The 461,373-nt window shown below is 43.2% G+C and carries 304 protein-coding genes, 5 tRNA genes and 12 pseudogenes (2 of these 321 cut by a window edge); 114 read left to right on the forward strand and 207 right to left on the reverse strand.

Annotated features, from left to right (window positions below; translation table 11 throughout):
• The 8 genes from ACYQ0C_RS15530 to ACYQ0C_RS15565 all read right to left on the reverse strand — a co-directional run.
• A protein-coding gene (locus tag ACYQ0C_RS15530) for a beta-mannosidase (protein ID WP_016275674.1) crosses the window boundary here: on the reverse strand, positions 1-2,173 show its 5' portion. Its footprint begins 395 nt before the window's first position; the window shows 2,173 of its 2,568 coding nt (coding positions 1-2,173); it begins with the start codon at positions 2,171-2,173; its stop codon lies beyond the left edge, outside the window.
• A gap of 32 nt (positions 2,174-2,205) precedes the next feature.
• Positions 2,206-4,269: a GDSL-type esterase/lipase family protein gene (locus tag ACYQ0C_RS15535; protein ID WP_016275673.1), complete on the reverse strand. Its 2,064-nt coding sequence runs from the start codon at positions 4,267-4,269 to the stop codon at positions 2,206-2,208.
• On the reverse strand, positions 4,266-4,931 hold the full coding sequence (locus tag ACYQ0C_RS15540; protein WP_016275672.1) for an SGNH/GDSL hydrolase family protein: 666 nt from the start codon (positions 4,929-4,931) through the stop codon (positions 4,266-4,268). Before ACYQ0C_RS15540 ends, ACYQ0C_RS15535 begins: the two co-directional genes overlap by 4 nt.
• Positions 4,928-6,907 (reverse strand): family 20 glycosylhydrolase, encoded by a 1,980-nt coding sequence (locus ACYQ0C_RS15545; protein WP_371327427.1) that lies wholly within the window; start codon positions 6,905-6,907, stop codon positions 4,928-4,930. Before ACYQ0C_RS15545 ends, ACYQ0C_RS15540 begins: the two co-directional genes overlap by 4 nt.
• 30 nt (positions 6,908-6,937) lie before the next feature.
• Complete coding sequence (locus ACYQ0C_RS15550; protein ID WP_016275670.1) at positions 6,938-8,578, reverse strand: sialidase family protein; 1,641 nt, start codon at positions 8,576-8,578, stop codon at positions 6,938-6,940.
• Positions 8,579-8,710: 132 nt separating this feature from the next.
• Positions 8,711-10,213: a SusD family outer membrane lipoprotein NanU gene (nanU, locus tag ACYQ0C_RS15555; protein ID WP_016275669.1), complete on the reverse strand. Its 1,503-nt coding sequence runs from the start codon at positions 10,211-10,213 to the stop codon at positions 8,711-8,713.
• A gap of 20 nt (positions 10,214-10,233) precedes the next feature.
• Positions 10,234-13,509, reverse strand: a complete 3,276-nt coding sequence (locus ACYQ0C_RS15560) for a SusC/RagA family TonB-linked outer membrane protein (protein ID WP_025076595.1) — start codon at positions 13,507-13,509, stop codon at positions 10,234-10,236.
• A gap of 392 nt (positions 13,510-13,901) precedes the next feature.
• Positions 13,902-13,973 (reverse strand) — tRNA-Arg (locus tag ACYQ0C_RS15565).
• A 202-nt stretch (positions 13,974-14,175) separates the two neighbouring features.
• Between ACYQ0C_RS15565 and asnA the strand changes: the two genes are divergently transcribed.
• A complete protein-coding gene (gene asnA / locus ACYQ0C_RS15570) occupies positions 14,176-15,216 on the forward strand; it encodes an aspartate--ammonia ligase (protein WP_016275667.1) in 1,041 nt (346 codons plus the stop codon).
• Between the two features lie 114 nt (positions 15,217-15,330).
• A complete protein-coding gene (gene ung / locus ACYQ0C_RS15575) occupies positions 15,331-15,993 on the forward strand; it encodes a uracil-DNA glycosylase (RefSeq protein ID WP_016275666.1) in 663 nt (220 codons plus the stop codon).
• 102 nt (positions 15,994-16,095) lie between these two features.
• Here the strand turns inward: ung and ACYQ0C_RS15580 are convergent, their stop codons facing one another.
• Both ACYQ0C_RS15580 and ACYQ0C_RS15585 read right to left on the reverse strand, forming a co-directional pair.
• Complete coding sequence (locus ACYQ0C_RS15580) at positions 16,096-18,828, reverse strand: putative LPS assembly protein LptD (protein ID WP_016275665.1); 2,733 nt, start codon at positions 18,826-18,828, stop codon at positions 16,096-16,098.
• A gap of 90 nt (positions 18,829-18,918) precedes the next feature.
• Positions 18,919-19,455 (reverse strand): HD domain-containing protein, encoded by a 537-nt coding sequence (locus ACYQ0C_RS15585; RefSeq protein WP_016275664.1) that lies wholly within the window; start codon positions 19,453-19,455, stop codon positions 18,919-18,921.
• A 53-nt stretch (positions 19,456-19,508) separates the two neighbouring features.
• Between ACYQ0C_RS15585 and ACYQ0C_RS15590 the strand changes: the two genes are divergently transcribed.
• Positions 19,509-20,669 carry an exo-beta-N-acetylmuramidase NamZ family protein gene (locus ACYQ0C_RS15590; RefSeq protein ID WP_016275663.1) on the forward strand — a complete coding sequence of 387 codons (1,161 nt, stop codon included), beginning with the start codon at positions 19,509-19,511 and terminating at the stop codon, positions 20,667-20,669.
• Between the two features lie 66 nt (positions 20,670-20,735).
• On the opposite strand, the gene ACYQ0C_RS15595 is transcribed toward ACYQ0C_RS15590, so the two are convergent.
• The 7 genes from ACYQ0C_RS15595 to ACYQ0C_RS15625 all read right to left on the reverse strand — a co-directional run bounded on the left by ACYQ0C_RS15595 (position 20,736) and on the right by ACYQ0C_RS15625 (position 30,492).
• Positions 20,736-21,200 carry a S24/S26 family peptidase gene (locus ACYQ0C_RS15595; RefSeq protein WP_025076596.1) on the reverse strand — a complete coding sequence of 155 codons (465 nt, stop codon included), beginning with the start codon at positions 21,198-21,200 and terminating at the stop codon, positions 20,736-20,738.
• On the reverse strand, positions 21,169-22,089 hold the full coding sequence (locus ACYQ0C_RS15600; protein WP_016275661.1) for a hypothetical protein: 921 nt from the start codon (positions 22,087-22,089) through the stop codon (positions 21,169-21,171). The genes ACYQ0C_RS15595 and ACYQ0C_RS15600 overlap by 32 nt, the downstream gene beginning before the upstream one ends.
• Positions 22,082-23,725 carry an ABC transporter ATP-binding protein gene (locus tag ACYQ0C_RS15605; protein ID WP_016275660.1) on the reverse strand — a complete coding sequence of 548 codons (1,644 nt, stop codon included), beginning with the start codon at positions 23,723-23,725 and terminating at the stop codon, positions 22,082-22,084. The genes ACYQ0C_RS15600 and ACYQ0C_RS15605 overlap by 8 nt, the downstream gene beginning before the upstream one ends.
• 7 nt (positions 23,726-23,732) lie before the next feature.
• The gene (locus tag ACYQ0C_RS15610; protein WP_235782982.1) at positions 23,733-24,848 is read right to left on the reverse strand and encodes a nucleotidyltransferase domain-containing protein; all 1,116 of its coding nucleotides are present in this window, start codon (positions 24,846-24,848) and stop codon (positions 23,733-23,735) included.
• 2 nt (positions 24,849-24,850) lie between these two features.
• Complete coding sequence (locus ACYQ0C_RS15615; RefSeq protein WP_016275658.1) at positions 24,851-25,132, reverse strand: PqqD family protein; 282 nt, start codon at positions 25,130-25,132, stop codon at positions 24,851-24,853.
• 112 nt (positions 25,133-25,244) lie between these two features.
• Positions 25,245-28,190 (reverse strand): hypothetical protein, encoded by a 2,946-nt coding sequence (locus tag ACYQ0C_RS15620; protein ID WP_016275657.1) that lies wholly within the window; start codon positions 28,188-28,190, stop codon positions 25,245-25,247.
• Between the two features lie 1,048 nt (positions 28,191-29,238).
• On the reverse strand, positions 29,239-30,492 hold the full coding sequence (locus ACYQ0C_RS15625) for a phosphoglycerate kinase (protein WP_032941606.1): 1,254 nt from the start codon (positions 30,490-30,492) through the stop codon (positions 29,239-29,241).
• Between the two features lie 224 nt (positions 30,493-30,716).
• Here ACYQ0C_RS15625 and ACYQ0C_RS15630 point away from each other — a divergent pair, with 224 nt between their 5' ends.
• The 4 genes from ACYQ0C_RS15630 to ACYQ0C_RS15645 all read left to right on the forward strand — a co-directional run bounded on the left by ACYQ0C_RS15630 (position 30,717) and on the right by ACYQ0C_RS15645 (position 38,875).
• On the forward strand, positions 30,717-31,643 hold the full coding sequence (locus ACYQ0C_RS15630) for a FecR family protein (protein WP_016275654.1): 927 nt from the start codon (positions 30,717-30,719) through the stop codon (positions 31,641-31,643).
• 151 nt (positions 31,644-31,794) lie between these two features.
• Positions 31,795-35,181, forward strand: a complete 3,387-nt coding sequence (locus ACYQ0C_RS15635) for a TonB-dependent receptor (RefSeq protein ID WP_025076598.1) — start codon at positions 31,795-31,797, stop codon at positions 35,179-35,181.
• A gap of 30 nt (positions 35,182-35,211) precedes the next feature.
• Positions 35,212-36,840, forward strand: a complete 1,629-nt coding sequence (locus ACYQ0C_RS15640; protein WP_016275652.1) for a SusD/RagB family nutrient-binding outer membrane lipoprotein — start codon at positions 35,212-35,214, stop codon at positions 36,838-36,840.
• 286 nt (positions 36,841-37,126) lie between these two features.
• A complete protein-coding gene (locus ACYQ0C_RS15645; RefSeq protein WP_016275651.1) occupies positions 37,127-38,875 on the forward strand; it encodes a DUF4091 domain-containing protein in 1,749 nt (582 codons plus the stop codon).
• 108 nt (positions 38,876-38,983) lie between these two features.
• Here the strand turns inward: ACYQ0C_RS15645 and fmt are convergent, their stop codons facing one another.
• The 24 genes and pseudogenes from fmt to ACYQ0C_RS15765 form a co-directional block, all read right to left on the reverse strand.
• Positions 38,984-39,958 carry a methionyl-tRNA formyltransferase gene (fmt, locus tag ACYQ0C_RS15650; RefSeq protein WP_016275650.1) on the reverse strand — a complete coding sequence of 325 codons (975 nt, stop codon included), beginning with the start codon at positions 39,956-39,958 and terminating at the stop codon, positions 38,984-38,986.
• Between the two features lie 13 nt (positions 39,959-39,971).
• Positions 39,972-41,774: a chloride channel protein gene (locus ACYQ0C_RS15655; RefSeq protein WP_016275649.1), complete on the reverse strand. Its 1,803-nt coding sequence runs from the start codon at positions 41,772-41,774 to the stop codon at positions 39,972-39,974.
• An 8-nt stretch (positions 41,775-41,782) separates the two neighbouring features.
• Positions 41,783-42,358 carry an L-threonylcarbamoyladenylate synthase gene (locus tag ACYQ0C_RS15660; protein ID WP_016275648.1) on the reverse strand — a complete coding sequence of 192 codons (576 nt, stop codon included), beginning with the start codon at positions 42,356-42,358 and terminating at the stop codon, positions 41,783-41,785.
• Between the two features lie 236 nt (positions 42,359-42,594).
• Positions 42,595-44,262 (reverse strand): glycoside hydrolase family 43 protein, encoded by a 1,668-nt coding sequence (locus ACYQ0C_RS15665; protein ID WP_016275647.1) that lies wholly within the window; start codon positions 44,260-44,262, stop codon positions 42,595-42,597.
• Entirely contained in the window at positions 44,262-45,962 is a 1,701-nt protein-coding gene (locus ACYQ0C_RS15670) for a RagB/SusD family nutrient uptake outer membrane protein (RefSeq protein ID WP_016275646.1), read from the reverse strand. Before ACYQ0C_RS15670 ends, ACYQ0C_RS15665 begins: the two co-directional genes overlap by 1 nt.
• Before the next feature lie 30 nt (positions 45,963-45,992).
• Positions 45,993-48,956, reverse strand: coding sequence for a SusC/RagA family TonB-linked outer membrane protein (locus ACYQ0C_RS15675; protein WP_016275645.1), 2,964 nt, complete (start codon positions 48,954-48,956; stop codon positions 45,993-45,995).
• A gap of 54 nt (positions 48,957-49,010) precedes the next feature.
• Positions 49,011-51,395: a glycosyl hydrolase family 95 catalytic domain-containing protein gene (locus ACYQ0C_RS15680; RefSeq protein WP_016275644.1), complete on the reverse strand. Its 2,385-nt coding sequence runs from the start codon at positions 51,393-51,395 to the stop codon at positions 49,011-49,013.
• Between the two features lie 205 nt (positions 51,396-51,600).
• Positions 51,601-55,926 carry a hybrid sensor histidine kinase/response regulator transcription factor gene (locus ACYQ0C_RS15685; protein WP_032941597.1) on the reverse strand — a complete coding sequence of 1,442 codons (4,326 nt, stop codon included), beginning with the start codon at positions 55,924-55,926 and terminating at the stop codon, positions 51,601-51,603.
• Positions 55,927-56,058: 132 nt separating this feature from the next.
• Positions 56,059-57,222 carry an N-acetylglucosamine-6-phosphate deacetylase gene (gene nagA, locus ACYQ0C_RS15690; RefSeq protein WP_016275642.1) on the reverse strand — a complete coding sequence of 388 codons (1,164 nt, stop codon included), beginning with the start codon at positions 57,220-57,222 and terminating at the stop codon, positions 56,059-56,061.
• Between the two features lie 89 nt (positions 57,223-57,311).
• Positions 57,312-60,521: an efflux RND transporter permease subunit gene (locus tag ACYQ0C_RS15695; RefSeq protein WP_016275641.1), complete on the reverse strand. Its 3,210-nt coding sequence runs from the start codon at positions 60,519-60,521 to the stop codon at positions 57,312-57,314.
• A complete protein-coding gene (locus ACYQ0C_RS15700) occupies positions 60,518-62,017 on the reverse strand; it encodes a TolC family protein (protein ID WP_369992618.1) in 1,500 nt (499 codons plus the stop codon). Before ACYQ0C_RS15700 ends, ACYQ0C_RS15695 begins: the two co-directional genes overlap by 4 nt.
• Positions 61,995-65,075 (reverse strand): efflux RND transporter permease subunit, encoded by a 3,081-nt coding sequence (locus ACYQ0C_RS15705; RefSeq protein ID WP_016275639.1) that lies wholly within the window; start codon positions 65,073-65,075, stop codon positions 61,995-61,997. The genes ACYQ0C_RS15700 and ACYQ0C_RS15705 overlap by 23 nt, the downstream gene beginning before the upstream one ends.
• A gap of 5 nt (positions 65,076-65,080) precedes the next feature.
• Positions 65,081-66,151: an efflux RND transporter periplasmic adaptor subunit gene (locus tag ACYQ0C_RS15710; protein WP_025076599.1), complete on the reverse strand. Its 1,071-nt coding sequence runs from the start codon at positions 66,149-66,151 to the stop codon at positions 65,081-65,083.
• A gap of 52 nt (positions 66,152-66,203) precedes the next feature.
• Positions 66,204-67,823, reverse strand: a complete 1,620-nt coding sequence (locus tag ACYQ0C_RS15715; protein WP_371327426.1) for an O-antigen ligase family protein — start codon at positions 67,821-67,823, stop codon at positions 66,204-66,206.
• Positions 67,824-67,855: 32 nt separating this feature from the next.
• Positions 67,856-69,880 carry a hypothetical protein gene (locus ACYQ0C_RS15720; RefSeq protein ID WP_016275636.1) on the reverse strand — a complete coding sequence of 675 codons (2,025 nt, stop codon included), beginning with the start codon at positions 69,878-69,880 and terminating at the stop codon, positions 67,856-67,858.
• A gap of 16 nt (positions 69,881-69,896) precedes the next feature.
• Positions 69,897-70,076, reverse strand: a pseudogene (locus tag ACYQ0C_RS15725) (transglutaminase domain-containing protein); the annotation flags it as partial.
• A 158-nt stretch (positions 70,077-70,234) separates the two neighbouring features.
• Positions 70,235-71,119 (reverse strand): signal peptidase I, encoded by an 885-nt coding sequence (gene lepB, locus ACYQ0C_RS15730; protein ID WP_016275634.1) that lies wholly within the window; start codon positions 71,117-71,119, stop codon positions 70,235-70,237.
• A 52-nt stretch (positions 71,120-71,171) separates the two neighbouring features.
• A complete protein-coding gene (locus tag ACYQ0C_RS15735) occupies positions 71,172-72,125 on the reverse strand; it encodes a tetratricopeptide repeat protein (protein ID WP_016275633.1) in 954 nt (317 codons plus the stop codon).
• 12 nt (positions 72,126-72,137) lie between these two features.
• On the reverse strand, positions 72,138-73,193 hold the full coding sequence (locus ACYQ0C_RS15740; protein WP_016275632.1) for a BF3164 family lipoprotein: 1,056 nt from the start codon (positions 73,191-73,193) through the stop codon (positions 72,138-72,140).
• 113 nt (positions 73,194-73,306) lie between these two features.
• Positions 73,307-73,540 carry an NVEALA domain-containing protein gene (locus tag ACYQ0C_RS15745; protein ID WP_016275631.1) on the reverse strand — a complete coding sequence of 78 codons (234 nt, stop codon included), beginning with the start codon at positions 73,538-73,540 and terminating at the stop codon, positions 73,307-73,309.
• A 277-nt stretch (positions 73,541-73,817) separates the two neighbouring features.
• Positions 73,818-74,981 carry a DUF4221 family protein gene (locus ACYQ0C_RS15750; RefSeq protein WP_016275630.1) on the reverse strand — a complete coding sequence of 388 codons (1,164 nt, stop codon included), beginning with the start codon at positions 74,979-74,981 and terminating at the stop codon, positions 73,818-73,820.
• A gap of 29 nt (positions 74,982-75,010) precedes the next feature.
• A complete protein-coding gene (locus ACYQ0C_RS15755; protein ID WP_005851128.1) occupies positions 75,011-75,238 on the reverse strand; it encodes an NVEALA domain-containing protein in 228 nt (75 codons plus the stop codon).
• A gap of 242 nt (positions 75,239-75,480) precedes the next feature.
• A complete protein-coding gene (locus tag ACYQ0C_RS15760; protein ID WP_016275629.1) occupies positions 75,481-76,344 on the reverse strand; it encodes a DUF1573 domain-containing protein in 864 nt (287 codons plus the stop codon).
• A 6-nt stretch (positions 76,345-76,350) separates the two neighbouring features.
• On the reverse strand, positions 76,351-76,572 hold the full coding sequence (locus ACYQ0C_RS15765) for an NVEALA domain-containing protein (protein ID WP_016275628.1): 222 nt from the start codon (positions 76,570-76,572) through the stop codon (positions 76,351-76,353).
• Between the two features lie 207 nt (positions 76,573-76,779).
• Here ACYQ0C_RS15765 and ACYQ0C_RS15770 point away from each other — a divergent pair, with 207 nt between their 5' ends.
• Positions 76,780-77,799 carry a winged helix-turn-helix domain-containing protein gene (locus ACYQ0C_RS15770; RefSeq protein ID WP_016275627.1) on the forward strand — a complete coding sequence of 340 codons (1,020 nt, stop codon included), beginning with the start codon at positions 76,780-76,782 and terminating at the stop codon, positions 77,797-77,799.
• 776 nt (positions 77,800-78,575) lie between these two features.
• Here ACYQ0C_RS15770 and ACYQ0C_RS15775 read toward each other — a convergent pair.
• From ACYQ0C_RS15775 to ACYQ0C_RS15895, 25 genes and pseudogenes are all read right to left on the reverse strand, one after another.
• On the reverse strand, positions 78,576-79,598 hold the full coding sequence (locus tag ACYQ0C_RS15775) for a BF3164 family lipoprotein (protein WP_016275626.1): 1,023 nt from the start codon (positions 79,596-79,598) through the stop codon (positions 78,576-78,578).
• Positions 79,599-79,700: 102 nt separating this feature from the next.
• Entirely contained in the window at positions 79,701-79,937 is a 237-nt protein-coding gene (locus tag ACYQ0C_RS15780; protein WP_016275625.1) for an NVEALA domain-containing protein, read from the reverse strand.
• A gap of 849 nt (positions 79,938-80,786) precedes the next feature.
• Entirely contained in the window at positions 80,787-81,806 is a 1,020-nt protein-coding gene (locus ACYQ0C_RS15785; protein ID WP_016275623.1) for a BF3164 family lipoprotein, read from the reverse strand.
• Positions 81,781-82,056, reverse strand: coding sequence for an NVEALA domain-containing protein (locus ACYQ0C_RS15790; protein ID WP_016275622.1), 276 nt, complete (start codon positions 82,054-82,056; stop codon positions 81,781-81,783). The genes ACYQ0C_RS15785 and ACYQ0C_RS15790 overlap by 26 nt, the downstream gene beginning before the upstream one ends.
• Positions 82,057-82,356: 300 nt before the next feature.
• Positions 82,357-83,406: a BF3164 family lipoprotein gene (locus ACYQ0C_RS15795; RefSeq protein WP_016275621.1), complete on the reverse strand. Its 1,050-nt coding sequence runs from the start codon at positions 83,404-83,406 to the stop codon at positions 82,357-82,359.
• Between the two features lie 64 nt (positions 83,407-83,470).
• A complete protein-coding gene (locus ACYQ0C_RS15800; RefSeq protein ID WP_016275620.1) occupies positions 83,471-83,722 on the reverse strand; it encodes an NVEALA domain-containing protein in 252 nt (83 codons plus the stop codon).
• Positions 83,723-84,047: 325 nt separating this feature from the next.
• Positions 84,048-84,956, reverse strand: a complete 909-nt coding sequence (gene lepB / locus ACYQ0C_RS15805; protein ID WP_016275618.1) for a signal peptidase I — start codon at positions 84,954-84,956, stop codon at positions 84,048-84,050.
• Positions 84,953-85,300: a hypothetical protein gene (locus ACYQ0C_RS15810; protein ID WP_016275617.1), complete on the reverse strand. Its 348-nt coding sequence runs from the start codon at positions 85,298-85,300 to the stop codon at positions 84,953-84,955. Before ACYQ0C_RS15810 ends, lepB (ACYQ0C_RS15805) begins: the two co-directional genes overlap by 4 nt.
• Positions 85,301-85,394: 94 nt before the next feature.
• Complete coding sequence (locus tag ACYQ0C_RS15815) at positions 85,395-86,483, reverse strand: BF3164 family lipoprotein (RefSeq protein WP_175271274.1); 1,089 nt, start codon at positions 86,481-86,483, stop codon at positions 85,395-85,397.
• A 62-nt stretch (positions 86,484-86,545) separates the two neighbouring features.
• A complete protein-coding gene (locus ACYQ0C_RS15820) occupies positions 86,546-86,794 on the reverse strand; it encodes an NVEALA domain-containing protein (protein ID WP_175271275.1) in 249 nt (82 codons plus the stop codon).
• Between the two features lie 399 nt (positions 86,795-87,193).
• The gene (locus ACYQ0C_RS15825; RefSeq protein WP_016275614.1) at positions 87,194-88,357 is read right to left on the reverse strand and encodes a DUF4221 family protein; all 1,164 of its coding nucleotides are present in this window, start codon (positions 88,355-88,357) and stop codon (positions 87,194-87,196) included.
• 144 nt (positions 88,358-88,501) lie between these two features.
• Positions 88,502-88,840 carry a hypothetical protein gene (locus ACYQ0C_RS15830; RefSeq protein WP_016275613.1) on the reverse strand — a complete coding sequence of 113 codons (339 nt, stop codon included), beginning with the start codon at positions 88,838-88,840 and terminating at the stop codon, positions 88,502-88,504.
• Positions 88,841-88,847: 7 nt separating this feature from the next.
• Entirely contained in the window at positions 88,848-89,948 is a 1,101-nt protein-coding gene (locus ACYQ0C_RS15835; protein WP_081642392.1) for a 6-bladed beta-propeller, read from the reverse strand.
• A gap of 198 nt (positions 89,949-90,146) precedes the next feature.
• Complete coding sequence (locus tag ACYQ0C_RS15840) at positions 90,147-90,383, reverse strand: NVEALA domain-containing protein (RefSeq protein ID WP_016275611.1); 237 nt, start codon at positions 90,381-90,383, stop codon at positions 90,147-90,149.
• Positions 90,384-90,708: 325 nt separating this feature from the next.
• Complete coding sequence (gene lepB, locus ACYQ0C_RS15845; RefSeq protein WP_257464655.1) at positions 90,709-91,617, reverse strand: signal peptidase I; 909 nt, start codon at positions 91,615-91,617, stop codon at positions 90,709-90,711.
• A complete protein-coding gene (locus ACYQ0C_RS15850) occupies positions 91,614-92,915 on the reverse strand; it encodes a transglutaminase domain-containing protein (protein WP_025077330.1) in 1,302 nt (433 codons plus the stop codon). The genes lepB (ACYQ0C_RS15845) and ACYQ0C_RS15850 overlap by 4 nt, the downstream gene beginning before the upstream one ends.
• A 96-nt stretch (positions 92,916-93,011) precedes the next feature.
• On the reverse strand, positions 93,012-94,100 hold the full coding sequence (locus tag ACYQ0C_RS15855; RefSeq protein ID WP_016275608.1) for a BF3164 family lipoprotein: 1,089 nt from the start codon (positions 94,098-94,100) through the stop codon (positions 93,012-93,014).
• A 62-nt stretch (positions 94,101-94,162) separates the two neighbouring features.
• On the reverse strand, positions 94,163-94,411 hold the full coding sequence (locus ACYQ0C_RS15860) for an NVEALA domain-containing protein (protein ID WP_016275607.1): 249 nt from the start codon (positions 94,409-94,411) through the stop codon (positions 94,163-94,165).
• A gap of 111 nt (positions 94,412-94,522) precedes the next feature.
• Complete coding sequence (locus tag ACYQ0C_RS15865; RefSeq protein WP_016275606.1) at positions 94,523-95,608, reverse strand: DUF4934 domain-containing protein; 1,086 nt, start codon at positions 95,606-95,608, stop codon at positions 94,523-94,525.
• A gap of 86 nt (positions 95,609-95,694) precedes the next feature.
• Positions 95,695-95,943, reverse strand: coding sequence for an NVEALA domain-containing protein (locus ACYQ0C_RS15870; protein ID WP_016275605.1), 249 nt, complete (start codon positions 95,941-95,943; stop codon positions 95,695-95,697).
• A gap of 243 nt (positions 95,944-96,186) precedes the next feature.
• Positions 96,187-96,285: pseudogene (locus ACYQ0C_RS15875) on the reverse strand (DUF1573 domain-containing protein); the annotation flags it as partial.
• An 18-nt stretch (positions 96,286-96,303) separates the two neighbouring features.
• Positions 96,304-97,368 (reverse strand): DUF4934 domain-containing protein, encoded by a 1,065-nt coding sequence (locus ACYQ0C_RS15880; RefSeq protein ID WP_016275603.1) that lies wholly within the window; start codon positions 97,366-97,368, stop codon positions 96,304-96,306.
• Between the two features lie 18 nt (positions 97,369-97,386).
• Positions 97,387-97,638 carry an NVEALA domain-containing protein gene (locus tag ACYQ0C_RS15885; RefSeq protein WP_016275602.1) on the reverse strand — a complete coding sequence of 84 codons (252 nt, stop codon included), beginning with the start codon at positions 97,636-97,638 and terminating at the stop codon, positions 97,387-97,389.
• A gap of 236 nt (positions 97,639-97,874) precedes the next feature.
• Positions 97,875-98,738: a DUF1573 domain-containing protein gene (locus ACYQ0C_RS15890; protein WP_175271277.1), complete on the reverse strand. Its 864-nt coding sequence runs from the start codon at positions 98,736-98,738 to the stop codon at positions 97,875-97,877.
• A 3-nt stretch (positions 98,739-98,741) separates the two neighbouring features.
• Positions 98,742-98,963: an NVEALA domain-containing protein gene (locus tag ACYQ0C_RS15895; protein WP_025077097.1), complete on the reverse strand. Its 222-nt coding sequence runs from the start codon at positions 98,961-98,963 to the stop codon at positions 98,742-98,744.
• A gap of 252 nt (positions 98,964-99,215) precedes the next feature.
• On the opposite strand from ACYQ0C_RS15895, the gene ACYQ0C_RS15900 reads away from it, so the two are divergent.
• The gene (locus ACYQ0C_RS15900) at positions 99,216-100,184 is read left to right on the forward strand and encodes a winged helix-turn-helix domain-containing protein (RefSeq protein WP_025077098.1); all 969 of its coding nucleotides are present in this window, start codon (positions 99,216-99,218) and stop codon (positions 100,182-100,184) included.
• Positions 100,185-100,518: 334 nt separating this feature from the next.
• Here ACYQ0C_RS15900 and ACYQ0C_RS15905 read toward each other — a convergent pair whose 3' ends face one another.
• Both ACYQ0C_RS15905 and ACYQ0C_RS15910 read right to left on the reverse strand, forming a co-directional pair.
• On the reverse strand, positions 100,519-100,917 hold the full coding sequence (locus ACYQ0C_RS15905) for an AAA family ATPase (protein ID WP_016275598.1): 399 nt from the start codon (positions 100,915-100,917) through the stop codon (positions 100,519-100,521).
• Between the two features lie 198 nt (positions 100,918-101,115).
• Positions 101,116-102,192, reverse strand: a complete 1,077-nt coding sequence (locus ACYQ0C_RS15910) for a BF3164 family lipoprotein (RefSeq protein WP_016275597.1) — start codon at positions 102,190-102,192, stop codon at positions 101,116-101,118.
• A 322-nt stretch (positions 102,193-102,514) separates the two neighbouring features.
• On the opposite strand from ACYQ0C_RS15910, the gene ACYQ0C_RS15915 reads away from it, so the two are divergent.
• A complete protein-coding gene (locus ACYQ0C_RS15915) occupies positions 102,515-103,297 on the forward strand; it encodes a TerB family tellurite resistance protein (RefSeq protein ID WP_016275596.1) in 783 nt (260 codons plus the stop codon).
• A gap of 19 nt (positions 103,298-103,316) precedes the next feature.
• A pseudogene (locus tag ACYQ0C_RS15920) lies at positions 103,317-103,442 on the forward strand (toxin-antitoxin system HicB family antitoxin); the annotation flags it as partial.
• A 37-nt stretch (positions 103,443-103,479) separates the two neighbouring features.
• Here ACYQ0C_RS15920 and ACYQ0C_RS15925 read toward each other — a convergent pair.
• The 4 genes from ACYQ0C_RS15925 to ACYQ0C_RS15940 all read right to left on the reverse strand — a co-directional run bounded on the left by ACYQ0C_RS15925 (position 103,480) and on the right by ACYQ0C_RS15940 (position 107,201).
• Positions 103,480-105,048 carry a peptide chain release factor 3 gene (locus tag ACYQ0C_RS15925; protein ID WP_016275595.1) on the reverse strand — a complete coding sequence of 523 codons (1,569 nt, stop codon included), beginning with the start codon at positions 105,046-105,048 and terminating at the stop codon, positions 103,480-103,482.
• Positions 105,049-105,054: 6 nt separating this feature from the next.
• The gene (rfbD, locus tag ACYQ0C_RS15930; RefSeq protein WP_016275594.1) at positions 105,055-105,912 is read right to left on the reverse strand and encodes a dTDP-4-dehydrorhamnose reductase; all 858 of its coding nucleotides are present in this window, start codon (positions 105,910-105,912) and stop codon (positions 105,055-105,057) included.
• Positions 105,913-105,927: 15 nt separating this feature from the next.
• On the reverse strand, positions 105,928-106,470 hold the full coding sequence (locus ACYQ0C_RS15935; RefSeq protein ID WP_016275593.1) for a DUF4924 family protein: 543 nt from the start codon (positions 106,468-106,470) through the stop codon (positions 105,928-105,930).
• A gap of 71 nt (positions 106,471-106,541) precedes the next feature.
• Positions 106,542-107,201, reverse strand: a complete 660-nt coding sequence (locus ACYQ0C_RS15940) for a LysE family translocator (RefSeq protein WP_016275592.1) — start codon at positions 107,199-107,201, stop codon at positions 106,542-106,544.
• A gap of 150 nt (positions 107,202-107,351) precedes the next feature.
• Between ACYQ0C_RS15940 and purL the strand changes: the two genes are divergently transcribed.
• From purL to ACYQ0C_RS15960, 4 genes are all read left to right on the forward strand, one after another.
• A complete protein-coding gene (purL, locus tag ACYQ0C_RS15945) occupies positions 107,352-111,056 on the forward strand; it encodes a phosphoribosylformylglycinamidine synthase (RefSeq protein WP_016275591.1) in 3,705 nt (1,234 codons plus the stop codon).
• Between the two features lie 77 nt (positions 111,057-111,133).
• Positions 111,134-115,150 (forward strand): hybrid sensor histidine kinase/response regulator transcription factor, encoded by a 4,017-nt coding sequence (locus ACYQ0C_RS15950; protein ID WP_257463990.1) that lies wholly within the window; start codon positions 111,134-111,136, stop codon positions 115,148-115,150.
• Between the two features lie 3 nt (positions 115,151-115,153).
• Entirely contained in the window at positions 115,154-115,702 is a 549-nt protein-coding gene (locus ACYQ0C_RS15955) for a chromate transporter (RefSeq protein WP_016275589.1), read from the forward strand.
• Positions 115,699-116,271 carry a chromate transporter gene (locus tag ACYQ0C_RS15960; protein WP_016275588.1) on the forward strand — a complete coding sequence of 191 codons (573 nt, stop codon included), beginning with the start codon at positions 115,699-115,701 and terminating at the stop codon, positions 116,269-116,271. Before ACYQ0C_RS15955 ends, ACYQ0C_RS15960 begins: the two co-directional genes overlap by 4 nt.
• Positions 116,272-116,284: 13 nt before the next feature.
• Here the strand turns inward: ACYQ0C_RS15960 and ACYQ0C_RS15965 are convergent, their stop codons facing one another.
• Complete coding sequence (locus ACYQ0C_RS15965) at positions 116,285-117,784, reverse strand: glycoside hydrolase family 10-like protein (protein ID WP_016275587.1); 1,500 nt, start codon at positions 117,782-117,784, stop codon at positions 116,285-116,287.
• 81 nt (positions 117,785-117,865) lie between these two features.
• Here ACYQ0C_RS15965 and uvrA point away from each other — a divergent pair, with 81 nt between their 5' ends.
• From uvrA to ACYQ0C_RS15980, 3 genes are all read left to right on the forward strand, one after another.
• Positions 117,866-120,667, forward strand: a complete 2,802-nt coding sequence (gene uvrA, locus ACYQ0C_RS15970; protein WP_175271278.1) for an excinuclease ABC subunit UvrA — start codon at positions 117,866-117,868, stop codon at positions 120,665-120,667.
• 82 nt (positions 120,668-120,749) lie between these two features.
• Positions 120,750-121,781 carry an endonuclease/exonuclease/phosphatase family protein gene (locus ACYQ0C_RS15975; RefSeq protein WP_016275585.1) on the forward strand — a complete coding sequence of 344 codons (1,032 nt, stop codon included), beginning with the start codon at positions 120,750-120,752 and terminating at the stop codon, positions 121,779-121,781.
• Between the two features lie 58 nt (positions 121,782-121,839).
• Complete coding sequence (locus ACYQ0C_RS15980) at positions 121,840-124,146, forward strand: family 20 glycosylhydrolase (protein WP_016275584.1); 2,307 nt, start codon at positions 121,840-121,842, stop codon at positions 124,144-124,146.
• A 109-nt stretch (positions 124,147-124,255) separates the two neighbouring features.
• Here the strand turns inward: ACYQ0C_RS15980 and ACYQ0C_RS15985 are convergent, their stop codons facing one another.
• The 3 genes from ACYQ0C_RS15985 to ACYQ0C_RS15995 are packed head-to-tail and all read right to left on the reverse strand — an operon-like array spanning position 124,256 to position 126,405.
• On the reverse strand, positions 124,256-124,747 hold the full coding sequence (locus ACYQ0C_RS15985) for an outer membrane beta-barrel protein (RefSeq protein WP_016275583.1): 492 nt from the start codon (positions 124,745-124,747) through the stop codon (positions 124,256-124,258).
• An 18-nt stretch (positions 124,748-124,765) separates the two neighbouring features.
• A complete protein-coding gene (locus ACYQ0C_RS15990) occupies positions 124,766-124,987 on the reverse strand; it encodes a hypothetical protein (protein WP_016275582.1) in 222 nt (73 codons plus the stop codon).
• Complete coding sequence (locus ACYQ0C_RS15995; RefSeq protein ID WP_016275581.1) at positions 124,984-126,405, reverse strand: carbon starvation CstA family protein; 1,422 nt, start codon at positions 126,403-126,405, stop codon at positions 124,984-124,986. The genes ACYQ0C_RS15990 and ACYQ0C_RS15995 overlap by 4 nt, the downstream gene beginning before the upstream one ends.
• Positions 126,406-126,483: 78 nt before the next feature.
• Here ACYQ0C_RS15995 and ACYQ0C_RS16000 point away from each other — a divergent pair, with 78 nt between their 5' ends.
• From ACYQ0C_RS16000 to ACYQ0C_RS16050, 11 genes are all read left to right on the forward strand, one after another.
• Positions 126,484-128,163, forward strand: coding sequence for a family 10 glycosylhydrolase (locus ACYQ0C_RS16000; protein ID WP_016275580.1), 1,680 nt, complete (start codon positions 126,484-126,486; stop codon positions 128,161-128,163).
• Positions 128,164-128,437: 274 nt separating this feature from the next.
• Positions 128,438-129,604 carry an AIR synthase-related protein gene (locus tag ACYQ0C_RS16005; protein WP_016275579.1) on the forward strand — a complete coding sequence of 389 codons (1,167 nt, stop codon included), beginning with the start codon at positions 128,438-128,440 and terminating at the stop codon, positions 129,602-129,604.
• On the forward strand, positions 129,604-130,713 hold the full coding sequence (gene prfA / locus ACYQ0C_RS16010) for a peptide chain release factor 1 (protein ID WP_016275578.1): 1,110 nt from the start codon (positions 129,604-129,606) through the stop codon (positions 130,711-130,713). Before ACYQ0C_RS16005 ends, prfA begins: the two co-directional genes overlap by 1 nt.
• 76 nt (positions 130,714-130,789) lie before the next feature.
• A complete protein-coding gene (gene pyrF / locus ACYQ0C_RS16015; protein ID WP_016275577.1) occupies positions 130,790-131,608 on the forward strand; it encodes an orotidine-5'-phosphate decarboxylase in 819 nt (272 codons plus the stop codon).
• Positions 131,609-131,699: 91 nt separating this feature from the next.
• Complete coding sequence (locus ACYQ0C_RS16020; protein WP_016275576.1) at positions 131,700-132,935, forward strand: HD domain-containing protein; 1,236 nt, start codon at positions 131,700-131,702, stop codon at positions 132,933-132,935.
• A 132-nt stretch (positions 132,936-133,067) separates the two neighbouring features.
• The gene (lpxD, locus tag ACYQ0C_RS16025) at positions 133,068-134,108 is read left to right on the forward strand and encodes a UDP-3-O-(3-hydroxymyristoyl)glucosamine N-acyltransferase (protein WP_016275575.1); all 1,041 of its coding nucleotides are present in this window, start codon (positions 133,068-133,070) and stop codon (positions 134,106-134,108) included.
• A 5-nt stretch (positions 134,109-134,113) separates the two neighbouring features.
• The gene (locus ACYQ0C_RS16030) at positions 134,114-135,499 is read left to right on the forward strand and encodes a bifunctional UDP-3-O-[3-hydroxymyristoyl] N-acetylglucosamine deacetylase/3-hydroxyacyl-ACP dehydratase (protein WP_016275574.1); all 1,386 of its coding nucleotides are present in this window, start codon (positions 134,114-134,116) and stop codon (positions 135,497-135,499) included.
• Between the two features lie 16 nt (positions 135,500-135,515).
• Positions 135,516-136,283 (forward strand): acyl-ACP--UDP-N-acetylglucosamine O-acyltransferase, encoded by a 768-nt coding sequence (gene lpxA / locus ACYQ0C_RS16035; protein WP_016275573.1) that lies wholly within the window; start codon positions 135,516-135,518, stop codon positions 136,281-136,283.
• Positions 136,284-136,344: 61 nt separating this feature from the next.
• The gene (locus ACYQ0C_RS16040; RefSeq protein ID WP_016275572.1) at positions 136,345-136,908 is read left to right on the forward strand and encodes an IS1096 element passenger TnpR family protein; all 564 of its coding nucleotides are present in this window, start codon (positions 136,345-136,347) and stop codon (positions 136,906-136,908) included.
• A gap of 54 nt (positions 136,909-136,962) precedes the next feature.
• Positions 136,963-137,874: a tRNA (adenosine(37)-N6)-dimethylallyltransferase MiaA gene (gene miaA / locus ACYQ0C_RS16045; RefSeq protein ID WP_025077103.1), complete on the forward strand. Its 912-nt coding sequence runs from the start codon at positions 136,963-136,965 to the stop codon at positions 137,872-137,874.
• A gap of 22 nt (positions 137,875-137,896) precedes the next feature.
• Positions 137,897-139,936, forward strand: coding sequence for an alpha-L-fucosidase (locus ACYQ0C_RS16050; RefSeq protein ID WP_016275570.1), 2,040 nt, complete (start codon positions 137,897-137,899; stop codon positions 139,934-139,936).
• A 111-nt stretch (positions 139,937-140,047) separates the two neighbouring features.
• Here the strand turns inward: ACYQ0C_RS16050 and ACYQ0C_RS16055 are convergent, their stop codons facing one another.
• The 32 genes from ACYQ0C_RS16055 to ACYQ0C_RS16210 all read right to left on the reverse strand — a co-directional run bounded on the left by ACYQ0C_RS16055 (position 140,048) and on the right by ACYQ0C_RS16210 (position 199,721).
• Entirely contained in the window at positions 140,048-140,821 is a 774-nt protein-coding gene (locus ACYQ0C_RS16055) for a hypothetical protein (RefSeq protein WP_016275569.1), read from the reverse strand.
• 255 nt (positions 140,822-141,076) lie between these two features.
• The gene (locus ACYQ0C_RS16060) at positions 141,077-142,855 is read right to left on the reverse strand and encodes a right-handed parallel beta-helix repeat-containing protein (RefSeq protein ID WP_016275568.1); all 1,779 of its coding nucleotides are present in this window, start codon (positions 142,853-142,855) and stop codon (positions 141,077-141,079) included.
• Positions 142,856-143,252: 397 nt separating this feature from the next.
• A complete protein-coding gene (locus ACYQ0C_RS16065; RefSeq protein WP_016275567.1) occupies positions 143,253-144,803 on the reverse strand; it encodes a Gfo/Idh/MocA family protein in 1,551 nt (516 codons plus the stop codon).
• A gap of 228 nt (positions 144,804-145,031) precedes the next feature.
• Positions 145,032-146,843: a RagB/SusD family nutrient uptake outer membrane protein gene (locus tag ACYQ0C_RS16070; RefSeq protein WP_016275565.1), complete on the reverse strand. Its 1,812-nt coding sequence runs from the start codon at positions 146,841-146,843 to the stop codon at positions 145,032-145,034.
• A gap of 17 nt (positions 146,844-146,860) precedes the next feature.
• The gene (locus ACYQ0C_RS16075) at positions 146,861-150,262 is read right to left on the reverse strand and encodes a TonB-dependent receptor (protein WP_016275564.1); all 3,402 of its coding nucleotides are present in this window, start codon (positions 150,260-150,262) and stop codon (positions 146,861-146,863) included.
• A gap of 128 nt (positions 150,263-150,390) precedes the next feature.
• Positions 150,391-151,365, reverse strand: a complete 975-nt coding sequence (locus ACYQ0C_RS16080) for a FecR family protein (RefSeq protein WP_016275563.1) — start codon at positions 151,363-151,365, stop codon at positions 150,391-150,393.
• A gap of 128 nt (positions 151,366-151,493) precedes the next feature.
• Entirely contained in the window at positions 151,494-152,039 is a 546-nt protein-coding gene (locus ACYQ0C_RS16085; RefSeq protein ID WP_005843052.1) for an RNA polymerase sigma-70 factor, read from the reverse strand.
• A gap of 261 nt (positions 152,040-152,300) precedes the next feature.
• Positions 152,301-154,409: a TlpA family protein disulfide reductase gene (locus ACYQ0C_RS16090; RefSeq protein WP_016275562.1), complete on the reverse strand. Its 2,109-nt coding sequence runs from the start codon at positions 154,407-154,409 to the stop codon at positions 152,301-152,303.
• 113 nt (positions 154,410-154,522) lie between these two features.
• Positions 154,523-155,866, reverse strand: a complete 1,344-nt coding sequence (locus ACYQ0C_RS16095; RefSeq protein WP_016275561.1) for a tetratricopeptide repeat protein — start codon at positions 155,864-155,866, stop codon at positions 154,523-154,525.
• Positions 155,867-155,874: 8 nt separating this feature from the next.
• The gene (locus ACYQ0C_RS16100) at positions 155,875-157,761 is read right to left on the reverse strand and encodes a M56 family metallopeptidase (RefSeq protein ID WP_016275560.1); all 1,887 of its coding nucleotides are present in this window, start codon (positions 157,759-157,761) and stop codon (positions 155,875-155,877) included.
• A gap of 33 nt (positions 157,762-157,794) precedes the next feature.
• On the reverse strand, positions 157,795-158,157 hold the full coding sequence (locus ACYQ0C_RS16105; protein ID WP_025019748.1) for a BlaI/MecI/CopY family transcriptional regulator: 363 nt from the start codon (positions 158,155-158,157) through the stop codon (positions 157,795-157,797).
• Positions 158,158-158,361: 204 nt separating this feature from the next.
• Positions 158,362-159,585, reverse strand: a complete 1,224-nt coding sequence (locus tag ACYQ0C_RS16110; protein ID WP_016275558.1) for a glycoside hydrolase family 88 protein — start codon at positions 159,583-159,585, stop codon at positions 158,362-158,364.
• A 16-nt stretch (positions 159,586-159,601) separates the two neighbouring features.
• Positions 159,602-161,251 (reverse strand): glycoside hydrolase family 43 protein, encoded by a 1,650-nt coding sequence (locus tag ACYQ0C_RS16115; protein WP_016275557.1) that lies wholly within the window; start codon positions 161,249-161,251, stop codon positions 159,602-159,604.
• A 153-nt stretch (positions 161,252-161,404) separates the two neighbouring features.
• Positions 161,405-163,342 carry a glycoside hydrolase family 97 protein gene (locus tag ACYQ0C_RS16120; protein WP_016275556.1) on the reverse strand — a complete coding sequence of 646 codons (1,938 nt, stop codon included), beginning with the start codon at positions 163,340-163,342 and terminating at the stop codon, positions 161,405-161,407.
• Positions 163,343-163,483: 141 nt separating this feature from the next.
• A complete protein-coding gene (locus ACYQ0C_RS16125) occupies positions 163,484-166,120 on the reverse strand; it encodes an endo-acting ulvan lysase-like protein (protein WP_025077219.1) in 2,637 nt (878 codons plus the stop codon).
• 128 nt (positions 166,121-166,248) lie between these two features.
• A complete protein-coding gene (locus tag ACYQ0C_RS16130) occupies positions 166,249-168,171 on the reverse strand; it encodes a glycoside hydrolase family 127 protein (protein WP_016275554.1) in 1,923 nt (640 codons plus the stop codon).
• A 126-nt stretch (positions 168,172-168,297) separates the two neighbouring features.
• Complete coding sequence (locus ACYQ0C_RS16135; RefSeq protein ID WP_025077218.1) at positions 168,298-169,683, reverse strand: glycosyl hydrolase family 28 protein; 1,386 nt, start codon at positions 169,681-169,683, stop codon at positions 168,298-168,300.
• 71 nt (positions 169,684-169,754) lie between these two features.
• Positions 169,755-172,256: a glycoside hydrolase family 31 protein gene (locus ACYQ0C_RS16140; protein WP_016275552.1), complete on the reverse strand. Its 2,502-nt coding sequence runs from the start codon at positions 172,254-172,256 to the stop codon at positions 169,755-169,757.
• 114 nt (positions 172,257-172,370) lie between these two features.
• Positions 172,371-174,005, reverse strand: a complete 1,635-nt coding sequence (locus tag ACYQ0C_RS16145) for a glycoside hydrolase family protein (RefSeq protein ID WP_016275551.1) — start codon at positions 174,003-174,005, stop codon at positions 172,371-172,373.
• 177 nt (positions 174,006-174,182) lie between these two features.
• A complete protein-coding gene (locus tag ACYQ0C_RS16150) occupies positions 174,183-175,091 on the reverse strand; it encodes a PD-(D/E)XK nuclease family transposase (RefSeq protein ID WP_016275550.1) in 909 nt (302 codons plus the stop codon).
• A 277-nt stretch (positions 175,092-175,368) separates the two neighbouring features.
• Positions 175,369-177,432, reverse strand: coding sequence for a BT4734/BF3469 family protein (locus ACYQ0C_RS16155; RefSeq protein WP_016275549.1), 2,064 nt, complete (start codon positions 177,430-177,432; stop codon positions 175,369-175,371).
• A gap of 212 nt (positions 177,433-177,644) precedes the next feature.
• Positions 177,645-178,085: a DUF6078 family protein gene (locus tag ACYQ0C_RS16160; protein WP_016275548.1), complete on the reverse strand. Its 441-nt coding sequence runs from the start codon at positions 178,083-178,085 to the stop codon at positions 177,645-177,647.
• A gap of 280 nt (positions 178,086-178,365) precedes the next feature.
• Complete coding sequence (locus ACYQ0C_RS16165; RefSeq protein ID WP_016275546.1) at positions 178,366-179,799, reverse strand: glycosyl hydrolase family 28 protein; 1,434 nt, start codon at positions 179,797-179,799, stop codon at positions 178,366-178,368.
• On the reverse strand, positions 179,796-181,223 hold the full coding sequence (locus ACYQ0C_RS16170) for a glycoside hydrolase family 30 protein (RefSeq protein ID WP_016275545.1): 1,428 nt from the start codon (positions 181,221-181,223) through the stop codon (positions 179,796-179,798). The genes ACYQ0C_RS16165 and ACYQ0C_RS16170 overlap by 4 nt, the downstream gene beginning before the upstream one ends.
• 27 nt (positions 181,224-181,250) lie before the next feature.
• A complete protein-coding gene (locus ACYQ0C_RS16175) occupies positions 181,251-183,734 on the reverse strand; it encodes an alpha-L-arabinofuranosidase C-terminal domain-containing protein (RefSeq protein WP_016275544.1) in 2,484 nt (827 codons plus the stop codon).
• A 234-nt stretch (positions 183,735-183,968) separates the two neighbouring features.
• Complete coding sequence (locus ACYQ0C_RS16180; RefSeq protein WP_016275543.1) at positions 183,969-186,179, reverse strand: alpha-galactosidase; 2,211 nt, start codon at positions 186,177-186,179, stop codon at positions 183,969-183,971.
• Positions 186,180-186,265: 86 nt separating this feature from the next.
• Complete coding sequence (locus ACYQ0C_RS16185; RefSeq protein ID WP_016275542.1) at positions 186,266-188,197, reverse strand: RagB/SusD family nutrient uptake outer membrane protein; 1,932 nt, start codon at positions 188,195-188,197, stop codon at positions 186,266-186,268.
• 25 nt (positions 188,198-188,222) lie between these two features.
• Positions 188,223-191,561: a SusC/RagA family TonB-linked outer membrane protein gene (locus ACYQ0C_RS16190; RefSeq protein ID WP_016275541.1), complete on the reverse strand. Its 3,339-nt coding sequence runs from the start codon at positions 191,559-191,561 to the stop codon at positions 188,223-188,225.
• A 43-nt stretch (positions 191,562-191,604) separates the two neighbouring features.
• Complete coding sequence (locus tag ACYQ0C_RS16195) at positions 191,605-192,120, reverse strand: sigma-70 family RNA polymerase sigma factor (RefSeq protein WP_016275540.1); 516 nt, start codon at positions 192,118-192,120, stop codon at positions 191,605-191,607.
• Positions 192,121-192,320: 200 nt separating this feature from the next.
• Positions 192,321-195,134 (reverse strand): ligand-binding sensor domain-containing protein, encoded by a 2,814-nt coding sequence (locus ACYQ0C_RS16200; protein ID WP_016275539.1) that lies wholly within the window; start codon positions 195,132-195,134, stop codon positions 192,321-192,323.
• Between the two features lie 157 nt (positions 195,135-195,291).
• Positions 195,292-198,030 (reverse strand): heparinase II/III domain-containing protein, encoded by a 2,739-nt coding sequence (locus tag ACYQ0C_RS16205; protein WP_016275538.1) that lies wholly within the window; start codon positions 198,028-198,030, stop codon positions 195,292-195,294.
• An 89-nt stretch (positions 198,031-198,119) separates the two neighbouring features.
• The gene (locus tag ACYQ0C_RS16210; protein ID WP_016275537.1) at positions 198,120-199,721 is read right to left on the reverse strand and encodes a hypothetical protein; all 1,602 of its coding nucleotides are present in this window, start codon (positions 199,719-199,721) and stop codon (positions 198,120-198,122) included.
• A 133-nt stretch (positions 199,722-199,854) separates the two neighbouring features.
• Here ACYQ0C_RS16210 and ACYQ0C_RS16215 point away from each other — a divergent pair, with 133 nt between their 5' ends.
• The gene (locus tag ACYQ0C_RS16215; RefSeq protein WP_016275536.1) at positions 199,855-202,221 is read left to right on the forward strand and encodes a glycoside hydrolase family 3 N-terminal domain-containing protein; all 2,367 of its coding nucleotides are present in this window, start codon (positions 199,855-199,857) and stop codon (positions 202,219-202,221) included.
• A gap of 152 nt (positions 202,222-202,373) precedes the next feature.
• Here the strand turns inward: ACYQ0C_RS16215 and ACYQ0C_RS16220 are convergent, their stop codons facing one another.
• The 9 genes from ACYQ0C_RS16220 to ACYQ0C_RS16260 all read right to left on the reverse strand — a co-directional run bounded on the left by ACYQ0C_RS16220 (position 202,374) and on the right by ACYQ0C_RS16260 (position 218,156).
• Complete coding sequence (locus ACYQ0C_RS16220; protein ID WP_016275535.1) at positions 202,374-205,799, reverse strand: GH92 family glycosyl hydrolase; 3,426 nt, start codon at positions 205,797-205,799, stop codon at positions 202,374-202,376.
• Complete coding sequence (locus ACYQ0C_RS16225; RefSeq protein ID WP_016275534.1) at positions 205,796-207,730, reverse strand: glycoside hydrolase family 97 protein; 1,935 nt, start codon at positions 207,728-207,730, stop codon at positions 205,796-205,798. The genes ACYQ0C_RS16220 and ACYQ0C_RS16225 overlap by 4 nt, the downstream gene beginning before the upstream one ends.
• A 152-nt stretch (positions 207,731-207,882) precedes the next feature.
• The gene (locus tag ACYQ0C_RS16230; RefSeq protein ID WP_016275533.1) at positions 207,883-209,709 is read right to left on the reverse strand and encodes a RagB/SusD family nutrient uptake outer membrane protein; all 1,827 of its coding nucleotides are present in this window, start codon (positions 209,707-209,709) and stop codon (positions 207,883-207,885) included.
• Positions 209,710-209,719: 10 nt separating this feature from the next.
• On the reverse strand, positions 209,720-212,797 hold the full coding sequence (locus tag ACYQ0C_RS16235; protein ID WP_016275532.1) for a SusC/RagA family TonB-linked outer membrane protein: 3,078 nt from the start codon (positions 212,795-212,797) through the stop codon (positions 209,720-209,722).
• Between the two features lie 140 nt (positions 212,798-212,937).
• Positions 212,938-213,483, reverse strand: coding sequence for a sigma-70 family RNA polymerase sigma factor (locus ACYQ0C_RS16240; protein WP_016275531.1), 546 nt, complete (start codon positions 213,481-213,483; stop codon positions 212,938-212,940).
• A gap of 24 nt (positions 213,484-213,507) precedes the next feature.
• Positions 213,508-214,734 (reverse strand): glycoside hydrolase family 88 protein, encoded by a 1,227-nt coding sequence (locus ACYQ0C_RS16245; RefSeq protein WP_016275530.1) that lies wholly within the window; start codon positions 214,732-214,734, stop codon positions 213,508-213,510.
• A 235-nt stretch (positions 214,735-214,969) separates the two neighbouring features.
• A complete protein-coding gene (locus ACYQ0C_RS16250; RefSeq protein ID WP_016275529.1) occupies positions 214,970-217,792 on the reverse strand; it encodes a two-component regulator propeller domain-containing protein in 2,823 nt (940 codons plus the stop codon).
• Positions 217,793-217,947: 155 nt separating this feature from the next.
• Positions 217,948-218,021, reverse strand: a tRNA-Met gene (locus tag ACYQ0C_RS16255).
• 61 nt (positions 218,022-218,082) lie between these two features.
• Positions 218,083-218,156, reverse strand: a tRNA-Met gene (locus ACYQ0C_RS16260).
• A gap of 203 nt (positions 218,157-218,359) precedes the next feature.
• Here ACYQ0C_RS16260 and ACYQ0C_RS16265 point away from each other — a divergent pair.
• The 4 genes from ACYQ0C_RS16265 to ACYQ0C_RS16280 all read left to right on the forward strand — a co-directional run bounded on the left by ACYQ0C_RS16265 (position 218,360) and on the right by ACYQ0C_RS16280 (position 223,264).
• Positions 218,360-218,746 (forward strand): START-like domain-containing protein, encoded by a 387-nt coding sequence (locus tag ACYQ0C_RS16265; RefSeq protein ID WP_016275528.1) that lies wholly within the window; start codon positions 218,360-218,362, stop codon positions 218,744-218,746.
• An 83-nt stretch (positions 218,747-218,829) separates the two neighbouring features.
• Positions 218,830-220,728 (forward strand): LptF/LptG family permease, encoded by a 1,899-nt coding sequence (locus tag ACYQ0C_RS16270; RefSeq protein ID WP_016275527.1) that lies wholly within the window; start codon positions 218,830-218,832, stop codon positions 220,726-220,728.
• Between the two features lie 2 nt (positions 220,729-220,730).
• Positions 220,731-221,945, forward strand: a complete 1,215-nt coding sequence (locus ACYQ0C_RS16275) for a bifunctional 3,4-dihydroxy-2-butanone-4-phosphate synthase/GTP cyclohydrolase II (RefSeq protein WP_016275526.1) — start codon at positions 220,731-220,733, stop codon at positions 221,943-221,945.
• Positions 221,946-222,070: 125 nt separating this feature from the next.
• On the forward strand, positions 222,071-223,264 hold the full coding sequence (locus ACYQ0C_RS16280; RefSeq protein ID WP_016275525.1) for a pyridoxal phosphate-dependent aminotransferase: 1,194 nt from the start codon (positions 222,071-222,073) through the stop codon (positions 223,262-223,264).
• Positions 223,265-223,634: 370 nt separating this feature from the next.
• Here the strand turns inward: ACYQ0C_RS16280 and ACYQ0C_RS16285 are convergent, their stop codons facing one another.
• From ACYQ0C_RS16285 to ACYQ0C_RS16300, 4 genes are all read right to left on the reverse strand, one after another.
• Complete coding sequence (locus tag ACYQ0C_RS16285; RefSeq protein ID WP_005841910.1) at positions 223,635-223,802, reverse strand: 4Fe-4S ferredoxin; 168 nt, start codon at positions 223,800-223,802, stop codon at positions 223,635-223,637.
• A 117-nt stretch (positions 223,803-223,919) separates the two neighbouring features.
• On the reverse strand, positions 223,920-226,898 hold the full coding sequence (locus tag ACYQ0C_RS16290) for a serine hydrolase domain-containing protein (RefSeq protein WP_016275523.1): 2,979 nt from the start codon (positions 226,896-226,898) through the stop codon (positions 223,920-223,922).
• A 44-nt stretch (positions 226,899-226,942) separates the two neighbouring features.
• The gene (locus ACYQ0C_RS16295; RefSeq protein ID WP_016275522.1) at positions 226,943-227,785 is read right to left on the reverse strand and encodes a bifunctional metallophosphatase/5'-nucleotidase; all 843 of its coding nucleotides are present in this window, start codon (positions 227,783-227,785) and stop codon (positions 226,943-226,945) included.
• A gap of 12 nt (positions 227,786-227,797) precedes the next feature.
• The gene (locus tag ACYQ0C_RS16300; RefSeq protein WP_016275521.1) at positions 227,798-228,577 is read right to left on the reverse strand and encodes a 5'-nucleotidase C-terminal domain-containing protein; all 780 of its coding nucleotides are present in this window, start codon (positions 228,575-228,577) and stop codon (positions 227,798-227,800) included.
• Positions 228,578-228,775: 198 nt separating this feature from the next.
• On the opposite strand from ACYQ0C_RS16300, the gene rplS reads away from it, so the two are divergent.
• Together rplS and ACYQ0C_RS16310 are read left to right on the forward strand one after the other, a co-directional pair.
• On the forward strand, positions 228,776-229,129 hold the full coding sequence (gene rplS / locus ACYQ0C_RS16305; protein ID WP_016275520.1) for a 50S ribosomal protein L19: 354 nt from the start codon (positions 228,776-228,778) through the stop codon (positions 229,127-229,129).
• Positions 229,130-229,267: 138 nt separating this feature from the next.
• Positions 229,268-230,824: pseudogene (locus ACYQ0C_RS16310) on the forward strand (IS1182 family transposase); the annotation flags it as partial.
• Between the two features lie 208 nt (positions 230,825-231,032).
• Here ACYQ0C_RS16310 and ACYQ0C_RS16315 read toward each other — a convergent pair.
• From ACYQ0C_RS16315 to ACYQ0C_RS16370, 12 genes are all read right to left on the reverse strand, one after another.
• Positions 231,033-235,319: a hybrid sensor histidine kinase/response regulator transcription factor gene (locus tag ACYQ0C_RS16315; protein ID WP_016275517.1), complete on the reverse strand. Its 4,287-nt coding sequence runs from the start codon at positions 235,317-235,319 to the stop codon at positions 231,033-231,035.
• 81 nt (positions 235,320-235,400) lie between these two features.
• Positions 235,401-235,715, reverse strand: a complete 315-nt coding sequence (rhaM, locus tag ACYQ0C_RS16320) for an L-rhamnose mutarotase (protein WP_005853508.1) — start codon at positions 235,713-235,715, stop codon at positions 235,401-235,403.
• Between the two features lie 34 nt (positions 235,716-235,749).
• Entirely contained in the window at positions 235,750-237,165 is a 1,416-nt protein-coding gene (locus ACYQ0C_RS16325; RefSeq protein ID WP_016275516.1) for a glycoside hydrolase family 88/105 protein, read from the reverse strand.
• Positions 237,166-237,177: 12 nt separating this feature from the next.
• The gene (locus ACYQ0C_RS16330) at positions 237,178-239,085 is read right to left on the reverse strand and encodes a rhamnogalacturonan lyase (protein ID WP_016275515.1); all 1,908 of its coding nucleotides are present in this window, start codon (positions 239,083-239,085) and stop codon (positions 237,178-237,180) included.
• Positions 239,082-240,470 carry an alpha-d-galacturonidase gene (locus ACYQ0C_RS16335; protein WP_016275514.1) on the reverse strand — a complete coding sequence of 463 codons (1,389 nt, stop codon included), beginning with the start codon at positions 240,468-240,470 and terminating at the stop codon, positions 239,082-239,084. Before ACYQ0C_RS16335 ends, ACYQ0C_RS16330 begins: the two co-directional genes overlap by 4 nt.
• A gap of 63 nt (positions 240,471-240,533) precedes the next feature.
• On the reverse strand, positions 240,534-242,885 hold the full coding sequence (locus tag ACYQ0C_RS16340; protein ID WP_016275513.1) for a glycosyl hydrolase 115 family protein: 2,352 nt from the start codon (positions 242,883-242,885) through the stop codon (positions 240,534-240,536).
• Between the two features lie 271 nt (positions 242,886-243,156).
• Entirely contained in the window at positions 243,157-245,274 is a 2,118-nt protein-coding gene (locus ACYQ0C_RS16345) for a hypothetical protein (RefSeq protein ID WP_016275512.1), read from the reverse strand.
• Between the two features lie 55 nt (positions 245,275-245,329).
• A complete protein-coding gene (locus ACYQ0C_RS16350; protein ID WP_016275511.1) occupies positions 245,330-247,570 on the reverse strand; it encodes a hypothetical protein in 2,241 nt (746 codons plus the stop codon).
• A gap of 8 nt (positions 247,571-247,578) precedes the next feature.
• Positions 247,579-249,087: a pectate lyase gene (locus tag ACYQ0C_RS16355; protein ID WP_016275510.1), complete on the reverse strand. Its 1,509-nt coding sequence runs from the start codon at positions 249,085-249,087 to the stop codon at positions 247,579-247,581.
• 45 nt (positions 249,088-249,132) lie between these two features.
• Positions 249,133-251,010 carry a RagB/SusD family nutrient uptake outer membrane protein gene (locus tag ACYQ0C_RS16360; RefSeq protein ID WP_016275509.1) on the reverse strand — a complete coding sequence of 626 codons (1,878 nt, stop codon included), beginning with the start codon at positions 251,008-251,010 and terminating at the stop codon, positions 249,133-249,135.
• A gap of 18 nt (positions 251,011-251,028) precedes the next feature.
• The gene (locus ACYQ0C_RS16365) at positions 251,029-254,568 is read right to left on the reverse strand and encodes a TonB-dependent receptor (RefSeq protein ID WP_032941683.1); all 3,540 of its coding nucleotides are present in this window, start codon (positions 254,566-254,568) and stop codon (positions 251,029-251,031) included.
• Between the two features lie 116 nt (positions 254,569-254,684).
• Positions 254,685-255,704, reverse strand: a complete 1,020-nt coding sequence (locus ACYQ0C_RS16370; protein WP_016275507.1) for a FecR family protein — start codon at positions 255,702-255,704, stop codon at positions 254,685-254,687.
• A gap of 137 nt (positions 255,705-255,841) precedes the next feature.
• On the opposite strand from ACYQ0C_RS16370, the gene ACYQ0C_RS16375 reads away from it, so the two are divergent.
• Positions 255,842-256,423: an RNA polymerase sigma-70 factor gene (locus tag ACYQ0C_RS16375; RefSeq protein WP_016275506.1), complete on the forward strand. Its 582-nt coding sequence runs from the start codon at positions 255,842-255,844 to the stop codon at positions 256,421-256,423.
• 112 nt (positions 256,424-256,535) lie between these two features.
• Here the strand turns inward: ACYQ0C_RS16375 and ACYQ0C_RS16380 are convergent, their stop codons facing one another.
• Both ACYQ0C_RS16380 and ACYQ0C_RS16385 read right to left on the reverse strand, forming a co-directional pair.
• Complete coding sequence (locus ACYQ0C_RS16380; protein ID WP_139015983.1) at positions 256,536-256,703, reverse strand: YjbH domain-containing protein; 168 nt, start codon at positions 256,701-256,703, stop codon at positions 256,536-256,538.
• Between the two features lie 855 nt (positions 256,704-257,558).
• Positions 257,559-257,936 (reverse strand): annotated as a pseudogene (locus ACYQ0C_RS16385) (PDDEXK nuclease domain-containing protein); the annotation flags it as partial.
• A 146-nt stretch (positions 257,937-258,082) separates the two neighbouring features.
• On the opposite strand from ACYQ0C_RS16385, the gene ACYQ0C_RS16390 reads away from it, so the two are divergent.
• From ACYQ0C_RS16390 to ACYQ0C_RS16400, 3 genes are read left to right on the forward strand one after another with little or no spacing between them, the layout of a single operon-like run.
• A complete protein-coding gene (locus ACYQ0C_RS16390; RefSeq protein ID WP_008024682.1) occupies positions 258,083-259,336 on the forward strand; it encodes a site-specific integrase in 1,254 nt (417 codons plus the stop codon).
• The gene (locus ACYQ0C_RS16395; protein WP_229091420.1) at positions 259,329-260,282 is read left to right on the forward strand and encodes a tyrosine-type recombinase/integrase; all 954 of its coding nucleotides are present in this window, start codon (positions 259,329-259,331) and stop codon (positions 260,280-260,282) included. The genes ACYQ0C_RS16390 and ACYQ0C_RS16395 overlap by 8 nt, the downstream gene beginning before the upstream one ends.
• 5 nt (positions 260,283-260,287) lie before the next feature.
• On the forward strand, positions 260,288-261,304 hold the full coding sequence (locus ACYQ0C_RS16400) for a site-specific integrase (RefSeq protein WP_008024684.1): 1,017 nt from the start codon (positions 260,288-260,290) through the stop codon (positions 261,302-261,304).
• Between the two features lie 127 nt (positions 261,305-261,431).
• Here the strand turns inward: ACYQ0C_RS16400 and ACYQ0C_RS16405 are convergent.
• The 3 genes and pseudogenes from ACYQ0C_RS16405 to ACYQ0C_RS16415 form a co-directional block, all read right to left on the reverse strand.
• Positions 261,432-262,178: pseudogene (locus ACYQ0C_RS16405) on the reverse strand (DUF1016 N-terminal domain-containing protein); the annotation flags it as partial.
• The gene (locus ACYQ0C_RS16410; RefSeq protein WP_016278009.1) at positions 262,171-262,389 is read right to left on the reverse strand and encodes a helix-turn-helix transcriptional regulator; all 219 of its coding nucleotides are present in this window, start codon (positions 262,387-262,389) and stop codon (positions 262,171-262,173) included. The gene ACYQ0C_RS16410 and the pseudogene ACYQ0C_RS16405, both read right to left, overlap by 8 nt.
• A 79-nt stretch (positions 262,390-262,468) precedes the next feature.
• Positions 262,469-262,933: pseudogene (locus ACYQ0C_RS16415) on the reverse strand (transposase); the annotation flags it as partial.
• 1,314 nt (positions 262,934-264,247) lie between these two features.
• Between ACYQ0C_RS16415 and ACYQ0C_RS16420 the strand changes: the two are divergent.
• A pseudogene (locus tag ACYQ0C_RS16420) lies at positions 264,248-265,357 on the forward strand (ATP-binding protein); the annotation flags it as partial.
• Positions 265,358-265,428: 71 nt separating this feature from the next.
• On the opposite strand, the gene ACYQ0C_RS16425 reads toward ACYQ0C_RS16420, so the two are convergent.
• From ACYQ0C_RS16425 to ACYQ0C_RS16470, 10 genes are all read right to left on the reverse strand, one after another.
• Positions 265,429-268,728: an exo-rhamnogalacturonan lyase family protein gene (locus ACYQ0C_RS16425; RefSeq protein WP_016278013.1), complete on the reverse strand. Its 3,300-nt coding sequence runs from the start codon at positions 268,726-268,728 to the stop codon at positions 265,429-265,431.
• A 21-nt stretch (positions 268,729-268,749) separates the two neighbouring features.
• Complete coding sequence (locus ACYQ0C_RS16430) at positions 268,750-270,393, reverse strand: rhamnogalacturonan acetylesterase (protein ID WP_016278014.1); 1,644 nt, start codon at positions 270,391-270,393, stop codon at positions 268,750-268,752.
• A 147-nt stretch (positions 270,394-270,540) separates the two neighbouring features.
• The gene (locus ACYQ0C_RS16435) at positions 270,541-272,385 is read right to left on the reverse strand and encodes a rhamnogalacturonan lyase (protein ID WP_244964558.1); all 1,845 of its coding nucleotides are present in this window, start codon (positions 272,383-272,385) and stop codon (positions 270,541-270,543) included.
• Positions 272,386-272,491: 106 nt separating this feature from the next.
• Positions 272,492-275,497 carry a glycoside hydrolase family 2 protein gene (locus ACYQ0C_RS16440; protein WP_016278016.1) on the reverse strand — a complete coding sequence of 1,002 codons (3,006 nt, stop codon included), beginning with the start codon at positions 275,495-275,497 and terminating at the stop codon, positions 272,492-272,494.
• Between the two features lie 205 nt (positions 275,498-275,702).
• The gene (locus ACYQ0C_RS16445) at positions 275,703-278,558 is read right to left on the reverse strand and encodes a glycosyl hydrolase (protein WP_016278017.1); all 2,856 of its coding nucleotides are present in this window, start codon (positions 278,556-278,558) and stop codon (positions 275,703-275,705) included.
• 12 nt (positions 278,559-278,570) lie between these two features.
• Positions 278,571-279,965, reverse strand: a complete 1,395-nt coding sequence (locus ACYQ0C_RS16450) for an arylsulfatase (RefSeq protein ID WP_016278018.1) — start codon at positions 279,963-279,965, stop codon at positions 278,571-278,573.
• A gap of 12 nt (positions 279,966-279,977) precedes the next feature.
• Complete coding sequence (locus tag ACYQ0C_RS16455) at positions 279,978-281,303, reverse strand: oligogalacturonate lyase family protein (RefSeq protein WP_016278019.1); 1,326 nt, start codon at positions 281,301-281,303, stop codon at positions 279,978-279,980.
• A 229-nt stretch (positions 281,304-281,532) separates the two neighbouring features.
• On the reverse strand, positions 281,533-283,836 hold the full coding sequence (locus ACYQ0C_RS16460) for a RagB/SusD family nutrient uptake outer membrane protein (protein WP_016278020.1): 2,304 nt from the start codon (positions 283,834-283,836) through the stop codon (positions 281,533-281,535).
• Between the two features lie 19 nt (positions 283,837-283,855).
• A complete protein-coding gene (locus tag ACYQ0C_RS16465; RefSeq protein WP_175271045.1) occupies positions 283,856-287,224 on the reverse strand; it encodes a SusC/RagA family TonB-linked outer membrane protein in 3,369 nt (1,122 codons plus the stop codon).
• Between the two features lie 223 nt (positions 287,225-287,447).
• Complete coding sequence (locus ACYQ0C_RS16470) at positions 287,448-288,629, reverse strand: tyrosine-type recombinase/integrase (protein ID WP_016278022.1); 1,182 nt, start codon at positions 288,627-288,629, stop codon at positions 287,448-287,450.
• Positions 288,630-288,917: 288 nt separating this feature from the next.
• Between ACYQ0C_RS16470 and ACYQ0C_RS16475 the strand changes: the two genes are divergently transcribed.
• From ACYQ0C_RS16475 to ACYQ0C_RS16510, 8 genes are all read left to right on the forward strand, one after another.
• Positions 288,918-292,070, forward strand: coding sequence for a SusC/RagA family TonB-linked outer membrane protein (locus ACYQ0C_RS16475; protein ID WP_257463950.1), 3,153 nt, complete (start codon positions 288,918-288,920; stop codon positions 292,068-292,070).
• A 31-nt stretch (positions 292,071-292,101) separates the two neighbouring features.
• A complete protein-coding gene (locus ACYQ0C_RS16480) occupies positions 292,102-294,240 on the forward strand; it encodes a RagB/SusD family nutrient uptake outer membrane protein (RefSeq protein ID WP_016278024.1) in 2,139 nt (712 codons plus the stop codon).
• A gap of 89 nt (positions 294,241-294,329) precedes the next feature.
• On the forward strand, positions 294,330-294,644 hold the full coding sequence (locus ACYQ0C_RS16485) for a hypothetical protein (RefSeq protein WP_016278025.1): 315 nt from the start codon (positions 294,330-294,332) through the stop codon (positions 294,642-294,644).
• A gap of 214 nt (positions 294,645-294,858) precedes the next feature.
• Entirely contained in the window at positions 294,859-296,640 is a 1,782-nt protein-coding gene (locus ACYQ0C_RS16490) for an alpha-L-rhamnosidase-related protein (RefSeq protein WP_016278026.1), read from the forward strand.
• Positions 296,641-296,682: 42 nt separating this feature from the next.
• Positions 296,683-297,966: an alpha/beta hydrolase family protein gene (locus ACYQ0C_RS16495; RefSeq protein ID WP_016278027.1), complete on the forward strand. Its 1,284-nt coding sequence runs from the start codon at positions 296,683-296,685 to the stop codon at positions 297,964-297,966.
• Between the two features lie 15 nt (positions 297,967-297,981).
• Positions 297,982-299,835, forward strand: coding sequence for a rhamnogalacturonan lyase family protein (locus ACYQ0C_RS16500; RefSeq protein ID WP_016278028.1), 1,854 nt, complete (start codon positions 297,982-297,984; stop codon positions 299,833-299,835).
• A gap of 113 nt (positions 299,836-299,948) precedes the next feature.
• Positions 299,949-303,260, forward strand: coding sequence for a glycosyl hydrolase (locus tag ACYQ0C_RS16505; RefSeq protein WP_016278029.1), 3,312 nt, complete (start codon positions 299,949-299,951; stop codon positions 303,258-303,260).
• 120 nt (positions 303,261-303,380) lie between these two features.
• Positions 303,381-304,511 carry a glycoside hydrolase family 88/105 protein gene (locus ACYQ0C_RS16510; protein WP_016278030.1) on the forward strand — a complete coding sequence of 377 codons (1,131 nt, stop codon included), beginning with the start codon at positions 303,381-303,383 and terminating at the stop codon, positions 304,509-304,511.
• A gap of 116 nt (positions 304,512-304,627) precedes the next feature.
• Here the strand turns inward: ACYQ0C_RS16510 and ACYQ0C_RS16515 are convergent, their stop codons facing one another.
• Both ACYQ0C_RS16515 and ACYQ0C_RS16520 read right to left on the reverse strand, forming a co-directional pair.
• Complete coding sequence (locus ACYQ0C_RS16515) at positions 304,628-306,706, reverse strand: beta-galactosidase (RefSeq protein ID WP_016278031.1); 2,079 nt, start codon at positions 306,704-306,706, stop codon at positions 304,628-304,630.
• Between the two features lie 26 nt (positions 306,707-306,732).
• Positions 306,733-307,668 (reverse strand): annotated as a pseudogene (locus ACYQ0C_RS16520) (glycoside hydrolase family 43 protein); the annotation flags it as partial.
• A gap of 210 nt (positions 307,669-307,878) precedes the next feature.
• Between ACYQ0C_RS16520 and ACYQ0C_RS16525 the strand changes: the two are divergent.
• From ACYQ0C_RS16525 to ACYQ0C_RS16555, 7 genes are read left to right on the forward strand one after another with little or no spacing between them, the layout of a single operon-like run.
• A complete protein-coding gene (locus ACYQ0C_RS16525; protein ID WP_016278033.1) occupies positions 307,879-310,746 on the forward strand; it encodes an exo-beta-1,4-galactosidase in 2,868 nt (955 codons plus the stop codon).
• An 18-nt stretch (positions 310,747-310,764) separates the two neighbouring features.
• On the forward strand, positions 310,765-312,039 hold the full coding sequence (locus tag ACYQ0C_RS16530; RefSeq protein ID WP_016278034.1) for a rhamnogalacturonan acetylesterase: 1,275 nt from the start codon (positions 310,765-310,767) through the stop codon (positions 312,037-312,039).
• Between the two features lie 17 nt (positions 312,040-312,056).
• Entirely contained in the window at positions 312,057-313,541 is a 1,485-nt protein-coding gene (locus ACYQ0C_RS16535; RefSeq protein WP_016278035.1) for a glycoside hydrolase family 28 protein, read from the forward strand.
• Positions 313,519-314,217: a DUF4450 domain-containing protein gene (locus ACYQ0C_RS16540; RefSeq protein WP_016278036.1), complete on the forward strand. Its 699-nt coding sequence runs from the start codon at positions 313,519-313,521 to the stop codon at positions 314,215-314,217. The genes ACYQ0C_RS16535 and ACYQ0C_RS16540 overlap by 23 nt, the downstream gene beginning before the upstream one ends.
• Positions 314,214-315,017 carry a hypothetical protein gene (locus tag ACYQ0C_RS16545; RefSeq protein WP_016278037.1) on the forward strand — a complete coding sequence of 268 codons (804 nt, stop codon included), beginning with the start codon at positions 314,214-314,216 and terminating at the stop codon, positions 315,015-315,017. The genes ACYQ0C_RS16540 and ACYQ0C_RS16545 overlap by 4 nt, the downstream gene beginning before the upstream one ends.
• 15 nt (positions 315,018-315,032) lie before the next feature.
• Positions 315,033-316,460 (forward strand): rhamnogalacturonidase, encoded by a 1,428-nt coding sequence (locus ACYQ0C_RS16550; protein ID WP_016278038.1) that lies wholly within the window; start codon positions 315,033-315,035, stop codon positions 316,458-316,460.
• Between the two features lie 12 nt (positions 316,461-316,472).
• Positions 316,473-319,235 carry an alpha-L-rhamnosidase gene (locus ACYQ0C_RS16555; protein WP_016278039.1) on the forward strand — a complete coding sequence of 921 codons (2,763 nt, stop codon included), beginning with the start codon at positions 316,473-316,475 and terminating at the stop codon, positions 319,233-319,235.
• A 136-nt stretch (positions 319,236-319,371) separates the two neighbouring features.
• Here the strand turns inward: ACYQ0C_RS16555 and ACYQ0C_RS16560 are convergent, their stop codons facing one another.
• The 14 genes from ACYQ0C_RS16560 to ACYQ0C_RS16625 all read right to left on the reverse strand — a co-directional run bounded on the left by ACYQ0C_RS16560 (position 319,372) and on the right by ACYQ0C_RS16625 (position 337,873).
• Positions 319,372-319,512 carry a hypothetical protein gene (locus tag ACYQ0C_RS16560; protein ID WP_016278040.1) on the reverse strand — a complete coding sequence of 47 codons (141 nt, stop codon included), beginning with the start codon at positions 319,510-319,512 and terminating at the stop codon, positions 319,372-319,374.
• Complete coding sequence (locus ACYQ0C_RS16565) at positions 319,509-319,673, reverse strand: helix-turn-helix transcriptional regulator (protein WP_306591945.1); 165 nt, start codon at positions 319,671-319,673, stop codon at positions 319,509-319,511. The genes ACYQ0C_RS16560 and ACYQ0C_RS16565 overlap by 4 nt, the downstream gene beginning before the upstream one ends.
• A gap of 849 nt (positions 319,674-320,522) precedes the next feature.
• Complete coding sequence (locus ACYQ0C_RS16570) at positions 320,523-322,004, reverse strand: MBOAT family O-acyltransferase (RefSeq protein ID WP_016278043.1); 1,482 nt, start codon at positions 322,002-322,004, stop codon at positions 320,523-320,525.
• On the reverse strand, positions 321,982-322,935 hold the full coding sequence (locus ACYQ0C_RS16575; RefSeq protein ID WP_016278044.1) for an SGNH/GDSL hydrolase family protein: 954 nt from the start codon (positions 322,933-322,935) through the stop codon (positions 321,982-321,984). The genes ACYQ0C_RS16570 and ACYQ0C_RS16575 overlap by 23 nt, the downstream gene beginning before the upstream one ends.
• On the reverse strand, positions 322,922-324,289 hold the full coding sequence (locus ACYQ0C_RS16580; RefSeq protein ID WP_016278045.1) for an SGNH/GDSL hydrolase family protein: 1,368 nt from the start codon (positions 324,287-324,289) through the stop codon (positions 322,922-322,924). The genes ACYQ0C_RS16575 and ACYQ0C_RS16580 overlap by 14 nt, the downstream gene beginning before the upstream one ends.
• A gap of 135 nt (positions 324,290-324,424) precedes the next feature.
• Positions 324,425-324,718, reverse strand: a complete 294-nt coding sequence (locus tag ACYQ0C_RS16585) for a PG0541 family transporter-associated protein (RefSeq protein ID WP_016278046.1) — start codon at positions 324,716-324,718, stop codon at positions 324,425-324,427.
• A 72-nt stretch (positions 324,719-324,790) separates the two neighbouring features.
• Positions 324,791-327,961, reverse strand: coding sequence for an efflux RND transporter permease subunit (locus ACYQ0C_RS16590; protein WP_016278047.1), 3,171 nt, complete (start codon positions 327,959-327,961; stop codon positions 324,791-324,793).
• A 145-nt stretch (positions 327,962-328,106) separates the two neighbouring features.
• Positions 328,107-329,129 (reverse strand): efflux RND transporter periplasmic adaptor subunit, encoded by a 1,023-nt coding sequence (locus ACYQ0C_RS16595; protein ID WP_016278048.1) that lies wholly within the window; start codon positions 329,127-329,129, stop codon positions 328,107-328,109.
• Positions 329,130-329,155: 26 nt separating this feature from the next.
• Positions 329,156-330,478 carry a TolC family protein gene (locus tag ACYQ0C_RS16600; protein ID WP_016278049.1) on the reverse strand — a complete coding sequence of 441 codons (1,323 nt, stop codon included), beginning with the start codon at positions 330,476-330,478 and terminating at the stop codon, positions 329,156-329,158.
• A gap of 40 nt (positions 330,479-330,518) precedes the next feature.
• Positions 330,519-331,172, reverse strand: coding sequence for a TetR/AcrR family transcriptional regulator (locus ACYQ0C_RS16605; RefSeq protein WP_016278050.1), 654 nt, complete (start codon positions 331,170-331,172; stop codon positions 330,519-330,521).
• Between the two features lie 28 nt (positions 331,173-331,200).
• The gene (gene lpxA / locus ACYQ0C_RS16610; protein WP_016278051.1) at positions 331,201-331,968 is read right to left on the reverse strand and encodes an acyl-ACP--UDP-N-acetylglucosamine O-acyltransferase; all 768 of its coding nucleotides are present in this window, start codon (positions 331,966-331,968) and stop codon (positions 331,201-331,203) included.
• 23 nt (positions 331,969-331,991) lie between these two features.
• Positions 331,992-333,377, reverse strand: a complete 1,386-nt coding sequence (locus ACYQ0C_RS16615; protein ID WP_025076793.1) for an efflux transporter outer membrane subunit — start codon at positions 333,375-333,377, stop codon at positions 331,992-331,994.
• An 11-nt stretch (positions 333,378-333,388) separates the two neighbouring features.
• Positions 333,389-336,607 (reverse strand): efflux RND transporter permease subunit, encoded by a 3,219-nt coding sequence (locus ACYQ0C_RS16620; RefSeq protein ID WP_016278053.1) that lies wholly within the window; start codon positions 336,605-336,607, stop codon positions 333,389-333,391.
• Positions 336,608-336,661: 54 nt separating this feature from the next.
• Complete coding sequence (locus ACYQ0C_RS16625; RefSeq protein WP_016278054.1) at positions 336,662-337,873, reverse strand: efflux RND transporter periplasmic adaptor subunit; 1,212 nt, start codon at positions 337,871-337,873, stop codon at positions 336,662-336,664.
• A 457-nt stretch (positions 337,874-338,330) separates the two neighbouring features.
• Between ACYQ0C_RS16625 and ACYQ0C_RS16630 the strand changes: the two genes are divergently transcribed.
• The 3 genes from ACYQ0C_RS16630 (at position 338,331) to ACYQ0C_RS16640 (ending at position 342,417) form a co-directional block, all read left to right on the forward strand.
• Entirely contained in the window at positions 338,331-340,616 is a 2,286-nt protein-coding gene (locus ACYQ0C_RS16630) for an NADP-dependent malic enzyme (protein ID WP_016278055.1), read from the forward strand.
• Positions 340,617-340,742: 126 nt separating this feature from the next.
• Positions 340,743-340,925, forward strand: a complete 183-nt coding sequence (locus tag ACYQ0C_RS16635; protein ID WP_025076792.1) for a hypothetical protein — start codon at positions 340,743-340,745, stop codon at positions 340,923-340,925.
• A gap of 157 nt (positions 340,926-341,082) precedes the next feature.
• Positions 341,083-342,417 (forward strand): NADP-specific glutamate dehydrogenase, encoded by a 1,335-nt coding sequence (locus ACYQ0C_RS16640; protein WP_016278056.1) that lies wholly within the window; start codon positions 341,083-341,085, stop codon positions 342,415-342,417.
• Between the two features lie 69 nt (positions 342,418-342,486).
• Here ACYQ0C_RS16640 and ACYQ0C_RS16645 read toward each other — a convergent pair whose 3' ends face one another.
• On the reverse strand, positions 342,487-342,642 hold the full coding sequence (locus ACYQ0C_RS16645; RefSeq protein WP_159106254.1) for a hypothetical protein: 156 nt from the start codon (positions 342,640-342,642) through the stop codon (positions 342,487-342,489).
• A 27-nt stretch (positions 342,643-342,669) separates the two neighbouring features.
• Between ACYQ0C_RS16645 and ACYQ0C_RS16650 the strand changes: the two genes are divergently transcribed.
• Positions 342,670-343,137 (forward strand): nucleoside deaminase, encoded by a 468-nt coding sequence (locus ACYQ0C_RS16650; RefSeq protein WP_016278057.1) that lies wholly within the window; start codon positions 342,670-342,672, stop codon positions 343,135-343,137.
• 61 nt (positions 343,138-343,198) lie between these two features.
• Here the strand turns inward: ACYQ0C_RS16650 and ACYQ0C_RS16655 are convergent, their stop codons facing one another.
• Together ACYQ0C_RS16655 and ACYQ0C_RS16660 are read right to left on the reverse strand one after the other, a co-directional pair.
• The gene (locus ACYQ0C_RS16655) at positions 343,199-344,659 is read right to left on the reverse strand and encodes an aminoacyl-histidine dipeptidase (RefSeq protein WP_016278058.1); all 1,461 of its coding nucleotides are present in this window, start codon (positions 344,657-344,659) and stop codon (positions 343,199-343,201) included.
• Positions 344,656-345,660 carry a lysylphosphatidylglycerol synthase transmembrane domain-containing protein gene (locus ACYQ0C_RS16660; RefSeq protein ID WP_016278059.1) on the reverse strand — a complete coding sequence of 335 codons (1,005 nt, stop codon included), beginning with the start codon at positions 345,658-345,660 and terminating at the stop codon, positions 344,656-344,658. Before ACYQ0C_RS16660 ends, ACYQ0C_RS16655 begins: the two co-directional genes overlap by 4 nt.
• A gap of 97 nt (positions 345,661-345,757) precedes the next feature.
• On the opposite strand from ACYQ0C_RS16660, the gene rsmA reads away from it, so the two are divergent.
• The 3 genes from rsmA (at position 345,758) to ACYQ0C_RS16675 (ending at position 350,047) form a co-directional block, all read left to right on the forward strand.
• Positions 345,758-346,600 (forward strand): 16S rRNA (adenine(1518)-N(6)/adenine(1519)-N(6))-dimethyltransferase RsmA, encoded by an 843-nt coding sequence (gene rsmA, locus ACYQ0C_RS16665; RefSeq protein ID WP_025076791.1) that lies wholly within the window; start codon positions 345,758-345,760, stop codon positions 346,598-346,600.
• 30 nt (positions 346,601-346,630) lie between these two features.
• Complete coding sequence (gene mgtE, locus ACYQ0C_RS16670) at positions 346,631-347,971, forward strand: magnesium transporter (RefSeq protein ID WP_016278061.1); 1,341 nt, start codon at positions 346,631-346,633, stop codon at positions 347,969-347,971.
• A 267-nt stretch (positions 347,972-348,238) separates the two neighbouring features.
• Entirely contained in the window at positions 348,239-350,047 is a 1,809-nt protein-coding gene (locus ACYQ0C_RS16675) for a DUF349 domain-containing protein (protein WP_016278062.1), read from the forward strand.
• A gap of 355 nt (positions 350,048-350,402) precedes the next feature.
• Here the strand turns inward: ACYQ0C_RS16675 and ACYQ0C_RS16680 are convergent.
• Positions 350,403-350,473 (reverse strand) — tRNA-Gln (locus ACYQ0C_RS16680).
• Positions 350,474-350,792: 319 nt separating this feature from the next.
• Between ACYQ0C_RS16680 and rsfS the strand changes: the two genes are divergently transcribed.
• The 3 genes from rsfS (at position 350,793) to ACYQ0C_RS16695 (ending at position 354,160) form a co-directional block, all read left to right on the forward strand.
• Positions 350,793-351,152 (forward strand): ribosome silencing factor, encoded by a 360-nt coding sequence (gene rsfS / locus ACYQ0C_RS16685; RefSeq protein WP_016278063.1) that lies wholly within the window; start codon positions 350,793-350,795, stop codon positions 351,150-351,152.
• A gap of 17 nt (positions 351,153-351,169) precedes the next feature.
• Positions 351,170-353,176, forward strand: a complete 2,007-nt coding sequence (gene ftsH, locus ACYQ0C_RS16690) for an ATP-dependent zinc metalloprotease FtsH (protein ID WP_032941462.1) — start codon at positions 351,170-351,172, stop codon at positions 353,174-353,176.
• Between the two features lie 144 nt (positions 353,177-353,320).
• Positions 353,321-354,160, forward strand: coding sequence for a phosphatidate cytidylyltransferase (locus ACYQ0C_RS16695; protein ID WP_016278065.1), 840 nt, complete (start codon positions 353,321-353,323; stop codon positions 354,158-354,160).
• Between the two features lie 143 nt (positions 354,161-354,303).
• Here the strand turns inward: ACYQ0C_RS16695 and lpxB are convergent, their stop codons facing one another.
• Together lpxB and surE are read right to left on the reverse strand one after the other, a co-directional pair.
• Positions 354,304-355,443, reverse strand: a complete 1,140-nt coding sequence (gene lpxB / locus ACYQ0C_RS16700) for a lipid-A-disaccharide synthase (RefSeq protein ID WP_016278066.1) — start codon at positions 355,441-355,443, stop codon at positions 354,304-354,306.
• Positions 355,440-356,213: a 5'/3'-nucleotidase SurE gene (surE, locus tag ACYQ0C_RS16705; RefSeq protein ID WP_016278067.1), complete on the reverse strand. Its 774-nt coding sequence runs from the start codon at positions 356,211-356,213 to the stop codon at positions 355,440-355,442. The genes lpxB and surE overlap by 4 nt, the downstream gene beginning before the upstream one ends.
• 257 nt (positions 356,214-356,470) lie before the next feature.
• Between surE and ACYQ0C_RS16710 the strand changes: the two genes are divergently transcribed.
• The 5 genes from ACYQ0C_RS16710 to ACYQ0C_RS16730 all read left to right on the forward strand — a co-directional run bounded on the left by ACYQ0C_RS16710 (position 356,471) and on the right by ACYQ0C_RS16730 (position 362,556).
• A complete protein-coding gene (locus ACYQ0C_RS16710; protein ID WP_005845807.1) occupies positions 356,471-357,238 on the forward strand; it encodes a ParA family protein in 768 nt (255 codons plus the stop codon).
• Positions 357,239-357,243: 5 nt separating this feature from the next.
• Positions 357,244-358,140, forward strand: coding sequence for a ParB/RepB/Spo0J family partition protein (locus tag ACYQ0C_RS16715; protein WP_016278068.1), 897 nt, complete (start codon positions 357,244-357,246; stop codon positions 358,138-358,140).
• Between the two features lie 15 nt (positions 358,141-358,155).
• The gene (locus ACYQ0C_RS16720; RefSeq protein WP_016278069.1) at positions 358,156-358,917 is read left to right on the forward strand and encodes a DUF5683 domain-containing protein; all 762 of its coding nucleotides are present in this window, start codon (positions 358,156-358,158) and stop codon (positions 358,915-358,917) included.
• Positions 358,918-358,921: 4 nt separating this feature from the next.
• Complete coding sequence (locus ACYQ0C_RS16725) at positions 358,922-360,184, forward strand: lytic transglycosylase domain-containing protein (protein ID WP_016278070.1); 1,263 nt, start codon at positions 358,922-358,924, stop codon at positions 360,182-360,184.
• A gap of 101 nt (positions 360,185-360,285) precedes the next feature.
• Entirely contained in the window at positions 360,286-362,556 is a 2,271-nt protein-coding gene (locus ACYQ0C_RS16730) for a RelA/SpoT family protein (RefSeq protein ID WP_016278071.1), read from the forward strand.
• A 97-nt stretch (positions 362,557-362,653) separates the two neighbouring features.
• Here ACYQ0C_RS16730 and ACYQ0C_RS16735 read toward each other — a convergent pair whose 3' ends face one another.
• Positions 362,654-363,001, reverse strand: a complete 348-nt coding sequence (locus tag ACYQ0C_RS16735; RefSeq protein ID WP_016278072.1) for a MerR family transcriptional regulator — start codon at positions 362,999-363,001, stop codon at positions 362,654-362,656.
• A gap of 34 nt (positions 363,002-363,035) precedes the next feature.
• Positions 363,036-364,004 carry a M23 family metallopeptidase gene (locus ACYQ0C_RS16740; RefSeq protein ID WP_016278073.1) on the reverse strand — a complete coding sequence of 323 codons (969 nt, stop codon included), beginning with the start codon at positions 364,002-364,004 and terminating at the stop codon, positions 363,036-363,038.
• Between the two features lie 137 nt (positions 364,005-364,141).
• Between ACYQ0C_RS16740 and alaS the strand changes: the two genes are divergently transcribed.
• The gene (gene alaS, locus ACYQ0C_RS16745) at positions 364,142-366,760 is read left to right on the forward strand and encodes an alanine--tRNA ligase (RefSeq protein ID WP_025076788.1); all 2,619 of its coding nucleotides are present in this window, start codon (positions 364,142-364,144) and stop codon (positions 366,758-366,760) included.
• 209 nt (positions 366,761-366,969) lie between these two features.
• Here alaS and ACYQ0C_RS16750 read toward each other — a convergent pair whose 3' ends face one another.
• On the reverse strand, positions 366,970-368,403 hold the full coding sequence (locus tag ACYQ0C_RS16750) for an ATP-dependent DNA helicase (RefSeq protein ID WP_016278075.1): 1,434 nt from the start codon (positions 368,401-368,403) through the stop codon (positions 366,970-366,972).
• Between the two features lie 97 nt (positions 368,404-368,500).
• On the opposite strand from ACYQ0C_RS16750, the gene ACYQ0C_RS16755 reads away from it, so the two are divergent.
• Genes ACYQ0C_RS16755 through ACYQ0C_RS16765 form a run of 3 tightly spaced genes read left to right on the forward strand, consistent with a single transcriptional unit; the run spans position 368,501 to position 370,559 of the window.
• Positions 368,501-369,187, forward strand: a complete 687-nt coding sequence (locus ACYQ0C_RS16755) for a hypothetical protein (protein ID WP_016278076.1) — start codon at positions 368,501-368,503, stop codon at positions 369,185-369,187.
• A gap of 2 nt (positions 369,188-369,189) precedes the next feature.
• The gene (locus tag ACYQ0C_RS16760) at positions 369,190-370,008 is read left to right on the forward strand and encodes a DUF3822 family protein (RefSeq protein WP_016278077.1); all 819 of its coding nucleotides are present in this window, start codon (positions 369,190-369,192) and stop codon (positions 370,006-370,008) included.
• The gene (locus ACYQ0C_RS16765; protein ID WP_016278078.1) at positions 369,999-370,559 is read left to right on the forward strand and encodes an RsmD family RNA methyltransferase; all 561 of its coding nucleotides are present in this window, start codon (positions 369,999-370,001) and stop codon (positions 370,557-370,559) included. Before ACYQ0C_RS16760 ends, ACYQ0C_RS16765 begins: the two co-directional genes overlap by 10 nt.
• On the opposite strand, the gene cls is transcribed toward ACYQ0C_RS16765, so the two are convergent.
• From cls to ACYQ0C_RS16780, 3 genes are all read right to left on the reverse strand, one after another.
• Entirely contained in the window at positions 370,528-371,964 is a 1,437-nt protein-coding gene (gene cls / locus ACYQ0C_RS16770; RefSeq protein ID WP_016278079.1) for a cardiolipin synthase, read from the reverse strand. The two genes, ACYQ0C_RS16765 and cls, sit on opposite strands and share 32 nt — an antisense overlap.
• 93 nt (positions 371,965-372,057) lie before the next feature.
• Positions 372,058-374,955 (reverse strand): TonB-dependent receptor, encoded by a 2,898-nt coding sequence (locus tag ACYQ0C_RS16775; protein ID WP_016278080.1) that lies wholly within the window; start codon positions 374,953-374,955, stop codon positions 372,058-372,060.
• A gap of 81 nt (positions 374,956-375,036) precedes the next feature.
• Positions 375,037-375,441: a hypothetical protein gene (locus ACYQ0C_RS16780; protein WP_025018606.1), complete on the reverse strand. Its 405-nt coding sequence runs from the start codon at positions 375,439-375,441 to the stop codon at positions 375,037-375,039.
• Between the two features lie 97 nt (positions 375,442-375,538).
• Between ACYQ0C_RS16780 and aroB the strand changes: the two genes are divergently transcribed.
• From aroB to ACYQ0C_RS16795, 3 genes are all read left to right on the forward strand, one after another.
• Positions 375,539-376,600, forward strand: coding sequence for a 3-dehydroquinate synthase (gene aroB, locus ACYQ0C_RS16785; RefSeq protein ID WP_016278082.1), 1,062 nt, complete (start codon positions 375,539-375,541; stop codon positions 376,598-376,600).
• Between the two features lie 271 nt (positions 376,601-376,871).
• Entirely contained in the window at positions 376,872-377,732 is an 861-nt protein-coding gene (locus tag ACYQ0C_RS16790) for an AraC family transcriptional regulator (RefSeq protein WP_016278083.1), read from the forward strand.
• Between the two features lie 1,632 nt (positions 377,733-379,364).
• A tRNA-Pro gene (locus ACYQ0C_RS16795) sits at positions 379,365-379,439 on the forward strand.
• Between the two features lie 93 nt (positions 379,440-379,532).
• Here ACYQ0C_RS16795 and ACYQ0C_RS16800 read toward each other — a convergent pair.
• Positions 379,533-381,716, reverse strand: a complete 2,184-nt coding sequence (locus ACYQ0C_RS16800) for a cation:proton antiporter (RefSeq protein WP_016278085.1) — start codon at positions 381,714-381,716, stop codon at positions 379,533-379,535.
• Between the two features lie 107 nt (positions 381,717-381,823).
• Here ACYQ0C_RS16800 and dinB point away from each other — a divergent pair, with 107 nt between their 5' ends.
• Positions 381,824-382,915, forward strand: coding sequence for a DNA polymerase IV (gene dinB, locus ACYQ0C_RS16805; RefSeq protein WP_032941473.1), 1,092 nt, complete (start codon positions 381,824-381,826; stop codon positions 382,913-382,915).
• Here dinB and ACYQ0C_RS16810 read toward each other — a convergent pair.
• A complete protein-coding gene (locus ACYQ0C_RS16810; RefSeq protein ID WP_025076786.1) occupies positions 382,899-383,684 on the reverse strand; it encodes an ADP-ribosylglycohydrolase family protein in 786 nt (261 codons plus the stop codon). The two genes, dinB and ACYQ0C_RS16810, sit on opposite strands and share 17 nt — an antisense overlap.
• A gap of 163 nt (positions 383,685-383,847) precedes the next feature.
• Here ACYQ0C_RS16810 and gpmA point away from each other — a divergent pair, with 163 nt between their 5' ends.
• From gpmA to ACYQ0C_RS16845, 7 genes are all read left to right on the forward strand, one after another.
• The gene (gene gpmA / locus ACYQ0C_RS16815; RefSeq protein WP_016278088.1) at positions 383,848-384,609 is read left to right on the forward strand and encodes a 2,3-diphosphoglycerate-dependent phosphoglycerate mutase; all 762 of its coding nucleotides are present in this window, start codon (positions 383,848-383,850) and stop codon (positions 384,607-384,609) included.
• A gap of 75 nt (positions 384,610-384,684) precedes the next feature.
• On the forward strand, positions 384,685-385,737 hold the full coding sequence (locus tag ACYQ0C_RS16820) for a class I fructose-bisphosphate aldolase (RefSeq protein WP_016278089.1): 1,053 nt from the start codon (positions 384,685-384,687) through the stop codon (positions 385,735-385,737).
• 155 nt (positions 385,738-385,892) lie between these two features.
• A complete protein-coding gene (locus ACYQ0C_RS16825; protein ID WP_016278090.1) occupies positions 385,893-387,122 on the forward strand; it encodes a 3-phosphoshikimate 1-carboxyvinyltransferase in 1,230 nt (409 codons plus the stop codon).
• 4 nt (positions 387,123-387,126) lie between these two features.
• A complete protein-coding gene (locus ACYQ0C_RS16830) occupies positions 387,127-387,546 on the forward strand; it encodes a hypothetical protein (RefSeq protein WP_016278091.1) in 420 nt (139 codons plus the stop codon).
• Between the two features lie 56 nt (positions 387,547-387,602).
• Positions 387,603-388,454, forward strand: coding sequence for a metal ABC transporter permease (locus ACYQ0C_RS16835; protein ID WP_016278092.1), 852 nt, complete (start codon positions 387,603-387,605; stop codon positions 388,452-388,454).
• On the forward strand, positions 388,438-388,857 hold the full coding sequence (tsaE, locus tag ACYQ0C_RS16840) for a tRNA (adenosine(37)-N6)-threonylcarbamoyltransferase complex ATPase subunit type 1 TsaE (protein WP_016278093.1): 420 nt from the start codon (positions 388,438-388,440) through the stop codon (positions 388,855-388,857). The genes ACYQ0C_RS16835 and tsaE overlap by 17 nt, the downstream gene beginning before the upstream one ends.
• Positions 388,858-388,928: 71 nt before the next feature.
• On the forward strand, positions 388,929-389,150 hold the full coding sequence (locus tag ACYQ0C_RS16845; RefSeq protein WP_016278094.1) for an immunity 17 family protein: 222 nt from the start codon (positions 388,929-388,931) through the stop codon (positions 389,148-389,150).
• A 104-nt stretch (positions 389,151-389,254) separates the two neighbouring features.
• Here ACYQ0C_RS16845 and ACYQ0C_RS16850 read toward each other — a convergent pair whose 3' ends face one another.
• The 4 genes from ACYQ0C_RS16850 to dnaE form a co-directional block, all read right to left on the reverse strand.
• Positions 389,255-390,814 carry a plasmid pRiA4b ORF-3 family protein gene (locus ACYQ0C_RS16850; RefSeq protein ID WP_016278095.1) on the reverse strand — a complete coding sequence of 520 codons (1,560 nt, stop codon included), beginning with the start codon at positions 390,812-390,814 and terminating at the stop codon, positions 389,255-389,257.
• Positions 390,815-390,990: 176 nt separating this feature from the next.
• Positions 390,991-391,326: a hypothetical protein gene (locus ACYQ0C_RS16855; protein WP_016278096.1), complete on the reverse strand. Its 336-nt coding sequence runs from the start codon at positions 391,324-391,326 to the stop codon at positions 390,991-390,993.
• Between the two features lie 36 nt (positions 391,327-391,362).
• Entirely contained in the window at positions 391,363-391,677 is a 315-nt protein-coding gene (gene trxA / locus ACYQ0C_RS16860) for a thioredoxin (RefSeq protein ID WP_016278097.1), read from the reverse strand.
• Positions 391,678-391,717: 40 nt separating this feature from the next.
• Positions 391,718-395,515, reverse strand: a complete 3,798-nt coding sequence (dnaE, locus tag ACYQ0C_RS16865) for a DNA polymerase III subunit alpha (RefSeq protein WP_016278098.1) — start codon at positions 395,513-395,515, stop codon at positions 391,718-391,720.
• A gap of 191 nt (positions 395,516-395,706) precedes the next feature.
• Here dnaE and ACYQ0C_RS16870 point away from each other — a divergent pair, with 191 nt between their 5' ends.
• The 3 genes from ACYQ0C_RS16870 to ACYQ0C_RS16880 are packed head-to-tail and all read left to right on the forward strand — an operon-like array spanning position 395,707 to position 397,462.
• Positions 395,707-396,393: a phosphatidylserine decarboxylase family protein gene (locus tag ACYQ0C_RS16870; RefSeq protein WP_016278099.1), complete on the forward strand. Its 687-nt coding sequence runs from the start codon at positions 395,707-395,709 to the stop codon at positions 396,391-396,393.
• 10 nt (positions 396,394-396,403) lie between these two features.
• The gene (locus ACYQ0C_RS16875; protein ID WP_016278100.1) at positions 396,404-397,111 is read left to right on the forward strand and encodes a CDP-alcohol phosphatidyltransferase family protein; all 708 of its coding nucleotides are present in this window, start codon (positions 396,404-396,406) and stop codon (positions 397,109-397,111) included.
• Positions 397,112-397,162: 51 nt separating this feature from the next.
• Complete coding sequence (locus ACYQ0C_RS16880; protein ID WP_016278101.1) at positions 397,163-397,462, forward strand: DUF4834 family protein; 300 nt, start codon at positions 397,163-397,165, stop codon at positions 397,460-397,462.
• A gap of 3 nt (positions 397,463-397,465) precedes the next feature.
• Here ACYQ0C_RS16880 and ACYQ0C_RS16885 read toward each other — a convergent pair whose 3' ends face one another.
• Positions 397,466-397,900, reverse strand: coding sequence for a nucleoside deaminase (locus ACYQ0C_RS16885; RefSeq protein WP_016278102.1), 435 nt, complete (start codon positions 397,898-397,900; stop codon positions 397,466-397,468).
• 1 nt (position 397,901) lies between these two features.
• Positions 397,902-398,135, reverse strand: a complete 234-nt coding sequence (locus ACYQ0C_RS16890; RefSeq protein WP_008674910.1) for a hypothetical protein — start codon at positions 398,133-398,135, stop codon at positions 397,902-397,904.
• 75 nt (positions 398,136-398,210) lie between these two features.
• On the opposite strand from ACYQ0C_RS16890, the gene ACYQ0C_RS16895 reads away from it, so the two are divergent.
• The 9 genes from ACYQ0C_RS16895 (at position 398,211) to ACYQ0C_RS16935 (ending at position 410,139) form a co-directional block, all read left to right on the forward strand.
• Complete coding sequence (locus tag ACYQ0C_RS16895; protein ID WP_016278103.1) at positions 398,211-398,576, forward strand: YraN family protein; 366 nt, start codon at positions 398,211-398,213, stop codon at positions 398,574-398,576.
• A gap of 20 nt (positions 398,577-398,596) precedes the next feature.
• Entirely contained in the window at positions 398,597-398,953 is a 357-nt protein-coding gene (locus ACYQ0C_RS16900) for an MmcQ/YjbR family DNA-binding protein (protein ID WP_016278104.1), read from the forward strand.
• Positions 398,937-399,686, forward strand: a complete 750-nt coding sequence (locus tag ACYQ0C_RS16905; RefSeq protein WP_025076785.1) for a biotin--[acetyl-CoA-carboxylase] ligase — start codon at positions 398,937-398,939, stop codon at positions 399,684-399,686. The genes ACYQ0C_RS16900 and ACYQ0C_RS16905 overlap by 17 nt, the downstream gene beginning before the upstream one ends.
• 60 nt (positions 399,687-399,746) lie before the next feature.
• Complete coding sequence (locus tag ACYQ0C_RS16910; RefSeq protein ID WP_032941474.1) at positions 399,747-401,060, forward strand: zinc-dependent metalloproteinase lipoprotein; 1,314 nt, start codon at positions 399,747-399,749, stop codon at positions 401,058-401,060.
• Between the two features lie 63 nt (positions 401,061-401,123).
• A complete protein-coding gene (locus tag ACYQ0C_RS16915; RefSeq protein ID WP_016278107.1) occupies positions 401,124-402,449 on the forward strand; it encodes an MATE family efflux transporter in 1,326 nt (441 codons plus the stop codon).
• 37 nt (positions 402,450-402,486) lie between these two features.
• Positions 402,487-403,197 carry a UMP kinase gene (pyrH, locus tag ACYQ0C_RS16920; RefSeq protein WP_005839859.1) on the forward strand — a complete coding sequence of 237 codons (711 nt, stop codon included), beginning with the start codon at positions 402,487-402,489 and terminating at the stop codon, positions 403,195-403,197.
• Positions 403,198-403,455: 258 nt separating this feature from the next.
• Complete coding sequence (locus ACYQ0C_RS16925; protein ID WP_016278108.1) at positions 403,456-404,694, forward strand: glycoside hydrolase family 88/105 protein; 1,239 nt, start codon at positions 403,456-403,458, stop codon at positions 404,692-404,694.
• A 54-nt stretch (positions 404,695-404,748) separates the two neighbouring features.
• Positions 404,749-406,857, forward strand: a complete 2,109-nt coding sequence (locus ACYQ0C_RS16930; RefSeq protein ID WP_016278109.1) for a hypothetical protein — start codon at positions 404,749-404,751, stop codon at positions 406,855-406,857.
• 24 nt (positions 406,858-406,881) lie between these two features.
• Positions 406,882-410,139: a DUF4450 domain-containing protein gene (locus ACYQ0C_RS16935; RefSeq protein WP_016278110.1), complete on the forward strand. Its 3,258-nt coding sequence runs from the start codon at positions 406,882-406,884 to the stop codon at positions 410,137-410,139.
• Between the two features lie 71 nt (positions 410,140-410,210).
• On the opposite strand, the gene ACYQ0C_RS16940 is transcribed toward ACYQ0C_RS16935, so the two are convergent.
• Positions 410,211-410,744 (reverse strand): histidine phosphatase family protein, encoded by a 534-nt coding sequence (locus ACYQ0C_RS16940; RefSeq protein ID WP_025076784.1) that lies wholly within the window; start codon positions 410,742-410,744, stop codon positions 410,211-410,213.
• 180 nt (positions 410,745-410,924) lie between these two features.
• Here ACYQ0C_RS16940 and ACYQ0C_RS16945 point away from each other — a divergent pair.
• The 3 genes and pseudogenes from ACYQ0C_RS16945 to ACYQ0C_RS16955 form a co-directional block, all read left to right on the forward strand.
• Positions 410,925-411,116 (forward strand): annotated as a pseudogene (locus tag ACYQ0C_RS16945) (ATP-dependent DNA helicase); the annotation flags it as partial.
• 137 nt (positions 411,117-411,253) lie between these two features.
• Positions 411,254-411,598, forward strand: coding sequence for a type II toxin-antitoxin system RelE/ParE family toxin (locus tag ACYQ0C_RS16950; RefSeq protein WP_016278112.1), 345 nt, complete (start codon positions 411,254-411,256; stop codon positions 411,596-411,598).
• A gap of 2 nt (positions 411,599-411,600) precedes the next feature.
• Positions 411,601-411,918 carry a helix-turn-helix domain-containing protein gene (locus tag ACYQ0C_RS16955; RefSeq protein ID WP_016278113.1) on the forward strand — a complete coding sequence of 106 codons (318 nt, stop codon included), beginning with the start codon at positions 411,601-411,603 and terminating at the stop codon, positions 411,916-411,918.
• 95 nt (positions 411,919-412,013) lie between these two features.
• Here the strand turns inward: ACYQ0C_RS16955 and ACYQ0C_RS16960 are convergent, their stop codons facing one another.
• Positions 412,014-412,247, reverse strand: coding sequence for a helix-turn-helix domain-containing protein (locus ACYQ0C_RS16960; RefSeq protein WP_016278114.1), 234 nt, complete (start codon positions 412,245-412,247; stop codon positions 412,014-412,016).
• A 302-nt stretch (positions 412,248-412,549) separates the two neighbouring features.
• Here ACYQ0C_RS16960 and ACYQ0C_RS16965 point away from each other — a divergent pair.
• Positions 412,550-412,759: pseudogene (locus tag ACYQ0C_RS16965) on the forward strand (helix-turn-helix domain-containing protein); the annotation flags it as partial.
• Between the two features lie 93 nt (positions 412,760-412,852).
• Positions 412,853-412,999, forward strand: a pseudogene (locus ACYQ0C_RS16970) (ORF6N domain-containing protein); the annotation flags it as partial.
• Between the two features lie 129 nt (positions 413,000-413,128).
• Here ACYQ0C_RS16970 and ACYQ0C_RS16975 read toward each other — a convergent pair.
• The 10 genes from ACYQ0C_RS16975 to ACYQ0C_RS17020 all read right to left on the reverse strand — a co-directional run bounded on the left by ACYQ0C_RS16975 (position 413,129) and on the right by ACYQ0C_RS17020 (position 426,352).
• Entirely contained in the window at positions 413,129-414,409 is a 1,281-nt protein-coding gene (locus ACYQ0C_RS16975) for a hypothetical protein (RefSeq protein ID WP_016278116.1), read from the reverse strand.
• Positions 414,410-414,477: 68 nt separating this feature from the next.
• On the reverse strand, positions 414,478-417,594 hold the full coding sequence (locus ACYQ0C_RS16980; protein WP_016278117.1) for a DUF4906 domain-containing protein: 3,117 nt from the start codon (positions 417,592-417,594) through the stop codon (positions 414,478-414,480).
• A gap of 41 nt (positions 417,595-417,635) precedes the next feature.
• A complete protein-coding gene (locus ACYQ0C_RS16985; protein ID WP_167330595.1) occupies positions 417,636-418,733 on the reverse strand; it encodes a FimB/Mfa2 family fimbrial subunit in 1,098 nt (365 codons plus the stop codon).
• A 38-nt stretch (positions 418,734-418,771) separates the two neighbouring features.
• Positions 418,772-419,872: a FimB/Mfa2 family fimbrial subunit gene (locus ACYQ0C_RS16990; protein ID WP_016278119.1), complete on the reverse strand. Its 1,101-nt coding sequence runs from the start codon at positions 419,870-419,872 to the stop codon at positions 418,772-418,774.
• 239 nt (positions 419,873-420,111) lie between these two features.
• Positions 420,112-421,755, reverse strand: a complete 1,644-nt coding sequence (locus tag ACYQ0C_RS16995; RefSeq protein WP_016278120.1) for an Mfa1 family fimbria major subunit — start codon at positions 421,753-421,755, stop codon at positions 420,112-420,114.
• A 36-nt stretch (positions 421,756-421,791) separates the two neighbouring features.
• Positions 421,792-423,225 carry a DUF3868 domain-containing protein gene (locus ACYQ0C_RS17000; RefSeq protein WP_016278121.1) on the reverse strand — a complete coding sequence of 478 codons (1,434 nt, stop codon included), beginning with the start codon at positions 423,223-423,225 and terminating at the stop codon, positions 421,792-421,794.
• Positions 423,226-423,238: 13 nt separating this feature from the next.
• Positions 423,239-423,823, reverse strand: a complete 585-nt coding sequence (locus ACYQ0C_RS17005) for a DUF3575 domain-containing protein (protein ID WP_016278122.1) — start codon at positions 423,821-423,823, stop codon at positions 423,239-423,241.
• A 697-nt stretch (positions 423,824-424,520) separates the two neighbouring features.
• Entirely contained in the window at positions 424,521-425,729 is a 1,209-nt protein-coding gene (locus tag ACYQ0C_RS17010; protein WP_016278123.1) for a tyrosine-type recombinase/integrase, read from the reverse strand.
• Positions 425,730-425,753: 24 nt separating this feature from the next.
• A complete protein-coding gene (locus ACYQ0C_RS17015; RefSeq protein WP_016278124.1) occupies positions 425,754-426,146 on the reverse strand; it encodes a hypothetical protein in 393 nt (130 codons plus the stop codon).
• Positions 426,143-426,352 (reverse strand): hypothetical protein, encoded by a 210-nt coding sequence (locus ACYQ0C_RS17020; protein ID WP_016278125.1) that lies wholly within the window; start codon positions 426,350-426,352, stop codon positions 426,143-426,145. The genes ACYQ0C_RS17015 and ACYQ0C_RS17020 overlap by 4 nt, the downstream gene beginning before the upstream one ends.
• Positions 426,353-426,759: 407 nt before the next feature.
• Between ACYQ0C_RS17020 and ACYQ0C_RS17025 the strand changes: the two genes are divergently transcribed.
• Positions 426,760-427,008, forward strand: a complete 249-nt coding sequence (locus ACYQ0C_RS17025) for a helix-turn-helix domain-containing protein (protein ID WP_257205074.1) — start codon at positions 426,760-426,762, stop codon at positions 427,006-427,008.
• Between the two features lie 29 nt (positions 427,009-427,037).
• On the opposite strand, the gene ACYQ0C_RS17030 is transcribed toward ACYQ0C_RS17025, so the two are convergent.
• Complete coding sequence (locus ACYQ0C_RS17030; protein WP_016278127.1) at positions 427,038-427,280, reverse strand: hypothetical protein; 243 nt, start codon at positions 427,278-427,280, stop codon at positions 427,038-427,040.
• 64 nt (positions 427,281-427,344) lie between these two features.
• On the reverse strand, positions 427,345-428,916 hold the full coding sequence (locus tag ACYQ0C_RS17035) for an ATP-binding protein (RefSeq protein WP_016278128.1): 1,572 nt from the start codon (positions 428,914-428,916) through the stop codon (positions 427,345-427,347).
• 239 nt (positions 428,917-429,155) lie between these two features.
• Between ACYQ0C_RS17035 and frr the strand changes: the two genes are divergently transcribed.
• From frr to ACYQ0C_RS17070, 7 genes are all read left to right on the forward strand, one after another.
• Positions 429,156-429,716, forward strand: coding sequence for a ribosome recycling factor (gene frr, locus ACYQ0C_RS17040; RefSeq protein ID WP_016278129.1), 561 nt, complete (start codon positions 429,156-429,158; stop codon positions 429,714-429,716).
• Positions 429,717-429,792: 76 nt separating this feature from the next.
• Positions 429,793-430,725 carry a ribosome small subunit-dependent GTPase A gene (gene rsgA / locus ACYQ0C_RS17045; RefSeq protein WP_016278130.1) on the forward strand — a complete coding sequence of 311 codons (933 nt, stop codon included), beginning with the start codon at positions 429,793-429,795 and terminating at the stop codon, positions 430,723-430,725.
• A gap of 13 nt (positions 430,726-430,738) precedes the next feature.
• On the forward strand, positions 430,739-431,758 hold the full coding sequence (locus ACYQ0C_RS17050) for a M28 family metallopeptidase (protein WP_257463972.1): 1,020 nt from the start codon (positions 430,739-430,741) through the stop codon (positions 431,756-431,758).
• A gap of 87 nt (positions 431,759-431,845) precedes the next feature.
• Positions 431,846-432,922 (forward strand): efflux RND transporter periplasmic adaptor subunit, encoded by a 1,077-nt coding sequence (locus ACYQ0C_RS17055; RefSeq protein ID WP_016278132.1) that lies wholly within the window; start codon positions 431,846-431,848, stop codon positions 432,920-432,922.
• Positions 432,923-432,940: 18 nt separating this feature from the next.
• Positions 432,941-435,976 (forward strand): efflux RND transporter permease subunit, encoded by a 3,036-nt coding sequence (locus ACYQ0C_RS17060; RefSeq protein ID WP_016278133.1) that lies wholly within the window; start codon positions 432,941-432,943, stop codon positions 435,974-435,976.
• Positions 435,973-437,292: a TolC family protein gene (locus ACYQ0C_RS17065; protein WP_016278134.1), complete on the forward strand. Its 1,320-nt coding sequence runs from the start codon at positions 435,973-435,975 to the stop codon at positions 437,290-437,292. Before ACYQ0C_RS17060 ends, ACYQ0C_RS17065 begins: the two co-directional genes overlap by 4 nt.
• 88 nt (positions 437,293-437,380) lie before the next feature.
• Complete coding sequence (locus tag ACYQ0C_RS17070) at positions 437,381-439,039, forward strand: amino acid permease (protein ID WP_016278135.1); 1,659 nt, start codon at positions 437,381-437,383, stop codon at positions 439,037-439,039.
• Between the two features lie 171 nt (positions 439,040-439,210).
• Here the strand turns inward: ACYQ0C_RS17070 and ACYQ0C_RS17075 are convergent, their stop codons facing one another.
• The gene (locus ACYQ0C_RS17075) at positions 439,211-441,367 is read right to left on the reverse strand and encodes an alpha-N-acetylglucosaminidase (protein WP_089503698.1); all 2,157 of its coding nucleotides are present in this window, start codon (positions 441,365-441,367) and stop codon (positions 439,211-439,213) included.
• A 97-nt stretch (positions 441,368-441,464) separates the two neighbouring features.
• Entirely contained in the window at positions 441,465-443,108 is a 1,644-nt protein-coding gene (locus ACYQ0C_RS17080) for a fumarate hydratase (RefSeq protein WP_016278137.1), read from the reverse strand.
• 138 nt (positions 443,109-443,246) lie between these two features.
• Here ACYQ0C_RS17080 and ACYQ0C_RS17085 point away from each other — a divergent pair, with 138 nt between their 5' ends.
• The gene (locus ACYQ0C_RS17085; protein ID WP_016278138.1) at positions 443,247-445,154 is read left to right on the forward strand and encodes a CocE/NonD family hydrolase; all 1,908 of its coding nucleotides are present in this window, start codon (positions 443,247-443,249) and stop codon (positions 445,152-445,154) included.
• Between the two features lie 148 nt (positions 445,155-445,302).
• Here ACYQ0C_RS17085 and ACYQ0C_RS17090 read toward each other — a convergent pair whose 3' ends face one another.
• The 5 genes from ACYQ0C_RS17090 to ACYQ0C_RS17110 all read right to left on the reverse strand — a co-directional run bounded on the left by ACYQ0C_RS17090 (position 445,303) and on the right by ACYQ0C_RS17110 (position 455,121).
• A complete protein-coding gene (locus tag ACYQ0C_RS17090) occupies positions 445,303-447,288 on the reverse strand; it encodes a DUF4954 family protein (protein WP_016278139.1) in 1,986 nt (661 codons plus the stop codon).
• Positions 447,289-447,301: 13 nt separating this feature from the next.
• The gene (gene hflX, locus ACYQ0C_RS17095) at positions 447,302-448,555 is read right to left on the reverse strand and encodes a GTPase HflX (protein ID WP_016278140.1); all 1,254 of its coding nucleotides are present in this window, start codon (positions 448,553-448,555) and stop codon (positions 447,302-447,304) included.
• Between the two features lie 160 nt (positions 448,556-448,715).
• Positions 448,716-450,314, reverse strand: a complete 1,599-nt coding sequence (locus ACYQ0C_RS17100; protein WP_016278141.1) for a RagB/SusD family nutrient uptake outer membrane protein — start codon at positions 450,312-450,314, stop codon at positions 448,716-448,718.
• Positions 450,315-450,336: 22 nt separating this feature from the next.
• Positions 450,337-453,315, reverse strand: coding sequence for a SusC/RagA family TonB-linked outer membrane protein (locus ACYQ0C_RS17105; protein ID WP_262890827.1), 2,979 nt, complete (start codon positions 453,313-453,315; stop codon positions 450,337-450,339).
• Positions 453,316-453,492: 177 nt separating this feature from the next.
• The gene (locus tag ACYQ0C_RS17110) at positions 453,493-455,121 is read right to left on the reverse strand and encodes a VapE domain-containing protein (protein ID WP_016275383.1); all 1,629 of its coding nucleotides are present in this window, start codon (positions 455,119-455,121) and stop codon (positions 453,493-453,495) included.
• Positions 455,122-455,199: 78 nt separating this feature from the next.
• On the opposite strand from ACYQ0C_RS17110, the gene ACYQ0C_RS17115 reads away from it, so the two are divergent.
• Together ACYQ0C_RS17115 and ACYQ0C_RS17120 are read left to right on the forward strand one after the other, a co-directional pair.
• On the forward strand, positions 455,200-455,715 hold the full coding sequence (locus tag ACYQ0C_RS17115) for a hypothetical protein (RefSeq protein WP_244964557.1): 516 nt from the start codon (positions 455,200-455,202) through the stop codon (positions 455,713-455,715).
• The gene (locus ACYQ0C_RS17120) at positions 455,712-456,617 is read left to right on the forward strand and encodes an IS3 family transposase (protein ID WP_016274975.1); all 906 of its coding nucleotides are present in this window, start codon (positions 455,712-455,714) and stop codon (positions 456,615-456,617) included. The genes ACYQ0C_RS17115 and ACYQ0C_RS17120 overlap by 4 nt, the downstream gene beginning before the upstream one ends.
• 1,262 nt (positions 456,618-457,879) lie before the next feature.
• Here the strand turns inward: ACYQ0C_RS17120 and ACYQ0C_RS17125 are convergent.
• Together ACYQ0C_RS17125 and ACYQ0C_RS17130 are read right to left on the reverse strand one after the other, a co-directional pair.
• Positions 457,880-459,376, reverse strand: coding sequence for a RagB/SusD family nutrient uptake outer membrane protein (locus ACYQ0C_RS17125; protein ID WP_025077303.1), 1,497 nt, complete (start codon positions 459,374-459,376; stop codon positions 457,880-457,882).
• Between the two features lie 12 nt (positions 459,377-459,388).
• Positions 459,389-461,373, reverse strand: the 3' portion of a protein-coding gene (locus ACYQ0C_RS17130; RefSeq protein WP_016278640.1) for a SusC/RagA family TonB-linked outer membrane protein. 961 nt of this gene lie beyond the right edge of the window; 1,985 of the gene's 2,946 nt are visible here — the last part of the coding sequence; the start codon falls outside the window, past its right edge — the gene reads right to left on this strand; the stop codon is at positions 459,389-459,391.

Below are 461,373 nucleotides of genomic sequence, written 5' to 3' on the forward strand. Positions count from 1 at the left end.
GAACCTCTCCCTTGATATCCTTCTTAGACAGGACTTTACCATTAAAATCCATCACACGCAACCCTAAAGTCACCTCTTTATCCGCTTCCAGCTTGTCCGACATGACGTAAATATTCAAATCCTCTCCTTCTTTGATGGCATTGACCAATACCGGAGCAAACGCTCTTTTTGCCTGATAATGCAGCGCTTTCCAATTGCCATAATAGTCAATGCTGGACCAGGAAACGACCGGCCAGCTGTCATTCAACTGCCAATACAAAGTTCCCATACAATAGGGACGGTTACGACGATGCGCTTCCAAGCCATGGCGTACTCCCACTCCCTGTAAAACCAATCCCATATAAACCAATTGGTCAAAATCCTCGGGCACCTTATAGTACAGTCCCATGGTCTTCTTGATGAGGAAATTACCGATAGTCGCCTTTTGATGAGCATTCATCACCTCCGATTCCAACGCATAATCTTCCGGTGAGGCAAAAGTAGCAATCGTCTTCATTTCAGGAAATGCCTGGAAACCAAACTCGCTCATAAAGCGCGGGATTTCCGTATCCAGACTTTCAAACGGTTTCTGACCATACCAGATCCCCCAGTTATGGCTGTCGGCAATCTTCCAGCTTTCGGGACGTCCCCAATTGGCCTCGTATGGAGAACCGTGCATATAGAAACGGTCCGGATCCAGTTCGGCCACCTTACGGGGCAGCAACTCGCGGAAAAGTTTATCATAGCCCTGCTTCATTCCCTCCATGATACCGGGGTCGGTGTATTTCTTATCCCATCCCCAGTAGCGCATGCCTTCGTAAATTTCATTGTTTCCGCACCACATAGCCAGGCTGGCATGGTTCCGCAAACGTTTGATATTGTATTCCGCCTCAGCCTCCACCCGTTTCATGAAAGCCGGATCAGACGGATAAGTGGTACAAGCAAAAAGGAAATCCTGCCAAACCAGTATTCCATTCTCGTCCGCCGCCCGGTAAAAAGCGTCGTCCTCATAAATACCTCCGCCCCATACACGGATCATATTCATATTGGCGTCTTTCACATCCTTGAACAACCGGCGGTAACGCTCTTCGGTAATGGCGGGCAACAGCGCATCATCCGGGATAAAATTCGCACCTTTGGCAAACATCGGTTCGCCATTGACTACAAAATAGAAAGATTCCCCCTGGTCGTCTTTCTCTTTCACCACCTTTATGGTACGGAGTCCGATACGCTCTTTTTGAGAAGCCACCACTTTATCATCCACCTTTACCTCGGCTTCAAAATCATACAATGCAGGTTCCCCCCAACCATTGGGCATCCATAAATGGGGTTGCTTTATCTCTAAGGGAAGAAGAATATGATTGGTACCCGGCTGCAAAGTCACCTCTTTCCGTCCGGTTACCTTTTCACCGTTCTTATAAGAACAAGCAACGGTTACTTCCGCTTTCTGAGGAGCAGTGGAAACACAGTTTACAGTCAGACGGTTTTCTACTTCCGCCCGTTCTTTCGTCACCGAAGCCTGACGGACATAGTAATCATCCAAGCGTGCCACATCATAGAAAGTCAGTGTCACAGGACGCCAGATGCCACTGGTCACCAGGCGGATTCCCCAATCCCAGCCATAACTGTAAGGTGCCTTACGGCTGTAGATGCTGACCCGCTTGTCACTATGGTCATTATCAGCCGGGTAATCAAAGCCATTGGTTTCCCACTGGGGCAAAGTTTGCTTGATAGGTGAATGAAACAGAATCTGCAAACGGTTCTCCCCCTTCCGCAGCACCTCCTTCACCGGAAGAGTATAGCCGACAAACATATTATCCGTACGTTTCAGCAAAGAGCCGTTCAGATAAATATCCGCATACGTATCCAGTCCTTCGAAAACCAGCAAGGCGGCATCTCTGGAAAGCTGCTCATCCGTCACATTAAAAGTGGTCTTATAGATCCAGTCCTCATTCTCCACCCACTGCACTTTTTGCTCATTCATCCCATAGAACGGATCGGGCAGTTTATGATGAGAAATCAAATCCTGATGTACCGTTCCGGGCACTGTGGCCGGCAGCCATTCATTCCGGCCGGCCTGAGCGAACTCCCATCCCTTATCCAAAATCAAGTTCTCTGATTTCTTATACTCTTTTGCACAGAGCATCATCGGAAAGCATCCTAACATCATCAAAGCTTTTAATGTTTTCTTCATCTTACCTATCTTTTCTTCATTTAAATTATATACTATTCCGTCCGGAACGTAGATGCAGGCAAACCGGCGCCATTTACCAGATTGGCACGCGTAAAAGGCTGCCATCCGTAACGAACGATTTTCGGATCTTTGACCTTCTTACTCCAAACTTTTATTTTACCGTCCTCGACCACTGCCTGTGCCGGATAAAACAATTCGTCTTCACCCGCCACCTCAAACGTGCTGATCGGTTTTCCATCGGAGGTACACAAGCCATCGGCATAATCAAATGAAACATAGGCAGCTCCCCGGGCAAATGAAACCGATTTATAAAGCGGTCCTGAGGGAACGACATTCCGATGTCCATACGTACGGTTCAGCGCCCACGCCGCCAAACGCTCTCCTATTTCCTTTTTCTGTTTAGGATGTACATCCAGCGAATCTCCCCTGTCCGAACTGACAGCCATGCCCGTATGAGGTATCTCAGTCATGAGGCGACGCTGACTGTCTCGGAACCAAGTCCAAGAAGGACGGTCTATACTGGATAACTGCACAAAATAAAAAGGCAGTTCCGCATCATTCCAATTCTTCCGCCAACTTTGAACCAACAAGTTGAATAATTTTTCATGCGCTTCCTTATTATGCGCGTTCGACTCTCCTTGATACCAAATAATTCCTCTTACCGGGAAGTGTTCTAACGGAAGAATTCCCGACTCATACAAATAGCAAGGTTCATACGGATGGCGTTGTTGTTTATCGGTTGATTTTTTCACATTCAGCGCCGCACGCCCACGCACCCAGTCCTGAATAAAATCATTTTGCTTCCAATTGCGTAAAATGGCGGGGAACTGATATTCCAATGTTCTTCTATCGATCCATGCTTCGGTAGGAGAACCACCTATTGCATTACAAATCAGCCCTACAGGTACTTGCAGGCTATCCTGTAATTTCTTACCAAAATAATAAGCGACCGCCGAGAATTTTCCCGCTGTTTCGGGAGAGCATACCTTCCACTCCGTATCCTTATAATATTGCAAATGGTTCAACGAATCAAGTACAGACACCGGCCATTCCACCGCATTGGTACGCCAACGCTCCTTTTGATCAAATAAGCGGATTTGGTCATTCGCGGCATTGGGAACATCCTGCTTCGCTGTGGCACTCCAATTCAAATGAAACTCCATGTTGGATTGTCCCGAGCAAAGCCATACTTCGCCTGCCAGCACATTGTTAAAAGTGAGCAAGCGCTCTGCTGTAGACACAGCCAATGTATAGGGGCCACCTGCCGCCAAGGGGTGAAGAGTCACCCTCCATTTTCCGTCCAGCCCTGTTACCGTTTTCTGCTTCTGTTTCCCGATCGTGACCGTCACTTTATCTCCGGCATTGGCTGTTCCGTGTATGTCAATCGGTCTTCCATACTGCAACACCATGTTGTCCGTAAACAATTCGGGCATTTTCAGTCCTCCATAATTTCCTGTTATTCCTTCGTATGCGGTCTTTGCCAGCAAAGATGCCCCTTCCTCATTGGGGTGCACCGCATCGGGCAATAAATAGGGATATGGATACAAAGGCTTGTGAAAATCAATCAATTGCACATGAGCAGATTTGGCAACAGACTCGATAGCCAGCTGAATTTCCCCTTGCCAGTCACGAGTTCCCGACTCAAAACGCGGATGACGGTCGGCTATGGGAGTAGTACGCGCTATCAAAATACGGCATTTAGGATTCACCACTCTGAAGGAATCAATCAGTGCCCGATAGTCGGAAATAAAGAAGTCCCGATAATTAGGCCAGTTACGGGGATCAGTATCATTTACCCCCAAATGAATGACAACAATATCACCGGCAAAAGCCAGTGCGTCTTTAAATTCTTTTTGTTGCATATAGGGGCGGTGTCCCTTATTCAGCAGAGTAGCTCCGGGTTTACCAAAACGTTCAACCTTATATTTTTCACCCAACATCCGTTGCAACTGTGCAGGATATGAATCTTTATCAGGATTTGCCACCCCTATACCATAGGTGATGCTGTTGCCTACACAAGCAACCTTCACCGGCTCCTGCGCAAATGAAACGGCACAAAAGCACACACATAAAGTCAGAATCAGTATTTTTTTCATTTCTTATCAATATAAGGTTTTACAATATCACGCCACAGCAAATACCCTTTTCCTAATAAATGCAATCCATCATTGGTATATGCAGGGTTCATCTTTCCGGTATCCCCATCCACAAAGTGACTGTACAAGTCCACATAGGTAACCCCTTCCTTTACCGCCAACGGTTCCAACAAATCATTAATCTGTTTTACCACCTGCCAGCGTGACGTATGCCCGTTAAACTTGCCGTAGCAATCATTTACCGGCAATACACTTTGCAAATATAATTTTGTTTTTGGAGATTCCCGCTTTATTTTCTGAACAATCATACTGATTTCTGCAATAATTTTATCAGCAGATGTTCCCCGAGAGACATCATTGATGCCGATCAGCAAAAAGATCTTTGCCGGTTTCCCCTCTACAATCGGGTCCAGGCGGTCATATACGCCCATACAGACATCTCCACTGATGCCTCTGTTCTTTACATTCTTATTTTGAAACAACTCGGTCCACTCGCAACCATTGGTAATGCTGTTCCCCAAGAAAATAATATCTTTTGAGGTAACCGGAAGCTCTTCAAACAAAGTAGCCCTCTGCTCATAAAAAGTAGAGTACTTGCGTTCCTGGGCAAACTGGGGAAGTGCAAGTAATAATCCTAAAAATAATAGAGCAAAACTTTTCATTTATGTTGTTTTTCTGGTGAATAAATCAATCCTTCTACAGCTTTTTCTCCATCAAGCGTCACAAAGACCGTAGTAAACATCCATTTCACAAGACGCGTCTCAGCCATCTTAAACTTACCGATAGGCAACTTTAAGAAAACCTTGTTCCAGCCTTTATTTAAATGCACCGCCAATGGAGGTCTTCCTACGCAATTCTCATTTCCCAAAGGTACTTCATAACTTTTTACCTTATGCGTATCAGTCCATACGGGAGGCAGTATTTCCTTATCATTAATCCAGATACGGCTCTCTTTGTAATCCCATTTACCAGGCAATGGAGCCAAATCCATCTCCGAACGGCTGTAGTTCTGAAACTCCGCCCACAATCCTACCTCCTGAGCATTGGGCGAATACACCCAAGTATACGCATAAGCCGTATGATTTTCCTGAGGATCCGCATAGAAAGCAGGAACCATATTCCCCCATACATGACGCAGATAAATGCCTGCTCCTGTAGCCTGCCTTACCCCGTAAGTTTTTCCTTCATATTCATAGCTATCCTTCAGTTCCTCTTCGGGAGGAAATACTTTAGAGAGGTTTCCGTCGTTAGGAAAAGCATCCGTAATATTCCATTTCACATTAGTCTGTTTCACATAAGCGAAAGGATATCCTTTAAACGTATGCTCCTTATGCCACAACATGCGTTTTTCAAAATCAGCGAATTCTTTGAATGCTTCCGTGTCTTCGGGTGGAAGTATCGTACCCAGTCCGTCAAAATATTCCGTACCTCCCCCTCTCCAGGCACGCTCGGCAATAGCAAGCATATTGGGGTACAGGCCATTTTCAATGACCAGGTTCCATTCCTTGTCAATCAAACGGTCGTGCCACAAAGCCAATATGGTTCCCGCAATGTCCTCACTGCCTTCTGTCTGATTATAAATACGGCTATTATACAAAGCCACAATATCGCCGAACACATCAAAATGATTCAGATAATGAAATTTGGAATCAATAGCGGGAATACCCGGCTGCGCCTTTCCACGGTAACTCCATAAATGTGTCATATCAATCTCCCCCGGCTTATAATGCCATCCCGGATTCCAGGATATTACTTTTTTCCCTTTAGAACGCACATACGCTACCATTTCGGGTACAAAATGCGGATTAGTAAACTCCACCTCATCCGTTCCTATATGCAAATAAGGCACATCGAATGTCTCGCACACCTCATCCAGTAACAGTTTCAAGATCTTCATCCCTTCCGAACTTTGCATATCATGACGGAAAGCACGCACAAAAGCAGCACTGTGACCCGGCATATCTATCTCAGGGATCAACATCACCTGATGCTTCTTACAGAAATCCACTAATTCGCGGGCTTCTTCCAATGTATAGTACTTTCCCGGCATACGAGTGGTGTTCACACTGTCATTCAGCATCGGAAATATTTTACTTTCCAAACGCCATGCCTGGTTTTCGGTAAGATGCCAATGGAACACATTGATTTTGAAACGTGACAAGATTTCTATCTCCCTCTTCAACTCCTCCATGGAGATATAGCTGCGTCCTACATCCTGCATAAATCCGCGAATACGGAAAGCAGGCCAGTCCACCATTTCACATCCGGCAAAAGAACTTCTTTTCCCTTTTTTCTTTTCCAACTGGCGCAGCGTCTGCATAGCCCAATACACTCCACGCTCCGTTACGGCTTCTATCTTTATCTGCTTGTTTGTAACAGAGAGACGATAGGCTTCATCTCCGTTCAACGGTGCTTCATCAATAGATGAAACAAGTTCCACTTTAATAACAGAAGATGACTGGTCAACAATTTCACCACCCGCATTAACAATAAAAACTTCCCACTCCGACTTCAGCACCGGAGTAGAAAGTTTCACCTTTCCCATACTAAAGTTCTTCCCGGTATCCTTACATATCTGAGGCTTAGGAAGTAACGAGATACTCGTTTGCGCTATCACAACAGCACAAACGAGTATCATTCCAAGAAAACTAGAAAATCTACGCTTCATTTATTTGGTCTTAATAATGTCTTTCAGTTTTACCGCCTGGAAAGTCATGTGAGCTACGCTACTTTCGTACAGGATACCTACAGTTTCCTTGTCAATCATAGTCAGACAGCTATATCCCCAACCCCAGCCGGCATCCAGCAGCAGCTGGTTTTCGGGCAACCAGGTAACTCCCCCGTCCAAACTTGCCTTGATGGTAATGCTATGACGGTTCTTGGTATCATTCGGATTAGAGAATAAAAGAATATCCTTGCCTAATACATTATCTTCAGCCTTAACACTGATCAAGCTTGCCATACAAACCGGTTCCTGTAATGCCGTACGTGAAGATACATGTTCTTTCCAAGTTTTACCCATATCTGTAGTGGTAGATACAGCACGGCTGCCGCCGCGGTTATCACGCATGTTCAGCATCAGCACACCCGGCTCCACTTCCGCTACCTGAGACTCTGTCGTATTAGTGCGTGCCAATGTACTGATCTTCCATGTCTTTCCATGATCCTTACTATAAATAATACCTGCATTAGGAATACGGTCACTGCCAATATACTGGCTGGCAAATACCAATGTTCCGTCTTCCATAGAGATGCCTCTACCGGGACCTTGCAGCAAGAAATACCAGGACGGATCTTTCACCTGTTCCGTCACATTCATAGGTTCAGACCAGGTTTTACCATCATCATCACTCTTTACCATCATTAATTGTGCAGTATGGTTACGATCCATACCGGTCTGGGAATTCCACCATGCACGGCCGTTACCCATGCCATGTGTCCAGGCAGCGACAATCCAGATCGTTCCGGTCTTCTTATCAACCAGAATGGCAGGGTCACCTACTCCGTTCTGTGCCTTGGGCAGACCGTCATATTCTCCAAATGCCATCGGAATGCGCATTTTCTCCCAAGTCTGTCCGCCATCCGTGCTCCGGCTCAAACCTATTTCCACATACTCCTGTAAATCCGCACTATTATTATAGCGCACATCATATACTCCTAACAAGGTTCCTTTATTTGAAGTCACCAATCCGGGAATACGATAGGCAGCCGCCCCGTCATCACCGGCATGACGCACACCGACTCCCATGTAATGAGTATCCGCCTTGCGGACCATCTTCAATGGAGCAACCTGTCCGTCAACCTTGGCTTCCGCCACTTCCGCCGACACTTTGGACAGAACGGAAGCTGTAGGCTTCATCTGCAGGCTGATCCAGAAATAATTCACTCCCGGAAACAGCTTTTGGTCAGCTTTTAATATAACCTCACGCTTCGGAGCCTTCACTTCCGACTTCAAAACGGAATAAGAAGTATTGGCAACCAATGTTTTTCCCGGAATATTATTAGGTATATAATCTACCGGAGCGAAATAAGTCTTTCCCCTCTTTTCCGCACTTTCGGTTCCGCCATAATAAAGTTTCACAGCCTCAATCTCATTCAGATTCACGTCTTTACCGAAATTCAGTTTCACTTCATTCAGCATCTGACTCTGAGCAGCCTCTATACGCAAATGAAACAACTCATTATCCTGTCTTTCAATCAACACAGGAATTCGGGTTTCGCGAACAGCAACCGTATCTGCCGCCGCACTCAACTTGAAGGGTGCTAATATAAAAACAATAATTAGCAGTAATAAGTTAGGGTTTCTCATAATATTTATAATTTTACGGGCGTAAAAATAAAAGTTTTTATTGAAATTAGAAAATAAAAAGGCGGTTTCTTTATTAATTTCATAAAGAGCACCACCTTTTTACGCAATTAAAGATTATTATCCGCCAAAAATTTAATAACCAACGGTTTGTTTCAACAATGGATTATTAGTGAGAGCCCCTTGGTTGACAGGCCAAAGCAAACGGGCAGACTCTGCCGGAGTATAGTCAAGCACGTATGAATCACCAAAGCGCCGCAAATCATACCATCGTTTTCCTTCCAGCATAAACTCGAACAAACGTTCCTGCAGAACGGCATCCGCCGGATCCTTATCAACCTCCTGATTGGGAAAGCCCACTGTTGAGGCATCATACGCATCACCAAACGCACGCTGACGCACCTGGTTTATCTCCGCCGCCGGATCCTCGCCCAAAAGCACCTCCGCCTCGGCCAGCATCAACAACAAATCAGAATATCTATAAACAGGATAATCATCACATCTCACCCGCGTACTTCCATTCATAACTCCCCAATACTTATGCGGATACAATCCCACCAATTCCAATTTGCCATTTTCCACCTTATTATATACATCTTTCAATGTGACATCACGACGGGTGTCTCCCGGCAGAAATTTCCTGAAATTCTCCAATTTCACCATCAGGCGCATGATGCCGAAATTATTCTCGACAGACGTATTTATCAAAGTACCATCCGCATTATAGAATTTCCCTAAATAATCTGCCTGTGGAAACAGGTCATTATTTCCATTCCACAAATTGTATTCAAACAATTCATTATGAATCGTAAAGATAATCTCTTTATTACCTTTATTATCATAAGCAAATACTCCCTGAAAGGTATCCATCAGGTCCAGGTTATTACGGCTGATATTATTCTGTATGTCAACCAACGCATTCTTTGCCATCCGGGCAGCTCCTTCTCCCCCGTCACGATGGGCGCTCCACAGATATACATCCGCTTTCAGCATCAATGTGGCAGCCTTTGACCACAACGATTTTTTTTCCTTTATGGTATAATCGGACCCAAAATAACTTAATGACGATTCTATATCTTTTTTTACCTGCTCAAAGATTTCGGCAGCCGGAGTTGCCGCCTTTGCCAGTTTACCCACTTCGAAGCCCAGACTAGGTTCCTCCGTAAACACGGCATCCCCCCATGAACGGTATAACTGATACATATAATAAGCACGCAATCCATACACCTGTCCCAAATAGTAATTTCTGGCACTTTCAGTCAACACCTCCGTATGGATAGTTCTGCTGATAAACAAGTTCATTTGGTTGATATTCTGATACAAATCGCCAAATCCATTGATTCCGGGATTCTCCGCATTCAATGTATTATAGGGAAAACGCTCCATTCCCTGAGTGGCTTCCCCTCCGAAAGGAATCCCTCCAAAGACATCACTTCTTGCCTCACCCAGTAAAAACATATTCCACGAATGGCTTCTGAACCGGCTATGCAATCCAAAGACAAATGAATCAAACTGCTCCGGAGTCTTCCAATAATTCAAATCAGTGATATCACTCACCGGATCCATATCCAACGAAGTACATCCACCGGCCAACATAGCCGATGCGGCAAAAGCCAATATTATCTTTTTTATTTTCATACCTTTTCTCTATTTACGTATTAAAATGACAATTGCAAACCAAACAATACGGTTCTCGAGGTAGGATAGCGTCCATTGTCTATACCACCACGCCCATTTGCCTGAATATCCATTACCGGTTCCGGAGAAGTTCCGTCATATCCGGTAATATAGAATAGATTCTGCCCCGTAACATACACGGACGCGTCAGTCAGAAACACCTTGTTTATAAGATTCTTCGGGAATTTATAACTCAAGGTAACCTCACGCAGGCACAGATAATCTCCCTTTTCATAAAAACTAGAGTTGTTATTGTTCAGATTCGTTGTACCATTATTAGAACGGGTGATATTCTTCTTGGCATTCTGGTCGGCCCAATAAAATTTAGGAATACCAGTTTCCGTATTGGTTTCAGACCAGGAATCCCTGACATCCGTAATCAAATTGAACGATCCGTTATACTGTCCCAGAATTCTCGCCTTCAAGTCATTGTAAATGGTATGACCTACCGCATAGTCAAACCGACCGTATAAAGACCAGTTTTTATAGTTCAGCGTGGTAGAGAAACCACCGGTCCATTTCGGATAGATGTTACCTACTACCTGACGGTCGTATGAATTTATAATATGATCCCCATTCTTGTCGTCCCACAATACATCACCCGGTTCAATGGGTTTCCACCCCGGCTTTCCTGCATATTCGGCAGCTTTATCCGGCCCATACAGGTTAGCAACTTCATCCACAAAGTCACCGGCATGGTTTCTCACATCATCCCAGTCACGCAAGATACGCACTTGCTTGTAAGCAATGATATCACCCAAACTTTTTCCTTCCTGAATACCACCTAGCCAAACCAACGAGTTGGATTTCGGATCCCATACCTGCTCACCTCCCTGGCGGTTGTTTACATTTCCGTTAAAAGGCAGCTTTTTCACTATATTCTTCACAAACGAAGTATTAGCAGTGACATCCCATGACCAATCCTTCCTCGTCAACAGATTTACCTTGGCCTCCAATTCAAAGCCACGGTTGCTGATTGTTCCCAGATTCGTCTTGAACGAGGGAAATCCCGTATATTCCGGCAAATTCACATCAGTCAGCAAATCGGAAGTCGTACGGTTATAATAGTCCATAATCATGTGAACCCGATTATTAAAGAAACCCAGATCAAGCCCCAGTTCAAACGTATGGCTCTTTTCCCAACGCAATTTACTATTGACCACTCCCGTGTTCAGATAACCTAAATTCCCATCATAAGCACCTACCGAGCCATATTTGCCATATACATCAAAGTTACCGATACCGTTTACATTACCATTCAACCCATAACTGATACGCGGTTTGATCAAAGACACCACCTCCGAGAACTTCGAATCCTTAAAGAAAGCCTCTTCGTGCACATTCCAGCCGGCAGATATACCGGGGAAAAATCCCCAGCGATTGTCAGATAGTTTGGAAATACCGTCATAACGGGCTACCAACGACACCATATAACGATAATTATAGTCATAATTAACACGGGCGAAACCGGACAGAATGCGATAACCGGTCTTGGTAGAAGTAGTATAAGTACGATTGGTACCTGCATTCAAAGTGGGTATATCGTCTGTAGGAGCACCAGAAACACGCGCCTCCAGGTTCTGATACTGATAATCAAAATACTCGCCGCCCACCATGGCATTGATATTATGTCCGCTAAAACCTTTTTTATATTCCAGCGTCAACGCATGCTGCTGTTGGAACACTTTCGTGTTTGTTTGCGAGGCATTACGGTTGGTGTTAGGTGCCTGCCCTATCTGCTGATACTTCTTTTCGAACAGTTCAAACTGATGATCGGTATAATACATAGAACTGTTTCCGTTCAGGAACAATTGCTGCGGAAGGATTTCCAATGCAAAACCGATATTAAACGAAGTCTTACGGTTCGTTGTGGAACGAGTCAGTTTATCTTTCCAATAATAAGGATTACCATCCTGGTTACTCCATCCGGCAGCAGGACTTCCGTCATCATTCCACGGATTCCAGGTGGGGAACATACTCATGGTACGGTAAAACAACTCATATTCTCCTGTTTCTCCGTTCCAGGGACTTTTCAGGTCGTAAGTCCACAAATCGGGCATCTTGGACCATGAGAAACTGCCACCGGCATTCACTGTCAGGACAGGCAGTAATTTGTACGAACCGTTGATAGTACCGTTCACACGCTTATAATTGGTGGAAATAATCTGGCCATCTTCTGAATAATATCCCAAAGATGAAGAGAAAGTTCCTTTATCATTACCTCCCGACAGACTCAAATAATGATCTTGTGTAAACGCCGCATTACGAAATGTGAGGTCATGCAGTTCACCGGCATGGTTTCTAAAAATCAAAGTATTGCCGGGATCTGCAGGATCCGTCATAGACTGCCATCCTTCGTTCAGCAGATGCTTGTTGGTATCCGTCATAAAAGCCAGATCCACTCCGGAGTTCACACCGAAACCTTTCTGGTTTTCCATGCTCGAACCACCATTGGTACGCTGCCAGCCCAAACGCTGATAATACAAATAGTCACCGGCATCCAGGTACTTATACCCTTCACGTGCAAAGTTTATCCCCCCTTTGAATTTGTAAGTGATCTGCGTCCTGCCTTCCACTCCCTTTCTGGTCGTTACCAAAATAACACCGTTATTGGCACGGGCACCATAAATAGCTGTAGAAGCCGCATCTTTCAACACCTGTATGGATTCAATGTCCGAGGGATTGATATCATCCATAGAACGGACAATGCCATCTACGACTACCAACGGGCCTTCCAGGTTCTTGTTTATAGAAGCGCCACCACGCAAAACAATGTTAGGCGAACTGCCCGGTTTGCCCGAAGTATTTGTCACGCGCAACCCGCTGACCGTTCCCTGCAAGGATTGTGCCGCATTACTCATAGCTGCATTTTGCAACACTTTATCGTCCAGCTTCGAAATAGAATTCGTCATCAACGATCGTTTCTGACTCATACCATAACCGGTCACCACGACCTCATCCAGCATTTCCGCATCTTCTTTTAAAATAACTTTGTAGGTATTTGGTGCCCCCACAACAATTTGTTGTGTTTTGTAGCCGATGTAACTAACATCCAGCTTCGCCCCCACAGACGCCTGAATCGTAAAGTTACCATCTACATCAGTTATTGTACCATTGGTTGTCCCTACCTCCAGGACACTCGCTCCGATAATGGGTTCACCGGCGGCATCTGCCACCACCCCCGTTATCGTTTTTGTCTGCGCCATCATGTTTATTGAAAAACAGAGGCACACGATAAGAAATAGAGCTCTCTTCATGAATCTCAGATTTGGTTGATAATTTAATGTTTAAATAAAAAAGTTTAATCAAGTGCTAGTTTCAAAACCCCTCTAAAAGAAAATAGTTTTAAAATCAACAGCGAATATATGCGCATATATTTAGTATATACAAGAGACAAAAGAATCTATATCCTTTGTCAGTGTTTATTTTTTAGAATAAACTAAATATTAAAGCATATTTTAAAAAGTTACATAAGGGAATAACTCAAAAAAGAAAAAAAGGTTCATAAGGAGAAGATATAACATGCATGATTTTGGAGATGAGGCAAAGAAGGTTCGTTCAGGGATATTTATCAGGTAATCCTGTATCACGCAAAGAAACAAAAAAAACGCTAACTAACTTGTCTACAGTCAATTAGCGTTTTATCAAGTACACCCGATGAGAATCGAACTCATATCGTCGGAACCGGAATCCGGTATTCTATCCATTGAACTACGGGTGCGTCTGAAACTTGGACGTGCAAAGGTATAAAATATATTGTCTTCCTCCTAATAATTTGAGATATTTATCTATCAAAATAATATTTTGCACATTACTTTAAGCACAAAAGAATCAATTTGATTATATTTTCACCTAAATATATATCAATATCACAAATAATTTCTATATTTGCAAGCAATTAAAATAAATAGATCAATTTTACAATGAGTTACCTAATTAAACCAGCTAACTATAAAGCCTTGCTTGATTTAAAACAAACAGAGTTAGGCATTAAGCAAATAAAAGAGTTCTTCCAACAGAACTTGTCGTCAGAATTGCGTCTGCGCCGTGTCACCGCCCCGCTATTTGTCTTGAAAGGAATGGGTATTAATGATGACTTGAGCGGAACCGAACGACCGGTATCTTTCCCTATCAAAGACTTGGGAGACGCACAGGCCGAAGTTGTCCATTCACTGGCAAAATGGAAAAGACTGACCTTGGCCGATTATAATATAGAGCCGGGTTATGGCATCTATACCGATATGAACGCCATCCGGGCCGATGAAGAATTAGGTAATCTCCACTCACTATATGTAGACCAGTGGGACTGGGAGCGCGTGATCACCAAAGAACAGCGCACGGTTGATTTCCTGAAACAAATAGTAATCCGCATCTATGCAGCCATGCGCCGCACAGAATATATGGTCTGCGAAATGTATCCGCAAATCAAACCTTTCCTGCCACATGACATCCATTTCATCCACTCGGAAGAACTTTGCCAGATGTACCCCGACAAGACCCCGAAAGAGCGCGAACATGCCATCTCACAAAAATACGGTGCGGTATTTATTATAGGTATAGGCTGCAAGCTGAGTGACGGAAAAGAACATGACTTGCGCGCACCTGACTATGACGACTACACCACCATCAACCCGGAAACCGGACTTCCCGGCCTGAACGGTGACTTGCTGGTCTGGGACAAAGTACTGGACCGTTCTGTCGAGCTTTCCTCTATGGGTATCCGCGTGGATAAGGAAGCACTGATCCGCCAACTGGCACTCAGTGGACAGGAAAAACGCAAGGAACTTTATTTCCACAAACGTCTGCTGGACGAAACCCTGCCTTTATGCATCGGTGGCGGTATAGGACAGTCACGACTCTGTATGCTTTATTTACAGAAAGCCCATATAGGCGAAATTCAAGCCAGTATATGGCCTGAAGACATGAGAAAAGAATGCGCTCAACTGGGCATGCAACTTATTTGATTATAATTATCAGCAATCAAGGAAGAGGGTGATACAAAAGTCATCCTCTTTTTATTTGTCATTTTTGCAAATAACCCCTATCTTTAACGCACATTTTTAATAAAAAGAAATGCCATGAACGTACAAATAGAAGAAAGCTGGAAACAACATCTGGCACCCGAATTTGAAAAAGATTACTTCATCAAGCTCACAGAGTTTGTGAGAAGCGAATACCAGACTACCACTATTTACCCTCCGGGCAGACTCATATTCAATGCCTTCAACCTGTGTCCGTTTGATAAAGTGAAAGTCGTCATTATCGGCCAAGACCCCTATCATGGCCCCGGCCAAGCGCACGGGCTTTGCTTTTCTGTAAACGACGGAGTAGCTTTTCCTCCTTCCCTACAGAATATTTTTAAAGAAATACAAAGCGATTTGGGCTCCCCCATCCCCACCTCAGGCAATCTGACCCGCTGGGCCAACCAAGGAGTCTTATTACTCAATGCCACACTGACAGTCCGTGCCCACCAAGCTGGTTCTCACCAACGCCGGGGCTGGGAAGAATTTACAGATGCGGCCATCCGTATACTGGCAGAACAACGTGAGCATATCGTATTCATCTTATGGGGGGCCTATGCACAGAAAAAGGGAGCCTTCATTGACCGCAACAAGCATCTGGTACTGGCGTCCGCACACCCGTCCCCCCTATCAGCCTACAATGGTTTCTTTGGCAACAAGCACTTCAGCCACACCAACGAATATCTGCAAGCACACGGGAAAACACCGATTGAGTGGTAGGCGTAAATTAAAAATTGAGAATTAAAAAATGAGCAATCGCTGCACATGATTACCGTACCGGCAGTGATCTCTCATTTTTTATTTCTCAATTATCAATATCTCCTAGTACCAATTCACCGCACTACCCGTATTGCTTCGCTGATCCCACTTCAAGGCATCAGTCAGCATGCTGGAATTGGCACGAATACTAAAGTTATAGGAAGTAAAGGGACCGAATACCAAACCGCAGCTCATATTGAAACAGTGCAGGTCACGGCTGATATTGACTGTTGTCATTGACATCTCTTTTGTATTAAAATCATATCCCGAAGAATAATTCACATTCCAGCGGCTACCCAGCTTTACATTACCGGACACATTCAAAGAGTGAGTCACCGAATACGGATAACGCATACTCTTGATGTTAATTTGCTTGTTTCTGTCCTCACGAATACTGTAACTATAACTCAAGCTCAATGACCATGGCATCTTGAAAGCCATATAACCATCCGGATCCACAGCCGCCTTTTCCGTCTTTTTCAAGCCGGACTTATTTTCCTCCTTATTTTCATTGGCATCATCACCATACTCATCCAGATCTTCATTTTTCTTGTCTTTATCATCCTTACTATCCTTTCCTTCTTTCGGACCGAACCATTTTTTCCACGAATCATTGTTCAGCGTATAAGAGAACGAACCGCTATATCCCTGGAAGCGTCCAAAACGTCCGTATGACCATTCCGTGCGGTTACCCTCCCGGACTGTTCCATTCTCATCAAACTCATAAGCATACGTGGCAAACTGGGCATTCATATTAAAAGTATAACTCTTGGTCAGCTTCAAACGCAGGTTCATGCTCAAATTCCCCCATGGCTTCTCCTTGGCCGCCGCATTATAAGAGATACTAGCTCCCAACTGGTCAATCAAACTGATTTTCTTCACTCCGGTAGTATCCGAATCGGACTTCACTTTCATTTCCACATTGTTATCTACAGAGAAAGTGAAATTCTCGGACTTGCCACTGGGCGAGAAAGAATAAGGCAAACCTTCATAAGGATTATAAGTCTTAGTACGCACCTCTCCATCCGTATCGGTATAAGTATAGCTGCCAACATATCCATATTTGGAAGTACTGAAGTCTGGTGCATAACTCATGCTGACCGAAGGAGTGAAGACGTGACGGATCATTTCAATCTTGTCGCCAAACAGTTTCTTCCACGGTTTATAGAAACCATACATCTTGGTATTCACCTGCAAACTCAAATCATAGTTATACACACGGTTAAAACCGTTGATGGTATCTTTCCGTACACTATTAGGAGCCGATGGATCATAGCTCTGCTCCACCTTGCGCATGTACCAACGTTCGGTATAGTTGAAAGAAGGCACGATATTGATATACTTGAACAAAGTAAATGTAGCGCTGACAGGAATCTTGTGCTGCATACCATTGGTCCATTTATTCAAACCTTGCTTCAGGATCAGGTTATCCTTGGTATTGATAGAATTAGTTACCTGACCTGTATATTGAAGTGAAATCTTTTCGTACCAGCGTTCATCTCCTACCGCCTTCTTACGCTTGAACGGATAAATACGGTTCAAGGAAATATTCAAATCCGGTAAAGTCACACTGATAGAAGAGTCACGTGTATTCTGGGAGATATTGAATGTGCTGGACAAGTTCAATCCTATCTCGGGGAAATTGCGCGAATAGCTCACACTAGACGTCTTGGTGTTATTTGAATATTGCTGCGGGTTATACAAGCTGCTCAGGTTGCGCTGGTCATAACTACTGGTCGCAAAGTTCACATTAGCCGAGAAAGAGCTGTTAGGACTGGCCTTGGCATCCTGTCTGTGGCTCCATGCGATTCTGAAGTCCTTTGTAACCATATAGTCCGGCATATTCTTCTCACCGGTCTTCGTCACCAGATAACTGGCATTGAAATTACCGCTATATCTATACCTTTTATTATAATTGGACTGCACGGAAAGCCCCCACGATCCTTTCGTAAAGATTTCACCCAACAGTTTCAAATCCATACGGTCGCTGATAGCGAAATAATATCCACCATCACGCAAATAAAAACCACGATTCATCTCATCACCGTATGTAGGCATAATGAATCCCGACGAATAACTGCTGTTAAACGGGAAAAAGCCAAAAGGAATAGCGATAGGCAAAGGTACATCCTCCACCACCAACTGGGCAGGGCCGAATACTACATTTTTCTTAGGCCGCACTTTCGCCATGGAAAGTTTCAGATAGAAGTGAGGATGCTCGTGATTATCACATGTAGTGTATCGTCCGTGACGCAGATAAAGCTCGTCATTGGCACCTTTCTTCGACTCCTCACTGGTTACGTATCCTTCCCCCTGCTGAGTAACGATATTATTAATGAATCCTTTCTTCGACTTGAAATTATAACGCATAATTTTCGACTCGTACGGAGTCTCTCCATCCTTAAAGACAGGGGTACCTTTTTCCACGCCAACCGAATCGGGCACACCCCGGGCAAATACCGTGCTGCTGTCCATGTTCATGGTAATCACGGCGGAGGTCAGCTCAATTTTCTCATAGTTTACCTTACCGTCACCATACAGATGGGCATATCCACCCTCTGTGAATACGATGGAGTCATTAGCTTCATAAACAACAGGTGCGTCCAACGGCTGCCTTTTTTTAGGTGCAACCGTATCGATAGACAATGTATCTACCAAAGTACTATCTACTTTCAGGGAATCATTGCCGGATGCAGGGTTCCGCTTTCTGCGTTGAGCACCCGTACTTAAAGAAAGCAACAGGCATGCAAATAGTAGTAGGAATGTTATAAATCTATGTCGTTTTAGTGGCGTCATTCACAAATCATTTACGCTTTTGAGGGGCAAAATTAAGCATTATCCGCCAATAATGAACTATTTAACGGAGATTTAATTTATTTTTAAGGCTTACAAGAAACATTCGCACCAATGGTTAAAACGGATAACCCCGTCTTCCCCATAACGTGAAATACTCTTTAACGCCTTCTCCACGCTCTTTTCCTTGTCCAGATGCGTTTTTGAAAAGAACTTGTCGGCAAAGCAAATAACTTGTTCCTCCAGTGAAACCGGAACCATATCCCGATGAGGAACGGGCAACTGTTGGTCAATAATACTTTGCAGAGACATGCCTGCCCCCGTATGCCTCTCACAAACCAACGCATGACGCGGGAACCCTTCTTTCCGCATCAAGTCGGCTCCTAAATATCCATGACAAATATAAGGATAAGATCCGAAACAGCAAATGCCCTCAGCATCCGTCCTGAAAATACCAATATCGTGCAGCAGTGCCGCCTCCTCCAAAAATTGCTTGTCCAGATTCAACTCCGGATGCTTTCCGGCAATCCATAATGCCTTATCGGCCACCGAACGACTATGCGTCAGCAGGATATGTTTCAGCTCATTATCCTCCGGATAATATTTATTAATGATAGCAAGTGCGTCCATTCTCAATTAAATTCTTATTTTTGTGCAATATTACAAAATAATCGCCACATATCATGAAAACAAAATACATTTTCCTATGCTGCCTCTTGTTTACTTTCAATGCTCTGACCGCACAAGAGGTGATTACCGGAGCCGAACAGATGGACCGCCTCTTGCCTATATTAAAAGGAAAGCGCGTGGCATTGGTTGTAAACCAAACCTCCAAAGTAGGAGAGACCCACCTGCTGGACACCCTGCTTGCAGCACATATACAAATTAAAAAAATATTCGCTCCCGAACATGGCTTCCGAGGTGAGGCCGATGCCGGAGAAACCATAAAGAACGGAAAAGACCTCCGCACAGGAGTGCCCATCCTGTCCCTTTACGGCAAAAACAAGAAGCCGGCTGCCGCACAGCTACAGGACATAGACTTGATTGTGTTTGACATTCAGGATGTAGGCGCCCGCTTCTATACCTATATCAGTACGATGCAGTATATCATGGAAGCCTGTGCCGAAAACCGGAAACAACTGATCATCACAGACCGGCCCAATCCTTGCGACTATGTGGACGGCCCTGTGCGACAAAAAAATCAGAAAAGTTTCGTAGGTATGCATGCCATCCCCGTTTTACACGGTTGCACCGTAGGCGAACTGGCACAAATGATTAATGGCGAAGGCTGGCTGCCCAATGGCAGGAAATGCGCGCTGACCGTCATCCCCATGGAAGGCTGGAAACACGGACAACCCTATACCCTTCCGGTAAAGCCCTCTCCCAATCTGCCCAATGACCAGGCAATCGCTCTATATCCTTCACTTTGCCCGTTTGAAGGCACAGCCGTCAGTGTAGGCCGAGGCACTCATTTTCCTTTTCAGGTAATCGGTTCGCCGGATATCCGCATCTCCTCCTTCTCTTTCAGACCGGAAGCCCTGGAAGGCTTTGACAAGAATCCGATGTATAAAGACCAATATTGCTATGGCAATAACCTCCGTAACATCACCGCGCCAAAAGGCTTTTCCTTAAAATACATCATAGCATACTATCAGGCTTATCAAGATCTTGGGAAAGCGGACAAGTTCTTTACCCGCCCACAATGGTTCGACCTGCTGATCGGAAACCGTACCGTAAGGGAACAAATTATAAAAGGAGCCAGCGAAGAAGAAATACGTGCAGGATGGCAGAAAGAACTGGAAGCCTACAAAAAGATGCGGGAGAAATATCTGCTTTATAAATAAGATTTCTTTCCAAGCTACCGGTTTCCGTTAAAAAGGTGTCAACAGCCCATCAGGATTTTGACACTTTTACGGAAACACACCGTCCACTCTATTCAAGACACGCAACACCACCCTTCTGAATCTGCCAAGCCCCAGCCACAAACGGCTTCCCAACCGCCAACCGACGGAGTCCGTTTCAATCATCTTTCCGGAAGGCCTGTATACCCTTCTCACCACACCGATGATATCCGTTTCCTCACATTCCTCATAGAAACGACAAACGCCATCTCCCTGCATCAAGTAATGACTGCCCCTTTTTTGAATGATTCGATGCAATACATACCGACCGGATTGCCTGAATAGGATGACATGCCCAGGTTTCAACACCTGCTTGCCGCACGGTTCCACCACCACCTCCTCTTTCCCGTTCCTCAGCAAGGGCCGCATGGAGTTGCCTTTCACCCGGAAGCGCACACTCCTGCCACTCCTGATTTCCGATTCCACCCATGCAAAGAAACATTCATTTGCTATCTGTCTCATATCCATCTCCATATAAAGTACAACATGCCAATTCCGCCGCCTCCGCATCGGGCAAACAGGCCAGATGGTAAACGGGAACGGATGAAACCATCTTTCCCAACAGGCCGCAAACCCCACCATACAGCGCCTCCTCATAAGCAAATGCCGGCGGAGCAGACGGATGCAAAGCGGCATAAGCCTGCACGATGTTCAATCTCCGCATCCTGTTCTCAGGCGCCTGCGACAAACGTACACAGCCGACCAGCGGATAACGTTCTGCCTTATAGCAAGGAGTCTTCCCACTCCACGGGCTGCCATAAACCCATACACCCCCCTCTTCATAACGCACCATGGGACTGTCATCATTCAGCAGCCTGCTTCCTGGTATATTCTCCCTCCACAAACGGGTATGGGTGCTCTTGCCGGTTCCGCTTTCGCCTAAAAAAAGAACCGCTTTTCCCTTATAAACGATACAACTGCCATGCAAGGCAAGCGTATCTTCCCATACCGTCATCAGCCCATATCCCATCCATAAGGCAAACCTCAAAAGACGGGGAGAATAATTACCATACAGGCAGATACCTTTCCCTTCTCTGGTTTCATCCAGCATCCGAAGATAAAGGGATGGTTCTTCGTCCGGAGCCAGTTCCAACAGGAATCCCTCCTCGCTCACGCCAAAAGAACCGGTTACATCCTCGTATCCGAATGAATAAGACTTTCTCTGAAAAGTCGGAAAGTCTCCCCCGTCTCCCTCGCGAACGACAAACTCCGGTGACCAGGCATCCTCACCCACCTCTTCCGGTGATACGGTGTCCGTCAGCCGGACAAACGGTCTGAAACCATGGATACTATCCACCGCCTCCATCAGACTTTTGCCCGACAAGCAGAAACAATGACCACCTATTTTATATATGCTATTCATTTTCTTTTCCATTTAATCTGATTATACGATGGCAATATGCCAGCGAGCTTTCCCGGTGGGCAATTGTAAGAACAGTCAGCCCCCTGCACTCCCTCATCAGACCGAGAAGCATTTCATTGACAGCCCGTTCGGTCTCATTATCCAATGCAGAAGTAGCCTCATCCAGCAAAAGCACCTCCGCTTTCTTATACAAAGCACGGGCGATACCCACCCGCTGTTTCTGGCCTCCCGAAAGCCTCCCCCCTCCTTCACCCAAAGGAGTGTCCATTCCTTGCGGCAACTCATCCACCCAAGCATCCAATCTCACCAGCCTCACGATCTCCGCTACCCGTTCCTTATCTACAGAGCGGCATCCCAAAGCAATATTTTCCGCCAAGGTTCCATCCAGCACAAACACTTCCTGTTGCACGTACCCCACCCTGCGGTGCCATTCCTGCCTCGGCATATCAGCAAACGGCTTATCATCTATCCGAATGGTACCTTTATCCGGAGTGATAAATCCCAAAAGCAGATTAAATAAGGTGGATTTACCTCTGCCGCTCTCACCACAGATGCCTACATATTCCCCTTTACGGATGGTACAACAGAAATCCTTCAGCACTTCAGTTCCCTCAGGATAAGCATAGGAAAGGTGTTCTATCCGTATTTCTTTTTGAAAAGAAAACTCTTCCTGTCCCCACGACGGTGAAACTGTTTTTGCCACCTTATCCTCCAATCCTTCCTCTATGATCCGCAGAGAATAAACCGCATTCTGCACCTGTGTCCAGCCTCCCAAAATGCCGCGCAAAGCGGGCAGCAACCGGAAAGCTGCCACCGCAAAGACACCTACCAGCGCTTTGATATCCCCTGTTCCGAAAAGGGTGAGCAAGGTCAGCCCCGATACGACCGCCATTTCGGAAAGGCAAAGAGGAAGGTGCTGTATGCTCTCCAGTTTCAGACGGCTCTCACTGATGATCCCCAGCCTCCGGGCGAATGCCTGCTGAAGAAAAGGAAATGCCGCATTCAGTTCCAACTCGGCATATCCTTTCATGGTTTCCGTAACCAGCCGGGATTGCTCACGACGGGCCTGCTGTTCCTGCTCGCCATAACGGCGCATCGGTTTCCTGATCCCCCATCCGTAAATCAGCATGAAAGGCAGAAAGGCCATATACAGTATCAGCACCGTCAGCGGAGCATAAACCAGCAAAGCTGCCGTCACCCATAAAATCAGCAGCATTTCTCCCGTCATGCGGAGCAAAGGGGAAAGGAGGTTTAAAGAGAAGGCATAACAGATATAGTTTACCTCATATCCCAGCCGGACACTCCCCCTGCTGCGGATAAACAATAATCCCCGTTGATAGTAAGACGTAAAAAGAGAGAAACTGAGCCGACGGTAAAGTGACATCAGAAAATGGTTCTGAAAACGTGAAAGGCCTGCCACCAAAGCATTCTTCACCAAAATAAAGACAACCGCCACCAGGCAGAACAACAGGGCCGCATCTTTATCGCCCCCATCGTCCAACAAAAAAAACAAGACAGGCAACAAGGCAGCCAGTCCAGCAAAGTCCAATAATGCACAAAGGAAGACAGCACCCACCACCCTTATCCCCATTATCCTTTCCCCGGGCAGCAACAAACGGCAGATTCTTTTCAACATAAACCACTTAATTTCGCTCCGTCTGGAAGATGGTGTGGGGAGAACGCAGATGCAACAGAATAGAATTTCCAATCCATTTGCACAGTGAAATGCGCAACACACTGTTGCACGCACGATGAGTATGCAGCATACGTCTGGTTTTATAAACCAGAATGCCCCATTTACTTTTCGCCGGAACAGACATGGCATAGGGTGGCCGGATGATTTCCCGCAAGATTTCCTCCGCCAATCCTTCTCCTCCATGCACCGGGACGGAAGTTCCTAAATAATGATTACAGAGGTGGGTCATAGCCAGCATCATGTTTCTAAAATGGACATCCGTCACTTCCTCTGGAATATGCAGGCCGTATTTATTCAGCAGGCAAGCCCAGTCGCAAAGATGATGAAGCGCCAGGCCGCTTGCGTAATGCTGGGCGGCATGAAAAGCGAGAAATACGGTATTGAAGGCGGAAGACGGAATTAAAATGGTGTGCTTTCCGTCCAGTTCCGCCGATACGGGTTGCAGCAGTCCTTGAAGCAGCTTATCCATCTGCACCGCTATGCGGTATGTTTCCGAATTAATGAAAGTCTTATGATTCTCTATCGGGATACCTTTATAGTAAAACACACTATGCTTTTCGGAGTGTTCACAGTCTACCGCTATTCCTTGTTCTTCCATCAATCGGTCTGCCATTCGGTTGGCCTCGGCATCGCTTCTTCGGGAATGGTCTGCCGAATACGTGTAGATGTCTATATCTCCCCCTTCCCTGTGCGAAGGAATGGGATAATAGGTAGAGAGACCTACTCCTTTCAGCTGGACTGTGGTGATGCCATGCGTTTGATAGAAAGCTGAAAGTCCGGCTATGGTACGGCAGTATTGCCGGTAGCGTTTTTCATAGTTCTCTACCGCCATCGCCCAGTTTAACTTCAAAGCCTTCGGGGGCTGCAAACGGGCAGGCAGGGTTTGTATTCCGTCCCATGCCAAGGCCATTACTCCCTGAGTGCAAGCCAGTTTGTAACACGCCTGCCAAAGGGTGGGAGATAGATCGGTAAAAAGGATTTCACTAACCGGCTTTGCGCTGTTCAACGCGGATCGGAGCAAGGCAAAGAGCATTTGTTCCGGTTTATCGAGTGTCGTGTTCATAATCATACATAGTCATCCGCCAGTAATATATGGCATTTACTCAGGTCATCCGCCCAAGCCGCCGCATCCTTTTCGGCTTGGTCTTGGGGAATATGATAGGCTTCCACCAGCACCAAGGCTGCCTCTTGTAAAGTGAAGTCCTTTCCCGAAAGCTGTTCCCAAAGCAGGCGGGCAGAAGTGTTGAGAGAGATGATACGGGTGAGGTCGGCATCGGGCGTTCCTTGGTTCACGATGATGGTTTCTCCGGCTATGGAGCGGAGTTTGAAATGGGGATTAAGTTTCATAATTTTCTAATCTTAAAAAGAGAAAGCCACCCGACCTATTGAGACGGGACGGCTTTCTTTGGTTACAAATCACTTTTTGTCATGACTAACAACATGATTGCAGGTCATTCTCTTATTTTTTATAACTCTCCCAACCGGTTCCTGTAAACGAAGGGGTACCAGTCACGTTGATGATAGAGGAAGCATCTGTAATCGATGAATCAACAACCAAATTGCCGTTAAAAGTACCACCCTCAATATTCAATTCCATGGGTTCGGTGTTTCCGGCACTTTTTGATAATTCCACGTCACCATTGATAATACTAGTACCTTTAACAGTTACTTTAACTCCGGCAGTGTAGGTTGAATAGCCACAAAGATCAAATGCCTTCGCACCAGATTTGGCATTAATCGTAGTATTGTTAATCACGATATTACCACAATTATTGCTCAATACATATAGGGCGTTTGGACCGTTCACTGTCATAGCATCCAACGTCAAATTACAGTAGTTCTGAATCATAATTTTATCATTATCACTTTTCAGCGTTCCATTTTTCATAGTAACGGTAGAACCTTCCAGCAATTGACAGCTATTTGTTTCTGTGCCGGCCGATCCTACAGTCGGTTCAGCCAATGTAAACACATGGTTGTTCAAGTCCAATTCTACAGATTGTCCGCTTTTTGTTTTAAAGCCATCACAAGTAACGTCTGCATTCAAACGTATCTTTACGTTAGCATTGCCACTTAAATATAAAAGTGCGGACGGATCGGAGAAAGTACCACCGGTAACAGCCAGCGATGCACCTTTGCCAACTACATAAACCTTGCCATTCAGTATACCACCACTGATAGTCATCTGTCCCAAATCATTGGGCACGCCATTATGACCTTCATTATCCACCACATACCGAGCGGAACCGGTCGTATTGAATGTACCTCCCTTGATTTCAGTCACATGATGATTCTGTACGGTTGCCTGAGACATATTGGTGAACGTACCATCGTTGATGACAAGCTTGGCTCCATCATCATTCTTAATAGTATTAAGACCGCCGGCAAATGTACCACCGTTAATGATAAGTGAAGGGTTCTGATGATTGGTACCGCTTACATATCCATTTCGCGGATTCGTATTGGTATAATCATAATACCCATTGGCTATCATCGAAGAATAATGCCCGTTTTGCGATATCTCCACATTTGGATTAATCGTCATCTCGCCATGATTCAGAATATTATAATAGCTGTTACCACCTGAACTTTCTGAATTCTGACCGTTTTCCTTACTCCGCGTATAGGTTCCGCCATTAAGAATTACCGTACCGTTATTATAGACACAAGCTTTTCCATGACTTACATTATCCACTGTACCATTTCCGTTAATGGTCAGGCTACTACCATAGTTGACGGTAAATGTATCGCCAGATTTGTTGGTAATTTTATGACCGTTCAAATTGATGATAACTTCATTCGTTGCGGAAATAGTGAAATCTCCCGTCAAGTCTGTGGTAAGAGTATAAGTTCCACCATTTCGGGCAACTTCTTCCATTTCCGCTACTGCCACATCAACAACTGTAAATACATTATTGTCGGACAGATCGGGTAGTTCCGCTCCCCCTTCCTTGTAGATAATAACAGTTGCTGAATTAGTCTGATCGCGAGTTATTTGAGTTATAGTGCTACCCGTCTTTGCTCTTACATTACCACCCTTAACAATCAGTTCTTTAACCGTTACGCCTTTATCAACAATCAATGTATTGGTTGCCGTAGTTGCCACTATCTTGTTATAAGTAGTAGCCTCCTCCGCTGCTGCTAAAGTTACTGTAGCCGCAGGCAAGGTGATATTAAATGAAGGGGCGCTTTCCTGATCTGAACTTTTCACTTTGGGGATAGCGATTTCAATAGAAGCCTTAGATTCAGCAGGAGTCGTTGTACTGCTGCCCAAACTTTCTTTTATCTCAATGGCCCCATCCCCACCGGTTGCCGCTGTAGGAACTTCATTAAAAGTCAGATTCAATACGTTGGGAGTATCCCCCTCTGTAGATGAAGAAGTATAGGCAGCAGGAATCTCAATAGCTGTATCAATGTCCTTTGCAGTAGTTACCGTAACACTGGTAGGCAATGTTTCAGCAGAATCACCGGTTTGCAACAACTGATTCAAATCGGAAACATTCTGAACACTCGATGTGATTCCTCCCGTTACGGTAGAACAAGTAAGCAACGGCATTTTCAGCAAAGTGGCCCGATTTATCGTATTTGACGCATCCGATTGAAAAGAAGCCAGCACTTTATCATTTGCATTTTTTATTTCCCAACCAAACCCCATATAAGTGCCTGTAGGAACCGGAATATAAAATACTCTCTTTTCCGTACCGGCAGTAAAGTTGATAGTAACAGTCTTACCTTCATCTGTTGTAGACGTTTGAGTTGCTTCCGATATTGTTGAGATAGAAGGGGTATCCTCACTTAAATTCACCGTAAAGTCTCCGGTTATTTTCGTATTAGCAGTAAATACAAACTTTGTTGCATCAGCCGGTATTTTAGCTATCTGAAAGCAGAATACTCCCCCCAAATGTTTAAAACTTAAATCCATGCTTCCCTGTGTAGCAATTTTAGCAAGCATCGGCGCATTTGTACTATTGGATACGCCACCGTTCAACAATCCAAACTGACCATCCGCATTAGCATAAGTATAAGAATCTGCCATGTGGTAAGTCAGTCCACCCTCATTGTATTTATGCCTACTGTTAGATGGATAAAGAGCACAAACCGAGGTTGTTGTTGCCTCTCCGACTAAAGTACCTTGAAATTGAGCACTTCCAGTTCCCGCCCCACTTGCCAAAGAATAAACCACAAACGGATTGGAGGTATTCGTAGTATGTACTGATATTTTATCATCTGCATTCCAAAAGAATACAGCTGGAGTCGTATCTGTAAAACCAACACGCGGCTGCGGTTTACCTTCAAACGCAGCGTTAATAACGCTCTGCCCGTCAGTAGAAGTTGTCCATATCTCATCATTGCTGCAACTTGCCAACGAAGTAACAGCCATCAAGCCAATAATATACTTTTTCATGATTTTCAATTTAAGTCCAACCTTTATACTTGACCCGGAGTCCAATTACCTTCTTCTCCGCTTACTGCAAATCCCTTTTCTACCTCTACCTCAATAACCTCCACTTTCGGAGCTTCATACATTTCCATATTATTTGTTTCCATAAACTTCGTACAATAAAATTTAGATTTTAATTTTTCAATGATTTTGTTCAGACATTATCCGCCCCAATTATGTAATATAGAATACTTTATAAGATGTCATAATTGCCGTCTGCGGGCAGAAGATTCCTGGCGGTCCGGTGACATAGATTTTGTCTCCGCAACCTCGACTTGACAGATAACGGGATACAAAGAGTTGCACTCCCGGTTGTAGTGTTGCTTTCATACGTCTGTAAATGTTAGATCAGTCTATCTTGTCAAAAGACTTTGCCTAACTCCCCCTCCCCTGTTCGGCGGTTAACAATAAAAAAAAGCGTGAGGGCTGTATCTTGTTTATCCTATCATCGGGCCTTCGCATTGCCTTGTACCTAGATAAACAACAGCCACCCACGCCCTTAGGTATATAGATGCCACAGCAATGGCAGGTATACAACACAGACGTGAGCGTTGTTGTTATCATCTTCAGGTACAGCTCAAAGTTGCGAAGTTTGATGATAGAAGATAATTTCAATAACGCTTCTTAAAATATGCAATACTCTATTACACCATAGTAGAGTAATTGATGCAAATATAATAAATTCTTAAATATAGGAAACATTTCTTAGCCGTTTTTTTTGATAATTATTGAAATAAGCATAGAAAGCACGTTTTTACACGTACACCTGCATGGAACTACACGTAAGTTATGTACAGGCCTATGCATAGGGAGCTGTAGAATTTTAGTGGGGCTTTTATTCGATCCCGCCACTGGGGTTATTACCTCCCCCTGCCCCCACTAAATTTCGACTGCTACTATGTACATACAGGATATGCGTACGGATGTGAATGATATACCTTTATTCATTATAAAAAATGAGGTTGTGTCAAAACGCTGACACAACCTCATTTTATATATAATAAGGAATTAATTATTCACCTTTGATAGCTGCAACCCCCGGAAGAGTTTTTCCTTCGATTGCTTCCAGCAAAGCACCACCACCGGTCGAGATATAAGAAACCTGGTCAGCCATACCGAACTTGTTGATACAAGCTACAGAGTCACCACCACCAATCAATGAGAACGCACCGTTCTTGGTTGCTTTAGCGATAGCCTCAGCGATAGCACGTGAACCGGCAGTAAAGTTATCGAATTCGAATACACCTGCAGGACCGTTCCACAAAATAGTCTTGGCATCTTCAATAGCAGCGGCAAATGCCTTCTGAGTTTCAGGACCAGCATCCAGACCTTCCCATCCTTCAGGAATATTATTTGCAGGAACAACCTGAGTATGAGCATCATTAGAGAATGCATCAGCAGCCACACAGTCAGAGCCCAATACCAGATTCACACCTTTAGCCTTAGCCTTAGCAATGATATCAAGAGCTAAATCCAATTTATCATCTTCCACGATAGAGTTACCAATCTTTCCGCCTTGAGCTTTAGCGAAAGTATAAGTCATACCACCGCAAAGGATTAAGTTATCCACTTTATCCATCAGGTTTTCAATGATACCAATCTTGGTAGATACCTTAGAGCCACCCATGATAGCAGTGAACGGACGTTTGATATCTTTCAGGATATTATCAACAGCCTGAACTTCTTTTTCCATCAAGTAACCCAACATCTTATGGTCTGCATCAAAATAATCAGCAATAACAGCAGTAGAAGCATGTTTGCGGTGAGCAGTACCGAATGCGTCATTGATATAGCAGTCAGCGTATGAAGCCAAAGTCTTGGCAAACTCTTTCTGAGAAGCCTTCATAGCCTTCTTGGCATCTTCGTATGCAGGATCTTCTTTGTCAATGCCAACAGGCTTTCCTTCTTCTTCAGGATAGAAACGCAAGTTTTCCAACAACAGGACTTCACCCGGTTTCAAAGCAGCCGCAGCATCACCGGCTTTTGCACAATCAGGAGCAAATTTCACAGGCACACCCAATTTTTCAGAAACAGCATCGACAATCTGACTCAATGAATATTTAGCATTTACCTTACCTTTGGGTTTACCCATGTGTGACATGATAATCAAGCTGCCACCATCAGCCAACACTTTTTTCAAGGTAGGAAGAGCACCACGGATACGAGTATCATCAGTAATTTTACCATTTTCGTCCAAAGGTACATTGAAGTCCACACGGACAATTGCCTTTTTACCGGCAAAGTTGAATTTGTCAATTGTCATCATAATCTCTTATTTTTGTTTATAGTGTATAAATACAATCTCGCTTATTTTTGGGTGTTGCAAAGTTACGAATATTTTTTATTAGCAATGTGTCAGGGCAGTAATAATTTTATCTGAAATGAAAAAAGAGAGTAAAAACCACTCTTTTTAAGAAAATCGAAAAAAAAATCATTTTCCCGCTAGGGTTGTCTCCAACTATCCTGTTATATATACAAAACGCGGAAAGAATGAAGACTGAATTGCTACATAAATATTTCAGAGGGGAAACCACCGAGAAGGAGGAGAACCAAATTGTGGAATGGACGGAAAGCAGCGCCGAGAACAAGGAACGCTTTCTGAAAGAGCGGATGTTGTTTGATGTCACCCTTTTCTCGGACGATTCGAACATACAACAGAAGCCGAAGGGACATCTATACCTGTATCCGCTACTTGCCATTGCCGCCATGGTGGCCATTGTCTTCGTTATGGATCTGCCACACATGCACAAGCCCAAGCAACAATTGTCACAAACCATCCGCATCCCGGCAGGCCAACGCGCGCAGATGGATCTTCCCGACGGCTCTGTGGTATGGCTGAACTCCCAGACCACATTGACTTATGATGAGAACTTCGGCAAAAAAGATCGCAAGGTAATGTTGGACGGAGAAGCCTATTTCGAGGTAGCGCACAACAAGGAAATTCCTTTTTACGTGCAGACAGAAAACATAAAGGTGCAAGTCACCGGAACAAAATTCGACGTATGTTCTTATAAAGGTTCAAACAGTTTCATAGCCAGACTGATAGAAGGTTCCATCAACCTGCTCGCCAATGATACTAAAGAAGGGAAGCCCATCACCAGCCTGACGAAAGGAAAGTATTTCTCAATGGAAAACGGTAAATACCAAACAGGTGAAATGAACAGCAACAATGCTCTGGCATGGATACAAGGCATTTATTACTTTGATGACGTTCCATTTAAAGAATTACTGGACAAGATTGCCCTATATTACAATTATAAGATAACCGTGAAGAATCCCAAAGTCTTAGAGAACTACCGTTGCACAGGCAAGTTCAAAGATCTGGATGGCATAGAGCATATACTAAAAGTGATACAGAAAGATCATCCGTTTACATACAATATTGATAACGAACATAACAAGATAACTATAGAATAAAATCACCATAGAAGTTTAACCTTAAAAAATGAACCGTTATGATTACATAAAACCTTTGAAAAAAAGAATCGGAAAGTACCCCCATACTCCCCGATTCGACAGCTAACAATTGACCTTAATCAAATTTATTAACTTAACACATTACAAAGATATGAGAAAAATTTCTTTGGAAGGGTATTTATACCCAAAAAGTTTAGCTTTTAAACAAATATTACGAACTATGAAGATCGCCTTAATTCTTCTGTTAGCCACAGCATTCAGCGCATTCAGTATGGATGTGCACTCTCAGAATGCCAAAGTCAATTTGGATGCCAACGACATGAAGGTAGCCCAACTGATCTCTGCCATCGAATCACAGACCAATTACCTGTTTGTATATAATAAGAAGAACGTAGACTTGAACCGCAAGGTGAAAATCAACGCAAACAATAAAGCTGTGTCTGAACTATTGGATGAGGTTTTTGCCGGAACAGGTATCACCTATGTCATGGAAGGCAAAAACATTGTTTTGACAAAAGAAAGCAACACAGCCTGCGAAGAAGTGAGACAGCAGAATACAATCACAGTAAAAGGTATTGTAACGGATATGCAGGGCGAAGCCATTATCGGTGCAAACATCATCCAGCAAGGTACCACTAACGGTACAATTACCGATATTGACGGTAACTTTACGCTGGAAGTACCCGCTGACGCACAACTGGTTGTATCTTATATCGGTTATAACACAATAACCATACCGGTTGCCGGAAAAACGAACCTGACTATCAAGATGGCCGATGAGACACTGAAACTGAACGAAGTGGTAGTGACAGCCATGGGAATCAAACGAAAATCAGAAACTCTGACCTACTCCGTACAACAAATCAACGGAGATGATATGACCCGCGTCAAGGATGCCAATATGATTAATTCACTGGAAGGCAAAATAGCCGGTGTCACTATCACGAAAAACTCATCCGGTTTAGGAGGCTCCGCCAAAGTATCAATTCGTGGTATACGCTCGGCTTATGAAAATGGAAACAACCAGCCCCTTTACGTGATCGACGGTGTCCCTATGCTGAACAGCACTTCCGTACAGGCCATGACGACCATGGGAGGCAACAATGACTCTGGAAATCGTGATTCGGGTGATGGTATTTCCAACATCAACCCGGAAGATATACAGTCCATCTCCGTATTGAAAGGAGCATCAGCTGCAGCACTTTACGGTTCACAGGCAGCCAACGGTGTTATCATGATCACTACCAAGAAAGGACATGCAGGATCTACCCGCGTCACTTTCTCAACCAACACCACTTTCGATTCAGCCATCAGTCTTCCGGAATACCAGAATTCTTATAATCAGAATTGGGAAAAAGAAAGTATGAAGAATTATGATAATTTAGGCGATTTCTTTTCTACCGGTGTGACTACCATCAACTCTCTGACAATGTCCACAGGAAATGATAAAGCCCAAACTTACTTTTCATACTCAAACACTTATGGAAAAGGTATCATCAGTTCAAATAAACTGAACAAACATAACCTTACTTTCCGTGAAACCGGCAAATTCTTCAATGACAAGCTCACACTGGATGGAAATGTCAATATCATTCATCAATCTGTAAAAAACCGTCCCACTTCAGGCGGCCTTTACCTGAATCCGTTGGTAGGCTTATATACCTTTCCACGAGGTATGGACATGGAACCCTACAAAAGTGGCGAGATATGGGATGATGTACGTAATATGCCCAAGCACAACTGGTACAAGGACGTATCCGACGGAATGGAAGGAAATCCATACTGGCTTGTCAACCGTGTGACCAACCAGGATACACGTATGCGTACCATTGCCTCTTTAAGCGCCGCTTTAGAAGTAACCAGCTGGATGAAATTACAGGCCCGAGGCACACTGGATTATATCAGTGACAGATATGAACAGCAAATGTGGGCCTCCACTTCTCCTACCCTTTGCGGTGGTGACTGGGATTCCAAAACCGATAACGGACGCTATGCGTACAGCAACCATGATGAACTGATGGCTTATGCGGATTTCATGGCCATGTTCAACAAAAGCTGGAATAAAATCAGTTTAAACGCTGTTTTGGGCACATCCATTAATTATACGAAATCGAATACACTGAGTATGGATTCCCATCTGGCAGGTCTTTATCACCCCAACGTATTTACCCCTACCAACATCAATTATGGTAATATGTCTTCGGGTGACGGAAGCGCCTCTTTCAACGCTAAAAATGAAATGCAGTCTGTATTCGCCACTGCCCAGATTGGGTATGCCGATGCCGTCTATTTAGATTTGACTGCCCGCAACGACTGGTCTTCCACACTTTATGGTACAGACAGCATGGACTCCGGATTCTTCTACCCGTCAGTAGGTCTTTCCTGGCTGTTAAACAAAACGATTGATCTGCCCGAATGGATTAATTTTGCAAAAATCCGTGGTTCATTTGCCGAAGTCGGCAATACACTGCCACTTTATCAAGCCAATCTATATCCCACTATCGGAATGGGCGGCGTTATCAAACAAGTGATAAACTATAATGACGGGACATTGAAGCCAGAGATTTCAGATTCCTGGGAGGTAGGTGCGGAATTCAAGTTCTTACAGCACAGACTGGACATTGATTTTACCTGGTATAAAACAATTACAAAGAATCAATTCTTGCTTGTTCCCATGCTGCCGGGTTCCGCTTATGCATACAAAATGATCAATGCCGGAAAAATCAGTAACACGGGTATTGAACTGACCATTGGCGGAGTGCCTGTACAATCAGAGAATTTCCGCTGGAGAACCCAGTTCAATATAGCTACCAATAAAAACAAAGTAGTGGAATTAGCCCCGGGCTTCACCTCTTTTGCTTATGGACAAGACGGTCTGAATATGGCCTATCGTATGATCGTTAAAGAAGGAGGGTCATTAGGAGATATTTATGGCAACGCTTATGCAAGAGATGATAAAGGCCAGATAAAGTTCGGCGATGACGGGATGCCGATGGTACTCAATGACCGCCAGCAATACTTAGGCAATAGTAACCCTGATTGTACAATAGGATGGAGCAACTCATTCAATATTTACGGATTCAATGTTAATTTCCTGATTGACGCACGCTTTGGTGGAAAAGTCATGTCTTTCACACAAGGATATCTTGATTCCCACGGAGTCAGCAAGACTGTCGGTGAAGCCATGGACAGAGGATATGTAGATCTTGAAGGCACCCACATTGAAAATATACAAAAATTCTATACCACGATCGGCGATAAAGACGGTGTCACCGAACAGTATATGTATGACGCGACCAACATCCGGCTGCGTGAACTTTCCATCGGGTACAATTTTCCACAGAAATTTTTGGCGAAGACACGTGCCATCAAAGAACTGAATGTTTCATTAATAGCCCGTAACTTGTTCTTCTTCCATAAAGACGCACCTTTCGATCCGGATGCTGTGCTGTCTGTTGGAAACGCCAACCAAGGTGTGGATGTATTCGGTATGCCGACTACACGCAGTTTAGGTTTCAATGTTAAATTCTCATTTTAATTTATCCAACTATTAAAATAGACAATCATCATGAAAAACAAAATATTAGCTTTACTATTAATCAGCAGTGCCCTAACCGCCTGTACAGATCATTTCGAAAAATTCAATACAGAAGACGGAGCTTACACCGAAGACAAACAAGGTATGGACTTTGCAGGAAATACCATGTATTTCCAAGCCATAGAACAAGGCATTTATTTCAACGACCCAGCTCCGGGTGGTACTGACTGGACCTTCCAGATTATACAAAATCTGAATGTGGACATGTTTGCGGGATATTTCCATGATATGGCATCCAAGTTTTTCCCCAACAACTCATGCTACAACCTGAACGATGGATGGAACTCGGCAGCATGGAGCTACACTTATCAATACACCGTCTCAGCGATTAACAAATGTGAGGCTGCCAATACAGACAGAAAACAGTTCTTAGGGATTAACAAAATACTGAAAGTAGCCACTTTGCACCGCTTGACTGATATTTATGGAGCAATCTTATATAGTGACTTCATGGATTTTGTCCCGGACAGCCAGGAGGCTACCTACAAAGCCATGTTTGCAGATCTGGACAAAGGCATCGAACTGTTAGATGAAGCTTTGGCGGAAGGCATCCCCGAAAATGCTTTTGCCGAACATGATATCCTTATGCAATCGGGCAACCGGACATTGTCAGCATGGTCCCGCTGGGCCAACTCCCTGCGACTGCGCCTGGCAATGCGCGTATCCAATGTGGACAAGAATCTGGCTCAAACTGAAGCACAAAAAGCCCTTAATGACAAGCATGGACTAATTGAGACCAATGCTCAAGGTGTGTTCGTATCTACTGAAAAAGGATATAAGAATCCGCTTGGAACCATTGGATTGTCTTGGTGGGAGGTTTATGCCAGCGCCAATATGGAATCATTGCTCACGGGCTATGGTGACCCACGCGCATCCAAATATTTCACTCCTGCCGTAGGCGGAAACGAAGGAGTACCGGGCAACTACAAACCTTTATTCGATTATAGTGGAACATTTAAAGGCATCCCCATGGGACTGGGTGGAGAGAAGAACATACCGGCCGAAAACAATGCGTACAAATATCATGCACGCTCCACCATACAAGTGGAAACTCCCGCTCCGCTAATGACCGCAGCCGAAGTCTGGTTTTTACGTGCAGAAGCCGCTTTACGAGGCTTTTCATCAGAAAATGTCAAGAACTGCTATGAAACAGGAGTCAGACTTTCTTTTGAACAATGGAAAGCAACAGGAGTGGAAGAATACTTGGATAGTGAAAGCAAACCTATTGACTATAAAGACGTATTCGATGCAACATGCAACATGAAAGCTGCATCCAGCATTACCCCGAAATGGAATGACACCGTCGGCAACGAAGAAAAACTGGAACGCATCATTACCCAAAAATGGTTGGCCATGTATCCTGAAGGAGGAGAAGCATGGGCGGAACAACGTCGCACCGGTTATCCTAAACTATTCAAAGTATTACACAATGAAAGCCAAGGAACAATTGACACAGACATCATGATCCGCCGTCTGCCTTATCCATCCAATCTGGCTACCGATCAGCCCCAGCTTTATCAGCAATTAACGAGTGCCCTTGGCGGTGCAGACAATGGGGGTACACGTCTATGGTGGGATACAGGTAAAAACAACTTCTAATTTCTATTTCAACAAGACGGATTATTTATAAAAAGAGATTTTAAATGTTTCGCTTAATCAAGGTATTAGCATAAGGCAAAAAGAGTTCGTAAGACGGGGGACGTGATGTTTCCCGTCTTATTTTATTTTCAAAATGTCGTTCCTCCTTATTTCCCGATATTACCGGAGATGAGAATATGATGCCCCAAACACATATTCCTCCGGAATTATGCAAACTCCACCGTTCCTATTTGGAAATTAACCCTCACTGAGTTACCTTTGTAACTTCAACCAATTATAATAAACCATGAAAAAACTTCTATTCCTAGGTGCCCTGTTGTTGTCATCAACATACATGAGCGCCCAAACTTCCGAATATTATGAGGAAGCAGCCAATCCTATCGCCACCAATTCCACTTTATGGACTGACGTAACCGCTCCGCAAATCAGTTGGGGCAGCACAGACATCCGCTATAAAAAAGAGGAACCGGCACCTATCCGTAATACACAGAAAAGTATAAACCTCACTGCATGGAAAGGTGAAAAGATATCGGCCCAACTGGTCGTATGGACTCCTGAGACACTGAATGATCTGACTTTCATTGCAAGCGATCTGACCTCCGGCGGAAATACCATCAGCAAAGAGGATATCCAGACAGCATTTGTACGCTATGTCATGACTGACGAACTGAACAAAGACGGTCTGGGTGCATGCGGATACCGCAATAGCGCCGACTTTGACTCAACTCTAGTGGCAGATGTAATAGACCACATCACCCCCGCCCTGACCATCCCCGCCCATTCCACCCAAGGGGGATGGATCAGCATCAACGTGCCTCGTCAAGCCAAGGCCGGAAAATATACAGGAACCGTCACTGTAAAGTCCGACGGTAATACACTGGCTGAATTAAAACTGAATATCCAAGTGAAGAACCGTACCCTGCCTCCTCCTTCCGAATGGGCTTTCCATCTGGACTTATGGCAGAACCCATACGCAGTATCCCGCTACTATAATGTAGAACCGTTCAGCAAGAAACATTTCGATTTGATGCGTCCGTTGATGAAACTGTATGCCGATGCAGGCGGCAAGGTAATTACCGCCTCCATTATGCACAAGCCCTGGAACGGACAGACCTACGATGCTTTTGAAAGCATGGTCACCTGGCTGAAAAAAGCGGATGGTACCTGGTACTTTGACTATACCGTATTCGATAAATGGGTGGAATTCATGATGAGCCTTGGCGTCAAGAAACAAATCAGCTGCTATTCCATGGTTCCTTGGCGCCTTTCTTTCCAGTATTTCGATCAGGCCAGCAACTCTTTCAAATTTCTGGATGCCAAACCGGGCGAAGCTGCATACGAAGCGTTCTGGATGAATATGCTGCAAGATTTTGCACGACATCTGAAAGCCAAAGGATGGTTCAATATTACTCACATCGCTATGGATGAACGTCCGATGAAGGACATGCAGGAGACATTGAAGGTAATCCGCAAGGCTGATAAGGACTTTAAAGTCTCGCTGGCAGGGACGTATCACAAAGAATTATTGGATGACATGGATGACTACTGCATCACCATTGCCGAGAAGTTTACTCCCGAAGAGATTGAAACACGCCGTAAGGCAGGCAAAGTGACCACTTACTATACCTGCTGCACAGAACCCCGCCCCAATACCTTTACTTTCAGTGAACCTGCCGAAGCTGAATGGCTGGCATGGCATAGCGCAAAAGAAAATTTGGACGGCTATCTTCGCTGGGCTTTAAACAGCTGGGTTCAACATCCGTTGCAGGACAGCCGTTTCACGGCTTGGGCTGCCGGTGACACTTATATGATTTATCCGGGCGCCCGTTCATCCATCCGTTTGGAACGCCTGACAGAAGGGGTACAATCTTTTGAAAAAGTACGTATTCTGAAAGAGGAGTTCGAGAAAAAAGGGAATAAAGGAGCTATCAAAAAGATAGACAAGGCCCTGCAAATGTTTGATGAATTGGGAATGGACAGAGTTTCTCCCACCACTGCCGTAAACAAGGCAAAAGAGCTCATCAACCGATACTAGAGAAAAAAGGATACGTCCGCATAAGCCTGTACGTATGTGTAGCCCTACACATACGTACGTAAGTTCCCTGCGGACGTACTTGAAAAAGCGAGCTTTCTAACGCACTATCTATTCCACCTTATTATTATCCGAAGTTCTGTAACCTCTCAGGAAATCAGCCACATTCATACGTTTCTTGCCTGCCAACTGCAAGGTGAGCACATTGATAAATCCGTCATTTACCGCAATCTGAAAATAAGTCTTCATATCCGTACGGATATCACCTACATTCATCTCATGGGAAGCAAAAACTTTTTCCGCTTCATATATTTTCAGAACCTGGCGTGTCCCATCGCCCACACAAAGTTCGGTCCATGCGGCAGGATAAGGAGACAATCCGCGAATAAAGTCATAAACCCGCTTCACGCCTTTATTCCAGTCTATACGGCAGGTCTCTTTAAAAATCTTCGGTGCCGGACGCAATTCTGTCTCCTGCCTGATCAGATCCTCCTGGGGAACGGGCTTTACGCTGCCATCCAAAATGGCATCCACTGTTTCCAGCACCAGTTCACCGCCCAGGTGCATCAGCTTATCATGCACAATCTCCACATTATCCGTATCCGCAATGGGAACACGCACCTGCTGGATAATCTCGCCGGTATCTATCTCATGTTTCAAGAAGAAAGTCGTAATTCCTGTTTCCGTATCTCCGTTTATCACCGCCCAGTTTATAGGAGCCGCCCCTCTATATTGGGGCAATAAAGAGGCATGCAGGTTGAATGTACCCAGACGCGGCATGTTCCATACTATTTCGGGAAGCATACGGAAAGCAACGACAATTTGTAAATCGGCTTGTAAAGACCGGAGTTCCTCTACAAATGCCTCATCCTTCAATTTCTCCGGCTGAAGCACCCGAAGGCCTTGAGAAACAGCATACTCCTTCACCGGACTAGGCTGCAACACACTGCCATGCCGTCCCATCGGCTTGTCAGGCATGGTTATCACACCTACTACATTGTAACCTCCTTCAACCAGTCTTCTCAGGCTCTCCACCGCAAAATCGGGAGTGCCCATATATACGATCCGCAAATCTTTCTTTTCCATATACTTACATTATTTAATCTTCAGAGAAATCAACCAATACCTGCCGGTACGAATTAAAGATCTTCGACTTGGAAACAAATCCTTTGTATTTTCCTTCTTCATCAATCACAGGTAGATTCCAAGCCTTTGTATCATCAAACTTCTTCATCACTTCTTCCATAGAATCAGCAACATTGATCCGTGCCGGAGGAGAAATCATAAATTTTTCCACCTTGAAACGATGATATAGCTCCTGACGGAACATGATGTTACGGATATCATCCAGCACCACAATGCCCAAAAGCTCTCCATTGACATCCACCACCGGAAATAAATTACGTTTGGCCTGCGAAATGACTTTAACCATCTCGCCTAAATCCATATCAGGCCGCACTTTGTCAAAATCAGTCTCCACCACACTGTCAATATTCATCAAAGTCAGTACGGCCTTGTCTTTATGATGCGTTATCAATTCACCTTTCTTAGCCAAACGCATTGAATAAATACTATGTGGCTCGAATATCATAATGGTGAGATAAGAACTGACAGATACCATCATCAACGGAAGGAACAGGTCATACCCGCCGGTCAGTTCCGCAATCAGAAAAATCCCCGTCAGCGGAGCATGCATCACTCCCGACATCAATCCCGCCATGCCCAGCAAAGCAAAATTTTTCTCCGGAATATAAGGACCTATATGCAATTCATTACAAAAATGAGCAAAGATGAACCCGGTGATACATCCCAGAAACAAACTGGGAGCAAAGATACCACCACAGCCACCGCCACCGTTCGTCGCACTGGAGGCGAAGACCTTGAAAAGTACGATCATGGCCAGATAGACGAGCAGCAAATTGTCAAACCCATAAAAGATGGAATTGTTCATCACCGTATTCCAATCCTGATTGGTCACGCCGTTCAGCAATAAATTAATGGTATCATATCCTTCACCATACAATGGAGGAAAAAGGAATATCAAGATACTCAGCATCACACCACCTATAGCCAGCTTGACATACGGGCTCTCATAGCGACGGAATATATTCTCCACCGCATTCATGGCCCGTGTGAAATACAAGGAAACCAATCCGCACGCAATACCCAACAGGATCGCCGAAGGAATGCGCTCCATCAAGAACGGTTCATCCATGTGGAACTTGAACATGGCATCGGGACCGGTCAGAATATAAGAGACCGTAGCCGCCGTGACACAGGAGACAAGAAGAGGCAGCAATGACGCCATCGTCAAATCAATCATCAAGACTTCCAGCGTAAACACCAAACCTGCAATGGGAGCCTTGAAAATACCCGCCACCGCACCTGCCGCACCACATCCCACCAACAGCATCAAGGTCTTATGTTCCATCTTGAACACACTGCCCAGATTAGAGCCGATAGCCGAACCGGTGAGCACAATCGGAGCCTCCGCTCCTACCGAACCACCGAAACCGATCGTTATGGCACTGGCTATCACAGACGACCATGTGTTATGCCGCTTGATACGGCTTTGCCGACGGGATATGGCATATAATATCTTCGTCACCCCATGACTGATGTCATCTTTCACCACATAACGGATGAACAATCCGGTCAGAAAGATACCAATAACGGGATACACCAAATACAACCAGTTGACCCCTGTAGAATCAAAGTTTTCTGTCAGAAACTCTTTGATCCATTCCACCAGGAACTTCAAGAACCACGCGGCCAATGCCGTAAAAATACCGGCAAGAAAGCTTAATATAAGAATAAACTGCTTCTCTTTTATCTTCTTTTCGCGCCATAAGATAAAGCGCTGCAACCAACTTTTCTTATTTTCGTCTATAATTGCATCCATTCTTTTCTTTACTCTCTAATAATCTTTACTTCCCCCCCTTTACCCAGTTTAATGATGCTGGATGGCTTAGGGTGTCCCACTTCGTTTTGTCTATATTCCACAATATAATCCACCGCTTGTTTCACTTCCTCAGTGATCTCGCCGAAGTTGGCAGGTGAAGGCTGGCCGCTTATGTTGGCAGAAGTAGAAACGATAGCCTTGCGAAAACGGAAACATAATTGTTTGGAGAATTCCTCGGCCGTGACACGAATGCCCACACTACCGTCTTCGGCCAGCAAGTTCTCAGCCAGATTACGTGCCCCTTCATAAATAATAGTCAATGGCTTTGTAGTAAATTCTATCAAATCCCAAGCTACAGCCGGAACGTCGCTCACATAAAAATCCACTTTCACATCACTGTCCACCAATACCAGCATAGCTTTACTGTCAACACGCTTCTTTATATCATAAACCCGCCTCACCGCCTCCGGGTTAGTGGCATCACAACCTATTCCCCAAATCGTATCAGTAGGATAAAGAATCACTCCCCCCTTCTGCATCACCTCGCAGGCTTTCTTCAAGTCCTCTCTAAAATCTTCGTTCATATCGTTTTTATTAGTTGGCTCTCACTTTAACAAATTGCAAATGTAGCAAATCCTCTTGATAATGACGAGTTAAACCCGAAAAAAAGATGCCTCTCCAATATTCTCTGTTACAGACAATATAAAAAAAAGTACTATTCCTCAAACAGGAACAGCACTTTTCCATTTTAGCTAGACAGACTTCATATAAGTGGCCATAATAATCTAGTTATTCCTGCAATATTTTCCTCCGACCTCTTTTATTTGTCTATCCTGAACCAATCCACATCAGTCCAACCGCCATCATTCGTTTGAATAGACGGACGAGTACAAAACAAACCCGTTTTAGCACCAATCCATCTACCTTCTTTCACTCGGAATGGTATACCTAACGCTCTGTAAGTCCTTCCATCCGTGCTATAACTAAATTTACACATCACCACTAAATCATGTCCTCCTTCATTACCTGCATTTTTTCTGTCCTTTGTGGAAAACGTTGATTTCAGATAAATTGTATTACCTTCCAAAGGAACAGATGCATTGATTTTTTCCAGACTACCCCTGTCAGCCTCATCACACACAGACTGAGACAATACCAGCCCATCTTTAGTATTCTCCACGAACACCCCTGCATAATCCAATCCCATTACAACTAATCCTGTACGCTCACCTGTATATTTCTTAGTGGGTTTGAAAGTTAATTTAGTTGTCGCTGTAAAATTAGGAGCAGAGATCTTTTGTAACAACAAATTTGGGACATCCCATAAATTCCTATAACTATCTGTAACAGGATAAGAATAAAGACGTATATATCCATTTTGTCCATTACAAAACATCCATTTTTCGTTGATATTAGCATTCCACTGCCATTGTGGAGACAAAATCTGACTATTAAACTCATCACTTTCCTGAGGAGTACAAACAGAATACTTTTTACCAACATCTGGTTTCTTATAGAATAATACCGGTTCTCCGCAACCATCTCCATCTTTATCTATTCCTATGACAGGCCAGTCATCCACCCATTTCATAGGCTGAAGATGAAGCAAACGGCCATGTGCACCTACATCTTGAAAATGTAAAAACCAGTCTTCTCCTGTAGTAGTGTCCACCCATGCCCCTTGATGAGGCCCGTTTATCTCAGTTTCTCCTTGAGCCAATACAGTCTTCCACTCATAAGGTCCATAGATATTTTTCGAACGTAACACTACCTGCCACCCGGTAGCCACACCGCCTGCCGGATGGAAAATATAATAATATCCATTACGTTTATAAAATTTGGGTCCTTCACAAGTTTCATGAGCTTCATGCCCGTCAAAAATAATACGAGACTGAGTTATGGCCTGAGTTGCCTCAGCATTTAATTCACAAATAGCTATGACACTTTTTAAACCGGCACGACTACCTGCATAAGCATGTACCATGTACACCCGTCCGTCATCATCCCAAAGAGGCGTTGTATCAATGATACCTTTACCTGATTTTACTAAAACCGGCTCACTCCAAGGTCCCTCCACTTTTGAGGATTTCACCATATAAACCCCTTGATCGGGATCTCCCCAAAAAATATAGAATTCCCCGTTATGATAGCGGATACTAGGAGCCCATACACGATTCCCATGCTGTGGAGAATGATCGCTTATGGGAGGTACGGCATAAGGTAATGCCGCACCAATGATACTCCAATTCACCAAATCCTTGGAATGTAATATTTGCAAACCGGGTAAACAACCAAAACTCGATGAAGTCAAATAATAATCATCTCCAACCCTACATGCGTCAGGATCAGAATAATCCGCATAAAGCACTGGATTTTTATAAGTTCCATCACCTTGGTCTGACACCCATACTTTTGAAACATAGTCCTGAGCAGAAACAAACCCTCCGCTCATTCCCAACAAGCAAAAAGCTATAACATATTTCTTCATTATTTATAACCCGTATTTTGAGTAAATTCCGTTTTATTTTCAATAGCATCCAAGAATGTCTGAGGGAATGGACGTACCCAATGATGTTCGTCCACATTTGCAGCATCAGGGTTACACTTTTTTATTCTCTTTACAAACTGTTCTTTACCAAATCGTTTCAAATCAAACCAACGCAACTGCTCTCCAGCCAACTCACGCGCACGTTCATCCAGTATAAAATCAATATCTTGTATTTGTGACAATTCAACACGCATTGCATCTTCATATCCGGATATAGCACGAGACATACGCAATTTATTCATATAATCCAAGGCATCCGCTCTATTTGCTTTAGCTCCCGCCTCTGCTGCGATAAGATACATTTCGGCAATACGAATCATAAAGCCGTCACGAGTACTTCTATCTTCATCTTTCGATGCACGAGTAGGATCCGCAAATTTACTTAACTCCAGATATTGTTTCAGATTCTTTGTCGAACCATCTGCATTATACACATCATTTCTATCAAAAAGCTGATAACGATTTTCTGCCCATTCCCGTTGAGCTTTAGTTGCCTCTCCCTTAATGATATAAATGGCAGTATCAGTCATTGCGGTATACTTACCTTTTCCCTTTTCATTATTCATGATCCATAAATTACGAAAACTGCCGGCATAACGCTGGTCTTTCTCCTCATCAAACAAATCCACTAAATAACGAGTTGGCATATATCGGTTAAACGGACGACCATATTCTGCAGTACGTGTCATACCCGGTTGGTCATCATACTTCATACAAAATAGTAAATGTGCATTATTCCCTCCGTTTCTGATAACAGCTTTATCATCTAATTCAGAATTATACAATTGATTTGTTGAATAATCTACATACCATATCACTTCTTTATTAGAGTTTCCATCACTCTTCTTCATGTCCCATATTGAAGCAAAATCTTCAGCCAATTCAAACGGACCATTTTCTATCACATCTTTAGCCAAATCGTATGCCTGTCTATACATGTCCACATCATTTTTTTCACTTGCTCTAGTCAATAAAAGTCTGGCTTTTAAAGCTTTCGCAGTCCAAATGGTAACCCGTCCGCCATCATTTTGCAAAGTTGACAACTTGCTTTTGATAGCCCAATCCAAATCATCAAACATAGATTGGTAGATATCATCTGTAGAAGTTTTTACAGGGTTCATTACTATACTGGTAGAAGGCTGGTCTGTATAATAAGTATCTCCAAAAGTTTCGGTCAATATCCAATAATAGAATGTACGCAAAACCCTAGCTTCCGCCTCACGCTTGTTCAAAGTTGTAGCCAATATCTCATCATTAGATGGATTCGGTACTGTTCTTGCATGAGATATTGCTGTATTACACCAATTTATCGCAGCATAAAAACGGTCAAAATAAAAAGTACAGGCAGAATTTGTTCCATCCAAAGACTGAGTATATGCCGCCATATTATTATCCACGCATCCCGACCCTGCTGCAATAATATCAGTTCCAGTCTCACTTAGCCCAATCGCATCCTCTCTTCCTGCCCAAAAACGCAAAGGAGTATAACAAGCATTAACTACAGCATTCAATCCAGCTTCCGTATCATAATAACCTCCTTCTGAAGTCACATCACTATAGTTCGTTTCATCCAAGAAACTATCACAACCACATCCTAGAGTTAGCATCAAAGATGCCAATATAAATATATTTTTCTTCATAATTACTTTCGTTTAATATTATACACTCTATCAAAAATCCAAGTTGACACCAAAAACAAGCTGTTTGGTCATCGGAAATGATATTCCTCCTCCTCGTTCCGGATCATAATTATCAATGCTGCTGAAGGTAAAGAAATTTTTTGCAGTTGCATAGATACGTACACGCCCCAAACCTAGACCAGACAATACTTTTGAAGGAACATTATAAGCCAAAGTTATATCCCTCACCTTAACAAACGACCCTTTTTCATATTTCAAAGTTGAAGAATATCTAGTTTTTCCAAAACCATAAAACCGATTGGGACGTGGGAATTTATTAGTTGGATTTTCCGGAGTCCAGTAATCCACACTAGAACTGTTTTCCAATCCGTCCGGTTTATATCCCCTGTTAAATTCGTAATCAATCCACTGGCCTAAACGACTATAAATAAAGAAGGAAAATTCAAAGTTATGAATAGTAAATGAGTTATTTATACCAAAAGTAACTTTAGGACGTTTACTATAAACCACACGGTCTTCAGGAGTTATTTCACCATTACCATCCGTATCCTGAATCTTAATATCTCCAGGTTTCTGCCCATTTTTAGCAGCCTCATCCGCTTCATCCAGTTGCCAGATTCCTATCTTTTTATAGTCATAAAAGACTCTAAACGCTTCACCTACAAACCATGAGTTTGCCTCATCTCTCAGTGCTCCTGATGCCAATTCCTTAATCTTCTCTTTATTGTGAGACAGAGTAAAATCTGTAGTCCAAGTAAAATTCTTCTTTTGAATGTTTACAGAGTTCAGCGCCACGTCAATACCAAAATTTTCTGTTTTACCAATATTCTCCATAACCTCGGCATAACCATTAGTTGATGGAATCTTACGATTCATCAATACATTTCTAGTATATGATTTATATACATCTACAGAACCAGAAAGACGGTTATTAAAGAAACCAAAATCCACACCTAAATCAAACACAGAAGTTGTTTCCCATGTCAGATTTTTATTCGACATCGTTTTAGGATACAACCCACTAGCCAAATCATTGTTAAACGAATAAGTGGACGAACCTAAAAGTCCGACAGTCTGATAAGGATCAATAGCCGATTGCCCTGACTCTCCCCAACTCAAACGAAGTTTTAAATTAGACAGTTCGTCAAAACCTTTCAAAAAACTTTCTTCATTCATTCTCCAAGCTACCGCCACAGACGGGAAATATCCCCATTTATGTCCATCGGCTAATAATGAAGAACCGTCCGCACGTAATGACGCAGTAAGAATATAACGATCCATAAACTTATAGTTTACACGGCCGAAGAAAGAAGCTAATTTTTCCTCATTTAAATAGCTGTCAATCATGACTTCTTTGGTATTCGATGCCAAATTGTGATAGATATTTCCTCCATAGGTCTGTCCTTTACCCGAAGCCAAGGTGTACTCCTTACTTTTATAAATAGTACTTGTACCACCCATTATCTGAAAATCATGTTCACCCAAAATTTTAGAATAAGTCAGAACATTTTCCCAAGTTATGCCCGATTCTATAGTATGCTCTTTCAATGATTTACTATCCTTACCTTCTCCATCCAAAGAATTTGCAGAACAATAATACCCCCTTCTCTTATTTCTTGCATCCACACCTAAAGTTGTTCTAAAAAGCAAATCTTTTGTGATATTCCAATTCACATACAGACTACCGAAAAAACGGGTCGCTTTTGTATTATCTTTTACAGCTCCATCCACGTCATCCACCAACGGATTCGTTTGAGAATTATATCCCGGTGCAGGAAATCTTACCACTTCTCCATTTTCATCATAAGGTTTTGACAAAGGCACAATCTTATTACACATATTCAAAGGATCACGGCGAGTATTCTGATCTTTGTATGTATAAGTAATATTAGTACCAATCTTCAAGTTTTCCAAGAGTTTATGATCTAATGCCACTCTAGCATTCAACCGTTTATAATTATCATTTTTAAAAAGTCCATTTTCGCCTCTATATCCTAAAGAAATAGAATGTTGTGTTTTCTCAGTGCCTCCTGCTATAGACAATTCATAATTCTGATTAAATCCATTGCTCATCATCAAATCTCTATAATCTGTAGAAACTCCTTCTCTTACATATTCTAATTCCTGGGCTGCTGTAAAGACTTGTTCATCTGGTAAATATTCATTAGTTGTTTGGTTACGATATGCCTCACGCTTTAACTGAGCATATTCAGCTCCGTTCATAATAGAGGGATAAGACGAAATCATATTAATGGAAGCAAAAGCATTCAAAGAAACTTTTGATTTTCCTGCTTTACCTTTTTTAGTTGTAACGATAATAATACCATTAGCACCACGTGTTCCATAAATAGCAGTCGAAGAAGCATCTTTCAATACCTCAATAGATTCTATATCAGAAGGATTAATATCCAAAGTTGTGCCATAATCTATGCCATCAACTAAAATCAGAGGTGCATTACTAGCCTTCAAAGATCTTTCTCCACGAATAGTAAAACTCAAATCTGCTCCAGCTTTACCTGAAGAAGCGGTTAAATCCAATCCTGCTACTTTTCCTTGCAAAGCCTCTAAAGCATTTGTAGTAGGAATAGCAGTAATATCCCGAGATTTTACAGAAGATATTGCACCTGAAAGATCTCTTTTCTTTTGTACACCATAACCTACAACAACGACCTCATCCAAAGCTTGAGTGTCCTCTTTCAATGTAATTATGAAAGACGTTTGTTTTCCCACAGAAACAGACTGAGTGAGGTATCCAATGTAAGAAACAACCAAAACATCTTTTTCCTTTACATCCGGTATGGTAAATTTACCATCCAAATCCGTTATAGAACCATTTCCTGTTCCTTTCACAGAAACATTAACACCAATAACCGGTTCTCCCGATACGTCTTTTACTATACCGGAAATCTGACGGGTCTGCGCAAAAGACAGCAGATACAGAACACTGAATATCAAAGATATACATGTTCTTTGAATACATACTTTTTGATTCATAAACTAGTGTTTTTATAATTAGTAAATAAGGTAATTTTTCAACATTTTTTTAATTTAAAGAACTACGGTAACAGGCTCACCTGCTTTCAACGTTATTTCCTGTTTATCTATACCTTGCAACTGGATTTTCACAGTCTGATTTATTTGGGACAACAAGGTTGCTTTTACTTCTTTTTCGCGCCATGCTAATTCTTGCAACAAGATTCCTCCTCTTAAAGCCATCCCTTTTATAGTACCATTCTTCCATTGAACAGGTTTACAAGGTAAAAGAGAGATCACACCAGGTTCAGAATAAACCATCATCTTCATCACTAATGACGGATATCCTCCACAAATATCCAAATTAAATGTTTTCTTAGGGTCATGGGTTGAAACCAAATTGTTGTTCCAATAACTATTTCCAAGCCAGGTCAACATATCATAAGCTGTTTCTGTCTCTCCTAAAGCACATGCCGCAAAAGCCAACTGAACCATTCCAAACGCCATGACACCTCCGTTATCCTGTCGCCTTATTTCCATTCTGCGATTGATAGCACGTTTACATCCTTCTATCAAATTTTGATTTCCCATGATCAACGGATCATGAAAATCATATAAGCCGAACAAATGAGAAGCATGACGGTGTTTATGGTTATCCTGCAAATCCTTCCACATCCACTCTCTGATTTCCCCATTTTCATTCAACATATAAGAAGGCATTTTTTCCTGCATAGTTTTCCATACCGGAATCTTATCCTGATTTACCCCTAGAATCTGGCTGGCTTCTATAACAGAACGCAATAACCCATTAGCAGCCATTACATCCATAGTAGCATTGACACATGCCTGACTTGAACTATTGGCCGGATTATTCTCTGGAGAATATGAAGGATTAAAAATATATTTTCCGTCACTGCCTTCTTTTAAGAAATCCTCATAAAACAAAACAGCCTGCTCCATAAACGGAAGCGCACGCTCTCTTAGAAAATCTTTATCCAAGGTGTACATATAATAATCATAATAGAACAATGAATACCATGCGGCTCCTGCTAACCAAAAAGTCATCGGCCATGTAGCATCAAAATGATTATTCAGACCATGGGAACTAAAACGTGAAGGAACATGAATACCCCGGCAATTAAAAAGCTCACGCGCATTCACTTTAAAATCCTCCATATATGCTTCCAGCCTGTCGAACAAAGGCAACATCAATTCCGGGGTATTAGCCTGAAGATAATGCGAAACGACAACCGGAAGATTTCCATTAGTCGTGTAATCACCAGACCACGGAGGAGTCATAGTAGCCCCCCAAATACCTTGAAGATTAGGAGGATTAATACCTGTCGCGCTAATTACATTGTAACGTGCCGCATCGAAAAGTTTTTCTACAAGAGCCGGATTATCCCCTCCTGTTTTCAACAATTCTTCAGAAGATTTCATCCGATCCTCTTCTGAGGCATCCAGATCAATAGAAACACGCTCAAACAATTCTTTATGAATTTTCTTATGTGCCGCCAGCAGTTCATCATAAGTTCCATCATATAATTTTAATGCATGACTCATTTCAACAACCCGAGACTCATCCATATTATCAGAAGGCTCAATCCGGGCAACAATCAACACATCAGTGGCATCCCTGAGAATCAATTGGTCGGAATCCATTTCCACTTTTCCGTCCGAACGTATGACCTGTACCACTCCTTCATAACCTTTAAAACTTTTTCTGGATTCAAACTCCCAAGGTCTTTCATACCATGCCTTAAAATAAAGTCCGTTATCCATCGTTCCAGATTCAACCTTCTTTATACAAAAGTTATCATCCAGATTAAATTTCTTAATGCGACCCACATCATGCCTTATTATCTTCGAAAGGCTCAATGTTGTATTAATAGATGCCCCCTCTTCTGATGACAATTTCAAAACAACAAGATTGTCTGGTCTTGAGACAAATAATTTACGGGTGAAAACACCATTATTGTCTTCCCAATCCACTGTCACCTCACCCGAAGTAAAATCTACAGATCTGTCATATTGTTTAACTGTAGAAGTATCTCCTAAAAGATTGAATTGAAAAGCGGGAATAAAAAGATCTGTCGCATGTTTCCCTTTGTATCCTTCCGAGTTTGCCAAATCCACAATAAAACGAGATGCCTCCGCATATTTGTCCTCCAACAGCATCTGCTGAATTTTACCTAAATATTTTCCCTGGGTTACCGGTTTCCTTGCAGAATGAATAGGCAAATAAAGCAAGGCATGATTCAAAACAATGGATTCCTGATATGGATCTCCTGTCACCATAGCCCCCATTATACCATTTCCACTAACTAATGACTCCTCCCAAATTTTAGCAGGTCTGTCACTATGAAATCCCCTTTCCAGTGATATTGCACCATTATGCATTTCTGATTTACAGCTCCAGAAAGAGAAGGCAATCGCACAGCAGATTAAAATTTTCTTCATAGTACTTTTATTAAATAGTTTATTATATAAGATCCCATTTGTCAACCACAAATTACTTTGTTTGCAAACATAGCAAAGAGATAAAAAAGGAACGTGCATTATTTATGCCGTTCCGTGTACTTTTTAAACTACTTGATAGAGAAGTATATTATTTATGCTATTCTGTGTACTTTTTATGCCAGACTATAAAAGAGCCTTTGATTGATCAATCAAAGGCTCTTGTCTTATACTCACTCGGAGTACAATTCTTCAACTCTTTAAATACCCTACTAAAATATTGAGGAGAGGAAAAACCACTCATATAGGCTACTTGAGATATATTATATTTCCCTGAATCCAATAATTGTATGGCCCGCTTCACCCGCATATCCTTTACTAAATCAATGGGAGTCACTCCCAATATAGACTTCACCTTCCTATAAAAAACAGTACGTCCCATTTTCATCGTATCAGCCAGATCTTCAATTTTAAAGTCCTGATCCTGGAGTTTATATTCCACAACCTGAATCACTTTCTGAATAAACTCCTCATCAAAAGAAGTAATTTGGGGCATTGAAGGAGAGATGCTATCCAGAGAAGCACCCGGAACTGCCAAATTCTCCTGTTCAGAAGATCCGAGTGCTTGTTTCATAAAATAATCATGTAACACTCCGCGTTGCTTCAACAAGGAAGAAATACGGGCACGTAAATATCCGGAACTAAATGGTTTGGTTATATAATCATCCGCACCATATTCCAATCCTCTGATACGATCATCCAATGCAGATTTCGCCGATAGCAGAACAAAAGGTATATGACTGGTATCATGACTCTTTTTCACTTCTTCCAATAATTCAATACCATCCATACAAGGCATCATCACGTCACTAAGTACCAAATCCGGTAATTCCGACCTTATTTTTTCAAGCCCCTCTTTTCCGTTCTCCGCTTCTATCATATGATACTCCTTACGAAGAATGCTCACAATAAAATGTCTCAGTTCTTCATTATCATCCACTACCAGGACTGTCATATCTTCTATAAATTCTTCTTTTCGTTCCACTTGTGTCGCTATTGAAGACATCGTTTTGCTGTCATTTAAAATGAATTCCACATTCTTGTCCGATCGGAAAACTTCATAGCTTCTTGCCAAAGAAACTGAAAACACACTTCCCTGTCCCAATTTACTGTCCACCATAATAGAGCCATGTAGCATATCAACCAATTCTTTTACCAAAGAAAGACCAATACCGCTTGATAAATTAGAGTCCGTATGTCCCAACGTCTCGAAACGTTTGAATAACATATCTATTTTATGCAATTCTATGCCATTCCCTTCATCCCTGACTTTGAAAAGGAAAACATCATTTTGAGGTTCAAGAATAAAATCTATATTCCTGCCATCGGGAGTATACTTAAATGCATTCGACAATAGATTAAACATTATTTTTTCAAACTTATCGACATCAGTATAAAGCACATAACTATCACAGGAACAAATAAACTGAAAATTAATATTCCGCTGATGTGCCAGAGCCGTAAAAGTTTCAAAGACCTTTTTAGACAAGGACACAATATCGGTTTCTTCAATATACAATTTCATTTTGTTATTCTGTATTTTCCTAAAATCAAGCAATTGGTTAATAAGGCGCAACATACGGTCTGTATTCTTTTTTGCTATCAACATATTCTCCCGGCCTTCCTCACTCAATCTCTCATGATCAATCACCTCTTCAATAGGACTGGCGATCAATGTTAACGGAGTACGTAACTCATGAGATATATCTGTAAAGAAACGGAGTTTCAAATTTGTTATCTGCTGTTCAAAGTTCACTTTCCGTTTTAAATTAAAAATATAAGCTAAAGTTGCCGAGACAGCGACAATCATTAATATAATTAATATGACATACAGTATCCACGCCCACCCAGTTTCCCAGAAAGTTGGTTTTACATGAATAAATAATCGGGCCATATTATCAACCCATAAGCCGTCCCCATTAGTGGATTTCACTTCCAGCACAAAATCTCCTGCAGGAAGATTGACCAAACTGGCAGAATGGCCATGACCTATATAGTTCCATTCCTTATCTATATTTTTCAAACGATATGCATATTGCAGATTGCCCGAAGCGGCAAAATCCAATGCAGCAAAGGCAATCGAAACATTCCGCTCATTTTTTTCTAATGTCAAAGTCTGATCCACAATCGGAGAAAGACTTCCCATTTTGTTATTCTTACCAGTACTGGCATCTGTAAAGACAATAGGTGGTATAAAACTACTTTTATCCAACTTATCCAAATGCAAGTATAAAACATCCCTGTTTAAAGCCACATACATTCCATTTTTGTCATCCCTGACCAACGGTATTTCAGAAACCAACAAATGGGAATGAAAATAAAAACGATTATAAGATTCTATACTACCGCTATCCGGATCGTACTTACAAATCTGATCTTCAAAACTAATCCACAGTTCATGACTGTCTCCTTCCATCATGGTATAGGCCATATCCGAAGGCAGACCATTCTGTTTGTTCAAATGCATAAACTCTATATTGTCGCACAACAAATTTTTAGAGGTTACCAGATTCAATCCACTACTATGGGTGATAATATAGATTTCTCCTTTCCCACTTTCAAAAGTATAGATTACGTCATTATTGCTAAGACTGTTGGCACGTTTAGTATCACAGTGATTCAAATTAAATTGTATTTTCTTACATTCATCAGTTTTTGCAGGAAAAGTTAACAGTCCGTCGGTTGTCCCCACCAACATAACCCCGGTTGAGGTACAGTATATACTCCTCACTTTTCTACATTCATTTTTAGGATAAAGATCCAGTCCGTTATCAGAATGAATGAAATACAAATCGGGAAAAGTCCCGTCAACAACGTTTAATCCTCCACCATAAGTACCGATCCAAATATGCCCATCCACATCCTTGCCAAAAGCATAAATAGCATCCGAACTGAGACTTCTCTTATCTTTCTTATCATGCTTGAAATGAAAAATACGGAATTTTTCATCTTCGGGAACAGCCACATAAATCCCATTCTCCCTGCTCCCCATCCATAAACGGTGGGCTTCATCCTCGAAAAAGCAATAAATGTCAGCACCAAAAAGAACCTGTCTGTCCCGAACCAAATCTCCCGTCTCATTCAAATTGCCTATATAACGGTGCTTGCCATCATAGAGTTCTATCCGTTTACTTTTATCGGCAACCCACACTCTTTGTCCGGAGTCCACAAACAATCCACGTATTTTATCATAATGATTCATTGAGAAATAACTGTAATTTTCATTCAAGAACGTTATCATGTCAACCCCGGAATCACAACTCAGCCATATATTTTTCTGATTATCAACTAAAAATTTTCTACCTGTAGCCTTATAAGCCACTTTTTCACCATTTATATAAGTATAACCCTCTTCAAAAAGATTTGTTGTGGAATTATAAAATGAAAATTCACCATTTGAGGCAAGAATCCAGATACGTCCATAACTATCCTCATGAATAAAGGTATACATTTTCTCACGCCGGCCGGACGGATAGCCCACAAATCCTATTTTATTATGATTCAAATCACAACAAACGACATTGGACCTCCCGTTAAACATCCATAATTTATTGTCTGCCGACTGAAAGAATCCGGATGGTGATAAGTCGGGGCTGTCTTTATCTATCAAAATATTCTCTAAATGGTTATTATAAGTATCAACCACAATGACCCCTCTTTTAGTCATAACCCCCATTTTCCCGTCCCGCAATGCTAACAGTCCCGCAATATCCCAATCTATTCTTCCAAAATCCGCCTCTTTTATTCCACTTTCCGGAGTATATAACACAATTTCTCCAGTTGAGGTTGCCATATAAAACTGATGATCCAAAGATACCGCATACTTAAAATTCCTTTTGTCCGACAATTCACGTTTTCCATAAACGAAGCATCCCCTATCTGTCAATATCCACTCATTATTATATGCATCCAGCACAACTGAATAGATCCGGTTTCCATGCTGAGGGACAGAACCTGACGGCAAAAAGACAACCCCATTATTTTTTTGATAATCAGCCTCATCAATACGCCACAGATTTCCATCAGAGGCAACAACCCATATAATTCCATTAGTTAATGGAATTAGTTTCTCCACCAAATCACATTCCTCTATCTGGGGATGACAAGCAAAGACATCCTCAAATCTTTCCCGCCGGGTATCAAACGGATAAACCTTATCGTCATAGGTATGGCACCATAATATATGACCACTGCCTTTAACCACCTGCACCATTCTGTTATATTTCAATTTTATCGCATCTGTAGGATACGACTTATAATTTTTGAAAGTATATCCGTCATATTTTTCCAATCCATTCCAAGTGGCAAGCCAAATATATCCGTCATCATCCTGAAGAATATCTTGTACTATATTCTGTGACAGACCATCTTCTATAGAATAATGCCGCACATCAATCAATCCTTGTGCGTGCACAAACAAACAACACTGATATAATATAATAGCGACCAATAATTTTACCCGCATGTTCATCATTGTAAATAATATAAGATTAAAGTACAGCAAATTTATGCTTTTCCTATGATATCGTATAAAAAAAGCCAATAAAAAAGATGCCTTGACTGTTTTCTATAACAATCAAGGCATCTTTCCAATCAATGTAAGAAATTAGAATAAAGTATTCGTATCTTCTACCAACCGGCCCATAGCCCAAGCCGCCCGGATATTCAGCTCTCTGTCCAGAATCAGCACATCGGCATCCATGTCTTTCTGCAACGCCCCCTTCCGGTGGTCCACTCCCATGATGCGCGCCGGAGTCTCGGAAGCCATCCGCACGGCATCAGCCAGCGGAATACCCGCCTTCACCATGGTGCGTACCAATACATCCATGGTGGCTATACTGCCTGCCAATGAAGAATGGTCGGCCATTTTGCACACACCATCCTCTATAATCACATTAGGATCTGTCATTTCCTTTCCATCAGCGGCGGCGTATGCCAGCGCGTCCGTAACCAGGCAAGTCTTTTCCACTCCCTTCAGTTTATAGGCCAGCCGGAGAATAGTGGCAGGCAGATGGATGCCGTCGGCTATCAGCTCGATGGTCATTCCGTCTGTCAGATAAACACTTTCCACAGTTCCTTCGTATTTATATTCACGGCATTTATGGAATCCCGGCATACCGTTATAGAAGTGAGCCGTATGGGTGAATCCGGCTTCAAAGGCAGCTTTTATCCCCTCGTATTCCGATTCCGTATGTGATACGGCCACCAATATTCCTTTTGATTTCAAATAACGGGCAAACTCCAAAGCACCCGGCAGTTCAGGCGAGGCATCCCAGCGCTTGATGCAGTCAGTACTTTCCAATAAAGAAGTATATTCCTCCTTATCCGGATTTTTCAGTTTCCCGGCGAACTGCTCACCTGCCCTTTTCGGATTCAGATACGGTCCTTCGACATGCAGTCCCAGCACCGGACTGTCCTCTTCGTTCATCAAGGTTTCACATACCGTTACCGCCTTGCGGATTTCTGAAAAAGGAGACGAAGACAAAGTAGGGAAAATACTGGTCGCCCCGTGTTTCTGATGCGCTTTTATAGCTGCGCGGAACGCCTCCTCCGTACATTCGTTGAAATCGTGTCCCCCGCCACCATGGGCATGCATACACACGTATCCGGGTACAATGTACATTCCCTTGGCGTCAACCTGTTTCGCACCGATCAGCGCCAGGTCACAATTAGTCACTTCCAATATCTTATTATCCCGTATCAGTACAGAGCCTTCATCCAGCCAGCCTTGCGGAGTAAAAATTTTGCCGTTAATAATCTGAGTCAACATGATTAGCGAGTATTAGATAATATTTATTTAATGTTCTTTGCAACAACAAAAGTAAATACTTCTATCGAGAAAGAAAAACAAATCCTTCATTATCTTTTTTGTTTCTTCAGTGAGAATATGGGCAGAAACAAAAATATGCCGAGTATGGACATCACCAGCCCGCCTATAGTACCTGCCGCCAGAGGAAACCAAAAGGCCTCTTTCCCATCTCCCACCATAAAAGGAATAAAGCCCAGTATAGTGGAAACGACTGTCAGGAATATAGGCAGAATCTTCGAATTCCATGCTTTGGTGAAGGCACGCACCGGCAACAGCAAAGGATATCTTTTCCTTATCGCATTATATTCATTCAGGATATAGATGCTGGCATTCACCGTGATGCCGCAAAGCAACACAAAGGAAGCAAATCCTCCCTGGTCAAAGTTCAACCCGAAAAGATAGAACGTAAGGAATACACCGATGTAGGATATCGGAATAACAAAAATGATAGCCAACGGTTGCTTCAAGGAATTAAACAAAATACTTGTCGTGAAAAAAATGATGGCGATTACAATCAGCAGCAACGCATATTGCTTGTTATCCTTCTTGTTCCATGACCAGTAGTCCTGATCATTCTCGGCAGTATATCCCATAGGCAACACCTTGTTAAATTCTTCCAAGTCCTTCTTCAACAGCTTTTTCCCCTGTTCGGACGATCCGATATACTCATATTGCAGGCAAAGCCGGTATTGCTGGTTTTCTTTAGCCACCTTCTGGGGCGACTGCCCTTTCTGAACGGTAGCGAAATCGGCCAGTTTATAAGAATGTCCGTTGACCACAAACGGTATATTCACTAATCCCCACACATCATACTGCTGTCCCTGGAGCGATGAAAGTTTCAACTGTTCCGTCTGATTGTCAAACAACACGTTACCACAATAAATGTCCCGTCCGAATATCGGACGCAAAGCGGTAAAAAGCTGCGTAGCCGTAATATGCTCCTTCGCCATCCTCTGTCTGTCCAGATCCAGATAAAACTCACTATAATCATCCTTCCACCAGGAGAACTCCGAGTTGACCGTAACCTCCTTGATACGGCGATGCAACAACAACTTCTCTTTCAGCTGTTCCGCCCAATAAGAAAGCTCGTCATAATTATATCCGTATAGCTTCACCCGGAAACTGCCGGCACTCTCGCGCACATCATTGCTGAATCCCTGATCCTGCAAACCATACACACTCCAGCTTCCTCCCCCCAAGGTCAGTGCCTTACTGATGATACCGGCCTTCAATGTATAGGGAAACCCGCTCCGCTGATTCTCTTTGGTAAAGTAAATTTGGATATTGGCCTGACGCGCATTATAGACGTATGTCTGAAACTGCCTTATCTCCTTGAAATCGCTCAAATAGGTCTCCATCTTCTTTATCAGCACATTCATCTGTTCCAACGTACTGCCGTTGGGCAAAGTAGCATAAGCAGAAAGCACCACCTCACCTTCATCACGATTAAAATAACTTCCTTCATATACTTTCTCCGCAAAAAGACGGAGACTGCCACCTAAAGCCTTGTTGACAACCGGTCTCACCTTATCCTTATAAGTGGAGTTATCAAACACCTTATTATAATACTCCGCCCATTTTCCTTCCCCCTCCATTTTCTCGGGCAACATAAATACCGGCAGGCCGAACCCCAGCAGCAGCAACAGGCAAGCCATCACCCTGAACCGGCATAAGTAGTAAATCAGCCCCTGATAGAAACGGGTAAAATAGACTGCCAGCCGTTTCGCCCAAGTAGGCCTCGGGCATAACCTTTGCGGTAAGACAGCTCCCAAGAAACGCGTTGCCCCCTTTTTCTTCCTTTTTTTCTTCTCCAACCCTATTTTGTCAATCAGTGACGGGACAAAGAACAGCGCCACAAACAGGGAAACCGCCAGATTGATAATGACCACCGCCGCAAAATCCTGCAAGTTCAGCCGTATCTTCTCATCCAGAAAGAAGATGATGACCAACGCCCCGATAGTAGTCAGCGTAGCCGCCAGCACAGAGACAAACGCCTTCAGATTACGCCTGTGCAGAATATGATCCGTCATCACGATCGTATTATCTATCACCAAATTCAAGGAAATAGTAATGCCCGCCAATGAATAAAGCTGCATTTCCAAGCCGAATGTATAATAAAAGATGACAGCAACAGATATATTAACCACCAGACTGGTCACAATCAGGAGCAGATAACGCAGATTCCGTGTAATCAACGCCACGAACAACAACAGAATCAACACAGTCAGTCCGGTACGGAAATAAATCTTATCCAGTTCTTTCTGAATATACTCAGTGGCATCATAACCGATGTGCACCTCATACCCTGCAGGCATCTTCTGTTGCAGCCCGCCCATAAGGCGTTTCACCTCATCACTCAATTTTAATTGATTAGCAGTTTCCTCGGCAGTGACATACAGATAAATAGAATTCAGTCCGTTTATCCGGTAATAGCTCTGCGGACGTTCCTCCACATGCTTCACCTTTATCAGTTTTTCCAGCGTAACCATTGTTCCATCCTCCGCCCGCAACTGTATGGCTCCGGGTGCAAACTCCATCTCCTTCTCAGTAGATGTACGTACCAGCCTTATCCACTCTTTGCCGCCAGCCCCCTTTTCAATGGAGCATACTCCCAGGAACTCCTTTTCATAATGCCTGTTAATAGCCTGTTGCACGGCAGACAATGTGATTCCCAAGCGCGAAAGTTGTTCACTGTCATATTCCAGCTGCCACTCCATGGGTGTCGCCCCGTTCAGTTCCACTTTATAAATTCCCTTCAATTGTCCCAATACCGGCTTGATATTCTCTTCCGCATACCGTTGAATCAGAATCGGATTGGCGGGAGCATTCAGTGTATAGGTAATAAAAGGTCTGGCAGCCTTGTCGTCCGAGCGGCGTGTACTGATTTTCGGATAACTCACACCTTCCGGCAGTTGCGGCCAAGTCTGCCTGATAAGCGTTGAGACCTCAAAGCGTGTAGCATCAATATCCGCATGCTTGTCCAGTTCCAGCGTTATAGAGCCTCTGCCGTTATCCGAAGTAGAGTTCACCTTCCTGATCCCCTTCACTCTGGCCATCATCGCTTCCAGTTTGCTGGTCACCTCTGCCTCAATCACCCGCGACGAGTTGCCGGGCATACTGAAAGAGACAGTCAGTCCGGGCAAGGTACGCGACGGTGCCAGTTTCACCGGCAGCAACGGTACCAATACCCCCCCGATCAGTGACAGACAGACAAATATCACGATCAAGGTAAACGAAGACAGATTGCGCAGATTGCTCATTGATAAATTCCTGTATTAAAATCAAACCTATCCGACAAAGAAAAGCCCGAATCGAAATCATGCAGTGTCAGTTTGCGTATCTTATAATAGTTCAGCCAGTAATTCTGCAAAGCCGAAATATAATTTTTCTGTGCCTCCTGCTGCCGGTTCAGCGAAAGAGTCAGACTGTTCACATCCGCCTTTCCGATAATGAAACGCTGTCGGGTCTGCTCGTATGCCATTACGGCAAGATCCAAAGCCTCCTCCGCACTCATAATCAGGTTTTGCTGGATATTGAAATCATTCACCGTCATAATCACCTCTTCCTCCACACTCAGTTCCTCCTGCCGGGCAGCAATCTTCACCACATTCAGGTTATTCCTCGCCATATTATACTTCCCTTTCCTTACTCCCCAGTCAATCAAGGGAATAGAGACACTGACAGACACCAAGTCCTGTTGCAGAGGATGCCTGTAAGCGTCTCCCAGCTTACCCGCCACCTGGTTAAACCCCACACTGGCATTAAAGCTGGCATTGAACCGGGACTCCTTCTTTGTCTTGTCCACATTCTGTTCCGCTTCCAGCACATTCTGCCGTTGTTCCAGGAAAGTAGGGTTATTCTCTTTGGCCCGCATCAAGGCGTCATCTACCGGAATCATCTTTCCGGTGGGACGTCCCGGTATATCCAGTTCAATCACGGTATTCTTGTCCAGATTCAGAAAGGAAGCCAATGAGAACATCGCACGTTTCAAGGCTATCCGCGCATTCTGCAACGTATTGTGCGCATTCACTTTGTCCAGCTGCAAGGTCAGCAAATCGGCACGCGATATGGCCGCTATCTTGTGACGCTGCTGTCCGATGCTGTAAAGGGTATCACTGGACGCCACATTCTCCTCTGCCAGCCGGTAATCGGCCTGCGCCATGGCCAGTGCGAAGAAATAAGTCACCGCTTCTTCCGACACCTTTTCCGTGTTATAGATGAATTGCTTCTTCACCTTTTCATACTTCAGCGGCTCTATTTTCCGGTCCCAACGGAAAGCATTGTATCCCAGCAGGCTTTGCTGATAGCCCACACGCACGGGAATGGTGGAATATTGAGTCGATTTCGAATCACCGAAATTACGCATAAAGTCCAGTTCCGAGTCAATGTAAAACGTACCGCCCGTCCAGTCCAGATTCTGTTTGATACTCAGTCCGCCCGATGCGCTAAACATCTGCTGTTCACGATACACGTCCATATCCTCGTTCGAATCATAACGCTGGGTGATGTAACGATAATATTTAGCCGGAGTCAGGTCCAGTGTCAGGCTCGGCAGACGGTTCGCTTTGTACGTACGGTATTCCCAATATCCGGACAAATACAGGTTCTGATATCTGAAAGCGGACAAGGAACTGTCATTCGCAATCTCTATCGTGCGTTGCAAGTCCAGTTTCACCACCTGCTGGGCCTTTGCTCCGAGAGACAACAGCATACACCCCACTATCCATATATTATTAATGCACTTCATTCTTATCATGTTTTCTATAAATAAACCAATAAATCAAAGGAATGACAAACAAGCTGACCAATGTGCCCACCAGCATGGACCCGATCATGGCAATAGACAAAGGTTTCTGCATCTCCGACCCCATATCCGAAGTAAACAGCAGCGGTACCATTGCGAAGATGGTTGTCAGCGAAGTCATGATAATCGCCCTCAACCTTCGTCTGCCCGCCGTATGGATGGCCTCCACCAGAGGGACGCCCGTTTTCCGCAGTTCGTTGATAGCATCCAGCTTCAAAATAGAGTCATTCACCACAATACCACACGTCACGATAATACCTATGGCGGACATCAGGTTCAGCGTATGGCCGAAAATCCATAACGCCAGCAAAGCAAAAGCCGTATCCACAGGAATTTCCATCAAGACGATCAGCGGTTGCAGGAAACTCTCGAACTGTGCACAGAGAATAAAATACATCAGCAGCACAGAAACAAAAAGAATAACGGTCAGTTCCCCCATCATCTTCTCATTTGAAAAGAAACTGCCCGAGAAATCCACTTCCCACTCTTTATCTTCATCAACCGCCTTTTTTACCTTCCGCATCAATTCCGGAGCCCCCTTCACATCATAAAAACTCAAAGGAATATACTCCCCGTTCTTTCCCGCTGTGATACTTTTCAAATCCTCGGCAGGCACCACCGTCACCAGGTCGTTCAAAGGAATATGATTCACCTCTCCGTCAGCGTCCGCCCTCGTCTTTACCAAAGTCTCACTTAATACGCGGTTTACACTTTTTTCCTCGCCGGCAATACCGATAGGCAGATATTGCTGGTAAGAGCGTAAAGTAGAAACCCTGTTCTCCTTAAAAGCCGTGCGAAGCACCCGTGTCAGTTCATCGTATGATACATTATACAACAGCAGTTTTTCCTTATCCACAATCAAATTCATCTGATTTCTGAAAGCGATGCCTGCCGGAGCACAGCCCGTCACCTGCGTAATCTCCTTTTCCAGCCGTTGCAGATGTTCCGCTTCCGGCGCTTTCGACTTGTCCGCCGTATGAAGCTCCGCCACCACATCCGCCTCTCCTGTCACAAACAACTTTTCAAAGATGGTCTCGGGAGGCGAGAAAGTAACCACCGCCAGCGGATACTTCTCCCTTATCTCCTTCTCCAATGATTCCTGCAACGGAGAGATTCCGGACGGTTCTTCCGTTTTGAAATACAGTTCCGCCTCGGTAGATGAAAGTTCGCTGCCCCCGTTCAATATATAATCCTGCATACCCACATAGGCCGTATGCTCCACCACCTTGTCGTCCACCCGTTTCATCAATCCATCCACCCGGCGGTTGTTCTCGTCCACATGGATATTCTCATTCCACTCTATCCTTGCCACCAGTTCATTCTGGTCAATCTGCGGCATGCGCTCCTTCCCCATTACATAAAAAAGATACACACACAGCGGAAGGGTGGCCAGCGTACCTGCCATACAAAGTTTCTTGTGCGAGAACACCCAGTCAATACCCTTGTCGTAAAAGTTCTCCAGCCACTCATTTTTCAACAGATTGTCAAAGCGTCTGGAAAGCAGCCCTTTGCTGCGGATACCCGCCTTATAGAACAACAGATACAATACGGGCAGCAACATGATGCCTGTAACATAGGACACCATCAGCCCCACTGTTATAGAGAAAGCCTGATCCATAAAGATCGCTCCGGCTATGCCGCTCATAAAGATCAGAGGCACAAATACCGCGATAGTAGTAAGCGACGAACTGAGCATCGGTGTGATCATCTCGGTCGTACCCGCGGCACAAGAGCGTTTCAGCGAATATCCCCGTTCACGATACTGCGAAATATTCTCCGTAACAATAATGGCGCTGTCTATCATCATACCCACCGCCAGGATCAAGCCCGACAACGATATCACATTCAACGACACATGGCAGAAATAAAAGAAAAAGAACGTGATAACAATCGAAGTGACCATGCTGATACCAATAATCAGCGGCGAACGGACATCACCCAGAAACAACACGGCCACAATAAAGATAAATAAAAAGCCCAAAGAAAGGTTTTGCTGTAGATTTGAAATGGTGTAGTCCAGCAATTCCGTCTGGTTACGGCTTACACTGAATTCAATATCCGGATACAGAGAAGCAAAATAATCGGTTGTCTCCTTCAGCTTCTCTTTCATGGCATCCATATTCTCATCGCTCTGCTTGATAATGGCCAGCGTCACCGCCCTTTTTCCTCTGGCAACGGAACGTCCCATTTCTTTTTGCGAAACAATATCTACTTTGCAGAGTTCCTTCAACTGCATAATGCGTTCCCCTTTACGGATATAGATATTCCTTACATCCTCCGGTGTACGGAGCAAAGTGGCTATGCGGATATTATATTCATAATAGCCATCCCTCACCAACATGCTTCCCGGTTCCACATTATTGGCGGAGAGCGCGTTCTCTATATCCTCCACACTAATGCCCGTCATGGCCAGTTTATCTTTATCCGGAAGTATTTGCAAAAGTCGTCCGGGCACTCCGGTTATATCCGCCATGGCCACTTCGGGTAACTGTTCGATACGGCGTTTCACCACATTTTCCGCCAGTTCGCACAATTCCAGGAATTGCCGTTCGTTGGTTTCCTGATAAGCACCGTCGTTTTTCAAGGTCATATTGACATAGAGTACAGGAATGTCCGTCGCACTTGCCTTGATAGCCTTGGGGCGTGTCACCTCCTTGGGAAGACTGTTCATAGCAGCGTCTATCTTCTCGTTTACCTCTATAAACGCCAAATCGGTATTTACGCCAAAATCAAACTCCAGCCGAATCACGCCTGCTCCGTCACGGGTCTCACTTTTTATCTCCCTCAGTCCGGCCACTTGCAGCAGCTGCCTGCGCACAGGGGTCACCACCGTATTCTCCAGTTCGCGTGCCGATGAGTTCTCGCCCGTCACCTGTATGGTAATCTGCGGTATGGCAATATCGGGCAGCAAAGAAACAGGCAGCGAAAAATAGGTCACCAACCCCACAATAAAGCAGGCGGTAAAGGCCATCAGCACCGCAATGGGGCGTTGCAATAAGAACTTAACCATACCTTCTAATTTTTAATGACCTTCACCGGGGCTTCGTGAGCCAGGTTCACATTTCCGGTAGTTATCACCTCCATGCCTTCTTCCAGTCCGTCTGTGACAGTATATTCCTCCATATTCTCCAATCCCGTATGCACATAGTTCCACATGGCTTTCCCCTCTTTCAGTGTAAACACCACCTGTTTGCCGGAACGCAGCACAACGGCCGTTTTGGGAATAACCAGTTGCTCGCCTACAGAGCGTTTCACGCTCACCCTCACATTCATGCCGTCGAACAATTTATTACTACCGTTCACCCGCGCCTTTACCCGTACCATTCCATTCTCGTCCACCAGCGGATTAATCTCGCTGATACTTCCCTGCCGCACCCCTGCCGCCGAAGCGTACGGAGTGATCTCCACCTTATCCCCTACCTTCAGCAATGGCAGTTCATTTTCCAGTACGGTGAAATCCACCTCCATATTGCCTGTATGGATTACCCGGCAGAAAGCTCCGGAAGTCTTGGGCATATTATATTTCTTTTCAAAGAGGTTGGCAATCACTCCGTCGAAAGGAGCCGTCAATGTAGCTTGTTCCATATCATATCGGGCAGATTCGTACTGAGCCTTGCTCTGTTCGTACCCACTTTTTACCTTGGCCAGTTCCAGCACATCGGCAGGTACCGCCTTCAGGTTATCGGGAGCATAGCCCTGTCCTATCAATACATCCTGCATCTCCAAGGTAGCTTGCGCCAAGCTGTTTTTATTCTGCACCAGCGTATTGTTCAACTTAAACAAGTCCAGTTGGGCTATCTTCTGCCCTTTCCGCACCATCTCCCCGTTCTTTACCCAGATGTTTGCCACCACTTCCGACGTGCGGAAATACAAATCGGCATAATCCCGGGCCGTCACTTTCCCGTTACTGATTAATTCATGATTGAAGACCTGCTTTTTCAACGGCATCACCGTCACTTCATTGGGTAAAGAAGGAAGTACTGTCTCCACTCCCTCTTTTTCCATTGTTTCCTTTTTTTCCCCTGAACATGCAGTGAAAGAAACGGCTACTAATAAGCCCGATACGAATACTATGTGTAGTTTCATGGTCATGTTTTGTGATATCTGTAACAAATAAAAACCTTTTATTTCTAATAAACTAATTTTCGGGTACTTTTTTTAATAATTCCCGTGCTTTCCGCCTCATCTGCTTAATAGCAGTCGATTGAACTTTCGGTTCTTTCTCCAGGACCGTCCTCACCATCCGTTCCAATTTGTCGCGTCGGTAAAACTCCGGTTCCGCATATAGATTAGCCAACAGATAATAAGGATAAATCCGTCCGGGCAGCCGATGAACAGCACGCATAAACCACTGTTCCGCACTGGCATAGTGCTTCATTTCCTGTTCATTCTTCCCTATCACATTCAGTATCATAGGGTCACCACTCACTTTCAACGCCTCCTTCAGTACCCTGTTCGACAGTTCCGGTTCATGTAATTTATGCAAAGCATGACCATATTCGAACATAAAACGGGCATTCCCCACCATTTCTTTCTGAATCTCTGCATAACATTCCACCGCTTGCCGATAAGCTCCCGACTGGTAAAACATACGGCTTTTAGTCCATTGTTTACAAGCTGACACCGCTTTGCTTTTCTGCTGATAGTTATAGAAACAACCATAGCTTCCAACTAACAATAAGATAGTAAACAAAAGGCGAAACCAGCCTTTCTCTAAAGGCAGAACCCGGATACCACAAGCCAGCACCAATATCACTAAGGCTGAAACAAAAGCCGGAAATTGCAAAGGATAAGAAGAGAATGCAAATACCATTAAAGAAAGCAATGCACCGCATAGCCCATAAATGCCTTGTTTATGACCTATGTACATGCTTCCTCCCATTATCAGCAGCCCGAAGCAAAGCACAGGCACTCCCCACGCAATGGCTACTTGCAGATATTCATTAAAAACATATTCCGGGGCGCCTGCCACAAGCTCCTCTGTCGCCGTATAATCTCCGGTGGCAAAATAATCCTCCTGCGCCTGTCCATAAGCAGCCGGAACACTGTTCCATCCGCATCCTGCCCACGGATTCTCACTGACAGTATGAGCAGCAATTTTCCACATAAACAGACGGCCGTCTGCCGAATCCTTTTTCATTTGATAAATGCCACCCAATGCTATACCGACCAAAATAAAGATTACTATGGCAAAAGACACTGCCTGCTTACGATAATGCCTGATATAATGCTGAATTTCCATCCTATAGTGCATACCACAAACATAAACGGAAGAGACCGCTGCGGCTATCCATGCCGAGCGGCTCATTCCGGCAGGCAACACACAAAGAATCAATAGCATTCCAGCCACAGACATATAGTAAGGTATGGTTTTCTTAGACTCTTTCCGCTTTAACCATTCGTGCAGACAAACAGGAAATATCATGGCAAGGTAGCCTGAATAAGGACCGGGATTATAGAATGAACCGGTCAAGGTATAGAGGGAATGGTTGGAATAGGTAAAGCCATACACCTGGCGGATGCCCCAAACGGCTTCCATAAAACCATATAAAATAAAAATCCACGAAGTAGTTACAGCAAAATATTGCTTTATTGCTTTCGGGAAAAGGATAATGTATATTACCATTCCCATAGTAAACCAAATTCCACAACCATACAACCATTTCCACTGTCCATCCAAAATACCGGATGGCAATGAACTGACATTATAGCACACCGCACTAAGACATACCGCAATCAATATAGCTTGTACTAGCATCACACTATAGCCTATCCATCTATTTTTAATTTCTACCACCATCGTTGTTTGTTATCTTCCCAAGTAAAAATACGATTTTCCTTTCCTTCCGTGGTACACTTCAGAAGCAATAAAGCATTAGAGGGAACATTATCATAATTCAATAAATAATCGGTTGCCATTTTTTTGCCTAATGAAATCCAAGAACCGCCCCAATAGAATAACTCATAGGCCATTCCCTGAATCACATTATTCTTATCATTCCGTGGGCAAACACCTAAAGCACTGACCTCCACTTCTTTGCCGAAATCAACACCCACCCAACCGATGCTGTCTTTTTCCGAAAGATAAGGATTTAAATCCGCAAATGTCAATATATCATTATCAAATAATTTACTCAGCGTTTTCATTCTGCTTTCATCTGAAGAAAAAGGTACTCCCGTTAACCTCTGTAACTGCTCTTTCCCTTCGCTTTTTCCATAAAAAGACAATTCCGCAAGCACGTCTTTATCTTCCGGAAATACATATCTGATATACCGGCATTTCACTGACGTATCCAACTGCCATACATTAGGTCTGGATTCACATTCCGGAACAGTAAACACAATCTGTGACTGATGAAAGGCACGGTCTTGTGAAATTTCAAATTTAGCACCTTTGTTCCATTCACACCAAAATCCAATGTCAGGCCGAGCATAATATTTACGTTTCAGTGCAACAGACTCCGTTCTTTGTGCATCAGCCTTTAAGAAAAGAATGCTACCATCAGCTTGAAGAATGAAAGGATCATTGAACGGAATGGACTTTCCATCTTTATAAAAGACAGGTAAATAAACCATATCACGTCCCATTTTACAGAAAGAGACATCGGATATTCCGACCTCTCCCCAAAACACAGGTTTCCATACATCTTCGTTGAACACACACAGATAAGCATATTCCACTCCTTCAAGTTTTATCCCTTTTTTTATAGGAATATGAATATCAGATGTTACAAAATAGGCATCCGATACATCTTCATACTTCGTATTCCGGAAAAATACCGGAGTATTGGCTGCATTACAACCTTTTCCGGAAGAAGGTCCCTGTATCATCGTCTCATAACTATATCGGAAAACTTTAGGCAGGCGTGATTTCATCCAATATTCATCTACCCAGACATTATTGTATACCTTACCTGCTTTCCATTTTCCGCGTCCCCCCGTAGCTTCGAATGGATATGTCTTTCCGTTTACTACAATGGCATTCCATTCATGGCTGCTGTTACGATTTCCCCAAGCCGGTACAAAGTCGATAGTGCAAGGAACCCCCAAAGCTGACAACAACATGGAATTAAACCAACAACGCGCAGGGCACCTTGACATCTTGGATAAATGATAATCTTGCAAACAAACATAAGGGTAAGTACTTATATCCGACCACTCCACTTGATAATCATTAAATTGCTCCAAAAGCGAGTCAACCAACTCATGAGGAGAAGAATATTGTAGCATATAATCTTCATATCGGGAAATGAAATAATTACGCCATTTCTCTACCACATATCCGTTATTTCTTCGATAAGGTAATACATATTTCAGAAAAATATTAAATGGAATACTGTCCTTATACAAGCATCGTTCCCAACTTTGAAAGGCCAGATCTATATTTCCAATCAAATAGTCTGCCGATACAATACTAAGATCTGAAACCAACCGTGAATAAATATCGATACGTGGATCATTATATTGAAGAATTTTTCTCCACTCTTTGTTCAATGAATCTTTTGCGTTAATATGCAGACTCTTCTCCACTTTCTTTAAGGAATCATAATGGAGCAAAACCGGACGGTATTTATACAGTAAAGTAGTATCATAGGCGACATTCCCTACCAAATTACTAATTAAAAACTCTGCCGCCTGCTTTTTCAAAGAGTCACTTTCATAATGGGATAATACCTTTTCCAACTCTGCTCTTCTTTCTCCCGCTTGTTCCAATGTATGTTCCAAACGTGAGTTAGAATTGCATGAAATGGTGAAAAAGATTATACCTATCATGCACAAGCCTGTCATTTTGCCTATCGGATTTCCACTTTTCATAACTTTACCACCAAACTTATTTCCCATCTTCGTATGTAAAAATCCACTCTTCTTTTCCTTTTGTCAGATTGCGCAAAAGCAATAAAGCATTATCAGGAACATTATCATATTCCAAATACTGTAATTGCCTGCTACCGACCTGCCTTCCTAAACTTTTCCACTCTCTATCCCAGTAAAAAAGTTCATATAGCTCACTGTCTTTGTAGTGTAAAAGTACACACTCTAACTCCGCACGATTTTCACCACTCAACTTCAAAGAGGTTTCCAACGCCCTATCTGTACAACTTACCCAAAGGAAAAAAGAGCAAATTATCATGATGCTGACTATACAATATTTCATCTGGCTTCTTACTATTATTCTATTCTTTTAAATACCCTGTTCCAACGAATCTCATCTGTATTCAAATCAACGGACTTCCATATCAATGTCGCTTTTCCCACAATAAACTTTTCGGGTAACAATCCCCAATAACGGGAATCTTTGGAATTCATCACTTTGTCACCTGCCACAAAATAGTAATCTTCTTTAAACTGATATTCCTGTATGACACTATCGTTCAACAGAAAAACGTCTCCCTGCTGCACCAATTTCTTTTTCTGCTCCCACTCTATCGCATTCTTATACAATATCCGATTAATAGTATTCATTTTCACACTTTTTCCTTTAGTCGGAATATAAAAAGGACCGAATTCCTTTATCGTCCAATTCACCAGACTATCATTGGGGTAAGCCCTCATCACTATGCCCCAATTCCGTTCCTCTCCTGCCGACAGAATCTGTTGCAGCCTGTCCTGTGAAGCTACGCACCCTAAAGTTCCCTTATATCCATACACCTTATAGTGTGCATTTCTAATTTCAAAGGTATCACCCGGCACAGCCACACAACGCTTTACATAATAAGTCTTTAAATTCAGTCCCAAGCTGTCCCATCGAGCCGGATAAGGAAAATTGAACACCAGCACATCATTGCGCTTTATCCGCCCGAAACCGGGAAGACGGGATATATCTACCTGACTTCCCCCCGCTGCTTCCCAAATGTCAAACAGACGCCCTCCCATCACCCACTTGTTCACCAATATATTATCTCCCGCAATCAGGGCAGGTTCCATGGAGTCAGAAGGAATGGCAAATGAGGCAAAAACAAATATCTGTAATAACAACCAAATAATCATCATTAACAGACTCCCTCCGGCCACACAAACCAGCAAGTTATATAAGAAACCAATACATCTCTTCATTCGCTTCATATTATTCTTTAAGAGGCGGAAATTGCTTCCTAATATTCCAAACTTATCGTCTCACCTGCATATCAAGAAAAAATACAGAATCCAACTCTTCCGCCTGAATATTTTCTTCTATCCTTATAAAAGATTCAGCAGCTTTTACATGTCCCTGACCAGCAGCTGCCCTGTACCATAACATAGCCTTTGCAGAGTCACGAACAACGCCTTTACCCCAATAGTACATCCTGCCCAAATTATATTGCGCAGGGGCATTTCCCTGCAAAGCCGACTTTTCAAGCCATGATGCGCAAACCGATAAATCCATTTCCACGCCTTTACCCAAACTATAAGCCACACCTATGTTATATTGCGCTACAGGATTACCAACAGCCGCAGACTTTCTGAACCAAAACAGGGCAGTTGCCACATCAGGAGATACCCCAAAGCCGTTGAAAAACATATAACCCAAATTATTCATAGCATCAGAATCACCATGAGAAGCAGAACGACGATACCACTGAATGGCTTCCCGATAATCACGTGCCACCCCTAATCCCAAACGGTAAAGATTCCCCAGTCCCAGCTGAGCCTGAGCATTTCCCTGTTGGGCAGCATACTGAAAATACCTTCTAGCTTTCGACAGGTTTTCAGAAACCCCATAACCATAGGCATACATGAAAGCCATATTGTTACAGGCATTCGTATTACCAGCCTTTCCGGACTTTTCAAATAATGCAAATGCTTTTTCATAATCCGTACTTCCACCAAGGCCACGATAGTACATATCACCTAACAAATATTGGGCGTATGAAGCCGAATCTATACCTGCCAGTGGTATGAACTGATTCCGTGCCTCATCATAGTCATGCTCTCTATAAGCATTCATGGCCTGCCGATATCTGTCTGAAATATCTCCCAAACTCCACATATAAATCTGGTCATGCAATGCACATATACCGATAACAGCTATCAAAATCAAGCATATACCAATACCCGAACAATATGATCTCCATTTATCCATAACAAATGCGGCTTAATAAGAATATTCCACTATATGATATTCAGGATTGCTACTTATGCCATATATTTTGCGTTTTTCAGGATTCACCGCAATACGAGAAACGCCATCGTTCAAAATATAATGCCGCAATGGAGCCCCTTCCCAACTGAATACCAAAATATCCTTTGCAAGCAAATTATATCCAGGTTTGTTTACAAATTTCCCATTATAAAGCACCCATAATTCATCTCCTACACCAACCGGACTGTAAAAGGCATCACGATAGTAGTCAGGCTTAGGACGACTGCCTATCCGAACACCGTCATTAAACTCCGTAAAACGTGTAAAGAAATGTTCCGGACCATAAAGTCGTTTTACCAGCTTTCCGCTGTCACTGTAAATATCTATCAAATCAGTAAAGAAATGACAGACGGCAAAACGATCATTCCCATTGCTAGCGGGAATAGCACGATAGGCATCCACCCGTTCCAGATCGGTATAGGCTTCCGGACCCTCGGGGTAGTTTCCTACCGCTCCTAGCTTCTGTCCGGCAGCATTGAACATGTAACAAGGAGCGTCCGGACGATAAGAGACTCCGACCAGTTTATCTTTCAGCAGAACAAGCTCACTAAAGAAATCAGCCTCACTCAATTTATATCGCCGGGACGGAACTAAAGACGGAGCAGAAACGAACTCACCGACTCCATACGTACAAACTGTTGAAGTCACCATATCATATAGTCTCACTGAATCTTGCCCTAAAATGAAACTAGGGGAAATCATCTCATTAGGTCCCTCCCCCATCGTCATTTGTTCACCTATTTTCTTCTTGGTATTCAAGTTAAAGAGATGGAGAAGTTTCTCTGTCTTCCTATTAATTGTTATCAATAATGTATCCATTACGACCAATTGATTAGGTTGCATCACAGGTTCATCAAATGCTATTTCAGAGCCAGTCAATTCCTGACTTTCGAAGTCCTCCCACTCTATACAAGTCTCATCTTGGTAGACCGATTCCACCTTATTACCACACGCCACAAAGGATATGCCGCCCAAGATAACAACTAAAATTCTTATATATGCTTTCATACATAGATTATTTATAACATACTAACTAAACTAACAAGTAACCGGTCATTATATAGAACGTTTCCAATCAAATAAAAGAAAAATATCCATACAATCGACCGGTTAAAAAATAATTATGGCCAACGGTCATCAACTGTTATTGAAGTACCATTAGTGTATTTTATTACACATTTATATCCTGAATAGGGACAATATCTATCACCATCAGATTCCCAGCTAGCTAATGCTTCCACATTAGCCAATGCCAAATCAGACATTACATCCAATTTCTGAGCGTTATACACATTTATTCCTGCAATCAAAGCAAATGCTACAACTATAGTTGCTTTCAAAATATTCTTTTTCATTTGGTTTATAGTTTCAAAAATGATTAATTACTCATGTTTTCATCTTTTATCGGAAAGAACTCCACCGCAGAAAAAACAAAACTACCGCTTGCTTATTCTGATTTTTACATTACTTTTGTATCAGACTTTACCTCCTTTCTTTTGAGGAGAGGCCGCAGGGTGGAAAGAATCTACTTCCAGCAAAAAATGGATTTCTTTCCATCCGCTTTTTGCTCTCAACTATTCCTACAGAGATATATTCAAATTTATAAAGGAAAAGACAGATCAAAAAAATCAATCACTCAACATCCTTTAACTCCACCCTCTTAAAAACAAGCTGATTCTCGTCATAATTAGGATTCATTTCATTATTCGTTGAAATATACAATCCCTCTTCACGCACAAACCATAAATGAGGATTAAAAGTATAATCAGGAAATAATGTTTCACCAATAACATTCAAATCCTTATCTAAAATCATAATAGAAAAATTCTTTTTGCCTGAACGGATAATTTTAAGATAATTATCACTCTCCTCTATTGTACTTGCCGGATATGCCACACGATAATATACCTTGCGATATTTATCATACAATACAGAACCATAATTCGCCTGTTCCGCCCTATTTTTCAATATAGCATTCTGATTATTCGAAGAGTTTCTTAAAATCTCCACTTTGTCAATATAGCGGCTCTTCACCGGACAGGATGTCACACTTTGATGCATGATATCAGCCTTATACATCAACTCACTATAATAAAATGAATATACAAAATTATCACCTGTAAAACAACGGTAATAATCCTCTCCATTACCTGCAGAAGTACCAAAATCCTCATACGTGATCAACTGAGGAAATTTCATAGGCAACGCACGAACAACATGCTGCATTGTATCAATTACAACAGAAACAGGGCTGTCCTCCAACGCCTTTTCACGCAACATCGGATTTACGGTCTGCAAGATATAAAATTGTCCGTCAATAATTTCAACAGTTCCATATAATCCCGGTATAAAGGGTATTAAAGGTTGATTTGTATCCGTTTGAGAAAAATTAATTTTATCTTTGATAGTTCCTGTAGTATCAGTAATAAAAATTGTAGTTATATACATACTAGGAATATAAATATGATCGAAATCAATGGCACGATACCCCATAAATCCTCCAGTTATAGCATTATCTCCTTCCACACCATACATCACTCTTTTCACTAAATTTCCAGAAGATATTTCATAAAATAAAATTTCCGGTTCAACTTCATTCTTAAAAGAAAGATAAGCTTTCCCGTCATCCTCCAATGTTTCAACAAAAAGCATAGGCCCTTTTACATCGTCCGGTATTATAAACTGGAGAGAATCTTGCGTAACAGTTAATACAACTTTGTCTTTCGGCTGACTGTCAGAACAAGATAATGCCACAATCAGAATTCCTATAACTAAAAGGTAATTTACAATTTTCATTATGATTCAGTTTATTTCGTAACAATCTATCAATTCCAACAGATACAGGCAACCCCGGTACCCCAAGGTGGACATGAATAATAGTCACCAATCCAATAGCAAGTGGTACTACCCCATTCTCCACCATCTGCCAACGCTTCCACATTAGCCAATGCCAAATCAGACATTACATCCGATTTCTGAGCGTTATACACATTCATTCCTGCTATCAAAGCAAATGCAGCAACCAAAGTTGCTTTCAAAATATTCTTTTTCATCTTGTTTCTAATTTTAAAGATGATTAATGATTCGTGTTTTCATCTTATTCTCGGAAAGAACTCCACCGCAGAAAAAACAAAAATACCGCTTGCTTATTCTGATTATTTACACTACTTTTACATCGGACTTAACCTCCTTTTCTGTTAGGAGAGAGCCGCAGGGTGGAAAGAATCGACTTTCGGCAAAGAAAATGAGTTTCTTTCCATCCGCTTTTTACTCCCATTGATTCATACTTCATCCTTTATTCAGCATTCCCCGTCACCTTCAAACGAAGTGGGGAATTATCTGCATTGCAATAAATGGTAACCGTCTTGCTGAAATGTTCAGCCTTTTCCGCTTCATAAATCACTGTCAGCTCCGCTTTTTCTCCCGGACGAATACCCTCCTTACTATAGTTTACCTTGGTACACCCACAGGAAGTGATGACATCGTATATCACCAGCATACGCTGCCCCGTATTGGTCAGCGTGAACTTGCGTTCCTGCTTCTCCGACTGAGGGAATGAACCGAAGTCCACACTTTCCACATCCTGGATGACTTTCGTCATCGGTGTTTCAGCTTTTACAGCTTCACCACCTGTCAATACGTTCAGATAAAGTTCCTTCACCTTCGGATTATGAACAGGATTGCCTATAGCCACCACCCTGTTGTCTTTATCTAATAAAAATGTCTGGAAAGTCATTTCATCCGGAAAGTGGTTCAATCGGTTAAAATCGTCCTTTTCATCGAAACAAACCGGATAAGTGAATGCATCGCGACGGGTGATATAACGAAGTTCTTTCATGTCTTTCGGATGGAAATAAAAGGCAAAGGAAACCGGACGGTTCAGCGTTGAATCCACTTCCTGCATAAACTGTTTCCAGCGAGGCAGTTGTAATTTGCAACTGGTACAGCCCATCGAATCAATATAAGTCACCACCTTATAATCCGCATCCGATAAAGAAAAAGACACCGTATCCTTCCCTTGAATGGTAAAGACGGAACGGGAAGGAAAGAAAATTTCTTTCCCCTCCCATTCCTCAACCAAACGAGCGATTTTTTCTTTCTCAGATTCCTTGCAGGAAGAGAAAAGAGCAAGTGCCGCCAATAGATAAAGGTATCTCATGCACGATTATTCCAAATGGAAATTACTGTATGTATAAGCAACTCTAATCCCATTGGAGCAGAGCACATTACCATCTCCAAAGCAGTTTCCATAGGCAGATTCGTTACCAGCCAAAGCTTCTATATTACTAAGCAGTAATTCATCTGATACTTTTTTGTGCTGAAAAGCACTCCACATACTCACTGTCGCAACCAGTGCGACCATTAATAATACTCCTGTTTTTTTCATTTCCTAATTAATTTTATTGACGCAAAATTAAGGAACAAAAACTGAAAAGGAAGAATATTATTCATTAGAATTTCATTAGCTAATGAAATTCTAATGAATAAGGGTACCCTTACTAATGAACTCTAATGAATTTCTCACATTTATCATTATCAGAAGCCTATTATTCGATATTTTTTATACTTTTGAAAAAACAAATTTTAGACAAAAATGACAAACGCAAGGAAAAGCACTATAGCAGCCACTATTTTAGCAATAGCCATAAGCATCTTTTTTATTGGAGATGCCATATTGGAGTCTGGCGAAGAAGTCATCCAAGCACAGATGCAAGACGCTTTGAAAGAAACCATCACCATAGATTTTCATAGACGGAAAAACGAAAAAATGAAATCTAAAGAAAAGCCACTGGGCAGAAAAGTGAAACACGCAAAAATAATTGGCGATAACGGACTGGAAACCATCGTATTTAGAGACAGTGTAGAAGAATATTTGGCTGATCAATGGACAATACAGTATATATTAGCCGAAATACACCCTATCAACCCCAATGACTTTAACACCTTATTCAATAAAGAACTGAACAAAAGAGGGATACCTTGCCAAACAGGTATCATCTACCAACAGAAAAAGAAGCCACAACAGATTGGCGGAGACCTATACACTTTTCCGAACTCCATTACTACGAGGTCTGTCATGTTGGATGCCAAAAACACAACCAGTGTACAGGCTTGGGCGAATTGCAGTTTGATCACGATATTGAAACACGCCAGTAAAAAAATAGGAATCTATGTAGTTCTTTGCCTTGCAGCCACGGCACTCTTATTGTCGTCCTATAAAGAAAAGAAGAAAAAGGCAAAAGCCGAAAAGAGAACAGCAAATATAGTGACGGAAGACACTCCACCAATCCAAAAGGGTATAAGAACAGATAAAAGCGAACAAAAAATATATATAGACGATAAGGAATGTGTCACTACAGATTCGGGATTCAAGATTATGCAGCTGCTAATTGACAGCCCCAACCATTTCGCATCCAAAGAAGAAATTATTCTGAGACTTTGGCCGAAAAACGATAAATTGAATCATAATACAATGAATAACAGAATGAATGGACATATCAATACCTTACGTCGGTCACTCCAAGATTTCCCAGGATACCAAATAGAAACAGAACACAGCAAAGGATACTATCTGATTATTCCTTCATCGGATGAAACACCTACAACTGCATGAAATAGCAAAGGATATTACCTAGTTGTACCTTGACGTAAAATTCACCATAGCATTATCTTACTCTGCCTAACCTGTTCCATCTGATTTTATCATTTATTGGATTTCCCCCTCTTTGGCAACTTTCCCGGTCAGCTTAATCGCAAGAGGCCAATTCCTCTTGTATTTTACGAAATCCCTCGTAATTAATTGGAATGATCGTCACCGGTGTATGAGATGGCTGTGAGGTCTGTTTTGTTGTAAAGAAAAGTATGTGGACTTCGTAGGCCAAGTAAACGGTGTTACTTTGCCTGGGAACATATCTTACTTTGCCCACGAAGATATCTTACTTTTTTAGTGGGATATTCCCTTGGCTGCTACCTTGGCTCTCGTCTAATCAAACGAGATATCATGCCGTGGCAATGTATTCGCTGAATCGTTACCATTCGTGCCGTCTTTTCCGAATCCCACATCCACAAAACTCCCATCTTCCTTTTCCACTACATTCCAGCAATATGACGCATATTCATTCCTGCTATCAAAGCAAATGCTGCAACTATAGTTGCTTTCAAAATGTTCTTTTTCATCTTATTTTTAGTTTTAAAGATGATTAATCACTTGTGTTTTTTATCTTATTCTCGCAAAGAACTCCACCACAGAAAAACAAAACAACAACAGCAAAGAACACAAATACCGTTTCCACTGGTTTGTTATTTTTGCATAAAGGTAGAGAACATTCATCGGGCACACAAATTTTCCACCTTAAATTCATCTTAAGATGCTAAAATTCGGCAATAACATCAATCCAAACTAAAAGTTATAATAGTATATTCTAAATTTTCTGATTGCGATATTGCATAGAAATCACCATTATCAGCAAAACACATATCTATAACAGGAAAATCATGTTTATATTTGCAAATAAAGTTTCCTTTCAAATCAAATTTTAAAATATAGTTACATTTTTTGCTACTTTGCTCCTCCTTCAATGTTCTTCCACTATACAATATATAAAAATAATTACCTGCAGTATAAGCTCCATAACTATATACAATGTTGTCGCCTTCAATATTTATGTTATTTTTTAAAGATTCTATTTTCCGTTCTATTTTTCCGTCCCCAAAAGAAAAATGCTTTTGTTGGAATAACTGGTTTCCTTCCATAGAATAAAAAAAGACATCTCCTGTAAAATAAGAGGCAAAAACCAACACATGACTATTCTGGTTATAAGCAAAATACCCCTGACCCAATTTATACTTCTCATATATATCCTTTAATTCTTGCATATAAGAAGGATATATATCTATTGAAGCCAAGTTTTTCCCACTAGTATCAAAAAGATGGAAAGTTCCATCCTCATAAAATCCCGATGCTAGAAATCCGTTACAAACAGCTATTGCCCGGTCTGCATCTTGCAGGTTTACGCTCTTTTGAGGATGGAACGTTCCTTGCATCAAATCATAAAATGAATATGTATTCATCTGCGAATTTTGTCTTTGCAGAATATAAAGTTCACGTTCCTCCTCTGATACTTCCACTGTTATTGGTGATAATAATTCATCAGGTCCTTGTCCGACATTAAGTACACGAGAGAACATAGAATCGCCTTTTAAATCATAGATATCTAATAAGGTTTCATTCATATTATCAGATATAAGCAAAAAACTATCCATATAAGCAATTTCGGATGGTCTACCTAAAAAAATATTGGTAACCTTCTTTTTTATAGAAATAGGATATTCAGGCACCGTTTCTATTGTTTTTTTTCCTGTACAGGCCGAGAGAATAAGTAAACAACAAATAAAATATAGTATCTTTCTCATTATTATTTTTATAAGGATGAATCAATAGTAAGATCTTAGTACATTTACTTTCTGTTTTTAAAAAGAGAAAGATAAACTTTCTCTTTTCATTTTTCATTCTTTTTATTTATAATATAATTTTGTACCAGTTCCCTGTGTATCTATAAAATATCCACAATAGACACCACTACAAGTATTACAACAATCAAATCCGCCACTTCCTTCACCACTAGCCAATGCTTCCACATTAGCCAAAGCCAATTCAGACATTACATCCGATTTCTGAGCATTATACACATTCATTCCTGCTATCAAAGCAAACGATGCAACTATAGTAGCTTTCAAAATTTTCTTTTTCATCTTATTTTTAGTTTTAAAGATGATTAATCACTTGTGTTTTTTATCTTATTCTCGCAAAGAACTCCACCACAGAAAAACAAAACAACAACAGCAAAGAACACAAATACCGTTTCCACTGGTTTGTTATTTTTGCATAAAGGTAGAGAACATCCATCGGGCACACAAATTTTCCACCTTAAATTCATCTTAAGACGACCTTAAAGTTTTCTTAAGGTCCCAAAAACGCCCATTTCATCGAAAGCATAATCAGTATTCCCAATAACATGATTCATGTCATCAAACTACATTTTTTCTCTGATTTATAAGTTCTCTTTCCGCAACATCCGCAATGGAACAGAACGCTATTCAAAAGAGAATGTGTGGGAAATCTGAACAATTGAGAAATATATGCCAATAAAATATATTCGGATATACCATTCTATAAAGAGACGAAAGAATCCAAAAAACTCGGGCCATTTACTCCTGTAAAAGCTATCAAAGGAGAATCACCTGAAATAACAAAAAGGGAGAAAGCGGCAAAAGACTTGTTTTCAAAGGCAGTCTCAAAAGTCAGACAACCCATTGAATCATTATTCAACTGGTTGAATGAAAAAACAAATATTCAAAGAGCGATGAAAGTCAGATCTACATCTGGACTGCTGGTACATACGATGGGAAAAATTGCCATCGCATTAATTACTCTAATTTTTAACTAAGGAATTAAATACTGATTCGCATAATACCCTCATTATAAACTAAAATTCAAAGAAGGAGAATGCCCCAAAATAGAAAAGCAGAATGAAATGATACTTTATATTTATGACATCTCCCTCAATATATCAATCCTTAAGATATTCTTTTACCACAAAGTCACGATTTATCTTTATTTATTATATCAGCAAGTGAATATGTATATATAACTCTTTCATTTTTATTATCAACAGCATAAATTTTATTTGAAGATACAGTAATGTTCACAATGTCTTTATCAAGTAAATAATGAGCAATTGGAACTCCATCCCAATTCCAGACTTCCAATATTTTTCTTTTATTTTCTGTTGTCAATATATAAATATAATCAGCATCCATGCAAGGATAATATTGATAAAAAGCATATCTATTTTCTGAAACCGAATTCGGAGAACTTTCTAATAATGTCTCATTCAACAATTTGCCGTTGTTATTATATATCCGACAAAGCTTGGCATAAGCATAAAAAGCTGCAAATCGGTCTCCAACAGGATTAGCAATAGTCAACTTATTATAAACAAAACGATTTATTTCATCCTTATTCTTTTGCAAAAGATCTATTGGATAATCACTAAAATGCTGTATATTCCCACTTTGATCAAATAAACCATATTCGAAATCCTCATTATCAGATACAAAACAATAAGTATTATTCAACAAAAAAAGAAAACGATTCAAGCCTCTTTGATCTACTTCCAATTGCTTGATAACGTCCACTTTAAAATAGCCAGTTGAATCAACAGTTATTTCTTTTACCCTATTAGAGGCGATTTCAAATGTTTTGAAACCATTGCTTGTTGCTATAAAGGTTCTATCGAGCATCAAAAACTCATCAGGACCTTCACCTCTACATCCTGCGCTGAATAAATAATTACATTTAGGCAAACTCCAAAATGAAAACATGGTATCCTTTTTCTGCTCATAAGTAACTAGCATATCTTTTGCTATAAATAAACGAGTCACCGATAACAAAACAGGGGGAACGATTAGACTATCAGCCGTCAATTCGCTCAATGCAGGGAATTGTAATTTCCCCTCTTCTCTAGCATTACATCCATTGAATAATAGAAGAGAGGAAAGGATACACGAAATTACAGCATAGAACTTTCCCATATCAACATGAAGATCTATTTCGTCCATACTCCAACCAATATGCTTCACATTCTTGGCAAATCCAATCCCAATAGGCTAAGCTATTATCATCAGGAGCCTTCCTCCACGTATCATAACAAGTATGGTTTCCTCCACCGCCTTCCCCACTTGCAAGAGCTTCTATATTAGCCAATGCCAAAGGAGATATTACAGCTGATTTCTGAGAACAATACACATTATACCCTGCAACCAAAGCAAATACTGCAACCAAAGTCACCTTTAAAATATTCTTTTTCATCTTGTTTTACTGTTTTAATATAAACATTCATTCTTCTTTTCATCTTTTATCGGAAAGAACTCCACCGTAGAAAAAACAAAACTGCCGCTTGCTTATGCTGATTATTACATCAAACTTCTCCCTGTCAAAACAACCAATTATTTTTAGATTACATTTTCTTATTACAGATTTTTCTTTCTTATATGCTATTGCGCCTCCTCCTAAAGGCTCTGTTTCAAACAGCAGAAAATAATAATTTGGCTCAATCAACAAAAACTCACCACAGCCAGAAGTGGAATAAAAATCAAGCAATCCAAAACATCAAAATGAATATTCCACAATATGATATTCAGGTGCATTGCTGATGCCATATATCTTCCGATGTTGACTATCAACAGTCATAAAAAGCAAAGGATTATCCAATTTATAAGCTATATTGGGTACACCATTCCATGAAAACGAGAAGATCCAGCTACATAAACCAGTATGATCAGGGTCGTTTACATATCCACCATCATACATCACCATCAAGCAATCGCCAGCGTTGCAAGGAGAAAAGTAAGCATCACGAGTAGTTTCCTTATCCGGAGACGATGAAATGATCTCCCCGTCATGGTACTCTTTGAAATGAGCAAAAAATTGTTCAGGACCATGAATCCGTTTGTGCAAATTCCCATTAAAGTCGTAAAATTCAATCAAATCGGTCATGCAATAGCAAATGGCAAACTTATTCATGCCATTACTGGTAAAATTCATGTAATAGGCATCCAACTTCTCAGTATCAGTATATGAAATATTGTTGTTCGGATAACCAATTATTTCACCTGTTTTCTTGCCGTCACCACTATCAAAAGCATATAGTTGGTGTTCCACCTGATGAGAATACCCCCAGATACAATCACCCACCTGCTCCGCACTGATAAACACCGGTACCGAAAGCTTCAGGCGGCGCATCGGCTTAGGATTCTGACTCTCGACAAAAGCAGCCATATCATACTCAAAAATACGCGATGAGGATCTATCAAAGAGTTGAAAGGTATGGCTATCATTTGTCATCAACTTAGGTTGAAGCATATCATCCGGTCCTTGTCCAAATGAAAGAGCAGAAGCTATTTTTTTACGAGTGTTAAGATTAAATACATGAACCAGTTTTTCACTTCTTGGTTCTATCAGTACCAACAATGAATCATAAACCCGAATGCCATTCGGTCGCATTATCATACTATCAAACTCTAATATTCGTCCTTTAAGTTCTTCTATTTTTACAAATGTGTCAAAATCAAACAACTCAGCAGCATCATACCGTTCCACTTTGGAACAAGATACAGACAACAAGAACAAACAAATAACAAAAATATAATTCTTTTTCATTTGATTTATTAATTCCAAAGACAGCTCCAAAGATTTTCATCTTGAGAACTGCCATACTTTTCAATTATTTTTTTCTATGATCAGTACAAGTGATTCCTTCAATTCCATCACCCCAAGATATAATACAATCGTACCGACTATCAGATTTACAATAAGTTTCACAATCAGATATACTTCCTTCTCCGCTCGCCAATGCTTCCACATTAGCCAATGCCAACCCAGACATTACATCCGATTTCTGAGCGTTATACACATTCATTCCTGCTATCAAAGCAAACGATGCAACTATAGTAGCTTTCAAAATTTTCTTTTTCATCTTATTTTTAGTTTTAAAGATGATTAATCACTTGTGTTTTTTATTTTATTCTCGCAAAGAACTCCACCACAGAAAAACAAAACAACAACAGCAAAGAACACAAATATCGTTCCCACTGGTTTGTTATTTTTGCATAAAGATAGACAACATCCATCGGACACACAAATTTTTCACCTTAAATCCATCTTAAGACGACCTTAAAGTTTTCTTAAGGTCCCAAAAACGCCCATTTCATCGAAAGCATAATCAGTATTCCCAATAGAACGAACCGGTCAAGGTATAGAAGGAATGGTTGGAATAAGTCAAACCATATACCTGACGGATGCTATTTTATTTTTTTTAATACCCTGTCCCAGCAAATCTCGTCCGTCACCCGGTTCTTCGATGTCCAGATGCACGTAGCCTTGCCCACAATATATTCCTCCGGCAAAAGCCCCCAATAACGAGAATCCTGCGAGTTGTAACAATTGTCACCCCCCATAAAATAATAGTCGTGCGTAAATACATAATGGTTTATCTCACTACCGTCCAGGTAAAAACATCCGTTATGTGCGGTCAGTTTCTTGCGCTGCTCCCACTCTATAAGGTTACGGTAAACCGCATAATGGTGTCTGTCCAACCTTACGGTATCTCCCCGGGCTGGCAAATAAAGCGGACCAAATTCCTGCACCGTCCAGCCCGTCACACTGTCCAGAGGATAAGCCTTGAAAGAACCGCCCTTTATCATCTCCTCTCTGTTTCTTTCACTATGCATATAACGGGCCAGGCTGTTCTGAGAATCTATATTTCCCAGTTCTCCCCTGTATCCACGGACACGGTAATGCGCATTGCGGATTTCCACCGTATCGCCCGGCAGGGCGATGCAACGCTTCACATAATAGCGCATCACATCAAACCCGATGCTGTCCCAACGCTCCGGATAAGGAAAATTAAAAACCAGCACCTCGTTACGGCGGAATTTTCCTGTCCCCCTCAGCCGGGTAATCTCCAGCGGCTTGTGATCAAAAGCGTCATTCAAGTTGAAAATCCGCCCCCCTCTCAACACTTTGTTCACCAGCACACAGTCACCGGGGACAATGGCAGGCGTCATGGAATCCGTAGGAACGGAGAACGAAGAGAACAGGAACACCTGCGACAGCAGCCATACAGCCGAAACACACAGAAAAGCCACCGACAGGTACAAAAGCCAGTCAATCGCCACCGACAAGTATTTCTTGGCCTTCTCCTTCATCATCCGTTCTTTTTACCAACCGTTCTGGTGGCACATCCCTTAATATCCGGTCCTTTCATGACACCGGATTTATCCACATAAAAAGTATCTGTGAGGAAATGCAATGTTTTCCCATCCGGAGTAAATAAAGTATCACAAAAACCTATGTGATAGGGCATATTCCGTATCAGAAAGGTTGCAGTCGCCAGCTTTAAGGAGTCGGATTCATAATGTTGCAAAGTTTTCTCCAACTCCGCCCTGTTCTTTCCCGCCTGACGCAAGGCCCATTCCAAAGAGTCCACATGGGTTGTACAAGCCGGAAGGAGTAACAGAACAACCCCAAACAAATAAATAATGTGTCTTTTCATTTTTCCCTCTTTCTTTTTTTATATCGCACTTCCCACTTTGTACCGGAACAGCCATAAAGCAAAGCCCCCCCAAAAAAGCGAATATTTCGATTACTCATTTCAAAACAAATCGTCTTACGACAAATTCTTCTCCATCTAATGTGGTACCATATAAAATGTTTTTTGTTCCATCTACGCCAAAATTACAGATAGGTTGGTCCAGCCTGTAAGCATTGATCAGATTACCGTCCCAATCAAAAATTACCATTTCATCAGCAAAATAATTTGGCATACCTTTATAAAAAGGATTTTCATTTTCTTCTTTCCTTGTATATGGCAAGACGAGGCAATAGATTTTATCAGCGGTAACTTTTGCAATGATGCCACCTAAACAATCATCTTTTATTTTTCGCTCATTATTTACTGCTTCATATTGAGGGAGAATAGAATATAAAGGAATTTGCTTGCCTATCTGTCCATTTTCCATTTCCAGAATTTTCGCATATTTTCCCAATCGGCAGACGTATAACAACTTGTTTTGTCTGGGGTGTTTTAAAAGTTGCGCATCACAATAAATCATGTGTTCCACAATTTTAAAACCTGAAGGAAGATTAAATCCGGGAAAAGGAAAATCAAGATCAGAGATACTTCCTGTTTGTAAATTAACACGAGACAAGATATTAATGCTATTCAGTTTTGAACCCGACACAATACAAATACTGTCATCCAATATTGCAATAGAGGGATAAAACAGACATTCTTGCGGATCAGGGAACTTAGTAATCTTCCATTTCTCTTTATTATAAATATCAGTTTTTTTCACTGTATATATTTCTTTTACCATTCCTGAGTAGTTTGAAATATAAAATACTGAATCGCCTTCATTTCCCCACAAATCAGGATGAATCATTTCAAAAGGTCCTACTCCTTTAGTTAAAAAGCCGCCTTCTTTTATTAGCTTTTCACCTTCTACACGGTAAACCCCGTACAATAATTCATTAGATAACTCTTGAATGATCAAACGGTTGTCTGTTACCAAATCAACTTTCATCCCCCATATTGTAGAGTCGTTTTTCAGATTTGTTCCATTTACATTAGTATATGCCAATTTGCCTAATTGTGTATTTTTATCTATCTTTCTTTTATTGGACGTACAAGATAGGCTTAATACAAGCAATAACAGATAATATATATAATTTCTCATTCTTTCTTATTCCTTTTTGATTTATCAGTTACGAATTACCTTCGTAACTGATATTTTTCATACTAAAAATAATGATCTTCATAAGTGGTCATCACTGGTCTCCAAGGATTGCTATAGTCAACTATCCCACAACGATATGTTATTCGATAACGACAACCGCCATTTCCAGATCTTTCAGACTGAGCCAACGCTTCCACATTAGCCAGAGCCAATTCAGACATTACATCTGATTTCTGAGCGTTATACACATTCATTCCTGCTATCAAAGTAAACACAGCAACCAAAGTTGCTTTCAATATATTCTTTTTCATCTTGTTTCTAGTTTTAAAGATGATTAATGATTCGTGTTTTCATCTTATTCTCGGAAAGAACTCCACCGCAGAAAAAACGAAACTATCGCTTGCTTATTCTGATTATTTACACTACTTTTACATCGGACTTAGCCTCCTTTAGGAGAGAGCCGCCGGATGGAAAGAATCGACTTTCGGCAAAGAAAATGAATTTCTTTCCATCCGCTTTTTACTCCCATTGATTCATACTTTATCCTTTATTCAGCATTCCCCGTTACCTTCAAACGAAGTGGGGAATTATCTGCATTGCAATAAATGGTAACCGTCTTGCTGAATTCTTAATGTATCGATTTAACAATCTCCACCCTTCTTCAGGAATAATGGCAGAAGAAAAAGGCGAACAGTAAACCTACCAAACATTTATTTCTCATCAATTGCAAATACAAAAGTTTTAAATCTTAATTCATCCTCAGACTCAGACTCCACCTGAATATGAAACCCGTCTTCTCCCACAAAGCATTGATTAATCCAATACTTGTCCTCTTTCAACCGACATTTGCCTATCACTTCAAAGGACTTATCCAACACTATTATTTCAATCGGCTTTATTATAGGAGTCTTATGAATATCAATACTTGGATCAGGCAAACGTGCAATCCGATAATAAACACACCTGTACTTATCGTAAAAAACGGGACCGTAACTTAAATTGTCAATGTAATGACGGTTACATTCATCCTTATTTATCCATTTAGAGGAAGCACGCTCCTCAATGGGAGTGATAACATAGTCCCCTCCGACTCCTGCATAATATTCTCGAAATCCTTTTTCATTCATAGAATGTACCCGAAGATTAGAGTCCGCTGCAAAACTCAGTATGATTTCATTCTGAGGAGATATCGTAAAATAGGGATTCCGATAAATAAACCCTCCTCCCCAATGTCCTTTGTGGTATACGGAGGGATAACTGTCTGAATAATCCAATTTACCTGTCTTTAAATCATAGTAAACCATTACAGGACGATTCTCATCATTTTCACCTTCCACTTCTCCCATCATGAAACCGGCCATCAGCATTTTATCTCCTACGACTGTTAGCGGAGAATTGGTTCTTGGAAATAAGACTGGAGCTATGAACAAAGAATCCGGAGAGGCATTAGAGTATGTATTGATCAGATGTTTTTCCAAGACTTTACCTTCATTGTTCGTCCGGAACAAAGTTCTAAGATTAAAATGATAGTGATAAATGGAATCGTCATTCACATAACAGAACGAGAACACTTCTCCTATTCCATCTCCCCCTTCCTTCTCATAATGGATTCTGCCGACATTCTTCTTCGACTTATAATCATAAAGGACAACAGAGTTGTCATACCTGTTTGTAAAAGCTAATATAGCTGAATCATTCCGCTGGAAATACTGTAAATATTCCATCGAAGCTACAGTTGAATCATCCAAGACAAATACACAATCGGCTAATTCCTTCAAAGAAACCTCCTGCACCTGCCGGGCTTTTTTAGTAGAACATGCACATAAAGAAAAAGACACACATACTAAAATGAATAAAAAAAAATTTCTTACCATATCAATTATTCTATTTTAAGGATTGTCGAACCATTCAAAAATAATCCGACAATCCATCTAAATTATTTAAATCGTACTACTGCATGCAGGTCTACCTACCCACAGAGATGAGCTTTTTACACACAAGATGAGAAAAACGATGGCTTAATAGCACAATTTATCAAATATTCTCCCTTTAAAACTTTTGTCCAATTTATTTTCGGTCAGAATATGCACACTCCTATCCCCTTTCCTTTTTGATATGTAACTATCTGTCAAGATGAAATTATAGATTTCAAAACCGGACATGTTTTTCAAAAAACGCAAGCGAATCGTTTCTTCTTTTTTATTCACAACATATATGATATAGAATTCATCACTTATTTCTTTTTTTGTAACCTTCCCTTCCACACTCAAAGGATCTAATTCTTTTTTGTAAAAGTCATCACAAGTCGTTTGAGATGATTGAAATGACATTAAGATAGCTAACAATAATAGTTTCATATAGATATTACTTGAATTTAACAAACAGTATATATGGGTTATCTTCCGACTCAACCTCCAATCCAAACTTTTGGCTGATCCGCTCCGCACTCTCCGGTATAATAAAAAAATCATTCCATGTTGTCAATACTTCTCCAAACAAATCCCGACAATCATCAGAGGCTGAATTTGAATATGTCGAAATCTGCATATTGGATCTGTTTATTAACGAACAATACTTTATTCCTTTATACATAAAATCAAGCCAAATCATAGACCTGGTTTCCATCACATTAAGGAAAGTTATAAAGTCACAATCCCGCAGTTTGTTGATAAAGCTCATCGGATCCTTTACGGCACCATATACAAAAGAATGATCAACCCATTTATCCGAGAAATCCATAACAAATTGAGGAACAGCTGCTTTCTCATTCAACAAAAAAACAGTATCGCAATAAATAGGGGTATAGAACAGTTCATTGTCAACACGATAAAATGAGTTTCTGGATGAAAGCAATATATCCGCATATTGAGTATAAGGAAAAAGTTTATTTACGATTCTTCCCTCTTCAGATAGAACCACGACACTATATTTCCATTCATCCTCGTTACGCCTCGTTTGCTGGTCAAAGACGTAATAGCCGTTTATTTTCGTGAATTTGGATACTCCTACGGGAAAGGGAAGATGCATTTCTTTTATAAAACGGCCACACATGTCATAACGGATTATTTTTTTCTGCATCGGGTCCAGAATCTCTACATAACCATCTTTGGGAGAAGTAAAGAAATCACTCAGTTGGACATATTCTCCAGGTCCCATACCTTTTTTATCTATAACAGCCGACAGGCTACCGTCCATCAAGTATAGATGAACCGTCTGGTTCATTTCATCCAGCACTGATATGACACTATCCACTTGAATCTTAGCAATCCGTCCTAGCAAGTTGGAGCTATGTGTTTCTAAAGGGATACAAAAAAAAGTATCTACCAGTTCGTCAAATTTCATTTCATCCGCTTCATGAAAATCTATTTGATACTCTGGCAAATTATATGAGTTTGTCTTTGGTGCATGATATACGCAACCTGTAAAAACAAGCCCCATAAAAGCCATCGATAAAAGTTTATTCATAGATATATTAAAGTTTATATAAAAAATACAGATTCACTCCTAAATTATTATCCCACACACAAAGAATCCAATCCATCCATAAGACCCTCTATTATATAGATAGATGTAAAACAACCTACACTTCAAAATATCAAGTTCATACATCTATCTATAAAAAATAACAAGCGCTACACTAATTTCTCTTAGCTAATAGCTGCATTAAACCGGACATTGAAACACCCCTCCTCGAGAGCATGACCATGAACAATATCCTGTTAAAGTGATATGAAATACAGGTTCACCAATCCAACTATTCCATTCGCAACCAGCTAACGCTTCCACATTAGCCAATGCCAACCCAGACATTACATCCGATTTCTGAGCGTTATACACATTCATTCCTGCTATCAAAGCAAACGATGCAACTATAGTAGCTTTCAAAATTTTCTTTTTCATCTTATTTTTAGTTTTAAAGATGATTAATCACTTGTGTTTTTTATTTTATTCTCGCAAAGAACTCCACCACAGAAAAACAAAACAACAACAGCAAAGAACACAAATACCGTTTCCACTGGTTTGTTATTTTTGCATAAAGGTAGAGAACATTCATCGGGCACACAATTTTTTTGCCTTAAATTCATCTTAAGACGACCTTAAAGTTTTCTTAAGGTCCCAAAAACACCCATTTCATCGAAAGCATAATCAGTATTCCCAATAGAACGAACCGGTCAAGGTATAGAAGGAATGGTTGGAATAAGTCAAACCATATACCTGACGGATGCTATTTTATTTTTTTTAATACCCTGTCCCAGCAAATCTCGTCCGTCACCCGGTTCTTCGATGTCCAGATGCACGTAGCCTTGCCCACAATATATTCCTCCGGCAAAAGCCCCCAATAACGAGAATCCTGCGAGTTGTAACAATTGTCACCCCCCATAAAATAATAGTCGTGCGTAAATACATAATGGTTTATCTCACTACCGTCCAGGTAAAAACATCCGTTATGTGCGGTCAGTTTCTTGCGCTGCTCCCACTCTATAAGGTTACGGTAAACCGCATAATGGTGTCTGTCCAACCTTACGGTATCTCCCCGGGCTGGCAAATAAAGCGGACCAAATTCCTGCACCGTCCAGCCCGTCACACTGTCCAGAGGATAAGCCTTGAAAGAACCGCCCTTTATCATCTCCTCTCTGTTTCTTTCACTACGCATATAACGGGCCAGGCTGTTCTGAGAATCGATATTTCCCAGTTCTCCCCTGTATCCACGGACACGGTAATGCGCATTGCGGATTTCCACCGTATCGCCCGGCAGGGCGATGCAACGCTTCACATAATAGCGCATCACATCAAACCCGATGCTGTCCCAACGCTCCGGATAAGGAAAATTAAAAACCAGCACCTCGTTACGGCGGAATTTTCCTGTCCCCCTCAGCTGGGTAATCTCCAGCGGCTTGTGGTCGAAAGCGTCATTCAAGTTGAAAATCCGCCCCCCTCTCAACACTTTGTTCACCAGCACACAGTCACCGGGGACAATGGCAGGCGTCATGGAATCCGTAGGAACGGAGAACGAAGAGAACAGGAACACCTGCGACAGCAGCCATACAGCCGACACACACAGAAAAGCCACCGACAGGTACAAAAGCCTGTCAATCGCCACCGACAAGTATTTCTTGGCTTTCTCCTTCATCATCCGTTCTTTTCGCCAACCGTTCCGTTGGCACATCCCTTAATATCCGGTCCTTTCATGACCCCGGATTTATCCACATAAAAAGTATCTGTGAGGAAATGCAATGTTTTCCCATCCGGACTTTCCGCCAATACAAAAGTATTGTCTCCCACCACATTCTTTATGAAACACCTGTCTCCTCTGCGGGTTCCAACTCCCAATACACGATGTTGGTTGATTGAAGAAGCACACAGATATACCAACCCTTCATCGGAGGAATACAGTTTCCGTTGCAAATCCAGCATGATATTTACCGGAGGGACATAGTATGAATCAGTGACATCCTTAAACAAAGGGTTCTTCACATAAGTGCGATACCCGTCATCCTGCATATCCATTGACACCGGCTCAGGCGCAAACAAGCGGCGGTACACCTTGGGAGGAATCAGTTTCCTTTTCTCCGAGAACATTTTCCGATGCTCTTCACAACTCATCTCATTTGCTGCAAAACCATGCCATCCCCCTTTATTGTCCATCACAGAACACCAGGAATGCCCATCTTCTGATTTTGCCCATGTGGTACAATCGATGGCAACAGGGATACCGACTGAACGTAGAAGAAAAATAAAATACAAAGCGAGTCCTTCACAATTGCTTTGCCTGTATCTGTCCACCATTTCAATGCTCGGGTAAACAGGGAGCATACCGACAAAATGAAAACTGCCCTTTAATGAATCGTTCAGCGCCATGCAGGCATCTACCGGAGTGCCCACTTGGAAAGAGTGCACCATGGGAAGATACTTCCGCAGCATTTTTCTCCGCCAAGAGCATAACGGTTCGTTAGAGGCACGATACGGAAGTATGTACCGGCAAAAAGCATCAAAATCAAGCTTTCCGGCCCAAGGAGTGTTCCACACCTCAAAAGCGCACTCGATATTGTCAATCAGGAAGTCGGAAGTCATTACCTCCACGTCTCTTTCCTTTGTCCGCCGTATATAATATCCACAATCAAATAAAGAGTCAAAAACATGCTTTATTTGAGCTTCATTGTGCCCCGGATAAGTAATATCAGGCATGTAGCTTATGCCATCCGGAGTAAATAAAGTATCACAAAAACCTATGTGATAGGGCATTTTCCGTATCAGAAAGGTTGCAGCCGCCAGCTTTAAGGAATCGGATTCATAATGTTGCAATACTTTCTCCAACTCCGCCCTATTCTTTCCCGCCTGACGCAAGGCCCATTCCAAAGAGTCCACATGGGTTGTACAAGCCGGAAGGAGTAACAGAACAACCCCAAACAAATAAATAATATGTCTTTTCATTTTTCCCTCTTTATTTTTTTATATCACACTTCCCACTTTGGACCGGAACAGCCATAAGGCAAAGCCAAAACCCAAAAAAGCGAATATCTCGATTACTCATTTCAAAACAAATCGTCTTACGACAAATTCTTCTCCATCTAATGTGGTACCATATAAAATGTTTTTTGTTCCATCTACGCCAAAATTACAGATAGGTTGGTCCAGCCTGTAAGCATTGATCAGATTACCGTCCCAATCAAAAATTACCATTTCATCAGCAAAATAATTTGGCATACCTTTATAAAAAGGATTTTCATTTTCTTCTTTCCTTGTATATGGCAAGACGAGGCAATAGATTTTATCAGCGGTAACTTTTGCAATGATGCCACCTAAACAATCATCTTTTATTTTTCGCTCATTATTTACTGATTCATATTGAGGGAGAATAGAATATAAAGGAATTTGCTTGCCTATCTGTCCATTTTCCATTTCCAGAATTTTCGCATATTTTCCCAATCGGCAGACGTATAACAACTTGTTTTGTCTGGGGTGTTTTAAAAGTTGCGCATCACAATAAATCATGTGTTCCACAATTTTAAAACCTGAAGGAAGATTAAATCCGGGAAAAGGAAAATCAAGATCAGAGATACTTCCTGTTTGTAAATTAACACGAGACAAGATATTAATGCTATTCAGTTTTGAACCCGACACAATATAAATACTGTCATCCAATATTGCAATAGAGGGATAAAACAGACATTCTTGCGGATCAGGGAACTTAGTAATCTTCCATTTCTCTTTATTATAAATATCAGTTTTTTTCACTGTATATATTTCTTTTACCATTCCTGAGTAGTTTGAAATATAAAATACTGAATCGCCTTCATTTCCCCACAAATCAGGATGAATCATTTCAAAAGGTCCTACTCCTTTAGTTAAAAAGCCGCCTTCTTTTATTAGCTTTTCACCTTCTACACGGTAAACCCCGTACAATAATTCATTAGATAACTCTTGAATGATCAAACGGTTGTCTGTTACCAAATCAACTTTCATCCCCCATATTGTAGAGTCGTTTTTCAGATTTGTTCCATTTACATTAGTATATGCCAATTTGCCTAATTGTGTATTTTTATCTATCTTTCTTTTATTGGACGTACAAGATAGGCTTAATACAAGCAATAACAGATAATATATATAATTTCTCATTCTTTCTTATTCCTTTTTGATTTATCAGTTACGAATTACCTTCGTAACTGATATTTTTCATACTAAAAATAATGATCTTCATAAGTGGTCATCACTGGTCTCCAAGGATTGCTATAGTCAACTATCCCACAACGATATGTTATTCGATAACGACAACCGCCATTTCCAGATCCTTCAGACTGAGCCAACGCTTCCACATTAGCCAATGCCAAATCAGACATTACATCCGATTTCTGAGCGTTATACACATTAAATCCTGCTATCAAAGCAAATGCAGCAACTATAGTTGCTTTCAAAATATTCTTTTTCATCTTGTTTTTAGGTTTAAAGATGATTATTTACTTGCATTTTCATCTTATTCTCGAAAAGCAAAGAATAAGATTTCACATTTAAAATAAAAAGACTATATTAGTCATTCCATGTCACCTAAACAGCCCATTTAATTCAAGTGCTACAACAGAAGGATTTAGATTTTCCTCATAAGATTCCACATCCTTATTTTCCCATATATACCCCAAACAATATAACTTATCATCATTAGATAAATACTGAGTATTAAACAAATAGGATTCTGCAGATATTTCAGCATCAATTTTGATAACAACTTCCTCTTGCAATTTCTTACTGATAATCCAATAATAAACCTCTGGAATCCGTTCACCTTCATTGTTCAATAAAACATTTAAAAATATATAATCATAATTTTCCAAATAATTTATAATAGATGCATAGTTAGAACGCTGTAATTCTGCTATAACTTCCATGCCCGATAATTCATGTAATTTCTCAGGCAACTTATAATTAGGAAAATCCATAGCATACGATAAATTCAGTTCTCCATTTTCTATCGTATACAAATCATGATTTAGCGACTCATGAAATGTCAACCATTCTCCATTTCTTCCAAAATTATTCTCTACCATCGGAAGCATATTAGACTTTTGATGAAGATAATATGCCACATTGGCGATTTTTTCATCTGTACGAATCATTTTAGCATCGCCATAGGTAGTATTGTTACCTACATAAAACCAATAATTCTGCCTATCATCTATGGTAAAAGAAAACGCAGGATAAAAAACCTCTTTCTTGTACAAAAACTCTCCCTCAAAAGTATAACAAAAAATTCCTCCATCTGATAATACTTCTAAAACTTTACTTTTCTGATTAACAACGACATCATAAACACTAGTATATTCACCAGGACCATTCCCTATATGTCCGATATAACCGGAAAATTGTCCTTCACTAGTAAAGCTGAGTATAGATGATTCTGAATTTTTTGAATATATAATCCAGCCATTATCAACTCTAATTATAGATGAATTACGATCGACCATACTAGAATCTGAAAAACTAAGAACCGTTATATGCTTACTCAAAGTCAGTTTACTCTGCTCAAGTGTGATCGCTTCTGTTGCATTAAAAACATAGTCAAATATTTTCTTTTGTTTTACACTACATGAAGCAAAAAGAAATAAAAAAGATATCAACACAAACTTTTTCATTATATAAAGCTTAAAAGTTTAAATAAGCTCCAATCCAATGACGTGTATGAATTGGAGCTATTTCAAATTTATATCATAACATCACTTTATCTGCACGGTCTTCGACAACTTTCCGCAGTTCTTCTTGAAGTACACATATAATTCATATCCAATGGTGTACAATACCCCATAGTTTGGTATCTATTTGTTGTCGAAGATTCATCACTTGCCAATGCTTCCACATTAGCCAGAGCCAAATCAGACATTACATCCGATTTCTGAGCGTTATACACATTAAATCCTGCTATTAGAGCAAATACAGCAACTATAGATGCTTTCAAAATACTCTTTTCCATCTTGTTTTTAGTTTTAAAGATGATTATTTACTTGTGTTTTCATCTTATTCTCGGAAAGAACTCCACCGCAGAAAAAACAAAAATACCACTTGCTTATTCTGATTATTCACACTACTTTTGCATCGGACTTAACCTCCTTTTCTGTTAGGAGAGAGCCGCAGGGTGGAAAGAACATATTCCGGCAAAGAAAATGAGTTTCTTTCCATCCGCTTTTTTTACTCCCATTGGTTCATACTTCATCCTTTATTCAGCTTTCCCCGTCACCTTCAAACGAAGTGGGGAATTATCTGCATTGCAATAAATGGTAACCGTCTTGCTGAAATGTTCAGCCTTGTCAATCTCATCCATTTCCACCCCATGTTATTTGAATGTGAATTTTATCACCAAAGGATTACTTTCTTCATTCTTACCATATTTCCTTATTTCTTTGGAGAACTGGTCATCTCCGGAGAAAAAGAAGGGATATAGTATTCCATAAAAATACTCCCCTACCGCATTCACAACTACTACCGGAGCATTTTTATCCTGATTGCCGGAAATAACTTCCTTGGTATACTTGTCAATGCATATATTATACAAAGATAGATCAGGGCTGACTGTGCTCAAATATATATTTTTATCAGTCTCAAATGCTGATGATATACATTTAAAGAAAGGTTTGGAGTCTGATTCATTAAATTCCGTTGTATTTACAGGAATCAAATCCTTGGGTAAAGTCCATCTTCCAAAATCAACAATGTATTTAGTCTGTAGTTGGCGATTTTTTATTTCCATCACATTAAAACTTCCATAATCAGGCAGGAAATTCAAAACCCCTGCTGAATCGTAGAAGAATTTTTGGCAAACATAAGGGAAACCTGTCCTTTTTTGCACTGCATCAATTTTACCGTTTTCGTAAGAGTACAGACAATTTTCCTTGTCCATAGACCAAAAATAAAACAGGTCTTTATCTACATTCGCAAATTGATAAAAATCAGAAGCTATATGCTCATCCAAGGCTATTCGATATTGAAATTGTCCTGTTTCGGCATCAAAAGCCAAAATGGAAACATTATCCAATATCAAAACAGCCTTCTTGTCATAACTCATTATTACATCTTTTATCATTGTGTACTCTCCCTCGCCACCTCCCAAGGCATCTATTCCATACAAAAAGATTCCCGTATCATCAAAAACGAATATTGACTTTTGCTTTTCATCGTAATATATTATTTTCGTATCTGTAACAATACACTTACGGGCATAACTTAACAAACAACTGTCTTTTGTTTCTAAAGGAATAACTCCTTCTATCTGAATCTTTGAATCCCAGTCAAAGGTTGAATCCTTACAATAGTCTATAGAGAATGTGTGTTCCCCGACTGATGAATAATGCACGCATGAATTCAACAATAATAAAATTGCAATCAGAATTACCGGTTTCATATAACTTCTAATTTATATTTAGCAATCAGAAGGAGAACAATCTTCTATGCCACCCCTTTTACAACTAACCCATGTCTTATAAGCTACAGGGTCAGAACACTTTCCTGAAATCTTTGTATAACCACCACTACCTTCACCGCCAGCCAACGCTTCCACATTAGCCAAAGCCAAACCAGACATTATATCCGATTTCTGAGCATTATACACATTCATTCCTGCTATCAAAGCAAATGCTGCAACTATAGTTGCTTTCAATATATTCTTTTTCATCTTGTTTTTAGGTTTAAAGATGATTAATGATTCGTGTTTTCATCTTATTCTCGGAAAGAACTCCACCGCAGAAAAAACGAAACTACCGCTTGCTTATTCTGATTATTTACACTACTTTTACATCGGACTTAACCTCCTTTAGGAGAGAGCCACCGGGTGGAAAGAATCGACTTTCGGCAAAGAAAATGAATTTCTTTCCATCCGCTTTTTACTCCCATTGATTCATACTTTATCCTTTATTCAGCATTCCCCGTTACCTTCAAACGAAGTGGGGAATTATCTGCATTGCAATAAATGGTAACCGTCTTGCTGAAATGTTCAGCCTTTTCGGCTTCATAAATCACTGTCAGCTCCGCTTTTTCTCCCGGACGAATGCCTTCCTTACTATAGTTCACCTTGGTACACCCACAGGAAGTGATGACATCGTATATCACCAGCATACGCTGCCCCGTATTGGTCAGCGTGAACTTGCGTTCCTGCTTCTCCGACTGAGGAAATGAACCGAAGTCCACACTTTCCACATCCTGGATGACTTTCGTCATCGGTGTTTCAGCTTTTACAGCTTCACTACCTGTCAATACGTTCAGATAAAGTTCCTTCACCTTCGGATTATGAACAGGATTGCCTATAGCCATCACCCTGTTGTCTTTATCTAATAAAAATGTCTGGAAAGTCATTTCATCCGGAAAGTGGTTCAATCGGTTAAAATCGTCCTTTTCATCGAAACAAACCGGATAAGTGAATGCATCGCGACGGGTGATATAACGAAGTTCTTTCATGTCTTTCGGATGGAAATAAAAGGCAAAGGAAACCGGACGGTTCAGCGTTGAATCCACTTCCTGCATAAACTGTTTCCAGCGAGGCAGTTGTAATTTGCAACTGGTACAGCCCACCGAATCAATATAAGTCACCACCTTATAATCCGCATCCGATAAAGAAAAAGACACCGTATCCTTCCCTTGAATGGTAAAGACGGAACGGGAAGGAAAGAAAATTTCTTTCCCCTCCCATTCCTCAACCAAACGAGCGATTTTTTCTTTCTCAGATTCCTTGCAGGAAGAGAAAAGAGCAAGCACACATAGTAAATAAAGGTACTTCATAGATTAGTCCAGAGTAAAAGGCGTGAGAACATATTCCACTTTCTCTCCGGTACTACAAGTTACATTTCCACTACCCAGACATATATCATGTCCAAATTCTCCTGCGGCCAATGCTTCCACATTATCTAAAAAGAGCTTACTCTCTTCCGTCTTTCCGGATTTCTTTTCCAAGACCATTACTGACATTACTATTACAATAGTAAAAAACGCAAATACTTTTTTCATTTGTTTATCAATTTTTGTGTGAAGGTAGACAACATACATCGGGCACACAAATTTTTCACCTTAAATTCATCTTAAGACGACCTTAAAGTTTTCTTAAGGTCCCAAAAACGCCCATTTCATCGAAAGCATTATCAGTACCCCCAATAACATGATTCATGTCATCAAACTACATTTTTTCTCTGATTTATAAATTTTCTTTTTGAAAATGATATAAATGATGTATCTTTGCAACTACTAACACGAGCTAAAGACATGAAAAAACCGACAAACCTATTCAATTCCGGCTTTATTACAGTGGGGTGGATTGTATTCATCCTGTTATGTTATACGACTTTTAAAGATGAAAAAGCAAATGTCCTGAAAAAAATGAAGGACAGCCTGCAAGAAACAACCAATATTGATTATCAAGAACGATTAAACAAAATACTGATTAGTTATCGTCCTTTAGGCAGAAAAATAAAAGGTATCCAAATAAAATGTGCAGATAGTATAGAAACCATTTATTTTGAAGACAGCACCCATGAGTCACTGGCCACCCAGCTGGCCAATCAGTATGTAATGGCCCAAACCAATTCTGTCAAACCTGACCATTTTAATAAGATCTTTCGAAAAGAATGGGAAAAGAATGGGATTTTCGCTGCAAAGACGGGAATCATTTACTGCCACAACAAGAAAAAAGTATTCAGTGACAATGATTCCATCTCCTTCCAGTCGGCTCTTGTCACCCCTGTACAAATGATAGACGCTAGACAAACCGCCAGTGTACAGGCATGGGCTATGATTCATTGGACAGAAATAGTAAAACATACCGTTCCTAAAGTATTATGGAGCATCATTGCTTATTTCATTGTCTTGTTGTGGGTGTCTCTGTCATTCCTGAAAAAGCCACTGAAAAAAGATATCCCTGAAAGCCATCTTCCCAAACAATTTGGAAAGATGACTTTAAAGTTGGAAAGTAAGAAATTGTATATCAACGACCAACCGTGTCCCATAGCACCTACGGATTTCAAACTGCTGGCACTATTCATCAATGCGCCGGAACATTTTCTAACCAAAGAAGACATAAAGAATGTACTTTGGCCAAAAGAGGACAAGCCAGACAATAAAATACATTGTCATATTTCTACCCTTAAATCCTCAATAAAAAACTTTCCCAAATACCAGATAATAACAGAACCTGGAAAAGGATACCGGTTGATTCTTTCTCAAACAAATGAATGAGTTCATTTCCAACAACACAGTTCAAGCCTTGTCCTTAGGTTATGAAAGGAGATAAACATACGGCTGAAACGGAAGTGAGGGGAAGTCGTTTCAGATCTAAACAGTTGATAGTCTGTGTGTATTACATAATATGACAGGATGAAGGAAGAAGGAGAAATACCGACTTAGTGAGAGAGTCATGCAATGAGCAAGCTTGGCTTGTACACGAAACAAGCTAGGCTTGTACACGGAACAAACTAGCCTTGTACACGGAACAAACTAGCCTTGTACACTGAACAAGCTAGGCTCGTGCACTGAACATGCTGGCGTATTTTTAAAACGTACTGGTATGTTTTTAAAAACTGAAGATGTTTTTTTTAAACATGAAGGCACATTTTTTAACATTCGTCATCAGATAGGTGTTATGTGATAATGTAAAAATCTGACAATCCAAAGCAAACAACCGCTTGCACACCTCAAAAGCTAAGCGAAAATGATAGAAAGCATCAAACTCATCTATAAACACAAACGAGGCTTCGTTCATGCGTTTCAGCCAAAAATACAATAATTGCAACGACTGTGTACCTGTTGATGCTATTACTCTAAAGGGGACTTCATTTTTATCTATTTGGCAAAGAATCTGCTTATCCGTAATATTATGTGTAATAAACTGGAAAGTCTGACCACTTACTTTTTGTAAAAAATCAGAGAAATCATCAAGTAGATTGTTTGTGATGATAAACTCATCCAACATTGTTATATTTGTTTCAAGCCCAATAAATTCACGGACATCAAGATTCCTGAACCAAAGCATGGAATTGACAAACCTACTGAGCTTGATCAGATAATGTTCTGAAATAAAATGCTTAACCGACACCGCAAAGAGACGCGAAATCTTTTTCTATCTCCGATGACAGAGCCTTCTGCTTTTTTCTGTTCTTTTTCACCTCCTCTATTCCAGTTCAAGAGAGAACTTCACTATCTGCTCATCTGCATTAACATCTGTGCCGAACAGCAGACCGGCAGCCTCATCCACATAAATACCGGTTATAGGGCGGTCCAGCACACTGGTTTTCACCACGTCACCTTCATGGGTGAATATACGGAATATCCTGCCTCCTTGCTTATAGGCGTCGGCCAGTTTTATAATGTCCTTGAACTGACGGCCATCGTAAATGGTATAAATGTATTTGTCAGTCACCTGCACATCATAGTAGCAGATTCTGCCTGCCGGAAAACCATGTCCTTCAGGGCTCACCTTAAATTGGGGATCGCCATCCGCACCCGTTTTCCCGATATGCTTTTGTGACACCATGTCGTAAATATCAAGTCTTTCTCCAAACTGAGTGACGGCAACCAATATCTTTTTATCCGGACTGAACGAGATAAAGCTGTTCCATCCCTGTGCCACGGCGGGCGCGCTCTTCTTCAACAGCTCCGGATCGGACACAGGTATCTGTCCGAACTTACGGAGCAATTCACCGGAAGTGAGTGAAGCCCAGCTGAAACGATTCTCACCGGAATAATCGGGAATAACAACAGTAGAGGCATCTTTCATATCAAAATCAAGGGAACGGAACAAACGCTTGTCCAACAAAAGGTCTTTTTCCAGTCTGGGGGACTCACCTCCGGCTATACCGCTATATTGATACATCCTGCCCTTACCGTCATCGAGCACCCACACCGTGTCCTGTCCAGCAAAACGGACATTCGACGCATAAACGGACTCACCCGGACCTTCCCCACGCTTCCCGAAAGAAGACTGATACTGAAAATCGGGATACGTAAATACATGATAATAATAATCGGCATTGTGCAAATCCAATATCACCGCCTCGTCACCCTGCACACGCATACGGTAGGCATACCGCAGCAGGGCAGTATCAACGGGAATTGTCTCCCCTTGCAGAACCTCCCCCTTCCGCACCGCTTCTTCCATAATCAACTCACCGGACACTGGCTGCTGGCGCTGACCGGTACATGCCACCAACAAAGGAAATAAAATGCATAGTAATTGTTTGTTTCTCATTCGAGTTCTATATTTAACTATTGGGTACAAAGTAAACAAACTATTCACAGAAACAAGAAAAAAGAACCTTCGTTTTATCTTAATTCTTCATTTTAGGTTCATTACAAATCTCTCTTTTCCTTTATTTGATCTCCATTTTCCCCCATTTCATCGAAGTTCCGGCACTTTTCCACCTTTTAAACAGGAAAACAGGATCATAGATGAAAAGATAGGATTCCTGACGATTCGCCGGACCGGAAAACGGAAAATAAAGGGAATGCCGCACAGCATTTTACGAGAAGTTTTCGTATTTTTGCCTGCTGAACGAAAAACAAGAAGAATAATGGGAGCAGGAAAATGGATTGGTGGTATCCTGGGATTCATGACCATGGGACCGCTGGGAGCCTTGGCAGGATTTGCCCTAGGCTCATTGCTGGATGGGAACAACGGACTTTTCGGCAATACATACGAAAAAGGACAGGCGGAAGCCGGAAACAAGGATGAAGGACAGCGGAACAGTTTTTTATTCTCCATGCTGGTGATGGCATCCTACATTATCCGTGCGGACGGACGCATCATGCACAGCGAAATGGAATATGTACGCCGATTCTTAAGAATGAACTTCGGTGAAGGGGCGGTCATCCAGGGAGAACAGATCTTGCTGAATCTTTTTGAGCAGCGCAAACAGATGGAGCGTCAGAACCCGATGGCGTTTAAAAATACCATTCATGAATGCGGCGCACAAATAGCCGCAAATCTGTCTTACGGACAACGACTGCAATTGCTGGACTTTCTGGTAAACATAGCCAAAAGTGACGGCACCGTATGCGCTGAAGAAATAACAGCCTTAAAAGAGGTGGCACAATGCATGGGACTGTCGCCCCAAGAAGTGGAGTCCATGCTGAACCTGAGCGGAAACTCGCTGGAGGAGGCTTACAAAGTGCTTGAAATCACCCCGACAGCCACCAATGAGGAGGTACGCGCCGCCTATCGCCGCCTGGCTTTAAAACATCACCCCGACCGTGTCGCCACATTGGGTGAGGATGTGAAAAAAGCGGCTGAGGAGAAGTTCCAGCAAATCAATAACGCTAAAGAACGGATTTATAAAGCCAGAGGAATAAAGTAAGAAAGGATTCCGTCTTTCACCCGAAATTCATGGCAAGATTGCCATACTCGCCCAACAAGCAGGAATTTCTATAAACGCTTTTATAAAATCAGCTGTGGAAAAACAGGGTGCAACCATCCGTTACACCCTTATCCCCTGTCTTTGAATTTTGTAACAGCGGCTTTTCTTTTTATTGGTTCTTTTTAAAACTCGCTGGTGAAATGGAACCGAATATGCTTGAAGTCCATTTGCGCCATTTGAAGTACATAATTGCTATCGGCCAGGAATACATCCCGTCCTTCACGGTCCTTGGCCATGTACTGATATTTGCGTTTCTTGAATGCTTCCAGTTCTTCGGGGTCGTCACTTTCCACCCAACAGGCTTTATATAAGCTGATAGGTTCCCAACGGCACTTTGCATTATATTCATTCTCCAGACGGTACTGGATCACTTCAAACTGCAACTGTCCTACCGTACCGATAATCTTACGGCCATTGAACTGGTTGACAAACAACTGCGCCACACCCTCATCCATCAACTGGTCAATGCCTTTCGCCAATTGCTTCTGCTTCATGGGATCCGCATTCTCAATGTATTTGAACATCTCGGGCGAGAAACTGGGAATTCCACGGAAATGAAGTTTCTCTCCTTCAGTCAGCGTATCACCGATCTTGAAGGTTCCGTTGTCCGGCAAACCGATGATATCTCCCGCCCAAGCCTCATCCACCGTGGTCTTGCGCTGTGCCATGAACTGGGTGGGGGAAGAGAAACGCATCGTCTTTTCATGACGCACATGGTAATAGGGAGTGTTACGGGAGAACTTGCCCGAACAGATTTTACAGAACGCGATACAGGAGCGATGGTTGGGGTCAATGTTGGCGGTAATCTTGAAGACGAATCCGGTGAATTTAGATTCATCAGGTTCCACTTCGCGCTCTTCGGTCTTGGTAGGACGGGGACTTGGAGCAATTTCTACAAACGTATCCAGCAGTTCCTGCACTCCGAAATTATTCAATGCCGAACCGAAAAAGACAGGAGCCATCTCACCTTTCAGGTACTCATCCACATTGAATTCAGGATAGACACCGTCAATCAGCTCCAGCTCCCCACGCAGTTTCTCAGCCAGAGGAGCACCGATCTGATTGTCCAGCTCTTCCGTATTTATATCCACTTCCACCTTTTCAGTCACCACTTGTTTGGAAGGCTGGAAAAGATTCAGTTTATGTTCGTAAAGATTATACACGCCCTTGAAACGGGGTCCGCTTTCAATAGGCCATGTCAGCGGACGTACATGGATGACGAGTTCTTCCTCCAGTTCGTCCAGCAGGTCGAACGGGTCTTTCGCCTCACGGTCCATCTTGTTGACAAATATGATTACCGGAGTATTACGCATACGGCATACTTCCATCAGCTTGCGTGTCTGTGTTTCCACACCTTTCGCACCGTCTACTACGATGATAACGCTGTCCACGGCTGTCAAGGTACGGTAAGTATCCTCGGCAAAGTCCTGGTGACCCGGAGTATCCAGAATATTGATTTTATAGTCATTGTAATCAAACTCCATCACGGAGGTGGTCACAGAGATACCACGCTGCTTTTCAATGTCCATCCAGTCGGATGTGGCAGTCTTCTTTATCTTATTACTCTTTACGGCTCCGGCCACCTGTATCTGTCCGCCAAAAAGCAGCAGTTTTTCGGTCAATGAGGTCTTACCGGCATCCGGGTGTGCGATAATCGCAAACGTCCGTCTTCTTTCTATTTCACTATTCATATACTATTATGCATTTAATTCTTTGATACATGCCTCCAGGCTCTCTTCCCAATGGGGGATCTCGATGCCGTAAGTAGTTTTAATCTTGGTCTTGTCCAGCACGGAGTAATGGGGCCGGGGAGCTTTTGCCGGATACTCATCCGTATGCAGGGGACTGACCTTGCAGGTTGTGATACCGGCAATGCGGTGGATGGCCTTGGTGAAATCGTACCAGGAGCATACCCCTTCGTCACTGAAATGATAGAGCCCCGGCACCACACCTTTATGGATGGCCGCAAAGATGGCACGGGCCAGATCACGGGCGTATGTGGGGGTGCCAATCTGATCGAAGACCACGCCCAGAGACTCCCTCTCCCTTCCCAGACGGATCATCGTTTTCACAAAATTGTTTCCAAAAGTGGAATAAAGCCATGCGGTACGGATAATCATTGTTTTTTTGCAATGCTCCAATGCATTCGTCTCACCGGCCAGCTTGGTCCTGCCGTAAACGGAGTTGGGACAAGGAATATCCTCCTCACCATAAGGAAGATGTCTCGTGCCATCAAACACATAATCCGTTGATATCTGGATAAACTCGCCTCCGTTGGCCTCGGCCGCCTTCGCCAGATAGCCCACAGCAGTTTCGTTCAGTCTGGTGCACAGCTCTATATCCTCTTCCGCCTTGTCCACCGCCGTATAGGCCGCACAGTTCACTATGACATGAATATCATGCTCTTTTACGAAAGCCGCCACCGCCCGCTCATCACAAATATCCAGTTCGGCCACATCCGTAAAGAAACAGGTATATTCCTTGTGCTCAGCCGAAAGCACACGCATCTCATTTCCCAATTGGCCGTTGGCGCCGGTCACCAATATATTCTTCATTTCTGTTTTTATTAATTAAAATTCCAATTCTCCTTTTTTATCTTCTATATAGTAGTTTGACAACATAGCCAGCAATGTCGAGATGACCTCCTGCGCCTTCCCCGTCTCCCCGCTGATTTCTTTCTTTTGCAATTTCAGCAACAAGATGCCATAAAGCGCCTCAAAGCAGGTCTCCAGCTCCGGCTCCTCTTTATCCGCTCCTTTGGCGCGTAACTCCACAATATAGGGCAACGCCTTGTAATAGGCCGAATTATAATAAGGGAACTTGGGGGAACGCAATAACTGCAAATGAAGGTCGGTGAGCCAGATGATGATGTTCCTGTTAATCTGCAAATGGCCTTTTTCCATGACTTCCTCACGGCGCATCATCTCAATCAGATCCATATACCACCGGGTAAGTTCCGCCCGCTGCTCTTCCGTAAGCGGATAAGGATCTATGATGGTGGTCTTTATCTTTTCTATATCACAGCCGTTGGCACGGATCAAATCCTCTATCTGCCACATATATATAAGATACTCGGCTATATTCTTTTCTTTCAACTGCTTGGAAACGAACATACTTTTTATATTAAAAATTGAGACTTAAAAATAAAAAAATCAACGTATGGCATGCAAGACCTGTTTCTGTGTCAGTACATCGTTTTTCCTAAAATAGTGTAAATAAAACCTGCGGCCGAAATCAGCATCACCACAATGCCGATCACACGATTCAAGATCCAGATGCCGCGTAAATTAAAACGGGTGCGTACCTTATTGACAAAATACGTTATCCCGAACCACCAGAGAAGCGCCCCCAGCACAATAGCCAGATACCCCACCAGCTGAAAGCCTATGGGACTGCCCGGCATCACGAAAGAGAAACGGGCGAACAGACCAATGAACAGAAATATAATCAGGGGGTTGGAGAGAGTCACAAAAAAAGCAGTAACAAAATTATGAAGATAACTGCCCGGAGTGGAAGATACAGGACGGATGGACTGGACAGGATTGCTACGGAAGGTATAGATACCGAAAAAGAACAACATGACACTGCCGATGATCTGTAACAGCACCTGGTTCTTTGCCAGAAAGTCATCCATAAAACTCATGCCATAACCTGTAATCAAGGCATAGCCTATATCACTGAGGGCGGCTCCAAGACCGGTAACAAATCCATACCATCGTCCCTTGTTCAGTGTGCGCTGAATACAAAGTACCCCCACAGGACCCAGCGGCGCGGAAACAACCACACCGACGATAAGCCCTTTCACCAATAAATCGAGTATGGTTACTTGTTCTATCCAATTCATGCTGCAAAGATGCTACTTTTTTACGAAAGTACCTATATTTACACTCAAAATTCTTTCATACCCCGTCTCTTTTATATAACTTTGCACCTTATTAATAGACCCTTGATATAAGAACTAGTTTTCAATTAACAAAACAACTATAAAAGTGCTATGATTCTATTTTTCAGAACACCCACTAAAAGTGTAATAGCAACAGAAGTCAGCCAGGAACTGCCTTCTGAGGATATTCAGAAATTAAGCTGGCTTTATGGTGAAGCCACTGTAGAGAACGAAGAAAACCTGAAAGGTTGCTTCATCGGACCGCGTCGGGAAATGATCACTCCCTGGAGTACAAATGCTGTAGAAATCACTCAGAACATGGGGCTCACAGGCGTTTTACGCATCGAGGAATATTTCCCTGTAAAAGATGAGAACGCCGAGTACGATCCTATGCTGCAACGTATGTATAAGGGATTGGACCAGGAGATTTTCACCGTCAACATCAAACCCCAGCCGATTGTTCACATCGAGAATCTGGAAGAATACAATGAGAAAGAAGGTCTGGCACTTTCCCGCGAGGAAATGGACTATCTGCTGAAGGTTGAGAAGGATCTGGGACGCAAACTGACTGACTCCGAGGTCTTCGGCTTCGCGCAGATCAACTCCGAGCACTGCCGTCATAAGATATTCGGAGGAACATTTATCATTGACGGTCAGGAAATGGAATCTTCCTTGTTCCAGATGATCAAGAAAACGACCGCCGAGAATCCTAACAAGATCATCTCCGCCTATAAAGATAATGTAGCATTTGCCGAGGGACCGGTAGTGGAGCAATTCTCTCCGGCCGACCACTCCACTTCCGATTATTTCATTATCAAAGATATCAAGACGGTTATCTCACTGAAAGCCGAGACACACAATTTCCCGACTACCGTAGAACCGTTCAACGGCGCATCTACTGGTACAGGTGGTGAGATCCGTGACCGTATGGGCGGTGGTAAAGGCTCATGGCCCATTGCAGGTACCGCTGTATATATGACTTCTTACCCCCGTACCGACGAAGGACGCGAATGGGAAGACATCCTTCCTGTCCGCCAATGGTTATACCAAACTCCGGAACAGATCCTGATCAAAGCTTCCAACGGTGCTTCCGATTTCGGTAACAAATTCGGCCAGCCGCTGATTTGCGGTTCCGTACTGACATTCGAGCATCAGGAGAACGGTGAGAAGTATGCCTACGACAAAGTAATCATGCTGGCCGGAGGAGTAGGCTACGGCACGCAGCGCGACTGTCTGAAAGGACATCCCGAAAAAGGAAACAAAGTCGTTGTGATGGGTGGTGACAACTACCGCATCGGACTGGGTGGAGGTTCGGTCTCTTCCGTTGAGACAGGCCGATACTCATCGGGAATCGAACTGAACGCCGTCCAGCGTGCCAATGCGGAAATGCAGAAACGTGCCTATAACGTAGTCCGTGCGCTGTGTGAGGAAGACAACAACCCGATTGTCTCCATCCACGACCATGGGTCGGCCGGTCACGTGAACTGCCTGTCCGAATTGGTAGAAGAGAACGGCGGAATCATCCACATGGACAAGTTACCGATCGGTGACCAAACTTTGTCCGCCAAAGAAATCATCGCCAACGAATCTCAGGAACGTATGGGATTGCTGATTGACGAACCGGCTATCGAACATGTACAGAAAATCGCCGACCGCGAACGTGCACCGATGTACACCGTGGGCGAGACTACCGGAGACGCCCGCTTCGCTTTCGAACAGGCCGACGGGGTACGTCCGTTCGATCTGGCGGTAGACCAGATGTTCGGCTCTTCTCCGAAGACTTACATGATTGACAAGACGGTAGAACGTCATTATGAAAATGTTTCATACGAAACTTCCAAATTAAACGAATATATCCGCCGTGTGCTTCAGCTGGAAGCTGTCGCCTGCAAAGACTGGTTGACCAACAAGGTGGACCGTTCCGTAACCGGCAAGATCGCCCGCCAGCAATGTCAGGGTGAAATCCAGCTGCCTCTGAGCGACTGCGGAGTAGTCGCCCTGGACTATCGTGGCGAAAAAGGTATAGCCACTTCTTTAGGCCATGCCCCCCAGGCAGCCTTGGCCAATCCGGCCGCAGGCTCCGTTTTGTCGGTAGCCGAAGCGCTGACCAATATTGTATGGGCTCCGATGGCGGAAGGACTGGACAGCATCTCACTGTCCGCCAACTGGATGTGGCCATGCCGTGCACAGGAAGGTGAAGACGCCCGTCTGTACACCGCCGTAAAAGCCCTTTCCGATTTCTGCTGCTCATTGCAAATCAATGTGCCGACCGGAAAAGACTCTTTGTCAATGACTCAGAAATACCCTGACGGTGAGAAGGTCATCAGCCCGGGAACTGTCATCGTTTCAGCCGGCGGCGAAGTTTCGGATGTGAAGAAAGTGGTTTCGCCCGTATTGGTAAATGATGAAAAGAGCACGATCTACCACATTGATTTCAGCTTTGACAAGTTGCGTCTGGGAGGTTCCGCCTTTGCACAGTCATTGAACAAGGTAGGCGACGATGTACCGACCGTACAAAACCCTGAATATTTCCGTGACGCATTCCTGGCAGTACAGGAACTGGTAAACAAAGGTCTGATTATGGCCGGTCACGATATTTCCGCCGGCGGTCTTATCACCACATTGCTTGAAATGTGCTTCTCGAATATGGAAGGCGGTATGGAAATCAGCCTGAACAAGATTAAGGAAGACGACATCATCAAGATATTGTTTGCCGAAAACCCGGGTATCGTTATCCAGGTAAAAGACAAACATAAGGAAGAGGTGAAAAAGATTCTGGAAGATGCGGGCGTAGGTTATGTGAAATTAGGCAAACCGACTGAGGAACGGCATATCCTGGTAGAAAAGGGAGATGCGACTTACCAGTTCGGCATAGACTATCTGCGCGATGTATGGTATTCCACCTCTTACTTGCTGGACCGCAAGCAGAGTATGAACGGTTGTGCCAAAAAACGTTTCGAGAACTACAAGGAACAGCCTCTGGAGTTCGTGTTCGACCACTCATTCACCGGCAAACTGTCACAATTCGGCCTGAATCCCGACCGTCGCACTGCAACAGGCATAAAAGCGGCTATCATCCGTGAAAAGGGAACCAACGGCGAACGCGAAATGGCTTACATGCTCTATCTGGCAGGATTTGATGTGAAGGATGTGACAATGACCGACCTGGTCAGCGGACGCGAGACATTGGAGGATATCAATTTCATCGTATTCTGCGGCGGGTTCTCCAATTCGGACGTTCTGGGTTCTGCCAAAGGATGGGCGGGAGCTTTCTTGTTCAACCCCAAGGCAAAAGCGGCGCTGGACAACTTCTATGCACGTGAAGACACCTTGTCATTAGGCGTATGCAACGGCTGCCAGCTGATGATAGAATTGAACCTGATCAACCCCGATTTCACCAAGAAAGCGAAAATGCTGCACAATGATTCACATAAATTCGAATCCAAGTTTGTGGGTGTTACCGTTCCGATGAACAGAAGTGTCATGTTCGGTTCGTTGAGTGGAAGCAAGCTGGGCATCTGGGTGGCTCATGGAGAAGGTAAATTCTCATTGCCGTATGAGGAAGACAAATACAATGTGGTATTGAAATACTCATACGACGAGTATCCCGGCAACCCGAACGGTTCGGATTACAGCGTAGCCGGTCTGGCCAGCCCCGACGGCCGCCATCTGGCCATGATGCCTCATCTGGAACGTTCCTGCTTCCCTTGGCAGAATGCTTACTATCCGGCTGACAGAATAAACAACGATCAGATCACTCCATGGATGGAAGCATTTGTCAATGCTAGAAAATGGGTGGAGATGAACAAAAAATAAAAACGATTTGTTATATTTACTAAAAAAGCGGTAAGTCGGACTGATTACCGCTTTTTTTGTATATAACGGATTTTGATATGTTAAGGGAATTTACGAACTTTGTAAGGATTTTGCCTCCTAATGATATGAGAAGAATTCTTTTATTGATATGCCTCTTTGTTATTTTGGTAACACCCGTCGTTGCTCAACTATACCAGTATCTGGACACCCAGAGCGGTTTGAGCAGCCGCCGAGTCTTATCTATACGGAAAGACAAAAAAGGATATATGTGGTTTCTCACTCATGAAGGAATAGACAGATACAACGGAAAACAATACACACACTACAACCTGACTGCCCACGGAAAATTTCTGAACTCTTTTCCCAACTTGAACACCCTGCAAACGGATACGGCAGGAGTGGTGTGGGAAATAGGAAAAACCGGGCATCTGTTCAGATACAATTCCCTAAAAGATAAATTCGAACTGATTTGCGACTTTGCCAGCAAGGACAAAAGCAACAGCGGACTGCCGCTCACCGCCTCATGTCTTAATCCCAAAGACAATAGCATATTGCTTTGCACTAAAAACAAACAATACCTTTTCGACATAGGCACCCATGAGCTTATTCAACTGGAAAGCCCTATCAAGGAAGAAATCACCTATATTGCAGCATCTACGGACAATCAATATTTCCTGGCCTCCAACCACAAGATCTATTGTGTGGAACTGACTCAGGGACAGTTGAAAATAATCAAGCATCCGGAACTGGATAATTTCCATATAGCAAACTACATCTATTTCCATCCGGAGACCCAAACGTTGGTGATAGGCACCCTGCTGGACGGAATTTATCTGTACAATATCCACAGCCGCCAGCTGATCAGTGTACACAACGGACTGCAAGACACTAATGTCAACGCTATCATAGCGAATAAAGAAAAAAAGAACGAGGTGTTCATCGCAACCAACGGTGCAGGTGTATATAAATTAAATCTGGACACTTACGAACTGACAAATTTTCTAAATGCCGACCACAACCACTCCAACAAGATGAACGGTAACATCATTCATGATATCTATATGGATGATGACCAAAAACTATGGATGGCGGTCTATCCTATAGGAATCACGGTATATTCCAAGAAATACCCCGGATACAGGTGGATACAGCACTCTTATGACAATCCCAACTCATTGATAGACAACCAGGTGAATTTTATAATGGAAGACTCCGACGGAGACATCTGGTATGCTACCAACAACGGTATATGCTGTTACAACCCCTCCACCAAACAATGGAAAAACCTGTTGTCCACCTACCAGCATGACAGTCCCAACCAGAACCACGTATTTATCTCGATATGCGAGATCCGCCCCGGAAGTATCCTGGCCGGCGGATATATGTCGGGCATGTATGAAATAGATAAAAAGACCATGTCCACACGATATCTGATCCCCCAGACATTGAATGCCAAGACTATAAAACCGGACAAATATATCCGTTGCATCTACAAGGACTGGGACAATCTGGTATGGGCCGGAGGATACTACAACCTGAAAAGCTATAATCCGGATACAAAAGAAATGCAGTGTTACAACATGGATTTCCCCGTCACCTACATCACCAATAAGGATGCCGGCAATTTATGGATAGGGACAATCAACGGACTGTACCAGTTCAATAAAGAGAACCAGGAACTCAAAGCGGTGAACCTGAACTCCGAGTTGGGGTGTATCAATACAATCTATCAGAATAAAAAGAACACCACTTTCATCGGCACACACGGCTCCGGCCTGTGGATTTACAATAACTATACGGAAAAACTGACTAATTATCATGTCAACAATTCGGCTCTGATATCCAATAACATTCACTGCATACTGCCTGCTCAGGAAGATGATTTGATTGTCAGTACAGAAAAAGGACTGACCCGTTTCAATACAAAAGGGAAAATCTTCTCTAACTGGACAAAGGAACAAGGCTTGATGTCCACCAGCTTTAACCAGGCGGCCGGTGTGCATACACGCGACAATAAATTCATTTTCGGAAGTGGAGACGGAGCCATTGAACTGGCGGACACTGTCATGCTGCCCCATCAGTTTAAATCCAAAATGGTGTTTGACAACTTCCGGCTGCTTTATCAGAAAGTACTGCCCGGTGAAAAGAATTCTCCTTTAAAAGAAGATATTGACAATGCCCGGCACATCACGCTGAATTATGACCAGAATATTTTTTCATTGGACGTGTCCTCCATCAATTATGACAACCCCTCCAATATAGCCTATTCCTGGAAACTGGAAGGATTCTATGATGAATGGACTTCGCTCACGAATGACAACCGCATACGTTACACCAACATCGGCCCCGGCAAGTATAAATTAAGAGTGAGAGCCATCCTGATGGATGACCACCATCTGTTGGAAGAACGTTCACTTTTCATTACCGTGACCCCGCCCTGGTGGGCCACATTTTGGGCAGGAATTCTTTATCTGGTCATTTTTGTACTGGCCGGAGCAAGTGTCCTACGCTATTTATGGCTCAGAAAAGACAGGAACAGTTCAAAAGAGAAAATCCAGTTCTTTATCAACACGGCGCATGATATACGTACACCGCTGACTTTGATAAAAGCTCCTTTGGGAGAGATTCTTAAAAACGAAAACCTGTCTGAACAGGGAAAAATCAATATCAACCTGGCCATACAAAATACAGACAACTTATCGGAGTTAGCCAGTAATCTGATCAACTTTGAAAAAGAGGAGCTCTATACCTCCACGGTATATGTGTCCCGATACGAACTGAACAATTATGTCAGGACCTATCTGGAGCAGTTCAATCTATATGCCCGCAAAAGACAGATAAATATCATATTCGAAAGCGATTTCGAAAGCCAGGAAGTATGGCTGGACAGAAACAAGATGGACTCCATCATCCGGAACCTGATGAGCAATGCCTTGAAATATACCCACCAGGGAGGCAGTGTGACTGTGCAGACCCGGAGAAATAAAAGCCACTGGTTCATCACTATCACAGATACAGGAATCGGGATCCCTGCCAATGAACAAAAGAAAATGTTCAAAAGCCTCTTCAGAGGGAATAATGCCATCAACCTGCAAATCACAGGAAGCGGCATCGGTATGCTGCTTACCTACAAACTGATAAAAAGCCATGCCGGCAAAATATCAATGAGCAGCATAGAAAATGTGGGAACAACCTTCAAACTGACCTTCCCTATCAAAAGCCGGAGATACGATTACCGTATCTTTAAAAAGCCTGACGTCATTAATCCGCTGCCCGTCATCGAAGGCAATCCGGAAGAACTGGTGAGAGAGATCAAGGACAAACCGGTCAGGGCACATGCCTCCTCCATTCTGATAGTGGAAGACAATCTGGAATTGCGTACCTTCCTGTTGCATACGTTATCGGAAGATTATGATGTTTCTGAAGTGGGAAACGGACAGGAAGCGCTGGAGTTTATCAAGGAACGGCAACCGGATCTGATATTGTCGGACGTAATGATGCCTATCATGAATGGAGACAAAATGTGCAACATACTGAAAAACAATATTGAAACCAGCCATATACCGATCATATTGCTGACCGCATTGAATGATAAAGAAAGTATCATCAAAGGTTTACAGAGCAAAGCCGATAAATACATAGTCAAACCGTTCGATATGGAGGTGCTGAAAGCAAATATAGCCAATGTACTGGAAAACAGAGAAATCATGAAAAATCGTTTCTCGCAATTCAAATTCAATACTGACGGAGTATCGGATGATCCGGCAGTCAGTTTGGAACAGGAATTCCTTTTAAAAGCCACCGGCATCATAAAAAGGAGTATCAACAAAGAAATGAACGTGGAAACCCTGTGCGATGCAATGAACATGAGCCGGAGCAGCTTATACAACAAGATAAAGGCTTTAACCAATGACTCGCCCAGTGATTTTATCCGTAAAGTACGCATGAACGAGGCCAGCATTCTATTGAAAAGCAAACGGTATACGGTGTCCGAAGTTTCGGATATGATGGGATTCAGTGATCCCAAATATTTTACGGATACATTTAAGAAATATTACGGAGTTCCCCCAAGCACTTATATGAAACAGAATTAAAAAATGAATTTCTATCTACAATCATTCCTTATCTTCTTAAAGATAGGATTATTTACCATCGGCGGAGGATATGCCATGGTTCCTCTAATTCAAGATGAAATAGTGGACAAGCGGAAATGGATCGACAAAGAGGACTTTATTGATTTATTGGCCCTCGCTCAGTCTGTGCCCGGAATATTCGCTGTAAACATAGCCATATTCATCGGATATAAATTGCGCAAGTTCCGTGGGGCGCTGGCAATGGCCTTGGGTACCATACTCCCCTCCTTCTTTATTATGTTGGCAATCGCCCTGTTCTTCCAGCAGTTCAAGCAATACCAGATAGTAGAGAATATATTCAAGGGAATCCGTCCGGCAGTAGTGGCCCTTATCGCAGCCCCTACTTTCTCCATGGCAAAATCGGCCAAGATAAACCGTTACACCATCTGGATACCGGTCGTTTCCGCATTGCTCATCTGGTTGTTGGGCGTATCGCCTGTGTACATTATCATTATGGCAGGTGTGGGAGGTTTTATATACGGAAAGTACAAACATAAATATTCATCCAAATGATTTTTCTATATTTATTCTATACATTTTGCAAGATAGGCCTCTTCGGTTTCGGAGGAGGATATGCCATGCTGTCCATGATACAAGGAGAAGTAGTGACAAGATATAATTGGATCAGCGCCAGTGAATTTACAGACATCATCGCCATCAGCCAGATGACCCCGGGTCCCATCGGCATCAACTCCGCCACCTATGTGGGATATACTGCGGTGTTGAATGCAGGGTACAGTGAGGGATGGGCCATATTCGGTTCTTGCATTGCCACTTTTGCCGTAGTTTTCCCATCGTTCATCTTGATGATAGTCATCAGCCGGTTCTTTCTGAAATACCAAAAGCATCCGGTTGTAGAAGCCGTATTCAAAGGATTGCGTCCGGCAGTGGTAGGTCTGCTGGCAGCCGCCGCGCTCGTCTTGATGAATGCTGAGAACTTCGGCAGCTACCAGATAGATTTGTATCAATTCATCATCAGTATAATTATTTTTCTTGTTACCTTTATAGGGACACGAAAGTACAAGATAAATCCCATATTGATGATCATACTTTGCGGAGTGGCAGGATTCCTGCTTTACTGAAACACGCCGCTTTTTACAGTTTCACTTTCTTTTTAGTACCTTTGGACTCATTGTGCAAGCGGTCCAACGCTGTCACCACATACTGGAATTTCGTTTTTCCATCGTTATAAGGCAACGGGTAAAAATGATCGCGGGTAATGGCCACAATGTGCGAAGCATCGTCCAGATTGACTTTTTCTTTCTTATCAAAGCGATAAACCACATACTGCACCGCCTTGTCCATCTCGTCTTTTGCTTTCGGAGCGGTCCAGAAGAGCACCGGGCCCTCATACGTCCATACCATCTTCACCTTCTTTACTTTGCCCGGAGCCTTATCGTCCATAAAAGGAGATTCGGGAATCAGGGCCGGATAACGGTGATATTCTTTTTCCAGCATCGTGCGGTAATTGCCGGCATTATCCACCACAGCAGCCGCATACCATTGGCAGCTTCCCTGTACGGTAGGAAGGGAGCGCTGCAACTTCATCTTGGCAGGCATCTGGTTTTGCAACGGATTACGGGCGTCCGCCTTGTTCACCGTACGCATCACATCCTGGCCGATAAAGAGCGGACGCGAAGCGGCGTGTTTCGCCCACCAATGTATCAGGTTGTCATAGTCGGCGGCAGGATGGCCTATCTCCCAATAGATCTGAGGAATATTGTAATCCACCCAACCGTTATTGATCCACATCAGCACATCGGCATACAAATCATCATAATTCTGAAGACCGCGTGTGTCACTGCCGTTCGGATCGCTTTTCTTGTTGCGGTAGATGCCAAAAGGAGAAACACCGAACTTCACCCACGGCTTGCACTCGCGCACAGTCTCGTGGATTTCCTTGATCAGCACATTCACGTTGTCGCGGCGCCAGTCGGCTCTGTTACTATATCCGCGGCCATATTGCGCGAAACTGACATTATCCGGAAAATCCTCACCGGGATTGGGATAAGGATAGAAATAATCGTCCATGTGGATGGCGTCCACATCATAACGGGTAACGATGTCGCGCACGATCTTACAAATATACTTGCGGTTCTCGGGCAAAGCCGGATCAAAATAAAGCTGGCCTGCATATTTCACAAAAAGCTCCGGATGCTGATTGTACGGATGAATGGGTGACAAGGCAGCCGTTCCTTTCGTCTTGGCACGGTAAGGGTTGATCCAGGCATGAAACTCCATACCGCGTTTGTGGCACTCGTCTATCATGAACTGCATGGGGTCCCAGTAAGGTGACGGCATCCTGCCCTGCACTCCTGTAAGGAAGCGGCTCCACGGCTCATAAGAAGATTTATACAAGGCATCGGCCTCCGCGCGTACCTGGAAAATTATCGCATTAATGCCCGCACCTTGCAGACTGTTTAGCTGGTTTATCAATAACTGCTGCATCTTCTCTGCCGGCATTCCCTGGAACTGTCCGTTCACACACTGAATCCATGCACCGCGGAACTCACGTTTGGGGTAACGTGTCTGAGCACTGACAACAGAAGTAAAAAGTAGTGCTATCAATAAAAGAAGAATAGTTTTTGCTCTCATTTTGTTATTCTTGTTTAATACGCTTGCAAAGATAAGAAAACTTATAATTATCTTTGCATATTCAATCAAATTCAATAAAGAATGTCAGAAAGTAACTATATATCCATAAAAGGAGCAAAGGTAAACAACCTGAAAAACATTGATGTCGATATACCACGCAACAAGCTGGTCGTGATCACAGGCCTGTCCGGTTCCGGAAAATCATCATTGGCTTTTGACACATTGTACGCCGAAGGCCAGCGGCGCTATGTAGAAAGCCTGTCCTCCTACGCCCGCCAGTTCCTGGGCCGTATGAGCAAGCCCGAGTGCGATTTCATCAAAGGCATACCGCCCGCCATCGCCATCGAACAAAAGGTGAACAGCCGTAATCCGCGTTCCACCGTGGGGACTTCCACCGAGATCTACGAATACCTGCGACTGCTCTATGCACGCGTGGGAAAGACCTATTCTCCCGTCAGCGGCCAGCTGGTGAAGAAGCACAGCATCGAAGATATCGTAAACTGTATGCTCTCCTTTCCCAAAGGAACGAAGTACACGGTGCTCACCCCTATGATGCCCCGTGAGGGCCGCACATTGGCGCAACAACTGGAAATGGACTTCAAACAAGGATTCACCCGTGTGGAAGTGAACCGCGAGATAGTCCGTATAGAAGACTTCCTGCAACAAACAACTGACGGAGATAAAAAACAAAACATCTATCTGCTGGTAGACCGCATGACGGCAGATGACAGCAAAGACAGCATCAGCCGCCTCACCGACTCTGCCGAGACCGCCATGTACGAAGGAGACGGGAACTGCCTGCTCCGCTTCTATTCTGCCGACGGAAGTACGCAACTGTTCTCCTTCAGCACCAAATTCGAGGCGGACGGAATCAAGTTCGAGGAGCCGAACGATCAGATGTTCTCCTTCAATTCCCCTCTGGGCGCCTGCCCCGAATGCGAAGGGTTCGGCAAAGTGATAGGGATAGACGAACATCTGGTGATCCCCAACCGCGCCCTGAGTGTATATGACGGAGCCGTCCTTTGCTGGCGTGGCGAAAAGATGGGAGAATGGCTGCAAGCATTCATCCACGAAGCTCCCGCCCACGATTTCCCCATCTTCGCTCCTTATTATGAACTGACACAGGAACAGAAAGATTACCTGTGGCACGGACCCAGGGAGAAGGCCTGCATCGACTCCTTCTTCAAAATGCTGGAAGAAAACCAGTACAAGATACAATACCGGGTGATGCTGGCACGCTACCGGGGGAAAACCATTTGTCCCGTCTGCCACGGAACCCGGTTGAAAAAAGAAGCCGGCTATGTAAAGGTAGGCGGCAAATCCATCTCCGAACTGGTGGACCTGCCCATTCATGACTTAAAAGAATTCTTCCGCACACTGGAACTGGATGCACATGACACCGCCATCGCCAAACGGATTCTGACGGAAATCACCAACCGCATCCATTTCCTGATGGATGTAGGTCTGGGATATCTCACACTGAACCGCCTCAGCAACTCGCTCTCCGGCGGTGAAAGCCAGCGCATCAATCTGGCCACCTCACTGGGCAGCAGCCTGGTAGGCTCGCTCTATATTCTGGACGAACCCAGCATCGGACTACACAGCCGTGACACCGACCGGCTGATCAAAGTTCTCCGCCAGTTGCAGGAACTGGGAAACACCGTGGTAGTGGTGGAGCATGATGAGGAAATCATCCGTGCCGCCGATTATATCATCGACATCGGTCCTCAGGCAGGACGCCTGGGAGGACAGATCGTCTATCAAGGCAACATGAGCGACCTTCAAAAAGACAGCAGCAGCTATACAGTGCGCTATCTGTTGGGAGAAGAAAACATAGAGGTTCCCCGGTGCCACCGCCCGTGGAACAATTATATAGAAATAAAAGGCGCACGTGAAAACAACCTGAAGGGCATTGACGTAAAATTCCCGCTGAATGTCATGACGGTAGTGACGGGTGTCAGCGGTTCGGGAAAGAGTACGCTGGTGCGTGATGTATTCTACAGGGCGCTGAAACGCGAATATAGTGAGGGCAGCGAGCGGCCGGGCGAGTTTCTCTCGTTGGAAGGGGATATACAACTGGTGAAAGACATTGAGTTTGTTGACCAGAACCCGATCGGAAAATCATCGCGAAGCAACCCGGTGACCTATGTGAAAGCATACGATGAAATCCGCAAGCTCTTCGCCGAGCAGCCCCTGGCCAAACAAATGGGATATACGGCCGGATATTTCTCGTTCAACACCGAAGGCGGCCGCTGCGAGGAATGCAAAGGCGATGGTACGGTAACCGTTGAAATGCAGTTCATGGCCGATTTGGTATTGGAATGTGAATCCTGTCATGGAAAACGTTTCAAGAGCGACACGCTGGAGGTGAAGTTCCAGGATAAGAACATCTATGATATTCTGGAAATGACAGTGAACCAGGCCGTCGAGTTCTTCACCGGACACGGACAGAAGAAGATCGTGAAGAAACTGCTCCCCTTGCAGGAAGTGGGGCTGGGATACATCAAACTGGGACAAGCCTCCTCCACCCTTTCCGGTGGCGAGAACCAACGTGTGAAGCTGGCGTATTTTCTGAGCATAGAGAAAGCGCAGCCTACCATTTTTGTATTCGATGAACCGACTACAGGCCTGCATTTCCACGATATCAAGAAGTTGCTGGAGGCATTCGACGCCTTGATCAGCCGCGGACATACCATTATCATCATCGAGCATAACATGGATGTGATAAAATGCGCCGACCATGTGATTGACCTAGGACCCGAAGGAGGAAATATGGGAGGAAACCTGGTCGTTGCGGGTACTCCGGAAGAGGTTGCGGCATGTGCGGCATCTTATACGGGACAGTTCTTGAAAGAAAAACTGGAGATGAATTCTCCTGACTGATCCCTCATTCACCACAGATAGCCCTAAGAGTCCTCTGTGGTGAACTTGATATGGAATTGACAACCTTATAAATCAACAAAATATGAAAAAACTTTTTTTACTGCTCTTATTATTCCCCTTCCTGTCGGGATGCTCACAAAAAGAAAAAGAATTCACGGTCCTTCAATGGAATATCTGGCAGGAGGGAACAGTGATTCCCGGCGGTTACGATGCCATTGTGAATGAAATAGCCCGTCTTCGTCCGGACTTCGTCACACTGAGCGAGGTGCGTAATTACGAGAACACCAACTTCACCGCCCGCCTGGTGCAATCATTAAAGGAAAAAGGAGAAACCTATTACTCCTTCTACACCTACGATACAGGCCTGCTAAGCCGCTACCCCATCACCGACTCACTGACCGTTTTCCCCGAAAAGGACGACCACGGCAGCATCTATCGCCTTACAACCGACATGAACGGACGCAAGATGGCCGTTTATACCGCCCATCTTGATTATCTGGATGACGCTTATTATAACGTACGCGGATACGACGGCTCTACCTGGGAGGAAATTCCTATCCCCACCACCGTAGAGGAAGTATTGGAAAGAAATGTAGCCTCGCAACGAGACGATGCCATCAAACTATTCATTGAGCAGGCAAAAAAAGACCGCGCAGCCGGCTACACCATCATTCTGGGAGGAGATTTCAACGAACCCTCCCATCAGGACTGGATCGAGGAGACCAAAGACTTGTATGACCATCACGGCTTGGTGATTCCCTGGACTGTTCCCGTCCTGCTGGAAGAAGCCGGACTGAAAGACGCTTACCGCGAATTTTATCCGGATGTATTGAACTATCCCGGCTTCACTTACCCCTCGGACAACCCGGCAAAGCCCGCAGAAAAAATAACCTGGGCGCCCAAAGCCGACGAGCGCGACCGCATAGATTACATTTGGTATTATCCCGAAAAAGGACTGAAGGTGAAAGACGCCGCCGTTTTCGGACCGAAAGGCTCCATTGTCCGTTCACAGCGCGTTCAGGAAACATCCAAAGATCAGTTTATAGAACCCTTGGGAGTATGGCCTACAGATCACAAAGGAGTATGGATCACATTCCAATATTCCGCCGAATAATATCGTTTTTACCGATATTTCCGTTATCTTTGTCCAAATAACCTAATTTATTACCATAATGATCAAATATACGCATAAGCAGCTGATGGGTACCTGCATGTTAGCGGGCGCACTCATGTTGGGAGCATGTACCAGTACTCCCCCTGTAACGAAAGAAGTATCCATTGTCCCTGTAACCAGCCAGCTGGAGGAAACAAACCAGGCCTTTGTCCTGAAAAGCAATACCACCATCGGTGTCATTGACTCCGGACTGGTTCCCGCAGCCGAGTATCTGGCCGGCATACTCTCCGGCGCCACCGGCTACCACCTCAAGGTGAAAGAGGGCGAAGGAACCATCACCCTTGCCCTGGGCGATGTCCAGGGGAAAGAAGGAGCATACACCCTGACAGCCGGACCCGACAAGGTATGCATCACCGGTAACTCCTACGGAGGTGTCATTGCCGGTATCGAATCCCTCAGGCAACTGTTCCCCCCACAAATAGAATCGAAAGAAACAGTGAAAGGTATAGACTGGGCCATACCGGCCGTCACCATCCAGGACGCCCCCCGCTTTGAATGGAGAGGCATCATGCTGGACGTATCCCGCCATTTCTACACCCCCCGGGAAGTAAAGGAATTGCTGGACGTCATGGCCCTGTACAAGATGAACAAGTTCCACTGGCATCTGACCGACGACCAGGGATGGCGCATCGAAATCAAGAAATACCCTCTGCTGACCGAAAAAGGAGCATGGCGCAAATTCAACTCACACGACCGTGAATGCATACGCCTGGCCAAAGCCAACGACAATCCGGACATGGCGATTCCCGAAGACAAGATACGCATTGTAGAAGGTGACACCCTGTATGGAGGCTACTACACCCAGGAAGACATCAAGGACGTCATAGCATACGCCAAAGTACGAGGCATAGACATTGTTCCCGAAATAGACATGCCGGGACACATGCTGGCCGCCGTAAGCAACTACGAGGGCGTTTCCTGTTTCAACGAGACCGGCTGGGGAAGCACTTTCTCCTCGCCTGTTTGTCCGGGAAAAGACTCCGCGCTGGAATTCTGCAAGAACATTTACGCAGAACTGATAGACCTTTTCCCCTATAAGTATGTACATATAGGAGGCGATGAGGTGGAAAAGACCAATTGGAAAAAATGTCCGGACTGCCAGAAGCGTATGCGCGACAATAACCTGAAGACAGAAGAAGAGCTGCAATCATGGTTCATCCATGACATGGAGAGATTCTTTAACGAAAAAGGCAAAGAAATGATAGGCTGGGATGAAATCATTGAAGGCGGATTGTCCAAAACGGCTACCGTGATGTGGTGGCGCAGCTGGGTAAAAGACGCGGCCGCCCAGGCTACCGGACAAGGCAACCCTGTCATTTTCACTCCTAACGGACAGTTCTATCTGGATTATGCGGAAGACAAGAACTCCATAGCGAGCATTTATAATCTGAATACGGCCGACGGCCTGACTCCCGAACAGCAGGCGCTGATTTTAGGAGTACAGGGAAACATCTGGTGCGAATGGATTCCTTCCAACGCACGTATGCAGTATATGGCCATTCCGCGCTTACTGGCTATCGCCGAGCTAGGCTGGAGCGATCCGGCCCAGAAAGACTGGAACGGATTCAGACAGCGACTGGCCGGTCAGTTTGAACGCCTCAACATCATGGGCATCAATTACCGTATCCCCGACCTGGAAGGCTTTAACGCAGTGAACGCCTTTATCGGTGAAGGAACTGTGAATGTGACTTGCCTTGACCCCACCGCAAGCATCCATTATACCACGGATGGCAGCATCCCCACTTTGCAATCGCCTGCCTACGAAGGCCCCATCAAAGTGACTGAAACCACCGACTTTACTTTCTGCACCTTCCGGCCCAACGGTAAGAAAGGCGACTGGGTAAAGACACGTTTCATCAAGAGTGAATATACTCCCTCTGTAACTGCCGCCCCCTCCAATCCGGGACTGAAAGCTACCTGGCACGAATTTAAAGGAAACAAATGCGGTGAAATAGAAAAAGCTCCGGTCAACGGCACTTATCCGGTGGAAGATGTCATGATCCCCAAGAAAGTGAAAGGGAATATCGGACTGATTATCAAAGGATATTTCAACGCTCCCCAGGACGACATATACACATTCCTGCTTCTGTCCGATGATGGCAGCACATTGGTTATAGACGGCGAGCAAGTAGTGGACAATGACGATCCCCACGGACCTAAAGAAGTAATAGGACAGAAAGCTTTGGCCAAAGGATACCATCCGATGGAAGTACGCTATTTCGACCAGAACGGCGGGCAACTGAAATTGAGAGTAATGGGTAGTGACGGTAAAGAAATTCCGTTCACGCACCTCTATGCGCATTAACCTCAAATAAAAAACATTCACCACAGATTACGCGGATCGGTACAGATTGGATTATACCCCATCCTCCCATTTCATAAATCCGCGTAACCTGTGGTGAAAATTAAACCGGTCAGAAATAAATTCCGAATCCAATCTTGAATCCCAGTTTGCTGAACTCCGACGTATCACTAAAACTCAGATCATAATATACAGACGGCTCGATCGTTACATTTCTACCCAAGAAGAAAGCATATCCGACTTCCGGTGTCAGACAAACCAGATTCTTTTTAAATCCCACACAAGAAAGGTGCTTATACGCCATCCCCAATCCTCCATAAATGCCGCAACTGGAGAAATAATAACGTCCCTGTGCGCCAATGCTGGTCTCATCCATTCCATGCTCCGCATAATTTCCCTTGAAATTCAGCAATACAGCCACATTATCGGCTACAAATGCACCACCGGTCAAAGCGAAACCAAAATTTGTCCCTGCATCCTTGCTATGGGAGAGGTCGAGTCCTGTCAACGAAGCATTCACATACCATACCTCTTTCTCAAACTGGGCGTGTGCGCTCAGTGCGGTTACTACCAGCAGCAGCAAACTGACTAAAATTTTCTTCATCATGTTGTCGTTTAATAGTTATTTTTTGTTTTCCAAATCGTGTTCACGTCTTTCCTGCGCCTTCTCTTTCTTACGAAGAACCATCCATAACAACGCTATAATCACATAGGACAAACCTACCGTGAGATACTTTTCCATATCACTTATTTCCGTATTGCGCGGAATAAAATAAACGGCCATCGCTGTGGTGTAAACCAGCAGAGCTACAGGCAGCCAGGTCGATTTTCTATATTTTCTCATAAACCATGCTGTTTTTGTTTCCTATACCAACTTGCAAACCCGACAGCGGCTACCAACGTACAAAGGCCGCCTGTCAGATAAGAGACAGCACCCGAGAGCGCCAACCCTTCGGGGGCTATGCAAATATAAGTAGAACATACAGCCGTCATGAACAAGGCAGGAAACAGGGTGATATAATAATTCTTTTTCGTACGTGCCAGAAAAACAGTGACCGCCCACAAAGTAAACACGGACAGAGTCTGGTTACACCAGGCAAAATAACGCCATATCCTGTCAAATCCCGCCGCATCACGCTGGCTGTACAACAAGATGCCGATAGTTACCGCAAAAATAGGGATACAAATCAATAAACGCCTCGCTATACTTTTTTGTTCCAAATGCATAAAATCGGCAACAATCAGACGCGCCGAACGCAAAGCGGTATCCCCACTGGTAATAGGAGCGGCAATTACACCCAGTATGGCCAGCAAGCCTCCTACCGTGCCCAGCCACTCCTTGGTGATGCTGTCTACAATAATCGAAGCATTGCTCTCCTCCATGCCATTCTGATGGAAAAAGTAAGTGGCTGCCGCCGCCCAGATCAATGCCACGATCCCCTCGGTCACCATCGCTCCATAAAAAACAGGACGGCCGTACTTCTCATTCTTCATACAGCGCGCCATCAGCGGAGACTGGGTGGCATGGAAACCACTGATCGCCCCACAGGCAATAGAAACAAACATGATAGGGAATATGGGCAATCCTGCAGGATGGGTATTCTGCAGACCGTCCGTGATTTCGGGCAACACCGGATGGTTCCATAACAGCATCACCAAAATGCCCACCGCCATAAACAACAAGGCGATGGCGAACAACGGATATATCTTTCCGATGATCTTGTCCACCGGCAACAGCGTGGCCAGCATATAATAGAGGAATACCACAATAATCCAAAACGTAGCATCCATGTAGTCCGGAGTAAGCTTGGCAAGCAACCCCGCCGGACCTGCCACAAACACCGCTCCCACCAATATCATCAGCACCACCGTAAAGCCGCGCATCAGCTGCTTGGTGGGAAGGCCCAGATAACGGCCGATAATCTCCGGCAGGCTCTCACCGTTATGACGGATGGAAAGCATGCCCGACAGATAATCGTGCACCGCCCCGGCAAAAAGAGTACCCAGGACAATCCACAAATAAGACGCCGTACCGAACTTCGCTCCCATTATGGCACCGAAGATAGGGCCCAGGCCCGCTATATTCAAGAACTGAATCATAAAAATCTTCCAGGTAGGAAGTGGAATAAAATCAACACCATCCGCCATGGTCAGGGCAGGTGTCTTCCTTGTCTTGTCAGGGCCGAACACACGTTCCACATAACTTCCATACAAAAAGTATCCGCCTACAAGAACCAGTAATGCAATAATAAAGGTTATCATATTCTATTTTTTGTTTTGTCGGAGCAAAAGTAACGAATTAATTGATTACTTCGTATCTTTGTCCCCAAATTAAAGCAAATGCGAACATTCTTTATAACTTTATTACTAGTAATACCGAGTTTTTTACCAGTAATGCCCCAGCCTAAATATGAGATCCGCGCCACCTGGCTTACCACGCTGGGAGGGATGGACTGGCCCCGCAACAAGGCGGTAAACGCATCAGGCATCCGCCGCCAGCAAAAGGAATTGTGCGAGATACTGGACCGTCTGAAAGCCGCCCGTTTCAATACGGTATTATTGCAGACCCGCCTGCGCGGAGACCTGATATACCCTTCGGCCATAGAGACTTTCGCCGAATCACTGACAGGCAGCACAGGACGGAATCCGGGATATGACCCTCTGGCGTTCGCCATCGAGGAGTGCCACAAACGCGGCATGGAACTGCACGCATGGATCGTTACGATTCCTGCCGGAAACACCCGTCAGGTGCAATTGCTGGGACGCAACTCCGTGGTACGGAAGAACCGGAAGATCTGTAAACTATACAAAGGCAACTGGTACCTGGATCCGGGAAATCCGGAGACCCGGGAGTATCTGTCACGCATCGTAAAAGAAATAACTTCGCGTTATGACATAGACGGCATCCATTTCGACTACATCCGCTACCCCGAACAAGCCGACCGCTTTCCCGACAAGGACACCTACCGGAAATACGGCAAAGGCAAGGAGCTGAAGCAATGGCGGCGCGACAACATCACGGAGATTGTACGCAGGCTCTATACCGACATCAAGGCCCTCAAGCCCTGGGTCAAAGTGAGCAGCTCCCCCGTCGGCAAATACCGGGATACCAGCCGATATCCCTCCCGTGGCTGGAACGCTTATCATGCAGTTTACCAAGATGCCCAGAAATGGCTGAAAGAAGGTATTCATGACGCCTTGTTCCCGATGATGTATTTTCAAGGAAACAATTTCTATCCGTTCGCACTGGACTGGAAAGAGAATTGCGGCAACCGCTGGATAGTGCCCGGACTGGGCATTTACTTCCTCTCGCCCCACGAACAGAACTGGCCATTGGACGAGATTGTCCGCCAACTTCATTTCACCCGGCAGATCCGGCTGGACGGGCAAGCTTATTTCCGCAACCGCTTCCTGTTGGACAATACCAAAGGACTCCTGGACGAACTGCAAGAGAACTTCTATACCACACCGGCACTTGTCCCTCCCATGACGTGGATGGACAGCATCGCCCCGTCCGCCCCGTCCGCACCCTCACTGCAACTTCTGCCGGACGGCAAGATGCGTATGAGCTGGCAGGCCTCCACCGACAACAGCGGAAGTCCTGTCACCTATCACCTCTACGCCTCGGACACCTGTCCGGTGGATATCACGCAGGCAGGCAACCTCCTGGAAACCCGTCTCACCCATACGGCATACGAATACCTCCCCTCCGCACCCTGGCGGCAGAAACGTTACTTTGCCGTAACCGCCGCCGACCGCTTCGGCAACGAAAGCACACCGCTGGAACTGAACACCGCATCGGAACTGGATATGCCGCTGTTGAACGAAGGAAACATGCTTCTTCTGCCCGAGATGAAGGACGCGGAAACCATCCGGATTCTCACCGCCACCGGCGAGGAAGCAAGTTGCATGAAGTATGCCCGTCCACTCTCCATCGCCTCATTGCCCTCCGGATTCTATACCGTACAGAAGGTGGACCGCACAGGTGTCCGGAGCTTTGTAGGAATCATCCTGAAATAAAGAACAACAGCAGCTATCGCACCTCCTGACAGTATCTTTTGCCGTTCGTAACAGGAAGAATTACAGCACTCTTCCTGTCTATCCGACCGTCCAACAGGCGCCGGACGCATATCCACCCTGAAGCGGACACATATCCACCTTGAGGCGGACGCAATTCCAGCGTCCGCCGGAAATAGTATTTTAGAACAAGGAGACTATTTTTATATCAAAACCCAAGGCTATAAGCAAAATAATCCGTATTTTTGCACATTCAATTGAACCAAATATATAACTCATGAGCAATCAACGATACATGCAGCGCGGTGTGTCAGCATCCAAGGAAGATGTGCACAACGCCATTAAGAACATTGACAAAGGTATTTTCCCTCAAGCTTTCTGTAAAATCATCCCTGATATTCTGGGCGGAGACCCCGAATATTGCAACATCATGCACGCCGACGGCGCAGGAACCAAATCGTCACTGGCCTACCTGTACTGGAAAGAGACAGGCGACCTGAGCGTATGGAAAGGCATTGCACAAGATGCACTGATCATGAACATTGATGACCTGCTGTGTGTAGGTGCTGTCGACAACATTCTGGTTTCATCCACCATCGGACGCAACAAACTGCTCGTTCCGGGTGAAGTGATTTCCGCCATCATCAACGGAACGGACGAACTGCTGGCCGAACTCCGCGAAATGGGAGTAGGCGTTTATGCCACCGGTGGCGAAACGGCCGATGTGGGCGACCTGGTCCGCACCATCATCGTAGATTCTACCGTGACTTGCCGCATGAAGCGCGCAGATGTCATCAACAATGCCAACATCCGTCCGGGTGACGTCATTGTCGGTCTGGCATCTTACGGACAAGCCACTTACGAGAAGGAATATAACGGCGGTATGGGCAGCAACGGACTCACCAGCGCCCGTCACGATGTGTTCGCGAAATATCTGGCAGAGAAATATCCCGAAAGCTATGACAAGGCTGTTCCCGAAGAACTGGTCTACAGCGGAGGCTTGAAACTCACAGACCCCGTGGAAGGCAGTCCGCTGGATGCAGGAAAACTGGTACTCTCACCCACCCGTACGTATGCTCCGGTAGTGAAGAAACTGTTGGATGCGCTTCGTCCCGAAATTCACGGTATGGTTCACTGCTCAGGCGGCGCACAGACCAAGATTCTGCATTTTGTAGGCGATGTACGTGTGGTGAAGGACAACCTGTTCCCTGTTCCTCCGTTGTTCAAGACCATCAAGGAACAAAGCGGTACGGATTGGGAAGAAATGTACAAGGTGTTCAATATGGGCCACCGTCTGGAAGTTTACCTGTCACCGGAGCATGCTGAAGAAGTGATCGCTATCAGCAAGTCGTTTAATATCGACGCACAAATTGTGGGACGCATAGAAGAAAGTGACAAGAAGGAATTGATTATCAAGAGTGAATTTGGAGAATTCAGATATTAATGGCAGAAAGTACACTTTTAGAAAAACTAGACGGGCTGGTAGCCCGCTTTGAGGAAGTTTCCACCCTCATTACAGACCCGAATGTCATAACGGACCAGAAACGCTATGTCAAGCTCACCAAGGAATACAAGGACCTGAATGACATCATGAAGGCCCGCAAAGAATACATGCAATGCCTGAGCGGGCTGGAAGAGGCCAAGCAGATTATGACCACCGAATCCGATCCCGAGATGAAGGAAATGGCACGCGAGGAAGCAAACCTCTGCGAAGCCCGCATCCCGGAACTGGAAGAGGAAATCAAACTGCTGCTTGTCCCTGCCGATCCGCAGGATGACCGCAACGCCATTCTGGAAATCCGTGGCGGTACGGGAGGTGACGAAGCCGCCATCTTTGCCGGCGACCTGTTCCGCATGTACACCAAATATTGCGAGACGAAAGGCTGGAAGCTGGAAGTATCCAGTGCCAACGAAGGTGCAGCCGGAGGTTTCAAGGAAATCATCTGCTCCGTAACCGGAGACAAAGTATATGGCACGCTGAAATACGAATCGGGCGTTCACCGTGTGCAGCGCGTTCCGGCTACCGAAACACAAGGACGCGTGCATACCTCGGCAGCCTCAGTCGCCGTATTGCCCGAAGCCGAACCGTTTGATGTGGAAATCAACGAGGGCGAAATCAAATGGGACACCTTCCGAAGCGGGGGAGCCGGCGGACAGAATGTGAACAAGGTGGAATCCGGAGTGCGCCTGCGCTACAACTGGAAAAACCCCAACACCGGCGTAGTAGAGGAAATTCTGATAGAATGTACCGAAACCCGCGACCAGCCGAAGAATAAAGAACGCGCCCTCTCGCGCCTGCGTACCTTTATATATGATAAGGAACACCAGAAGTACATTGATGACATAGCCAGCAAACGCAAGACAATGGTATCTACCGGCGACCGGTCGGCTAAGATACGTACCTACAATTATCCGCAGGGACGCATCACCGACCACCGCATCAACTATACCATCTATAACCTGGCCGCCTTTATGGACGGCGACATTCAGGACTGCATCGACCATCTGACAGTGGCCGAAAACGCAGAACGACTGAAAGAGAGCGAGTTGTAATGGTGAGTGGTGAATGATTAGTGGTTAGTGGTGAATAATAACTCGAATTGTAAATCATAAAATTGTAAATGTAATCATGAACAAGCAACAATTATTTGAAAATATCCAAAAGAAAAAATCATTCCTCTGTGTAGGACTGGACACCGACATAAAGAAGATCCCCGAACATTTGTTGAAAGAAGAAGATCCGATCTTCGCCTTCAACAAAGCCATCATTGACGCTACCGCCCCTTACTGCATCGCCTATAAGCCCAATCTGGCTTTTTATGAAAGTATGGGCGTAAAAGGATGGATCGCTTTCGAGAAGACAGTATCCTACATCAAGGAAAACTATCCCGACCAGTTCATCATTGCCGATGCAAAACGTGGCGATATCGGAAACACTTCGGCCATGTATGCCCGTACCTTCTTTGAAGAACTGGACATCGACTCAGTCACCGTAGCCCCCTACATGGGCGAGGACAGCGTGACCCCCTTCCTGAGTTACGAAGGCAAATGGGTCATTCTGCTGGCTCTGACCAGCAACAAGGGTTCGCACGACTTCCAGCTGACCGAGGACGCCAACGGCGAACGCCTTTTCGAAAAAGTGTTACGTAAATCACAAGAATGGGCCAACGACGAAAACATGATGTACGTAGTAGGCGCCACTCAAGGACGCGCTTTCGAAGACATCCGTAAAATTGTTCCCAACCACTTCCTGCTGGTACCGGGCATCGGCGCACAAGGAGGTTCTCTGGAGGAAGTCTGCAAATATGGCATGAACAGTACTTGCGGACTGATTGTCAACTCAAGCCGCGCCATCATCTATGCGGACAAGACCGAGAACTTCGCAACCGTAGCCGGACAAGAAGCTCAGAAAGTCCAGGCACAGATGGAAAAAATAATGTGCCAATAAGACAATGTGCCAATGTGTCAATTGCCATGCGGATACCATAGCGCACACATCGGCAAATTAACAAATTGGCACATTGAATAATTCCCCCCCCATGAGTGACCGAAAAATAATAAACGACCCCGTCTTCGGGTTTATCAACATCCCGAAGGGGTTGTTATACGACATTGTATGCCACCCATTGCTGCAACGCCTTACCCGCATCAAGCAACTGGGTCTGTCCTCTGCTGTATATCCGGGGGCACAGCATACCCGTTTCCAACACTCGCTGGGTGCTTTCCACCTGATGAGCGAAACGATCAAGCACCTCACCGCCAAAGGCAATTTCATCTTTGACAGCGAAGCGGAAGCCGTACAAGCCGCCATCCTGCTGCACGACATCGGACACGGCCCTTTCTCCCATGTACTGGAAAACACATTGGCAGGAGGCGTTTCACACGAAGAAATCTCCCTGATGCTGATGGAACGCATGAACAAGGACATGAAAGGTCAACTCAATCTTGCCATACAGATATTCAAAGACGAATACCCCAAGAAATTCCTGCACCAGCTGGTCAGCGGCCAGTTGGATATGGATCGTCTGGACTATCTGCGGCGTGACAGCTTCTATACCGGTGTATCCGAAGGCAATATCGGATCCGCCCGCATCATCAAAATGCTTGATGTAAAAGACGACCACCTGGTAGTAGAGTCCAAAGGCATTTACTCCATCGAAAACTTCCTGATGTCCCGCCGCCTGATGTACTGGCAGGTATATCTGCACAAGACATCCGTAGCCTGCGAAAAAATGATGATCAGCACCCTGACACGAGCAAAGGAATTAGCTTTACGTGGCGTGGAGCTGTTCGCCTCGCCCGCTTTAAGATTCTTTTTATATCATCCAATCGATAAAAAGGAATTTTATAAAAATCCGGATTGTCTTGAAAATTTTATTCAATTAGATGACAATGACATCTGGACAGCACTGAAAGTTTGGAGCAATCACAGCGATGTGGTACTATCCACACTGAGCCGCGGAATGATCAACAGAAGGCTGTTCAAAGTAGAGGTAGCCTCCTCTCCCATCACAAGACCGCGGAAGGAAGAGATCCTCTCCAGAATTAGTAAACAACTGAATATCAGCAAAAAAGAAGCGAATTATTTTCTATCCACTTCCAGCATAGAAAATAACATGTACAAAAAGGAAGATGACAGTATTGAAATCATTTATAAAGATGGAAGTACCCGCGACATAGCCAAGGCATCGGATATGCTCAACATCTCCCTCCTCTCCCGAAAAGTCAAGAAATATTATATATGTTACCTACGTTCCGAAAACGACGGGCATTAAATAATTAGCGAATTGTACGGATATATAAAAAAAAAATGCGTAATTTGCATAATTAATAATGTGTTTACACTGACATGTAACACGTAAGTAACAAAACTGAAACATTTAGAACATAAAGAATTAGACAGTATTATGGAGTTCTCAGCTAAACAAATTGCGGAATACATCCAGGGAATTATTGTTGGCGATGAAAACGCAACTGTGCATACTTTTGCTAAAATAGAAGAAGGTATGCCGGGAGCGATTTCTTTTCTTTCAAATCCTAAGTATACTCATTACATTTACGATACTCAGGCTACCATTGTGTTGGTAAACAAAGATTTCGTTCCCGAGCAAGAAGTAAAAGCTACCTTGATCAAGGTAGATAACGCCTACGAAAGTCTGGCCAAATTACTGACGCTCTATGAAATGAGCAAACCTAAAAAGACCGGTATAGATCCGCTGGCATACATTGCCCCTACTGCGAAGTTGGGGAAGGATGTATATATCGCTCCGTTTGCCTGTGTAGGCGATGGCGCTGAGATTGGTGACAACACTGCCCTCCACCCGCACGCTACCGTAGGAAGCCATGCCAAGGTAGGTAACAACTGTATACTTTATCCACATGCCACCGTCTATCACGACTGTCTGGTAGGAAACAACTGTACCCTGCATGCCGGCTGTGTAATCGGTGCTGACGGATTCGGATTCGCACCCTCTCCCGAAGGATACGAGAAAATTCCACAGATAGGCATAGCCATTATAGAAGATGATGTGGAGATTGGCGCCAATACCTGTGTAGACCGTGCCACCATGGGTGCCACGATCGTACATAAAGGAGTGAAACTGGACAACCTGATCCAGATAGCACACAATGTGGAAGTAGGAAGCCACACTGTCATGGCATCACAAGTGGGCATCGCAGGCTCTACCAAAGTAGGCGAATGGTGTATGTTCGGCGGGCAAGTAGGACTGGCCGGACATATCAAGATAGGTGACAAGGTAGGCATAGGCGCACAAGCAGGCGTTCCCGGCAACGTGAAATCCAACGAGCAAATTCTAGGCACTCCGGCCATCGATGCCAAGAATTTCATGAAATCATCGGCTGTTTACAAGAAACTACCCGAAATTTACACCACGCTGAACGCCATGCAGAAAGAAATAGAAGAATTAAAAAAACAATTAAATAAATAAACCCCATGTTGAAACAGAAGACATTAAGAGGCAGTTTTTCTTTAAACGGGAAAGGCCTTCACACCGGAGTAAACTTGACGGTGACATTCAATCCTGCACCGGACAACCACGGGTACAAAATCCAACGAATTGACCTTGAAGGACAACCAATAATCGATGCCGTAGCAGAGAACGTAGGCGATACCACCCGCGGCACCGTGCTGATGAAAAACGGAATAAAAGTAAGTACCGTAGAGCATGCGCTGGCAGCTCTTTATGCAGCCGGCATAGACAACTGCCTGATCCAGGTAAGCGGTCCCGAATTTCCTATTCTGGACGGCAGCGCCAAAGCGTATGTGGAAAATATACAACGCGTAGGAATCGAGGAACAGAATGCGGTAAAGGACTACTATATCATTAAATCAAAAATCGAATTCAGAGACGAGGAAAACGGCTCTTCCATCATCGTCCTTCCGGACGAGAATTTCAGTGTGAACGCCCTGATCTCTTATCAGTCCAAAATACTGTCCAATCAGTTCGCCACACTGGAAGACATGGCCAAATTCCCCACCGAGGTAGCCTCCGCGCGTACCTTTGTATTCGTCCGCGAAATAGAACCCCTGCTGGGTGCCGGACTGATCAAAGGAGGTGACCTGGACAACGCCATCGTAATCTACGAAAAAGAGATGAGCCAGGAAAACTATGACAAACTGGCGGATGTGATGGGTGTCCCCCACATGGATGCCACCAAACTGGGCTATATCAATCATATCCCTCTGGTATGGGACAACGAACCGGCACGCCACAAACTGCTGGACATCATCGGCGACCTGGCACTGATAGGCAAGCCCATCAAAGGCCGTATCATCGCCACCCGTCCGGGCCACACCATCAACAACAAGTTCGCCCGCCAGATACGCAAAGAAATCAAACTTCACGAAATACAGGCTCCATCCTATAACTGTAATGAGACCCCCATCATGGACGTAAACCGCATCCGCGAGTTGCTCCCGCACCGTTATCCGTTCCAGTTGGTGGACAAGGTTGTCGCCATCGGTGCCAACCACATTGTCGGTGTGAAAAACGTAACGGCCAACGAACCTTTCTTCCAGGGACACTTTCCGCAGGAACCTGTCATGCCGGGTGTGCTTCAAGTGGAAGCCATGGCACAATGCGGCGGTCTGCTTGTTCTGAACTCTGTGGACGAACCCGAAAGATACTCCACCTACTTCATGAAGATAGACGGAGTGAAATTCCGTCAGAAAGTAGTGCCGGGAGACACCTTGTTGTTCCGTGTAGAATTGTTGGCTCCTATCCGCCGGGGCATCTCCACCATGAAAGGATACGTGTTCGTAGGCGAGAAAGTAGTCTGCGAAGCCGAGTTTATGGCACAAATAGTAAAAAACAAATAACCACTAAAAAAACAACATGATTAGTCCATTAGCATATATACATCCCGAAGCAAAGATTGGTGAGAATGTAGAGATCGGTCCTTTTGTGTTTATCGACAAGAATGTAGTTATCGGCGATAACAATACAATCATGCCTAACGCCAACATTCTGTATGGCTCACGCATAGGAAACGGCAACACCATTTTTCCGGGAGCTGTTATAGGCGCTATTCCCCAGGATTTGAAATTCCGCGGTGAAGAAACGACTGCCGAAATAGGCGACAACAACACCATTCGCGAGAATGTGACCATCAATCGTGGTACAGCGGCTAAAGGCAAGACCGTAGTGGGCAGTAACAACCTGTTGATGGAAGGAGTGCACGTGGCGCATGATGCCATCATAGGCAGCGGCTGTATCATAGGCAACGCCACCAAGATGGCAGGCGAAATCATCATTGATGATAACGCCATCATCAGTGGTGCCGTATTGATGCACCAGTTCTGCCGGGTAGGCGGTTACGTAATGGTACAGGGCGGCTCACGCTTCAGCAAGGACATCCCTCCTTATATTATAGCAGGACGCGAACCCATAGCCTACGCCGGAATCAATATCGTAGGACTCCGCCGCCGCGGATTCTCCAATGAACTAATAGAGAATATACACAACACCTATCGCATTATTTATCAGAGCGGTATGAACGTTACCGATGCCTTGGAACAAGTGCGCAAAGAAATACCTATGAGCAAGGAAATAGAATATATTATTTCTTTCATAGAAAATTCTCAAAGAGGTATCATCAGATAACAAAGTTTTTTTATAACTTTACTGCACGAAAAAAAAGTTATATAGTATATAGTAGAAATATATGGTTTACAGATTTACAATAATCTCTGACGAAGTCGATGATTTTATAAGAGAAATAAAGATAGATTCGGAAGCGACTTTCTTTGATTTGCACGAAGCGATATTGAAAGCGACAGGATATAAAGACGATCAGATGACCTCTTTCTTCATTTGTGATGACGACTGGGAGAAAGATCAGGAAATCACGCTGGAAGATATGGGAAGCAGTTCGGAAGAAGACAGCTACATCATGAAAGAGACCCGCCTGAGCGATTTGGTGGAGGACGAAAAGCAAAAATTGCTGTATGTATTCGATCCGCTGGCAGAACGGGTGTTCTTCATTGAACTGTCGGAAATTATCACCGGCAAAGACCTTGACAAAGCAATATGCTCGCGCAAAGCCGGAGAAGCCCCGAAACAAACCATCGACTTTGACGAGATGATGGCCAAAAACAATAGCGGAAATCTGGATATAGACGAGAACTTTTATGGCGACCAGGACTTCGATATGGAAGACTTTGATCCCGAAGGATTCGATATGGGCGGTGCCTCCTCACCGGACCCGTACGAGCAAGAAAACTATTAATCTTAACAGGGGCGGACGGTGAACGTCCGCCCCTCTCTTTTTCATCAAAAGACCATGTGTGACACCCTTATCGTCCTTATCGGCCCTACCGGTGTAGGAAAGACCGAACTAAGCCTTTCCATTGCCGAACACTTCCGGACATCCATTGTCTCGGCAGACTCACGCCAACTGTATGCGGATCTGAAGATAGGAACCGCCGCCCCTACCCCCGGGCAACTGGCGCGTGTTCCGCATTATTTTGTCGGGACATTACAACTGACGGACTATTACAGCGCCGCACAATACGAAACAGATGTACTGGCACAACTGGACATCCTGTACCAAAAACATGACACCGTAGTACTGACCGGAGGGTCCATGATGTACATAGACGCCATCTGCAAAGGCATAGATGATATCCCCACCGTGGACAACGAAACACGCCAGCTGATGCTGCAACGTTACGAACAGGAAGGGCTGGACTCTCTTTGCGCCGAACTAAAACTGCTGGACCCGGAGTATTATAAAATAGTGGATCTGAAGAATCCCAAACGAGTGATACACGCCCTGGAAATATGCTACATGACCGGAAAAACCTATACCTCTTTCCGTACCCGCACGCACAAGGAACGTCCTTTCCGTATCATCAAGATAGGACTGACCCGCGACCGCGAAGAATTGTATGACCGCATCAACCGCCGTGTGGACCTCATGATGCAGGACGGCTTGCTGGAAGAAGCCCGGCAGGTATACCCTTACCGGCAGCTGAACTCGCTCAACACGGTAGGCTACAAGGAAATGTTCAAGTACCTGGACGGAGAATGGACACTGGAATTTGCGATTGAGAAAATCAAACAGAATTCCCGCATCTACTCCCGTAAGCAGATGACCTGGTTCAAACGGGACAAAGACATCGCCTGGTTCCACCCCGACCAGCAGACAGAGATTTTGCAATATATTCACTCATCACTAACCACTAATCACTAATCACTAACCTCTATTTACGTTCATGAAAAAATTACTGACCGTCATCATGGCTTGCATCATAAGCCTGGGAGCAACCGCCCAAATCTCGAAAGAAGCCTTCGGGAAATGGCATCAGAACAAGTATTCCATGTTCATCCACTTCGGCCTTTATTCCGAACTGGGAGGCGTATGGGAAGGCAAACCCGTCACCCGGGGATACAGTGAACAGATACAGTCGTTTGCCGGCATCTTCAGTGACTGGTATGGAGATACCGCCTTACGGTTCAATCCTACCCTGTTCGATGCAGACGCTATCGTGTCACTGGCCAAAGAAGCCGGTATGCGCTCCATCGTCATTACCACCAAGCACCACGACGGTTTCTGTATGTTCCGTACAGCCACCACCGACTATAATTCATACGATGCCACCCCCGGCAAACGCGACTTCGTAAAAGAGATGGCGGAAGCTTGCAAACGCGGCGGAATCAACTTCGGCATCTATTTCTCACTGATAGACTGGCATTTTCCGCAAGCCTATCCCATCTCCAGCCACAACTGTGATTTCATCACCCCACAGCATCACGAATTCACCAAAGCCCAAGTGACCGAACTGCTGACCCACTACGGTCCCATCTCCGAACTTTGGTTTGACATGGGTTCCAACACTCCTGAACAAAGCAAGGAACTGTATCAACTGGTGCACAGATTGCAACCGGACTGTATGGTAAGCGGCCGGCTGGGCAATGATCAGTATGACTTCAGTGTCATGGCAGACAACACATACCCCGAAGGCTCCCTGCAGACCGCATGGCAAACAGCCGCATCCATGTTCGATGAAACCTGGAGCTACCGTTCCTGGCAGAAAAGAGGGGACGTCCACACCAAAGCGATGGAAAAACTGCGCAGCCTGATCAATGTGGTTTCCCACGGTGGAAACTTCCTGCTGAACATCGGCCCCAAAGGCGACGGTTCCGTAGTTCCCTTTGAAAGGGAAGTGCTGAAAGAAATCGGTGCCTGGTTACAGAAAAACGGTGAAGCCATCTATGGCACGGAAGCCTCTCCTTTCCGCGAGCAATTCGACTGGGGAACCATTACCCGCAAAGGCAATAACCTCTACCTCATCTTATCGGGCAGCCGCCCTGCCGATGGCAAAATCACGTTGAACGTGCCGGGATGCAAACTGCAAAAAGCAGACATAGAAGCGATTCAGAAAGGGCAGGACCTGATCTTCACACTGCCCGCCGACGCATACGGCAAAGACATCCAAGTGATTTGCGCCACGTTCGACCAACCGGTGGAACCGCAACCTATGGCTGCACAGCGCACTCCTAATTATAGTTATTCCTGCTTCGATTATTACAGCAACTACCGAAGTACGGTAAGCTATCAATGGAGCATCAACAAATCCAACCTCAATGCACTGGAATTTACCTATACCCCGCAGGAGGCCGGCAAGGAATTACTGGTTGAAGTGGACGGAACGCCTTATACAATAACTCTTGACGCAGGCAAGGCACAAGCTTTGAACCTATCTTCCAAGACCGTATGGGGGCAACGTTACCTCTGCGGACCGGGCAGCGGATTGTTCGACGCTCCTGCCACCATCCATACCGATCCGGACAAAGCACCGGTAAGAAAAGGACAATGGAAAGAAGTGAATGAGGAAAAAGCCATGTTCCCCAGCAATATTCTGGAAAGTTATTTCCTGATGCAGCAGGTGGAATCGCCCAAAGCGCAGGATGTTTTAGTAGATGTAGGTGCCGGAAACGGTATCGAAGTCTATCTGAACGGCAAGTCGGTCATGAAACACCTCAACCCCTACCGCTGCAAGTTCCGTGAAGAGAAGGTGCTGCTGCCGCTTCAAAAAGGCCGTAACCAAATTGTGGTAAGAATGTACAACCGCTTCGAGAAAGAAACAGGCTACCTGCTTCGTCCGTCAGCGGAACAAGTTGTCTACAAGCAGAAATTCATTTTGCCACAAGTGGCAAAAGGGAAGCTTCATACGGTTGTGGTAAGACAGAACAATCTGCCATCCATCCATAAGGATACAGAATTATCCAATCTGAATGTAGAGGCAAGATAAAGCTTTGCTAGAAATAAAAAGAAGTCCCCCCCCGGATGTTTCTGTTATGAAATGTCCGGGGGAAGTAACCTGGCCGGCACATAATCAGTCCTGGTCCACACCGTTCTGATATCATGCTTTCTTCCTGTCCGCTTGATAATTCAGAATCACCCCTAACACTATCAGCACGGAAAGTACCATCCATGCAACATTCAGAAAGATCCCTCTCCATTCCTGCCGGGTGATGAACTGTGAATACAAAGGCCGTATAACCGGAGCTTGAGGATGATGAAGCTTGCAACGGGAGCGGTCAATCGCTTTCTGGTAATCATCCAAATCAAAAGTACAACGCTCATAACATAGAACGGGTTGTCCTTTCTCATGCCTCACCGGAACCACCCATGCCTTAACTTCCCGCTCCTCATACTTATGGCGGGGCAATGAATCGGTAAATGCAGGAGCTACAGAAAAATGATATTGTTTCTGTTCCTTACGATAGCGGTGTCTGCCCATACTTCGCGTCACCTCACGAGTGACAGTCACACTGCTCTTTCTGGCATAATCCACTTCAAGAGTATCGAAAGTGAAATACAGGGCATTGTTCTCCGGATTATACAAATCGGTAACAGCATGATAACACACCACCTCGTCCGCCGAATGAAACAGCCAGTTCTGCAAAGGAATAGTGAAAGCCACACTTGCAACCGCCATTAATATAAGGAAAGGGACTTTCCATCTTGAAGCAACCATAAAAGCTCCCCCGGCAAGAGTGAGTAACGGAGGGAAAGCATACGTCGCAATTTGTAACCAACCACCCGGATTAAAACCCAGGGTAACGGTGAACAAAATTCCCACAAAAGAAGGAATGAAAAGTAACAGTAACAGCTTTACAACCCAATTTTTCATATTCAATATTAGTTTTATCCTGCCAAAGATAGCAATATAATTCTTGTTGTCTAAATCAAATTAGTAAATATTTTATCTCTACAACAAGACTAGGATTCATGAAACTGACAGGGAAAAAACAATAAGATAAGACCGATAAAAAAATCAGCTGTAAAGGAGGAAATTTCCACCCTTACAGCTGATAACTTTATCTAATCTTACTATTCAGACTTTCTTCCGCCTGTAACTACATCTCTGCAAACAAGGGGAAAATATTTATTCGGCAATCGTCACATTCGTCACCCTTTCCAGCCAGAAGCGGTTCCGGTTAGGATGGAACGGTTTGTATTCCGTATTCAACTTAATGGTGTTATTGCGGAAGACCAACCCATCGACAGACTTGGCATAAAGAATAGGAGCGTCGAAGGTTTCAAACTCATTGTCTTCAATCACAATGCCACCCTCGGGTCCGCCGTGGAAATATTGCTGCTGTCCCTTCAGGTCGGGAATCTCCGGATAGATGGAGATAACCGCATTGGTAAACTGGAACAGATTAGTCAGCGCGTTTACAAAACGGTTCTTACGGATAATGACATGACGGCAGGCACCGGTCTCAAACCAACCGTTGCAATCGCCGCAAAGCAGAATAGCAGCTCCCGAAGTATGGTCAAACAAGTTATTCTCGACGATAGTCTTGCGCGGGGTACTGAACAAAGAACCGCGTGCACGGTTATTACGGATCACATTACCGGAAAACAAAACTTCAGGAGTCCATGTGAGGTTCTCTATTCCGAAACCACTTTGTTCATTAATTACCTGGTCTACCGGTTCCTGAAACGTAATCAGGAACTCTCGCGCGCCTTCGGTCTGTTCTTTGTCATAAGGACGGATAGAAGTGATCTTATTCTGTTTTCCGACCAGTTCCATCGTATTCGAACGGATAAACTGCACCTCATCACCCGGGCATCCCCACTCGAATCCCCACGACTGACCATGCATATAGCGGCCCACCAAGGTACGGTCGTCCACCCGTTTCACCACTTTCAAATAAGTGCCATGTACATTGATGGCATCATCCATCATCCCCTCATACAACCCGTTGCAAGACACAATCTTACCCTTACAACCGGAAAAATGGGTCGCATCTGCCTGCGTGGTAAAATAACGCGGATCGGCATCCCCTTTCAAACATACGCCAAATTTCTCAAGTGTAATATTTTCACAAAGCTGTGCCAACAATCCCATGCCTTCCGCATAATGTACCTTCACATTCTCAATCGTTGTATTGACATCATGGGAAAGGAATATACCGGGTGTGGGACGTCCCCAGCCACGCATGGCCACCACTGTCCCCGGCACCAGGCGGGCATCTTTCCACCCCGGAGCATGGATACGGCGCGGAGCCACCTCACTGGCTCCTTTCGTCGGACAACCTATGTCACTGGTATTGTAAACCAGATGTTTGGTATCCCCGTCAAAAGCAATTCCCCACGAGTGTCTCATGGTCCATCCTTCACCATAAGCCTCGAATATGGAATCTTTAGCAATGCGATAATCGACCCACGGAGCCGGTTCAAAAACAATTCCATCCTGCGGATCGTTTTCTACGATCTTCACCTGGGCAATATGGGGGTTCTCGAAATCGATGCTGAAGTTCTTTAACAGACAGTTCTCTGAACGCAACAAGGAAACAGGCAACATCCTGCCGTGAAATACAAATTTGGAACCTTGCCCGTCTAATGTCAGATTCTTCATGTCCTCTAATGCGATACCTACTTTCTTGGGATTCGTTTGGTCGTGATTGGAAATATAATACTCGCGCACAGCGGCTCCTTTTTCATGAAATTCATAACGCCCTTCGGGAAAACGGAGGATTACCTTCTCACCTTCCTTATATTCCGCCTTTATCTTGGCAAGCGCTTTTTGAAGAACCGGAGAGGCATTTTTACTGCTATTGGCTTTCAGACCGAAAGCAGAGATTTCATAGACTTTCTGAGCAGAAAGAGTGGTGCACGATAACACCAGACTCAATGATAAAACAGATAATAATTTCATTTTCAGTTAGAATTAAGAATTAATCGTATTGAAGTTTAAAGATACAGTGAAAGGAAATAGCCCAATCTATTAATCAGATTTGTTTAAATTCTTTTAACATAGACTTGAAACAAAACACAAGCATGAAAAAGGCTTGAAAGCAACCTCTTTCTACTGGCAAACAAAAAGGAAATGCAGCCCCAGCTGCACTCCCCCTTTCCTTATCCTTGTTACTATTTTTAAATAGAATGTTATAAAATTATTTTAGAAAGTGTCATGATATCCTTTCACCTTGTTCCAAGCATCCGCACCACCCGTTCTCCACTTTGGAGCAGATGCAGTCATATAAACCGCATCCCCCTTGGGCACAGATGCTTAAGAACAACATAAACTCGATACACTTCACTTAAATGCTACATTATTTGTCAGCTTCCGCCGCCCATTCTTTGGCTCCCTGTTCTTTCAGTTTAGCGGTGAATGCTTTGGCTTTTTCCATACTTGCCTGTTCTTCTTCCGGGCTTGCATAAGCATGCTTGTAGCCTTTCACCACGTTCCATTCTCCACGAGTGAAGTCGGGGAATTCTACAGCAGCGCAGTTATTGTCCATAGATATCTCACCCAGTTCGGCCAGTGCGCACCACTCGGCAAGGTCATACACATCCATATCCAGAGGCAGACCATTCTGCAAACAATATACCAGACGGCTGTCCATGATAAAGTCCATACCCCCGTGTCCGCCTACCTCTTTGGCTATTTCACCATACTTCTTCAGAATAGGGTGCTGGTATTTCTCAACCAAAGCATCCATTTCAGCTTGTGGCAGGAATCCGTGTGAGCTGAGATTGTCCACCTTGGGTTGTACTCCTGAAGCACTCAGCTGATCAGCTCCCAATGCGTAGCCTTCTGTAGGATATTTGTTGGCGAACCCTTTCACGCCTGTCAATTGATACAAACGGTTATAGGGTTGCGGAGTCATTACATTGTGTTGTATTTCGATCACTTTACCGTTTTCGGTACGAATCATAGTCGTAGTGTGATCTCCATTACGGAAATTAGTGCATTCTGAACCTGTTTTGGCTTCTACCAATCCTTTTCCTACTACTGATTTGGTATCCATGGCAGTCAGTGTCTTCATACGGTCGCCACGGTGAATATCCAAAACTTGTGCCACAGGGCCAAGGCCGTGTGTAGCATACACATCGCCACGATGACGCATATTGAATTCCAGACGCCAGCCCAGTTTGTCGTTTTCACCGTTTTTCCAGTAATAATCCCAGAAATCGCTGAGGTTGTGGATGTAAGCTCCTTGTGCACGGATTACCTCACCGAACACACCGTTCTGCGCCATGTTCAGCGTATTCATCTCAAACCAGTCATAGCAGCAGTTTTCCAGAATGAAGCAGTGCTTGCGTGTTGTCTCGCTCAAGTTGACAAGATCCCAGCATTCCTGCAGGTTCATGGCAGAAGGTACCTCGATGGCTACGTGCTTGCCGTTCTCCAATGCGCATTTGGCAATGGGGAAGTGGTGCAACCAGTCTGCGGCGATATATACCAAATCAATATCATCACGTTTACAAAGTTCCTCGTAACCTGTCTCACCCGAGTAGATTGCCGCTTTCGGCATAGAAGCTTTCTTTAAAATGTTCTGGCATGCTTCCGCACGTTTAGGGTCATAATCACAAAACGCCACGATTTGGGTGCCGGGAATATGGGTGAAACGCGATACAGCTCCGGGACCACGCATTCCCAAGCCAACAAAGCCTACACGCACCACCTCCATTTTAGGAGCAGTAAGTCCGATCACGCTTTTTTGTCCGGCAGGACGTTCGGGGCTTTTTACAACAATAGTTCCCTCGTTCCACTCCCATTGCGTACCTTTATCGGTCGTATGGACAGTAGGAGCCTGAGGTGAACATGCACTCAGCACAACACATGCGCCGGCTACGAGTAATAGTTTGATTTTTTTCATGATAATTGTTTTATAAATAAATAATAAATGAATCGGTTTATGCACGAACACATAATAAATACGCCTATAAAGGACCTTTCCCCCCCTAGTGGAAGTGATTTTTTTAGAATCCATGTATTTCCATTCATTGTCATTCAGAAGGATAAACAAAGGCTTGCTGTCCATTGGACATGGAAAAACAAGCCTTTTTCATTGTTTATTCAAAAAAGTTGAAGAAAAGAAGAATCATCAGTATCCAGGGTTCTGGTCATCTTTCAACAGCGGATTCACGTCCATGGCAGAAGTCGGAATAGGCATCAGGAGCAAACGATCTCCCCATACTTTATCTATTACAACATATTTTTGCCATTCTTTTTTCACCGGATCAAATCCTCCACAAGGTGCTGTACTTTCGCCATTCATCGCCTCACGACAATATTCCAATCCGTAACGACGTATATCATCGTAACGATGACCTTCGGCTGCCAGCTCAATACGACGCTCATTGCGTACCAACTCAAGAGCCGCATCTTTTGACAGACTGTTCGGGACATTGGGCATACCGCAACGGTCGCGCAAATCATTCAAAGCATGCTGAACTTTTTCATCCCAACCATTATTTTGTACACGAGCTTCAGCATAAGTCAACAAAACCTCAGCATAGCGAATGATCGGATAATCCTCCACACTCTGCCAACCTTGATAAGGAGTAAGAGAAACCAACTTACGGTAATTATATCCGGTCCAAGATTCATTTCCATCTGATCCGGCTTTCAAAGGATCCCACATATAATAGAAATCACCGGAGAAGTCCGTTTCCTGCCATCCTTTCAATGGAAATAAAATAGAAGCATACAAACGGCTGTCACGATTACGGAACTCCTGCATATAAGGGATTGACTTGATGTCCAATGTAGGCACCTTTTCACGGAACACTGCCGGAGCAACCGATTTATAAGTTTCTCCCACCGGCTCTGCAAAATACTTCATCCACATATCGGCAAAACGTGCACGTCTGGTTTCTTCGGAAGGAATTTCAGGAAGAGTTTTTCCATCAATGCTCCAATAGGCATCCACCAGATCCTGCATGGGCTCAAAAGAAGAGTATCCAGATCCCATCTGACTGGGACGAATATATGTATAACGAGTCCAATCACAGTTATTATCATCTGCCATGTATTCACGTGTCAGGATATATTCAGGATTACCCGGATTGGCATTCTCTTTGTGCCACAAGGTTTCATAACTGAACAATCCTTTTACAAACTTGTCTTTGTCAATACCCACTTCAGCAAAATCAATATATTTCTCCATTTCATCGGCTTCCTGCTGTTGTGCCGCATTCAAAGAAGTTACACGGAACAAGGAATGATGTCCTTCCGATATCACTTTGCCGGCAGAAGCCTCAGCCTCTGTATAGTTACCGAAATAAAGGGCAGCGCGGGCACGCAAAGCCAAAGCAGCGGCACGGGTAATACGGCTTGACTCATACAAATAACTGCCATCATATTCATCAGGAAGTATTTCGGCTATTTCATTCAGCTCGCTCAAAATAAAAGCCTGTACTTTTTCTGCCGGATCGCGTTTTGCATAAGGTGCATTATATTCGGGCACATCAGTAAAAAGATAGGCCTTGCCAAACTTCGTAGTCAGTTGTAAATACTGCCAGGCACGGAAGAAACGGGCTTCTGCCTTCATACGTTCCTTCAGTCCTTCACTGATATCACATTTATCTACATTGATGATAAAATTATTGGCTATGCGGACTGTACTATAACCATAACCAAAATCATTCCCTGCCGTGATACCATTGGTTTGTACCAACTCATAGGGACCTTCCCACGGTTTATGGCTATGCGCGTTATCGGTATACATTTCATCCCAGATATCCATGCCCGGGAGTTCTGCATACAACGCGTTCAATCCATTCCAAGCATCTTTCTCGTTTTTCCAGAAAGTCTCGGTAGATATATCAGAAGGTGGAACAACGTCCAAATCACATGAAACCATAGATGCACACAGCAGTGCAGAAAATGTGATATATTTAATGTTGAATTTCATAATTTTATTTTTTTGAATTAGAATGATACGTTAACACCAAAGGCTACAGATTTAGCACCAAAAGCACTGATACCACGTCCGGTAGAGGATTCGGGATCAAAGTCCTTCATGTCTTTGTCGGCACGGAAGGTAAACAAGTTCTCGCCGGTAAGGAAGAATTTAAGGGAAGACAATCCCCAACGAGTTACCGCATCCTTCGGAACCATATATCCCAGGCTGATGGTCTTAATACGGAAGTAATCGGCATCAAACAACTGGTAATCAGAGAAATGCTTATTATATTCATCATAGTAAGTACCTCCATACAAACGGGGACATGCTGCATTTGGATTCGGATTATCTTCATTCCAACGACTTAAATGATACTTTCTCGGATTAGAATTCAACATAAAGGCAAACACCTGTTCTGACTCAAAAGCCACACTGGTACCGGAAACGCCTTGGCCAAATGCCGACAATTCAAAATTCTTCCATTGCAAATTGATATTTATACCATAAGTAAAATCGGGTACATCTTTGCCAATAATAGTGCGGTCATCATCGGTAATGTCATCTCCCCATTCCACATTTTCACGCTGGGGTACATACTTAATGTCACCGGCATTAGGCTTGCGTCCGTATTTATAATAATGTCCCGCATCAATCTCTTCCTGGGTATACAATCCATCCGTTTCCAGGCCATAATAAGAACCGATGGCTTCTCCTTCTTTCAGAATATATCTGACTACATCTCCACCATTCTGTATCATATTGTCTGATCCGGCCAAGGTTACGATTTCATTGTTATTAGTAGCAATGTTACCACTTACAGAATAAGACAGGTCACCAATCTTATTGCGGTAGGTTGCTGCCAATTCAAAACCTGTATTACGGACTTTGGCCAAATTCATAACCGGTTTTGTCCAAATACCCGTTTCTGCCGGAACGTTATAGCCCAACAAGATATCTTTAGTGTTTTTGATATAATAATCGGCAGTCACACTTAGTTTATTATCGAACAAATCTACATCCAAACCGAAGTCCGCCAAAGCTACAGTCTCCCAACCCAAAGTCTTGTTAGTAATCTGCGCTTCAAGCACCCCCTTCACCGGCTCATCATTAAAATTATAATTTGCATTGCTGCTCAGCAATTCAAAATAGTCATAATATCCTACATTGTTGATATTACCCAACGTACCATACGAAGCTCTCAGTTTCAAGTTATTCAGCCAAGTTATCGGTTTCATGAACGATTCTTCGCTGATACGCCATCCGGCGGAGAAAGAAGGGAACCATCCCCAACGGTTGTCCTTATGGAAACGCGAGGAAGCATCAGCACGAAGATTGGCTTCAAACAAGTAACGGTCTTTATATGAATAGTTTATACGACCAAAGTAAGAAAGCATTTTGCTCTCCACAATACCACGTCCATCAGGTAAATCTTTTGAAATATTATTACCTTGTTCTATATCTTCCAGACCATCGCTTACAAAATCTGTTCGTTTACTATATAACCGTTCATACTTATAATGCTCATAGGATGTACCAACCAGAAAATTCACCGCATGTTGTCCCAGTTTCAAATCATACTTGGCAGTAAGAGTAGTCATCATATTGCTGTTGCTGATCCAATACATACTCATTGAGTTCGGACTACTGTTGCCCGTACCGGGAATTTCCTTTCCTGTTTCAAAATGTACTACTTCAGGATACTCAGCCGAATAACTCTTGCTTTTATATTCATAACGCTTATAATCCAATTGTCCCGAAATGACCAAGTTCTCAATAGGTTTCAAATCAAAACCCAAATCATACATGGTATTTTCCGTAGTACTTTTGCTCCAGTTGTCAAAACTAAGCGTACGGAGTGGATTACTATTCATAAAGGTTTGTGTTGCATCCTTACCTCCGGCTATACTACCCCATTCGCCATTAGACTGCTGAGCCACCATAATAGAAGGAACCAAAACAAAATTGGCAATCCATGGAGTGCCGTTTTTTGTATCAGAACTATTACGAATATACTTCACTCCGGTTTTCAAAGTCAGCCATTTGGTGACATCACTTTGAAGGTTAAGATTCAGATTATAACGATCGTCAGTAACCCCCGGCATGAAATTATCATTAAATACATAGCCCACACTGCTAAAGAAACGTACTTTCTCACTGCCTCCGCTAAAGTTCAAAGAATGTTGGGTAGTCAGCACATGTTTGTCCAATACCAGATCAGCCCAATTCGTATTTGGATAGTAATCGGGATTGCTGCCATCTCTAAACCATCCGATTTCTTCATTCGTATAAGCCTGATTTTTTCCTCCTGAAGGATTGGCGTTATATTTAGCTTCATTTAATAAGGTCGCATAATCCCATGAATCAAGGACATCCGGTAAATAAGTCGGAGTTTTGACTCCGACATATCCACTATAAGCCACATTCATTTTCTCTGCCTTTCCTCCTTTAGTCGTAACCAATACAACTCCATAGGCTGCACGAGAACCGTAAATGGCCGAGGAAGCAGCATCTTTCAAGAATGAAATTGACTCAATCGTGTTCGGATCAAGATTGGAAAATACCGTAGCATCTGCAATAGCACCATCGATCACGTATAATGGAGCAGAAGTTCCCAAGTTACCACGACCACGGAAATTAATAGAAGGTGTTGAACCCGGACGAGAAATAATAGTTACACCGGGAACGGTTCCTTGTACGGCAGACAAAACATTAGTCTGCACACGGTCTTTGATATCATCTGTACTGACAGAAGCAACAGCACCGGTCAAGTTTACTTTCTTTTGAGTACCGTAACCAATCACTACCACTTCATCCAGTGTTTTCGTGTCTTCTTTCAACGTTACATTATAAGAAGTAACTCCAGATTGCACTTTTACCACTTGAGGAAGATAGCCGATATAGCTAATCTGCAATTCATTACCCGAGACTGTCAATGTAAAGTTACCATCGAAATCGGTAATCGTACCATTGGTCGGAGCCCCTTTCTCTACTACAGAAGCACCGATGATAGGCTCTCCCAAAGCATCTTTCACACAACCGGTCACTTTCTTTGCCTGCTGCTGTTGTTGTTTTTCTACAGCAGCCACGGCATTCGCCTTTGACACAATGATCTGATTATTTACTATCTTATAAGTATAACCAGAATTTTTAAACATCTGGGCCAAGACTTGTTCAATAGTAGCATTCTGAGCCTTTACTGAAACCTTTTTGTCCAGTTTGATCTGATTGTCATTATAGAAAAAAGTATAGTCACTTTGTCCTTCCACTTCCTGCATAATCGTATGCATGGAAACATTTGACTTATTCAATGAGATGGTACCAGATTGGGCATTAACAGGTATTGCACAAACAGCACACGCCACTAAGGCACAAAAAAGTTGCCTTTTTACTTTTTGCGGATAAAATAACCGCTGGTTCGTTTTTTTCATAAATACATAATTCTTTATTAGACTAAAATCAACATGATTTTCAAAATACAGTGATAGAGGCTATGGATAGTCAAGCCTGTCTACAGTAGTTTTCACAATTGTTTTTCATACTATCATTTTTATAATTACTATTTCATTTCTTCTATGATATAATGATCATTACTTATTAATCTATAATTTAACGGCGCACTGTGTGAAATATAATTCAAAATCAAATCCAATGATTCGCTGTGCATCGTAAAAGTAAAGCGATAATGTCTGGCAATATGGGGGGCACATTCAATCTTTTGCCCATACCATTTTTCCAACCGTTCCAAAATCATCTCTAATGTCTCATTTTTAAAGCTCATTCTTTTTCCTTGCCGCCAAGATGAATAAGCATCCGCGTCAATAGTAGTGAGACTAATGCCATCAGTCTTGCTATATGTCAACTTTTCGTTCGGTTTCAAAACATAACTTCCGCCTTTCTGTTGATTACTTTCAAGCACTTCCACTTTTACTTTTCCAGTCAACAATATCGTTTCGCCCTCCTCATCACCATCATAACTAAACACTTCAAAAGAAGTACCCAACACAGTCACATCCATTTTCTGGGTTTTTACAACAAAAGGGTGTGTTTTATCAGGCGTCACTTCAAAAAAGGCTTGTCCCGAAAGCTGTACTTCCCTTTTCTCCCCAGAAAACTCTTTTGGATAAGTAAGCCGGCTGCCTGCATTCAACATAACCTTTGTACCATCAGCCAATCTCACGGAATCCATTGATTGGTATCCGGTATTCACTACATATATAATTTCTTCACCACTATTTTTCATCAACAACAAAGCTGAAAGCACCATACATACTGCAATCATCGCAGCCATTCCATATTTATAAAAGGATTTATTTATAAAAGAAAACCTCCGCCCTCTTACTTTCTTCATAATACCATTCAGTATCTTTTCTTCCCTCACCAAATCCACTGCCTCTTCGGACATTTCTTCCCATTGTCTATGAAAAGTATCATTTACATATTCATAGTTATTCAATGCCGCACGCTCCTCCGGACTTAAAGAGCATTTGCTTTCAAACAGCTTTTTTATAATATCTTCGTTCTTTGTTTTCATCCTTTATTTGATACCCTACGGAAATTCATCCATAAATTTCCCCTGTACTTACTATAAATACACGCCAAAAAAGACATACCCCCAATGCAAGGATACATTTTTGCTAAAAAAAAATAAACTATGATTATTTAAAAGATAAAAATCAGATAAAGCATAATGTTCTTCTTTAAGAACTTAATTGCTTCATTAATATGTCGTTCTACTGTTTTCTCACTGATATTCAACCGAGTAGCAATTTCTTTGTAGGTCAGATGTTCATCACGACTCATCTTAAAAACTTCTTGTTGACGAGGTGGCAACTCACCCACCATCCTTTTAATAAATTCTTTTAAATCGGCTGCGCTTAGCTCATCTTCCATATCATAATAATCCATTGCAGCACTCAACACCGTAAGTTTATAGGCATTCTCATTGAAACTTTTACGAAACTGATTAAAAATAAGATTGCGTGTAATAATAAAAAGATATCCCTTAAAATTATCATCCGCACGTAAAAAATCACGCGTCTCCCACACTTTCACAAACACTTCCTGCACCACTTCCTCAACTTCTGTTATGGAAGACAAATACAGACGAGAGAAATTATAAACTTTAGACCAATACAATCTATACAAAGTTGTAAATGCCTTTTCATCTCCATTTTTTAATAATATAATCAGTTCTTTTTCCGACATCGCATACAAAATCTGCACAAATATATTATTAATAGTTAAGAAAAGAAGCAATATTATCTTATTTTTTAAACAAAGAAAAAAAACATCATAGAAAGTCAGATTTCTACATTATGAAAAGCCACCCAATAAATCGGCGGAGAAAATCTGCAATCAATATAGCCAAAGAAAAGATGCAATCAAAAAAAGAATCTGTAAATGCTGACTTCCCAACAGCACCTACAGATTCTTATTCATTTTATTCTTGCAGAACGAACACGTTCTTTATTTCTCCAATGCTTTCATTAATTCTTTTTTTACGGTATCCACCCCCGGAAAACCGGTGTGTTTTTGAATAACAGCCCCCTCCTTATCAACAATAATATAAGTCGGAACACCCTGTATGCTGAACTGCTTGCTCAAGTAATTCCATTGAGCCGCCGTTACCCGGTAATGCTCTCCATGAATATCCGGAATCATGTTATCCCACGTTTCCTTGGGCGAGTTCTCTCCGGCAATAAAAACATATACAATATCTTTACCTTCAAGATCTTTCTTCATCGGTTTCATCTGTTTCATAGCCATTTTGCAAGGACCGCACCAAGTTGCCCAGAAATCAACCAAAATCACCTTACCCTTAAATTTAGAAATGATGGAATAAAATAAATCTTCATCTTTTACTTCTCCGGATTCATTAACGTTATAACCTTTCTTTTTCTTATTAGCTTCAATCGTTTCCAAAAGACGATTGTTCATCCTTGTCAGTCTGCTGAGATAATAAGGGTCATTCATCTTCTGTATCTCCCCAAAGTCTTGCATAGTCAATGGAGTAAAGTCACTGATTTTCTGAGCATATCTCATCATTTTCTGCAAGTCGAAAAAAAGTCCTTGATCTGTACCCAAATATCCGGCTATTACCTTTTTTAAAATATAGTCTTGCTGCATGGAAATGAATTCCTTAAACAAGGAATCATATTTAATCCGCAGTTCCCCCATTTTCTCCTGATGAGCTGGTGATTTTCCGGCATCTGCATCTGCTTTGAACTCACGTATTATCTTAGCATCTTCGGCAGAAACTTTATCGGAAGAGAGAATGAACGCAAATATATCACTCAACTGATCATCCATCTTCACCCTTATATAGCCCATCCCTCTTACCAAATCAGCATAACTATTGGTATAAAGCATGGCAGGCGAGTTCAGTACATTTAACTGCCGGATATAATCATAGAAATCATCGCTCAATTCCGGTTGTTTAAACTTTTGATAAGCTTCACGAGCCGGTAATCCGCAGCACTGCACATAAGCATAGGCCAAATTAGAGGTTACACGGGTCAACGTCAATGTACAAAGCAAATCATTCTGAGCCGATAAAAGATCCCGGTATGCGCGACTTCTTTTCTGATTGGAACGAATAGCGGATTGGGTTTCTTCATGTTTTTTCAACCAATAAGCTTTATACTGACCGGCAGTCATATTGTATAAGTCATTCATGTTCCAATAAACCATCCCCCATACATCCATCAAATGTTCATCATCGGTTATCATTTCATCATTCAGAGCTGCCATGGTACCTGAAAAATAAACTTTCTTTCCATCAGCACGCTTGTTTTTCAACAACTTACTTTCAGAACGGCTCCACTCACGCAAGTTGACAGTCATATCCAATACACCATCAGGAACCAGAAAAACATCAAAGTGAATGTCACGCCCCACTGAAAAGCTGACCGTAGTCGGAGCATAAAGTTCCACCTCTGCCCGAAAAGTTCCATCTTCGTTCACTTTGATCTCAGTATCCTCGGACCTTGCCGTCAGCAAATCACAAATCCTGCAAGACAAAGGAAGTGCATAATACTTCTTATAGTCTAACAAACGTCCGGTTATCACTGATTTGCCATCCTTCAATTCAGCCTTAGGTAATGGTTCATCGTAATTCAAATTCTGTTTCTTCACTTTTTCCGGCACATCCAATTCCGGCAATTTACCATCCAGATGGATTCCCCATACCTTGAAACAGTCCTCACAATCGCTCTCAATGAAATCAATTACTTGCACTGTGGGAGGCAATAACGGAAAAATAAGACTGAAAGAAGCCTCGCCACTATCGGGCATCCAGAATTTTTCACCCAAAGTGATTCCATTACCGGAACGAATCGGATACTTCTCTCCGTTATCGGCCAACAAATAACTTTCATTACTGATCTGAATCCAATTACGGGGACGAAAAAAAGCCCTCACATCCAGTACAGTTGCCGTATCTGAAACCACCACTCTGTCAATCTCAATAGTAGAAGAATTACGGGCGATGAAAGGCGGTTGTTTAACCACCCTGTCTTTTGCCTGCAAAAGACAACAACTCACCATAGCAAGCAATAAAATACCAAACTGTTTCATTATATCTTTTATTAAGAACACTCTTACTTGTTTTCCAATTCCTTATCCAAAGCCTCCTTCACCCCTTCGTATTCCTTATGTATATCCGCGAGCCAAAGTAATACCATCAAGTTTTACTTCGCATGGTGAAGCGCCAGCGTGTCTTTTTTCTCTGCAGGAACAGACTTTATCGGAATATCCCCTCTAAAGAAACCTTCCTCCTTTATTTTCTTGATTCGTTTCCACGCCTGCTGGTAAAGTGTTATGCGGTCTTCCGCCGGATTTCCGTTCTCATCCAAAGCATAACGCTGGTCTTCGGGAACGGCAGCCATGTATTTCTCATAATAGCGGATGGCATTCTTCGCATCTTCTTTCCAATCATAAAGCCGGGCTATTCTATAAAGAATGGAGTTTTTCTTTGTATACGTATACAATTTCTCCAATGTAGCCACCTCCTTTACCGCATCTCCCGCATAGCCGTAACATTCGGCCAGCCCGTCATAAAGACGCACCATCATACTATCAGAAGGGACCGCTATGCGGAATGCCTCCTCCATATATTCCGCACCTTCCTTTTTCCATGACGTACGTGCTGAAGCTTTTGCCAGATAATAGAGCACATTCACATCCATCGGATTTTTCTGATAGGCTTCCTTCAGATTATCGTATGCACCATAAAACCAGTTGTCGCCATAATGAGACACGCCCAAATAATAAAGAGTGAGGAAACTGCGGTCGCCCAGTCCTTTTAGTGACTCATAGCGTTTTACCGCCGTGCCGTACTCCTTCAACATACAGTAGGCTTTCGCATTCTGGCGGTTTACATCTATATGAGTCGTATCGGACAGGCGATAACGCTCCGTCACATCAATGGCATCTTTAAACTGCCGGTTGTTATTAAAAATGCCGGCAATGCGTGCCACTGTCTGGGCGTCCAGCGAGTCACGCCGATAAGCTATGTTATAACTTAGGAAAGCACTGGCGGCATCCTGCAATCCCTCGTATGCCTGTCCCAAGTATTTATATCCTGTCGCCGACAAAGAGTCGCGTTCCAACCAGCCGTGACAAGCAGTACGCGCTTCTTCATAATTTTCGGAAGCTAATAAAGAGCGTATGAATTGCAACCGGAAATATTTATTTTCCGGTTGCAGATTCATTGCCTTCTGATAACAGTCGGCCGCCCGACGTGAGTTACCAGTCAATTTGTAACACTCGGCAAGGTCGATCAAAACTTTCGTGTTTGTGCTGTCTTTCAAAATAAGAGAGTTCAATACCCCTATAGCCTGCGGATAACGATTCATCGCTTTCAGCGCCTGAGCTTTAGTAACCAACAGTAAGGAATCCTCGCAATCGGGCTCAATCAGCGTAATTACCGTCTCATAATCATAGTTATCCATCGCCCGAAGAATTTCATTATTTACCTGGGCAAACAAGGAGACAGGAATTATACATAGCAGAAGTGTTACAAATGTCTTCATATCCTGATTTATTTTTGTTTTTTGGTGGTAATCAATATAACGCCATTCTTTCCTTCGCTCTCATATAATTTTACAGCTTCACTATCTTTCAATATGGAAATAGATTCAATAGTAGAAGCATCCATCTTCCCCATTTGCTCATAAGGAACTTTGTTACCATCAATGATAAGTAACGGTTTATCTTTCACATCCTCCAAAGAAAGGCTCCCTTTATAAAAATGCACCGAATTATTACGCATAGCAGCACTATCCATTTTCAACACGATGCGATGCGTATCATCCGCTCCAGCCGGTCTATCTAATCTGAAAGTGACCGGTACTGTATATTTCACACGAACAGCCTGTCCCTTCTGCATACCCGGTTTCCATTTCGGCATAATGGAAATAACCCGGACAGCCTCACCGTCCAAATCCGGATCAATACTCCTGACAACCTTCGGATTGGATACACTTCCATCTTTTTCCACTACAAATTGCACAATCACTTTTCCTTGCACACCCGCTTGCTGAGACTGCACAGGATATTTAATATTCTTACCTAGGAACTTCAAACATTCCGCCATACCTCCCGGAAACTCGGGCATCACTTCTACCACTTGAAAAACCGGATTTGCATCCGAGGCTTCCATAGCGCCATAGCCTACTACAACCACCTCATCTTTTCCTACCTGGCCTTCCCCCTGCAAATACACTTTTAAAGTTTTTTTCTCTGCAATAAGATCCTCCGTGACAACCAGTTCTTCCGTTTTCACATCAATGTATGAAATACGCAAAGTGGCACCGGCAGGCATTGAGATGACAAAATTCCCGTCCAAATCGGTTATAGTACCTGAAGTAGTGCCTTTTACGATCACATTCGCACCCACAATCGGACGATTTGTACCCTTCTCCAGTACCTGCCCCTGTACTTTTATTTCCTTGGCAGGATGATTTTCGGTACTTTTAACCTCTTCGGTTTTCATAATTGCTGTCAAATCATTAACTTTGACGGCTGAAATCTCATCTAACTCACTAGAGATTTCGGGACGGGCGAAGGCTGCCACGGCAATGGCCGCCAACGGGAGTACATAGAGGTACTTCAACCGTGCCCACGGATTTGATTTCTTTTTTAACATCATAGTAATACGTTTTTTTAGTGAACTGTGATTAAAGCTGTTGGCCATAGAGTAGAGCCTTGTGCCGACAGCTTTTTTAATTAATAATAATTGATATTTCTTTGCATCGATGCCTTGTAAGATCACGCTTTCGTCTGCTTCGAACTCGTGTATATTCTGCAATTCCTGTTTCAAAAGCCAGGAAGCAGGGTTGAACCATTGGAAAAAGATACAGATATCCGCTATCAGCAAATCGATGGAATGTCTCTTCCTTATATGAGCATATTCATGCGTCAGTATTTCCTCCCCGTTCTCCTTAAGGTCTTTCTCAGAGATTACTACAAACTTCATCCAGCTGAACGGAGCTATTTCTTTTTGATGGGTAATCAGTGTGATACCATTTTCCCTACGGACAAGGGTGCTGCCCTTTATCAGCCTCAGCATACGGCTCAGTGACCATACATTACGTAAAAAGAAAAATACAATGCCCAATAGATAAGCCATCAGCAGCCCTTCACACCACGTAATGGCAGATACGGGAGCAGTTTCTACAGTGGCAGTCTGATTGAGATCAGCCACAAGCAGCAGTTCTTCCCAAGTCAGCAACTGCTGGCTGACTTCCATCGGTTCTTTCATGGTCACTTCAGCAAGGGGAATGACACAAGACAATATCAGTATTCCCAACAAGGCAATACGATTGAAACGATGGAATGTCTCACGGCTCAGCAACAGACGGTAAAATAAATAGAATACCGCCAGGCAGACTGCCGACTTTACAATATATACGAAAAATGCTCCCATAGTATGTACCTTTAGTTATTCTCTTTATCCGGATTATTCATGTGCCTTTTCCACATCCCGGATAAGCTGTTTCAATTCATCCAGCGAAATCTCCTCCTCCTTCACCAGCGAAGAAACCGCTCCTAAATAAGAGTTATTGAAGTATTTACTGATAACCCCTTTCAATGTCTTCTTCTTAAAATCGTCACGGCTTACCACGGCATAATATTGATAGGTATTTCCAAATGCTTCATGACTAAGAAACCCCTTCTCCTCCAATCCTCTCACAATGGTGGACAGGGTATTGAAGTGCGGACGCGGCTCATCATAAAAATCAAGTAACTGTTTCACAAATAATGGGCCTTTTTCCCAAAAATAACCCATAATCTCTTCTTCCTTTGCTGTCAACGTTTTCATAATCTTTCTTTTGATTATCACAAAGAACTAAAACTTTTAGTTATTAAACTAATTTTCATAGTTAAAGTAAACTAAAAGCTTTAGTTACCTGCTGTAAAACAGTATATCCCGTTTTCACCAGTAGGTGAAAACGGGATATACTTATCATAAATAGTCTACCTATAAGAAGACTACAGATCTCTATATACTTCCCCGAACAATCTATTATTCGTCAATGATCGGTTTATTCTCCGTCAGTCTTTTCAGGCGGAGAAGTGCCTCCATATAATAATAATCAGCATAAATGATGGATGCATCAATCTCTGATCCGGCAGGCAAGTGTCCTGTGGAATGAAGCAGGAAAGCAAGTTTACTTTTACCACACTGGTATTTGTCGGAATTCAGGCTGGTCAGCATTTTTACAGCCGCCTGTTTATATTCCAATGCTTTTTCAGCCGGCAGATAACCGGACAACTCTAATAAAGCAGAAGCTACCACACAAGCGGCAGAAGCATCCCGGGGAGCATCGGGAATGGACGGATCATTAAAATCCCAATAGGGAACATAGTCTTCGGGCAGATTTTTCAGATATACATCCGTTACCTTTTGTACAAAATCAAGGTAACGGACATCTTTTGTTTCCCGATAAACGACTGTATAACCATAGATTGCCCATGCCTGACCACGAGCCCACATACTGTCATCCGAATAACCTTGATGGGTCACTCCCTTGATAAATTCACCTGTCAGGGTATCATACACTGCTACATGATAAGAGGTATAATCCGGACGAAAATGATATTTCATCGTCTTATCCGCATGAGCCACGGCAATGTCAAACAAATAAGGATTACCTCCATTCTTCGCTGCCCAAAAAAGCATTTCCAGATTAATCATATTGTCCATGATGGTATTGTGACCACCAAACATTTCCACATTGCGAGGCCATGAAAGCATAGTACCCACACAGGGATTGAACAATGCTGATAACGAATCAGCCGTATTGATGATGACTTGCTTATATTCCGGACTACCGGTCAGACGATAACCGTTACCATAGCTGCAAAAGACCAAAAAACCCAAATCATGATCGTATGCAGGAATCTCCGAAAGAAATTTCAAAGAAGCAGTAAACTTTTCGGCCTCTTCCTTTATTTTCGGATCTTGTGTATATTCATAATCATACCACAAGATGCCCGGCCAGAAACCTCCGCACCATTCTTCCTTACTCACTTTACGATAGTTCCAGTCATACTGGCCATCCATTATGTTACGAGGCATCATAGTGTAATCCACCTCCCGCCCTTTTCCATGCATAACCTCCAAAGTACGATGTACCTGGCGATCACAATATTCCAAAGCCCTGTCCACCTCCAGTTTGTTGTCCACTTCGGTACAGGCTGAAAGCAGACATAACCCTATACCTACTAATAGATTTTTTGTATTCATAATTATCCTTTCTTTTTTACTTCTTGATGCGGAACCAATCGGCATCTGCCCAACCTCTTTCCTTGCCATAAGGAGCTGTGCTGAATAATCCTACTTTCGCTCCTATCCACTTACCCTGACGAGCGGTAAAAGGCACTCCGGCCGATGTATATTTCCTGCCGTCCAGACTGTAGCTGAAATAACAGATACCTCCCTTAGTTACTTTCACCTGCAAATAAATATCACGCTCATAATTGGGATAGCGCCCGGCTCCGAACCGACGGCTTACAGGTAATTCCGCAAGACGGGTCACTGTTTCAGGAGTCCGTTGCTCCGCATCCTTGCAGACCACTTGATTCAATATAAACTTATCACCTTCTTTTACTACACCCAGATAGCCATAATCCCACCCCATCACTATCAGTCCGGACTGCTGTCCGTCCGCTTTCGCCGAAACTTTCAGTTTGGCAGTCGCCGTAAATTCTTCGGCAGGGAATTTTTGTAACAAGAGATTCGGCACCTCCCAGAAGTTCACAAAATCCTTGGACAAAATATGTCCATATATACGAATGTAACCCAAATCAGAGGTAAAGCCAAACGTATCCTGGTAATTGGCATGCCATTCCCATTGCAAGCCCAATTGCCTTGTGTTGAATTCATCACTCTCAATCGGTGTCTCTATAGGATAAGTCCTGCCTACATCCGGCTTTTTATAGCGTTTTACAGGTTCACCACACCCATCTCCATCCTTGTCCACTCCAATTACGGGCCAATCATTTTCCCACTTCATAGGATTCAAGTGCAAAACTCTACCATACATCGCTTTATCTTGAAAATTGATAAACCAAGACTCGCCTGTACAAGTTTCCACCCATCCTCCCTGATGAGGACCATTTATGTCTGTATCCCCCTGAGCCATAACAATTTTCGATTCGTATGGACCATACACACTACGGGAACGAAGTGCCAACTGCCAACCTGTCACCACTCCTCCTGCAGGAGCCAAAATGTAGTAATATCCATTACGTTTGTAGAACTTAGGTCCCTCGATGGTGTGATTCACCCCATCATTACCATCAAAAACCAATACAGGTTCACTAATGACTTTTGTACCTTCCGCATTCATCTCACAAACCGTAATCACACTATTGAATGCGGCACGACTGCCCGCCCACGCATGTACCAGATACACTTTTCCATCCTCATCCCACAACGGAGTAGGATCTATCATTCCTTTCCCGGCCTTTACCAAGACCGGTTTTTCCCATTCACCCAGCGGATCTTTAGTCTTTACCATGAAAATACCCCAGTCGGGATCTCCCCAATAGATAAAAAACTCACCGTTGTGGTAACGGATAGAAGGTGCCCATACCCCTTTTCCATGTTGAGGAGCGTTAAAGAAGCCGGCCGGCTCTATCTCCTTCAAGGCATAGTTTGCCAAACGCCAGTTCACCAAATCCTTTGAATGAAGAATGGGCAATCCCGGGGCGCAGCCAAAACTGGAAGCGGTCATGTAAAAATCATCACCTACGGCACAAACATCCGGATCAGAGTAATCCGCATGAATAATCGGATTAATATACGTACCGTCCTTCTGATCGGATACCCATACCTTCGATACATACTGAGCATCTGCCTGTTGCCATGCACCACATATTAAAGCCGCTATAATCACTATCTTTTTCATTCTTACCTATTTAAAAATGCCCTGAAACAATCATTCTTACCTTAAAAAACGTACCCCATTAAACTTAAAAAAATCACCTAACCTTCATTTGTTAACCTAATCTGTTTATAATACGGACAAGAAAACCAATACACTCAACGAAAGTGGTTATTTTTATAATACTTGTCCTTTATACTTTTTATATTCTTTTATTTCCTGATCCGTCACTGGCACGAGTTGCATGGCTACACCGCCCCCAGGCTTCAATGCAAACTGCATGATTTGAGAAGAATCCACCAACAGACGGGTACATTTCACCTGAGTACGGGTCTTTATCTTATCTCCCCCATCCGTATAAATACGGGCCAGATAGGTCTTTCCCTTATCTAAAAATGAAAGATTTACCGATTGAGCAGAACCTTCATTATTAGTCAAAGCTCCTACAAACCACTCATTACCCTTGCGACGCGCCATAGTTATATGCTTACCCGGAGCACCTTCTAATACTTTTGTATCATCAAATACGGTTTGCAGATTCTCGAACCATTCTATTTCGGGCTCCCCTTGATAGAATGCAGGGCGGTCATACCAGAAGATCGTTTGTAAAGGACTGTAAAAAATCAATGAAGCCGCCAACTGATGAGCATGGGTGTTCTTCAGGCGTTTGTCGAAATAACAGATGGTATAATCCGCCGCTCCATTAATCATACGGGTAAAAGGCAGAATCGTATTATGCGTAGCGTCGGGAAATTCCTCATTCCCCCGGATCCCTTCCTGAGTGAGCAAGTTAGGATAAGTACGGCTGAAACCGGATGGACGGAACTCATCATGAATATTAATCAACAATTTGTTTTCGGCAGCCAAACGAACCATATCATGCAGCCAAGTAGCCCAACGATGACTGGCATACTGTACGAAACCGGATTTCACACCTACAACTCCCCACTTATGCAACAATGGAAAAAGCTCACGCATCTGTTTCATCAGGGCATGCTGATTGACATACACCCATACACCTACCCCTTTTTCTTTACCGTATGCAATGACACGCGGCATGTCCAGTTTGGAAACCACCTTTGTGGCATCTCCGTCATGAGAAGTACAAGGCATATACCATTGCCAGTCGAACAACATATAAGGAATATGATGGGCGGCACAGAAATCAATTGTGGCTATGGCCCCTTCGGTGGTAATAGTCGTTTCACGCATAATCTTTCCGGGCCTGATCCAGTCCGTATCGGTTATCTCACAAGGAGGATTCAGATTCTGGATGATATCATTGTGTTCCAGCAATTCTCCCGGTTTATCGGCTGCCATGATAACTTTCCATGGGGTGGCGTAATAAGTGACAATATCCACAGGACTGTACATGACCGAAGTCAGTGTATTCTGTTTAGTCGGAGAAGCTACAAATTTAGTAAGACACCAGTCATCTACATCGGCATCAGTCAAAGCCACCCACAGCCCGTTGGAAAGTTCCACAGTCAAAGCCCGTTCCACCGGCTGTTTAATATCGTTAATGGCAAGGTGCTCAAAAGGCGCTTGCGCCCATTGCTCCGCCCACGCCATCGCACCGGGGGAAAATGTATATTCAGTCAGATCCCCCACCACTTTATGAAAAATGGCCTGTGGATGTTCAGGAAAAAAATAACGGAAAGCGATGCCTTCATCGTACGCGCGCACTTCAATATTCAAACGATAATTGGAACCGTCTTTTTTGGAAAGATACATGGTTGCCTCATTATACGCCTCGCGAACCGTACTACGTTCTCCATACAGAGGATGCCAAGACTTGTTGACAGCAGGCTGATAGATCACACTATCCACCTCCAAATTATCCATCCAACATTTTACTTGATTTATTTTACGGGCAAGCGCCAGTTCCCAAGTACGGTTATCCAGCTGAAGACCGGCACGGGAGTTTCCGATAACCTCTCTGCCTCTATACTTTACCTGATATATTATTTCATTTACCGAAGAAGAAATTTTCTCCTGCCTGAACATGACTTCATGAACTCCCTCCGGGGACGTCAATTTCAATTCTTTAGAATGACCTGCATAAAGCGAAGCCGTACAGGTCAACGCACATGCTATGAGTATTATTTTTTTCATAATGATTACTTTTTAATTAGTAGTACGGATGAATCGGAAAACTCACTCAACGAAAAGAAAAATAAAATCTATAGGATAAAACAATTCACCGCAGAGACCTTCAGCATTAGTCCCTGCGGTGAATAAGGAAGCACAAAAAAATTATAATTTTTGATTGTAACCTTCATTCAGTTCTTTGGTTTCTTTTCCTATTTTCACCCGTACAGGACCGGTTGCTGAATAGTACCAAGCACCATGCTGCATATAGATTGCAGCATATACGTCATGATCCGATTCTAAAACAAAGTTACCTTTCTTTAGTGAACGGCCACAGCCAAGATACATCAGTTGAATCTGACCTTCTTTTTCTCTTATCAATCCTAACCCGCCACAGAATGAAACACGTTTGGAAGGATGATGAGCCTGCATGTCCGTCGCACTGAACAGATAATCCGCATATCCGTCCGCCGTATTCACCTTCACCCCGGTACAGTCATCATCTCCCTGCAAGGCTTCTACACCGAGCACATTCGGACCATTCTTTTTATACGCTTCATAAACAGAAACAAAAGGATGAGTCTGAGCATTATTACCTTCCTGACGGACAATCAAAGCAGGAGTCGGCATAGGAGGCATACAAATATCGCCGGGAGTCAACCCTTTATTCATTGTAGTCGGGGGAGCATCCACCTGATAAATTTCACGTCCCTCACCTCCTGTCATCCATAAACGCGCCGTTATATCTTCGGGCATACTCCATGAAGCGATAAAATTCTGGTTATAATCGGATTTATGCAGATTGGAAAACCAATGATATCCTTCATGCCACGTTTTGTCAAACTTCTCCAAAGCCTCACCGGGAAGCTTGTTCCCTTCCGAATCAGTGATTTCCATCGAAGTACCTACATGATGGAACAAATAATCATTATCCGCCCTGTCCGACCGGAAAATATCCACATAATAACCACTATTCCCCGAAGTACGGACCATAGCGACCATTCTTCTTTTCTCACCGGCAGACACATCGGCAAAGTTGAGGTAAGGAGTTAATTCCTTATCATTTACGAATTCTCCCTCCTTCACCATAGGCTCCATAGCATGAATAGTGATCTCTCCTTCCGTATATCCGGGTAATACCGTATTAGAGCCTGTAGGAGACTGATGGTATCCATGATCTTTGCTCCAATAGGACTCATAAGCCGCTGCATCCGGAGCCAGCGCATAACCATACGCATAGAATTGTAAAGCCAACCCGTTCGGAGTGAGATGGTATCCTTTTTTACCACCATACAGATTGAACATCATTTTATAATCTCCCTCCCAGTTCTTCATTGTAATGAAACGATGATGGGGAGAATAAGACGCACGCTCATTACTCTCTGCACGTACAGACGGGATGGTAGCTGTATAGGTACAAAGCCCTGTCCAACCGGCATTATTTCTGGAGTATTTCTTTTGAGAAATCCCTTTGTTCAAGGCACTTGCCACTTTTTCCACTCCCTCCTTGTTATCTGTTCCGGTATAATAAGTCAGCAGATTTTCAAACGTCTGGAAATTAGCACTTCCCCCACGTGAATCACCGAACACCACCATATTGGCTGCATCGTCCATCCAAGGAAATACAGCCATTGCAGCTTTCTGCAAGATGGGGTTACCGGCTATGATATCTATCCCGGCACGTTTCAAGGGAGCCGCCCAATCAAGCAATGACTGCACTGTACCGAATGAATAACCGGGAGATTCCGGCCACAGCCCTGTCACTCGATCGTAAGTCTTCAATATATCGGGAATGGCATCATGATAGGGAGTCGATTCGTTCACCAGCAAATTCAAATAATACTCTTTTCCTTTACCGTCAGCATAAGCCTCATTATGATCGAGCACCAACATAGGACGCAGCATTATATTCCACCCGTTCACATTCCAGTTACCCGATTTGCCACCGCGTACCAGCCCTATATTGATAAAACGTTTAAAGACTTCGGCAGCTACCGTTTTTGTATCTTTCCCAATTTCTTTCAGATGAGCATGAGGATGCCGTATCAAATAATCGAAAGCAAAATCATACGCCATTGTCGCATGCATTACCAAATCATCATGTATCTGTTCGTAATCATAATAGCCGCAAATACCTCCCGGCTCCCAACCACCGGCACTGCCACATGACTTTCCGGGGTCCAGAATAGGATTCATATAATACGTGCCTACCAGCCACACATTAAATATATCTGTGGCAAAACGGGCAAACTTTTCTTCTCCTGTCACCCAATAAACAAAAGCGGCATTTTCTGCCAATGTCAGGATCTCGATATTATTCCCCCGTATCATGTGCCCGCTTTCCTTATAAGGCACTTTTACCGGAGGCTCCGAAGGATTTAATTTATTGATCCCCCACATATCGCCTGTTTCATTATAAGGAGTGCGGTCCTCCAGCGGAACATTGACATACTTATTCCAGGTACGCATTCCCGGCATTCTTACAGTGGGAACAGGAGCATTTCCCTCTCCATAGTCCCAATTCTGCTTTTTCAAATAACATTGGGTATAGTGCTCTCCATCTTTCCAATACATGGCCATCCGGGAGGTTATCCATTTGGGATCAGTCTGATGACGATCCACATATTTTTCCACTTTGGAGCGGATAGCTGCAAAGGCTTCCCCAGCCCAAGGCTCATTTTTCACTTTTTGCAGAACGGACGCTCTATCCGCCGGAGCAACATATACACAAGGGTGTTGCTGCGCCTGAACAGCCAACATACATCCCATCCAAAAAACAAAGGCGGCTAGAATCTTTTTCATTCTGATTCCATGAACTGCCAACCTGAAAATAAAAACGAATCCTTTATTCATATTCCTATATCATTTGATTAGTCAAACCACATATAAATACGAATCAAAGGATTCATTTACTCATCTAATGATGAAATTTATTCTTCCTCCAAATCCCAATATACCACATAACGCTGCCGGTGAATATTGTACAACGGTTCTATCACATCTCCTTGCGAAGTCGTAAACTTTAATTCCGTACCGACACGCCGTACACTGCGTTCAGGATGCTTGACATCGAGTTTTAACGTGGTGCGAAGTCCTGCAGGGATATGATAATCATACGTATAATAATCATTGTACAAAGCAGGATTGGAATCGGGCGCAGGTGCCTGCATTCCTTCTGTTCCCCGTTCGCCGGCCAGCACTACCGGCCCATAAACCAACGCTCCCTTTTGAGGATTATCCGGAGTCGTTTCCACACGAAGACGCATGGGATAATCAGCCGTAATACGGTCACCGTCTTTCCATAGACGAGTGATAGCAATATATGAACCGGGCTTCTGCTTCACCGCCACCTTTTTACCATTTACAGCGACTTTCACTTCCTTGCTCCACGAAGGATAACGAAGATAAACCGTAGTCTCTACAGGACTGTGGGTTCCTATGGTCAGAACTGTGGTTTCCTCTGCCGGAAAATCCGTTTCCTGGCGGAGAGTCAATCCTTTCTCCTGCCAGTTGACTACCGAAGGAATAAAAAGATTCACATAAATGCCTTTTTCATTGTGATAATAGATGGCTTCTCCATATTTAGCATGGTTTTCAAAGCCGCTGCCCACACAACACCAAAAAGAGTTTTCTTTCGTACTATACACCTTATGCGAACCCGAAAGCAAGGGCAGGAAATATGTCACCATACCGGTCTGAGGATCTTGCTGTCCCAAAATATGGTTGTAAAGGGCTCGTTCATAATAATCCGCAATGGCAGCATCGGCTGTCCAGCAGAACAGATGACGGGACAGTTTCAACATATTATAAGTACAACACGTTTCCCCGGTATAACCTGACACATGCTTGGAGAATTGGGCCGGATCAAAATAATGTTCCTTGTCACTACTGCATCCGGGGGCAAATGTATGATGGTCTATCATAGTATGCCAAAAGAAATCGGATAGCTTTCTGCTGTTCTCATCCTCTGTCAATTCATAATTGCGAGCTTCGGCTATCACTTTCGGAATGAATGTATTGGTATGTTTAGTACCCAAATCATCACGTAGTTCCTTTAACGGATCAATCACTTCATTATGGTAAAAGAATTGAGCCAGCCACCGATGACGTTCGTCCCCGGTTATCGCATACAAATTATAAAAAGACTCATTCACTCCACCAAATTCATTCCGTATCATCTTTTGACGTGTAGCCTCATCCAATGGGTTGAGTTTATGATATGCCCAATCGGCCATACGGACAACAACCTCCAAAGCTTTCTGATTGTCACTGTAAAGATACTGGTCTATTAATCCCGAAAACAGCTTATGAAGAGTATACCACGGTGCCCATACACTGGTGCCACGAATATTCCGATTGATCAATTCTTCAGGATAAGCGCTCAGATAGCCGTTACCCAATGTGGTTTGTACCTCCGCCAGACCATTCACCAGACTATCCCCTTTTTGTTTGAACAGTTCACTGCCGGTTGCCGCATACATCAAGCCGTAGGCAGAAAGCAAGTGCCCTGTGGTGTGTCCACGTAACTCACAATCCAAGGATTCCCATCCGCCTAACTTCTTTACTGCCATATATCCACCCTCACGACCGGCAAATACCCCCGCATTGGTACGAAAACTATGCAACAACCTGTTCACATCTATAGAAGCCATCCACATAGAATCACGCATCATATTTTCACGAAAACGGCTTGGAAGCAAACGAACATCTTTCAAATCAAAACTCTTGACTTTCATCGGAGCCACGGTTTCTCTCTTCAACTTTCCGGCATGTTGGCCGGGATAAACAGACTGGGCCGTCAAAGCACCCGACATAGCCAATAACCCGGCAACAACTAAAATTTTCTTATTCATTGTCTTTTTCTAATTAGTTCCTCAATCGACATTCAAACTTACTACATAATACGATAAAAGAGAGAAAAACACTCAATGCTTTTCTCTCTTTTCATAAATAGATCCAACTATAAAACAGTTTTTTATCTACTTTATCTTTATTCCTTCGATATATTCATTCGTGATAAAGCCCTTTAAATCCTTTATCTTCTCTCCATTAACCACCACATTTTCAAACGTAATATTCCGCACCATCCTTTCTTTATCCAGCCCTTTTATCAACGAAGGATTCTCGCCTACTCCGTTATAAGTAATATTACGGAAAGTTACTCCATCAATGCTCTGTCCGGGCTGTTTGTCATATTTAGGATTGAAATTTACACAGATATTAAATAATTTTCCCTCCTGAATACTTTCCACACGGATATCCTCAAACAATATATTCCGTGCCTTATTTCTATCACCACAAACAATAGCCATACATCCCTGATAAGGCACATCATCTTCATCATGTTCCAAAATATCAATATTTCGAAAAATCAAATTCTCAATAGTCTCACCTGTCAAGGACTCCGGATCACCATGCCCGCCTATATTAATAGGATGGGCAATATCCGCCCAAAGAACGGAATTCTGTACGGTTATATTATCCGAACCGCCCCACCAGTTCCAACGATGGTTATATAAAGCAATACAGTCATCACTGTTACGCATAAACACATTATCTACCAACACATCATGGCAACACATCATGTCAATACCATCACTCCAACCTTTGCAACTAAAAGATTTCAAATTTCTGATTGTCACCCCTACAGCACCTCCTCCGAATACAGTGTAATGATCCGGATTGATCACCGTTATGCCATCCACCACTACATTTTTAGAATCTGTTATTTCAATGCCACGAATAGGATGATCCAAGATACCTCTACCCACAATACGCACATTTTCGGCTTTATCCACCCATAGTTTTGCTTTCACAACTGCTCCCGGAGCCAAATAAACCGTCGTATTACTTGGTATCCTTATCTGATTGTTTGGCAAATCTTTAGGTCGATGCACTCCGGGACCAAAATACATCACTCCTTTCTTTTCTTTATCATAAGTTTCCGTCTCCAACGGATTGGCAAACAAATGAAGGTTGTGCAACCTATCCCCATTAAACTCCACAGAAAGATATCGGGGTTTGTCAAGCATAAATGTAATCACATTCTGATGCTGCACATAGCGTATATTAGTTACCTGCGGACGGATATCTACCTCATGAATCGTTCCATTATTCTTTTTTACCATTATCTCCACAGGACTGCCCATATCAAACTGTACCATCGAAGCATCTTGTACCCTATCCATATCCACCTGCACATTATATTCAAACAAGTCTTTCCATTCTCCCCCCGGCACACGGACACGGACTGTATAATCATCATTATGAGGCATACCTGTTTTCAATCCTTCGGGATAAGTCACTAACTGAGCCTGTGCAACCGCACAACACACCATAAGACAAAAGGCTAATAACTTTTTCATTTTTATGCTTTTCTTTTCCTTCTTTAAAAAACACGACTTCATACCTTATAACTCTATAAAAACTAACTCAATCACAATTTCACTATCACTTTTTTCCCCTCATAAACAATCTTCTGACCTTTTGAAGAGGAAATACCTACTCCATTTCCAGGATGGACCAAGACCACATTCAAATTACGTTTATCTACCATTCCATCAAAATTTCCTCTTCGATCAGAAATTGTCAATGCCTGCTCCTTGTCATTCCAAAACAAATTAAAAGTAGCACATCTTCCCTTTTCGTAATTATAGCCATCACCTTCATCTTCATAAACGGTAAAATATCCGTCTTTACCTGAATAAATACGTATTTCCCATTCAGCCGATTTTTTTTCAGTTGTATATTGCTGAAGAGGTCCCATAGGCAATATCGTCCCCGCCCGCACAAAAAGAGGTATTCTTTCAATGGGTGCATCAGATTCTATGTATTGACCGCCTTCATAACATTTCCCCGTCCAAAAATCAAACCATTTTATATCCTTTGGCAAATACACATCACGCTTTTTCTCTACTCCTGTAAGCGCAACCGATTCTTTTTTGTAATACATAGGCTTTGTTACCGGACAGACCAAAAAAGCAGGACCAAACATAAACTGATCTTTTATATCAAATACTTTTTTATCTGTTGAAAAGTCAAAAGCCAACATACGACTCATCGTATAGTCACTAGAATTCACCGCACCAACCAGAGAGTAAATGTAAGGCAGCAGCCTATAACGCAAATTTATCGTTCCTAGAATACTTTCGTAAAAGGCTTCACCGGGGTTACCAAACTGCCATATTTCACGTGGAGTATCCGTACCATGGCTTCGAAGCAAAGGAAGAAAAGTAGCAAACTGAAGCATACGTACATAGAATTCACGATAGCCCATATCAGTTACTCCCTGATTATATTGTCCACGCCAAAACCATTGTTTTTTAGTCGCACTAAAAAAAGTTCCGGCATCCAATGTCCAATAAGGACAACCTGCTGCCATAAAATTCAGCCCACCGGGAATTTGAGCAGCAAAAGACTTCCAAGAAGCATGGGTATCACCATTCCATGTTATAGTAGCAAAGCGTTGCTGTCCGGCATAAGAAGAACGAGTCAAATTAACAACTCTTTTCTTTTCTGATGTCGCCCGTTGATTTTCATAAATGCCCTTCGAATGATAAAGCGAAAAAAGACAACTGCGCTCTTCTCCCAACAAATCATTGAGAGCTTTTAAATTTCCCTTCCAACGCTCTTGCTGATTATCCCATCCATACCCTTCAGGCATCACACTCCAATCAGCATCAACCGGTTCTGTACAATCACACCACCAGGCATCAAATCCATTACTGAAGAATTCATCATCCGCATATTTCCAATAGAGTTTACGAGCACCTGAATTAAAAGCATCATAAACCGATCTCTGAAGCATAAAGCCTTTTGATTTAAACTCTTCAGTCTGAGGACTATTAGTTGGATTAGGCCAAATGGAGACCATTAATTTGGCATTCAACTGATGAATAGAGTCCGTTAAATTCCTCAGATTAGGATACCGTTTTCTATCCATCTTCATATACCCCCAACTTCCATTAGGCCAGTAATTCCAATCCTGTACCACTACATCCAACGGAACCTGTCTTCTGCGATATTCAGCTACCACATCAATCAATTCCACAGAAGTACGATATCTTTCTTTTGATTGAATATATCCCAAAATATAGAGTGGAAGCATAGGCGATTTTCCGGTAAGCAGACGGTAACGATTAATAACCTTATCCATCGTGGCCCCTTTCATGAAATAATAATCCAACTGTTTAGCCGCTTCCATTTCCATAAATCCGTTACCAGCTGTGTTATTATAATACATACCACATCCAGCATCAAACAACAAGCCATAGCCAGCAGTCGAATTCAATACTGGAACCATCGCTTTAAGATTGTGCTGACACAACCAAAGTTCTTTTCCCTGCAAATTCAGATAATCCTCCATGTGGCAGCCTAATCCATAAATAGCCTCTTTATCCGTCCAGCCAAAATGATTTCTATATTTCCAAGTGTACCCCACAGTATCCCGATGAAGTACATCTTTCACTTCCTTCTCCCCATCAGCGGTTTTCACCATACGTTTGCTTTGTTCGTCATATATGACCCTTTCTTTAAACACTTTCTCAGCTTCACGAGGCCTTTCATATCTTTCAGCTAACAGCACCCTGTTATTACAAGCATCCATATAAGTAATGGCATAATTACTTCTATCAATGCTAATGATTAGACTATCTGATATAAGCAAGATTTTCTTTTCCATTTCTTTTAAAGTAAATGGTGTCTTTTTTTCTTCTCTAGGAAGACAAACGATTGTACCATTTCCTTTAAAAGTCGCCTCGCAGGTGTATTGCACACGAACAATATCCGTTTCTACAAATTCCACCCGCAACCGTCCATCAGGAACAGTCATCTCAAGACCATTTTTCAATGTCCGATAATCACTATCACCAGCATAGCATAAAAAACTCACTACACAAAACGAAATCAAGAACCACAAACGTTGATATTGTTTCTCCATAACGAGCCTGATTTTATTATAGAAAATCATATCAATATATTTTAATTAAATAACATTATACCTTTATAATACGTTTGATAAGCTTTTCCCACTCAATAATCAATCACCATTATTTTATCTGCAATTTTGTTCTGTAAAAAATCTATTCCACTCCACTTCTTTTCCTCCACAAAAGAATTTCACCTCGTATGCCGCTTTATCATCCTTTAAAAGCATATTCGATTTGAAAATCAAACATTCTGTTTCGTACGATTGTAATGCCTTCAAAGGCAATTTACCCAAACTGTTTCCGTTGCATATCACCTCCACTTCCGCCGGTTCCGATGCAGACAAACCAAAGTTCTGTATCTCTACCTTCAACCCACCTTTTTCTTTATCAAACAGAGGGCGACGGGCGGAGAGCAGAGCCGGCCGATAATTCACGTATGACAAACGGGCATAACCATACAGCATATTCCCTTTTTTATCTCTACCTATCATTTTAGGAGCAAATTCATCCGAAGTGATGCCACTGCCCTTCGCTTTAAAGACCACAATCAAATCTTTGCCCGAAACCTTGGTCTTCACAGGCTTGCAGCCACGTCCAAAATTCACTTCGGTAAATGAACCGAATCGCAACGACTTTACATCCACATCTGTCTGCGGATTAAAACCTGATTCGGCAGCAATCTTTACCTCAATAGTACGAGTAGACGGAGTGATCTCTTCTTCATTCAAGACAGACAATAGCATTCCTTTATTCAGAGGAATACTTATATTTTTGGAACTATGTTTATCGTTAGGCAGATCGTTCCATTTAATGGTATCAATCACGGCAAAATTCATTTGGACAGCACGCCCCTTCCCATCCTGAAAAACTTTAGGCCGCTCGTATTTAAACCAATGTTCCACCGCTCCATCCTTATGGAATGATACACCCGGCACGTATGCTTCCCCTTGTTCTGTCACCCAATGCACTCCGTCCTTGGAACGCTGATAGAAAGCTATTCTGCCCAACCAGTCATTCACGATCAAGTGATATTGCAACTCATCCCGCCATACCACGGGATCTTCGAATCTGCCTTCCACATCCGGATAAACTCGTTTGTCAGTCAACTGCATATAAGGTGAAAGTCCGTCTTTGCTGATCCAGACACCTCCACCCCGGCATACCATCAGGTAAGAATCATCTTGACGGCGGGCAAAAGTCAAATTGGAAAGTCCCTCTATGATTTTCCGGTCACGAGAATCAAAACTGAATTTACCATACGTCCACACCTTGCTGTCCACCCCGTCTGCTATATAATAACCGTCAATCACATAGACCACGACACGGCCATCCTTTAACCGGAACGCTTCCGGATTATGTCCTTTTCCCACAGAATTTTGAATTTTAAAAGGTCCTTCCAGCCGGTCACTTACTGCATGGAAAACAGTAGAATTCGGCCAAAACATGTGCCCTTTCGGAGAATTCTCGGGCCAGCCGCACACAAACAAATGGTATTTACCATCCGTATCCTGCAATATATTTCCTCCCCAAAAAGAAACTCCGGGAAGTTCTATCCCATTATCCACATACCGATTCAGCACACTGTCCGTACCCCAAATCCCCTTAATCTGAATGCCGTCCGGCATAGGAAGGAAGCGATCCATAAAACGTGCGCCTTTTACTAAATGCTGCCATTCGGCAGGACGTTCACGCTCGGTTATCTGTGCATCTACCGTAGTTAAAAAGAAGCTTGCCGCTATTAAAAAGAAGAGTTTTTTCATTGTATCATTCATTTTACACGTTAACAAATCGTTTATTTATGTGCTCAAAAATAAAAAGATTAAACCGACCTAGATATAAGTCAGCTTAACAAAAAGCACGTAAACCTTTGCGTAAAATAAAAAAATCCACAGATACCTTAAAAAGCCACCTGTGGATTTATTTAACAAAACATAGAATTACAACTGACTGACCTCTTCGAATGTCAATCCTGTAATTTCCATAATATCTTCTGTAGAGAATCCTTTTTCTTTCATTCTCCGGGCATTTCGAAGAACACCTTCTTTAATGCCCTCTTCACGGCCTTCCGCACGACCCTCCGCACGACCTTCTAATCGTCCTTCTATCTTTCCCTCCAGCTTAGCAGAATCAAGAACATCATTCTGGATCATCAAAGCACTAAGATGTTCATCATAGGCATGGCGTTCCTGAGGCGTCATTGAATAATATTTCAATTTTTCACGTGCCTCACCCAATCCGGGAGCAGTCGTGTCAGGACGGATAATACCCGTCTTCAAATATTCTATCCATTCCTCTAAAGGAGTCACCGCCACCTTGTTGAACTCATTCACACGGATCAGAAAATACTCCGGATAAATTTCGGAAGGCATACGGGGCACAATGGCATCCTTTTCCCGAGTACTCACTTGAAGGAAATCTCCGGTATGCACTCCTTTAAATATATTCTGCCCATGATAAAGATAATCGGTTCCATGACCAATATCGAAATAAAGAATGCTGATGGAATATATCTTTTTAACTTTATAATAAGTCTCGCCCAATGAGATATGTTCTGTTATGGCTTTGGCCACTCCATACAGGATACGCTCCAGATAGTACAACTCACGCGTATTTTGGATCTCGATGATAACAATCTCATTTTTACTATTGAGAGCTTTGATATCAACCCGGTTGAACTTATCATCCTCCGTTTGCTGGTTACCCTCGCTTTCCAGAATCTCCACTATATGAATCTCATCACCTATCAGCACCGTAAGGAATCCTTCGAGCACACCAAAATTGGCTTTATGACGCAGCAGACGCTTGACAGCCCAATCAAAACGGATATATTTATCTTGCAATTCCATAAGAATATAATTTATTCATTTTCAATGGACAAAGATAGCAAAAAGGATCATTCTTTAAAAATTATTCTATCTAAATAATTACCATTTCTTTTTATTTCGCAAAGGTGATTGCTTTTATATGTTCTCTCTAAAAAACACCTACAACAGAGTTTTAAAAAACTGCTGCCACTGCTACCACCCACCCCCGCAAAACCACCATGAACAGGGAGTTACAAGAGGTGGTGGCAGCATATTTTTCAACGTACTGAAAACGCCTGCTGCCACCACTATTCTTACTTTATTTTTCCACAACAAGATACAACACACCACGTTTGGAGTTATACATCAGCTCCACTGCCTTCTTCAGGAATCTTCCAAAATAAGAAATCCTTCCTTGGGGAAGCTTCATCCCGCTTTTCTTTTGCAACGCCAGATACAGTTCGCCGGCCGACTTCTTTTCCCCCTCGTCCGCATGAGTGGCGGGACGATAATAACGATAGAACAAATCCTCGTACAACGGACGCTGCTGAAACTCCTCATTCACAGCCATCTGTACCAACTCTTCCTCGTGGGTCATCCAGTAACGTTCGTTCCTGTCCAGTGCGGCAATGGCCTGGGCATACAACTGGGCATAATCAATGGGCTGCACATTGTCTATCATCCCCAGCACTTCGATACAGATGAAGCGGCGGCTGCCCGATGGATCGCTCAGCAAATCCGTATGGTTACTGGTGGCAATAAACGAAGCATACCGCTGTACCGCCTCCACCTGGGTTGCGTATGGTTTGCGTATGTTCACCACCGGCTTCTGCAACAGATGCTTCAAAAAACCTTGATGACGCTCGCTCACCTGATCAAATTCATCAATGTTGATAAGCCCGAAACGCGTCAGATACAATTCAGCATCCCGCTTCTTGCTGAAATCTATACTATCTGTATAATATGTTCTCAATTCGGGAGGCAGCAAATTAAGGCAGAAAGTAGATTTTCCGCATCCCTGTCCGCCCACCAACAAAGGAGATACGCTGTTGCTATGCTGCACGTCACGTCCCTGCCAATGCGCCACCATAGAGAGAAACCACATATAAAACAATTGTTCCCACCGCGGATTATCACACGGAATACGTGCTGCCAGCGGACGGATGCGGTCCTTGCCATCCCAAGCGGGCAATGCCCTGAGATAGCCCTCAATGGGGGCATAGTCACTGAGCCGGTCCGAGTAAACATAGCGGTGTACATCCCTGTCCCACAATTGAAGCCCCTCCTTCTGCGCATTCAGTGCGATGCTGTTCATCACTCGTTCCGTGATGGGACGGAAACTGAAACAAAATGTATTGCGCTCCCGGTATTCAGGCGCACCGGTCATGATATTGAAACGGAATTCGTAGCGGCGGCTCATAAATTCCTCCATCTTCAGCGTCTGAAGCTGCTCGGGCTTGCACACGGGTGTGCCACCAAAACCTTTTTCCACACAATAGACATTGCCTACCGTCTCGCGTATCTCCACTTCGGAAAGCATACCGCCCAGATAAAGACCGGTCCACTTCACACAATCCTCCTCCTCAATACCGGCGCCAAAGCACAGTTTGGACAAATAAGTCAGCAACGGCTTGAAATCCATCTTGGTATCCAGATTGCCATAACGGCTCAACGCACGCTGAAAGGCCAGTTCAAACTGAATGGAGATGTAACGATAATTATTGTATAATGCCTCTCCGGCATTTCCGGACGGAGAGAGTTTCTCATATTCTTCCTGATAAAGACTTTCATCGGGCATTTCCACCGGTTGTTCCAGGTGGATGGCGAAAGCTTCGGGATTATAATACACATCGGGATCATAACTGAGCAGACATCCCATTTCGGGTGCAGGCTCATGCAGTTCGATGGGAGAACCCAGACGAGGTTCGAACGTCTTTAGGGCATGACGGTAAGCATGGGCGTGAAACATCTCCACAGCACTACGTTCCTGTGGCAACGAGCCATCCGGACGCATGTAGGGAACGACAAACTTCACGCTCCGCCCCTCAGCTCCAATCATGGCAAACAGGGTCTGCGGATAAGCCGATACGGCCCGTTTCAGCTTTTCGGCCTCCTGAAGGCTTTCCAGATGATCGGCCTCCAGCAGAATCCAGCCGTTGTATTCTTTCATTCCGTCCTTCCGGAAAGCGCCACCGAACAGAATACGAGGCATCTTTTGTGCCAGTCGGTCCCGTTCGCCGGGAAGTGAAATGCGCCATTTCAAACGAAACGATTCAACGGTTTGTTTCGTACTTCCGTCTCTCACAAGCGCTACCAAGACATCCATGGCAAGAGGACGGTATGCCCACTCTTTCTTATAAAGAGTTTGTTTTGTTACTTTCATTCAGTATATTCTTTAGGTTCAATAAAAGAGAAGATAAGGAGTTTCAAGAGGTTTCATACGGTTGGAACTTTAGTTTCATCCGCATGGAACCATAGTTTTCAACCTGATGGAACTTTAGTTTCATCCACATGAAACCACAGTTTTCCCGACAAGGAACTGCTATTTCCAACATAAGAAACCGGCAAAAGCTCTTGATGTTCTATCATGAAACATCAGTCCTTCCACCATACATATTCATATCGATACTGTTCATAAACGGGTTCCTCCGTCACTCCGTAACGACGGAACACACTGCGTACATATTGCTGGGCCCGGGGAGTGAAACTCTTCTCTTTTCGTTTCAGACGATAAAATTCTGACTTTCCATAATGGCATAGCAGTTCATCCTTGATGGCAACCGCTTTCTCATGTATCAGTTTATCGAACATGTGAGTCCATCCGTAAGCATGCTTCACGGGAACATCACTCATGAATTCGGAGCAGCTTTCTTTTGTTTTGACGTAGGAAGGATTGAGTGTGCGGATACTTCGTTTGGTTTCGGGGATATGGCGACCCGCCTGGTATCGCAGGCAGGTATCCGCCAATTTGCAAGTTCCGTTAAAACAGTGCGTAAAGCCTGCCGGAACTTTTTCATAATCTAATGTGTCTATCATTTTTTCTTTGTTTAAGAATTACCAAATTTACGGTTTTATTCCACGAAAAACAAATAAAAAGGAAGAAAAATGATAGAAAAATGGTGGCAGCACGTGTTTTTTAGCGTTTATTTATTCTGCTGCCACCACCCCTTGAAATCCCCTGTCCATCGGAGTTTTAAAGGGATGGGTGGTAGCAGTGGCAGCACTTTTGCAAAACTCCAGGAAGGGGAAAAATAGCGGTGTTTTTAGTTGAGTTATTTTAAATCTTCTTGAAACTCTTGCTTGAGACCGCCTTTTTTCATTTTGCAAATACAATTTCACCTACATGTTCCCCAACAAAGAAACGCGCCATGTCTGACGTTTTGTACCATGCAGGCTTGCCGGCCATATCATCCGATATAACTTTACCGTTTATCTTCAGATTCTCAAAACGAATATTCTTCACCATCCGTTCCTCGTCATAGCCAACGATATGTGAGAGTTCGGCATGATCGCCATTATAGGTAATATCTTTAAAAAGCACATTCTCAATGCCCCTGCCCGGAGCCTTGCAATACTTCTTATTGTAAAATATACGCAGATTCACCAATTGTCCTTGCCGGAAATTCTCGATGCGGATATTCTCGAACCGTACATTCCGGACCAGATTATTATCACCTGCATTGATAGCCAGACAGCCTTGATAATCCACTTGCATTTCCCGATGATCCAAAATATCAATGTTCCGGTAAGTCAGATTCTCCATCACTTCATTCCTATCCACATCTCCGTGTAATCCGATAAAAATAGGGTGCGCCACATCTGCCCACAAGGTAGAATTCTGCATTGTCACATTACGGCATCCGCCATGAAACCCCATACGTGTAGCATACACGGTAGTGCAATCATCGGAGTTACGGCAAAATACTCCATCAAACAAGACGTTGTTGCTGGCAAACACATTCATACCGTCCCCCCACCCATACGAACTGACAGCCTTTACATTGCGGATTGTCACACTGTCCGAACCTCCAGTGGGACATTGAGTTGTGATGAGACCTTCCACATATATATTTCGTGAATTAATAATGCTGATACCTGCCCCACGACCTTCGGGATGCACCTCACCCCGTCCCAGAATTTTCACATCACGGGCATTGACCGCACGGATACATCCACGTACAATGGCCCCACCTGCCACATAGACAGTCTTTCCCGAAGGAACATTGAGTGTATCGCCGGGTAACTGATGTATTCCCGGAGCGAAATAAATCAGATTCTTGTCTTTCAATTTCTTCGGGCGGTTTTCATCTATCGGATTCGCAAAAAGATGAAGATTATGGAAGATGTCTCCATTTACTTCAATGGACAGATTACGCGGACGGTCTAGTGTAAAAGTCATCGTACTGCCGCTGATCCTCGGAGTGATACCATACGACAACGGACGCACCCTACCACTCTTTACTTCTCCTTTATTATAGGTGACGGAAACTTCCACCTGCCCGGAAAAGTCAAAATATCCCATTGAGGCCAGTTCAACATGATGCTTCGTCTGGCGTACTTCATCTACTTTCACCGGATAAACGTCCACCCATTGCCATTCTTTTCCCACTTCGCGGACTTTAACTGTAAAATCCTTTTTTAAATCGGCCCCATCAGGAGCTGGGTAAACAACCAGATGATTCTGTGCATGAAGAATAAAATGGAATCCAACTAATAAATGGACAACCAACAACAATTCTTTTAATTTCATTTATCATTCATTTTTATTGTATTGATCGATTTGGGTTTCAATGTCACCTCTATCTTCTTACCATCTATGACAAAAGTACGGAAACGCGTGTCTTCATCGGAATTATAAGTAACTATAGCCGTTCCATTGTCAGCAGTACGAAAGGCAAGCACATTCTCATGGTCTGACACTTTCAACAAACGGCTGCCCGGTTGTACAAAATGAGACAGATGCTTCATCAGATAAAATTCATCAGTATAACGTACCTGGCGTGTATTACGATCTACAATAACCATTGCATTTTGTGCCCAGTCCCACCAACTCTTACAAGTTTCATCGAGCACCATATTCCAATACATATAAGCCCCCACACCATTATTGAAACAATGGACTACCGCATTCCAAGTACGCTCCAATGCCGACCAGTCATTCTCCGAATTACCACACATATTCTCTGTCTGCATATATCCATACGAAGGGTATTCCTTGTGAATGACAGGAAGCGCTTTCATACCTGTCCATTGCACTCCTACTCCTCTCACATAATCCGATACATTTTTCTGATTCAGAAAAGTGCGGATGTAATCGGGGTTCGGATAATTGACTGTTCCCATCCATATCTCCGTATCCAGCGAATCTTTTTTAAATTGAGGTCCCAGATATTGAGTCACGAAAATGGCCAAGTCCTCTGCTCTCCACGTACACGAAGGCCAGCAAGGTGTCCATGCTATTTCATTTTGAGGCATGAGCATCGAAATAGTGATCCCGTTTTTCTTATAAGCCTGCACATATTTGGAGAAATAAAGCGCGTATGCCTGCAAATATCCTTGCTGCATCTTGAATCCCGTAACATTTCCCAATACATTACGGGCAGGATCAAGACGGTTGTGCCCGATATCGGTGCCCTCAATACCGGAACTTTTCTGCGAATAATGCTCGTTGACTTTCATCCATGCCGGCGGAGTCCAAGGAGAAGCCCACATCTTCAAATCGGGACGTAGCTTCAAAGCCTCCTTTATGTAAGGAATCAGTATAAAACGATCACGGTCAATACTGAAATTACGCATGGTATAATCATCTTTCACATCATTATAAGAATAATAACCAAATGAATAATCACTACAAGCAACAGGAGTACGTCCCAATGAAAAGCGTACTCCCTCTTCGGCAAACAAGGAAGCCATCACTTTATCACGTTCTTCCTGAGAGAGACTTTGAAGCGCATTCCATCCTATTTCATTAAACGTGCCGCCAAAGCCGGTAACATGCTGCAAAAGACTATCCGTATAGACAGATACCTCCGGAGTCTGCGAGGCATGCTTCAAAACTGTTACTTTCTGAGAAGTCCAACGCTCGGATGCAGTGGTGGAATACATCGTTATTTTCTGTGCAGCAACGGTGTTCAACACCCCTGCCACAAATAATAATGAAATAATCTTTTTCATAAAATATCAAATTAATCGTTCGTTTTCTTATTGTTTTTCTGCTTTTACACGCAAAATCGTATATGAGAAGGGTGGAAATTCATAATCAAATTCAGGTCCGAATCCTTTGTATGCAATCTCCTCCGGATAAATCTTTCGGGGTTCTTCGAAGGAATTTTCCTCGCTGCCGTCGGCCGCAGTCAAAGAAATGACCCTTCCCTCCTCTGCTATGTTTTTCGATCCTTTTACCTGAATCGTGGTCAAATAAGCCGCATCAGCCCCATTAACAACTTTAATCACCAATTCTCCTTTTTCTTCATCATAACCGGAAGCAACAAACTGTAACGGCATAGCTTGGGGTACAGAGGACAAGACAAGTTCATTATCCAGATAACATTCATTTTTCATGGATGATACTACCACTTTCACTTCATACCACCTGTCCTTTTCAATTTTTTTGCCGGAATGTTCCGACAACACGCCTTTATCTTTCCCCTTCTCCAACCGGATAAGTTCCGCCCGGTCATTACTGCTCCACATACCTATATTATATCTATATCCGGTCTTACCATCCTCACTCATACCTAAAAAGATTTGAAATCCTTGTTCACCTTCTGTTTTCCTTACTTTAAACTCCAGCGTATAGTCCCCTTCATAGACTTTTTCCGGTAACATGTGGTCTTCTTTTGATAGAATCATATCGCCAAGCAGATCCGTCACTCCGTTTTGTATCACTTTTACATCCTTAAACTCTACAGATGCTAAAGAAGCCCCCAAACCCAGATGTCCCTTACCCACAGATTCGGGTTGGGCTTCATGCATCGTGATGTTGCTTTTTACATTGTAATCAGGCCGGTTCTCCGCCGCCATCTTTTGTACATAATATGAGCTACGCCCCATTACCCGGTCAGAATCAATCCAAATCAAGTTGGTAGCCCAGTTCCTATCATGCCGATTTTCAAATAAAGGTGCATACGAAGCCATTGTAACCAAATCGCCATTTCGTTCCATACCACCGATAAACGCAGCTTCAGACAAAGCTCCCAGCATATTTCCTCCACCAACTCCCCGGTTACAGGCATATTCCCCTACATAAACCGTATATTTTCCCCGTTCATAAGTATCGAACAAAGTTGTGTTACGAAAGAAAAAATACGGATCGACATACCAATGTGGATCAATCATATCCGTTTTGGCTATTGCAGGAGCCCCATCACGTTGTGGCATTTCATTATAAATCAAAGTCAACTGCGGATACTTCTCCTTAATGGCCTTATAGAACAGATCAAAACGACGATCGTATTCCGGTCCCCAGTTTTCATTACCAATCTCCACATATTGCAACGGAAAAGGTTCGGCATGACCATCTGCCGCACGGCGTTTTCCCCATTCCGTAGTCACATCACCCAATGCGTATTCAATGGCATCCATACAATCGTCCAAATAATAGGATATTTTGTCTTCAGGACAAGCATCACCCATACGGAACTGACACCCTAAACCTACATTACATACAAACATGGCTTTTGCGCCTATATCTTCGCAAAATTGCAACATTTCATAATATCCGAAACCATACGAGCAACGGTATCCCCACGTACTATACTCTCCGGGGCGTGCAGCCGGATCTCCTAATGTTTTTTTCCATTCAAAGCGGTTATTCAAAGTAATTCCCTCTACCACACATCCTCCAGGCCAGCGGAAGAATGCAGGTTTCAATCCTACCAACATCTCGGCCACGTCTTTACGCAAGCCATTCGGGCGGTTATTGAAAGTCTTTTCCGGAAAAAGAGAAACATAATCTATCCAAATCTTACCGGGAGCATCAAATTCCAAAGCCAGCTTTGCCTTGGCATCTTTTGCAGCAGACGACAATGTAGCTTTTATATCATTCCAAGTGTTGTCATTCTTCACTTTGAGAGAAGTTTCCGCCAGCACATCTCCTTTCGAAGAAAGTAATTTGGCTGCAACCGTTCCTTTATAATCGGACGAAGTGCGAATAATAACACGGAGATGATAGTTCTCACCGGCACCGATCCCCATTCCCCAGTATCCTTCATTCACCAATTGAATGGGATGTGAAGCATCCGTTAGTGTTATCTCCAAATTATTAGGAGCTGACTGAAATTTCGGACGCTCTTTAGTAAGCCTCATCCGGGCAGCCGCAGTATCCTTCACCAACAAATTCCAAGCACGTACAGGTTCTGTATTCCACTTGAATGAACGATCGTGACGTACTTCTCCGGTCAAGTGATATTTCTCCGGACTGGGAATCAGCTTATCTCCTTCCGCATGATACCCTGCCGGCATCTCATGTTCCTCGAAACTACGGTTCTGAACCAACTCGGCATATAATCCTCCATCACCGGCATGATTAATCTCTTCAAAAAAGACACCATACATTGAAGGAGCTATCCCGACACCTTTCTCCTGAAGGTTAATAACAATCCCTTCCCGTTCTGCCGATGGAAAACTGCATGAAGCAATCGCAGTCCCCAATATACAAGCTGATAAAAGTTGTTTTATATTCATCATAAAAGTCGATTTTAATTATAATACGTTTATGAGACATGAGACACTCAACAGCATAGAAGATAATAAAAAATGAATGCATCAACATTCAATCTCAAAGGAAATAATCTTTGAATCTAAAATTTGACAGCATTCATTGTACAATAAAAAGAGTCATATCATTACTTAAAAATAGAATTTGATGCGACTCTTTTATGTTCAGCTGTTACAATCCGTAACTTTTCCGATAGTTTGTTATTTATCCACTTCCTCCAGATAAAGCACTCTACTTGAGTATTCGTTCTTTTGCGGCTTGTCCACATTATGATTGTAAGGTATTTCCAAACCGTTCGCCATCAAATAAGCACCGCTGAACACTTGTCCTTCAAAACTAAGCGGATATTTATCTATACGGTTCAACTCACGGATACGATAACGGCTTTCAGGATTCAGCCCCGCCATGACTACCCGTGGCAAGTGTTGGTTCATAAAGTGCTCCAGCTTCCACCAATAGAATACCGCCTTGTCTTTTTCCGGCGAAACGTACATCAAGGAAGCTGCCCCCAACTTGTCGTAAGGAGAAAGCAAGCGGTATATGTCCCCCATCTGAACCACCGGACGAATTTCCTTGTACCCGGCAATCGCTTTACGACACAGTTCTTTCTCATCATCCGTCATGTTCTTGGGTTGTATCTCCATGCCCAAACGTCCGCTCATCGCCACGTCAATACGATACTTCAACGGGATGGTACGGAAAGTCTGATGATTGGGTGCAGCACTGATATGTGATGCCATACCGATGGCTGGAAAGAAATAGGAAGTGCCCCACTGCATATAGATGCGTTGCAATGCATCCGTATCGTCGCTTGTCCAAAACTCGTCAAAGTAAGGCAAAAGTCCATAATTGACACGTCCACCACCACTGGCACATGCCTGTATCGTCAGTTCGGGATATTTCATCCGGATTCGCTTGCAGACATTTTCCAGTCCACGATGATAAGCTATATATAAATGGCTCTGTTCATCCTTGCCCAGATAGTTGGAACCGTGATTCAGGATAGACATATTGGCATCCCATTTGATGTAATCTATTTCGGGATAGTTAGTCATCAGTTCGTCCACTACCTTGAACACGAAATCCTGTACCTGCGGATTACCCAAGTCGAGTACCACCTGAGTACCTCCCCGTCCCAGTACCAAGTCACGTTCCGGTGCTTTAATCACCCAATCCGGATGCTTTTCATACAATTCACTTTGAGTGTTCGCCATTTCCGGCTCTATCCAGATGCCAAACCTGATACCCTGCCGCTTAGCCTCATCTATCAGCCCTCCAATACCCGAAGGCAGTTTCTCCTTATCCACCATCCAGTCGCCCAGCGAAGTGCGGTCGGTCTTGCGAGGATATTTGTCACCAAACCAGCCGTCGTCCATCACAAAAAGTTCACCGCCCATAGAAGAAATATCCGCCATCATCTGCTTCATACCGCTTTCGTTGATTTTGAAATAGACACCTTCCCAACTGTTCAGCAGAATCTTTCGGAGCTTGTCACCATTAGCTAGTTTATACGCTCTTGCCCAGCGATGAAAGTTACGGCTACCGCCACTCAATCCTTCGTCACTATAAGTCAATGCCAGTTCGGGAGTCTTGAATACCTCACCGCTTTTCAGATGATAAACGGAGTTGTCTTCGTTGATACCTGCATAGAAATGATGGAATTCACTTTCATCTGTGTCAATGCGCAGTTTATAATTACCTCCGTAACAAAGGGCAGCACCAATCACACGTCCGCTATTCTCACGTGGCTGTCCGTCCAACGAGAACATCACTTCGGCGTGTGCCGTATGCGAATTGCGCACTCCGTCCTTATTCTTTATCACCTTCATACCCGGTTCCAGCGGTTCCTGCACCAGACGCGCCTCGTTTGCCCAAGCACCGTAGAGGCTGGACAGCCAGACATTGCCCTTACGAACGGGAAGATAGGCCGATGCAAACTGGTTCAGCTTCACGTTCTTTTTCTCCTTATGGCTGATTTCCGTCCACGCCTCAATGACGTCCACATCCTGATAGGCTTTATAGCAGAGTTTTACATAAAAAGGATATACTTTGTCTTTTAAAGATATAACTGTTAAATCTGCTTTTTCCTGATGAATAGTTTCCACGCCAATGACTTCCATTTGAAGCGTCATGTTTCCATCCTCATGCTGCACAGACAAAGCAGACTCAGAAGGACAATTCAGTCCATAGACCGGATAAGCGGAAAAACTTCCAGACTCTGTACTAACAACAGCATGTACATCAGCATCAGTAAGTTTTCTACCATAGTACAAAAATTTCAATTCTCCTCCTTGCGGAGTGGAAAGCAATAAAGAGGTATGAGAAGTCGATATTAAGACTTCACTTTCTTGTGCAGACATCGGGAAAACCACTCCTAATAGAAAAAGCAATAGCAAAAGTTTATTTTTCATATTTATATTTTTCAAAAGTAAGATATTACTATTTTGCCACAAAAGAAGAACATAGCCACTTCGACCATGTTCTTCCCTTACCAGCATTAATATCCAGGATTCTGTAATAAAGCAGGATTCAATTGAATCTGTGCTAAAGGAATAGGATACAGGTAGTTCTTGCGGGTCATATTCACTTGAGACGCCGGAATCACAACATAAGCCTGAGAACCGTCATCTATAGTTTCATAACCATAGGTCGTACCAGCAACAGGCAACCAAGCAGACTTTTCTGTATCTCCTACTGTATATTTAAAGTTTACAATCTCAGTGTCCGTACCATCAGCATTCTTCGTAACCACACCTAAGAAATTCTGTTTCAACTCTGTTTCAGCAATTCCCCATCTCATCAAGTCATAAGGACGAAGATTCTCATTACGTAATTCCACCGCACGTTCATTGCGAATCAAATCCAATATAGTCAAACTTCCGGATTTACCGGTGTTAGCCAAATAATTAGCATTAGCCATAGCAACAGATGCATTGGAAATAGCGGCAGAACCTCCACGCTGATGCAATACATTGATTGACTTGTCCAAATCAGCATCCGAAATTGTTCCGTTACCTAATTCACATTTTGCTTCTGCATAAATCAGATAAACTTCGGCCAAACGAAGAACCGGATAATTATATGCTTCATCAGCATCCTGATAGCCATAACGCTCACTGGTCATCTTACGATTAACGAAACCGGTAGGTCCCGTACTTGTAATTTCAGGGTAATAAGGAAGACATGCTGACGGAAAATCAAATGTGGTCACATAATCCGCTTTTGCATAAAGACCCTTGTCCGCACCATTAACCCCCATTTCATAATAAGTCTTTCCCGGTATTTTCACGCATGCAGTCAGACGGGAATCACGATTGTCATATATATCTGTCATCTTGTTGAATCCCTTATAATCTTTTGAATAGAAATAAGGCAAACCATCAGAAATACAAGGAACCATATTCATCCATTTCAATGTAATATTACTGCCGGCATAAGCGTGAGTGATATTCTTTGAACACTTGTTGCTTACAGGATCATGGCATACCTGCAAGATATATTCTTTATTCAAATCCTTCTTATAACCCATCGGATTAGTATTCTCATCTTCCAAATTGAACAAATAGTTGTAGGCTATATTTTCATATACTGTACCTTCCGCACTCCACAAGCTATACTTTTTTGAGGAAATGACCGCATCAGCCAAAGAAGCGGCTTCTGTCAGCATACTTTCCACTGAGGGATAGCCTGACGGCTTCGCACTACCAGCACCTTCCGAAGTCCCATTGCCATCAGTTGTTTCCTTTACATATTTTTCCCACGTAGCTTCAAACAACAATACACGAGCCTTGAAAGCTTGAGCACCTTGCTTGGTCACTTTTCCATCATAAGAAGATTCATCCGGCAAGCCATTGATAGCATCGGTCAAATCCGACAAAATCTGTCCCACCACTTCATAACGAGAATTACGTGCCGCATACAATTCTTCAGAACCTGTTGATAATGTACGTGTAACCAAAGGCACACCGCCAAAACGTTCCAACAACCAAAAATACTGATAGGCACGGAAGAACTTAGCCGTAGCCACGGATGCCGCAATGCTTTCTGTGCCAGTGTACTCCTCAGCTTTCTCAATAACGACATTGCATTTTCTAATTTTAGCATAACACAATGACCAATAAGTATCAGTCTGTCCTGCCGATAAGGTACCTTGAACCGCTTCATTCAGTTCTGATCTTAAATCAGAACCATTATCCCAAATATTATAAACAATATGTGTATATTTAGTTCCATTTACCGTTTCCGAAAGATCCTTAAAGCCATAGAAACTATAGGTTCCATTAGCCGCTGCCTCAAATTGTGCGGCAGTCTTATAATAATTAGCTTCAGTCTGTGTATCCGTTGGTTCCAAATTCAAGAAGTAATCCGAACATGATGTTGAGGCCAGCATCAAAGCTACAGCACTCATCATTAATTTATATCGTTTCATATTTTTAATGTTTTAATGTTAATTATTAGAATGTTACGTCCAAACCTAAAGTCCAGCTACGGTTAAATGGCAAGGAAGTACGTGATGCCGCACTCTTCTCCGGGTCATAACCATCTTTCACTCCCGTTATTTCACAGACATTATCACCCGAGAAGTAAACTCTGATTTTCTCAATATTCCATTTATTCAGCAATGACTTAGGAAGTGTATAACCTACTGCGATATTTTTCATACGGGCATACCATGCGTTCTGAATCGAAGCATCATTATTATTCACATTCCAGTTATTCTTATTATTTTCCAATGAGAGACGTGCATACTCGGCATCTTGATTATCCCACGTCCAAGTATCCAACTGAGTATCAAGAATATTGTTGTAATTACGATAGAATGCACACATATTCATACCACCATTAGAATCAGACAGACCGCGGATCAAATAACGCTGTCCCACTCCCTGAATAAACATGGAGAAATCAAAGTTTTTCCATTTAGCACCCGCATTCACTCCGAACATGAAATGTGGATCTGTATCACCATAGTAATAAACATCACCTGAACCGGTATTTCCTTTACCTTTCGTGGTATCATTGTTCGGATCAAGTATCAATACCTTCTTACGGTCACCAGGACGAAGATGCAATTTCTCATTAGACTGAGGAACCAATCCTAGGGCATTACCGCCTGTACAATTTGCATATTGCTGATAATAAGCATCCACTTCCTCATAGGACTTGAAATAACCGTCTGTCTTATACACAAACAGTGAATTCAACGGATAGCCTTCACGGACTTTAACCAGACCTGCCTGCCATACATCAGTACCGCTATATTCCGTAACCATGGATTTTGCATCAGCCAAAGATGCTGTTACCCAATATTCCACATCTCCTTTTCTGTCATTCCAACTCAATGCTGCCTCCCAGCCTTTCACACGCAGTTTGGCATCATTGGTGGCCGGGGCGGTAGCTCCCAGAACATCGGGATAAGTCAATGCTACCAACATACTGTTGTTCGTCTTCTTATACCAATCAAAACTACCGCTCAAGCGATTGTCCAACAAAGAGAAGTCAACACCAATATTGAGATTATGCAATTTTTCCCAGCTACGTGAATAGTCTGTCATTGACCCCAGATAAGCCGTACTCGCCAAACCTGAATTAAAATAATAAGTTCCTGTAGTGTTCATTGTCGCCAGATAATCATAGTTGCCAAGACTACTAACCGCTCCACCGGTGACACCATAAGAAGCACGGAGTTTCAAGTTATTCAGCCAAAGAGCATTTTCTTTCAAGAATTTTTCTTCAGATATTCTCCATCCGATACTTCCTGTACCAAAATTACTCCAACGATAATCAGGATGGAATTTTGAAGTTCCGTCACGGCGGCCCAACATCTCAAACAGATACTTGCCTGCAAAATCATAATTGACGCGACCGATATAAGAAACATATCCATTCTGGTTAGAGCCACCTGTAATAGTCTGATTCACAGCTTCGGAAGAGCCTGTATTCAAATCATACAACCCGTCATACAACAAGCCTTTGCGTTGGGCTGTCACATTTTTGTACGTATTACGTTCTGCATTGGCACCGATCATAGCAGCTACATTATGAACTTCAGCAAATGTATGATGATAGTTCAACTGCAACAGGTAATTTTCATAGAAAGTACGCTGGATGCGTTCCTTTACATACGTATCCTTCTGCTGGTTTATAGTATTCTTGTTACTTCCATCCCAATAACCTGCATAATAGGTCAATTTCGTTTCTGTCTGTACATTATTATTCTTTGCAAAAGCCCAAGAACCTGTTACATCAAAATCCTTAGAAAGAGTAGCCTTTAATGTATTAGAATAACGGAATGTTTCAAATTCCTGATTGGCAACACCGCCAGCTTGCATAGCAGCCAAAGGAGAACGTCCACTAACATAATAATCATAGTATTCGCCCGATGGTGTATAGGCTGGTCCGGCAGGGCAGTCATACATACCGGAGTTATTACCATCAACACCGTCACGAGGAGCTTCCACATAACGATTACTATAAGACATGTTTGTTGTCAATACCAACCAATTGGTCAAATCAAAATCCACATTCAGACGGGCTGTGTATTTTTTTGCGCCATCGCGTACGGCAGTAATGATGGAACGGTCATTGGCATATCCCATAGATGCCATCCAACGAGCACGCTCACTCGAACCTTGTACACTTAGATTATGCTGTGTGGAAAGTGTGGTGCCATAAATCAAGTCCAACCAATTATTATCAGCAAAATGATGCAGTACACCATCACTTGCCGTCCAGTCAAAATCTTGATTTTCTGCCATTTTATCTATCAGCCAATAAGCTTCCTTGCCATTAACTGCATAACCAGCATTAAAAGGGGCATTCTTCCCATTTTCTTCCAAGGTAGAAAACCACCATTGACCATTCCAATAACGCTGTGTTATAACTTCACCACCATTGCCATCAGATTTTACGTAATCCTGATAAGTAGCATCCACCATAGCATTGGCCCATGTTCTCATATTTGCAAGTGGAATCATATTTGCCGGTGTGTTGGCAGTAATCATACCGTTGTAATTCACTTTTATCTTTTCACCTTTCTTACCTTTCTTCGTAGTCACCAAAATGACACCACCTGCCGCACGAGCACCATAAATAGCGGCAGAAGCATCCTTCAATACAGATACATTCTCAATATCACTTGGGTTCAAAGAACTAAATTCCGTATTGCTAATAGCCGGAACACCATCAATAATAATCAAAGGCTCCACTTTGTTAATAGAAGATGCACCACGAATCTGAATCTTCATATCTTCATTACCCGGACGCGCAGAATTACGTGTAATAGTCAGACCTGGAACTTGCCCTTGTAAACCAATTGCCGTATTAGATACAGGTCTGCTCTCAAGAATATCGCCGCCTACTGATGCCACAGCTCCTGTCAATGTCGCTTTTTTCTGTGTACCATAACCTACAACAACCACTTCATCCAGCACCTCAGTATCCTCCTTCAAAATAATCTTTATAACGGATTTCCCATTCACCGCTACCTCCTGCGTTTTATATCCGATATAGGAAATGACCAACGTACCCTTTGAAGCATCATTCAATGTAAAGTTACCATCAAAATCAGTAATCGTACCATTGGTGGTACCTTTTACCAGTACACTGGCACCAATAACGGGTTCCCCATTGGCATCCACTACTTGACCTTTCACCGTACCAGTCTGCATAGCAGTCTGCACCTCATTCACTTCTGCAAATACAGCCTGCGGGCTACCTGCCAACAAGGCAGAAGCCATCACCGTAGAAAACAAGATTCTTCTCGATGAAAATTTAAAGAATTCGTTTTTCATAAACTTGAAATTTAATATTAACAATTTTATTGTTGTTTGATTATTATATACACTGTTTGATAAACTCGCGCACCTCATGCCGCCCTATCCTTAAATGGTTTTCAACGGTACGATGCGAAAGATTTAATTCCGCTGAAATATCTGAAATAGATTTGTCTTCAAAACGACTCATTGTATAAATGGCCCGACGCTGTGGAGGAAGCAAAGACAATCTGTGTTTCTCACACGCTTCCAAATCATCGGCCACCACACGACGTTCAGTCTCATCAGTATAAGTTGCCGTATGCTCATATAAATAAGAAGTTACTTCCTGCCTCTTATAATAACGACGTAAATAGTCAGTCACCAAATTACGGGCAATAGTAAAAATGAAATACTTAATAGTCTCTGCACAGAGCATCCGGCCGTAGTCCATCAGCCGCACATACACATCTTGCGCCAAGTCTTCCGCCTCTTCTTTATGACCTATCTTATAATAAATATACAGATAGACCGAATGATGATAATTCGTATAAGAGTCCTCTATTAATTGAGTAGATTTCATGGATATGTTCTTCATGTTTTCAGCTTTTAGGGTTACGTTTACAAATGCAAATATAAAAGGTAGAAAAACAAAAAAAGCACTTTTCATGTCCCAATAAATCTCATATCATTACCCTAGACAAAAAACATCTTAAGCCACTAATTTATAGCAGCTTAAGAATTTGAGACTATCAGTATCATATAATAATTTGAAACTCTCAACAAGAAAAAGCAGGGTTATTCATTATTTTTCCCAATACTTCGGATATACTCATTGGGAGTGATATTAGTAGCTTTTTTGAAATATCGGAAAAAAGAAGCTCTTGAACTGAATCCGCACAGCTCCGACAAAGCACTCAAAGTGTACTTAGCATATTCATCTTTCTCTACCAAACGTTTGAATTCAGCTATACGGTAATCATTGATATAATCATAATAATTACGATTTAAATACTGATTAAACAAATAGGACAGAGTATGAGATGACGTGCCAATGGATATAGCCAAATCGGCAATTTTCAAATTAGGATTGATATAAGGCTTTTCTTTATGCATAACAATCTCCAATTTCTCTGCCAACCGTTTACATTCCTCCACACTTATCTTATTTGTCCTGTACTTCTCTTCTACTACACCACTGGTTTCCTCAACCGACTGGGTTTCCTTTTCTATTACTTTATCAGAATCCGGCATTGGCTCTTCCCTTTCGGCCTCCACCTCTTTCTTTTTTTGATAAAGAACAGCAAGACCTCCGGTCACCACAGCTATGACGATGAACAATATGCTCCATATACTGATAGAAGAAGCAATTTTGACTGTCAGCTGAGTTTCTGACTCCGGATTTCCCATCCGCCTTACTTTAAAAGTATAATTACCGGACGGTAAATCATAATAAGTCATATCCGAACGACCTGTCAAAGTTGTCCATCCGGTATCTTCCCCCTCCAATTGATATTCGTATGACATAAAGGCGGGAGCCGTATAACTGAATTCGGAAAAGTAGAAGGTAACATTCTTTTGAGAAGCTTCCAATGAAATTTCAGGTTTTGTACCCTCTTTCACAACAGATTGCACGACAGATTTTCCATTTACATACACATCGGTTATGGCAACCGGATAAGGAATGGATTTCTTCTGATTTATCCGCACTGCATCCAAATATAAGAGCCCTTTGGAGTTTCCAAACCAAATGCCGTTCTCATCACGTACCGGTGGACAAAGAGTAAAAATAGAACTGGGAATACCATCAACAAAATTATAAGGAATAAAATGGTCTTTCTTATCATACCGGAACAAACCATTGTTAGTTCCCAGCCATAACCACTTTTCACGATCCTCTACAATAAACATACCATCATTCCCATCCAAAGGAGTTCCCGGCTGCAAACGCCTAAAAGTAGTCATAGACAAATCAGAGATAAAAAGAGAGCCTTTGTCTGGAAAAAAATAAAGATCATGGTTGGAGTCTTCGTAGATCACTCTTATTTTTTCCTTATGAATAAATCCCTCAGGAAACACATCGGTTTTCAATGTCCGGGCAGAGGGGTCCCAAATGCACATTCCATTCTCTGTACATATCCATCCTTTATGAGTGGAATCAAAATAGATTTCATATACGTTCCCTTCTGGTAACTTAGAATTGGCACTGGTATAATGAGCTATCTGTCTGCCGTCTTTATAGCAGAATATTCCTAAAGATGTTCCTATCCACAAATTATTTTCACGATCCTGCTTGATACAAAAAATATGTCCCTTACTAAAAGGCATTCCTCCATCCGGTTCAAAATCTCTGAGTGTCAAAGTCGCAGGATTTAAAACATACATTCCACCACCGTATGTACCTATATAATACTCATTCTGATAATACAAACAACTGAAAATCATATTTGAGCGTAACAGTGGAACCTTAAAACTTTTATAACGATGATTTTCTTCGTCAATATAAAAAAGTCCGTCACGAGATCCAATCAGTTTCTCTTTCCCCTTAATGGCAAGTGCACGTACCGGCATATCTCCAGAATCAAAAAAAGGAGCATACGTATAAGTGGAAAACAACCCACTCTGATACAATGTGTAATCCAATCCCAACTGATAAAATCCTACCCATATCAAACCTTCTTTATCGACCAAAACAGAATAAACGGAATTAGAACGCAAAGTCTCATCCTTCCCTGTTTCATGCCGCATGGAACGAACCACTTTCTTTTTATCCGTTGATACAAAATGAACTCCGTTACCATCCGTTCCCACATACAAAAGGCTTTTCCCATCACCGGACAAAGAAGAAATTACATTACAACCCACATCAACAAAACGGGCAAATTCTTTAGTTTGTGTATCAAAACTAATGATTCCCTGCCCCATCGTTCCCAAATAAAGCATACTCCCTATCCTGGCTATATTCTTAAAAGAACAAACATGCTTCTCTTCCATCACATTATGATAAGCCTCTATTTTTCTATCTGAGAGTCGCAGAGAATAAAGACCATTCTCCGTAGCCATCCAAAGTATTCCATCTTCTCCCAAATTCAAGCCACCAATAGAGTTCGCCGCCGACAACATATTAGGATCTATCATAATTTGGTTCAAGCTCCCTCCTTTATAAATGAAAAGCCCCCTTTCTGTTCCGATATAAAGTATTCCTTTCCCATCATGTAAAAGAGAACGCACAGCGTATCCTATCGTTTCACGGGCAATAGGTTCCAAACTGTTTTTCTGTTTGCTAACACGCCACAATCCACTGCCATTCCCCATCCACAATTCATTACCGGGCATTTCAGCAATGACATTTACCCGTTTCAATTTTTCATCAGAACCCGGAATAAGATAATGCTTGAAATGAATTCCATCAAAACATTCCAATGAATTGCCGGTCCCCAACCAAACATAACCTAAAGAGTCTTTATAAATGACGTTTACCACTAAATCTGATAATCCCTCAGTTACAGACAAGCCACGAAAAGCGTAGGAACGAGAGAAAATGGGTAAAGACAAGAATATAAGAAACAATATAAATATAAATCTTAAAATGTTTTTCATTACATTGTGCATATTTGGAACCTCTTGTTTATCAAATTATGCAAATATAGTGAAAAGGGAATATATTTTCCCTATCAAAAAAGAAAAAATCATCATCCACTTCTTATTTGCTATATGAAAAAGAAAAGATGATGATTTTAAAAGATTACTTTATAAAAAAAAGTTTATATCAAAGTTTGCGCAAATCGTGTCCGGGCAACAAATTATATTCTTTTCCATTCATTCTGACTTTACAAGGTGTAGAAGCTGCATATTTCCAAACGCCCTCTTTATACACCAACACCACATCTGTTACTGTCAATGAACTTATTTCAACATGCGGAGTCCGCAACAACGTACCTCCTCCCAAAAAGAAAATACAATCATCGCCTTGTTTATTTCCCCACAATGCATAAGCAGCTTGTACAGTCATTTCCCCACTTTTGCACAAATGGCCTGCATCATCCGAAGAAATAATCCGGTCCACACGCCCCTCTTTTTGTTGGATACAAATTCCGACATGACTTCCCGCCACATCACTTTTCACCTCTGGAAAAGTAACGGAGGAAATACATCCCGGCTCCTTTACAGAAGAGGGTTCATAAACAGCTACAAACGGACGGTTCCAAGCTTCACCTTGTTGGCGGGCCACAAAAGTCAACGTAGGTTGCTCTTTGATAGCATAAGGCATATCCGGAATCCGACTCAACCCTTCAGTCATCGGGCTCAAAGCCGAGAACACTTTACGTTCAGGAGCACCTTTCATCCACATATTCATACTGATATTATCCTCATCCGGCATCTGTATAGTAAACGTTGTTTTAATATCTTTGGACGTCTCGGCACTTTTCTTGTCAAACAAATAAGAATAGGCATATATATGAGCCCCAGCAAAAGCCAGTTCCTCCGTTGGCTGAAGAGACAAGTTGCTCCCGTCAGCAGCAGTCAAATTCATGGTTTGTCCCATATTATGATAAAAATAATCATGCATTTTATCTCCTCCCTCCACTTTCCTGCTACGGAAAATATCGACATAATATCCGTTCTTTTCTCCTGTAGTCACAATACTCATCATACGGTTTTGATCAGCCTGTGATTCAGGTTCACGGAAAAAGACTTCACTATAACTCACAGGCTGATAATCTACTTTCATCCCTGCTTCGGGGTAACAGTTCAATAAATTGAAAGCATGATTGCTTTTCATAACCGGATAAGAAGAGATTCCATCTACGCAAACCGTATTGTGTGCAGGAAACTGACTATAATATTCCAAATAATCCAAACCGGAATAAAGGGTCAAGCCGATGCCTCCGTCCGGTGCCAGACGATATCCTTTTCCATAAAGTTCCATGCTGATGCCATTGGCGTGCATGTGATTCCCTTCACTGGCATTTTGGGCAATCATCAAACTATGACGTTTATCCATGCCATTGCGTTGTACCAGCCAACTGGCATTGGGAGCATAAAAAGTAGGAGTTACATAATCATTGATATCACCGGCAGGTATCTTATCATCAATTACCAAAGGCTTGTCACTGAAAAAAGAAGTTACCGCCACCCTCACATTTTTCTTTTCAGTCGCCGGTTTGGAGGCATCGGGATCAAATAACTTCAACATAGCAGTAAATTGTCTTTCCTGATCTTTTTTACCATGTTTCTGGGCATTAGCTACCATACGGGCAAAGATAGCAGGATTCAATTTACCGGGATGTGTATCGCCAAAACCCATTGTCATACAATCCGGAAACAAATATTGCGGGTCGGCGGCCACCGCTTTTTTTATGACAGGAATCTCCTCGGTCAGGTCCATACCCAAATTACGGTCAAAGACAGTGACCATATCCGTATAATCCCCGACAACTACCTGACTATAACCCGGACATTCAGCCCAAATACCGGTTTCAGCATCATAACCATAATCAGCAAGCTGTTTCAGTGACCATTGACGGATGGAAGAACGATTCAACACATAATCAATATAATACTCGCCTCCCTTTTTATCCGGATAAGAAGCATCAGATTCCAAAATCATGCCGATACTCATGATATAACGCGCCTGCATCAGATTCCAGTTATTATGCGGCACTCCATTATCAATGATATTATCCGCCCATTTCTTGAATGCTCCGGCATAGATGTCCATCTTATCAGCCTTATCGGTTTTCAAATAATTATATAAAAAATCATACAATGGGACCAAAGCATTCACAGCATCCTCGTGAATGACTTCAAAACTGCTCATACCCACCAAAGTCTGCTGATGTCCATGATTCAAATCCTTGGGAACATTCCGGTAATAAATCCCCGTCATATAAGTGTCAAATACCGAAGCTGCCAAATCAGCATATTTCTTCTCCCCGGTCATCCACCAAAGAAAAGCGGCATCACGGGCGATACCCAGTATCTCTACATTAATACTTTGGATGATATTTCCGGTTTTACTGATATTCACCCATTCGTGCGGTCTGCCTTCCAACGTCCCATTTGCCAGATACATTCCCCGAGCATCTTCCTGATAAGGCTTCAAATCTTCCAGTTTGGGACGTACATAGTTAGTTGCATGACTGCGTGCACCGGTATACATCACCGTAGGAGCCGGCGCCTTCTCTCCTCCTGCATGATCATAATATTCTCCTTTAATATATACCTCCGTTGCATGAGTTTTCCAATACATTTGCAAACGGGAAGTAAGCCATTCAGACCCTCGGTCAGCATACCGGTCAGTCCGTTGCTTTAACTTTTCAAACACTTCCTGTGCCCACGGTTCTTCCTTTATCAACTTCTGCGTTTCAACTTTGCCATTACTATCCGTCAAATAACGGGGATGACCTTGTGACAGTTTCACCGATAAGGAAGTTTCCTGTGCATATAATACACTTGTTACAAGCAAGCATATCCATAAAACGATCTTTCTCATAATTCTATTCATTCTCTTTCACAAAAATACGTATCATAAAGCTATTCCACTCAATCCAAATGAATTATTTTATCATCCGCCTCTTCCATTCAAATTTAAAGTTACCGAATATAAAATGTTTGCTTTGCCGGCTCTGCAGTCTTTATCTTAGGATCAGAGTTTTTTCCGTATTGCCATGCTATTACAGTTACTTTTACCGGATAGGTGGTTTTAGGAGGAATAGCAGTTAATATCAATCGATTACCATCCACATAAGCCGGTCCCGATTCCACATAAAAATCGACCGGCAAGCCACAACTGGAAACAGCAGATAAAGAAACGTACTTAGTACCACGCTTTATGTCCGGTAACGTTGCAAACTTAATATGTTGCTGCTGTCCTTCCGTATTTTTAACCGGAATTGTCATCTGAGCTTGCTGAACAGCCGGTTTATATTCTTCGTCTCCCGGATGAGTTATAGAAAAAACAATATCCGATTTCTTGTCCGTCCATAAAGTTCCCCGATTCCACTGTATTCGAAATGTCACAGAATCAACTAAAACAGCCGGGCCGGTAATCATCTGCAGGACCGGAGTTTTTCCAGCATGACCAATAGATGCCCCAACAGGCAAATCAGTCCAATTGGAAAGTCGGGGACTTTCTCCTGGAACAGTATCCAAAAAAACAGGGGTCAATTGAAATGTGATACCATCTTCCTGTGGTATAAAAGCCGGGTGAACTTGTAAATGAGTATTCTGTTGGGATACTGTTTTTCCGTTTTGAGACACACTTACCAATTGTGGCTTCATATCGTAATATCGGGATTGATACGCCAAAGTAGCCTCTATCATCTCACGATCAAAAAACCAAAATGCTTGTGCAGGATCCCCTTCAAATTGATTTACCGGTGCCGGAATACTTGAAGGCTTTTCATTTTTTTTCCATCGCTCCATCAACCATCCCTCCTTGGTCGGATCTACGTGTCCATAATGCATTGCCTTCTTGATATAAAGAGCTATATATTGTGCTTTTTCCGGGGTATAGGCAAAGTGTCCTTCAGCAGGACAGGCCAACATGCTTAAAGGCAGCAATGGATGCTCCTTACGTTCTTTCAAACCTTCATTGCTCCATGTATGTGCTGATTCATATTCTCCCATGGTTTCCAGACAAGGAATTTTATTGATGTTACGTTCTCCCCAAATATCCGGACATAGCCAGCGATCACGATGATATGGCCACTGACCACTGACAGAAATACATGCCAATGTACGTTCCGGTTTATAGGCAGCAAGATAATAAGGCCAACTAGCAGCTGCCGAATGTCCTATGGCTATTAAAGGAGCTGTAGACAACTCTTTATATCCAGATACTTCAGCAAGATCTGCCAAAAGACCATCCAAAGTTTCCCATGCCCCATCCGTAAAATCAAATCCATGATTGAAAGAAGGACATACCCATATTTGAGCAACATCAAGCTCAGCCATACGTTGTCGGAAAGCCTCATCTTCAAGGATAGAAATTTCCTCCATATTGTGTTGGGCAACCAAGATTGCTTTTACTTGTTCACACTGCCCGGGAATCCACAAGTAAGCCCTTGACTCAGAATTTTTGGGATGAGTGCTAAAATTACGAACAGGTACAGACCATTGCCAAATTCCTGTTTGTGCAACAAGCGTAAATGATAAAAGCCAACCGAATATTCCAAATAAAAATACATGTTTCATAGCTATCTTCATTGTTTATTATAAAAACGAACCGGAATCAAGAAACACTCAACTTTATTCTAAAATTATCTTCCAAAGAAATGAGTAAAAACCTATCTTTGTACGTATTAGATATATACAAAAATTAAATAGCATGAATAAACACACTTTATCTGTAGCAATCACTTTCCTATTCTGTACCCCAATATCAGGGGGCACACCGGACGGAATTTACCACAAAGGATGGATAGACTTCAACAAGAACGGGAAAATGGATCTATATGAAAATCCTAAAGCCCCGCTGGAAGACAGAGTACAAGACCTGCTTTCACAAATGACACTAGAAGAAAAAACCTGTCAAATGGCCACCCTTTACGGTTCAGGACGCGTACTGAAAGATGCGTTGCCTCAAGACAATTGGAAAACAGAAGTATGGAAAGACGGAATAGGAAACATAGATGAAGAGCATAACGGATTAGGGGCTTTCAAGTCCGAATATTCTTTTCCATACGCCAAACATGTGGATGCCAAACACACCATTCAACGCTGGTTTGTAGAAAAAACACGTTTAGGTATCCCGGTAGATTTCACCAATGAAGGTATTCGCGGATTATGTCATGACCGGGCAACCTACTTCCCCGCCCAGTGCGGACAGGGTGCCACTTGGAACAAAAAATTAATAGCCCGTATCGGAGAAGTGGAATCTAAAGAAGCGGTAGCATTGGGATATACCAACATCTATTCTCCCATCCTTGACATTGCCCAAGACCCTCGCTGGGGAAGATGTGTAGAAACATACGGAGAAGATCCTTATTTAGTAGGAGAATTAGGAAAACAAATGATTACCAGTTTGCAAAAATATAATCTGGTAGCTACTCCGAAACATTTTGCAGTTTATAGTATCCCGGTAGGCGGACGTGACGGAAAGACACGAACCGACCCACACGTAGCCCCACGAGAAATGCGTACCTTATATATAGAACCTTTCCGGATGGCATTTCAAGAAGCCGGAGCACTGGGAGTAATGAGTTCTTATAATGACTATGATGGGGAACCCATTACGGGAAGCTACCATTTTCTGACCGAAATATTACGTCAAGAATGGGGATTTCAAGGATACGTAGTATCAGATAGTGAAGCTGTGGAATTTATCTCCAACAAGCATAAAGTAGCAGATACATACGAAAACGGAATTGCACAGGCGGTCAATGCCGGACTGAATATCCGTACCCATTTCACTCCGCCTGCCGATTTTATCTTGCCTCTTCGTAAAGCTGTTGAGGATGGCAAAATCTCTCAGGAAACTCTCAACAAACGGGTAGCCGAGATACTTCGTATCAAATTTTGGCTAGGGTTATTTGACAATCCCTATCGTGGCAATGGTAAACAAGCAGAACAAATAGTCCATAGTAAGAAACATCAAGCTGTATCATTGGAAGCTGCCCGTCAGTCACTGGTATTACTAAAAAATGAAACGAACTTGCTTCCTTTATCCAAATCTGTCCGTTCCCTTGCCGTTATCGGTCCAAATGCCGACGAACAGACCCAATTAATTTGCAGATACGGTCCGGCCAATGCTCCTATTAAAACCGTTTATCAGGGTATAAAAGAACTGTTGCCTCATGCAGAAGTGATCTATAAAAAAGGATGTGACATCATAGACCCTCATTTCCCGGAAAGTGAAATCCTTGATTTCCCGAAAACGGCGGAAGAAGTCCGATTAATGGAAGAAGCCATTCATGCAGCCAAACAAGCCGAAGTGGTAGTTATGGTATTAGGAGGAAATGAACTGACCGTCAGGGAAGATCGTTCACGAACCAGCCTTAACCTTCCCGGACGGCAGGAAGAACTTTTAAAAGCTGTTTGTGCAACCGGGAAACCGGTCATTTTAGTCATGCTCGACGGACGCGCTTCTTCTATAAACTACGCAGCAGCTCATGTACCTGCCATTTTACATGCTTGGTTTCCCGGAGAATTTTGCGGACAAGCTGTGGCCGAAGCTTTGTTCGGCGATTATAATCCGGGGGGAAGACTGGCTGTTACTTTTCCTAAATCTGTAGGGCAAATTCCTTTTGCCTTTCCCTTTAAACCGGGATCAGACGAAAGTTCCTCCACTTCCGTTTACGGAGCGTTATATCCTTTCGGGCATGGTTTAAGTTATACCACTTTTACTTACAGTGATTTGCATATATCACCATCGCACCAAGGAGTACAGGGAGATATCCATATAAGTTGTAAAATCAAAAATACAGGAAAAACAAAAGGAGATGAAGTAGTACAACTTTATTTACGGGATGAAATCAGCAGCGTCACCACTTATACCAAAGTATTACGCGGCTTTGAACGTATCAGTCTGGAAGCCGGAGAAGAACAAACTGTTCATTTCAGATTGCGTCCACAAGATTTAGGATTATGGGACAAAAATATGAATTTCCGTGTGGAACCGGGTAGTTTTAAAGTAATGCTCGGAGCTTCTTCTACGGACATCAGATTACATGGCCAGTTCGAAATAACGCCCTAAACCTCCACCATTTTAACTCAATATGGAATGACAGGAATATTCAGATTTCTATAAATACAGTATTTCATTAAAACATCGGTAAAGAATCTGTTTACATCTGGTTTATGTTCACAGATCCTTTACCGACGTTTTGAACAAGAATCTTTTAATCTCTATTTTGAAGATATAAATGAAGGAGGAAGTTCTTCTACACCCCATTTTTTGTTAGGCTTTGCCCCTAATTTCAACTCCAAAGTCCCCCCCTTAATAAAGTCTTCATGATAAAACCAACATTTATTCCACTTTTTCCCATTAAGGGAAGCATTTTGAATGTACATATTATCAGTTGAATTTCCTTTCGTTATGATTTGGAAAGTCTTTCCGGAATAATAACGATTGTCCAAATGAATAGTAACCTTATCAAAAAGCGGAGAAGTAATCTCATAAAAAGGCTTTTCCGCACAACCACCATCCACCTCAAACAGTCCGATTGCCATCAGAACACCTAAAGCCCCCATCTGTCCCTGATCCTCATCATCCCGATAGCCTCCATAGGGAGTCACATCGCTATAAGCAGCCTTTACTTTACGCACCCACTTCTGAGTAAGCCAAGGTGCTCCTGCATAACTAAACAAATGAGCCATTCCGGTCCCCGGCTGATTACCATAATCTGTCCAATTGCCTTCCTTTGTTTTATTAGAACGGAAAAATCCATACGGCTCACTCTTTTCGAAATTGGCATTCAATCTCTTGATATACTGGCCGGCACCTCCATAAAGTTCTATCAGTCCTGCCATATCATGTGGAACATAATGTGAATAAATAGCAGAATTACTCTCGCAAAATCCTCCTTTTTCTGTCAATTCCAACGGATCAAAACAAGGTAACCAGTTGCCATCCTCTCCACGAGGTTGCATATAGCCACTTTCCGGATTCCAAAGATTACGATAATTCTTTGACCGCTTCATAAAAAACTCATAATCCTGTAATTTCCCCATTGTTTTCGCCATCTGTGCCAAGCACCAATCCTGATAGGCATATTCCAATGTCATGGAAGCTCCGGTAGTATGCATCCCTTCAACATCTTTCCGTCCGTCAGGCACATATCCCCGTTCCTCATAATATTTCATACCGCCGGAATGAGCAGTCTTGCTATGTTCATAACCGGCATGGTCGCGAATACCTCCCACAAAAGCATTCTTCCGCAAACCTTCATAGGCCAGTTCTGCATTGTAGTTACGGATTCCTTTATTATAAGCCGAAGCAAAGAAAGAAGCAGCCGGATCACCAATCATCACATACGTATAATTTCCTCCTGATGGCCCCCGGGGAATCAGACCGCCATTTCGATACATATCTATCATTGTATTACAGAAATCATCCATGACTTCAGGATATGCCATAGACCAAAGAATATCCAGTGACCAATGACTTCCCCACCATGCATCAAAATTATGATGATTATACAAAGGCTTTCCCTCATCTCCTAAAGGTATTTGCCGTATGCGCGGAAAATCAGCAGTCATATCCATATAATGCCCGTCAGCGTCACTGACTACATGGCGTCCCAACAAGGCATGCCATAAATCTGTATAGAGTTTTATCTGCTGTTCTCTACTGCCTCCTTCCACTTCTATTTTTCCAAGCCAATCATTCCATTCAGAAAAAGAAGACTGCTTTACTTGCTCAAAATCCCAGCCTGACAATTCCGCCAACATATTCTTACGTGCCTGTTCTACACTGACATATGAAATCGCTACTTTCAGCATCACCTTTTCGTCTTTTTCTGTTTTAAACCGGACTGCCATACCCGCATTTTTACCTGATATTCTTTCCGGATTGCTATTAGATTCTATCCGGCCTTCGCGCCAAGATACAACCTTATCCATTGGCTTGCTCAATTGTGCATAAAAATAGACAGGAGTATCTTTAGGACGACGTCCCGTACGTTCCATCATCTCCCATCCGGCTATTTCCTTATCACTTACTTTCCAAACCTCCGAATAAGCTGTAGATCCATGTGCCAGAAACGCCCCCGTATCAAACAAAATATAACTGGCATCACTTTTCGGAAAAGTATAACAATGAAAGCCTACACGCATAGTAGAAGTCAACTCTGCTGTTATGTCATAATCTGTCAGTTTCACTTTATGATATCCTGGTTTAGCTATTTCTCCATCATGGGTAAAAGCCGATTGATAAGCATTCATACCCAAATGCCCTTTAAATTCTCCAACGGTAGGCATCACCGCCACACCGGACATCTGCCAATTATGAACATGACTAAAACAACGTATTTGTTTTGAGTCATACAGATACCCCGATCCCCAAGAGTGCTCGGTATCCGTATCAGGGTTAAGGCTGACCATACCAAACGGACGACATGCCGAACTGAAGAAAAACCATCGGGAACGGTGACTGTCAACAAAAGGATTCACCAGATCAACATAATTCTTTTTAGTCCTCGCTTCATTAAACAACAAAGAACCAAAAGCAGGCTGATCACGATCATAGCCTTCAGGACGAATCTGCTGAAGAACCTTTTCCGTATAAGGCATTTGCATCCCTTTCCGTATAACAAAATGATTGTAGACCATTTCAAAAACCGGCATATATCTGCCCCTTCCTTTATCAGAAATCTCAGTCCAGTTGCTATATTTTCCTGTGACATCCTTCCACACAGCAAAGGGAACATTATACCCCAAATTATATTTTGCAACATACTCAAACCCCTTCATCAGCCGGTTATCAAGAGCCGAATATAAATCATCTCCTTGTTGCCAAGCTATTTCGCAAACAGTTGCCAGAGCACCTATCCCCAACATGCTATGCCCCTGATCACGTCCACTCTCCTGTATCTGACCGGTATTCCCACTGATATAATGAGCTATTGTCCCGTTGTCATTGGCATGAAGATAAAAATCAATCGCTTTATCATACATTTCCTCATTATCCCATAAAATAGCGGCTGCCATATAAGCTTTGGTCACAATAGGCCCCCAATTCCCGTTTGTATAAGGCTTACGATGATAAAAATTCTCCATTACAGGCAAGAATACGTTCCTTATCATTCTACTGATCTCATTAAACTGGACAACTGTCATCTTTTTATAAGTATGACGCAGCATTTCAGTAGCATAAATAATCTTTAATCCTTCCAACCCCACCAACAAAGGGGCATCATTCGTTTCCGGAATTCTTTTAAGTGTTCCGGCATAACCTAATAACAACTCCAGTGATTTCTCGGCATGAGCTTTCTCTCCAGTCAAAACCCACATCAATGCATTCTGATAAACTGCACTAAAGTCCTGCTCCATTTTCGATTTTGTATGACGAAACTCACCATCTCTTGAAATGACTTCAAAAGGTCCGAAAGGCTGATAATCCGCTTGGGAACAATGATGACTTTTCAATAATTCAAAAGAGCCATAAGCAGGATATTCCTTATCAGCTATTTGAGCACGCATCCGCTCAATACTTTTTGTTGTATGTAATATTCCCGGATGCACAAATTTCCGGGCTTGCATCTCAAGTCCTATACTCAAAAACAGACAATAGAAACCCACTTTCAACAGGACTGATATTTTCAACTTTCTCATAACCGCTGCTGCTTATAGTTTTTGACAGATTTTATATTTCCATCGTCAGGAACTAAACGAACAGCAGAACCTCCGGATGCTTTCAAACAAAAGTTTAATCTCGTCTTGTTGCTCACACGATAAGTAGAAACCCTGACTTTAGTACGTGTTTTCACTGATGTATCCCCATCCGTGTAAATTTCCGCTATGTAGTTCTTTCCCTCGGGCAAAAAATCCAAGCTTACAGATAAAGCACGCGCCTCATTGTTTGTTATCGAACCGATAAACCATTCCTCTCCTTTACGACGGGCTATAGTAATAAATTCACCGACCTCCCCTTGCAACACTTTTGTATCATCCCATGTAGTATATACATCATCAAAGAATTTCAACTCGGGTTCGTCTTGAGCATCCGATGGTTTATCATACCAATACATATATTGCAACGGACTATAATAAACTGCCGCCAAAGCCAACTGATGCGCAGGAGTGGTCTGGATAGATTTAGAACGAGGAACACCATAACTATCCTTGTCTGCATTCAAGCGACCGAAATCCTGACGATAGTAACAAATGGTATAATCTGCCGCCCCAGCTATAAACCGGGTAAAGGGAAGAGTTACATTATGTGTTGCATCAGGAAATTCCTCATTACCGCGGATACCTTCCTGAGTCATCAGATTAGGATAGGTACGACTGAACCCTGTAGGACGGTACTCATCATGTATATCAACCATCAAGCCATAATCAGCACATTTCTTGACCGCTTCATGCATCCATTTAGTCCATACTTGTGATCCCACCTGTACGAAACCGAATTTAATACCAGCTATTCCCCAAGACTTATACAACGGAAGAATCTCATCCAACTGTTGTTGTAATGCACGTTGATTGACATATAGAATAACTCCTATACCCCGTTCTTTAGCGTAAGCTACCACCTCTTTCAGGTTCAAAGCATTGATATCCGGATTTCTACGAGGGTCTAATGTCACTGTAGTAGCATCAGAAGCCTTGTCATATTCAAATCCATACCATCCCGCATCAAAATGAATATATTGCAGATTGCGTTTCACGGCAAAATCCACCAAAGCTTTTCCTCCTTCTGTAGTTAATGTCACTTCACGCATCACTTTTCCGGGTTTTATCCATGAAGTATCCTTTATTTTACAAGAGGGATTCAAATTCAGAATCAGATCATTATGTTCCAATATTTGTCCCGGTTTATCAGCACACATAATCACCCTCCAAGGAGTATGGTAAGGAGCAATATCCTCTACGGGACCATACATAGCAGATTGAATCGTATTCTTTTTTTTCGTCGATAATTTGAATTTAGTACGCACATAGTCCACCACCTGCGCTTCAGCCAGACATACGTAAGGACCTTCAGGCAATGTCAAAAGCAACGGGCGGTCTGATTCACCGGGCCATCCTTCCAATGGGAGATATTCATAAGGAGTCTGAGCCCTGGATGTGAAGTAAGCCTTTGCTCCTTCCGGTAAAGTATATTCAGTAAATTCATCTGTGATCTTCAAATATTGTCCGCCGGGAAACCGATAACGGAATGCAACCCCTTCATTGTACGCTCGTACATCCAAGACCAACTTGTCACGAGAATTCTGACGATTAATGACTACCGACCAAGCTTTATACTGATCTTTTATGGTACTGCGTTCTCCATACACAGGATGCCAGACAGTATCCTGTTCGGCAGTTGTCATATCACCTAATGACAAATGATCACGCCATACAGCATTAGCCTTAATCCCTAACAAAGATGGTTTTATCGTTTCTTTAGCATTCCAATTCAAAGAATAATGCAAGTTTCCACCCTCATCACTTAAAGTAAACTGATACTTTCCATCCGGTGAGGACATCTTTATCTCTTTTGCTTGAAGGATGGATAAAGAAAAGACCATCCATAATGCACCTATATACAATCTCTTCATCATATTAATTATTTATACTTTGCAAAGTTATACATTTATAGCGTACTCTCTATTTTTTATGTCATTGACAGATTAAAAAACCGTCTTTTCTATAGACCAATAAAAAAGGGAGAATACGCTATAGATTTATTATAATATATAAGATAATTCAATTACTCCCAGCCCGGATTATTTCCTAATTCCTGACCATTGGATAAAGTATTCAACCATGTAACAGGAATAGGACGAAGAGCATACTTACTTTTAAAAGTAGCTTCACTTAATTGGGTCTGAATCAATCCACCTGTAATATTCGTGACATCCCAATTGTATTTCAAGACTCTTTCTGCCAGTTTTCCTGTACGTTGCAGGTCATTCCACCGTGGCGCTTCTCCATAAAGTTCCAACGCTCTTTCATCCAATACATTATCCAATGTAACAGTACCGGTATATTCTTGCAGTCCACCTTCCGGAGCATTATTCACGGCACGTTTACGTATTTGGTTTATATAATATAAAGCATTAGAGTTATCTCCCATTTTAACAGCAGCCTCAGCAGCAATCAAATAAGTCTCGGCCAACCGGAACAAATAAATATCACGAGTTCCATTTTCTACAGTTCCCGAACTGTTATAACGGGTATTACAGTCTTTAAATTTCCAAACAGGAAGCCAAACACGTGACTTTGCATTAAAGCTTTGATAACCAGTTTTATAATAATCATCATTTCCAGCATCAGCATAGGAGCCCTTAGGATAATTATAGAAAAAACGTCCACGATTATTAGCAGCTGCTTTTTCAGCATCTGTATATTGTTTATAACCACTCTCTCCGGGAACAGGGAAATAAATTACGGTATCACCTTTTGCTACATTTACCCCATTTGTACTCTCAAACCAATTTCTGCCATAAGCACGTCCGTCTATAGAAGTCGCCGGATCACCATTCAATGGACTCATAAAAGTAACTTCCGTACGTCTGTCTTTCTTCCAATCAAATAATAAATAACTATATTTTGTCGGCATAACAGATGCATAATCATTACAATAAATTGACGAAAAGCCCAAATCAGTCCAACCTTCACGATAAACAAACAAATAGAACTCTGTCTGAATATTATTATTCCATCCTGCTCCGGCAGAGAAGTTAAGACTGAAAATTATTTCATTGTTCTCTTCATTTGCCTGACGATGGACCATCGCATAATCATCCAATAATGTGTGTCCTGAATTCTTAATTACATCTACAGCATCATCATAAGCCTTTTTAAAATCATCAGCTTCTGCATAACTCTGATATCCGCGAGTCAAATAAACAAGAGAACGAAGATGTTTAGCAGCCGCTTTTGATACACGTCCATAATTTGCCGAAGTCTGCTTCACCGGAAGGGAAGAATCTATGACGTCCTGCAAATCTGCCAAAATTTGTCTGTAAAAATCAGATCCGCTATTCAATTGAGAAGTTGTAGAAGGTGAGGTCGGTTCTTCCAATATCAACGGAGCTTGCCCCCAATTTTTTACGATTTCAAAAAGATATAACGCCCGCAAGAACTTAGCTTCCGCAACCCGTTGTGCCAACACCTCCTTGTCAATGCCATCAAAAATATCTTGATCTTTTGTAGCGACCGTAGTTGCACGCCCAATGGCAGCATTTACATTCTTCAAAGACTCATATAACACTTTCCATTGATTGTAAACAGTACCATTATCATTGGCATAATCCACTGTATACTGATTTAAAGCATTGGTTGCCGTTCCATCATTCTGAGTACCCAAATCCGTTCCAAGTTGAGTCAACAGAAAATAGTTGGTTGTATTATATACAGATTTTAATGTAGAATAAGCTCCATTTATAAGAGATTCATATCCTTCAGCCGTAGCATAATACTCTTCGGCAGACTGGCTAGACCAATTTTTTTCATCCAAAAAAGACGAACATCCCGAAAGAGCAAACACAGATGCCAACAGGAAACCTTTAGTAAATATATTTTTCGTTTTCATACTATCCTAATTATTTGAATGATAAATTAATACCAAAAATCACATTTCGAGTCATTGCATCCGATGTATTGATGCTGACATTCAACTGTTCAGGATCAACCACATCCTTTGCACAGAAAATAAATGGATTCTGAACTGTCGCATATAAACGCAAATTGCCTAATTTCATTTTTTCAAGAACCGATGGTTTAAAAGTGTATCCCAAAGTAATATAGGAGATCTTAAGAAAATTACTTGAGAACATCGTATGTGACATTTCCGATTTTGCATTCCCCCATGATCCTGCCTTGCTTCGATAAGTACCCATGTTACTAGGCTGTGCAGAAGCATTAGTAGGATTCTCGGGAGTCCAATAATCTTTTCTTAAGTTATTAAAATTGAGATTGTTGTTTTCCAATGCATACGAAACATAGAACTGGTTTCTAGCTCTGGCACCCGCTTGGAAAGCTGCTTGAAATGACAGGTCAAATTCCTTATATGTAAATGTATTAGTCATACCACCTGTCCAATCCGGAGTACGTTTACCATCAATCACACGATCTTTATCGTCAATCACACCATCCTCATTCAAATCCAAAGGTTTATATTGACCAGGTTTACAACCATATTTAGCAGCTTCTTCAGCTTCATCCAACTGCCATACTCCCAATGTCATTAAATTATAATTTATATCAATGGGCTGACCGATAATCCAAAGATTACTGTAATCACCACTCATACCAGCCAAAGACAATCCACGTGAGGTCAAATCTTCCTTATATTGCAAATCTACAATTTTATTTTTATTATAGGCAAAATTCAAACTGGTTCTCCATGAAAAATCTTTAGTACGGATATTATCCGAATTAATATTTACCTCAAACCCTTCATTTCTAACAGAGCCCACATTTGCTTTTACAGAGGCATATCCGGTAGTAACAGGTACTGTCTTATTCATAATCAAGTTTTCCGTCAAACGATTATAATATTCCACACTACCCGAAATCCGATTATTGAAAAATCCGAAGTCAAGACCTACATTATATTCTGTAGTACGTTCCCATCCCAGATCCAAATTCCGTAAATTATTGGGAACATATCCGATAGATTCAGTGGATCCGAATGTATAATATTTGGCACCACTAATGGATCCTTGTGTCTGGTATGCACTCACATTATCATTACCAGTCTGACCATAACTTAAACGTAACTTCAAATTACTCAACCAAGACAGGCTCTTCATAAATTCTTCTCCTGACACTCTCCATGCTACAGCAGCTGATGGAAAACTTCCCCACTTATTGCCTTCAGCTAATTTTGACGAACCGTCAAAACGGATACTTGCCGTTACAAAATACTTATCCTTATACACATAATTGGCACGTGCCAGATAAGACATCAAATTTGTCTTGGTAAAACCGGAAGAAGAAGTATTACTTGCCGATCCTCCTGCCAAATTATACCACAAAGAATTATATGACAATCCATTACCCACTCCTCTCAATTTTTCATCTTGCGATTGTTGCATGGAGAATACTCCGGTCAAATCCATACGATGATCCTTCAATTCAAAGTTATAATTTACAAGATTATCCCAGACCCAATCTACATAGCTATTTTTCGCATAATTACTAGTTGCTTTATTTTGCCCTTTATTAGCCTTAGTGTATTTACCTCTGTACTGGCCTATTTCTTCCAAATTTATATCCGGTGAGAAAGTGGTCTTCAAAGTCAATCCTTTGACTGGAGTTATGGCTAGATAAATGTTACTCAGCAAATTATACTTTTTTGTTTTATTCAGTTCATTCTTCATGGTAGTCAACGCATTATACTGACCATTAGAATAAGCCCACATTTCTTCTCCTGTCAGCAAATCAGTCGGATGATAAGTCGGACGCAGACGAAAAGCATCCTGTAACAAGTCAGAGTTACCCGTATCTCGTACCGAATGAGTTCCATACATATTAATCCCAAATTTCATGTATTTACTAGGTGTTACATCCACAACAGCACGCAGATTATAACGGGAATATTCCTGAGGCTCCAACATACCATCCTCAAAATAATACCCGGCAGACAAAGCATAAGTAGCCATCTCATTACCTCCGGTAGCTGATATAGTATGATTTGTCATAAATGCTGGACTAGAAACAGCATCCACCCAATCAAAATAATTTCCATCCTGAATAGCCTTTAACTCTGATGCTGTGAAAATTTGGCTATCATCCACATATTTATTATTATTTCCAGCTCTTTTAGCCTCTCTTGCCAATTGCACATATTCTTCACCAGACATCATATCGGGCATATTCGTATATTTCCTATATCCGGCATAGCCACTATAGTCTATTTTTACCTTACCTATCTTACCTTTTTTAGTAGTAACCATAACCACACCATTGGTAGCACGAGAACCATAAATTGCGGTAGATGACGCATCTTTCAAAATATCAATCTTTTCGATATCATCCGGATTCAGATTAGACAAAGAGGCTCCTGGCACACCATCTACAACAATTAATGGAGATGTACTTCCGCTAATTGTATTCAAACCACGAATCAAAATATTATATTCACCCCCCGGTTTACTATTAGAACGTTGAATTTGCACACCTGGCAAAGCCCCTTGCATAGCTCCTACCGCATCCGTTCTACCACTTCTTATCAAATCCTGAGTAGAAACAGAAGCTACAGCACCTGTCAAATCTGATTTCTTTACCGAACCATAACCTACCACTACAACTTCGTCCAACAACTCAGTATCCTCCTTTAGAACAATCCTGAAAGAACGGTTGGAACCAATATTCAATTCTTGAGTTTGAAAACCAACATAAGATATCTGTAACTTATGAGAAGGAAAAACACTCAAACTAAAATTACCATCCAAATCAGTTACAATACCGTTGGTCGTCCCTTTTTCCATTACCGTAGCACCTATTATCGGTTCTCCCTGTGAATCAATAACCTGCCCCGTAACCTTCACCGTATTCTGCAATACTTCTTGATTAATCGGAGAGTACAACCCTGCACCTGTTTGCTCTGCAACCGCATTTCCTAACGGCAAACAAGACAATACCAAAAATAATAAGAATTTGTCTTTCTGTTTCATAGCATGTACTTAAAGTTTAATTTATCAAATCATTTATAGTCTTACTCATTTCATATTCCATGTTTTCTTACTCATTAAACGAGTCTGAAACACCATACACTCAAACAACAGAAAAAAATATTTTCCATCATCCCAATATATCAAGAACATAGATACATATCTGTCTGCTTACGAAGAACTCCCCTAGCTATATATAGCTGGTTCTCTATGGTTCTCAATGACAAGCCTAAGTTTCGGCTTATCTCCGGATTAGAAAATTCTTTTTTGAATTTCATAACAAATATCTGTTTACATTTAGGAGGAAGAGACTTAATTCTTTTCTCCACAATTACAAAAAACTCTTTTTTCAGCAAATCGTTATATCCATCTGCATGTGACACGCAATTATTTTCATTACTATAAATCTCCTCGTATCTTTGTGCTATTTGCCTATGACGTACCAGATCAATACCACGATTATATATTGCTGCATAAATGTATTTCAAAGCAGCAGCCTCAGATACAAAATAAATTGTCTGCTGAAACAACCCTGTAAATACATCCTGCACTACATCTTCAGCATAAAATTCATCAGATAGCACTTTTCCGGCATATCTAATAAAACTATTCCTATATTTTCCATAAATTCTCTCCAAGGAGATATCCCCTTTTTGATAAAAACTGGTATTAACAGATTGTGTATTCATAATATAGAGGGATTAACAATGGTTTTATAAATTAGCCAAAACAGATTGTTTCTCTTTCAAACGCTTCAATCGTACCAATGCTTCCAAATAATAGTAATCTGCATAACTAATAGAAGCATCAACCTCCCATCCCTTGTTCATGTGCCCAACCGAATGCAATAAAAAAGCATCTTTTTTATTGCGAGCCTGATATGCCGGAGAAGATAGTATCTGAAGCATTTCCACAGCCTTATTCCGATAGAAAGATGCAGAATCACTATCATTTATATAAGTAGAAAGTTCCAATAAGGCAGAGGCCGTTATGGCAGCAGCCGAAGCATCTTTCGGTTCACCTGAGGATAATTCCGGAGCATTAAAATCCCAATAAGGAATCATGTCTTCGGGAAGACGGGACAAATAGACATCCGATACCTTCCGGGCAAAATCCAAAAAACGTACATCATGTGTTTCACGATATACCATGGTATATCCATAAATAGCCCATGCCTGACCACGGGCCCACATAGAATCGTCACTCAATCCTTGATGGGTAACTCCTTTCATAAAATGACCATCCAGCGTATCATACACCGCTACATGATAACATGAATAATCTTTGCGGAATTGATGTTTCATAGTCGTTTCCGCATGTTTACAAGCAATGTCATACAAATACTGCCCCCCTCCATTCCGCGCAGCCCAAAACAAAAGTTCCAAATTCATCATATTATCAATAATAGTATTGTGCGGCCAGTTTTCCTTTTTCACCATTCCAGGCCAAGATAAAATAGTACCCACAACAGGATTATAAAGCATAGCCAAAGAATCTGCGGCATGCAGCAATCCTTCCTTATATTCCGGTTTTCCTGTCAAACGATAACCGTTGCCCAAACTACACATCATAATAAAACCGGAATCATGACTCTTTGCTTTCCTGTAAGCCAAGGGAGCAATCATATCGGTTACTTTTCCTGCTGCTTCCCTCCACATATTATCCTTAGTATCCTCATACAAATACCAAAGGATACCGGGCCAAAATCCACAAGTCCATGAGCCTGCCTGTGTATAACGCCATTTAATACTATCCAAATCCATAGAATTAGGAATTTTATCTAACGAAGGAATGGACACCAGCGTGCGCATAGCCTGAGACCGGCAATACGCAATTTCCGAATCAACAGGAAAATCATCGGTAGCAGTCGTTTTACACGAAAAACATCCAATGCTAACTAAAAAGATAAAAACAAGAGTAAAAAAAGTTCTGCTTTTCATAATTGTATCAGTTTCTTTAATGGATAAAAATATTTTTCTATCAGCAAAATTAGAAACTGAAATGTCTTTTCAACCATCCTGTAAAGCAGGATTAATCCCAACCTACTAGATGAAACAAAAAAGATCATACAACACTATGAATCAATAAATTGCACAATAGAAAAAGAGAGTTCCAAAAAAATATGAAACTCTCTTCTTCTATCCAATCACTAGAATAACACCTCTATTCCAAACGCTACTCTATAAATATCCCATGTTCCTTTATATATTCGGCAGGTGACATTCCCTTAAACTTCTTAAACGAACGGAAAAAAGAAGTACGGGAACTGAAACCACATTGTTCCGACAAAGAAACCAAGGTATATCTGGAGGCAGACTTATCCTGTATTCTTTTTATGAATTCGTCTATCCTATATTTATTAACATAATCCGTGAAACCAATATTCATAAACATATTCAGCACTTGGGACAACTCCCCAGTATTACATTTCACCACTTTTGCCACATCCTGCAATTTTAAATCAGGATTCAAATATAACCGATCTTTTTCCATACACTCATTCAGTTTCCCAATAATGAGCATGGCCGTTTTCTCCTCCATCTTTGATTTTTGATATTTTTCTTTCCGGTTTTCTTCGGATGATTCCGTCTTTTTATTTATATACTCCTTCATTCTGCGATACTTCCCCAATAACCCGGAGTAAAAATAAATAAGGATACAACAAACGACTACACTTAACACCACAATCCATCTTATAAACGACGTACTTCCGGCAACAACCACCCTTACCGCTTTTATTGCAGCAGGATTGGAAGCCGCCCTGACCTTAAACACATAATCACCAACTGGAAGTTCTGTATAAGAAACCTGGTTTCCTTTCATCAAAGTTTTCCATTCCTTATCATATTCTTCCAAACAATACTCGTATAAATCCGTATTCTCCACTGCATAGTTCAAGGCTGAGAAAGTGAATGAAATATTATTATCATTTGCAGACAGAAACACCTCATCCATAAATGGAGCAGAAACGGGCATTAACGTCTCTCCCGGGCACAAAGGTCTGCCTGCTACTGAAATAGAAGTAATCACGGGAGGCTGGACATCTTTTATCCCTATCTCATTCCAGCTCTTTACTGCATCATAACAAACCAATCCGCGTTCATTTCCCCACCAAACCATATTATCATCCGTTATCTGTACCGGAGAATTAAAAATATATCCGGGAATGCCATCGTATAAGGAAAAAATCTTATGATAATTTCCCTCTTCCTTTATATATAGCAACCCCCTCTGAGTAGCAAACCATAACCCGCCGTTCTTAGGATCTTCCACTATGCTCATCACAGAATTATTCGGCAAAAAATCATTAATCGTGATGTGTTCAAATGTCGTAAAAGACTCATCCACCTTAATCACCCCTTCTTTATCATCACAAAACCACAAATTCTTCTTTTTATCCTCATAAATGAACCGTACACTTTTAGTATATGGCAAAACATGTTCTGGAAAAACATCCGATTTAAATACTCCAGCAGCCCTATCATACATAAAAACGGCTCCTCCCGTACCCAGCCACATCCTGCCCTTCGAATCTGCCTTTAATGAAAAAACCGAATTAACTGACAAAGAAGAATTACGACTGTTATAAACCCCATATTCCCCTGTCGAATGGTCATATACATACACGCCCTTAGAACTGCCGATCCATAACTTATTGTTTCCATCCCTTTCATATCCATTAAATGACCCTTGCATAAAACATGGATCCGATTGAAAAAAGGAAAGTTCCCCCGTATTCCTGTGAAGCAAGTACAAGCCCCCTCCATAAGTTCCAATTAAAAAATCCCGATTGAAAGGTTTTACTGACAAAATTATATCCGAGCGCAAAATGGAATTCCGGTGTGTATAATGCCTTATCTTTCTTTCCGTTTCAGAGATATAATACAGTCCGTCACGCGTACCTATTACTTTTTTTCCATCTGCATCCACCCAAAAAGCACGTACATTCAGATTATAAGAATTAAAAAGCTCCGGACAAGAATAGACAGAAAAGAAACTTCCATGAACCGGAGTATAACTTAATCCGCCCATGTAAGTACCTACAAAAAGCATATCATCCTCTTTCAACAAAGAATAAACAGCATTAGAGCAAATAGCATCCGCATTCGAGGTATGCTCTATAGCCGACAATTCTTTTCCTGTAGATGCACTGATTATTCTAATGCCACTTCCGTTTGTCCCCACCCATACCTCATCATTAGCAGCAACGATACTTTTTATATATCCATTTTCCACTTCTGGACAAATAGAAAAAGTCTTCTTACCGATATCAAAAACCAGCATTCCATTACCGGCGGTTCCTAAATATAACTTTTCTTTCAAAAGAGCCAGACAAGAAAAATAACCGACAACCTTCTCATCATCCTGATAAGTATATACTTCCGATTGGCCAGTTGCAATATTATATTCTATCAAACCACCTTGTGAAGTCAACCAAAAAGTATCTTTATGCCCTTCCACAATGCCGGTGAGAAAATTGGTAGAAGACAAAGCATTTGATCCGAAAAGCACCTTGCTGAAATCATTCTCCTGATAGATAAAAAGTCCGTGAGTGGTTCCAACCAATAATCGCCCTGTCCGACTGACAAAAACCGCTCTAACCTCCAATGACTTTGTATCCAAAGCGACCGGTTTCACTTGGTCTGTTTTCCTGTCAAGCCTCCATAACCCTTTATCCGTACCCACCCACAAATAAACAGAATCCGTTTCGGCTATGGAAAAAATGGTACGTCCTGAAAACTGAAAAAAACTTTTCACATTGATACCGTCAAAACGATCCAGTCCGGTCTGGGTGCCCAACCAAGTAAACCCTCTTTTATCTTTATAAATGGTATTAACAATATTGTTAGACAAACCGTCCGAAATAGTAATAGTACGAAAAGTTAAATCCGGAAAGTCAACAGCCGACAAGGATACAGGCAGCCATAATAAAACCGCCACCCAAAGGCAGAATCTATACAGCCACAAATTCCCTTCCCTATAGAATGCGTTTCTCATAATTCAGCTAAAGTTACAACTTTGATTGATATAAGTAGCAAATTTACATAAAAATTATTCAATTATGATTCTTTATGCGAAGAAAAATAAGTCCATATAGATAAAACAGAAACAAGGTATTCATGATAGGAACTCATAAATACCTTGTTTCTGTGTAGCGGGACCCGGGATTGAACCGGGGACCTCATGATTATGAATCATGCGCTCTAACCAGCTGAGCTATCCCGCCATCTTTTTTTAAAAAGACCGCCAAGAGTGGAAGCCTCTCAACAGTCTAAAATTGTTCATTGTAGCGGGACCCAGGATTGAACTGGGGACCTCATGATTATGAATCATGCGCTCTAACCAGCTGAGCTATCCCGCCATCATTTCTCAATTGCGGGTGCAAAGATAGGGAGTTATTTTGAATCTTGCAACATTCCAGAGAACTTTTTCTTGCTAAATTTATGTTTTAATAGAAAAACAGCTTAGTATGGGGACGATAAATATTTCAAAAAACATAGTATTTATTATGGTAAATAAGAAAATTTGGCTTAATTTGCCACCGAAACTTTAAAAAGCTAACCTATGGGAAAAGAAAAAATTCGTTTGGAGTACATGTTGAAAGCCGGCTCCGGCAATATCGTGTGGTCTATTATTAGTACCCCATCCGGCCTGGAGACATGGTTTGCGGACAAGGTGACATTCAAAGACAAAGTATTCACCTTTCATTGGGGGAAAACAGAAACAAGGCAAGTTGAAGTGGTAAACTTCCGGGTTAACAGTTTTATACGTTTCCGATGGCTGGATGATGAAGACCCTAAAGCCTATTTTGAATTGAAAATGGTCTATAATGAACTGACTTCCGACTATATGCTGGAGGTGATTGATTGGGCAGAACCCGATGAAATAGAAGATACGAAAGAGCTTTGGGACTCCGAAATAGAAAAGCTAAAAAGGGTAAGTGGACTGTAATTCTATAAAAATATGCAAAAGTTGTCTTTGCTCTCCGTTTTTTATGCTAATTTTGTGCCTTGATAGTTGCACAAAATGAAATAATGCTACGCGTAAAAAAATTAGATATATTTATCTTGAAGAGCTTTTTGATGCTCTTTATAGGTACTTTTTTTATCTGTCTCTTCATCTTCATGATGCAGTTTCTATGGAGGTATGTAGATGAGTTGGTCGGAAAAGGATTGGAGATGAGTGTTTTGGCACAATTTTTCTTTTATTCTGCTCTGACCCTGATTCCTTTATCCCTGCCTTTGGCAATCTTATTAGCCGCCTTGATGACATTCGGCAACTTTGGCGAAAGATATGAATTGCTGTCTATGAAAGCAGCGGGCATTCCTTTATTAAGGATCATACGCCCACTGATTATTTTCTGCACCTTCCTGTGTTGCACCTCTTTTTATTTTCAAAACGTCATAGCCCCCAAAGCGCAGATCAAACTGCTGACTTTACTAGTGTCCATGAAACAGACTTCACCTGAACTGGACATTCCGGAAGGGGTATTTTACGACGAAATCGAGGGATATAATATATATGTAAAACAGAAAGACCGTGAAACGGGAATGCTGAAAGATGTGCTGATCTACAACTTCTCAGACGGATTTGAAAACGCCCACATCATATGGGCTTCCGAAGGAAAAATGGAGATGACAGCAGACAAACAACATCTGTATCTGCATCTGTATAACGGAGAACAGTTCGAAAATCTGAAATCGCAGACCATTTCGTCCAATAATGTCCCCTATCGACGTGAAACTTTCAGAGAGAAACATACCATTATTGAATTTGACGGCGGATTCAATATGGTAGACGGCAGTTTTTTAAGTGACCGTTCGGACAGTAAGAACATGATTGAAATCAGCCAGTCCATTGACTCGCTGAGCCATCGTGCCGACAGTCTGGGAAGAAGCATGTACAATGAAATAAAAGCCTCAACTTATCGCAATATCGTATTGTCGAAAGCAGACTCTGTAAAAATAGTTGAGACAAACAACAAAATCAATGTGGACAGCCTGTTCAACTCCTATACGTTGGCAGAAAAAGACAAGACACTGGGTAGTGCGGCGGATCGTACCGAATCACTGGCTAGCGAATGGAACATGAAAAGCTATCAAACCACAGATGCGGACAACAATATCCGAAAACACGAAGCCGACTGGCACAAAAAAATCACCCTCTCCCTAAGCTGTTTGATTTTCTTCTTCATCGGCGCGCCTTTGGGAGCCATCATCCGCAAAGGAGGTTTAGGAATGCCCGTAGTGGTATCGGTCCTGATTTTCGTAATCTATTATATCATTGACTCTGGAGCAACCCGTGTAGCTAAAAGTGGCGAAATGAATATGATATTGGGTGTATGGATGAGTTCCCTTGTGCTTGCCCCCATCGGAGCTTTCTTTACTTATAAATCAAACAATGACTCGGTGGTGTTCAACGCTGAAATATATATCAACTTCTTCCGTATGCTGCTGGGCCTGCGCCCCTCACGCCATGTATTCAAGAAGGAGGTGATTATAGAAGATCCGGATTACACGCGCATACCAATAGAACTGGACGAGCTGTGCAATGCCTGCAATGAATATGCTGCACGGCATCGGCTGACAAACGCACCTAACTATATCCGTATCTTCACCAACAAGAGACACGATGATGTCATAGCCGGTATCAGCGCCAAAATGGAACGGCTCATAGAAGAATTATCCAACAGCAAGGATGGAGTATTATTGGAATACTTGAATAAATATCCCATTTTGTCCACCAAAGCCCATAAAAGTCCGTTCAACAACCAATGGCTGAATTTACTGGCAGGAATCATTGTACCGGTAGGCCTGTTCTTCTATTTCCGCATCTGGCGGTTCAGCATCCGGCTGGACAAAGATTTAAAAAACATCATCCATACCAACCGGGAAATTCAAGAAAGAATAAACAATAAATCATTTATAATTTGACTATGGAAGAATTAAAACTAAATACCATCGAAGAAGCAATAGCTGACTTCCGTGAAGGTAAGTTTGTTATTGTAGTGGATGACGAAGATCGTGAGAACGAAGGCGATTTAATTGTTGCTGCAGAAAAAATTACTCCCGAACAAGTCAATTTCATGCTGAAACATGCGCGTGGCGTACTTTGTGCACCTATCACCATTTCCCGTTGCAAGGAATTGGAATTACCCCATCAGGTAGATACAAACACATCGGTATTGGGAACCCCCTTCACAGTAACGGTAGACAAACTGGAAGGTTGCAGCACCGGAGTCTCCATCCACGACCGGGCCGCCACCATCCGCGCCCTTGCCGACCCCGCATCGACTCCCGAGACATTCGGACGTCCGGGACATGTCAACCCACTATATGCACAAGACAAAGGCGTACTGAGACGTGCAGGTCATACAGAAGCCAGCATCGACATGGCGCGTCTGGCAGGACTATACCCTGCTGCCGCACTGATGGAAATAATGAGTGAGGACGGAACTATGGCACGTCTGCCCGAACTAAGGAAAATGGCCGACGAATGGGGTCTGAAACTTATTTCCATCCGTGACTTGATTGCCTATCGCCTGAAAAAAGAGTCATTAGTAGAAAAAGGAGTGGAAGTGGACATGCCGACTGAATACGGTCACTTCCGTCTGATACCTTTCCGCCAGAAAAGCAATGGTTTAGAACACATCGCTATTATAAAAGGTGAAATAAAAGAAGGAGAGCCCGTTCTGGTACGCGTGCATTCTTCTTGTGCCACTGGTGATATTTTCGGATCCATGCGTTGTGACTGTGGAGAACAACTGCACAAAGCGTTGCAAATGATTGAGAAAGAAGGAAAAGGCGCCGTTGTTTATTTAAATCAGGAAGGAAGAGGCATAGGGCTGATGGAAAAGATGAAAGCTTATAAATTACAAGAAAATGGCGTAGATACTGTAGAAGCCAATATCCTTTTAGGACATCAGGCAGATGAACGCGATTATGGAGTCGGAGCACAGATACTACGCAGTATAGGCGTCACCCAAATGCGTCTGCTGACAAACAACCCTGTAAAACGCGTGGGACTGGAATCATACGGCTTATCCATCGTTGAAAATGTTCCCATTGAAATTACGCCCAACAAATATAACGAACGTTATTTAAAAACCAAAAAAGACAGAATGGGACATACATTGCACTTCAGCAAATAAAAAACACAACAACTCAGGCAAAATCATATCATTTTTTATACGATTCCACCTGAGTTACTTTCATAATTGAGATATTATCCTTTATTTTGCAGCAAATAAACTTAAACACATTAAAAACAATAGCAATGAACCAATTATCAGATCGTCTGAACCGTTTGTCTCCTTCAGCAACATTGGCCATGTCTCAAAAGAGCAATGAGTTAAAAGCACAAGGAGTTGATGTCATTAATTTAAGTGTGGGTGAACCGGACTTCAATACCCCGGACCACATCAAAGAAGCAGCAAAAAAAGCTGTAGATGATAACTTTTCCAGATATTCTCCGGTTCCGGGATATCCTGCACTTCGCAACGCTATCGTAGCCAAACTGAAGAATGAAAACGGATTGGACTATACAGTTGCACAAATCTCCTGCGCAAACGGTGCCAAGCAGTCTGTTTGTAATACGATTATGGCTCTAGTTAATGATGGTGATGAAGTTATAGTCCCCGCCCCCTATTGGGTAAGTTATCCTGAGATGGTGAAATTAGCTGACGGAACCCCTGTTATTGTTACGGCCGGTATTGATCAGGATTTCAAAATCACCCCCGCACAACTGGAGGCAGCGATTACTCCCAAGACCAAAGCATTGATTCTTTGCTCTCCGTCAAATCCCACCGGTTCTGTTTATACCAAGGAAGAACTGGCTGGTCTGGCTGCTGTCCTGGCAAAACACCCGCAAGTATATGTTATAGCCGATGAAATTTACGAACATATCACATACAACGGCAAACATGAAAGCATCGCCCAATTCCCCGAGATCCACGACAATGTAATCATTGTAAACGGTGTCTCAAAAGCATACGCTATGACAGGATGGAGAATCGGGTTCATTGCCGGTCCGGAATGGATTGTAAAAGCTGTAAACAAGTTGCAAGGACAATATACCTCAGGTCCATGTTCTGTTTCCCAGAAAGCTGCCGAAGCTGCCTATACAGGCACTCAGGCTCCCGTAGAGGAAATGCGCCAAGCATTCCAGCGCCGTCGTGACCTGATTGTAAAACTGGCAAAGGGGATTCCGGGATTTGAAGTAAACATACCTCAAGGAGCATTCTACTTGTTCCCTAAATGTGATTCTTTCTTTGGTAAATCTGCCGGTGACCGCAAAATCAATAATGCTGACGATTTAGCAATGTATCTGCTTGAAGTAGGTCATGTGGCATGTGTAGGAGGCACTTCATTCGGTTCTCCCGAATGCATCCGCATGAGTTATGCTACTTCTGATGAAAATATTGTAAAAGCCATGTGCCGTATCAACGAAGCATTAGCCCTATTAAAATAAGATATCCTTATCCAACTAGAGACAGGCATCCGGATTCTTCTATAATGCCTGTCTCTTATCATACCCCACCCTATAGCATAAGCCTTTTCTTTCTTTAAATCAAATCTTTTTACACGGATGTATGCTATCTCCATAGCCTTTGGAGTTATCTCCATAAGCTTGCGGAGATAAAACAAACAAGAAAAAAAACTTAACCTAATGTCAGAAAAAGTTTAGGGATGCAGATAAGATCTTTTAATGATGAATCTGATTCCAAGGCCCTTTATGTAAAAAGCAGACATACAAACTTTAAGAAAAACAAAAAACGACCGTTTCCATTGATATAGAAACGATCGTTTTTTTACTTTAAAGAACAAAATTGTATTGCTTCTTAGCCAAGGTGAATAGCTTCAGAAGGACAAGCATCAGCACAAGTTCCGCATTCTGTACACAGATCCGGATTGATAGAATACTTATCGCCTTCAGAAATTGCTTCTACCGGGCATTCATCGATACAAGTACCGCAAGCGATACAATCGTCACTAATTACGTAAGCCATTTTCTTTAATTATTAAATTATTAGTACTAATTGATAGAGCAAATATACAGCTTTTCTCTATTAGTTGTCACATAGAGATTACAAAAATGCACTAATTTGTATTTAATCTAAATATGATCATTTCATCAACGCCTGATACATAACCTGTTGCATACGAGGACGGATGTTTAGCCGCATCAACTGTTTATGGTCAAAAGGACGCGGATAAATCCGATTACTCAGAAAAACAAAAACCAGATGATTTTTCGGATCCGCCCAGGCACAAGTTCCGGTAAAACCTGTATGTCCTACCACTTCTTCAGGGGCTTCCTCCGCACACGGACTTTTCGCACTATTTTTCACATCCGGCTTGTCGAATCCCAATCCCCTCCTGCTGATATTCGAAGTATGAGTCAGAAACAGATCACAAGTCTCCCTGCTCAGATAACGCTTACCATTATAAACTCCGCCATCAATCAATAACTGATAAACTTTTGCCACATCCCAGGCGGTAGAGAACAAGCCGGCATTTCCCGAAACACCGCCCATAAAGGCAGCCGCCTCATCATGCACATAGCCTTGCAGCATCCTTCCTTTACGCAAATAATCTACTTTTACCGTAGGAACAATCTCCTCCTTTTTAAACTGCCGAAGCGGCAAATAAGCGGTACGGTTCATCTTCATCGGTTTATAGAACTCTTTATCCAAAAAAAGATTCATAGGCATTTTACTGATATTCTCCACCATTTCCTTCAATAACATAAAGTTCAGGCAACTATAACGGTATCTCCTGTCTTTTAATGGAATACGTCCTATTTGTGCTATAATGGTATCACGAAAAGAACGATGAAGGAACATACTGTCAGCTACCTGTAAAGGATAATCGGCTGAGAAAGATTCCGCCATCAGTTCCTTCTTATAATCGAACCTATCAATAACATACAGCCGTGTGTCTATTTGCGTATGATGACTGGCATCCGGTCTCGCTCTGTACAAAGCTCCTTTATAACTGTCTTTATCTATAGCCTCCCTATAAAAAGGCCAAAAAGCGGGAATGCCCGACTGATGCAACAACAGCTCTTCTATAGTGACACGTTCCTTATCCGTACCTTTTAAAGCTGGAATGTATTGGGATATGCGGTCGGTCAAACCAAATTTACCTTCATCATAAAGTTTCATGACGGCCAGCAGCGTTGCCGTTGTCTTAGTCAACGAAGCCAGATCATATAAATCATCCTTCCCCACCTTTCGGGCACTTTCATAAGTGAAAGTACCGAACGACTTATCATAGACTGGTTGGCCATCTTTTAAGATCAGAATCTGACAACCGGGATAAGCCTTCGCCTTGATTCCTTCCATAGCTATCCCGTCTATCTTCTCCAGCATTTTGGAGTCCATACCATAATCCTCGGGTCTATAAATACGAGGCACCTCAGGAGCCATGGTCACTCCGTCACCCGGTTTAAACAAATCGGCTACAGCCACTGACAAGCGTCCGTCCGCCACCGCCTTTCCCACCAAAACATCAGCCACATACTCCTGAATGACGGATTCATCAGTATGTCCCAATACTACAGCCGCCGCTTTCTTCCAATAGCCCTTCAGGTCCGACATGGACTTTAACGGCATCAGATATACATAGACAACAGGCAGATCATCCGGAAGCGAATCAAGCATTGTTCTGTATTTTTTGTAATCATCCGAAGTAATCACCACAATCACACGCTGACTACCGGACAATTGCCTTCTGACAGCTTCCATCGAATCCGGACGAGCAACGACACGTGTGAGAGGAAGTGTTTTCTGCAAACGATTATAAAAAGCAAGCCCCGCACCGGACGTTTTTCCTATATTCAGCACCACCGTACCCTTCAATTTTGAGTCCAAGGGCAAGATTCCACCTGCATTAGCAGGAACCGTTATAGCCGCTTTCTGCAAACGAAGAATCAGCTCCTTCGTTTCCGGACGGTTCAATCGCTTCTCCAGACCGGAAAGTTGGACGTGAGGTTTATTTTTCAACCCTAAAACATATTTATAAGTCAATACCTTACGACATTTCTCCGTAATCACTTCTTCAGATAGCTTTCCACTTTTTACGGCATTTAAAACACCATCCAGCTCTCTCTTCAAATTACGGGGAGCCAATAATAAGTCATTGCCTGCTATCAAGGCTTGAGCGCATATATTCTCATGCTGCGAAATACCTTTCATCTCCAAAGCATCTGTAAAGACCAAGCCTTGAAAGCCCAATTCCCGACAGAGCAAATGATAAATAATATGTGAAGAAATCGAAGCCGGATTCTTACCCAGTTCAGGCACCTCCAAATGCCCAACCATCATACCTCCCAACCCTGCTTTAACAACTTCTTTAAACGGAAAAAGTTCAACACTATCCAAACGGGCACGATCAAAATTCAAAACCGGCAATGCCTTATGGGAATCCACTTCCGTATCTCCATGTCCCGGAAAATGTTTACAGACAGACAATACCCCTCCATCTTCCAAACCACGGGCATAAGCCACCACCTTCCGAGCCACATTCCGGGGATCACCACCAAAAGAACGGGTGTTAATAACAGGATTCCGAGGATTTACATCCACATCAGCTACCGGAGCAAAATTGATCTGCACACCTATTTCCTTACATTGGCGGGCTACTTCCTTACCATATTCATAAAGCAATTCATTATCCTGTATGCATCCCAAAACTCTGTTTCTTGGAAAACGAGGAGTTCCCTTCAAACGCATAGCTAGTCCCCATTCGCCATCGAAAGTAATGAACAAAGGCACTTCCGCCAGACTCTGCGCATAATTAGTCAATAAAACCTGGTTGGACAACTGACCGCCTGAAAAAAGCAATCCTCCTACTTTATATTCCTTTATAGCTGCATATATATTATTTTTATTCCGCTGGGTCTGAAGAGGAGCCACCGTATGTATGAACAGTTGCCCTATCTTTTCCTTCAAAGTCATTCCAGAAAGCCGTTCATCCACCCATGCCTTGCAGTCCTGAATATCCGCCCCCCCCTTTTGCAACACACCAGGTACCTGCTGTGCATACGTCATCACACATCCGACAATACATAAGCCTATAAATAACAATACATTTTTCCTCATCTAGTTTCTTCAATTATAGTTCTTCCTCCATGCAAGGGCAAGTATCAATTCTTTTCCATCTTTACTTTCATTTTCCCCACATAAACAGCATTTTTCCCCATTTGTTGTAGCGGGATCTCTTTGCCATCTAAATTCTTATAAAACAGAGTCTTATCAAAATAAGAATGCGAATGCCCCCCCAAGACAATATCAATGTTACGAGTATTGGAAATCAACGTCTCGTCAGAATAGTTTTTTCCCTGCCATCCCAAATGAGACAAACAAACCACCAGATCACATTTTTCCTGATTCTTCAATACATCCGCCACACGCCGGGCAGCTTCTATCGGATTTTCAAAAATCACCCCTTCACAGTTTTTCGCCTGCACTAACCCCTCTAACGCAGGACTCAGTCCGAACACACCGATCTTTACCCCCTTACGTTCCAAAACAACATACGGTTTGACAAGCCCCTCCAAAACAGTTCCTTGTACACCATAATTAGCACAAACAATAGGGAAAACGGCCATTTTGAAAAGACGCGCCATATTATCCAGACCAAAATCAAATTCATGATTACCAATAGTACCGGCATCATACCCCATTTCATTCATCAGCTTCACTTCAACCTCACCGCCAAACATATTATAATAAGGAGAACCTTGTGAAAAGTCGCCACAATCAAACAGCAACAAATCTTTATTCTCTTTCCGCATTTCTTTTATTAAGGTTACACGGCGTACAAAGCCGGCTTTTCCTGCAAACTCCGGATTCGGATCTGTGACAGGAATAGGTTCCACACGGCTATGGGTATCATTGGTATGAAGTATCAAGAGTTCTTTGACATCTTGGGCTGCCAGTACACTACATACGCACAAAGCAGTAAACAATACATATATTCGTTTCATGATAAGGCTGTTTTATTCTTTAACAGTAATTCTTCCCTCTATTTTTGAGTCTATTTTCTTATCGGCTTTCGTTTGTTCACTCACATAGTTCAGAAACAACTGACGTACTGTGGCCTTTTCAGGCAACAATTTATCCGCATCGGCCACTTTAGTAAAAACAGTCATGTGGTCATTTCCCTCAGCCAGATAATCCAATGTAGCCACTTTATACTCCCGGGTTTCCTCTATCTCTTTCCCGCCTACCGTAGCGTTCAGCAGTTTTCCGTCTCTAGAGATTTCCAAACGGGCTCCGCTTAATCCTTCCCCGTGCACGGCAGCTATGTTTTCAAAAAGCTCACGCAGCAAGATACCATTCATGGTAACAATGCACAAGGTATTTTCAAAGGGAGTTATTTCATAAATATTACCGTAAGTAATATTTCCCTCGGGCAAAGCCGTACGCAGTCCGCCCATATTCGTCACTCCCACATCGGCGATACGTCCTATATATGCGGAAGCAGAGCGACGCAGAATATCCGCCACCAAATTAGACAATTCACTTTCGGGACGAAAACGATCCATAAAACGGGCACTCCGGCCTATCACCGGGGACATTATACTATCTACCGTTTTTTGATAAGGAGCCAGAACAGCGACTGCTGCCGAGTCCGGACTAGCATCCCATGCTGCTGTCACTTCTATCCTGCCTCCTTCAACCGAAGCCAGTGAATACCCTGATTGACAGCTTGAAAACATAAAAACTCCGGCTGCTATTCCTGCCGAAATCATACACATAATTCGGTTTGGTCTCATGTTTATTCGTTGTTTATTGCCCAAATGTAGTTAAAAAAGAGGTTGCAGCCAACGATATGAGATGAAAAATAATTGAATTTATATTTGGCTGTATGACAAAAATCTAGTAATTTTGCACCGCTTTCGCGCAATCGCTGTCAAAGAAGAGTTACTTGATATGTTGCGTTGGTAACGATAAACAATTTAAAATCAAAGAAAATGGATTTAATTAAAATTGCTGAAGAAGCATTTGCTACTGGCAAACAGCATCCTTCATTCAAAGCTGGTGATACTATTACAGTAGCATACCGTATCGTTGAAGGTAGCAAGGAACGTGTACAGTTGTACCGTGGTGTTGTTATCAAAATCGCTGGACATGGTGACAAAAAACGTTTCACCGTTCGTAAGATGTCTGGAACTGTAGGTGTTGAACGTATTTTCCCTATCGAATCTCCGGCTATCGACAGTATCACTGTTAATAAAGTTGGTAAAGTTCGTCGTGCTAAATTGTACTACTTACGTGCTCTTACCGGCAAGAAAGCTAGAATTCAGGAAAAAAGAGTTAATCTGTAAGATTTATCATTTCCTACATAAAAAGGAGGTGTGTCAAAATGCACACCTCTTTTTTTATGCACAAAGCCCCGACTTTCACAAGCAGGGGCTTTGTTATTACCTAAAGATTTTGTATCTTTAGGCATAACATTTTATACTATGACAAAGATACATTTTCGTCCTTACAATTCCAACCAAACAGTGCTTTTTCCTCCAAGAATAGACGAGGATATTGCAGAAAACGAACCGGTGCGCATGGTTAACGCTCTGGTTGAGAGCCTGAACCTTGAAAGTTTCAGAAAGTTGTATAAGGAATGCGGCCGCAGCCCTTACCATCCCAGGATGATGCTCAAGGTCATTCTGTATGCCTATATGAACAACATCTACTCCTGCCGGAAAATCGAAAAGCTCCTTCACCGTGACATCCATTATATCTGGCTTGCCGGATATGAGAGACCTGATTTCATCACCATCAACCGTTTCCGTAACCGGGTGAAGAAGGAAATCAACGAGGTGTTTACCCAAACCGTACTCCTTCTCTCTTCCAAAGGCTTCATCAGCTTGAATGTGGAATACATTGACGGGACAAAGATTGAGTCCAAAGCCAACAAGTATACTTTCGTCTGGCGGAAAACGGTTGGGCGGAACCGTGAACGTCTGATGAAGAAGATACATGTCCTGTTGGAACAGATAGACGATGACATCGCCCAGGAGAACTCATCGGAAAGCAATGAGGAGATTGATTTCACTCCGGCCATGCTGACTGAAATGGCGGGAGAATTGCGTCAAGCACTCGAACAGGTTCCTGAACCCTCCACGAAAGAGGAAAAGACTGCGTTGAAAAAGAAACGCAAACAGCTGAAGGAGCTGGAAGAGCACAGGGACAAGCTGCAGGAATACGACAACCGTCTGGACACGCTGCAGGACAGGAACTCCTATTCCAAAACGGACAATGACGCTACTTTTATGAGAATGAAGGAGGATGCCATGCGTAACGGCCAGACAAAGCCCGGTTACAACCTCCAGATCGGCACCGGGAACCAGTTCATTACTGACTTTGCACTCTTCCCGAACCCTACGGATACACTGACCCTGATACCTTTCCTGCAATCCTTCTCAAGCAGATATGACAGGCTGGCCCATACGGTGGTTGCCGATTCCGGCTACGGTTCTGAGGAGAATTACCGTTTCATGTCAGAAAACGGTATGGAAGCCTACGTCAAGTACAACTACTTCCACATGGAACAGCGGCCGAGGTTCAAACCGGACCCGTTCAAGGCGGAAAACTTCTACTACAATGAAGAACATGACTTTTGTATCTGCCCCATGGGACAGAAGATGCAAAGGATAGGGACTAGACATGTGAAAACAGCATCCGGATATGTCAGCGAAAATGCCAGGTACAGAGCCATCAGATGTGAGGGCTGTCCGCTAAGATGCCGATGTTTTAAAGCAAAGGGGAACAGAACGATAGAGTTGAATCACAGACTCAGAGAATACAAGCAAAAAGCCAAAGAGCTGCTCTGCTCAGAGGAAGGACTGAAACACAGAGGACAGAGATGCATAGAACCGGAAGCCGTGTTCGGACAAATGAAAAACAATATGAATTACAAACGTTTCCGCCATTTTGGAAAGGATAAGGTCTTCATGGACTTTGCCTTCTTTGCCATTGCCTTCAATATAAAAAAGATGTGTGCAAAAATGACTAAAGAAGGTATGGATTGGCTGATTAGACCGTTTTATGAGCTTACAGTTGTTCTATTTAGATGTTGCGAACACATAAACCAAAGAAATCCTCAAAAGATCGCAGTTAAAAAAAATGAGTCGATTTTTATAGTCAATGAAAAAAAGAAGGCGCATCGTGTATTACGACACACCTTCTTTTTATGTAGCCCCTTTCACTCACTTTTAAAGACATCTTTCATCAGTCCTTCTTTTCTGTTTCCTGTGCTCCGACCTCTTCCTTTCCACGCAAATAAACAGAAGGTGCCACACCGAATTGTTGCTTAAAACATTTACTAAAATAGAACGGATCATTAATACCTACCTTATAAGAAACTTCGGCCACTGTATAACGATTTTCCAACAACAGTTCAGCCGCTTTCTTCATACGGATAATCCGAATATATTCATTGGGTGAATACCCCGTCACTCCGCGCACCTTACGATAAAAGACAGTCCGTCCCAACCCCATCATCGAAGCAAACTCATCAATCGTAAACTGAGCATTACCAATCTGTTGATCCATAACGATCTGCAGCCTGTCAGCAAATTCTTTATCCTTGTCAGAAGTACAAATAGCCGGACGTACCATATTCGGATCATTCGAGAACTTCTCACGCAATTTCTCACGCTGCTCTATCAGTTTGAAAGCGCGTGCCAACAGCAGTTTCGGACTAAATGGTTTGGTAATATATGCATCCGCACCACTTTCCACACCTTCCAGATGGCTTTCGGCAGAACTCATAGCCGTCAATAAAATAATAGGTATATGACTTGTATCAAAATCATTCTTCAGTTTCCGGGTTACCTCAAAACCTGTCATCCCCGGCATCAACACATCACAGATGATCAAATCAGCATCATACGTGCGTGCACGTTCCAATCCCGACGGACCATCCGCCTCGACCACAACTTCAAAATATTGTCCCACTTCTTCCTTCAAGAACTCACGTACATCGTTATCATCTTCTATAATAAGTACTTTCCGCTTATTAAGTGGTGCAGCTGGAAGTTCCACTCCCCCTTCTTGTGCCAATGCTTCTTCTGCAAGAACAGCCGCATGATGTACTTCCTCCTCTTCCAGCAACACATTATGGGGGATCAGGAAATCTTTTTCCTCATAAACAGAAATATCAGTAGGCAAACTGACTGTAAATATGGACCCGCCCCCTTCATTTTCAGTGTAGACTATCGCACCTTTGTGCACACACACCAGTTCATGTGTTAAATGCAGGCCGACTCCTACACTACTACCCGAGAAACTGCTTTGCATGAAACGCTTAAACAACTCATCACGCTTTTCTTTAGGAATACCTACTCCGGAATCGGCCACCGATATGACCAACTGTTTCCCGACTTCATCCACCGTCACCGAAAAAGTCACCTTTCCACCACTGGGCGTATATTTGAAGGCATTAGACAATAAATTATAGGTCACCTTATCCAAATAACCCTTATCAATAAACATCTTATAAGAGGCTACAGATGGCAGAAACTTAAAATCCATATTCTTAGACTCAGCAGCATCATTGAAACTCAGAAAGATTTCATACAAGAAAGCCATGACATCCGTTTCCTCCAAAGAAAGAGCCAGTTTATTATTCTGCATCTTACGGAATTCCAACAACTGATTGATCAAGCGCAACATACGCTGGGTACTTTTATCCATGACTTTCAATGAATATGCCATTTCTTTAGGGATTTTGCCACCACGCTGAATCTTTTCCAATGCTCCCTGTATCAAAGTCAAGGGAGTACGGAACTCATGAGAGATATTCGTGAAAAAAACTAATTTATATTCAGTCAGCTGTTTCTCTACCTGCACCCGGTTACGCAAAGCATTGAAGTCACGCATCAATCTGAAAGTGATGTATAATGCCACCCCTATCAAAATAGCATAAATAAAGAAAGCCCAAGTAGTTTTCCAGAAAGGGGGGACAACAATAATCTTCAAAACCGTTTCTTTATCTCCCCATATCCCGACTCCATTGCAAGCTTTCACCCGCAATTTATAAGTACCAGGTGCCAAATTCTTATAGGCTGCAAAATTCAACGAAGACGGTACACTCCACTCTTTATCATAATTATCCAACCGATATGTATATTTAGTACCATTCGTTCCGGAATAATCAAATGTAGAGAAATCTATGACAAAAGAATTTTGGAAATATTTCAACTCAATCTCATCTGTATAAATCAGCGAACGGTCTAACGGAGAATCCACATCACCCGGACGCATGGCAATGCCATTGATTCGAAGATTGGTAAAGGCTGCCATAGGAGTTACCGTAGAATTATTCACGATTTTGCCGGGAGTGATAACAACTAATCCATAATTGGAACCGAACATCAGTTTACCATCCTTGCTCACACAAGCACTGTTCTCGCTGTACACATTCCCCAATGCGTACGCCGAGAAAAAGAAATTTTCAAAAGCATGCGTATCCGGATCAAAACGAGAAATTCCATATTCCGTCGCAACCCAAAGTTTGCCTTCCCTGTCTTCAATAATAGACTGTACCATACTGTTTACCAGTCCGTTACTTCCATCATAATGTTCAAAAGTCAAGTTCTTGTAATCCCCTTCAGGCATACACATACTGAATCCCTTTCCTGAAGTGCCTACCCATATCCTACCTTTACTATCTTGATGGATACACTTAATTTCATTACTACGTAACTTACCGTTATTATAATTATAAGCAATATAGTTCTCCGGATTATTCATTAACGAATCAGGATTAAATATGTAAACTCCGGCACTAGTGCCCACCCACATCCATCCATTATTGTCTTCCTGGATCACACGAATCTGGCGCTGGCTATAAAAATTGTTCAAAAACCGCTTGAATACATACTTATCTTTTTCCTTAACCGCCAAGTTCAATCCACCGCCAAAAGTACCGATCCACATTCTGTTTTTCCGATCCCGATAAAGAGTAAAAATATTGTTATTCGCAACAGACAGAGGATCATCCGAGTGATAGGTGTACCATTTTCCGTCAATACTCAATCCGTTTCCACGACTCCCCAACCAAATACTGCCATCATCCCCTTCCTCAACAGCATAAATGTTAGAATCAAAATAACGACTGCTCTCTATCGTTTTCAAATGAGAGTCATAAACATACAATCCTCCACGACGAGTACCCAGCCAAATCTTATCATCAGGCATACGGTTAATCATACGCACGGTATTTGAACGGTCTGATAACGTTTCATCTTCAGGAAAAATACGCTCAGCCCCTTCATTCAAGACCGAAAGACGAGAAATACCCGTATATTCCGAACTAACCCAAATACCACCAGCCCGGTCTTCCATTATATATTGCAAAAAATTAGAGGTGATATGGCTGAATCCATTAATATTGGATTCAAAATGTTGTAATTCATCAGTTGCCAAATCATAAGCAAACAAACCGTTACCATAAGTGGAAATCCAAACAATATCACGAGAATCATGAACTATGTGGTAACGTTCCTCATCTATATAATTTACTTTATCAGCCGGAATCAGCTGGAAAGACTTGACAAATCTAGTCTTGGCATTGACATACCATACTTTACCCGTATGATTATAAATCCAAAAATTTCCCCGGTTATCAATCTGCACTTGCCCTTTTTCTATGTTTAGTTCCGTATTCCGGCTCACTTGATGGGTCTTCAAATTGAAGACATAGCTGCCATCTTCCATAAAAACAATCCAGTCATTTTGCAAGCGCATGGTGCTATACACTTTACTGCCTTCCCCCAAACAGGTGACAATACGGCTATCCTCTCCTTCTCTCTTCAACGAAATCTGTCCTGTTCCCGAAAGGAAAAAAACATCTTTACCCAAAGACATCATCTTAGAAGCATCATGTTTTTCCACTACCGACACCGCCTTGTCCCCTACTACTTGGGCTACACCGTCATGACTACCAATCCATATTCTACCTTGTTCATCCTCGGATATATAGGTAACGTTATCAGAAGGGAGATTATGGTTCTCTTTTCTGAAAACCACAGATATAAATTCACCATTCGTATAAGTCACCTTACGACATCCGTTTCCATCCTGCCATAGCCATACATTACCTTCACGGTCAGTCATCTTGTATCCATACAGCTGCTCATATTCCCCACAACCGGTAAAATCAACAAAGCAATCTTTCTTCAAATCATAACAACTGATCAACTCGGCAGAAGTAGTTATCCACAAGAATCCATTTTTATCTTCTTCCAGATCACGAATCCGATGGTCTGTCAACGATATTTTATTTCCACCCTCAGGACGAAAGGTCATAAATGAGTTTCCATCATAACGACTAAGCCCATTCAGCGTCCCCATCCAGATAAAGCCTTTGCTATCCTGATATATATATCGAATTGAATTATTGGCTACTCCATCTCCCGTAGTCATATGAGTAGAACGCACCTCGACTGATGCGGCAATACTCTGACTGAAAAGAATAAAGAATGCCCATAGAGTATAGATGTGTTTTTTCATATCATTTATCACAGTGTTTTTGTGCTTGCAAAGGTATAAAAAAAGAGTGTATCAAAATGAATCGATACACTCTTTTTTATTTTAATCCATGTGGAAGACCTCGGGCAGCGGAATAGTTACCGGAGAATTATCCGGATTAACTTCCATGATATCCGCCATATAGTCCCACCATTTCTGCACGATAGGATTGGCTCCCATATCTTGCGAAGACTCCTCTCCTTTAGTTTTCTGACAAGCAAACAAAATATTGGTATCCTTGTCCCAATAAATGGAGTAATCATATACGCCTCCATCGGACAACATTTTTTTTAATTCCGGCCAGATGGCTGCATGTCTCTTCTCATACTCTTTCTCGAAGCCCGGCTTCAAGAACATTTTAAAAGCTTCACGTTTCATGGTATTTTCCTCTTTTTTAAATCCTGTTTTTTTCTTATTTAGTTCCACCATCCATTACATGGAAGATAGGTTCGGAAGTCTTTTGTTCCGTACGGTAATACTGCACGGCGCTGTCATTCATTTTAGGATGCTGCTTGTTCAGCAAATTAATCATCTCAGCACCCGCCCAAAGTACCGGGCCATAGCCGTGGGCGGCATATACGTTGACCGGACGATAATAATAAAAAGCCGGATCAAAAGCCATACCTGTACCTACACAAGTCCCGTCTACTTGACCTTCCGCATTGATTTGGGTGGTAACGGCATGCCATCCCAACTGTGCCACCGGTCCATAGGCCATAGCGTCAATCCATCCTTTATTGATAGCATGGGCAAAGCAATATACATAAATAGCCGTGGCCGAAGTTTCCAGGTAAGAATCGTTACGATCCAGCAACTGATGCCAGAAACCTTCACCACTCTGGCATGCAGCAAGACCACGTACATGAGCACGGAACAGCTCTAAAATTTTATCGCGCTGAGGATAATCCTCCGGCAACACATCCAATACCTCACACATAGTCAACAACGCCCAACCATTGGCACGTCCCCAATGGAAAGCAGGATGATCCTGCATACCTTCCACCCATCCATGACGGAAAAGGTTTTTCCCGGGTACCCACATACGGTCCGCAAATTGAAATATCTGACGTACAGCTTCGCTCAAATACATTTGCTTTTTATCACCGGCAATACATGAATACCAAGCTACCGGCGGAATACCCATAAACATATCGTCCAACCATAGCGTATTATGCTGTGGACGGGTACGGGCAAATGTTCCATCAGCAAGACGATACTCCTTATTCACAATAAAATCCATATAATTATCAATCAACGGCTTAAGTTCCGGTGAATTTTTCTTCATCTGCACTTTGACCATAGCCGCGCACACCGCCCCGGCATCATCCAATGCATGAGGAGTCAGAATTTGTTTCATCTGCGGATCTACAGTTCCATACTTTTCCAATACTTTACGGAAATGCGGAGCAACCTCGGCCAGAAACTGAAAACGATCTGTTACATATTTATAATAAGCCTGATCCCCCGTAGCCTCAGCAGCAGCCAACATAGCTGAATAAGTCACCCCCCATTCATAACTTGCCAGACGGAAAGCACCTCGTTCCAGCTGTGCATCAGCCGTCATATTGGCATAATCCGTAATAACCTTACCTGTATTCTTATCAACGACACGAGCCGGAGTATTCCTTTCCAAATAACGAAGGACACGATCCATATCGGCCTTTATCTCCTCTGTAGTGAGCATACCGTAAGGCACTTTGTATGCAGGTTGCAGCAAGTGTAACGGCGTATTCGAATCATTCAGTACTTCTTTCTTCTTTTGCGCATTCACACCCGTTCCTGCCAGCAGCAACAGAGCGCCCATCATGCTTAATGTTTTCAGATTCATGGTATATAGTCTTTATTTATTTTTAAATTCATAACCTCTAAATATCCCCTCTTTCAAGTCCGGTCCGAAATAAAAACCAGGCTGGGTAGGCTGGTTGTATGCCACATTTTGAGTAGCGATACTGATACGATACACCGGATCTTCCAAGAAAGTATGAAAACGGTATTCAGTCGGTATCCGCGACACATACAGACGAAGTGCCGAATTATCTTCCGTACGGAGCAGCACCTCCTCACGCCAATCACCTATTATATCTCCCTGCAAACAAGGATTGGACTTCGTACCATTATTTGAATCCGTTCCATCAAATATCATTAACGGACGACATACATCGTCTTCCCAATCATACTTGGTTATCCTGTTTTTATCCAGCAACTCACGAAGCAAATCTCCATCCCACCATACAGCCATATTGACTGAAAAGCTCTTGAGGTCAGGACGAATCACTTCACCTTTTATATTACGTACTCCTTTTGAATCGGACGACCACATCTCCACTCCCGGATTGCGCGGATCAACATCAGCAGCCATACACCGGCCTACATCTATACTACTTTTCACCTGAAACAACACTTCACCCGTAGCCGCATTACGGAAAGTAGAACCATCTTTCTTATTTTCATGACAATCCCAAACCTGCAAACCTTTTAATCCGGGAGCAAATTGTGTCAGATGCATAGCGTCTCCATGCCCCATACGGGTAGAATACAATCCTTTTCCATCATGATCTATAGCACAAGAACCATAAATTATTTCATCACATCCGTCACCGTCCACATCGCCTACGCGAAGATTATGGTTCCCCTGCCCGGCATAGTCTCCACACCCCGGATTATTACTGTCGAACACCCAATGTTGTTTCAAGTTCTTGCCATCCCAGTCGAATGCCGCCAGCACAGTGCGGGTATAATATCCACGGCACATCACCACACTGGGATGTACTCCATCCAGATAAGCTACACAAGCCAGGAAACGGTCACTGCGGTTGGCACGGTTGTCTCCCCAGTCGGTCAGCTTACCACGAGCCGGAACATAATCAATTGTTTTCATCGCTTCTCCTGTTAGTCCGTTGAATACGGTCAAGTATTCGTTACCGGTCAGGATACGTCCTTGGTTACGAGGTGTATTCCCGTGAGAATTTCCGTCTGTGATACCCGGTTCACGGTAATCAGCCTTGGCATCACCTATTATCTTTCCTTTTCCATCCTTTGTTCCATCAGAAGTCTTCATGACTACTTCTGCTTTACCATCTCCATCCAGATCAAACACCATAAACTGGGTATAATGTGCTCCGGCACGGACATTATGCCCTAGGTCAATACGCCATAGTTTTTCTCCGGTCAGACGATAACAGTCAAAATAAACATTTCCGGTATAACCGTCATGTGCATTATCATGTGCATTGGAGGGGTCCCACTTCAAGATAATTTCATATTCTCCATCCCCATCCACATCACCTATAGATGCGTCATTAGGACTATAGGTGTATTTTTGCCCCGAAGGAGTCACACCTTCCGCCGGCCTGTCCAAAGGAATATCGATATAACCTGACGGAGCATTAGCCGGCAACGTATAATTTCCATTCAATTTACCTGTTTCAATCCCATTTATCACCGGTTTTACAGTATATACCGCTTTTTCATTACCCGAGTAAGTATCCCGGTAAAAAGTACCTGTAGAATGGGGGACTTCCGCTATTTTCTCTCCGTTTCTATATACATTGAAAGAAGTATTGATCGGATCGGAAGACAAGTAACGCCACGACACCACTACATCCGATGGATTTTCACGAATGGCCACAACGCCACGCCCCAACTGTTCTTTTTGCAGTTTCGAATAATTGTAGGCCGGTTGGGCAACCGTAACGGCTGCCACACACAGAGCAGCTAAAGCACTCCCTAGTTTTTTTTGTGTTTTCATTGTTTATCTTGTTTCTCCTTGTAAATTATATTTTCCTCTACCACATTCTCCGCATTTACCACGTTCTTCACAAACTTTGTAACTTCCCCTACAGTCACATTCCTTATTTCCACATTCTTGATAGGAAGACGGGCATCGCCTTTCAAATCATAAACAGCCTCGGTACGGTCACAAGTCACACTATCCATATAAAGTCCGTTGATGAATGTAATGCTATCCTGATAGGTAGGTACCAAATCACGCCACTGGTAAAGCACATCCGTATCCACTTCGAGTACACGTTGCATCTTTCCCGCCTTCACATTTTTCATCCAGATATTTTCAATAAATCCCCCACGGCGATGATTGGTTTTGGCAAAGAAAAGACGGAATACAGAATCGGGAGCCGTACAATTGTGCATGTACACATTCCGTACACCACCAGACATTTCACTACCGATTCCCAGTAACGTATGTCCTTTCAAAATATCACAATGGCGTATCACAATATTCTCACAAGGAGTATTCAAACGCCATGCATCCTGATTACGCCCTGCCTTTATAACCACAGCATCATCCCCCTGATCGAACACACAGTTCTCTATCAAGAAGTTGCGACTCATTTCCAAATCAATTCCATCATTATTATGACCATGAGCCTTTACATCCAGATTACGTACGATACCACCATCACACATATAAAGATGTATCGTCCAGAAAGGACTCTGACGAATTTTAAATTCATCCAGCAGCACATTTTTACACCGGTTGAAATGAATCAGATGAGGACGAAGATGGTTTTCTCCTTTTGCCATCTGACGCTGTTCTACAGGTACATCGGTAGAAGCCATCGTATATAACTCTTTCAAAGCATCCATGTGAGGTTTAGGACGTTTGAACCAAATTTTCCAAGTATCCATAATAGGAGCCAGTGTCCCTTTTCCAGTAATAGCAATATTCTCACAATCCATAGCATACAACAATGGAGAATAGTTATAACACTCCATACCCTCCCATGAAGTCATCACAGCAGGCAGATAATCAGAGGGGTTATCTGTAAAGCGTAATATGGCGTTTTCTTCCAAATGAAGATTTACATTACTTTTAAAATGAACAGGTCCTGTCAACCATTCCCCTTCAGGAACAACCACACGACCTCCTCCGGCCTTATTACAAGCTGCTATGGCTTTGGCGATAGCTTCCGTATTCACTGTTTCCCCACCTTTCACCGCACCATAATCCACTATGGAAAAATCTTGTTCGGGAAAAACACATTCTTTGATGGGTTCCATAGCAAAAGGAGCATCAACAACTACCGTTTTATACTTTGGAGCCGGTGCCGTACATGATACGGCAAAAGCTACGGCCGCAATACCAGCCAAGGATTTTAAAAAAGTCTTCTTCATTTTATCAGTTGTTTTTCATTGTAATTTCTGTATGCACAAATATCCAGAATATCTTTGTTCACCCTATTTTATCCGAGGCGTATAAAGGTATATCTGATCCAATACCACACCTTCATCCAATGCGGTAAAAATTAAACGATGGGAAGCTTTCCGTGCAACAGGAAGAATCATCCGGCGAACAGCCTGATTACACAAAACATTCTCCTTCCATTCTTCACTGCGTCCTTTGGTTTCATACGAAACAGCCTCCGTGGCACTTCCATCCAAAGAAATGGTAAAGCGCAACCGTTCTCCTTCTACCGGATGATTAGGCAACAACCGTACTTCCACCTCGACAGAATCCGTTTCCCATGCAACAAACTCAAAAGTCAGTTCTTTCTTTTTCTCCACCGCTACCGCCTTTCCTTCATAACCCAGCCCTTCACAAGTTGCCGATGCCCCTTCAGCACAATCAGCACCATTCCATGTATAAACTGCCTGACGTTTTTCAGGCAACCCGGACGATAGTGCTTTTCTTTCCACCCGGTTGAAAACCGGAAGTCTGCGTGGTTGGAAATCCATCATACGGTTCCATTTTGTTGTGTTATAGGTTTTTGTCAATGAAACTATACTGTCATACGCCCTGTCACTATCCGCCCAATCAGCCTTTCCATGACGTGCCAACTGGGCTGTCAGCAGTTTGTTATTCATTTGAGCAGCCGCCTGAACAGGATACTTCACCAACTGAAAATAAGTTTCTTTTTTCTGTACAGGAAGCGCATGCCATTCCTGCTCCACCTTATTTGACAATTGTCTGTATGCGGCCAAACGTTCATTGATTTCCTGCTCACACCAAGGCAAATCACTGATCACTTTAAACTTAGGTTCCTTCTCTTCCGTGCGGGTATTCCCCATAAATTCCGGCTTACGGATATAAGCCAAACGATAAGCTTCCTGCATGACGGGCTGTAACTGGTCAGCCCTATTTTTTCCAAACTCACGCTCCAAGAAATGACGTTGATGAGCAGCAACCCCCTGCTGCTTCACCGCTTCCAAGTTCCATGCCATATCCAGGAAAAGTTCTACCTGATATTCAGCCGGTTTAATATCTCCGACATTCAATATCCACATTTTCTGTATACCCCGCTCGTATGCCAAAGACATTTGCTGGTATACCAAGGAAGGATGGGCAGTTCCCAACCAAAGATAATCATGCGGACGCCCCCAATAGGACACATGATAATACACTCCGTTTCCTCCCTTACGGGCACGCTCTTCCGCTGTAGGGAAATGACGGATATAACCATAATTATCATCACACCACATCAGCGTCACTTCATCGGGCACTTGCAGCCCGGCATGGTATACATCCAAAACTTCCTTATAAGGAATAAAGACTTGAGGCACCTGGGTCACATCCTTATTGACATATTTAGCCAACAAATCGCGCTGGTCCTTCAATACCTTGGTCAAAACAGCTTTTTGTTCTTCTATGGTCTTAGCACCATTCATCGCACCGTCGTGCACGCCACGCATACCTAAAGTATACAGATTATCCAACTCTGCCACCTCCTTTACGCGTTGCTCCCAAAAAGACAAGACATGAGCACTGTTGTGAACATAGTCATACTCCCCCACTCCATCCCGTTTCCACTCACCATTGGTATTCCGCATCATCGGTTCACAATGAGAAGTTCCAATGAAAATACCAAACTTATCAGCCACTTCTTTATTGCCCGGTGTAAAATAAAAAGGTACAGAGCAACCATGCATAGCCGGCCAGAAAGTATTAGCACGCAGACGAAGCAATAACTCAAAAATCCGTTCATGTGTTTTCGGACCGATTTGTCCTTTCACATCACTTGGTTCGTATGTCTGCCAGCTCCAAGGGGTAAGCCCCCAGTCCTCATCGTTGATAAAAATCCCCCGATACTCTACAGAAGGAGACTGCACATTCCGATAAGAAGCCGGTAGTTGAAAAATCTCTTTCTTTGCAGGAGTCGCATCTGCCCACCACTCCCACGGAGAAACGCCTATCAACCGTGAAAGTTCCATGACGCCGTATGCAGTACCACGCTTGTCACTGCCGGCTATAACTAATTTACCATTGGAAGAAACGGTCAGCAGAAAAGCTTCTTTTTTATTTTTTATAGGAGACAAATCAATCCCTGCCTTATCGATCAAATCACTTTGTCCGATGGTTCCGACTATAATCATTCCTTTTTTACTTTCTGGAGTAACAATTATGCGGGTAGAAAAGACAGACTCTACATCACGATTGAGCAAATTCAAAGCTGTATGTACAACTTCTTCCTCTGAATTGCCACAGGCAACAGTCACCGGTTCGCCTGATTTCAAGACAAAAGGGTTCTGTCCATATACAGACAATACTGCTAAAAAGAAAGCTAGAAAAGAAATGAGTTTTTTGTATTTCATAGTTTTTATTTTCAATATTGCAAAAATAAGACGAAATAGGATTGGATTCCATAGAATAAGATACAATAATATGGAAATTCGTCCATAAAGCCTGTATTATTTATCGTATTTACAATGTTTTTATGTCGAAGAATGCAAAAGTTCCAATAAACAGCTGCCACACCTACAGCTATAAAAACAATGTGCCAATATATCAATAGCTATGTAAAACATGACACAGCCAATTGATACATTAGCACATAAAAATAATACGCCACCTTATCAAATCAATTTAAGGCATAGGCGACAATCCTTCCCACATTACATTCCATTTTCCATCTTTCGGGAAACCAGGATTTTCTACTTCACAGCCGTCCCAACCGGCGCACATTAATGCAATGGCAGTTAACAAACCACCATTACCCGGTAAATAAATACGCAAACGGGGATCTTGATAATTATGTCCGTTCGGCAAATATGTATTGGTACGTTTATTCATAAGCAATGCCTCCACTGCTTTTTCCGGCTCACCCAATCGAGTAGCACTCATCGCTGTCATAGGATAATCCCAACCCCAAGTCTTTCCCCAATTCCAATTATCCCAGATCCACTGAAGTGTATTCTTCATGTAATCTTCACGGATTAATTTATTCATAGGCAAGATGCCTACGGCACCCAATACTGCCATGTGGTCACTGGTAAAACGGATATCCTTATAAGTATCTATTGCATTTTCCGCAGCCAGATACAACCCATCCTCATTATAAGCCAGTGGAGAAAGCTTGTCTATTAACTCATCCCATTCCAAATTACGTTTTTCACCTGCACGCTCACGCCATATCTGCGCTATCTGCATGGCAAAATGCCAATAAGAAAGTTCAAAAGGAGGATTTATAGTAGTACTCGCATTCAATGTTTCCTGAGCCGGAATCGCTCCCTTTAAGACAAACCGTACTCCCAATTCATCGTATGTGGCAAAAGAATACATGAACTTGGCTGTTTCTTGAACCAAATGGTTATATTTCTCTATCACTTCTTTGTCTGGATTAGAGCGATAAAGAAGTTCTGCCAGATAAATAAAATGCGGTTGTTGCCAAATCAAAAAACTGCCTACACTGGAAGGTGCCTCCACACCACTGGGATCAGTCATTTTCATCCATCGGATTCCATCAAAGCCTTGCCGACGAGCCACTTCCCTTGCTATAGGTTCTACCGTTTTATACCATTCTAAAGTATGACTGAGTAATTCAGGATGTCCCCAAAGCGGTTGCCATGCCTGATGCCACCAGATCATTTCAAGATGATATTTTCCAAACCACGAATTGTAAGTTAGCCCTGTTTCCTGCGGAGGAGTACTACCCGCACATTGAATAGCAAGCAAATATTGACTAAGCACTACCCGACGTTCCAATTCTTTAGCACGCGGATCCGTGCAATGAGAAAAATCTACCGCAGCACCTTTTTCCCAGAAACTCGCCCAATGATTCTTAGCCAAGCTTTCAACTTCCGAGAAATTAGGGAGGGCAGCAAGCTGGTCTGGCTCATTAACGGTAAAAGCACATGAAAACGAAAATGTATCTTCTTGTGGAAGCAGTACGAAATAATTTTTCTCTTTTTCTTTCAATAATGCCTTGCCTTCCCATTTTAATTCTACATAATATACCGTAGAATCCAACGTACGTTTTAACACAGCACTTTGTGTGTCCTGTTTAAGAACCTCGGTAGAGTGTTTATCATTGGCATCCCAATCACATGCATTATCAGTATGAATACCTGTAGGATAAGGAAAATGTAATTTTATCCCTGTATGCAAGTGACTGTCTATGTGGGCTGAAATCATATCTTGTGCCGGATGGCAAACCGTCCGTACATCAAAGTCATTTCCTTTCCAAGTAAACCGACTGAGTATCTCACCTTCCCATAAATTCAGAGTCTGGCTGATTCTGGTAACATCGGAAATAACAGCCTCATCCCCCCATTCAAACCCGATCACTCCTAAATGTAACCGATGTGGATTGGCACGAAACCAATCAGATGCATTCTTTTGTCTTTTATCTTCTTGAGATTGAACTGCATACAATTCTTTATGTCCTCGTCCAAAATCATATTCACTCAATGTTTCTTCGTGTCTATAACCGTCCATATTAGCAAAACTATGCCATCCCCATTGACTTTGCGTACCTAGAGGGACACCTTTTTTATAAGCGTCAGGAAAAGTTTGCAATCCTGTAACATCTACCGTAAATGCAAATTCACCATTCCCTACAGAAAGCGAAGCTAACGAATCGAAAGCTGAAAATTGGGGATTATTCCGGCTCACTAACGCTTTACGGTCTATCGGAACTTGCTGTACGGGATGAGTACAAGCTACGAACATCACTAATAAAGAACAAAATAATAATATTCTCATTATCTAATTTTTTTACACTGTAAATAGATATTCATTTTTACGACTTCCTTATATCCTATGGCATAGGATGTAATCCCTCCCAACGCACATTCCATTTACCATCTTTGGGAAATCCCGGATTACTGACCGAGCAACCGTCCCACCCGGCACACATCATAGAGACAGCTAATAACAGCCCTCCATTACCAGGCAAATAAGAACGAAGACGAGTCGAACGATAATTGTTACCACTAGGTAAAAGCAAGTCCTCCCGGTTATCCATAGTTATGGCACGCAAAGCAACCTCAGGCTGCAACAGGCGAGTAGCATTCATTGCCAGTGTGGGGTAATTCCAACTCCAGGATCCTCCGGACCAATTCCAATTTTGAGCCGCACGCACCAAAGTCTTTTGCATTTTTTCTTGATCAATGAGCCGCGACTCAGGCAACATGCCGTAAGCCAGCAAATTTTCAGAAGAAGTCCCTGTAACATAAAAAGGATCATGTTTACGCTTACTTTTCTCACCTTCTGATGAAGAAACAGAACTGCCCGTTTCTTTAGGACGCTGACCATTGATATACCCACCTGCCGGCATTTCCGGTAATTTCTCTGCAGGAATACCATTCACGAAATCAGGTATTCCTCTACCCTTCTCCGCCGGTAAGTAAATACCGTCAGGACTGCTGGTAAGAGGAGCCAACTTTGCAAGAATCTCATCCCACTCCGCATGACGTTGCAGCCCAAGTCTCTCCCGCCATTTCTGAGCTATGGACAAGCCGAAGTGCCAATAGGCCATTTCAAAAGCAGGATTAAGAGTCGTCTCTTCATTATAGGATTCATTAGCTGCACAAGCTCCTTGAATAATATAACGATCATTATCAGAATCATAATTAACAAACGAAGCCATAAAAGCAGCTGTCTGTTCTACCATATCGGCATACTCACGAAGAAATTCTTGAGAAGGACATGCACGATAGATAAGTTCTGACATATAAATGACATGGGGTTGTTGCCAGATAATAAAAGAGCCGACATCCGATGGTGCCTCATTGGAAGACGGATCAGTCATTTTCATCCAACGTATGCCATCAAATCCCTGTCTGGCTGCAATATCACGTGCCATCGGCACAGCAGTCTTATACCATTTCAATTGTTTCTCCAAAAGATCTGCTTTATTCCAAAGTGCATAATGAAAACTGTGCCACATTACCATCTCTAAATGATATTTACCATACCATGTATTATAAGTCAGACCGGTTTCAGCAGGAGGGTAATTTTGCGCTTCCTGCGAACGGAGCAAATATTGAGACAGCACAACCCGACGCTCCAAAAGCGAAGCACGGGGATCCGTACAGGAAGAAAAATCAATAACACCGGATGTCTGCCAATAATCCATCCAACAACGGTTGGCCGAAAGCAGATTAGCTTTGTAATCAGGCTGAGGTACTACAGGTTGGTGCTTATAGAATCCGACATTGAAAGTCCACTGCTTATCGGAAGGTATCAATTTCAACCTGTTCTTCCCAGTTTGAGAAAGAACAGCTTTACCACTCCAACTGATTTCCACATAATAGACAGTAGAATCTACTGTACGACGAATAAGAGCCCGTTGAGGTTCGGAAAGAATTATGTCGGTGGAGTGACAGTCATCGGCTGTCCAGCAAGTAGCATCATCAGCCGCCTCACCTGTAGGATAAGGGAAACGGATGCCAACTGCCAGCTTTGCCGATGAAGAGACAGAAGCAGAGACTATGTCACTATCGCCATTACAAGAAGTAGTTACCGTAACCGGAAGTTTCCTCCATAGGAAATGGGAATGAAGTTCTCCTTTCCACATATCGAGAGTCTGGTCTATTTCAGTAATATCACTCACCGCCAAGCTGTCAAACCCGATATTCCCCAAATGCAGGCGGTGCGGATTGGCACGAAACCACTCTGCCGCTTTGGCATTACGTTCAGGACCTTCCGGAAATTGTACGGCATAAATCCCATGAGGATGACCGGGAAGCGGATGATCCTGTAGAGTTTCAACTATCTTATAGTCCTCCTTGTTAGGAAAACTGTGCCATCCCCATTCGCTATAGGTACCTAAAGACAAGCCTTCTTTATAATATTCGGGGAAAGTCTGCAATCCCGTAGCATCGGCAGTAAAAGCGAATCGTCCATTTCCGACTGTCAAAGAATGAAGAGAATCAATTTTTGTAACATGAGGGTTATTACGCATCACCAATGCACGACGGTCAATAGCAGTATCGGCACAAGCCGTAATCAGCAGCATTACTGCCAATACAACAATAAACAATGTTTTATCTCTCATCATACACACTATTTAGTAAGGTACTGAATAAATGTAGACATACCATTCATATATTCCTTGATGGAAATGACTTCAGAAGGAAGAGGAGCATCAGAGAAACCCGGATTCTCTTTCGAGACACTAGGCAAACGACCGGGCAAATAATCTTTTTTCTTCAAGATAGTGAGCAGACTATCCACTTTTTGTGTATCTGCTTGCTGCACTTTGCCACGCATTAAATGACTTAGTAAAGTTCCAGAAATATCCGTTTGACCGATAAACGGGGAATCTTTTGTCGCTTCCTCTTTGGAGAGAGAGAGCAAATGCTGATACTCATCTTTCAACGATTGCAAATCAATAGCCCGCGTAGAGCTATAATGAGTTATGAGTCCATGATAATCATAATCCACCCAATAATGATCCGGATCATTATGAAGGTAAAGAGGTCTGTTAGTACCTACTTCTACAAAAGTTGGACACAATATCTGTCCCGGTTTTACAGATTTACCCAATTGTTTCATTTGCGCATCGCTATATCGGATAGATTCTAGAAATTCAAAAGCATCCGGAATACGGGCTAAATATTTAGTATCCCCAGTCCAACGATAAAAGCGCATCAAGTTGCGACACATCTCGGCAGTAGCTGTAGCTGCATAACCTGCAGGTTCAAAATCACGGGCATGACCTGGAGAGTAATTGAGATCCAACTTATGCTGCATAGCCCAACCTGCCTGAGGCTTTCCTCCCTGCAAAGCCAAGACACAAGTCATAGCCCGCTGAAGAGGCTCCAATGCCCGAGTTTCACCTAATAAAGTGTAACAAGCCAATAAAAAATTAATATTGTTAGTATGAACTCCATCATTAATGGTAATAAACGAAGTATAGTCTTCCTTATCACCTTTCACATATTCATAACGGAGAGGATAGCGTTGCGGCCACCCACCGATAGGATACTGACTCTCCAAAACAAAATCAAGACACCTTTCTACCGGATACTTATACTTCGGATCCAGAGTCAGTAAATACATACGCAAAAGAAACATTCCACTATCATAGGTAGCCGCATCATCATAAGTACAATTTCCATAATAATGAGCATGTTCCTGAGCACAATGAATATATCCCTTCTGTACTTTGGAATACCATTGTTTAAGCGAAATTTCTCCGGAAAAATCCAGCATATAGGGCCATCCCCCACTTGGATGTTGTCCCCAAATAAGAGCATCTGCCGCCGCTTGCGCCGCTTTCAAGTAATAAGATTCTCCTGTCAATTGATAAGCATTCAAAAACACATTCCCCATGGCAGGTGTACCAGCTTCTATCCATATCATACTTGGTTTAGCTTCCAGTTCACCCCAACAACGGGAGAAATCAGGACTGTAATTCCATAAATAGCCACCACGGTTGCTGACCTTCTCTACCATGAAACGTGTAGCTTTCATCATAGCCGTTTTTATATCAGAGGCCGGAATGTTTTTCTGTGCTCCAGCAGACAACAAGGTAATGAAAAGCATTACCGCCATACATATCATTTTCATACTATTCTTCCCTCTTCCTATATAGAAATGTTTATAATTTATTGATTAATAAGCAGGATGTTGCTGACCGGTTAACCCAGGATTAACATCAATAATGGCTGTGGTGCTCAAAGTATAAAGTTCAGCCTGATTCTTGATAAACCCACGATATAACTCGGTAATCCAAGCGGGCAACGTGTTATTGTTTTCCTTATAACCCAATATTTTAGATTGTCCGGCTATACCGGAATTTGTTTCTCCGGCAATATTGGGAGTAGTAAACATATTCACCCAATTCCAAGTGCCTCCATACCGGACAACCAATTCACTCATTTCCGTTTCTGTGGGCTGATGATCGAAATCTATATAGGTAAGGCCTACCAAAGGGTCCTTCCAAGAAGTAGAAATTGCTTCTTTATATGCCCGATAAGTCTTCACCTCATTATAAGGGACCTCACGCATAGCCAGTCTCTCGGTATTTGCTTTTGTTTCAGCTAAAGTTTCAGCCAACAAGTTCCACCGGATAAGATCAGTACGCCGCCACCCTTCTGTAGCTAATTCAAAGGCACGTTCTTTCACAATAGCTTTAAAAAAAGTATCATAAGTAGAAGGTGTGATACCTATACGGGAAGCATCTCCTGCAAAAGCACGCAGACGAACTTGTTCATAAGCCGCCTTAGCTGCTTCCGTGGGTCCATTGTTCAAGTAATTTTCAGCTTCCGCATACATTAACAATACATCCGAATAACGAAGCATAGGCCAATTGACATCCGTTTTCAAAGTGGCCGTACGGGGACCCGCTTTCCAATTGCAGCGCCATTTTCCCAAATTCAAAGCACCATAAGGCACAGCAATATCATTACCAGCCGCATCAATACTGTAATTACCCACTGTAACATCCCGACGGGTATCATCATCGGCAAAAGAAAGATAAAAGGTAGGATGAATCAATTGCAAAGGCAATGTTTTACCATAAAGGGCATTAGAAGCATGAATGCAAAGTCCATTTGTATATCCCACACGACCATTGGTTGTATTGCCAAACTCAGCATATTCAAACATTACCTCTTCAGGGTTATAAACACCCCCCTCATTCAAGGCTCTGAACACATCCTCATATTTGGAAAGCAAACTGTTTTCACCTTTACTAATCACTGCTTTACAAGCGTCATCAGCAATGGTATATAATTTTCTTACACGCGATTCATCCAAAGGACGACGCATCTGAAGAGTGGATTTATCATAAGTATTCAGATCCCAATGCAAAGCATAACCTGCTGCATAAAGAGCCGTACGGGCCAACAATCCATAAGCAGCATTTTTGGAAATCCGCTCAGGAGTAGAGAAAAAGCCTTCACTATACCAAGGAAGTATTTCGACAGCTTCCTGCAAATCGGCAATAATACCGTCATAAATCTCATCCCTATCAACACGGGAGGAAGAAAAAGTCGTCATATCCAATACAGGAACAGTAGGATAAGGTACATCTCCAAAATAACGAATCAAATTCAGAAAGCAAGTAGCCCGGACAGCCAGACATTCAGCTATATAAATATGACACTTTCTCTCGTCCTCTCCCGAAAGACTCATTGCCCGTAACCCCTTCAAGCATGAATTACAACGCTCGATGCTGGAATAAGAGGTAGTATAAATGCCGGTGGGGCAACTTTGGTCATTGAGTACATAATTGGCCGCATAATTATTAGCATTCGAATTGCTCTCAGTAGACCACATTTCATCTGTTCCATTCTGAGCCTTATACCAAGCGTCCTGCATCCAGATACCTGTGTAACAAGCAAGAACAGCCATCTCAGCTTTATCAATGGAAGAGAAAACACTTTCACTGTCTGTTTTCGACTTAGAAGGAAGATCCAAAAAATCGGAACAAGAACCGAAATTGAGCCCCAAAAGGGCAACAGCTATATAATATACTATTTTCTTCATAATACAAATCTCCTATTATTATAATGAAAGATTAATGCCAAATACAAATCCTTTGGAACGTGGATAAGAAGAATCATCAATACCCGGAGTCAAAATAGAACTTTCCTTAGAAACTTCGGGATCATAACCCGAATAATTCGTAATAGTGAACGGATTATTTAATGTACAATATAAACGCAGATTACTGATGAAAGCTTTACTCAACCACTTTTTCGGGAAAGTATAACCCAAAGTAATAGTGCTTATACGGAGATAAGAACCATCTTCCACAAAACGATCAAGCGGAGTAGTAATGGCTGCGCGGTTGTCATTATGGATACTCCACAGAATGTTCGGATCATGCTGATTAGGATTAAGCTCAGCTATACGGTTGAGATCCGTAGCTTCTTTTCCTGTACGGGGATCCAGCAGAGTGAAACGATTGGCAGCATCCGCAAGCATATTCTGGTACGGTTGGTATGGGCCGACAAAGCGCTGAGTAGACATATTAAAAATATCATTTCCATAAGAGAATACCATAAATACAGAAAGATCAAACCCTTTATAAGAAAAAGTGTTTTTAAAGCCTCCGGTAAAATCAGGATTAGCATTTCCGATGACTGTCATATCATCAGAATTATAAACAGGTGTCCCCTTATCATCCGTCTGTCCCGTAGTATTTACATACTTGATATCACCCGGTTTGTATTGAGTTTTTACAGATCCTTTCTGGTAAATAACACCATCTTTCAAGACATACTTATCGCCATTCTGTACAAAATCGTCGGTAGTATAAACTCCATTGGTCTTATACCCATACATTTCACCTAAAGAATGACCAACGATGGCACGGTATAGAACAGAAGAATTAGTACCACCACTGACGCTAGTCTGATAATATTCATTCTCACCGTCTATTCTCAAGACCTTGGAACGATTGAAGGAGATATTGAAATCGGTAGTCCAAGTAAAATGCTTGTTGCGGATGTTCGTACTGCTTATAGCTATCTCAAGACCGCGATTACGGATAGAACCGATATTCTGATATTGGTGCGTATAACCGGTTGATGTCGGGATAGCCACTTTCATAAGCAAATCATCACTCTTATTGTTATACCAGTCCAATGTCAGGTTAACTCTGTTTCCCCATAAACCTAAGTCCAGTCCGATATTTGTAGAGACGGTTTTTTCCCATTTTAATTTATTATTACCGACTGTACTGCCGGGTGCCAAAGCCGCTGTTTCCTGATTGCCAACAGGATAGACCGTAGCATTATAGGCTGTTGTATACATATAATTATCAATATTACAGTTACCGGTAGTTCCATAACCTACTCTTAATTTGAAATTATTGACAACATTACCGATAGCATTATCTTTCCAGAAACTTTCTTCAGAAACGCGCCAAGCTGCCGCTGCTGAGGGGAAATACCCCCAACGATTACCCTCGGCAAATTTAGAAGAACCATCTGCACGTAAAGTCGCAGTAAAAAGATAACGGTCATTAAAAGTATAATTGAGACGACCAAAAAAAGACAACAAAGCATTTTCTTCCAAAGAAGACTTCCACGTATCGGGAGTGGCCATACTAATGTCATTAAGGCCGAAATTAGTATCGGGAAATGCCTTATAGGCTGTTTCAGTACCAGATGTATTTGTATAGTATAATTCGTGTCCTAACAAAACGCCCAAGTCATGCTTTTCAAATGTATGTTTCCAATTCAATGTATTGGTCCATTGATAAGCATATCGTTCCTTATTATTAATACTGCCATAAGGTCCGCCTTTGAGTTGTGCATTAGCTGTACGGCCATCATCAAAATTAGTCGTTTTGATTTGAGCCCAATTATAACTACCTGCTGTACGGAATGTAAAATCTTTCAAGAAATCAATATCTACACCGGCATTGACACTAAAAATACGGCTAAGTTTTTTATTTATTACAGCATCGTTGGTTATCAATGGATTATACACATCATATTCATTGCTGAAAGTACGGAATTCGGTATTTAACTCCTCATTGATTAATTGGTCGTCTGTAAACAGTATTCCACCGGTCTCTGGACGCAGAATGGCTTGTTTTAATCCGGAATAAGAACCTCCTCCCAATGTCTTGGCATAATTAAAAGAAGAATTCATATCAAAACGTACATTTTTCCATAGCTGGGAATTTACTTTAGTACGAATCGTATTACGATAATATCCGTGATTTGTTACGATACCGTCTTGCGACATATTATTGTAGCTTACCAATACTTGAGTTTTTTCCGTTCCGGTAGAAAGAGATAGATTATGGCTTTGAGTGAGAGCACTTCCACCAAAAATCTTATCTTGCCAGTCTATTCCGGAACGTCCGCCATAAGTTTGCTCTATATCAGACCATGCTCCTGTATAAAATCCATCATCCGTATAATCCCCTCCAAACATACGTGTATACTGATTCATTTCTCCGGCAAGAGTCCACCATTCATACTGATATTTGGCATACTGTTCAAGATTGAGCAAATCCAGTTTCTTGCCCAACCAATCCACAGATACATAGCCGTTGTAATTCACAGTTGTCTTGCCACTACTTCCACTTTTGGTCGTAATAAGAACCACACCATTTGATCCACGCGCTCCATAAATAGCTGTTGTCGAAGCATCTTTTAAAATATCAATAGTCTTAATGTCATTTACATCAATATTCTTCAAACCATCTTCCGACTGGAAGCCATCAATAATATAGATAGGGGTAGTAGACTGAGTAATGGAAGTACCTCCACGAACGGTAATATTCACTTCAGCCCCAGGAGCTCCGTTCTGTGAAACAATATTCACTCCGGCAGCTTTTCCTGCTAGCGCCTGAGCCGCATTGGTAACAGGAACTTCCGCTAAATCTGCACCGGTAACCGAAACAGAAGAACCGGTCAAATCACGTTTTTTCACTACTCCATATCCTATTACAACCACTTCTTCAAGAGTTTTAGCATCCTCTTTCATCACAATTTTGAAAGAAGATTTTCCATTCACACTTATTGTTTCAGTTACATACCCCACATAACTGACAATCAAAGAAGCATTACTTGAGACATCATTCAATGTAAAATTTCCATCAAAATCCGTAATAGTTCCATTAGTAGAACCTTTAACCATCACCGTAGCACCTATTACAGGCTCTCCTTTATCATCAACCACCACGCCCTTTACGCTACGATCAGCCTGTTGTACGATGGCTACCTCTTTCGTTGTGGAAGAGATGGCAGACTTTTCAGAAAGAATAATACTCTTATCCAAGACTTTATAAGTCGTATTTGTTCCGGAGAAAAGCTTCTTTAAAACAGAAAAAACATTCTCATTCTTGACATTCAAGGTTACTTTACGCTTCAAATCAACCTGCTTATTATTATAGAAAAAGGTGAAATCCGTCTGTTTTTCAATTTCGGTCAGGACTTCAGAGACCGTCCGAGTCTGAGAACTGATGTTCAACATGGTTCTCTGTGCATAATTATTGCTAGCATATAACAAGCTGGCAAAACTGAAAAGAACAAAAAGAGTCATTTTCAGAGACAAAGGCAGTTTACATACTGGTTTCTTCATTTTCATAAATAGATTTAATTTTAACTTCATAATTTGATTACAGATAAAAAGTAGTGTGTTTTTTCTGTAGATTGTTTACGTAGGATGTTTCAACATAGCTTGTCATTTTAAAAAGATTAATAAACTTCTATTTTCTGTTTTTCTTGATGAATATCATTACTTTCTGTATACTTGAATTTTATACTTGAGGACACACTGATATATTCCAGGATTCGTCCCAAACGTTGTTTTTCAAGTACACCGGTAAAAGAGGCTTCAAAACATTTGGGATTCTTTACTACGAAATCCACATCAAAACGTTTAGATAGCATTTTAAGAACTTCTTTAAATGGAGTATCGCGAAAAATAAGTTTTCCATCTTTCCAGGAAGTGGCAACCTCTACATCCGCTTGATCTATTTTTATTTGTTGCTGCGTAGCTGTATAGACAATTTCCTGTCCCGGTTGAATCTTCTGTTCCGCCCAATTGCTTTTCTTATTTTCATAAGCCATAGCAATGCTTCCTTCCACCAACGTTGCCGTTATCGTTTCATCATCAGCATAGGCTTCCACATTAAATTGAGTACCATAAACTTTTACAACAGCTTTCTGTGGCGTTATGACTTTAAAAGGATGGTTCTCATCTTTTTTCACCTTAAAATAAGCTTCCCCATTCAATTGTACCTTACGGCTTTCTTTATCAAAATGAGAAGGATAAATAATAGTTGAATTGGAATTAAGAGTCACATAGGTTCCATCAGGCAAAGTAGTAGAAGTAATCATTCCCGGATTAGTACGAATCTCTATAAAATTCACCTTACTTTGCCCATTACCATTCATCCATAAATAAAAAGTAGACAGCAGCAAAGGTATGGCAAGAACAGCAGCGGCACGCTGTGCCCATTGCCCCCATTGTAACTGTCGTTCCCTTCTTATCCTACCTCTGACTTCCTTCAAAGCAGCCCGTGCATCAGTCCGTTTTAAGGTATCCATTGTTTTTGTGGCAAAAGAAAGATAATAAATCTGCTTGGCCAGCTTTTTATTTGCTTCGGAAGAGATGATCCATTTTTCAATCTCTTCTTTTTCACTTAGAGTCACTTCTCCCTCAAAATAACGGAGTAAAAGCGCTTCATCTATTCGGGTATCTGAGTTTATCATAATGTTCTTTTATAATAAGTCTAACCAAGATTAAAAGTTCCTAAACCAAAAACTGTTTTTTTTGAATTATTTTTCGATTAAGTGCTTTCATATTTAAAATTATGTATTTTTGCAGTAACATTTTTCTTCTATAATCTATGGAAACCACAAATGATAATTTGATAGATAAGCAACTGTATATATCTATGCAGCAAGGCAATAAGAAGGCATTTGATATTTTATTCATCAAATATTATGCTATGCTTTGTGCTTTTGCCCGCAGTTTTGTTTCATTAGAAGATGCAGAAGAAGTAGTTCAAGATACCATGTTACAGATATGGGAAAATAGAAAAACAAATCATATAGATTCTTCTGTTCATCATTATTTGTTCAAAGCAGTAAAAAACAAATGTTATACCTTAATGAACAGAAATTCCCTTCGATTCCAAATAGAAAATATACTCACTCCAGACATACAGGAACTATTCGAAGATCCTGATTTCTATATTATAGAAGAATTAACACAAAAAATAGAAAAAGCAATTCTTAATCTTCCAGAATCTTATCGGGTAGCCTTTGAAATGCACCGTTTCCAAAACAAGACCTACCAGGAAATTGCAGAAGAATTGAACATATCTTCCAAAACGGTAGATTACAGAATTCAACAAGCACTAAAGCTATTACGGAAGGAATTAAAAGATTATTTGCCCTTACTTCTATTCTTTTTTGCTCCTAAATAGGAATAAAGAAAGAACAGGAAGAAATTTCGATGAAGGGAAAAAGGAATTAAGGTACCCAGTGATAAATCTCCGGCTTTGCTTTGACCAACACACAGTCGTATCCTACTTCCAGCTAAGGAAAGATAGTAATATTCACATAATAATTCAACGTATAATAATTGCCCCACCATTCTTTGGAAGGTATGATTTGAGAACTAAGTGCACCGACTCCAAACATAAGAGTCTTATCCTTCTGCATTTCGGCAGTAGGCATCTGAAGCAAACCTGTTGTACCATACATGTATTGAGCCTTAATGTGATTTACAATACATACCCATATAAAAAGTATCAATAAAAACTTTTTCATTTATAACACATTGCCAATATCCAAAATAAGAATCTAATATTTCGAGGCAGAAGAAGTCAATTCCATTTCTCTCTCTACAGCAGCCATCACTTGCCTATTCCATCTCCTGCGCTCACTATCCCAAAACCACCCCCATTTATTGAAATACTGTATCGCACTCTTTATATGGATTCTCAACATTTGCCCTGCGCATCATTCCGCACCATGTTTTTCTAAATCCCGCCTCATTTTTCACAAAATCTTGTACCATGCCTTTTCTGACTTTGCAGGCTGGTTACAACGTGCTTATATTTGTTATACTGGTAAGATATATATCTTATACCTGTAACATTACTAATCTAATAGTCCACACGTTACCAACCTTCCGACATGTACGTTACTAATCCCTCAAACATCTTATTCTTTTCAGAAAAGAACAAGAGCTTTTTAAAGTTTCACCTGTTATTTATCCCATAACGGCATCCACATGCCGAAACGCCTTATTTTTCCTTCAGAGGATTCTCTATAGAGTATTATAAACGACCATATCCCACTGAAAAAAGTAAGATATCTTCGTGGGCAAAGTAAGATATGTTCCCAGGCAAAGTAACACCACTTACTTGGGCCACGAAGTCCACATACTTTTCTTTACAACAAAGCCTGTTTTACATTAAATAATCCTCTCAGAAAGATAGACAGGTAATTCTCAACTGAAAATGATTGATCAAACATATTCGAATAAATCTTATTGTTTATCGTTTAACATCTAATTGCTTTGTCGAATTTCTCAAACAGGAAGAGATTATGAATTTATTCATCCTGCTCCTCTATCCACTCTCTCAATTTTGCTTGTAACAACTGCTTATCTGGAAGGTAAAGGGCATATTGTTGTGCATAGATATTAGAATCTTTCGGCAGAGTAAGTTCTACCAACGCATCTTTCTTTTCTTTACAAAGTAGAATGCCGATTGTCGGTTTTTCAAAATCCTGTTTGACATAACGGTCATAGTAGTTGACATACATCTGCATTTGTCCCAAATCTTGATGAGCCAGTTTATCTACTTTCAGGTCAATCAGCACATAGCATTGTAAAAGTCGGTTATAGAAAACCAAGTCGACATAAAAATTTTCTTCATCGAAAGTAAATCGCTTCTGACGTGCTTCAAACAAGAAACCTTTCCCTAGTTCTTATGCCAACAAATTTATTATGCAAAGTGACTTAAACTAAATCGCAGCTACAAAAGTAATTATAAAAATATAATCATTTATTTCTTTACATAAGAATTTCATTAATTTAAGTGCGGTGATATTGCCACAACTTAAATTAATGACGTATGAATGATCACTCAACAACTTTTGAAGCAGTCACATCCTCTATGCTGAAAATCTTAAAAGAGGATTTTTCTCGTACAGATAGTACATTGGAAGGCTATGCATGGAAATGGAATCAATTAAGGCAGTTCATGGAGAACAATGATTTGCATTCCCTCACCCCTAAAGTCTGCGATGATTTTTTATCTTCTCTTTATGGTTCTAAAGATTTAACTTCATTAAAATCTGGTGACAAGAAATTTTTATCCGCTATCTTACTCCTGAAAAATTACCTCATTACAGGCCAAGTTATTCCAAGAAAAGTTCCGGTAGAATTGAAAGGAGAGATTGGCAGTTTGATGATGCAATATATATTATCTCGAAGTCAAGAACGCTTGTCCGGACACACTATCTACAATCACAAACAAATATTCCATCGTTTCCTTGATTTTCTAACATCTGCAAAAGTAGCCTCCATAGAACAAGTTGAGATTACCCACATCATTAAATATCTTAATACCATTGGTACTAAATATAAATCTGTAGCAAGTATATCCATCCATATTCTACGTAACTTTTTCCGATATCTATATGAACACAAAATTATAGATATGGATTTAGCGGCATTTATTCCAAAAGATAATTATAAGAAACAGCCTAAGCTACCGTCAGCTTACACTTCTGAAGAAATAAAAAAGATAGTGTCTTCTGTGGATAGAAGTACGACTACAGGAAAACGTAATTACTCAATTATTCTATTAGCCACAATGCTTGGTTTGAGGGCTTCTGATATAGCAAATTTAAAGTTTGAAAATATATTGTGGGAGGATAATGCCATACGTTTAATCCAGCATAAAACAAATAAGGAATTAGAACTGCCACTTCTACCGGAAATAGGCAATGCTATTATTGAATATCTACGGTATGGACGTCCAAAGTCCCAGTCATCATATATATTTCTCTTGGCACGTTCTCCCTATACTCACATAAACCAACCGGTCATATCCCAGATAGCCAAGAAATATTTTCTTAAAGCCAACGTAAATATAAAGAACAAGCATCATGGCGCACATGCCCTTCGACATTCCTTAGCGACACTTCTTTTAGAAGAGCAGGTAAAGCTCCCTGTTATAAGCGAAGTTTTAGGGCATGAGAACACGGAATCAACAAGTTATTATCTAAGAATAGATATCCAATCACTGAAAAAATGCTCCCTTGATGTATCACCTGTATGTGAAAACTTTTATACCCAGAAAGGAGGCTATTTTTATGAATAGAAATTTTAAAGGCATTTACGCCTCATTGATAAGAGAGTTTGTGAGCTTGAAGCGCAGTATGGGATTTAAGTATATTGGGGGAGAGTTTGTCCTGACTTTATTTGATAGATTTACTATTGAAAGAAATGAGACTGCAATAGGTATTACCAAGGAGTTGTCAGATGCATGGTGCAAGGAACGTGACAATGAATCCAATAGTTACCATTATCGTAGGTGCTATATTTTAGGTGCTTTCTCTTCGTTTCTTAACAAAAAAGGAATCCGCTCATATATACCAAGAACCCCGTCATTGAGAAATACCTTTATCCCTCATATCTTTTCATCAAAAGAGATAGAACGAATTTTTACGACATGTGATAATATGCAAAGTGGAAATAATGATATGAGATCCTCTTTTTTTATAATGCCTTCACTGCTTCGCATGTTATACGGAACAGGAATACGCATAGGTGAAGCCTTGTCTCTGCTCAATGAAGATATTAATCTTGAGGAAGAATACTTCATTTTACGAGATACAAAAAACGGCAAAGACAGGATTGTCCCATTTTCCACTTCTTTAGCAGAGGTTCTTAAAGATTATGTTGTACATAGAAACAGATTACCCGTAAAGATATCAGATACTACTCCCTTTTTTATCACACTTAAAGGAAGGGCTTGTGACAGGGATAGCATATATCGTCGATTTTGCAAAATACTCATTCAAGCAAACATTCCCAAAGACCGCATACGTCTGCATGACTTGAGACATACATTTGCCGTTCACTCTCTTGCTAAAATGGCTGAAGAAGGTATGGATTTATATTGTTCTTTGCCGATCCTATCAACTTACCTTGGACATCAATCTTTGCGGGCGACGAATAACTATGTTCGGCTTACGTCAGAGATGTATCCCGAATTAATTAGAAAAATAGATATCATTGGTTTTGATATTTTCCCTAAAATGTGACATTTATGAAACCTACAAATTTTTCAAAATATCTAACAGACTTCCTTCTCCGGTATTTGCCCCATGAAAGAGGAGCAAGTACTAATACGATCCATTCATACAGGGACACATTTACCTTATATCTGGTATACATGGAAAGTAAAGGTGTAAAAGCTGAAAAACTGACAATGGAAAGTATAACAAAAGAGAATATCTTGTCCTTCCTTGATTGGTTGGAAACAAAAAGAAGTTGCTGTACATCAACACGTAATCTTCGCCTTGCTGCCATACAATCATTTTTTAAGTACCTCCAATATCAGAGTTCAGACCATCTATACGAATATCAAGAAATAATGGCTATAAATAATAAAAAGAGTGTCAAGCCTATTATGAACTATCTAACGGTAGAAGAGATGAAGATTCTTCTGCAACAACCAGATACGACCAAACCTAAAGGTCGTAGGGATCTGGCGTTATTGTCACTTATGTATGATACAGCGTGTAGAGTGTCAGAAGTAATAAGCCTAACTCCGCAATGTGTTCGATTAGATGAACCATATACTGTAATAATCACGGGAAAAGGGAATAAAAATAGAGTTGTACCAATGCTTGAAGAACAGTTGGATATACTGAAAATATATATGAAAGAGAATGGATTGTTGAGATCAGAATGTCTACAACATCCGCTATTTACAAACTGTTGGGGCGAAAAGCTGACAAGAGCAGGGGTGGCGAATATACTGGATAGATACATCAAAAAGGCAAAGCTACTTCATCCCACGTTAATGAAGGGGAAAATAAGCTGTCATAGTCTTAGGCATAGTAAGGCAATGCATCTGTTACAAGCTGGGGTTAACTTAGTTTATATTAGAGATATTTTGGGGCACGTGAATGTGCAAACTACAGAAATTTATGCAAGAGCGGACTCAAAAGTGAAACGGGAGGCTATAGAAAAAGCTTATATTAAAGTTGTTCAGGAGGTGGATACTAAACCTATGTGGCAAGGAAATGAAAAGTTAATGGATTTTTTAAAGTCTTTCTGATGAAAATATTATGCAAAGTGATGGAGATAAATCTTTTTATAATTACTTTTGTAGCTGTGATTTAGTTTAAGTCACTTTGCATAATAAATTTGTTGGCATAAGAACTCTTATGCAAACCTTTACATAACATTTCTAATAAGAAATGCTGCATCTTTCCTATTATAGCATTTTCCAACTTGGTCTCAGAATATGATACATCAGATTTAAGTCCCAAAAATTCTAATGTTAACGGATTCTTGATGATGTCATCAGGATTATTAATAGTTTGTCCCTCTTGTGCCAAACGCATGACAGCCTCTTTGTCTCTGCTAAGAGCCAATCGTTCATACAGGCTTGAATTATATTGTCTTTGCAGTTGTCGAACACTCCAATTCTGCTTGTGGCATTCGATTTCATAGAAACTCCGTTCTGCTTCGGATTCGATACGCATTAACACTAAATAATGAGACCAAGAAAGCGTAAACGGGTATGTGTCAGTCAATTTTGTTGAGCTTTTTACCGTTTTTTGAATTTGGTCAACAGTGTTGACCAAATTACCATCCGACGATTCGGTCAACACTGTTGTGCCGATCTGTTTTACCGAATATATCGTGAAAAACTTACGGCATCTTTTCAAGGTTTCTACCGACCATCCATCGCCAAGTCTTTCTGTCAATACCTCTGATACACCTTTCAATAACTGTTTACCGTATGTTGCACGTTCTTCACCTTCTTGTACGACATTTACAATAATGCGCCCTATTTCATATTTGGTGATGACTTCGGTAATATTAACTACTCGTGCAACATTTGCTCGTGCATTCGTAATCAATCGCTCGATGCGTTCCGCAATATCTGCGATGATGTGGCTATCTATATTTTGTATCTTACTCATGGTCTTTAGAGGTATCTTTGCTTATCAAATCTTGAACTTTGACACCTAAACATTCTGCTATTTGGAATAATGTTTCAAGGCTCGGTTGACTGGTGTTAGTACACCATTTAGAAACCGTAGCTTGATCTTTACCCAATTGTTCTGCCAGCCACCTGCTCGTGCGTTTTGTTTCCGCGAACACTACTTTTAGACGATTCATATCTTTATTCATGCATCATAAATTTATCATGGAAACAAAGATAATCATAATTCAAATATTTAGATAATAGTTCGTTAAAAATTAGCCAAAGCTAAACTGCTTTGGTCGTAAATAAAATGAGTTCTTTGAAAAGTTTGTCAATAACTTGTGGGTCTGGGTTTATACCAGACACGCAAATAAATCGTTCAAGCATAGAAGCATTGTATATGATTGACTTGCACGAGGATATGGAGTATGTCATTCCTTGCCTTTTGCATGCCGCTTTGACCAAGTTGACAGCCGTGAGTGACGCATTGGAATCGTCCGTAGAGAAATACAGGTACCACTTGTCTGTCCTTCCATCCATCGGATACCAGATGGATAAGGAGACGTACCTCTTGAGAGCTTTTGCATATACCCCCAATTCGTATAGTTTCCCTTTATTCACCTTGTATTCCGTACATCGGGTCAGGTCCAAATTGGTAAAGTCAATCTTACCGTCAAACCACTTAGGATGACCACGCTTTCCTGTTTTCCTTTCCAATGTCGGATAATAGAGAACCGCGTCATTTTCAAAAGGTTTGCGTATATTTACAACTGATTTGAGAGCCGACCGGCACTCAGATTGGTATTGCATAAGGAGTGTTTTTTTAGTCATAATCAGAAGAGTTCAGAGACTTCTAATTTACTAAAAAATAACAAATTATGCAATACTCTTTCTTCTTATTATCAGTGGATTAGCTTCTTTTTTTCGACCACAATTCTTAATGCTTAACCATTCGTTTTGACAATATTTCAATGACCTCTTTAATATTATCGAGCCAGCTGTAGCCGATTCTAATGTTTAATTTTAAAGTTTCGGTAAAAATTTACCGAAGTATTGGACTAATATAGTAATTACCAATAAGATAGTAAAGAAATAGCAAATAAGAATATAGTAATAAATATAATGCGTCTACCCTGATTAAAAGTTCAATATCTGTTAACCACGGACGTGATTAAGTCTAGTCACCTTCATGGTTAACTTTAACCACCTTCGTAGTTAGACTTAACCACCTAGGTGGATAAGCAATTACAAACATATAAAAAGTAGGAAAGGAAAAGAAAGAAAACAAATAAGAGACAGGGAAATATGCACACATAGACTACCACCAACTCGATTCACAAGCCATGCAACTGCTTTATAAGAACGAACGTTAGGGGGTGAATGATGAAAAAGAGTAGGGTATTGTGGCAAAACAACACCGAATTTGAGCAAATTTTGCCTTTGGAGCAGTTTTTTAAATGTCACTTTTCTTCTGCTACTTCAGAGAAGAAGAAAGAAGGGCTGACCACTCATGAAGATTTTCAATTACCCGAAAGGACATACGCATAAAAAGGACTATAAATCAAGAATATAAATTATTCCAGACGCATTCTCTGCAAGCTGAGCATTCCCCCAAAAGCCAGCAATAAAGGTACTTTGTATCATGCGGTAGAGTTTGAATAATTTATTTTTAAGCATCCATTAGTGAGGGCAATGCCCTCACTAACACCGATGCTATCACCACTAATAAGCAGTTCATTATAAACAAGTTATGAAAAAAGTGAGAGCATGAGGGCATTTTCGCGTCCAACTTTCTATTGTTTTTTACCATGTTCCAATAAATTTCTTCAGGTGAACCCATTTTAATCTGTTATTGATTTTTCTAATAAGGTATCTCATAAATTATACTTTACCCACATCAACCAGCGACATAAATTAAGAAACAAAAGATGAAAAGTTTCTGTATTCCTCTCTGTGACATATCTACTTAAAAACAAAACATTATTCCAAAAGAATTCACTGAAAATACAGGAAATAAAAAGGAAATCAGTAACTTTGTATGTTATCATTCTAAAACAAAAAAGTATGGGCAATAAGATTTATCCTATCGGTATACAGAATTTTGAAAGTCTCCGCCTGGATGGCTATTTCTATATTGATAAAACAGCATTGATTTATCAATTGGTAAAATCCGGACGCTATTATTTCATGAGCCGCCCACGCCGCTTCGGAAAAAGCCTGCTTATCTCCACTCTAGAAGCTTATTTCCAAGGGAAAAAGGAACTTTTTCAAGGACTAGCTATGGAGAAACTGGAAAAGGACTGGACAAAATATCCCATACTGCACATTGACCTGAATACACAGAAATATGATAGTCCACAAAGTTTGGAAAGCAAACTGAACCGTACATTGATAACCTGGGAAAAGCTATATGGAAGCGAGCCTGCCGAAGATTCCTTGTCCATGCGTTTTGAAGGCACCATTCAGCGCGCCTATGAACAAACAGGCCAACGTGTAGTGATTCTGGTAGACGAATATGACAAGCCCATGTTGCAGGCCATCGGCAACAAAGAATTGCAAAATAGTTTTCGCGAAACACTTAAAGCATTCTACGGAGCATTGAAAAGCAAGGACGGCTGCATCAAATTCGCCATGCTGACAGGAGTAACTAAGTTTGGAAAAGTAAGTGTATTCAGTGATCTGAATAATCTGGATGATATTTCGATGTGGAATGAATATATAGAATTATGTGGCATCAGCGAAAAAGAAATTCATAAGAATTTGGAAACCGAACTTCATGAATTTGCAGATGTACAAAATATGACATATGACAGCCTCTGCGAAAAACTAAGACAATATTATGATGGCTATCACTTCACCCACAACTCCATCGGCATGTATAATCCGTTCAGTCTGCTCAATGCTTTCAAGCGCAAGGAATTTGGCAGTTACTGGTTCGAAACGGGGACTCCTACTTACTTGGTGGAACTGCTAAAAAGACATCATTACAATCTGGAACGGATGGCACATACAGCAACTAGTAAGCAAGCATTAAATAGTATAGATTGGGAATCACCAGATCTTATTCCGATGCTTTACCTGAACGGATACCTTACTATCAAGGAATATGATGAGGAATTCGGTATCTGCCATTTAAGCTTTCCCAATAAAGAGGTGGAAGAGGGATTTACACGAATTCCACAAAAAGAATAAAAACACCTTGTGGAATCCGTGTAATCCATACCTACTAAACGATAATCTTCACATCACTTATCACCATCCACCGGAATCACTTCCTGCATATAAATGGCATCCAGGCTCCAAAGGGCGGCATCATTGGTACTGATACTTGTACATTCATCCAAAGGAGCGGGAACTTCCGGCGGAAGAACAGTTTCTATACGGAAAGGTGGAGCCGGAGTATGTTCCAAGCGGGAAAATAAATCTGTCCAAGCCTCTTCCGCCATTTTTGCATTACGGGTATGATAGGCTGCATATCCCAACAAACGGGATATACGGAAACGATTCTTCCTTAACTCCCATGCTTTCTGCTTATAACGGGCGGCAAGATCAAGCCATGCCTCATTCCATTCGGGATAATCAACCATACGGATCATTTCATTCATGACTTCAAAACCTCCCATGATGGTCATCAAATGATTTGTACTTTCTAACTTGGGGTCACATTCGCTGGTAATAATCCCTGTAGCCGGATCATAACCTAAAGCCAACGGACCTGTAAAGATACGGTTGGGCAGTGCCACAATACTTTTCATCCCGGCTATAATTTTGTCACGATAAGCCGTATTGCCGGTACGCTCCCATTCTGTCATCCAGTTTCCGGCGTATGCCAACCAGTCGGGACCGATGCGGAGACGTGCAGGTGCCGTACAAGGATACTGACTACGAGGTTGTGCCAGACGCATGGGGTCCAGCGTGTACAATTTCTGATCGGCATCTTTTACTTCAGTCATTAAATCACCGCATCGGTCGTCCGTAGTAAGATAATAGTAGAAACGATTCCAGGCAGCCTGACTGATCCGTGCTTCTTTAGCTCCACATCCCCAATGACTGACGTTGTGCCGGCTACCCAATCCTGCATTCGGGCCGATATGATACACATCCACTTCCGCCGTATGACGGGTCATAGCTTCTGCCATGCGCCAGATATCAGCACGTCCGGTACGCAGGAAATTATACCATAGCCACATATTAGAAGCCAGTTCCGTGTTATCCCATGCAAAACCTCCGATGTCATAACGCCAGGTATGGCGGACAGGATCGTATGCATGCATCACATCCCCATAATTCCAGAAACCATACCATTTGTTTTGTTCTATCGCTTTTTGATAGAAGCTGATATAAGCATCCAGCCTGTCTTCCACCCGGGCACGGAAAGGAGTACTACGATCAGGAAGGCTCCAAACACCAAATGCCTGCTTGGCATGCAAATAGTCAGGTACAGGCATCAGCACTCCCGGCCCGGCAAGTTGTTTAGCTTGTTCTGCAAAAGCTTTCTTTCCGCTATAACCACCCTGAGGTATCAAGGTAAGAGTCGTTGTACGGGCAATTCCATAAGGAGTGCTCATTCCCTCTTGCACATCTTCGTAACTGGCATTCAAGTCATGGGCAACATTATCATAATGGCGCAAGTCCATCGGCTCAGCATCCGGACTCCATATCCATGCGGTAAGAGCAGCCACCGGAGTTTTTGCATCCGAGATTTCAATAGAAGACGGATAAGACTGCCAGAAATCATGCAACTCAAGTCCTATGCCTCCGGTTATATCTCCGGCAAAGGCATAACCCTCACTACGTGTACCGGAGAAAGTACCTATCCAAGGATTATTGTCATTGGCACGTTTACGGATTGAAAATGCATCCGCTGTCAGTTGGGACAGACGATAACTGTCCCAAGAAGCCCAATGATCAAGCAAAGCACGGTTCTTTTCGTCAAAAGCTTCATAAGAAGGAATGCGTTTTCCTTCCATCTGCTGTTGCTGTAACGAAGATTCTCCATTTCCGGTTTTACCCAATGTAAGTATGCGTCGTCCCACCAAAGGCTGAACGGGTTCGCTCCAGACTCCACCATCGGCACAAGAGAAAGCTACATGGCGATTGTATAAAGCCTCACGCATAGGAACATCAAAACGAACTCCCAAAGCGCGAATGAAATCTTTGTTCTGATCTCCGTCATATACAAAGCTATGCACCATTTTCACTTGCTCACTGCCACCATAAAAATAAAGCCGTACCACAAAGGGCAACCACTCACGACCATTCGGACTTTTGTGTACCCCTTCCAATTTAACAAGCGCACGCACAGAACCGGCACGCTCTACAGTTACAGATTTCAGTTCTCCTATATAATTAGTGAAAGAAACTTGAGAAGTACTTTCAAGTACCGGTTCACTTTGCGTATGACATATAAGCCTAGCCTTTTCTCCTACTTTCACACCTTTATATAACAGACTATCTATCAAAAATTCGCCTTGACGAGGTATATATGCTGAAATGACTCCGGTAGAAATATGAATACCCTGTGATGTTTCTGTAACAGAAACGGACTTCTTTTTATCTGTATCCGGCAGTTTGGATTTCGCTTTAGATTTCTTTACCGCCTTTTCCAGAGTCAGTTTTTCTGTTCCGGCAGGAATAACTCCTGCTATTCCTCCCCACTTTACAGAACCATCCGGCCAATAAGCCAAAGTCCAGGTATCAATAGGAATATCCTCACCACTCTCTGCAGATAGCCGTAGCTTGTTTTCCGGAAAAACTTCCCCTTTATCAAAAGGCACTCCGAAACTTACGGCCTTATCCTGCCGGGGAGTCTCACCAATCCATTGCAAAGGAACAGTAGTCGCCTCTTGCGATGAGCATTCATAACTGAAATTTGTAATACGAGTACGCGACAAGGTGGTGCGAAAGCCAAACCAGCCTTCCCGTAACGGGTCAGCATCCCTGAAGTCCACCAAGCGCTCACCGTCTATGTAATAACTAACCCTATTGTTCTCGTTGGTAATCTTGATGTGATACCAATGATTCGGCTTCAGCAAATGTCCGGCATCCGTATATTCCTTTAGAATAGCAGGACGGGCTTTAGGATTTGTAATACCTGACTCATCCCCATCATAACGACGGAAACGTGTAGTAGAGTTATGATTACCACCATATCCCAAATAGTAAAGTTGTAAAGAATAACAATTCAGGAATATACCGCTACGCCATTTTTCGCGCTTCCATAAATTATCGGGATATTGAGGGTCTGATGCCATCCAGAAGCAGTTCAAATCACTCAGACGATCTCCATCCGACTCCACCACCACACATGCATCATATTCAATGGTCACTTTTCCACTCATCTTCTCTTTTCTCCAAAGAGTCAATCCCTTGGGAGATACTATCTCAGCGGTATCTCCCTGAAACGTCACTTTATAATCAGGCGATTCCGATTCAACCTTCCAGTATTTAGTAAACTGGCGGGAGTTCAAACCGGATACTCTATTATCCTGTGCCTTTGACGTAAAGACAACTAATAGAAATAAAAACAGAAACAGATTTTTCATACGATGTGGTTTTGTTTTCATTTACTTTAAAAAGTCTTTTAACGGACAGTCCGTAGCTTTCAGCCCGTCAGCAATACTCCGGGCATTCATACGGGCACCTTTCAAAGAGGTATGGGTATGGTCATGATTGAAATACGCTCCTACTACACGCAAACCTTGATTGTATCCCATATCCTGAAGCTTGTCTCCCGATATTTTATTCAAATCTATAAAATAAGCCCCGGTCGCTTCTGCCGCTTCACGCGTCCATTTACCAAAAGAACTGGTATTGCGCTCTATCTCACCATTATCAAACTTATTGCGGGGTGTATGACTCAGGACAATAGGAACAGCTCCCTTTTCTTTTACATCCATAATAAACTTACGCAAATACCAGCCGAAAGAATAAACCACTTGATAGCTGCCGGTTTTCTCCATTTTGAAGACCTTGCTTTCATTTCCCGAACCGGGTAATTCCGCACGCGCTTTCCCTGTGTTTATGTCACCAGCATCATTATGTCCGAATTGTATCAAAACAAAGTCTCCCGGCTGAAGTGCATGATAGATTTTATCCCAACGCCCTTCATCTAAATAAGTACGCGCACTACGGCCTGCTTTCGCATGATTCTCTACAGAGATCCTTTCTGTGTCAAACAGTTCGTGAATAACACTTCCCCATCCCCACATGCCATTTTCATCTTTATCGGCATTTTTCACAGTGCTGTCTCCCACCGTAAACAATACAGGATTCCCTTTTTTACGGGTAGCCCCCGTAACCGTATCTTTTTCTACCGGTTTCAAATAACGCGCCAGTTCCAATCCCTTATAGTTACGGATTCCTTCGGCAGCAGATTCTGCATTGACACGCGCGCCAAAAGCACTTGTGTGAATACGGTCCAGATAGAACATATACTTTACTTTTTCTTTGCCGAATTTCTCAAATTTGCGCGCCGAGATATCATTCAGATCAATAAAAGGAATTCTCTCTTTTTTAGCTACCTGCTTCGCCCATAATCCAAATGTCTGATTCACCCGGGTGATAATAGTGCTGTCTGCATCTTCCCAAGCGTTGCGAGGAGTCAGGGACATCAAAATAGGATGAGCGCCTTTTTTCTTCACATCATGAATAAAACGACGCATATATTCCCCATACGTATATACGGTCTCTTTTGCTCCTGTTTCTTTAATAGTCACATTCAGACTGTCTTTGCCAATTCCCGGAATAGAGGCACGGGCACGGCCACTATCGTACGGACCATTGTCATTATGTCCCAATTCTATGATAACCCAGTCACCTTTACGAACTCCTTTCAACACATCAGGCCACAACCGGTTATAAAAAGTACGGCTGCTGGTTCCTCCCAATGCGTGATTTTCAACGGTTATCTTATTTTCATCAAAATACTCGTGTTCAAAATATCCCCATCCCCATTGACCGTTATTTCCATTGCCCAAAGTACCGGTACGCATGGTTGAATTTCCAACAAGGAACAACACCGGATTATCCCCTTTCCGGCTGGAACCTGAAACAGGACGGGCGGAACGCGCCACATTTAAACTATCAAGCGTATTATCAATGACTTGATTCACATCCTTCATCGGAGCAGTTATCTTATTCTGAGCATGTGCTCCAAGCCCTACTCCGGCAGCTAACAAAAAGCATAAACAAAGTTTATTTCCTTTCATGACATTTATAGTGTTTTTCTTTTATTGCATTTCAAATCTCTCACAAAAATAAGACGAACGGACAAACAGGAGAATAGAAATTCATTCATTTTCCTGTTTATTCGTTCAACCAATAGTACATCTATCCTAATCGGAGTAGCGACAAGGCTAGAAACTAGGGTGCGGTGGTTGGTTATACGCAACATTCTGCCAAGCTATCGCCAACCTGTACTGACGGTCATTCATCCATGTGGCACGTCTGTCCACAGCCGGTATGGTAGTAGAATAAATACGTAATTCCGTCTGGTCTTCGGAGGCCCAAATAACCTCTTCCCGCCAATCTCCTAAAATATCACCCGACAAACACGGATTACCTTTTGTTCCATTATTGGAAACAACTCCCTCGGCTTTCAATAATAAATCCGTACTTTCCGTATTCCAATTCCATTTACTGATGGAAACATGATCCAGTAGTTCCGCCAAAGGATCGGCGTCCCAATAAATGGTAAAATTGCAGGAATCAGGCTTTCTATTACAGATTATTTCTCCGGTGTCCCCTCTTCTCAAACCTCCTATATTGCACCAACACTCTGCTCCATCATAACGCGGATCAATATCGGCAGCTACTCCACGGCCGGCATCTTGTCCCAAGCCATCCTGCCAGATAATTTCTCCGGTCGCTCCATCAAACATAGCTACGGCAGGAGTACGCTTTACAATTTCATTATCGCCTTCATTTTCATGCACGCCAAAAACCTGCATACCTTGACGGGAAGGAATAAAACGCCCGGCATGTAAAGCATCTCCGTGACGCAGACCCGTAGTAAACAGTCCTTTACCGTCATGGTCTACAGTCATAGCCCCCACACAGATTTCGTCACAACCATCACCATCAAAATCCGCTACGGTCACACTATGATTTCCCATACCCGAATAGGTCTCCCAACCCGGTGTCGCGCTATCAAAAGTCCATGTATGTTTCAATGCCCCGTTTGTAAAAGTCCATGCAGCCACCACCGTCCGTCCGTACCATCCTCTTACCATGACAGGTGAAGGCGTTTTTCCATCCAGAAAAGCTACTCCGGCTGTAAAACGGTCTGAACGACCACCAGTATTGTCATTACCACAATTGCCACCTACACCTCCCCAACCATCCAAAGGATAACGGGTTGGAATATATTCTTTCGAATCCAGTTCTTTTCCGGTACGTCCTTCAAAAACCGTGAGATATTCCGGACCATTTACTATCTTACCATACGTAGGACTCTTTTTATCCCATGTCCTCCAGTCGACTTGGGCATCTCCTATCCGATGTCCCAGTCCATCGACAGTACCATCTCCCGTTTTACAACAAATTTCCGCACATCCATCTCCATCAAAATCAAAGACCAGAAAATTAGTCGTGGCTGCTCCGGAACGTACATTCGGCCCCAAATCAATACGCCACAACCTGGTTCCATCCATTTTATATGCATCCAAATAGGTATTACCGGTAAAGCCCCGTTGTGGCGGTCGCTTTGAATTAGAAGGAGACCATTTTAAAATAATCTCATACTCTCCATCACCATCCAGATCGCCCACGCTACAATCATTAGCTGTATAAGTAAATGGCTCACCTGCTATTTCTCCGTCTTCCGGTTTACAAATAGGAATACTTAAATAAGGATTCCGTTCCTCTCCCTTCAGACGAGTCCAGGTAGCAACTTCCCCGGTAGTTGCTTTTAAAGTCCAACGATTATCCACCGTGTAATCAACCGTGCGATCTAAAAAATCGGAAGTCCGATCTATCGGTTCTTTATTTAACTTTACCTCCGCACCTCCATTGGAACTACGGTATAAATCAAATTGCAATCCGGCTGCATCCTCCAAGGTCATGCGCCAGCTAAAATACATTCCATTCTCTGTCGGAATTCCGATCAATCCTCTTGAAAGCTTTTCTCCACTGTAAGGTTGGGAAAAAGCGAATATGCTTCCGACAAGCAGAAGCATATTCATCATAATACAATGTTTCATCTTACAATTTATAAAACCTTAATACAGGCGGGGAGGCTCCCCGCCTATCTGCTTAACAAAAGAAAATCCTGTCTATCAATCTTTACCTCCAAAAATATCTACCTCTTTATTGCCACAAATTTTCTTTAAACTCAATTTCAACAATGCGTAACTCGTGATTAGTCTTATCGCCATTTTTTGCCTTAAACAAATCCAACTCACCCGCAGCAGGCGCAGCAACCTCTACAATTTGTCCGAAACCGTCTCCCTCCTTGCTGGCACCTTTCAAACGGATGGTTATTTCATTTGTCAATACAGGTTTTACATTCAAGTGGATATATCCCAAACTCTTTGCAGTCTCACCACTCCAAATCAGTTCATCACCTGCATATATTTCCAAAGGATAGCTGCGCAAGCGCCAACCGGTAAGTTTCATGCAAATTTCATCCACACGGGCCGCACGCTCCAAACGATAGGTTATCCATGCAGTATTCAGCCTGCCATCATTCTTCCATTCACTCAATTCATTATCATCGAAACTTTTGATCGCTTCATCCTGGTTGGTTCCGGCAACCGCCGATAAGATATTCACATCGACTTTCGTATCTTTGTAAGAAGGAGTCAACGGAGTTTCTCCACGGGTCAGCCTGCCCTCCAGTTCATCTCCCGGAATATAGTCACTCAAGCCATTCTTCACTTCAACCGGTGCGGAAGAAAGACTGATTTCAGCAGATTGCAGTCCATCAGCCTTGGCTGTTATACGAACCGTTCCCGGAGTTGTAAGAGAGCGTATCAAAGCCCGGTTGACTCCACATTCTACAGGCAAGTCTTTTGAAAGAATATAATTATCTTTACCTTGTGCTATTCCACCACGCCATTCAGCCGGTCCCTCTACGTCAAAATGTATCAGATCATTAGCCAGCGGGCAACGTCTGCCATCTTTATCCATCACTTCCACTTGAAGCAATACCATATCAGCACCATCCGCTTTCCAACCTTTAGGATTTTGAATCACACTGAGTTTAATTTGTTCCGGCTTGCCTGCGGTCTGCAATTCAGCACGGCAACATTCTTTTCCATTCTTATCATACCCTACAGCTTCCAACTTGCCCGGAACAAATGCCACATCTTTGAAAGTATACAAGAAATGATAATCTCTTTGACCGTTTCCTAAAGATTTGCCATTCAGGAACAATTCCACTTTTTCTGCACTGGATACCACATAAACAGGTTTAACCACATCTTCTTTATAGTTCCAATGACCAACGATATGAATACGGGGATTCTCTATATCCACCCATCCATCCCACATCACCTGATGTGCATAGAAAGGATCTTTAGGGATGCGCATGGCATCTGTCACACCACTACGACGATAATTCTCCACACCACGATAATGTGTATTCGTATCCGAGAAGATGATTTTCACACCTCCCGAGCTGACACGGTCACCGGTACCCGGACGTTCACGCCAATAATCAAACCAACGAATCACATTCTCAATAGTAAAGGAATCCTGATTGTGATTATAAGCACGGGCATCCACCTTTTTCTGGACCTTATTAGTCATTGCAGAACGGAATGAATTATTTCCTTCCCCATTTTTATGATAAGGATAAGAATATTCATCCCAATATTTGCGCAGACCTTCATCACGGCAGTATTCCATGGCCCACATCGGATGATGTTTGCTCTTATTGATATAAAGCATCTCGCCACCATATTCGGCTTCACGAATATCAAGCATTTCACGAGAACCGATGGCACGGCCTCCATGAGGGTCATACTTATCACGAATCGCTTTCATTTCTATCATGTGCTCACGACTGATTGATTCGTTTCCACATTCATAGAACAAAATACTCGGATTATTACGGTTGTAAATAATGGCATCACGCATCAATTCTGTACGTTGTTCCCATTGACGGCCTTCACGGTCTTTTTCCGCATCACCGGCCTGCATCGCCTGAATCAATCCCACACGGTCGCACGATTCAATATCCTGCTTCCAAGGGGTGATATGCATCCAACGAACCAAGTTGGCATTATCTTCCACCATCAGACCGTTGCTATAATCACTCAGCCATGCAGGAACACTCATACCGACTCCCGGCCATTCATTACTGGTACGCTGTGCAAAACCTTTCATCTGAATCACCCGGTCATTCAACCAAATCATTCCTCTGCCGAAACGAGTTTTACGGAAACCGGTACGGGTAGCCACTTCATCTACTTTTCTGCCATCCACCCATAAACTGGTTTTTACTGTGTACAAATATCCGTATCCCCAACTCCAGAAATGAAGTCCGTCTATTTCTGCCGAAGCTTCCAAAGTCGCAGTTTCACCCGGTTTTACTACCGTCTGAGTACCCTCAAAACTTTTTATGCTTTTCCCGTCACGGTCAAGCACTTCAACCTTATAAGCGACTTTCTTATCCCGATTATATTCATTTTTTATTTCAGACTCCGCATGAACCACAGCCTTACGAGACTTCACACGGATATCTTCCGCATAGATATAAACCCCGGTAGTTTTTAAATTACTGTACAAGGGAAGTGTCTGATAAACCTTATCGGTTACATGAAGCCATACATTCTTAGGTATACCTCCATAATTGGCATTGAAATTACGGTCACTCCACTGATATTTGGTGCCGGTAGCACGTTCCTTATAATTCCAATTGTTATCAATACGGACCGCCATGACATTCTCCTGTCCATATTTAATATAAGGAGTCAAATCGAAACCTACAGCCATCGCGCCATTTTCATGCAAGCCGATATATTCACCATTGATATAAAAATCAGCTCCTTGACGGACACCTTCAAATTCAACAAAGACTTTTTTGTTCTTGCTGCCGGCAGGCAGACGGAAATGTTTACGATACCACACCACAGTATCCGTCAATTGCTCTATGCTCAAACGAAAAGCCTCATCTTCATTAAAAGGACGAGGTAATGTTACTTTCTTCCAATTCGCATCCTGAAAACGTACCTCTTTGGCTTCCGGTATATCGCCGACATAAAGTAACCATTCAGCATTAAAATTGTATTTATCACGGACAGCTGATGCTGCCGCAATCTGACTTATTCCTATAAAAGTCAATAAAAATAAAAGAATTTTGTTTCTCATAGCTATCTCAAATTGTTTGTTGCAAAACTAGCATAAAGTTCTCTTGCCTACCATAGAATAAGGTACATTTTTATAGAAATTCGTTCAAAGCAAATCGCCAGGATGCTCATATTACGCCTATTTATATAACAAGCTAAAAATCAACATAATAAACAAGCATCCTGAAACATTTATTCTACAAGTTGCAACATCAGAACTATATGATTTATCGCTTCACTACAACCGGAATCAACATGACAGGACCTAATAGACCTGAAGGTTTGGGTTCCCAATTAGAAGCATCAAAGATACCGTTCTTCACATTTTCCTTTTTCCTTGCAGACATGTTTACATTATAGAAAATCTTCCAATCCATTCCCTTCTTATCCATATAAGCAATTCTATTCGCCATAGAATTGGCCACTCTGACAACTAATTCATCCTGTCCTTTGAATTTTTCAGCAGGAATATACAGTTGATAAGGAGAATCAATCACTGTACCGATATAATCTCCATTCAAATAGACAGATGCATTTTCCGCTACAGAGCCAAGATCCAATTTTATCACATCCGCTACAGGTACCTTGTCTATAGTAGTCGTGTAAACGGCTGTTCCTGAAAAAGCCTTATATTCATCCCCTGCGAAATCAGTCCATGACGCCAAGCTGTCCACTGTTATGGAAGCAGGAAGCTGAGGACCTCCTTGAACAAAAGAAACAGTCCAACTGCCGGAAACAGGATTTGGCTCACCTGCATTTTGATAATAAGCATAGGCATCTCCTGTAAAATTCTGACTGGAAGTTGATACAATGACAGTTTCACCCGGATTCAATTCCAAGTAAACATCTGTTTGCCCGTCATTGCGTTTCATAGCGGCCAAACCACTGGCACCGGTCATTGGATTGAAAATCGCCGCACTCCGAGCTTCTGTACGAAGTGGAATCCAATCCTCTATTTTACGATCGCTGCTATTTTCTATAAAGTAATATTTTCCCGTCGCACTATTTCTGCGGATACATTGCAGACCTGCCTGATACATTTTCTCGGCACCCACATTCGCCTCATTCATCAGAGCATTAATATCATCTGACAAACAAATCTTCCCCTTACCTACACGAGCACATTTAACAGCACCTTCAGCATGAAAGTCCAGAGCATCCAGCATTTCTTTAAAATGAGCCTGTTTTTCTTCCGAAAGAATCATTCCGGCCATATTTTGAGGAATTCCCTTATAAAACACAACGGTAGCACCTTCATCAGCCAAAGCCATCAGTTTTTCCATTGTTTCATAAGGAATATATTGCGCCGCCGAAACAAGAACGGTTTTATATGCGGCACCAGGCGTTACAATCATTTCTTTCTCAATATTAGTTTTAAGAAGTTGCTTGTCAGAAATCATATCCCACGCATAACCATTCTCTGTTAAAGTAACCGCACTTTCTCTAACTGAAGATTCCAACATATTACGATCCAATCCGCTAAAGTGTTGAAGACTTCTGTTCCCTTGCTCAGACATCACATCGGCTATGTTATAATATAAAAGGACATCATTATCAGGAGTGCCATCCTGTAAAAATGACTGCACGCGAGTAACATACTGATTCAAATATTTAAAATCCTCCCAGAACGGATTATTCGGATTAAAATGGACTGCCGCATAAAACAACCATCCCGGCCAGGGAGCCTCCTGCGGACTGAAACAAGTGCCATGATAAAAAATATGATTCACCCCGCCCAGAAAGAAAAGGTCAAGCGCTTTCTTTACATCTCCCAGATTCGATTGGAAATGTTCATCCAGCCAAGTCGCACTTTCTGAAGACGACAACTTCTTTCCTTCCGTATGGGCTACAGACGGAGCCGCTTTTATACTGACCAAATCACGCCCTTCTATTTCGGGCACATCACTCACTGCATACAAATCCAGAATATTGGCAGGAGAACCATGAGCCTGATTCCTTATACCCTTTCCTTGTTTTGCCGCCCAGTGTTGCCAACGAATGGAATAATGATTTATCAATAAATCGTTTATGGTTTGCCTATAATCATACAACACCCTTGCATTCTTGTCCGGTGTATCCATACCTAATAATGCAGGTAAGTGTTGACGCAAATCATATCCCCTATACTTTTGGAATTCGTCAAAAAAAGCAGGAGTCCAATTTGACTCTCCTCTTGCATCGTCCACTTCATAAGAGTCATTAAAATAATACCTCAGATAACTGATATCCTTTCCTTGAAAAGCCTCATCAAATTTACTGAGATAATGATCAATGGCCGAAGCTGAAAAATGATCTATCACATTGCCTTCACCACCAGGACCTGCGCGTTCTACCATTTTTCCATGATGACCTTGGAACAGAGCACAAATAGTCCAGTCACCTTGAGGAGCCGTCCAGTCCAATGTGCCATCCGGTTTTATTTTTGAAGTCAAATCGAGACATTCACCTTTATCACTATTAGCGGTCACTATAATCAAAGGCAGTTCCTTTTTATATCGTACCTGATCCAATGCCAATGTCTGTAAATCGGCATTCGCACTGACCGGTTCTTTCAGATCCTCCAGTTTTACCGGAGTATGCCCTGCCAATCTGACAAAGCCTTCTTCCTTATATCGGACAGGTTCACCTAATTGTTCGCCTTCTTTCAATTGATAAGTTTTATAAGCCAACGTCTTGCACGCATCTTCGGGAGTAACCCAAGGTCCTCCAAACGGCCATCCCGAAGCATTAGCCAGATCAATACCTAACCCCAACAGCTTTGCTTCCTGCAAAGTATACAGAAACAAATCAACCCATTCCGGAGAAAGAAAATCTTTAAAGCGGTCCTCATAACCATGTATTCCATAAATAGGAGTGATCTCCAATCCACCCAGATTTGCCTCCTGATACTTACGCATAACCGTATCCAAGTCAGTAGTCCTGACCGCATTGCCTTCCCACCACCATCGCGTCCAAGGCTTAGTCTCGTTAGTCACTTGCGGCCATTCAATCGTCTGACTCTGTGTACAAGCCAAACAGCCACAAACTGCAAAAAGTACATAACAGAACTTACTGCATTTCTTTAATAATAAGGATTGCTTCATAAATCTAATTATTTAAAAATGGAAACGGGCATTTTCAACACGCTGACCACCTATCATATTCTTTAATTTTTTTGCCACATCAGGATATTGTTTTATCACATTGGAAGTTTCCGCCGGATCTGTATAAATATTATACAATTCTTCGTAGGTTTTAGACGGATCACTAACTTCCAACCTCACTAACTTCCAACCATCAGGAGTCATAATAGATTGCTTTCCTCCAAATTCAAAGAACTCATAATAAATACAATCATGCTCCTTCTGAGTACCTTTTCCCGTAAGAGTAGGCAAATAAGATATACCATCAATATTTTGAGGGATATCCGCCTGCACCAATTCACCTATAGTAGGCAAAAAATCCCAAAATGCAGAAATATGATTGGTAACTACCCCTTGTGGAATAACTCCCGGCCATTGAATGACGAACGGAGTACGGATACCTCCTTCATATAAATCTCTTTTCTGACCTCTAAACGGACCATTACTGTCAAAATAAGATGGATCGTGCCCTCCCTCCGAATGGACTCCATTATCGGAAGTAAAAACAATTATTGTATGATCATACAAACCTTTCTCTTTTAACTCTTTAATAATCAAACCTACACTTTTATCCAAATAAGTAACCATCGCCGCATACGCCGCACGCGGACTTTGCTGCGATTTATAACCGTCTCTGCTTCCTCCAAAAGGAGTTTCACAAAATTCCCCCTCATATTCCGTCATCGCTTCCCCCATTATATCGAGATCAGCATGGGGTATGGTCGGTGAAAAATAAAGGAAGAAAGGTTTCTGCGCATTTTCATCAATAAAGTTCAAAGCCTTTTCCAACATCAAGTCATGCGAATAATATTTCCCATCCAGCATAATCTTCTGCTCATTCTCATGCAAGAACTCAGGGTAATAACTATGAGCAAAACGCTGCCCCAGATAACCGTAGAAATAATCAAAACCATGTTTGTCGGGCATACCTTCCGTACCCGGTCCTCCCATTCCCCATTTACCGACACATCCGGTAGCATAGTTCTTTGTTTTAAAAATATCGGCTACGGTAACTTCACCTGCAGGAAGCGGAGTTTCATATAACAATCCATCCGAACCTGCCACTTTTGCATTTCCTCTGATTGCGGCATGTCCCATGTGCTTTCCCGTAATCAGAGCACAACGAGACGGAGCACTGACCGTAGAACCGGAATAATGCTGCATAAACTTCATCCCGTTTTGAGCTATCCCATCAATATTCGGTGTCTTAATCTGACGCTGACCATAGCATCCCAAATCACCTATGCCCAAATCATCTGCCATAATATAAATGACATTGGGCAATTTTTCTGCCGTTGTAGTCTGGGCCATCGTAAGCCCTGAAGACAACAAAGTTGCGGAAAATAATATCTTACGTGTATTTTTCATATCCAACCTTCTTTATTTAAAGGATGAAATATCCACCATCATTAAATTTAATCTTTTTCCATTCGTAAAATGCCCGGATTGGAAAAGAACCTTCGTACCATCAGGACTAAAGCTGGGATGTGCATGATCCGGTTTCATCTTAGTATCCGACACCAACCAATGACGCTCCCCGGTCTGTACATTAATCAACCATACATTTCCTCCAAAAGTATCTCCGGCAGCCCATTTATTATCACGGCTGGCATTACAATGCCAGAAGCCTCTTCCTACCAATTGGCCGTCAATTGCCTGACGGTCTTTTTCTAATTCCACCTGCCCTATCAACTCTACATCATCCGTACGCAAATTGATACGTACAATACCACTTGCCTGTTTACGAAGACGTGGCTGGAATCCCAAGATATTAAAATATACATAATCTTTGCTTGCAAAAGTCTCATGCGTCACCCAATCGAGTGGAGTTTCTTTATATAAAGGTTTAAAGACTGTTCCATCTGCCGTGCAAAACCACATACGCTGATGCGCATCACCACCGGTTTCGTTACAAAAGACAATTTCACCCGGAGTAAAACGGCTGGCTTGTATATGCCCTGTTTTAAATTCCGTATCAACAACCTTAGTTACTTCTCCTGTAGTAAGGTTCATTTTACGAATACCACAAAGGCTGGGTTTGATTTTTACCGGCTGATTGCTTTCGGGCAGAAAAGCGTTTTTCATCATCCGTTCCTTTTCCTCTTCTGTTCCTTCACGCTCCACAGTTATGTAGGCATAATCATCATTGCAATCCACAGCATATCCTCCCGGACGTCCCATCTCAGTGGGGAAAGTGCCTATGAAAGTTTCATAAACGGATGGTTTACCTACTTTTCCCTGTTTTACATCAGCAAAGAATTTATCCAAGTCCATTACATACATGTTCCAGTTTTCTTTTTCTTTCCGGCTGATGAACATACGGTTGGTTTTATTCGCCAAATAGGCACTGCCCAAGTTCGGTCCCTCTGTAGCTTGGATAATTTTACCGGTAGCCATTTCGATAAAGTAAATTTGTGTAGGTTTCCATTTACGTTTCTCTCCATTAGGAAGCGTACTTTCCACCTCTTTGTCATTTCCACGGCTGGAAGACCTGAACAATAAGTATTTGCCATCAGCCGTCCACATGGGATCTGTTTGATAAAGAAAACGATCATTCTTCATCGTATCGGTCAACATCGTGATGGTGTTACCGGTCGCACTATCTACATAAGTCTGCATTTCCGATGCAGTACAATTTCCAAACTGAGCCAATGCGGCTTTACTAAAAGCTAAAAATAATGTAATAGCTAAAAATGTCTTTCTCATAGCATGTCATTTTTTATCTGATACGACAAATTTATGCATGAGAGAAATTATATCAAATAGAATTTTATCCATTTATATGGTTAATTGTTCACTTTATCTGATTTATATCCTCTACATATCTTAGAATTTTTCATTGATATACTACTTCCATAAAATAAAAGTGGAAAAAGTCATGATAACTCTTTCCACTTTTCATTATAGATATTAAAATTCTATTTTAACAAGTCTCCTAATAACCATAGTTCTGATAAGCCTTCTTTGACGCCTCATCCAATAATACGCCATTTTCATCTGTCAGCAAGTCAAGCATTGACTGGGCAAAAGGTTTAAAAGTAAAATACGGTTCAAACATTCCCATACCATTACCAGTCTGACCAATACCGTTAATCAAGTTATCAGAGTCATCCCACAAACCTTGCTTGGGTGAAGCCAATTGATCATGATAGATTATACGATCAGCCTGCCAGCCTGAGTGATGTAAATTCTCATAATAAACCATCTCTTGATTCAATTCACGTGCCAATTCATTCAATATAAAGTTCACGAAACGATCTTCAGTCGTAGTAGCTGTTTCCGGATACATTTCAGCTTTAGAGTTAGCCGAACCACCATCCCAATAAGATTCGTCAACCAACATCGTTGATGTCATATCTTTTTCTACTTCATACGGCCATTGCTGCTCTGTTTGTGTCAGTTTCTCATATCCTGGTTGTAAACGTGCAAGAACTTCCGCACGAGTTTCACCAGCCTTGAACGCAGCACGAGCACGTACTTTGTTTATATCATCTATAGCCGCATTATAATTTCCTTTACGTCCATAAGCCTCAGCACGAAGCAAAAAAGTCTCAGCCAAACGGAATAAAGGAACATCACGTCCAGACTCATAATGAGTGTAGTTACTACGATTTGGTTCATCATATTTTACAGTAGCTGGACAAACTGTAGAACCAAACTTATCCAATCCACCGTAACTTTTCTCATTATAAGTATAGCTTTTACCACTAGCTTGAAATGGAACACGATAGTAATATTTACTACCATCTTTAATCCAACGTGCAATCAAGACAAAAGGCTGAGCCAATGCTTCTTTAATATCAATCGCTGTTTCTTTCGTATTTTCCAAATAAGCGAAAGCCAAGTCACCGGTACCCATCTTATGTTCTCCGGCTACAGCTTGACGGCCTCCCCATGAAGAACGATTATATTCCGGAAGAATATGTTCGTTAAAATAATCCGCCATTTCTTCAGTCCACTCAAATGTAGCATTTTTAGCATTATTATACGCATAATAATCTTTATTGGGAGCCGGAGTAGAGTTAGAATCTCCACCACGCAAAGCCGTTACATATTCCACATGGAAAGATTTCTGATAACGAGAATCTGCGTGCTTATTCACATAAAGATCAAAACCAAAGTCATTGGTATATCCGACACGTGAAGCAGACTTAGTAGGATATTCCCAACAGAATTCCGGAATTCCCCAAGACGCATTAGAATAGTCTCCACCAAAGAAATAAGGTAAACGATTACCATAACGACCATTATCAGCACTTCCCATAGGACCATATACACAAGAAAGAATCAACTCATGGCTGTTCTCATTAGAATAATCATTCAACGGATGACTAAACAACTTACCAAAATCAGATTCCAGTTCATAATAACCGTTGTCAATGACAGTAGAAGCATAATAGATGCAGGAATCCAAATCGGCTATACCTTTACCTTTATATAGCATACCAAGATAAGATTTCGGATTATTGGTATCCACATTTCCTTCCGCATCTACACCATATTCTGAAGTCCCATATTTTTCTGCTTGTGCACGTTGTAAATACAATTTTGCCAAAAAATGTGCTGCAGCACCTTTGGTTACACATCCGAAATCAGTACTCAAATTTTGCTCTTTTACATCAGGCAAATGATCATAAGCGTAACGCAAATCACTTATCAACAACCTATAAATATTAGGAACGCTTTCACGTACATAATTATAGTTGGAAGGCAATTCAGCGGTATATCCTAATGGCACATAAATGGCACCATACATTGTACTCATGATATAAAGTGCATAGGCGCGATTAAATAAAGCTTCACTTAAAGCTTTAGCTGCATAATGCTCATCCGATGCAAATTTTCCCAAAGCCTTTCCCTCACGAATAGAAATAATGGCACGGTTACAATTATTTATAATAGGATAGAACCCCAATAAAGATTTAGCGTTTTCTCCACATAGCCCATTAGCAAGACTTGCCAATTTACCCGTCGCATTCCATTCACTAGGCGAATACATACCCCTGTTAGGAGTCTTGCTAGTAAAATTATCCACTCCCAGCATCAAGCTGTTAGGACCTTGTTCATATTGTTTAGTTACCCGCAATGCATCGTAAGTACCCACAATCAATTGCTCTAACCCTTGCTCTGTTTCAAAATAATCTTGCGTTATGGTTGAAACCATCTTTTCTTCCAGGAAACTATCTGTACAAGAAATGCTTCCTAGCGCAATCATTGAACACACTATATATTTTTTCATAACTATTATTTTTTATCAATTAAAATCCAAGTCTCAAACCGATTACCAAACTACGAGTCAATACTGTATTATTGGTTTGTCCACCAATATATTTATAAGTACCATTGCTGCGTCCACCTTCGGCTCCCCAACCGGTAGTATCATCAGGATTGATACCGGCTTTTACCAAGTCCCCTCCAAAAATAAACGGATTTAATACCTGACCATAAATTTGACAGCTGTTTGCGCCTACCTTAGAAAGCCATTTTTCGGGGAATGTATAAGATAGAGCTATATTTCTGACAGCTATCATATTTCCCTTCGTATAATTCATATAATCCTTATAATCAGTATTTGCCTCACCACCAGCACGTTGCTGAGGGAATTTTGCATCTGTATTTTCAGGACTCCAAACATCTTTTTCTACGCGACGGCCGTATGTTTGCATCAGACCATAATACATATTACCAAAACGACCATAGAAAAATGCATTCAATTGCCAGTTTTTATAAATGAATGTAGTAGTAAAACCACCTTCCCATTTGGGAGTGAATGAACCTTGAAAATGGTAGTCGTCTTTATCAAATTTACCAAAACCATTATCCATATAAGTTACTTTCGATCCATCTTCCAAAGTGACAGTCTTTGAGCCTTCTGTACCTTCAGGCACTTCAATGAACTCTTGATCCACCAATTTTGCCATACCCGGGAACATAGTAATACCATTTCCTTTGGCTTTATATACAGCAAGTAATTTTCTGTCTTCAGGAGTATCTTGCCATAAACGATCGTATTTATAAGTCCAAATTTCATCCATCGGCTTACCTATAAACCAACCGTTAGTAGGATCATCTACTTTACCATCAGCCAATTCCACAATCTTTGATCTATTGGTAGAAAAAGTAAAATCAGTTTTCCACGTAAAATCTTTTGTCTGAATATTAGTGGTGGACAAAGTTATTTCCAACCCCTTATTTTGAGTTTTACCAATATTAGTTAAAATTTGAGTATAACCAGTCATGATAGGAATAGAACGATTCAGCAATAAATCAGAAGTGTTAGCGATATAGTATTCCACACTACCACTAATACGATTATTCAAAAAGCCAAAGTCCAAACCGAAGTTGGTTGAAGCAGTTTTTTCCCAGCCCAAATTACGGTTAGGCAACACGGAAGCCTTGGCACCGGTAACATTCGTTGAGACACCACCTTGTCCGAAAGGCTTGTTAGCCCACTGAGATACCATAGATCCACCTGTTTGGTAAGATTTTACAGAAGCATTACCTGTCACACCATAACCGACACGTAGTTTAAGAGAGTTTAACCAATCTATGTTTTTCATGAAATTCTCTTCATTCATTTTCCATGCCAAAGCAGCCGATGGGAAAAAATCCCATTTGTTACCTTCCGCCAACATAGAGGCACCATCCCAACGACCTGTCACAGTCAATAAATACTTATCCATCAAATTATAATTCAAACGAGCCATATAAGAAGCACGCTGCTGTTCACCAAATGAAGAACCAGCACTCAATCTAGCTGTATTAGAATCCCCAATGCTATACCACAAGGCTGTAGGGAACTTAGACTCATAAGCACGTGCATCCAAACCTTCCGAACGATAATACTCGGCAGACTGCATCAATGTCAAGCCGATAGAATGAATATTTTTGAATGTCTTATTATAGAAAATCATATTTTCCAACGTCCATGCAAGTTTCTGGTTATGGTTATTATAAGCCACATTCGGTTCCGTAGAAGCAAAGCCTAACGGATTGGTAAAATTATTTCCATAATAACTACCTTCACGGGAATTACGATATTGCGCACCTAAATTTGTATGCCATTTCATACCATCCAAAGGAGACCAAATCTTACCAAAATCGATTTCAGCAAAAGAACTGAACATGACGCCATAATAACGTGTTTCATTCAAAGCCTCATTTATATTCAACAAAGCATTGTGTTGCGATGGACCGTCATCAGGACTTAATACCTTTCCATCTTCATCATAAGCCGGAGCGTACGGCATCAAGCTTGTCGCCAGACCATAAGAGTCTTTAGCTGTAGTATTTGAAAAATTACTAACAATACCATAATTTTTTATAGAATGGCTAACATTAATTCCCATGCCTACTTTCAGAAAATCTGTAGCTTGAATCTCACCATTCATATTCACTGTATAACGTTTATAATCTTGGTCTTTCATCGGTGACTCTTGATCCAAGTAAGCCAAAGACATATACAATTTCGATTTTTCCGTACCAGCAGATAATGAAATCTGATGATTATGTGTCAATGAGGTACGTGTTACATAGTCTGTCCAAGGAGTAGTGGGAATATTTGCTGAATTATAAACAGGTACTCTGTCAGCATAGCCCAATACCTCTTTTTCATATTGAGTAGCATCACGTAACACAGGACTACCATCTGCATTAAATTGGAAAGCCGAATTAAAAACAGGACGCAAATAAGGATATCTAGATACACCTCCGAAATAAGCATCTCCATCGATATCCGGATCTGGAGCATTGCCATACTTACCAGTATATGCTCCCGCATTAACATTGGCCTGACGATTCCAGTCTATCAATTCACCGGAATTCATCCAATCTGTCATAGAATGAATCTTGGAAAAAGATACTGTACCATCATAATTAATAGTTACTTTTCCTGTTTTTCCTTTTTTAGTAGTAATCAAAATTACGCCATTAGCACCACGAGAACCGTAAATAGCTGTTGCCGAAGCATCTTTCAATATTTCCATAGATTCAATATCATTGGGATTAACATCCGACATAGAGCCAACAGCCATAGGAATACCATCTATTACATAAAGCGGATCATTACTAGCGCTCAACGAACGGCTACCACGAATACGTACTTCTCCTAATTCTCCCGGACGGTTATTTGATGTGATTTGCACACCTGCTGCTTTTCCCTGCATAGCCTGTAAAGCATTCTGAACCGGACGTTCACGAATTGTTTTAGCACTAACCTGAGTCAAAGCACCTGTAACATCCGATTTCTTTTGCACACCATAACCCACTACAACTACTTCATCCAACGTTTCAGTATCCTCTTCTAAAATCACTTTAATAATTGATTGTCCTTTCACCGGAATATCTACAGTTTTATATCCCACGAAACTTACTTGGATCGTCCCATTATCAGGAACATTCTGAAGTGTGAAATTACCATCAAAGTCGGTAATTGTACCATTGGTAGTACCTTTCACCACCACACTGGCACCGATTACAGACTCACCTGCCTTGTCAAGGACAGTACCCGAGACGGTTTTGCTCTGTGCAAAGGCCCCTACAGCCAATACGGATAACAAAGCAACAAAGAAAAGCCGCTGGAACTTGTCCAGACGACCCAACAGACTTGAATTCTTTCTGTCTTTCATACTTTAATTATTAAGTTAAACAAAAGTTAACTTGACATACGAAGTTAAAAGTAGCGGAAAAAGCCCATTTCATCGTTTTTTTAATGTAGATGATACAATAATAAAGAATGTAAAAGACCCTTATTGTAGTTTGACAGGTTAGTTTAAAGTACTTTATCACGCTCTAGTACGTGCTTTTTCTTGTACATTATTCATAAACAAATAGTATTATAATTCATATACGTTATCTAAGCAATTGATCAAAGATTTCTCTAAAAACTTTATCGGCGTGTTCCTGCATTATCCGTATATAATTAAATATAGGACGATTGTTTTTCATGCTATGGCCAATACAATATTCTATTTTTTCTATTTCAATGCCTATATCATAACCATGTTGTGCAAATGTTTTTCTAGCAGAATAATATGAAACTTTCCTGTCTATGCCTGCTAGATCAGCTACCTTTCCTATATGTCTAAAGACCAAACTATATACTTTTTCATAAGATTCGTATTTACCAAAAACTAATTTTCCATTTCCCGAAATGTATCTATTGATAATTGTTTGTGCCTCTGGTTGGATAGTGAAAGCTATTTCATTTTCATTCTTTTTGCTATTACGGGTTTTATGTCTTATGTATCTCATACAATTTCCTTTAGTGAAATCATATTCCATCAGATCTCTTAAATTAATGCCACCTAAATAATAAGTTAACATAAATATATCCCGGGTCATGATATGCACACATTTGAATAATTTTACATCACGTATTCTTTTTAATTCGTCAACGGACAGATCCAACTCTCTGATATTACTAACTGGCATTTTAAATAAGACAAAAGGATGAACTAAATAAGTTACATAATTCATTTTTCTGGCATAGTTCAATATTACTTTTATTAAAGTGAGATAAATTCTGATCGAAGTTTCTTTTAATCCTTCAGCCTTCATTACATCAGCGAAACTTTGTATATGTGTCGGACTGAGTTGTACCAAAGGAAAATCACCTTTCATATGTTTAAGGAACTTTGCACAAGCTATATTATATAGTTTATGAGATTTTTTACGATCATCCGCTTTCATCATCGAAAGATATTCTTTCACTACTGTATTAAAAGTTATTCCTTTCTTTTGCTGTTCTCGAGTTATGATATGTATCAATTCAGTACATGAAAGAGTCGACTGATAATGAATAGACGAAAGAATCTCTTCGTATTCATTAATCAGTTTACGTAAACAAGCATTTATATTGGCTGCATTCTCGTGTTTAACTACTCGTCCATTTTTCATTTGACTTGCAGAATCTAAAATAAATTGGGTTGAAATATATCTCGTTTGTGAACGATGAGCCACTGCAATTCTAATTCTATGCCTACCGTTCGATAATTTTTTAGTAGGTACAATTACTATTGAAAGATTAGCCATATTCAAATTTTAGTTTATACGTTTTACAATACAATATTAAAGTAACAATCAGAAATAAAAGCACTCTTGTATAACAAAAATGCTCTTGAGACTATCCATTTTGAGATTGTTCACAGACATTTGTACTATTTTTCAGTTGAAAAGACATAATTTTCCATGCTTTTGTACAATCCTACATTGGCTTTTTTAGTATTCACACATATATTTGCAACACTTTTTCACAGGTGGGAGACCTTTTTCTCCTGAGAGAATAGAAAACTAACTTTTGTTTAACTTAATAATTAAAGTATGAAAGGCAGAAAAAATTCAAGTCTGTTGGGTCGTCTGGACAAGTTCCAGCGACTGTTCTTCGTTGCTTTGTTATCCGTATTGGCTGTAGGGGCCTTTGCACAGAGCAAAACCGTTTCGGGTACTGTCCTTGATAAGACAGGTGAGTCTGTAATCGGTGCCAGTGTAGTGGTGAAAGGTACTACCAATGGTACAATTACCGACTTTGATGGTAATTTCACACTTCAGAATGTTCCTGATAATGGGACGATCCAAGTAAGTTTCGTGGGATATAAAACTGTAGATGTCCTAGTGAAAGGACAATCAACTATTAAAGTAACCTTGGAAGAGGATACTGAAACACTGGATGAAGTAGTAGTGGTTGGTTATGGTGTTCAGAAAAAAAGTGACGTTACAGGTGCTATGGCACGTGTCGGTTCTGAAGAATTGAATACAAGACCTGTGAACAATGCTTTTGAAGCCTTACAGGGCAAAGCCGCCGGTGTAGATATCACCTCAAGCGAACGTCCGGGTACTGTAGGATCAATCCGCATTCGTGGTAACCGATCTATCAGCGCATCATCAGACCCTCTGTATGTAGTAGATGGCGTTCCCTTGAGTGCTGGAGGAATTGAGACAATCAATCCGCGTGACATAGAATCCATTGATATCTTAAAAGATGCCTCTTCTACAGCTATTTACGGTTCTCGTGGTGCCAATGGTGTCATTTTGATAACTACTAAACGTGGTAAAGCGGGCAGACTTGCTTTAAACTATTCAGGTTCTGTCACATTAGAAACCCTGAAAGACAAATCACCTGCCATGAGTGCAAGCGATTACATAACTTGGCGCCGTTGGGCTTATTACAACTCGGATCCGGTAAACAACCCTCGCGGTGACCAACCTAACTACGACAAAGACCAAATTTATTTCGCAGCATCAGGTGATCCCACTGCTTTGGCAAATGTAAATAAAGGTTGGAATAACGGCAGCTGGGATGGAAGTAGAGTAACAGATACCGACTGGGCAGACATAGTGACCCAAACAGGTATCACTCATGAACACACCATCAGTGGTAGTGGCGGTAACGAAACTGCACAAGCTTTCTTCTCCGTTGGTAACCTGAATAATCAAGGTACTCAGAAAGGACAGGAATATGAACGTTACAACTTCTCAATGTCTGTCGATTTACAAGTAAAACCTTGGTTCAAAATGGGGGGATCGATCAACGGTTCATGGGCAGTTCAGGACTATGGTTATTCCCGTACCGGACAATCTTCAGGCTCTGGCCCGGTTGATATATATAGTGCGGCAAAAGCTATTCCACGTTTTGGTGTTCCTTATGATGAGGAAGGCAATATCATTACAAATCCCTGTGGTTCCACTACCAATGTTTATACTGTAATCGATGAATGGAACAAGTCAACCGATAACCGTCAGACTTTCCGTGCACTAGGCAGCTTTTACGGACAATTTGATTTTGGGAAAATGTGGGCACCTTTGGAAGGACTAAGCTATAAAATCTCTTTCGGTCCTGATTTCCGCCACTATCGTCAAGGTATTTTCATAAGCAAGGATTCTGCTGTAAAAATGGGTTCGAAAAACTACGCTAAATATGCCACAGACCGTTACTTGTCATGGACACTGGACAATCAGATCAACTATAACAAGACATTCGGCAAACATAACTTAGGCGTAACCTTATTGCAGTCAGCTTCCAAATATAATAAAGAAAGTGGTTCCGAAAGTGCTAACGCCATCCCTAATGAGAATTTTGAATGGTACAACATGGGCAGTGTAGATATTACGGATGCAGCAACTTATGGTGCTGGTATGAGTACCGGCATGTCTGAAAATCAGCTGGCATCGTACATGGCACGTGTAAATTACGCATACAACGACCGCTATTTATTGACTGTTTCCGGACGTTATGACGGTTCTTCCGTATTAGCAGACGGGCATAAATGGAGTTTCTTCCCTTCCGCCGCCTTGGGCTGGCGCATTGACCAAGAAGACTTTATGAAAGATATTTCTTGGATAAACCAGTTAAAGCTTCGTTTCGGCTTGGGAACAACTGGTAACTCAGCTGTAAGTGCATATTCTACATTAGGTAACATCCAGTCATTCTATGTACCTTTTGGCTCTACTCTGACCCCTGCTTATGCCACCAATGAACCTTATTACACTTCTTCTCAAGTAAAAATGGCAAATAAAAATTTAGGTTGGGAAAAGACAACACAATATAACTATGGTGTGGACTTCAGCTTCCTGAATGGACGTATCAACGGTTCAATGGATATTTATCACTCTAACACCAATGACTTGTTATTAAGTATGACTATTCCAACCTTAACCGGTTTTAATTCCACTTATGCCAATGTAGGTAAGACCAAAAACTTCGGTGTTGACTTATCTCTGAACCTGGTTCCCATACAAACCAAAGACTTTGAATGGAGTTCCACTATCAATGCAGCCTATCAAAAAGATGAAATCGTAGAACTTGCCAACGGCAAGCAGGATGACATTTCCAATGCCTGGTTCATTGGTGAGTCAATCAATGTTTTCTATGGTACCGCCAGCGATGGTCTGTGGCAGGAAAGCGATGCTGCAGAAATGGCTAAATTCAATGCCAACGGACATAAATTTGAAGCAGGTATGGTTAAACCGGTTGATCAGGATGGCAACTATGTTATAGACAGCAATGACCGTATTATTCTTGGCAACAAAAATCCTAAATGGGTGCTGGGATGGAGCAATACATTCAACTATAAAGGTCTTGAACTAGGTATCGAGCTGAACGGAAGATTTGGTTATATGGTTGATACGGGTGGTGAAGGCCAATACGGTATGTACAACCAACGTAAAATAAACTATTGGACTCCGGACAACACTGGTGCTGATTATCAAAAGCCGATTTACAGTACAGCAGGTGGCGATGCTTATTCAAGTCTGCTAGGCTTTAAAGACGCCTCATTCATCAAGATCCGTAACATTTCTCTAGGGTACAACTTCAATTCCAAAGCATTGAAGAACATCGGAATCAGTTCTCTTAAATTATACGCACAAGCTAAGAATATAGGCAACCTCTATTCTTCAGTAGATTTTATGGATTTGGACTTAGGCACTACTTATTACAATAGAGGCTTTACTTTCGGTTTACAAGTTGGTTTCTAATTTGATAATAACACATTAAACTGTTTTTAAAATGAAAAATTTAAAATATACATTATTCACAGCTGCCCTATCTGTCGCAATGACTGCTAGTTTCAGTTCTTGTAGCGATAGTTTCCTAGATGAAAAAAACAAGTCATCCTATACCACTGACTATTTCAAAACGTCACAGGGCATTCAAGATTTGGCTACCGCACTGTACGGTAACATCCGTTGGCATTTTGGTTATGAGTGGGCGTATGGTATTACCCTTTACGGTACAGATGAATTTACAAACGGCTCTGACCTGACAGCAGAACCATGGAACACTTATGACAGCCGTCTGAACCCATTGGACTGTACAAAAGCAAACGGAGCAGCCAACAATAACTGTCCGGGCATTTCAGCTCTTTGGGATCAGATGTATTACGGCATCGCTTCCGCCAATCAAGTTATCGCATCAGCTGATTATGTTACAGATGCGGAAGTCCGCGAAAAATGCCTGGGTGAAGCTTATTTCCTACGCGGATATAACTACTATCGCCTTTTCGCACAATATGGTGGGGTGGTTCTGCAAACCCAAGTTACTGAAGGTGTGGTCAGAACCTTTACTCGCGCTTCTGCAGAAGAAACATTAAACCAAGTGATTGATGACCTGCAGAACGCTTACGACAAACTACCTGCAGACAGATGGCGTGGTACAGGTACATGGACTAAATATACAGCAGCACACTTTCTGGCAAAGGCTTTACTATATCGTCAGTCTGAACGTTGCAGCGACTGGAACTCAAGTTACCCTGCAGATGCAGACTTGAAAAAAGCGATTACGTTATGTGATGAAGTCATCTCAAAATGTCCGTTGGAAAGTGATTATAATAACCTTTACGCCAAATGGACCGGTATAGACTGCAAAGCCGAGGAGTCTAATGAAATATTAATGTCATGCCAACACACTTCTTCGGCAACCGGACGTTTCGGAAACCGTACTTATAATTACTTCAACCCACAATTCTCCAACTTCTCCGGTGGTTGGACACAACGTGGTCAATATATTGGTGGTATGGACTTCCAACGTTGCCGCCCTACAGAATATGCTTATGCTATCTTCGACAATGTGAATGACTCACGTATGTGGAAAACATTCAAAACTGTCTACGGATTGAATAATATTGCATCGAAAGCAGATGATGTAGTGGCTACAAACGGTATTACAGCCGATCAGGTTCCAACACTAGGCGACCAAGGCATCATCTTTATTCTTAATAAAAAAAGTGACAATCGTTTTAAAGACGCCACAAACTCCGATTATGGAACAGTAGGTCGTGGTGGTATAGCCCACTCCTTTGTAAACCCCGAAACAAATAAATGGGTGCCGAATGTGTTCCCTGTATATGCCGGTGGTCAATATGTATTGAACACCTATGGTGTTAGCGGAAATCCAGCACAGTCCAATGTATTCTGTGGTATCAATAAAACTGATGACGGCTCGCGTACAGCAGAGAAAGGGGACGCACATCGTGATGTCATTATGGCCCGTACAGGCGAAACTTATCTGATAAAAGCAGAAGCTCAAGTACGTTCCGGTAACTTCCAGGATGCTATTTCTACCATCAACCAGCTCCGTGCACGTGCCGAATGGAAAAATGGGGAAGACCGCGAATACTACACCGACGGTTCTATGGCTTTCTTGAAAAGCGCAGGCGGTGACGAAGATAATTCAACCGCACTAAGCACTTTAGGCAAATGCAAAGATGCCAATGGTACCAAGATCAATAACACAGAGGCATTCAAGGCTTCTTTCCTTCAAAAGAACACTTACTATCTTTCAACTGGTATAGAACACACTACAGATGCTTCCAGTCTGCAAATTTCAAGTTATTCATCATTACCAGCTGAGGATGAAGCTATTCTATCAGCTATGGGCGTAAATGGGGACAAAGACCGTTTGATCAATTTCATTTTAAACGAACGTACCCGCGAATGCTTAGGTGAATGGAACCGCTGGGAAGAGTTGAGCCGTACCAAGACTTTGGTTCAACGTGCTAAATTATTCAATCCGGAAGCAGCTGCCAATATAGCAGACAAACATTTGCTTCGTCCTATTCCACAAACATTCTTAGACCAACTTCAGCATGAAGACGGTACGAATTTAAGTGATGAAGAAAAAGCCGCAATGCAGAATCCAGGCTATTAACAGACTAGATTTTTGTAGTCAATAATTAATAAGGGGAGTGCCGGATTCAGCATTCCCCTATTTTCCACACCATAAATACTTATTTTATAATGAAAAAAATCGGTCGGTTTATATACTTCACTACACTATTCTTGTTAATAGCGGGATGCAAACAACAAAAATCCATACGCTATGAACTTGTAGATGGCAATCCACAAATAGATTACATAGATTTCCTGAACGACACGCTATGCCGATTTGTCGCACCAGGACCATTGGTTCTGACAAGCCACTACACAAAAGAAGGAGATATTTATATAATACAAATCAACGATATAGTGAGCGCACGGCTATATAAAGAAGAAGGAAAGCTACGAGGTGAGGCTCCTTTTTTTGAAGGAATATGGATTATAAAAGAAAAGTGATATCAACAAGCTCTGTACAGTTCATTCACTCATTTCTTTTCATATAAAGAATCTATCTGTCAGCCCCCCCAAAAAAAATCAATAACTAGATTGTTATCCGTATATGGAAAAAGAACAGAAAGAAGATGAACAATATTCCATGTAAATGAATAAAATTCCATAGGTAAGACACCTTCTTCGTCTATATTTGCATAAATCAAAAATCAAAGATACTATGGAACTATTACCAGCAATCAGGAAAAGCATAATTACATTCGCTCTGCTGCCTGCACTTCTATATGCAGGTATCCCTCCCACCCTACAAAGCGATGCCTCACAAAGAATGACCAAAGATATCATGGACCGCGTTTACATCACCCCCAAACGTATTGTTACCAAATACGCAGGATGTAAGAATAATCTAATAAAAGATGAACACTATTTGTTAGAGCGTGGAAACGGCCAATCGGAAATGAACAGAAAAAAATGTTGTATAATGACCTCTACTGAAACAGAGAAGGCATCCTTATTACTGGATTTCGGCAGTGAACTGCATGGAGGATTAAAGCTCGTCATGGGCAGTTCCAGCCGTAGGGAACCTTCTTTGGTAAGGATACGTTTCGGAGAATCTGTTGGAGAAGCCAACAGTACCACTTCAAATTCCGAATGGAAAGTGGGATTTTCAACGGACGATCATGCCAAACGTGATATCATCATGGAAATTCCCCGTGACGGCATGATTGAAATAGGCAATACCGGTTTCCGCTTTGTCCGTCTCGACTTGCTGCAAAACAACGCTACTATCTCTTTAAAAGAAATTTCAGCTATCCTGCGCTACCGTGATATTCCCTATCTGGGATCTTTTGAATGCAACGACCAACGTTTAAACAAAATATGGATTACCGGAGCCTATACTGTCCATTTGAATATGCAGGAGTTTTTATGGGATGGCATCAAACGTGACCGGGTAGTCTGGCTGGGCGATATGCACCCTGAATTAATGACCATCAGCCGTGTTTTCGGATACAATGAGGTGATTCCCAACAGTCTGGACCTGGCCTGCAAACAATTTCCTTTACCCAATTGGATGAATGGCATGAGTGCATACAGCCTATGGTATCTGATCAACCAATATGAATGGTATCACCAGACCGGCGATATTGATTTTTTAAAGAAACATTCCGACTATATCAGCGGGTTAATCCATCTGATAAACGAGAAAGTGGATGATGCGGGAAATGAAACGTTAGCGCCTGCCCGCTTTTTGGACTGGCCATCCAGCGGAAATAAAGCCGGAGTTGAGGCAGGATATCGCGCACTGATCGTATGGGCCATGCAAGATGCGCATCAATTGTCTTTAAAACTTGGCAACACCTCTGATGCTCAATTATGTCTGGACATTATCAACCGGATGAAAAAAAAGATATTACCTCACAACAATCTGAAACAGGCAGCCTCATTAATGGCCATCGCCGGATTGATGGATCCCCAACAGGCTTGCGATGAAGTTGTCTCTGTAGGCGGTGGAAAAGGTTTTTCCACTTTTTACGGATATTATATGCTGGAAGCATTAGCCAAAGCAGGTGAATATGAGAAAGCAATAGATATCATTAATACTTTCTGGGGGGCCATGCTGGATTTGGGAGCAACCACATTTTGGGAAGATTTCAATCTGGACTGGATTCCCAATGCCGCTCCTATAGACGAACCTGTTCCGGCTGGGAAAAAAGACATACATGGCGATTTCGGCGCCTACTGCTATCCCGGATTCCGTCACAGCCTTTGCCACGGGTGGTCCTCAGGACCTACCACATGGCTGTCTGATCATGTATTAGGTGTAAAAATCGTGGACGTGGAACGCAAGCAGATCAGCATTGAGCCACATCTGGGTAAATTAGAATGGGCCAAAGGCACTTATCCCACCCCTTGGGGCGTGATAGAAGTCAGCCACGAGAAGAAAGCCGATGGTAAAATCGCAACCAAAGTGAAACTTCCGAAAGGTGTAAAACAAATTTAATTATAAGAAATCGTTATCAAACTTCTATAAAAACTGGATCTTATGAAAAACATAATGATATGGATTATGCTCCTCTTGAGTATAACTTATACTGACGCCCAAAATGGAAAATCTCCTAGAAAAGACTATGCCAAATTAGCTAATTATGATGAAAGTAAGGTTCCGCAATATACCTTACCTTCCGTATTAATGTGCCACGACGGAGAAATGGTTCAGACCAAGGAACAATGGGAGCAAAAACGCCGCCCCGAAATTTTAAACCTGTTTACGACTTACATGTTTGGCAAAGCACCTGTATTAAAACACAAACTGCCTTGCACAGTCAGTCGGATCAATGAAAAAGCTCTGAACGGACGTGCCACCCGGAAAGAAATAACCATCCAATTAACAGACGATCCACAGGGTCCCCACATCGACTTGCAACTGTATCTTCCTAATCATGTATCAGGAAAAATTCCGGTTTTTCTAGGCATCAGCTTCATGCCCAATTACACGATATATGATGATCCCGATTTATCTGTCCCCGAAATAACAGATGAAAAAATGAAGAAAAGATCTTTCAGGGGATCAATGGACAAGTCCTGGCAGCTTGATAAAATTCTGGAACACGGATATGGTCTGGCCACTTTCTGTTATAATGATGTGGATCCCGATTTTGACGATGATTTCCAAAATGGTGTGCATCCTTATTATTACGAGAAAGGGCAGAATTTCCCAGATCCGGATCAATGGGGTTCCATTGCAGCCTGGGCATGGGGCATGAGCCGTGCCATGGATTATCTGGAAACAGACAAAAAAGTGGATGCTAAAAAAGTTGCCGTGATAGGTCATTCTCGTCTTGGCAAAACCGCTGTCTGGGCCGGAGCCTCCGATCCGCGTTTTGCTTTAGTCATATCCGGGAATTCGGGATGTTGCGGAGTTGCCATCTCACGTCGTTGTTTTGGTGAGACTGTAGAAGCCATGAATGTACGTTTTCCCCATTGGTTCTGCGGTAATTACAAACAATTTAATGACAGGGAAAAATACTTACCTTTCGACCAGCACGAACTCGTTGCCCTGATTGCTCCAAGACCTATATATATAGCCAGTGCAGAAGAAGACAACTGGTCCGACCAAAAAGGTGAATTTCTAGGAGGTAAAGGAGCTGAACCTGTATATGCCCTTTATGGCTTGAACGGAATAGGTTGTGAAGAAATGCCTCCTGTGGATACACCTTACATGAATGGCTCTATCGCATACCACAATCGTAAAGGGCCTCACGCCGTTCTTCCATACGATTGGGAACAATTCCTTCGCTTTGCTGACAAATATTTTAAAAACAAATAATTAATATATAAATCAATGATGAAAAACAAGAACCTACTTATAGGATTATGCTCGGTACCGCTGTTGCTTAGCATATCAATAAACATGACAGCTCAAGACTCGCGTGAACGTACATATTATTATGAAATACTAGAACCACGCCATGAGCCCAAACCGGAAATCAAAGGTTTTGCAACAGAAAGAGTAAAAGAGCACTTAGACAGAGGATTAACGGCCACCCCATCTGCAGACGGGAAAGGTATCTACCTCAGTTGGAGGCTATTGGAACAAGATGAAACTGACACTTCCTTCCACCTCTACCGTTCTGCAAACGGCAAGACACAGCGTTTATCAAAAAATCCTATTAAAAACACCTGTGACTTTGTTGACCAAACTCCCGTTGCCGGAAAAGCGACCTATTGGATCTGTGCATTAGATAAAAAGAAAAAAGTGATTGACACATCTTCCAAATTGGATGTGGACTATTCTTTATTGAGAAACTATCAGTCTATTAAATTGAACCGTAATATAAAAGCAGGCAAAATAGCCGTTGCTGATTTGAACGGGGATGGTATTTACGATTATATCATCCGCACCCCGGAAAAAAATGTGGATCCCGGAATGCCCGGTACTTTGGATGGTTCAACTTACCAAATTGAGGCTTATTTAAGTGACGGCACTTTTTTATGGTCTAAAGATTTAGGACAAGGTATTGAGCCCGGTGTTTGGTACTCACCTTTCATCGCATACGACTTCAATGGAGATGGCAAAGCAGAAATTGCCTTAAAAACAGCTCCGGAAACGACCAAACGAAATGAAAAAGGACGAGTAGACTCCGGTGAAGAATATCTAAGTGTATGGGATGGAATGACCGGAAAAGAAATTGCCCGCGTGGACTGGCCTGAACGGAATGACAGGTATGGAAATCTGGTCCGACAGAACCGTAACCAAATAGGGATGGCCTATCTGGACGGCAAAACTCCTTATATATTGGCATGTCGTGGCACTTACAAACTGATGACTGTAGATGCATGGCAACTGAAAGGTAACAAACTGGAACGTGCATGGCGATGGGACGGCGATGAAGAAAATCCCGTAGTAAGAAGCATGGGTTCCCATAATATGGTATGTGGTGATGTGGATGAAGATGGAAAAGATGAAATTCTGTTAGGCTCATGCATGCTTGATGATAACGGGACTTTACTATGGTCTACCGGACTAGGACACCCTGATAAAATCTATCTGACTGATATCGACCCGGATCGTCCGGGTATGGAAGTGTTCCTTTGTCTGGAACCTTGGCACGAGAACGGACGTGGCGTTTGTGTTGTGGATGCCAGAACAGGACAACCGGTATGGAATATCGGTCATAAGACATTCCATGTAGGCGATGGGATGGTTGCTGATTTTGATCCGGTCCACAAAGGTCTGGAATGTTTTGCCAGCGAAGACCGTAAAGGAGGCAGCACAGACAAATATCTACTTTCGGCTGACGGTAAACCTTTAGGTAAAAATGAGGAAGTGCCCTCCTGCCGTAATTGGGCATGGTGGGACGGTGACTTATTGCGCGAAACATTCAAAGGAGACGATAACCGATGGGGGGCAAGTTCCTCTTCAAACGGTCGTTCACTAAGTATTGTAAAATGGAAAGGAGAAACACTGACACAAGGAATTGAAGGTGATATCTTAATGATCGCAGACTTATATGGAGACTGGCGTGAAGAAATAATCACCGCATTGCCCGGTGAAATACGCATCTACACCACCAATCTTCCAGCAAAAGACCGTCGCACCACATTGATGCAAGACGGAATATATAGAAGTTATGTAGCTCATCGTTCCATGGGATATCCACAAGCTCCTGTCCCCTCCTATTATTTAGGAGAATAATATTAAGATTAGCATGAAGGATTCCTCTAAAAACTACAACGGATATCCTTTTGCTGTAGGGGCGCTTTGATGCGCCCTTATGCATATAAAACTCAAACCTAATCATAAACATCATGCAAAAGATACTATTACTCATTGCTTCCCTTTTTTATTTCAACTTTATACTCGCAGAAAATGAAATAAAATCCTGGCAAGGTATTCATGAAACGCCCCTTTCCAGTCTAGAACAACAATTTGCAGAACCTCCTGTGGAATTTGCCAACCACGTAATATGGGGTTGGGAAGGGAAAATGGATAAAAAGACTATTTGCAATGACTTGGATTCTATCAAGAAGAAAGGATTCCGTGCCGTAATATTTGAAGCAGGTTACAAACTACCCTTCAAATATCTTTCCGAAGAATGGTTTAAAGCAATTCGTACCGGAGTACTTGAAGCCAAAAAGCGAGGTATGAAAGTCTGGATTATTGATGAAGGAAAATATCCCAGCGGATTTGCAGGAGGAAAATTCTCACAGGAACGTCCCGATTTGAGAATGCAAGCTCTTGTGATAGACGATACCATACAAATAAAACGGGGAGAAGTAATGACAAACCATAAAATAGCACCGGAAATCATCAGTGCGGTAGCCGTCAGTACCTCCGGTGCTCCTAACAGAACTGTAGAAATTGATAATGGAAAAATAAGTTTCAATGCCGGAGTGGATGACTGGAAGATCCTATTGGTCAAAAGCGACTTCCGGACGGCCGTAACCCGAGCCGTTAATAATCCCAACGGCGGCAAAGATGCCACTAATTCCCTGTGTGACTATCTGAACCCTGTTGCCGTACAACAATTTATTGACTGGACACACGAACAGTATAAAAAATACCTTGGTAAAGAGTTGGGTACCACCGTACTTGGTTTCCGGGGAGACGAACCCGATTATGCACATTTACCCTGGACTCCTTCCATTATCCAAACCTTCAAAGAAATAAAAGGATACGACCCGACTCCCTATCTGGCCTCCTTTTTTACCGCTTTGCCCACCACACAAGAACAAAGGGTAAAAGCCGATTATTGGGATGTATGGTCCAGCTTGTTCGCCACCCACTTTTTCAAATTACAGGCCGATTGGTGTGCAGCCAATGGAGTAGCCCACATTACCCATCTTAACAAAGAACATGAAATGCCCGCATGTGTTAAAGCTGAAGGAGACTATTTCCGGAATTTAAGTAAAGTTCAAATACCCGGAGTAGATGCAATCTGGAACCAAATATGGCCCGGTACCCTTAATGATTTCCCCAAACTAGCCTCATCTGTAGCTCATGTTTATGGAAAACCTAGAGCATTCAGCGAAAGTTTTGCGGCTTACCACATCTCCCCTACCATTTCCCAAGCCAAATTTGTTGTAGATCATCAAATTGCCCGTGGGATTAACTTCTTTGAATTCATGTTCTGGCTGGCAGGATCCAAACAGCGCAATTGGATGAGCGATCCCGGTATGAAAGGCCTGAATGAATATACAAATCGCACTACTTACCTAATGAGCCAGGGGAAGCCGGGAGCACGGATTGCCATGTATTACCCCACATCTACTATGTGGCTGGGTAACAATGAAGTTTATAAGGATATCGTCACTCTTACCCAACAGCTGTTAACTCATCAACGGGATTTTGACTACATAAATGATGACGCTTTTACGGAAGCACTGGCCATAGGTCCCGGCTATCTGGAAAATAAAAGCGGTCAAAGATATGAAACATTGATTATCCCATCATCAGATGTTATTTCCGCATCTGCCTGGAAAGTAATAGAAACATTTTCCTCACGTGGAGGAAAGGTCCTGTTTTGGGGAAAGAAGCCTGCTTCTTTCATTGACAAAAGTTTCACTGCTCCCGGTTCCCTATCAGATTTAACCAACAGTAGGATTGAGCCATCCACCAGATGGACAGCACGTGTAAGCTCTTCCCTTCCGAAACCGGAAATGAAAATCATTTCACCTGCCAATGATTCTATCCGCTACACGCGCAGAGTAATGCCCGATGGCGATCTCTACTTCATATTCAATGAAGGGAATAAAGCTACAGAATTTACAGCAGACTTTGATAAAGTAGGAGTCGCAAAAGAATGGAATGCGACAAATGGCACACTCCAACCGATAAATGCAACAATTGTCAATAACTGCACCCGGCTGACCATTAAACTGGAAGCATGGGAAAGCAAGCTCATATCCATCGGAAAAAGCAATAGAGAATATAACATTAAAGAATATGGCGTAAAAGGAAATGGCTATTCGGAAACAGCCACTTTACAACGTATCATTAATGAAGCAGCTCACAACGGAGGCGGAACGATAGTTATTCCTGCCGGGGAGTATCTAAGCGGCGCTCTATTCTTTCCACGCGGTGTAGATTTACGTATAGAGAAAAACGCCAAACTAATCAGCACTGTCGCCCCCAATGAATTTCCTGTCATCCCGACTCGTTTTGAAGGCATAGAAAGAAAGTGGCGATGCGCTTTCTTGAATTTCGACCATTCAGACGGAGTTAAGGTTTATGGTGAAGGGGTTATCGATGGTAAAGGAGTAGAATGGAAAAAGATTCCATTCGGAAACTCCGGGCGCCCCAGACTGTTATGTTTCACAGATTGCCCGGGAGGCAAGATTTCCGGTTTAAAAATGATAAATCAAGCCTCATGGTGTCTTCATGTACTTTACACAAACGGATTCACTATAGATGGAATCGATATCCGCGCATTGGAATATATACCCAGTTCCGATGGCATAGATATTGATTCGTCCAATGATATACTGATTACTTCCACCCGCATTGAGGCGCATGATGACTGTATCTCCATCAAATCCGGACGAGACGAGGACGGACGCAGAGTAGGACGTCCCAGTGAAAACATTCTGATAGAGAACTGTCATTTTGCATACGGTCATGGTGGAGTGGCTATGGGCAGTGAAATATCAGGCGGCATACGCAATGTGACCATACGTTCCTGCCTGATGGATAACGAAAATTGGAGCCCCTTACGCTTTAAAAGTCAGCCCAGCCGCGGCGGGATAGTAGAAAATATCACTTTTGAAGATATTACCATCAGAGGAGCACGCAGTATCTTTGATATCAATATGGAATGGCGTATGGTTCCTCCGCTTTCACCTGCACATTATCCGTTGACCCGTTTGCGCAATATCCATTTCAAGAATATAAATGGAGAAGCACAATCAGCAGGAACCATGTATGGTTTTAAAGAGACTCCATTCGGAAACGATACATTCTTTTTTGAGAATTGCCATATCAAGGCTCAAAAAGGATTAAGCATTTCGAATGTAGCCAATGTCAATTTTAAGGGTTTGGAACTCGAAATAAAAGAAGGAGAAAAAATCTATGAACGGCCTGTAAACAAGGCCCGACAGCCCAATAAGAACACTAGCAAATAAAAAATACGATCGAAATGCGTACACATGCATAATATTCAAGGAAGATGTACGCATTTCCATTGTAGAAAGCCCCAGACCATCCTACTTTTGTATTACCATTAAAACACTAAAAACAACATGATGAAGAAAAAATTAATACTGTCATTCTTTTTAGCCGCATTAGGTTTTGGAGTTGTAAAAGCACAAGACTTGCCGGACAAAAAAGAAACATTGAAGACTGTTACAAAAGTCAATGATTACTTCATGAAGAAGTATGCCGATTATCGTACTCCTTCTTTTGTAAAAAATGTAACCCGTCCCAGTAATATCTGGACACGCGGAGTATATTATGAAGGATTAATGGCTCTTTACTCCGTCTATCCACGCGATGACTATTATAAATACGCTGTCGATTGGTCAAATTACCACAAATGGGGATTCCGCAACGGTACAACCACTCGCAATGCTGATGATTACTGTGCCAGCCAGACTTACATTGACTTATATAACATTTGTCCCGATCCGGAAAGAATCCGTAAGGTCAAAGCTAATATAGATATGCTGGTTAACACTCCTCAAGTAAATGATTGGTGGTGGATTGACGCCATCCAAATGGGAATGCCTGTATTTGCCAAACTTGGGAAATTGACCGGAGAACAAAAATATTTCGACAAAATGTGGGATATGTATGAATATACGCGTAATAAACATGGTGAGAATGGCATGTACAACTCAAAAGAAGGTTTATGGTGGAGAGACCAAGACTTTGATCCCCCCTACAAAGAACCTAATGGTAAGAATTGCTATTGGAGTCGTGGCAATGGATGGGTATATGCCGCACTGGTACGTGTATTGGATGAAATTCCTACTAATGAAAAACATCGCGCCGACTATATCAATGATTTCTTGACCATGAGTAGAGCTATCAAAAATTGCCAACGCACAGATGGTTTTTGGAATGTAAGTATGCATGACGAATCAAACTTCGGGGGTAAAGAAACCAGTGGTACCGCTTTATTTGTATATGGCATGGCATGGGGGGTACGTAACGGACTATTGGATAAAAAAGAATACCTACCAGTCTTGTTGAAAGCATGGAATGCTATGGTGAAGGATGCGGTTCATCCTAACGGTTTCCTAGGGCTTGTACAAGGAACCGGAAAAGAACCGAAAGACAGTCAACCTGTCACATACGACAAAGTACCCGATTTTGAAGACTTTGGAGTAGGTTGTTTCCTGCTTGCCGGAAGTGAGGTTTACAAATTAAATTAATAATATGATTGGTTAGTGAATCGATTTTTCATAGACTATGATTTAAAGGTTAGATTTAGGTTAAGTAAAAAAGAGCGACTGTGAAGCCGCTCTTTTTTGTTCTATCCATCATACTGTTAATCTGCAATAGAAAACACCAATACTCCAGCTGTAGGAATAACAGGCTCTCCTATCAATACTTTGGTTCCCGAAGGAAGTACGAATTTATAAGGTTTATCTGTATAATTCAGTACAATCCCCATACCATTGCGGTACTCTAAAGTAACACCGTATGGTAAATCCATCACAGGAATATTCAATTGCGCATATAGTTTCTTCAAAATATCCTTCTCCAGTAATCCGTCCGTACTATCCACCCCTACGTAAGTAACAGTACCTTTTCCCAACTTACGAGTAGTGACTGCCGGTTTTCCTTCATAAAATTCCTGTGTATAAGTAGCCCATACCTGTGAATCCTTACCCGGTTTCAATATCTCTCCCCAAGTATTCCACGTATATTCTTTTCCATCCATCCGTAATTTGCCCGGTTCTTCAGGAAGTAATAAATCATAAAACTCCATTTCATTACCGGTCAGTTCATTTATCATGGAACCGAAAGGAGCTTCGGGTAAACGTCCATGGCGGTCTTTCTGGGCTGTACGGCAAGTTAAGACCAAATTACCACCCTTCTTTACATAATCAGTCCATCTATCTACCAATGCCTTGTCAGCCAATTGATAAGCCGGAGCTATGATCACAGGATAAGAGGAGAACTCCTTGCTTTCATTGATAAAATCTACGGGCGCGCCAAAAGATTTCAACGTGCGATAATATTTCTCAATATGCCCCAATGTATTCCATGTACGATTTTGCTTCTGGCGCTCAATGCTCCATGAATTTTCATGATTAAAAAGAATGGCGGTACGACGTGCCAAATAATCGGCCGGTTTCACCTCACGAGCAGCAACCTGTCCCCGCAGCTGTCTGATTTCTTTCATGAACTGCTCATATTCTCGTCCACCGGGAGTTACCGTTGTTCCGTCTGTACCTACAATGCCATAGTGATATTGTTCCGTGCCATACAGAGGCTGGCGATAACGATAAGTACAGATAAAGTCGCCTCCACCGGCAAATACGCTCCACATCCATAAACGGACAGCTCCGGGCAGTGGTTGAGGATTGATACTCCCCCAATTCACCTGTCCAGGCTGAAGTTCCATGACTCCGTAAGTACCTTGGATGGGTCTGAAAAAGTCATTGGCAAAAGCAATACGCAACGGATTTCCCACTCGATATCCGCGGCGGCCGATACCTTCATTGTCTCCATACACCATATAGCGAGTATAACTTTGAAAATCAAGTGCAGGGCTGCCACCTATATGTCCTTCCTCATAATTAGGAATATAGTTAGTAGTCACCCATTGATTCTTTGCCTGTTTTTTAATCAACAAACATTGTTCATTCAAAAAGTCGTTTGTCTGACTAGCAGCAAAACGGCGGTAATCCAAAATCTGATGATGATTCATAAACATCTGGGCAGTTTTAGGAAGAGTTATTTCATCAAAAGAAGAATAAACCTCACTCCAAAAAGCCGTTCCCCAGGCATCATTCAATGCTTGAATGTCATGATGATATTTTTCACGCAAAAAATCCCGGAAAGCCAGTTCAGCTTTCGGATTATAATCAAATTGTACAGCCGGCTCATTATCGAGCTGCCAGCCGATTATTCTGGAATCATTTCCATAATGCTGAGCTAACTTCTCTATCATTTTATAAGCCAGTTCTCTATAAACGGGAGAAGCAAAAGAAGCATGTTGACGTGCTCCGTGATCAAGCACGGTACCATTTTCATTTTTAATCAAAATTTCAGGGTATTTACGGCTCAGCCATACCGGTGGAGTTGCCGTAGAAGTACACATAATGACTTTCAAATCATATTTGGCAGCCAAAGCCACCGCTTTATCCAACCAGGCAAAATCATATTTTCCCTCTTCCGGTTCCAATTGCGCCCAAGCAAATTCCGCGAAATGGGTGAATTCAAAACCCAAATCGTGCATCTGTTTAAAATCTCTCTCCCATTGACTTTCATCCCAATGCTCGGGATAATAATAAGCACCGGTCAAAGTCAAATCCTTGTCTTTAAACCAAGGTTGTTGTGCAAAAAGTCCTCCGGCCAAAGAACAAGCCAAAAGAACGGTCACAAATCGTTTTCTCATGATAATATAGTAGTTTAATTGCTTTCAAGCAGTTTATCAAGTACAGCCTTCTCTACGGTAAAAGCGGTTCCGTGACGGGTTCCTTTTGGAAAAGATACACGGTCAGACACATCTTCCCACGTCTTTCCATGATCACGACTGCAAACAGCTCCATATTGATGATTACGATATTTATCAAAATAGACATAAAGAGCATCATCCACAAAAAGTGGCGCAGGTCCCTCACACCAATAATTTCCTGTAATGGAAGGAGAAACGGTAGTAGGAAACCCATCCTCTATCCGCGTTGTCCGTGTTATTCTTAAATTCTTCTCTGCCGGCAACGAGTTTTCATTCTTCACCACCATAATCAAGTCTTTCATCACCGGATCACGCACTATAGCTGCATCAATCACACTGAAATCAGGATTAAAGAACAGTTTGGTTTCAGAAAATGTATTAAAATCCTTCGTCGTAACATAGTAAATACGATGGTTCAACCCTTTCTCACTCTCAATGACCGGCACTTCCTTGTGACGTCCGGGAATAGTCGTTGCCCAGAAAATATAATAAGTTTGCGAAGGTTCATCATAAAACAATTCAGGCGCCCAGCAATTATGTGCAGCAGGTTCATGCATCATTACCGGAATAGAGCGTTGCTCACTCCAATGAATTAAATCGGGAGAAGAAGCATAACCTATAATCCGGTCTGTCCAGCTGGAAGTCCACACCATGTGAAAGGTACCGTCCGGTGCCTGACAAATACTAGGGTCACGCATCAGGCGGTCTTTCCCGACAGTGGGTATCAAGAAAGATTTTCCATGATTCAAAGGAGTCCATGTCAGCCCATCCAGACTATAAGCCAAATGAAGGCCGTCCCGACTGTCATTAATGAAATAAGAGAACAAATAAGCCGTATTACCGGCAAATAATCCGGATACTGCTCCTAACAAGCAGAGCAAACAGAATAATCGTTTCTTCATGTATATAATGATTTAATTGTTAGCATGCAAAGATAAAAAGAGATTTGGATTTTTTTCTGCACATACCAGGCATATCCATGTAAAATAGTACAACCTCATCGCACATTACCCTGTTTTTATACGAATTTCCATCTATATGTACTTCTTTCTATTTACATATACGTGAAAAGGTCTTAATTTAGCAACATCAAATTCAAGTAAAAAAATGCTATGAAAAAAACGCTATTGACTGTCTGCTTAGTATGGATGTGCTTCTCGTTAAGTGCACAAAAAACTCTTGACTTATCCGGGAAATGGTCATTCAGTATTGACCGCCAGGATAAAGGAGAAAAAGAGAAATGGTTCAACCACACATTAAATGATTGCATCCACCTTCCCGGCTCCATGCCCGAGAAACTAAAAGGCGATGAGGTTACCGCAAAGACCCGATGGACAGGCAGTCTCTATGACAGTTCCTATTATTATAATCCATACATGGAAAAATACCGTAAAGAAAGCAATATTAAATTTCCATTCTTTTTGACTCCCGACAAACATTATGTAGGAGCTGCTTGGTATCAGAAAGAAGTAAATGTGCCTGCCGACTGGAAAGGTGAACGTATCTTGCTATTTCTGGAACGTCCCCATATAGAAACTACCGTATGGGTGAACGGACAAAAGGCAGGAATGCAGAACAGCCTGTGCGTACCCCATCAATATGATATAACCCGTTATGTCCGTCCCGGAAAGTGCAACATCACCATCCGGGTGGATAACCGAATCAAAGAAATCAATGTCGGACCGGACTCACATAGCATTACTGACCAGACACAAGGAAACTGGAACGGCATTGTAGGACGCATCTGTCTGCAAACGACTCCGAAAACATTTTTTGATGATATTCAAATATATCCGGAACCGGAACAAAAACAGGCACGTGTCAAAGTCGTCATCAAAGGTGCAGGCACTGCAAAAGTAAAATTATCAGCAGAGAGCTTCAATACGGATAAAAAACATATCGTTCCCGCCATACAACAAGAAATCAAACTTAACAAAGGAGTGACGGAAACAGAAATAGTATTACCTATGGGGAATGATATGCTGTTATGGGATGAATTTCATCCGGCCCTGTACAAACTGAAAGCAGAAGTCACCAATGGGAAAAAAACTGAGATAAAAGAAATACAATTCGGTATGCGCCGATTTGAAATCAAAGGTAAATGGTTTTATGTAAATGGACGCAAAACTCAGCTTCGCGGAACAGTTGAGAACTGTGACTTCCCGTTGACCGGTTACGCCCCGATGGATGTAGAAAGTTGGGAACGAGTATTCCGTATCTGTCGCAGTTATGGACTGAATCACATGCGTTTCCATTCATTCTGTCCTCCCGAAGCCGCTTTTATGGCTGCCGACCGGGTAGGATTCTATCTGCAACCCGAAGGTCCCAGCTGGCCCAATCATGGTCCTAAATTAGGTTTGGGACAACCTATTGACACCTATTTGATGGACGAAACCATCGCATTAACCAAAGAATATGGCAACTATGCCTCCTATTGCATGTTGGCATGCGGAAACGAACCTAGCGGACGCTGGGTAGAATGGGTGACCAAGTTCGTAGAATATTGGGAAAAGAAGGACCCCAGACATGTATATACCGGAGCATCGGTAGGCAACGGATGGCAATGGCAACCCCGCAACCAATATCATGTAAAAGCGGGGGCACGTGGCTTGACCTGGTCTAAAAGACAGCCATCCACCCAAGACGATTATCGTTTCCAGAATCATCTTGACACAGTGAAACAACCTTACGTATCCCACGAAACAGGTCAATGGTGTGCTTTCCCTAATTTCAATGAAATACGTAAATATACAGGTGTTAATAAAGCCAAGAACTTCGAAATTTTCAAAGACATTCTGGCTGACAACCACATGAGCGACCAAGCCCATCTATTTATGATGGCTAGCGGAAAGTTGCAAGCCCTTTGTTACAAATATGAAATAGAAAAGACACTCCGCACGCCCGATTATGCCGGTTTCCAATTATTGGCACTGAACGATTATTCGGGTCAGGGAACTGCACTGGTAGGTGTTCTCGATGTTTTCTTTGAAGAAAAAGGATATATCAACTCTGCAGAATGGAGACGTTTCTGTTCACCTACAGTTCCACTGATGCGTACAGATAAATTTGTATATAATAACAAGGAGATTTTAAAGGCGGATATTGAAGTTGCTCATTTTGGTGCCGAGGCATTAAAACAAGCAGAAATTGTATATACGTTAAAAGACGAATATGGCAAAGTATATGCGCAAGGCACATTGGCAACACAAGACATTCCTGTCGGAAATTTAAATCGCACGGGTAGCCTTGAGTTTCCGCTCACTGACATCCAAGAGGCTAAAAAGCTGAATCTGGAAATACGCATTACAGGAACAGAAGCTGTAAATGACTGGAATTTCTGGGTTTATCCCGCCCAAGTAACAATAGCCGAAGGAAAAGTATACACTACTGACACTTTGGATTCGAAAGCCTTGGAGATTCTTCAGAATGGTGGAAATGTGCTTATTACAGCTGCGGGCAAAGTGAGTTATGGTAAAGAAGTGGTCCAGCAATTCACTCCTGTATTCTGGAACACCTCCTGGTTCAAAATGCGTCCTCCTCATACCACAGGTATCTTAGTAAACCCCAAACACCCGTTATTCCGTCAGTTTCCGACAGAATATCACAGCAATCTGCAATGGTGGGAACTGCTGAATCGTGCTCAAGTGATGCAATTCACCCACTTTCCACCCGCTTTCCAACCTACGGTTCAAAGCATCGACACTTGGTTTATAAGCCGCAAGATAGGTATGTTATTCGAAGCCAATGTATTAAATGGGAAAGTGCTTATGACAAGCATGGACATTACTTCCCAGCCAGAGAAACGCATGGTAGCCCGTCAGATGCATAAAGCCATTCTGGATTATATGAATTCGGACCAGTTCCGTCCGCAATTTACTGTAACGCCTCAACAAATCAGTGAGTTGTTCACAAAAACAGCCGGTGACGTAAAATCTTATACCAATGACTCTCCGGATGAACTAAAACCGAAAATCAATTAACAACAATCTATATCAATCATGAAACAGATAGCCCTATTAGCTCTTGGACTTTTAGCGACATTAGGAGTCGAAGCACAAACTTACAAATTCGATTTTACCACAGGTAAAAAAACGAAAGACGGTTATACCAAAATAACTCCCGCCGACAGATACTCGGAGGAAAAGGGATACGGATATGACAGACAGCCCTCTCCGGAAGGTAAAAGTACAGCTCCATTCTTTTTCTCTGTTACGGTTCCCGATGGCAATTACCATGTCACAGCCGTGATAGGAAACAAACGCGCTGCCGGAGAAACAACAGTGCGAGGAGAATCACGCCGCCTTTTTTTCGAAAATGTGAAGACAAGAAAAGGGGAGCTAAAACCTTGTACATTTGTGATCAACAAGCGCAACACACATATTTCGGAAAAAGAAAATGTGCGCATCAAACCGCGTGAACGCCAAAAATTGAACTGGGATGACAAACTTACTTTGGAATTCAACGGGGATGCACCCCAATTGTCCGAACTGATTATTGAGAAAGTAAATAATGTACCCACCGTATTCCTATGCGGTAACTCTACCGTAGTAGACCAGGACAATGAACCTTGGGCAAGCTGGGGACAAATGATTCCCCGCTTCTTCAATGACAGCATTTGTTTTGCCAATTATGCAGAATCCGGTGAAAGCGCCAATACTTTTATCGGTGCAGGACGACTGAAAAAGGCATTGACACAAATGAAACCCGGAGATTATATTTTTATGGAATTCGGTCACAACGACCAAAAGCAAAAAGGTCCCGGTAAAGGAGCTTATTATTCATTTATGACCAGCTTGAAAACATTCATTGATGAGGCAAGGGCACGAGGAGCCTATCCTGTACTGGTAACCCCGACACAACGTCGCAGTTTCGATGAAAACGGTAAAATCAGAGATACCCACGCAGACTATCCCGAAGCGATGCGCTGGTTGGCTGCCAAAGAAAACGTTCCTTTGATCGATCTCAACGAAATGACCCGTACCCTCTATGAAGCAATGGGAGTGGAACCTTCCAAAAAGGCATTCGTACATTATCCTGCCGGAACCTATCCGGGACAAAACAGGGTATTGGCAGATAATACCCACTTCAATCCTTACGGAGCTTATCAAATCTCCAAATGTATCATTGAAGGGATAAAGAAAGCGGGATTACCCATCTCTAACTATTTGCGCAGCGACTATTCCGGTTACAATCCTGCACATCCGGATGCTTTGGACTGTTTCAAATGGAATGACAGCCCGTTTACAGAAATTGAAAAGCCGGACGGCAATTAATTTAAAAGTAAGAACAAATGAACAACAAAACATTATTATTAACCCTATCATTTACCTTAGGTACCCTTTTTACCAATGCCCAATCCCTCCCCGAATTCCAATGGGAAGAAGGGATCGGAACCCCTGACCTTTCATGGACTGCCCAAGTAGGAGCCAAAACCTATCCGGAAGGAAAAATATTCCAAGCAGCCGATTACGGATTGAAAAATGACAGTACCCGGTTAGGCACTGCCGCCCTGCAGAAAGCCATTGACGAATGCCACCGTTCCGGAGGGGGAACAGTGGAAGTAGCCCCGGGATACTACCGGATTGGTGCCATCTACCTGAAAAGTAATGTAAACCTCCACCTCAGCCAAGGTACGACGCTGATAGCCAGTGAGGATATTGATTTATACCCCGAAATGCGCTCCCGCGTGGCAGGTATCGAAATGGTATGGCCCTCGGCAGTCATCAATATTCTGGATGCAGAAAACGCAGCTATCAGCGGAGCAGGTACATTGGATTGTCGTGGAAAAATATTCTGGGATAAATATTGGACCATGCGGAAGGATTACGAGAAACGTAAACTACGGTGGATTGTGGACTACGACTGCAAACGCGTAAGAGGTATGCTCATCTCGAACAGCCGCCATATAACACTAAAAGACTTTACCTTGATGCGTACCGGATTTTGGGGTTGCCAAGTGCTGTATTCCGACCAATGTACCTTGAACGGACTGAAAATCAATAATAACGTAGGAGGGCATGGTCCCAGTACGGATGGCATTGACATTGACTCCAGCACCAATATCCTGATTGAAAACTGCGAAGTAGATTGCAACGATGACAATATCTGCCTGAAAGCCGGACGGGATGCCGACGGTCTGCGTGTAAACCGTCCCACCGAAAATATCATTGTTCGTGGATGCATTGCACGTAAAGGTGCGGGACTGATTACCTGCGGCAGCGAAACTTCAGGCTGTATCCGAAATGTATTGGGATATAACCTCCAAGCATACGGAACCTCTTCCACCCTCCGTCTGAAATCTGCCATGAACCGCGGTGGAACCGTAGAAAATATCTACATGACCCAAGTGACAGCAGACCATGTCCGCCATGTACTGGCAGCGGACCTGAACTGGAACCCCAGCTATAGTTATTCTACCTTACCGGCTGAATATGAAGGAAAAGAGATTCCCGAACATTGGAAGGTTATGCTGACTCCTGTCACCCCTAAAGAAAAAGGGTATCCGCATTTCCGTAATGTATGGCTCAGCGATGTAAAAGCTACTAATGTGCAAACCTTTATCACCGCTGCCGGCTGGAATGAGGAACTGCCTTTGCAGAATTTCCATATTTCCGGCATAAAAGCCAAGGTAAATAAAGCAGGAAGCATTATCTTTACCGAAGACTTCCACTTGGAAAATGTCCGGTTACAAGTAGAAGACGGCAGCCGTGTGGAAGAAAAAAACAATAAGAACGCACAAATCAATATCAGCTATGAAAACAACATGGAATTATAGCCGGCGGCTACTTCCGTTCTTTTTCTGTATGCTGTTGTCTGTCTTTAGCAACAACGCCCAGACTCTTCCCTTCCGTTTATCCAAAGGTGCGGGAACTTTCCGTCTGGGAGTGGTCTGCGGCAATGAAAGTTGCTGGCTGGACCAATGCAGTGTCAAGAAAAAGGGACAGGCTTATACCATTAAAGGTAAATTATGGAAAGAAGGTGAAATAAAGCTGATTGTATGTCCATTGACGGATAGTAATGGTTTTATCATGGAGATTTCGGGTGAGCGATTACCCGAAGAGCTCAAACTTTGCTGGGCTTTCGGTGCATGCGACGGTGCAGACGCCCCTGCCGTAACAGACAACAGTATTCCGGCAGCCTCCTGCTTCCATAATGTATTCAGTATAGAAGGAAACGCTTTTACTACCTATTATGGTGAAAGCATGAAACTGAGAACGGTTCATGGGGTATCTCCCATCGGTTCCGAAATTCGTCTGTCCGACGGACATAAACAAGCATCCCCGCTTGCTTTATTCAACTCCGGTAAAAAGACAGATGCCCCCGTCATCTCTGCCCTATGCCCGTGGAAACCGCAAGAAAAGCTCTACTTTTGTTTCTACCAACGAGCAGATTATAATTATTTCATGCTACCCGGATTATTCGAGAAAGAACATAAAACCCGATCAAAATGAAACGATTGTATCCATACCTGTTCTTCCTTTTCCTATGCCTGTCCGCCCAGGCACAGGAATTCAAGGTGTACCAGTTTCCGGCAGATAAGGTTCCTGCCATAGATGGCAATACCCACGACTGGGATTGCGTTCCGGCTGATTATAAGATAACGGAAGCAGCTTTAAAGGAAGACGAGAGAAAACATGCACAGCCGGACACTACCACCTTGAAAGTCAGTGTCAAAGTAGGTTGGTGTGCAAAAACTCAGAAGTTGTATTTTCTATATGAAGCATACGATAATTATTGGCGGTTCAGTGAGAACTCCTTGAACACGGATATTTTTGAAGTAGTGGTGGATGGCGATTGTTCAGGGGGGCCGTTCATCGACCGTTTTCATCCCACAGCTCCCAAAGATGTGTGGCAGGCTTGGTTCAAATTTCACGGATGCCATGCCCAGAACTATCACATCTTCACCCCAGCTCACGGCAATGACTGGTGTATGTTATGGGGTCCTCAAGTATGGCTGAAACAAAAGCCATACGCTGATTATGCCTATCAGTACTCTTTCAAGGAGGGAGAAGCGGGTAAGCTGGTATTGGAATTCTATATCACCCCCTTTGACCATGCAGATGCCGACGGGCCCGAACTGTCCCACCCGACTTTATTAAAGGAAGGAAATGAAATCGGACTATGCTGGGCGGTAATTGATTGGGATGCCCACCCTGCCTCCAAAGACGGATTCTGGAATTTATCCGATGAGCATACCATGTATGGCAATGCATCTTATTTACGCAAATTCAAACTAATGCCCATTCAGTAAAAGTTAAGACAGACCATGAAACAACTCATACTCTTCCTTTTATGTCTCAGCATAGGGACAGCGCAGGCAAAGATCTATAATGTAAAAGATTACGGAGCGAAAGCCGACGGTACTACCATTGATACCCCCGCCATAAACCGGGCCATTGAGGAAGCTGCCTCCCAGGGGGGAGGAACCGTTTATTTCCCTGCGGGAGAATACGCCTGCTATTCCATACGTTTGGCCAGTCATATACATCTGTATATAGAACAAGGAGCACGGATTGTCGGCGCCTTTCCATCAGCAACGGAAGGCTATGACCTGGCAGAACCGAATGAACACACCCAATTCCAGGATTTCGGACACAGTCATTGGAAGAACTCACTTATTTGGGGAATCGGTCTGGAAGACATCACCATCAGCGGACCGGGACTGATTTATGGCAAAGGACTCACCCGTGAGGAAAGCCGCCTGCCCGGTGTAGGCAACAAAGCCATCAGCTTGAAACTCTGCAAGAACGTGACATTGAAAGACTTCTCTTTGTTGCATTGCGGTCATTTCGGTCTGCTGGCTACAGGAGTAGATAATCTGAGCATTCTGAACGTGAAAGTAGATACCAACCGGGACGGTTTTGACATAGACTGCTGCAAAAATGTCCGCATCAGTCATTGTACAGTCAACGCTCCCTGGGATGATGCCATCGTGCTTAAAGCATCCTACGGATTAGGTTATTTCAAGGATACGGAAAATGTAACCATCTCCGATTGTTTCGTCAGCGGATACGACCGTGGCAGTGTATTGGATTGCACTTGGCAACGGGACGAGCCCCAGGCGCCGGACCACGGATTTGTAACCGGGCGTATCAAACTAGGAACAGAATCCAGCGGTGGTTTCAAAAACATAGCCATCACCAACTGCATTTTCGAGCGTTGTCGCGGACTTGCCCTGGAAACGGTGGACGGTGGCAAACTGGAAGATATCGTCATCAGTAACATCACGATGCGCGATATTGTCAACGCCCCCATCTTCCTGCGGTTAGGAGCCCGGATGCGCAGCCCGCAAGGAACACCCGTGGGCACAATGAAACGCATCCTCATCAGCCACGTCAATGTATTTAATGCCGACTCGCGCTATTCCTCCATTATCAGCGGAATACCGGGAGCCCTTATTGAAGATGTGACACTGAGCGATATTCATATCTATCACCAAGGAGGATATACAGAAGCCGACGGACTTCTGACTCCCCCCGAACAAGAGAAAGTATATCCTGAACCGTGGATGTTCGGAACGATTCCCGCCAAAGGTTTCTACATCCGCCACGCACGCAACATCACCTTGGACAATGTAAATTTCCATTACGAGAAAGCGGACGGACGTCCCTTGTTTGTCACAGAGGATGCCAATGATATCAGATACAGGAACATCACAGTGGATGGAAAAGAATTCAATGCAGCAAACTTATAAAAAACAAATAGAATGAAGAGAAAATATTTATTGTTCAGCCTGTTACTGGCCGGAAGCAGCCTTTATGCACAAGAATGGCCGGCAGTACACCCCGAAGCCCGTCCGGCTACCCGCTGGTGGTGGCTGGGAAGTGCTGTAGATGCAACCAATCTGACCTACAATCTGGAAGAATATGCCAAAGCCGGACTGGGAGGTGTTGAAATCACTCCTATTTATGGTGTTCAAGGCAACGATAAGAATAACCTCCCTTTCCTCAGCCCGCAATGGATGAATATGTTGCAACATACTGAAGCTGAAGGAAAACGTATCGGTATTGAAGTAGATATGAACACCGGTACCGGATGGCCCTTCGGCGGTCCTCACGTGAGTATGACGGATGCTGCTACCAAAGCTATTTTTCAATCTTATCAAGTAGAGGGTGGAAAAGAGATTACGCTAGATTTGAAAGTAGAGGAAGAAAAACAACGCCCTGTAGCCACTTTAAGCCGGGTTATGGCCTATAATGCGGACAATAAGCAATGTCTGAACCTCACTTCCAAAGCGAAGAACGGACAATTACAATGGAAAGCTCCGGCAGGTCATTGGCATATTATTACCTTATATATAGGTAAAACATTCCAAAAAGTGAAACGTGCCGCTCCCGGTGGAGAAGGCTATGTGATGAACCACCTGGATAAAGGATCCGTAAAACGCTATTTTGCCAACTTTGACAAAGCCTTTAAAGAAAACAAGACCAATTTTCCACATACTTTTTTCAATGACTCTTACGAAGTATATGGTGCTGACTGGACTCCTGATTTTCTGGAACAATTCGCCCGCCGTCGTGGCTATAAACTGGAAGAACACTTCCCTGAATTTATAGCTCAGGACCGTAATGAAACCACCGCCCGCATAGTCAGTGACTATCGCGAAACCATCTCCGATTTATTGATTGAGAATTTCAGTACCCAATGGACTAACTGGGCACACGGTCACGGCAGCATCACCCGTAACCAGGCACATGGTTCCCCTGCCAATCTGATAGATACCTATGCCTCTGTGGATATTCCCGAATGCGAAGGGTTCGGTCTGTCACAATTCCATATTAAAGGATTGCGCCAAGATTCCCTGACCCGTAAGAATGATTCAGACCTTTCCATGCTGAAGTATGCTTCTTCCGCTGCCCATATCGCCGGAAAGCCCTACACGTCTTCAGAAACATTCACCTGGCTGACAGAACATTTCCGTACCTCACTTTCCCAGTGCAAACCGGATATGGATTTGATGTTCGTATCAGGTGTAAACCACATGTTTTTCCATGGAACCCCCTACAGTCCCAAAGAAGCCAAATGGCCGGGATGGAAGTTCTATGCCTCTATTGACATGTCTCCTACCAATAACATTTGGCAGGATGCTCCTGCTTTCTTTGAATATATCACCCGTTGCCAGTCTTTCCTGCAAATGGGAAAACCGGACAATGATTTTCTTGTTTATCTGCCTGTATATGATATGTGGCAGGAACAGCCGGGCCGTCTTTTGCTGTTCAGCATCCATGATATGGCAAAACGTGCTCCCAAGTTTATAGAAACCGTTCATACCATCAGCAATTGCGGCTATGACATGGATTATATCTCTGACAACTTTGTAAAAAGTACCCGTTACGTAAATGGCAAATTACTGACCAAAGGAGGAACTTCCTATAAGGCCATCATCATTCCTGCTGTAAAACTAATGCCGTCCGAGGTACTTGACCATTTACTAAAGCTGGCACAAGCCGGAGCTACTATCATCTTTACCGAAAACTATCCGCAGGATGTACCCGGTTATGGAAAACTGGAAGCACGCCGGAAAGGCTTTGCACAATTACAAAAGCAACTTCCGGAAGTTGCTTCTTTCGATGAGACGGTGGCAACTCCTTATCAAAAAGGAATCATCATTACAGGAAACAACTATCAATCTGCCTTGGAAAAAAGCGGTGTTATTCCCGAAGAGATGAAAACGCGGTATGGCTTACAATGTATCCGCCGCTCCCATGCCGATGGACATCATTATTTCATCTCCTCATTGCAGGAAAAAGGAGTAAACGACTGGATAACCTTGGCCGTTCCCGCAGAAAGTGTCATGCTGTTCAATCCGATGACGGGAGAAAAAGGGAAAGCACAAACTCGCAAGGAAGGAGGAAAAACCCAAGTACGTCTCCAGCTGCATTCCGGCGAAAGCGTGATCCTGCAAACTTTCAACCATGCCTTGACAGGGATTGCCGACTGGAAATACGTTCAAGAACAATCTGTCAGCCTCAGCCTTGATCACAACTGGAAACTTCATTTTGCAAAAAGCACTCCCGAGATAGAAGGTACATTTGATATCGATACTCCGTCTTCGTGGACTGAAATTGTTCACCCCAACGCTCCGATCACCATGGCGACGGGAGTATATACTAATATCATCACTGTTCCCCATATTCCCGCCGATGACTGGATACTGGATTTGGGCGATGTGCGGGAAAGTGCCCGTGTGCGCATCAACGGACACGATGCCGGAACGGCATGGGCTGTACCTTATCAGTTGAAAGTAGGCAAATGGCTGAAACCGGGAGATAACAAGATCGAAATAGAAGTGACCAATCTGCCTGCCAACCGCATTGCGGATATGGATCGTCGGGGTGAGAAATGGCGTATCTTCAATGAAATCAATGTGGTAAATCTGCAATACAAACCGGTACCTTATACTGATTGGCAGCCATTGCCATCAGGATTGAATGGTAGTGTAAGGTTGATACCGGTTACTTATAGATAAAATATCCGATAGTGGTAACCTATTGGCGGAGTTAATCCAGACTGTATTTGAAAGACTGAATTAATTCCGCCAATGTTTTTTACATCATGCTCAGTAAGTGCACCTGCAACCGATCAAGCCGCAGCGAGATAACATTTTATAGCAGAGAGGCGTATTTACGGATAGTATTCAAACGTTCCCTAAGCGTCGGGGCATTACCAGCCTGCTGTATATTGTATTTCAGTTGCAGCCGCATCAGCGAATCGGCAGGGATATCCAGCGCCGCTTTAAACATCATGGCTGCAGCATACGACGAGCATTCAGCAAGTCATTAAGCGCCTTATAAGAGACACCCATCTGTTTAGCCAATTTCCGCTGTGAAATTTTGCGGTATTCCATCTCATCTTTCAGTACTTCACTGGGATGAGTCGGGCTATATCCGAATTTTATAGTTGCCACATATTTTGTAAAGTGACTCATTTACCTAGAAAGCATAATTCAAGTTCCTGTTTAAATTTCAGATCCTAGCCCCCCTTCCCTGAGTTTTGCAAAAGTGCTGCCACTGCTACCACCTTTTTCACTGAAACCACCATGGACAGGGCGTTTTGAGGGGTGGTGGCAGCACATCCTTTTATGCGCCGAAAAGGGCTGCTGCCACCACTTTTTTTGTTCTTTCCGGCAGTACGATACTTTCCAGCTGTTTTTCCAAAGCTGGCGGAAACGTCTGTTGATGCGCATGATCTGCCTTATTCGTCCGCATGAACGCGTACACGGACAAGGAGTTTCAATCGGTTTCGTCAGGTTGGAACTACAGTTCCGTCGGGTTGAAACTACAGTTCCGTCAGAGTTGAAACTTTGGTTCCGTCGGGCTGAAACTGAAGTTCTACTGTAGTTTAACGCTTTAGGTTGACTACTCCTTCATCTTACTTGTAAGGATGGTTGACGGAGTTAATACTTAGTTATAATATCAGTTGACTCTTTCAAGAGTTATTTCTTTGTCGGGTTGAGTTCTTTCCGCTTCTTCATCGATTCTACTAAATCTAGGGTTTCGAGGGCAAAGTTATTAATAATTCTGTAAACTCTACTTCGACTGCACCCTGTTTGACGGACTATCCTACTGACTGGAGGTTTTGAACATAGTAAAGTTCACAGACCTCTTGAGCGAGCTGAACGTCTTTTAATAAACCAATCTGACGTTTGTTGAAATCTTTTTCCATTTAATGATTTTTTAGTGTCAACCATGGGTACAAAAAGACAGTGATTGCAGAGGACGGAAACCAGTTATATCGACCGTCCTCTTTTAAAACGCTAGAACTGGAAATAAATAAACGGCTGAATATCACTGCTCTTTATCTGGATAACCAGATAAATCAGTGCCACCAGCAAAAATGCCTTTCCCAGCAAAGGCATTTTTATAACTCCACGGCAACAGGCATCCTGCCAACTATCAGGAGCAAAATGAAGCAAATACCCTATTCCCATCAACACAAACACTTTCCAATAACCTTCTATCAGCTGCATGAACACCTCGGGATGAAAAGCTGTAAATATCTGCTTCAGCATAACAACCGAAGCTTCAAAAGTCGTATTACGGAAAAATATCCAACAGAAACAAACAAAATTGAAAGTAATGAGGACTGCAAAAAATTTGCGAATGCCCTTACTTGTGGCCGTCTTAGGTTTATGCAGCAAGTTACGCCAGAACTTCTGCGCCGCCAGTGCCAGTCCATGAAATCCCCCCCATATCACAAAGTTCCAGGACGCGCCATGCCACAAACCGCCCAGCAACATAGTAAGGCACAAATTGATATAAGTACGGAATTTGCCCTTGCGGTTGCCTCCCAATGAGATATAAAGATAATCCCGCAACCATGTAGAAAGGGAGATATGCCAACGATGCCAGAAATCGGTTATACTGTCGGCCTTGTAAGGAGAATTAAAGTTCATCGGGAAACGGAAGCCCAGCAGCAAGGCCAGCCCGATAGCCATATCGCTATATCCGGAGAAGTCACAATAAATTTGTAAAGCATATCCATATACGCCAAACAAATTCTCGACCCCGGAATAAAGAGCCGGATTATCAAAAATACGTTCCACAAAATTCACACTGATATAATCGGAAATAACAGCTTTCTTGAATAATCCGCTGATGATGAAGAAAACACCGGTGCCAAACATCTCCGGAGAGACAAACAGCGGCCGCCTGATTTGAGGAATAAAATCGCGGGCACGGACAATAGGCCCCGCTACCAGCTGCGGGAAAAAAGACACATAAAATGTATAATCCAGCAACTTGTTCAAAGGAATCAATTCGCGACGGTAAACATCGATGGTATAACTTAAAGACTGGAAAGTGAAGAACGATATCCCCACCGGCAAGAAAATATCCAACGGCTGGAACTTGCCATCCCACAATGGGGCCAGCATCTGATAAAAGAAATTAGTATATTTGAAATAACAGAGCAATCCCAAGTTTATCCCCAGACTGGCCAGCAGCAACAACCTCCGTTTCCATTGGGTTCCGGTACGTGCCATACGTCTCGCCAGCAGGAAATCAGCTACTGTCACCACCCCCAGCAAGAAGAAATAAAAGCCACTGCTTTTATAATAGAAATAATAAGAGAACAGCGTTACAAACAGAATGCGCGCTGTGTCCTTTTTCTGCAATAACATATAAATCAGGCTAAAGCCCAAAAACAGAAACAAGAACAAGCCACTGCTAAAAATCATCGGTTGCTTGGCATTATAAGTCAACACCTCAGCCAGTTTACTCCAATCCAGTTGCCACATATTCATTATACGCTTTAATCAGTGCCTGATGCAATAAATTACCTTGTAAACGATATCCGTCGGGAGTGAAATGAATGCCATCCGCACGAAGCATGCGGTGCTTCGTCCAGTTACGGCAAGCATCTGTCTTCCCTCCTACTATATTATACAGATCCCAAACCGCCATTTTATGTTCTTGCGCATATTCCTTTATGATACGGGCAGCCGTTACGGTTCTCGGATTAATGGTACGTGCCCGACGACGCCCCACGTATGCCCCGGGAGGGGTTGTCAGCAAAAAAACCGCCTCCGGACAAGCTGCTTTCAACATACCCAGCAACCGGTCTATCTGCTGATTGTGAGCCTGAGCCAGATAGCGGCGGCTATGCGCCTCATTGGTTCCAAAAGAAACAATGATCAGATCGGGATGCAAAGAAGCTATTTTTTTCACTTTCTCATCGTCAGAGAAAGTAACGGAAGTAGCTCCATTAATGCCAAGCATGTGATAAACAATACCCGGTCCGCCCGTCTCACGCGCCAATCCGCCGGTACGGTATGAGATGGTATCGGGATAAACAGCCTCAGCACCAAAATCATTTTCCAGACAGCGACGGGTAATCAACGGATAAAGATGTCCCCGCACATGGGAATCGCCTATATGGACGATCCGTACCGGCCCCGTCATATCATTCAGTTTTTGAAAGAAAGGGGACAGCGAACGGCTCTCATCCTCAATCACATTATCCAAAGAATGGGCAAAAGTCGGCGGAAGTGAATCAGGTACTGCTATCAGCCGCATGCCGCGGTGCATCTCCTTTGTCTCACCGGGTATGCGAAGCGGTTCCAACGGCCGGGACAACGCTGGAATCACATCCTGAGCATAAAGGCACGGAGACAGCAGAAGCAGCATAACTACGACGGACAGGCCCAGATATCTGTTATTCCTCCTCATAGGCTTTCCGTTTTTCGTATTGCTCTTTGCCATACATCAATGTCTCAAATAAGATACCTGCCAAATGCTTGCCTCCTTTAAAATTGATATGGGTATAATCAAGATTTGCCATTTTTTGCTCAATCATATCAACTATGCTTCCCTGACCTCCCATCGCCTCATACATATTCCAGAAAGCGATATGGCTATCCGCCGCAATGGACTGTTGGTAGCGGATCAGATTCCTCACTCCGGGCATGGTGCGGAGCTCTCCATTCTCGTTTTTATATTCGCGGTCGCCCACACTGACCAGCAAAATACCGGTTTCAGGAAAAGCAGTCTTCAAATGCTCTATCACGGTAAGCATTCCTTTCTTATAATTATCGTATTTTACTCCTCGTTCCGTAGCCACATTCAAACCGTATTGGATCACAATCAAATCGTATGGACGAAGACGCTGGAAATCGCGAAGCGTACGTAAAGGAATACTACGCAAATGAAGACCACTGCTGCCACGCACACTGAAATTGTCCAAAGATATCCCCTGTCTTCCGTCCATCGCCACTCCATAGAAAGTGGCAGAGTCAGCTTGTTCCACGCTCCATCGCACTTGCCCTATCCTGCCTTTTACCGAGACTGCCTGCATGCCTCCAGTTCCTACTTCCTCGTGCAGTTCTCCTTCCGCCGCATTATTCACTTTAGAACGGACAGCGGCAAAACCTTTATTCAGGAAATAAAAGGTAGAGATCTCACAGGTATCCAGCCGGGAAGCATATTTATGCTGTCCTTTTAACTGTACGTAAGCTCCTTCGCGAGGGTAAAAATAATGTCCGGAAATATCTTGCTGCATTTTATCAAAACCGACAGAGTCATTGGATGAATGACTGCTCCATCCCCCAAAAGTATGACGCACCGTAGGACGGTAACCGCTGATGGAAGAGGTTACGGGAACATATCCCACTCCGCAGCCTCCGAATTCTTGTTGAAGCCTTTCACGCAGATCGGCAGTAAAAATATCAGCTTCTATAAAGGAGTCACCGAAGTAAGCGATACGCACAGGACGTTTCATGGTTTTCACTTGGGAAAGTGCCTCATAAAAATGTTTCATTCCCCGCATGGTGGAATCCGAATAATCCTCAATGCAGGTGATGCCCGTTTTACATGTATCCACAAAAATAGGCTTTACAGGAGGAGGAAGAACAATGGTATCGGAATCACAGACTTCTTCTTCCACATCCGGACGGATATCAGCCAGCAGATCAACCTTACGCAACGGCTTGCCGCCTACCGACATGGGAGGAAGAAAATACAGCCCCATTAACACTCCTACTACGATAAGAGTGAGAAGAAAAGTGGCTGGTATATTGTTTTTCATATAGCTACATTTGTAAATCAGCCGCAAAAGTAGTGATTTTTTAGACGGGGTACTTCATGATAGAGGCTAAAAAAAGAAAAAAGACTGTGCCGGAAGGATGGCAACAGTCTTTTTCTTTAATAATGGGAAGACGGGTCAGACCGTTTTTTCTATGTTCCACACAAAAGCACGTAGTCCCAATTGTTCGGTTTCCTTGTCCATTTTATGCAGGGCGTCCAACAACGGATCCACTTTGGCATCATCTACCACTGCCATAATGGCCGAGCACATACCCGGCCACGCATGACTGCCATAATGCGGTTCCCCCTTTACAGAGCCACGCCCTTGCAACTGCTGCCAATAGCTGAATCCACGACAATTCTGACGATCCAGCAATGCCAGAATACGTTCATAAAAAGCTTGGTCGAAAGTGATGAAAACTGATTTCATTATTCTATTTTTAGTTTTAAGTCTTGCCATCCGGAACCCTATTCATTTCGCCCCGGATGACAAATATATTCATTATTCTTTTTTACTTTTGGTCATCTCCGTCTTATGCGCCTGATAATATTCATTCAGTTCACGAGCTGCTTTCATCTTCTTACGGTTACGCTTGATGCCTGTGCCCGCAAATGAACAGTAAAGTACCGGAACCAGAATCAAGGTAAGCACTGTAGATACAGTCAAACCTCCGATAACAGACACACCCAAAGGCTGCCACATCTCGGAACCTTCTCCCCCGCCTATCGCCATCGGCACCATACCGAGAATGGTGGTCAAAGTAGTCATCAGAACCGGACGCAAACGGCTACGGCCCGAAACAACGACCGAATGAATGACGGACATGCCCCGCTCACGGCACAAGGTAATATAGTCAATAAGAACGATACCATTCTTCACTACGATACCGATCAGCATGATACCTCCCAACAAACTCATGACGTTCAATGTAGTCCCCGTTCCATACAATGCCATCAACACCCCACTGAATGCAAACGGGATAGAGAACATAATGATAAACGGATAGGTCAGAGACTCAAACTGAGCCGCCATCACAATAAACACCAATACGATAATCAAAACAGCCAAAGTTCCCAGATCGCTGAACGAATCCTGCTGATCCTCATAAGAACCTGCCACCTGAATACTGATGCCACTTGGCAAATCCATCTTATCAATAATAGACTCACCCGCTGACACCACACTGCCCAAAGGCGCACCTGAGATAACAGCAGATACCGTTACAATACGTTCACGGTCCTTACGCTCAATAGTAGGAGGAGCGGAACGTTCCACCACCGTACCGATATCTTTCACCCGGATCGCCTTACCTTCATTGGTGTAAATCAGGATATTCTCCAGATTCTCAATGCTGGTACGGAACTGGGGTGCATAACGCACCTTGATATCATATTCGTCACCATCTTCACGATAATAAGAGGACAAGGCACCATTGACACGGTTACGCAGGTACAAAGCCGCCGTAGAAAGGTTCAAGCCATGTAAAGCCAGTTTCTCACGGTCAAAGTCCACCTGATATTCCGGCTGGTAATCCTGCCGGCTGATATTCACCTCGGACACACCGTCCACTTTCAATAAAGCTTCTTTCAATTCAGCGGCAGCCTTATCCGTCTCTGTAAAATCATATCCATAGATCTCAAAGTCGGCAGTAGCTTGTCCACCCATACCTCCACTGCTACCGCCCAAGATAACCTGGGCTTTGTCCAATTCGGGATAAGCTTTCAAATCCTCACGCATACCATCGCAGACTTCTGCCAATGTGACGGAACGCTGATCGGGGTTATAAAGGTTGATATTGAATGAAATGATATGGCTGCCATTATCCTGGATAGAAGCCCAGGTATTGTCCGCATCAGCCTGCCCCACAGTATAGTTACAGATGCGCATCACTCCTTCATATTTCTTCAACCATTTTTCGGTCAGTTCCTGAGCTAATGCCTGGGCGCGCTCCACGCGGGCTCCGATCGGTAATTGCAACTGAACTGAAATACGGCTGTTGTCTTGTGACGGAAAGAACTCTGTACCAATACCTTTCGCACAAACCAGACTCAGCAGAAAGAACCCGAGACAACCGGCAATAATCGTCTTGCGGTGGCGGACAGCCCAGTTCAAGCGTTTCTGATACCAGTTGTCCAACCCGTCCAGCACACGTTCTATCGGTTTGTAGAATGCGACAAACCACTTGCTTTGCTTCTTTTGCAGGCGGAGCATCTGCGCACACATCATCGGAGTGAATGACAGAGCCGAGATAGTAGAAATGGTCATAATGACGCACATCATCCACCCCAGCTGACGGAACAAAACTCCCGACATGCCACTGACCATCGTCAACGGGAAGAATACCGCAATCATAGTCAAGGTAGATGCGATAACGGAAATCGCCACCTCATTCGTGCCATGAATAGCCGCCTGTTTCGGCTCGGAACCACGCTCGATATGAGTCGTTACGTTTTCCAAAACAACAATGGCGTCATCCACCACATTACCAATCGCAATAGAAAGACAGGACAGAGAAATAATATTCAAAGAGCCCCCCTCTGTGATTGCCAGATAGATAAAGGAGGCAATCAATGACATCGGGATTGTGATACAGATAATCACCGTAGCACGCCAACGGCCTAAGAAAACAAATACCACCAAAACCACAAACAGAATAGCGTACATAATAGTTTCCGTCAAACTGTCAATGGTGTTCAAAATATTATCCGAAGTATTCACGATGACCCCCAGTTTCACATCACTGGGCAGCGACTTCTGCAATTTGGGCAACTGGTCCATCACTTTCCGGGAAATGTTCACTGAATTTGCGCCCGATTGTTTCTGCACAACAATCATAGCTCCTTGCACCCCGTTGTTATAGGTTTCCTGTGCACGTTCCTCCACAGAATCGACCACTGTCGCCACATCGCGCAAATACACCGAAGCGCCATTGCGTGTACCTACGACAATATTCTCCATTTCTTTCGGATCCTTGAATTCTCCTTCCACACGCAACGAGTAGGTGTTGCTGCCCACATCGAATGTTCCGCCTGGAGTATTCCTGTTTTCAGCCCCGACAATGGAACTGATGGTCTCAATCGTCAGATCATAGGCTTCCAATTTGTTGGGATCACAATAGATATTTACCTCACGCTTTGGCGCACCGGCAATAGACACTGTTCCCACACCGGGAACACGGGCCAAAGGATTCACCACATTATCATCCAAGATCTTATACAGAGCCGGTTGGCTTTCTTCTGCCTGAACGGACAACAACAGGATGGGAATCATATCCGTGCTGAACTTAAAAATAATCGGAGTATTGACTTCATCGGGAAGCTGTGAACTCACCATATCCAATTTATCACGCACATCATTGGTCAAGACATCAATATCATAGCCATACTCGAATTCCAAAGTGATAACTGATATATTTTCTGAAGACCTGGACGTAATATGTTTCAAATTACTCACCGAGTTCAACGTATTTTCCAACGGACGGGTTACGTTGTTCTCTATATCGGAAGCACTGGCACCCTGATAAGATGTCATCACCATAATGGTATTGGTGTCAATATCTGGGTACAAGTCCACCGGAAGTTTCGACAATGAGAACAGACCAAAGATCGCTACGGCCAAAAAACATAGCGAGGTCATAATCGGTTTTTTAACCGCTCCTTCGTATAAACTCATGTTTTTTTTATTAAAAATTGAAAATTAAGCATTAAAAATCGTGTGTGGGTAAGTAAATCAGGAATACTGCAAAACTAATCAAGGTGTACCTTAGCTGCTATAGTCCGCCAGGTACAAGCCTTTTTTAATTTTTAATTCTCAATTTTTAATTTACTGCCACTTCTACCCCATCAGCCAAACGGGTCTGACCGGCAACAACTACCTGCGAATTATCCTCCACTCCGGAAATCAATTCATATTCGGTACCCATCCGGCGCCCCAGTTCCACTTTATCATAAGAAACTTTACCGTCTTTGTACACATATACATAACGGTCGCCTGAGCCGGCGCGTTTCACAATGGCCTGATCAGGCACGACTACATGCCGCAATGTACCAAAGCTCACGGTCACACGGCCAAACATCCCCGGACGTACACGCTGATTAGTGTTAGCCAGTTTCACCTCAACAGGAAAAGTATGGGTATCAGCATCAATCGTGGGATAGACCAAACTAACTTTCCCTTCGAACTCCTCATCACCATATACATCAAATTTCACTTTTACGGCCATACCCTTGGTTACTTTCGGGAAATAAGGTTCGGATACATTAACCAACAGTTTTACCGGAGTGATCTGTTCAACTACCAATACAGGAGTAGAGGCAGAAGAATATAAATCACCGTTATCAAAATTACGCGCTGTAACCACTCCGTTGATAGGGCTTACCAACTGCGTGTTCTCCAACAAATTATTATAGGAAGTGCGACGTACATCCAAAGTTGTTTTCGCGGCATCCCATTCAGATTTGGAAGCTCCACCCACTTTGTACAGTTCGTCCATACGTTTGAATTCCGTTTCTTCATTTTCTAATTGCAATTTCATTTGTTTCAGGCTTGCCGCATCCATCTGTACTAATTTCTGTCCTTTGGATACATGATCTCCTACCTCAACAAAAATACGGTCTATACGTCCCGGAGAGGTCGGAGCTATGTTATTTTTCGCTTCCGCTTCAACAGTGGCTGTATATTCCTCAATCTGATCCACATCACGGGAAGTCACGGAGGCAAGCCGGACTACCGGTTTGTCTTCCGTTGCGGTATCGGCAGCTTCTTTACTCTCCGTTCCACCTGAACACGCACCCAGCATAGTTACCACCAGCAAAGCTGCGAATTGAAAATATTTTCTCATACTGTTATCTTTATGTTTATGTGTTATTATTCTGTTACTTCATCAATTCCTAATACTAAATCCAAATCAGCCTTAGCCACCAGATAATCATAGATAGACTGGTTATAAGTCAGTTGAGCCTCTGTCAAAGCCACTTCCGAACTGTTCAGTTCCAAGATGGTTCCTTTTCCCACCTCATATCTTTTTTCGGCAATAGTACGTCCTTTCTCCGCCTGATATACAGCTTCTTTGTTACTTACCACCTGTTCCGTACTGGCGGCCATATTATCCAAATAACTGGTGGCCTGCATCGTAAGCTGACGTTCTGTATTGATACGGTTCTCTTCCAATTGCTTCATTTGGATACGGGTCTGCTTCAATTGAGTGAAATTGCTTCCTTTAAATAAAGGAATGCTCAAATTCAGCCCAATCGTAGAATAGGGTCTCCAGTCGTATTCTTTGAACTTGAAGTTATCATTCATTGAAGTATACATATACTGGAAACTGGCAGAAAGCGTCGGCATGAAATTGGTATATTGCAACTTCAGCGTCTGTTTTAATTGCAAAGCATTCAGTTCCAACTGTTTCAACGTACTATTATTTACCAGATTGTCCGGACGAGGCATTGCCTGACGAGTAAACATAGACATTTCATAATCCTTCAGATTGCCTTCAACCGCTACCTTTACATCAGCTTCCATCCCCATCAAGACCTTCAACTGCAGATTGGCCAGATTCACTCCATTACGGGCAGACACCACAGTAGGCTTCAGACTGCGCATCTGCACATCCGCACTAATCTTATCATATTCACTGACAGCCCCTTGTTCATATTTAGCCTTTACCACATTATAATTGTCTTCACTCTGCTTATAACTCTTAAGCAGCACCTCATAACTATCTTGTGCCAGAAGCAACTGAAAGAAAGCTTTGGTTACTTGATTCACCATATCCAGCCGTGAAGCACGCGACTTTTCTACGGCCAAATTCACATCAGTCTCTGTCAAACTGATACTTTTATAGAGAGCCGGAGCAAAAACCGGCAGACTGACAGAAAGCCCACCACTATAAGTGTTGTCCGTACCTACTTCAATCACCTCTCCCATCATGGCAAATGATTGTTTCTTTATGGCGCGTGAATAACTGCCCACCAGACTGGCTTCCGGAAAAAGACCTGCATAAGCTTCCCGCCGGGCTTCTTTCTTTAACTGGATTTCCTGACCGGCAACCTTTATAGTAGGATTGTCGCTCAATGCTATCCGGACCGCGTCCTGCAAAGTAACCCTCAATGTGTCTTGTGCTTGTGCACTTTGCGTTGTTACATACATTAGCAACCATAAGGCTAACGTAAATTTTAATACGAATTTCATTTACTATTACTCTTTATTGATTTTGTAACTAATTTAGCTTCTAACCGCACTTCTTATGTTTATTACCTTTCAAATTCAGTAAAAAATCATCCACAATCTTTAATCCCTTCTCAGTGGAAATGCCACGCATGTGCATAAAAACGACCGTCTCATAAATTTCGCCCAGCGAATAAGACTTGCATATTTCCGAATGCAACAGTAAATCCATCTGCTCACATACCATGGCGCGTACAATATCATAATTTACATCATTTCTAAAAATACCTTGTTCCACTCCTTTGCGATAAAATTCCATAGCTGAATCCAAATTCTCCTTCCGGCTTTCATCAATGTAACGCATTACCTTGGGATATTTCTCAATATCCTCAAAAAATTTCCTGTTTGTATTCTGAAAATCCTGAGCACTTTTTTGGAAAAATTTCAAGAGGACTTCCAAAACATGTTCTGCTTTGGAAGCCACCTGAGTCATATATTCCTGCATTTCCTCCCGATGTAACTTCATGACATCAAGTAATAAATCCTCCTTGTCATGAAACAACTCATAAAGCGTACGTTTAGATATAGACAATCCGGCAGCAATATCATCCATCCGCACTGTTCTGACGCCTTTTTGTGTAAACGCCTTCGCTGCAGCCAAAACGATGTGTTCCTTTACTACCGTTTTATCTGTTCTTTTTTTTCTTACGCTATTCATGCTTAACCTAAAGGGAATAAAGATATGCTTATTTTATAATACCCAATTTAGAATTTCGGACAAACTCTATCAAATGTACTATTTCAGGACTAGACGGAACCTGTTCTTCGATACGACGCAAGGCATCCTCTGTAGATGTATTCACTTTATACAATATACGGAAAGCATGCGCTATATGCTTAATAACTGTTTCCGAGAAGCCTTCATGCTGCAATACTGTGGTATTGATGCTGTAAAAAGTCGTGGGCTCATGAGCTGCTACACAATAAGGAGGGATATCTTTAGTAAAACGACATCCGCCCTGCACGGCGGCATAAGTTCCCAGACGAGTCTTACCCTGCATCAGCACATTGGAAGTAAGAATGGCATAATCCTCGATCACACAACAGCCCGATACCTGCGAACCGTTACCGATAATACAATTATTACCAATGGTCACATCATGTGAGATACGTGCTCCCTGCATAATGAAATTACCATTTCCTACCACAGTCTCATCTCCTGCGAAAGTAGCGCGAATAATTACCGCATTCTCACGGATCGTATTATTGTCGCCTATACGGGCGATGGTATCATCCCCCGTATAGTTGAAATCTTGCGGAGCCGCTGCAATCACAGCCCCGTTATAAATAGTATTTCCGTTACCGATGCGTGCGCCGCTCATAATGCTGGCGTTGGGCATGATGACATTATCATCACCTATCTCTACATTCTTATCAATGTAGACAAACGGGTGAATCGTTACGTTTTTCCCGATTTTTGCTGACGGGTCTACATAAGCTGACGGACTTATCATATTCATATCATTTTTAAGGTTAATTATTCACGTCCACCACCCAATGCGCTGTACAGATTGATAACAGCCTGCATACGCTGGAAAGTATCGGATACTTCGTTCAACTGGGCACTCAGCAATGACTGTTGTGCAGTAATGATTTCCAGATAAGTGGCCTTTCCTGCCTGAAACAGATCATTGTTCATCTCCACCGCTTTCTGCATTTCAGCAACCTGTGCCTGGTGCTCGCTCAATTTTTTATCTGCCGTATCATACAGGAATAAGGCATCACTTACCTCCTTACCGGCCTCCAGAATAGTCTGTTGATAATTCATCTTGGCGATCTGCTCCTCCGCTTTAGACACTTTCAAATTGGCAATCAATTTTCCACGCTGAAAAATGGGCTGGGTCAATGAGCCGATAGCATTCCAGAGCATGACAGCAGGATTAGAGATCACTGTACCATTGGAACCATTGGTCCATCCCAAAGTACCGGTAATATTGACACTGGGATAGAAAGCGGAACGCGCCTGGTTGGTTGTATAATAAGCACCGGCTAATGCCAACTCTGCCGCTTTCACATCCGGACGGTTCTCAAGCAGCTGCAAAGGGACCCCTACCGCCAGATCTGCAGGCATCACTTGCTCCTCTAACGTTCCACGGTTTATGTTTTGAGGAGCCTTGGCGAGCAATACAGAAATGGAATTTTCGGTTTCGCGCACCTGACGTCTCAAATCAGCCAATGAAGCTTCCGTTTGATGATAAGCACCTTTGCTCTGTGCCACAGCAGCCTCGGTTGTCATACCAGCTTCCTTCATAGCCTCCATCGTACGCACCGTTTCTTTCATTAATGCCACATTCTGCTCGGTCACACTGACCTGCCGGTCGAGCATCAATAAAGAATAATAAGCATTGGCTATTCCGCCAATCAACTGTGAACGCACTGCCTGCTGATAGGCCTTGCTTTGCAAATAAGAAGCTTTCTGGCCGCGATGGGCGTTCAGTAATTTGCCGAACAAATCAACTTCCCAACTTGCAGAAGCAGGCAAAGTGTAGTTCTTTACAGGAGTACTTTTATCCACACTAGTCAACGAACCTTGTGGAGCAAGGGCCAAAGAAGGCAGATAAGACAAACGAGCTGATGTCAATAATGCCTTTGCCTCCTTCACACGCAGGATGGCGGTCTGCATATCTACATTGTTTGCCAATCCCTCTTCAATCAGCATCTGCAATTTCGGATCACGGAAAATTTCCTTCCATGACAAGTTACCCATATTGGTTGTATCGTCTACTGCCAATGCATCGCTGGCGGCAACCGGGTCACGATAGATGCCTGTGGCATCTATCGACTCGGGACGATCGTATGATTTATAGATGTGGCAACCGCTTAATAAAAACGTCGCGCAACATAATCCTATTATCTTTTTCATTGTTCTTCTGTTCATTTACGGGTGTATTGTTCAATTTCGGGTTCAACCTCTGTATTGTCCACACTCTCCCATTCAATCGGCTTGAATTTCTCTTGTAACCATTGGAATACCACAAACAATACGGGTACGATAAAGATCTGGAAAATCATACCGACCAACATACCACCAATGGCTGAAGCTCCCAAAGTACGGTTACCATGAGCACCAACCCCCATAGCCAGCATCAACGGAATCAAACCTACAATCATGGCCAATGAGGTCATCAAGATCGGTCGCAAACGGGCCGCCGCACCTAAAACCGCAGCCCAGGAAATACTCATCCCCTGCTTACGGCGGTCTAAAGCAAACTCTACAATCAGAATGGCGTTCTTCGCCAACAATCCCATCAACATGATCAATGCGATCTGCATATAAATATCATTTGACATGGTTCCCAGAATCATCTTCAATGCCGGGATATTTCCCAATGCCGCAAATCCGTTTACAAACAAGAAGCTCCCCAACAAACCAAACGGTACTGAAAGCAATACGGACAACGGCAGTATATAACTTTCATATTGCGCACTCAGCAGCAAGTAAACGAATACGAAACACAAGATAAAGATGATACCCGTAGAACTACCACTGGTAGATGCCTCCTCACGGGCCATACCTCCCAACTCATAACCGTAACCGGTAGGCAAATTCTCTTTGGCTACTTCCGCAATAGCCTGCAAAGCCTGTCCGGAAGTATAACCGCTGGCAGGAGCCACCATCACTTTGATTGCCGTATAAAGATTGAAACGGCTGATCACGTCCGGCCCGTATACTCTCTTGATAGAAACAAACTGAGAGATTGGAGCCATCTCATTCCCATTACGTATCTTGATACTATTCAATGACTCCAGATTCTTGGTTGCCTCGGGTTCCGCCTGAATCATTACACGGTACATCTTACCGAAACGGTTGAAGTTAGAAGCATACAAGCCTCCGAAATATCCCTGCATAGTAGCCAGAATATCACTGGGGCTAATACCTGCCTTCTTACAAGCAGCGGCATCAATATCCAGCATATATTGGGGGAAATTCGGATTAAAGGTAGTCTGTGCCGAATTAATTTCGGGACGGGCCTTCAACGCATCCATATAGTTCAAAACCACATCATAGAAATGATTCAAGTCACCACCCGTCTTATCCTGCATATTCAACTCTATATCACTAGATGCCGAATAGCCCGGAATCATGGGAGGGGCAAAGAACAAGACCTGCGCATCCTTGATGATTTTCTGCGCACGCATAAACAAAGTGCCTACCACGACATCCGAGTTCTGCATCATGGAACGTTCTTCCCAGTCTTTCAGTTTGATGATCAAAGAGCCGTATGAAGGGCCCTGGCCACCGATAAAGCCGAAACCGGAAATTACGGTACGGGAACCTACCGCCGGTTCGGCAGCTACCAGACTGTCCACACGGTTCAAGATCTCCATGGCACGTTCCTGCGAGGTACCAGGAGGCAATGTCACCGCACCCATGATAGTACCCGTATCCTCATTAGGCACCATACCAGTCGGAGTGACCTTCATAAAGAACACCAGCAGAATGATAGAAGCGGCAACCAGTCCGAATGACAGCCATTTCTTATGGATAAAGAATACCACATTCTTCTTATACTTTTTCAACAAAGAATCATAAGCAGCATTGAAGGCGGTATGAAAGCGTTCCACACGGTTCATTTTCTTTGTACCGTGCCCTTCATCATGAGGTTTCAAGAAAATAGCACACAATGCCGGCGACAGGGTCAACGCATTCAAAGCGGAGAAACCGATAGCGATAGCCATAGTGATACCGAACTGACGGTAGAATGTACCGGCAGTACCTCCCATGAAACTCACCGGAATAAACACAGACATCATCACCAATGTGATGGAAACAATGGCGCCGCCCAGTTCACTCATGGCATCGATAGAAGCCTCACGAGAAGACTTATAACCCTGGTCCAGCTTGGCATGGACACCTTCGACCACAACTATGGCATCATCGACCACAATCGCGATAGCAAGCACCATCGCCGAAAGAGTCAGCAAGTTCACACTGAAACCGATCAGCTTCAACACAAAGAAAGTAGCAATCAACGCCACCGGAATAGCAATAGCCGGAATCAACGTCGAACGCATATCCTGTAAGAAGATATATACCACGATAAACACCAGAATAAACGCCTCAATCAACGTTTTGATTACCTCGTGAATAGAAGCGAACAAGAAGTCATTGGCATTCTGGGCGATATTGATACTCAATCCAGTAGGCAGTGATTCCTGCGCCTTTGCAAGCACTTCTTCCAAATTAGAAATAGTTTCGGTAGCATTAGTACCGGCCATCTGATAAACGATACAAGACACCGCCTTATGACCATTTACCGTATTATTGAACGTATAAGCCAGACGGCCTAATTCTATATCGGCCACATCTCCCAAACGAAGTACGTTACCATCCGGCAATGCCTTGATAACAATATCTTCAAACTCATTTGTCTGCTGCAAACGCCCTTTATAACGGATCGTATATTGGAAAGTCTGATTACCACGTTCACCGAATTGCCCCGGAGCCGCTTCAATATTCTGTTCTGCCAAAGCCGCCGAGACATCGGTAGGAATCAATTTGTACTGCGCCATCACGTCCGGTTTCAACCAAATACGCATGGAGTAGTCCTGCCCTAGCACCGTAGCATCACCTACACCTTTTACACGCTTAATTTCAGGAATCAAGTTAATATTAGCATAGTTTTCGATAAATTCGATGTTATATGAGTCGGTTTCATCATACAGTGAGAAAACCATCAACATAGAATTCTGGCGCTTCTGGGTAGTCACTCCGACTTTAGTCACTTCGGCCGGCAATAGTCCTTGTGCCATGGAGACACGATTCTGCACATTGACAGCCGCCATATCCGGGTCAGTACCTTGATTGAAATAAACATTGATATCAGCAGCACCATTATTAGATGCTGTGGACTGGATATACATCATGTTTTCCACACCGTTTATCTGGTCTTCCAATGGAGCAATGACCGAATTCAACACGGCTGTGGAGTTCGCACCTGTATAAGTCGCCCTTACCGACACAGTAGGAGGCGCAATATCCGGATACTGTGTAACCGGCAATGTAGCAAGTCCGATGATACCCAGAATAACTATCAAGACGGAGATTACCGTTGATAGCACCGGACGGTTAATAAATCTATCTAGTTTCATTCTCTATATACCTTAATTTATATAAACGATATTAATCTGTTTATTTTATACTGATTATTTAAAGGCCGTAGCAATATTGCCTTCCTTCTGGTCTTTCAGGTGTTGTTGATATTTGGCCTCTTTCTGTTCCGGAGTGATCGGAGTAATTGTCTGTCCGTCCTTCAGAGTCTGCACACCTTCAACTACAATTTTATCGCCGGGCTTCAAGCCACCGGTAACAATATAATTCTTACCGTCATTTAAATTCGACACCTTTATTTCCGTATGCTTCAATGTATTATCCGACAGAAGTACATAAACAAACTTTTTGTCCTGAATTTCCTGCGTAGCCGATTGAGGAATCAAAATAATATCTTCCATCGTATAAGGGAAAATCACATTAGCCATACCACCACTACGCAACACAAACTGTCCGTTCGGGAAAACAGCACGCATACTTACCGAACCGGTACTCTGGTCTATAACACCACTTACAGCATCAATTTTACCTTCTTCCGCATATAACGTACCGTCAGCCAGCTCCAATTTCACAGCCGGCATCTTCTCCAATTGCTCTTTCAGCGTGCCACCCGCTCTTGTCAAGCCCAGCAACTGCTTTTCAGTCATGGAGAAATACACATACATCTCACCGATTTCGCTTACAGTAGTCAACGGCTGTGCCACCGAAGGGCTCACCAAGCTACCTATACGATACGGGAATGTACCAACCACACCATTCGAAGGACTGGTCACTGTACAGAAACCTAAATTCTGACGAGCGCTGGTCAACTGAGCCTCCGCTTGAGCCAAACCGGCCTTTGCAGAAAGCAATTGATCCACCGCACTTTGGTACTCAAAATCACTGATAATTTTCTTATCATACAAGTTTTTTTTCTGTTGTTCGTTCAATGTCAACGTATTGACATTGGATTTCGCCATCTCTACAGCAGCCTTTGCCTGACGTTCGGCAGCCGCATACTGTGTAGGATCAATCTGGAACAATGCCTGGCCTTTCTTTACAGTTGCGCCTTCATCCACACAAAGCTTTACGATAAACCCGGAAACCTGAGGACGCACTTCGATATCCTGAACACCCTTAATGGTAGCGGGATAAGAAGTGGACTGCTGGCTGGCTGTAGATTGTACAGTCACAACGGTGAATTCGTCATCACCCAACTTCATACCGCTCTGACCGCCCCCACAACTGCTTAAAACGGTCATCACCGCCGTAAATATCGCTAGGCGGCTCCATGAAAAACACTTCATACTATTTACTGTCATCTTCATAACTAATATTATTGAACTTTACTTATTTATCGAATTAACAGAGGTTTACAGAAAACTTTTTAAACCCAATTAGTTTTCACCGCCACAAAATTAGTCATTTTTCCGGCATTTATCCGCTTAGCCTATTAGCTTTAACTATAAATAACGTGCGCACACGAAAGGATACCTATCATGTAAATATGTTTCATACATATTCCATTCACATTCAGGCTTCAACTATTAAAATACATTAGACCATGACACAACTCATTATGATATGGACATACATGAAAACTATTTTTTATATCTTTGCCTTGAAAACACTAAAGAATGAAATCTGATTTTCGCACTGATCAAAACCAACACTTAAAAAATCATCAATTCGATATCATTTTACACTATTTAGACTTCAAATTATAATTTTATTTGTATTTTTGCCACCAATTTAAAACAATAACATTATTAAAGTAAAAAGATTATGGTCAAGATTACCAAAGAAGCAGCTTTGCTATACCACTCGCAAGGCAAGCCCGGAAAAATTGAAGTTGTACCGACAAAACCGTACAGCACACAAACAGACCTGTCATTGGCTTATTCCCCCGGAGTAGCCGAACCTTGTCTGGAAATAGAGAAAGACCCACAAACCGCATACGACTACACTGCGAAAGGCAACTTAGTAGCCGTTATCTCCAATGGTACAGCCGTTTTAGGACTAGGCGACATAGGCGCTTTGAGCGGAAAGCCTGTCATGGAAGGTAAGGGACTGCTTTTCAAAATTTACGCAGGCATTGATGTCTTTGATATCGAAGTAAACGAAAAAGATCCTGAAAAATTTATCCAAGCCGTAAAAGCCATTGCCCCCACATTCGGAGGTATCAACTTGGAAGACATCAAGGCTCCTGAATGTTTCGAGATAGAAAACCGGCTGAAAGAAGAACTGGATATCCCAGTAATGCACGACGACCAGCATGGTACAGCTATCATTTCATCTGCCGGACTATTGAACGCATTGGAGGTCGCCGGAAAGAAAATTGAAAATGTAAGAATCGTAGTAAACGGCGCCGGAGCTTCCGCCACTTCCTGTACCAAACTATATGTAGCGTTAGGAGCCCGTAAAGAAAACATTTTGATGCTGGACAGCAAAGGCGTGATAACCAGTGACCGCCCCAACCTGACAGAAAACAAGAAATTCTTTGCAACCGACCGTCGAGACGTACATACACTGGAAGAAGCCATCAAAGGAGCAGATGTATTCCTAGGATTATCAAAAGGTAATGTGCTGACTCAAGACATGGTCCGCAGCATGGCAGATCATCCCATCGTATTCGCATTAGCCAATCCGACTCCGGAAATCTCTTACGAAGACGCCATGGCATCCCGTCCTGATGTATTGATGTCCACCGGACGTTCAGACTACCCCAACCAAATCAATAACGTAATCGGTTTCCCCTATATCTTCCGCGGAGCTTTGGATACCCAAGCCAAAGCAATTAATGAAGAAATGAAGCTGGCCGCCGTACATGCTATCGCCGATTTGGCAAAACAACCTGTTCCCGATGTAGTGAACGAAGCCTATCATGTGAATAATTTTACTTTCGGCCCTGAATATTTCATTCCCAAACCGGTTGACCCCCGTTTAATTACCGAAGTTTCTATGGCTGTGGCAAAAGCAGCAATGGAATCAGGAGTTGCGCGCAAAAATATTACTGACTGGGAAGCCTACAAGACCCGCCTGCGCGAACTGATGGGACAAGAAAGCAAATTAACCCGTCAACTTTACGAAACAGCCCGTCGCGCCCCACAACGTGTAGTATTTGCCGAAGGTATTCATCCTACGATGTTAAAAGCTGCCGTAGAGGCCAAAGCCGAAGGGATCTGTCACCCTATCTTATTAGGTAACGATGAGCGCATTGAAAAATTGGCAAAAGAACTGGATCTGAGTTTGGAAGGAATAGAAATCATCAATCTTCGTCATGACCGTGAAGCCGAACGCCGTGAACGTTACGCCCGCATACTTTCAGAAAAACGTGCACGCCAAGGGGCCAACCTCCAAGAATCCAACGACAAGATGTTCGAACGCAACTACTTCGGTATGATGATGGTTGAAACCGGAGAAGCCGACGCATTCATCACCGGTCTATACACCAAATATTCCAACACGATCAAGGTAGCGAAAGAAGTTATCGGCATCCAACCGGAATACAAACATTTCGGGACAATGCATATTCTGAATTCAAAGAAAGGCACTTACTTTGTAGCTGACACACTGATCAACCGCCATCCGGATACCGACACCTTGATTGACATCGCCAAATTGTCAAAAAAGACAGTAGAGTTCTTTAATCACACTCCAACAATGGCCATGTTGTCCTACTCCAACTTCGGTTCGGACACCGAGGGAAGCCCGGCTAAAGTACATGATGCGGTGGACTATATGCAGAAAGAATACCCGGAACTGGCTATAGACGGTGAGATGCAGGTCAATTTTGCCCTAAACACCCAATTGCGTGACGAGAAATATCCCTTCACACGTTTGAAAGGCAAGGAAGTAAACACGCTGGTATTCCCGAATCTGAGCTCTGCCAATGCCACCTACCAGTTAATTCAGTCCATGAGTGAGACTGAGGTAATCGGCCCGATACAAATGGGACTGAACAAGCCTATCCATTTCACCGACTGCGAAGCTTCTGTACGCGACATCGTAAACATCACCGCTGTTGCGGTAATTGACGCTATCGTTTACAAAAAAAAGAAAAGGAAATAAACAACATTCACCACAGATTGCATCGGTTTATACAGATCATCATTCAGGTTGTAGCATCAGCCAATTTTATCAGTGCAAATCAAGACAATCTGTGGTGAAACACATCTAAATCATCAAAACAGTACTATGAAAAAAAAGTCGCTTTCCCTTCCACAAATCGTAACCTTAGCCCTGTTATGGATTGCCATTTGCTATATTATCCTAACAGGGAGCGAACATATTGACGGACCTTTAATATTATCCATTATCATTTCGGGAGCCTTGGTCTTCATTCCATTACTAAAATATCTCAAGGAAAGGGGAAAATAATCTTTTATCCGCTTTTTAGCTTACATTTTGCACAGATTGATATTTTTCTACGTATTTTCTTTATAAATTGTTGCATATTTCAATTCTTATCTATATTTTTGCACCATCAAAAAAGTAATAGAAAGAATTAATTAACAACTATAAAAAGAAGTAGATTATGAATGCAGCTAAGGTATTAGAAGATCTGAAAAGAAGATTCCCCAATGAACCTGAATATCATCAGGCAGTAGAGGAAGTGCTAAGTACAATCGAAGAAGAATACAACAAACATCCCGAATTTGACAAGGTAAATTTGATTGAACGTTTATGTATTCCTGATCGTGTATATCAATTCCGTGTAACATGGATGGATGACAAAGGTAACATCCAGACAAACATGGGCTACCGTGTGCAACATAACAATGCCATCGGCCCATACAAAGGTGGTATCCGTTTTCACTCTTCTGTGAACTTGGGAATTTTGAAATTCCTTGCCTTCGAGCAAACATTCAAAAATTCACTGACTACCCTTCCGATGGGTGGTGGCAAAGGAGGTTCCGACTTCTCTCCACGTGGCAAATCAAACGCAGAAGTGATGCGTTTCTGCCAAGCATTCATGTTAGAATTATGGCGTCACATCGGTCCTGAAACTGACGTTCCGGCAGGCGATATCGGTGTAGGTGGCCGCGAAGTAGGTTTCATGTTCGGCATGTACAAGAAACTTTCTCATGAATTCTCCGGTGTACTGACCGGCAAGGGCCGTGAATTCGGTGGTTCCTTGATTCGCCCCGAAGCAACCGGATACGGTAATATCTACTTCTTGATGGAAATGCTGAAAACCAAAGGTACAGACCTGAAAGGAAAAACTTGTTTGGTTTCAGGTTCAGGTAACGTAGCTCAATACACCGTAGAAAAAGTAATCGAGCTGGGTGGTAAAGTAGTTACCATGTCCGACTCAGACGGTTACATCTATGATCCGGATGGAATAGACCGTGAAAAACTGGATTTCATCATGGAGTTGAAGAACTTATACCGTGGACGTATCCGTGAATATGCCGAAAAATACGGTTGCAAATACGTGGCAGGCGCCCGTCCTTGGGGTGAGAAAGCAGATATCGCATTACCTTCCGCCACTCAGAACGAACTGAACGGCGATGAAGCCAGACAATTGGTTGCCAATGGCGTCATGGCTGTCAGCGAAGGTGCAAACATGCCCTCTACCCCTGAAGCTATCCGCGTATTCCAAGAAGCCAAGATTCTGTATGCTCCGGGTAAAGCAGCCAACGCGGGTGGTGTATCTGTATCCGGATTGGAAATGACTCAGAACTCTATCAAACTAGGCTGGAGTCAAGAAGAAGTAGATGAGAAATTGAAAAGTATCATGAAAAACATCCATGAGGCTTGTGTACAATACGGTACTGAGGCTGACGGTTATGTAAACTACGTGAAAGGTGCTAATGTAGCAGGATTCATGAAAGTAGCCAAGGCTATGATGGCTCAAGGTATTGTTTAATAGAACATTCCTTTATATTATATCATATTGTAGAAAAAGGTGCGGAAATCTATTTTTCCTGCACCTTTTTCAATAAATACCAAATTCTTCCCAAACAGCATTCCTCCATTTTTTCAATACATTGCATGAAGGATTATATCCGCCACCTTTTTGCCAAACTAAGCCTCCCGCGCAAAATAAACTTATCAACCACATTAATATAGAAGAAAATACTATCTTTGCCATAGTTATATCCAAAGAAATAGAACCACTATGGAAAAAGAAGAATTAATGCGGAAAGCAATTAAGCTTTCTATAGATAATGTAACAAACGGCGGCGGTCCCTTTGGAGCTGTTATCGCCAAGGACGGAGAGATTATCGCTACCGGAGTCAATCGTGTCACCACACTATGTGACCCCACCGCCCATGCGGAAGTCAGCGCCATCCGTGCAGCGGCAACCAAACTAGGAACATTCAACCTGAGTGGATGTGAAATTTATACTTCTTGTGAACCGTGTCCTATGTGTCTGGGAGCTATTTACTGGGCACGATTGGATAAAATGTATTATGCAAACAACAAGACGGATGCCAAGAATATAGGTTTTGACGACTCTTTTATCTATGATGAACTGAGTCTGAAACCTTCGGCACGCAAACTTCCCTCCGAAATTCTTTTGGCGGAAGAGGCAATAAAGGCCTTCCAGCAATGGACGGAAAAAAGTGATAAGATAGAGTATTAATAAAAAGACGCGGATGAAATCCATATCATCCGCGCCCGAAAGCTTTATAAAATCTTAAAGACTATTCTTTTACCGGTGTATTTTCCAAGGTAGCTACCACGAAATCATAGAACTTGCCTACAGAAGGAATAAAGCAGCGTTCATCCGGTGAGTGAGGAGAACGCAAAGTAGGACCGAAGGAAATCATATCCAATCCCGGAACCACCGCACCGATGATACCGCATTCCAAACCGGCATGAATCACTTTCACAGCAGGTTCCTTACCGAACTGTGCCTGATAAGACTCCTTCATAGCTTTCAGAATAGGAGAATCCACATTGGGCTCCCAGCCTGAATAACCACCGGAACGGGTTACTTCCATACCTGCCATAGAAAAACAGCTTTCCAGTGCAGTGTTCAGATAATCCTTCATCGAGTCACGCGAACTGCGGGCCAGGATTTTGATCTCCGCCTTACCGCCTCCGATAGAAACGATAGCCAGATTAGAAGAAGTTTCTACTGTATCAGGGATCGTAGGAATCATACGCATCACCCCATTCTGACAAGCATAAATCGCATCCACCAGATTATCTTTGATTTCATCGGGAACCATCATCGCAGGCAATTCCACCCGTTCTGCCTTGAAGCTGATCGGAGTTTCGTGTACATGATATTCTTCATTCCACAATGCTTCGCACTCCTGCACAAATTCCATCACGTCCGCTTCCTCATCAGCAGGAACCGTAATAACTACTTCACATTCACGAGGAATGGCGTTACGCATATTACCACCTTGCCAAGAAACCAGACAAGCCTCATCATAAGCAATCACCTGATTCATGAAACGAGCCATCAGTTTGTTGGCATTGGCACGTCCTTCATTGATTTCCAATCCGGAGTGTCCGCCACGTAATCCTTTCAAAGTAACCTTCAAAGCAATGTCAGCCGGATCTGTCTCCATTTCCTTATATTCCAAAACAGCTGTCAAGTCTTCACCACCTGCACAACCTATATACAATTCTCCTTCTTCTTCCGAGTCCAGATTCAACAGAATATCACCATCTACCGTACCTGGCTTCAAGCCAAACGCACCGAACATGCCGGTTTCCTCATCAGCAGTAATCAACGCCTCCAACGGACCATGTTTCAGCGTCTTATCTTCCATGATAGCCATGATAGCCGCAACACCCATACCGTCATCTGCTCCCAAAGTCGTACCTTTGGCTTTCACCCAATCTCCGTCAATATAAGTTTCGATAGGATCCTTTTCAAAATCATGCACCGTATCATTATTCTTCTGAGGCACCATGTCCATGTGAGCCTGAAGAATCACTTTCTTACGGTTTTCCATCCCCGGAGTGGCAGGCTTACGATAAATAATATTACCAGCTTCATCCTGGAATGACTCTACACCTACACTTTTTCCAAAGTTCAGCAAGAACTCTTGAACCTTCTTCAAGTAACCCGAAGGACGGGGAACCTGAGTCAATGAATAGAAATGCTTCCACACATTCTGCGGAGCGAGAGAGAGAATTGTACTCATAACTTCTTAGTTTTATTAGTGAACGGCAAAGCCGCTAATCCATATATACCCAACAAAATTAATAAAAAAGTTTGTATTCCATGCACTAATAAGGCAAAAATTCCCGCATCTTCTTTTCCGACTCCATAGAGCATCATCATCGTTATGACAGCAAAATGCCACGGACCCGCCCCATTAGGAGTCGGAACTACTACCGCAATGCTACCTACAGCAAACATAACCAGCCCCGCCATCACTCCCAAATTATCAGAAAAATCGAAACAAAAGAAGGAGACATAGAATTGCAGGAAATAACAAGTCCAAATGGCGGCAGTGTAAAGAATGAACAAAGGCATCCGCTTTACATGGCGCAAAGACAGTACACCAACCCATACATTATGGAGAATGCCTTTCACTTTGGCAAAGACTGTCACATTCCTGATCAGAAAAAAGGCCAGTACCAATACGGCCAACACACAGACGATAGTGATATAGAAATGCCCGGAGGTAAAGACCTGTGACAAGACCGTGGTATCCGTGCCGGTTTCTTTAAAGAAAATATCGAATACCCTTGCCTGCATGATCAAAGTTACCCCTGTAATCAACGCCACACACAACGTATCAATCAACCGCTCCGTAACCACCGTACCCAACGATTTGGAGAAAGACGTGCCATCGTATTTCGCCAACACACCGCAACGGGAAATCTCGCCTACACGGGGAACAGCCAAGTTGGCAGCGTATGACACGAAGATGGCATACACACAATCAGATGTTTTGGGATGCTCGCCCAACGGAGCTAATGTCAGTTTCCACCGCCACCCGCGAAATATGTGGCTGAATACACCAAAGACCAGCGACAACAACATCCACCCATAGTTCATTCCTCCATCCAAAACCTCCCATACCCGGGAAAAATTGAATCCGTGATACATCCATATCAGTATCGCGGCTCCTAAAAATAACGGAAATGCAATCTGCAAACCTTTATTTATGATCTTTTTTAATCGAGTTCGTTCCAAAATCTGTGTATATTAATTTAGAATGTTTACCTTTGCACGATGCAAAGATACTATCTTAGCGAAATAAACCTATTTATAAATGATAGAAAATAACGGAATGGGATTAGTTAAGCCAAAAAAATTTCTAGGACAACACTTCTTGAAAGACCTCAGTATCGCAAAAGACATAGCCGATACCGTAGATGTGTGCCCCGACCTGCCAATTCTGGAAGTAGGACCGGGAATGGGGGTACTAACCCAGTTTATTATGCAGAAAAGCCGTCCCGTAAAAGTAGTGGAGCTGGACTATGAATCTGTAGCTTATCTTCGTGAGAACTACCCGGCTCTGGAAGGGCATATCATTGAAGACGACTTTTTGAAACTGCACCTTGAAAAGTTGTTTGACGGGAAACCTTTTGTTCTGACCGGCAACTATCCTTATAATATATCCAGCCAAATATTCTTTAAAATGCTGGATTATAAAGATCTGATCCCCTGTTGTACCGGAATGATCCAAAAAGAAGTAGCCGAACGCATTGCCGCCGGCCCCGGAAGCAAGACGTACGGCATCCTCAGCATCTTGATACAAGCCTGGTATAAAGTAGAATACCTATTTACCGTACACGAACATGTATTCAATCCGCCTCCCAAGGTCAAAAGTGCGGTAATCCGCATGACACGCAATGAAACGACTGACCTGGGATGCAATGAAAAACTGTTCAAACTCATTGTAAAAACAACGTTCAACCAACGACGTAAAACCTTGAGGAACTCCATTTCCTCCATTTTGGACAAAGAGAACCCGTTGAGTGCCGACCCCATTTTCAATAAACGGCCAGAACAATTGTCCGTACCAGAGTTCATCGAACTGACCAACAGAGTGGAAGCGGCATTGAAGAACAAGACGGACATTGTTTACAGCAACGATATCGCCCGGAAAGTAACAAACAAGAAAGAATAACACCTATTATTATATTAACGGAAGAGTAGGATGAATAAAGAGGAACTAGAAAAAGTAGAGCAGCTGATCGAGCAAAAAGACTCAGAACAACTTAAGGGCTTACTCGCCGATCTGCATCCTGCCGACATAGCAGAACTGTGCAATGAACTGGACGCGGAAGAAGCGCGGTTCATATACCTGTTACTGGACAATGAGACTGCCGCCGACGTCCTTATCGAAATGGATGAAGACGCCCGTAAGGAATTTCTGGAAATCCTTCCCTCTGAAACAATCGCCAAACGCTTTGTCGACTACATGGACTCGGATGATGCTGTGGACATTATCCGTGAAATGGACGAAGAGAAACAGGAAGAAGTCCTCTCACACATTGAAGACATAGAACAAGCCGGAGACATTGTCGATTTGTTGAAATATGACGAAGATACCGCCGGTGGATTGATGGGTACCGAAATGGTAGTCGTAAACGAAAACTGGAGTATGCCCGAATGTCTAAAGGAAATGCGCATCCAGGCGGAAGATATGGACGAGATCTATTATGTATATGTAGTAGACGATGACCAGCGGCTGCGCGGTGTATTCCCGCTGAAGAAAATGATAACCAGCCCTTCCGTATCCAAAGTGAAACATGTGATGAGGAAAGACCCGATATCCGTCCATGTAGATACACCTGTGGACGAAGTGGTCCAGACCATTGAAAAATATGACCTGGTTGCCGTACCGGTAGTTGACAGCATCGGACGTCTGGTGGGACGGATCACCGTAGATGATGTGATGGACGAAGTTCGTGAACAGGCAGAACGCGACTATCAGCTGGCATCAGGTCTGTCACAAGATGTAGAAACAGACGATAATGTTTTCCGCCAGACTACAGCCCGTCTTCCCTGGCTGCTTATCGGTATGATAGGCGGAATAGGCAACTCCATGATTTTGGGTAATTTTGACAGCACTTTTGCCGCCCATCCCGAAATGGCCCTCTATATCCCTCTTATCGGTGGAACAGGCGGAAATGTAGGGACACAGTCCTCAGCACTCATCGTACAGGGGCTGGCAAACAGTTCACTAGACGCCCAGAACACCTGGAAACAAATAGTAAAGGAGTCCGTAGTAGCCGTAATCAATGCCACCATTATTTCCATGCTGGTATATATTTATAATTTCATCCGTTTCGGGGCAAACGCCACCGTGACCTATTCGGTTTCACTTAGTCTGTTTGCCGTGGTCATGTTCGCTTCCATCTTTGGAACCCTGGTTCCCATGACACTGGAAAAATTAAAAATAGATCCTGCCATCGCCACAGGTCCGTTCATCTCCATCACCAATGACATTATAGGCATGATGCTCTATATGGGCATCACCGTATTACTATCCTGATACATTTCATCACAAATGATACAGACTGCAACTTATACAAAAGAGAAAAAAACAGATTCACACGGATGACTTCAAGAAATCACAATAAAAAAGAATCCGTATGAATCTGTGCAATCTGTAGTGCATCCCCCCTCGATTCCCCTGTTTTCTCCACTTTTAAAGATTTTCCTAAAAAAAATCGGGAAAAACAGTATGAAGTTCTAATTTATTTCTTTTAATTTGTAAATTGTTGTTATAACAAGAACGCTTACTTTAAAAATCTATACGATGGACTCGAATGAAACTAACCGCCCTTTAACCGAAGTTCCGGTGGAACAAACATCTGAAACTTTGGTATCATCTTCCGCTACTGTGGAAGAGAATAACGCTACGTATGTACCTAAACAAACGAAAGAAGAGGTCATCGAACGTTTGAAAGAAATCAATGAAGACGCCTGCAATGCAGACAAACAGGAGTTGGATTTATTGAAACAGAACTTCTACAAGCTGCACAAGGCCGAACAAGAAACCGCCCGCAAGGCATTTATTGACGGCGGGGGCGCTCCCGAGGCATTTATCCCCCAACCGGACGATGCTGAAAGCCGTTTCAAGGATATCATGAGTTCTATCAAAGAAAAAAGAAGCGCCATACAAGCAGAACAAGATAAAGAAAAAGAAGATAATCTGGTGAAGAAACTCGCCATTATCGACCGTTTGAAAGAACTTGCCGAATCTCCCGAAGACGCCAACAAAGCATACAATGAATTCAAAAAGCTGCAACAGGAATGGAACGATATAAAACAGGTGCCGGCCGCCAAAGTAAATGAACTATGGAAAAATTATCAGCACTATGCAGAAAAGTTCTATGACTTGATAAAGTTGAACAATGAATTCCGTGAATACGATTTTAAAAAGAACCTTGAGATAAAGGCTCATCTTTGCGAAGCCGCCGAGAAACTAGCCGAGGAAGAAGATGTCATTTCCGCTTTCCACCAATTGCAAAAGCTACATCAAGAGTTCCGGAATACAGGTCCTGTAGCAAAGGAATTACGCGAAGACATCTGGACACGGTTCAAGACCGCCTCTACAGCCGTAAACCGTCGCCACCAGCAACACTTCGAAGCTTTAAAAGAAAAAGAGCAACGTAATCTGGATGAAAAAACCGTAATCTGCGAGATTGTGGAAGCAATGGAATACAATACGTTTACTACTTTCCAAGATTGGGAAAACAAAACTCAGGAAATCATTGCCCTGCAGGCCAAATGGAAAACAATTGGTTACGCACCACAGAAAATGAACGTGAAGATATTCGAACGTTTCCGTGCCGCTTGCGATGAGTTCTTCAAACGCAAAGCCGAATTCTTCAAGTCCATCAAGGAAAGCATGGCAGGCAATTTGGAAAAGAAGAAAGAATTATGTGAAAAAGCGGAAGCTTTGAAAGACAACACAGACTGGAAGGCTACCGCCGATGTGCTGAGCAAATTGCAAAAGGAATGGAAAACAATCGGTCCTGTACCTAAAAAGTATTCGGATGCCGTATGGAAACGTTTTATCGCTGCATGTGACTATTTCTTCGAACAAAAGAACAAAGCTACTTCTTCACAGCGATCAGTCGAACAGGAAAATATGGCTCAGAAAAAGGCGATCATTGAAAAATTAAATACAATCGACGCACAGGAAACACCGGAAGAGAATGCCGGAAACGTCATTCGAGAATTAATGAAGGAATGGAATAGTATCGGTCATGTACCGTTTAAAGAGAAAGACAAATTGTATAAGCAATATCATGGAGTCATTGATAAGTTGTTTGACAAGTTGAATCTCTCCGCATCACAGAAAAAATTAAGTAATTTCAAATCAACGATCAGCAAGGAAGGCAACCTCTATCGTGAACGTGAAAAATTGGTTCGTGCTTACGAGAACATGAAGAATGAAATTCAAACATACGAAAACAATTTAGGTTTCTTGACCAGTTCTTCCAAAAAAGGCAGCAGCCTGGTTACAGAAATGAATCGTAAAGTGGAAAAGCTCAAAGCTGACTTGGAACTGATACTGAAAAAAATAGAAGTGATTGACCAATCAATGAAAGACGAATAAAAAAACAATTATAAAAAAGAGTTTAATGCGAATGTGTTAGACTCTTTTTTTTGCTAACGTGGCACTGATTTTTCACTATCTTTGTCCTTGAATTACACCCCTGCAAAACAGGGGTGCCAGTTGTTTTAAGCCCCCGCCCTGTCTTAACCCAAACAGGATATTGAACGTTTGCTTTTTGGATCTCTCATTTTTTTCGTGTTTAGATGAGCCTATAAAGTATAAAAATAGAGAGTTGGCACCGAATTTAACACCGATTTCGGATGGTCTATTTTTAAGATAGCTAGCCCCGAAATAAGAAAACCTCTCTAAAACTACCATTTTAGAGAGGTTTTGCCTTTAATAAGTGGGTTATTTGTTGGGATACCAGGATTCGAACCTGGAAAAACAGGACCAGAATCTGTTGTGTTACCATTACACCATATCCCACTCTTCCTATCAAAACGCCTGTTTTGATTTTGACGCTGCAAAGATACGGCTTTTTATTTAACCTACAAATTTTTGAAGCTTTTTTTTAATCAAAATCTTTTTTTCTTTATTTATCTTCTTTTCCCAGTCCACTTCATCCCCCCTGATCACAAATCCTCACTTCTGGTTTAACCTAACACTAAAAAGATTATCTAACTAAAAAAAACAAAAACCGAATATATTTAATGCACATTTTTTCGCTGATATGAGAAAACCAAGTATCTTTGTACATTGTTGTAAATACATAATATTAGAATAATCAGTTGTTAATAACATTATAATGAACGAAGCAGAGACTTTAGTAAAAAAAATAACAGAAGGTATTCAAGAAAAGAAAGGTAAAAACATTGTAATAGCGGACCTCACCGCCATTGATGATACCATTTGCAATTATTTCGTCATCTGTCAAGGCAATTCCCCAAGTCAAGTAACAGCTATCGTTGACTCAGTCAAGGAGTATGTACATAAAGAAATAGATGACAAACCGACGGGAATAGACGGACTGAGAAACGCAGAGTGGGTAGCAATGGACTACAGTGATGTACTGGTGCATGTCTTTTTGCCGGAAACGAGAAACTTTTATAATCTGGAACATTTATGGGCAGACGCCAAACTGACTCAAATTCCTGATTTAGATTAATCCTATACAGAATTAAAATGAGTGAAAATACAAATAATAAGCCAAAGATAAACATGCCACGCTTCAATTTGAGCTGGCTGTATGTTATCATTGCCATGAGTTTTGCCATTCTCTACTTTTCCAATCAAGAAGGAGGAATTGACAAGCAAATAACATATACCGAGTTTAAAGACATGATAAACAAGGGATATGCCAATAAAATAATTGCATACGATGACAATACGGTAGAAATGTACATTAAACCGGAATTTGTTAAAGATGTATTTAAAGATGACTACAAGAAAGTAGGACGCAGCCCGGCCTTGAATGTAGAAATAGGTTCCATGGAGTCATTGGATAAATTCATGGAAAAGGCACAGGAAGAGGGACACTTCACCGGATCTATCAGTTATGAGAAGAAACGCGACTACTTCGGTGCATTATTCTGGAATATTGCTCCGTTCTTACTATTGATCGGAATCTGGATGTTTGCCATGCGCCGCATGAGCGGTGGAGCAGGAACTGGAGGCGCCAATCCGTTCAATGTAGGTAAAAGCAAAGCTCAGGTATATGAAAAAGGAGACAAAGCCAACCGGATTACTTTTAAAGATGTAGCCGGACAGGCAGAAGCCAAACAAGAAGTGGAGGAAATCGTAGAATTTCTGAAACAACCTCAGAAATACACAGAGCTGGGAGGCAAGATTCCTAAAGGCGCGTTGCTGGTAGGCCCTCCGGGAACTGGTAAGACCTTGCTGGCAAAGGCTGTTGCCGGTGAAGCAGACGTACCCTTCTTCTCGCTTTCGGGTTCCGACTTTGTAGAAATGTTCGTCGGAGTAGGCGCATCCCGTGTACGTGACTTGTTCCGCCAGGCGAAAGAAAAAGCCCCTTGTATTATATTCATAGATGAAATAGACGCGGTAGGACGCGCCCGTGGCAAAAACCCAAGCATGGGAGGAAATGATGAACGGGAAAATACATTGAACCAATTGCTGACAGAGATGGATGGTTTTGGCTCAAACAGCGGTGTGATCATTCTGGCAGCTACCAACCGTGCGGATATATTGGACAAAGCATTATTACGTGCCGGACGTTTCGACCGCCAGATTCATGTTGACTTGCCCGACTTAAACGAACGTAAAGAAGTATTCGGAGTACATTTGAAGCCCTTAAAACTAGACGAGAGTGTCGATCTGGACTTACTTGCCCGCCAAACTCCCGGATTCAGCGGGGCAGATATTGCCAATGTTTGTAATGAAGCAGCCCTGATCGCCGCCCGTCATGGCAAGAACGCAGTCGGGAAACAAGACTTTCTGGATGCAGTGGACCGTATCATCGGTGGTTTGGAAAAGAAAACCAAAATCATGACTGCCGAAGAAAAGCGTACTATTGCTTTGCACGAAGCAGGTCACGCCACTCTGTCCTGGTTTCTGGAACATGCCAATCCTTTGATCAAGGTAACCATAGTTCCCCGTGGACGTGCATTGGGAGCCGCATGGTATCTGCCCGAAGAACGGCAGATCACAACCAAAGAGCAAATGCTGGATGAAATGTGCGCCACTTTAGGAGGGCGCGCGGCTGAAGAACTGTTCACCGGACATATCTCAACCGGTGCCATGAACGATTTGGAACGTGTGACAAAACAATCATACGGAATGATCGCTTATGCCGGAATGAGTGAAAAGTTACCCAACTTATGCTATTACAACAACGATGAATACTCTTTCAACAAGCCATACAGTGAACGTACAGCCGAACTGATTGACGAAGAAGTAAAAAGAATGATTAACGAACAATACGACCGGGCAAAAGCCATATTGTCCGAACATAAAGATGGTCACAACGAACTGGCACGTCTGCTGGTTGAAAAAGAAGTGATTTTCGCCGAAGATGTGGAACGCATTTTTGGCAAACGCCCCTGGACTTCACGTTCTGAAGAAATTATGGCTTTAGAAACTCCTGTAAAACCAATAGAAGTGACCGAAGATTTTGAAGAGAAGGATTCTTCAGATACCGAGGAAAAGGATAAAGAAAAAAAAGAAGCATAACATTGTAGAGAGATCTGTCAATTATCCGCATGTCATTCTGAGTGACACGAAAAGTTAGCAAATGCAGACTCTTCATTGCTATTCAGAATGATTGAAGCACAGATCTAACTACTTTGATTTTTGAATCACTTAAGACCAACGACCATGAAAAGCAATTTCTTACAACGGGCAATAACCGGAATTATCTTCGTTGCAGTATTGATAGGCTGCATAGTGGGAGGTCCCGTTTCTTTCGGTATCCTATTCGCCATAATCAGTGCATTGGCTATCAACGAATTCTGTAATCTGGTCAATCATGCAGAGGGGATACAAGTAAATAAACGTATCTGTATTCTCAGCGGGGTATTTCTTTTCCTGTGCTTTTTCTATTTCGGAATAGACCCTTCACAAACAGGTATATTCATTCCTTATCTGGCCTTATTCATTTATCTGATGGTCAGTGAACTTTATCTGAAAAAAGAAAATCCGCTGAACAACTGGGCTTACGCCATGCTAAGCCAGATGTACATTGCTTTGCCGTTCGCTTTGCTGAACGTATTGGCTTTCCACTCGGACCAGACAGCCAGCATTTCACAATACAATGCCATTCTCCCGCTATCTATATTTATATTCAACTGGGTGAATGACACAGGCGCCTACTGTACAGGCATGTTATTCGGCAAACACAAACTGTTTGAACGCATTTCTCCTAAAAAATCATGGGAAGGCTCCATCGGTGGCGGCGTATTCTGCATCATAGCCTCTTTCCTGCTTGCCCACTTCTTCCCTTTCATGTCCACCGGAATATGGGTGGGGTTGGCATTGACAGTGGTAGTATTCGGCACATGGGGAGATTTGACGGAATCCCTATTAAAACGTCGATTGGGCATCAAAGACTCGGGCAATATTTTACCGGGACACGGTGGAATGCTCGACCGTTTTGACAGTGCGATTCTCGCAATTCCGGCAGCAGTAGTCTATCTGTATGTCGTTTCTTTATTTTAATCCGCCAACTCCAAAGAATCAAAACCGAACACATCCTTGCCTGTGAGCGGACAAGAGAAAATAGATATTTTTTCTTTCCCGCCCACAGACCGAACCAGCCTTAAACTGTTTATCCGAAAGGATCAGAAAATACCGGGAGAAACTTACTTCTTCAACAAAGCCACCATTTCACGGGCTGCCGCCTCCGAAGCTCCTGCCGGACCTAAAATCCGGATAATGCGGTCATACTCTTCCAGCATCCTGTTTCCATATACCTTATTACATAAGAGAGCCTCCAATTCAGAACGCACATTATCCACCGTCATCGTATCCGCCACCAGTTCACGAACCACCTCCTTGCCGGCTACCAAATTGACCAACGAGATATATTTCACCTTCAGAATATGCCGGCGAAGAAAAGCAATGAACTTTCCCACCGGAGTATAATAGCACACCACTTGAGGAACACGGAACAGAGCCGTCTCCAAAGTTGCAGTACCCGAAGTCACCAATGCCACCCGCGCCTGTCTCAACAACCTGTAAGTCTGTCCGAAAATGATTTTAACCGGCACATCCGGATTCATATAATCTGAATAATAAGCAGGATCCATCCCCGGAGCCCCTGCCAACACCAACTGATAATCCTTGGTGAACGGAGCAGCAGCCTCCAGCATGATCGGCAGGTTGTCTTTGATTTCCTGCTTCCGGCTACCCGCCAGCAATGCAACAACAGGCTTGCCGGACAAACCATTATCCACTACAAATTCCGGAAATCCATCCGGATGTTCCTTACAATAAGTATCCACCGCATCCACACAAGGATTACCCACATAATGAACAGGATACTGATGTCCCGCAAAAAACTCAACCTCAAAAGGCAGAATAGAAAACAATTCATCTACATCCCGCTTGATATTCTTAATCCGGTACTCTTTCCAAGCCCATATTTTGGGAGAAATATAATAATAGACAGGTATTTGCGTCTGCTTCTTGACATACTCCGCTATTTTCAGGTTAAAGCCCGGATAATCCACCAGAATTACCACATCGGGAGCCCATCGGACAATATCCTGCTTGCATTCCTTCATATTCCGGAAGATAGTACGCAAATGAAGCAACACCGGAATAAAGCCCATGTAAGCCAGTTCCTTATAATGTTTTACCCGCGTTCCTCCAACAGCCGTCATCAAATCCCCACCGAAAAAGCGGAACTCCGCTCCGGGATCCTCCCGCTTCAAGGCACGCATCAAATTAGACGCATGCAAATCGCCCGATGCCTCGCCTACGATCAAATAATATCTCATACTTCCAGATTCCAGTTCCTCAACTCATTCATGATCCCGTATGCTGTAACATCAATTTGGGTCGGAGTTACCGCCACATAACCATGGCTCAGCGCCCAGTGATCCGAGTCCTCCGCTTCCGGTTCATAATTGTCAAACTCCCCGGTCAGCCAGAAATACACTCCGCCACGGGGATGCTGGCTGCGCTTCCACTCATTAATCCAAGCCCCATTTGTCTGACGGCAGACGCGTACCCCTTTCAAGACAACCGTATCCGGAAAGTTCACATTCAGACATATGCCCAAAGGCAAACCATGTTCCAAGACCTGCTCAGTAATACGGCGTATATAAGGCAATGACGGAGAGAAATCAGCATCCGCAAAATGATTACACAATGAATACCCGATAGAAGGAATTCCCTTCAGACACCCTTCAATCACCACCCCCATCGTGCCGGAATAATGCACATTCACAGAGGAATTATCACCGTGGTTTATCCCGCCTATCACCACATCGGGCCGCCGGGGAACCACTGTATGCAATGCCAGTTTCACACAATCCACCGGTGTGCCTGTACATTTATACACAGTCAGCTCCTCCTCTTCACGTACCTTATAATACCGGACAGGATGCTCGGAAGTGATCGACCCCGAAGCCCCCGAGCGAGGGCCGTCCGGTGCCATTACGATAATCTCGCCCATTCCGCGCAGTCCTCTTATCAGTTCATTCAGCCCTTTAGCTTCCACGCCGTCATCATTTGACAGCAATATCAACGGTTTTGCTTTTTTCATATTTTTCCACTCTTTTTCTCGGAGCGTAAAGATACAACTCTTTGCCGGAACTATCTCCCGCCAGAAAAGAAAATTATCTTAATGTTCTACAACCCAGTGCTAAAAATAGAATAGAATTGAATGAAAATTTCTATCTTTGCCGCCGTTGAGTTATTAACAAAACCAATGAGTTATCAACAGTTTTGCTAATGTCTGCCGTTTTTTATAGGTACAATCACCTATTATTTGTTACTTCGCAGCGAGAAAAACTGATTAATATGGGAAAAATTATTGCTTTAGCCAATCAAAAAGGTGGCGTAGGTAAAACTACTACAACGATTAACCTTGCAGCTTCTCTGGCAACCCTGGAGAAAAAAGTGCTGGTTATTGATGCAGACCCTCAGGCCAACGCATCATCAGGATTGGGTGTGAACATTAAAGAGGTAGAATGCTCTATCTATGAATGTATTATCAACGAAGCCGATATACGGGAAGCAATTTATACTACCGACATTGACGGACTCGACATCGTATCTTCACACATCGACCTGGTTGGCGCAGAAATAGAAATGCTGAACCTGGAAGACCGCGAGAAGATCATGAAAAAAGTATTAGCCCCCATGCGGGACGAATACGACTATATCCTGATAGACTGCTCGCCGTCATTAGGCTTGATAACGATCAATGCACTGACAGCAGCCGACTCAGTGATTATCCCGGTCCAATGCGAATATTTCGCATTAGAGGGTATCAGTAAATTACTGAATACCATTAAGATTATCAAATCGAAGCTGAATCCATCGCTGGAAATAGAAGGCTTCCTGCTGACAATGTTCGATTCACGCCTGCGTCTGGCCAACCAGATTTACGATGAAGTGAAACGTCATTTTCAAGAATTGGTATTCAAGACAATTATACAGCGTAACGTCAAACTGAGCGAAGCTCCCAGCCACGGCATTCCTGCAATATTGTATGACGCCGACTCGACCGGAGCCAAAAATCATTTGGCATTGGCACAAGAAATTATAACACGTAACAGTAAGTAAGAACCATGGCAGTACAGAAAAAATTTGCTTTAGGACGCGGACTTGACGCACTGATCTCGACCGAAGAAGTAAAGACCGCCGGCTCATCTTCCATCAATGAGATAGAATTGAGCAAAATATCCGTCAACCCCAACCAGCCGCGTCGTGAATTTGATCCGGTGGCGTTGCAGGAGCTGGCCGACTCTATTGCCGAAATTGGTATCATCCAACCCATTACGTTGCGTCAACTGAGTGAGGATTCCTACCAGATCATAGCCGGAGAACGTCGTTACCGCGCCTCCATACAGGCAGGGCTGAAATCCATCCCGGCATACATCCGCACGGCCGATGACGAGAATGTGATGGAAATGGCCTTGATTGAAAATATCCAGCGTGAAGACTTGAACTCACTGGAGATCGCACTGGCTTATCAACACTTGCTGGAACAATATGCACTGACCCAGGAACGTCTGAGCGAACGTGTCGGGAAAAAGCGTACCACCATCGCCAATTATCTGCGTCTGCTGAAACTTCCGGCACAGATCCAGGTAGCGCTGAAAAACCGTGAAATAGACATGGGACACGCCCGTGCCTTGCTGGCCTTAGATGATCCTAAAACCCAAATACGCATCTTTAATGAAATACAGTCACAAGGCTATTCCGTCCGCAAAGTGGAAGAAATAGTCAAGGCTCTGAGCAGTGGCGAGACAGTAGACAGCGGCGGGAAGAAGATTAAGCCGAAAGGCTCCAAGCTATCCGAAGAGTACACCTTGCTGCAAAGCCATCTCTGCGGATTCTTCGGTTCGAAAGTGCAGCTTTCATGCACAGCCAAAGGAAAAGGCAAGATCAGTATTCCATTCAACGATGAAGAGGACTTGGAGCGGATCATGGAAATACTGGACTCACTGAAAAAGAAAGAATAAAGCACTATTACGACATTGAAAAGAAGAATATCCACATATAAACTGTTTACATTCCTGCTTTTAAGCCTTATGATGGCCGGAAGCATGAATGCTCACGCCCAAAAAGCACGCAACCGCCGTATGGGTATAAAGGCAGACTCTATCATACAAGTAAAAGACTCACTTGCCGCCGACAGCCTGAGACTGCTGGAGGAACGGCTAAAGATAGAAAACATGGAAGCGCCTGTTGACACCGCCGCCTTGGTTCGTAAAAACGACTCCATACAGAAAGCAATGGCTGTCGAAACAAAGCCCCGGTTTATCCCAAATTCCAACCGTGCCATCTGGCTGGCACTGGTAATTCCCGGCGGAGGACAGATATACAACCGCAAATATTGGAAACTGCCGATAGTATATGGAGGGTTTGTGGGATGCGCGTACGCGCTGACCTGGAACAACAGAATGTACAAAGACTATTCGCAGGCCTATCTGGATATTATGGACGATGATCCCAATACCAAAAGCTACGAAGACTTCCTGCCCCACGGCATAAGCGCAGAAGGCATGGAGGACACCTTCAGAAAACGAAAAGATTTTTATCGCCGGTATCGGGATTTAAGCATCTTCTGCTTTATCGGTGTATATATACTGTCGGTCATAGACGCATACGTGGATGCCGAATTATCCGATTTTGACATATCCAGAGACTTAGGTCTTCAAATACAACCTGTTATTTTTAATGACGGCCGGAGCAGGATACCTAACACAATAGGCCTGCAATGCAGTTTCAAATTTTAATCGCATGAAAAACTTTTTAATTAGTTTATTTACCTTTATAGGAACAACGGGAATCAGTGCACAAACCCAAAGTATTACCGTTCACTCGCAAACTACAGGAAAAGAAGAAATCATTGATGTTCCTGAAAGTATGCAGTCGGAAATGGACAGCCTTTACTGGGACTGGCAGTCAAAGAATTACATCACACTGGGAGAAAACTGCACCATGGCCTCCACCAACCCTGTTGTAAGCGACTCCATCTATATGGACCGCCTGTCACGCATCCCGTCCATCATAGAAATGCCTTATAACGAGGCTGTACGCAAATTCATCGACATGTACGCCGTCCGTCTGCGCAATAAAGTTTCCTTTATGCTTGCGGCAACCAATTTCTATATGCCCATCTTTGAAGAAGCGCTCGATTTATACGATCTTCCTCAAGAGCTGAAATATCTGCCGATTATAGAATCGGCCTTGAATCCTGTCGCCGTTTCCCGCCAGGGGGCTACCGGCCTGTGGCAGTTCATGCTAGGTACCGGGAAAATATACGGACTGAAAAACAACAGCCTGATAGACGAAAGACGCGATCCGATCAAATCAACCTGGGCGGCGGTACGTTATCTAAAGGATCTATATGATATCTACCAGGACTGGAATCTGGTACTGGCAGCCTACAATTGCGGACCGGGCACCATCAACAAAGCCATCCGCCGTGCCGGAGGAGCTACAGACTATTGGACAATCTACAACTATCTGCCCAAAGAAACCCGTGGGTATGTTCCCGCTTTCATCGCAGCGAACTACATCATGACCTACTATTGCGAACATGACATCTGTCCCATGGAAACACAGCTTCCCAATGCCACAGACACCATTCACATTGACAAAGACCTCCACTTGCAGCAAGTGGCAGAAGTGTGCAACATCAACCTTGACCAGCTTCGCAGCCTGAATCCCCAATACAAAAAGGATATCATTCCCGGCAACAGCGAGTTGTGCGTACTTCGTTTGCCCAACAACATTGTCAGCACCTTCATCGACCGCCAGGACAGCGTATTCGCCTATAAGCCCAATGAATACCTGACCAAAAGAAAGACGGTAGCCATCAAAGAGACGGCAAACACCGGAAGCCGCTCGTCCAAAGGCACTCTTTATCATAAAATCAAACAAGGGGACACATTGGGAGGAATTGCCGCCAAATACCATGTATCAGTCAGTCAATTACGTAATCTGAACGGTATAAGAGGCAACAATATCAGAGCCGGAAAGAGCTTGCGGATCAGATAATTGATAAAAAATACCGATTTAACACGATACATTTTCCGAAAATGCTTGCTTGAATATGTTTTTTGTATATTTTTGCAGTATAGATTATAGGAGGCAAAGATATGACGGATGAAAAGCAGATTCAGGAACAAGCGGACGAGGAAATGATAAACCAAGGGTTTCAAGAACTTTTGGACAGTTATCTGGCGACCAAGCACCGTAAAAAAGTAGAAATCATCACAAAGGCATTCAATTTTGCCAAACAAGCACATAAAGGAGTAAAGCGACGCTCGGGCGAACCATACATCATGCACCCCATAGCCGTTGCCAAAATCGTATGCACCGAAATAGGCTTGGGATCGACATCCATTTGTTCGGCCCTGTTGCATGATGTAGTCGAAGATACAGACTACACCGTAGAAGATATCGAGAACCTGTTCGGCCCTAAAATAGCCCAGATTGTAGATGGACTGACCAAAATATCCGGTGGCATATTCGGAGACCGTGCTTCCGCACAAGCCGAAAACTTCAAGAAATTGCTACTGACCATGAGCGATGACATCCGGGTTATCCTCATCAAAATAGCCGACCGCCTGCATAACATGCGTACACTGGGCTCCATGCTTCCCAACAAACAATACAAAATTGCCGGAGAAACTTTATACATCTATGCGCCACTGGCCAACCGCCTGGGGCTGAACAAAATAAAGACAGAGTTGGAAGATCTCAGTTTCAAATATGAGCATCCGGAAGAATATACCCAAATAGAATCCAAGTTACAAGAGACACAGGCAGAACGCGAAGAGGTATTCCGTGAATTCACGGCACCTATCCGTGCGCAACTGGACAAGATGGGTATCAGCTACCAACTGATAGCACGGGTAAAATCCCCCTATTCCATCTGGAACAAGATGCAGACCAAGCATATCACATTCGAAGAAATATACGATATCCTGGCTGTCCGCATCATTTTCAGCCCCAAGAACCCCGAAGAAGAACTCAATGAGTGCTTTAACATATACGTATCCATATCCAAAATCTACAAACCGCACCCCGACCGCCTGCGCGACTGGGTAAGTCACCCCAAAGCCAACGGCTATCAGGCACTCCACGTAACCCTGATGAGCAATAAAGGCCAATGGATAGAAGTGCAGATACGCAGCGAGCGGATGAACGACGTAGCCGAACAAGGCTTTGCCGCACACTGGAAATATAAAGAAGGCGGAGGCAGCGAAGATGAAGGCGAACTGGAAAAATGGTTGCGTACCATCAAGGAAATTCTGGACGATCCGCAACCCGATGCCATGGACTTTCTGGATACCATCAAACTGAACCTGTTTGCTTCCGAAATATTTGTCTTCACCCCGAAAGGTGAGATCAAAACAATGCCGCAAAACTGTACGGCACTGGATTTCGCATTCTCCATCCACACTTTCTTGGGCAGCCATTGTATCGGAGCAAAAGTCAACCACAAGCTGGTTCCCTTGAGTCATAAACTGCAAAGCGGCGACCAAGTGGAGATTCTTACATCCAAATCACAGCACGTACAGCCTTCGTGGATAAACTTCGCCACCACCGCAAAAGCCAAGGCCAAGATTCTGGCCATACTAAAACGCGAACAGCGAGGGATGCAACAGGCCGGCGAGGAAATGCTGCGCGAATTCTTCTCCAAGGAAGGAATAGAGTACACTCCCGAAAATATACGGAAGATCTGCAACCTGCATACTAGCAAGACACAAGAAGAATTATTTGCCGCCATCGGATTAAAAACGATCATTCTTGGAGAAAACGACAAAAACGAGCTGAAAGACAAACCGACTCCCAGCAACTGGAAAAAGTATATCTCTTTCGCCTTCGGAGGCAGCAAGACAAACAAGGAGAAACCGGAGGAAGAGAAAGAACCCTTGCAAAAGATAGACAGCAAGAAAGTGTTGAAACTGACCCCCGAAGCAATCCAAAAGAACTATGTGATAGCCGAATGCTGCAAGCCTATCCCGGGAGATGACGTATTGGGATATATAGGCGATAATAACCGCATCATTATCCATAAACGCCAATGCCCGCTGGCCACCAAGCTAAAGAGCAGTTACGGCAACCGCCTGCTGGCTGTGCAATGGGAGACAGGCAAGTCTCTGTATTTCCCCGTAAACATTTACATAAAAGGTATTGACAATATCGGTATCCTTAATAAAGTGACTCAGGTCATTTCACAACAGTTGAATGTGAATATCCATAAGCTGAGCATTGAGAGCAATGATGGTATCTTTGAAGGCAGGATACAGCTGTTCGTGCATGATGTAGATGACGTGAAGACTATAACAACCAATTTAAGAAAAATAGACGAAATAAAGACGGTCACCCGTATTGAGAAGTTTGAGGATCAACCGAATTGACAAATGCCTGTTTCACCACAGATCACACAGATTACCCTACAGATAATCCACTATCTGTTTCCAATCAGAGCTAATGTGCCATCTGTGGTGAATGTGGTTATGTCAGATAATCCAGTTCCTTGCGCATGCTCACCAGTTCCTCCCGTATCAGCTTCAGTCTGTCCAGAATCTCCGTTGTACGGACAGTGGTCTCCCTGTTCATCTTCAGTTTTTGCCTGGCCCCTTGCAAAGTCATCCCCTTCTCTTTCACCAGATGATACACCAACCGTATATTCTCAATATCCTCCTTGCGATACTGACGGATATTACCTCCCGCCTTCTTAGGCGAAATAAAAGGGAACTCCTTTTCCCAATAACGCAACAAGGATTCATTTACATCAAACATCTTCGCCACTTCCCCGATGGAATAGTAAAGCTTCAGTTCTTTATTCGGATTATAAGCCATGTTAAATTAAAGATTGAGAATAAAAAAATCGCGACTAGTCAAATACCTTGCCGTGATTGGCAGCAATCTGTATCATCCTGTCATAATCTTCGGCACTCAAGTCCATGAAATAATAGTTCACGGGATTCTGCACCTTTCCTTTCACGTGCACTTCATAGTGCAAGTGAGGCCCGGTACTCTTGCCCGTATTTCCTACTTCCCCTATCACTTCCCCACGCACCACCTTTTGTCCCGGACGAACCTTATACTTGCTTAAATGCGCATACCAAGTCACATACCCGAAACCATGATTCACCTGAATCAAGTTTCCATAACCGGTCTCCCAGCCCGCTTTCACCACCGTTCCGTCCCCCGTGGCATAGACAGGAGTGCCGATATTGGCAGAGAAGTCCATTCCCGCATGAAACTTGGCAGTCTTATAAATAGGATCTATACGGACACCGTAACCGGAAGCCGTCTTCTTCAAATCCTTATTGGATACCGGCATGATGGCCGGAATACACTTCAACATCTCGTCATGGTTCTTGCACAAATCCACCACCTCGTCAAAAGACTTGGACTGGATATAAAGCTGCCGGTTCAGCATATCCAGTTTCTGAGTGGTATTGATGACCAGATCGGCATTCGCCATATCCCGCAACTGTTCATAACGGTTCGTCCCCCCATAACCTGCCTTGCGGACAGCATCCGAAACAGGATCGGCCTGCAACACCACACGATACAAGTTATCATCACGCTGCTGGATGTCCTGCATGACGCCCAACGCCTCGTCCAGCCGATGGGACAGTACATTATATTGAGCCAACAAACGGGCATTTTCTATACGGAGTTCTTTCTCGGAAGGAGATCCGAAGATGAACAACAAGAGGATGAAACTGCCTGCCCCCAGGCCCATTCCCACAAACAAACGGCGCAGGATGCTTAAGGCGCGCTGCCTCACTGTGGGGTAAATGCGGTCGTATGTACGGGTCTTAGGGTTATAAATATAGTAGACTTTACGCATCTATTTCTGCTTTTTGAAGTTTTTAATGCACAACACATCAATATTTTGCACAATTCTTGTCGACAAAAATAATAAAACCAATTATCTTTGCAAATCCTTTTTGAGAATATTAACTAGAAGACAATATATTAAGCGACATGATGACAGCTAACGAAATTAGAGATTCTTTCAAAAGCTTTTTCGAGTCGAAAGGACACCAGATTGTCCCGTCGGCTCCGATGGTCATTAAAGATGACCCCACATTGATGTTCACCAATGCAGGTATGAACCAGTTCAAAGACATTATCCTGGGCAACCACCCGGCCAAATACAAAAGAGTCGCGGACTCACAAAAATGTTTGCGTGTAAGCGGCAAGCACAATGACCTGGAAGAAGTGGGACACGACACCTACCACCACACCATGTTCGAGATGCTGGGCAACTGGTCTTTCGGAGATTACTTCAAGAAAGAGGCCATCAGCTGGGCATGGGAATATCTGGTAGATGTACTGAAGATTGACCCGAAAGATCTGTATGCCACCGTATTCGAAGGAAGCCCCGAAGAAGGACTGGAACGGGACAACGAGGCAGCTTCTTACTGGGAACAGTTCCTGCCAAAAGACCATATCCTAAACGGAAACAAGCACGACAACTTTTGGGAGATGGGCGACACAGGTCCCTGCGGCCCATGCTCCGAAATCCATATCGACTCACGTCCGGAGGAGGAAAAGGCTCAAATACCCGGCAGCCAGCTGGTAAACAAGGATCATCCGCAAGTAATCGAAATCTGGAACCTTGTATTCATGCAGTTCAACCGCAAAGCGGACGGTTCACTGGAAGGCCTTCCCGCCAAAGTGATCGATACCGGTATGGGATTCGAGCGTCTGGTGCGCACCCTGCAAGGCAAGACATCCAACTATGACACCGATGTGTTCCAACCGATCCTGAAAGCCATCGCAGAAATGGCAGGAACCACCTACGGACAGGACAACCAGAAAGATATCGCCATGCGCGTTATCGCCGACCATATCCGTACCATCGCGTTCTCAATCACCGACGGCCAGCTGCCCGGCAATGCAAAGGCCGGTTATGTCATCCGCCGTATCCTCCGCCGTGCCGTCCGTTACGGATATACTTTCTTGGGACAGAAACAAGCATTCATGTACAAGCTGCTGCCTGTACTGATAGAAAACATGGGCGAAGCCTATCCGGAACTGAACGCACAGAAAACATTGATCGAGAAAGTGATCAAAGAAGAAGAAGAATCCTTCCTGCGCACCTTGGAGACAGGGATCCGTCTGCTGGACAAGACAATGAACGACGCCAAAGCTGCCGGAAAAAAAGAAATCAGCGGTGTGGATGCCTTTACATTATATGACACCTTCGGCTTCCCCCTCGACCTGACGGAACTGATACTCCGCGAAAATGGCATGACCGTAAACGAAGCTGAGTTCAACGCCGAAATGCAAAAGCAAAAAGAACGCGCGCGCAATGCAGCAGCCGTCGAGACCGGCGACTGGATCATTCTGAAGGAAGGTGACACCCACTTCGTGGGATATGACTTTACCGAATATGAAACTAGCATCCTGCGTTACCGCCAGATCAAGCAGAAAAACCAGACACTCTACCAAATCGTGCTGAGCGACACTCCGTTCTATGCCGAAAGTGGTGGACAAGTAGGCGATACAGGGGTGATCGTAAGCGAATTCGAAACCATTGAAATCATTGACACCAAGAAGGAAAACAACCTTCCCATCCATATCACCAAGAAACTGCCCGAACACCTGGATGTTCCGATGATGGCTTGTGTGGATACGGAAAAACGTGCCGCCTGTGCCGCCAACCACTCTTGCACCCACTTGCTGGACGAAGCATTGCGCCAAGTGCTGGGTACTCATGTAGAGCAGAAAGGTTCTTTAGTGACTCCCGAGTCCTTGCGTTTTGACTTCTCCCACTTCCAGAAAGTGACCGACGAGCAACTTCGTGAAGTGGAACATCTGGTAAATGCTAAAATACGCGAGAACATCCCTTTGACGGAATACCGCAATCTTCCTATCGAAAAGGCGAAGGAACTGGGCGCTATCGCCTTGTTCGGTGAAAAGTATGGTGATGAGGTGCGTGTTGTCCAGTTCGGCAACTCCATCGAATTCTGCGGAGGTACGCACGTTCCCGCCACAGGCAAGATCGGTATGGTCCGCATCATCAGCGAAAGCTCTGTTGCTGCCGGTGTGCGCCGTATCGAGGCTATCACGGGTGTCAAAGTGGAAGAACTGATGGATACGGTTCAAGATACCCTGAATGACCTGAAGGCATTGTTCAACAACGCTCCCGACCTGAAAGTAGCCATCCGCAAGTATATTGACGAAAATGCCGGATTGAAGAAGCAGGTGGAAGAGTTCATGAAAGAAAAAGGTGCCGCACTGAAAGCCAGACTAGTAGAGAATGCCAAAGAAATAAATGGTGTGAAAGTAGTGAAAGCCATCATCCCGATGTCTGCCGACATTGTGAAAGACATTGCTTTCCAGCTGAAAGGTGAGATTCCCGCCAACCTGTTCGTTGTAATAGGCAGTGTGGACAATAACAAACCGATGCTGACCGTGATGATCAGCGAAGACTTGGTAAAAGCCGGACAGAATGCAGGCAAACTGGTCCGCGAGGCGGCCAAACTGATACAAGGCGGTGGCGGCGGTCAACCCCACTTCGCTACGGCAGGCGGTAAGAATCCCGATGGCCTGAATGCGGCTGTTGACAAAGTGATAGAGCTGGCCGCACTGTAATCCATCCGGATTTCGTCCATATCTCGTATATATATCAAAACTCCGCCATCCGGTCCGAAAGCCGATGGCGGAGTTTTTTCATCTGCCTCATCAAGCCTTTTCTCCTATATGAATAAAGGAGATAGAACACAAACGCTCAAAAAGGCTTAGCCATAGGGAGAAAAGCCGTCAGCCAAACGGCTGCAGGCAGACAGCCAGTCATCAGCGCCTCACTGCCCGTCTGCTTGTTCCGTCTGCTCCTTCGGCCAGTTCACCAGATACAGAACTTCCGTAGCACGGGTGAAAGCCGTATACAGCCAGCGGAAATAATCCGGATTCAGCATATCCTCCGTCATATAGCCCTGATCCAGAAAGACCCGTCTCCACTGACCGCCCTGTGCCTTGTGACAAGTGACGGCGTACGCATATTTCACCTGCAAGGCATTGTAATAAGGGTCAGCTTTCATTTTCCTCATCCGTTCACGCTTCACGGTTATATCGGCATAATCCTCCAAGACCGAATAAAACAGTTTGTCGTTCAGTTCCTTGGGCAATGCAGGCGTTTCGGTGTGCAAAGTATCCAACAGGAGCTTCACCTCCAGTTCCATCTCATCATAGTCGGGGAACGCCAGCACCACATCGGCAAAACGAAAGCCGTATGCCTCGCGCACCCGGCGGACACGACGCACCACCGCTATATCTCCATTGGCTATAAAATCGATCTCCTTACAGCCCTCCGTCCAGAAATAGTTGTTCTTCGCCACCATCAGCAGGTCACCGCTGTTCAGCTCATCCTCCCGATACAAAATGGTATTCCTGATTCCTTTATTATAAATATTCGCCCGCTTATTGGAACGGCAGACCACAATCGTCTCATCCATACCCGCCTGACCGTAACAATCATTAATCACCTCGATCAGCTCACTGCCAGAAACCGTCCGGATATCCGGAAAGCCTTCCACACGAACAGAAGGCAAAGTGAAAAAGTCTTCCTCGGATATGTAGCGGCGCAACTCTGTCGCATTCCAAAGAATTCCCGAATCGTGCATCTGGCGCACCACCTCGGTAAGCTGCGCCTCATAGATCTCCATACCATACCCACGCAACTTATCGGCCGAAAGAGCCGGACTCTCCTCCTCGCCCACCGGAGGAAGCTGCGCCGTATCCCCTATCAGCATCAGGCGGCAGCCTGCTCCGGCATATACATATTGAATCAAGTCGTCCAGCAGGCGTCCCGTGCCAAAGACCGACCCCGCCAATCCGTCATTAGCGATCATCGACGCCTCATCCACGATAAACAAAGTATGCTGATGCAGATTGTCATCCAAAGAAAAGTTGTCCAGGTCATTCGAAAAGTTACGCTGCCGGTAAATCTTCTTATGAATCGTATAAGCCGGATGCTGTGCGTAATGCGAAAAAACTTTGGCCGCCCTGCCCGTCGGAGCAAGCAGCACACACTTTTGCTGCAACTGGTCCAAGGTCTTCACCAACGCCCCGATAAGAGACGTTTTACCCGTTCCGGCATACCCCTTTAAGAGGAAAACCGAGTCCGATTGGCGGGAAAAGAGAAAATCTGCTAAAAATTTAACAGCTTTTTCTTGCTCTAAAGTTGGTTTATATAGAAAATTTCCCTTAATTTGCTGCACTAAATAACTATTAATCATAATTGCGTAATAAAAAGTTCCTTGAACTGTGCGTTATTAGATTTATTTGTTTTATTTTTGCGATGCGAATATAAACTAAAAAAAACACATATTTATCATGAAAACAGTTATTAATATTGTATTGGCTGCTTGCGTTATCGGTTTGATATACGTTTGCTACGGCAGTATCATGGGACCGATTAACTTCGATGACGCTAAAAAAGCTAGAGAGAAACAAGTTATTGCACGCTTAATTGACATCCGTAAGGCACAGTTGGAATATCGTAACCTGCACAACGGACAATACACTGCAAGTTTCGACACCTTGATTGATTTCGTCAAAACTGCCAAACTTCCGTTTGTAAAGAAAGAAGGAGTTTTGTCTGACACACAGCTGGAAGCCGGCATGACTGAAAAGAAAGCTATGGCAATCATCAACAAAGCCAAAAAAACAGGTAACTGGAAAGACGTTGAAAAAGAAGGTTTGATGAACTTCAAGCGTGATACCTTATGGGTTGCCGTAACAGACACCATCTATGCTCCGGGTTTCAATGCTGACTCTTTGAGATATGTTCCTTTCGGAAACGGTGTAGAGTTTGAAATGGCTATCCGCAATGATACAACCAAATCAGGTGCTCCTCTGCACTTGTTCCAGGCTCAGACTCCGTATGAGACATATCTGGGTGGTTTGAACGCTCAAGAATTGATCAACCTTAAAGACCTGCAAACTAAACTGGGTAAATATTGCGGTTTAAGAGTGGGTGATATCGAACAGCCTAACAACAACGCAGGTAACTGGGAATAAGAATGACTGAACGTATCGATTTTACAAAATCGGAACAATATACATTATCCATCCGCCTCAGTGCGGATGGATTTTCTTTTTCCATCTATAACCCTCTGACAGATAATGATTTCTACTTTGTTCTGTACCCGATAAACGCCGGCTACTCCATGACGGCCAACCTAAAGGAAATGCTGACTGAAACAGAAGCTTTAAAATACTCGTATAAACGGGTTAACATTCTGTATGACTCACCTCGTTTCACACCTGTTCCTTTGGAGCTGTTCGAAGACGAACAAATGGATACCATTTTCTATCATAATTTTCCTAAAGGGACCAACGAGATTGTACTTTGCAACGTTCTGGGAAAAAGTAATGTGGTGATACTTTTTGCCATGGACAAACATGCGCATCTGTTACTGACCGAACATTTTCCTGCAGCCCGTTTCTTCTCCACCGCCAGTCCGATGACCGAATACTTCGCCCGGAAAAGCCGGTTGGGCAACAGCCGGAAACTATATACACATATACGCGGGCAACAAATGGACGTTTTTTGCTTTGACAAGGGCAGCCTATTACTGATCAACTCTTTTCCATGCAAACAAACCACCGACCGTGTATATTACCTATTGTATATATGGCACCAGTTAAATTATAATCAGGAAAGAGACGAAATGCACCTGACAGGGAAGCTGGAGGATAAGGAAGAATTACTGAAAGAATTGCGCAACTACCTGCGCCAGGTATTCGTCATCAACCCCAAAGCGGAATTCAACCGCTCCGAGATAAGTAAAATAGAAGAAATACCTTTTGACATGCAAACTTTATTATTATGCGAGTAATCAGCGGCATATACAAACGGCGCCGTTTCGACGTGCCTCATACATTCAAGGCACGTCCTACAACGGATTTCGCCAAAGAGAACCTTTTCAATGTATTAAGCAACAATTACTTTGACTTCGAGGACGGAGTCAAAGCCTTGGACCTTTTTGCCGGTACGGGCAGCATCAGTCTGGAACTGGTGTCACGCGGTTGTGACCGGGTTATCTCAGTAGAGAAAGACCCCCAGCATCTTTCTTTCATCGCACAGGTGATGCGCGAGGTGAAGACCGACAAATGTTTTCCGATCCGCGCTGATGTCTTTAAATTCATAGACAAATGCAGCGAGCAGTTTGATTTCATCTTCGCCGATCCTCCATACGCTTTGAAGGATCTGGAAAGCATCCCCGCCCGTATTTTCGAAAGCGGAATTTTAAAGGAAGACGGACTGCTGGTGCTGGAACATGGAAAAGAGAATCATTTTGAGGATGATCCCCATTTTATCGAACGCCGTGTATATGGCAGTGTGAACTTCTCGTTCTTCAGAGCAAGGGTGCCAGCAGACGGACAATAGATTCTTGTGCTTTTTGATACCAAGGACGCTTCATCCATGTTTTTCTCAGCAACAGGATGGCGTCCTTCTGATCTTGCAGAAAGATGCCTTTCAGCATCAGTGCCGAAGCCGGATCATACATAAAGGCATTCACTTCAAAATTATGCTCAAAGCTGCGGAAGTCCATATTGGTGGAGCCTACCGTGGAAAGAGTATCATCACTGACCATCAACTTGGAATGCAAAAAGCCTTTCTGATAAAGGTAAATCCTGACCCCTGCACGCATGATATCGTCCAGATAGGACAACGAACCTAAATGCGTAATCCATGTATCGGCGCGCGCCGGTATCATAATACGGACATCCACACCGGCCAAGGCCGCCGTTTTCAATGCCATCAGAATAGGCTCGGTAGGCAGCAGGTAAGGGGTTTGTATATAAAAATATTTCCGGGAACTGCTGATAGCGATCAGCAGCCCCTGCATGATATCCCGCCATGCGCCCACGGGATCGGAGGTGACAATCTGTATCAGAGCCTTTCCAAAAGTTCCGACTTCGGGGAAATAGCGTGAGGAAGTTATAAGAGTACGGTCTACCACATACCAGTCGGTCAGAAAAGCAGTCTGCAAACCATATACCGCCTTTCCCTCTATCTTAATGTGAGTATCCCGCCATATCCCCCATGGAAAGCCCTTCATATAGCGCAAAGCAATGTTCATCCCTCCCGTATAGGCCACACGACCGTCGATTACGACTATTTTACGATGGTTACGATAATTTACCTTACTGGTGAATAAAGGGAAACGGACCTTCAGGAAACTGCGTGCTTCGATACCCGCCCCCCGCATTTCATCAAAAAAGGCATGGGGAACTTTCCAGCAGCCCACATCGTCATACAGCAGACGCACCTCCACCCCCTGCCGTGCTTTATCTATCAACAAATCGCGCAGCAACCTGCCTACCGGATCATCCTCAAAAATATAGAATTGCAAATGGATGTGGTGCTTTGCCTTACTGATCTCTTTCATCAATGAATACAGCATGGAGTAACCATCCGTAAAGACTTCCACCGCATTCCCTTCAAAGGGCAACGCATTATTCACCTTCCGGAAAAAACGCATCAGCTGGTGCTGCTCGTCAGGACACTTAAACGCCTTTTGTGCTTGATACTCTGCCATGGGACGTTTGATAAGACGAGTGAATCCTTTCTTGCTGATCAGTTTCTCCTTACGTGTGCTCCTGCCGAAAAAGAAATAGAATACAAGCCCCACAAGGGGCAGAAAAAAGAGCACAAGCACCCATGCCATTGTTTTAACCGGATTGCGATTATCAAGTATCACTATAAAAATAGTGCCGATGATAATTACAAAATAAAGCACGTTAAAAGCAACAGCAAAGATTTCATTAAAGATACTCCACTCTACCATATAATTCCAAGTAGTTTACTTATAAGCAAACTTATAAAAAAAATCCCAACCTATAACAATATAGATTGGGAAAAGATCAAGATATGGCTGCATTTAGAAAGGGCGCATACGGTGCCCTCCGGGACCGGGGCCGAAACCAGGGCCACCGAAACCTCTTCTATTATTCATCATTTTATCACGGGCGGCTTTACTTCCGAAAATATTCAGACGATAAATAAAATGTACCATACAGTAACTATTCACCCCATTATATTGATAGACTGAACGCCCGCTTGATGTCAATGAGCGAGTGATATTACTTTGTTTTCCCAGTATATCATACATCTCGAAACTTACGGTAGCTGCTCCCTTCAACAGCGATTGAGCTATCTGAGCATTCCAGATCAATTCATTATTATTCAATTCCACATCCGAATACCCCCGACGGCTCTGATTGGCAATGTTAGTAGAAAAGCTCATTCCCCAAGGAGCTGTTAAAGTCGTATTGGCCCCATAAGAGAAAGTATAAGGTTCCTGATTATTCACACGTTGCAATTTATCCCTTTCCACCGAATAAGAGAAACTTCCGTTTAATCCAAATTCAATCCAATCATTACGGTAAGCAGCGTTCAGTCGCTCACTCACGCTAAACTCCGTAGTCGTATTTTTTCTTTCCACCTTGGTAGAATCTGTCAAATAGCCAACATTGTTAGTATACCGGAGCGTTGTAAATGTATTAATAGTATACTTTTTATTCTTCAATGCCGTATTATAACCAAACATACCGAATGCATTCCAGTTTCCATTGATGTTTTTAGGCATAACAGTCCAAGCACCGGTCATTTCATCATACGAGCGGCTATTGCTTATACTATTCTGAGTCAATTGTCCATTGATATGGGCTATAATACCTTGTTGCTTTTCAGCATTGTAAGTATTATAGAATACACGCAAATTGTGAGCAAAGGAAGGATCCAAACCAGGATTTCCCATACGGATATTCAACGGATTAGAATTATCCGTGACAGGCAACAGATTCTCCATACTGGGCTGACTGCTACGTCCCCGATAAGTCAGGCGCAACTGACTGACTTTGGAGAACCGAAAACGAAAATCCATATTCGGAGCAAAATTGAATACATTCCGAGTTGTATCAGTAGCAAAATCGCCTTTTTTATAAGAAAGAACCGTATGCTGGGGTTGAAACGACATACCGGCAGACAGACTCCACTTTTCACGAATAAAGCGTAAAGACACCATCATATCATGGTTAAAATATTTATACTGAGCATATTTACTTTGTTCCTCATCTTTATCTTCTTCAAAATTTACGGGCAGCGGATTATTGTAAACCCATCCATAAGGCATATTATAAGTAGATTTATCACTCTCATTATATTGATACTTGAACTGATAACTGAATTGCAAAAACACAGCACGCGCCAATGGTTCGCTATAAGTCAATTGTGCTGCATAATTATAGTTGTCAGTAGGAGTGGTAATATACCTGCGAATAGAATCTGTCCGGAATAAAAGTCCTTCTTGATAATATCTGGTTTCCGAATTCATGTATTGGTCATTATCATTATTCCCAAACCCAAAACTACCTCTGAAAGTTATATTCCGTCCCTTGTTGTTCAATTTACGGTTTATCTGTAAAGATGCATTTCCCGACAATGAATTTCCCTCAACTAACGACCAGCTTTTGGAAGAATTGACCCGGATTTTATCCAATTCCTCACTACTATTATCTTCATTGTTCCCAAAATTCAAATAATCATTGGGGTTCGTCACTATTTGATAAGGATCACTATTGAAAGTCCCAGATACATCCATACTACGATTTTCGGTATCCCCCCACGAGATATTCGGACGGAAAATAATATTTGTCATACTGTCCGGTTTCCATTCCAAGCGAAAATCGGCATTGAAACTCTTTGCTTTATTCCGCTTTTGTGCATTCGAATTTTGAAACGAACTTCCATTTGTCAAGAAATTCTCATTCTGCCCAATACTGCTCTCATCGGCATCTCTATAATTATAACGCATACTACCTCCCAATTCCAGCTTCTCTGTTTCGGTAGCAAAATTAGCACCCAGCATTTTAGTTGCATTCAAACCATTGTTACGTCTCCAACGCGGACCACCTCCGCCACCAGAAAAGCCTTGGTCGTTTACATTATTAGCTGAGCCGATTATTGAAAATTGAGTTTTATCATAAAACCGGTTAATCATGGCCCTTCCCATATAACGATCTTTCGTTCCGGCTCCCAGATCCACATTTCCAAACCATCCCTGATTCATACCTTTCTTTACAGTCAGGTCAAGTACTGTTTCTTCTTCACCGTCATCGATTCCCGTAATACGTGACAAATCGGATTTCTTATCGTATGTTTTGAGCTTTTCCACCATATCTACCGGCAAATTTTTCAAGCCGGTCTTCACATCACCGCCAAAAAACTCTTTTCCATCTACCATGATTTTCTTGATTTCCTTGCCATTCACCTTTACATTCCCGTCTTCATCTATTTCCGCTCCCGGAAGTTTCTTCACCAGTTCCTCCAGCATCGCACCTTCCGGAGTACGATAAGCAGAAGCATTATAGCCTATAGTATCTTCGGAAACGGTTACCTGCGGAGCCTCGGCCACAACAACAGCCTCACCCAACATGATAGCATCGGTAGGTAAAGTGACCGTTCCAATATTAACACTCGGTTTACCGGCAGCCAGCTGCAAAGGCTTTTCCTGAGTAAGGTAACCTACAAATGAAATCTTGAGAACATATTTTCCCGGACGGGCGTTTATGGAGAATACTCCGTTGTTATTGGTCACATTTCCCACCACCATTGTACTATCGGGCAGGGAAAGCAACTGTACGGTAGCTTGTCCAACCGGGCTTTTATCATCACCATCAATCACAGTTCCCGTCACGGTTATGCGCTTGCTATTTTGCGCCCAAGAGAGAGTTGCACAAGTACATACCAGCAACAATAATAAAACTAACTTCTTCATCTTTTCTTTTTCCTTGATATTTTAATGCCTAATGCCCTTTGGACTCTCTCGTCCACAAAAGGTTTAACGGAAAAAATGTATTTATTTCTTAAATAATCGGTCAACCCGGCTTTTTTGCACACCAAATTCCAGACAGATGACATTAAAAGCCATATAGACTATAGCGACGGAGTTGTCCGCTTCTTCCAAGTTTCCATCATACACTCCTCTGACCAGCATTACAATATAATAAATGCCCAGCAGATAAATAGCATAGCCAACGGCTTTGACACGTATCCGGGAAATCTTCTCATTCTCCTCCTTCACTTTTGCCAAAAAGATCATAAACAGAGAAAACCAGATAAGCAACTTGATAGAAGCTTTCGTAAACAACAGGTTACTATCATTTATCATGCCAAACATAAACATGAGCAACGGTACGAAAACGGACAATAACAGAACAACATATCCCATCGTCCTACAATAAACTGGTAAAATTCCTTTCATTATTTTATATTTTAACGTACAAAAGTAATTATTTGTAAGCAATGAACGGCCATCTTTTTGCTTTTTTACCTAAATTTGCAGGCAAATAATAGAAAATATGAGTAAACAAGAAGTTATCATCTGCCATGACTTAGACGAAAACCTCAATAAGGCAATAGCCCAATGCCCGCATGACAAACTATTTGTCTTGGTTGATGAACATACACGTGAACTTTGCATTCCTGTCTTATCAGGATCTGACTGCATCAAAGATGCCCATTTTATTTGCATAGGAGCCGAAGATGTGCATAAAAATCTGGAAACACTGGCGTATGTATGGAAAGAACTGGGAGATAAAGGCGCAAGCCGTCATTCGCTGCTTATTAATTTAGGTGGAGGTATGGTTACAGACTTGGGGGGATTCGCCGCATCAACTTTCAAACGGGGGATTCAATATATCAACATCCCTACCACCTTGCTGGCCATGGTTGATGCATCCGTAGGAGGCAAGACCGGAATCAATTTCAACGGATTAAAGAATGAAATCGGAGTCTTCTCCCCTGCCGAAAGCGTATTGATTGACGCCGATTTTCTAAAATCATTGGATCTCCGTAACCTCTTGTCCGGATACGCCGAAATGTTGAAACATGGTCTTATCAGCACCCATGAACATTGGGCGGAATTGTTGAGATTTGACTTCAACAATATAGACTACAAGGCCTTACAGACTTTAGTCGGGAAATCAGTACAGATTAAAGAAAATATAGTAGAACAAGATCCTTTTGAAAAAGGAATCCGCAAAGCTTTAAATTTGGGGCATACCGTAGGACATGCTTTTGAAAGCCTGGCACTGGAGACACATCACCCGGTATTACATGGTTACGCAGTGGCATGGGGTATAGTCTGTGAACTTTATTTCTCCCATCTCAAGACAGGTTTCCCCAAGGACAAGCTCCGTCAGACCATCCTGTTCATCAAAGAACATTACGGAGTGATGCCGTTTGATTGCAAACAATACGAACGCCTCTATGAATTCATGAAACATGACAAGAAGAATTCAGCAGGCATTATCAATTTCACTCTATTGGCCGAAATAGGAAATATACAAATCAATCAATCGGCAAGTAAAGACGAAATCTTTGAAATGCTGGATTTTTACCGTGAATCCATGGGCTGCTGACCCCTCACTTTCGGACAGAAGGAAAGGGTGTATGAACTTTCCAACTGTCCGATATTATAAAACATCTTTTATTTATTCCAATTATAGCCGAATAAGTTTTTAACAATCAAGCCATTAGAGCATTTATTATCTATTAGTTAAAAACCAGCTCTATTGCTTAAAAAAGACAAATACCAAGCACCTTTTTTCTGTAAAATTGTTCCTAAGTTCCATTGATCAATTTTTCAATGCTTTAGAAATCCTATTTTTGCACTATAATTGGTTGGTATAAATGTTAGATAAGGAATTTGAAAAAAATAGAGAAGATATATTAGAGAATGAATTTTGCATGCAATCTGACGCATCCACATTGCCCATTACAGATTGCCCTTCCTATACCTCTATATGTACGATTGGAATCTGTGTACAAGGAAATGCCAAAATAAGAATGGATTCTCAAGAATATATTATACATCCACATGATGTTTTTGTCTTTATGCCGGGACTGTTAGTCTCAGTCATAGAGACAAGCCCTGATTTTAAAACAAACTATTTTATACTTTCAAACACATTTTTCTATGATGTGATAAAAACTATCAGAAGTTTTTCTCCCCAATTTTTCTCTTACATGAAGTCTCATTTCCTTTATCCGCTGCCGGAACAAGAAATGCAGTATTTCATGAACTATTATGCGTTACTGAAGAGCCGGAGCAAACTTCCCAAGAGTTTTTCCAGAGAAGCAATTATAGCTCTGTTAAGAATTATATTTCTAGATTTATATAACGATTTTGAAAATTATATCAATCATAGAAATAATACAAGTACATCACGCAAAGAAGATTTAACGCATAGATTCTATACGCTAATGATGGATAACTACAGAGAACATAAAGAGGTTATCTTTTATGCCGACAAACTTCATGTCTCTTCCAAATATCTGTCTGAAGTAGTTAAGGAAACCAGCGGGAAGTCTCCTAAAGACTGGATTATAGATTATTCATTACTGGAAATAAAAGAATTGTTGAAAAACAGTTCCCTTAATATTCAAGAAATAACAATCAGGACTAAGTTCCTGAACCAATCCGCTTTAGGTCGATTTTTTAAGAGACATACCAATATGTCTCCCTCCGAATATAGGGAATCAACTTACTAGTTTTATCAACGGCTTTTCATTTAAGCTTTGAATTGGGCGTACAATTCCCCTACCCATGCCAGTGCAGTATATTACTTTTATTGGGTCGCCAAGGTTACCCGGCTTATTCTTAAATACAATAATAAGCTGCACTCACTTATACCCTCATGCCCTCACTCCTTACCCTCATATTTTCACTTAAATCACTCATTCATAATATCATACACATTTACAAGCATATAAATCGGTTGTTTGGGGAAGTTCCCTGTTTTTCAGCTTTTCTTCCTCACAAAAGCGACATAAATAGCAGCGGCCGTAGTTTGTGTCATACTGTTCTTCTTTGATGATTGAAAGTTCAATATCCGTTAACCACGGACGTGGTTAAGTCTAGTCACCTTGGTGGTTAAAGTTAGCCACCAAGGTGATTAGACTTAGCCACAGGGGTGGACAAGCAATTACAAACATATAAAAGTAGGAAAAGAAAAGAGAGAAAACAACTAAGAGACAGGGAAATATGCACACATAGACTACCACCAACCCGATGCAGAAGCCATGCAACTGCTTTATAAGAACAAACGTTAGGAGTTAAATGATGAAAAAGAGGAGGTATTGCGGCAAAACAACACTGGATTTGAGCAAATTTCGCCTTTGGAACAGTTATTTAAATGTCACTTTTATTCTGCCACTACAGAGAAGAGGGGAAAATGGATGATCGCCCATAAAGATTTTCAATCACCTGCAAAGATATACACGTGACAGGCTGCCAATCAATAAGATGAATTGATTCGAATGTATTCTTCATAGACTGAATATTTCCCCAAAAGCCAGCAACAAAGGTACTTTGCATCATATTACAAAGTTAAAATAATTTATTTTTAAGCATTCATTAGTGAGAGCAATGCCCTCACTGATACTGATGCTACCACCACTAATAAGCATCTCATTATAAACAAGTTAGAGTAAAAGTGAGGGCATGAGGGCATTTTCGCGTCCAACTTTCTATTAATTACATCCATACGTCACTGTCACTTGCGGAAGTATGAAATATCGTTTTGTCTTTCATATCCTGGCATATATTTCTTTCAAAGAATTATGTCCAGGTTTCCGGCCAACCGTTCAGCCTTACGTTTTTATGCTGTCCTGCAGGAGGTTGAAGTCAAGATCCCGATACATGCTTTCAATAGCCGTGTTATTTTTTTATTACAGGAATAAAACCGTCTTCATCAAGCATCAACTTCTCTACATCTTTCATAACCTCTTTTATAACTTCCATCCTTTCTTTTATTTACCGAATGAAGCAATAATTTGAATGTTGTCATATCTCATATCCAACTAATTAACAATTAAGTGCAAAAATAAAAAGGGCACAGTACAAACGTTCTATAAATGATTCGTAAAAAAAATATTTAAAAGAGCAACAGACACCACTAATGCAAAAAGCTTCCACTTCCCTAACATATTCCTAAGACATTAGAAAAAACTTAATGCAAATAAAGGAAATCCAATACCATTGCAACTATCTATCATATAACTGACACACAAGCATTTACAAACAACGCCAATAAAAAAAACAATTTTTTAAGCAAAAAAGTGCTTGAAAAATTTGCAAATCACCCATAAATACGTACCTTTGCACCCGTTAAGCAAAAACAACGGGGTGTAGCTCAGCCCGGTTAGAGTACGCGTCTGGGGGGCGTGTGGTCGCTAGTTCGAATCTAGTCACCCCGACTAACCGTAAAGCATTGATAATCGGAAGATTGTCGATGCTTTTTTTTCGGGTCAGTCCGAAAATCCTATGGGTATGTTAAAAAAGTCAATCTTTTAAGATGCATCCTTCATAACCAATAAAGAAGGGAGTGCTTTAAAGACTTTTTCATTGGCGGCAATCCCCACACAAGTATCATAGCTTAAAATAAGCAACCCATGGATGGTCGACAAGGCCAAATCCTCCATCTCGACCAACGGATACAGATGCACCCTATTTGCATACTGCTTATTGATCTTATGTATTTGTCCCATATATTCTTCACTTCCACCGCTGAAATAATATAAACGAATAAAACGATCTCCATTTTCCAATAAATGGCGCACATGAGCGAAAAGGAAACGATCCATACTCCCATTTATCAATACAGCCAGTTCATCTCCATCATGATAGTCACGATTTACAAAGATAGCGACAGGACAAGAAGCATGTTCTAACACATCGTCCACCTTTTTACGAAACAAACCAAAAAAAGAAGTCATCGACTTTTCACCGTCAGTCATGAAACGAGGGCCCGCTCCCAACAACAAAATATCCGGTGACTCCGCCTCTACAGTGGAAATCATATCAGATACCAGATTATCAGTAACCCTATACCGCTTTTCTATATGTATATCCAAGTGCTCCGCCTGTTTTTCAACAGGAATAAAACTTTCTTCAAAAAATTGTTCAACACTGGTAGGGTTCGCATCGGTACCCGTTGTATAATGAGCTGCAATTACCTGATGATAAGAAAGTTGTTTTCCAAAAAGCAACTTATATACCGACAACAACATACTACCTGTTTCGGGACGTCCAAAGAACAAAAGCAGTTTCCGTTGCAAAACCTTTTTTTGCTCTCTTGCCGCAAAGCCCCATTCCACCAAATTCAACAAAGGTGTCGTCATAAACGTCGTAACCAAAGCCATGATGATCAGAATAACAAAGATAGACGGAGGAAGCACCCCCAACTCATAACCTATATTCAATGCCACCAATTCCATCAATCCGCGGGTGTTCATCAAAGTACCTATGGTGAAACTATCTTTCCAAGATTCACCCACCAGACGGGAAGCTACAGCACACCCACCAAATTTTCCGACAACAGCCACAGTAACTAATAGCAGACATACACACCATAACTCTGGTGTATTTATCAATCCTATCTGTGTGCGTAATCCCGTAAAGGCGAAAAACAACGGCAGGAAAAAAACCAATGCTATATCCTCAACCTTCTCCATCATTACCTTACGGAAACCAAAATTAGAAGGCATGACCACCCCCGCCATAAAAGCGCCAAACAAAGCATGAATACCCAAAATTTCCGTAACAGCCGCCGATAAGACCAAGACCAAAAATATAAAACTGACAAAAGTCTTGTTGATAACTTCCTTATTGGTATAAAGCATACCGATCTTCTTTAAAAACGGACGGACAACCACAAACATCACAGCGATATAGACAAATGTAAGGAAAACAGTGTACAAAGCACCTCCAAAAGTTCCCGCCTTTGTAATGGCAATGACAACCGCCAACAGGCACCAAGCCGTCACATCATCATTGGCCGCAGAAGCTATTGTAAGAATTCCCACAGGTTTCCGTGTCATATTACGTTCTTGAATAATACGCGCCAAAACAGGGAAAGCAGTAATACTCATAGATATGCCGATAAATAAAGCAAAGGAAAGAAAAGCTGTTTGCCGGGAAGCATATTCCTCGTACACCCAGTAAGAAGCCAACATTCCTAAAAAGAAAGGCACCAAGATTCCGGCATGACTGATAACCAACGTTTCGTTGATCTTATTTTTCAGCACACCAAAATCAACCTCCATTCCAATAACAAACATAAACAGCACCAGACCTAACTGACTGATGAGCTCCAGATTGGTCAAAGAATCCGGTTGGAATAGAAAACCGAAAAACTCAGGATAAAGAGCTCCCAACACAGAAGGTCCCAGAACAATTCCCGCCACGATCTCACCTATCACTCCCGGTTGCCCTATATAACGGAACACGGAAGCAAAAATACGAACCGCAATCAATACGACTATAATCTGAATGAGCAAGATGGAAAAAGGATGAGTCAGATTATCAAGTAATATAGTTTTAAACATAGCAAAAGCGTCATCATCTGCTGCCACCGACTGTACAGGTGACAAATGCAGAAAACGCTCACCGCCCATTATAGCGGCATAAATCAGCCCTCCGAATATCAATAGCATCATCAGGTAAATAGAGTAGTTCTTACGTGCCTTTCCCATATTCGTCCTATAGAAATGATATGAATGAAAATAGAACAAAAAAAGCTGTTAAAGAGTTCACCAACCCAAAGCCTTTTTTATACCTTTGCTCTACAATTTTCATGAAGATGCCCGAACGTAAGATAATACATATCGATATGGATGCATTCTACGCATCGGTGGAACAGCGTGACAACCCCGAATTGCGTGGAAAACCGCTTGCAGTGGGCCACGCCGAAGAACGAGGTGTAGTAGCTGCCGCCAGCTATGAAGCACGCCGTTACGGAGTACATTCCGCCATGTCATCACAAAAAGCCAAAAGACTTTGTCCGGAACTGATTTTTGTCCCGGGCCGGATGGATGTTTACAAGGCTGCATCACAGCAGATACACAATATATTTCATACTTATACAGATGTCATAGAGCCTCTGTCACTGGATGAAGCCTTTCTGGATGTAACCGAAAACAAAGCAGGCATCTCACTTGCCATAGATATTGCCAAAGAAATAAAGAAACGTATTCGTAAAGAATTGGGATTGATAGCTTCAGCCGGAATTTCTTATAACAAGTTCCTGGCCAAGATCGCATCGGATTACCGCAAGCCCGACGGATTGTGTACCATACATCCCGATCAGGCACTAGACTTCATCGCCCGCCTTCCCATCGAATCTTTTTGGGGAGTAGGCCCAGTGACAGCCAAAAAAATGCACACATTAGGAATTTATAATGGTGCCCAATTACAGACCTGCACTTTAGAGATGCTCACCCGGCAGTTTGGCAAAGCAGGCTGTCTGTATTATGATTTCGCACGAGGCATAGATCTCCGTCCTGTAGAACCTGTAAGAGTCCGTAAGTCCGTAGGATGCGAACACACCTTGGAAAAAGACATTTCTCTTCGTTCTTCCGCCATCATCGAGCTCTATCATGTAGTCACCGAATTATTAGAAAGGCTGAAACGTACCCATTTCAGCGGCAACACGCTTACCTTAAAAATAAAATTTCACAACTTTAACCAAATAACCCGAAGCATCACTCAAAACAGCGAACTGACAAGTATGGATAAAATTCTTCCGCTAGCCAAAAAACTATTGGAGGAAATTGATTATGAAAACCACCCCATCCGCCTCATCGGACTATCCGTTTCCAATCCTAAAGAAGAAAGAGGAGAAATAAAGAAACAATGGGAACAGCTATCATTGGATTTTAAAGAGTGGGATTAAGATACTGGATAAATGAATCAATATAAGGTTCCATTGTACTAAACCCTTTTACTCCATTCTTTAAATCCAGTCCATAATATATTCCGGCCAGCAAACCGGTCAGCGCCCCTACCGCATCACTTGATTTGCCCGCGTTTATAGCCAAAAATACACATTCCTTATAACTATTTCCTGCCATAAACCAATTGATCACAGATTCCACCGTATCTACAACAAAACTTCCATTGTAAAGATTTTGCCTGTTAATCTCCACATCACATCTCTGCTGGGCCTGCTGTAGTGCCTGTTCCTTATCTTCATATTTCAACAGGCAACGAATAAACTCGATAAAGAACCAAGTGTATTTAAAACTATAACGGCTGTTATGAGTGGCCTTGATAAAAGGAAGAATCTCCTCCTTGGACAACGATGAAAAAGCCAAAACGCAACACCCCATCAAACTACGGTTTCCACTATTAGAATCCGAAGACACCCCCCTGAAATTCTTCATAATTGCTTTCTGAGTCACCTGATCAATATCAAACTCTATGTTTTCCCCCGTATATTTTTTATTGAAATACCAATCTTTTAAATTCTGCCGATAAAGTTCCAAATTATAATGACTGTCCAACGCACATAACAACATTGAGGTATTCCCCGAACATTTATCTCCCCGAAGATAAGATTTTTTCCATACAGGTTTAAAAGTTCCCTTCCCTTTTCCCCTGTAAGGCATTCCCAACCAATCTCCCAGTATAAATCCCATTAGTCCATTTTTAATTTTTTCCATGACATGTGTTTAATTACAGAGCACAAAAATAATAAAAAGAGAAACAAATTCTCGTCTTCCGTTGTTAAATTCATAATTAATGGGTATTGATAAGTATGTATGCTACAACTAATTTTGCAGCCAGCAGAAAATGTATTACCGGGCAATAAAGAAAGGAGAACAAATGAAAAGAATCGTATTACTCCGCCATGGAGAAAGTACCTGGAACAAGGAAAACCGTTTTACAGGATGGACAGATGTGGATTTAACCGAAAAAGGCATCGCCGATGCCAATCAAGCAGGCAAGCTCTTGAAAGAAAAAGGATTTCATTTTGACAAGGCTTACACTTCTTTTTTAAAACGCGCGGTCAAAACATTAAACTGTGTGCTGGATAAAATGGATCAGGACTGGATACCTGTAGAGAAAAGCTGGCGCCTAAACGAGAAACATTATGGTGCCTTGCAAGGATTAAACAAAAGCGAGACAGCTTCTAAATATGGAGAAGAACAAGTTCTGATATGGCGTCGCAGCTTTAACGTGGCACCCGATGCTCTGCCTGAGGACGATCCGCGCAATCCGACAACAGACGCCCGTTATAAAGAAGTTCCCGACAAAGATCTTCCGCGCACTGAATCTCTGAAAGAAACAATAGATCGTATATTGCCTTATTGGAAATGCATCATTTTTCCCAATCTGACCACAGCAAATGAACTATTGGTAGTAGCTCACGGGAACAGCCTCAGAGGAATCATCAAATATTTGAGACACATACCGGAAGATGAAATCGTAGGTCTTAACCTGCCCACCGCCGTTCCGTATGTATTCGAGTTTGATGACAACCTGAATTTAAAGAAAGATTACTTTTTGGGAGACCCGGAAGAAATAAAAAAACAGATGGAGGCAGTAGCCAATCAAGGAAAGACCGAACCCGGTGGAGAGAAATAACCCTTCTGCACTTCCCCGAATCTCCATCGCAGGACAGATGATAAAACAGTATGAATAAATTAAAGAAAAAACAGTATGAATAAAATAACAAATTTATTGGGTGACCAAGCAGCATTTTACCTGGAGCACACCTGCAAGACTATAGATAAAGCATTAATCCATCTCCCTTCTCCAAACACCATTGATGATATTTGGATATCATCAGACCGTAATATCCGTACATTGGCCAGTATTCAAACCCTGTTGGGACACGGACGACTCGCAAATACAGGATATGTATCCATTCTTCCGGTAGATCAAGGGATAGAACATACGGCTGGAGCCTCATTCGCTCCCAACCCACTTTACTTTGATCCGGAAAATATCGTGAAACTCGCTATTGAAGGAGGCTGCAACGGTGTTGCCTCCACTTTCGGAGTATTGGGTGCCGTAGCCCGCAAATACGCCCACAAGATTCCCTTCATTGTCAAACTGAATCACAATGAATTACTGACTTATCCCAATTCCTACGACCAAGTTCTGTTTGGCACTGTAAAAGAAGCCTGGAATATGGGAGCGGTAGCAGTAGGCGCCACCATCTATTTCGGTTCCGAACAAAGCCGCAGACAGCTGGTTGAAATAGCGGAAGCTTTTGAATATGCCCACGAACTGGGCATGGCTACTATTCTATGGTGTTACTTACGTAACAACGCTTTTAAAAAAGATGGTGTAGATTATCATGCAGCAGCCGATCTGACCGGACAGGCCAATCACCTGGGAGTTACGATCAAAGCGGATATTGTAAAACAGAAGCTGCCGGTTAACAATGGTGGTTTCACAGCTATCAAATTTGGAAAAACAAATGAAAAAGTTTATACCGGACTGACTTCAGAACACCCTATCGACCTCTGCCGTTATCAAGTAGCCAATGGATACATGGGACGTGTAGGATTAATCAACTCAGGAGGAGAATCTCATGGCAGCTCCGACCTGAAAGATGCGGTCATAACAGCAATCGTCAACAAACGCGCCGGAGGTATGGGCCTCATAAGCGGACGTAAAGCCTTTCAAAAACCAATGAAAGACGGTATTGAATTGTTAAATACCATTCAAGACGTTTATTTGGATCCAGACATCACCATAGCTTAACTTTCACTATATGTTCGGGCCGGGAACTAAACAACCACTTTTCTATGTTCCCGGCTTTTTTTATGCCCTCTGGCTTCCTTTTTTAAGTGCCAACCTATCAAGTATTAAGATAATATTTCTACCTTTGCAATCCGATACACATTATTATATAAGGTATGATGCAAATAAAAGTAACGGCACCCGCCCAAATACATACAACTATCCAACTCCCCTCTTCCAAGAGTATCAGTAACCGTGCACTGATTATCAACGCACTGGGCAATGGGACATTCCAACCTGAGAATCTGTCTGACTGCGATGATACTCAAGTAATGGTTCACGCCTTGAACGACGGCAAAGATACCATAGACATTATGGCGGCCGGAACAGCCATGCGCTTTCTCACCGCTTATTTGTCCGTCACTCCGGGAACACGGATCATCACAGGTACACAACGTATGCAGCAACGCCCCATTCAAGTACTGGTCAATGCCTTGCGTGAGTTGGGCGCAGAAATAGAATATATAATCAATGACGGATATCCTCCCCTGCGTATCACCGGGCACGCACTGCAGAAAGACAGCATCAGCCTGCCGGGCAACGTCAGTTCCCAATATATATCAGCCTTATTGATGATTGCCCCTATACTAAGCAACGGACTGACCCTCACACTGACAGGAGAAATCATATCCCGCCCTTACATCAACCTTACCCTGCAACTGATGAACGATTTTGGAGCTAAGGCCCAATGGCTCAATGAATATCAACTAAAGGTTGAGCCGGCCCCCTACCAATCCATCCCTTTTTATGTGGAAAGTGACTGGAGCGCAGCTTCTTATTGGTATCAGATAGCCGCTCTTTCCAACGAAGCGGAAATCATTTTGCCGGGATTATTCGAAACAAGTTATCAAGGAGACAGCAAAGTGGCTGAGATTTTCCAGTCACTAGGAATCGAAAGTATTTATGGAAATAAAACGGTAACATTGAAAAAGACCGGTAAAATAGCCGAACGACTGGATTATGACTTCATCAACCAACCGGATCTGGCACAAACATTTGTCGTTACTTGCGCGTTAATGAATATTCCCTTCCGCTTCTCAGGCTTACAAAGTTTGAAGATTAAAGAAACAGACCGTATGGCAGCCTTGATAAAAGAAATGGGAAAATTAGGATATATACTTCATGAAACAGATGGCCGCATTCTGTCTTGGGAAGGTGAACGGTGTGAAATGACCGCTGATGCTGCCATTGACACTTATGAGGACCACCGCATGGCTATGGCGTTCGCTCCGGTTTGCGTAGTGATGCCCGAAATCCGGATTAACAACCCGCAGGTCGTCTCGAAGTCCTATCCTTACTATTGGAAAGATTTAAAGAAAGCCGGTTTTATAATAGAGGAGGTATAAAGTTATGCTCATACTTATTATTGGTCTGATTATTCTGGCAGGTATCGCCATGGCAGTGGGAGTTTTACACAACCGCCAGATACAAAAAAAGATAGAAAGCGGAGAATTGAAAGCCGCTCCCGAAATAGTAGAAGCAGACGCCGAATGTTGCGGACAGCATGAAATCTGTGAAAAAGAAAGCTTGCTTGCCGCCGTCAGCAAAAAAATAGAATATTATGACGATGAGGAACTGGACCGTTTTCGCGGCCGTCCCTCGAACGGTTATACCGAAGAAGAAGTGGAAGAATTTCGGGAAATCATGTACACTTGTAAAGAGGATGAGGTAGCCGGATGGAGCCGTAGCCTGCAATTGCGTGGAGTAGAACTGCCGGATGAACTGAAAGACGAGCTTTTCCTGATTGTAGGTGAACGAAGATTCAAATAACCCGCCTACAGCCAGACAAAACTTCCATTCGAATAAAAAACCACTGAAAAAAGAATATGGATATAGTAGAACTTTTGCATTATACCTTCTTCCAACATGCCCTGCTGGGAAGTCTGTTTGCCAGCATTGCCTGCGGCATTATCGGCACATACATTGTGACGCGCCGTCTGGTGTTCATCAGTGGGGGAATTACCCATGCTTCTTTCGGAGGTATCGGACTAGGATTATACGCAGGCATCTCTCCTCTACTCTCTGCCGCCATCTTCTCCGTACTCTCTGCCTTTGGAGTAGAATGGTTAAGCAAACGAAAGGACATGCGCGAAGACTCCGCCATCGCTGTGTTCTGGACTTTCGGTATGGCGGTAGGTATCATCTTCAGCTTCCTGGCTCCAGGATTCACTCCCGATTTATCAGCCTTTCTATTCGGCAACATCCTGACTATCACGCCGGCAGATATTTTGTTACTTGCCATTCTTTCCATACTGTTGATACTATTCTTCACTTTATTTCTGAACCCTATCATTTACATCGCTTTCGACCGGGAGTTTGCCCGTTCCCAACGTATTCCGGTTGCTTTATTTGAATATATTCTGATGATGTTCATCGCATTGACCATCGTATCATGTCTCCGCATGGTAGGCATAGTACTTGCCATTTCCCTGCTGACTTTACCGCAAATGACCGCCAACTTGTTTACCCACAGTTTCAAAAAAATTATTTGGTGGTCTGTCATCACAGGTTATGCAGGTTGTCTAGGTGGACTGTTCATTTCTTACAAATTACAAGTCCCTTCAGGTGCAGCTATAATCTTTTTCTCAATCCTCATCTATACTTTTTGCAAAATAGGGAAAAGCGTGTACCTTTGCAAACAAAAGAAACTCAATCAAACCAATGGATATGGAAATTAAAATCAATTCTTCAGACTCTATCCACGAAGCTGCCAAACAGTTCATCGCGGCCATGGGTGACAATACCGTTTTCGCTTTCTACGGAAAGATGGGAGCTGGTAAGACAACATTTATCAAAGCAGTATGCGAGGAACTGGGGGTAACAGATGTGATCAACTCGCCGACTTTTGCCATTGTCAATGAATACCGTTCGGATGAAACCGGTGAACTTATTTACCATTTTGATTTCTATCGCATCAAGAAACTGGATGAAGTGTACGACATGGGATACGAAGATTATTTCTATAGCGGTGCTCTCTGCTTCATCGAATGGCCCGAACTGATAGAAGAGCTTCTGCCGGGCGATGCTGTAAAAGTCGAGATTGAAGAATCCGAGGATGGAAGCCGCGTCATGCGCTTCTGAAGCTGAATAAAAGAAAAATATCTACTGTAGGGACGGATAGCATCCGCCCCTACAGCCAAATTCATCAAAACATGGGAATGCATTATCTGATTCAAGCCATATTTGTATTGGTAGGACTGCTGTCCATTATGGCAGCCTTATTTAATTGGGAGTGGTTTTTTACCGCACACAACACACAGTTCATTGTCAATAATGTAGGACGCCAGCGTGCACGACTTTTCTATGCCGTATTAGGATTATTAATGATAGCTACAGGAATTTATTTCTTTTTGAATGTACAGGGCATCGTATAAACACAATAAACAGATGATGTGAATAGTTAATTCCATATTCACAAACATAAGGCCTTCCGGAAAGGGGCGGGATTTTTACCCGCTTCCCATAACAAGGTATCCAGTCAATCCACAATTTCAGCCAGCAGCCCCCTGGCTTCATCAAGATCAAAATCAGTAGGATCAAAATCATACCCCAACCATTCTTTATATTCACGTGCAGCTTTGGATCGGGGCTTTTCTAAAGCTTTCAGCATTTCCCTATACCCCCATATACCATTACAGTCTTCTGGAGGACAGGCATTTTCACCATCCAACAAGACTATAGCCGGAATCTCCTCTCTCTTATAAGACTGACGGGATTCCAATATAATTTCATGCATCCAACTGTCGCCGAAATCATATTCATATTTAATCTTTGATCCTTTACGACTTAATAAGTCACCCAAAGAAAACACACCGGAATCAACCTGCTTGGACATACCTTCGAAAAAGCCGCAATCATCCAGCTGATCTTTGGGAGGGAGATAACAAGTGCTCCCTTTAATAAACTGGTGCAAATGATAACCCTCCCATCCCATTGCCGCCTCTACCACTTCAGAAAATCTTTCCAGACAAATATTCGAAGGAACCTCCAACACACGCCAAACTAACGGTTCAGAATCTTTCAATTCAATTTTTATTCTAAGTTTTTTTGCAGGCTGTTCCTCCATATAAAGCGGATCATCGTAAATCCCCCCATCCTCTGCCTCATCAGTGACAGCTTCAAACATTTCAACTAAATAATCCTCCACCCGTTCCATTTCCAGTCCGTGCATTTCGGCATAAGGCATTTTCTTCTTTAGTTCATTGATACTTGGAATGCCATAAGGCTTAATATGATAAGTCCGATAAATCTTTTGCAAAACAGGTAAAGTCTCCACCCCACGAATATCCATCATGCAGGCTGTAACATGGTCAAGCAGCAAAGTGGGACAAATATCATTCTTCTGATCTTTCAGTATGTCAAAATAGTAATCCAACAAACTGCCAAACCAGCCCATCACTTCCCCCCTTCTGTCGGGATGAGCTATCACAATATGGGCAACCGCTTCAACGACTCTATATTTAGACATAAGAAGCAATCCGGGCTCCTTCATAAAGTCCATCAAAACATCCAGTTGATTTTGTCCCAACTGATAGGTAATGGCGGATAACATCGTTTCATACAAATAACCGAAATAAAAATCATAAAAATCCAGATCTTGCCGTAACACTTCCAAAACAATATCCAAACAACGTTCCATACGAAAATGCTCCATGATTCCTAATGCATACCACAGTCTATATGAATGACATTCGCTAGACATTTTCCTATATTGAACAAAAATATTAAAGATAAAATTGCGAAGATCGCGCTCCAAGATTTCTTGCGGAACAACAGCACAGGAAGAATAGATTTCAGCCGGTGACAGCGCATTTACATCATTCATTTTCCACAAAGGCATCAGATAAGGTGCAACAGGCTGTGCTATCAGCCTATAATCAGGACACTGGTAATGATAATAAATATGAGACTGTTCATCTACCTGATTTACCCCATCATCAAACAATTCAAGTGCAATTTCCTGTTCTTCCAGAGTCAATAAAGACATGATTTCCTCCAACAAGCCAGGTAGAGATTGGGAATTTTTCTTTTTAGCCATTAAGTAATGTTTTTATAGTTAAAATGAGCATGAGTGTTTTTACAAAGGTATTCTATTATTTTCTTTTACAAAAGAAATAAGAGAGCTAATAATGGGTTATACCTATTTTCAAGCGCAAAAAAATGCGCATTCCCATAAAGAGATGCGCATTTTCTATCTTATAATAAGATTTACTTTTAATCTACCTGTCCCAATGAATTTCCATATTCCATTTCCCCTTGAACCACAAAGAATACATCATCGGGCTCATAAGGCCCCATTCCGTCTTTCTTGGCTTCCTTGACTATGTAATTCACAATTTCATCTTGATCAATATTAATGTATCCCTCTTCATCAGGTTGTACGTCAAGACATCCGCTGGAGGTATAGTAATCCACAATCACATCAAGGATATAATACAGGTCATCCTCCGTGAATTTATCTTTCAAATCCTGAGGCAGATAATTTTTGATAAACTCTATTGTTTTCTGATCATCCTCATCTTCCAATAAGAAATCGTCTTCCATTCCCATAGTCGTATATATTAAAGGGGTGAATATTGTTTTTTATTACAGTAAAGCTTTTATTTTTTCCTCCAGTTGAGCTTTGGTCACCGCACCTACAGTTTTGTCTTTCACTTCACCGTCTTTGATGAAAAGAACCGTAGGGATGTTACGTACACCAAATTTACCGGTCAGTTCGTCGTTATCGTCCACGTCGCACTTTCCAATAATTACCTGATCCTTATATTGTTCAGCCAAAGCTTCAACATCCGGAGCTATTTTCTTGCAAGGACCACACCATGTTGCCCAAAAATCAACTACTACAGGTTTGCCTGATGCCAGCAATTCTTCAAAATTACCATCTTTAATTTCTAGTGCCATAATTATTATACTTATTATTTAAAATGTTAGCGCAAATATACTAATTAATTTTATATGAGAGCTGCGGTTGACTCTTTAAATAAGTCATAATCTCTTTCTGAACCGAAACTTTCATGGTACGTGACATCAAATTGACATACATTTGTCCATCCTCGTCCATCACATGGAAATAAAGTTCAGCATTTCCGGGATTTGCCTTGATCAATGCAGAGAATTCCGTAATCAATTCTTCGTCCAATGCGGACAAAGGAGCGGACACAGTAATCTTCTCTATAATCTTTTCCTTTACTTCGGGCAACAGTTCAATGGTACTGATCTTTACCTCCCATTCTTCCTGCCGCCATTGCTTTGGTTGGCACTTCCCCCGCATGAATAAAAACATACCAGTCATGAAAAAGTTCTTTTTCTCCACCCATTCATTACCGAAGAAAGCAAATTCCGCCGAGCCCGAATAATCTTCCAGTTTGGCAATGCCGTACGGCTTTCCCGTCTTGGTGTATCCCTCACGCACAGCTGTGACAATACCGCCCATAGTCAGTTCTCTATTTTGCAAAGGAGTTAAATCGGCAAGTTCCGCCATGTGAGCAGTACATACATTCTCCAATATGACAGCATACTCATCCAACGGGTGAGCAGAAAGATAGATACCTACCAGATCGCGTTCCTTATTCAAACGTTCCAGATCGCCCCATGCAGGAGACGGAATGATTTCCGGAGTAGCAATGTCCACTTGATTCTCACCTCCGAACAATGAATTTGCAGCCGCGGCTTTATCCATCTGATACTTATTTCCGTAACGTACCAAAACTTCGGTAAAGGTTTCATCCTTGGCGTTCTTCACAAAAAAGTCCTCACGCTTAATTCCCGTGAAACTGTCAAAAGCACCTGCCAAAGCCAGGTTTTCTATATTCTTACGATTGCAAGCCGAGAGGTTTACACGTTGTACAAAATCGAAGATATCTTTATATTCTCCATTTCTCTCACGCTCTTCAAGGATAGACTGAACAGCACTTTCGCCCACTCCTTTAATGGCTCCCAGCCCGAAACGGATATCTCCTTTACGGTTTACAGAAAACTTTAAGTAGCTTTCATTCACATCGGGTCCCTTGGTCATGATGCCAGTCGCCTTGCTCTCGTCCATCAATTTGGTAATTTCCGTGATATTCGAGATATTCCGGCTCATGGTAGCCGCCATATATTCCGCCGGATAGTTCGCTTTCAGGAAAGCTGTCTGATACGCCACCCATGAATAGCAGGTGGCATGAGATTTGTTGAATGCGTATGAAGCAAACTTTTCCCAGTCTGCCCAAATTTTCTCCAGTACTTTGGGTTCATGACCGTTCTTTCGTCCACCTTCAATAAACTTAGGCTTCATGTGGTCCAGCTTGTCTCTTAGTTTCTTACCCATCGCTTTACGCAGAGCATCGGATTCACCACGGGTAAAATCCGCCAGCAAACGTGACAAAAGCATGACCTGCTCCTGATATACCGTAATGCCATACGTATCTTTCAAGTATTTCTCCATAACAGGAATATCGTACTCAATAGGCTTACGGCCATGTTTACGGTCGATAAAGTCCGGAATGTAATCCATAGGCCCCGGACGATAAAGGGCATTCATCGCAATCAAATCCTCAAAAGTACTAGGTTCCAATTCGCGCAAATATTTCTGCATACCGGCAGATTCAAACTGGAATGTACCGATTGTCCGTCCTTCACTATAAAGAGCATAAGTAGGAGGATCTGAAATATCCACTTCATCAATATCTAAAACAATACCTTTACTATGCTTGATATTTTCAATCGCCTCTTTGATGATAGAAAGGGTCTTCAAGCCCAAAAAGTCCATCTTGATCAATCCGGTATCTTCAATGACCGAACCTTCATACTGAGTTACCAGCATTTTTTCACCGGTTTCCTTATCATCCGCCGTACTTACAGGTACCCAGTCCGTAATATCATCCCTACATATAATAGTACCGCACGCGTGCACGCCCGTATTACGGACATTACCCTCCAACATCTTCGCATACTTTATCGTATCACGCAAAACAGGATCGGGTGATACTTCCGCCGCCTGCAATTCCGGAACGTATGCTATGGCATTGGGCAAATTCATTTTCTTATCAGGAATCTTGTCCGGAACCAGCTTACACAAACGGTCGGACTCCGACAAAGGTAATTTCTGAACACGGGCCACATCCTTGATAGCCAGTTTGGTTGCCATCGTACCGTAAGTAATGATATGCGCCACCTTTTCCTGACCATATTTCTCTGTCACCCAATTCAACACCCGTCCACGACCATCATCATCAAAATCCACATCAATATCAGGCAAAGAGATACGGTCGGGATTCAGGAAACGCTCGAACAGCAAATCGTATGCGATCGGGTCTATTTTGGTGATGCCTAAGCAATATGCTACGGCAGAACCTGCCGCCGATCCACGTCCCGGACCAACAGACACATCCAGTTCTTCACGCGCGGCACGGATAAAATCCTGCACAATCAAGAAGTAACCAGGGAAACCCATCGTCTTCATAATATGGAGCTCGAACTTGATCCGTTCCTGCACTTCCTCACTCAAGACTTCTCCATAACGCTTGCGTGCACCTTCCAAAGCCAGCTTTTTCAGATAGTCAGCTTCCAGTTTGATACGATAAAGTTTGTCATAGCCACCCAGTTTCTCAATCTTGGCTTTGGCAGCATCCTCACTCATCACCACGTTACCGTTCTCGTCTTGAGTAAATTCATCAAACAAGTCCTTTTCTGTATATTTCTTCCGATATTCCTCTTCTGTTCCAAAATCTTCAGGAATGGCAAAAGTAGGCATAATCGGTGCATGGTCTATGCTATAAAATTCCACCTGGTCACAAATGTCCACCGTATTTGAAAGAGCCTCAGGTACATCGGCGAAAATTTCATTCATCTCGGCACGTGTCTTCATCCACTCTTGCTTTGAATAAAGCATACGGTTCGGATCATCCAGGTCCTTCCCCGTACTCAGACAGATCAGCCGGTCGTGTGCTTCAGCATTTTCTTCATCCACAAAGTGAACATCGTTGGTACAAACCAGCTTGACATTGAATTTCCTGGAATATTCAATCAGCTTTTCATTTGCTATCTGCTGCAATTTATAAGCTTCATGGTTCGCACGAGGGACCGTCGCCTTATGACGTTGCAACTCCAAATAGAAATCATCTCCGAAAACACGTTTATACCATTGAATAGCCTCTTCCGCCTCTTCATATTTCCCGGCTATAATATTTCTAGGCACTTCTCCGGCAATACACGCTGTACAGACAATCAGCCCCTCATGATATTTTTCCAATTCCACACGGTCGGTACGCGGACGCATGTAGAATCCTTCCGTCCATGCCTTTGACACTAGTTTTATGAGGTTATGATATCCTTTTTCATTTTTGGCGAGCACCACCAGGTGATAACCACTTTGATCGGGTTTTCCTTCCTTATTAAATAGACGGCGGCGTGCCACATACATCTCGCAACCGAAAATCGGTTTAAACAACTTTTTCTTCGCCGCCTCCAATTTCTCCTTGCAAGCCGCAAGTTCCGCCTCGGGATTCTCACATTCCACCGCTCCTTTTTCCAGTCCGGCTATTCTTTTCTTCAAATCCTTTATCTCACCATTCGTTCCGCCATTCTTCTTATTCACATAGTTGAAGAATTCCTTGATACCGAACATATCGCCATGGTCTGTTACGGCTATACCTTTCATACCATCAGCCATAGCCTTGTCTACCAGACGTGGAATAGACGCCTGACCATCAAGAATAGAATACTGGGTATGAACATGTAAATGGACAAAATCCTGCATAATCTTTGTTCTCCTAAAAAATTTTCTAAAGATACTCCGCTTTCATAAAACCTGCAAAAAGATAAAGAAGAAGTTATCAACATTCGCTTTTTTTATCTTAAAAGGAGTTGAAATAGGCATTTCTAGCAACTTTTATTTGCAGGGTTTTCAAAATAAGTTTATTTTTGCACGATAATTGGTTTTATACAATCATGAGCCGACTGAAGAAATTAAAGAAAATAAGACTACATAGAGAAGGAACAAGCATCTTAATTGTGAGTGCCATTCTTTTGATTGGTCTCAATGCCCTGTTATTCTGGGGAATTGAGTGCAAAATTCCATTTTACATATTTGCCGCCGCAAGTATCGTTGTTTACCTGTTGATGGTTAACTTTTTCCGTTGTCCTATCAGGCTGTTCGAGCACGACACCGAAAAAATTGTGGTCGCTCCGGCAGACGGAAGAATAGTGGTCATAGAAGAAGTGGACGAACATGAATATTTTCATGACCGCCGGTTGATGATTTCTATTTTCATGAGTATCGTTAATGTACATGCCAACTGGTATCCCGTAGACGGAGTGGTGAAATATGTAGACCACCACAACGGCAAATTCATGAAAGCATGGCTGCCCAAAGCCAGTACGGAAAATGAGCGTTCCATGGTTGTTATTGAAACTCCCGAAGGACATACTGTCATGGCACGCCAAATAGCAGGCGCCGTTGCCCGTCGCATTGTGACCTACGCCGAAGTCGGAGAAGATTGCTACATTGACGAACACATGGGATTCATTAAGTTCGGTTCGCGTGTAGATGTTTACCTGCCACTGGGCACTGAAGTCTGTGTCAAAATGGGACAGGCGACTGTAGGTAACGAAACCGTCATCGCTAAACTAAAATAAGAAATCACCCATGGCAAACTGTATCACACGCCACATACCCAACACCGTAACTTGCTGTAATTTATTCTCCGGCTGTATTGCCAGTGTCATGGCATTTAATGGAAACTATACCTTGGCCATCTCCTTTATTATAGCAGGTGCTGTATTCGATTTCTTTGACGGAATGCTGGCACGCTTGTTCAACGTATCAGGACCTTTAGGAAAAGAACTGGATTCGCTGGCTGATGACATCACTTTTGGATTCGCACCTTCCGCCATTGTCTTTTCGCTATTCAAAGAGGTACACTATCCTGATTTTCTATTGCCTGTTGCCGACTATATGCCTTATACCGCATTTCTCATTTCCGTATTTTCAGCTTTACGTCTAGGCAAATTCAATATTGATCCGCGTCAGAGCAGCAGTTTTATCGGTATGCCCACTCCGGCCAATGCTTTATTCTGGGGATCATTGACTGTAGGAGCACATTCTTTCCTGATTTCCGATTCTTTCAATGCGGCATATCTTTTCATCCTGGTAGTGATCATGTCATTATTACTGGTAGCGGAGATCCCGATGTTCTCTTTAAAATTCAAAAGCCTTGCCTGGAAGCAGAACAAAGTCAGCTATATATTCCTCATTGTATGCATCCCTTTGCTGGTTTTCTTTAGAATCAGCAGTTTTGCAGCCATCATCCTGTGGTATATCATTCTATCTCTTTTAACTAAAAAAAGAGCGTAAACAATAGGCGTGGCACGCTTGTTGTAAGTGATATATAAAAAAGAAATTACTATGTTTGGATTTTTAAGTTTTCTACTTGTTCTTTTCCTGCTGATTATTTTTATCGGCTTCACCATATTGGGCAGCATTCTGCGTTTGTTCGGAATGGGCAAGTTTACGTTCAATTATCAGCGTAATACTTCTACCAACCCAAAACAAAACACCTATACTCAGAATCAAACCAATGACAAGCATGAGAACATTGAAAATTCTTCGTCTTCTTCAAACAGACCTTCTCATTCATCGGGAAGCAGAAAAAAAATCTTTGATGACGATGAAGGAGAATACGTAGATTATGAGGAAGTGAAATAAGGATTATCGTTTATTTTTAAAGAAATCTTTCATCAACCGGGCACACTCGTCGGCAAGCATTCCTTTCACCACTACCGTCTTCGGATGCAAGGCATCGGGAGCATATTTTTGATATCCCCTCTTCGGATCTTCAGCACCGAATACAAGCTTTCCCGTCTGTGCCCAAGCTATGGCACCGGCACACATCACACACGGTTCCACTGTAACATACAGAGCGCATTCGTTCAGGTATTTTCCCCCCAATGTATTGGCCGCAGCAGTGATAGCCTGCATTTCGGCATGAGCGGTAACATCATTCAATGTTTCTGTCAGATTATGGCCACGGCCAATGATGCGGTCGCGGCAGACCACCACTGCTCCCACCGGAACTTCCCCCTCTTCAGCCGCCTTTACAGCCTCCATCAGGGCTTGTCTCATATAATAGGTATCATCTGCCATCTTATCTTCTCATATCATGTTCATTAAACAACGTAGGATAATCCTCCTCCATCTTCTGGTGGATAAAGGTCAAAACCGTTTCGCGTAACCAACGCGCCTTATTGGTTATCTTATATTTTTTAAGATAACAATCCACAATCCGCACCTCCTCCTCACTCATCAGACATACCATGCGCTGCTTGCGTTTAGGGGTCGATGCCGGTACTTTCACTCTCTTTTTTACGTTGTTTGCCATATTCTCTGCAAATTTAGCTTTACTTCTGTAAATACAAAACATAAAAAAGAGTATTTTTGTGCAAAAAGTAACAGAATGGCAGAACATAACGAATTTGGCAAGGAAGGAGAAGAAGAAGCCGCCACATATCTCATAGATAAGGGATATTCCATCCGCCACCGGAACTGGCATTGCGGGAAAAAAGAACTGGATATTGTCGCCGAATATCAGAACGAACTGGTCGTCATAGAGGTAAAGACGCGTAAGAATACCCGGTTCGGTAATCCGGAAGATGCCGTAACGGATCAGAAGATTCGCAGAATCATAGCTTCTACGGATGCATACTTGCGCAAGTTCTCGGTGGATTTACCTGTACGCTTTGACATCATCACCTTAGTGGGCGAAAAGGCTCCTTTCACCATAGAGCATATTGAAGAAGCCTTTTATCCTCCGATTTGGTAACAACATATACATTATCATATATGGACATAGAAACAATACGCGATTACTGCATCAGAAAGAAAGGAACAACGGAAGAGTTCCCTTTTGACAATGTCACTCTGGTATTCAAAGTCATGGGGAAAATGTATGCATGCATCGGACTGGACAATCCGGAATGGCTATCCTTAAAATGTGAACCTGAATATGCTCTGGAACTAAGAGAACATCATTCCGGCATTGAAGGAGCTTATCATTTCAATAAGAAATACTGGAATCAAGTGTCCTTACGAGGCGACATTGAAGACAAACTGGTTCTGTCACTGATAGACCACTCATACGAAGAGGTTATTAAAAAATTCACCCGTAAACTAAAACAAGAATATGATGAATTACATTGATTCTTCTCTTTTAATACATATTCCGGAAACTGATTCTACCAACAATTACCTAAGTAAGTTGAGCGACAAAGAAACGGTGCCCGAATTTACTGTCGTACAATCAGATTTCCAAACAGCCGGAAAAGGTCAACGGGGAAATAGTTGGGAGACAGAAAAAGGGAAAAACCTGCTTTTCAGTGTGATACTTTATCCCACTTTTCTGGAAGCACGGCGACAATTTATCCTGTCTCAGATTGTCTCCCTTTCCATCAAAGAAGAACTGGACCGATGGACGGAGGATATCTCCATCAAATGGCCGAATGATATTTACTGGAAAGATAAAAAAATATGCGGCATATTAATAGAAAACGATTTGACTGGAACACATATAGCCCGAAGCATTTTGGGAATAGGGATAAATATCAACCAGAAAACGTTTATCAGCGATGCTCCCAATCCTATATCACTAAAGCAAATCACTGGACAGGAATATGATACCACCTCTATCCTGAAGGCTGTCATGCAAAGGATAAGAAACTACTATTCTTTATTGAAACAAGGGGACATCACTCCGATTATCCAGCGTTATCAAAATGCGCTCTTTCACAAAAACGGCATATACTCTTATTGCGACGCCGAAGGAGAATTCAAGGCAGAAATAATAGGAGTAGAGCCGGATGGCCATTTTTTATTGCAGGATGAAAACGGAAAAATCCGCCGGTATGTATTTAAAGAGGTACAATACCTCTTATAAATTCGTTTGCAAAATATAAAAACACTATCTTTGCTGACAATCATTAGTAAATGCCTCATTATGAATATAAAATATATCTTTCTAGTTTTAGCAACATTGTTCACTCTCGTAAGTTGTGAAGATTCAGATGAAGACAGCCCAACCCGGCTTGAATTATCCCAATCCTCTTTTAGCAATATCAGCAGCAAGGGAGAAACGGTGGAAGTGAATGTAACCTGCAATAGTACATGGACAACTTCCACTACAGCATCTTGGTGCACCGTAACTCCCCATAAAGGCAACGGCAATCAAAAAATCAGCCTTCATCTCTTACCAAACTTGGAAGAAACCGCAAGAACAGTCACAGTCACTGTTTCTGCCCAAGACATCAGCCAAACCATTCAATTGAATCAAGAAGGAGGGAATATCTCCCCGGAAGATTATCATTACAACCTTCCGGTTATCTTCCATGTGCTTTATAAAGATAAAACAGCCCCGTTGCAATATGTCAGTGCCAAACGCCTGTCGGACATCTTAGATAAAGTCAACAAACTCTACAAAGGCACCGGTAATAATGTGGATATGAACCTCACTTTTACACTCGCCGAGACCAATCCGGATGGAGAAACATTGCCCGATCCGGGAGTGGAATATGTTCAGTGGACAGAAAGCTACCCCATTGATTGCAATACATTCATGCAGGATGATTCAAAGAAATACGTGAAATTTATATGGGATCCTAACAGGTACATCAATGTAATGGTTTATAATTTCACAACCGACGAGTCCAATAGTACCATCTTAGGCATTTCCCACCTACCATTCTCAACAAAAGGAAACACTTTTCTGGAAGGACTTAGCTCTGTAGAATACACTTACTTATCATTAAGCAATTTAAGATTCCCTTATTGTGCATCAATCAACAGCCTATACATAAATGCGCAATCCACAGAAAACCTTTACAATTCTGCCGATATCACCGTTACTGTAGCCCATGAACTGGGTCACTATTTAGGCCTGCATCATGTGTTCTATGAAGGAACAGAAGACAATATGGATGGTTGTGAGGATACCGACTATTGCGAAGACACCCCCAGCTATAACAAATATGAGTATGACGCAGATTACATCTGGGCTGTCTCTGGAAATGTACCTGAGGACAATCTCTATTCATACCTTGTAAAACGGACCAATTGCAGTAATATCCAGTTTATATCTTACAACATTATGGATTATGCCGTCAGTTATTCCAATCAGTTCACTCAAGACCAGCGCAACCGCATCCGACACGTTCTGACCTATAGTCCGCTAATTCCCGGACCTAAAAAAGGACAAAGCAACTCACGCATGATTCATGACGAAGCACTGGATTTGCCGATTCGTGTTATTAAATAAAAACAGAACAAGCAATTATTTGCTAAAAGGAAGTATCTTTGCATTCCATTAAAAAAAGATGAAATGATTCAACTTAATAACGGAAACAAGAAAATACTTCAAATAGCCATCCCTTCCATCGTTTCAAACATCACCGTCCCCTTGTTGGGCTTGATTGATGTTACTATCGTAGGTCATTTGGGGGCTGCCGCCTACATCGGAGCAATCGCTGTAGGCGGAATGCTTTTCAACATCATCTACTGGATTTTCGGTTTTCTGCGCATGGGAACCAGCGGCATGACCTCACAAGCCTACGGCAGGCACGACCTGAATGAAGTCACCCGGTTACTGCTCCGTTCCGTCGGAGTGGGATTATTCATTGCATTTGCTCTGCTAGTCTTGCAATATCCTATAGAAAGAACCGCCTTCACTTTTATCCAGACCACTGAAGAAGTGGAACATCTGGCTTCCCTCTATTTCTATATCTGTATTTGGGGGGCTCCGGCGGTACTTGGATTATACAGCTTCTCCGGCTGGTATATCGGTATGCAAAATTCCCGTTTCCCCATGTATATAGCCATCACACAAAATATAGTGAACATTGCGGTCAGTCTTCTTCTAGTATATGGATTAGGAATGAAAATAGAAGGGGTCGCTATCGGAACGTTAACTGCACAATACGCCGGGCTAGTCATGGCATATTTGTTGTGGTTACGTTACTACAGCACCCTGCGGAAACGCATAGAATGGCATTCCTTCTTTGACAAACAGGCCATGTACCGTTTCTTTCAAGTAAACAGGGATATCTTTTTCCGTACTATCTGCCTGGTGGCGGTTACTGTCTTTTTCACTTCGGCAGGTGCGGCACAAGGAGAAGTCGTGTTGGCGGTCAATACATTACTGATGCAATTATTCACTTTATTCTCCTACATTATGGATGGCTTTGCATACGCCGGAGAAGCATTGGCAGGAAGATACATCGGAGCCAATAATCAGAAAGCACTTCACAAGACGGTTCGCCAACTATTCGGCTGGGGACTAGGCCTGTCACTTGCTTTCACTTTATTATATGGCATAGGAGGACAATCCTTTCTCGGATTACTGACTAACGAAACGACCGTCATTCATGCTTCCGAAAGTTATTTTTATTGGGTACTTGCCATTCCGCTGGCAGGGTTCTCGGCTTTTTTGCTCGATGGAATATTTATCGGCGCCACAGCTACCCATCTGATGCTGAAAGCCATGATAGTAGCCTCTATCAGTTTCTTTCTTATTTATTATGGTTTCCGGGGGACAATGGGCAATCACGCTTTATGGATGGCATTCATTACCTATCTTCTACTTCGCGGAGTGATGCAAGGGGCCATGGGAAGAAATATTTTAGGATATAAGACAAGTAAAAAAGATTAATATTTTTATCTTTGCAAAAACTAAAAGACAAACCAATATGGCAAGATTTAAAAGAATTCTACTGAAGCTGAGCGGCGAAAGCCTGATGGGCGAAAAGCAATATGGTATAGACGAAAAACGTCTGGGTGAATATGCGCAACAAATCAAGGAGATACACGACCTTGGCGTACAAATAGGTATTGTAATCGGTGGTGGAAACATCTTCCGGGGGCTGAGCGGAGCTTCCAAAGGTTTTGATCGTGTAAAAGGTGACCAGATGGGCATGTTGGCAACCGTTATCAACAGCTTGGGATTAAGTTCCGCATTGGGAGCAGCCGGAGTCAAGGCACGTGTATTGACAGCTATCCGCATGGAACCCATTGGGGAATTTTACAACAAATGGAAAGCCATTGAAGCGATGGAAAACGGAGAAGTTGTGATTATGTCTGCCGGAACAGGCAATCCGTTTTTTACTACCGATACCGGGTCTTCCCTGCGTGGTATCGAGATAGAAGCCGATGTGATGCTGAAAGGAACACGCGTGGACGGCATTTATACAGCTGATCCAGAAAAGGACCCCACTGCTACGAAATTTGACGATATCACCTACGATGAGGTATTGAAGCGCGGTTTGAAAGTAATGGATCTTACAGCAACCTGCATGTGCAAGGAAAACAACCTGCCCATTATCGTTTTCGATATGGACACAGTGGGTAATCTGAAAAAAGTAATGACCGGTGAGAATATAGGTACGCTGGTACACAACTGATTTGTCCAATCCTGTTCACCCATTTGTCATTCCTTATTTCCTTCCAAATGCCAAATGGGTGAACAGTTTTTCTCTGTCTTACCATTTTTTCCACAAATTCATTCTTTATTGACACATATTCCTTAAAAAAGAGACTCAACCGATAGATTTTCCATCTAAATGAACAATTATTCATGGACTTATAGCGTTAATTAGCCTATTTTTACATCAGCAAAAAATGTAAATCATTCAAAGACTATAAAAACGACAGGAAACACCATGAAAAATTACTGCTACATCTATTTATTGGCCGCCTGCATGACTCCCATGTCCCTCCAGGCCAAAAAAGCAATGCCGTACAGTGGAGAAGTGTGCGTAACCTCTCTCCCTACAGTCCCAGCCCGCCTTCCCGGCATATCTGCCGATTCATACGCCCGGCGCTTTGCCGACTCTGAAATGCTCCGCTTTCCCAAAGCCTACCAGCTGGATCATGGCAAACGACTCTTTTTCGGGTATTCACAAGGAGTAGGCTGTTGTGCCATGCTGGATATGTGGAAAAATACCGGTGACAAACGATATTTTACGTATGTTGAGGAATGGGCGGATAGCTTGATTAACGAAAAAGGAGAAATCCACCTCTATGATATGTCAACTTACAACCTGGATTACATCAACTCAGGAAAAGTACTGTTCGACCTCTATAAAGAAACAGGCAAAGAAAAATACAAAGCAGCCATGGACCTGCTGGTTGAACAACTTAAAAGACAACCACGTACGCTGGAAGGTGGCTTCTGGCATAAATTGATCTACCAACATCAGATGTGGCTGGACGGACTTTATATGGCTTCCCCTTTCCTAGCCCGCTATGGAGCGGAATTCAACCGTCCTGATCTGATTGATGAGGCGGTAAAACAATTCACACTTTGCCACAAACATACCTATTCACCGGAAACCGGATTATATCATCATGCCTGGGACGAGAGCAAATCCCAACGTTGGGCGAATCCGCAAAACGGTACTTCACCCAACTTCTGGGGACGCAGTATAGGCTGGTGGTTCATGGCCATGGTAGATGTACTGGACTATATTCCCGACAACCACCCCGGACGTGCCTCGCTTATCAGTTGGATTCAAGGTTTGGCAGAAAGCCTGCCCAACTATCAAAGAGACGGTCTATGGTATCAGGTAATAGACCAGCCCGAGCGTGAAGGTAATTTTCCCGAAGCATCTGTAACCACCCAATGTATGTATGCTTATGCCAAAGCGGTGAACAAAGGATATATAGACGCCCGATACCGGACTATCGCGGAAAAAGCCTTCAACGGATTAAAGAAAACATTGCTTCGCGAAAACCCCGACGGAACTCTGACGCTGACCCGTTGCTGCCAAGTAGGCGGACTGGGCGGCACTCCTTACCGCGACGGAAGCTTTAAATATTACATTGGCGAAAAAATGCGTGACAACGATGCCAAAGCTACCGGTCCTTTCATCATGGGTTGCCTGCAACTGGGCAAATAGAATCATATCGCATAAACAACAGAATTATCCATCTTTTTAAATTAGCTATATACAATGAAACACACCATTTATGCTCTGACAATGTTTGCATTGGCCGCTTGCACCTCTCCCAAAAAGGAAGCCATAGACCGCCATGCACTGGTAACGCGCAATAATCCGGAAGTGACCGCCATGGATTCATTATCCTCCCTGTCGGTAGGGAACGGAGAATTTGCCTACACGGTAGATGCTACAGGGTTGCAGACTTTTCCCGAAGTCTATAAAAACGGAGTTCCACTGGGTACACAAAGCCAATGGGGATGGCACAGCTTCGGAAATCCCGAAAACTATAAACCGGAGGAAGCCTTGGTGGAATATGACTTCGGCCACGGGCACAAAGAGTTCTATGCCACCCAACCCAAAGAACCCAGCAGGGCAAAGGAAGCATCCGACTGGTATCGTGTAAACCCACACCGCCTGCATCTGGGTATCATCGGACTCGAATTAGGAAATGAAGTACGTCCCTCGGATGTGCAAAACATACAGCAATCACTGGATATGTGGAACGGTATCATCAACAGCCGGTTCACCCTCAAAGAAACTCCCTACCACATTCAGACAGTCTGCCATCCGGAGCGTGATATGATTGCCGCACGCCTGTCGGCCCGACAACCTGCCGGCATCAAGTTCCACTTCCCCTATCCCACGGGCGGTCACTGTGACGATGCTTGTAATTGGGAAGCGAATGATAAACATAGCACGACCCTGGTCAGTGAAGACGCACAATCGGCCGTGTTAAAAAGAACACTCGACGCAACCACCTATTATGTAACAATCAGTTGGGAAGGCCCTGCGAAGCTGAGTGAAAAAAGTGCAAACTATTTCGTACTCACGCCAACGGACAGTGTATTTACATTCACCTGCCAATTCACACCGCAAGCGTCCGCTTCTCCCATCCTGACTTTTGCGGAAGTACAACAAGCCTCTTCCGGACACTGGAAAAATTACTGGACACAGGGAGCTGTTGCCGACTTCTCACAATGTACTGATGTCCGTGCCAAAGAATTGGAACGCCGGGTCGTATTAAGCCAATATCTGCTCGCTATCCAATGCGCCGGCTCAACCCCGCCACAGGAAACCGGACTGACTTACAACTCCTGGTTCGGGAAATTCCATTTGGAAATGATCTGGTGGCATCAGGCACAATTCGCCTTATGGGGACATCCCGAATTGCTGGACCGCACTTTATCCTGGTATGAAACCGTGGAACCCATAGCCCGCCAGATAGCGGAAAGACAAGGTTTCAAAGGCATACGATGGATGAAAATGACTGATCCCAGCGGTACGGAAGCCCCCTCTAAAGTAGGCAGCTTCCTGATCTGGCAACAGCCTCATCTCATCTACTTGGCAGAATTGCTCTATCGGGCTAATCCATCTGAAGAACTGCTGAAAAAATACAATAGCCTGATACAGGAAACCGCCGAATTCATGTATTCATTCGCCACCTACGAGGAAGAGCACGACCGTTATGTCTTAAAAGGCGCTATCCCCGCACAGGAAACGTTGCGTGCTGCCGAAACTGTCAATCCGCCTTTTGAACTTTCGTACTGGCATTTCGCCATGCAAGTCGCCCAAACATGGCGTGAACGTACAGGGATGGAGCGTGTACCCGAATGGGATGTGCTGATAGAGAAATTATCTCCGCCGGCATACAACGACGAACAGCTGTATCTGGCAGCCGAAACCGCAGTGGATACCTATAAAGATATCCGTTTTACCTCAGACCACATGGCAGTGCTGGGTGCTGTCGGCATCCTGCCCATGAATCAGTTGATTCATGCCGGATATATGAAAAATACCCTGCACTGGATTTGGGATAACTGGAACTGGGACAAGACCTGGGGCTGGGATTATCCGATGACAGCCATGAATGCCGCCCGTATGGGTGAGCCCGAAAAGGCTGTCAGCGCATTATTGATGGACAAGCGCACCAACACCTATCTGGTAAACGGTCACAATTACCAGGACGGACGTCTGCGCATTTACCTGCCCGGCAACGGCGGATTACTGACTACAGTCGCCATGATGTGCGCCGGATGGGACGGATCGGAAGGAACCAATCCCGGATTTCCGAAAGATGGCAAATGGAATGTACGCTGGGAAGGATTACAACCATTACCGTAAAAATAGGAGTTAGTAGTTATTATCATGAAAACGACATATTTATTTCTATGCCTGTTGGGCATCGGCGCCGGTTCTGCCACAGGACAAACCAAGCAGCCACAAAAGATAGGCGATTTCATAGAATCCACTTCGTACAACGAGCATCGCCGGAATGCCACCCGAAGCCTGCAATATACCCCTGACGGAGACGATTTTGTCTGCATCAACGGTAAGAATCGCTTTACCCGTGCCTTATACGGCAGCCACACAGAATTCCGGCTGGAAACAAGCGACCGGCCCGTATTCGCTGCTTATACCAAGAAGAACCCGAAACACATCTGTTTTAAATTGCAGACCTCCGGAGGCACGGTAGCCCTTGACTCTACCGAACACTGCGAGTCCCGTTATACAGCGGGACGCCGCAGCTACAGTTTATCCCATCCATCCTTCGAAGGTGGAAGTTTATCCATTACCACATTGGCACTTCCCGATAAAGAAGGAGCCATTTGGCAATTCAACGCCCGGAATTTCAAGGGATCCCATCCCATTCTACTGGCATCCATTTCAGAGATACGTAATTCCAAACTAAACCGTAACGGAGATATGGGAGCCGACCCTGCCGACAGTTTCGAAGCTCCTCTCCAGCCTCAACAGTTACAATCCTTCCCGGCGCAGATAGACGGAACACTTTATATTCTATTGGATAACCAGGAACTACGTACACTGACGACTGCCGAAGGCGAAACCCTGTTTAAAAAAGCAGAAGCCGCCCGTTCCGAAACAGCCTCACGCATCCGCATTGAAACACCCGACCCTTATTTCAACACCTTAGGAGGCACACTGGCTATGGCAGCCGATGGAATCTGGGACGGAGAAGTATGGTTACACGGTGCCATAGGGTGGCGGATGCCCCTCAGTGGCTGGCGAGCCGCCTATACCGGCGATGTTTTGGGATGGCATGACCGTGCCCGGACCCATTTCAACGCATACGCGGCAAGTCAGGTCACCGAAGTGCCTAACACCTTCCCCCATCCGGCACAAGATTCCGCCCTGCACCTGGCACGTTCCGTCAAGAAATGGGGCACGCCCCAATACAGTAACGGATACATCTGCCGTAATCCGCACCGCAATAATCAGATGCACCACTACGACATGAACCTTTGCTACATAGACGAATTGTTATGGCATTTCAAATGGACGGGGGACTTGGATTATGTCCGCCAAATGTGGCCTGTCATCACCCGTCACCTCGCATGGGAAAAGCTGAACTACGACCCGGATAACGACGGGCTGTATGACGCATACGCCTGCATTTGGGCCAGTGACGCCCTTTATTACAATAGCGGAGCAGTCACCCATTCATCGGCTTATAACTACCGTGCCAACAAGACAGCGGCCCAATTGGCTGAAAAGATAGGCGAAGATCCCACTCCTTACCGCAACGAAGCCGAAAAGATTCTGAAAGCCATGAACGAGAGGCTATGGCTTCCCGGCAAAGGACATTGGGCGGAATATCAAGATTTTATGGGCCACAAGCGAGTACACGAAAGTGCCGCTGTATGGACCATTTATCATGCTATAGACAGCGAGACAGCCAATCCGTTCCAAGCCTATCAGGCTACCCGTTATGTAGACACGGCCATTCCTCATATCCCCGTCACGGCCCATGGATTAAAAGAGAATGGATATGCCACTATCGCCACCACCGACTGGCTGCCCTACTCATGGAGTATCAATAATGTCGCCTTTGCCGAAGTCATGCATACCGCATTGTCATACTTCCAGGCCGGACGTGCCGAGGCCGGATACAAACTTTTAAAAAGTTCTGTTCTGGACGGCATGTATCTAGGAGACAGTCCGGGTAACTTCGGCCAGATCAGCTTCTATGATGCCGCACGCGGAGAATGCTACCGCGATTTCGGCGATCCCATCGGAGTCGCTTCACGAGTACTGATCCAAGGTCTGTTCGGTATCCTGCCGGATGCCCTGAATAAACAAATCATCCTCCGACCGGGCTTCCCGGACGACTGGGACAAGGCTTCCGTCAGCACTCCCGATATAAGCTATCGCTTTATCCGGAAAGAAGATACGGACACCTATCATATCACACAACGGTTCCAGACTCCTCTCCATCCGGTATTGCAAATCAATGCCAGAAAAGAGAAGATCCGTTCAGTAAAAGTGAACGGTGTCCCTGCAACATGGCAATCCATCGAATCGGCCCATGGCTATCCTCTTCTTTCAATCCAGGCGGAGGGAACATCTTCAACCACCATTACCATCGAATGGGAAGGAGCACCACTTCATACGTTGGCAGCCCAAGAACTAGTCATCGCTTCAAACGGGAAGTTGGCTTTGCAAATACCTTCGGGAGCATCCATCTCCCAAGTATATGATCCTCAGAGCGTTTTAGCAAAGCACACAATGGGAGCCACCGCTTTCAACGCACAGATAAAAGGTGAACCGGGACACCACACTTTCTTTGTTTACACGCATCAAGGAGAAATGGATTGGTGGCAACCTGTTAATATCTATATAGAGAACACCCGGAAAGCCCCCTCCTATACAGACTTTGCAGATATCCGTCCTGAAAAATGCCGGATGGTTGATTTTGACAGACAACTGAATGCTTCCGTCACCGATATTTATCAAAATGAATACCTGTCCCCCCGGTCTCCATACACTACGTTGCAACTTCCCACACAGGGAATAGGGGAATGGTGTCATCCGCTGCTGAGCGCTACCATAGACGACTCGGGATTACGCAACCTTGTACATCATGATACTTTCCAAACGTCTTTAGGCATCCCCTTCCGTCTGAAAGAAAAAGGGAACAACATTCTTTTCACCTCCCTATGGGATAATTACCCGGACAGTTCCACCATCTCGCTATCCGGCACAGCCTCACATGCTTATCTGCTGATGGCGGGAAGTAGCAACCACATGCAATGCCACATTGCCAATGGAATTATCCGCATACACTATGCAGACGGAACTTCCCAAGCAACGGAGTTGACCAATCCGGACAACTGGTGTCCTATAGAACAAGACTTCTATGTGGACGGCAAAGCATTCCAAGTACCTGCTCCCCGGCCGTACCGTCTGCACTTGAAAAGTGGTAAAGTAAGCCGTGACCTGGGTAAGGAACTCAACATCACCGGTGTATATGGACGTGAGATAGAAGGTGGTGCAGGCATATTGCTCGATATTCCTTTGGATCATTCCAAGGAACTAAAAGGGCTGACCCTGGAAACTCTGTCCAATGATGTGGTGATAGGAATCATGGGAATCACTTTGCAATGAGCATCCATTTGATTCCATACTATCAAGAAAGCACCCTCCCAGAGTTTTACAAGACTCCGGGAGGGTGTTTTTTAGCAACGATTCGCTGAGCATAATTGGAACCGGCGTAATTCCGCATTATTCATCTTTGGCACGCTGCGCAAGTGTTCCAGTGTCACTCCTTGAATGTGTGCCTGTACCGCCCTGTTTATCAGTCCATGTCCGACGGCCAGCACCCGTTTTCCATCATACCGTTCTTTCAGGTAGTCCACAAAACGCCCCGCACGTTCATAGAGCATCGCTTCCGTTTCCACATCTGCCGGGAAATGTTGCAAATCAACGTCTTTAATGGCAAGACCTGTCCAGCTCCCCCAATCTATCTCACGCAACAAAATCGTTTTCTCCCAAGGCAGATTCCGGCCTTCCAACGCAATACGGGCCGTATCCACACACCGTTTTAAATCACTGCTGACCACTGCGTCCAAAGGGATGTCCTGCAAAGTATCACGCAAGGCTTCAGCCTGTGCCACTCCTTCCACCGTCAGCGTGCCCGGCATGTGTCCTTGGAAAATACGGGCGATATTCTCTTCTGTCTGCCCGTGACGGGCTAAATATAAAGTTATCATCTTTTTGGGTATCAAAGATAAACAGAAAATTTGAGACTTAGTACAAAATATATCAATAAAACTGACAAACAGTGATTTAGACGATAGAAAGGAACTTTTGATGGAGAAGTTTGCCAATGAAGTTATAACACAATCCGAAGTCATTGATAGCTTTAATCAACAGTAGAAGTATGAACATAAAAGAAAAACAAACACTTGATTCAAGTGACTGTTTTCAGAGGTAGTACGCCACCTTATTATCTCAAAGAGAAAGGCAAGTTACAAGGGACATTTATTCGTGTAGGATCGACCAATCGACTTGCGGATGAAGCTATCATTTCGGAATTGGAACGTCGGAGACGAAACATCTCTTTTGATAGCGAAGTTATACCGGTTTTCCGGTACTTTGATATTTAAATGTAATGGTTCCTTTGAAAAAAGAAAATTGTGGCTATAACCGAAGAAAAAACCGATTAAAGTTTCCTAAATTAGAAACTTTAATTATCTTTGTTGCGCTAAACAACAGCAAAATGGAGCAGAAACCGAGATTTCAAGTAGTCTATATGCAAGAAGCGATAGAGTTTCTTCAATCCCTTAATGAGAAAGTAAGAGACAAAATAGTTTATAATATTGGTAAAAGCATGTTTGTCTTAGATAAAGAACTTTTCAAAAAGTTAGGTGATACGGATATATGGGAGTTTAGAACCCAATATAGCGGGATGGAATACAGATTACTTGCATTCTGGGACACTGGTACTGATACTTTGGTAATAGTCACTCATGGATTTACTAAGAAAAGCCAAAAGACACCACCAAAAGAAATAGCGAAAGTTCAAGAAATAAGGAAAGAATATTTTAACTCTAAAAATAAATAGTCATGGCTGAATTAAGATTATACACCCACGAAGAAATGCTGGACGCCGTAGTAGGAGCTAAAGGAACTCCAAGACGGGATAAATATGAAGCAGATATAAATAACTTCCTCATAGGAGAGGCCATAAAAAAGGCTAGAGAATCTAAGAACCTTACCCAAGAACAACTTGGAGAACTTATGGGAGTGCAAAAGGCTCAAATTTCCAAGATAGAAAGCGGAAAAAGCGTTACGTTCTCTACAATAGTAAGGGCTTTTAAAGCAATGGGAGTAAAATCCGCTAATCTTGAATTAGGTTCTTTGGGAAAGGTGGCTCTTTGGTAAAAATAGAAATAACGCAAAATAATATCTCGATTGCAAATTGTACAGGAGAAAAAAACGTGAGTGACTAAAATAGCAAAGATTATAAATTATTCAGGCTAAATGAGCAGCCGCTTGGAATAGTCGATGCGCAGCTGGGCGATCCAATTCCGGAAGGAGAGGGAGTACTTCGAGTTTACATAGTCGGACAGGTAAGTGCGGTTCGTCCCCAGTTCCGCCGCAAGCTGCTGTATGGTCAATGCGGGGACTGTATAGCCCCGGTTCTCAATCCACTCATCCACTTTTTGCTCCAATGCGGCAAATGCCGGATTGGCGTCTTCGCCGACAGGCAAAAGTTGAAGGCGTATTTTTTAAAGTTCAAGGTGTATTTTAAAAACATAAAGGCGTATTTTAACGACTCCGATAAATGAATAGGTAATAAATATCCGCTTTCCTAAATCTCTGATTTAGGTATGGCATTTTGTTTCTTCTCACGAAACAACAACTCCAAAGTTGTGTATTATCGGATATTTGTGTAACCTTTGCATCTGAGTCAGACAATGTAATCGTTTCAATGAATATAATCACATACAAGACGCCTTGCAGAACTTTGGAAGCCGAACCGTAGACCGTCAAGGTCGGGCAAGATAAAAGGAATTGGGTGCAATACTCTCAATGGATAGCCGTAATCATGTCTGAACTCGGCATGACGCAACGGATGCTTGCCGAGAAAATGAATTGCACCCAGCAGTATGTTTCCAAGGTGCTGAAAGGGCATAAGGATATGTCGTTGGAAACTATATGTAAGATAGAAAACGCATTGGGTATCGAAATTATCAAAAGTCCGGACGAAAACGGTCAATAATACAGGAATATGGCGAAAGAAAAGATAGAGGGCAAAGCAAGCGAACCGGTCGCAAGTTGCGACCAGTTGCCCGAAGTAACCAACATTCAACCGATGATTAGAATAATCAAAGGGAAACAGGTTATGCTTGACAGAGATTTGGCAGCAATATATGGAGTGGAAACCAAACGTCTGAACGAGCAGGTAAAGCGAAACATCGAACGTTTTCCTGATTTCATGTTTCAACTTACTAAAGAAGAGTTTGAAGAAAATTACCATACGCTGGTTCGGTTTCACCTTTATGCATGACATTACGGCAGTAGAACTCATCAACAGGATTCAGCTTTAGTCCGGTTCGGCTTCAAAAGAACATATCAGCATAGTGTGAACTTAATCCGCTTCTTTCATTTGCCGTAGCAGTTTTTGATGCTGTTCGTGCAATTCAGGGAACTGTCTTCTGATGAATTGTCCAAATGAACAGTCGTTGAACCCGAATCGTCTTGCCAGCGATTTCACGCTTTCAGTTGTAGTGGCATATAGGTGCAAAGCCTCCTTGTATTTCTCCATGCTGTGCGGTGCCATTACTCCACCGTTTTCCGTCTTTTTCATTCCCAAGTTCGCGTGCAGTTCCGGCTCATGCTCTTTCAAGTATTGGCGGAAACATTCGGGATGCAGGCCGAACTCGGCGGCGACCTTTGCCGTGGTAAGCCCACCTTTTTTCAGCTTAGCGATGGCGTCAGCGTATTTTGCAGCGGTGGCGGGGTTGTATCTGCGCACCGATGACCAGTCCACCGGCTTGCCCTCCTCGTAAGGAATGCCTTTCCGCTGGCAAACCAGTTCCTTGTGCCAAGTTTGCAGGTAGTCGTAGAAACCTCTTAGCGACACGCCGATCTGCTTGGCTATTTTCCGGACAGACATCGGGGTGGTACGGTAGAGGTGGAGGGCTTCGGCATACACTTCCACCGTCTCGGGCTTCGGGGTGTGAAGGGTACCACGTCCCGTTATCTTTCCTTTGCGCTGCTGTCTCACGGCCTTCTTGCGTACCTTGATTCGGTTATCGACCAACTCCTTGTGGTAAAATATCAGGTGTTGCTCCAATCCGGAGTAGGACACATTGCAACGGTCGGCTGCCTCCTGCACCGTGACATAACGGTCGGTACGCAGAAGCTCCACCGCTTCGGCATACTGCTCCCTGCACCACGGGCGCGTACCACGGGGCAGACCGTCGTCCAGCCCCAACCGTTGCCGTGCCCACTCACGGAACTCTAATACTTCGGGATAATGCGTCCGCAACTGGCGCCCGAGATTCGTACCGTCCAATCCGAACTCTCGGGCAATCTGCGATACATTGTACTCTATATAGTCCATGCTGTCACACGCCGCGATGGCCTCCTTGTATTTGGCATGGGTTTCGGGACACTGTCCGCGCCGCTGGCTTATCTTGATGTCACCAGCTTCCTCCCGGTCGCATTTGATGCCGTTGCGTTCCAGCATCAGATGACGATGGTAGATACCGATATAACGGGAAAATCCGCTGGTGGATATTCCGCACTGTCGGCATATCTCCGCAATAGAGAGGTCGGTGGCAGCATATAACTCCAACGCCGGGCGATATTTCGCTTCCGTCTCCGGTTTGCAGCCTCTTGTCCGATTAGGTATCTTCTCTTTCAAGTTTTCTCAAGTTAATTCTGTTTGAATGTTCATGCAGCAATTTCAACATGAAAAACAGGAGTCAAGGGTTAATAACCGGTATGTGAGCCGTTACGGACAGATCGCACGGGCATACCGTCGGTGGGATAGAAACTGTCTTTCGGGCGGATATAACCATTTTTATCTTTACGCGAGAACATGAAGTTGTACGCATAATTGTCATCGTTTCTTGCGTTTCCTGCTGCCCATGAATAACCGATTATCATTAATTCCGTATCAGCGATGTACGCATAACTGTCCCAGTCACGATAGCTACTCATAGGGAATATAATTGACTGGTTTTTCTCGGGATTCGTATAAAACTCGTACAATCCTTCCGTCGGGTTACCGGGCATGATGTTTTCCGTCCGCACGTCGTACCATTCCGGTTCCCAGCCTGTGTTGTCGCCCGTGGTAGTGAACCCGCTGAACGCGTTATAGTGGCATACCTGGTAACCTACCGGGGATGGGTCGTACACTGTTTTCAGAGTCTGAGCCGTGTGATCCTTGCCTTGACGTCCTTCCCAAAGATTGGAGTATGATTCATTTTTGCTGAAGTAGCGCCAATAATCTCGATCTGTCACTGTTTCATCTTTTTTCCACTCTCGAGGCGGATTATGCCATGTTTCGGGGTGTCTGATGAGATGTCCCAAGGCTTGACGAGTGGTCAGTCGTTCACTATCATAATCGGGACTATCGTTTGTAAGGCGCGGCGGATTCCTCCCATCCCGAACTCCTGCATAATTATACCATGGTTTGTTGTTGTCAGCTTCGCCCTTTTTTGCAGCAATAAAAGGGTCTTTGCGCCCCCATTGGTAATAGGGGTTATTGCCATAAGTAAAAGCAATATGCGATTTCTTGACAATCTTTACAGTCTCGTTCTTACCGCCGGAACTGAACTTGATTTCAGCCACGCGTTCTTCGTAATACTTTATTTTCTCGCCGTCTTCGGAACACCATCCGAGGTTCATCGGCATAAACTCGAACTTGCGGGATGGGTCGTGGGCAGTGACCTCGATGGTCTTGTCTTTCTCCTTGACATCGAGACGGGTAACCCAAATATGCCAGCTCCAAATAGCATCAAATTGATAGAAAGCATTAGAATTCGTTGTAGGTGCTTTGTCGCATATCGCTATCACGGCGTTTCCCTGTTTGATTCTTTGAGGATCGACATAAAAGCGTATGCCTCCTTTCCCTCCATAGGCATTCGGCATATATTTCGGAGATTCCTCTATCTTATCTGCCGCTCCTCCCCAAGTGAAATGCGGGCGAATGATTCCCCCCGGATTATTACTCAAGTCGTCGTAAGTATCCATCCACACTAAACATGCGACCTGGGGATTACAGCCTGTGTTTTCTTTGATATAAGGACTTGTAATAGGATTTCCAAGGTGATTTACAAATGAGGACAGGAAACTGTCGCCGGAGCTACCGGTGGATTTGTAGGAACTTTCGTTCACCGTCCCGTTATGGATGGCATTACCGTATACAAGCGGGAAGATGTACCATCCCGGAGCATCGATCATATAGCAATTCGCCGTGCAGACAATATTGTCGGGCGTGCCGTTCGGGTCGGCAAGATTGTAGGGCTTATTTATATCATCGGACTTTGAAGTCGCGGCTTTAAGTTCTTGGTTTATGTCGATTTCCTTATCAGGCTTCAAGACATCCTTTTTGACGGTGAATTTGTATTTTACTTCGTAGGGATGGTCTCCTGGGGCTATACGTTTACATTCGAGCCATTCGCCACCTGAAAGAATCTCATAGTTGACGGGCTGTATTGTTCCGTCGTTACCCTCTATATAGCTGGCGACCGTGACGGTTAAAGTATCACTGAACTCGTGTTTCAAATTCGGCCATGATTTATCCGGGACGAAAACTTTTCCTTGGTAATTGAACGGCTGGGGTTCGGAGACCTCGAAAGTCTGCTCGCGATAATCTATGTGCCAGTCTACATCGTTGGCGAAGTTTTTGAAATTCATCGTCAGTTTGTAGTGATAGTTCCGCTCGGCATCATAGTCTTTGATTACGTCCTTGCCGAGCATGAAACGGTACTTGACGATACCGCTGCCCTGGCGCTCAGTGTTCGTCGAGCGCCAGATAGCCTGAACTTCAATGTAAGTGCCGTAAGGTACGTCATCTTTCAGCCTGTAAGTATCGTCACCCGGCAATCCGGGATGGTCCAACGTCTTATCTCCATTCGCATCCTGCCGTTTGTCGGGCATATCCTCTCCAGAACCCTGCATGTTTTCGTAGAAGTACAATGCAGGAGCGGTTTCGGCGTGAAGAGACATGTTTACGGAAGTTTCTTTGTTGATAACCAATCCGTTGCCGGCGATGGAACCGATGTCAGTCGGCGGAGTGTCTCCCTCGTAATATTTTATCATTTCACCGTCAATGAGCACATCCGGTTCGGTATTATCCGATCCGAGCGGACAGTGCAGAGGAATATCCTTGATGGATACAGTCAAGGGATAGATTGAAACCCCGTCATGGAGTCCCTCTCCATTGAATGCCACGGTGACCTTGGAGGCGGTACGGCGTATCCATGCGTGCAATTCGCGGTTCGGACCGATAGTGACAGATTCATCATCGGAGCCGAATTTATCCTTATCATTGGTAAAGAAACCGAACATCTCGGCGTTTTTGTGGATGTCCTTTGTATCCCATGTGAGCTGTAGGCTTTTCAGTTTTTCCGGGGTGTCGATTTTGGTGCCTTCGACCTTGGAGATCGTGTCGCAATTCGCCACGGCGTAGATCTTGTACTGTCCGTTCTTGTGCCGGAGACGGAAGCTGGCACGACCGGTCCGGGTCTCAGTCTGGCTATCGGGCTGTGGCACATCATCCGGTCGCGTGTTGTCGGCAATGCTCGTTGTGAGTTGATGATCCGCTGCAGTAATTTCTATTTTACCGTCCTTTTCGAGCTTCCAAGCACCGTTTCCGTCTTGCTCGTAGATTACCAGCCACAGGGAGTTGATTTCCTTGATAGCGTCACCAGCCGCGCGGGTCTCAAGCGCCGGAGTAAAAGCCTTAAAGTCGACCGTGGCGGTAAATTCCGATACGCCGTCGGGTATGTAGTCGTCCGTATAGAACTTCTCATCCACACAAGAAACGAGCAATAGTGCGGATGGCAGAATTGAAACTATAAATTTTACGAAACTCTTCATCGTATATCATTTTATCTCTTTATTGCTAACCATCATTCATATCATATACCGAAACCGGGGTTAAGATCCTTGACACCGTAAGGAACCAGATCGACCGTGAACTCCGCTGTCTTGTCCACCGTGAAGCGGTAACAAACGTTGCGCAGGATGTCGAGGCGGTTCCCGGTGGGGTTTCCGCCGATGTCGTACTGACAAAACTCAACGGTGTACTGTTTGTCGGTATTATCGGCGAACGTAACGGACAGCCGACAGGGCGTGCCGGCTTCCTTGTTCAAGTATTCAGGGATATAAATCCACGCCTTGCTTTTATCCGGCGAAACATGAAAAGCAAGAGGGCTGGTAACGTTACTCCCGGCATCGGTCGGGATATGCGGCACGGAGACGTAACCAGTGTTGTCATACATCTCTTGCGGGGCGCAGTAGCCATTGGTGTTGTAACCCGTGAGCTGCACGGAGTGAAGCTCCAGATAAGGAGTTTCCTTGCATATCACCTCCACTTTCGCCAACGCACGCAGCAGATAGAGGTCGCCGATGTCAATGTACCTGTCGGTATTAAGGGGCATCGTGCAGGTCTTCACGCCGTACATCGGTATGGGCGTTTCCGCCGAGGGGGTAAAAGGAGCTGCGTAGGCGTAGGTATTATTCACTCTGACATTCTCGCAGACATCGCGGATTGTGGTGATGCCCACAGTCAGGTTCGCGTCTTGAGGATAGCTGCCCCAGTTAGCGAGAGCCACGATACGGAACGTCGCATCGGGTTTCTTCGTCAGAGTGCAGAACACAGTGTAGTCCGACGGATACTTGTCTTCACCCACGGGGACGACATAGAGCACGTTCATCTTCTCCACGAATTTGCCCTCGCTGTCGAAGAGCAGGAAGCGGAAATCATTGCCAGTGATGCCGATGTAGTTCTCGTAGCCGGTGCCGGTCTCATATTTCGCCGGGTCGTCATAATCGGGAGGCAACGAGACGCCGTCCGCCCGTGATTCCGGAAGGTACGTGCCGTAATCCTCGTTCAGTCTGATATGAAAACCCACCTGCACGATACCGTCGTTGGTGATTTCGCCCGGATATTCGATTTCCGAGCTGCAGCCGTGGAACACGAGGCAGACGATACAGACCGTGAGGGTCGGTATCACGCGTGCTATGATATGTCGTATTCGTGTCCGCATCACGCTCAATTTCCACCAAAATCAATATCTTCAAGTACCACTCGCCACGAGTTAATGATGATGGAGACGCCTATCCACTTGTCCCTCTCGTCGAGGAAGAAGGTGAGCGCCCACTCATCCTGCCGGTCGAGGTAATCCTCGTCGGTCATCTCGTGATCATAACCGTCCTTGAGCAGCAGGGCGTAATCCCTCAAAGGAATACGTGCGGCAATCTCACCCTCGGGATTGTGTATGGTAAGGTATGTCTTGCGTTCCTTCGTGAGCCGCGCTATCGTCAGGTCGGCTATGGCGACGCTCACAGAGGTGACGGCACGTGCCGAAGCCTGTGCGGCCTGCGCCGCGCGCCCTTGCTCGGGATAGTCGTCAATCCCCATGCCCGTGGTGCCCGACTGCTTGTCGTGAGCCCAGTAGGTAATCATTTCGTCGGGCAACAGGCTGTTGTCGTTCCCCATCAGTCCGTTCTCCTCCTCGATTCGGAACGTGAAATCCTCCGGGGCCACCGGTTCGCCCGACAGATGCTGCAGGATAACGCGCACGTGGTTTGTGTTCTTGATGAGCGGTACCGTGCAGGTGTATTCGCCGCCCTCGTAGGTCAGGTCGGGCAGGTTCACGTCGAGCATACCGTGATAGAGAGGATAGAGTTTCTTTTTACTGTATGCGCCGCCGGCATCATACTCGCGGCTGAGCTTGCAGCGCAGCTCCTCGAGACGGGTTTCTCCCACACGTGCTTCGGGCACGAAGAAGGATTCCGGTCTCGTGCCGTCGTTCTCCAGTCCGCACCATGCAACCAAATGGTAGTCGCCGGAAGGGAGGTCGAGTGTCATGGCGTAGCCGTCGGCGGCAAGCGCCTCGCCCTTTTCACTATTCTGCCACACGAGGATGCCTCCCTTGTTGAAAGCATAGAGGTGCACCGATTTCACTTCCGAGGGAAATGCGTCCGTCCATTTCATGTTGCGGTCGTAACGGAATGCTACGCGGTAGGTTACCGAACAGTCGCCCTCGTCATCGTAGATGATGTTGTCGCACGACGGCAATACACTGCAGAACACCGTGGCAGCAAGTATCGCACGTCCCATTTTCCTTATATATGCCGATATGATGTTCATAATATATCGTTCTACATTTTTTTTACTTCGCAAATTCCGTTTTGTCACCATTACGGAGATCTATATGTTGTGCGGCAACCGGAGGTGCCGTCGAATATTCTCGTTAGGTGGGAAACGTTATCATTGTTTCCGAGTGCACACCTCTCTTTTACACCGGTGCGCAAGTGCTGTCTTTTTTTTTCAGTAAATCAGTATCGGAGCCTGCGAGCTCCGATACTGATCGATAAGGGGGTAAATCGTTAGTTTCCGCTAAAATCTACATTCTGTTTTACGATTCTCCATTTGAGTACATTGACTCTCGCTCCGATGAACCATAGGGTTTCATCCGTGGGTTGGTCGGGAATAATCACATCTTCCGGGTCGAACACAGGGGTGCCGACACCCCGAATAGAGTTAAGCGTGAGGTCGTAGATGTGGTTGCGGATAACGCCATCATACGTATGGGCTGTCGTACCAGTACCAGCAACCGGAGACTGGTCGATGTTCACGTAATAGTAGCACTTGCCATCGGTATATACACGTGCGACATAAGGATGAGAGGTTTCAGTTCCTGCCAAATCAGTGTTGATAACAGTCGTAGTTGTTGATGTATATGTACCGGCATTGTTAATAAAAAGGTCGGTAACAGAAGATTTTACTCTCGCAACGACCTCATAACTTTCAAGCCAGCTGATTTCGCCACTACCTGTTTCGGCTTTAAGGTCTTCGTTGTTCACCCATTCGATATCATCGGCGACTATGGACGTGTATTGGGCTGGGGAATCTGACACTTTTTTGCAGTAACCTTTTGACTGCAAATAAGTTAGTATGACGTTCTTCGCGCCAGCTTTAGTCGTATATCCGCCACGGATATAGGCAAGGTCGGCAGGGTTCGAGCCGTCCATCAGCTGGGCGGTTACAAGAATCGCCGTCTTCTGGGCAGAGGTATTCGGCTGGACGTATTCCTTGAAATTCGTCAATGTTGTGATGTTGAAAGAGGTTTCAGTAGCTATGTCCTTATAAGATTTATTGCCGAATGTCAGGGCATTATCTCCGGTCATGAGAGGTACAGTTTCCCAGTAGCTTCGTTTATTAGTTACGTCCCATGCCCACCCATAGCTAAAACCCGAAATGTTCTTGAACAGATAGGATTTCTGGGCGATATTAGCGACCTCAATACCGGTGACATTAATGGTCAGTGACTTCTCGGTTCCATCGACGCTCGGGGTGGCGCCTTGGTTGCCAAAGGAAGTGCCTGCCTTGGCCTGGATTCTGGCAACCACGCGCTCTACATAGATTTCGACCGGGTGTTCCAAAGCATCAGATGCAGAAGTTTTAAGGTCGTCACCGGTAACAGTCGCTCCGCAGACCTCCATATCGCCGTTTTTGTAAACGGAATTGGTCATAATGAATGTTCCGTCAGTATGACTGCCGTAATCATTAATCTGCTGTTTGAGGGTTGCCAGTGATGTAGTCTCGGTAACCGTCAAAGTAGAGGGTGCGTTAAGCACGCAGACAAGCTCAAGGTTAGTGGTCGGTTTGTCTGCTTCTTTTACGCCATCGATAACCAGAACGGCTTTGTATACTTTCTCTACATAGGGATTATTGTCACTCGCTCCGGACTCTTCAGTCAGATTGATTGTCCGAGGGTCGCACTGCATTGTACCGTCTGTCTTGTAGACACAGAAAAGGGCGGTCGCCGCATTGTTTTCAGTATTCGTACCATCCTCATAACCAGCGACGGCACGTGTGTCGATGGATTTCGGCTCCACGATGTTCACGGCCACATAACCGTAGCTATCGTCGGTGTTTTCGTCACCCTTGTTGATAGGGTCGTCTTCGCTGGAGCACCCGGCAAACGCCAGGGCTGCGATCATTGTCATAAATAAAAATTTTAATCGCATGTTGTTAAGTGTTAAAAATGATTTTTATTCAGTTTATTATCTCTTTCGTCTGCCGTTAAGTTCTTTCAGTGTAGCGGTCGCCTGTTGCAGACCCATCTTCTCTGCCTGCTCCAGACACTTTATAGCCATCGTGTAATCCTTCTCCCTCACAGCGAGCGCTCCACGTGCATACATGGTTTCGGCAGAATCGCCCGCCTTGGCGAGGTAGCGGCGTGCTGCCGCGAAATCATCGCGACGGATGGCGGCGTTGGCGGCATTGAGGTTGGCTACCGCGTCGTCGGGGAACATGCGCACGGCGGTCTCGAACACATCCGTAAATTCCTGTGTACCTGGCTCGTATTCCTTCGCCACCAAGTAAAACTCGTTCTGACTCAGCTTCTGTGGCTGCTCCGCCATGACGCGTCTGATTTCATCCACATCGTAGAAGATACGTATCTTATATTCGATACGGTAGTCGGTGCGGCGCAGATAGGGGTAGCAATATTGCAGCAGGAAGCGGTACTCCTTAGGATAGGTGCGTTTGATTTTCCATTCCTTGGCATCAGGCTCCATGTCGCTGTCAATCATAGCCAGTATCTCCTCGCGGTGGTCGATGTTCGACGTCGCCACATATTCGCGCAGACCCTCCCAGTTCTCCGGCTCGTAGTCGATGTCGATAATGCCGTCGGCAAAGTGAAACAACTGCCCGATGTGCTCTTTGAGGGCGGCGGTACGGCCGATGGCGAGTTCGGCGTTATGCTTGTAGGGGCTCTCCGGCGATGCGTATCCCTTGAGCCATACAGAGGTGATAGTAATATCCTTGTCGGCACGCACGGAGTCGATGGTATCGTCTATCTTGCTCAGTTCCACCGTATTGTTGTGGTAGTCGGGATATATCACCGTCTGATTGACCGGGAAGTCGATGTAGGCGAATCCTGACAGCGAGCGGGTCTTCTCGATGTCGGCCTTGGGCTGAACGAACATCAGCGCAGGGAAGAAGGCTTCGTGGTGACGGCCCAAGATACTGTCGTATTCAGCCAGCATATTGTGGCAGCAGCCGAAATCGCCGCGGTGGAACTTGAGCGTGGCTCCGTCCATCCAGTCGCTGTACTCGGTGAGGTTGCTGTAGGCTATGTCGTCCGGCTTCTCCGATGCACGATAGACCTTCTCGTCATCACCGGAAATGCCACCTATGCCGTTTCTCACGTAATAGTAATACCGTCTGCGACCGTATATACCCACCGAAGGGAGGTCGAGAGAGTCTATACCATTGACAAGACGTGGCGTGAGCAGCACGACGCAATTTGAAGAGACATCGAGGTCTTTCAAATCTATATCCATCGCCACGTTCAGGAACTTGCCTTCGCGCTCCATCGAGAAATTATTGATGGAAACACCAGGGATGATGTCCTTCGCCTCCTGCGCATCCGCCTCCGGCATACAAACCATGCCGGAGAGGGCTGCCATCATTATATATATTGTCCTTTTCATACTTCGTCACATTTTAGAATAGATAAACCAAATTGATGGCCACCTTGGTGGGACCAACGTAATGATGCGGCTTATCGGTTTCCACCTTCTTGCCGCATCCCGCACAACGAAACCTGTCATAACGGGTATAGGAGTAGCCGGCACCGATTTCGGCTTCGAGGTTCCAGTGCCGGCCAAGTATCCATGCGTAACCGTAGGACACGCCCGCGCCCATGAACCAACCTTGATAGCGGGAATCTTTCAGTTTGCGGGAGTCGGTACCCAAGAAATTGATTTTGCCGTCGATGCCGCCGATATTATATTGCCCGCCATGTAGGTGAAATCCTAAAAAACTCGCACCGAAGCGGTCGCATAGCCAGTAGCGAACTCCGGGCTGCACTGCCCAATGCTTCCAGCGTTTGTCATCCGAGAGTGTCCACGCATTGAACTGGCCATCCACTTCCAGTGTCCACTTGGGAGCAAGACCTACCTCCAATCCTATATTTGGATTCAACATAAAATCTGCTGCCAGATTGGTTTTCACGCCCACCTTCTGCGCACAGAGTTCCTGCGAGACACAGGAGACGACTATCATAAATAATAAAAGTGCACGTTTCATTTCCTATTTATATTTATTTCAGTTTCACTCTTTATCCGCAACATCTCTCTATAAGAGAATGACTGCATGGTAAGAATTGCGTGATTTTTAGGTGATAACCGTATCAAACGGATGTTGCTTTCGAACTACACAGTTGCTACGCTTAACAGAATCTGTGTAAATCAGCATTCGCTATCGAAAGACCATTCCTGTTTATCAATCAGTTAAATCCTATGTCACGTATTCATATTTCTCTTATAGAGAGAATGAAGCTACCGCCCAATAACTTGATATATTGAGAAGCACTTCTTTTAATCATGTTTCATACGTCTTTCGGAAACCACTCAAAGGAATTGACACCCAACCCTCTTTCGTTCCCACTTTGGGAAACGCAAATGTGCCCCCGTAAACGTCTGTTCATTGATACATCTCCTTTTAAGAGAATTAGGGATTTTATTGTGGATTAATAATCAGACATTTTACACCATAAAAACAACGTGAAAAGCCTGACATCGCTTGACACCTTTAGGTTTGTATGAAGAAAACCACCATATTACCGATTATTTCATTTTATTTGGCGGTTTCTTGCATTTTCAGTACCTTTGCATTGTGAAATAATTCTCTTAAAAGGAGATTTAGGGATTTGCACAACAGATTTTATCCTCTTTTACTTATCCGACATATCAAACCTAAGCTGGTTTTCATCCTATCATAGTCCTTACAGAGCCTTGAGTATCTGGCTGTTTGCCTTATCAACGGCAGAAGTATCCAACGAGGCGAGATAGATACGCGTGGTCTTTTCGGAATTGTGTCCCATCGCTTCACTGATGATTGGAAGTGGGATATTCTTACTTCGGGCAATGGAAGCCCAACCGTGACGCGCCACGTATGTGGTCAACGGAATTGCCAGTCCCAGTTGTTCACCCAACCTCCTCAGCTTGTCATTGACCAGATGAGCCGCATTCTTGTACTGCTTTCGTGCATCCACTTCCATATTCCTGATAATAGGCAACAGATAGGGAGTGTCCTTGATGTCGTATTTATCGATGATTTCCTGCATGGGCCTCTCCCATTTGATGGATAGCTGCTGCCCGGTTTTCTGCCTGCGGTAAGAGAGTATTCCGTTCTGAAGGTCTTTTTTCTTGAGAAATGCCATGTCTATGAATGACATTCCACGTGTGTAGAACGAGAACATGAAGACATCCCTTGCCAAATCGGTTGCCGGAGAAAGCGTCAAATCCAAATCCCGGATCTGACGAATGATATTCAGCGGAACAGCCCGCTTGACCGTCTTGTCGATACCCGTATAAACGTGCCTGAACGGATAGCGTTGTACGGTCAGTTCCTTTTCGACGGCCCGGTTGTAGATGGCTCGCAAGCCACGCATATAATAGGATGTGGTATTGGGACACACCCCTGCCGCTTTCAGGAAGTTTTCATAGCGTACCATCAAATCGGAATCAACTTCATCAAGAAACACATCATTTTCGCCACAAAAACGCTCGAAACTTCTGGTGACAACCGTGTACCGTTCTGCGGTACGGGGTTTCCCGATCTGTCCCATCTGCCGGATAACCTCACGGGCAAAAGAAATGAAACCCTCGCCATCCGAAGGCGTGAGGTAGCGTTTCAGTACATCTCCGGCAGTATAATTCTCACCGGTACGTTCCAAACGTGCAATTATGTTTTTGAACCGTTTGGTGTTCCCGTACAAGATTTCTTTCAGTGATGCAAGATAATTGCCGCGGTTATATCCGATACCGGGTGGAAAAACGATTTCCGCATGAACGGAATCCCATTCACAGGGATATACCTTGTAACCGGTATTGACTTGCCGGGCTACACGCCCGTGAACCACTTGATAGAATAATGTGCCTTCTTTCGTCGGAATAGAAGATGCACGAAATTTAACTTTCATTGTTGCCATATATAATTGATTTAGTGTTTCCATTTATAAAAGATAGGAGATCGAAGCTAATGTGATGGCAACCAATCCGACATATACAACTGTTATTTCGCTCACAATCTCTGAATGAAGCAGTTTCACGTTTGCGAAAATGACGAAGGCAAAAAATGTGGCAAATATCAGCAGCAATATAACCATGCCCCAGAATGTCGTCTGTGTCATGGATATGCGATTCTCATTACGACGGATATCGTTGTCCACCTTTTCGCGTTCCCAGCGAATATGTGACATGGCATTGTCGGCAATGGTATTGATTTCCTCCAGCAATGCCTGCCTGTTGTTTTCTGCAAACCTTATAGGAAATGAAGCCTTAAGCAGGTCATGGAGATTCTGCATTGTTCCTGCATATGCGACGATTCCTTCAATGAGGCCGTTCAACTTTTTTGCGCATCCACAATCTCCGGCTTGAGTCTGCGGAACTCGTTGGCAAGCGCGTCATTCCGTTGTTCAAGTCTTTGCCGCCGTGTTTCTTCCGCCTTGATGTGATTGATAGAGCATTGGTTTGCCTTTTCCAGTTCTTCTTTTACCGCATTGATTTCTTTGCTTAAATGGCAATAAATTTGAAGATATATATATCTTTGCATAAGTCCAATTAACTAAAAAGTAAAATTACTTTGTAGATACCATACAGAACTCCCCGGTACTGAAAGACAAGATGTTCACCAAAACAAACAACGTACTGAACTATCTGAAAGCTAACGGCATTGAATATAGCACAGACATATAAATATAGCTTTCCCGGTCATCTTAACCGCAAGAGACCGCTTCCTTTTGTATTTTACGAAATCTCTCGTAATTCATTGAAATGATCGTCACTGGCATGAGAGGGCTGTGAGGGCTGTCTGTTGTTGTAAAGAAAAGTATGTGGACTTCGTGAGTCAAGTAAGCGGTGTTACTTTGCCTGGGAACATATCTTACTTTGCCCACGAAGATATCTTACTTTTTTCAGTAAGAAGAACCACGTGACGGGAGGCTTTCATGCACGGTTGTTATTTCTGTATCGGAAGCTGCTCAGTTAATAGATGTTTCTAAAAGCACAGTGAGACGAATGGTTCGAAGAGGTATGCTTGTAGGTGTAAATTTAGGAATTAGACTGACCGGGATTGATCGTACTCAATTAGAACAATTGTTTACTTCTATTATTGTGCCAAAAAAGCAAATAACATCAAAAGTCTATGAATTATGCTTTCTGCTCCAACGCAGGAGGGTCACAAACTCCAAATCGTCTTTTATTGGATAATGTAATATGCTCTTTCAGAAAAAAGTGAATCATAATGTCTGTTGGATTTCTAATAATTCTACAAAAGTTTCGTTGGCTTCCTCAAGCATATTATTCAGGAAGTTATCATCGGATGGTAATCCTTGATAAGTCTTCAACAGAGATATGCTACCGTCTCCTTCATCCAATTCATAAATAGCAATATCTGTCGGATTCATAGATGAATCTATCGGATAAACAGCATTGATCTGTTCCAATACATCACTGTTCGAAGCAGCTTTCTCCTTGAGCATACCAGCTTTGACAGCAATTGTCAGGACATTAATCTATAGAGAGACTACCGCATCAGGCAGAAAGCTAGCAATCATCTTCCACCTCTATCGCCCAGTCCCCGATAGTACGGGTGGCACTGTCGAAATTAATCCCCACCTTCACGATGCGCCTGCCATCCTTGCGATAAGGGACAGCATACTGCCTGCTGTCTATCTGCGCCAATGCCTCCCGGGCCGTACCGTCATATTTAAATTCCAGCACATAAATGGCATCCTGCATCTTTATGACCACATCCGCACGCCCCACCGCACTTTTCACCTCGCTGTCCACATACATCCCCATCAGGCGGAACAACAAATAAAAGATGGTCTGGTAATGCTTCTCCGTCTTGTTCTCCAGATCATGGGGAATGGAAGCGAAGAAAGAACGCGTACGTTCCAAGCAGCTCTCTATATCCCCCTTACGAAGATCGCGGATGAAGGAAACCACATAAAAAGTACTGTTCTGACCCGGCAACTCCAGGTAAGCGGGCAATAGGGACTCGATGAAACCTTTACGCACCTCCCCGTTGGGATAGGCCAGCCGGTACACCTGGAACTCGGGATCATATCCCTTGATCGTCAGGTAACCACTTTGATATAAAACGGGAATAGGACTGGTAATCCGTTCTGTCGGGGCATCAAACTGCTCGTCGGTAGCCTCCACCCCCTCCAGCTGGCGCACGTCAAAATCCGTTTCCTGCAACAAATCAATCAAAAAAGTAGGAGTGCCGGTAGAGAACCAGAAATTCTTGTACTCCTTTGCGTTAAAAGCATTGAACAGGCTGAAAGGATTGTAAATATCCTCACAATGCTTGCTGAAATGATACCCGTCATACTGCCGCTTCAGATGCGCACAGGCTGCTTCGTACGTCTCGCCGTTCGCCCAAGCCATCCGCTCGATGTCCGGACGAAGCTCGTCCAGCAACTCCCGCTCGGTAATGCCGCAAATCGCGCTGAAGTCATCCCGCATACTGATGTTCTGCAAATTATTCAGCTCGCTGAAGATGCTCATCTGGCTGAACTTGCTGATTCCCGTGATAAAGAGGAAACGAAGATATTGTCCCAATCCCTTGAGGGGACTGAAAAACTTACGCAGCTCATTCCGAAGCTCCTGCTGCAAGGGGATGTTGGAATTACTGTCCAAAAGAGGAGCATCGTATTCGTCAATCAGAACAACGACCGGCAGACCGGTCTGTTCATACGCACGGCGGATCATACCTTGCAGACGGGCGGCAGGAGTCTTTTCCTCCTTTTCCGCCCCATAAACCTTTTCACAACGAAGTAAAAACAGATTCAACTGTTCCTGCAAATCGAACAGGGTGGTATATTTAGTCAGACTGAAATCAATATGGAATACCGGATACACGTTCCAGTCCTTTTCCAGACGCTCCATTGCCAGCCCCTTGAACAACTCTTTTTTCCCTTGAAAGTAAGCCTCAAGGGTGGACACCAGCAAGCTTTTCCCAAACCTCCGCGGACGGCTCAGAAAATACACACTGTCCGTGTTGACCAACCGGTACACCAGTTCCGTCTTGTCTACATATACACAATTCCGGTTACGCAACTGCTCAAAATTCTGTATGCCTATGGGGTATCGTCTGTAATTTTCTTCCATATTCTCCATTGTTTTCTAATTCTGCTTATGGGATAGAAACAAAGATAGCTGTTATCCGACAAAACACAAAAACTTTTCATCTGTTTTTAATCAAGTTCCGACAACTTGAATGGATGATGATACGATAAATGGCGGTCAGAAATATAAAATCATCCCCCTTTTATTGCAGATGATCAAAAAATAAATTACTTTTGTTTCACTAAAGACGAATCCATAAACAACTTAAATAACAGAACAGTATGATAGACGCAAAAACTTGCATCAACGACGCACAAGAGAAAATGGACATGGCCGTTATGTATTTGGAAGAGGCCTTGGCGCACATTCGTGCAGGAAAAGCCAGTACCCGATTGCTGGACGGTATTCGTGTGGACTCTTATGGAAGCATGGTCCCCATCAGTAATGTAGCCGCCGTGACTACTCCCGACGCACGCAGCATCGCCATCAAGCCATGGGACAAAAGCATGTTCCGCATCATCGAAAAAGCTATCATGGACTCTGACCTGGGCATCACTCCCGAAAACAACGGAGAAATTATCCGTCTGGGCATTCCGCCATTGACAGAGGAACGCCGCAAGCAACTGGCCAAACAATGTAAAGGCGAAGGAGAAACCGCAAAAGTAAGCATCCGCAACGCACGCCGTGACGCCATAGACGCACTGAAAAAGGCTGTTAAAGAGGGTATGCCCGAAGACGAGCAAAAGAATGCGGAAGCCAAACTTCAGAAAGTACACGATAAATATATCGCGAAGATTGAAGAACTGCTGGCAGAGAAAGATAAAGAAATTATGACGGTTTAATGAAAAACTAAAAATAATGAGGAACGAATAATGAAGAAGGGGCTTCTTCTTCATTATTCCTTCTTCATTTTAATTTATGAGAGGATTAGTAATAAAAAACACAGGCAGCTGGTATCTGGTCAAAGCGGAAGACGGACGTACCATCGAATGCAAAATTAAAGGGAATTTCCGTTTGAAAGGTATTCGGAGTACCAATCCTGTCGCCGTAGGAGATTATGTACAAATCATCACCAACAATGAAGGAACCGCCTTTATCTGTGAGATAGAAGACCGCAAGAACTATATCATCCGGCGTGCCTCCAACCTTTCCAAACAATCGCATATACTGGCCGCCAATCTGGACCAATGTATGCTGATCGTGACCATCAATTACCCCGAGACCTCAACCATATTCATTGACCGTTTCCTGGCCACCGCTGAAGCATACCGTGTACCCGTAAAGCTGATATTCAACAAAATAGACAGATACAACGAGGATGACACACGCTACATGGACGCCTTGATAAACCTGTACACGCACATCGGTTATCCTTGTTTCAAGGTTTCCGCCCTGAATAACACCGGTACAGACGAAGTGAAAAAAGACCTGGAAGGAAAGGTTACTTTGCTTTCCGGCAACTCAGGAGTGGGCAAGTCGACCCTGATCAATGCCATCTTGCCTGAACAGACCCTGAAAACAGGAGAAATATCCGATTATCATAACAAAGGAATGCATACCACCACCTTTTCCGAAATGTTCCCTGTCCATGACGGCGGATACCTCATCGACACGCCGGGCATCAAAGGTTTCGGAACATTCGATATGGAAGAAGAAGAAGTAGGCCATTACTTTAAAGAAATATTTGAATATTCCGCTCATTGCAAGTATGGAAACTGCACCCACAGACACGAGCCCGGATGCGCCGTACGCAATGCCGTGGAGAAACATCTCATCAGCGAGTCACGCTACACTTCTTACCTGAACATGTTGGAAGACAAGGATGAAGGCAAGTATCGCGCCGCTTATTAAAAACCACCACTGTATGAAAAAATACCTCTTGACCATTGCATTGGCTGCATTATGCGCCACCGGACTGAATGCCGCCTCTCCTAAAAAAGTAGCTCCCGAAAAGAAAGGAGTCGAAGCCATCAACCGCGCCACCGCCGAAGCGCACATCGGCTTTCTGGCCTGCGACGAACTGGAAGGACGCGAAGCTGGATGGAAAGGCGGACGCATTGCAGGCAACTATATCATTTCCTGCCTGAAACAGATGGGAATCAAACCACTGGCCGGAGATTATGTACAACCCTTCGATGTATATCACGCCGAACGGCAAGTGAAAGGGAAACGCTGGCAAGTACATCCCGACTCTATTGCCGCACTGAAAAAAGTGGTACACCAAAAGCTTGCCTTACGCAATATCTTAGGCAAAATAGAAGGAAAAAACCCCAACGAGATTGTCATTATCGGCGCACATTACGACCACCTTGGCTACGACCCGTTGTTGGAAGGAGATCAGATTTATAATGGCGCGGATGATAACGCATCAGGCGTTCAAGCCGTATTACAAGTAGCCCGTGCTTTCCTTGCTACCGGCCAGCAACCGGAACGCACCGTCATCTTCGCCTTTTGGGATGGTGAGGAAAAAGGATTGCTGGGATCCCGTTATTTCGCCATGAACTATCCGGATATTAAAAAGGTAAAAGGCTACCTGAACTATGACATGATAGGACGCAACAACCGGGAAGACCAGCCCGATTATTTCGTTTACTTCTATACCGCAGCCCACCAGGCCTTTGGCAACTGGCTGAAAAAGGACATTGAAGACTACCGCTTGCAGTTATCCCCCGATTACCGTGCCTGGGATAATCCCGTGGGAGGCAGTGACAACGGTACATTTGCCAAACTGGGCATACCTATTATATGGTATCACACCGATGCCCACCCCGATTATCACCTGCCGGGGGATGAGGCACCCAAAATCAACTGGATGAAGGTAGTCGATATAACCAAAGCCTCCTTCCTGGCGATGTGGAAGCTGGCAAACGAAAAAAAATATTAAAAAAGGACGTGGCGTTTAAACTGAACGCCACGTCCTTTTATCTAACCTTACATCAACGTATTTATAAAAACCCACATAAGAAGACACATGAACAAACGAATCAAATGGAGTATCATCATATTAATCGGAGCCGGCCTGGCCGGATTAGGCATCTACCAATTTACCCCTCACGAAAATGAAGAACTGACAGCCGCCAATGCTTTACCTAAAGAAAATAAACAACGTACCCTGAAAGTGAATGCGCAAGTAATAAAACCGCATTTGCTCACAGACGAGATACTGGTCACCGGACGCCTGGTGCCCGATGAAGAAGTGAGTCTGTCTTTTGAAACATCCGGAAAGATCACTGATATCTTTTTCACAGAAGGCACATTGGTAAAGCGGGGGGAACTGCTGGCCAAAGTAAACGACCGGCAACTGCAAGCACAATTAAAACGTCTGGAAGCACAGATACCTCTGGCTGAAGACCGGGTGTTCCGCCAAAACGCCCTGCTGAAACGCGACGCGGTCAGTAAAGAAGCATACGAACAGGTAAAAACCGAACTTGCCACGCTAAACGCCGACATCGAAAATATCAAGGCCAATATCGAGATGACCGAACTCCGTGCCCCATTCGACGGCATCATCGGATTGCGGCAGGTCAGCACAGGAGCTTACGCCTCCCCCACCACCGTAGTGGCCAGACTGACCAAAGTGACTCCGCTGAAAGTAGAGTTCGCCGTTCCGGAACGTTATGCACGGGAAATAAAAAAAGGAACGAATCTGGAGTTCAAAGTAGAAGGAAAACTGGAGGCCTATCGTGCACAGGTATATGCCACCGAATCCAGTATCGATATGGAAACCCACTCATTGAACATCCGTGCCATCTACCCCAACCGTAACGGCGAATTATTGGCCGGAAGATATGCAGATATCCAATTAAAACAAAAGGAAATAGAAGACGCCATAGCGATTCCATCCGAAGCCATCGTCCCCGAAATGGGCAAGAATAAAGTATTTGTTTATCGCAGCGGAGTGGCAGAACCGGCAGATGTGGTCATCGGTCTCCGCACCGAAGCCGAAGTACAGATTGTACAAGGATTGTCTGTGGGCGACACCATCCTGACATCAGGTACACTGCAATTGCGTAAGGGAATGCCTGTAGAGATTCAGGCCATCAACTAACTACTAAAAAATACTTTTATGAATATTTCCGAACTTAGTATCCGTAGGCCTGTGCTCGCCACCGTGCTTACCATCATTATATTACTTTTCGGACTGATCGGTTACAACACATTGGGAGTCCGCGAATATCCTTCGGTGGACAATCCCATCATTTCGGTCACCTGTAGTTACTCGGGTGCCAATGCCGATGTCATCGAGAATCAGATCACCGAGCCTTTGGAACAGAACATCAACGGTATTCCGGGAATCCGGTCCTTGTCCAGTGTCAGCCAACAGGGGCAATGCCGCATCACGGTAGAATTTGAATTATCCGTCGATTTGGAAACCGCAGCCAATGATGTGCGCGACAAGGTATCCCGTGCGCAGCGCTATCTGCCACGCGACTGTGACCCTCCCACCGTATCCAAAGCAGATGCCGATGCGGTACCTATCTTGATGGTAGCCATCCAGAGTGACAGCCGCTCCTTGCTGGAACTGAGCGAGATAGCCGACCTGACCGTGAAAGAACAACTGCAAACCATCTCGGATGTAAGTAGTGTTTCCATCTGGGGAGAAAAACGTTACTCCATGCGCCTGTGGCTCGATCCTACCAAAATGGCCGGGTATGGTATAACTCCGGTAGATGTAAGGAATGCAATCACCAGTGAAAACATAGAACTTCCCTCGGGCAGCATTGAAGGAAATACAGTAGAACTGACTCTGCGCACGATGGGACAAATGCATACGGCTAAAGAATTCAATAACATCATATTGAAAGAAGTAGGCGGCCGGGTAGTCCGTTTCAGCGATATCGGCTATGCCGAACTGGGTCCGGCCGACATCAAGAGTTACATGAAAATGAACGGAGTACCGATGGTAGGTGTGGTTGTCATTCCGCAACCGGGTGCCAACCATATCGAAATAGCCGATGCCGTGTACCAGCGTATGGAACAAATGAAAAAGGATCTGCCCGATGATGTGAAATACAGCTACGGTTTCGACAATACCAAGTTTATCCGCGCCTCTATTGATGAAGTAAAAAGTACGGTGTATGAAGCATTCGTACTGGTTATCATCATCATTTTCCTGTTCTTGCGCGACTGGCGCGTGACACTGATTCCCTGCATCGTCATTCCGGTTTCGCTTATCGGGTCTTTCTTTGTGATGTACATCGCCGGCTTCTCCATTAATGTGCTGACCATGCTGGCGGTGGTATTGTCCGTAGGATTGGTAGTGGATGACGCCATCGTGATGACAGAGAATATCTATATCCGCATAGAACGGGGGATGCGTCCGTTCGAAGCGGGCATAGAAGGGGCGAAAGAAATTTTCTTCGCGGTTATCTCCACCACCATCACGCTGGTGGCTGTGTTCCTGCCCATTGTGTTTATGGAAGGAACCAGCGGACGTCTGTTCCGTGAGTTCAGTTTTGTCGTGGCGGGTTCGGTCATCATATCTTCCTTTGCCGCACTGACGTTCACCCCCATGCTGGCAACAAAATTATTGATAAAACGGGAAAAACAAGGTTGGTTCTATCAAAAGACGGAACCTTTCTTTGAAGGCATGAACCGGGTATATGCCCGCTCGCTGAACGCTTTTCTTAAAAGACGTATATGGGCTATCCCCATTACCGTGATGATGCTGGCAGCCATCGGGGTGCTTTGGGTTCAGATACCTGCCGAAATGGCCCCCATGGAAGACCGTTCGCAAATCAGCATCAACACCCGTGCCGCTGAAGGCGCCAGCTACGAATATATCCGCGATTATACGGAAGATATCAATCAGCTGGTAGACTCTATTGTGCCCGATGCCGCCTCCGTAACCGCACGTGTTTCCAGCGGTAGCGGAAACATACGCATCACCCTGAAGGATATCAGAGACCGTAATTATACCCAGATGGAAGTGGCCGAACGTATCTCAAAAGCCATCCGCAACAAGACGAAAGCGCGTGCCTTTGTGCAACAGCAGTCTTCTTTCGGCGGACGAAGAGGAAGTATGCCTGTACAATATGTACTGCAAGCTGTCAGTATAGAAAAACTGGAGAAGATATTGCCCGAGTTCTTGAGCAAGGTATACGATAACCCCACCTTCCAGATGGCGGATGTGGACTTGAAGTTCAGCAGTCCGGAAATGAGAGTGAATATCAACCGCGACAAAGCAGGGACGATGGGGGCAAGTGTGCGCGACATAGCCGAAACATTGCAATACGGTCTCAGCGGACAACGCATGGGCTATTTCTACATGAACGGAAAACAATATGAGATTTTAGGACAGATAAACCGTCAGCAGCGTAATACCCCCGCCAATATCAAATCCATTTACATACGGAGCGACAAAGGGGAAATGATTCAATTGGACAATCTGGTAGAGTTTGTAGAGTCCGTAGCTCCTCCTAAATTGTACCACTACAACCGTTTTATCTCCGCCACTGTATCTGCCGGACTGGCAGATGGAAAAACCATCGGACAAGGTTTGGAGGAGATGGACAAGATAGCTGCCCAGACCTTGGACGAGACTTTCCGCACCGCCTTGTCGGGAGACTCCAAAGATTATCGGGAAAGCTCGTCCAGCCTGATGTTTGCTTTCATCCTGGCCTTGATACTGATCTATCTGATTCTGGCGGCACAATTCGAAAGTTTCAAGGACCCGTTCATTATCATGCTGACCGTTCCGCTAGCCATTGCCGGAGCACTGATCTTTATGTATGCAGGAGGCATCACGATGAACATCTTCAGCCAGATCGGTATCATCATGCTGATAGGTCTGGTGGCGAAGAACGGTATTTTGATTGTGGAATTCGCCAATCAGAAGCAGGAGTCCGGAGATAACAAGATGCAGGCCATCCGGGAGGCGGCTTTGCAACGCTTGCGCCCCATCCTCATGACCAGCGCCTCGACAGTGCTAGGGCTGATACCGCTGGCCTTCGCCACTGGGGAAGGCGCCAACCAGCGTATCGCCATGGGTACGGCTGTTGTGGGAGGAATGTTGGTATCCACTTTCCTGACCATGTACATTGTACCGGCTATTTATAGTTATATATCTACCAACCGAAACGTTAAAACAGAAACTGTATGAAACGAATCATTATAACTTTGTGCATCTGCACGGCATGGGCGGCTTCCGCCTATGCGCAATATCCTTATACCTTGAAAAAATGCCTGGAGGAAGGGCTTGCCAACAACTATTCCATACGCATCACCCGGAATGAAGAGCAAATCAGCCACAACAATGCCACATTGGCGAATGCCGGTTATCTGCCTACGGTAGACTTGTCTGCCGGATATACGGGGACGCTGGACAACACCGATACAAAGACCCGCAGTACAGGCGCCACTGCCAGCGAGCGAAGCATCTACGACCAGACTTTAAAAGCCGGACTGGATGTGAGCTGGACGTTGTTCGACGGGTTCAATATCAGCACCACCTACAAGAAACTACAGGAACTGGAACGCCAGGGAGAGACCAACACCCGTATCACCCTGGAGGATTTCATTGCAGGACTCACAGCCGAATACTACAACTATGTACAACAGGAAATCCGCCTGAAGAACTTCCTTTATGCCGTTTCCTTATCCAAGGAACGCCTGCGCATTGTCGAAGAACGCTATCATATCGGTAACTTCTCCCGGCTGGATTATCAACAAGCCAAAGTGGACTTCAATGCAGACAGTGCGCAGTACATGAAACAACAGGAACTGGTGGTTACCTCACGCATCACCCTGAATGAGCTGATGGCCGTACAGGAAGTTAACCGCCCGCTGCGTGTCAACGACTCCATCATCACTGTCAATGACGACCTGAACTATGATGAGTTATGGGAATCCACCCTCAAGACGAATGCCAACCTGCTGAAAGCCGGTCAGAACACAACGCTCGCCCAATTGGATTACCGGCAGGTACTATCCCGTAATTATCCTTACGTCAAACTGAATGCCGGTTATGGTTACACCTTCAATAAATATGAAACCAACGCCACCCGCCAGAGAAGCAACTGGGGACTGAACGGAGGAATCACCGTAGGCATCAATCTATGGGATGGCAACCGCCGCCGCGAGAAACGGAACGCCAGCCTGCAAATACGGAACTCCCAACTGGAAAAAGAACAGCTGGAACTCGGTTTGAAAGCGGATCTGAGCAATCTGTGGCAAGCCTACCGCAACAACCTGCGCCTGTTGAACCTGGAACGCCAGAACCTGGTCGCAGCCCGTGAGAACCACGAGATAGCCAAAGAACGTTATCTGCTCGGAGATCTCTCCGGTATTGAAATGCGTGAGGCCCAGAAAAGCCTTCTTGATGCCGAGGAACGTATCCTGTCTGCCGAATACAACACAAAAGTTTGCGAGATTTCACTGCTCCAACTCAGCGGAAGAATAACGAAATATCTCGAATAATCAGTATAGACTTTACTTATAGCTTGTAATTCAAGGCAGTTATCCGTACCTTTGCACGCAATTATCACTAAGAACGTTGTAAAAAGATATGGGATTATTTATTAAAAAACCTTTTGCCGCCTTACAGACAGAAGCCAATGAGTCCGGAAACAAGACACTGAAAAGAGTGCTGGGGCCCTGGAGTCTGATCGCATTAGGAGTAGGTGTTATTATCGGTGCCGGATTATTTTCCATCACCGGAACAGTAGCCGCAGGATATACCGGTCCTGCCATCACGTTATCTTTCGCCATAGCAGCCATCGGTTGCTGCTTTGCCGGATTGTGTTATGCTGAATTTGCTTCCATGATTCCTGTAGCGGGTAGCGCTTACACCTACTCATACGCCACCATGGGAGAACTCATAGCCTGGATTATCGGCTGGGATCTGGTGCTGGAATATACAGTTGCCGCCACCACGGTCAGTATCAGCTGGAGCAGGTATCTTGTTGTCTTTCTGGAAGGAGTGGGGATAAACATTCCCCATGCACTGGCAGCCTGTCCGTGGGACGGAGGTATCGTAAACATACCGGCCGCACTGATTGTAGTACTGATGAGCCTGTTTCTGATTCGTGGGACAGAAGGAAGTTCCATTTTCAACGGGTTTATTGTATTCCTGAAAGTGGCAGTGATTCTTATTTTCGTTGTATTAGGATGGAAATACATCAATGCCGAGAACTATGTTCCCTATATTCCGGCCAATACCGGTACTTTGGGCGAATTCGGTTTATCGGGTGTGCTGCGCGGAGCAGCCATTGTGTTCTTCGCTTTCCTTGGCTTCGATGCCGTAAGTACCGCTGCCCAGGAAACAAAGAATCCGAAACGGGATATGCCTGTCGGGATTCTGGGTTCATTACTGATATGCACCATCCTCTATATGGTCTTTGCCTACGTCATGACAGGAGTGGCACACTACTCCGAGTTTGCCGGCCAGCAAGGCATTGCGCCTGTCGCTGTTGCCATTGACCACATGGGACATGCAGATGCCTCCGGAATGATTCATCCGGATTATCCGTGGCTGAACCGGGCTATCGTACTGGCTATTTTATTCGGTTACTGCTCGGTTATTATGGTAACTTTGTTGGGACAGAGCCGTGTATTCCTCAGCATGAGCCGTGATGGTCTGTTACCTCCTTTCTTTTCAAAAATTCATGAAAAATATCGCACACCGGCACATAGCAATTTGTTATTCATGGTCGTTGTAGGAGGACTGGCAGCGTTTGTTCCGGCACGTGTGGCGGGAGAAATGACCAGCATAGGTACCTTATTCGCCTTCACATTGGTCTGCGCGGCCGTATTGATCGTGCGTAAGAGCATGCCTGACGTACATCGTGCCTTTAAAACTCCTTTTGTTCCTGTAGTACCGATTCTGGGCATTCTGACCTGCCTCTGCATGATGCTTTTCCTTCCGGCTGACACCTGGATCCGATTGGTGTTGTGGATGCTGATAGGTCTGGATGTGTATGCCTGCTATGGAGTAAAACACAGCAAGCTGGAGCATCATGTAAAACGACGCAAGGGACTCACCATACTGAATATGACAGGAATCGCCCTGTCTGTACTTTCTGTTATTACCGGACTGTGGCACCAACAGACTGTAGGCTGGGAGGAAGACAAGACCTTGCTCGTCATTTCGTTTGTCTTTGCATTCACGCATTGCGCGTTCTATATGGTACGCATCTGGAAACAGACATCCGAAAAGAAGAAATAAGCGTTTTTCACACGCTATCCGCTTCCATAACTTTCATTCACTGTAAGGGTAGATTCAACCCAGCCCTACAGTGAATAAAGTTATTACAATTTCACACCCGTCAGTATTAAGCCTATAGTCAAGCCTTATGACCTATAAGAGGCTTAAGTTATATCCACCGTAGAAAAATAGTTAAAAGACTTCTTCAAAAATGTTTTTAGCTACTGCCACAGCATTTCCTTCAGGAGTTGAGGAATGGGATTCAGTTTCCTTGGTCCATGCTTCTTCCAAGGCATAAAAATCAATTTCCTCCGGTTGTTTTCCATCCAAGACACCAGCCAAATAATCAAAATAAGCCTTCCATCGCATAAAATAGAAGTCTTTCAACATACCATTCCATTCTTTATGCGCATAATCACGAAGTCCGCCTTGATCTGCCGCGACACGATTTCCCCACGTAGTAATCTGAACACGCGCATTCCATTCGTATAATGCTTTTTCTTCCGAAGTCCGCCCCAATGAACGTGCCGCCTCAATCCAAGTCCCTACCCTGAATTCCTTCCGCGTAGCCAATAACTGGTCTTGCAGCAAAATCAAATGTAAAAAACGTTGTGAAGACAACTCAAACATCGTTTTATCTCCTGCCCGGAATGAAGCCGTCACCACTTTCTGCATCAGGCGTCCCTTCTCGGCCAATGCCTGCCGGAGAACATCCACCAAGTCGAACTCAAAGTTATTGTTTCCTTGATACTTATCAGCCACAGAAACCATCAAGCGGGCAGCTTCTATCACCTCCTGCGGATCATAATATTCTTTCATCTCCGACCAGCTGGAGACTTGATATACATCCAACCCCGGACGAGCACAAAATACAGACTCATGCGTCCCCTGCTGTATCTTCTCCTTGGGACTATTATAAATGCCATCACCTAATAATTTCCAGACTTGCCGCAAAGTCTCATCCTCCACCCCATAACGGGCAAATACATATCCTTCCAACCACTCATCACGAGTAAACCGGTGCTCACGCCATGGCAACTCCATCACCAGCTCATACATGACCGGATTGTTCTCAATGCCTTCCGGAGTCATCCCTACTCCACGCAACGTCCTTCCGGCATGAGCATCTGCTTTCGCGTCATAAAAGCCATCAATCAGCGCGTCCATTTTACCATGAAGTCCAATGTTACCACCAAAATTCAACAACATGCAGTACACCCACTCATGCTGCCCGTATCCTCCTTTGCGGCACCACTCTGACGCCGGATCCCCCCATTGCGGACGGCATTCGCTATGCAAGTCCAAGACCAGCAAGTCTCCTGCTTCCAGATGCTCTATCATCGGAGTACGAGGATTGTCCTGCCATGCCTGAGCCACCCACACAGCATCCGGGTTCGTCTTTTTCATCGCTTTCATGATGGCCTTACCGGCTGCATCCAGATTTACCCCCCGGGTACTTCCGCCTTCATGAAAAGGATCAATGGCGTAAAATCCAGCTTTTCCATACAGTTTTGTCAATTCGTTATAATACAAAGCTGAGATTTCTTCAAAGCGTTCATCCTCCGGCTGTAAAAAGGCGGGACGACGATAGCTGCACCAGAGTCCGGGATCAGCCACGTCCAGCCCTAATTTTTCCTTTGCATTATGAGGAACCATGCCGCAATATCCCGGTAACACAGGTTCAATGCCATATTCACGCATTCTTTTTACGATCTTCTTCTGAAGTTTCTCCTGACGAATGTACCAACTCTCAGGATCAGGTCCTCCCCACCCTTCCAAATTATTCATCAACCACCAGGCAGTAAACCCCGGTCCGGCTACAAATTCATTAATTTCATCCTTCGTATATCCTAGTTTCAGAAGTACATTTCTCCAGACCGATTCAGCACCCGTCAATGCCAGGGAGAGATTGACGCCATGAAGCGCCATCCAGTCTATCTCCTTTTCCCAACGATCCCAGTCCCAAAAAGCCATGGAATAAGAGAAAGTACAATAATTCAGATCATAACGATAGGGCAGATCCGTTTCATGCCGTTCCTTTTTAGTCACAGGAGGCAAAACAGCAGGCAGTTTTGCAGTCATTCCATTCCAAGAAAGATGTATGCCTGCATAATATTTCAAATACCAATTCAATCCGGTAGCAATATTTACATAGTCATTACCCCGGATAACCACTTTATCACCCCGCTGATCGAGTTCAAAAAAATCGATACCCGATTTCTGACGTTCAATTATAAACTTGGAGGAAGCTCCTTTATCAATGCGCTCTAACAATCCTGTGACAGGAGAAGAGAATAAGTTGCTTGCCACCCACAACAGCACAAACAACAATCGTAGTTTTTTCATCATATTATTAAGGTAACGGATAACACCGGTTAAACAGAACAGCCTCCCCCCTTTCAAGAGGGGAGGGAGGCTGCATCAGTATGATTGCGAGACAATTTAATTATTTGCAATTTCCCAGACAACGAGGCTTCAACTGCTTGAAGAAGTCATTGCCTTTATCATCCACCAGAATGAATGCCGGGAAATCCTCCACTTCAATTTTCCAGATAGCCTCCATACCCAATTCAGGATATTCCACACACTCAATGCTCTTGATATTGTTCTGGGCAAGGATAGCAGCCGGACCACCGATAGAACCCAGGTAGAATCCGCCATACTTCTTACAAGCATCTGTTACCTGCTGGCTACGGTTACCTTTTGCCAACATAATCATGCTGCCGCCATGTGACTGGAACAAATCCACATACGGATCCATACGTCCTGCGGTAGTGGGGCCCATAGAACCACAAGCCATACCTTCCGGAGTCTTTGCCGGACCGGCGTAATAGATAGGATGATCTTTGATATACTGCGGCAAATCTTCGCCACGGTCCAAACGTTCTTTCAATTTAGCATGAGCGATATCGCGGCCTACAATAATGGTTCCATTCAATGACAGACGGGTTGCCACCGGATACTTGGTCAGTTCTTTCAAGATATCCGCCATCGGCTGGTTCAAATCAATCTTAACCACATCGCCTTCACCTGCTTCACGAAGTGCTGCCGGAATCAGCTCACCCGGTTTATCATCCATCTTTTCAATCCAGATACCGTCTTTATTGATCTTACATTTTATATTACGGTCAGCCGAGCAGGAAACGCCCAGACCGATAGGACAAGAAGCACCGTGACGGGGCAAACGGATGATACGGACATCGTGAGCCATATACTTACCACCGAACTGTGCACCCAAACCAATCTTATAAGCTTCTTCCAATACTTGTTTTTCCAGTTCCACATCGCGGAAAGCACGTCCGTACTCATTACCGGTAGTGGGCAGCTCGTCGTAATAGTGAGTGGAAGCCAACTTGACTGTCAGCAAATTCTTCTCTGCCGATGTACCACCGATGACGAATGCGATATGATAAGGAGGACAAGCAGCCGTGCCCAAAGTCTTCATTTTCTCAACCAGGAAAGGAACCAATGTAGCCGGATTCAACACCGCTTTGGTTTCCTGATATAAATAAGTCTTGTTCGCCGATCCGCCACCTTTTGTTACGCAAAGGAACTTGTATTCCATCCCTTCGGTAGCTTCCAGATCAATCTGTGCAGGCAAGTTACATTTAGTGTTCACCTCATCATACATATTCAAGGGAGCATTCTGAGAATAACGAAGATTTTCTTCTGTATAAGTTTTGTAAACCCCCAGAGAAAGAGCTTCTTCATCACAGTAACCGGTCCATACCTGCTGGCCCTTTTCGCCATGAATGATAGCAGTACCTGTGTCTTGACAAAGAGGCAATTTGCCCTTAGCGGAAACTTCTGCATTACGCAAGAAAGTCAATGCTACATATTTGTCGTTATCACTTGCCTCGGGATCACTCAGAATCTTAGCAACCTGTTCATTGTGTGAACGGCGAAGCAAGAAAGAAACATCACGGAAGGCAGCGTTAGCCATAGCAGTCAACCCTTCTTTTTCAATCTTCAAAATAGGTTTTCCTTCAAACTCACTTACTGACACATAGTCTTTAGTCAGCAAATAATACTCGGTTTTATCAGGTCCCAATGGGAACATGTGCTGATAGTGGAACGGAGGTGTTGCCATATTGATACTTATTTTAGTTAAAAGTTATTAGTGTGACAAAGGTAGTAACTATTATCGAAATTTTTCCTTAATTAGCGTGAAAACTTTCAAGGAATGTCCTTACCTTTGCCAACTCATTCAAACAAGATCACATTATACATGAAAAAATTAGGCAAATTATTAGTTATTACTTCATTACTCTTATGCTTTTTCATCTCCGGAGGGTGGGCACAGCGCCAGGCGAAAAACCAACCGGACAGTATCGAACTCAAGCTGAAGGAAATCTACACGAAACGGGAAGTCATGATTCCCATGCGTGACGGGGTAAAGCTTTACACCGCAGTTTATGAACCCAAGGACAACAGCAGGCAGCATCCCATTCTAATGCACCGCAGCCCTTACTCCTGCTCTCCATACGGAGAAGGGTTCGACCGCCATTTCAGAACCAATCTGAAAAACTACATAGACCGCCGGTACATCATCGTCTTCCAAGATGTACGCGGACGTTATAAAAGTGAAGGGACATTTGTACAAGTACGCCCCCTCAACAAAAACAAGAAGGGCAGGAAAGATAAAAAGAACATAGACGAGGCAACAGATACCTACGACACCATAGAGTGGTTGATCCACCACACATATAATAATGGGAATGTAGGAACATGGGGAATCAGCTACGATGGTTTCTATGCCACCATGACCGCCTCCTCCAATCATCCGGCACTGAAAGCCGTCTCTCCGCAAGCTCCCGTCACCGACTGGTTCCGCGGAGACGACCGCCATCACAACGGAGCCTTCACCCTGTTGCAAACCACCAATTTCCTTCCCAGACTGGAAGGACGCCACATAGGAAAAGGAGTGATGAACCAAATTGTAAAAAACGATGTCTATACCGACTTCCTGGCACTTGGTACCTTTAAGAATGTGGATGACTTGGTACGTGACACCACACAGACATTATGGAACGACATCAAGAATCATCCTGATTTTGATGAGTTCTGGAAAGAACGCGACGCACGCACCTCCTGTTATAACCTGAAGCCCGCCATGCTGGTGGTAGGCGGACTGTATGACTCCGAAGACTGCTACGGAGCCTGGAATCTTTATAAAGCCATCAAAGAGCAATCACCGGAAACAGATTTATACCTGACATTCGGCCCCTGGTGGCATGGAGCATGGACGGTACGCGGATTTCAAGGTTTCGGCAATCTGTATTTCGGCAAAAGCACTTCGGCTTATTACATGGACGAAATAGAATATCCTTTTTTCCGATACTTCCTGGAAGGGAAGGGAGAAAAGCCCAAGCATAAAGTAAATGTATTCCATACAGGTGAGAACGAATGGAAAGCCTACGACGAATGGCCGGTACAGAAGACTGCCGGCGTACCTTATTATATACATGAGAACGGACGGATATCCACACAAGCTCCGACAGAACAAACGTCTTATTCAGCATATATTTCAGATATGTCACGTCCGGTACCCTATACGGCAAATCCTACCACTTACCGGACAAAAGAATTCATGGTAGACGACCAACGCTTTGCGGCTTCACGTCCCGATGTCATCACTTTCATGACGGAGCCGCTAGGTGATACATTGACACTGGCCGGCCCTATAGAAGTGGAGTTAATGACCGCCATCAGCAGTACCGACGCTGACTTTATGGTGAAAGTGATTGATGTATATCCCGAAAGATTTGAATATCCTCAAGCGGCACGCAGCTATTTAAAGAGTAATTATCCAATGAGCGGTTACCAGCTGATGGTCCGCGGCGAATTATTCAGAGGACGTTTCCGCGAAGGATTCGATTGTCCGTTGCCTTTCAAACCCGAAGAAATAACGCCGGTCAATTATACACTGTACGATGTGGCGCATACATTCCTGCCGGGACACAGACTGATGATTCAAATTCAAAGTTCCTGGTTCCCCATTATTGACCGCAACCCACAGAAGTTTATCGACACCTATCATTGTACGGTAGAAGATTTTGTGATGAAACAGATGATCAAGATTTATCACCAGCAGGGAGCTGCAAGCAGAGTGATACTGCCTGTGGTGAAGAAATAAAAAAAGGAGTGTCCAAGCACTCCAATACCATCCAATAGAAAGAGCCGTATCATTGCTCCAGCATTCATACGGTTCTTTTTATAGGCAGCTACCATCTGTAACTTTTCCAAGCGTTCATCTTAGTCCGGACACACGCTCATCGAAAGTATCATATAGAAGCAATCCGTTCTATCAACTCATTACCTAATGCTGTTTTCACTTCGATATGCTGCAACACCGCCGTCACAAACGGATTACTTTCAAACACGCCGCGCACCTGTTCAAAATCCTGCTCCATCTCCTCGCGTGATCCGTCCGCACCGAAGCCCGTCATGGCAGACAAAGAAAACTCCTTCTTCGCATCGGCATAGACCATTTTATCCAGTCCTACAACTGCCTCCTGCCACTTCTTCACAATAGCAATAACATCCTTCGCTGTAATTTCATCGGGACGCAGCTGATAGAACTCGAGCATCTTCCCATACGCCCATGTCCACTCGTATGTATAGTAATTACGATGCATCTCGACAAAGCGGTCATGAATCTGATCCACATTGGTCAGCATACCGCATTCTATATCCGCCATCAACTGCTCTATCTCACTTTTAGGAGCGATCAATCCGGAAATATCCACCCATTCCCCTGTCCCTGTCTCTGTATCAGGCATCAACCGGGCGCGGATTTCCTCATCACTTTTAAAGCGGACCTCCTCCAGACGCTTGATCAATGAATTGCCCAAGAATTTATGAATAGCCGTTTCATAAAAACGAATGCCGTTATTTAAAGAAGAGTTCTTGATTTTCGCACTTTGATAAGAGTAAGTTTCCGAGGTCTCGCCGGAAACTTTGCGCAATTCCTTCAAGATGTTTCGTCCCTTCATCATTTTCTGAATAGTATAGGGACTCAACAGGTTATAATTTATCTGATCCAGACGGTTCGGGTCTTTACGCTTGTCACGTTTCGGCCACTTCTGGGCATCACGGATTGTACCTACACTCCGCAAATTCACCCCCGGCACCAGGTAAGTGGTGTTCTGCTGCTCTATCAGATAAGAAAAAGGCAGGTTGGAAGTATCGGCATGATTCACATGGCGCCCCATGACCAAAGAGAATGCGCCCACACGTGCAGGCCATAAAATATAAGAATCAGACGTAGTCTTCGCCCCACGTTCCATAGCCCCCTGATGAATAGGCCCCAACTTATACATGTGGTTGCTTTGATTAGAGCCGGAACCCGCATTCATGAAAGAGAACATGCCGGCAATCAGCAAAGTCGATTTATGATGAGTCACCGTAAAGGGTCCGGCAAAAATGGCACATGCCTCACCGTTCTCTTCCTGACAATTACTGAAGAACAAAGAATCGGATGCGGAATAGTTATGTCCCAGGTGACATGCCTGGCTGATAAAGCAACGGGTCAGCATGGTTCCATCCTCCACGCTGGAGCCGCTTGATATAATAAAATCATCACATACCACTCCGTAACCAATATGAACAGGCGCCTGTTCATTACTGTTCAGACTGCCGTTTTTCAATCGTCCCGCCCCTTCTATTTTACAACAATCGCCTATCCGTACATTCTTTATATATCCCGCGTCAACAATGGTGACATGGTGACCGATAGTGCCTGTATCCGAAGCATTCTCTTCGGCATACCGGTCAATGATGGCTTTCATCCGGCAAATCAATTCAGGACGGTGACGGTACAATGCCAGAATATAGGCCTGATGCGCCGACAGACGGTCATGGATAGGCACTTCACGCCCACCCGTTTCATTCAGCACAGCCACTTCCACCCCGTTGCCAAACCTGCTCCGGCCATCTACCAGAATGATATCCACATTCTCTATAAATGTATGATCTCCGATTATATAGTTGGCTATATAGTTCTTTATGTTCTCAATGCAGCAATTATCGCCCACCGTTACATTATGCAAAGTGGCATGATACAATCCGGAATGCTTACACATACCACCTGCCAACGTAAACTCGTCTTCAAAGACTCCCAATCTGACCTTCCCTGAAAAACGGGTATGGTAAATATAGTCTGTCTTAAAATTCTCTACCACTTCAATGTCGGCCCAGTTTACAGCCGTACATGATTTCTCTTTTAATTGTTGTATTTCTTCTTGTGTAAGCGAACGATAAGTTTTCATCTTCTATATGTATTTATTCTTCATCGTATGTTTGATAAAGAAAATCGTTATAAGGATACTTCTGTACGTGAAGCTCGCGCACCTTATTGTATATAATGGTCTTCAATTCGTCCATGTTTATCTTCTCTCTGGCAGAAATGAAGATACAATTATCATTCAATTTTGCCATCCATGTCCTCATCAGTTCTTCCAAGGTAGTGTTTTCCTTGGTTTTAGGAGTCAGATCATCCTCCGCTTTCTCTATATAGGTGTAGGCATCTATCTTGTTGAAAACAATCATGGTAGGTTTTCCACCCGCCCCCAAATCAGCAACCGTTTTATCGACCACCGAAATTTGTTCCTCAAAATCCGGATGAGAGATATCCACTACATGAATCAGCAAGTCCGCCTCACGCACTTCGTCCAAAGTCGATTTAAAGGAATCGACCAGATCCGTCGGCAATTTACGGATAAATCCTACGGTATCGGTAAGCAGAAACGGCAGATTCTCAATAATCACCTTGCGCACAGTGGTATCCAATGTGGCAAAAAGCTTGTTTTCAGCAAAGACCTCGCTCTTTGAAAGCAAATTCATCAAGGTAGATTTTCCCACGTTGGTATATCCCACCAAAGCCACACGGATCATACGCCCGCGATTCTTACGCTGGGTGGATTTCTGCTTGTCAATTTCGGCCAACCGCTCTTTCAGCAATGACATGCGGTTCAAAATGATACGGCGGTCCATTTCCAACTGCGTTTCACCCGGGCCACGTAATCCCACGGAACCTTTACCTCCACCGGCACCGGATCCACCTCCCTGGCGTTCCAAGTGAGTCCACAAGCGTTGCAAACGAGGTAGCATATACTTGTATTGGGCCAACTCCACCTGGGTTTTAGCATTTGCCGTTTGAGCCCGCATGGCAAAAATATCCAGAATCAGCGAAGTACGATCCAAGATCTTCACTTTCAGCTCCGCTTCTATATTACGTATCTGCTTGGCAGAAAGTTCGTCATCAAAGATCACCATTCCGACTTCACGTTCATTTTCCTCTTCCTGATGAATATATTCCTTGATTTCTTCCAATTTTCCCTTGCCGACATAAGTCACGGAATGGGCAGCAGGCAGTTTCTGAGTAAACCTTTTCACCACTGTCGCCCCGGCCGTTTCGGCCAAGAACTCCAACTCATCCAAATACTCCTTGGTCTTGCGCTCATCTTGTGTCTGGGTAACCAGACCAACCAAGATGGCAGTTTCAACCTGTGCTTCAGAAATTACAAATTCTTTCATTTATCTATCAATCTAACTAAGTTCGCGACAAATATAACAAAAAAAGAGGATGAACGTTGAACGTCATCCTCTCTTTTTTATTCACAATCACATGACAAGCTTTCCAATGCCTCGATTCATGTCATACAATACATACGGTGACATAGAAAGCCCGGAAAGATTAATCAATGTCTTCCACCGGACTCGGAGTCGGAGCAACCGGATTATTATCGTCTTCATCCAAAGCAGGATTTGCCTGAATTTCAGCTTCAGGGATACGCCACAAAAGCAGATTATCTCCCGCAGGGATATTAAAGATCATAGTCTCATTGGGATAACCGGCGCCACGGCGGTCAATTCCCTTGTTCAGACGCATGAAGTCAAACCATATCAAGCCTTCCCCCCAGAACTCGATTCTTCTCTGTCTCAAGATTTCCTCTTGAATGTCAGTAGCAGGAACTTTATATTCAGGGTCGCGGTATGTCCGGATGAAGTTTTCCAGAGCGGCTGTGTTTCCGGTAGCCATCGCTTCACCTTCGGCCTTGATCAAATACATTTCCTCCACACGCATCAATATGACGTCGTTTGCATTGTTGTCGCTTCCTAAATTGGCATCACTATATCCGCCGTAAGGAGAGAATTTACAACTTGTCAGAGGAACATACTTATAATCCTTCAAGAATTTCTGGTATGCCGGAGTCAGTGCCGGATTATCTCCTTTTTCGTTTGACCACCATGCCTTGCGCGCATCCGAATCAGGAATCGTTTTGTACAACTTCTTATTGATTTGATGCCCGCCGCTGTACCAGCAATATCCATAATTAAATGTACCGTTGTGAGAGATCCAGTTGATGATACCTGAGCTTACCACATCGTCTGTTTCAGCTATCTCAATACCCCACATCCAGTTTGCCTCATTCAATGACCAGAAAGCGGGACGTCCTACCTTGTCCAGTGCAGCAGGCACAGCATCGGTAGCCTGAATGGCTTTGGTCGCATCGGCAGCGGCTTCCGCATAATTGTGCATAGCCAGATTCATACGCGCACGCAGTCCGTAGGCTGTACCCAGGTTGATGTAACGGCGACTCTTTTGGACACCGGACTTCTCAAGCAGTTCAATGGCTTTTGTCAAGTCATTATTAATCTGCTGGTAAACCGCCTCCACAGTAGCACGGGGAGCGCCATTCAGCACAGCGTCATTGGAGTTTTCATTGGTAATGATCGGCACACAAAGTGCTGATTCATGTCCTTTATAATTGAACTGGTACAATTGGGCAAGTGTCAAATAGCTAAAGGCACGTCCCGCCAGTCCCTGAGCCAGGAAATACTGGGCTTGCGCCTCATCGGTATCCGCACTGATGGTGGCAATGACATTGTTGGCATTGAAAATAATCTGGTACATATCATTCCATACCATCTGCGCCTCATAACTGGTGTAGGTACGGTCGGAAAAATCCATGCTGCTTCCTGCCCAGTTATACCCGTTATCTTCCATAACCACATCTTGCCCGTTAGCATCAGTCAGCATCATAACCGTGGGATATCCAAGGTCATTATGACGCAACACATCACCAAATGTCGTATAATTAGGAGCATATACACTGAATTGCGCAAAAATGGCAGTCACACCCGCTTCCGCTCTTTCAGGAAGTGATTCGGCCACTTCTTCTTTTTGTCCTGAAGTAACAGTACCGCCTGACGGCATGGTATCCAAGTCTTCACAGCCGGCAAAAGCCAATGAAGAGGCAAGAGCCAATGTAAATAAGTATTTTGTTTTCATCTTTTTTCTATTTTACAATTAATTAAAAGCTTAAGCTGATACCTCCCGAAAGGGTACGGATAGCAGTATAAGTGGCAGTTGAGGCAGAAGTGAAGCCTTGGCGGGGGTCAAGTCCCTTACGGGCTGTCAGCATGCCCAGGTTGTCTCCGCTGAAGTAAACGCGCACCTTGCTCAATCCCATTTTGTTTACAATATGTCTGGGCAGAGTATAACCCACTGTAATGTTATTGATAGCCAGATAGTCAGAACTTACCATAAAACGGGTAGAAGTACTGTTGGCGTATTTATCCGACGCACTCATACGAGGAACATCCGTATTGCGGTTTTCAGGAGTCCATGCGTCACGGATATCAGTGTGCCAGTTTCGTCCGGCGCTGCTTGTATATCCATTGTGCATCAACATCTGATATCCATAGTCTCTGATCTCACCGCCCAACTGATAGGCCAACTGGATAGAGGCGTCAAAGCCAAATGCATTTACACTGGTACCCAAACCTCCATATACATCAGGCAGCAAATCGCCTGTAGTCACTTTGTATTTGTTGGCGATGTTCAAGTCTTCTGTCTTGATACGGTTTCCGTCCTCATCTTTCGCCCAGTATTGAGCGACACCGTTTTCTGGATTGACACCCGCCCATTCCGGCAAGTACAAACGATACATAGACTCTCCTTCTTCATAAATACGAGTGCCGTCAATCAAGCGGCCGTTCAAGTCGGGATGCAACTCGTTAATCTTATTCTTTACAGAAGTAGCGTTCAGATTCACATTCCATGTGATATTCTTACGGTTGATGATATCATAGTTCAAATCAATCTCGATACCCGAGTTAGTCATTGAGCCGATGTTCATCGGGATTTGAGTATATCCCATACTGCCGGCTACCGGCTTGTAATAAAGCATATCGCTGGATTTACGTCCAAAGTATTCAATGGTACCACTCAGACTATTGCCGAACAAGGCAAAATCCACACCGATATTATAAGAGGTGGAAGTTTCCCAAGACAAATCGGGATTACCTTTATAGTACAATGTACCGTCAGCCCATCCGGAATCAGAACCGGTAATTGTAAACTGGTCTTGCCAAGCGTAGTTATTGCCGATGGCGTCATTACCCTGCTGGCCGAAAGAAGCTTTCAGTTTCAACATATTCACCCATTCGAATTTATTCATGAATTCCTCCTTGGTCAACATCCAGGCAGCACTGGCCGACCAGAAGTTACCCCATCTGTTTTCGGGAGCAAAACGTGAAGAGCCGTCACGACGGAAGGAGACATTGGCAATATACTTGTCGTCATAGCTATAGTTCACACGTCCAATATAGCCGATGCTGGCACGCTCGTGACCATAACCGCCACCATTTTTCTGTTTGGCCGCATTATCGACAAAGAAATCCTCTGGATTATACAAGTAACTACCCGATGCGCTTACACGTTCATATTTATAAGTATATCCGTCATAGATGGCAGACAAGTCAAAATGATGATGTTCTTTCAATGTGAACTGATAATTTGCCGAATACTGCTGGTTGAATCCGGAAGTGCGTTCCTGTCTTTGAGTGACCGCTCCACCCATGGAAGCAAACTGGCCCATATAAGCATTCTGCAAAGCGTGATAACGCGTGTTGTCAATGGAGAAACCATAACGAGCGGCCAGGGTCAAACCTGCCAGCGGAGTGATTTCGGCATACCAGTTGGCATTCAAAATATCCATCAAGTATTCAGTCTTATCATAAGCCAACTGTCCGGCCGGATTGGAAATAGACATGAACGAACGGTCACGGCCCGCATCTTTCACTGTACCGTAGTCAAACACCTGCCGACCTTTGTTTGTCATTATATTCCCTTGAGCGTCACGTACATACATCGGATAAACAGGAGCGATCCAGTTTGCCATCATAAAAGCATTACCAGATGAAGCACTGGCAGTCTGATCACCCGGATAGAAACTTTTAGAATAGTTGAAGCTTGCGTTCACTCCCACTTTCAACCATTTATTCACTTGATAATCATCTCTCACACGTCCGGAAGTACGTTCAAATCCTGAACCGGAAACCAGTCCGCCATCGTCCAGATAGCCCAGTGACACATAAAAGTTATTGCGGTCTGTACTTCCCGAAACAGACAAGTTATATTCCTGACGCAAGGTAGGATTGAACATAATATCCGACCAGTTGTCAGGTGTAAAATAGTGTTTTCCATCATTGTAGCCCAATGTTGCATTCGGGTTCAGTCTGCCATCCATCCCAATCAGAGACTGACCTTCGGGCAATGTGTAAATCTGATATCCGTTACCACCATTTGTTTTGGTAGTAATGGCACTGTTGGCATACGCATTAGCCTTTGCCGCATCATAATTCAAATTATACAGACCCGTGTTATAAATAGCGCTATATTCTCTTTCCAGATACTCTTGCGCGCTTTCTAATACATCATAGTTTTTAACGGCACGGCTGTTTGAGCCCCATTTTGCGTCAAAATTAACCGTTGCCTTACCCATCTTACCTTTTTTGGTAGTTACCATAATGATACCATTGGCACCACGCGCACCATAAAGGGCGGTAGAAGCCGCATCTTTCAGTACAGTAATAGACTCAATATCAGCTGTATTGATAGAAGAGAGGTCTCCGTCAAAAGGTATACCGTCCACTACGTACAAGGGATCTGTGCCTGCGTTGATAGAACCGATACCACGGATACGAACCGTTGCAGATGTACCCGGCTGCCCATTAGAACTTTGCACCTGTACACCGGCAACAGCACCAGACAAAGCTTGAGATACATTAGATACCTGACGTTGCTCTATTTTATCGGCTTTCATCACACCTGCCGAACCGGTAAAAGTTCCTTTTTTAGATGTTCCGTATGCAGTCACCACTACTTCATCAAGTATTTCTGTGTCAGACTTCAACACCACGCTCACATTCGCTTTAACGCCCACCTCTTGGCTTGTCATTCCGATAAATGAAATCACCAAAGTCTTTGCGGAACTAGAAAAATATATAGTACGCTGATTATCAAATAATTATCAACTCTATCATATTATGCCAACATACACTCCACGGGGTTATAACGCCATAACCTACAAGTTATTTCTACCATAATTCTACCATAAAATGAGATTGTGTTGATATCATTTCACTAAATTAACCTTTATAAAATTCGTATATGGCTTAAATGTTTAACATGCCACCACGCGGTACACATTCCCCTTGGCGGTATGCACCCGTTCGCCCAGCTGGGGCAGGATACGGCTCAGGCTGTAGGCGGTCATGCCCCTCATGACCGAAGGATGGGCGGCTTTCATGCGCTCGAACAACTGGGTGGCGGAAAGGGTCAGCACTTCCTGCGGATGGTCCTCTTCGGTGGCAAAACGGAAGCAGAGGCGGAATACTTCCTCTTCGGGTATGTGCTTGTAGAACAGTGCGTTGTGCTGCTGCATGGCTTGTTCCTCTTCCTTGTTGAACCAGCTTCGCTCACCGGACAGAAGCTCCGCCTTGAGCTGGGCGTACAGCTGCTTGTGCTCTACGGGCGTGGCGCAGTCTATGGCGTGTTCCAGGCTGACACAGAGGAAGCGTCGTGAGCCGGTACGGTCCACCAGCAGGTCCTCCCGGTTGCTGGTGCCGATGAACGAGGCGATGCGGGGAAGTGCCGATGCACTGCGTTTGTAGGCCTTGCGGATGTTCAGTGCGGAGGCCTGCATCAGGTTCTTCAGCAAGGGCATTTTGGATGCGCCTAGTTTGTCAAACTCATCCAGGTTGATCAGGCCGTAGGCGGCCAGTCTGGCTTCGGCGGATGCCGGGGAGCTGAGGTCGTAACTTTCCGTGTAGTAGGCTTTCAGCGTATCGGGCATCAGCAGGCGGCAGAACGTACTTTTCCCCAGTCCCTGACGGCTGCTCACCAGCAGGGGGGCCACACTGTTGGCGCGGTTATTATCCGGATTAAGCTGCATCCATTGGGCGGAGAGCCCCAGCATCCAGCGGTGGAAACCGTTCACCCATACCGGGTCTTCGGACACCCGGCGGGCGAGTGCGGATACCCGGTCCGTTCCGTCCCATTCGGGGAGGTGCTCAAAGTAGGCGGTGAAGGGATGGTATTCGCTGATGCGGCGCGAGCGCACAAAGCGTTGGATGTCCCTGTCCCAGCAGTCTATGCCTGTTTCGATGGCTTCCATACTGAGCGAGTTCATCCATCGCTCGTCCACCTTGGTGTAGCGCAGGTGGGTGTCGGGAATGTCGTTTGCTATGTCTGTTATGTTTTCTATGTTTGCCACCTCGGTTTCCTCGGTAAGGACATTGAAGCGGAAACGGTAGCGGGAGGTGAGGAAAGCGGTCACCTCCTGCATCAGGGTACGTGATTTCGCCTTCCTGCCGGTATCTTCCGAGGGTGCTTGTTCCGTTTTCTTTTGAACGTCTTTCGTATGGGCGGAATGTTCCTTTGCTTTTTCGGTTGAGGCTGCCGGCCGTTTGTGGGAAACGTCCACATTTTCCGGCAGGTTGTCCTTGCCGTTTTCAGCGAGGAGCACCTGTGATCCGGTCACTTCTCTCACTCCGTCTTCGCCTGACACGATGTAGTGGTAACTGCCCGTGGGTGCCTTCCCGTCGGTGCGCGGAGTCCAGTTCAGTACCAGAGCCAGCTGCCCCTCGCGGATATCCAGTGCCAGACGCACACCGGGGATAGTGCGGCAAAGCGGCATCACTCCGTTGAGGGCGGATACGAGATCACGGCGCAATGTTCCCTCGGTGGGAACAGGGCTTGACAGGAATTTGCTTCCGAAGAAGACTGTTTTGAGAGTGGCGAATACATTCATAGGTTACTTTTTTTAGTTTGGCAAACTACAAATATACAACATAAAAAGGCGTTTGTCAAGAGGGGCGGGTAATAGGGTATGGAACTTGGTGCAGGATTCGATGAAACTTGGGGCAAGATCCGATGGGACTTGGTGCATGATTCAATGGAGCTTGCTGCAAGATTTGTCTTACACTGGTATAGGTTGACACTTAAAAAGAGGCATAAAAAAAGAAATATTATGTCTAAATTTCATCGTAAGAATTATTCTGAGAGTTTCAAATTAGAAGTTCTCAGAGATTATTATGCAAGTGGTTTGTCAAAGAATTCTACTGCGAAAAAATGGGGGCTAACGAGTAATACTTATATTAGCCGTTGGCAGAAGTGCTATCCAATTGATTCGGAATTACTATCTTTGTCTTCCGAACCAATATCACAAGGTCAAATGAAGAATGATTCTAAATCAAGAGAACAAATTCTGGAGGAAGAGAATTTGCGTCTTAAGAAGGCTTTGGAAACGGAGAAATTGCGTTCCCGCGCCTTTCAGAAATTGATTGAGCTGACAGAAAAAGAAGAGGGTATTTCCATCTTAAAAAAAGATGGTGCCAGGCAGTGACAGGGCTTCGCAAAGAGTTTCCCCGCATTAGCGTGAAAACTCTTTGCGGACTGTTTGGCATGACTCCCCAGGCCTATTACAAAAAAAAGAAGACGCTTGTTTCACGCAGACAGATACAAGACACCATGCTTTCCTTTGTCCAATATTACCGTTCCAAGGCCCCCGGAATCGGTGGTCTGAAGCTCTATAACGAACTCCGTTCTGTTTATGGCAGTGGGTTGATTGGCGGTCGGGATACCTTTCTCAACCTGCTTCGTTCCCGTCATCTCATGCTGCCTCCCAAAAAGCCGCGGCATACGACGGATTCCAACCATCTGTACAAGAAATATCCGAATCTGACCAAAGGCATAACGGCACAATACCCGAACCATATTTGGGTGAGCGATATCACTTATATCTGGATTGAAGGAGGGGTATGTTACCTACATCTCATTACGGACACATATTCGCATGCCGTCCTGGGATGGGTGCTCGCCCCCGGACTCCAGGCCGATTATACGATACAGGCACTTGAACAGGCAATATCGGAAAGCGGCGGCGGCAACCTCTGCGGTACAATCCACCACTCTGACCGTGGTTCCCAGTACGCCTGTGATGCGTATGTCAATGTCCTAACCGGACATCACATACGCATAAGCATGACTGAAAGCTACAAACCGACCGACAATGCGGTAGCCGAACGGATGAACGGGATATTGAAATGTGAATGGATATATGGCATGTCCCTGTTCAAGGATGAGGATGACGCAAGACAGCAGATTGCCCAGATGATAGACTTCTATAACAACGGACGACCGCATATGAGTATCGGAATGAAGAAACCGATGGATGTATACTATGGAGAGGTGCCGGGAAAGTGCATGTGGAAAAAAGAAGGGAAAAAGAGGGCAGATGACAAATAAATGGTATATTTGTAACACCGAGAACTGGAGACATGACGGTTTATGCCATTGTCCCACAAAAGTCAATAGGGTATCGAACCCTATTGACTTTTACCGAGAACTGAAAACAATTAGGATTGTCCATTGTTTTCGTGTATAACAACTTCGTTAGTTGGAAAAAGCGAAAATAGACAACCTGTTTAGTAAGGAGTAACTAAAAATAACAACGTATTTAGTAACCAGCCTCGAAAAGTAACAACCATTTTCAGTATAAGTCAACTTGGGGCAAAATTCAATGGATGCAGGGCGCAATACATACGTATGTGTAAGCCGATGCTTGCGTATGTGTGCCCCGATGCTTATGTACGTGTGGGCTGACACGTTACTAATGTCGGGGCTTATACGTTACTAATGTTATTGTTGAATACGCCTTTATGTTTTTAAAATACACCTTGAGCTTTAAAAAATACGCCTTCAACTTTTAAGAAAACATCTTCAGGCTTTTAAAAAACAACTATACGTTTTTAAAACACGCCAGCTTGTTCAGTGCACAGACTTAGCCTGTTCAACGTACAGACTTAGCCTGTTCAACGTACAGACTTAGCCTGTTCAGCTTACAGACCTGGTCTGTTCCGTGTATTACTCCCCCACTAATCCGATACGCTCCCTTTTCCCCTCATCCTGTCATCTTATGTAATATGCACAGAAAATCAGCCGGTTAAAGCTGAAACCACTTCCCCTCACTTCCATTTCAGCCCGTATCGTTTTGTCCCTTCACAAAAAATGTGAAAGAGCAGGCTGAAAGGAGGCTGACAGGGCAATGACAGGAGCCCCTTCATAGCCGGAACGCCTATGGACAGGGCGTTTCAGCTGTAGATGAAAGGAGAAAAGGAACAACCGGCTTTTATCGCTGAGTCATTTAATATGAAGATAATCTCAGCATCCCTACATGCTAATGAACAGAGGATTGTCAATGTATTGAACTCTAATTTATTATCGATACGGCACTTCAAATCATAATATAGAGGACCATCTTAATGGAGGGTCTTCCGATTTGGCTGTAATCCAATTGATTAAACTTCATAAAAAGTGATTTTGGCCACGTTAAAGCCACTACTGCTATATATCGACTTTTCAACCCTCGGAAAAAAAATCGCCAAATCCGTGAATATGGACTTGGCGAACTTTTGATTTTAAGGTTTCAGCCGAGGGCGCTTGAAAAGTATGAACTATTTCAGTGCCCTTTATTACCAGACATCTTTTTATTATAGATTTATCAGTAATTATTCATTTTTATCAGTAATCTCACTATTGGCATTCAACTCTTTATCAGGAATTTGATAAATGAACAATTTGCTACCGGCAGGGACTTCCTTTGGAGCAATCGCACTATGATTAATCGCATGTGTTCTATCCAAACTTTCATGACGACGTTTCATGTCAAACAAACGACGACCTTCACCCCACATTTCAATACGCTTTTGAAGTTCAATTTCTTGTAAAAGCGCATCACTTGTTGCGGATGTTTCGTATTCCGGATTACGAGTTTTCATAATCGTAGTCAGCATTGTTTTTGCTTCACTTTCTTTTCCTGCCCTATATAATGCTTCTGCTGCGACAAAATACATTTCACCGGTACGCAAATAAATATAATCAGAGCAGAAAGTATCACCTGTAGGAGTAAAACCAGGTGCGGTAGAACCTACATCAATAAATTTGCGCTGCACATATTGTCTTACTTTATAATGAGTATTTGTTTCTCCAAAATCAACTCCAAACCATTTCTTACGAATGTCTTTGTCTGAAATCTTTTCATACAAATCACTGGAAATCATTTTGTAATTTCCTAAACTACCACCATAGCCCGGACCGTAAGGATCAACTTGACTCATGAATGAAGCGTAAAATGTATTCGTTTCACCATTAATATCAGCCCCCCATAACACTTCGCTCAAAGAAAGGTCATTAAAGCCGGAAAGTAATTCTTTTTCACTCATCAGTGACCCACCTTCAATAGCCAATTTTGCGTATTTGGCAACTTCATTCCATTGATCGGGATAATCATTGACAAATGAAAGGATGTTTGCATAAATGGCAGCTGCTGCATATTCATTCAATTCATCTTTCTTGGATATACCTTTTCCTTTCAAATAATTATATCCTTTGTCTATATCGCTCAGTATCTGTTCATAGACCTCACCTACAGGAATACGATTCAATTTGGTTTCAGATTCGGTATAAATAGGAATACCTAATTTATCTTTATTCCATTCATAAGGTTGTTGGTACATGTTTATTAACCAAAAATAGCAGTAAGCACGTATGGCGTAACTTTGTCCCAACATCTTCTCAACACTCTCATCACCGCTGCCCTCTTGTTCTTTCAGACCGCCGATTACTTCATTCGCACCACTGATTACAGCATACAGTTCTTGCCAGTAAGTGGTAGTACGACGATAACTTGAGGCACGGTTGTCAAGCAGATAATCATATACGAAGAAGTGTGAAGTCATATACGCCATATCACCCCCCATCAAGTCCGTAGCCAATTCAAACGCTTTTAATCCGAAGTCATCATGACTTTGCTGTGCTTCCGGAGCAAACATATTTTTGTAATATCCTGTAATGTATGCTTGAATAGCTGTAGGATCTTTGTCAAGCAAATCCTTAATTTGGTCTTCTGATGCATTTTCTGAAGGCTCCTTGTCCAAAAAGTCATCGCTACAAGACCCCATCATAAGTGCTGCAGCCAATATTGCTAAATATTTTGTATATTTCATAATTCTATTCTTTTAAAAGTTCAAATTAATGCCGAATGATAAAGTACGAATCGCAGAATAGTTGGCAGCCGAATATCCATAAGCATATTGGCGTGGATCCATACCTTTACGTTTAGAGAATAAAGCTACATTATCGGCAGATACGTAAATACGTGCACTGCTTGCTGATATTGCTTTCATCCATTCTTTCGGGAAAGTATATCCTAATGAAATATTACGGATATTGAAGAATGATGCATTCGTCAAGAAACGTGAAGACTGACTGTTGCTATTTTGCGCACCGTCCATTATAGGTACATTTGTATTTTTGTTTTCCGGAGTCCAGGCATCCAAGATATCCTTGTGCCAGTTGTTGCCCATATTGCTTCCCGCATGCATGAAAGAAGAATACATGCTGTCATATATCTTTCCACCTATTTGAAAGTTTGCAGCTATAGACAGATCGATTCCTTTGTATACAAAATCAGTTGAGATACCTCCTTGGAAGTCGGGCAAAGTAGAACCCAGTTCATATTTACTTGCCTGAGTATAATCTTCTGTCACAGTTTTTCCGATCACTTTGCCATTAGCATCTTTCTCATCCATATACCATTGTGCCGCACCTGTCTCCGGATTAACACCTGCATATTCATAGGTATAAAGATCATAGATGGAGCCTCCTTCCATCAAGCGGAATAAAGAAGCGGTACCATGAATGATTCCGTTCTCTCTTTTGTCTTCCGGAAGATTCAATATCTTATTGCTATAGTGTGTACCGTTAAAAGAAAGATTCCATGTAAAATCTTTTGTTTGAATCGGAGTGGCAGAAATAGTAAATTCAATACCCTTATTCTGCATATCCAACAAGTTCATCGGAACGTAAGAAATACCAGAAGAAATAGGATAAGGCATATTGTACAACATGTCCGAACTCTTCTTCAAGAAGTATTCAGTTTCTAGTTTCAAACGGTTATTAAAAAAGCCAGCTTCCAAACCAATATTCAAGTTTTTGCTTTTTTCCCAAGTCAGGTCTTTATTTCCACGATAAGTTTCGACTACAGAGAAATCTCCGTTATTATTGGTTACAGAATATTGTTTCAAATATGGCTGATAGACTACATAACCATTTATATCAAGAATTCCATCATTACCTTGTGTTCCATAACTTGCTTTCAGTTTAAGATTGGATAACCATTCCACATCTTTCAAAAACTCTTCCTGGGTCAATCTCCAAGACCCTCCGACAGACCAAAAAGTACCACGGCGATGGTCAGGATGGAATTTGGAGGATTCATCCGAACGAATACTTGCAGACAGATAATATTTGTTATCAAAATCATAGTTTACACGTCCGAAGAAACTTTCCATGCTATGTTCTTGCGTGTATGATTCCATATCACTCATAGTTATAGCATTGTTGAACTCAGGATTCCCAATAGTATAAAAATTATATTTATGAGTATACTGATACTTCAGTGTATATGAATAAGATTCGTGACCCGCCATTATGTCAATATTATGATGGCCGAACGATTTGTTATAGGTTAAAAGTTGATTTGCTGTAAATGATTCAATACGTTGATTGTATTTGTAAGTACGACCATTCACTTTAGCAGCATCTCCATACAATTGATTCATGTGGTCTGTACGGATCTGGTTCATCAAATCATAACCAATATTAGCGGTCGCCTTTAAACCATCAATAATATTAATATTGATAGTACCACGACCATTAAAGTTGTCATTCAATGTCTGATGTACATCCAATCCAGAGTTGGCTGCAATATTCTGATTGCTGAAACCACCCATACGTGTACTGTATGTACCATCACCAAAATCATAAACAGTGTTGCCATCTTCGTCATATATGCGACTTCCGTTTTCGTCATACGCATATACAGGATAGATGGGAGCGATCTGCTGAGTAAACATAAAAGCATTAGAATAATTAGTCAGACTGGCATTTTGCGACTGGCCTGCATTTTTTTCTGCTCTTGCATAAGCCAAATTACCATTGA

The sequence above is a fragment of the Phocaeicola sartorii JCM 17136 = DSM 21941 genome (assembly GCF_054653615.1).

Excerpts from the sequence above, each read along its gene's own strand:
- ACYQ0C_RS15535 (WP_016275673.1), bottom strand. The coding sequence starts at position 4,269 with ATGAAAAAAATACTGATTCTGACTTTATGTGTGTGCTTTTGTGCCGTT.
- ACYQ0C_RS15540 (WP_016275672.1), bottom strand. The coding sequence starts at position 4,931 with ATGAAAAGTTTTGCTCTATTATTTTTAGGATTATTACTTGCACTTCCC.
- ACYQ0C_RS15545 (WP_371327427.1), bottom strand. The coding sequence starts at position 6,907 with ATGATACTCGTTTGTGCTGTTGTGATAGCGCAAACGAGTATCTCGTTA.
- ACYQ0C_RS15550 (WP_016275670.1), bottom strand. The coding sequence starts at position 8,578 with ATGAGAAACCCTAACTTATTACTGCTAATTATTGTTTTTATATTAGCA.
- nanU (WP_016275669.1), bottom strand. The coding sequence starts at position 10,213 with ATGAAAATAAAAAAGATAATATTGGCTTTTGCCGCATCGGCTATGTTG.
- ACYQ0C_RS15560 (WP_025076595.1), bottom strand. The coding sequence starts at position 13,509 with ATGAAGAGAGCTCTATTTCTTATCGTGTGCCTCTGTTTTTCAATAAAC.
- asnA (WP_016275667.1), top strand. The coding sequence starts at position 14,176 with ATGAGTTACCTAATTAAACCAGCTAACTATAAAGCCTTGCTTGATTTA.
- ung (WP_016275666.1), top strand. The coding sequence starts at position 15,331 with ATGAACGTACAAATAGAAGAAAGCTGGAAACAACATCTGGCACCCGAA.
- ACYQ0C_RS15580 (WP_016275665.1), bottom strand. The coding sequence starts at position 18,828 with ATGACGCCACTAAAACGACATAGATTTATAACATTCCTACTACTATTT.
- ACYQ0C_RS15585 (WP_016275664.1), bottom strand. The coding sequence starts at position 19,455 with ATGGACGCACTTGCTATCATTAATAAATATTATCCGGAGGATAATGAG.
- ACYQ0C_RS15590 (WP_016275663.1), top strand. The coding sequence starts at position 19,509 with ATGAAAACAAAATACATTTTCCTATGCTGCCTCTTGTTTACTTTCAAT.
- ACYQ0C_RS15595 (WP_025076596.1), bottom strand. The coding sequence starts at position 21,200 with ATGGAGATGGATATGAGACAGATAGCAAATGAATGTTTCTTTGCATGG.
- ACYQ0C_RS15600 (WP_016275661.1), bottom strand. The coding sequence starts at position 22,089 with ATGAATAGCATATATAAAATAGGTGGTCATTGTTTCTGCTTGTCGGGC.
- ACYQ0C_RS15605 (WP_016275660.1), bottom strand. The coding sequence starts at position 23,725 with ATGTTGAAAAGAATCTGCCGTTTGTTGCTGCCCGGGGAAAGGATAATG.
- ACYQ0C_RS15610 (WP_235782982.1), bottom strand. The coding sequence starts at position 24,848 with ATGAACACGACACTCGATAAACCGGAACAAATGCTCTTTGCCTTGCTC.
- ACYQ0C_RS15615 (WP_016275658.1), bottom strand. The coding sequence starts at position 25,132 with ATGAAACTTAATCCCCATTTCAAACTCCGCTCCATAGCCGGAGAAACC.
- ACYQ0C_RS15620 (WP_016275657.1), bottom strand. The coding sequence starts at position 28,190 with ATGAAAAAGTATATTATTGGCTTGATGGCTGTTACTTCGTTGGCAAGT.
- ACYQ0C_RS15625 (WP_032941606.1), bottom strand. The coding sequence starts at position 30,492 with ATGATGACAATTGACAAATTCAACTTTGCCGGTAAAAAGGCAATTGTC.
- ACYQ0C_RS15630 (WP_016275654.1), top strand. The coding sequence starts at position 30,717 with ATGAAGACTGAATTGCTACATAAATATTTCAGAGGGGAAACCACCGAG.
- ACYQ0C_RS15635 (WP_025076598.1), top strand. The coding sequence starts at position 31,795 with ATGAGAAAAATTTCTTTGGAAGGGTATTTATACCCAAAAAGTTTAGCT.
- ACYQ0C_RS15640 (WP_016275652.1), top strand. The coding sequence starts at position 35,212 with ATGAAAAACAAAATATTAGCTTTACTATTAATCAGCAGTGCCCTAACC.
- ACYQ0C_RS15645 (WP_016275651.1), top strand. The coding sequence starts at position 37,127 with ATGAAAAAACTTCTATTCCTAGGTGCCCTGTTGTTGTCATCAACATAC.
- fmt (WP_016275650.1), bottom strand. The coding sequence starts at position 39,958 with ATGGAAAAGAAAGATTTGCGGATCGTATATATGGGCACTCCCGATTTT.
- ACYQ0C_RS15655 (WP_016275649.1), bottom strand. The coding sequence starts at position 41,774 with ATGGATGCAATTATAGACGAAAATAAGAAAAGTTGGTTGCAGCGCTTT.
- ACYQ0C_RS15660 (WP_016275648.1), bottom strand. The coding sequence starts at position 42,358 with ATGAACGAAGATTTTAGAGAGGACTTGAAGAAAGCCTGCGAGGTGATG.
- ACYQ0C_RS15665 (WP_016275647.1), bottom strand. The coding sequence starts at position 44,262 with ATGAAGAAATATGTTATAGCTTTTTGCTTGTTGGGAATGAGCGGAGGG.
- ACYQ0C_RS15670 (WP_016275646.1), bottom strand. The coding sequence starts at position 45,962 with ATGAAGAAAAATATATTTATATTGGCATCTTTGATGCTAACTCTAGGA.
- ACYQ0C_RS15675 (WP_016275645.1), bottom strand. The coding sequence starts at position 48,956 with ATGAATCAAAAAGTATGTATTCAAAGAACATGTATATCTTTGATATTC.
- ACYQ0C_RS15680 (WP_016275644.1), bottom strand. The coding sequence starts at position 51,395 with ATGAAGAAAATTTTAATCTGCTGTGCGATTGCCTTCTCTTTCTGGAGC.
- ACYQ0C_RS15685 (WP_032941597.1), bottom strand. The coding sequence starts at position 55,926 with ATGATGAACATGCGGGTAAAATTATTGGTCGCTATTATATTATATCAG.
- nagA (WP_016275642.1), bottom strand. The coding sequence starts at position 57,222 with ATGTTGACTCAGATTATTAACGGCAAAATTTTTACTCCGCAAGGCTGG.
- ACYQ0C_RS15695 (WP_016275641.1), bottom strand. The coding sequence starts at position 60,521 with ATGAGCAATCTGCGCAATCTGTCTTCGTTTACCTTGATCGTGATATTT.
- ACYQ0C_RS15700 (WP_369992618.1), bottom strand. The coding sequence starts at position 62,017 with ATGATAAGAATGAAGTGCATTAATAATATATGGATAGTGGGGTGTATG.
- ACYQ0C_RS15705 (WP_016275639.1), bottom strand. The coding sequence starts at position 65,075 with ATGGTTAAGTTCTTATTGCAACGCCCCATTGCGGTGCTGATGGCCTTT.
- ACYQ0C_RS15710 (WP_025076599.1), bottom strand. The coding sequence starts at position 66,151 with ATGAAACTACACATAGTATTCGTATCGGGCTTATTAGTAGCCGTTTCT.
- ACYQ0C_RS15715 (WP_371327426.1), bottom strand. The coding sequence starts at position 67,823 with ATGCTAGTACAAGCTATATTGATTGCGGTATGTCTTAGTGCGGTGTGC.
- ACYQ0C_RS15720 (WP_016275636.1), bottom strand. The coding sequence starts at position 69,880 with ATGAAAAGTGGAAATCCGATAGGCAAAATGACAGGCTTGTGCATGATA.
- lepB (WP_016275634.1), bottom strand. The coding sequence starts at position 71,119 with ATGAAGAGATGTATTGGTTTCTTATATAACTTGCTGGTTTGTGTGGCC.
- ACYQ0C_RS15735 (WP_016275633.1), bottom strand. The coding sequence starts at position 72,125 with ATGGATAAATGGAGATCATATTGTTCGGGTATTGGTATATGCTTGATT.
- ACYQ0C_RS15740 (WP_016275632.1), bottom strand. The coding sequence starts at position 73,193 with ATGAAAGCATATATAAGAATTTTAGTTGTTATCTTGGGCGGCATATCC.
- ACYQ0C_RS15745 (WP_016275631.1), bottom strand. The coding sequence starts at position 73,540 with ATGAAAAAGAATATTTTGAAAGCAACTATAGTTGTAGCATTTGCTTTG.
- ACYQ0C_RS15750 (WP_016275630.1), bottom strand. The coding sequence starts at position 74,981 with ATGAAAATTGTAAATTACCTTTTAGTTATAGGAATTCTGATTGTGGCA.
- ACYQ0C_RS15755 (WP_005851128.1), bottom strand. The coding sequence starts at position 75,238 with ATGAAAAAGAATATTTTGAAAGCAACTTTGGTTGCTGCATTTGCTTTG.
- ACYQ0C_RS15760 (WP_016275629.1), bottom strand. The coding sequence starts at position 76,344 with ATGAGATACCTTTATCTATTGGCGGCACTTGCTCTTTTCTCTTCCTGC.
- ACYQ0C_RS15765 (WP_016275628.1), bottom strand. The coding sequence starts at position 76,572 with ATGAAAAAAACAGGAGTATTATTAATGGTCGCACTGGTTGCGACAGTG.
- ACYQ0C_RS15770 (WP_016275627.1), top strand. The coding sequence starts at position 76,780 with ATGACAAACGCAAGGAAAAGCACTATAGCAGCCACTATTTTAGCAATA.
- ACYQ0C_RS15775 (WP_016275626.1), bottom strand. The coding sequence starts at position 79,598 with ATGAGAAAGATACTATATTTTATTTGTTGTTTACTTATTCTCTCGGCC.
- ACYQ0C_RS15780 (WP_016275625.1), bottom strand. The coding sequence starts at position 79,937 with ATGAAAAAGAAAATTTTGAAAGCTACTATAGTTGCATCGTTTGCTTTG.
- ACYQ0C_RS15785 (WP_016275623.1), bottom strand. The coding sequence starts at position 81,806 with ATGGACGAAATAGATCTTCATGTTGATATGGGAAAGTTCTATGCTGTA.
- ACYQ0C_RS15790 (WP_016275622.1), bottom strand. The coding sequence starts at position 82,056 with ATGAAAAAGAATATTTTAAAGGTGACTTTGGTTGCAGTATTTGCTTTG.
- ACYQ0C_RS15795 (WP_016275621.1), bottom strand. The coding sequence starts at position 83,406 with ATGAAAAAGAATTATATTTTTGTTATTTGTTTGTTCTTGTTGTCTGTA.
- ACYQ0C_RS15800 (WP_016275620.1), bottom strand. The coding sequence starts at position 83,722 with ATGAAAAAGAAAATTTTGAAAGCTACTATAGTTGCATCGTTTGCTTTG.
- lepB (WP_016275618.1), bottom strand. The coding sequence starts at position 84,956 with ATGATGAAGGAGAAGGCCAAGAAATACTTGTCGGTGGCGATTGACTGG.
- ACYQ0C_RS15810 (WP_016275617.1), bottom strand. The coding sequence starts at position 85,300 with ATGAAAAGACACATTATTTATTTGTTTGGGGTTGTTCTGTTACTCCTT.
- ACYQ0C_RS15815 (WP_175271274.1), bottom strand. The coding sequence starts at position 86,483 with ATGAGAAATTATATATATTATCTGTTATTGCTTGTATTAAGCCTATCT.
- ACYQ0C_RS15820 (WP_175271275.1), bottom strand. The coding sequence starts at position 86,794 with ATGAAAAAGAATATATTGAAAGCAACTTTGGTTGCTGTGTTTACTTTG.
- ACYQ0C_RS15825 (WP_016275614.1), bottom strand. The coding sequence starts at position 88,357 with ATGGTAAGAAATTTTTTTTTATTCATTTTAGTATGTGTGTCTTTTTCT.
- ACYQ0C_RS15830 (WP_016275613.1), bottom strand. The coding sequence starts at position 88,840 with ATGAAACTATTATTGTTAGCTATCTTAATGTCATTTCAATCATCTCAA.
- ACYQ0C_RS15835 (WP_081642392.1), bottom strand. The coding sequence starts at position 89,948 with ATGAATAAACTTTTATCGATGGCTTTTATGGGGCTTGTTTTTACAGGT.
- ACYQ0C_RS15840 (WP_016275611.1), bottom strand. The coding sequence starts at position 90,383 with ATGAAAAAGAAAATTTTGAAAGCTACTATAGTTGCATCGTTTGCTTTG.
- lepB (WP_257464655.1), bottom strand. The coding sequence starts at position 91,617 with ATGATGAAGGAGAAAGCCAAGAAATACTTGTCGGTGGCGATTGACAGG.
- ACYQ0C_RS15850 (WP_025077330.1), bottom strand. The coding sequence starts at position 92,915 with ATGAAAAGACATATTATTTATTTGTTTGGGGTTGTTCTGTTACTCCTT.
- ACYQ0C_RS15855 (WP_016275608.1), bottom strand. The coding sequence starts at position 94,100 with ATGAGAAATTATATATATTATCTGTTATTGCTTGTATTAAGCCTATCT.
- ACYQ0C_RS15860 (WP_016275607.1), bottom strand. The coding sequence starts at position 94,411 with ATGAAAAAGAATATTTTGAAAGCAACTATAGTTGCTGCATTTGCTTTG.
- ACYQ0C_RS15865 (WP_016275606.1), bottom strand. The coding sequence starts at position 95,608 with ATGAAAAAGTTTGTGTTGATATCTTTTTTATTTCTTTTTGCTTCATGT.
- ACYQ0C_RS15870 (WP_016275605.1), bottom strand. The coding sequence starts at position 95,943 with ATGGAAAAGAGTATTTTGAAAGCATCTATAGTTGCTGTATTTGCTCTA.
- ACYQ0C_RS15880 (WP_016275603.1), bottom strand. The coding sequence starts at position 97,368 with ATGAAACCGGTAATTCTGATTGCAATTTTATTATTGTTGAATTCATGC.
- ACYQ0C_RS15885 (WP_016275602.1), bottom strand. The coding sequence starts at position 97,638 with ATGAAAAAGAATATATTGAAAGCAACTATAGTTGCAGCATTTGCTTTG.
- ACYQ0C_RS15890 (WP_175271277.1), bottom strand. The coding sequence starts at position 98,738 with ATGAAGTACCTTTATTTACTATGTGTGCTTGCTCTTTTCTCTTCCTGC.
- ACYQ0C_RS15895 (WP_025077097.1), bottom strand. The coding sequence starts at position 98,963 with ATGAAAAAAGTATTTGCGTTTTTTACTATTGTAATAGTAATGTCAGTA.
- ACYQ0C_RS15900 (WP_025077098.1), top strand. The coding sequence starts at position 99,216 with ATGAAAAAACCGACAAACCTATTCAATTCCGGCTTTATTACAGTGGGG.
- ACYQ0C_RS15905 (WP_016275598.1), bottom strand. The coding sequence starts at position 100,917 with ATGTTGGATGAGTTTATCATCACAAACAATCTACTTGATGATTTCTCT.
- ACYQ0C_RS15910 (WP_016275597.1), bottom strand. The coding sequence starts at position 102,192 with ATGAGAAACAAACAATTACTATGCATTTTATTTCCTTTGTTGGTGGCA.
- ACYQ0C_RS15915 (WP_016275596.1), top strand. The coding sequence starts at position 102,515 with ATGGGAGCAGGAAAATGGATTGGTGGTATCCTGGGATTCATGACCATG.
- ACYQ0C_RS15925 (WP_016275595.1), bottom strand. The coding sequence starts at position 105,048 with ATGAATAGTGAAATAGAAAGAAGACGGACGTTTGCGATTATCGCACAC.
- rfbD (WP_016275594.1), bottom strand. The coding sequence starts at position 105,912 with ATGAAGAATATATTGGTGACCGGCGCCAACGGCCAATTGGGAAATGAG.
- ACYQ0C_RS15935 (WP_016275593.1), bottom strand. The coding sequence starts at position 106,470 with ATGTTCGTTTCCAAGCAGTTGAAAGAAAAGAATATAGCCGAGTATCTT.
- ACYQ0C_RS15940 (WP_016275592.1), bottom strand. The coding sequence starts at position 107,201 with ATGAATTGGATAGAACAAGTAACCATACTCGATTTATTGGTGAAAGGG.
- purL (WP_016275591.1), top strand. The coding sequence starts at position 107,352 with ATGATTCTATTTTTCAGAACACCCACTAAAAGTGTAATAGCAACAGAA.
- ACYQ0C_RS15950 (WP_257463990.1), top strand. The coding sequence starts at position 111,134 with ATGTTAAGGGAATTTACGAACTTTGTAAGGATTTTGCCTCCTAATGAT.
- ACYQ0C_RS15955 (WP_016275589.1), top strand. The coding sequence starts at position 115,154 with ATGAATTTCTATCTACAATCATTCCTTATCTTCTTAAAGATAGGATTA.
- ACYQ0C_RS15960 (WP_016275588.1), top strand. The coding sequence starts at position 115,699 with ATGATTTTTCTATATTTATTCTATACATTTTGCAAGATAGGCCTCTTC.
- ACYQ0C_RS15965 (WP_016275587.1), bottom strand. The coding sequence starts at position 117,784 with ATGAGAGCAAAAACTATTCTTCTTTTATTGATAGCACTACTTTTTACT.
- uvrA (WP_175271278.1), top strand. The coding sequence starts at position 117,866 with ATGTCAGAAAGTAACTATATATCCATAAAAGGAGCAAAGGTAAACAAC.
- ACYQ0C_RS15975 (WP_016275585.1), top strand. The coding sequence starts at position 120,750 with ATGAAAAAACTTTTTTTACTGCTCTTATTATTCCCCTTCCTGTCGGGA.
- ACYQ0C_RS15980 (WP_016275584.1), top strand. The coding sequence starts at position 121,840 with ATGATCAAATATACGCATAAGCAGCTGATGGGTACCTGCATGTTAGCG.
- ACYQ0C_RS15985 (WP_016275583.1), bottom strand. The coding sequence starts at position 124,747 with ATGAAGAAAATTTTAGTCAGTTTGCTGCTGCTGGTAGTAACCGCACTG.
- ACYQ0C_RS15990 (WP_016275582.1), bottom strand. The coding sequence starts at position 124,987 with ATGAGAAAATATAGAAAATCGACCTGGCTGCCTGTAGCTCTGCTGGTT.
- ACYQ0C_RS15995 (WP_016275581.1), bottom strand. The coding sequence starts at position 126,405 with ATGATAACCTTTATTATTGCATTACTGGTTCTTGTAGGCGGATACTTT.
- ACYQ0C_RS16000 (WP_016275580.1), top strand. The coding sequence starts at position 126,484 with ATGCGAACATTCTTTATAACTTTATTACTAGTAATACCGAGTTTTTTA.
- ACYQ0C_RS16005 (WP_016275579.1), top strand. The coding sequence starts at position 128,438 with ATGAGCAATCAACGATACATGCAGCGCGGTGTGTCAGCATCCAAGGAA.
- prfA (WP_016275578.1), top strand. The coding sequence starts at position 129,604 with ATGGCAGAAAGTACACTTTTAGAAAAACTAGACGGGCTGGTAGCCCGC.
- pyrF (WP_016275577.1), top strand. The coding sequence starts at position 130,790 with ATGAACAAGCAACAATTATTTGAAAATATCCAAAAGAAAAAATCATTC.
- ACYQ0C_RS16020 (WP_016275576.1), top strand. The coding sequence starts at position 131,700 with ATGAGTGACCGAAAAATAATAAACGACCCCGTCTTCGGGTTTATCAAC.
- lpxD (WP_016275575.1), top strand. The coding sequence starts at position 133,068 with ATGGAGTTCTCAGCTAAACAAATTGCGGAATACATCCAGGGAATTATT.
- ACYQ0C_RS16030 (WP_016275574.1), top strand. The coding sequence starts at position 134,114 with ATGTTGAAACAGAAGACATTAAGAGGCAGTTTTTCTTTAAACGGGAAA.
- lpxA (WP_016275573.1), top strand. The coding sequence starts at position 135,516 with ATGATTAGTCCATTAGCATATATACATCCCGAAGCAAAGATTGGTGAG.
- ACYQ0C_RS16040 (WP_016275572.1), top strand. The coding sequence starts at position 136,345 with ATGGTTTACAGATTTACAATAATCTCTGACGAAGTCGATGATTTTATA.
- miaA (WP_025077103.1), top strand. The coding sequence starts at position 136,963 with ATGTGTGACACCCTTATCGTCCTTATCGGCCCTACCGGTGTAGGAAAG.
- ACYQ0C_RS16050 (WP_016275570.1), top strand. The coding sequence starts at position 137,897 with ATGAAAAAATTACTGACCGTCATCATGGCTTGCATCATAAGCCTGGGA.
- ACYQ0C_RS16055 (WP_016275569.1), bottom strand. The coding sequence starts at position 140,821 with ATGAAAAATTGGGTTGTAAAGCTGTTACTGTTACTTTTCATTCCTTCT.
- ACYQ0C_RS16060 (WP_016275568.1), bottom strand. The coding sequence starts at position 142,855 with ATGAAATTATTATCTGTTTTATCATTGAGTCTGGTGTTATCGTGCACC.
- ACYQ0C_RS16065 (WP_016275567.1), bottom strand. The coding sequence starts at position 144,803 with ATGAAAAAAATCAAACTATTACTCGTAGCCGGCGCATGTGTTGTGCTG.
- ACYQ0C_RS16070 (WP_016275565.1), bottom strand. The coding sequence starts at position 146,843 with ATGAAATTCAACATTAAATATATCACATTTTCTGCACTGCTGTGTGCA.
- ACYQ0C_RS16075 (WP_016275564.1), bottom strand. The coding sequence starts at position 150,262 with ATGAAAAAAACGAACCAGCGGTTATTTTATCCGCAAAAAGTAAAAAGG.
- ACYQ0C_RS16080 (WP_016275563.1), bottom strand. The coding sequence starts at position 151,365 with ATGAAAACAAAGAACGAAGATATTATAAAAAAGCTGTTTGAAAGCAAA.
- ACYQ0C_RS16085 (WP_005843052.1), bottom strand. The coding sequence starts at position 152,039 with ATGTCGGAAAAAGAACTGATTATATTATTAAAAAATGGAGATGAAAAG.
- ACYQ0C_RS16090 (WP_016275562.1), bottom strand. The coding sequence starts at position 154,409 with ATGAAACAGTTTGGTATTTTATTGCTTGCTATGGTGAGTTGTTGTCTT.
- ACYQ0C_RS16095 (WP_016275561.1), bottom strand. The coding sequence starts at position 155,866 with ATGAAGACATTTGTAACACTTCTGCTATGTATAATTCCTGTCTCCTTG.
- ACYQ0C_RS16100 (WP_016275560.1), bottom strand. The coding sequence starts at position 157,761 with ATGGGAGCATTTTTCGTATATATTGTAAAGTCGGCAGTCTGCCTGGCG.
- ACYQ0C_RS16105 (WP_025019748.1), bottom strand. The coding sequence starts at position 158,157 with ATGAAAACGTTGACAGCAAAGGAAGAAGAGATTATGGGTTATTTTTGG.
- ACYQ0C_RS16110 (WP_016275558.1), bottom strand. The coding sequence starts at position 159,585 with ATGAATACAAAAAATCTATTAGTAGGTATAGGGTTATGTCTGCTTTCA.
- ACYQ0C_RS16115 (WP_016275557.1), bottom strand. The coding sequence starts at position 161,251 with ATGAAAAAGATAGTGATTATAGCGGCTTTAATATGTGGTGCATGGCAA.
- ACYQ0C_RS16120 (WP_016275556.1), bottom strand. The coding sequence starts at position 163,342 with ATGAAAAAAATAATACTCATAGCATGTGCGTTGACCTGTACGGCTTCG.
- ACYQ0C_RS16125 (WP_025077219.1), bottom strand. The coding sequence starts at position 166,120 with ATGAAAAAGATTCTAGCCGCCTTTGTTTTTTGGATGGGATGTATGTTG.
- ACYQ0C_RS16130 (WP_016275554.1), bottom strand. The coding sequence starts at position 168,171 with ATGAATAAGAAAATTTTAGTTGTTGCCGGGTTATTGGCTATGTCGGGT.
- ACYQ0C_RS16135 (WP_025077218.1), bottom strand. The coding sequence starts at position 169,683 with ATGAAAAAGTTATTAGCCTTTTGTCTTATGGTGTGTTGTGCGGTTGCA.
- ACYQ0C_RS16140 (WP_016275552.1), bottom strand. The coding sequence starts at position 172,256 with ATGGAGAAACAATATCAACGTTTGTGGTTCTTGATTTCGTTTTGTGTA.
- ACYQ0C_RS16145 (WP_016275551.1), bottom strand. The coding sequence starts at position 174,005 with ATGAAAAAACTCTTCTTTTTAATAGCGGCAAGCTTCTTTTTAACTACG.
- ACYQ0C_RS16150 (WP_016275550.1), bottom strand. The coding sequence starts at position 175,091 with ATGGAATTGCAAGATAAATATATCCGTTTTGATTGGGCTGTCAAGCGT.
- ACYQ0C_RS16155 (WP_016275549.1), bottom strand. The coding sequence starts at position 177,432 with ATGAAAGTAACAAAACAAACTCTTTATAAGAAAGAGTGGGCATACCGT.
- ACYQ0C_RS16160 (WP_016275548.1), bottom strand. The coding sequence starts at position 178,085 with ATGATAGACACATTAGATTATGAAAAAGTTCCGGCAGGCTTTACGCAC.
- ACYQ0C_RS16165 (WP_016275546.1), bottom strand. The coding sequence starts at position 179,799 with ATGAAATTAAAAGAATTGTTGTTGGTTGTCCATTTATTAGTTGGATTC.
- ACYQ0C_RS16170 (WP_016275545.1), bottom strand. The coding sequence starts at position 181,223 with ATGAAAAAGATTATTTCATTATTATTTGTGGCAGGGGTGTTGAACACC.
- ACYQ0C_RS16175 (WP_016275544.1), bottom strand. The coding sequence starts at position 183,734 with ATGAATATAAAACAACTTTTATCAGCTTGTATATTGGGGACTGCGATT.
- ACYQ0C_RS16180 (WP_016275543.1), bottom strand. The coding sequence starts at position 186,179 with ATGAAAAATAAACTTTTGCTATTGCTTTTTCTATTAGGAGTGGTTTTC.
- ACYQ0C_RS16185 (WP_016275542.1), bottom strand. The coding sequence starts at position 188,197 with ATGAAACGATATAAATTAATGATGAGTGCTGTAGCTTTGATGCTGGCC.
- ACYQ0C_RS16190 (WP_016275541.1), bottom strand. The coding sequence starts at position 191,561 with ATGAAAAACGAATTCTTTAAATTTTCATCGAGAAGAATCTTGTTTTCT.
- ACYQ0C_RS16195 (WP_016275540.1), bottom strand. The coding sequence starts at position 192,120 with ATGAAGAACATATCCATGAAATCTACTCAATTAATAGAGGACTCTTAT.
- ACYQ0C_RS16200 (WP_016275539.1), bottom strand. The coding sequence starts at position 195,134 with ATGCACAATGTAATGAAAAACATTTTAAGATTTATATTTATATTGTTT.
- ACYQ0C_RS16205 (WP_016275538.1), bottom strand. The coding sequence starts at position 198,030 with ATGAATAGAATTATGAGAAAGATCGTTTTATGGATATGCTTGCTTGTA.
- ACYQ0C_RS16210 (WP_016275537.1), bottom strand. The coding sequence starts at position 199,721 with ATGAAACATGTATTTTTATTTGGAATATTCGGTTGGCTTTTATCATTT.
- ACYQ0C_RS16215 (WP_016275536.1), top strand. The coding sequence starts at position 199,855 with ATGAATAAACACACTTTATCTGTAGCAATCACTTTCCTATTCTGTACC.
- ACYQ0C_RS16220 (WP_016275535.1), bottom strand. The coding sequence starts at position 205,799 with ATGAGAAAGTTGAAAATATCAGTCCTGTTGAAAGTGGGTTTCTATTGT.
- ACYQ0C_RS16225 (WP_016275534.1), bottom strand. The coding sequence starts at position 207,730 with ATGAAGAGATTGTATATAGGTGCATTATGGATGGTCTTTTCTTTATCC.
- ACYQ0C_RS16230 (WP_016275533.1), bottom strand. The coding sequence starts at position 209,709 with ATGAAAACGAAAAATATATTTACTAAAGGTTTCCTGTTGGCATCTGTG.
- ACYQ0C_RS16235 (WP_016275532.1), bottom strand. The coding sequence starts at position 212,797 with ATGAAACAGAAAGACAAATTCTTATTATTTTTGGTATTGTCTTGTTTG.
- ACYQ0C_RS16240 (WP_016275531.1), bottom strand. The coding sequence starts at position 213,483 with ATGAATACACAATCTGTTAATACCAGTTTTTATCAAAAAGGGGATATC.
- ACYQ0C_RS16245 (WP_016275530.1), bottom strand. The coding sequence starts at position 214,734 with ATGAAAAGCAGAACTTTTTTTACTCTTGTTTTTATCTTTTTAGTTAGC.
- ACYQ0C_RS16250 (WP_016275529.1), bottom strand. The coding sequence starts at position 217,792 with ATGAGAAACGCATTCTATAGGGAAGGGAATTTGTGGCTGTATAGATTC.
- ACYQ0C_RS16265 (WP_016275528.1), top strand. The coding sequence starts at position 218,360 with ATGGGAAAAGAAAAAATTCGTTTGGAGTACATGTTGAAAGCCGGCTCC.
- ACYQ0C_RS16270 (WP_016275527.1), top strand. The coding sequence starts at position 218,830 with ATGCTACGCGTAAAAAAATTAGATATATTTATCTTGAAGAGCTTTTTG.
- ACYQ0C_RS16275 (WP_016275526.1), top strand. The coding sequence starts at position 220,731 with ATGGAAGAATTAAAACTAAATACCATCGAAGAAGCAATAGCTGACTTC.
- ACYQ0C_RS16280 (WP_016275525.1), top strand. The coding sequence starts at position 222,071 with ATGAACCAATTATCAGATCGTCTGAACCGTTTGTCTCCTTCAGCAACA.
- ACYQ0C_RS16285 (WP_005841910.1), bottom strand. The coding sequence starts at position 223,802 with ATGGCTTACGTAATTAGTGACGATTGTATCGCTTGCGGTACTTGTATC.
- ACYQ0C_RS16290 (WP_016275523.1), bottom strand. The coding sequence starts at position 226,898 with ATGAGGAAAAATGTATTGTTATTTATAGGCTTATGTATTGTCGGATGT.
- ACYQ0C_RS16295 (WP_016275522.1), bottom strand. The coding sequence starts at position 227,785 with ATGAAACGAATATATGTATTGTTTACTGCTTTGTGCGTATGTAGTGTA.
- ACYQ0C_RS16300 (WP_016275521.1), bottom strand. The coding sequence starts at position 228,577 with ATGAGACCAAACCGAATTATGTGTATGATTTCGGCAGGAATAGCAGCC.
- rplS (WP_016275520.1), top strand. The coding sequence starts at position 228,776 with ATGGATTTAATTAAAATTGCTGAAGAAGCATTTGCTACTGGCAAACAG.
- ACYQ0C_RS16315 (WP_016275517.1), bottom strand. The coding sequence starts at position 235,319 with ATGAAAAAACACATCTATACTCTATGGGCATTCTTTATTCTTTTCAGT.
- rhaM (WP_005853508.1), bottom strand. The coding sequence starts at position 235,715 with ATGAAACGTGAAGCTTTTAAAATGTTCTTGAAGCCGGGCTTCGAGAAA.
- ACYQ0C_RS16325 (WP_016275516.1), bottom strand. The coding sequence starts at position 237,165 with ATGAATCTGAAAACATTAAGCATGATGGGCGCTCTGTTGCTGCTGGCA.
- ACYQ0C_RS16330 (WP_016275515.1), bottom strand. The coding sequence starts at position 239,085 with ATGAAAACACAAAAAAAACTAGGGAGTGCTTTAGCTGCTCTGTGTGTG.
- ACYQ0C_RS16335 (WP_016275514.1), bottom strand. The coding sequence starts at position 240,470 with ATGAAGAAGACTTTTTTAAAATCCTTGGCTGGTATTGCGGCCGTAGCT.
- ACYQ0C_RS16340 (WP_016275513.1), bottom strand. The coding sequence starts at position 242,885 with ATGAAATACAAAAAACTCATTTCTTTTCTAGCTTTCTTTTTAGCAGTA.
- ACYQ0C_RS16345 (WP_016275512.1), bottom strand. The coding sequence starts at position 245,274 with ATGAGAATATTATTATTTTGTTCTTTATTAGTGATGTTCGTAGCTTGT.
- ACYQ0C_RS16350 (WP_016275511.1), bottom strand. The coding sequence starts at position 247,570 with ATGAGAGATAAAACATTGTTTATTGTTGTATTGGCAGTAATGCTGCTG.
- ACYQ0C_RS16355 (WP_016275510.1), bottom strand. The coding sequence starts at position 249,087 with ATGAAAATGATATGTATGGCGGTAATGCTTTTCATTACCTTGTTGTCT.
- ACYQ0C_RS16360 (WP_016275509.1), bottom strand. The coding sequence starts at position 251,010 with ATGAAGAAAATAGTATATTATATAGCTGTTGCCCTTTTGGGGCTCAAT.
- ACYQ0C_RS16365 (WP_032941683.1), bottom strand. The coding sequence starts at position 254,568 with ATGAAGAAACCAGTATGTAAACTGCCTTTGTCTCTGAAAATGACTCTT.
- ACYQ0C_RS16370 (WP_016275507.1), bottom strand. The coding sequence starts at position 255,704 with ATGATAAACTCAGATACCCGAATAGATGAAGCGCTTTTACTCCGTTAT.
- ACYQ0C_RS16375 (WP_016275506.1), top strand. The coding sequence starts at position 255,842 with ATGGAAACCACAAATGATAATTTGATAGATAAGCAACTGTATATATCT.
- ACYQ0C_RS16380 (WP_139015983.1), bottom strand. The coding sequence starts at position 256,703 with ATGTATGGTACAACAGGTTTGCTTCAGATGCCTACTGCCGAAATGCAG.
- ACYQ0C_RS16390 (WP_008024682.1), top strand. The coding sequence starts at position 258,083 with ATGAATGATCACTCAACAACTTTTGAAGCAGTCACATCCTCTATGCTG.
- ACYQ0C_RS16395 (WP_229091420.1), top strand. The coding sequence starts at position 259,329 with ATGAATAGAAATTTTAAAGGCATTTACGCCTCATTGATAAGAGAGTTT.
- ACYQ0C_RS16400 (WP_008024684.1), top strand. The coding sequence starts at position 260,288 with ATGAAACCTACAAATTTTTCAAAATATCTAACAGACTTCCTTCTCCGG.
- ACYQ0C_RS16410 (WP_016278009.1), bottom strand. The coding sequence starts at position 262,389 with ATGAATAAAGATATGAATCGTCTAAAAGTAGTGTTCGCGGAAACAAAA.
- ACYQ0C_RS16425 (WP_016278013.1), bottom strand. The coding sequence starts at position 268,728 with ATGAAAAATCTGTTTCTGTTTTTATTTCTATTAGTTGTCTTTACGTCA.
- ACYQ0C_RS16430 (WP_016278014.1), bottom strand. The coding sequence starts at position 270,393 with ATGAAAGGAAATAAACTTTGTTTATGCTTTTTGTTAGCTGCCGGAGTA.
- ACYQ0C_RS16435 (WP_244964558.1), bottom strand. The coding sequence starts at position 272,385 with ATGAAACATTGTATTATGATGAATATGCTTCTGCTTGTCGGAAGCATA.
- ACYQ0C_RS16440 (WP_016278016.1), bottom strand. The coding sequence starts at position 275,497 with ATGAGAAACAAAATTCTTTTATTTTTATTGACTTTTATAGGAATAAGT.
- ACYQ0C_RS16445 (WP_016278017.1), bottom strand. The coding sequence starts at position 278,558 with ATGAAGCAATCCTTATTATTAAAGAAATGCAGTAAGTTCTGTTATGTA.
- ACYQ0C_RS16450 (WP_016278018.1), bottom strand. The coding sequence starts at position 279,965 with ATGAAAAATACACGTAAGATATTATTTTCCGCAACTTTGTTGTCTTCA.
- ACYQ0C_RS16455 (WP_016278019.1), bottom strand. The coding sequence starts at position 281,303 with ATGAGAAAGACATTTTTAGCTATTACATTATTTTTAGCTTTTAGTAAA.
- ACYQ0C_RS16460 (WP_016278020.1), bottom strand. The coding sequence starts at position 283,836 with ATGAAAAAATATATAGTGTGTTCAATGATTGCGCTAGGAAGCATTTCT.
- ACYQ0C_RS16465 (WP_175271045.1), bottom strand. The coding sequence starts at position 287,224 with ATGAAAGACAGAAAGAATTCAAGTCTGTTGGGTCGTCTGGACAAGTTC.
- ACYQ0C_RS16470 (WP_016278022.1), bottom strand. The coding sequence starts at position 288,629 with ATGGCTAATCTTTCAATAGTAATTGTACCTACTAAAAAATTATCGAAC.
- ACYQ0C_RS16475 (WP_257463950.1), top strand. The coding sequence starts at position 288,918 with ATGAAAGGCAGAAAAAATTCAAGTCTGTTGGGTCGTCTGGACAAGTTC.
- ACYQ0C_RS16480 (WP_016278024.1), top strand. The coding sequence starts at position 292,102 with ATGAAAAATTTAAAATATACATTATTCACAGCTGCCCTATCTGTCGCA.
- ACYQ0C_RS16485 (WP_016278025.1), top strand. The coding sequence starts at position 294,330 with ATGAAAAAAATCGGTCGGTTTATATACTTCACTACACTATTCTTGTTA.
- ACYQ0C_RS16490 (WP_016278026.1), top strand. The coding sequence starts at position 294,859 with ATGGAACTATTACCAGCAATCAGGAAAAGCATAATTACATTCGCTCTG.
- ACYQ0C_RS16495 (WP_016278027.1), top strand. The coding sequence starts at position 296,683 with ATGAAAAACATAATGATATGGATTATGCTCCTCTTGAGTATAACTTAT.
- ACYQ0C_RS16500 (WP_016278028.1), top strand. The coding sequence starts at position 297,982 with ATGATGAAAAACAAGAACCTACTTATAGGATTATGCTCGGTACCGCTG.
- ACYQ0C_RS16505 (WP_016278029.1), top strand. The coding sequence starts at position 299,949 with ATGCAAAAGATACTATTACTCATTGCTTCCCTTTTTTATTTCAACTTT.
- ACYQ0C_RS16510 (WP_016278030.1), top strand. The coding sequence starts at position 303,381 with ATGAAGAAAAAATTAATACTGTCATTCTTTTTAGCCGCATTAGGTTTT.
- ACYQ0C_RS16515 (WP_016278031.1), bottom strand. The coding sequence starts at position 306,706 with ATGAGAAAACGATTTGTGACCGTTCTTTTGGCTTGTTCTTTGGCCGGA.
- ACYQ0C_RS16525 (WP_016278033.1), top strand. The coding sequence starts at position 307,879 with ATGAAAAAAACGCTATTGACTGTCTGCTTAGTATGGATGTGCTTCTCG.
- ACYQ0C_RS16530 (WP_016278034.1), top strand. The coding sequence starts at position 310,765 with ATGAAACAGATAGCCCTATTAGCTCTTGGACTTTTAGCGACATTAGGA.
- ACYQ0C_RS16535 (WP_016278035.1), top strand. The coding sequence starts at position 312,057 with ATGAACAACAAAACATTATTATTAACCCTATCATTTACCTTAGGTACC.
- ACYQ0C_RS16540 (WP_016278036.1), top strand. The coding sequence starts at position 313,519 with ATGAAAACAACATGGAATTATAGCCGGCGGCTACTTCCGTTCTTTTTC.
- ACYQ0C_RS16545 (WP_016278037.1), top strand. The coding sequence starts at position 314,214 with ATGAAACGATTGTATCCATACCTGTTCTTCCTTTTCCTATGCCTGTCC.
- ACYQ0C_RS16550 (WP_016278038.1), top strand. The coding sequence starts at position 315,033 with ATGAAACAACTCATACTCTTCCTTTTATGTCTCAGCATAGGGACAGCG.
- ACYQ0C_RS16555 (WP_016278039.1), top strand. The coding sequence starts at position 316,473 with ATGAAGAGAAAATATTTATTGTTCAGCCTGTTACTGGCCGGAAGCAGC.
- ACYQ0C_RS16560 (WP_016278040.1), bottom strand. The coding sequence starts at position 319,512 with ATGATGTTTAAAGCGGCGCTGGATATCCCTGCCGATTCGCTGATGCGG.
- ACYQ0C_RS16570 (WP_016278043.1), bottom strand. The coding sequence starts at position 322,004 with ATGTGGCAACTGGATTGGAGTAAACTGGCTGAGGTGTTGACTTATAAT.
- ACYQ0C_RS16575 (WP_016278044.1), bottom strand. The coding sequence starts at position 322,935 with ATGAGGAGGAATAACAGATATCTGGGCCTGTCCGTCGTAGTTATGCTG.
- ACYQ0C_RS16580 (WP_016278045.1), bottom strand. The coding sequence starts at position 324,289 with ATGAAAAACAATATACCAGCCACTTTTCTTCTCACTCTTATCGTAGTA.
- ACYQ0C_RS16585 (WP_016278046.1), bottom strand. The coding sequence starts at position 324,718 with ATGAAATCAGTTTTCATCACTTTCGACCAAGCTTTTTATGAACGTATT.
- ACYQ0C_RS16590 (WP_016278047.1), bottom strand. The coding sequence starts at position 327,961 with ATGAGTTTATACGAAGGAGCGGTTAAAAAACCGATTATGACCTCGCTA.
- ACYQ0C_RS16595 (WP_016278048.1), bottom strand. The coding sequence starts at position 329,129 with ATGAGAAAATATTTTCAATTCGCAGCTTTGCTGGTGGTAACTATGCTG.
- ACYQ0C_RS16600 (WP_016278049.1), bottom strand. The coding sequence starts at position 330,478 with ATGAAATTCGTATTAAAATTTACGTTAGCCTTATGGTTGCTAATGTAT.
- ACYQ0C_RS16605 (WP_016278050.1), bottom strand. The coding sequence starts at position 331,172 with ATGAATAGCGTAAGAAAAAAAAGAACAGATAAAACGGTAGTAAAGGAA.
- lpxA (WP_016278051.1), bottom strand. The coding sequence starts at position 331,968 with ATGATAAGTCCGTCAGCTTATGTAGACCCGTCAGCAAAAATCGGGAAA.
- ACYQ0C_RS16615 (WP_025076793.1), bottom strand. The coding sequence starts at position 333,377 with ATGAAAAAGATAATAGGATTATGTTGCGCGACGTTTTTATTAAGCGGT.
- ACYQ0C_RS16620 (WP_016278053.1), bottom strand. The coding sequence starts at position 336,607 with ATGAAACTAGATAGATTTATTAACCGTCCGGTGCTATCAACGGTAATC.
- ACYQ0C_RS16625 (WP_016278054.1), bottom strand. The coding sequence starts at position 337,873 with ATGAAGATGACAGTAAATAGTATGAAGTGTTTTTCATGGAGCCGCCTA.
- ACYQ0C_RS16630 (WP_016278055.1), top strand. The coding sequence starts at position 338,331 with ATGGTCAAGATTACCAAAGAAGCAGCTTTGCTATACCACTCGCAAGGC.
- ACYQ0C_RS16635 (WP_025076792.1), top strand. The coding sequence starts at position 340,743 with ATGAAAAAAAAGTCGCTTTCCCTTCCACAAATCGTAACCTTAGCCCTG.
- ACYQ0C_RS16640 (WP_016278056.1), top strand. The coding sequence starts at position 341,083 with ATGAATGCAGCTAAGGTATTAGAAGATCTGAAAAGAAGATTCCCCAAT.
- ACYQ0C_RS16645 (WP_159106254.1), bottom strand. The coding sequence starts at position 342,642 with ATGGCAAAGATAGTATTTTCTTCTATATTAATGTGGTTGATAAGTTTA.
- ACYQ0C_RS16650 (WP_016278057.1), top strand. The coding sequence starts at position 342,670 with ATGGAAAAAGAAGAATTAATGCGGAAAGCAATTAAGCTTTCTATAGAT.
- ACYQ0C_RS16655 (WP_016278058.1), bottom strand. The coding sequence starts at position 344,659 with ATGAGTACAATTCTCTCTCTCGCTCCGCAGAATGTGTGGAAGCATTTC.
- rsmA (WP_025076791.1), top strand. The coding sequence starts at position 345,758 with ATGGGATTAGTTAAGCCAAAAAAATTTCTAGGACAACACTTCTTGAAA.
- mgtE (WP_016278061.1), top strand. The coding sequence starts at position 346,631 with ATGAATAAAGAGGAACTAGAAAAAGTAGAGCAGCTGATCGAGCAAAAA.
- ACYQ0C_RS16675 (WP_016278062.1), top strand. The coding sequence starts at position 348,239 with ATGGACTCGAATGAAACTAACCGCCCTTTAACCGAAGTTCCGGTGGAA.
- rsfS (WP_016278063.1), top strand. The coding sequence starts at position 350,793 with ATGAACGAAGCAGAGACTTTAGTAAAAAAAATAACAGAAGGTATTCAA.
- ftsH (WP_032941462.1), top strand. The coding sequence starts at position 351,170 with ATGAGTGAAAATACAAATAATAAGCCAAAGATAAACATGCCACGCTTC.
- ACYQ0C_RS16695 (WP_016278065.1), top strand. The coding sequence starts at position 353,321 with ATGAAAAGCAATTTCTTACAACGGGCAATAACCGGAATTATCTTCGTT.
- lpxB (WP_016278066.1), bottom strand. The coding sequence starts at position 355,443 with ATGAGATATTATTTGATCGTAGGCGAGGCATCGGGCGATTTGCATGCG.
- surE (WP_016278067.1), bottom strand. The coding sequence starts at position 356,213 with ATGAAAAAAGCAAAACCGTTGATATTGCTGTCAAATGATGACGGCGTG.
- ACYQ0C_RS16710 (WP_005845807.1), top strand. The coding sequence starts at position 356,471 with ATGGGAAAAATTATTGCTTTAGCCAATCAAAAAGGTGGCGTAGGTAAA.
- ACYQ0C_RS16715 (WP_016278068.1), top strand. The coding sequence starts at position 357,244 with ATGGCAGTACAGAAAAAATTTGCTTTAGGACGCGGACTTGACGCACTG.
- ACYQ0C_RS16725 (WP_016278070.1), top strand. The coding sequence starts at position 358,922 with ATGAAAAACTTTTTAATTAGTTTATTTACCTTTATAGGAACAACGGGA.
- ACYQ0C_RS16730 (WP_016278071.1), top strand. The coding sequence starts at position 360,286 with ATGACGGATGAAAAGCAGATTCAGGAACAAGCGGACGAGGAAATGATA.
- ACYQ0C_RS16735 (WP_016278072.1), bottom strand. The coding sequence starts at position 363,001 with ATGGCTTATAATCCGAATAAAGAACTGAAGCTTTACTATTCCATCGGG.
- ACYQ0C_RS16740 (WP_016278073.1), bottom strand. The coding sequence starts at position 364,004 with ATGCGTAAAGTCTACTATATTTATAACCCTAAGACCCGTACATACGAC.
- alaS (WP_025076788.1), top strand. The coding sequence starts at position 364,142 with ATGATGACAGCTAACGAAATTAGAGATTCTTTCAAAAGCTTTTTCGAG.
- ACYQ0C_RS16750 (WP_016278075.1), bottom strand. The coding sequence starts at position 368,403 with ATGATTAATAGTTATTTAGTGCAGCAAATTAAGGGAAATTTTCTATAT.
- ACYQ0C_RS16755 (WP_016278076.1), top strand. The coding sequence starts at position 368,501 with ATGAAAACAGTTATTAATATTGTATTGGCTGCTTGCGTTATCGGTTTG.
- ACYQ0C_RS16760 (WP_016278077.1), top strand. The coding sequence starts at position 369,190 with ATGACTGAACGTATCGATTTTACAAAATCGGAACAATATACATTATCC.
- ACYQ0C_RS16765 (WP_016278078.1), top strand. The coding sequence starts at position 369,999 with ATGCGAGTAATCAGCGGCATATACAAACGGCGCCGTTTCGACGTGCCT.
- cls (WP_016278079.1), bottom strand. The coding sequence starts at position 371,964 with ATGGTAGAGTGGAGTATCTTTAATGAAATCTTTGCTGTTGCTTTTAAC.
- ACYQ0C_RS16775 (WP_016278080.1), bottom strand. The coding sequence starts at position 374,955 with ATGAAGAAGTTAGTTTTATTATTGTTGCTGGTATGTACTTGTGCAACT.
- ACYQ0C_RS16780 (WP_025018606.1), bottom strand. The coding sequence starts at position 375,441 with ATGAAAGGAATTTTACCAGTTTATTGTAGGACGATGGGATATGTTGTT.
- aroB (WP_016278082.1), top strand. The coding sequence starts at position 375,539 with ATGAGTAAACAAGAAGTTATCATCTGCCATGACTTAGACGAAAACCTC.
- ACYQ0C_RS16790 (WP_016278083.1), top strand. The coding sequence starts at position 376,872 with ATGTTAGATAAGGAATTTGAAAAAAATAGAGAAGATATATTAGAGAAT.
- ACYQ0C_RS16800 (WP_016278085.1), bottom strand. The coding sequence starts at position 381,716 with ATGGGAAAGGCACGTAAGAACTACTCTATTTACCTGATGATGCTATTG.
- dinB (WP_032941473.1), top strand. The coding sequence starts at position 381,824 with ATGCCCGAACGTAAGATAATACATATCGATATGGATGCATTCTACGCA.
- ACYQ0C_RS16810 (WP_025076786.1), bottom strand. The coding sequence starts at position 383,684 with ATGGAAAAAATTAAAAATGGACTAATGGGATTTATACTGGGAGATTGG.
- gpmA (WP_016278088.1), top strand. The coding sequence starts at position 383,848 with ATGAAAAGAATCGTATTACTCCGCCATGGAGAAAGTACCTGGAACAAG.
- ACYQ0C_RS16820 (WP_016278089.1), top strand. The coding sequence starts at position 384,685 with ATGAATAAAATAACAAATTTATTGGGTGACCAAGCAGCATTTTACCTG.
- ACYQ0C_RS16825 (WP_016278090.1), top strand. The coding sequence starts at position 385,893 with ATGATGCAAATAAAAGTAACGGCACCCGCCCAAATACATACAACTATC.
- ACYQ0C_RS16830 (WP_016278091.1), top strand. The coding sequence starts at position 387,127 with ATGCTCATACTTATTATTGGTCTGATTATTCTGGCAGGTATCGCCATG.
- ACYQ0C_RS16835 (WP_016278092.1), top strand. The coding sequence starts at position 387,603 with ATGGATATAGTAGAACTTTTGCATTATACCTTCTTCCAACATGCCCTG.
- tsaE (WP_016278093.1), top strand. The coding sequence starts at position 388,438 with ATGGATATGGAAATTAAAATCAATTCTTCAGACTCTATCCACGAAGCT.
- ACYQ0C_RS16845 (WP_016278094.1), top strand. The coding sequence starts at position 388,929 with ATGGGAATGCATTATCTGATTCAAGCCATATTTGTATTGGTAGGACTG.
- ACYQ0C_RS16850 (WP_016278095.1), bottom strand. The coding sequence starts at position 390,814 with ATGGCTAAAAAGAAAAATTCCCAATCTCTACCTGGCTTGTTGGAGGAA.
- ACYQ0C_RS16855 (WP_016278096.1), bottom strand. The coding sequence starts at position 391,326 with ATGGGAATGGAAGACGATTTCTTATTGGAAGATGAGGATGATCAGAAA.
- trxA (WP_016278097.1), bottom strand. The coding sequence starts at position 391,677 with ATGGCACTAGAAATTAAAGATGGTAATTTTGAAGAATTGCTGGCATCA.
- dnaE (WP_016278098.1), bottom strand. The coding sequence starts at position 395,515 with ATGCAGGATTTTGTCCATTTACATGTTCATACCCAGTATTCTATTCTT.
- ACYQ0C_RS16870 (WP_016278099.1), top strand. The coding sequence starts at position 395,707 with ATGAGCCGACTGAAGAAATTAAAGAAAATAAGACTACATAGAGAAGGA.
- ACYQ0C_RS16875 (WP_016278100.1), top strand. The coding sequence starts at position 396,404 with ATGGCAAACTGTATCACACGCCACATACCCAACACCGTAACTTGCTGT.
- ACYQ0C_RS16880 (WP_016278101.1), top strand. The coding sequence starts at position 397,163 with ATGTTTGGATTTTTAAGTTTTCTACTTGTTCTTTTCCTGCTGATTATT.
- ACYQ0C_RS16885 (WP_016278102.1), bottom strand. The coding sequence starts at position 397,900 with ATGGCAGATGATACCTATTATATGAGACAAGCCCTGATGGAGGCTGTA.
- ACYQ0C_RS16890 (WP_008674910.1), bottom strand. The coding sequence starts at position 398,135 with ATGGCAAACAACGTAAAAAAGAGAGTGAAAGTACCGGCATCGACCCCT.
- ACYQ0C_RS16895 (WP_016278103.1), top strand. The coding sequence starts at position 398,211 with ATGGCAGAACATAACGAATTTGGCAAGGAAGGAGAAGAAGAAGCCGCC.
- ACYQ0C_RS16900 (WP_016278104.1), top strand. The coding sequence starts at position 398,597 with ATGGACATAGAAACAATACGCGATTACTGCATCAGAAAGAAAGGAACA.
- ACYQ0C_RS16905 (WP_025076785.1), top strand. The coding sequence starts at position 398,937 with ATGATGAATTACATTGATTCTTCTCTTTTAATACATATTCCGGAAACT.
- ACYQ0C_RS16910 (WP_032941474.1), top strand. The coding sequence starts at position 399,747 with ATGAATATAAAATATATCTTTCTAGTTTTAGCAACATTGTTCACTCTC.
- ACYQ0C_RS16915 (WP_016278107.1), top strand. The coding sequence starts at position 401,124 with ATGATTCAACTTAATAACGGAAACAAGAAAATACTTCAAATAGCCATC.
- pyrH (WP_005839859.1), top strand. The coding sequence starts at position 402,487 with ATGGCAAGATTTAAAAGAATTCTACTGAAGCTGAGCGGCGAAAGCCTG.
- ACYQ0C_RS16925 (WP_016278108.1), top strand. The coding sequence starts at position 403,456 with ATGAAAAATTACTGCTACATCTATTTATTGGCCGCCTGCATGACTCCC.
- ACYQ0C_RS16930 (WP_016278109.1), top strand. The coding sequence starts at position 404,749 with ATGAAACACACCATTTATGCTCTGACAATGTTTGCATTGGCCGCTTGC.
- ACYQ0C_RS16935 (WP_016278110.1), top strand. The coding sequence starts at position 406,882 with ATGAAAACGACATATTTATTTCTATGCCTGTTGGGCATCGGCGCCGGT.
- ACYQ0C_RS16940 (WP_025076784.1), bottom strand. The coding sequence starts at position 410,744 with ATGATAACTTTATATTTAGCCCGTCACGGGCAGACAGAAGAGAATATC.
- ACYQ0C_RS16950 (WP_016278112.1), top strand. The coding sequence starts at position 411,254 with ATGGAGCAGAAACCGAGATTTCAAGTAGTCTATATGCAAGAAGCGATA.
- ACYQ0C_RS16955 (WP_016278113.1), top strand. The coding sequence starts at position 411,601 with ATGGCTGAATTAAGATTATACACCCACGAAGAAATGCTGGACGCCGTA.
- ACYQ0C_RS16980 (WP_016278117.1), bottom strand. The coding sequence starts at position 417,594 with ATGAAGAGTTTCGTAAAATTTATAGTTTCAATTCTGCCATCCGCACTA.
- ACYQ0C_RS16990 (WP_016278119.1), bottom strand. The coding sequence starts at position 419,872 with ATGAACATCATATCGGCATATATAAGGAAAATGGGACGTGCGATACTT.
- ACYQ0C_RS16995 (WP_016278120.1), bottom strand. The coding sequence starts at position 421,755 with ATGCGATTAAAATTTTTATTTATGACAATGATCGCAGCCCTGGCGTTT.
- ACYQ0C_RS17000 (WP_016278121.1), bottom strand. The coding sequence starts at position 423,225 with ATGAAAAGGACAATATATATAATGATGGCAGCCCTCTCCGGCATGGTT.
- ACYQ0C_RS17005 (WP_016278122.1), bottom strand. The coding sequence starts at position 423,823 with ATGAAACGTGCACTTTTATTATTTATGATAGTCGTCTCCTGTGTCTCG.
- ACYQ0C_RS17010 (WP_016278123.1), bottom strand. The coding sequence starts at position 425,729 with ATGGCAACAATGAAAGTTAAATTTCGTGCATCTTCTATTCCGACGAAA.
- ACYQ0C_RS17020 (WP_016278125.1), bottom strand. The coding sequence starts at position 426,352 with ATGCAAAGATATATATATCTTCAAATTTATTGCCATTTAAGCAAAGAA.
- ACYQ0C_RS17030 (WP_016278127.1), bottom strand. The coding sequence starts at position 427,280 with ATGCTCAAGGAGAAAGCTGCTTCGAACAGTGATGTATTGGAACAGATC.
- ACYQ0C_RS17035 (WP_016278128.1), bottom strand. The coding sequence starts at position 428,916 with ATGGAAGAAAATTACAGACGATACCCCATAGGCATACAGAATTTTGAG.
- frr (WP_016278129.1), top strand. The coding sequence starts at position 429,156 with ATGATAGACGCAAAAACTTGCATCAACGACGCACAAGAGAAAATGGAC.
- rsgA (WP_016278130.1), top strand. The coding sequence starts at position 429,793 with ATGAGAGGATTAGTAATAAAAAACACAGGCAGCTGGTATCTGGTCAAA.
- ACYQ0C_RS17050 (WP_257463972.1), top strand. The coding sequence starts at position 430,739 with ATGAAAAAATACCTCTTGACCATTGCATTGGCTGCATTATGCGCCACC.
- ACYQ0C_RS17055 (WP_016278132.1), top strand. The coding sequence starts at position 431,846 with ATGAACAAACGAATCAAATGGAGTATCATCATATTAATCGGAGCCGGC.
- ACYQ0C_RS17060 (WP_016278133.1), top strand. The coding sequence starts at position 432,941 with ATGAATATTTCCGAACTTAGTATCCGTAGGCCTGTGCTCGCCACCGTG.
- ACYQ0C_RS17065 (WP_016278134.1), top strand. The coding sequence starts at position 435,973 with ATGAAACGAATCATTATAACTTTGTGCATCTGCACGGCATGGGCGGCT.
- ACYQ0C_RS17070 (WP_016278135.1), top strand. The coding sequence starts at position 437,381 with ATGGGATTATTTATTAAAAAACCTTTTGCCGCCTTACAGACAGAAGCC.
- ACYQ0C_RS17075 (WP_089503698.1), bottom strand. The coding sequence starts at position 441,367 with ATGATGAAAAAACTACGATTGTTGTTTGTGCTGTTGTGGGTGGCAAGC.
- ACYQ0C_RS17080 (WP_016278137.1), bottom strand. The coding sequence starts at position 443,108 with ATGGCAACACCTCCGTTCCACTATCAGCACATGTTCCCATTGGGACCT.
- ACYQ0C_RS17085 (WP_016278138.1), top strand. The coding sequence starts at position 443,247 with ATGAAAAAATTAGGCAAATTATTAGTTATTACTTCATTACTCTTATGC.
- ACYQ0C_RS17090 (WP_016278139.1), bottom strand. The coding sequence starts at position 447,288 with ATGAAAACTTATCGTTCGCTTACACAAGAAGAAATACAACAATTAAAA.
- hflX (WP_016278140.1), bottom strand. The coding sequence starts at position 448,555 with ATGAAAGAATTTGTAATTTCTGAAGCACAGGTTGAAACTGCCATCTTG.
- ACYQ0C_RS17100 (WP_016278141.1), bottom strand. The coding sequence starts at position 450,314 with ATGAAAACAAAATACTTATTTACATTGGCTCTTGCCTCTTCATTGGCT.
- ACYQ0C_RS17110 (WP_016275383.1), bottom strand. The coding sequence starts at position 455,121 with ATGAATGTATTCGCCACTCTCAAAACAGTCTTCTTCGGAAGCAAATTC.
- ACYQ0C_RS17115 (WP_244964557.1), top strand. The coding sequence starts at position 455,200 with ATGGAACTTGGTGCAGGATTCGATGAAACTTGGGGCAAGATCCGATGG.
- ACYQ0C_RS17125 (WP_025077303.1), bottom strand. The coding sequence starts at position 459,376 with ATGAAATATACAAAATATTTAGCAATATTGGCTGCAGCACTTATGATG.